Source organism: Terrihabitans rhizophilus (genome assembly GCF_033898525.1).
In the GTDB taxonomy this organism is placed as follows: domain Bacteria; phylum Pseudomonadota; class Alphaproteobacteria; order Rhizobiales; family Methylopilaceae; genus Flaviflagellibacter; species Flaviflagellibacter rhizophilus.
On the sequence record NZ_JAXAFJ010000001.1, the window covers coordinates 1 to 459,425 of the forward strand.

Below are 459,425 nucleotides of genomic sequence, written 5' to 3' on the forward strand. Positions count from 1 at the left end.
TTCCCAAGCTGAATGTCGTGGGTTCGATTCCCATCGCCCGCTCCAGATACCCGGCACCTGGCAATCCGAACTTGCTCCCAGGCCCGACGCTGTGCGGACGCAGTTCTGCACTGTTGCAACTGCCAAACCTCCGGAAGCGACTTGGCTGCCGATGACCGCATGGGCCATCGACAGCCATTGCTCACGACTGCGCCTGTCGCCGTTCCGGCGGAAGCCCGTTCGCGATCATCTCGCCGAAGGGGCCGGTGTTCACCCGTGCTTCCGGCGCGCGCACCGCGTGGTTCAGCGGCAGGAGCGGCAGGACCAGCTCGGAGAAGCGATAGGCCTCTTCCAGGTGCGGGTAGCCTGACAGGATGAAGGTGTCGATGCCGAGCGACATGTATTCGCGGATGCGCGCCGCGACCGTCTGAGGATCGCCCACGAGCGCCGTGCCCGCACCGCCCCGCACAAGGCCGACGCCCGCCCAAAGATTGGGACTGATCTCGAGCCCCTCTCGGCTGCCGCCATGCAGCGCCGCCATGCGCTTCTGGCCCACGGAGTCCATGCGCGCGAACACCTTCTGCGCCGCGTCGATCGTGTCCTGATCCAGATGGCTGATCAGTTTGTCGGCCGCGGCCCAGGCTTCCTCGTTCGTCTCCCGCACGATGACGTGGAGGCGGATGCCGTAGGTGAAGCGGCGTCCGGTGCGCCTCACGCGCGCCTCGGCGGCGGCTAGCTTTTCCGCAACGTCCTTCGGCGGCTCGCCCCAGGTCAGGTATTTGTCGACGGTTTCGGCTGCGACATCGAGCGCCGCATCGGAAGAGCCGCCGAAATACAGCGGCGGTCCCCCATCCTGGTGGGGCGGGAAGAGCAGCCGCCCATCCTCGATCTGGATGTGCTTGCCCTGGTAGTTCACCGTCTCGCCGCGCAGGAGTGCGGAGTAGACGCCCAGGAATTCGCGCGTCACCTCATAGCGCTCGCCATGGGGCAGGAAGATCCCGTCGCCCTTGTTCTCGACGGGATCGCCGCCGGTCACGACATTGATCAGCAGCCGGCCTTCCGAGATGCGGTCGAGCGTGGCTGTCATGCGCGCGGCAACCGCCGGCGATTGCAAGCCGGGCCGCACGGCGACGAGGAAACGGAGGCGCTCCGTCAAAGGGGCCAGCGCCGAGGCCACTACCCAGCTGTCCTCGCAACTGCGCCCCGTCGGCAGCAGCACGCCGTAATAGCCAAGCTTGTCTGCAGCCTGGGCCACCTGTTTCAGGTAGCCGAGATCGACCTCGCGCGCACCTATCTGGGTGCCAAGATAGCGCCCGTCGCCGTGGGTCGGCAGGAACCACAGGACGTTGGCGGATTGTGCGGGTGCAAGGGTCATGAGCCGGCCTTCCTGACTGCGTCGGCGATCTTGATGGGCTTGGGGATGAGGCCGAGGTCATGGAAGGTGTCGGCCACCGTCTGCTGGTCGGCGATCACCTTCTCGGTCAGGGGTGCGACGCCAAAGCTCTGGCGCCTGATCGCGATGTCGAGCACCGGCTTCGGAATGCCAGTGGACGGCGCGAGCTCGGCGGCGGCGGCTCCGGGATCCTGCTGCACCCAGGTGCCGGTATCGCGGATCGCCCCGATCAGTGCATCGACGACCTGCGGGTTTGCGTCGGCGAAGCGGCGCGAGCCCAGGTAAAACTGGTAGTTCGGCACGATGCCTTCCGCCGTGGTCAGCGTGCGGGCCTTGATGGCATGTTCGGCAGAGGCCTGGAACGGGTCCCAGATCGCCCACGCGTCGATGGATCCGCGTTCGAATGCCGCGCGCGCATCTGCTGGCGGCAGGAAGGCCGTCTTCACGTCGCCGTAGGAGAGGCCGGCCTTCTTCAGCGCCTCGACCAGCAGGAAGTGGACGTTCGAGCCCTTGTTGAGGCCGATGGTCTTGCCCTTCAGATCGGCCACGCTGGCAATGGCGCTGTCCTTCGGCACAAGGATCGCCTCGCCTTTTGGCGCCGGCGGTTCATTGGCCAGATAGATGAGGTTGTCGCTGGCCGCCTGCGCGAAGATCGGCGGCGCCTCGCCCGTCTGGCCGATATCCACGGCATCGGCGTTCAGGCTCTCCAGCAATTGGGGGCCGGCTGCAAACTCGCTCCACTTGACGGTGTAGCCGAGCGGCTTCAGCCGCTCCTCGAGAAGCCCGCGCCCCTTCAGGAGAACGAGGGTGCCGTATTTCTGGTAGCCGATGCGCACCACCTTGTCGGCGGCGGAAGCGGATGACGCGGTGAGAGCTACGCCCGAAACGAGGACGAGTGCGGCCGTTGCTGCTGCGGCCATGGCCGCGCGGCGTGTAAGTGCTGGCATGTTCGTGGTTCCTGCATGTGCCGCAAATGGCGGCTGGTTCAGAAGCTTGGTTGCAGTGCGTTCAGCGTCGACAAGAGGTCAGGGGCATGTGCAGATCCCGGTTGTTCCTTGATGATCCGGCCGTCATCGAAGCATTCCCCAGCGGCGCACGGTGACGGTCTCCAGCCCACGAAAGACGACGGCCTCCACGACCAGCCCGATCAGGATCACGGCGGCCAGCCCGGCGAAGACGACATCCGTCATCAGTTCATTGCGCGCGCGGAAGATGAACCAGCCAAGCCCGCCTTGCCCTGAGCTGACGCCGAAGACGAGTTCGGCCGCGATCAGGGTGCGCCAGGCAAAGGCCCAGCCGATGCGCAGGCCGGAAATGAGCGAGGGCAGCGCTGACGGAACGAGGATTTGGGCGACATAGCGCAGGCCGCGAAGCCCGTAATTGCGTCCCACCAGCCTTTGCGTTTCCGGCACGGCCTCGAAGCCAGCCAGTGCAGACAGGGCGAACGGCCAGATCACCGCGTTGACGAGAACGAAGAGCAGGCTTGCTTCGCCCAGGCCGAACCACAGCATGGACAGGGGCAGCAGCGCGATGGCCGGCAGCGGGTTGAGCATGGCCGCCACGGTCTGCAGGGCATCCCGCAGGAAGGGAGACGCGACTGAGAGGGAAACAAGAGCCGTCGCGATGACGATGGCAATGGCGTAGCCCTTCAGCAGCACCGCTAGCGAGGACAGCGCCGCCCAAAGCAGGCCATCACTGCTGACCGCCGCTATGAAAGCGCGGGCCGCGTCCAGGAAGCCCGGCAGCATGATGGGGTTGGCTTGATAACGCGCCGCGATTTCCCAGGTCACCGCCAGCGCCACCAGAACCATGATCCGCCTTGCGCCGAGCGATTGAAGGAGGCGGGACGCGGAGAACGTGCCGGGACGCCGGGAGGCAGTCTCCACCGGCATTGCGTTGAGGTGCGTCGTATCCGTCATGCCGCGCGCTCCCGTGCGGACCCGAACAGCAGGTGATGCACTTCGCGCGTGACCTGTTCGAACCGCCGGCTGCCGACATCGTCGACGCCGAGATCCGCGGTCTCGAAGGTGGCCAGCGTGCGCCCGGGATGAGCGCTCAACAGGTGGAGCCGCGTGCCGACCAGCACGGCCTCGTCGATGGCATGCGTGACGAAGAGCAGTGTCATCCCGATCTCGTCGGCGACCGCGATGAGGTCGCGCTGCATCTGAAGGCGCGTCAGGGCATCCAGCGCGGCGAAAGGCTCGTCCATCAGCAGGATTTCCGGCTCGGCTGCCAGCGCACGGGCGATCGCCGCACGCTGCTTCATGCCGCCGGAAAGTGCATGAGGATATTGATCGAGGGCGCGGGAGAGGCCGACCCGCATCAGCGCCTCCCGCGCCCGCTCACGGGCCTCGCTACGGGAAATCCCGCGCGCGACCCGGAGTGGGAAAGCCACATTGTCGAGGACCGTTTTCCAAGGCAGGAGCTGGTCGAACTCCTGGAAGACCACCATGCGATCCGGTCCTGGCCCGGTGATGGGGCGGTCCCGCAGTCGGATGTCTCCGCCTGCCGGGGTCAGGAAGCCGGCCGCTGCCTTGAGGATGGAGGACTTGCCGCAACCGGAGGGGCCGAGCAGCACAAGCCGCTCGCCCTTGCCGATCCTCAGGTCCACGCCATCCACGGCACGCACGGTGCCGCGCGCGCTCGCGTAGTCGAGCGTCAGCCCACGTGCCTCGAACACGGGAATGGTTGAGGCCGGAACCGGGATATGCAGTGCGGCGACGGCCATGGCTCAGCTGCCCGCCTGCTCGTGCAGTTCTTCGAAGGTGTAATCCTTCCAGCTGCCCGGCTTGGTCTTTATGGCGCCTGTCTTGAACATGAAGTCGGCGAACTTGCCGGTGTTGAGCGGCACCAATGTGTACCGGACCTCCGGGTTCTCGATGACCTCCTGCACGAAGGCCGGCTCGAGCTTCGACTTTTCCGCCCGCACATAAATCTCCGCCGCCTCCTTGCGGTTGGCGCCCGCCCATTCCGTAGCCTCTTGGAAGGCGCGGAAGAAGGCGCGGTAGGTTTTCGGATTCTCGTCCCGGAACTTGATGGTGGAATAGGCCAGTGTCGGCGTGATCGGCCCGCCCAGCGCATCATAGGAGCTCAGGATCTTGTGGACCTTCGGGTTCTTCAGCGCCTGTTCCTGATAGGGCTGATTGGACAGGTGGCCGGTGATCTCCGTGGACCCCGCAAGCAGGGCCGCCGTCGCATCGGGATGGGGGAGCGAAACCTGGTTGCCGTCGAGCTTTGTGTGCCCGCCCTCGCCGAACTCCTTTTCAGAGGCGATCTGCAGCGTGCGCCCCTGCACAGAAACGATGGCGGCAGGTGTCGCGATCCGGTCGTTCGGCCCGAAATCCTTGAGGCTCTTGATGTTCGGATTGTTGGTGAGGAGGTAGCTCGGCTGGGCTCCAAAGGCGCCGATGATCTTCACCGATCCCTTCGTGCGGTCCCAAACCGTGAGGAACGGTCCAATGCCCGCCGAGGCGATGTCGATGGAGCCGGAAAGAAGCGCATCGTTGACGGCATTGCCTCCGCTCAGCTTGCGCCACTCCACATTGATCTCGATCCCTTCCTCCTTCGCGTATTTCTCGAGGAGCTTCTTCTCCTTGAGGACGTGGAAGGGGATGTAGAGCGTGCCGAACTGCTCGGAGATGCGCAGAACGCCCTCGGCAGCAGCCGGTGACAGGGAGGCTGCGACCACAAAGGCGGAGGCGAGCAGGGATCGTGCGAAGGCGTTCATGGCTCTGGTCCTGACGGCTAGATCGAAAAGGAGGGGTCGAGCGGCTCGCGGAAAGCGCCGTCCCAAAAGAGGAGCGGGCTGATTTTTGCGTCCCAAAGTCGGGTTTCGACCACGCGTCCGAAGAAGACTGTGTGGCTCGCGGCGCCGAGTTCCTGCGCGATCACGCAGTCGAAGCTCGCGAGGCAGCCCGGCAATGCAGGGGCGCCGGTGACGAGCGAGGTCCAGTTTCGGCCTGCAAAGCGAGCCGAGCGGTCTTTCTCCGTCGCGAAGCGGTCGGCCACGTCGCGATCCGCTTCGCCCAACACATTGACGCAGAACCGTCCGCTCTCGCGGATTGCGGCGTGGCTGCTTGCCGACTTGGCTATGCAGACGAGCAAGGTCGGCGGTTCCGCCGATACCGAGGTCACGGAAGTGGCGGCCATGCCGTAGTGCACGCCCCCGAGTTCGGTGGTGACGATGGACACGCCGGACGCCAGGCGGCGCATGCCTCCCTTGTAGCGGGCGCTTTCAACCGCCGGCTCGGCAGCATCGTTCAGGACGGCGGTGCTGCGGAAAGGCAGGATGCGGGCGGGATCAACCATGGGCCACCTCGTCCCGAGCGGTGTTCGCTTCAAAGAGATGTTCGAGTACGCGTCCTTCCAGCCGGGCGAGCTCGGCCGTGCCACGGCGGCGCGGCCTTGGCAGAGGCACCTCCATGTCGAGCGTGATCCGGCCGCCATCGAGGAGAATGACCCGGTCGGCAAGCGCCAGCGCCTCCGTCACGTCATGAGTGACGAGTACGGCGGTGAAGCGCTGCTCGCGCCAGACGCGCTCCAGCAGGGCCTGCATCTCAATTCGGGTCAGCGCATCGAGCGCCCCCAGGGGCTCATCGAGCAAGAGCAGGCCCGGCCGGCTTGCCAGGGCACGGGCAAGCGCCACCCGTTGCTTCTGGCCGCCCGACAGCACGGACGGCCAGTCACCGGCGCGATCCTCAAGTCCGACCTCGTCCAGGAATCCGAGCGCCTTTTCGCGGCGATCATGCCTGTCGAGCCCGACGGGAAGCCCAACCTCCACATTCTGCACCACGCTCTGCCATGGAAGCAGCCGCGGCTCCTGGAACATGATGCGAGCAGGTGCGCCGGCACTTCCCGATGCGGCAAGCTCGATGCGACCTTCGCTTGGTTGATCGAGGTCTGCGAGCAGCCGAAGCAAGGTGCTCTTGCCGCATCCGCTGCGCCCGACGATCGCCACGAACTGACCGGCGGGAACGTGCAGGTCGAGCGCCGAGAGCACGTTCTTGGTGTCGAAGCTCCGCCCCACGCCGCTCAGTGTGAGGGCGATGCCGGAGACCGGCTCCTCGTCGGCCTCGACCGGGCGCGGATAGATCCTGAGTGCGGTGACGCTCATCGCGCGCCCTCCTTCTGGAAGGCGGGATGCCAGCGCAAAGCGGCTCGCTCGCCAAATTGGGTGATGATGTCGGCCAGCTTGCCGAGCAGGGCGTAGATGAGGATGGCCAGCACCACGACATCGACCAGCAGGAACTCGCGCGCCTGCATGGCCATGTGGCCGAGGCCGCTTTCAGCCGCGATGGTCTCGGCGACGATCAGCGTCAGCCACATGATGCCCAGCGCGAAGCGCAGGCCGACGAAGATGGAGGGCAGTGCGCCGGGCAAGATGACCCGGCGGAACAGCGCTCCCGAGGACATCTCATAAGCGCGCGCCATCTCGATCAGCTGGGGATCGACGCTCCGCACACCGTGCAAGGTGTTGATGTAGATGGGGAAGAAGACGCCGAGCGCGACGAGGAAGAGCTTGGACTCCTCCCCGATCCCGAACCACAGGATCACGAGCGGAATGAGGGCGAGATGCGGCACGTTCCGCACCATCTGGAGCGTCGTGTCGGTGACATCGTTCACGGCGCGAGACAGGCCGTTCGCGATGCCGAGGCCAAAGCCGATCAGGCCGCCGACCGCAAGCCCGGCCAGTGCGCGCAGAGTGCTGACCCACATGTTCTGGACGAGCTCGCCGGAGCGCAGCGACTCCCAGCCTGCCAGAGCCACGGCCGAAGGCGCCGGCAGAACGTTGACAGCGATCAGGCCACCCTGGGCGAGAGCCTGCCAAAGGAGAAGCAGCGCCACAGGCAAGACCCAGCCGCGCGCACCTGACGCGAGCCTAAACAGGCGATGTTCTTGAAAGCGGCTAAGCGCTGCTGGCGTGGCCTGGATTGACATGGCAGCTCCCTACGAACCCCAATGTACATTCATCAAGTAGATGTATGTCAACCGCTATTCGGGCGCATGATGTGGATATATATCTAATAGCACGTACTGTCTGTTGATTGAGGCCAGCGCGCTCTGTTTCCACTTCAGGTGGTGATCGGCGCCGTGAACAATCCCGTATACGATCGGGCAGGCAGGGATTATCGTCGGTCTCTTGGCGGTCGCTTGCCCGCCGCAACCTCGACATTGGAGGCACCGATGTTCACCAGAGCCATGCTTGGAATCGTGCTTGCGCTTTCCGTATCGACTGCTGCTTTCGCAGCAGATCCAGCCAAGATCGGCCAAACGGAGAAAGGGCCTGCCCTGACCGACGCAAAGGGCATGACGCTCTACACGTTCGACAAGGATGCGGGCGGCAAGTCAGCCTGCAACGGACCCTGCGCCGTGAACTGGCCGCCTCTTTCCGCTCCTCAGGGAGCCAAGGGTAGCGGGTCCTACTCGGTCGTCACACGCGACGACGGCTCGCTGCAATGGGCCTACAAGAACAACCCACTCTACGGCTGGGTCAAAGACAAGAAGCCGGGTGAAGTGACCGGCGACGGAGTCAATGGCGTGTGGCACATCGCGACGCCGTGATCTCCGGGAGCGGCGACCTGCCCGCGGCCATCTGGCTGCGGGTGCGAAGCCACGAAAAGGCATGGAGCGCCGGGCTGGCCTGAATGCCGATGTGCCGCCTAAGTAAGCGGCATGAGCGAAACCCTAGCTGCCTTCCTGGCCGGCTTCCTGTTGTCCGGCGCGCTGATCATGGCGATCGGGGCGCAGAACCTGTTCGTTCTGCGCCAAGGTCTTCGGCGTGAGCATGTCGCGCCGATCGTGCTCTTCTGCGGCACGATTGATGCGTTGCTCATCATCGCCGGGGTGGCAGGCATCGGCGCCGTCCTCGCTGCCATTCCTCAGCTGACGATTGCCTTGTCGCTGGGGGGAGCGGCGTTCCTTGCATGGTACGGCGTGAGTGCGCTGCGGCGGATGGCGCGTCCCTCCTCCATGAGCATCGCCGGGACGCAAAGCATCACTCTGTCCCGGGCGCTGGGCACGGCTGCCGCGTTCACCTTCCTTAATCCTCATGTCTATCTCGATACCGTGCTGCTGATGGGCGCAGCGGGTTCGGCACAGCCTCACGATCTGCGTCCGATCTTCGTTACCGGAGCAGCGCTGGCCAGCTTCACGTGGTTCGCGGCGCTTGGATATGGCGCGCGCCTTCTGGCGCCCCTGTTCGTGAAGCCGGCGGCCTGGCGCGTGCTGGATGCCATCGTAGGCATCGTGATGCTGTCGCTGGCGGCTTCGCTGGTGGCACGCGTGCTCGCGCACTAGGTCCGCGTGCTCTCGCAGGCCTGCCGGGGGTGGACATTCTGTTCCTTGACTTTGCCCCGTGCGGCGTCTGACGTGCGGACGTGACGATGATGGGATCATCCGGAGCGCGGCAGATGCTCGGCGCGCTCCTGATCCTCCTCCTCGCGCTGACAGGCGCCGGACGGGGACGGGCGGACGAGAGCAGGCTTGCGAAGGTCGCGACGATGACCATCGCGGGCTTCGTCGTGCCCATCTGCCACGGCGACCCCTCTCGTTCGCAGAAGCCGGACACCTCTCCCGTCAATCATGATTGCTGCGACATCTGCGCGGTATCTGCGTCGGCCCTGACCCCGATGCAGGCGTGGCTGGCATCGCCCCTGCCGTTCCTGCGCTCGGCGGATGATGGTGCGAAGCCGCCGCATCTGGCGCTCGCGCGACGCAAGACGCCACGCCTGTCCCAAGGACCTCCGATCGGTCTGATCTGATCATCCACGTTTCAGATCGACGTCTGCCCTGCACGTGCGCAGAGCAGATCGGGAGGACCTTGCATGTTGAACACCATTTCACGCTCACTGATCATCACGGCTGCCCTGTTCGGCATGGGCAGCGTTGCCTCTTCCCATGAATACAAGGCAGGCGACCTGACCATCCAGCATCCGTGGTCGCGGGCGACGCCTCCCGGCGCCAAGGTCGGCGGCGGCTATCTCACAATCACCAACAATGGAAGCAGCGCGGATCGCCTCGTGGGGGGCAGCGCCGAAATCTCGACGCGGTTCGAGATCCATGACATGGCCGTGGAGAACGGGATCATGAAGATGCGGCCCGCGGGACCGATCGAGATCACTCCGGGAGCAACTCTGTCGCTCGCGCCGGGCGGCAAGCACATCATGATGGTGGGGCTGACACAAACCCCCAAGGAAGGGGACACCATCGCCGGAACGCTGGTCTTCGAGAAGGCCGGCACCGTGAAGGTGGAATTCAAGGTGGAGGCGCTGGGCGCAAGTGCCCCTGCGGGCGCAGCAGCCCCCGTTCCGGCGCACGGCGAGGCTGCAGGATCGCATCACCACTGATCCTTGCGGAGAACAGAGGCGGCCGCTGTTGGTCGCCTCACGCGACGTGAACCCCAATCGGCAGGCAAGGTACCGCGTCGTGCGGCCTTGAGGAACCGCGATGATCCCCCGTTCAGTCAACCTATTCCTCCTCGGCTTCGCAGTGTTCGCGATGCTCGCTGGAGTGACGATCCTGGTTGTCCAGCAATGGTCTCCCTACAGGAGCTTCGGCGTTGGAGGATCTTTCGTCATGAGCGACCTCGAGGGTCGGACCGTCACCGATCGTGATCTCCTGGGTCGCCCCACGGCCATCTTCTTCGGCTTCACGTTCTGTCCGGACGTATGCCCCACGACCATGCTGAGCCTGACATCGGCGATGAAGAAGATGGGAACGGTGGCAGATAAGCTGAATGTCGTGTTCGTGTCAGTGGACCCGGAGAGGGACACGCCCGAAGCGCTTAAGCAGTATCTGGCGTTCTTCGATCCGAGGATCCGCGCCCTTACCGGCACACCGCGACAGGTGGCCAACATGGCCAGCGCATACCGCGCCTATGTGCGCCGAAGCGAGACAGAGGATGAGGGCTATACCATCGACCACGAGACGTCGGTGATGCTGTTCAACAGCAAGGGCCGGATCATCGGCCAGATCTTCCATGGGGAAGACGAGAACGCATTTCTCGCCAAGCTCAATACGTTGGCTGAGCCTAATGTGTGTCGGCCGGGCTTGCCGACCACGTCAAATCTTTGGAGTTCAGCCGGCGAACTCGCAGGCGGGGCCTGCCGTTAGCGGCTCATCAAAGAGAGGGTAGTTCGCCGTTCTCAGGTGAACAGCATGTAGTAGACGACGAAGGGCGAAGCCAGCTGCGCCCATGCACCCACAACTGCTGCCCGATCAATGATTGCGTTCATCACTTCCTCCCGTCTGGAAGCAGAACGGCGATCTTCTCTTCAAGTTCCCCGCGAACAAGGCTCTGGATCAGAGATTGCGCAGACGCTCCAGCACGTCGCTCCAGCGGTAAGGCTTGGAGATGAAGGCGGTGTCGCTCCTGCCACCACCGCTCTTCTCGAAGGCCGGCACCGGATAGCCGGATGCGAGGAGGATCTTGAGCTCGGGCCGCAACTTGCGGGCCGCGTCCGCCAGCTCGAAGCCGGTCATTCCGCGCGGCATCACCACGTCGCTGAACAGCACGTCGATACGGCGATCGCGCCTGAGGATATCGATCGCCGCAGGTCCGTGACTTGCGGTGAGAACTTCGTAACCGAGGCTGTCGAACATCTCCACGGCTGCTTCGAGCACCTGTTCGTCATCATCAACGATCAGCACGGTGCTGGCGGCGCCGTGCTCGTGCCGGTCTCCCCGGGCAACCGGCTCCTTGGCGGGAAGGTAAAGGCTGACCGAAGCCCCCTGCCCCGGTGCGGTGACAATGTGCAGGTGCCCGTCCGATTGCCCGGCAAAACCGTAGACCTGGCTAAGACCAAGGCCAGTCCCCTTGCCCACCTCCTTGGTCGTGAAGAACGGCTCACAGGCATGGCTGAGCACATCCTCGCTCATGCCGGGCCCGTTGTCGGTGACCGAAACCTTCACGTAGTCGCCGGCGGCCGCCGTCGAGAAGAGAAGACGCTCTGCTTCGTGGAACGTCACGACCTCGGTCGAAATCTCGATGGAGCCATCTGCCCCGCACGCGTCCCTAGCATTGACCACGAGGTTCAAAAGCGCCGCTTCGAACTGCGCTGAATCTATGAGTACCGTCCTCATCTCGTGGGACAGGACGATTTTCACCGCAGCCTCGCCGCCTGCAGCACGCCGCAAGATGGCCTCGAAGGTCTCGATCACCTGGTTGAGGTCATGCACCTGCGGCTTCAGCGACTGCCGCCTCGCGAAAGCCAGCAACTGACCCGTCAGCTGGGAACCGCGCTCTGCCGCCAGAAGGGCGTTGTCCAACAGGCGGGCCTCGCGGGGCTCGTGCAAGCGGGACCGCAAGATGTCGAGGCTCGAGATCATGACAGTCAGCAGATTGTTGAAGTCGTGCGCGATGCCGCCGGTCAGTTGCCCGATGGCCTCCATCTTCTGCGCCTGGAACAGCGCCTGCCGGGCTTTCTCCAGTGCTTCGGCGGCTTCACGCCGCTCGGTCATGTCACGCGTGATCTTGGCGAAGCCGATCAACGCCCCGGCTTCGTCGTGGATGGCATCGATGACCACGCTGGCCCAGAAGCGGGAACCGTCCTTCCGGATGCGCCAGCCTTCGCTCTCGAACTTGCCGGTCCGGCGTGCGGTCTCAAGCGCCCGTGCCGGAAGCTGGTTCGCCAGGTCTTCCTCTGCGTAGAACCGCGAGAAGTGATGTCCGACGATCTCGTCGGCTCCATAGCCTTTGATACGCTGCGCGCCGAGGTTCCAGTTCGTGACGTGACCTTCGGCGTCCAGCATGTAGATCGCGTAATCCGCCACGCCCTGGACAAGGATGCGGAAGCGCTCTTCGCTTTGCTTCAGTGCCCGTTGCGCCAGCATGCGCTCGGTGTTGTCGCGCGTGATCTTCGCGAAGCCGATCAGCCGCTTTTTCTTGTCCCAGATCGGGTCGATGACGACGCTGGCCCAGAACCTCGTTCCATCCTTGCGAATGCGCCAGGCCTCGATCTCGAACTTGCCTTCGGAGGCGGCTGTTGCGAGGGCACGTTCCGGCTCGCCACGCTCGCGATCCTCCGGCGTGTAGAAGGCCGAGAAGTGCCGGCCGACGATCTCGTCCGCCGTGTAGCCCTTGAAGCGCTCGGCGCCAGCGTTCCAGCTGCTGACGATGCCCGTGGGGTCCAGCATGTAGATCGCGTAATCGGTCACCGAATCGAGGAGCAGGCGGTAGCGATCCTCGACCGCGTGCGGAAGCCCACCGTCCTGTGACGTCATCTGCTGGTCTTCATGGAATCGTGCCTCGATGCCGATGCGCCGAACGGTCCTGATTACACCTAACGGGCGACGAATCAAGATTTCGAGAGCTGCTGATCCGCGGCTGGCATATGCCGAAGCAGTCCACGGTTCGTGGGTTCACACGCTCCTGAAATGCTTCGAAAGCTTCAGGCCCTGCGCCTGATAATTGGAGCCGAGCCCCTGCCCGTAAAGGGCGTCCGGCACCTCCGACAACCGTTCATAAACCAGCCGCCCCACCGTCTGCCCATGCTCAAGGATGAAGGGCACTTCATGGCTGCGCACTTCGAGCACCGCGCGGGAGCCGCGTCCGCCGGCGGCGTGGTGGCCGAAGCCGGGATCGAAGAAGCCGGCGTAATGCACCCGGAACTCGCCGACCAGTGGATCGAAGGGCACCATCTCGGCCGCATAGGCCGGCGGCACATGCACCGCCTCGCGCGAGGCCAGGATGTAGAACTCGCCGGGATCGAGCACGAGCTGGCGGTTCTTGGCCGTGACCGGCTCCCAAAAGTCCTCGACATCGTAGCCGCCGACGCGGTCCACATCGATGACCGCCGTGTGGCGCTTGGCGCGGTAGCCGACGCGGCCCTGGTCGGGGCCGGACAGGTCCACCGTCACGGAGATGCCGTTGCGGAGATCAGGTTGATCGGTGTCCACCAGCCGCTCGACGGCCTGCAGCGCCGTCATTTCGGCAAGGTCGAGGCCCGCCTCGCCGGAGCGGAAACGGATCTGCGACAGCCGGGAGCCCGTGCGCACCAGAACCGGGAAGGTGCGGGGGCTGATCTCCGCCCAGAGAGTGCCTTCATAGCCGGCGGGAACCGTGTCGAAGCCGCGCACGCCGTCGGCAATCACACGGGTGAAGACATCGAGGCGGCCAGTCGAGCTTTTGGGGTTGGTCGCCGCCATGACGTCGGCCGGCAGGCGCAGGGACTCCAGCAAGGGCACCAGATAGACGCAGCCGGTCTCCAGCACCGCGCCGTCCTCAAGGCTGAACTCGTGCATCAGCACATCGGCCAGCCTCTGGCGCACGCTCTGGCCCGGACCCGGCAGGAAGCTGGCGCGAACACGGTAGGCGCAGGTGCCGAGACGAAGATCGAGGCTTGCAGGCTGGATCTGCCGGTCCAGCAGCGGGCGATCAAGGCGGATCGCCTCGCGGGCGATCAGATCGCGGATGGACTGCGCCGGGCTGATGCCCGCGCCATGTTGACCACCGCTGTTCATGAGACCCCCGCCCTCGCCTACTATGCTCCTAGTGGGCAGCCGGCTTTCTATCAAGTTGCATTGACGAGGTCTGTGGCCGGGAGTAGAGCCGTTGCCACGTCGTGGTGATTTGAGCCGGCCGGCTTGCAGCCACGTAAAACAAGTCGCTAAAAGGCCGTCGCGCTGGTTCTCTCGTGGTTTTCCGGCGCCGCGGCCGCATATGAGGTGCCGCGTGTCCAAGCCCCCTCTGCCCGCCCGCAACCTGAAGCCCGCCACCATTGCCGTGCACGAAGGCACGCTGCGCAGCCAGTTCGGCGAGACCGCCGAGGCGATGTTCCTGACGCAGGGCTATGTCTACGACTCGATGGAGCAGGCCGAGGCGCGCTTCACGGGCGCGGACCCCGGCTTCCAGTATTCGCGCTTCTCCAATCCCACCGTCGACATGTTCGAGCGGCGCATGGCTGCGCTGGAAGGCGCCGAGGCCGCGCGCGCCACGGCGACCGGCATGGCCGCTGTGACGGCCTCCATGCTCAGCTTTGTCTCCGCCGGGGAGCACATCGTGGCCGCCAAGGCGCTGTTCGGCTCCTGCCGCTACATCGTGGAGGATCTCGCGCCGCGCTTCGGCATCACATCCACCTTGGTGGACGGCTGCAATCTCGACGCCTGGCAGAAGGCGGTGCAGCCGAACACGCGCGCCTTCTTCCTGGAGACGCCCACCAATCCCACGCTGGACATCCTGGACATCACGGCCATCGCCGAGATTGCCCACGCGGCCGGCGCCAAGCTGATCGTGGACAATGTCTTCGCCACGCCGATCTTCCAGAAGCCATTGGCGCTGGGCGCCGACGTGGTCTGCTATTCGGCGACGAAGCACATCGACGGACAGGGCCGCACCCTTGGCGGCATCGTGCTTGGCAGCGAGGAATATGTCACCGGGCCGCTGCAGATGTTCCTGCGCCAGACCGGCCCCTCGCTCTCGCCATTCAACGCCTGGGTCATGCTGAAGAGCCTTGAGACGCTCGCCCTGCGCGTCGAGCGGCAGGCGGCGACAGCGGCAAGGGTCGCGGACTTCCTGGGCGACCACCCGAAGGTGCAGCGCGTCATCTACCCGTTCCGCGACGACCACCCGCAGGTGGCGCTGGCCCGCCGGCAGATGACCGCAGGTTCCACGCTCGTCACCTTCGACGTGAAGGGCGGCAAGGAAGAGGCGTTCCGCTTCGGCGGTGCGCTCGGCATCGTCAAGATCACCAACAATCTGGGTGATGCCAAGACGCTCATCACGCACCCGGCTACGACGACGCACCAGCGCCTGAGCGCAGACGCGCGGGCCGAACTGGGCATTTCCGACGCCATGCTGCGGCTGTCTCTCGGGCTCGAAGATGCGGACGACCTCATCGAGGACCTGTCCATCGCCCTCGACGCCATCTAGCTGCACAGGGCACCATTCTAGGATATGCTAACCGGCATGTACTGCGCGACGACCAACAACATCCAGATCACCGTGACACCCCGGTTCCTGAGCGACGAATCCGCTCCGGACAAGGGGCATTTCGTGTGGTCCTATTCCATCGATATCGAGAACCGGGGCGGCCGCACCGTTCAGCTGCTGTCTCGGTACTGGAAAATCGTGGACGCCGCCGGCCGCGTGCAGGAGGTGCAGGGCGCGGGCGTCATCGGCGAGCAGCCGGTGCTGCCGCCGGGCGAGAGCTTTTCCTACACGAGCGGCGTCCCGCTGACGACGCCGTCCGGCTTCATGGCCGGTCATTACGTGATGGAAGCCGAGTCCGGTGAGCGCTTCGACGTCGAAGTGCCTGCCTTCTCGCTCGACTGCACGGATGAGCGCCGCATTGTCCACTGAGGCCGCTGCGCCGTTGCATTCCGCGCGCCCCGGCGAGGAGACGATAGCGATCCTCACCCGGCTTGTCGGCTTCGACACGGTCAGCAGCAAGTCGAACCTGCCGCTCATCGAATGGGTGCGGGACTACCTGGCCGGCCACGGCGTCGAGGCGCGGGTGGTGCCGAATGCCGTTGGCGACAAGGCACTGCTCTTCGCGCGCATCGGGCCGGATGACGTGCCAGCGCTGGCTCTCTCCGCGCACACCGACGTGGTTCCTGTCGCGGGGCAGAACTGGACCAGCGATCCGTTCACGCTGACGGAGCGGAACGGCCGGCTCTATGGCCGCGGCTCGTGCGACATGAAGGGCTTCATCGCCGTGGTGCTGGCCGCCGTTCCGGCGCTGAAGGCGGCCACTCTGCGCCGCCCCGTCGAGCTGGTCCTGACCTATGACGAGGAAACCAGCATGGACGGCGTCGCCGATGCGCTCTCCGTGCTGGGCGAGGCCTGGCAGAAGCCGCTGGCCGTGATCGTCGGCGAGCCCACCAGCCTTGAGGTGGTGGACGCGCATCTGTCCATTGCCGGCCTGCGGATGACGATCCATGGTCGGGCCGCGCATTCCAGCCTTCCGCATCTCGGCGCCAGCGCCGTGCTCGCCGCCCATGAGATCATCGGCGAATTGGAGCGCATCGCGGCCGAGTTCCGGTCAGCAGGCGATCCGACGGGACGCTTCACGCCGCCTTATTCCACACTGAATGTCGGTCGCATCGAAGGCGGAACCGCGCACAACATCGTGCCCGAGCACTGCAGGCTGGAGTTCAGCATGCGCGGCGTGCCGGGCTGCGACATCGAAGGTGCGGTGGACCGCGTGGTCGCATTCGCCACCGGGCCGGTGCTGGACAAGCTGCGCGAGACCGCGCCGGATGCCAGCATCGACGTCCAGCGCTGGCTCACGGCCCCGGCTCTTGCGCCGGAAACGGGTTCCGAAGCGGAGCGGATCGCCATGCACCTCGCGGGCACGAACCGCACCGCAACCGTCGCCTACGCCACGGAGGGTGGCTCCTTCCAGCGCGCCGGGCTCTCCACCGTGGTGTGCGGACCCGGCTCCATCGATCAGGCGCATGCGCCCGACGAGTATATCGAGATCAGTCAATTGGCCGCCGGCGAGGCGTTCATGCAGCGGCTGCTGGAGCACTGCCGCGCCGGCTGACCGACTTCAGCTGTCCTCGAGTTCCGCTTCCGCCGGCGTCACCACATAGGTTTCCGAACAGAATTCGCAGGTGACGGTGATGACCCCGTCATCGCCCACCATGTCGCGGCGATCCTCATCGGGAAAGCCGCGAAGCATGCCCAGGATGCGATCGCGCGAGCAGGTGCATTCCTCGCGGACTGGCTGGGTCTCGAACACGCGCACGCCCCGTTCATGGAACAGCCGGTAGAGCAGGTCTTCGCTGGAGATCATCGGGTCGATCAGTTCGTGATCCTCGATGGTGCCGGCAAGGATCTGGGCCTCGTTCCAGCCCTCGTCCTCTTCCGTCTCCGGAAGCTCGATGCCGTCCGGCACATCGCCCGGCGGGAGGTCACGGCGAACGCTCTCGCCTGCCGCCGGCAGGAACTGCACGAGAAAACCGCCCGCCCGCCATTTCAGGCCGCGCTCCTCCTCGTTCGCCTCGAACGCCTCGGCAACGGCGAGCCGCACAAATGTCGGGATCTGCTCCGACTGCTGGAAATATTCGTGCGCCGCGGCTTCGAGGCCCTCGCCTGCAAGCGGAACGATGCCCTGGTAGCGGTTCATGTCGCCGCCCGGATCCACCGTCATCGCAAGGTGGCCCTTGCCGAGCAGATCCACGCCCGCCTCGGCGTCGGCGGCCACGCGGTCCGCATCGAAGCGGGCATAGGCGCGCATGCTGTCGGGGGCGCGGAAATCCACCACCACCATGTCCAGGGCGCCGTCGGTCTTTGTCTGAAGCTGGAAGCGGCCCTCGATCTTGAGAGACGTGCCAAGCAGCACGGTGAGGGCAACCGCTTCACCGAGGATCTTGGACACGGGCGCGGGATAATCATGCCGCGCCAGCACGGCATGAATGGTCGGCCCGAGGCGCACGACACGGCCGCGCACGTCGAGGCCTTCGACCTGGAATGGAAGAACGTTATCGTCGGGAATTTCAGAGATCATGTGATGTCTTGGCTCGGACGTCAGGCCCGGAGCGCGTCGAAACACCAGGCAAGGACGCCTTTCTGGGCGTGGAGACGATTTTCCGCTTCGTCGTATACGGCGGATTGCGGACCGTCGATGATCTCATCGGTGACTTCCTCGCCCCGATGAGCCGGCAGGCAATGCAGGAATATGGCATCGGCCTTCGCGGATTTCATCAGGTCGGCATTCACCTGGTACGGGCACAGCAGTTCGAGACGACGCTCGCGGTCGCTGTCGCCCATCGAAACCCAGGAATCCGTGATGACGCAATCGCTGCCGTCGACCGCCTCGCGAGGGTCGTTGGTAAGGCTGATCTGCGCGCCTTCTCGCCGGGCTGCAGCGAGCAGCACGTCCGCCGGAGCCAGTTCGGCAGGAGTGGCAATCTTCATGGCGAAGCCGAGCTTGGCCGAAGCGTGAACCCAGGACGCCAGCACATTGTTGCTGTCGCCGGTCCAGGCAATCGTCCTCCCCTCGATGGGACCAGAGCGCTCCTCAAAGGTCATGATGTCGGCCAGCACCTGGCAGGGGTGCGATTTCTTGGTCAGGCCGTTGATCACCGGCACGCCCGCATAGCGCGCCAGTTCGCTGACCAGATCGTGGCTCAAGGCGCGGATCATGATGGCGTCGACGAAGCGGGACAGCACGCGCGCGGTGTCGCAGATCGCCTCGCGCTCGCCGAGCTCGATCTCCTTGCCCGTCACCATGATGGGCGAGCCACCGAGATCGTTGATGCCGACCTCAAAGGACATGCGGGTGCGCAGCGACGGCTGCTCGAAGACGAGCGCGATGTTCTTGCCCGCGAGAATGCGGTCTTCCGCTGCCCCGCGACGCGCCTTCATGGCTTTGGCGGAGGCGAGGATGGCGCGCAGATCCGCGCCGGAAAGATCCGAAATGTCCAGGAAGTGCCGAACGGCGCTCACGTGAGATGATCCTATTCTGCTGCGCTGCGCCCCTGAGCGAGAGCGGTTTCGACTTCGGTGAGGGCTGCATCCAATGCGCCGATGGCGCTATCGATGTCCTCGGCGGTGATGGTGAGCGGCGGAAGAAGGCGCACCACATTGTCTCCCGCCGGCACTGTCAGCACATGCTGGCGCAGCAGCGCGCCCACCAGTTCGGCCGGCGGTACGTGGCAGCGCACGCCCAGCATCAGCCCCTCGCCCCGGATCTCGGCCACGACGCCGCGATGGCGGTCGGCAAGCTCGGCGAGCTTCTGCTTCAGGACCAAGCCCTTCTGCGCCACGTCGGCGAGGAAGCCATCCTCCAGCAGCACATCCATCACCGCGTTGCCGACGGCCATCGCGAGCGGATTGCCGCCGAAAGTGCTGCCGTGCGCGCCAGCTGTCATGCCGGCAGCGGCCCTGTCCGTGGCCAGGCACGCGCCGAGCGGGAAGCCGCCGCCGATGCCCTTGGCCAGGGTCATGATGTCCGGCTCGACGCCGGTTCCCTGATGGGCGAACAGGTGGCCTGTCCGGCCCATGCCGCTCTGCACCTCGTCGAAGATCAGCAGAAGATCGTTGGCGTCGCAGATCTCGCGCAGGAACCGCAGGAAGGACGGTGCCACCGGCTTGACGCCGCTCTCGCCCTGAATCGGCTCGATGATGATGGCCGCGGTTTCAGGGCCGATCGCGGCTTTCAGCTGCGCTTCGTTCCCGACATCCACATGATCGAAACCCTCGACCGCAGGACCGAAGCCCTCCAGATGCTTGGGGCTTCCGCCGGCCGCGATGGTGGCAAGCGTGCGGCCATGGAAGGCGCCGTTGAAGGCGATGACGCGCCAGCGCTCCGGCCGGCCGGACGCGCTCTGGAACTTGCGCGCCATCTTCAGCGCGGCCTCATTGGCCTCGGCGCCGGAATTCGCAAAAAACACCACGTCCGCAAAGCTGTTGGCGCACAGGCGCGAGGCCAGGCGTTCACCCTCGGGAATACGGTAGAGATTCGAGGTGTGCCACAGCTTCGCCGCCTGCTGCTGCAGGGCCTCGACAAGATGGGGATGTGCGTGGCCAAGCGCGTTGACAGCGATGCCCGCGCCGAAATCCAGATAGCGCTCGCCCGTGTCGGCCACGAGCCACGACCCCTCGCCTCGCTCGAAGGAGAGGTCCGTGCGTGCGAAGACGGGAAGAAGGGCGGAGCGGTCGGTCACAGGCAGCCTCCACAATGAGGTGTGGCCAGAAAAACGCAAAGGCGCCGCCTCGTGAAGGCAGCACCTCTGATACGGGAGATTTTAAGCCCCCCGGGAACGCTGTCAATTGCTGCTATCTCGCCGTAGCGCGTTGATTTCACTGAAGCCGGTTCAGCGTGCGGAGGAGTTTTCCCGGGGTTCATTGGGGAAAACGTCGCGTTCCCCTTTCGGACTCTTGCAGCCGAGTCAGCCCCTATAGTAGTTTAGATCTCGTTAAGCACGACATCTCGTGCACCTCGTATCAATCGAACACTACAAACAGTGTATCGGTTCCTGTGCTGGCATATAGCCGGGGGCCGCGCCGCTTGGATTCCGCCTGATGAAGGCGCTTAGGGAGTGACGCGATGAACTGGACAGAAGAGCGGGTTGAACTGCTGAAGAAACTCTGGGCGGACGGGCTGAGCGCCAGCCAGATCGCTGCAGAGCTTGGCGGCGGCGTCACCCGCAATGCCGTCATCGGCAAGGTTCACCGGCTCGGCCTGTCCGGCCGCGTCAAGGCCGTAGCCTCGGCTGCCCCGCGTCCGCGCAAGCCGCGGGCACCGTCCCATCCCTCCGCCACACTCTACCGGGTGCAGGGCAATGCAGCTCTCGCCGCTGTGCCGGCCCCGTCGGCTGAGGTCGATCGCATGCCGGAAGTGGCCGTGCGCCCCCGCCTCGAGGCCGTCTCGTGCGAGCGGGTCACCATCATGGATCTTCGCGAGTGCATGTGCCGCTGGCCGATCGGCGACCCCGGCCGCGACGACTTCCGCTTCTGCGGCACCCGCGCCGACCCGGCGACCCCGTATTGCAACTACCACTCCGCCATGGCCTACCAGCCCACAACGGATCGCCGCCGCCGCAACGCGGCCTGACATCCCCGTAACGAATGAAAATGGCCGCCCCAGAGGCGGCCTTTTTCATTGCATGCGCCGAGAGATCAGTTCGGGCGCGAGAACGTCTCGTCAAAGGAATAGCCGGAACCGCGCACGGTCCGGATCGGATCAGGACGACGACCCTTGTTGATCGACTTGCGCAGGCGGCCGACATGGACGTCCACGGTGCGCTCGTCGATGTAGACGTCGTGCCCCCACACACCGTCCAGCAATTGCTCGCGCGAGAAGACGCGGCCGGGCGTCTGCATCAGGAATTCGAGCAGGCGGAACTCGGTCGGCCCCAGATCCACCTCGCGGCCGGAGCGGCGGACGCGGCGCGTGTCGCGGTCGAGCTCGATATCGCCGGCCTTCAGCTGCGAGGCCACCTGCGCCGGGTTGGAGCGCCGCAGAAGGCTGCGGACGCGCGCCACCAGTTCCGGCACGGAGAACGGCTTCACCACGTAATCGTCGGCACCGGTGGCAAGGCCGCGCACGCGCTCGGCCTCCTCGCCACGCGCCGTCAGCATGATGATCGGCAGCAGTTCCGTTTCGGGCCGGGCGCGCAGGCGGCGGCACAGCTCGATGCCGGAAAGGCCGGGCAACATCCAGTCGAGGAGGAGCAGATCGGGCGCCCGCTCGCGAAGCCGGGTCTCGGCCTCGTCGCCGCGAGCGACGTTCTCGACCTCATAGCCTTCGGCTTCCAGATTGTAGCGGAGGAGCAGCGTCAGCGGCTCCTCGTCCTCCACAATCATCACACGTGCGACCATGATTACCGGCCTTCGGCGTAGGTCAGGGTGGTCATGCTCGTGAGGTCGCCCTTCGGACGCTCATCGGCCAGGACCTCGCCGTGAACCAGATAGTGGATCGTCTCGGCGATGTTGGTCGCGTGGTCGCCGATGCGCTCGATGTTCTTGGCGCAGAACAGGAGATGCGTGCAGAAGCCGATATTGCGCGGATCTTCCATCATATAGGTCAGCAGTTCGCGGAACAGCGAGGTGTAGATCGCGTCGATCTCGCCGTCCTGCCTCCAGACCTCCATGGCGCTCGCAGCATCGCGCCGCGAATAGGCGTCGAGAACGTCCTTCAGCTGCGAGATCACCAACTCGCTCATATGGTCGACACCACCCGCCAGCTTCGGCGGCTGCAACTGCCCTTCCAGCGCCATGACGCGCTTGGCGATGTTCTTCGCAAGGTCGCCGATGCGCTCCAGATCGTTGGAAACGCGCAGGGCGGCCACGATCTCGCGAAGGTCCACTGCCATGGGCTGGCGCCGGGCGATGGTGAGCACCGCCTTCTCCTCAACCTCATGCTGCAGGGCGTCGATCGCCTTGTCGGTGGCAATGACGCTCTGCGCCAGACCGACATCGCGGTCCAGAAGCGCAGTGATGGAATCTGCGACAAGCTTCTCCGAGAGACCGCCCATCTCCGCGATCATCTCGCTGAGCGACTTCAGGTCTTCGTCGAACTGCTTCGCGGTGTGATCGTTCATAGCGCCGCCAATCCTTCTCGTGGGGTCTCATAAGTTCCCAGGGTGACGGTTGAATGACAGCTTGCAAGCGTCATTCGTCTGCCACGCGCGCGCCTGTACGGCGCAACATCTTGGCCATGGGACGAGGCATAGAGGTTTCCAGCGCGACCGTGAAGCGCGCGCCCTCACCCGGGCTCTCGATGACGAGGCGTCCGCGATGGCGGGCAAGGATGTGCTTCACGATGGCGAGCCCCAGCCCCGTTCCGCCCTTGTCACGGCTCTTGCCCACATCGATCCGGTAGAAGCGCTCCGTCAGCCGGGGCACGTGCTCCGCAGGGATGCCAGGGCCGAAGTCACGTACGATGACCTGCGCCTCCTGCTTCGATCCCGGAGCTGGTTGACTGACCGTCACCTCCACGCGCCCGCCGGACTGGCCGTATTTGATGCCGTTCTCCACAAGGTTCTCGACGACACGGATCAACTCGTCGCGGTCTCCGGGAACCGTGACGGGTTCAGGCGGCATGTGAGGGATGAGTTGCACGCTGCGTTCGGCGGCCAGGGGGGACAAGCTGTCCAGCACCGTGCGCACCACCTCGACGAGGTCGATCGGGTCCACCGGGCGCATATGCTGTTTCTGTTCGATGCGTGACAGCGACAGAAGGTCATCGATCAGGCGCGACATGCGCCCGGCCTGGGCGCGCATGATCTCCAGGAAGCGGGCACGTGCCTCGACGTCGTTCTTTGCCGGACCCTGAAGGGTTTCGATGAAGCCGAGGATAGCGGCGAGCGGGGTGCGGAGCTCGTGGCTGGCATTGGCCACGAAATCCACCCGCATCCGCTCGGCACGGCGCAGATGGGTGAGATCGTGCAGGACCAGCAGCACATTATCGGGCACCCCGCCCTCGCCTGTCCGCAGGCGCACGGGCCCGATGCGCGCCTCGATCCAGCGATCGACGGGCACCCTGTCGGCGTATTCGACGAGGCGGCCCGGCTCTCCTGCCCCGACGGCACGAATAGCGTCGAGGATCTCGGGCACCCGCAGCGAGAACGAGATGGGATCGCCGGCCCGCAGATTGGCGAAAGCTTCCCGCGCAGGGGGATTGGCTTCCAGAACGGTCCCGCGTTCCGTGAGCAGGATCGCGGGTTCCGTGAGAGCTTCCAGCAGGGCACGCACCGGCAGTTCACGGGCCGCGGCGGTCTCGCTGCTGGTGCGCTCCCGCGTCTCGGCCGCGCCGGGCACGAGAGCGAGGCCCGCGGTGATCGCCAACAAAGCCGCGCCGGCGAGCAAAGGCGAAAGATCGTCGGCGACGCACAGCAAGGCGAGCACGAGCGCGAAACCCGCGAGCGGCATCATCGCCGCGCGGATTCTCTGAACAGCGGCACTTTGTGCGTTCACCGCATCCATCCAGCGCGTCACACCCTGTTCGCTCATGCAGCCTCCCGTGAAAAGGAAGCGCATGACCTCATGACAGAGCCATGACCATCTGTATCCTGCGGCGCGGTGACGCGAAAGCGTGATCGGTCACATCCACGCCCGACTTGCAGGGCAAGCCATGGCACTGTCGTCAGGCGGTGTTATCGTCGGCCGCGCCGTCAGGTCCAAAACGGCACAGCCATTGCTTCGCGTCCCCAGTGTCCCAGCCCGCAGGTGCCTCATGCTCGAAAAGCGTCACGAATCTTCGAAGGTCAGCGAGCACGACGCCGCAACCGAGGACATGGTGAGCGAGGCGAAGAGCGCGATCATCAGCAAGATGACGCTTTCGGTCGGCAAGGACCCGGCATTCGCGACGGATTACGACTGGTTCCTGGCCTGCGCGCTGGCGGCCCGTGACCGGGCAACCCTGCGCTTCCTCGAAGGAAAGCGGGTCACGGCCTCCGATGGGAAGAAGCGGGTCTACTATCTCTCGCTCGAATTCCTCATCGGCCGGCAATTGACGGATGTGCTCTCCAATCTGAGCCTCCTCGATGTGTTCCGGGCGGCGTTGGAAGACCTCGGCGTGGACTACGAGCGCGTGCGGTCGGCAGAGCCGGACGCGGCGCTTGGCAATGGCGGCCTAGGACGCCTCGCCGCCTGCTTCATGGAAAGCATGGCCACATTGGGCATCCCTGCCTACGGATATGGCATCCGCTACGACCACGGCCTCTTCCGGCAGGTCATCTATGACGGCTGGCAGGAGGAATATCCGGAAGATTGGCTGTCATTCGGCACGCCCTGGGAATTCCTGCGCACCGACGTTGTCTTCAATGTTGGCTTCGGCGGCTCGGTTGAGACCTATGTGACGCCGGCCGGCATCACCCGCTACACATGGCATCCCGGCGAGGTGGTCCATGCCGTGTCCTACGACACCCCCATGGTCGGGTGGCGCGGGCGAAGCGTCAATCCGCTGCGGCTGTGGTCGGCCCGCGCCGTAGACCCGCTGCGGCTGGAGCTTTTCAACCGCGGTGATTTCGCCGGCGCCTCCTCGGACCAAGCGCGGGCCGAAGCGATCTCGAAGTTCCTCTACCCCAGCGACGAAACCCCTTCCGGGCAGGAACTGCGCCTGCGGCAGGAATATTTCTTCGTCTCTGCCTCGCTTCAGGACCTGCTGAGCCGCCACCGGCGCATCTATGGCGACCTGCATTCGCTGCCGGAGCGCGCTGCCATCCAGCTCAACGACACCCACCCGGCCGTGGCCATCGCCGAGATGATGAGGCTGCTGCTGGACGAGCATGGCCTGCCCTGGAACGAGGCATGGGCCATAACATCCGCCACATTCTCCTACACCAACCACACGCTTCTTCCGGAAGCGCTTGAGACCTGGCCGCTGGCCGTGTTCGAGCGGTTGCTGCCCCGTCACCTGCAGATCATCTACTTCATCAACAACCTGCATCTCGAAGCGGCGAAGAAGGCCTTCCCGGAGGAGCCCGAGCTTCTGCGTTCCGTCTCGATCATCGATGAGCGCGATGGCCGCAAGGTTCGCATGGGGCAACTGGCCTTCGTGGGCTCGCACGCCATCAACGGCGTGTCGGCTCTCCACACCGACCTGATGCGCAAGACCACCTTCCGCGACCTGAACCGCATCTATCCCGACCGTATCCAGAACAAGACCAACGGCATCACCTTCCGCCGTTGGCTTCACCAGTCCAACCCCGGATTGACCGCGATCCTCAAAGAGGTCTGCGGCGCCGAGGTCGTGGACAATCCGGAAGTCATCGAACGGCTTGCCGCACATGCAGGCGACAGTGCGCTCCAGGATCGGATCCGGGCGGTCAAGCTCGCCAACAAGACGGCGCTCGCAAAGGTCATCGCCGAGCGCACGGGTGTCCGCGTCGATCCGGCCGCCCTGTTCGACGTGCAGATCAAGCGGATGCACGAATACAAGCGCCAGCTCCTGAACTTGCTGGAGACGGCTGCCCTCTACGATGCAATCCGCGCCAACCCCGATGCCGACTGGACGCCTAGGGTCAAGATCATGGCGGGCAAGGCGGCTGCCTCCTACGTGAACGCCAAGTTCATCATCAAGCTCGCCAACGACATCGCCCAGGTCGTCAACAACGATCCCGCGGTGCGAGACCTGCTCAAGGTGGTGTTCCTGCCGAACTACAATGTCAGCCTCGCGGAGGTCATCATCCCGGCGGCTGATCTGTCCGAGCAGATCTCCACGGCCGGCATGGAGGCGTCCGGCACCGGCAACATGAAGCTGGCCCTCAATGGCGCCCTGACCATCGGCACCCTGGACGGCGCCAATATCGAGATCCGCGACAATGTCGGCAACGACAACATCTTCATCTTCGGCTTGACCACCGATGAAGTCAGCTACCGGCGCGAGCGCGGCATCACTGCAGGACAGGCCATCGCGGCCTCGCCCATGCTCGCGGGCGTGTTGAACGCCGTGTCCGGTGGCCGCTTCTCGCCGGACGATCCGGGCCGCTTCGTGCAGTTGATCGACGGCTTGCGCGGTGCGGACCGCTACATGGTGACGGATGATTTCGACAGCTATTACGCGGCCCAGCGCCGGGTGGATGCCTGCTGGAACAGCGGCGAGCCGTGGACACGCTCGGCGATCATCAACATCGCGAACATGGCGTGGTTCTCCTCGGACAGAACCATCGCGGAATACGCGCGCGAGATCTGGAACGTCCCGGTAGACCTCTGAAGCCTATGGGTGCCCGCGATGCGGGCACCCGCCACGTCAACGGTCGCGATTGGCCACGAAATGCGCGGCGGCGCGCAGAACCTCTGCGCGCTCCCCGAAACCGGCCAGGGCCGCGTCGGCTTCGCTGACCAGTTGGGCCAACCGTGCCCGTGCGGCTTCCTTGCCCCACAGGCGCACCAATGTTCCCTTGCCCTTGGCGGCGTCCTTGCCGGTGGCCTTCCCGACGACAGCCGCATCGGCCTCCTCGTCCAGCAGGTCGTCCGCAATCTGGAAAGCCTGACCGAGCGTGCGGCCATAGGTGGCGAGCGCCGCGCGCTGTCCTGCATCGGCACCGCCCAGAATCGCGCCCATCTCCACTGACGCCAGCAGAAGGGCACCCGTTTTCATGGCCTGCAGGCGCAGGATTTCCGTGTCGGTAAGATCGAGCGGCCGCCCGGTGTCGGCAAACCGCCCCTCGGCCTCGAGATCGAGGAACTGGCCCCCGACCATACCGCCCAGACCCGCTGCGCGCGCCAGCACCTTCACCAGTTCCACGCGCACCGCCGGGTCTGCCGAAGTGGGCTCGTCCGCCAGCACGTCGAAGGCATAGGTCAGCAGCGCGTCGCCTGCGAGGATGGCGGTGGCCTCGTCGAACTTGCGATGGGTGGTGGGCTGGCCGCGGCGCAACTCGTCATCGTCCATGGCCGGCAGGTCGTCATGGACGAGGCTGTAGCAGTGCACGAACTCCATGGCCGCAGCCGCGCGAAATACACCTTGTCCCGATGCGCCGAAAAGCCGGGCGCTTTCCACCACCAGGAACGGACGCAGCCTCTTGCCGCCGGCCAGCGCCGCATAGCGCATGCTCTCGACCACGCGTGCCGGACGCAGGGTCTCGCCTTCCAGGGCATCGCTTCCCAGCAGGTCCATCAGGACGGCATCGACATCCCGAACGGCGGCGGACAGGTACGCCGAAAACTCAGAAGGTTTCACCAGTACTGCCTTTCTTAGAGAAGAAGCCCAATGCTAGACACATTTGGGCAGCATGGACGGCACGCGAGTGCAAGGCTCGTGGCCGGACCCGTGCGCTGTCAAACCCTGGCAGCCCCGTAAGGCCGATCCCTGTGCCGCTGGCGGAGTATCCCAAATGAACAAGACGAGCGAGCGCATTTTCACGCGTTGCGCCGAGATATGCACCCGGCACCGTTGGACCGTCGTGATCATATCGGTGGTTCTGACAGCGCTCGCGGCCTATGCGTCGACGTTCATGACGGTGAACACCAGCACCGACGGGGTTCTCTCCAACAGCCTGCGCTTCCGACAGGTCGAGGAGCAGTACCGCAAGTCCTTCCCGAAGGAAGAGGCCATCCTCGCCATCGTGGACGCGGCCACTCCGGCGGACGCGGACAGCGCTGCTCAAAACCTTGCCGTCAGGCTCCGTGCCCGACCGGAACTGTTCAGCGATGTTCGCCAGCCCGGCACGCAGCCCTTCTTCACGCAGAACGGTCTCCTCTATCTTCCGGAAGAGCAACTGAACGGGCTCCTTCAGCCCATCGAGAACGCAGCGGGTCCGCTCCAGCTCTTCGCCGCCGATGCAAGCTTGAGGTCCCTCGCCCAGATGATTGCCGATCCGCAGGGCGGATCGGGACAGGCGGACAGCGCCGAGGCGGCGCGGCTTTTCCGGGAGTTGGGCACCACGGCTTCCGCCCGGGCATCGGGTGATCAGGACAAGCAGGCGAACTGGGTCGATGTGTTCGGCATCAAGCGGCCCGAGGGCCGCCCGGGAACACGCCGCTTCGTGCTGACGAAGCCTGTGCTGGACAATGCCTCCATGGACCGCGGCGGCCCGGCCATCGAAGCGCTGCATGAGGAGATCGCAGGCCTCAAGGGTGAGGAAGCCAAGGGAGTCGAAGTCCAGATCACCGGCGACCCCGTGCTGCGCCGTCAGGAACTGCACGACGCCTTCGCAGGGGCCAGCACCGCGTCCGTCCTCTCGCTCATCCTTGTCGCCATCAGCCTTGTGCTCGGCGTGCGCTCCGGTCGCCTGATCTTCGTGTTGATGGTGACGCTGCTGCTCGGCGGCATCCTGACGACGGGTCTGGCCGCATTGGTGGTGGGACGGCTGAACCTCATCTCCATCGCCTTCATGGTGCTGTTCATCGGCCTCGGCGTCGACTTCGGCACCCATCTCGGCCTGAGATTCATGGAGGAGCACAAGAAGGGGCTGCCCTTCGAGAAGGCCATGGGCAACGCCATGGTCGGCGAAGGTCCGGCGATCGGCCTCAGCACGCTGTGCGCCATCGTGGCCTTCCTGTCCTTCGTGCCGACCTCCTACACGGGTCTCGCCGAATTCGGCATCATCTCGGCGCTCGGCATGGTGGTGGCATTCATCACCACCTTCACGCTTCAGCCGGCGCTCATGGCCTTGCTGCCGCCGAAGACCCCCAAGAAGCGGATGCCCGAGTTCGGCATCGGCAACTGGATCCGGCTGCACCACATGGGCATCCTCATCGTTGCCGGCGTGGTGACCTTGGCCGGGCTTTATGCGGCGAGCTTCGCCCGCGTGGACACCAATCCGCTGAACCTGCAGGACCCGAGGGCAGAGCCGGTCGTCGCCTATCGCAGCCTCGCCGATAATCCGCAGACCTCGCCCTACAGCATCAATGTCGTTGCCAAGGACGTCGAGACGGCAAGGCAGGAACGCAGCAAGCTCGCCGCTTTGCCCGGCGTCGCGCATGTTATGACGGCCGAGGACTTCCTGCCGACCGGTCAGGAGCCCAAGCTCGCCCTCGTCACTGCGACGAAGTCCGCGCTTGGCCCGGCCTTCTTCAACCCGCAGGTCGCTCCGGCTCCCGACGAGGCAGAACTGAGGGCAGCCTTCCTGCAACTCCGTGAAGCCTCGAGCCGCATCGTGGACAGCGCTCCGGAAGGGTCGGACATTCGCGCGGCGGCGACCAGTTTCCGCGACGGTCTGGCCGAATTCGAGCAGAAGCGGGGAACGGATGCGGCAGCGCTCGCCGATCTCCAGAAGGGCCTCATCGGCTCCCTGCCGCAGATCGTCTCCAATCTGCGCGAGCGGCTGGCGGACCTGAAGCCGCTGGCGGTCACCGACCTGCCGCCGGACGTCCGGCGCGACTGGATCAACGACGCCGGTGAGTTCCGGCTTCAGGTGCAGCCTGCCGGCAATGTCGCGTCTCCGGAAGGCTTCGAGACCTTCTCTCAGACCGTGCAGAGCGTCGCGCCCGATGCGTCCGGTGTTCCGATCAGCGTGCATGAGGCCGGCGAGGCCATCACCATCTCGTTCGGAGAGGCGATCCTCTACACCACGCTGGCGATTGGCCTGATCGTCATCGCGCTTCGCCGCCGCGTCTCCGATGTGGTGCTGGTGCTGGCCCCGCTGGCCGTCGCCTCCATCTGGACGGTCGCCTGCTCGGCCCTGCTGGACCTGCCGTTCAACTTCGCGAACGTCATCGTCATCCCCCTGCTGATCGGGCTGGGGGTGGCCGGCAGCATCCACATCGTGGTGCGCGCTCGCGAACTGGAGCACGAACGTACGGAGACGGGAGAAATCCCAGACGTGCTCGACACCTCCACCTCGCTTGCCGTGCTGGTGGCGCAGTTGAACACCGTCGCCGCCTTCGCGACCTTGATCGTCTCGCATCATCGCGGCCTCTACAGCATGGGCATGCTGCTGGGCCTCTCGATCCTGCTGGTCGTGATCGTCTCCCTCGTGGTGCTCCCTGCCGCATTGATCGCGATCAACCGGTGGAAGCACCGCCGCCACGCTGGCGCGCAGGCCTGAAAAGGGGCATCTGACGTCCGAACACGGATGGGTGACAGGATGGCCAAGGTTCTGGTGACGGGAGGTGCCGGCTTCGTAGGCCGGCATCTCGTCGAACGTCTGCACGCGCGCGGAGACACGGTGCGCGTGCTCGATGTGGCGGCTCCAGCGCAGAGGCTGCCCGGCGTCGACTACATCACCGGGTCGATCCTGGATGCCCGGGAGGCGGCGGCCGCGCTCGAAGGCGTCGAGCGCCTCTACCATATCGCCGGCATTGCCCATCTCTACGCGGAGCCGATCTCCCGCTTCGACGACATAAACCGGCGTGGCACGGAGATCGTGCTTGGCGAGGCCGTGAAGGCGGGCACCCCGCGCATCCTGCACTGCTCGACGGAATCGATCCTGCTGCCCCCGCGCTCGGGAGGCACGCCCCGGCCTGTCAACGAGACGAACCCGCCCAGCATGGCGGACATGCCGGGCCCCTACACCCGCTCGAAGCTGGCCGGCGAGCAGATCGCCCTGCAGCATGCACGTGACGGCGCCGATCTCGTCGTGGTGAACCCGACCGTCCCGATCGGCCACGGCGACGAGAACATGACGCCGCCGGCGATGATGCTGGACCTGTTCCTCAGCGGCGGCTCGCCGATGTTCCTGGACTGCAATCTGAACTTCGTGGACGTGCGCGATGTTGCCGACGGCATCATGCTGGCTGCCGACAAGGGACGCGCGGGCGAGCGCTACATCCTGGGCGGTGAGAACGTCGCCCTGCGCGATCTGCTGCGCCGGCTCGAAGTGATGTCCGGGCGACCAATGCCCAAGCGCACCGTGCCGGCCGGCATAGCCCTGGCAGCAGGCGTGGTCTCCGAGTGGTTCTCGCGCAAGGTTTCCGGCAAGACCCCTGCCGCCACTCGAGAAGGGGTGTTGCTCGCATTGCGCTCGGCACCGTTCGACAGCTCGAAGGCGCGCACGGAACTGGGTTATCAGCCCCGCCCTATCGAGGAGGCGCTGCGGACCGAGATCGAATGGCTGCTCCAGCGCAACGGCGGGAAAGCCACCGTTCGGGAACGCTCCGCCTAGCTTTCGCCAAGAAACTTTGGCTAGATCGTCGTCAAAGCCTCAGGGAACAAAGTCATGAAGCTCTCGATCGCTCTGGCGGCTGCCCTTTTCGTGGCCGCATCCGCGCCTGCCCTTGCCGGGACTGTCTTGATCAACATCAGCGGCATCGCCGTTGGACAGGGAAGCGTGAAGGTCGCGATCTGTGACACCGGGTTGGCCGAGGAGGGATGCCCCATCTCGGCGTCCCAGCCGGCCATCGCGCCGAGCCAGCAATTCGTGTTCGAAGACGTACCGACCGGCAGCTATGCCTTTGTCGGCTACCAGGACCTGAACAACAACGGCTCGCCGGACAAGAACTTCCTCGGCATTCCCAAGGAACCGATCGCCCTGAGCAACGGTGCGTGGGAAAAGCTCGTTCCCACCTTTGGCGATGCACAGATGCCCATCTATGAGGGTGCCGCCAACCGCATCCCCCTGACGCTGAAGATCTTCGGCGGCGGCAAGAAGGCCGCATCCGCCCAATAATCATGCGCGGCTTCCGGGCAACAACTTCCGGCAGCATTTGGGGAGCGAGCTGCCGCGACTCGACGGCGCAGCGCTTTCCGTGCGATAAACCAGCACTATTTTGCGTTCTAAGCCAGCATTGGTGGTCTCTAAGCGGGTCTTCGATGTCGGCATGAGGCGGCCCGATGCGGGTCATGCCGCCTCACCCCACTTTCCGGTGGCTGGACTGGCGGCGGCGGCTCATCGAGCGGTCCGGCCTCCGTTCAGCCCTTCGGCTAAGTGATCTGGAACTGGAAGCCGGCAGTCACGACTTCCCGTTCGAAATGCCGCATCGGCGCCGGCTTCTGCTGTGTGTCTGCGGTCTAGGGCTGGCTCGGCATGGTCGCCAACCAGCAGGTAAAAGTTGCGCTGGCGCGCGTTCGTCAAAGGAGCCGTGTGTGGGCATCCCCGTTAAGCAGATCATCGACGTCGGCAGCTACGTCCTCAAGAAGGAACTGTCGGGCGCAAAGCGTTATCCGCTCGTTCTGATGATGGAACCCCTGTTCCGCTGCAATCTGGCCTGTGCCGGTTGCGGCAAGATCGACTATCCGGATGACATCCTGAACAAGCGCATCTCCTACGAGGATGCGATGGAAGCAGTGGACGAATGCGGTGCGCCCGTCGTCGTCATCGCCGGCGGCGAGCCGCTGATCCACAAGGAGCTTCCGCAGATCGTGCGCGGCATCATGGCGAAGAAGAAGTACGCCATCGTCTGCACCAACGCGATCCTGCTCGAGAAGAAGATGGATGAGTACGAGCCCAGCCCGTACTTCACCTGGTCCATCCATCTCGACGGCGACAAGGAGATGCACGACAGCTCCGTGTGCCGGAACGGCATCTACGACAAGGCCGTCTCTGCGCTGAAGGAAGCCAAGCGCCGCGGCTTCCGCGTCACCATCAACTGCACCTTCTTCCAGAACGCCGACCCCGACCGGATCGCCCTGTTCTTCGATCAGGTGACGGAAATGGGCGTCGACGGCATCACCGTGTCGCCCGGCTATGCCTATGAGCGCGCGCCCGACCAGAAGCACTTCCTGAACCGCCAGACGACCAAGAACATCTTCAGAAAGGTGTTCAGCCAGGCCAAGGGCAAGGGTTGGCAGTTCAACCAGTCCACGATGTTCCTGGACTTCCTGGCCGGCAACCAGAACTACAAGTGCACGCCCTGGGGCAACCCGACGCGCACCGTGTTCGGCTGGCAGAAGCCCTGCTACCTGCTCGGCGAAGGTTACGCAAAGACCTTCAAGGAGCTGATGGAAGACACGAACTGGGACAATTACGGCGTCGGCAATTACGAGAAGTGCGCTGACTGCATGGTCCATTCCGGCTTTGAAGCCTCTGCCGTGCGCGACACCATCCGCCGTCCCTGGAAGGCTGCCATGGTCTCGATGTTCGGTGTGAAGACCACCGGGCCGATGGCTCCGGAAATCCCGCTGACCAATCAGCGCCCGGCCGAATATGTGTTCTCGCGCAACGTCGCGGCGCAGCTCGACCAGATCCGCCAGAACAACAAGTCCACCACCGTGGACACCGAGGATCATCAGGACCTTCTGCGCACGCCGGAGCCCGCCTCCGTACCGTCGAACGGCCTTGGCGCCAGCGGTCAGGACAAGGTCTCAAGCGCAGCCTGATCCTGCTGTTGCGAATAAAAAAAGCCCGGTCATGTGCCGGGCTTTTTCTTTTGGAGGGTGATCAATCAGGCGAAGAGCGGCGCCCAGTTCAACGGCACGCATCCCAGCGACTTGAAGGCGCGGGAAGCATCGCGGCTAAGCCGGATCAGATCGACGATCTGTCCGGGCTGGCGGGCAAGGCTGCCGAATACCCCTGCGAGAGATATTGCACCGTCCGGCTTCAGCGCCGACGTCACCAGCGGCGGCAGGCCCCGGGTTGCCGGATCGCACACGACGCGGATGGCCGCGAAGGGCAGACCGTGCCGGGCCGCGTATTCGGCGGCGATGTGCGATTCCATGTCGACCGCGGCCGCGCCATGCATCTCGTAGGCAACGCGCTTCGAGGAGGCATCCACGAGCGCCAGATCGACGCCCGCGAGCGGTGCCTGTACGACCCGTAGCCGGGGATCCACCTGCAGCGCCCTGTGCAATGTTGCGAGCAGGCTGCTGTCGGCCACCCATTCCGCGGCGTCCGCGGTTACCTTGGTGGCCAGCACGATGTCACCCGGGTTCAGATCGGGATCGAGGCCACCGGCGACGCCAAAGCTGACGACCGCCCGACAGGCGGGCGCGGGCCGTTCCCTCAAGATCTCGCGCAGCCGGGCCGGCGCCCCCCCGCTGCAGATCGTCTCGACCGACGATCCGGTGGCGATGCGCGCCTCGCGCGCAACACCGGTCACAACAAGGACCGGCGGCAGCTGTGCTACCACCCGGTCCCCGATCACGTCACATACCGTAGGCGACATGCCCGCTATTGCCCCTCTTCAGGTTGCGGTAGCGCGCCATCGCCCAAAGCGGGAAGAATTTAGCGTAGCCGTGATAGCGCAGGTAGAAGACACGCGGAAAACCTCCGCCTGTAAACGTGTCTTCCGGCCACAGGCCATCATCTCGCTGGTTCTGTGCCAGCCAGGCCACACCTCGGGCCACGGCGGGGCTGTCGTTCTCGCCGGCAGCCTGGAGGGCCAGCACGGCCCATGCTGTCTGGGACGCAGCCGATGGAGCCGGCTCGTAACCGCGATAATCCAGCTTGTAGCTGTCGCAGTCCTCGCCCCAGCCGCCATCGGGGTTCTGGATGCTCAACAGCCAGTTCACCGCGCGCCGCATCGGCTCAGAATCGTGAGGCAGTCCGGCGGCGTTGAGCGCGCACATCACCGACCACGTGCCATAGACGTAATTCACGCCCCAGCGCCCGAACCAGGAGCCATCGGCTTCCTGTTCCTTGAGCAGGTAGTCGACGCCCCGCTTCATCGAGGTGCTGGTCTCCACCGTCTCGCCGAGCTGCGCGAGCATGGACACGCAACGCGCCGACACATCGGCCGTCGGCGGATCCAGCAGCGCGCCGTGATCGGCGAAGGGGATGTGGTTCAGGTAGTGGTGCGTGTTGTCGGCGTCGAAGGCGCCCCAGCCGCCATCCTTGCTCTGCAGCCCCTCCACCCATTCCCGGGCGCGGGCGATCGCGGGATCGAACTGGACCCTCGACGGATCGGTGGCGCGCGCCTTGGCGCGATCCATGCCCATCACCACGACAGCGGTGTCGTCGAGGTCCGGATAATGCGCGTTGGCGTATTGGAAGGCCCACCCGCCGGGGCGCACATCGGGGCGCGCTTCCGCCCAATCGCCCTGCACGTCGAGCACCTGGTGCGGCGTCAGCCAGTTCAGAGCGTCCTCCGCCGCACGATCAGCTTCTTCGCTGCCGACCTCCAGCAAGGCGTGGCTCGCAAGCGCGGTGTCCCAGATGGGGGACAGGCAGGGCTGGCAATAGGCCTCGTCTTCCTTAACGACGAGCAGCTTCTCGATGGAGTGCCGGGCAATGACGACGCGCGGATCATCCGCCGGAACGCCCAGCACGTCATACATCTCGAGCGCGTTCACCATGGCCGGGAAAATGGCGCCAAGGCCGTCCTCGCCATTCAGGCGCTCGTCCACGAATTCGACGGCCTTCGCGATGGCCTTTTCCTGGCTGTTCTTCGGGAAATGCGGCTCCGCAATCTTCAGGGCCACATCGAGACCGCCAAAGAAGCGCTTCCAGAACGGGCTCTGGTGCTCGCCGCCGTTCTGCCAGGTCTTCACCTCTTCCGGAGGCACCACGAACAGTTCGCGGATGTTTACGCCGAGCGGGTTCTTGGCCAGCGGCTTGAGGGTTTGCAGCACGAGCAGCGGCACGATGACCGTGCGCGCCCAATACGACACCTTGCTGAGGTGGAACGGAAACCACTTCGGCAGCAGCATGATCTCGACCGGCATGGTCGGCACGGCGCGCCATGGCACCTGGCCATACAGCGCAAGCAGGATCTTGGTGAAAACGTTCGCCTTGGCGGCGCCGCCATAGGCCAGGATCGCCTCGCGCGCAGCGACCATGTGGGGCGCATCGATGTCGTCGCCGATCATCTTCAGCGCGAAATAGGCCTTCACGCTGGCGCTGATGTTGAACTCGCCATTGTGGAACAGCGGCCAGCCGTGATGCGCGCCCTGAATGCGGCGCAGATAGACGCCGATCTTGCGCTCCAGCTCGGCATCGACCGGCTCGGCCCGGAAGTGGCGCATCAGCACATATTCAGCCGGGATCGTCGCATCCGCCTCGAGCTCGAAGCAGAAATGGCCGCCATCCTTGCGGTGCGCGAGCAATCCTTCCGTGGCGGATGCGATGCTCCCCTCCAGCGCCTCCAGAGGGATAGCTTCGTCCTGCCGCAACGGTGACAAATCGTTCAACGTCTCTCTCCTCAGGCCGCCTGCCGGGCCTGTGTTCCGTTCTCCATGATGGCCTTTGCCGCAGCAAAGCCTGAACGCACCGCTCCTTCCATGCAAGCCGGCAGGCCGGTGGCCGTCCAGTCGCCCGCGAGGAACAGGTTGTCGTAGCGGGTCTTCGCGCCAGGACGCTTCACAGCCTCGCTCGGAATGGCTGCGAAAGTAGCGCGCCGCTCGCGGTTGATCTGCCACGGCGGCAGGTCCGACGGCAGGCCGGTGACCTGCGAGATTTCCTTCCACACCTTCTGCGCCAGTTCCTCGCGCGGATGGTTCATCAGCTCGTCGGCGGAGCTGATGGTGACGGACAGGTGATTCTCGTAGGCGAACAGCCATTCGGAGAGGCTGTTGACGAGCCCGAGATACATCGGATGACCGGCGGGCGGCGCGATCTTGAAGTGCAGGTTGACGATGGCGCGGAACTTCTCCGGCGTCACGAGCCCGGGCACATAGGCCTTCGCCACCACGGGCGGCGCGGCCAGCAGGACGAGGTCGCCCGCGGCGATCTCCACCCGTTCCTCACCGAAATCGAGCGCCGTGGCGCGCTCGCCCTCATACTCGATGGCGCGCAGGGTGCGTCCATAGCTGAAGGTGCCGCCGCGCTTCGTCAGATAGGCGATCGCGGGATCGATATAGGCAGAGGACATGCCCTTATGCGCGATGAGCGGACGGCACGCCGCGCCGCCGCCGCCGAAGGTCTCGCGGAACAGCGTGATCGCCATCTTGGCGTCGGCTTCGCTTGGCTCCACGTTCAGGGCCGCCAGCATCACGGGCCGCCACAGCCGCTCGTAGAGCGAGGAATTGCAATCCATCACCTCGCCGACCGTCTTGCCCTGCTGTCTGGCGGCGCGCAGAAGGCCGAGGGGAGCAAGGTAGTCGAGAGGCCCGGTATTCGGCACGCGGCGATTGGCGTTGAACACCCACCACGGCACGCGGCTGGCATTGGGACGCAGCGTCCAGCGCTCGCCGCTGCGCAGATCGGCAAACGGGATCTCGGCCGGTGCCTGCGTCATCTCCTTCAGGCCGTCGATGCGCTTGAGGTAGCTGACGGCTGCATGGTTGCCGGAGAGCAGAAGATGGCTGCCATTGTCCACGGTGATGCCGAGCACGGTGTCCACGAAGGAGCGGCAGCGGCCGCCGGCCGCCTTGGCCGCCTCGTAGAAGCGCACGCTGTAGCCGGCATCGACCAGATCGACAGCCGCCGACAGTCCGCCCAAACCCGCACCGACAATGTGAACCGTTCCCGGCATGCCTAGAACACTCCGTATCGTAGAAACGCGCCCAGGAGCCGCAGCTTGCGGACCCCCACGCGCGTGCGCGGCGCCTGCCAGCCCTGGGCCAGCAGCCGCGCATGGACATCGCGATAGGCGGCGCTCATCAGGCGGGGGGCTTTCACCGCCGCACGAGGGGCACCGTCCATGATCAGATCGGCCTGCCGGAAATGGTCCTCGGCACGCGCAGCAACGGCGCGGCACGCGGCATCCAGACCGGGCTGAGCCAGGATGGCGGCCGGATCCGCTATATGCGCATCAATTCCGTTTTTTTCCAGTTCTTCGCGCGGAAGGTAGAGCCGGCCGATCTCGGCGTCCTCGTCGACGTCGCGCAAGATATTGGTCAGCTGAAGCGCGCGCCCCAGGTGGTGCGATAAGGCATCGCCGGTCTTGTGGTTCAGTCCAAAGCATGGCGAGGACAGGCGGCCCACTGCGCACGCCACACGGTCCACGTAAAGGTCCAGAACCGTCCACTCGGGAGCAATGATCGGCTCGCCGACATCCATCTCCATCCCGTCGATGACGGCGATGAAGTCATCACGTCGCAGGCGGTAGCGTGTAACTGCCTCCTGCAGGAACGCTGCTTGTCCTGCCGGTGCGCCGGCATAGAGCGCGTCGATGTCACGACGCCAAAGGGCCAGCCCGGCTCGCTTCTCCTCGTCCGTGCCGCCTTCGTCCGCGATGTCGTCCACCGCCCGGCAGAAGCCATAGACGGCGAACATGGCCTCGCGGCGCTCGCGCGGCAGGATGCGCATCGCGGCATAGAACGAACTGCCGGTCGCGGGCGGCGGTGCGGCGACGGCCTCCACGCTCATGCCGTGCCCCGGGCGGAGAAGCCGCGCCGCAGCAGCATGGCCGCGGCCGACGCCAGTGTCGTTGCCGCGAAGCCGACCTTGCTGAAATGCACTTTCTCGCTGAGCGGGTCACGGTGCTGCAGGCCCTTTGCGAGAACCAGTGCGAGGCGATGGATCGCGGCGATTTCCAGCGCAAGACGCGTGTTTCGAATGCTGTGGAGCAGCGGGCGCCCCTCCTCCAGCAGGTTTTCGCAGGTCCGTGCGAGATCCGCGATCACGGCGCGCAGTGCAGGGCTGGCTCTTTCGGCGCCGAGATCCTCGATCACCGCGCCATGGCGGGCCATGACATCGGCCGGCAGGTAGACGCGGTCCAGCGCGCGGAAGTCCTTCCCGCAATCCTGCAGGTGGTTGATGATCTGGAGCGCCGCGCAGATGGCGTCAGAGGCCGCCCAGGTGCGCTGGGGATCCTCGCCGTGGACGTCCAGCACGAAGCGGCCGACCGGCATCGCGGACAGCGCGCAATAGTCCATCAACTCATCGAGGTCGGCATAGCGGTTCTTGCGCGCGTCCAGCCGGAAGGCGTCCAGCAGATCGCGCGCGTGCCGGGGAGAAAGCTCCCGCTCCGCAAGCCGGCGCCGCAAAGGCTCGGCCTCGGGATCGGTGGGCCCCTGCCCCGTCAACGCCGTATCGAGCGCGTCGAGAGTCGCGACCTTCTCATCCGGCGTCAGCGTGGCGTGGTCCGCCACGTCGTCCGCAGCCCGCACGAAGTCGTAGAAGGCAAGAATGGGTGCGCGGTACTGTTTCTGGATGAGGCGCGAGGCGACGGGGAAGTTCTCGTCGGTGTGGCCCTTGCCGGAACGTGTCTCTGTCGCGGAGATCATGCGCCTGTCCCGCCTGCCGCCGCCTGATAGCGGCCCTTCCAGGCGCCACCCTTGCCGCGCCAATGCTGGACTGCGGAATCCATGGTGAAGCCGAGATACAGAAGGGCGATGAAAGGCAGCGCCACGCCCCATGCCGGCGAGCGCCCGTAAAGCTTCAGGACCGGCTGGAACGAGATCGCCATTGCGGCCCAGACAGCCGCGCCCACGAAGCCCGGCCAACCGGGCGCCAGAAGTGCCAGCGCGGGCGGTGTGACATAGGTGACGATCATGCCCAGCACCGCGCCGAGCAGCTTCAGCGGTGAGTAATCCAGCTCTGCATAGGCGGATCGCGACACCATCCGGCGGATGTGCCCGAAATCGTCGTAGGGGCGAATGCTCTCCACCGCCTCCGTCAGGCCAAGGAAAACCGGCCCCTGGGACTTCATGAGCGCTCCCATGGCGCAATCGTCGATCAGCGAGCCGCGGATCGCCTCGACGCCACCGGCGCGGACAAGGGCGTCCGCACGGATGAGCATGCAGCCGCCTGCCGCTGCCGCGACCTTGCTGCAGGGCATGTTGACCCAGCGGAACGGGTAGAGCTTCTGAAAGAAGAAGATGAAGGCCGGGATCAGCAGCTTCTCGGCGAAGCTGTCGCAGCGCAGCTTGACCATCAGCGAAGTCAGCACGGTGCCCCGCGTCTCGGCGCCACGCACCAGGCGCTCGACGGCACCGGGATCGCTGTAGCCGATGTCAGCATCCGTGAAGAGCACGTAATCCGCCTCGCCGGTGGCGAGCGCCGAGCGAAAGCCCTGGCTCATGGCGTAGAGTTTGCCCGTCCAACCGGAGGGCAGTTCGGCGCCCCTGATCACGGCAAGCTGGCCAGCCCGTCCCATCCGCCACGCGGTGTCGGCAGCGATCTCGCCGGTGCCGTCGTCACTGCCGTCATCGACCAGCACGACGCGGAACGGACCGGGATAGGTTTGCCCGAGCAGCGATCCGATGCTCTGAGCGATAACATCCGCCTCGTTGCGGGCCGGAACCACAGCCGTGACGCTCGGCCACACAGCCGGCGCCGGCATGCCATCCGGTGCGAAGCGGGTGTCCCGCTCAGCCGCGCGCCAGAAATCTCCGCGCGCAGCGATCAGGTAGGTCCAGATCGCTGCACTGGCGATGGCGAGAGTGGCGAGGATCACAGCAAAGGGTCCCTGAGCTCAGCGTGCGCGTAGCCGCTGCGGCCGTTCAGGCCCTGTCCTTCACCGCGCGCGGCGTTTTCTGCAACACCTCGAACACCTTGGCAACAATGCCGCGGGCGTCGAGCCCGGCATCCGCATACATGCGATCCGGCTTGTTGTGGTCGGTGTACTCATCGGCCAGCACAAGGGAGCGGACCTTCAGGCCGTCGTCGAGCATGCCGCGGTCAGACAGCAGCTGAAGGACCATGCTGCCGAAGCCGCCGACGGAGCCCTCCTCCACCGTGATCAGCACTTCGTGGGTGCGGGCGAGGCGCAGGATCATCTCCTCGTCGAGCGGCTTGGCGAAGCGAGCATCGGCCACGCTGGTCGACAGTCCCTTGGCCTCGAGTTCCTCGGCAGCCTTGAGGGCTTCCTGCAGGCGCGTTCCGAAGGAGAGCAGCGCGATCTGCGTGCCCTCGCGCATCATGCGGCCCTTGCCGATCGGGATCGGAATGCCCTTCTGCGGCATCTCGACGCCAACGCCCTCGCCACGCGGGTAGCGGAAGGCAATCGGGCCATCATCATAGGCAACAGCGGTGGCGACCGTGTGCACGAGTTCGGCTTCGTCGGCCGGTGCCATCACCACCATGTCGGGCAGGCAGCAAAGGAATGCCGTGTCGAACGCGCCGGCATGGGTCGCACCGTCGGCGCCGACATAGCCGGCGCGATCGATGGCAAAGCGCACCGGAAGCTTCTGCAGGGCGACGTCGTGGACCAGCTGGTCGTAGCCGCGCTGCAGGAAGGTGGAATAGATCGCGCAGAACGGCTTGTAGCCCTCGGTCGCAAGGCCTGCCGCAAACGTCACCGCATGCTGCTCGGCGATGCCGACGTCGAAGGTGCGGTCCGGGAAGCTCTTCTCGAAGATGCCGACACCCGTGCCGTCCGGCATGGCGGCCGTGATAGCGACGATCTTGTCGTCCGTGATGCCTTCCTTGGCGAGGCTGTCGCCAAACACCTTGGTGTAGCTCGGAAAGTTGGCCTTCGCCTTGTTCTGCGTGCCCGTCAGCACGTCGAACTGCACCACGCCGTGATACTTGTCGTCGGACGCCTCGGCGGGCGCGTAGCCCTTGCCCTTCTGCGTCACGACGTGGATCAGCACGGGGCCTTCCTGCGCGTCCCGGACATTCTCCAGCACCGGCAGCAGGTGGTTCAGGTCATGCCCGTCGATGGGGCCCACATAATAGAAGCCGAGTTCCTCGAACATGGTGCCGCCGGTCAGGAAGCCGCGGGCATATTCCTCGGCCTGGCCGACTTTCTCCTGCACGAAATGCGGGAGGCTCTTGGAAAGCTGCTTCGCCGTCTCGCGAATGGTGCGGTAGGTCTTGCCGGAGATCAGGCGGGACAGATAGGCCGACATCGCACCCACAGGCGGGGCGATGGACATCTCGTTGTCGTTCAGGATGACGATGAGGCGCGAGCCGATGGCGCCGGCATTGTTCAGCGCCTCGAACGCCATTCCGGCAGACATCGAGCCGTCGCCGATCACGGCTATGACGTTGTTGTTGTCGCCCGCGAGATCACGCGCCACGGCCATTCCGAGGCCGGCCGAAATCGAAGTGGAGCAATGGGCCGCGCCGAAGGGGTCGTACTCGCTCTCGGATCGCTTGGTGAAGCCGGAAAGTCCGCCCGGCTGGCGAAGGGTGCGGATGCGGTCGCGCCGGCCAGTCAGGATCTTGTGCGGATAGGTCTGGTGGCCGACATCCCAGATCAGGCGATCGCGCGGGGTGTCGAAGACATAATGAAGGGCGACCGTCAGTTCCACGACGCCAAGGCCGGCGCCGAGATGGCCGCCGGTAACCGACACCGCATCGATCGTTTCCGCGCGCAGTTCATCGGCCACCTGACGCAGCTTGTCTTCAGAAAGCTTGCGGAGGTCGTGCGGCGTGTGGATCGTGTCGAGAAGCGGCGTGGAATGCACCATGTGTTTTCTTTCGCAGACAGAGCCTATGCCCTGGTTCAGGACCTTCCGCCGCAGCGTGACCAGGATGACAGAATAATGCGTTCCGCGCGTTTTTCGACGCGTAACGCCGTACGGACGCCATTCATTCTAAACAAGGTGGCCTGCGCGCAACAGATTGGGTAGCGGCGGCGAGCCGGCAAAGGTCGCGGCTCCTATAGCAAGGCCGCCCTGCCTTTAGAAGCCCTGCAATCAAAGGTGGCGTACCCCGGATGCGGTCGATGCTTCAGTGGGCGACCAGCCGCGATGCCCGCTCCTCCGAGACGAAGGCCGAACCGGAGTCGTCATCCTGAGCTGCGAACTGGTGATTGTGCAGCCGCGCATAGAGGCCGTTCCTTGCCAGAAGCTGGCGATGGGAGCCTTCCTCAAGCACGGTGCCAGCCGAGATCACGAAGATGCGGTCGGCGTTGACGATGGTGGAAAGCCGGTGCGCGATGACGATCGTCGTGCGCCCCTTCATCAGGCGATCAAAGGCGGCCTGCACCTTGGCCTCCGTTTCGCTGTCCAGCGCGGATGTCGCTTCGTCGAGCAGCAGAATGGGTGCCGCCTTCAGCAGGGCGCGTGCGATGGCGACACGCTGGCGCTGTCCACCCGAGAGCTGGACGCCGTTCTCGCCCACATTGGTGTCGTAGCCGTGGTCGAGTTCCATGATGAACTCATGCGCGAAGGCATCCCGTGCCGCCCGCTCCACCTCGTCATCTGACGCATCCATGCGGCCCACACGGATGTTGTCGCGGAGGGTTCCGCCGAACAGATAGGTGTCCTGGCTGACGAAGGCGATCTGGGCCCGCAGATCGCGCACCGAAAGCTCGCGAATATCCCGCCCGTCGATGAGGATGGCGCCCTCACTCACATCGTAGAAGCGCTGCACCAGAGACAGGATGGTGGACTTGCCGCCTCCGGAAGGGCCGACCAGCGCAATCTTGGCGTGCTTCGGGACCTCCATGTTCAGCCCCCGCAGCACCGGCACGTCGCGGCGATAGTGGAAGCCGACATCACGGAAGACGACGCCGGAGGATATGTGTTCCAGGCGGCCGGTGCCGAGGGTTTCGCTCGGAGGATGCGGCTCGTCGAGCACCTCATACATGAGCCGGACGCCGATCATCGAGGCCTCGATGTTCAGGCGTAGGCGCACAAGCCTCTTTGCAGGCTCGTAGGCCAACAGCATGGCGGTGAGGAACGACATGAAGACGCCGGGCGACTGCCCCCCGTTCATGGCACTCCAGCCGGAATAGAGCAGCACAAGAGCGATGGCGATGCCGCCGAGCGCTTCCATGAGGGGGCTGGAGCGCGCCTGCAGGCTCGCCATCTTGTTGTTGCGCGTCTCCAGGGCGAGCACGGCCTCGTCCATCTGGCCTTCCATGTAGGGGCCAAGATTGTAGGACTTGATGATCCGGGCGCCGTGCACAGTCTCCTGCAGCAATTGCACGATGCGGACGCCGAAGCGGAACTCGCTGGCGGCAAGGGTGCGGATGCGCTTCACCAGCTTGATGACGCCCCAGAACGCGAGGGGGGCAATGACAAGGGCCACGAACGACAGCAGCGGCGCCTGCACGATCATCACCGTCAGCAGCCCGATGAGCGTCAGGAAATCCCGGCCCACGCTGACGACGATGGTGTTCAGCACATTGCGCACCGCCTCCGCGCCACCCGACACGCGGGCAATGAGGTCGCTCGACGGGGTGCGGGTGAAGAAATCGGTGCTGAAGCCCAGAACATGGCGGTACAGCCGCCGCTGAAGATCGGCCACGATGCGGTTGCCGACGCGGCTCATCGCCACGTCCTGGCCATAGGTGGCGAAGCCCTTGCCGACGCTGAGCAGGATCACGAAGCTGGAATAGGCCAGCAGCGTCCCGATATCGTTGCCCGCGAAAACCTGGTTGACCATGTCGCGCATGAACCAGGCCATGGCCGCCGTGGTGCCGGCGACAAACGCCATGAAGCCGAACGCGACGGCATACTGGCGCCAGTAGCGGCGGAAGTTGTCGCGGAACAGCCGCCGGATCAGAAGGGCGGATTCGTCTCCCAGAAAGCCGATGCGGCTGTTGAGGAGGCCAACCCAGCGAACGATGCTCAAAATGGGTGTCCCGTCAGGTGCGTTCAGCCGCGCACATAGCACATCCGCCGCCGGGTGTGCGAACCCTGCGGGCTCCGATCAGCCGTCAAGAGACCCTGGGATTACAGCGGCCGCTTCGTCATGCCCACGATCTCATGCCCAGCCGATACTTCCCGGACGCTGGGCGCAAAAAGAAACCCCGCTCTGGGCGGGGTTTCCGAAGGCTGGCAAGCTTGCCTGCTACTCCATTGAATAGGCAGGACTAGTTCTTGCCGCCGCCTTTGCCGTTTCCGTTGCCGCTAGCCTGACCACCGCTGCCGCCAGCTTTGCCGCCGCTGGCCTGAGAACTCACCGTTGCGCCGCGCGTGCCCGATTTCGCCTGCTCGGACACGGCAGCGCCATTGCCGGTCACCTGTGAGGACTGCACGCCGATGGTATTGGCATTCTCCGACTTCGTGCCACCCTCAGGCTTGACGACGACTTCGGCAGCGAAGGCCGAGGACGCGAAAAGCGCCGAAGCAGCGATCGTAAGAGCGATATTCCTCATTGAAGTTCTCCAATCGGGAAGCTCCCCCAACTGAAGCGAACGTGCGCTCTCGCCGAATATTCCATTTCCAATGCGTGGTATGCAGTGGATGCGCCAGCCGGCGAGCGGCACGAAACATCGCGAACAAGCGCGGTGTCAGATCATCAGGAGAATAAAGCTCTCTGCCGGAGGGAATGAGGTCGCCACTGAACGGGGTCGAACGACGCCGGAACGCCGCTGCAGTGAAAACCCTTGCAATCCTCTGGAGGGGAAATGGCGCGCCCGAAAGGATTCGAACCTCTGACCCTCAGATTCGTAGTCTGATGCTCTATCCAGCTGAGCTACGGGCGCGCATGTCGTGGGGCGCTTGGCCGCCGCGACGAGCGGTGACTTAGAGGGTTGGCCCCTGATTGGCAAGCCCGTCGTTGCCTTGTGTCATCGCTTTTTCATGCACGCGCCCGGTCACGTGCCCGTGCGGCAAGATCGATGGGCTGGTCGGGGATGGTGATGCGGAAGGTCGCGCCCAATGTGCCGTCCACAAGGCGAATGCTCCCGCCATGAGCGTTGACAAGTTCGGCGGCGATGGCGAGGCCCAGCCCTGTTCCGCCGGGCGTCGTGGACCCCTGGAAGGCTGCGAAGAGGTGGTCGCGGGCCCTGGCCGGCACGCCGGGGCCGGTGTCGGACACCTCGATGACCACGGTCGCGCCCTCGCGGCGGCCGACGATTCGGATCTGGTCGCGCTGCGCGTCGCCATGGCCCTGGCGCTTCAGTGCCTGACGAGCGTTCCGGCAGAGGTTGAGAAGCACTCGGAACAACTGATCCGGGTCGGCATCCACTTCGAGTCCAGGCTCGATGGATTCCGTCCAGCTGACTTCCGCATCCTCATCGGCTCCGAGCGCATCCCTGACATCACCGAACACGGCCTTCAGGTCCACCGGGCGGCGTTCGGGCGGCTCCTCCCGCGCGGCGCCATAGGCGAGCGTGGAACGGCAATATTCGACCGCCCGCTCAAGGGTCGAGACCAGCTTGTCGGAAAGACGCCGCACGGAGGGATCAGAACTCGTGGCAAGGCGCTCCGACGCCAGTTGCGCGGCTGCAAGCAGGTTCCGAAGGTCATGGTTGATCTTGGACACGGCGAGCCCAAGGGCCGCCAGCCGGGCGCGGCTTTGCAGCTGCCCATGCAGCTCGATTTCCATCGCGGCCAGTTCCCGCTCGGCAAGGCCGATCTCGTCGCGCCGATCCGTGGGAACGATGATCCGGGCCGCATCGCCGCTGTCGCCCCGGAACGCGATCATGTGATCGACCAGACGCCGTACGGGCCGCACGATCAGCCGGTCGAGCGAAAGGTAGACGAGCACGCCCGTGATGGCGGAGATGAGCAGCGAAACCAGCAGGACGTTGCGGGAAAAGGTGAACATGGCGCGGCGGAGGGGCGCCTCGTCGATCAGCACCTCCACGAACTGCCCGCCCATCGGAGCGGTGCCGAGAACGCGCATCGTGCCGGCGCCGCTGCCGAACAGAACCCCGAACGCCCCCCTGAACGCCTCGAGACCAAGCGGCTCACGAAGATCGATCACCCTCGAAATCTGCGGCGGCACGTCGGAGGACGCAAGCAGGCTGCGCACCTCACCGGTCTGGAGAACGATCAGGCGTGCATCAACGCTTTGCAGCAGCCGCCGCGCCAGGGCCTCAGGCACCATGCCCTGGGGGGCCGCATCGAGGACGAGAGCGACAGAGTGCGCCCGGCCGATGCGGTCATTCAGCCAGCGTTCGTAGAAATTCGCGACGGAGGGCACATAGACGAGCACCACCGCAACCATGACGAATAGAATCGTCAGGGTGAGCAGCTTGCCCGAGAGGCCGTGGCGCACCTCTCGCGGGCCGGACTGGTGCTGTTCCATGATCGTTACCGCGGCGGCGCGAAGAGGCCGTGCCCCTCACCCGCCGCCCTCAAGATGGTGAGGCCAAGGTGCAAGGTCAAACCTTCGTGCGGTTCACTGCCTCCACGTTGACTTCTGCGGGCGTCTGTCCTTATAAGCCGCCCCAGCCGGCGGCCGCGCGAGTGGCCGCCCCTTCACCTTTGGACAACCGTGGGCCTAGGGCCCAAACCCCCGCGGCACGACCGCGACGGAGGAAGACCCGTGAAAAGGACCTATCAGCCGAGCAAGCTGGTGCGCAAGCGCCGCCACGGCTTCCGCGCGCGCATGGCCACCCCTGGCGGCCGCAAGGTGATCGCGGCACGCCGCGCCCAGGGACGGAAGCGCCTGTCGGCCTGACCAGGTGATGCCGGACCCTTCTCCGGAAACGGGTCCGGGCAGGCTTACCCGGCGGCGAGAATTCCTTGCAGTGGCGGCCGGGGCGCGTGCGCACAGCAGTCTTCTCACCCTTCAATCTCTTGCCCGCTCCGGTGACCCGGAAGGGCAGCCGCGCTTCGGCATGACCGTCACGCGGAAGACGGGTGGCGCCGTGGAGCGCAACCGAATGCGCCGGCGCTTGCGCGAAGCCCTGCGTCGCGTGGCTTCGGAGCACGCCCGTCGCGGCCATGACTACGTCGTGGTCGCCCGCTCGCCGATGCTGGAAGCGCCTTTCGACCAGATCATCACGGACCTGAAATACACCCTGCGGCGCATCCATGCTGCGCCGGGGCCGCGTTCGCGCGCCGAAAAGGCGCCGACGAGCGGCCGCACCGAACCGCCGCTTGACCGCGAAAGGGCCGACGATGTCGGAACACCGTAACCTCATCATCGCCATCGCCATGTCCATAGCCGTGCTCGGCATATGGGAATATTTCTATGGCGGGGCGCAGCGTGAGAAGGAGCAGCTGGTCGCCGAGCAGCAGCGCATCGAGCGCGGAACGGAAACGCCGGCCGCCGGCGCGGCTCCCGCACCGCAGGCGGGCGTCAGCACACCACCTCCCGTCGTCGCCAATCCCGGCGCCACGCGCGAGCAGGCCGTCGCGTCCGGCGCACGCATCCCTCTCGACACCGCGCATCTGAGCGGTTCGATCAGCCTCATCGGCGGACGCATCGACGACGTGCAGTTGAAGGACTACCGGGAGACGGTGGAGCCCAACAGCCCCAACATCGTGCTGCTGACGCCGCCCGGCGGACCGCAGCCCTTCTATGCCGAGCACGGCTGGGTGGCGGGACAGGGCACGCAGGCGGCCCTTCCCGGACCGCAGACGCCCTGGACGCAGGAAGGCGCCGGCACGCTGACGGCGGAGACGCCGATCACCCTGAGATGGGACAATGGCGCCGGCCTGGTCTTCCGCCGCACCATCGCTGTCGATCCGGAGTATATGTTCACCGTCACCGACCGCGTGGAGAACACCGGCTCGGCTGCCGTGACGCTGCACCCCTACGCGCTCGTCTCGCGCCATGGCAGGCCGAAGGTTGCCGGCTACTACATCCTGCACGAAGGCATGCTGGGCTTCCTCGGCGACGATGGCCTGCAGGAGATCAAGTACGACAAGCTCGACGAGGAAGGCGCGATCCAGTTCTCGCCCAATCGCGGCTGGCTCGGCATCACCGACAAATACTGGGCGACCGCGATCGTCCCGCCGCAGAACGAGCCCTATACCGGCCGTTTCGCCGCCACCAAGGGCGAGGTGCCGACCTATCAGGGCGACTACCTGCTGGGCGCCCGCACGGTGGAGCCCGGCGCCACCTCCGAGGTGCAGGGCCGCCTGTTCGCAGGCGCCAAGGAAACGCGGATCATCAACGCCTATGGCGAGAACCTCAGCATTCCCAATTTCGACCTGATGATCGACTGGGGCTGGTTCTACTTCCTGACCAAGCCGATGTTCTGGGTCATCGACTTCTTCTATCACCTCGTCGGCAATTTCGGCGTGGCGATCCTAATCGTGACGGTGCTCGTGAAGGCGGTGTTCTACCCGCTGGCCAGCAAGTCCTACGCGTCCATGTCCAAGATGAAGCTGGTGCAGCCCGAACTGGTGGCGCTGCGGGAACGGTACAAGGACGACAAGGCCGCGCAGCAGAAGGCCATGATGGAGCTGTACAAGGCGCAGAAGATCAATCCGGCGGCCGGGTGCCTGCCGATCCTGATCCAGATCCCGGTGTTCTTCGCGCTCTACAAGGTGATCTTCATCACCATCGAGATGCGGCATGCGCCCTTCTTCGGCTGGATCCGCGATCTCTCGGCGCCCGACCCGACCACCATCTTCAACCTGTTCGGGCTCCTGCCCTACGACCCGGGTGCCGTGCCGGTCGTGGGCCACTTCCTGATGCTGGGCGTTTGGCCGATCATCATGGGCATCACCATGTTCGTGCAGATGCGGCTGAACCCGCTGCCGCCGGATCCCACCCAGGCCATGCTGTTCACCTGGATGCCGGTGTTCTTCACCTTCCTGCTGTCCTCCTTCCCGGCGGGCCTCGTGATCTACTGGTCCTGGAACAACACGCTGTCCGTTCTGCAGCAGGCCACGATCATGAGGCGGCAAGGCGTGAAGATCGAACTGTTCGACAACATAAAGGGCCTGTTCCAGCGAAAGCCGAAGCCCGGAACCTAGAATGCCAAAAGGCCGCCCTCGGGCGGCCTTTTCCGTTGCGGCTTCTGCCGTTACACAGCGCGTGACACATCGCAGAGGAACAGCGTCATGACCGATTCCGCGCTCGCGGCCACCATCGAAGCCGCCTGGGACCGCCGCACGGAGCTGGGCGCCACGACCAAGGGCCCGGAGCGTGACGCGGTGGAGCAGGCGCTCGATCTGCTCGACCGTGGCGAAGCCCGCGTGGCGGAACCCACGGCAGACGGCTGGACCGTGCATCAATGGCTCAAGAAGGCGGTCCTCCTGTCCTTCCGCCTTAACGACAACGGCGCCATTCCCGGCGGCCCCGGCGGCGGCGCGTGGTGGGACAAGGTCGCGTCCAAGTTCTCCGGCTGGGACGATGTGCGCTTCGGCGAAGCGGGCTTCCGCACGGTGCCGGGAGCCATCGTCCGCCGTTCGGCCTATATCTCGCCCGGCGTGGTGCTGATGCCGAGCTTCGTGAACGTCGGCGCCTATGTGGACCGCGGCACCATGATCGACACATGGTCGACGGTGGGTTCGTGCGCGCAGATCGGCAAGAACGTGCACATTTCCGGCGGCGTCGGCATCGGCGGCGTGCTGGAGCCGCTGCAGGCCAATCCCGTCATCATTGAGGATGACTGCTTCGTCGGCGCACGCTCCGAGGTCGCCGAAGGTGTCATCGTGCGGCGCGGCAGCGTGTTGTCCATGGGCGTCTTCCTCGGCGCCTCCACCAAGATCGTGGACCGCACCACGGGCGAGGTCTTCATGGGTGAGGTGCCGGAATATTCCGTCGTCATCCCGGGCACCCTGCCCGGCAAGCCGATGGCCAATGGAGAGCCGGGCCCGGGCCTCGCCTGCGCGGTCATCGTGAAGCGCGTGGACGAGCGCACCCGCTCCAAGACCTCTATCAACGAGCTGCTGCGGGACTGATCGTGCCAACCAACGCCGTTGCCCTTGCACAATCCCTGATCCGCCGCCGCAGCGTCACGCCTCAGGATGACGGCGCGCTCGGCGTGCTGGGCGACGCATTGCGCGAGGGCGGGTTTGCGGTTGAGCACTTGACCTTCTCCGAGCCCGGTACGCCGGATGTCGCGAACCTGTACGCACGCATCGGCACGCAGGCGCCGGTGCTCGTATTTGCCGGCCACACCGATGTGGTGCCGCCGGGACCGGACCAGGACTGGTCGCACGGCCCGTTCGAAGGCGACATCGCGGACGGCGTCCTTTTCGGGCGCGGGGCGGTGGACATGAAGGGCGGCGTCGCGGCCATGGCGGCGGCGGCGCTCGGCTACCTTGCGGAGCATGGCACGCCGAAGGGCTCCATCGCGTTCCTCATCACCGGCGACGAGGAAGGCCCGGCCGTCAACGGCACGCCCAAGCTGCTGGAATGGGCGCGGTCACGCGGCGAGCGCTTCGACCATTGCGTTCTGGGCGAGCCGAGCAGCCGCGACCGGCTGGGCGACGAGATAAAGATTGGCCGGCGCGGCTCGCTGTCGGGCGTGCTGACGGTGCACGGCGTGCAAGGCCATGTCGCTTATCCGCACAAGGCCGATAACCCGATCCGCCGCCTGCTGCCGATGCTGGAAGCACTGCAGGCACCGCTCGATCAAGGCACCGCGCATTTCGAGCGCTCGAACCTCGAAGTGACCAGCGTGGACGTTGGCAACCCGACTGTTAACGTGATTCCAGCGAGGGCCGTCGCCCGGTTCAACGTGCGCTTCAACGATGCTCACACGCTGGACGGCCTGCAAGGCCTCCTGCTGCAGCGCGTCGCACATGCGGCGGGCGATGCACGCTACGAACTCGAATTCCTGCCCGGAGCATCCGCGAGCTTCGTGACCGAACCGGGCAGCTTTGTCGATGTGATCTCGGCGGCCATCCAGGCCGAGACAGGTCTGTCGCCGGTGCTCTCCACCGGTGGCGGCACCTCCGACGCGCGCTTCATCAAGGATCACTGCCCGGTTATCGAAGTCGGGCTGGTCAACGCCAGCATGCACAAAGCGGATGAGCGGGTTCCTGTGGCGGAACTGGAGGCAGTGACCCGCATCTACCGCCGCGTGCTCGATCTCTATTTCGCCTGATCAGCGGCCGCTGACACGAAGAACCCTCGTGTGCCGCTTCAACACCCGGGCTATCAGGTAAGCCACGGTGCCCCCGGCGAAGGCAACGCCGTAATACGACCAGTCCGCCGGCCAGGACTGCCACGTGGCCTCGCCGGCGCGGACATCGTGCACCACTTCCATGGCGCACAGGACCACAAGGACGAGGTAGAGCCCGTTGTACTCGCGGCGAAGCACCGTCCGGAGCGAGAACGGAAGGTCCGGGGCACGCCAGAGCGTGAAGTTGGGGAAGAAGGCAGGCGTACGCTCCGCCCAGACCGTGTAGGCGCCGCCGAACTTCTCGACCAGATAGGCCTCTTCCGCAGCGATGATGCGCTCGTAGTAGAGGGCAAACACCAGCGCCACGCCGAGAACGAGCCACCACACTTGCGTGCCGATGCAAAAGCCGAGGAGGACCAGGAAATTACCGAGGTAGAGCGGATTGCGCACCACGGAATAGATGCCCGAGGTGTTCAGGCTGTCCGCCCTCTGGCCATTGGTGTTGCGGCCTGATGTTCCCGCTGGAACGAAGCCGACGGTGTAGACCCTGAGCAGTGCGCCCGCGAGCGCCACGGCAATGCTGAGGCCTTCGCAGAACTCCTCGGCGCCTTTACCGAAACCCGCCTGCACCTCGTTGCCGGCCTGTGCCACGGCAAGAGCCGCAAACGGCAGCAGCAGAAAGGGCAAGGACCCTCGCCACCGGAAAAGAAAGCCGCCCTGTTCCTTGAAACGCTCGTTCAGCAGCATGACCGCCCCCACCCATGGCGGTCCTCCTCCGCCTGCAAAGCGGCAATTGCGTGGCATCAGCGGGCGTAGTCCACCCCCATCAGGTAGAGCCCCTCGGGCGGGGCCAAAGCGGCGCAGCGTCGGCGGTCCCTTGCCTCGAGCGCAGCCTTCAGATCCCCGGCACGCCACTTGCCGTCGCCCACCATCTTCAGGGATCCCGTGACCGACCGGATCTGGTGGTGCAGGAACGAGCGCGCGGAAGCGCGCACCACCACCGCATGCCCTTCACGGGTCACGTCCAGCCGGTCCATGGTCTTCACCGGACTGGCTGACTGGCATTCCGCGGCGCGGAAGGTGGTGAAGTCGTGCAGGCCGACGAGATGCTGCGCCGCGTCGTGCATGGCCTCGTGGTCCAGCGCACGGGGAACCTGCCACGCGCGCTCCCGCTCCAGCGCGAGAGGCGCCCTGCGGTCGATGATGATGTAGGCATAGTGCCGGGCGATGGCCGAGAAGCGGGCGTCGAACGTCCCATCCACCATCTCGCACGCCACCACCGCTACTGGCTGCGGCCGCAAATGCGCGTTCATCGCATCGCGCACCACGTCCGGCCGCCAGTCCCGCTCTAGCTGCAGGTGCCCCACCTGCCCGCGCGCATGGACACCGGTGTCGGTGCGGCCTGCGCCGCCCACCTGAGCACGCTCGCCCGAGAAGGCGAACACGGCCTTCTCCAAAGCCTCCTGCACGGAGGGTCCGTTGTCCTGCCGCTGCCAGCCGCAGAACGGCGTGCCGTCATATTCGATCGTGAGCTTGTAGCGCGGCACGCGGCTCCTCCGTTTAGAGGAAGCGCGCGCCGGGCTGAAGCCGCGCCCCACGCGCGAAATCGCCGAACGCCATGGGTCCCTTGCCAGCCCGCTGCACCGTGACGAGCCGCACCGCGCCTTCGCCGCAGGCGACCCGGCCGTCACCATCGAGGAGCGTGCCGGGCTCACCCCCGGCGCTTTCAAGGCTTGTGCGAATGAGCTTGAGCCGCTCCGGCCCCTTGCCCAGATCGAGCGAACACCACGCGCCGGGGAAGGGCGAGAGGCCACGGATTTGGTTGTGGACGTCCCTTGCGGGGCGCGTCCAATCGACGGCGGTTTCCTCGTTGGTCAGCTTCTGCGCATAGACGACGCCATCTTCAGGCTGCGGCTCGGCCTCCAGTTCCCCGTCCTCGAGGCGCCGCATGGCACGGGCCATCAATGGGGCACCAAGGCGGGAGAGACGGTCGTGCAGTTCGCCTGCAGTCTCGTCCGGGCGGATGTCCACCCGCTCCGTCAGCGCCACGGCGCCGGTGTCGAGCCCCTCATCCATCTTCATGATGGCGACGCCCGTCTGCCCGTCCCCGGCCATGATGGCCCGGTTGATCGGGGCGGCGCCACGCCAGCGCGGCAACAGGGAGGCATGCAGGTTGAAGCAGCCGTCGCGGGGTGCATCCAGCACCGGCTTCGGCAGCAGCAGCCCATAGGCGACCACCACGGCCGCATCGGCCTTGTGCGCGCGGAAGGTTTCCTGCGCGTCTCCATCCTTCAACGAGCACGGCGTCAGCACCGGCAGCCCGAACAGTTCGGCGGCCTGGTGCACGGGTGTCTTGCGCTCGGCCATGCCACGTCCCGCCGGACGCGGCGCGCGGGTATAGACCGCCTCGATGCGATGCTCCGCCTCCACCAGCGCCGCCAACGTGGGCACGGCGAAATCAGGCGTGCCCATGAAGACGAGGCGAAGGCTCACAGCTCGCCCACTTCCCGCGCGCCCTCGTGGTGTTCATCGTCCTTGGGTCCCGGCTTCGGCAGATAAGGCTTCGGTCCGCCTTCCCGCTTCGCGGTCTTTACGAAGCGCTTCCACACCATGTCTCGCTTGAGCTTGGAGATGTGGTCGATGAACAGGACGCCGTCGAGATGATCCATTTCGTGCTGGATGCACACCGCCAGCACCCCGTCAGCCTCGATCTCCTGCTCCGCTCCCGTTCGATCCTGGAAGCGGACGCGGATCCGCTCCGGCCGCACCACATCCTCATAGACATCGGGAATGGACAGGCAGCCCTCCTGGTAGCTCGAAAGCTCCGGCGACTCCCACACGATCTGCGGGTTTATCAGCGCGATCGGCTGGGCCTCTTCCTCGCGGGACGAGACATCCACGACCGCCAGCCGCTTCATCACACCGATCTGCGGAGCGGCGAGGCCGATGCCCGGTGCGGCGTACATGGTCTCGAACATGTCGTCGATGAGCGCGCACAGCGCGTCGTCGACTGCCAGAACGGCCTCGGCCTTCTGGCGAAGCAGGGTATCGGGGATGACGTGGATCGGGCGAATGGACATGGCCAGCCGGGATAATGGCCCAGCAGCATCCCGTCAACGCGTTCCTATTATGTTCTTGTTCAGGGAATCAGGTTAAAAACTTGCGCCGATGGACGAGGTTATCTTCAGTCTTGGCGGGTTTCCCGTCACCCTTGGCGCGGCTGTGCTGGTCGGCGTGCTGTTTTCAGTTGCGCTGCTTCTCCTGCTCGTCCTGCGAACGGCCGGGCTGAACGCCGGGCGCGAGGAAGAGGCGCGGGCACAGGCGGAGCGGCAGATGCGCACCGAGCGGCAGGTGGAGCAGATGCTCCGGTCGCAGGTCGAGATCTTCGGGCGTCTCCAGGGTGTCGGCGAGGTCCTGTCGAGCAAGCAGTCGGAACTGGCCCGCACGGTGGCCGACAGGCTGGATGCGGTCGGCCAGCGCGTCGGCGAGAACCTGACGCTCGGCACGCAGGCGACCAATGAGCAACTCCAGAAGCTGGAGGCGCGCCTCGCGGTCATCGACGCCGCACAGCAGAACATCGGCTCCCTGTCCGAGCAGGTCACAGGGCTGAAGGCCATCCTCGCAAACAGGCCGGCGCGTGGCGCGTTCGGTCAGGGCCAGATGGAGAGCATCATCAAGGATGCCCTCCCGCCATCCGGCTACACGTTTCAGGCCACGCTTTCGACGCGCGTGCGGCCCGACTGCCTGGTTCATCTTCCCGGCGACAACCTGCCGCTCGCCATCGACGCCAAGTTTCCGCTCGAGGCCTTCGAAGAGTTGCGCAAGAGCGAGGGTCCCGAAGCCGAGGCCCGTGCGTCCGCGCGCCTGCGCTCGGACATCATCGGCCATGTGCAGGACGTCCGAAAATACCTGATCAAGAACGAGACGCAGGACGTAGCCCTGCTCTTCATCCCCTCGGAAGCGCTGTATGCGGAACTCCATGAGCGCTTCGAGGACATCGTCCATCGTGCCCACAGGGCACGGGTGCTCATCGTCTCGCCCTCATTGCTGATGCTGGCCATTCAGGTGGTTCAGGGCCTCATGCGCGATGCGGCCATGCGCGAGCAGGCCCACCTGATCCAGAAGGAGGTCGGGTGCCTGCTGGACGATGTGCGGCGGCTCAGCGACCGTGTCGGCAAGCTGAAGAGCCATATGGGATCGACCATCAAGGACCTCGACGACATCGAGACCTCCGCCGCCAAGATCGCGGCTCGGGGCCAGCGCATCGACCAGATGGACTTCGACGAGAGGCCCGCTGCGGCCGTGGCGGAGCGTTTGCCGAACCCGTTGCGGGCTGCGGAATAGTCAGGCGCTCCGCGTCTCGTCTTCCAGCGCAATGAGACGCATGATCTCGTAGATGCGCTCGCCTTCCAGCCGCTTCTCGTCGAAGCCGCTGCTGGCCGCGATATGTCCGAACATGGTCTCGCCATCGAGAGACCTGCCAAGAAAGGCCATGGACCAGGAGGGAAAGCCGCGCTGGTCCACCGCGTCCAGCGCAAGAACCTGAACGTCGCTGTGCCGCGGGTCGCGCTGGATACGTTCAAAGGTGCGTTCGATGGCGCTGCGCGGGCCCTCCAGCACCTGGGCGAACACCCCGCGGTTGAAGATCAGCGCGCCGGTCAGCCCGCAGGCCGCATTGTTGCGCCTCGACGCGCTGAGGATGGAGTCCACCTCGGCCTTGATGCTCTCATCAGGGCCGACAACAAGATTCCGGCTGTAGTAGACGAGCCGGCAGAGGGGTTCAGTCATTTCGCCTTCCGTGTGCCGGTAGAGCTTGGATCGCATCCTGAACCATGCCCAGAGCAGGCGTCGTGCTGAGGAAGGGCACGATCTGGTCCGGGAAAATGGGCCGGCTGATGAGGTAGCCTTGAGCGTCGGTGCAGCCCTGCTGCGCAATCCGCTTGAGCTGTTCCTTGGTTTCGACGCCTTCCGCGGTGGTCGTCATCCCGAGACTTTCTCCGAGGGCCGCGATGGCGCGCACGATGGCAACACCGCTGACATCCGCATCGGCGCCGCGAACGAAGGATTGGTCGATCTTGATCTTGTCGAACGGGAAGCTTCGCAGGAGGGACAGCGAAGAATAGCCGGTACCAAAATCGTCCATTGAGACGCTGACGCCAAGAGCCCGGATCTGCTGCAGCACGGAAAGCGCGGTCTCATGGTCCCCGAGAAGCGCGCTTTCCGTGATCTCGATCTCCAGCCGATCGCCCGGCAAACCGCTCTCGGCCAAGGCCGAGATGATGGCGGGCACCAGATTCGCGTCGGCGAATTGTACCGTCGAGACATTTACGGCCACCCGCAGATCATCAGGCCAGCGCGCCGCCTCCCGGCAGGCGTTTCGGATCACCCATTCGCCGATCTGGACGATAAGGCCGGTCTCCTCGGCCAGGCCGATGAAATCGACAGGCGAAATCCAGCCCTGCAGGGGATGCTTCCAGCGCAGAAGGGCTTCGAAGCCGGTGACCTTGCTCGCGCCGATGTTGAACTGAGGCTGATAAGCCAGCGAAAGCTCCCTCAGCGCCAGAGCTCTACGAAGATCCCGTTCGAGGGTGCGCCGTCGCTCCATCCCCTCGCCCAAGGCGGCATCATAGAACCTGAACGCACCGCTGCCGCTCTCACGTGCGCTATGGAGCGCCAGACCCGCGCTGCGGAGGATCGCCTCTTCGTCAGAGCCGTCACCCGGCAACACCGCGACGCCGATGCTGACGCTGATCGTCAGGAGGTGCCCCTGCAGGAGATAGGAACGCCCGAGCAGGTCCGTGAGACGTTCCGCCAGCACCGCCGCATCAGCGGGCTGGTTCGAGGCTATCTGCAGAACGGCGAACCGGTCACCTCCGAGCCTCACCGCAACATCCTCGTCGCGCAAAGCCGACCGCAGCCGATCGGCGACCAGCCGAATCAGAGCATCTTCAAACGGTTGGCTGAACGTCTCATGCAGGGTGCGGGTCCAGTCGACCTCGATCTTGAGCACCGCCGCCGCGGGCGGTGAAGACGACCGTCCCAGAGCCTTGCGCAGCGCGACGCCCAGGCGTTCGCGGTTCCCGAGGCCGGTCACTGCATCGGTCAACGCCGCATCCGCTGCGTGCAGTTCGTCCTCCCGGTGCATTGTGATGTCTTCAGCGCTGACGACGCGCAGATCGCCGGCGTCGACGAATTCAAGGCAGAGCACCCGGCCATCCGCCAAGACCACCTCTCGCTTGCCGTGGGTTGCCCCTTCGGCATGCGCCAGGCTCACGACGCTTCGCAACCGCTCTCCGTCGTCCGCCAGCAGCCTGTCGAATACGGGGTTGCTCAGGACGATCATGCCCTCGGTGTCGGTAACGGCCACGGCATGGCTCATGGCATCGAACGCCGTCAGTGCGAGATGACCGAAGCTTCCGTGCCGCACCGACCCGTCGACCTCACGCGGCCGGATCGTCTGGGGCTGGACTGTCGTTGGCATCGGCGCTGATCACTCGGCTGTCGGCCTGCACAGTCCCCTCAATGCCGTTTCGGAACCGTGAAGGCCCGAACGTTTTCGCGCAGCTACCCGGATTTGTACGCTTGCGCCCGCTCGGCTGGATCGCTGTCACGCACCGGAGCTTCGGCCGAGCGACGGGCCACGATGATGGTCAGCACGATCGCAGCGACCCCGATAAGGGTCGAGTATAGAAAAAAGGTCACGTAGCCCGCGCCGAGAGCGGCCGGCGATGTGCCGACCTGCAAGGCGCCGGCGATGTAGGATTCCGGCGTGGTCCCCGTGAAAAGACGCCTCAAGCCCGACGCCAGCCCGCCATTCTCTGCCGAGTGCGCCGCGCCCTCGATGATGCGTCCCGATTGCGAGGCGATCAGTTTTCCCGGCAGTGCGTAGAGCGACGAGAACAGCGCGTATTGCGTGGCCGTGAAGCCGCCCGAGGTCAGGCTCGACATGTAGGCAATGAGGCAGGTGCCCGAGAAGCCGCTGCAAAGATTGTCCACGCCGATGGCGAAATACAGAGCCGGCACGGAATGGCCCATCATCGCCAGATAGATGAAGCACAGATTGGAGATGGCGCCCGCGAAGGCACCGATGACCAGCGCCCGCATGAGGCCGAGCCGGATCACCGCGAGCCCGCCGAGAAACACGCCCCCCATGGAGGCGACGACGCCGAACACCTTCCGCACCTCGGCGATCTCGGTCTTCGTGAAGCCGAGGTCGAGATAGAACGGGTTCATGATGTTGAGCACGAAGTCCGACACGCGGTAGAGGCAGATCAGCGCCAGAATCAGAGCGGCGCTGCCGGCATAGCGGCGGAAGAAATCGGCCAAAGGCGCGCCGAAGGACGCCGACAGGAAAACGCCGGGCCGCGTCGGCCTGCCCCGCTGGGGAACGCAGGCCACGGCCAGCAATGCCAGGCCGATGACCACGGCGGATATCTGCAGCAAGACGCTGAAGGAAGATGTGCGCCACATGCCGGCGAGGCCGAACGCATCCTCGCTGCCGACCAGCCGCGTCAGCAGCACCAAGGTTGTCGGATCGCCACTCAGTCCGGCGCCCGCGACGAACGCACCCAGCAGGAACAAAAGGCCGCGAACCGCCCATTCCAGGGGATCCGCAAAAGGCCGCGCGGCCACGCCTTCCGTGTGTACGGGGCGCAGCACATGCTCGCGCTCGCGTGGCGCAAGGAGAACGGCCGCGATGCCGATCCCCATCAGGCCGGCCATGACGGCGTAGGAGAGGTTCCAGCTGAAGTGCTGCGCCAGTATCAGGGGCAGAGCTCCGGCCACGATCATCGCGAGCCGGTAGCCCCATTGATAGGCAGCGGCCATCACGCCCTGCTGGCGGTCTTCCGCGACCTCGATGCGCCACGCATCGATGACGATGTCCTGCGTCGCGCCCGAAAAGCCCACGAACACGGCGAACAGGGCCATCAGCCCAAGATCGGCGGCGGGATCGAGGCCCGAAATCAGCCACAGCCCGAGAATGACGGCAAACTGCGCGGACAGCATCCACGACCGCCTGTGCCCAAGCCAATCCGTGAGAAGCGGGATGCGGGCGCGGTCTACAAGCGGCGCCCAAAGAAATTTGGCGGAATAGGCCAATGTGGCCAGGCTGAAGAAGCCGATGACGCTCAGCGAGACGCCGTCATCCCTCAGCCATGCCGACAACGTGTCGAAAATCAGGAGATTTGGCAGACCCGCGGAAAAGCCGAGACCCAGCATCACGAGGGTGCGGCGCTGCAGGAAAGCGGCAATGCCGCCGTCCGCCTTTGCCGCCGCTCTATCGGTTTCCTGCTCGCTCATGCCCGCTCCATCGCCCGGGCAAAGTGACGGCACTCTTCATGCGCCGCAAACAAAAAGGGCGGCCCGAAGGCCGCCCTTTCAAACCAGACCCGGTCTGATCAGCCGGAGATGATCGTGACGACCTCATAGCTGGCGGGCTCGATGATCAGGATCCGGCCATCGGAGAGCACGATGTAGTTGTAGCCCTCGTACTCCGGCACAACGGAGATGATCGATGCGGGGAGAGGCAGAACACTGATCGTGCGCGGCACGGCCACGCCGACCGAGACGTTGAAGTCCACGTTGACGCGCTGGACGTTCGTGGTGGTGATCTTCTGCCGGATCTCCGTGCGCTTCTCGGTCGTGATCTCCTTCGGAGCGGAGGCACGGCCGGACTTCATGCCGTCCTTGCCATCCTTGCCGTCCTTGGACGCATTGTCCTTGGAGCGCTCGCCGTCCTTGGCGGTGTTGGCCTGCTCGCGATTTGCATCGCGGGTGCGTTCGTCGCGGGCGGCGTCGTTCACCTTGCCGGCCTCGTCCTTGGGCTGCTGTGCGCTGCGGGTGGACGCACCAGCGCCGCCCTCGGCGCCAGCGGTCGTGCCGCCAGACGTGCAGTTCGGACCCGTGCAGGCCGCGCTGCCGGAGGATGCGCCTGCGCTACCGGACGTGGCGCCCGAGGCTGAACCTGCGGAACTTCCGGTGCCCATGGAGGAGCCGCCTGCGCTGCCCGAAGTGGAGGCGCCGCTTTCCATGGAGCTGGAGCCGCCGGAGCTCGCGCCACCGGCGGAACCCGTGGAGGAACCGCCCGTCTGGGCATGTGCGGGGAATGCGAGAGCGGCAACGGCCGCCGAAGCGAGAAGAAGCTTTTTCATGCAAAGTCTCCTGTCGTCTTGTTTGAAGCGGCCGGTGAAATGTGTTGTAGGCCAAGCAACAAACGTCAGACTTAAGTAGACGTTCCACGCCTCACTGCGTTTATCAGAATGGGGTCCGCTGACGTATTGCCGCGGAGAGAGTCCCTTCGTCCAGATAATCAAGTTCACCGCCGACGGGCACTCCATGGGCGAGACGCGTCACTTTGACGGATGCCGTTTGAAGCAGGTCCGTTACGTAGTGAGCGGTCGTCTGGCCATCGACCGTGGCGTTGAGCGCAAGGATGACCTCCCCCACCTCGGGCCGGGAGGCACGCTGGACAAGGGTCTCGATGTTGAGATCGTCCGGTCCCCGCCCGTCCAGCGCCGAAAGTGTGCCGCCCAGCACGTGATAGGCGCCGGTCACGGCGCCCGATCGCTCAAGCGCCCATAGGTCGGAAACATCCTCCACGACCACGATCGTGGATGCGTCGCGGCTGCCGTCGCAGCAGATCGTGCAGGGATCGCGCGTGTCGACACTGCCGCAGGTGCGGCACACGACGACGCTCTCGTTCGCCCTCGCGAAGGCCTCCGCGAGGGGGCCGAGCAGCAATTCCTTGCGGCGGATTAGGTGCAACGCCGCCCGCCGGGCCGAACGCGGGCCAAGCCCCGGCAGGCGTGCCAGCAGCTGGATCAGGCGTTCGATCTCGGGGCCGGCGACGCCGCGTGCCATAAGCCTAGAACGGCAGCTTCATGCCGGCGGGCAATGGCAGGCCGGCGGTGAGGCCCTGCATCTTCTCGGCGGACAGCGCTTCTGCCTTGCGGCGGGCGTCCGAATGAGCGGCGATGATAAGATCCTGAAGGATCTCCTTCTCGTCTGGCTTTAGCAGGCTGTCGTCGATCTCGAGGTTCTTGAGGTCGCCCTTGGCCGACATCTGAACGCGCACGACGCCGCCGCCGGCCCCACCCTCTACCGTGGTCTGCTCCAGCTCGGCCTGCATCTCTTCCATCTTGGCCTGCATTTCGCGGGCCTTCTTCATCATTCCCATGATGTCCATGGTTCAATCCTCCTCGTCTTCGTCGTCTTCTTCGGGCGGTGGAGCGTTCTCGGGCTCAGGCTCGGCCACGGCAAGATTGCGAACGCCGATGATCTCGGCACCAGGGAACCGGGCCATGATGGCCTGTACATGGGGATGCGCGGCGACACCCATCAGCTGGGTGGCGCGCTTCTCTTCCGCAATCTCGCGAAGCGTGGCGGCGCCTTCCTCCCGCGAGATGGCCACGACCCAGCGCCGCCCCGTCCATGTGGAGAGCCGCTTCTGGATGTCTCCCGCGAGATTGGCCGATGCACCGCCCGCGGGCCGAAACTCGATCTTGCCGTCCTCGAAGGAGACGAGGCGCACATCCCGTTCCAGCGCCATCTTGAACGCGATGTCGCGGTGCTTCTCGGCCAGCGCCACCGCCTGCTCGAAGCTGTCGAGCCGCAGGACCGGGGCTGCTTCGGCAACGGCACGCGGCGCGGATGACGGCACAGGGTCCAGGTTTCGACTGGCAATCGCGAGAGACGCGCCGCCACCGCCATTGCCACCTGTCGGGCGTGGGGAGGATGGCGGGCTGCCGCCCGTCGGCACGCCGGGCTCGTTCTTCAGCGCGCGCAAGGCTTCATCGGGCGTGGGAAGATCGGCGGCGTAGGCGAGGCGCACCAGAACCATGTCGGCGGCCTGCGCGGGCTTCGGCGCTGCCTGCACTTCGGCGATGCCCTTCACCAGCATCTGCCAGGCACGTGAAAGCACCCGGTGGGACAATGTTTCCGCAAAGGAGCGCCCGCGCACGCGTTCCACTTCAGTGACCGATGCATCGCCGAGCGCGGCCGGAACCAGCTTCACCCGCGTGACGAAATGCACGAACTCCGCGAGATCTGTCAGCACCAGGGCTGCGTCGGAGCCGCCATCGTAGAGTTCACGGAAGATGCCGAGGCTTTCCGCCGCGTCGCCGCGCATCACCGCCTCGAACAGATCGACCACCCGTCCGCGATCCGACAGGCCCAGCATCTGCCGCACGGTCTCGGCCTCGACCCGCCCGCCGCCATGGGCTATGGCCTGGTCGAGGATGGACAGCGCATCGCGCACGGAGCCTTCCGCCGCGCGCGCGACAAGAGCCAAAGCCTCGTCGTCGGCCAAGAGCTCCTCGCGGCCTATGATCTTCGAGAGGTGCGCAGCCAGAACGGACGAATCGACGCGCCGCAGGCTGAAGCGCTGGCAGCGCGACAGCACCGTCACCGGCACCTTGCGGATTTCGGTGGTGGCAAAAACGAACTTCACATGCGGCGGCGGCTCTTCCAGCGTCTTCAGGAAGGCGTTGAACGCCTTGTCCGACAGCATGTGCACTTCGTCGATGATGTAGACCTTGAAGCGCGCCGAGGCCGGCGAATAGCGCACGCCGTCCAGGATCTCGCGCACGTCCTCGATGCCCGTGCGGGAGGCGGCGTCCATCTCCAGCACGTCGACGTGACGCGATTCCATGATGGCCTGGCAGTGCACGCCGTTCTCGCGCAGATCGACGGTCGGTCCGCCCGAGCCGTCCGCAAGCTCGTAGTTCAGGCCGCGGGCCAGGATGCGCGCCGTCGTGGTCTTGCCCACGCCGCGTACGCCCGTGAGCATCCAGGCCTGCGCGATGCGTCCTGTCGTGAACGAGTTGGTGAGCGTGCGCACCATCGCGTCCTGACCGATCAGGTCATCGAAATTGGAGGGGCGATATTTGCGGGCAAGCACCCGGTAAGGCGCGGCCGCAGGCACGCCGGCGGGGATGTCGAGATCGTCCATCGCTGGAATATCGCCGTGCCATGAAGGGGCGCGCAAGAGGCGCGGGTGGGAGGTCGGACGACGACCCGAGACGGTCTCGTTAGGGCTGCTTCCTTCCGGACCTGACCCGGTTGGCGAGTGGCTCGTCCACCGCCAACCTCCCGAGCCCTATATCGCCGCTACCGGCCCCGGATGCAAGCGTCAGCAGGACCGGGAAATGAAGGCTGGATCGACGCGCAGGGAATGCGACAGCCGCTCCACCGCGCGGTCGTACGTGGCGCGTTCCGTGCGGGGATAGCGGATCATGAAGCTATGGGCATAGCGCCCGCCGCAGGAAATGTGCGTGCGGCCATAGACGATGTCCGATCCCACATATCCGGAATACGCCATCCAGTTGTTCTTGCGCTGGCTGTACGTGACCCTGACCCCCTGAAGAAGGTTGCGGTCGAGGAAGCGCCGGACATCGGCACCCTTCAGTTCGTCCAGGCTCAGGATCATCGCCGCGTCCCGCCTCAGAAGGTACTGCCCCTGCGCGGGGTTGGAACGGGCCTCATCCACGAGACCGACCGGATAGTCGATGGTCAGCCCGTACTGACGGCTGGTGAACCGCGTCCAGTCGGTGGGCGCGGCCTGCGCCGCACTCGACATAAGGGCCAGCAAGCCCAAGAGCGCTCCGCGATAAAGGATCTTCATGGTTGATTGCTCCCCTTCAGGCGGATCAACCCGGCCGCATCGGCGCGGTTCCGCAGCGCAGTTACATCGGCCATGATCAGGGCATGACCGAAGACCTTTTCTCCCTTCATCCGAGGCTTGCGGCAGACACCGCCATCGTCACGGACCTCGCGCTGAGCCGCGTCCTGCTGATGGACGACGCGCGCTTTCCCTGGCTGATCCTGGTGCCGCGCAGGGCCGGCGCCGTCGAGATCATCGATCTCGATGCGGCAGCACAGGCGCGGCTGATGGAGGAGATCGCCCTTGCGTCACGCGCTCTGCGCGCCGTGGCTCCCTGCGACAAGCTGAATGTCGGCGCGCTCGGCAATGTGGTCTCGCAACTCCACGTTCATGTGGTTTCGCGGGTCGAAGGTGATCCGGCCTGGCCGGGCCCTGTGTGGGGATCCGGCAAGGCCAAGCCCTATGACCAACGATGGCAGGAGAGCCTAGTGCAGGCAATCCGGCTCGAACTCGGAAGGCTTGAGGCCTAGCCCTTGTTGCGCCGGGCGAACCGCAGCGGATGCGCCGGGTAAACGCCCAGGATCTTCACCTCGGCCGAGAAGAAGGCGAGTTCTTCCAGAGCGAAGCGCACATTGGCATCGTCCGGGTGGCCTTCCACATCGGCGTAGAACTGGGTGGCCACGAACTCACCGTTGAGCTGATAGCTCTCCAGCTTCGTCATGTTTACCGAATTGGTCGCGAAGCCGCCGAGCGCCTTGTAGAGCGCGGCGGGAACGTTGCGGACCTTGAACACGAAGCTCGTCACCACCGGGCCATTGCCGGCAGCCGCCCAGTCCGGCTCCCGCTGCAGGATCACGAAACGCGTGGTATTGCCCGCCTCGTCCGCAATGTCTTCCGCGAGGATGTCGAGCCCGTAGATTTCCGCGGCCAGCCGCGACGCGATGGCCGCGCGGCTGGTGTCAGTGGTCTCGGACAGACGACGTGCCGCCCCGGCCGTGTCCGCGGCGATGCGCGGTTCGAGGCCGAGCCGCTTCAGCGCGATGCGGCACTGCCCCAGTGCCATCGGGTGGCTGTAGGCCGTCTTGACCGTTTCGAGCGTCGCGCCCCTCACCGCCATCAGCTGGTGCTGCAGGGGCAGGAAGAATTCGCCAATGATGTTGAGGCCCGAGACAGGCATCAGATGGTGAATATCGGCGACACGCCCGGCGATGGAGTTCTCGATCGGGATCATCGCCAGATCGGCCGAACCATCGACGACTGCCGCGAACGCATCCTCGAAGCTGGCCTTCGGCATCGGCGTCAGCGCCGGATAGACCTCGCGGCAGGCGATGTCCGAATTGGCGCCGGGTTCGCCCTGGTAAGAGATGTACCCTGTCATGTGGTCCCGGCTCAGCTGACGGCCCCGCCCAGCATCTCGCGGGCGCGTTCCAGATCGTGCGGTGTGTCTACCCCGAGCGGCACGTCGTCAACCAGCGCGGCGTCGATGCGCATGCCTGCCTCCAGCGCCCGCAACTGCTCCAGCCGCTCGCGGATCTCCAGCGGGGACGGCGGCAGCGACACGAAACGCTCGAGCGCCGAACGCCGCCAGACGTAGAGACCGACGTGGTGGATTAGCTCTCCCGGTCCCCAGGGCGCGGTGGCGCGCGTGAAGTAAAGAGCCCGGCGATGATCGCCCGTGCCCGTGCCCACCAGCTTCACCACGTTTTCGTCCGTGCGTTCCTCGTCGCGACGGATGACGGCTCCAAGCGTTCCGAGATCGACCGCCTCGTCATCCAGCAGCGCAATGGCGCGGCGGATGATGGCGGGATCGATGGTCGGCAGATCGCCCTGCACATTGACGATGCGGCTGTGGCGGCGCTCGGGATCGAGGATTTGCAACGCCTCGAAGATGCGGTCGGAGCCGGAAGGGTGATCTTCCCGCGTCAGCACGGCGCGGCCGCCGGCCCTCTCCACCGCGTCGACGATCTGCACCGAATCAGCCGCCACCACCACTTCGCCTGCTTCAGCCTCCACGGCACGGCGCCAGACATGGACGATCATAGGCGCGCCGCAGATGTCCGCGAGGGGCTTCCCGGGCAAGCGGGTGGATGCAAGCCGTGCAGGGATCAAAATCAGTGACGACATGGAAAAGCTCTAGAAAGACGCGCAAACCGCTCTGTTCAGGCGGCAAAAAGTAGCAGCGGGAGGCTTCTATACGAGTTGTCAGCTTGCCGGGAAAGCGGCTACGTTCCGCCGCAATCCAGTCCGCTTGCGGACCCCTGCCCGCCAAATGCCCGCGCTGTGCGCACAGCGCCCGGAGACCGGAATGGACTCGTTCGAGATCAACAAGATCCTCGGAGCCGTGCTCGGCACCCTGACTTTGACCATGGGCCTCATGATCGGGTCCGAAATCCTGTTCGACGCACACGCGCCGGAAAAGCCGGGCTACGAGCTTCCGCAGCCCGAGGAAGGCGCCAGCGCCGCAGCACCGGCCGCCGAAGCCGTGGAGCCTATCGCAGTGCGCCTTGCCTCCGCCGATGCGGAAAAGGGTGCGGCGGTCGCCAAGCAGTGCGGTTCCTGCCACTCCTTCGAGAAGGGCGGACCGAACAAGGTCGGCCCCAATCTCTATGGTGTCGTCGGCAACCATCACGCCCATCTGGAAGGCTTCAGCTATTCGTCGGCGATGAAGGCCAAGTCCGGCGAGCCGTGGAGCTTCGAGGCGCTGGATGCGTTCCTTGCCGATCCGAAGGGCGCCATCCCGGGGACCGCGATGGCCTTTGCCGGCGTGAAGCGTCCTGACCAGCGCGCCAATCTGATCGCGTACCTCAACAAGAACTCCGACAGCCCGCTGCCTCCGCCGCCCGCGCCGGCCGAAGGTGCTGCACCCGCAGCAGAAGCTGGCGCACCTGCGACACCGGCAGGCCCCACGGGCGGCGAACCCGCCCCGGCGGCGCAGCAGCCCCAAAGCGACGGCCAGGCTCCGGCGCCTGAACAGAACACGGGCGGCGCCATTACCGTGCCGCAGCCGCAGACCGGCACCGCCGGATCGGCACCCACGCCGCCGACCGGAGCGCCGGAAGGTGGAACTCCCGAGGTTCCGCAAGGCAATGCCGGCAGCGATTCGCCGGTTCAGCGTCCGGCAACCGGCGACCGCCAGTCGCAGCAATAGGAACAAGTGGAGCCGGGCATGTCCCGGCTCCCTTTCTTTTGATCGCCGGTCACTTTCGCGACTGGCGAGCGCCCCCCTTCCGACCTAAACTGTGCATAAGTCTTTGCACCTGTTCCGCTGTTCGGAGGATGCCGCACGCATGATCGCCCGCCGCCTCATGGCCGCGTTTGTCTCCCTCGCGCTGCTTTCCGTTCCCGCCCTCGCGCAGGATGCATCCCCTCTAGCTTCCACGGTGTCGCAGCCAGGCGAATGGCGGCACGCACTCTCGCTGTTCGGCGAGGTGAAGTACCCGGCGGACTTCAAGCACTTCGATTATGTGAACCCCGATGCGCCAAAAGCGGGCACGGTCCGCTTCGCGACGGTGGGCACCTTCGACAGCTTCAACTCCTTCGTGCCGAAGGGTAATGCGGCAGCCGGCATCAGCCTCATCTACGAGCAGCTGATGACACCGTCCTTCGACGAGCCATCGACTGAATACGGACTGATCGCCGAAGCGGTGCGCTATCCCGAGGACCATTCCTCGGTCACGTTCCGGCTCAACCCGGCGGCGCGCTGGCATGATGGCCAGCCGATCACCGTAGGCGATGTCGTGTGGTCGTTCGACACGCTGAAGCGCATCAGTCCGTTCTACCGCTTCTATCTCGCCAACGTGCTCAAGGCCGAACAGACCGGCGAGCGTGAGGTGACCTTCACCTTCGACAAGGGCGGCAATCGCGAACTGCCGCAGATCGTGGGCCAGCTCAACATTCTTCCGCGCCATTGGTGGGAGGGCAAGGACGCGCAAGGCCGCCAGCGCAATATCGAGGAAGGCACGCTGGAGCCGCCGCTCGGTTCGGGACCCTACAAGGTCAAGGAATTCAGCGCAGGCCGCTGGGAGGTCTATGAGCGGGTGACCGATCACTGGGCCAAGGATCTGCCGTCGGAGCGCGGCACCAACAATTTCGACACCGTGCGCTACGACTATTTCCGTGACCAGACCGTGCTGGTGGAAGCCTTCAAGGGCGACCAGTACGATTATCGCCTGGAGAACAGCGCGAAGAACTGGGCCACGTCCTATGACTTCCCCGCAGCGCGCGACGGACGGGTGATCCTAGAGAAGTTCCCCGACCAAGGCTCCGGCATCATGCAGGGCTTCGCGTTCAATCTTCGCCGGGACAAATTCAAGGACCCGCGCGTGCGGCGCGCCTTCAACCTCGCCTTCGATTTCGAGGACCTGAACCGCACCCTCATGTTCGACCAGTACGAGCGGATCGGGAGCTACTTCCACGGCACCGATCTGGCCTCCTCCGGCTTGCCCTCGGGCAAGGAACTCGAGATCCTCGAGAGCGTTCGCGGCAAGGTGCCGGAGAGCGTATTCACCACGCCCTATGCCAATCCCGTGGGCGGATCCCCCGAGAAGACCCGCGCCAATCTTCGTGAGGCCGCACGCCTGCTGAAGGAGGCCGGCTGGGAGGTCCGCGACGGACGCCTGACGAACGCCGCCACCGGCGAGCCGATGACGGTCGAGTACCTCTATGTCGATCCGAGCGCCGAACGGACCGTGAGCCTTCTGCGCCCTGCCCTGCAGCGGCTCGGCATCCAGATGAGCATGCGGACGGTGGACGATTCCCAGTATGTGAACCGCGTTCGCTCGCACGACTTCGACATCATCACCGCCGGCTTCCCGGAATCGCTCTCGCCCGGGAACGAGCAGCGCGAGTTCTGGGGCTCGGAGGCGGCCGACCGCGAGGGATCGCGCAACGTGATCGGCATCAAGGACCCGGCCGTGGACGCCCTGATCGACCGGGTGATCTACGCGAATTCCCGGGAGGATCTGGTCGCGGCGACAAAGGCGCTGGACCGTGTGCTGCTGGCCAACAACTATGTCGTGCCCCAGTTCGCGATCTCCTATGACCGTACGGCGCGATGGAACCGCTTCGCCCGGCCGGCCAATCTGCCGCCGCGCGGTTCGCTGTTCCCCACCGTGTGGTGGTGGGATGAGGCCGCCGCGCAGAAGACGCGGACGGGTCCGTGATCGCGTCGGGGCTGGACCGTCGCCAGTTGCTGCTTCTGGGGGGCGCAGCGGCCCTGCTGCCGGTGGGCGCGGCGCGCGCCCAGCCCGTTGCCGATGAGGGGCAACGCCACGGGCTGTCCTCCTTCGGAGACCTGAAATACCCGGCTGATTTCCGGCACTTCGACTACGTCAATCCAGACGCGCCGAAGGGTGGGCGGATGTCCTATACGCCCGGCCAGTGGGCGTACAACCAGAACCCCAACACCTTCAACACGCTCAACACGCTGATCCTGCGCGGCGACGCGCCCGTCGGGCTTACCATGGTGTTCGCCAGCCTGATGACGTCGGCGGGGGACGAGCCGGATGCCATGTATGGCTATGTGGCGCGCTCGGTGCGCATCAGCGACGGGGGCCGGACCTACCGGTTCAAATTGCGGCCCGAAGCACGTTTCCATGATGGCGGCGCACTGACCGCGGAAGACGTCGCCTTCTCCATCAGCACCCTGAAAAAGGACGGTCACCCGCTGATATCGCAGCAGCTCGGAGAGGTTGTCGGGGCCGAGGCGGCAGCACCGGATGAGGTGGTGGTGCGGTTCAGCGGCAAGCAGGCTCGTGACATCCCGCTTTTGGTCGCCGGGCTGCCGATCATCTCGAAAGCCTGGTACGCGACCCGCGACTTCACCGCGACGACCATGGAGCCGCCGCTTGGCTCCTCGGCCTACAAGGTCGGCAATGTCGCACCCGGCCGCTTCATCGAATATGAGCGCGTGAAAGACTGGTGGGGCAACAGCCTGCCCGTCGCCGTCGGGCACAACAATTTCGACACCGTGCGCGTGGAGATGTTCCGCGACCGGCAGGTGTCGCTCGAAGGATTCAAGGGCGGCGCCTACCTGTTCCGCGAGGAGTTCACCTCCCGCTTCTGGGCCAACAATTACGATTTCCCGGCCATCAAGGATGGGCGCGTGGTGCGCTTCGAGCTGCCGGATGACCGCCCCTCCGGCGCTCAGGGCTGGTGGATCAACACGCGGCGTCCGAAGTTCACCGATCATCGGGTTCGGGAGGCGCTGACTTATGCCTTCGACTTCGAGTGGACGAACGCCAACCTGATGTACGGCTCCTACCGCCGCACGGCCTCGGTGTTCGAGAACTCGCCGATGAAAGCCGAGGGAACGCCCTCCCCCGCCGAACTGGCGCTTCTCGAACCTTTCCGCGGAAAAATGGCTGACGAGGTGTTCGGCGCGCCCTTCTCGCCACCGGTGTCAGACGGCTCGGGACAGGACCGGAAGCTGCTGCGGCGGGCCCGTGAACTGCTGAACGAGGCGGGCTGGACGGTCAGGGACGGGGCGCTGAAGAACGCCGCCGGCGAGACGTTCAGACTGGAGATCCTGGACGACGATTCCACGTTCGAACCCCACGTTCTGGCCTATATCAAGAATCTCAGGATCCTTGGCATTGAGGGCACCTTCCGCGTGGTTGACGCCGCGCAGTTCCAGAGCCGGCAGAACGCCTTCGACTACGACCTCATTCCACGGCGCTACTCCTTGTCCAGCACACCGGGCGACGGATTGCGCGTGTACTTCGGCTCCGCGGCGGCAAAAGTCGGCGGCTCCTACAATGTCGCGGGCGTCGCCGATCCTGTTATCGATGCGTTGATCGACCACGCCATCGCGGCGAACAACCGCGACGACCTGACGATCGCCTGCCGCGCTCTCGACCGCGTGCTGCGGGCCGGGCGCTACTGGGTGCCGCACTGGCACAAGCCATCGCATTGGATTGCCACTTGGGATGTGTTCGGTCGCCCCGAGCAGAAGCCCAAATACGACTTGCCCTTCGTCTCGACCTGGTGGATCGACACCGCGAAGGCCGAGCGCCTCGGCATCCGGACCTGAGCGCCCGCCATGTGGTCCTACATCGCACGCCGCATGCTGCTGATGATCCCGACCTTGCTCGGAATCATGTTCGTATCCTTCGTCATCGTGCAGTTCGCGCCCGGGGGTCCGGTGGAGCGCGTGCTGGCGCAGCTTCAGGGCGGCGACACCTCGGCCACTTCGCGGTTCACGGGGTCGTCCGGTGGCGATCTCGGCCCGAGCGCTCAACCGGGCTCCTTCTCATCCAGCCCGGTGACCACGAAGTATCGGGGCGCGCAGGGGCTTGATCCCGCGTTCGTGGAGAGCCTCGAAAAGCAGTTCGGCTTCGACCGTCCGGCTCATGAGCGCTTCCTGAAGATGCTGTGGGACTACACGCGCTTCGACTTCGGCCGCAGCTATTTCCGCGATGCCTCCGTGCTGGACCTCATCGCCGAGAAAATGCCGGTGTCGATCTCGCTCGGGCTTTGGATGACGCTGCTCAGCTACGCCATCTCCATACCTCTTGGCATTTCGAAGGCGATCCGCGACGGCTCGCGTTTCGACGTGTGGAGCTCTGCGGTCATCGTGGTCGGCTATGCCATTCCGGGTTTTCTGTTCGCCATCCTGCTCATCGTCCTGTTCGCGGGTGGGTCGTTCTGGGACATCTTCCCGCTGCGTGGCCTGACTTCCGACAATTGGAGCACGCTCAGCTGGCCGGCACGGATTCTCGATTATTTCTGGCATCTGGCCCTGCCGCTGGCGGCGCTGGCGGTTGGCGCCTTCGCCACCACGACGCTGCTCACCAAGAACTCGTTCCTGGACGAGATCCGGAAGCAATATGTCCAGACAGCGCGCATGAAGGGCCTGAGCGAGCGGCAGGTGCTCTACGGGCACGTGTTCCGCAACGCGATGCTCATCCTGATCGCGGGCTTTCCCGGTGCCTTCATCTCGGCATTCTTCACCGGCTCGCTTCTCATCGAGACCATCTTCTCGCTCGACGGGCTTGGCCTGTTGTCCTTCGAGAGCATCGTGAATCGCGACTACCCGGTGGTGTTCGCCACGCTCTACATCTTCGGCCTGATCGGCCTCGTGGTGGGCCTGATCTCGGACCTGACCTATAGCTGGGTGGATCCGCGCATCGACTTCGAGAGCCGCAGCACCTGATGGCCGGACCCGCAACCCACTCCCTGCCCGAGACCGCGCCGAACCCCTCGGGCCAGCCGCTCGCCCCGCCGCCAGCGGCATCGACACCGCAGGCGCAACCCGATCCGGGTCCACCTCGAAAAGGGATGTCGCCCATCAATGCCCGGCGCTGGCGCAATTTCCGGCGGAACCGGCGCGGCTTCTATTCGCTGTGGCTGTTCCTGGCCTTGTTCTTCATTTCGATGGCATCGGACTTCATCGCCAACAACAAGCCGTTCCTGATCTCCTACGATGGCGGGCTCTATGTGCCCGTCCTCAAATCCTACCCGGAGACCACGTTCGGCGGCGACTTCGAAACGGAGGCGGATTACCGCGACCCCTTCCTGCAAGACCTCGTCAAGGAGAAGGGCGGCTGGATGATCTGGCCGCCGATCCGCTACTCGTACAATACCATCAACCTGAAACTGCCCGTGCCCGCCCCCGCGCCGCCAACCTGGATGCTGACGGCGCAGCAATGCGAGGCCGCCGGAGCCGGGCCGAACTGCGAAGGCATCGAGTGGAACTGGCTCGGCACCGACGACCAGGGCCGCGACGTGGTGGCGCGCCTGCTCTACGGCTTCCGCATCTCCGTTCTGTTCGGGCTGGTGCTGACCATCCTGTCCTCCATCATCGGCGTGACGGCCGGTGCGGTGCAGGGTTATTTCGGCGGCTGGACGGACCTGATCTTCCAGCGCGTCATCGAGATCTGGACCAGCGTTCCCTCGCTTTATCTGCTGATCATCCTCGCCGCCGTCATCACACCCAATTTCTGGGTGCTGCTCGGCATCCTGCTGCTGTTCTCGTGGGTGTCGCTCGTCGGCGTGGTGCGCGCGGAGTTCCTGCGTGCGCGCAACTTCGAATATGTGCGGGCGGCCCGTGCGCTGGGCGTTTCCAACTTCACCATCATGCGCCGCCACCTGTTGCCGAACGCCACGGTTGCGACGCTGACCTTCATGCCGTTCCTGCTCAGCGGCTCGATCACCACCCTTACGTCGCTGGATTATCTCGGCTTCGGCCTACCGCCGGGCTCCCCCTCACTCGGTGAGTTGCTGGCCCAAGGCAAATCCAATCTTCAGGCGCCATGGCTCGGCATCACGGGCTTCATGTCCATTGCCCTCATGCTGTCCCTGCTGGTGTTCGCCGGCGAGGCGGTGCGAGACGCCTTCGATCCCCGCAAGACATTCCGGTAGCCATGGCACACGATCATCACGCGCACGACCACTCTGGGCATGGCCACGGCGGTCATGGGCATGACCACACCCACGGAGCCAGCGAGCGCAGCATCGGCATCGCGGCGGCGCTGACGGGCGTCTTCATGATCGCCGAACTTGCGGGCGGGCTGGTTTCGGGATCGCTGGCGCTTATCGCCGATGCCGGCCACATGTTCATCGACTTCGCCTCACTGGCGTTCGCGTTCATCGCCTTCAGGATGACAAGGCGGCCGGCCGACGCACTGAGGACCTACGGCTATGATCGCCTGCAGGTGCTCGTGGCGTTCGCCAACGGGCTGATCCTCTTCCCCGTCGCCGGCTGGATCATCTGGGAAGCGGTGGAGCGTCTGCAGAGTCCCGCTCCGGTTCTCGGCGGACTGATGCTATGGGTGGCGGTGGGCGGCCTCCTCGTCAACATCGCCGCGTTCTTCGTGCTGCACGGTGCCGACAAGGACAATGTGAACATCCGGGGCGCATTGCTCCATGTGCTGGGCGACATGCTCGGCTCGGTGGGTGCGATCGCCGCCGCGCTTATCATCATGCTGACGGGCTGGACGCCCATCGACCCCATCCTCTCGGTCGTGGTCTCGGTCATCATCCTCGGCGGTGCATGGCGGCTGGTCAGGGATTCCGGTTCGATCCTGCTGGAGGCGGCGCCTGCAAGCCTGAACACGGGCGAAATCGGACAGGCCATCGTCGGCGATGTGCCCCAGGTGACGGAGGTGCACCACGTTCATCTGTGGTCCATCACCGAGAAGCGGCGCATGGCGACGCTGCACGCCTGCCTCGTGCCCGGCAGCGATCCTGTCACCAGCACCCGTGCCATCAAGCAGGTGCTGACCGAGCGCTTCGGCATCGGGCACGCCACCGTCGAGATCGGCTATGGCGCATGCGAGGCGCAGCATGTCTGTGCATCCCCCGCGGCGTCCGAGCAGGTGCAAGGGCGCGAGAACAGCCATGAAGCGGGCGGGTGCGGGCACAGCCACGATCACGGGCATGGTCACGCGCACCGATGGCTGCCCGCATGAAAGCCGACGTGCCGCTGCTCTCCGTCCGCGATCTCTCGGTTTCCTTTGTGCAGGACGGCCGCGAGACCCTTGCGGTCGACCGGATTTCCTTCGACATCGCCAAGGGCGAGACACTGGCGCTGGTGGGGGAATCCGGCTCTGGCAAGTCGGTCACGGCACTGTCGATCCTCAAGCTGCTGCCCTACCCGGCAGCGCGCCACCCGTCAGGAGAGATTCGTTTTCGGGGCGAAAACCTGCTGGACCGCGATGAGAGCGATCTGAGGCGGGTGCGTGGCGCGGACATCACCATGGTGTTCCAGGAGCCGATGACGTCCCTTAACCCGCTGCACACCGTGGAGCGGCAGGTCGGCGAGATCCTCGACGTGCACCGCGGCTGGCCGAAGGCGAAGATCCGGGCGCGCGTGCTGGAACTGCTGCTGCAGGTCGGCATCCAGAACGCCGAACAGCGCCTGGGCGCCTTTCCGCACGAGCTGTCCGGCGGTCAGCGCCAGCGCGTGATGATCGCGATGGCGCTGGCAAACGAACCCGATCTACTCATTGCCGACGAGCCGACGACGGCGCTCGACGTGACCGTACAGGCCCAGATCCTCCATTTGCTGGAAGACCTGCAGAAGCAGCTCGGCATGGCCGTGCTGTTCATCACCCACGATCTCGGCATCGTGCGGAAGATCGCCGACCGGGTCTGCGTTATGACCGCCGGCAAGATCGTCGAGCATGGGCCCGTGGAGAGGGTCTTCACCGCGCCTGAACACGCCTATACCCGCCATCTGCTGGCGGCCGAACCCAAGGGCGAGCCGCCGGCGGCCGACATGTCGAAGCCCGTTGTTGTCTCCACCGAGAATGTCCGGGTCTGGTTTCCGATCAAGAAGGGGTTCTTCGGGCGCACGGTCGGCCATATCAAAGCCGTGGACGAGGTCAGCATCACCGTGCGTGAAGGGCAGACGCTGGGCGTGGTCGGCGAGTCCGGCTCCGGCAAGACGACGCTCGGCCTCGCCATATTGCGGCTGATACCGTCGAACGGACCGGTCGTGTTCATGGGCCAGAACATCGAGGCGCTGAGCCGGGCCGAGATGCGGCCGCTGCGCAAGGACATGCAGGTTGTTTTTCAGGACCCCTATGGATCCCTCTCGCCGCGCATGTCGGTGGCGCAGGTGATCGAGGAAGGGCTGCTGGTCCAGAAGGGGCGCTGGAGCGCCGAAGAGCGGCGTGAGATCGTCGCCCGGGCGATGACCGAGGTGGGTCTCGATCCCGCGGCGATGCACCGCTACCCGCACGAGTTCTCAGGCGGACAGCGGCAGCGCATCGCCATTGCGCGTGCCATGGCGCTTCAGCCGAAATTCGTCGTTCTCGATGAGCCGACCTCCGCGCTGGATATGTCGGTCCAGGCCCAGATCGTGGACCTGCTGCGGGGGCTCCAGCAGCGGCACAACCTCGCCTTCCTGTTCATCTCGCACGACCTGAAGGTTGTCCGCGCGCTCGCAAGCGAGGTCGTGGTGATGAAGGACGGCAAGGTGGTGGAGGCCGGCAGCGCAAGGAGAATCTTCGAGGCGCCCGAAACGGACTACACGCGCGCCCTCATCTCCGCAGCTCTGAACCTGTCCGTCGAAGGTGCTGCCCGGCAATAGGCCGGTTCAGAGCAGGATCGGCGGTAGCCTCCGCACCGTGCGGACCCCGTCGCCGCCGGCGGCAATGCGCTCTATCGCTGCCGCCGCATCCTCAACCGCGACCTCCATGTGGAAGCCGTTGGCATGGATCAGGCTGCCGTCTCCGCGCGCGATGGCGACATGCCCCTTCCAGAACACCAGATCTCCGCGCTGCAGCGCCGCCGCTCCGGTGAAGGGCACGGCGTCGCCGAGCGCTGCCTCCTGCATGTCGCTGTCCCTCGGTGCATCCATGCCAGCGGCGTCCAGCGCCACCTGCACAAGCCCTGAGCAATCCAGTCCGATGCTGGTCTTGCCGCCCCAGAGATATGGGGTGCCAAGGAACCGCTCGGCCACCGCCACGAAATCCTGCTCGGCCGTGTCGATGGCCGACAGATGCCGGGCGACCGCGTATCCGCCGCCGGCTAGAACCGCGAACATGCCGTCCTCGCCTTCCACGGCGAGGCGGCTGCCCATGCTCAACACATCCAGCGGAGGCAGCTTGATGCTGGGGCCGGGGAACACGAAGCTGCGCAGGGCAGAGAGACGATGCGTCGGCTCCAAGGCAGGCCCGAGCGCCCATTCGGGTATCCAGCCAACATAGAGGTCCGTTTCCAGCTGGACCCATGCCCAGCCTTCCGCAAGATCGTAGACGGCCACCGGTTCACCGAAGAGAGCTTCGGTCAGGAGCGGCGCATCCTCGCGCGGCTCCCGCCGCAACGGAGCCGAGCCGACAGACACGCTCATGCCGAGAGCAGGAACGTAGCGCTCGGCTTCCACCGTGCCGCGCAGGTGCTCTGCGGCGAGATCGGGACGCGCAGGCGTGAGGCGGGGATCCATGCTGGTCATGGCCGGGGGTAACGCTCCTTCAGCAAGGCGTAGATGGCGCGAATGGCATGGGCCTCCCCGCCTTCAGGGCGGCCGGGGCGGGCCTGCGGCGTCCAGGCGAAAATGTCGAGATGAGCGTAGGACTTCGCCCTCTCCACGAAACGCCGGAGGAAGAGCGCCGCCGTGATCGCACCGGCATGCCCACCCGCCGGTGCGTTGTTGAGATCGGCGATCTTCGAGTCCAGCATGCGCTCATATCCGTTCCAGAACGGCAGGCGCCAGACAGGATCATGCTCGCGTGCGCCCAGCCGCACGAGGTCCTCCGCAAGGGCGTCGTCGTCGGTGAAGACGGGGGGAAGAGCCGGCCCGAGCGCGACGCGCGCTGCGCCGGTGAGAGTCGCGAGGTCGATCAGAAGCTCGGGCGCTTCCTCGTCGGCCAGCGCAAGTGCATCCGCGAGAACGAGGCGGCCTTCCGCGTCGGTGTTGCCGATCTCGACCGTGGGCCCCTTGCGGCTGCGATAGACGTCCCCTGGCCGGAAGCTTTCCCCCGAAACGGCGTTCTCCACCGCGGGGATCAGGACGCGCAGCCGTACCGGCAGGCCAGCGTGCATAATCATATGCGCCAGCCCAAGCGCGTTCGCCGCACCGCCCATATCCTTCTTCATGATCAGCATGGCGGAGCTCGGCTTTATGTCGAGGCCGCCGGTGTCGAAGCAGACGCCTTTCCCAACCACGGTCACCCTCGGGTGAGATTGATCGCCCCATGCGAGATCGAGCAGGCGTGGGCGGCGTGGGCTGGAGCAGCCGACGGCATGGATCAGCGGAAACCCGCTCTCCAGTTCCGCTCCGGATACGGAGGAGAACCGTGCACCGTGGCGTTCGGCCAGGTTGCGCGCCGCGCCCTCCAGTTCGTCTGGTCCCATCTCGTTGGAGGGCGTGTTCACCAGATCACGGGCGAGCCCCACGCCCTCGGTCAGACCGCTGATTTCGGTGCCGTCGACACCACGCGGCAACACAAGGCGGACATCGGCTGGTTCGCTCTTGCGGTACCTGTCGAACCTGTAGCGGCCCAGCAGGAAGCCGAGAACCGCCAAAGCCGGTTCGTCTATCGTGCCCTCGATACGGTAGACGCCTGCCGGAAGGTCGCGCGCCAGATTGGCTGTAATGAAGGGGTCGGACTTCCGCCGGTCCTGCTCGACGCCAAAAACCACCCCGGCGAGCACACCACCCTCTCCCGGCACCGGGAGCACCTTGCCCGGCGCGGCATCGAAGCCGGTGGCGGCGATCCAGCGACGCGCCGGCTCCGGGAGCCATTCCGGCTCGGTGCCGCGCGCATGGAGCCAGACGGGAACAGAGAAAGGCGTGTCGGCAGGCAGAAGAGCCGCGTGCATGGTCATCCTCGAATTGATCACGCTTTGTAGCCCCTCAGTGCACATCTCGCACGTCCTGAGACGAGTGTTTACGCGGGGTTAAGGTTAACGGCGCACCTTTCAACCGGGATCATAGCTTTGGGTTGAAGAGACGCATGGCCGTTTCAGGTGTCCGGTTCTCACGCGCACTGGTTGCTTCGGTGCTCGTGCCGCTGCTCGCTGCCGCATGCGCCAGCAAGGGCGATCCGCTGATCACGGGCTCGCTCGGGAACCTGCAAGCCGCGAGCACGGCAGCGGACGCCCCGCTTCTCAACCAGGCTGCCGCTCTGAGAAGCGGTGGCCGTGATGCCGAGGCAATCTCCCTTCTCGCCGGACCGGCATCCAAGCCCGGTGCCTCGAAGGGTGTGGTCGCCGCCTATGGCCGCGCGCTGGCCGCCGGCGGGCGTTCCGAGGAAGCCTTGGCAGCCATCCGCCGCGCGCACGATCCAGCACGTCCGGACTGGAAGCTGCTGAACATCGAGGGCGCTCTGCTCGACACGCTCGGCCGCATGGACGAGGCCCAGCAGCGCTACGGCGCCGCCCTTGCCCTCGCTCCCGGCGAAGCGAGCGTGCTGACCAATCTCGGCCTCTCCTACGCTCTGGCCCGAAAGCTGCCGGAAGCGGAAAAGGCACTTCGGCAAGCCGTGGATGCTCCGGGTGCTACACCCAAGACGCGCCAGAACCTGGCCCTCGTCCTCGCCCTGCAGGGGCGTTATCCGGAAGCCGAAGCGATGGCGCTGAAGGACCTCTCGGCTGAAGAGGTCGCGGCCAATATGCGCCTGTGGAAAGGTGCCTCCACCGAACCGAAGCCGGTGAAGGCAGCGGCTGCGCCAGCCGCAGCGAACGCCGTGGAAGATGATGACGAGGGGCTGTCCGGCCTGTCGCTGCGCCGATAGACGGACCTATTTCATCATCGCCATGATCTGGATCCCGGCCGGACCGAGGATCACCACGAACAGCACCGGCAGGAAGAATACGATCATCGGTATCGTGAGCTTGGGCGGCAGCGCGCCTGCCTTCTTCTCCGCCTCGTTCATGCGGGCGTCGCGGTTTTCCTGTGCCATGACGCGCAGTGCCTGCGAAAGCGGCGTGCCGTAGCGTTCGGCCTGGATCAGGGCACCGACCACCGCCTTCACCCCATCGAGGCCCGTTCTGGCGCCTAGGTTTTCATAGGCAAGCCGGCGATCCTGAAGATAGGACATCTCGGCGCCTGTCAGCACAAGTTCCTCTGCCATGGGAACGGACTGCTCGCCGATCTCCTGACTGACCTTGCGAAACGCGGCCTCGACGGACATGCCGGACTCGACGCAGATGAGGAGCAGGTCAAGGGCATCGGGAAAGACCCGGCGGATCGAGGTCTGCCGTTTCTTGATGATGTTGCTGATGTACAGCTCGGGAGCCTTGATGCCGAGATAGGCCGCGGCAAGCACCACGCCCAGCTTCATCACCAGCGGTTGTTCCTGCAGGCCCAGGAAGAACACGTAGAACAGCGCGGCCGAGCACATGATGAGTGGCGTGACGAGGCGGAAGAACAGGAAGACGACGACAGGGCTCTGGCCACGGTAGCCCGCCATGGCGAGCTTTTCCTTGATGTCGTCCGTGCTGAGATGCTTCGCTAGATCGAACTGCTCGACCACGGTCTTCATGAAAGCCTTCGGCTCGCGCCGCAGGCTGCTGTGTGGCTTCCGCGCCAGTTTTTCACGTTCCCGCGCACGGATCACGTCGCGTTCCAGCGCCGCCGATCGCATGCGCTTCGACAATTGATCGCCGCCAACGAACGCCCCGGCCAGCGTGAACACTGTCATGGCTGCGGCGAGCCCGGCCAGCAGCATGGCCACCACGTTTGGATTTGCGAGTTGGTCGACGATGTCCATAGCGGCTCAGAAGTCGAAATTGATCATGCGGCGCATGATCAGGATGCCGCACATCATCCAGAAGCCGGCTGCGCAGAGCATTACCAGGCCCATGCTGGTCGTCCACAGCGGCTCAAGGTAGTCGGGAGTCATGAAGTAGACGCCTCCGCCCACTAGGATGGGAAGAGATCCGATGATGCCGGCCGAGGATTTCGCCTCCATGCTCATGGCCTGGATCTTCCCCTTCATCTTGGCGCGCTCGCGCAGCACGCGGGCAAGATTGCTGAGTGCCTCGGAGAGATTGCCGCCCGCCTGCCCCTGAATCGCCAGAACGATGCCGAAAAAGTTGGCTTCCGCCACTCCGGTCCTCTGGTAAAGGCGCTCGACAGCCTCTCCCAACGGGACACCGACGGCCTGAACCTCCACCACTGCCCGGAACTCGCTGCGCACCGGCTCCTGGGCTTCGCCGGCGACCATGCGAATGCAGTCTCCCAGAGGCAGCCCGGACCTCACACCGCGCACGATCAGATCGATCGCGTTCGGGAATTCCTTGATGAAGCGGTTCTGCCGCCGCTTGGTGCGGTAGCCGAGAACCCAGCGCGGCAGGCCCAGTCCGCCGGCGAAGGCGGCGAGAAGCCCCACCACGGGAAGCCCCGTTGAAACGAAACCAACCAATCCGAACAGCATGCCGCTGATGAGGCTCAGGCCATAGAACCGGCGAACGTTCCAATCGAGGCCCGCGCGCTCCAGCCTCACCGACAGCGCAATTTTCCTGCTGTTCGAGCCCCGTTTCTCAAGCTCCTTGAGGCTTTCGGAGACCTGGTTTCTGCGGGCCGTGGCGTCGCGAGCGGCATTGGCGACAACGCGATCGACGACGCGACTTCCGCGAACGGCCTTGTGGCGCTTGTCGGCGCGGCTCTGCGACGGGACCGCGAAGATGAACGCCAGCGCCGCTGCCGCGATGGCTGCGAGCGCAATGATGATGATCTGCTGCGGCTCCATGGCCCTAGGCGCCGGCGACTTCGGCGGCGTCGAGTGCCGCCGCCAGGTTGCGCTCCTCGCCGTAGTAGCGCGCGCGGTCCCAAAACCGCGGCCGGCCGATGCCGGTGGAGCGATGCTTGCCGATGATGCGGCCGTTGGCGTCTTCGCCCGAAATGTCGAACAGGAAGATGTCCTGTGTCGTCACCACATCACCCTCCATTCCGATGACCTCGGTGATGTGGGTGATGCGGCGCGAACCGTCCCGAAGCCGCTGGGTCTGCACGATGACGTCTACGGAGGTCACGATCATGTCGCGGATGGTGCGCGGAGGCAGCGTAAAGCCGCCCATCGAGATCATGCTCTCGATGCGGGAGATCGCCTCGCGTGGAGAGTTTGCGTGCAAGGTTCCCATGGAACCATCATGGCCGGTGTTCATGGCCTGCAGCAGATCGAAGGCCTCGGGACCGCGCACCTCGCCCACGATGATGCGTTCGGGCCGCATGCGCAGACAGTTCTTGACGAGATCGCGCATGGTGATCTGGCCCTCGCCCTCAAGATTGGGCGGCCGGCTTTCGAGGCGCACCACATGGGGCTGCTGAAGCTGGAGTTCGGCGGCGTCCTCGCAGGTGATGATCCGCTCATCCTCATCGATCGCGCGCGTCAGACAGTTCAACAGCGTGGTCTTGCCGGATCCGGTGCCCCCCGAGACCACAACATTGCAACGGGCGCGGCCGATGATCCGAAGGATCTCGGCGCCCTCCGCCGTGATGGTGCCGAAGCGGACCAGCTGGTCGAGGGTCAACTTGTCCTTCTTGAACTTGCGGATCGTAAGGGTGGGGCCGTCGAGCGCCAGCGGCGGAGCGATGACGTTGACGCGCGATCCGTCCGGGAGACGGGCGTCACAGATCGGACTCGATTCATCGACCCGCCGCCCGACCTGACTGACAATGCGCTGGCAGATGTTCAACAGCTGGGAATTGTCCCGGAAGCGGACATTGGTCAGCTGGATCTTGCCTCCCACCTCAATAAAGGTGGCGTTGGCACCGTTGACCATGATGTCGGAGATATCGTCCCGCGCCAGCAAAGGCTCCAAGGGACCATAGCCAAGGACATCGTTGCAGATGTCGTCGAGCAGTTCCTCCTGCTCGGCGATCGACATCACGAGGTTCTTCAACGAGATGATCTCGTTGACGATGTCGCGGATTTCCTCGCGCGCGCTCTCGGAATCGAGACGCGCAAGCTGCGCCAGATCGATCGCGTCGATCAGCGCGGAGAAGATCGCGCTTTTCGTCTCGTAGTAGGTGTCGGGGCGACGCGGATCCTGCTTCGGCGGCGTCCGGGCAGCCTGCATCGACTGAACATTTGCCTGGGGCTTGGCAGCAGGAGCGTTCTGCGCACCCGCGGTCGGCTGAGCGGCGGGAACAAGCTCGCCTGCCGTGCTGCTGCGCTTTCCGAACATCACCGCCACGGGTTCAGGCCCTCTTCAGCAATCTCGCCATCAGCGGATCGAGCAAGGTTCTCTTGTGCACCCGCGCTTCCTGACGTCCGGTTACCGAACGCGCGATCTCCAGGAAAAGATCATTGACCTTATGCGTGGCCGAGATCTCCGCGATCATCTGGCCGTTATTGGCAGCGGTGCCGAACAGCTGCGGTTCGAAGGGTATGATCGCGATCGGTTCGACATCCAGGGCGCGGGAGAACTCCGCGACCTTGATTTCCGGCCGCTTCGGCACGGCTGCCATGTTCAGCACAAGCCGCGGCGGCGCATCGTGCGGGCGCTGCGCGCGGGCGAGGTCGACCAGATTCTTCGCGTTGCGTAGATTTGCGAGATCGGGCGTGGCGACGATGACGATCTCGTCCGCGGCCAGCACCGCGCGCCGAGACCAGGACGTCCACAGATGCGGCACGTCCAGCACCACGAACGGCACATTGGCGCGAAGCAGATCGTAGATTGGGTCGAACGCCTCCGCCGCGAAGTCATAGGCACGGTCGAGCGTTGCAGGTGCGGCCAGCAGGCTCAGATTGTCGGCGCACTTTGCCAGCAGGCGCTCGATCAGGGCCGAGTCCAGGCGGTCGGGGGCGAACACCGCTTCGGCTATGCCCTGCGGCGGATCCTGATTGAAGTCCAGGCCGGCGGTGCCGAAGGCAAGATCAAGATCGACAACCACCGTTTCGAGTTGCAGGCCGCGCGCGATGGCCCACGCTACATTGTGTGAAACCGTCGATGCACCCACGCCACCTTTGGCGCCGACGAACGCAAGCGTCTTGCCGACCGGGCTCGCATCGGGCGCACGATAAAGCTCGGACCATGTGCGAACCAGGTCCAGCGGCGCGACAGGCGCGACCAGGTATTCCTGGACCCCACGGCGCATCAGATCGCGGTAGAGCAGCACATCGTTGACGTGCCCGACGACGAAAACCTTCGTGGAGGCCTCGCAGACTTCGGCAAGCCGCTCGAGGTCCGCGACGATTTCCTCGCGCGTGCCGGTGAGCTCGACAAGAATGACATTCGGCGTCGGCGCGGTGCGATAGATCTCTATGGCGGCGGCAACGCCCCCCGTGTGCACCTTCACATGGGCTTTCTCGACACGCCGATCCGCCGCAGCGCTCTTCACCGTCTCGGCGATCTCCGCCGTTGCGCAGAAAGCTTGTATGGAAATGCGCGGCAGCGGAGCGATCAGGGCTCCATCGACGTCGTGGCTGTCGGTTGTCAAAGTCCGTGTCATCGCGGGCCCAGCTTCATTCGTCCGACGTACTGAGGACGACGCTTGTCTGCGCCGCAGGCGCAGCCACTCCCGTCCTGTACTTGCTGATCACGTTGGCACGGCGATTTGCGCTTGGCGGATCCTCTGCACGCGGCCGGATCAGATCCTCCGGATCGGCAACCATGGCCGCGAGGTTCTGCTGATAGGCGCAGCCGAAGTTCCAGTTCTGCCTGTTCTCGTTGGACGTCTTGGGATTGCTGAAGCCTGCATCATCGCGCGCCTGATCGCATTCGTGCGGCAGACGAGCTTCGAGGACAGAATAGGACAGGCGCACTGGCGCGAGGTGGCCGGGCCCGTCCGCAGGATAGCGCGTCTCGGTCATCGCGCGCAGCGGCACGCCTGCGCCAAGTGCGATGGCCCGGATCTCCTTCACCACATGCGCCGACTGCTTGTCCGTGATCGGACCGGCGCCAGAGGGAACCTCGATCGTGAAGCCGCCGCGGCCGTTTGCTGTCCATCCGGCGGCGAAAGCCCCGATGTCCGTAACCTGACGGTTGGTCAGCCCGCCCGGGCCTCCGCCCGGCAAGAGGTCCAATGTGGCCATGCCGCGCGTGACGAGGATGGGATGCCGCGCCTGCGCATTGTCGGGAATGGATGCCGTGATGTCGCCACGCTCCGCGTTGCACGCCGAGATCATGACGGCGGTAACGAGCAAGGCAGCCCAGCGAAGTCCGTGGCTCTGAACGCGGCGCATGTTCACTCCACGATGTGCCCGATGGGGCCGCGATATGCCTTCACCTCAACCGTCTTGCTCTTTGCCTTCGGGTGCACCTTGTTGAGGCGACCAAGCAGGATGGTTTCGGCGTCCGTCGGGGTGCTGTAGCCCTTGTCCGGCGTCGCCAGCTTCTTCTCCTGCACGGATTTCGCAAGGTAAGGCGTCACCAGCACCACCAATTCAGTCTGCCCGCGCTGGTATTCCCGGCTGCGGAACAAGGCGCCGAGGACCGGCAGGTTTATGAGGCCTGGCAGGCCGTTGAAGCCCTGGCGTGAGCTGTCCTGAAGAAGGCCAGCCATCGCGATCGAGCCTCCCGAGGGCAGTTCGACCGTGGTATTCGCGCGCCGGACCGTCAGGCCGCTGACCGCGAAGCCACCCGCAACAATGGTTCCGACAGAGCTGGGCTCGCTGACCTCGGTGCCGATCTGCAGGCTGATGCGACCGTCGGAGAGAACGATGGGCGTGAAGGCTAGGCTCACGCCATATTTCTTGTATTCGATGACGATGCCGTCCTCATCCCGGATCGGGATGGGAAACTCGCCGCCGGCCAGAAAGTCGGCTTTCTCGCCCGAGATCGCCGTGAGCGTCGGCTCTGCCAATGTGCGGAGCAGGTTGTTCGACTCCAGCGCCTCGATATTGGCGAGCAGCGCGCCGGCACCCCAAGTGTGTAGGATGCCGATGCCGTTCCCGGCCGCATTGTATTCGGGGTCCGCAAGAACCTGGCCCGGCACCTCGGTCAGCAGCGTACCGCCTCCGCCTCCGAATGGGGCAGCAGGGTTCGACCCAAAGGCGAGCCCTGTTTTTCCGTAACTCTGGATGTCCCACTGCACGCCGAACTGCTTCGCAACATTGCGCTGCATTTCGACGACGCTGACCTTGAGCAGGACCTGCTCGCGATCCTCGATCTTGATGGCGTTGATGACCTTGGCGGCACCCGCATAATTGGACGCGATGTCGACGGCCGTCTGAGCGTCGGCCGCAGAGCGGACGGAGCCTGCTACGATCACCGAGTCGCCGACGGGGCGGACGGTGAGCCTGGCATGAGGCAAGGAGGTTGAGAGGCTCGTGCGGACTGCCGTCATGTCGCGCCCCACCGAAACGGCAAGCCGGCGGATCGTCTGCCCTGCCGCGTCGAAGAAGACGATATCCGTCTCGCCGAGCGCCATCCCGATGAGATAGGCCTTCCTTGCGGAGCGAACGACCGCATTTGCCACCTTTGGATCCGCGACCAGCACTTCGTCTGCATCCTGCGGCAGGTCCACCAGGTAAGTCTTGCCGACACCGAGCTGGATCGTCTCGGCAGCCGAGACATAGCTGTAGGCGTAGGCGCCCTTGTCTGCGGCGAAAGCGGGCGGGATCAATGAAGCGATCGCGGCGGCCGCGATGATGCGCCGGATCGCAACCCGGGCCGCCTCGCGGAACCTAAAGCGCATTTTGAACTCCGAACCGGATGATGTTCATGCTGCCAGGCCCCTGCTTCGGAGGCTCGGCTACCGCCGAATTGGTCTCCGGCTCGCCTGAGCCAATATCGGCAAGCGCCCGCAGAACCAGCGAAATACCGCCCTGCTTTCGCGACGCGGTCAGTTTCTGCGCCTGTTCGGGCTTGAGCTCGAGCGTGGCGGTTCGACCGACGACGGCCTTTGCGCCGTCCTGTTCCTTGATGGCCTGATCGATTGCCAGCACACGCACATTGCTGAGGATGGTGCTCGTCTGCACGCTTTCCGGCACCCCGTTTCCGGCTGCAACCTGGCGCGTCAGCAGGACGTCCACGCGATCATTGGGAAGGATGAAGCCACCGGCACCCGATTCGGCGGACACTTCCAGGGCAACCGCCCGCATCCCCGCGGGAAGGATCACCGAGACGATGCCGCTACCGTCGCGCGGCAGGAGCTTCCCGGCCGTGATCGGCTCGCCTACGGAGATGGAGGCACGCGCAATGCGCCCGGCATGTTCTTCGAGGGCCTTGGGAGTTGCCTCCCGGGTAACGAGGCCGCCCGCTCCGTCGATAGGCCACGCGCGCCAGGCGAGATCCTCGGTTTTTGCCACCTGACCAAGCGCGATGGCTTTGGCGGCGACAAGAACCTCCGTCTGCGGCCTAGATGGAGTGACCACGGTCTGCGTGGGCGCCGGGGGCCTGCTAACCAGCCAAGCCGCAGCGCCGCCGGCGAGCAGCGCAACGATCAGGACAAGGATGCGGGCCAAACTCATTCAGATTACCTCGGTGCCGATCCGGGCTTGGGAAGTCGGCACCTGAGCTTGGCCCAGCAAAGGTCAATGTATGGTTAAGAGACCGTGTGCGGTCATGGGTAAATCTTCATGATTGCGTCGAAAATGGAGCTGTGCGGATAGACCAGAAGCGCTGCGCCGCCGATGGCTACGCCGTAGGGAAGGCCGTTCTTCTTGTCGTGCAGGCGGGCGAGCCATATCGGCGAAGACTGGGGAAGACGCACTGACCTGACGAGCAGGATTAGCAGAGCGAGCACTCCGCCGAGGACGGCGGTCCAGAGCAGCCAGTCCAGAAGGAGAGTGGGTCCCAGCCAGAGCGCCACTGCTCCCGCCATCTTGGCGTCCCCACCTCCGATGACATTCAAGGCGAACAGACCAAAGCAGAGAAGCAGCACTCCACCGCCCGCAGCAAGATGCCAACCAAGTAGTGGTCCCATGATGCCGACAAAAGGAGCGACAACGACGAACACGATCAGGATCGTGGCGTTCAGAGCATTCGGGATCGTGAGACTTACGACGTCGGAAGCCCCTGCCCAGATCATTAGCAGCGGAAAGACCGATATCAGAAGCAAAGCTATAAGCATTGGCCCAATAGACAAAAAGAAGCCGCCCGCAGGCGGCTTCTCTTGAGTGAACCCGATCAGGCCATCACTGGTTCGTGCCGCCCGTGCCGCCCGTGCCGCCCGGCGCGGGAACATTCGCGATCTGCCCGCCGAGATTGCCGAAGCCGGTTTCGAGATTGCCAACGAGCGTGCCCATTATTGCGATCAGGCCGATGCCGACAATGGCGGCAATCAGGGCGTATTCGATGGCGGTGGCGCCGGATTCATTCTTCTTGAAACGCGAAAAGAGGGTCATGTTCAACTCCAAGGGTCCTCTGGGGAGGCCTTTCAAGAGGGCTTAGTCCCGCTTGAAAGTTGATGTGAACCTACGGGGCCCGTCTTGCGAATACCTTAACTGGGCAGGTCGATTGCAAGCTTCGTGGAAGTAGTCGAAGGTGATGCTAAACAAATGGTAACCCGGGCATCCACCCGGACTTCTTACCACTTCCTTAACTTCCACCGTGTACCCGTATGCACACGTCTTTATTGGGTGCAGGCATGATTTCGGCTCGTTCTCTGGCTCATGTGACCACCGTCGCGGCCGCTCTGTGCTGCTCGGCGGCGTCTGCGCAGGAGGCGCTGGAGGCGTTCGGCCCCTCGTCCATCAAACACAAAGTGATCGCGCTCGACATCGCGAGCACGGCGTGGGCTCCGGACGGCACAACCACTCTTGTCATCGGAAATCCGGCCATAGCCGACGCCGTTCTGCCCCGGTCGGGCGATAACCTCATGGTGCTTACCGGGAAAAGCTATGGGATGACCAACATCATCGCACTTGACGCAGACGGACGTCCGCTTGGCGAGACGCTGGTGCGCGTCGAGCAGCCGGCCACGCCCACTGTCACAGTGATGCGCGGCACCTTGCGGGAGACCTGGATCTGCGCGCCACGTTGCGAGCAGACCCTAACCCTCGGCGACAACCCCGAATTCTTCGGCAACAGCAACACACAGATCGGCACCCGCAATGGCACGGCCAGCGCGCGCTAGCCTCCTCTTCGCTGTGCGCGCAGATCAGCGGTTCCTCCGGGATGAGCGTGGCGCCACGGCCGTGGAGTTCGCGTTCATCGCCCTGCCGTTCTTCGCCCTGCTGTTCGCCATCGTCCAGGTGTCACTCATGCTTCTGGTGAACAGCGCCCTGGATACGGCGCTCACCGACGTGGCCAGATCGATCTGGGCGCGCGAAACACAGAATGCGGCGCCCAGCTTCGCGCAGGTCAAGACGGCCGTCTGTGCGGGCGTACCCATGTTGAACTGCGATGAGTTGCGCATCGAGGTCAGCGCGAACGCTGATGCTGCGGACGTCAACCCTGCTGCCTACGACGCCAAGTGCTTCGATCCGGATCTGGAGCCTCCCGCAACCTGCTATGACCCCGGGGCGGCGCGTGACGTCCTTGTTCTGCGGGCAGCCTACAAGTGGCCGTTCGGCATCGGAATCACTGATTTTGGCAGTGGATCGATGCTGGTCAGCACGGCGGTGTTCAAGAACGAGATATTTTGATGAGAACCCGCTGTGTGGAGGGCACTTTCCGGCGCGATGAGCGGGGCACCTCGGCCGTCGAGTTCGCGCTGATCGCTCCGGTCATGCTGATCCTGCTGCTCGGAACTTTCGAAATGACGCGCGCCTTCAGCGCGCAGCGCAAAGTGGTGGCCATGGCTGCTACCGTGAACCGGCTGGTTGCCGGCTTCAACGTGCTCACGCCTGAGCAGTTGAACAATCCTGAGACCAACAAACCCGGCGTCACGAAGAACGACCTTGAGGGCGTCATCAACGCGGCGAAAGCCGTGCTTTTTCCGCTCGACGCCGCCGACGGCCTTCTGGAGATCACTATCGACCGGATCGACCGCGAGGATGATGCAGGCATCATCAAATGGACCTACGACTGGCAGACGCGGCAGGGCACCAATAGCCCTGCCTCCGCTAACGCCGATTACGTGCCGACCAGAAACAGCGTCGTGCGAACCCGCATCACCTACACACACCGACCAATCTTCACGGACATGGTGGCCAGTTTCGGCATCCCGGGATTTTCGCTGCAGGGCACCGCGATCGGAGGCGGCGAAGGGGATCCTATCACCAACATCGACGGTCATTTCTAAGGCTGCTTTCAGGAAGCCGGCCAGCCTCCGCCCGCCTTTTGCCTCACGCCCGTCGCGGCGGAGCCTTCAAGATACATCTCCTCGAACTGCATGGCGGTGATCGGGCGAGAGATCAGGAAGCCCTGGCCATAGGTGCAGCCGAGCTGGACAAGGTAATCGCGCTGGTCGACCGACTCGATCCCCTCGGCCACAGTTTCGAAGCCCAGATTCTTGGCGAGGGAGATGATCGCGGCGACCACGACGCGCGCGGATCCGTCCCGCACGCAACCCGCCACGAAGCTTCGGTCGATTTTCAGAACGTCGACCGGCATGGCCGTAAGGCTGGCAAGGTTCGAGAAGCCTGTTCCGAAATCGTCGATGGCGATGCCAACCCCGGCCTGACGCAGTGCCGCCAGTTGCCGCGCGGTCTGGCGCGGCTCGGTCATGGCCGTATTCTCGGTGATCTCGATGTGCAGTTGCTGCGGCGCAAAGCCCGAGGCATCGAGGATGGCCAGCGTGTCGGCGGCGAATTCCGGATGACGGCTCTGCGACGGCGAGATGTTCACGGCGAGACGAGGGAACATCCCTCGGCCTGCCCACACCGCGCCCTGCTTGCACACGAGGCGGAGTACCCTTGTACTCAGTTCCCCGAGGAGGCCCGACTCTTCGGCGATGTCGATGAATTCCGCCGGGCCTACAAGGCCCCGCTGCGGATGGCGCCAGCGCACAAGAGCCTCGGCACCCGTCATGCTGCCGTCCCGCAAATCGACCTGCGGCTGGTAGAACACCTCGAACTGATCCGCCTCCAGCCCGACGCGGATCTCCTGCTCGATGATCAGGCGCCGGAAGGCATAGCTTTCCATGTTGCGATTGCCGAAGCCGAACAGGCGGTCGCCCGCGCCCCTGGCATCCATCGCGCCATCGGATGCCGCGCGCAGCACGGTCGAGAAGTCCTCGCCATCCGTCGGGACGAACGCGATGCCCGCATGCGCCTTGATGGTGACCGCGTGGGCACCAACCTGAACGGGTCCGCTGAATGCATCCAGGAAATGCATGACCTCGCGACCTACCGATTCCTGGATCCACTCCCCTTCGATCAGGATGCCGAACCGGTCTTCTCCGATGCGCGCCAGCACGACGCTGCGGGCAGCGTCCGGCGAGACCTTCGGCAGGGAATGCTCCCGGTCGCGCAGCATGTCGGCGATCGTGGTGACGGCATCATCCCCGACATCGAGGCCGAGCGCCCGATGCACATGATGCAGACGGTCAAGCTCGATAATGACGAAGGCCGCCTCCGCGCCTCGATCGACAACGGACTGAAGGCTGCGCCTCATCTGCTCGCGATTGGCAAGTCCGCTGACAGGGTCGGTGAAGGTCAGCCGGTGTACGGCCTCGAAGCTCTCCTGGAGGCTGCGCGTCATGGACTGGAAGGATCGCGACAGTTCTCCGAGTTCGTCATTGCGTGCCTCATCGACCGGCGGCTCGAAATTACCTTCGGAAACGTTCTTCGTGGCCTGCGTCATCCGGGAGATGGGCGCTGTGACAAAGCGCATGGTGGTCGCTGTAAGCGGCAAGGCGAACAGCATGAAGATGACTGCGATCGCAACATTGCGGTTGAAGGAGGCGGTGATCGCATCGACCAGGCCTCTTTTCAGCAGCCCCATGCGGGCAACCGCGACCGGTTCGCTGCCCCGCGCGTAGATCGGCAGTGCGATATGAAGGATCTGTTCACCCGCCTCCATCGACGGGAGTTCCCGGCGGATAGCGGTCTGCAAAGCCTTCCCGGCAGCAGGATCCTGAGACAGTGTCTCGGGATCCGGGAAGGCCGGCTGGCCTGATGGGCCAAGAGGCGTCACGAAAGCGTAGATCGTGTCCTGATCCAGCGCGGCGACCTCATCGAGGACCTTCTGCAGGTCGAGCATGCGCTGGGGGCTCGGACGCTCGGCGGAGATGCCGTTGACCACTGCATAGAGGTGCTCGGCACGCGCGGTGAAGGATTGCTGGGCCCACCGCTCCGCCTGGGTGTTGGCGATCCACACAAGAACAAGCGTGAGGCTCAGCAAGAGCAGCGCGACGAATAGCGTGAACCGCGTCGCAAGCCCCATCGGCAGGAGGTCAAAGCGGCGGATAATCCGTCTGTAAAATAGGTTCAACGCCTGCTCAGTGCCCCGTATCGCCGCCACTGCATAGACCATCAGAAAAGTTTAGGTCCCCTTCACAAGCAAGGTCGAAACGCTCGATCCGGTACATTTCTGGAGAATATGGAGCCAGAGGAAGATAGATTAGACGAGTATTCCGCTTGGCGGCACGGCTGTTCGATGCCAACCTTGGCTCCGCTCCTATGGAAGGGGACGCGATGCGGCTGTCAGCGCTGGCTCTCTGCCTGTTCATCCTGGGCTTCGTGCCTTCCGCGCGCGCGGAAGAGGTCGATCTCGAACTGGTCCTCGCGGTCGACATCTCCTATTCCATGGACCCGGATGAATTGCGGCTGCAGCGGGAGGGGTACCGCGAAGCCATCACGTCGCGCGCCGTCCTCGATGCGATCCGGAGCGGGGTCCACGGCCGCATCGCTCTGACTTACGTGGAGTGGGCCGGCTCCGCGCATCAGTCGGTGATCGTGGACTGGCAGGTCATCGACGGCCCCGAAAGCGCCGGGCGCTTCGCGGCTGCCCTTGATCGCTCGACGCCGGAGCGTGCGTTCCGGACGTCCATATCCGGTGCGCTCACATTTTCCGCAGACCTTCTGACGCGAAGCGGGCATAGCGGACTTCGACAGGTGATCGATGTCTCGGGCGACGGCGCAAACAATCAGGGTCCGGTTGTAACGTCTGCCCGCGATCGTGTCCTTGCCCAAGGCATATCGATCAACGGCCTGCCGCTTGCCCTGAAGGAAGGCGGCGCGATGGCCATGCGCGCGGAGGATCTGGAAGAGTACTACCGCTCATGCGTGATCGGCGGGCCGGGCGCCTTCGTTGTTCCGGTTCGCGATGCCGCCTCCTTCGGGGAGGCGGTGCGCACCAAGCTCGTGCTTGAGATTTCCGGCAGTCAGCCGGCCCCGAGCCTTGTCCCGGTTCAAGCGGCATGGGTGAATTGCAGCATCGGGGAAATCATGTGGGGCGAGCGTTACGGTGATTTTGGTTCCGACACCCCGTAGCGGTCAGGTTCCTCTTGGCTTCGCACGGCGCGTGGCTTCGGCGAGCCTCGGATCTTCGGGCCAGGGATGACGGGGATACCGCCCCCGCATGTCCGAGCGCACCGCGGTCCAGGAGCCACGCCAGAAACCCGGAAGGTCGCGGGTCACCTGCACCGGTCTCTGCGCGGGCGAGAGAAGCTCGAGCACAACGGGTATGCGGCCGCCGGCGATCGCCGGATGTCGGTCCAGCCCGAACAACTCCTGCACGCGCACCGAAAGCAGTGGCTCCTCGCCGGAATAGTCGATGGCCAGCCGGGATCCCGAAGGCACATCGATGTGGGTCGGCGCTTCCGCGTCGAGCCGACGGGCAAGTTCGTAGGGTATAAGCGTTCCGAGCGCGGCATCGAGATCCTGCGCGGAGATTTCCGACAGGGCAGCTTTGCCGACGAGTTGCGGCGCAAGCCAGTCCGCGACGGAGGCTGCCAGTGCGCCGTCGGACAGATCAGGCCAGCCATCCCCGTGAGCCCGGCGCAGGAAGCCCACACGATCTCGCAATTGCAGGAGGTGCCTTGTCCATGGCAGCCGTTCCAACCCGATTGCAGCGATGCCGGTGGCAAGCCGCTCGGCGGTCTGCTCGTTTCTCGGTGCAGCGCGGGGGGTGTCGGACAGAACAAGCGAGCCCAGCCGCCGCACCGAACGGGCCCGGACGGAGGCGGAGGCGCGATCGAACGACACTTCATCCTGCGCGCTGATGATGTCCGCGAACATCGTCAGGATCTCGTCCTCGCCGATCTCCGCAGCCAGACGAATGCGGGCCGACGATGCGGCGCCAGAAAGGTCGGCAACCGTCAGGAAGGGTGCACGGGCCAGCGCCTCGGCAGGATCGATCAAGGCACCCCGGCCACTGGCCAGCCGGAATTCACCAGTCTTACCACGGGCCTGGGCTACCCGATCCGGATAGGCAAGCGAAAGGATCGCTCCGTCGGAGAGCGCTTGCGCCTGCGATTGGGGCGGACAGACCCGGTCTGCCTCTCGCCGCCAGCCGGCGGCCAGCGAGCGGCCCTCTGCCGCCCGGCGCGAACTGTCCCGCTGCAGCGCCGCAAGCCGATGGCCTATATCGGCGCCCTCGCCTCCCAGACCGCGCTCCACAAGGAGCAGCGCGATGTCGCAGGCACGTCCGGCCATGCCCCTTCGTGCCGCATCCAGGATCATGGCCGCCAGCCGAGGTGGTAGCGGCAGACGCCGCATGTCACGACCACGAGGTGTTATGCGGCCGGTTGCGTCGAGCGCACCAAGTTGACAGAGCAGCTTGACGGCTTCTGTCCAAGCCGGTGCCGGCGGCGCATCCAGCCACCGCAGCGAGCCGGGATCTGCCACGCCCCAGACGGCGAGATCCAGAACCAGTCCCGTCAGGTCGGCCGACAGGATTTCCGGCGTGCCGAACGCCGGGAACCCCGATGCCGCGGCCTCTTCCCACATCCGGTAGCAGACGCCCGGCTCCGTACGGCCGGCACGGCCACGCCGCTGATCCGCCGCCGCCCGGGAAACCCTGACCGTCTCGAGCCGGGTCAATCCCGTGGAGGGTTCAAACGCCGGAACGCGGGCGAGGCCGCAATCGACCACGATGCGGACGCCCTCAATCGTCAGGCTGGTCTCTGCGATGGATGTTGCCAGTACGACCTTGCGTCGCCCCGGCGCTGCAGGCTGAACGGCTTTGTCCTGCTCGCGAGGGTCCAACCCGCCATGCAGTTCCACGACATCGACATCGGGAGGAACCGCGTCGCGCAGTCTGGCGCCGGTGCGGCGGATCTCTGCCTGCCCAGGCAGGAACACAAGAACGCTGCCCTCCTCCTCACGCAGGGCACGCCGTGCCACGGCGGCAACGTCTTCCTCCAGACGAAGGACGGGATCGCGCCCGCGATATCGGGTCTCGACGGTAAAGGCGCGCCCAAGGCTCTCCACCACCGGCGCATCATCCAGCAGCCGTGCAACGCGCGCGCCATCGAGCGTCGCGGACATGACTAGGATCCGGAGGTCCTCCCGCAAGCCGGCCTGCGCATCAAGCGCCAGTGCCAGTCCGAGATCTGCATCCAGCGAGCGTTCGTGGAACTCGTCGAACAGCACCGCCGCGATACCGCCGAGTTCTGGATCATCGAGCACCATTCGGGTGAAGACGCCCTCGGTGACCACTTCGATGCGTGTGGCCGGGCCAATCTTCGAGCCCAGCCTCACGCGCAGGCCAACGACGCCACCGACCTGCTGGCCGAGTGAGGAGGCCATCCGCTCGGCTGCCGCGCGTGCGGCGATGCGGCGCGGTTCCAGAACGAGGATGCGGCCATCGCCGCGCCAGGATGCGTCGAGAAGGTCCAGCGGCACGCGTGTTGTCTTGCCCGCGCCCGGTGATGCGACGAGTACCGCGCGCGTTCCTTCTTCCAGAACCGTCCGAAGCCGTGGAAGCGCGTCATCAATGGGAAGGGCGTGGTTGAACCTGCTCACGCCGGGTCATGAAGCCCAGATCGCCCCGTGGGGCAAGGCGCTTCAGCTGCCGATGCCGCCGAGCACAAAGATGACGATCGCCAAGCCGACCGCTACAAGGACGGAGGTGGGACCGTACATGCTCCAGAACGTCCCGAAAGCTCCGCTGCTGGGCACCATGGGAGGTTCCGGCGGATGCGTGGACGGTGCCCCCGGGATCTGGATGTGATGATCGGGGTGCGGGACAGGTCCGTCCGTGTCCGGGTTTTCGGGCTCTTCCGGACGGGGATCCATCCTGCTTCCGCTGACAGTGTCTGTCATGAGAGACCTCGCTTCGGGACCTACCCCTGAGCAACGCAGCCTCTGGTTCTCTGTTCCTTTAGCTCGGCCCTTTCCCAGGGCACAAAAAAGGCCGGGCGATGCCCGGCCTCTGCATTCTGGGTGTGCGAAGATCAGTCGTCGCTACGTACCGAGGTGGCCTGACGACCCTTCGGGGTCTCGACCACCTGCATGGTCACCTTCTGGCCCTCATTGAGGCCTGCGAGCTGCGAACGCTGCACGGCGGAGATGTGAACGAAGACGTCCTTGCCGCCATCGCCCGTCTCCACGAAGCCCATCCCCTTCTCGACGCTGAACCACTTCACAGTTCCGCTCATCTCGGTCGAGGGGCCGGTCTCCGGTCCGCGACGTGCGCCGCCACCGAAGCCGCCGCCACCACCACCGCCGCCGTAACCGCCGGAGCGCTCACCACCATAACCGCCGGAGCGTTCACCACCGTAGCCGCCGGAACGTTCGCCGTAGCCACCGCCGGAGCGCTCGCCACCACCGAAGCCGGTGCTCGGACGGCGCGGCGCCTCAGCCGTTGCCGTGCTGTCGTCCACCGAGATCACGCGGGTGATCTGGCGGCCCTTCTGGCCCTGGCCGACCTGCACGCTGAGCGTGGCGCCCGGGGGCACCGTCTCGCGGCCAACGGCCTGCAGGGCTGCGATGTGAAGGAAAGCATCGCCCGATCCATCAGAGATCTCGGCGAAGCCATAGCCCTTCTCACCATTGAACCACTTCACGGTGGCGTTCACCGGATCGCCCGTGGGCTCCGGACCTGCCGAACGGTTGAAGCCGCCGCCAGCGAAGCCGCCGCCACCGCCACCAGCGCCGCCGCCGAAGCCGCCGCCTGCACCGCCGCCATAGCCGCCACCAGCGCCGCCGCCGTAGGAGCGGGGAGGAGCTGCGTAGTCGCTTGGCGGCGTGAAGTCGTCGTCAAAACCGCGCCGCGTCTTCGGCCTGAATTCCTTACCTCTGCCCATTCTGCCCTAACCCCGACCCCGGGGCCCCTGTCATTCGGCCGCGCGCGCTGCCGCTCTAGTCAAAAACAATATTCTGCTTCGCGGTGCGCGCTCAGCAAGCAGCCGACCTTCAAGCATCACTGAACAGATACGGCTGGATGCAACATAACCTTCGCAGGGTCCGCGATGAAGTGGAATTTGCGATGCGCGCCGAAAAACCGCTCTCTGTGCGCTTCACTGCGTCAGGATTGGTCGATCGGGCCGCCTCGAAGCGTCTTTGTGACCGATTTTCGGGCTTTGTCCTCCCGCCGGCGCCGCCGTTCCCCATAAGGAATTCGGGTCGCAACGCGTGGCCGAGGCGGCAGCGCGGCCTCTCGAACCATTTCAACCAGCCTGCTGCGCGCCTCCTCGCGGTTGCGATCCTGCGACCTGTGCGCCCGCGCGGTCATCACCAGCACCCCGTCCAGTGTCATGCGACTGCCGGCGAGGCGCTCCAGCCGATCCTTCACCGCTGCGGGGAGAGACGCCGAATTGCGCACATCGAAGCGAATCTGCACCGCGGTCGCGACCTTGTTGACGTTCTGCCCCCCGGGCCCCGTCGACCGGATGAAGCTTTCCTCGATCTCGGACTCGTCGATCCAGATGCGATCTGTGACCCGGATCATTGCGCCTCGCGGTCGTCGAGATGCCGGATCAAGGCCTGCGCGGCCATCGGTGCACGTACCTTCGCGCCGCTGATGAAGTAGGCGAAGACGTCCCGGGGTTCCGCGGCAGGCGGCGGGCAGACCACGGGAAGGTCGTCGGGCAGGCCGCCCCGCTGCCAGGTTCGCGTCCGCTCCGCCCAACCGGCGAGTTCCGCGTCTGAATAGCCCGCGGTCTCGTCCTCGCGGCATTGCTGGAGGCGGGCGTACACGAAGTCGGCCGTCACATCGGCAAGCTCGAGATAGTCTTCCGCATGGGCATAGACCAGGGCGTGGTTGCGCTCGCGCAGCATCTGCACGACAGCGGGATCCCGAAAGCTCTCATGACGGGGCTCTATCGCGTGCCTGAGGCGCAGGTTACCAATTTTCTCCGGAAGCAGGTCAAGGAACGCGCTGAAATCCTCCGCGTCGAAGCGCTTGGTGGCGGCGAACTGCCAGAGGATGGGACCGAGCTTGTGGCCGAGTTCGGCGATTCCGCTGTTCACGAATGTCTCGATGGATGGTGCCGCTTCCGCGAGCACGCGGCGGTTCACGGCAAACCGCGGCGCCTTCAGGGCGAAGACGAACTGATCGGGTGTCTCATCGAACCACTTCCGGAAGGTCGCAGGCGATTGCGTGCGGTAGAAGGTTCCGTTGACCTCGATGGAGGTGACGTGCCGCGAGGCGTAGCGCAGTTCATCGACCTTCTTCACGCCTTCGGGAAAGAACGTTCCGCGCCAAGGCTCGAACGTCCAGCCGCCAATTCCCACATACAGGCTCATCGGAACCCTTGCTCCACCATGTGATTGAGTCAGTACTTTGACCGTCCGCTCGATCTGGTATGCAATATACGCATGCCAAGCCTGCAACCTCTCCCGTTGAGCGCGCAGGGGCGGAGCGCGTATAAAACTCTTGTAGCGACTTCTTGTTGCTGCTGCCCTCTTTGGGCGTTTCCTCCCTAGACTTGGGCCGTTCGCCACCCGCGGACGGCCTCTTTCTTTTCTAGCGAGGCTCCCTGCCCCTCTCCCTACATTCTGCGACACCTTACGCCTCCCGGTCGCGCGGGAAACATCGTAAGAGCACCCCATGCTGAAACGGGGCATGTCATGACCGCTTTTCGCCTGCTGATCCCCGCAATCCTCGCGTGTGCACTCCCGCTGTCGGCGGCTGCGCAGGATGCCCGGTCCGGGAACGTCGCTTCCCGGGTGGAGGACTTGCTCGGGCGCATGACGCTCGAGGAGAAGATCGGCCAGCTGATCATCACCGGCGTCGACCAGAAGGATGCTCCCGAGATCGTCGCCCGCGGCGGTGCCGGCGCCACCATCGGCCTCAACACCGCGCAGGGCGTGGCCGACATCCAGCGCATTGCCCGTGCATCGCGGCTCGGCATTCCCCTGCTCACCGGTCTGGACGTGGTGCACGGCTTCCGCACCCTCTTCCCCATGCCTCTGGCCGTTGCATCCAGCTTCGACACGGATCTGGCCCGGCAATTGGCAGAGCTTTCCGCCCGGGAAGCCCTGGCTTCCGGCATCAACTGGACTTTCGCACCCATGGTCGACATGGGGCGCGATGCCCGCTGGGGCCGCATTGTCGAGGGTGCCGGCGAGGATGTGCTGCTGGCTCGCGAGATGTCACGGGCGCAGGTCGAAGGATATTCAGCCGCAGGCATGGCCTCCACGCTGAAGCACTTCGTGGGCTATGGCGGCGTTGAGGCAGGCCGGGACTACGATTCTGCGTCCATACCGGCGAATGAGTTGCGCAACCTGCACTACCCCCCCTTCCGAAGCGGGATCGCCGCCGGCGCGGACTCGGTGATGTCCGCCCTTTCGGTGCTGAACGGCACTCCCGCCACAGCCGACAAGGCGCGGCTGACGGATGTGCTGAAAGGAGAAATGCGCTTCGGCGGCTTCGTCGTTTCGGACTGGTCGTCCATCGGCGACCTCATCCATATGGGCGTCGCCGCCGATGGCGCCGAAGCGGCCCGCAAGGCCATGCTGGCCGGTGTGGATATGGACATGATGAGCGGCTACTACGCCGCGCATCTGCTGGACGAGGTGCGTGCGGGCCGAGTGCCCGAAGCGCGTATCGACGATGCAGCGCGACGCGTGCTGGGCGTCAAGTTCAGGCGGGGGCTGTTCGACAATCCGCAGCCCGACCCTTCCGCTTCCGAGGCGGCGGCACTGACGCCGGAACTCCGTGACGCCGCGCGCGCTGCTGCGACCCGCAGCATGGTGCTGTTGCGGAACGAGAACAGCCTGCTGCCGTTCACCGGGAAGCACCGCAAGATCGCGGTCGTCGGTCATCTCGCGCAGAGCGCCGGCGAGCAGTTGGGTCCCCACGAAGCGCGTGGGCAGGACAAGGATGCGGTCAGCATCCTCTCGGGGATCAGGAAAGAAGCCTCCACGCGCGGAGTCGATGTTGCCTTCTCGGAAGGCTGCGACCGCGCCTGCACGGACACGTCCGGTTTCGCCGGCGCCGTCGAGGCGGTGCAGGACGCGGACGTCAGCGTGGTCGTGCTGGGTGAGCCACGCGAGTTCTCGGGCGAAGGCGCTACCCGCTCCCGGCTCGGCTTCTGGGGGCGGCAGGACGAACTGCTCGACCAGTTGATCGCGACGGGAAAGCCGGTTGTGCTCGTCATCATGGCCGGCCGGCCGCTCGACATCTCCCGCTTTGCCGACCGTGTTCCCTCGATCCTGATGGCCTGGTATCCCGGCACTGAGGGTGGGAACGCGGTGGCGGACCTGCTTTTCGGCCGTTCGGCGCCCTCGGCCCGGCTGCCGGTGACATGGCCCCGCAGCGTCGGTCAGGTTCCGGTACATTATGATGGGCTGACGAGCGGCCGGCCATACGGACCGGCGAGCCGTTTCACGCTGAAATACGTCGACCTGCCGCCCGGACCGCAGTTCCCGTTCGGGCACGGCCTGACCTATACGCGCTTCGAGTATTCGGGCTTTCGGGTCGAGACGCCCTCGATCGCAGCCGAGGGCGAGGTGCGGGTCAGCGTCGACCTGCGCAATGCCGGCGAGCGTGATGGGGTCGAAACCGTGCAGCTTTATGTGCGCGACGTTCTGGCCAGCCAGAGCCGTCCCGTGTGCGAGCTGAAGGCTTTTCAGAAGGTGGCGCTGAAGCCAGGCGAGACACGCCGCGTCGTGTTGGCGGTTCCTGCTGCAGAATTCGGCTTCCACCGCGAAGGCGGGACCTATGTCGTCGAGCCGGGCGAGTTTCGCCTGTGGGTCGGCGGCGATGCTGCATCCGGAACTGAAGGCTCGTTCAGCCTGACCTCGGGAATCGAACGCGGGCCTGAATAGCAAGCGGCGACCCAGAGGGGTCGCCGCTGCATTTGTGTCTCGGACCGAAGCGCGTCAGCTGGCGTCGGTCTTGCCTCCGGCCGCGGTTGTTCCGAACACGTTGGTGGCAGTGATACCGGCCGCACGCTCCTCGCGGGTCGTCTCCGCACCCGAGGACACACGCAGGTTGTTCTGCACATGCGTCACGCCCGAGACGCGCTCGGCCAGATCCTCAGCCCTGCGCCGCGATGCGCGGCTGTCAACGGAACCGGAGAGCGTCACCTCGGAACTCTCCACCAAAACCTCGACTTCCGAGGCGTCGATGAAGGGATCGTCCATCAGGCGATCACTGATGTCTTCGCGGATGCGATCGTCCGAACGACGATAGCCCTTTGGACCGCGGCCGCTGTGGCGCGCATCCTGCTGGCGCCGGCGCTCAGCGTCATCATCGCCGAACCAGGACGAAACTTCGTCGCTCGCACGCGAAACGAAGCCGCGGTCATCGTCGCGCTGACCGCCACGGGCATAACGCTGGGGATCGTTCTGATTTCCCTGGCTGTAATTGCCGCGATAGTCGCGGTCATAAGCAGGCGAGTAGTTGGTCGGATTGGCGTATTCGGAACGGCCATATCCCAGTTCCGACGAGGCCTGGCCGCGAGCCTGGCCTCCGCCATACCCCATCCCCTGGCCGCCATAGCCGCCTTGGGACGCAGCGCCACCATAAGGGCCCCGGTTCTGCGAATATCCGCCGTGCTGGTCACGATCGCCGCGATAGGGACCGGTATTGCGCTGCTGATCACTATAGGGCCCGACCGAACGGGTAGGACGCTGCCGGTAGTTTGTCATTCCCTCCTCGCCATAGCCGAGGCCGTAATCGTCCTCGCTGTAGCGGTCGCGATTGTAGAAATCCCGGTCTCCGCCCGGGCGGCGTGCCGCGTTGTCGCTCAGGCGACGCTCGTCGTGCCAGTGATCGTCACGATCAGCCATTGAATCCTCCCACGATTTTTCGTTGAGGCGCGAGAACGCGCCTGCTTCGAGAACGCAAGCCCGGGATCAGGGGTTCCTGCGCGGGTGAAAGTCAGCTGCCGGTCTTGGGATCCGCGATGTGCGGATCGGAAATGCGCTTCACGGTGTCAGGGGTTTCCGCGGCCACAAGATCGGACATGTCGTCGATCTCGCCTTCGCTGCCCATCTTGGCTTCGCGCATGGCGAGCTCTTCCCCCTGTCCGGGTTTCGACCAGACATCGGCGCGCAACGCCTCGGGGGAAACATCGACGGCGTTCGTCGGCTCGGCAGGGGCCGTGCGCGGCTTGTGGTCAGCCCGGTTGTCCTGCGTCATTGTGTGTCTCCTGTTCTACAGGGACAACACGCGGGGCTCGCGGAGGTTTCATCCGCGAGCCGGTTTGGCGGCTATGGGCTGGCCCAGTTCTCGCCGGCGATAGCGCTTCGGCGCAGCTGCTGAATCACCTGCTCCGCCAGATCCTCGGCGCTGCCGGACAAGGTTTCGAGGCGGATCTCGGGGGCTTCGGGCGCCTCATAAGGTGCGGAAATGCCGGTGAAGTTCGGGATCTCGCCCGCCTGTGCGCGCACATACAGGCCCTTGGGGTCGCGCCGCATGCATTCCTCGAGAGGCGTATCGACGAACACCTCGACGAACTCGCCCTCCTCCACCAGAGCGCGCACCATCTCCCGCTCGCCGCGCAGAGGGGAGATGAACGAGCACAGCACGATGAGGCCGGCATCCAGCATCAGCTTCGCCACCTCGCCGGCGCGCCGGATGTTCTCGTTGCGGTCGGCCTCGGTGAAGCCGAGATCGCTGTTCAGGCCGTGGCGCAGATTGTCGCCATCCAGTATGTAGGTGTGATGGCCCGCAGCATGGAGGCGCGCCTCCACCAGCCGCGCGATGGTCGACTTTCCCGAGCCCGACAGGCCCGTGAACCAGACGATCATCGGCTTCTGGTACTTGGCCGCCGCGCGCGCCGCCTTGTCGAGCGCGGTGCTCTCCAGATGCACATTGGTCGCGCGGCGCAGCGGCAGCTCGATCATGCCCGCGCCGGCGGTCTCGTTGGTGGAACGGTCCACCAGGATGAAGGCGCCGGTCGCGCGGTTCTGCTCGTAGGGGTCGAAAGCCACCGGAGTTGCCGTCGCGAATTCGACCAGTGCGATCTCGTTCAGGCCCAGGCTCTCGGCCGAGCTTTTCTCCAGCGTATTGACGTCGATCCTGTGCCGGATCGCCCGCACGGTGGCCGGCACCCAGCGCGTGCCGATGCGCATCAGGTAGGCGCGGCCGGGCTCGACCGGCGTCTCGCTCATCCACAGCACATGGGCGCTGAAGGCATCTGCCGTTTCAGCGCGGGACTGCGGATCGCTGAGCACGTCGCCGCGCGTCACATCCACTTCCTCGGCGAGGACCAGCGTCACCGCGTCGGCGGCGACAGCCTCATCCAGATCGCCATCGGCGGTGACGATGCGGGCTACCTGCGTGACCTTGCCCGATCCCGAGACCACGATCTGATCGCCGGGCCGGATGCGGCCGGAGGCGACCGTGCCCGCGAAACCCCGGAAATCGAGATTCGGCCGGTTCACCCATTGCACCGGGAAGCGGAAGGGCGCGGACTGGAGGTCCGCCTCGACATCCACGGTTTCGAGGTGCTCAAGCAGGCTGGGACCCGTGTACCAGGGGGTGTGCTCGGAGCGCGCCGTGACATTGTCGCCGTAGCGCGCCGACAGCGGCACAGCTGTCACCGAGCCGAAGCCGAGGTCTCGCGAGAACGCCGCGAAGTCCTCGACGATGCGGGTGAACACCGCCTCGTCGTACTTCATCAGGTCGATCTTGTTGACCGCGAGCACGATGTTGCGGACGCCCAGCAGCGAGCAGATGAAGGCGTGTCGCTTGGTCTGCACCAGCACGCCCTTGCGGGCGTCGATGAGGATGATGGCAAGCTGCGCCGTGGAGGCGCCCGTCGCCATGTTGCGGGTGTACTGCTCGTGCCCGGGCGTGTCGGCCACGATGAAGCTGCGCTTCGGCGTGGCGAAGAAGCGGTAGGCCACATCGATGGTGATGCCCTGCTGGCGCTCGGCCTCCAGCCCGTCCACCAGCAGCGCGAAGTCGATCTCCTCGCCCGTGGTGCCGTGCTTGCGGCTGTCCTTTTCCAGCGTGGCAAGCTGGTCCTCGAAGATGGTCTTCGATTCATAGAGCAGGCGGCCGATCAGCGTCGACTTGCCGTCGTCCACCGAGCCGCAGGTGATGAAGCGCAGGAGGTTGCCGTCTCCGGCCTCCAGCGCGCCGCTTTCCAGCGCATGGGCTGCAACGAGCGCGTCCATCAGAAGTACCCCTCGCGCTTCTTCTTCTCCATGGAGGCGCTCTCGTCGCTGTCGATGAGGCGGCCCTGCCGTTCGGAGGTGCGGGCGATCATCATCTCGTGCACGATGTCCTGCACGCTGATGGCGTCGCTTTCGATGGCACCGGTCAGCGGGTAGCAACCGAGGGTCCGGAAGCGGACGCGCTTCATCTGCGGCACCTCCCCCGGCTCCAGCGGCAGGCGGTCATCGTCGACCATGATCCATGTGCCGGAGCGCCACACCACCGGCCGCTCCTTCGCGAAATACAGCGGAACGATGGGGATCTCTTCGGAGAGGATGTATTGCCAGATATCGAGCTCGGTCCAGTTCGACAGCGGAAAGACACGGATCGACTCACCGGCCTTCACGCGCGTGTTGAACAGGCTCCAAAGCTCCGGGCGTTGCATGCGCGGGTCCCAGGCATGGCTGGCATTGCGGAACGAGAAGATGCGCTCCTTGGCGCGGCTCTTCTCCTCGTCGCGCCGGGCGCCGCCGAAGGCCGCGTCGAATTTCCCGATATCGAGCGCCTGCTTGAGGCCCTCCGTCTTCATCACCTGCGTGTGCAGGGACGAGCCATGGCTGATCGGACCCATGCCGCGGGCGACGCCGTCCTGATTAATGTGGACGCGCAGATCGAAGCCGAGGCGCTTGGCTTCCGCCTCACGAAACTCGATCATCTCCCGGAATTTCCAGGTCGTATCGACGTGAAGGAACGGGAATGGCGGCTTCGAGGGAAAGAACGCCTTCATCGCGAGGTGCAGCATGACGCTGCTGTCCTTGCCGATGGAGTAGAGCATGACCGGGTTCGAGAACTCGGCGGCGACCTCCCGCATGATGGAGATCGACTCGGCTTCCAAACGCTTGAGATGTGCGTGCAAAGGACAAAACCACACGATTGCTATGTAGGGCGACGGATGTAAGCCCGTTTCGGTCTACATGCAATCGCGTGGCTATCGATACAATCTACGTATCTTACTTGTTTTTAGTATCGGTCTTCGTGGCTGCTCGGGCTTCCGTCGGAGCGCGCTGCTGGTAGGTGCCGACCAGCTCGCCATAGCCAACGACATGGCCTTTCATCGCGTCCAGGAACTCTGCCCGCCCTGCACCCGGCGCAACGTCCAGCATCGTGTCGAGCGCGAACACCTGCGCATGGTAGTGGTGCGGAGCATCACCGGCAGGCGGCTTCATTCCGTACCAACCGGTGGATCCGAACGAGTTGGCTCCCTGAATGACACCTTCGGGATCGAGCAGCTTCGGCTGGCCCGGAATGCCCTCGGGGAGGGATTTCATGTCCGGGGGGATGTTGGCGATGATCCAGTGCACGAAGGGAGGATTTTCCTTCACGTCGGGATCCTCGACCAGCACCGCCAGCGACTTGGCGGCGGATGGGACGTTCGCGAACGCCAGTGGGATCGACAGCTTCTCTCCGCTTTCCGCGTGCCGGCTGGGGATCATCTTGTCGTCGGCGAAGCTCGGCGAGGTCACCCCGATCTTCTCGGCCTTGGCCGCATCGAGGATCTTGCCCGCGAGATCGGCCGGCGTCTGCTGCTTACCCATCTGCGTCTCGCCGCCGGACGCGGTTTTCGCCTGCATCACGTCGGCTGACTGCGGCGCCGTCTGCCCTGCGGCGGCCGAACCGGCGCTGCCGTCGTGCGACACGCGATAGATCACGCCGTTCTCGTCGTCGCCGAACAGCAGCGCGCCATCCGGCGCAACCGCGAGGCCGACAAGCCGGCCCATATGCTCGAATTTGTCGCCGCTGCCGGACATGAAGCCGGTCACGAACGGCTCTATGCCGGCAGGCTTGCCGTTCTCGAAGCGGATGCGGACCACCTCATAGCCGGATGGAGGCTTGCGGTTCCACGAACCGCGCATCGCGACGAAGGCGTCGTCACGATACTCCTCCGGGAACATGTCGCCCTTGTAGAACGCCATCTGCATGGGCGCGGCATGAGCCGTGTAGAGCAGCGCCGGCTCCTCGCTCGTGCTCGCCCATTGCTCAAGGGTGATTTCGCCGGGAGGGTTGTCCTGCGGGTTGATCTTCTGGTCCGCATAGATGAACGGCCAGCCGTATTTCTTGCCCTCGACAATGAGGTTCAGTTCCTCGGACTGGTCGTTGTCGCCCAGCCAGTCGATGCCATGATCCATGCCCCACAGCTTGCCGTCCTTGGACCAGTCGAAGCCGATGGTGTTGCGCAGGCCGGAGGCGAAGATCGTGCGCTCGGTGCCGTCGGGCTTCGTTCGCAGCATGGTCGCATTCTCGGGATTGGCCTCGTCGCAGGCGTTGCAGGTCGAACCGACGGAAATGTAGAGCATCCCGTCGGGCCCGAAGCCGATGGTGCGGTTGGGGTGCTGGCCGGCATCCGGCAGGTCGCTGATGATGCGCCTGGGCTCTTCCAGGGTGCCGTCCGCCTTGATGTCAGCGGCGTACACATCCTTGATGGTGGTGAAGTAGAGCTTACCCTCGTGAACCGCGAGGCCGTGGGCGTTGGGCCGGTTCACAACCACCTTCGTCTCGTCGGCCTGTCCGTCGCCGTTCGTGTCGCGCAGCATGATGATGTCCCCGACATTGCGCCGCGAGGCATAGACCTGGCCCTTGGGGCCCACTGCGAGGATGCGCGGGTTCACGGTCTCGCGTGCGAACACCTGAACCTTGAAGCCTTGCGGGACCTTGAGCCCCTGCACCTTCTCATCGGTGGCCTCGACCTTCCTGGGTTCGAGGATATGCCCGGTGATCTGCACGTTGGAATATTTGCCGACTTCCTGTGCCGCCGCGGGTGCGACGAGCGCCGTGCTGGAGACAAGTATCGCGAGCAAAGCGGCAAGGGATTTGGTGCGGGTCATCGGATCTCCCAGATCGTCGGAACGGGCGTGCGCTCAAGGCGCAGCCGGGAAACCCTTCACGTCCTCGACCGTTCCCGCCCTCGCGCTGACTTGACCTGAGCGCCCCGCGCGCGACTTCTCCGTCATGACATCCCCTGCCCGCCTCGGCTTCTGCTGCAAGTTCATTCCCGAAGACGGAGACCCGCTCGCCCTCAAGCGCATGAACATGGCCTCGACCACCATCTCCGCGCTGTCACGCCTCGACGGCCCCCGAGTCACGGAGAAGCTTCTCGGCCTTGCCCGCCACAACATGCAGGCGCTGCGCCTGCAGATGGAGGATGTGGCGGCGCGCCCGCCCTTGCAGCGGCTGCTGCGCGTCGTCAGCTCGATCCTGCCGGCCTACAACCATCCGCTCGGCGTGCATTACCGGGAGCCGGTGCTGCGCGAGGAGATCGAGCGCGGCTTTGCCGAAGCCGGACGCATCGCCCGAGAGGCCGGCATTCGCATCAGCATGCATCCGGACCAGTTCTGCGTGCTGAACTCAGCCTCGGACAAGGTGGTCGAGAACAGTCTCGGCGAGCTCGAATACCATACCGAAGTGATGCGCATGATGGGACTGGCCGGCGGGTGGCACCCGCTTGGCTCGGTGGTGAACATTCATGGCGGAGGCCGTGCGGCAGGGACGGAGCCGTTCCGGGCGAACTTGGCCCGCTTGTCGGAGGATTGCAGGAACCTGCTGACCGTGGAGAACGACGAGGTGTCCTTCGGACTGGAAGACCTGCTGCCTCTGGCGGACGTGGTGCCCATCGTCGTCGACTTCCACCATCACTGGATCGCAAGCCGTGGCGAATACATCCTGCCGGACGACCCGCGTCTCGACCGGGTGCGGGAGTCATGGCGTGGCGTGCGTCCCCTCACCCACACCAGCGTATCGCGCGAAGGCCTGCTGGCGGAGCATGATCCGGACGTTCTGCCGGACTTTAACGCCCTTCTCGCCGCCGGCATCACCGCGCGCGACCTGCGCGGACACTCCGACATGATGTGGAACCGCGCACTCAACCGCTACATCGCCGGCCACCTCGCATGGGCAGATGTGGAGGTGGAGGCGAAGATGAAGAACCTGGCCTCGTCGCAACTGGCAGCGCAGGTGGAGGCGTTGGCCGCCTGAATGATCTAAAGCATCCGGCGGCTTGATCGGCCGCCGGATATTTTCTCCGGGATCAGCTGCCCCTCCGCTCCAGGAACACCGTCGCGAGCGGCGGCAAGTTCAGGCTCAGCGAATGCGGGCGGCCATGGCTTGGGCTGTCGCTGGAGTGCAGCCCGCCGGAATTGCCGACATTGCTGCCGGCATAGCAGGCGGCATCCGTATTGATGACCTCGCGGTAGAAGCCGGGATGCGGCACTCCGATGCGGTAGCCCTCGCGCGGTATGGGCGTGAAGTTCGAGATCGCCACCACGACGTCACCGTCCGTCGCGCCCTTGCGCAGCCATGCGATCACGCTTGTGTCGTTGTCGTCCGAAATCAGCCATTCGAAGCCCGAAGCCTCGCAGTCGCGTTCGTGAAGCGCGGGGATGTCGCGGTAGACCACGTTGAGGTCGCGAACCAGGTCCTTCACGCCCGCATGGAACGGCTGTTCCAGCAGGTGCCAGTCCACGCTGGAGTTGAAGTTCCATTCCTTCCGCTGCCCGATCTCGCAGCCCATGAAGAGCAGCTTCTTGCCGGGATGGGCCCACATGAAGCCGAGATAGGCGCGCAGATTGGCGAACTTCTGCCACTCGTCGCCGGGCATGCGGTCGAACAGCGAGCCTTTCCCGTGCACCACCTCGTCGTGGCTGATCGGCAGGATGAAGTTCTCGGAGAAGGCGTAGAGCAGCCCGAAGGTCAGGTCGTGGTGATGGTAGCGGCGGTGGATCGGATCGTTCTGGATGTAGTGCAGCGTGTCGTGCATCCACCCCATGTTCCACTTGAAGCCGAAGCCCAGACCTCCCGCATAAGTGGGGTGGGACACGCCCGGCCATGAGGTCGATTCCTCGGCGATCGTCATGACGCCCGGCGAGACGCTGTAGACCGTCTCGTTCATGCGGCGCATGAAATCGATGCTCTCGAGGTTCTCGTTGCCGCCGTAGCGGTTGGGGATCCACTCGCCGTGCTTGCGGGAATAATCGAGGTAGAGCATGGACGCGACGGCATCCACGCGCAGGCCGTCGAGGTGGTAGCGCTCGGCCCAGAACCGCGCATTGGCGACGAGGAAGGCCGAAACCTCCGCGCGGCCGAAATTGTAGATGTAGGTGCCCCAGTCCTGATGGAAGCCCTGGCGGGGATCGGCATGCTCGTACAGATGCGTGCCATCGAACTCGCCAAGGCCGTGGGCGTCGATGGGGAAATGGCCGGGCACCCAGTCGAGGATGATGCCGATCTCGGCTGCGTGCGCGGCTTCCACGAAGTGCAGGAAGTCCTGCGGCGTACCGAAGCGGCTGGTCGGCGCGAACAGCGCGGTGGGCTGATAGCCCCACGAGCCATCGAACGGATGCTCCGTGATCGGCAGCAGTTCGAGATGCGTGAAGCCCATCTCCTCGACGTAGGGGATCAGCTTGTCCGCCATTTCCCTGTAGGTCAGCGAGCGGTTCTCTTCCTCGGGCACGCGCGCCCAGGAGCCGAGATGCACCTCATAGACGGAGACCGGCTTCTTGCGCGGATCACCCTCGGCACGGCGGGTCATCCAGTCGCCATCCTGCCAGTCATGCGAGGCTGTGCCGGTGAGGATGGAGGCGGTCTCCGGGCGCAGCTGTGCGGCGAAGGCCATCGGGTCGGCCTTCAGCGGCAGCAGGTTGCCGTTTGGCCCGAGCAATTCGAACTTGTAGTGCTGGCCGACCTCCACTCCCGGGATGAACAGCTCCCAGACGCCCCCGTCATGGCGCAGGCGCATGGGATGGCAGCGGCCATCCCAGCCGTTGAAATCCCCCACCACGCTGACGCGGCTCGCATTCGGGGCCCAGACCGCGAAGGCGAAACCTTCCACGCCCTCGTGCCTGCGCGGATGTGCGCCCAGCACCCGGAACGGCGCATCGCTGCCGACATCGCGCAGTGCGCGCACATCGGCGTCGTTCAGCACGCTGCCGAAGCCATAGGGATCGACCAGCAAGGCGGGCAGCTGGCTGCCATAATCCACGCGAAGCCGATAATCCGGCCGCTCGCGCGAGGAGAAACGCGCCACGTAGAAGCCGTTGGGATGGCGGCGCTCCATGACCTGGAGCACCGTAGCTCCATCCGCCGACACCACCGAGGCGGAACGCGCCGCCGGCAGCATGGCCCGCACTTCCCACAACCCCTGCGCGATCTTGTGAGGACCAAGCACCGCGAAGGGGTCGCCATGCCGGCCTTCGGCCACGGCCTCGAGCGCACCATGAGGCAGCTCAGCCAGTTGCGGGCCATGGCGAAGAATGCCCTTCGGCGAGGCAATCCGGGTATCGGTCATCAACGGTGGTCCTGTTCCAGTTCCTGGAGAACGCCGCGCACCGGCGTACCGATCCAGTCGGGACGATTGTTGGCTTCGTAGACAACCTCGTAGAATGCCTTGCTGAGCATGTGCAGCTTCAGCAGGTTCTGGCGGGTCACACGGTCCGCGATCCAGACAGGGCTGCCCTCGAGCGCCTCCCTGTAGCCTTCCACGAACGCGCCGGAGATCGCCTTGAGGAACTCCGCAGCGGCGGTCGAGGCGCGGGAGCCCGCTTCCGGCATACGGCTCGCAACATCTCGGCTTGCAGTGTCGGTTGCGTAGGCAAAGGAACGCAGCATGCCGGCAACGTCACGCATGGGCGAGAACTTGCCACGACGCTCTTCGGCCGGCCGCGAGGGCTCACCTTCGAAATCGACAAGGTAGACGTCGTCGAAGGCGATCAGCACCTGTCCAAGATGGAAGTCGCCGTGAATGCGCGTCTTCAGGGCGCCAACGGGTTCGATATCCAGATAGTCGATCGCGGCGAGGCTTTCGCCCTTGAATTCCAGCAGGCGCCGGGTCTCGTGCGTATGAGCGCTGGCGGGAAGCTTCTCCAAGGCTTCGAACGCCTTGCGAGCCTGCTCCCGCGCATCGGCGACGGCTGCGTGCACGTCGTCGAACGTGAGGGGTTCGGCCTTGAAGGCTTCATCCTCCGTAGGCGTTGCAAAGGCGCGGTGAACTTCCGCGGTGCGCTTTCCGAGGATGCCGGCGTAGCGCAGGTAGGGCGCGAAGGCCTCTTCGATGGGCAAGGCCTGGTCGAGGGGGATCAGCGAGTAGGTTTCCAGCTCGCGCTTCAGTGCTTCCAGCATGCCGGTCCAGGCGTCACCCTGATTGGGCACGAAGGCCTGAAGCACGGCGAGCGCCGTGACGGTTCCATCCGGTGCAAGGTGATGCACCGCGCCGAGATGCGCAGGCGTATTGGCGTAACCTGCGACTTCCGTCAGGAACTTCCCGACCTCGATTTCCGGATGAATGCCCGGCTGCAGGCGGCGATAAAGCTTCAGCACAAGATGCTCGCCGAACCCGATGGAGGTGTTGGACTGCTCGCCGCTGAAGCGGCGGGGCAGGTTTTCTCCGCTCGTGGCATCGCCAAGAGCCGCCAATGCTTCGGGAAAGCGGCTGCCCGCTTCGAAATCGATGCGTCCTTCACGGGTGGAGAAGTTGGCCCCACGCTCGAACCCGTTGAGCAAAGCGAGCGCGAACTCCGGCGCCGCAGCCGCATCGTAGAGAAGCCCGACGCGCGGACCACGACGCACGCGTGCCAGCGAGGACGGCACCAGATGCTCCTCCTCCGTCTCTGCGATGGCAAGCGGCAGCGAATACATCTGGCGTTCGCCGTTCTGCAGGCTGACGGCCACGCGCGGCCAGGTGAAGGTATCGGCTCCGTGCCGGTCACGCATGACGGTGTGGTCCACGACCTCCACCTTCTCGATGCGCGAGGTCTTGCCCGCGAACCAGCGCTGGCGCGGCAGATAGTTCGGGGCTGCCGTCTTTTCGAAGGCAACCTGCTCGCGGTCGCGGAACAGGCTGTCCGGTGTTCCCTGAAGGACCATGGTGAAGAGCTCCGGAGCGCGCACCTGCGGCACCGCGCCTCGCACCTTCTCGGTCACGCTGAACCAATAGAAGCCGTAGGCCGGCAAGGTCAGCAGATAGGGCAGCTCCCCGATGGCAGGAAACTCGGTGCCGCCGGAAAGTTCGACCGGTACGCGACCGCTCAATTCCGTCAGGTCCAGTTCGACGGCCTGCGGCGCGCGCGAGAAATTGGCTACGCACAGCAGGGTTTCGCCATCGAGTTCGCGCAGATAGGCCAGCACCTTCCGGTTTTCCGGCGACAGGAAGCGCAGCGTCCCGCGTCCGAACGCCTTGAAGTTCTTGCGGATCGCCACGAGGCGGCGCAGCCAGTTCAGGCCGCTTGCAGGGCTCCGCAACTGGGCTTCGACGTTGACGGCCTGAAAGCCGTAGGTCGGGTCCTGGATGGCGGGCAGGAAGAGGCTCGCGGGATCGGCCTTCGAGAAACCGCCATTGCGGTCCGGCGACCATTGCATGGGGGTGCGGACGCCGTCCCGGTCACCGAGATAGATGTTGTCGCCCATGCCGATCTCATCGCCGTAGTAGAGAAACGGCGTTCCCGGCATGGAGAACAGCAAGGAGTTCAGCAGCTCGACCTTGCGGCGGTCGTTCTCCAGCAAGGGAGCAAGGCGACGGCGGATGCCCAAATTGATGCGGGCGCGCCGGTCGCCGGCATAGAAGGTCCAAAGATAGTCGCGTTCCGATTCCGTGACCATTTCAAGCGTCAGCTCGTCGTGGTTGCGGAGGAAGATCGCCCACTGCGTGCCTTCCGGAATCTCCGGCGTCTGGCGCATGATGTCGGTGATGGGATGCCGGTCTTCCTGCGCGATCGCCATGTACATGCGCGGCATCAGCGGGAAGTGGAACGCCATGTGGCATTCGTCGCCGTCGCCGAAATAGGGCGCGGTCTCTTCCGGCCACTGATTGGCCTCGGCCAGCAGCATCCGGTCCGGATATGAGCGGTCGAGCGCCTGACGGATGCGCTTGATGACCTGATGGGTGTCCGGCAGGTTCTCGCAGTTCGTGCCGTCGCGCTCCACGAGATAGGGGATCGCGTCGAGCCGCAGCCCGTCCACTCCCATGTCCAGCCAATAGCGCATCACCTGCAGGATGGAGGCGAGAACGCGCGGATTGTCGAAGTTCAGATCCGGCTGGTGCGAGTAGAAGCGATGCCAGAAATAGGCGCCCGCCACCGGATCCCAGGTCCAGTTCGACTTCTCGGTGTCGAGGAAGATGATGCGGGTGTCGGAATATTCCTTCGCCGTATCGGACCACACATAGAAGTCACGGTATGGCGAGCCCTTCTTGGCCTGCCGGGCGCGCTGGAACCAGGGATGCTGGTCCGAAGTGTGGTTGATGACAAGTTCGGTCACCACCCGCAGGTCGCGCGCATGCGCCTCGCGGATGAAGCGCCGGAAGTCGCGCATCGTGCCGTAGGACGGGTTGATGTCCTTGTAATCGGCAATGTCATAGCCGTCGTCGCGCAGCGGCGAAGGATAGAACGGCATCACCCACAATGCGGTGACGCCGAGATCCTTGATGTAATCGAGCTTCTGGGTAACGCCCTCGAAGTCACCGACACCATCATTGTTGCTGTCGAAGAACGACTTTACATGGATCTGGTAGAATACGGCGTCGCGGAACCATTGCGGGTCGCTGCGATCGATCATGAGCGGCTCTCTTACGGACGAGGCGGAATGAGCCGCCAGATGACAACGGGCCGAACATCCGGCTCGAGGGCGATAACGTGAGACTTGCCGTTCAAGGTGAAGCGGCCTCCGTTGAGGAGATCCTCGGCCTCGATCTTGGCGTGATCAGGCAGGCCGAATTCCCAGAGCGGCACCTCGAAGCTGGCATCCTGCCTGTTGTGCGGATCGAGGTTGACCAGCACCACCACGCAATTGTCCCGCTTCGGGGTCATGCGGGCATAGGCCAGCACATTCTCGTTCCAGGCATTGAGGAACAGCACGTTGCGGAAGTCCGCCAGTGCCGGATTCTCGCGCCGGATGTGGTTCAGGGCCGTGATGTGCTCCCGGATGTTGCCCGGACGATCCCAGTCCCACGCCTTGATCTCGTACTTCTCGGAATCGAGATATTCCTCGCGGCCGGGAAGCGGCGTCGCCTCGCAGAGCTCAAATCCGGAATAGAGACCCCACGCACCAGACAGGGTAGAGGCCAAAGTCGAGCGGATGATGAAGCCCGCCCGCCCCGACGTCTGCAGCGGCACGGGATTGATGTCAGGCGTGTTGACGAAGAAATTGGGGCGGTAATATTCGCCCATCTCCCCGCCGAGCTCCGTCACATACTCCATCAGCTCGGCCTTGGTGTTGCGCCAGGTGAAATAGGTGTAGCTCTGCTGATAGCCGATCTTGGCCAGCGCCTTCATCATTTTGGGACGCGTGAAGGCTTCGGCCAGGAAGATGGCATCGGGGAACTCGCCGTTCACTTCCGCGATCATCCACTTCCAGAACGGCAGCGGCTTGGTGTGCGGATTGTCCACGCGGAAGATGCGCACGCCTTCCCGCGCCCAGAACAGCACCGCATCGCGAAGCGCGTACCACAGCGAGGGCACGGATTCCTTGCGGTAGAAATCGACGTTGACGATGTCCTCGTACTTCTTCGGCGGGTTCTCCGCGTACTTGATCGTGCCGTCGGGGCGCCAGTCGAACCATTCCGGGTGCTGCTTGATCCAGGGATGATCCGGCGAGCACTGGATGGCGAAATCGACCGCGATCTCCAGGCCATGCTCGTGCGCCGCGTTCACCAGCCGGCGGAAGTCGTCGAGAGTGCCGAGATCGGGGTGGATGGCGTCGTGACCGCCTTCGGCCGAACCGATGGCGTAGACGGACCCGACATCGTCAGGGCCCGGCGTCAAGGTGTTGTTCTTGCCCTTGCGGTTGATCTTCCCGATGGGGTTGATCGGCGGGAAGTACAGCACGTCAAAGCCCATATCCTTGACGTAGGGCAGCTTGCGGATGACGTCGTCGAAAGTGCCGTGGCGGTTCGGATCGTCCGACATCGAGCGCGGAAACAGCTCGTACCAGGCGGAGAAACGCGCGGCCAGCCGGTCAGCGATGACGACCAGTTCGCGATCATAGCGCGAAAGATTTGTGCGCTCGGCGTTGCGTGCCACCAGGCCAGCGTTGAGCGGATCGAGCATTGTGTCGAGCTGCGCCTGCGAGCCGGCTTCCGCCTTGTTGACGGTGGCGAGCAGCTTCGCCAAAGCCTTGGCATCGGCCTTGCCGCCGAGGCCCGCCGCCCTCTCCAGAATGCCGACGCCTTCGATGATCTCAAGGCGCACATTCTGCCCGGCTGCGACCTTCTTCTCGATCTCGCTCTTCCAGGTGATGAACGGGTCGCGCCACGCCTCGACGGTGAAGATGTAGCGGGTGTTGCGCTCAAGCGGGAAGCTGGCGTGCCAACGATCGTTCGTCGTCGGCGACATCGCGGTGCGGCGCCACTCGGTCTCGTCAACAGCCCGGTAAAGCAGTTCGGCGGCAACCTTGTCGTGGCCATCGGCGAAGATGTCTGCGGAAACCTCGACCTGTTCACCGACAATGCGCTTCACCGGCGTGCGGCCGCCATCGATCTCGGGCGCCACGCCCTCGATGATGATGCGGTTCTCGCCTTTCGGCTCGACTTGTGGCGCCTTCTTCGGCGGGGCGGCGCGGGCGGCGGTGAAGACACGAACCTCACCGGGCTCCAGAACGAACGGCACGCCTGGAATCAGGTCGGCTGGCTGCGAACCGGGCGTCATGTCGGCGAAGCGGCCGAAGGTGCCGCCTGTCAGCGCCAGAAGCGCTGCGGCATCGACCGGCTGCGGGACCGTGCCGATATTCGTCAGCAGAAGATTGGCGTAGGACGCGCCGAGCGCATGTCCTGCGTCCAGCCGCAGCAAGGCCAGCACGGGGCTGTCGGGTGGGCTGAGGCGTGTCTGCGCGCCCTCCACATTGCATGGCGGCAATTCGGCACGAAGCCGGTTGATGGACGCGACATAGTCCGAGATGTCGATGCCCGTGTCTTCACGGTCTGCCGGCGTGGTGTTCACGACATGCAGAGGCTTGCGGTAGCCGAACTCGTAGCCCTGCGGCATCAGCACGCCGGCGGAGAACATCGCGGCCAGCGCGTAGCGCGTCTTGAGCTCACGCGCGACGAAATCCGCATCTGCCGGAAGATCCGCCGCCACGCGCGCTGTGTCGTGGTTCTCGGGGAATGAAATCGACGGAGAGATGGTGCGCAGGGTGTCGTATTGCGCGAGCGCCCACGGCGCCTTGAAGTCCCACCAGGCAAAGCTGTTGAAGAGGTAGTCGAAGCCCGCATCGGCGACGGCCTGCGTTTCTTCCAGCGTGCAGCCGAGGGTCTCGGCGGCGAACAGGCAGCTGGCATTGCGTGCCTTCGACTCGCCGATCAGGCGCTTCCAGACATCGGCCGGCACCTTGTAGGCGGCGTCGCAGCGGAATCCCCGCACGCCCAGCGACTGGAGGTGCGCCATGTAGCGGTCCCAGTAATCGATCAGGAACTCGCGCGCGGCTTCGTCGTGATAGTTCAGCTCCGCGAGATCGCCCCACACGGTGCGAACGGTCGGGTCCACCGGATCGACCGCATAGGGGCTTTCGATTTCGCCGTTCTCGTCGCGCACGAAAACTTCCGGCCGCTCATGGGCCAGTTCCGCATCCCGCGCGGTGTGGTTGATGACGAGGTCGGTCATCACGCCGAGGCCGAGACCGTCCGCCTGCTTCACGAAGGCGGCGATCTGCGCGTCGTCATTTCCCGCCGCGGCATCCCGCACACGCTCGTCCAGCCGGTAGGGGTCCGCCACGGCATACAGGCTGCGAGAGCCGCCCGTCTGGTGGTACGGGTTCACGTAGACCCAGTCGAATCCCATCGCGGCGATGCGCGGCAACTCCGCTCCCCATTGGGGAACGGTGCCGGCGAGCAGCGGAAACAGGTTGTAGATCCGAGGACCGGACACGGTTTCGGTCCCGGCCCCTGCATGGCTGGTCATCGTGGGCAGTGGAGCGTTCATGAAACCTTCCTCAGGACAGCAACCGGGAAGCCAGCAAAGAGTTCCCCGGCACGGACATCGCCCGGGCCGGTCAGTTCCGCACCGGTGAACAGATCCCGCCATGTGCCCTCGGGCAGCCGGATCTGCGTATCACCCCACGCATCCGCAGCCGGCGGCAGAGCCGACTCGCCGCCAAGTGTCGCGACGAGCCTGGGCACTGCGACGAAGATATTCTGGTCCCCATACGTCCGTGTGAATGCCAGAAGGTGGTCGGCTTTCTCGCCGGCCGCAGCCAGCGGCTCGTAGTCGCCCTGAGCGTAGACGAGAGGTTCCGCAGCCCGGTCGCCCAGCAAGCGCGCCGTGACGAACTGCTTCACGCGGCCGCTGCGCCAGTCCGAGATCATGGCCTGCGGGTCGTCCCCGGCAGCAAGCGCCTTCTCCAGCGCCTTGTAGTCAACCGGCCGGCGATTGTCGGGATCGACGAGCGAGAAGTCCCAGAACTCGGTGCCCTGATAGGTGTCGGGAACACCGGGGATGGTGAGCTTCAGCGCCGTGCGGATGAGGCCGTTCAGATAGCCGTATTCAGCCAGATTTGCGGCGATCGGCCGGAACTCACGCAGGAAGCGGCTTCCGGGCGCCAGGATCTGGTCGAGGAACGAAGCAACGGCGCGCTCATATTCCTCGTCATTGTTGACCCAGCTTGTGAACCTTTTGGCCTCGCGCATGGCCTTCTCGGCATAGGCCTTGATGCGTTCGCGGAAGGAGGCGAGTTCCTTATCGTTGTCCTCCTCCAGCAGTTCCAGCGGCCAGGAGCCGAGGAGCGTCTGCAGGAACATCAGCTGGTCATTGCCGTCGGGAGCATCCGCGCCTTCGACCTTGTCCAGCACCTCGCCCGCGATCTCGCGCCAGAGATCGAGGATACGCGCCCATTCGTCGGGCATTTCGGACAGCGCCGTCAGGCGTGCACGGGCGTCCTCGCCGCGCTTGGTGTCATGCGTTGCGGTGGCGATCATGGAGCCCGGCCAATTGCGGGCGCGCTCCACATTCGCCTCATGGAACGCCGCGACATCGATGCCGAAATGGTCGGGATCGCCGCCCACCTCGTTCAGCGAGATCAGCCGCGCATAGCGGTAGAACAAGGTGTCCTCGAGGCTCTTGGCCATGACCGGGCCGGTGAGCTGCTGGAAGCGGCGCCGGAAGCGGGCGATGTCGCGCGCGGACGGACGGCCCGGTCCTTCGGTGTCGATGGTGCCGGTGATGGCCGCGAGGATGAAGTCATGCACCGACCGATCGGGAAGCAGGCTCCACCTCTTGGCGCGGCTTACCGTCCATTCCAGAAGCTCGTGATCCGCCTCCTCCACCTCGCCGTCCGGGCCGATATAGGTCCGGTAGACGGGGAAGCGCGCCACGATTTCGGCAGCGGCCCGGCGCAGCGCATGGACCGTGTAGTCCCGCGTGCGCGGATCGACATCGGCGATGCGCTTCAGGTCAGATACGAGCACTTCGAGTTCGCTCGCGAAACTGTTCTCGATGACCTCGTGCTTGGCGGCGCGCAGCATGCTGCCATAGCCGCCTTCGAGGTCGCTCATGTCGCGATAGATGTTCTCGAAGCGCGCCCCGTTCTCCTTCGCCACCAGCACGCCATCGATCTGGTTGAGCACCTCGTAGCCGGTGGTTCCGGCGATGGGCCATGGCCGCAGCTTCTCGCCGGGTTCGAGGATCTTCTCGACCAGTACGTAGAAACCCGGGCCGACCGCGTTCTGCAAGGCGCGGGCATAGCCGCCGGGATCGGCCAGTCCGTCGATATGGTCGATGCGCAGGCCCTGGATGTGCCCCTCGGCGACAAGGCGGAAGATCAGCTCATGGGCGCGACGGAACACGTCCGGCTTCTCCACCCGGATACCGCCCAGCGAGTTGATGTCGAAGAAGCGGCGGTAGTTGATGTCGCTCGCCGCAACGCGCCAATGGGCCAGCCGGTAGTTCTGCTGCTCCAGCAGGCGATGAAGCCCGCCGAAGCTTTCCGGCTCGCCCTGCACGCCGTTGATCAGCGAAACCGCACGTTCGATGGCCTGCGTCACATCGGGCTTCGCGGATGCCACTGCGGCGATGCGCTTCTTCAGTGCCTCGGCTTCTGCCGGGAAATCTGCGCGGCGCTCCGGCTCGGTCTCGCCGGCCATTGCGCGAAGCCGCTCGGCAACGTTGAGCAGTTCGGCGCGGCTTTCGGCATGGTCCTCGGGAAGTGCGGCCAATGCGCGGTCGATGAGGGCCGAATAGTCCAGCGGACAGATCGGGAAACGGTGCTCGTAGTGCCAGACGCTGAACGTGCCTTCGGCGGCATCGAACTGCAGCTTCAGCTCGCCGCCCAGCATGGCATCGCCATAGCGGTTTCCGAGGAACGGGATGACCATCTTCCCGCCCGCGCCGAGCCTCTGCCAGTCCACGTCGAAGGTGTCGCCGACGGGAGAAAGCTCGCCCCATTCCAGCACCGAAAGCCATGCCGGATTGTCGGCGCCGCCGACGCCCATATGGTTCGGCACAATGTCGAGGATGAAGCCGAGCCCGTGCTCCTTGATGACGGAGGAGAGGCGCAGGAACGCCTCTTCCCCTCCCAGTTCCGGATTGATGACATCGTGGTTGACGATGTCATAGCCGTGCGTGGACCCGGGCCGCGCCTGAAGGATGGGCGAGGCGTAGACATGGCTGATGCCGAGCTTCGCAAGGTACGGGACGATCTTCTCCGCATCCGCGAAGGTGAAGTCCTTGTGGAACTGCAAGCGATAGGTCGCGCGCGGCGGGGGAGCGGCAAGGCCGGCATTGCTCCTGCGCGTGCTGCGCCCCTCTTCGCTCATGATCGCGGCCCAACGGGCAAGCTGGCCACCCGGCGCCACCAGATCCGTGACATCGGCCGACAGCCTGCGCCGCCAGTTCGGGTGTCCCTGATCAAGCCCCGGAAGATTGGCCTGGTTGAGCTCACCGGCCGCGTCCTCGAACTGGATGGCCGTCAGCGCCGAGCGGGTGCATGCGAGGAAGCGGATGATGGCGTCGAGCGGCGGCTCGGCGGGCGGGGTCGCGTCGTCCAGCAGGCCTTCGGACACAAGGGTCTGGCAGAAGCTCGCGATCTCGCGGGTGCGGTTCGCACGCTCGTTTTCAGACGATTGCTGATCGAACACGCCGAGCGTCTGGCGCAGGTCGATGTCGAGGCCACGCCACCAGCCGCGCAGGGTCGGCAGATCATGCGTGGTGAACACTGAAAGCGCGCAGTGCGGGTAGGACTCGGGGAGCTTGAACTGGTCGCCGTCGCGCTCGAAGAACAGGACGCGGTAGCTGAGCAGCCCGGCCTCCATGATGGCGTCGGAGAACCCCTTGGGCCCGGTTCCGAGATCCTCGGCGATGACGAGGCAGCGGTTGCGGTGGCTCTCCAGCTTCAGCACCGCCAGCATCGCCTCGAAGGGATAGCTGACATAGGCGCCCTCGGCAGCGGTCGCGCCTTCCGGGATAAGGAAGAGCCGCTGCAGCTGGAAGGCGTGGTCGATGCGGATGGCGCCGGCATGGCGCATGTTCGCGGTGACGAGCGCGCGGAAGGCCGCGAGGCCCTGCCGCTCCAGCGCCAGCGGATCGAATGGCGGAAGACCCCAGTTCTGACCCTGCGGACCCAGCGGATCGGGCGGCGCGCCTACCGACAGACCGGCTACGAACCGCTCCGGATGCGACCAGTATTCCGAACCGCCGCGGTCACCTCCCACCGCGAGGTCGCGGTAAAGGCCGATGCTCATGCCGCCATGCGCCGCCAGTTCCGCCGCGCGGCCGACTTGCAGATCGCACTGCCACTGAACCCAGGCATGGAAATCCACGCGATCGCTGTTCTGCTTTGCGAATGCGTTCACCGCATCGGAGTCGGCCCGGCGGAAATCCTCCGGCCATTCGCCGCTCCAGAACAGGCCCTGCTCTCGGAAATGCTCGGACAGGGCTTCGAAGAGGGCATGGGCGTGCAGCGCCTCGCCGGACTCGCGACGAAACGCCTCGAAGGCCGACACGTCTCCCTTGCGGCGGAAGTCCGCATATAGGGCCTCGATCATGGGGCGCTTCAGCTCCCAGACCGCGGAGTGATCCACCAAGGTCGCCGAGTGCAGCGCTTCCAGCTTCTGCTGGACCTCGTCGCTCTTGTAGAGCCGTTCAGCCTCACTGCCCGCAAAGCCGTCTATGGCTGCCGGATCGAGGAACAGGCTTTCAAGAAACAGCCGGGACGAAGGCGAGTACGGAGAAATCTTGGCACGGTCGGTGGGGAACAGCGCGTGCAAGGGGCTGAGGCCCAGGAAATCGGCACCCAGCGCCGCTGCACCTGCAGCCGCATCCGCGACATCGGTGTAGTCGCCGATGCCCATGTTTCGCGCGGAGCGCAGGCCATAGACCTGCGCGCTCACGCCCCAGGAGCGGCCGCCCTCTTCGATGGCATCCGGAGACCAGCAGGTGTCCGGCGCGCAGATCACGGTTGCCGTCAAATCGGCGTCCGCTGTCCGCACTTCGAGCCGGTAATAGCCGGCCTCGAGGATCGGCAGGTCGATGGTGCCGGTGGCCTGTCCATCCGCGACGGCTTTGCCGCCATCCTCCGGCACCACGCTCCACGATGCGGAGCCCGCTGCGTTCAGCGTGACCCGGCTCTTGCGCCCTGCAGTGATGCAGATCAGTGGAGCGACGGGACCGTTCCGCATGGCGTCGACTTCCGCCACCGCCTGCTCCATCGCCTCGACGGACCCGGTGTCGAAGCCCAGTCCGTGAAGGACCTTTCGCCGGGCATCCGAACTGGTCGTTACTTCCCGATCGTTCTGGTCGCGGTAGGACGCGGCGAGCCCGACGAGATCGGCCAGGCGTTCGATGAGACGGTCCTGCTGGCTCAAACCAGGCTCTCCGATTTGCGGGTTGTAAGGATTGAGGCCGTCCAGGACGGCAGGGTCACATGGCCGTCGTCGTGCGCGGCGTTCGGGGATTGCCAGATGACACGTTCGGGGCTCGCGGTTTCAACGGTCCATGTGTCGTCGCCGCAGTTCAGCAGCAGGCGCAGCGCCCCTGCGTCGAAGGTCCACTGGACGTCGAGGCGACCTTCACGCGGAACGATGTAGCGACCGCCATGAAAAACGCTTTTCAGCAGCGGCACGACCTCGTCGCGCCGGATGAACAACAGTTCGCGCGTCTCTCCGCGCACCGCATGATAGGGCTGCTGCTGCGCCTCATCCCAGTTCAGGCGGGAGCGCTCGAAGGTCGCGACGTCAGTGGGATCCGGCACGTCGTCTTCGTGGCCCGCGAAGGCCTTGAAGTGCGCGAACTCGCGGCGCCTGCCCTCGCGGACCGCCTTGGACAAATCGGGATCGCTGGAGAAGTCGACGAAGAACTGGAACGGCGTGGATGCGGCCCAATCCTCCCCCATGAACATCAAGGGAATCTGCGGGCTCAGCAGAAAGGCGGCACGGGCCGTCTGCAGCTTCTCCGCAGGCACCAGATCAGATAGCCGCTCACCCAGTGCGCGATTGCCGATCTGGTCGTGGTTCTGGAGGAAGGCCACGAACGCGCTCGGCGACAGATGCGCCGAAGGCTCGCCGCGCGGCTTGCCCGAATGCGCCGACACCTCGCCCTGATAGGTGAAACCCTCCGCCAGGGCCCGACCGAGGCGGTCCAGCGGGCGATCGGCGAAGTCACTGTAATAGCCCTCGTCCTCGCCGGTCAGCAGCGGGTGCCAGCAATTGTGGATGTCGTCCGCCCATTGCGCTGTGTGCTGCTTGGGAGCGATGCCGTCACGCGTCAGCCAGCGTGCTTGATTGAGTTCGTTCTCCAGCACAAGGTGGACGTGGCGACCTGCGCAGGCCGTGCGGGCACGGCCGGCCAGCTCGTCCAGGAAGTGGCGATCGCTGTCGTCGATGATGGCGTGGACGGCGTCAAACCGCAGCCCGTCCATGTTGAACTCTTCAAGCCAGTACAGCGTATTGTGGATGAAGAAGTCGCGCACGGGCGCGGCGTCCTTGCCATCCACGTTAATGGCCGCACCCCACGGCGTCTTGTGACGCTCGGTGAAGAAGGTGCCGGCATAGGAGTGCAGGTAGTTCCCGGCCGGGCCGAAGTGGTTGTAGACCACGTCCAGCATGACGGAGAGGCCGTGGGCGTGGGCTGCGTCCACGAAATGCTTGAGGTCGTCCGGCGTGCCGTAGGCTGAATCGGGCGCATAGGGCAGCACGCCGTCATAGCCCCAATTGCGCGAGCCGAGGAAATCCCCGACCGGCATCAGCTCGATCATCGTAAAGCCATAGGCGGCGATCTCACCGAGCTTCTCCTCCAGAGCCCGGTAAGTGCCTTCAGTCGTCGCGGTGCCGACATGCACCTCGTAGATCACCGTCTCTTCCCAGGGCCGGCCGCGCCATGCGGTCTCCCGCCACTGGTAGGCGGCGGGATCCACGACAAGGCTCTCCCGATGCACATCGTCGGGCTGGAAGCGAGAAGCAGGGTCCGGAACCGTAAGGTCTCCGTTGATCCGGTAGGCGTAGCGGCTTCCCGCCCGCGCGCCCGGAACGAAGGCGCGGTACCAGCCGCCGTCCTCCTTCGGCAGAACATGCTCGCTGCCGTCGACCAGCAGCTTCACGCTCTCCGCGGTGGGCGCCCAGAACTGGAACCGGACGCCGTCAGCATCCGGAACTGCCCCGAAGGGCATGTCATGCCTGTGCTGCATCGCCGTTCCTCCGGGCTGCGTGCTGGAACAGCATCAAGCTTCGGCTGCTCATGGGAACAGCGCCGCCGGCTTCCAGGATCTTAGGCTCACCACGTACGAGCCCGTCGGGCAGGTTGGTGTCGAGCACGGCGACCCAGGTCTCGCCCGGGAAGCCTTCCGGCAGGCGGAACTCGACATCCTCATGGAACGCGTTCATCAGCAGCAGGAAGCGCTGGCCATCCTGCGCGTCGTTGCCGAACTGCACGCCGATGGTCTTGCGCCCGCCATCGCCCCAATCCTCCGGCGAGGCTTCCCGTCCGTCCGGCACCAGCCAGTAGCTGTCCTTCAGATCCTTGCCCGGCACATTTCGGCCAGTGAAGAACGTGTTGCGGCGGAACGCGTCATAACGCTTGCGCAGCCCAACGAGAGCCTGCGTGAATCCCGGCAAGTCGGGATCCGCCTCGCGCGAGGTCTCCCAGTTGAACCAGTTCGTCTCGTTGTCCTGCGCATAGGCGTTGTTGTTGCCGTCCTGCGTGCGCGACATCTCATCGCCCATCAGAAGCATGGGAATGCCCTGCGACAGCATCAACGTTGCGATGAAGTTACGCTTCTGGCGAGCACGGAGATCGTTGATCGCCTGATCGTCCGTGGGGCCTTCGGCTCCGCAGTTCCAGGACAGATTGTGCGAGTGGCCGTCGCGGTTGTCCTCGCCGTTCGCCTCGTTGTGGCGCTCGTTGTAGCTGACCACGTCGTGCAGCGTGTAGCCGTCATGCGAGGCGATGAAGTTGACGCTGGCCCATGGCTGGCGGCCGGCATGCGAATAGATCTCGCCGGAACCGGCGATGACCCGCGCAACCGCCGGCAGCTGGCCCTCGTCACCGCGCCAGAATGCGCGGACGGTGTCGCGGTACTGGTCGTTCCACTCGCTCCAGCCGGCCGGGAAACCGCCGACCTGATAGCCGCCACCGCCGACGTCCCAAGGCTCGGCGATCAGCTTGACCTTGGACAGGACGGGGTCCTGACCGCAGGCTTGAAGGAAACCGGAGCGCTGGTTGTAGTCGAAGGGGTCTCTCGCGAGGGTCGGGGCCAGATCGAAGCGGAAACCGTCGATGTGGTAGGCCTCCACCCAGTGGCGCAGGGAGTCCATGACCATCTGCAGCACCCGCGGATGGGAGACATCGAGCGTGTTGCCGGTGCCGGTCGAATCCCAGGAATGGCGGGGACTTTCCGGCGGCAGCTTGTAGTAGGAGCGGTTGTCGATGCCGCGGAACGACAGGGTGGGGCCGAGATGGCTTCCCTCGCAAGTGTGGTTGTAGACCACGTCGAGGATGACCTCGATGCCTGCATCGTGCAGCGAGCGGATCGCGGAGCGGAAGCCGGCAATGCCCGCCTCGCCGAGATAGCGCGGCTCCGGCGCGAAATAGGCCAAAGTCGAGTAGCCCCAATAGTTCTTGAGGCCCTTCTCCACCAGGAACCGGTCATCGACGAAGGCGTGGATCGGCATCAGCTCGACGGCGGTGATGCCCATCTTCACGAGATGCTCGATGACGGCGGGATGGCCGAGCGCCGCATAGGTGCCGCGCATCATCGGCGGCACGTCGGGGTGAAGCTGCGTCAGCCCCTTCACATGCGCCTCGTAGAAGACGGTGTCCTTCCACGGCGTGCGCGGCGCGCGGTCGTCGCCCCAATCGTGCAGCGGGCTTTCGACGACGCATTTGGGCATCATGCGCGCACTGTCTCGACGGTCGAGCGTCAGGTCGCCTCGCTGTGAACCCAAACGGTAGCCGAACATCGCGTCATGCCAGCGCAGCTTGCCCGAAAGTTGGCGGGCATAGGGATCGAGCAGCAGCTTGTGCGGGTTGAAGCGATGCCCATGCAGCGGCTCGTAGGGTCCATGCACCCGGTAGCCGTAGAGCTGCCCCAGCTGCATGCCTTCGATGTAGACGTGCCAGACATTATCGGTGCGACGCGGCAGGCGGATGCGCTGGATCTCGCGCACGCCGGTCTTCTCGAAGAGGCAGAGTTCAACGCCGGTCGCATGCTGGGAAAACAGCGCAAAATTGACGCCCTTGCCGTCCCATGTCGCGCCCAAGGGATATGGCGAGCCGTCGTCGATGCGAAACATTAAGAGCGTCTTTCCGGGGAGGGCAGGTCTAACTTACGCGGCTCAACGCACGAACGCTGCGCGAAGGTCCGTCACAGTTATGCCAAATTTTTTGTCTGTCCGCTTACGCGCTTAGCGACGTTTCCTCGTCTTTTCCGGCTTCTCGGACCGCAGCGACTGGCGCACTTCGAAGAAGCCTGCCCAGGGATCTCCCGAGAGGTTTTGCAGCCGCCTGTCGAGGTTCTCCACGTTGAAGTGGTTGCCCCGGACCTCCGGTCCGAGTTCATCCCAGGACAGCGGCGTCGCCACCGGGGCGCCGGGCCGCGAGCGGGTGGAATAGGCCGCGACGGCCGTGGCCCCCTGCCCGTTCCGAAGATAGTCCACGAAGACGCGCCCGGTGCGGATCTTCTTCGCCATGGTGGAGACATAGCGATCGGGGCTGTCGGCAGCCATGCTTTCTGCGATGGTCTTGGTGAAAGCCTTGACGTCGTCCCATCCCGTGTCCGCGACCAGCGGAACCACGACGTGCAGACCCTTGCCCCCCGTCGTCTTCACGAAGCTTTCCAGTTTCATGGCCGTCAGCCGCTCACGCACTTCCAGCGCCCCGTGGATCACGGCGGACCATTCCACCTCGTCGCCGGGATCGAGATCGAAAATCAGCCGATCTGCCTTGTCCGGCACACTCTCGGTGGCGCCCCATGGATGGATTTCGAGCACACCCGCCTGCACCAGCGCAATCAGGCCGGCAAGATCATCGATGGCAAGCATCGGCTGATCGTCGCCTGGCACCGGGATCTGGCGGATCGTGTCGCTGAGGCCGGCCCAGGCGTGCTTCTGGAAGAAGCAGGTTTTTTCCGAGCCCGAGGGGCAGCGCACCAGGGATAGCGGGCGGTGCACCACGTGCGGCAGCACCCAGTCTGCGATCTCGGCGTAGAACTCGGCCAGCCCCTGCTTGGTGATCCCCTGCTCCGGCCACAGCACGCGCTCGGGATGGCTGAGATGCACGCCGGCGACGGTGGCGCCCGTCGAGATGATGCTGGCGGGACGTCCGGAAGGCTTCGGCGGTTCAGGCGCATCCTTTGGCACCTCGCGCACCACGTCCTTCGCCGCCTTGTCCTCGCGCAGGCCCTTGAAGCTGGCATGGCGCAACGAGCCGTCATGCGTCCAGCCGCGATACTCGATCTCGGCCACGAGTTCCGGCCGTGCCCATTTCACGCCGTGTCGTTCATCGGCGGAAAGCTTGGCGGCGAAAGGCGACGCCGTGGCCTTGATCGCCTCCAGGGCTTTCGCGAGGTCGCGCGACACCGTCTCCGTAAAGCCTGTCCCGACCCGGCCCGCATGGATCAGGTTCTCTCCATCGTAATAGCCCAGCACCAGCGATCCTACGCCCTTGCTGGAAACGGTAGAGGGCAAGTAGCCCGCGACCACGAACTCCGCACGCTCGGTGCACTTCACCTTCAGCCACACATCGCTCCGGCCCGGCCGGTAGGGCGCATCCGCCCGCTTGCAGATGATGCCTTCCAGTCCAAGGCGGCAGGCGTGGCGCGCCATGGAGTCGCCATCGCTGGCGATGTGCTCGCTCAGCTTGAGGCGGTTCTGGGGCTTGCTCGATACGAGTGTCGCCAGCGCCTCCTTGCGCTCGGTCAGCGGCAGAGGCGTAAGGTCGCGGCCATCGAGGTGCAACAGGTCAAAGGCGTAGTAAAGAGCGTTGCCGCTGACGAGCTTGCCGCCGCGGCCGCCGAGGTCCTGCTGGAGGGCGGAGAAGCTGGACACGCCTGCGGCATTCTCGACTACGGCTTCACCGTCGAGCAGCGCCGTTTCGGCAGGCAATGCGGCGATGGCCTCCCTGATGCCGGGAAAGCGGTGCGTCCAGTCCAGCCCGCTGCGCGTCAGCAGCTTGACCTCGCCATGGTCCAGCCGCGCCTGCAGGCGGTAGCCGTCGAACTTGATCTCGTGCACCCAATCCGCGCCATTGCGGGCGTGTGCGACAAGAGTGGCAAGCGCCGGCTGCACGAAGTCCGGCAGTGCGGCACGCGCCGCAGCAGCGGCTTTGGGAGCAGCCTTCTTGGCCTTGGCAGGCGCTTTCACTGCCGTCGACTTCGCAGCCTTCTTTGCGGCAGCCGGCGCAGCCTGCTCGGCGGAATTGACGCTGTCGCCCCGATTGGAGTTCCAGACCCGATCGCCCGCTTCCGCGATCTCGGGAATGGTGCGGCCCGAGACGACGGAGCGGTCCGCTTCCACAAGGACGTCGGGCTCCTCGGCGGTGCGGGCAAACTCGTCATCGGACTTGATGAGCAGCCAGCTGTCCGTCTTCTCACGGGGGCGACGCTTCAGCCGCACGAGATGCCAAAGCCCGTTCAGCTTCTCGCCATGCAGGATCACATCCACATGGCCTTTCTCGAAGCCCTTGTGCGGATCGTGAACCGGCTCCCAGGTTCCGCGATCCCAGATCATCACGGTCCCGCCGCCATACTGGCCCTTGGGGATGATCCCCTCGAAGGCGTTGTAGGCGATGGGGTGGTCCTCGGTCTGCACCGCCAGGCGCTTCTCGCCGGGCACGAGGCTGGGTCCCTTGGCGACCGCCCAGCTCTTCATCACGCCGTCGAGCTCAATGCGGAAATCGTAGTGCAGGCGTGAGGCGTCGTGCTTCTGGATGACGAAGGAATTGCCGGCCGACGTGCCGGTCTCCGGCCCGGGTTCGGGCGTCTTCGTGAAGTCGCGTTTGGCGCGATATGCGTCGAGGTCTTTCGTCACCCCGATTCAATTCACGGGCAGGCGCCGTGTTCCGCTCGCTAAACCGCGACGGATAGCCCGCGCACGCGGAAGCGGCAATCCGCAGCCTTGCGCCGGGCAAGGCGCGCATCCTCCGACGCCGGCTCCATGGCGATGAAGCGCTCCCAGACCGGCAGCGCCTCCGAGAAGCGCCCGAGATCATGCAGAAGGAGAGCAAGATTGTAGGCTGCATCCGAGAAGCTGTCGCTGACCGCCAGCGCCAGCATGTAGTGCGACACGGCGTCTTCGCGCCGGCCCGCATCTTCAGCGGCCACGCCGAGGTTGAACCAGGCTTCCGGGAACAGGGGCGCGCGGTCCAGAGCACGGCGCCATGAGATGCGGGCCTGCGCGCCTCGCCCGCCCGCATCCTGCACATTGCCGAGATTGAAGGCGATCAACGGATCCTCGGGGTCGAGCTTGAGGGCCAGGTCGTAGAGGCGCTCGGCGGTTTCGAAATCGCCGTCAGCCTCCGCCTCCTCCGCGCATTCCAGAACGTCGTCGACGCTCTCCGGCGGCGTGTCCATCGCCAGCGACATCTGTCCATCCAGCGCCGTGACGGCACCGTCCATCAGGCGTCGCACTTCGCCATGCCGCGTCACCGTCAGGCGAACCTCGCACAGGCTGCGGCCGGAGCGGCGCAGGTCGAGACCGACAGCCACGACGGCGTCGAAGCCCGCGCCCGCTTTCATGAGGCGGGAAACCTCGCGCGCACAGAGCAGGTCCCGGTAGGAATGCAGGCCCTCCAGCGGCTCGATGATGTCGAACAGCGAAAGCCAGAACAGGTATTCCTCATCAAGGCCGGAAAGGCGGCACAGTTCGACAACGCTGAGAGTGCGCTGTATCGGCGCCTCCGGCGGCCTCAGGCCAAGGCCACGCTGCAAGGCGGCTTCGCTGATCAGCATGGTCTGGTCGGGCACCCGCTCCAGAACATCCATCAGCCTCTCGCCGCTGAGAAGGTCACGGGCGGCAGCGTTGGTGACGGCGACCACGCCAACCTTCGGGCTGAGCTTTGGCTGCAGGTCGACGCCTGCGCGCGTGCAGGCCGTGCGGAGCTGGCGGCGGGTCAATCCGTCGACGGACCCAAGGACGAAGAGGGAAGCGCGGCAGAGATCCAACATCTCACCCCTCAGATCATCGCGACACGAATCATGCCCGTGTTCCGATTCTGCGGGGAAATCACGAAAGTTCGAAGAAGTTTTTTAACGGCTGATGAAGGCGCTTCTTCAGCGGCTCGCCGTCTTGCGTGGCGTGCGAGGCTTGGGTGAGCCCGCCGGGGGGCGTTTGGCACCGCTTGCCGCCGGACGACGGGCGCTCGCCTTGGGCGTCGGCTTCGCGTCCTTCGCCGAACCTTTTCCTGCCTTCGCGTCATCCGGAGCAGGCTTGTCTCCGTCGACCGACCGCCTGAGGGCATCCATCAGGCTGACGACATTTGACGGCTTCTCTTCGGCCGGAGCCTTGATCTCATGGCCCTGCTGCTTCGCGCGCAGCATTTCGACGACGGCACTTTCATAGCGGTCCTCGAACGTCTCGGGCTGAAAATGACCCTTCTTGCGGCTGATGATGTGGCTGGCGAGATCCATCATCTCCTCGTCGATCACGACTTCGGAGATGGGATCGAAATACTGGGCGTCGTCGCGCACCTCGCTCGCGAAGCGCAGGGTGGTGACGAGAATGCCCTTACCCCGCGGCTGCAGCGCCACGATGCGCTCGCGGCGGGAAAGCACCAGTCGGGCCAGCCCGACGACCTTTTCCTGCTCCATCGCCTCCCGGATCACCGCGAAAGCTTCTTCCGCGACCTTGTCGTCCGGCGTCAGGTAGTGCGAGCCATCGAGATAGACCTCGTCGATCTCATCGGCCGGAACGAAGCGGTCCACCTCGATGGTGTGAGAGCTTTCGATCTGCACTTTTTCGAGGTCCTCGTCCTCCACAACGACGTAGTGGCCCTTGGAGAACTCGAAGCCCTTGACCCTGTCCTCCCGGTCGACCTCTTCCTCGGTCTCGGAGTCGACCATCTGCTGCTTCAGACGGTTGCCGGTGGCGCGATTGAGATTGTGGAAGCTGACCCGCTCGCTCGATGTAGAGGCCGGATAGAGCGCAACGGCGCAGGACACCAGCGAGAGCTTCAGATAGCCCTTCCAGGATGCACGGGCCGCCATGGTCACCTTCCTCTGCCGCGTAGGGTGCCGGACCAACGGCCTGGATAGAAGATCGGTTCCCGCCTCGCCGTGCGGGCAAAAGAAAAGCCGGACAGCTTTGAAGCTGTCCGGCTTATCAAGAAACCGCCGCGGCGAGGGGCTGGGGGGCTGAGAAGTCGCCGCTAGCTGGTTCTGATGGGAAAACGTGGCATCAGCGCCTTTGTTCCCCGGGTTCCAGAAAAAAGTTCATTCGCCCTTGAGGGCGTCCTTGATGCCGCCGATGGTGCTCTTCGCCTTGCCCTCGGCCTTGTCAGCCTTGCCTTCGGCCTGCAGCTTCTCGTCGCCGGTCAGCTTGCCGGCTGCGTCCTTGACGCTGCCCTTGGCTTTGTCGGCGGCACCTTCGACGCGCTTGTCGTCAACCATGATGATCTCCTTTGCGGGTTCGCTGAACGGAGAACGGGTTAAGGCACAAAGGGTTCAACCGCGCACGGTCGGCAGCAGGGCGCGGAGGCCTTCGCGGTAGGTAGGATAGCGGAGCTGGACGCCGAGTTCGGTGACGAGACGCCGGTTGCCGACACGCTTGTTCTCGGCCCAGAAACTGCGCGCCATCTCGGACATCGCCGCCTGCCCGGCGTCGAACGCAACGACCTCTGGCGGCCCCAAGCCAAGAAGCTTTGCCGCATAGGCAAGCACCTCCGGCTGGGGCGCGGGTTCGTCGTCGGCCAGGTTGAACACCGGGCCCGCCTCGGGGCGCGTCATGGCAGCCGCCACGGCTTCCGCGACATCCTCGACATGGATGCGGTTGAACACCTGGCCGGGCTTGTCGAGCGCGCGGCTCGATCCCTCCAGCAGCGACAGGAGCGGATTGCGGCCAGGCCCGTAGATCCCCGAAAGCCGGAAGACGTGCACAACCCGCCCCGGCCCCGCAAGAGCGCGCCAGCCGTTCTCAGCCTCCAGCCGCCGCACGGCTCTCGCGCTCACGGGATTGGTCGGCGCGGTCTCGTCGATCCAGGCACCGGCATGATCTCCATAGACCCCGGTGGTGGATAGGTAGCCGATCCAGCGAAGATGCCGCGCGGCGGCGATCTCCTCGCCAAGCAGCGCGAGCGCGGGATCTCCGTCCCTCCCCGGGGGCACCGAAACCAGCACATGGGTTGCGTGGCGCACCGCCTCCAGAAGCGCGGGCTCCGGAGCGTAGCCCGTGTCCAGCTTTTCGAACCGCACGCCGGATTGGTTCGACGCTCCGGCGCCCGGATCTCGAACGGTTGCAAGGATGTCGTTGAAACGGTCTCCATGGCGCTTCACGAATTCCCGCGCGCAGAATCCGTAGCCAAGAATGACGAGGCGGTCGGAAGCCTTGGGTTCAGAAGTCGAGATCGGCATAGACCGGAGAGGGCTGCATGCCGGGCACCCGGTCCGTCATCAGCGTGCGGAACCCTGGACGTGACTTGACGCGGGCATACCACTCGCGGGCATGCTCGTCCTCATCCCATGGCACGTCACCCATGTAATCCACGGCGGAGATATGGGCCGCGGCGCACAGGTCGGCATAGGTCAGGCTTGGCCCAGCCAGCCAGTTCCGCTGCCGGATGAGATAGCCGATATATTTCAGGTGGTAGCGGATGTTCGACTTCGCCGCGCGGATCGCCGCCGCATCCGGCGAAGAGCCACCGTGCTCGGCCCGCATGAAGCGCTTGTAGATCTTTTCGCTGACAAGCGGTTCGGAGACCTCTTCGGCGAATTTGCGGCCGAACCAGTTCACGAGCCGCCGCACCTCGACGCGCGCCTGCGGGCTTTCCGGCAGGAGACGCCGGTCGCCAAGCGCAAGGCCGCGCGTCTCGTCCAGCCATTCCGCGATAACCGTCGCACCTGGCACCGCCGACATCTGCTCCTCCACCAGCACCGGCGTGGTGCCGGCCGGGTTCAGCAGCAGGAAACCCTCCCGCCGCTCCCACGGGCGTTCTTCCAGCAGGTCGCACTCCATGCCCATCTCCGCCATGGACAGGCGGATGAAGCGCGAATGAGGGCAGAAGGGATGATGGTAGAGAATCGCCATATCGGGATAGATCAGGGCATCCGCGGCGACGTCGGCAGATGGGTGCAGATGGCGGACGGCGCGCGCTCCCTATAGAACCACGCATCCCCACCGGCAACCGATTCGCGCCAGCGCAAGGATAGACCATGGATATGGGCCGCATCATGGACGCCCTCGTTCTGGGCGTGGTCGAGGGCATCACCGAGTTCCTTCCGGTGTCCTCCACAGGCCATATCCTGCTGCTGGGCCACTTCCTCGGCTTCACCTCGACCGGGCGCACCTTCGAGGTGCTGATCCAGCTGGGCGCGATCCTCGCCATTCTCACGGTCTATGCCAGCCGCCTGACGAAAATCGCAATGGCCCTGCCCCATGATCCCACGGCCCGGCGCTTCGTCATCGGCGTGCTGGTGGCCTTTCTTCCGGCAGCCGTCATCGGCGTGCTGGCGCACGGTTTCATCAAGACGGTACTGTTCGAGACCCCGATGGTCGTCTGCATCGCGCTCGTGATCGGCGGACTGGTCCTGATCTGGGTCGACAATGTGGATCTCGAAGTGCGCCACACCGACGTGACGGCGCTCCCGCTCCACACCTATTTCCTCATCGGACTGGCGCAGTGTCTGGCCATGATCCCGGGCGTGTCCCGCTCGGGCTCCAGCATCGTCGCGGCGCTCCTGCTGGGTGCCGACAAGAAGGTGGCGGCGGAGTTCTCGTTCTTCCTCGCAATGCCCACCATGGCCGGCGCCTTCGTCTACGACGTCTACAAGAACCGGGATGCGCTGACGGGCGACGACATCATGGTCACGGCGGTCGGGTTCGCGTCCGCCTTCGTCATGGCCGTGATCGTGGTGCGAGGGCTGCTCGCCTATCTCAGCCGCCACGGCTATTCGCTGTTCGGCTGGTGGCGCATCGTGGTCGGCTCGGCGGGCATTGCCGGCCTGCTGGTCTTCGGCTGACGGGAACGCGCCCGTCAGGACGCGTGCATGTCCGTGAACTGGCCGGCCTTGCGGTAGCTGTAGAGGTAGGACGGGACGATCGTCTCGAGAGCTGCCGGACGAATGCCCAGCCCTTCCAGCGTGCGGCCAGAGGCCTGCGCCACGTCCGAGACCACATTGTCGGTCCTGAGTGCCGCGACCTGGTCGGTCGTCAGCATCGGGTTCGGCAGCACCTGCAGCACCTTGGCCTGCATATTGGCCACGCCGAAGGGGATCGACAGCAGCGCCCGCTTCCGGCCCGTCACCTGCAGCACATATTCCATCAGCTGGCGAAAGGTCCTGACCTCCGGACCGCCGAGCTCATACACGCCGGGAGCGACTTCGCCGGCCACCGCCTTGGCAACGGCGCGTCCAACATCGCCCGCGAACACAGGCTGGAATCGCGTCCCGCCACCGCCGATGAGAGGCAGGAACGGGGAGATGCGGGCCATGCCCGCAAAGCGGTTGAAGAAGCTGTCCTCGGGGCCAAAAACCACGGAGGGACGCATGATGACGGCGCTGGCGAAAGCGGCGCGCACAGCCTCCTCGCCGGACGCTTTGCTACGGGCATAGGCGGATGCGGAGTTCGCATCGGCACCGATGGCCGAGATCTGGACGAACTGGCTGGCGCCAGCGGCCGAGGCAGCCTCCGCGATGCGGCGCGCACCCTGCACATGCACCGCATCAAAGGTCTGCCGGCCGGATTCGTGCAGGATGCCGACGAGGTTCACCACCGCGTCGGCACCTTCGACGGCGTTGCGGATGGAACGAGCGTCGCGGATATTGGCCTGCACCGAATGGATCTGCCCGACAGAACCAAGCGGCTGCAGATGGCCCGCAAGATCGGGCCGGCGAACCGCATTGCGGACACGCAGCCCCTGCTCTGCCAGACAGCGGATGACATGCCGCCCGACAAAGCCTGAACCGCCGAACACGGTGACGATCCGATCCGAAACCATGACGCGGGGCATCGCTCAGAACCCTTCCAAAGACGCTGACGGCCGCCTTCGTAAGCCAAGCGTCACGAACCGTCCAGCATGCCGTTGACCCGGCGCGAATCCAGGCCTATAGCCACCTCCGTGCCCAGGTGGCGGAATTGGTAGACGCACTAGCTTCAGGTGCTAGCGACTTAACGGTCGTGAAGGTTCGAGTCCTTTCCTGGGCACCACTCCCTTAGAATGGTCCGTCAGACCAAAGGGATTAGCCTTGTAAGACTGTTGCGCTTGGCCGACTGTGTAACAACGGTGCGCGACAATGCTCTTTCGCTTCGTCCGTCCGCTGCGACGTGAAGGCTCCTCCGACGCTCATTTCGTGAAGTGCATTCCAGCCGATCTCCGCGACCGGATGGTGTGGATGCGGCCGAGCTTTCTCATCGGACCAGAGGCCGCCTCGTTTCTGATCACGGAGAAGACCGCCAGCGTCTGTTGCTCGTTCAGGACTTCCGACCCAGCGAAGTGAAGGTCAGACAGGCGGAGGCAGAGCCTCGCGCGCACATCGAGATAGACTATGACACCGACCCATAGCGCTGTTGCCCCGACACCATCTTACGCCTCCGCTAATGGATAGAGGTCCTCTGGGTGAGCCTCTAGGCCGACCGCTTCCACGCTTAGCTCTGAGATGTTTCTTCGAGGGGTGATAAGAGGAGGAGCCATCCCTCACTGATCATATCTGGGAGACCGACCAAACAGCCTTTCGGGAGCGCTGCTGGATCTCAGCTCTCGTTCGGAGAGAAGGTCGTTCTTGTCGATAGGCTGATCCTTAGCAGCTGGCGTTCATTCAGCCTTAGGTTGTTCGGCGGATGATCGGCTGTTTTAGGAGTGATCGCTGTGAGGGGAATGATCTATTCACTGCTGATCCTGGTTTGCAGCCTGGGAGTCGGTTCTGCCGCAAGCGCAGAGCCGTTGCAGAAGCCTGCGGGCACGACGATCCTGACCATCTCCGGAAAAATTGGCGCCACGAACAGCCCTGGCGTGGCTGAGTTCGACCGAGAGATGCTGGAGGCGCTGGGGATGACCCAAATCCAGACGAAGACGCCCTGGTACGATGGCGTGAGTACGTTTGAAGGGGTGCCGATAGCTCGCTTGATGGAACTCGTGCAAGCTCAAGGCACCAAGGTTACTGCGATTGCGCTGAACGACTACGTCACTGAAATTCCGATGAACGACTTTTCCGAGCACGGTGTGATTCTCGCACTCAAGAGGGAAGGACAGTACCTGTCCGTCAGAAACCATGGTCCGCTCTTCATCATTTACCCGTTCGATAGCAACCCGGATTTGCAAAGTCAGACCTATTTCGGCCGCTCGGCCTGGCAACTTTCCCGCCTCGTAGTCAAATGATGAGCCTCCGGCGCGGCAACTCTCTACGAGCTTTCCAGTGGGGCCTTGCCGCTGTCGTCTGTTGTCTGGCAGCGGCTTTGTTCTATGTCGGCGCCGTCACTTTGGAGCGGCAATCTGCGCTGCAGAAAGTGTCTCGATACAATTCCGCCTGGACTGTGAGCCAGATGGTGGCGGAGTTCATGCGCCTGGAACACACCATTGCACGCTTCGCCGTTCCAGGCTCTGGAGTTGACCTGACGGAGGTACAGCTGCGCCTGGATGTCATGTTCAGTCGGCTCCAGACCTTCGAAGCCAACGGTAGCGCCGAAACCGGGAATGGGCGAAGCCTCAGGAACTTCGTGCGCAGCGATCCGCAGAACCTGGAATTCCTGACCGACTTGAGAGCGGCACTGACCGTCGTGGACGACCTGATCACCGTGTACGGCTTCGGTCCAGGCGACGTTGATAAAGCGTTGAGAGCACTTAAGCCCCTGGACGCGCAACTCACGGCCATTGCTTCGAGAGCCAATGCCTTCGGCGCAGAGCGAGCGGCAGAAGATCGTGGAGAAATGCAGCGGCTGAATACAATCTCAAGTCTGCTCGCAGCAGCCATTATCGTCTGCGGCCTGATACTCGTCGCCCTGCTTGTCTCTCATAATCGAAGGCTCAAGATTGCTCATCAGCGTCTTGAAGACGCGACAACAGACCTCGAGGCGACTACCAAGCGTCTTCAGGTTCAGAACACACGCTTCGATGCGGCGCTGAATAACATGTCGCAGGCACTGTGTACCTTCGATGCAAACAACCACCTCGCGGTCTATAATCAGCGCTTCGCCGCCCTCACAGGACTTCCGAAGGATCTGCTGGAGGGCGCATCTGCCAGCAGAATCATCGACGCTGCACGGGCGCGGCAGATGCACGCTGCCTTCGCCGATCTTTATCCCAGGCAGAACGCCCTTATCAACGAACGCCGAGCTGGCACCTTCACCCTGGAAATCGAGGACGGACGTGCGTTCTCCGTCTCACACGAGCCACTCGAAGGCGGTGGCTGGCTTGCCACCTATGAAGATGTCACTGAGCGGCGGAGGATCGAAGCTCAGTTGGCCCATATGGCTCATCACGATCCACTAACCGATCTGCCGAACCGTGCTCTGTTCCAGGAGCGACTGCGAAGCGTTTTCGCGGGGCTGCAGTCCGACCCATGTGACGTACTGGTCTTCTTTCTGGATCTAGACGGCTTCAAGGACGTCAATGACACCCTGGGTCATCACGTAGGCGACGAACTCCTCAAGGTCGTAGCAGAGCGTCTAAAAAGTTGCATTGTGAAGGAGCATCTCGCAGCACGCTTAGGAGGCGACGAATTCGCTGTAGTCTGCACATTCCCCGCTGGTGAGGAGAATGGCACTGCATTGGCGGATTCGCTCTTGTCGTCTCTCTCCAGGCCTTACGTCATAGGTAGCCGTGAGATTGAGATCGGCGTCAGCCTGGGCGCTTCAAGACATCCTGGCGCGTCAAACACGGCGGAGGAACTGCTACAGCACGCCGACATCGCCCTCTATCAGGCGAAGGCTGACGGGAAAGGCCTTGCCCGCTTCTTCCAGCCAGAGATGGACGCCTATCTCAAGGCGCGCAAAGCCCTAGAGAGCGATCTCCGCAAAGCGGTGGATCGGGGGGAAATGGATGTTCACTATCAGCCTTTCCTCATCACCGAGACCGGAGAGATAAGCGGCTACGAAGCATTGCTGCGTTGGAACCATCCGGAGCGAGGCCAGATCTCCCCTGCGGAGTTCATTCCGATTGCGGAAGAGGCCGGCATCATCAACTCCTTGGGCAACTGGGTTCTTCGACACGCCTGTCGTGAAGCAGCCGGCTGGCAACCTCACCTGATTGTGGCGGTGAATCTCTCGCCGGTTCAGTTCAAGAGCGATGGCTTGCTGGATACCGTGGTCATGGCGCTGGCAGCGGCTGGCCTCCCGGCAAATCGCCTCGAAATCGAGATTACCGAGTCGGTGCTCCTGGACTCCGGGGAACGTGTGTCATCGGCGTTGCGGCAACTGAGGGGACTGGGCGTCCGCGTCGCCATGGATGACTTCGGCACGGGTTATTCCTCGCTCGCGACCCTGCGCAGTTTCCCATTCGACAAGATAAAGATCGACCGGTCCTTCATCAGAGACCTTGATACCCGCCCGGATGCTCTTTCCGTGGTCCGTCTGATCGTTGGGCTTGGTGAAAGCCTGGGGATGTCCACCACCGCCGAAGGTGTGGAGACCCAGCAGCAGCTCGAATGTCTCCGGATCGCAGGCTGTACCCACGTTCAAGGCTTTCTGTTTGCGCGCCCCAGGCCCTCATCGGACCTCGTTGCGAGCCTGGCAGCGGAGACACCCGGTCAGCCGCTAAGAGCCATCGCGAACTAGGAATCCTCAGGCTGGCGCCGCCACCTACAGAGCCCGGAGCGCCACTGATTCAATTCTGCGTAAAGTTATCGCCCTGCGTCGTAGCGGCGACCCCAGAGCCTCGCTCACATATCGAGATAGCTATTCCTGTGAGGGGTAGATGGCGAACTGCGTGAGGCGCCCATGACCGGTCGAGCGGGATTCTCTCGGAGATTGCCGTGTCGTTCTTTGAAGGGGTGAGTCGCTCTGCATCGGGACGAACAGCGGCCGCCTTGAACCTCTGCTTCCATTAGAACGAAGCAAGGCGACGGAAGAGCCTTCTTCCCCAAAGCAGCCGGGCAGCGCATTCTCCAGCGGGATGTGAGCGGAGCCCTGCATGACCTTTTCCATCGTCGCACGGTGCAACCGGACCGGCATGTTCGGCGTGGCGGTGTCTTCGTCCTCGCCTGCCGTGGCGGCACGCTGCGCTCATGCACGCGCAGGCGTCGGCGCCGTCAGCAGCCAGAACGTGACCGACCCGATGCTTGGGACAGAGGCACTCGATCTCATGGCATCGGGCATGGGCGCCGCCGGGGCCATCGAGGAGCTGCGTTCCTCACGTCCCTACATGGAATATCGCCAGGTGCTGGCGGTAGATGTAGCCGGCGGCACGGCGATCCATTCCGGCCCGCGCGCGCTCGGCATCTGGGCGGAGGCACGTGACACGGATGTCGCCTGTGGCGGCAATCTCCTGGCAGATGCCGGCGTTCCGCAAGCCATGGTGGACGCCTTCCTCGCCTCCTCCGGGCATCTTGCCGACAGGCTCCTCATCGCCCTGCGGGCGGCGCTCGCTGCCGGCGGCGAGGCCGGGCCGGTCCGTTCGGCGGGCCTGAAGATCGTGGACGCGGTGTCCTGGCCCGTCGCCGATCTCAGGGTGGATTGGACGGAGGGCTGCCCGATCGCCGAACTGTCCGGGCTTTGGGCGCTCTATGCCCCGCAACTCGACGCCTATGTGACGCGCGCGCTCAACCCTTCGGACGCGCCAAGCTACGGCGTCCCCGGCGATCTCTGAGCCGGCACCCCTGCGATCCGCGAGAGGCCACCATGCCCACCATCTTCTTCATCAACGGCCCCAACGCCAATCTCTATGGCCTTGACAGCCGGGGCTTGTACGGCACCGAGAGCTTTGCGAGTATACAAGCCGGGTGCGAGGCCCATGCCGCCTCGCTCGGCCTGACGCTCGACTTCCGGCAGTCCAATCATGAAGGCCAGATTGTCGACTGGATCCAGGAGGCACGCGGCGGGGCGGACGGCATCGTCATCAACGCCGCCGGGCTGACCTACACCTCGGTCGCCATCCTCGACGCGCTGCTGGCCTTCGACGGGCCGATCATCGAGGCTCATATGAGCAATATCTGGAAGCGCGAGCCTTTCCGGCACCATTCCTTCGTGTCGAAGGCCGCCACCGGCGTGGTCGCGGGGCTGGGGGCGCTCGGGTACGAGCTGGCGATCACCGCCCTCGGCCGACTCATCGCCGAGAAGGCGGCCAAGACGGCATGAGCCAACGCGAGTGCATGGTCTTCTACAGCGGGCCGGACGAATTCGCGCCTTGGAAAACCGCCATCGAGGCCGAGCTGCCGGACCTCGATGTGCTGCAGGCGCATGAGATCTCCGATCCGGCTGCCGTGCGTTACGCCCTTGTGTGGAAGCCGCCGGAGGGCTTCTTCGCCGCCTATCCGAACCTCCGTCTTGTCGTGAACCTCGGCGCCGGCGTGGACTCCCTGGTTGGGCGCACCGACCTTCCGGACGTTCCCATCACGCGCCTGTCGGATCCCATGATGGCGCGGATGATGGCCGGTTTCGTGCTGTTCGCCGTCCTGCGGCACGCGCGCGAGATCCCCGTCTTCGAGCGGGCGCAACGGCGGCGGGAGTGGCACTACGTCCATCCCACCAGCGCGGAGGACATCCGCGTCGGCATTATGGGCCTGGGCGAACTTGGCGCTGCCGCGGCCATGGAGTGCGCGCGACAGGGCTTCGACGTGCGGGGGTGGTCGCGCAGCCCGAAAGCCTTGGAAGGCGTCGCCTGCGTGTCCGGGATGGAGGCGCTGCCGGGCTTCCTCGCTTCAACCGACATCCTCGTGTGCATGCTGCCGCTGACACCGGAGACGCGCGGCCTGCTAGATGCGCACACACTGGCCCTGCTGCCGGACGGTGCGAAGTTCGTGAACGTGTCGCGCGGTGCGGTCGTGGATGAGCCTGCGCTCGTGGAAGCGCTGCGCAGCCGCCGCATCGCGGACGCCACGCTCGATGTCTTCGAGAACGAGCCCCTGCCCTCGCAGAGTCCGTTGTGGGACCTCGACAATGTGCTGATCACGCCGCACCTGGCTTCCGTGGCGCTGCCCCGCTCGGCCGCTCCACAGATCGTCGAGAACATCCGCCGCGTGCGCTGCGCGGAGCCCGTGAAGAGCTTGGTGGATCCCCGACGGGGATATTGAGGCTTCGGAAAAGCCGAAGCCGATTTCCTGATAAAACTATTTTATTGATTCAGCGGCCGGCTCCACTCTCCAGGCAGACAGGGAGTTGGTTGGATGATCCGCACCGGTGATCAGTATCGTGAAGGCCTCCGCGATGGACGCGAGGTCTGGATCGAAGGCGAGCGCGTGACGGATGTCACCAAGCATCCCGCGCTGAAGCCCATCATCGACATCAAGGCGCGCATGTACGACATGGCGTACGAGGCGCAGTTCCGCGACACGTTGAGCTATGAGGAGGGTGGCGAGCGCCACTCCATCTTCTACAAGCCGCCGCGTGAGGCCAAGGACTGGCAGGACAAGCTGGTCGCGGTCGATCAGGTGCTGAAGGATATCGGCGGCGTCGTCACCCGCGTGGGCGACGAAACGATCGGCGAGATGTGGTCGCTGACGGACGGCCGCGACGTGCTGGCCGAGATCGATCCCCGCTTCGCCGCCAATATCGACCACCACATCCAGGCGGTGATCGAGAAGGACATCTTCCACGTTTCGGCCAACACCGATCCGAAGGGAGACCGCTCGCTGGCCCCGCAGGACCAGGATCCGGACCTCATGGTGCATGTCACCAAGGAGACGGATGCCGGCATCATCATCCGGGGCGCGAAATACGAGACGGCCGCGGCCTATGCCGACCAGGCCTATCTGAAGCCGACAGTCGGCGCATGGTCCACCGAGAAGCTGTCCGACTATGCCGTGGGCTGCATCGTCAAGATGGGCGCACCGGGCGTGAAGCACATCTGCCGCTCCGGCTTCGCCGGCAAGTCGAACCCGACCGACTACCCGCTCGCCAACCGTTTCGACGAGGTCGAGGCGCTGGTGGTGTTCGACGACGTGCTGATCCCGTGGGAGGACGTGTTCTTCTACCGGCACACCCGCGCCGCCCAGTTCGTGCGCCAGACGCTGCACCGCTATTCTGCGTTCCCCTATGTGCTGCGCCTGCTCTACAATGCCGACATGATGATCGGCGCGGCGATGTGGAACGCCAAGCAGACCGGTCTCGACAAGCTGCAGGCCGTTCGCGAGAAGCTGGCGGACCTCGTCGTCTACCGCGAGGGCATCAACGCGCACCTCACCGCCTCGCTGGCGATGGCGGAGCGCAGCCCCGGCGGGCTGCTGATGCCGCAGCAGTCCATGCTTTATGCCGGCCGCGTGCTGGCCTGCTCGCAACTGCCCGCGATGATGCACATTGCCCGCGAACTGTGTGGCGGACAGATCTGCATCACACCCAATTCCGATGCGTTCGCCGCCGAGGGCAGCGGCCAGTGGCTCGACAAGTTCTATTCGCTGAACCAGAACTGGCAGTCCGACGACCGCCGTAAATTGCTGGCCTTCGCGCGCGACCTGCTGAACTCGGACTATGCCGGCCATCGCCTGACATTTGTGCAGTTCGCCCAAGCGCCGCACTTCAACCATCTGGCGGCCGTCTACAACAGCTTCGACTTCAGCGGGCCGCTCGATTTCGTCAAGAAGTCGGCAGACCTTTCAGATCGTATCGATGCGCCCAAACAGTAATGATCGCAGCATGCGATAAAGCGTGGCTTTGCTCGGCAGTGGAATGAGGTCTCTTACACTGCCGGGCACACGTCATGGCACAGAAATTGCTTCCTTCGATCAGGGGTTTTGCCCTTGCTCACGTTCTATAGGGATGGATCATCCATGACGAAGATTTCTGTTCTGTCGGCTGTTGTTGGAGCCGCGTTGGGGATTGCTTCACTGGCCGCGCCGGCCTCCGCACAGGAAAAGCTCGTCGTCAGCACCTGGGGCGGAAGCTTCCGCGACCTGATCGACGAGGCCATCGCCAAGAAGTTCACGGCTGAGACGGGCGTCGCGGTCGAATACATCACCGGTGGCACCATGGACCGGCTGAACCAGGCCAAGCTGGCGGGCTCCACGCCCGAGAGCGACATCACCTTCACCACGGCGCATGTCGGCTGGCTCTACGCCAATAGCGGCCTCTACGACGAACTCGACCTGTCGAAGGTGCCGAATGCGGCCAATCTGGTCCCGCAGGCCAAGATCAGCCCCTACCACATCGGCTCATGGGCCTATGTCTACACCATCGGCTACCTGCCGGATCAACTGCCCAAGGGAGTCAGCTTCGAGAGCTGGGAAGGCCTGTGGTCGCCCGAGCTGAAGGGCAAGATCGCCTCGCCTGACTTCGACCCCAGCCACATCATCAACGTGGCCGCCAAGCTGTCCGGCGGCGATGCTTCCAACTGGCAGGTCGGCGAGAAGAAGCTGCTGGAGCTGAAGCCCAACTTCAAGGCCTTCTACACGAACGACGCCAACAGCCAGCAGCTGTTCGCCACCGGCGAGACCGCCGTGCAGGTCGTGCTCTCCATGAACGCCTACTACATGAAGGACCAGGGCGTGAACATCGAGCTCGCGATCCCCAAGGAGGGCGCGGTGCTCGGCATCGACACCATGGCCATCATGAAGGGCTCCAAGAAGGCGGAGCTTGCCTACAAGTTCATCAACACCGCGCTCGATCCCGAAGTGCAGGCCAAGATCGCCGAGCTCAAGAAGGGCAGCCCGGTGGTGACGAACGCCAAGCTCGACCCGGAGATCGCCAAGCTGCCGGGCATCTTCACGACGCAGGACCAGTGGAACCAGTCGATCATCATCGACCACAAGCTGCGCGCCGAGAAGACGGCCGAGTGGCGCAAGTGGTTCGCCGAGAACATGATCGCACGCTGACCGCAATCGATGCGGCGGCGTTGGCCGCCGCATCGTCCGCTACGATGGCGCCATGACCGCGAAACCGTTCCTCCGCCCCTTCGTCTCGCCGGCCGTGCTGCTGGCGTTCGGGCTGCTCGCCGCGATGTTCGCGGTGCTGCAATACAGCGTGCGGGCCTATGTGCCCGGCTCGCTCGATGTCGGCGGCTTCACCCTCGAGAACTTCACCACGCTGCTGCGCCCGCTCTATGCGCTGGCGTTCTGGCAAACGGTGGTGCTGTGCCTGGAGACCGCGGCGTTCACGCTGCTTCTCGGCTATCCCGTCGCCTATGCGCTGGTGCGCGTGCGCAGCCCCGCTCTCAAGAGCGTCATCCTCATCATCGCCGTCACGCCGCTGTTCCTCGGCGAGGTGGTCCGCACCTATTCCTGGATGATCGTGCTCGGCAACAACGGCTTCGTGAACAGCCTGCTGCTCGCACTCGGCGTGATCGAGCGCCCGGTGCAGATGATGTTCACGACCTTCGGCGTCGTCGTCGCGCTGGTCCACGTCACGCTTCCGATCATGGTCATCATGCTGGCCGCCGGCCTCTCGCACATCGACCTCAACTACGAGAAGGCGGCGCAGAGCCTCGGCGCCGGACCTATCCGCACCTTCATGACCGTGACGCTGCCGCTCTCCATGCCGGGCATCGTGGCCGGCTTCAGCACGGCCTTCGCCTGGACATTCAGCGCCTTCGCCACGCCGCAGCTCATCGGCGGCGGCAAGGTCAACACGGTGTCCACGCTGGTCTACCAGCTTGGTTTCGCGAGCTTCAATTTCCCCTTCGCGGCCAGCCTGTCCCTCACAGGGCTGGCGCTGACCTTCGCGGCCATCGCGCTGATGCGGCAGGGCACGCGCGCTCTCGAACGCATGGGAGCGCAGTGATGCGGCGTTCGCTGGACCGGATGGCGCTCGACGTCTCGGGCAAGATCCTCGTCCTCCTCATCCTGGCCTTCATCATCCTGCCTGCGTTGGTGGTGACGCTGACCGCCTTCAACGACAAGGCCATCCTGAGCTTTCCGCCGAAGGCGTATTCGCTGCGCTGGTTCCAGCGTGCGGTGGAGTATGGCGACTTCCGCAAGGGCTTCTGGAACGGCCTGATCGTGACGGTGTGGGCATCCAGTATCGCGCTCGTCATCGGGGCCGGCTTCGCCTACGCGCTGAACCGCTACAGCTTTCCCTTGAAGCGGACGCTGGAGAGCATCCTGCTCTCGCCGCTCGTCATCCCGCATTTCACCATTGGGCTGGGGCTGCTGATGCTGTCGGCGCTGAGCGGCGCGGGCCGCGGATTCCCGCTCGTCGTGTTCGCGCATGTCGTGCTGGTGCTGCCCTTCGTCATGCGCAGCGTGCTGATCTCGCTGCAGAACGTCGATACGCGGCTCGAAATGGCGGCGGCCAGCTTGGGCGCGAGCCCGCTGCGCATCCTTTTGACGATCACGCTTCCGCTGCTGGTGCCGGGCCTGATCAGCGGCTGGCTGTTCGCGGCGATCCTGTCATTCAACGAGTTCACCGCCACTCTGTTCGTGTCGACGCAGGCGACGCAGACCTTGCCGGTGGCGATGTACAATTACGTCCGCGAATACGCCGATCCTACTCTTGCCGCCCTCTCGGTTATCTACATCGTGGTGACGGCAGCCGTGCTCAGCCTTGCGAACGCGTTCTTCGGTCTTGGAAAGGTGCTCAATGTCGACGGTCACTGAACGGTCCGCCGCCGGCACGCGCATGGCAGTCCAGCTCGACGGCGTAACCAAGCGGTTCGGCGATTCCACGGCCCTGCACGAGGCCTGGCTGAAGATCCCGCCGGGCGAGTTCATGACGCTGCTCGGACCCTCCGGCTGCGGCAAGACCACGCTGCTCAACCTTGTCGCCGGCTTCCTGGAATCGGACGGCGGCGAGATCTTCATCGATGGCACGCTGGTGACGGAGACGCCGGCGCACCGCCGCGAGATCGGCATCGTGTTCCAGAACTACGCCCTGTTCCCGCACATGACGGTGGCGAAGAACATCGCCTACGGCCTGAAGACACGCGGCGTGAACCCCGCCGAGATCTCGGAACGCGTCGATGAGGCGCTGGCGATGGTGAAACTCACCGGCTATGGCGAGCGCAGGCCGCGCCAGTTGTCCGGCGGCCAGCAGCAGCGCGTGGCGCTGGCGCGCGCCCTCGTCATCCGCCCCAAGGTTCTGCTGCTCGACGAGCCGTTCTCCGCGCTGGACAAGAACCTGCGCGGCTCCATGCAGGTGGAACTGAAGGAGATCCAGCGCCGGCTTGGCGTCACCACCATCTTCGTCACGCACGATCAGGGCGAGGCCCTGTCGATGTCGGACCGCATCGCCGTGATGTCGGCGGGCCGGATCCGCCAGATCGCCGCGCCCGGCGAAATCTACAGCAGGCCGGGCGACCGTTTCGTGGCGTCTTTCGTGGGCGACGTGAACGTCTTCGCGGGGAGGCTTGAGAGCCGTGACGGAGACCGTTCTGTCGTGAGCGTCGGCGATGCGGCTTTCAGCGTGACGGCGCAGCCCACCGAAGCGCTGTCGCAGGGTGATGCGCTCGATGTCTTCGTGCGGCCTGAGCACATCGCCGTGGAAACGCCGGATATCGCGGGGCGGCTCAACGGCACCGTGGCGGCGCAGGTGTTCCAGGGCGACCATGTCGACCTCTACATCGATGTGCCCGGCCGCGCCCGTGAATGGGTGCTCGTGCGTTGCCCGGGCGTGGACGCGATGACGCAATGGCCCAAGGGCCAGCGGGTCGGCCTTGCCATCCGCCCTGATGCAGTCGCTGCGTTCCCGAAGGAAAGCGCGGGCGAGCAGGCCTGAACGTGTGAAAAAGGCTGAGCGGGCATTTAGGACATGGCGCAGGACCACAATCCGGACGAATGAACCCAGTGCAGCGAACGCCGCGCCGCTTCCTCCATGATGGAGCGCCTCGCCGCAGCCATCCAAGAGCCTTTCGACAGCTGGAAACCACGATGAGCGTCACCAAGCCTTCCCTGAAGCTGACCCATGCCGCAGCCCTCAAGGCGCTGGCGGAGGCCGTTGCATATGCCGAGAGCATTGGCGTGCCGCAGAACATCACGATCGTGGATGACGGCGGCAACCTCCTGGCCTTCATCCGCATGGATGGTGCGAAGCTGCTGTCGCGCGAGACCTCCATGTCGAAGGCGATCACCGCCGCCTCCCATCGCCAGCCCACCTCGCGCCTCGACCCGGCGCTCGAGCTGAAGCTCGCCATCGCCGGGGGCGGGCGCCTGACCAATCTGGAAGGCGGCCTGCCGATCATCTTCGACGGCATCTGCGTCGGCGGCGTCGGGGTCGGGTCCGGCACGGGCCTTCAGGATATCGAAGTTGCCAGAGCGGCGCTTGCCGCCATCGGCGCCGAGGACCAGCAGCCATGAGCACGTCCCTGATCGAACTCTTCCACGCGCCGACCTCGCCCTATGTGCGCAAGGTGATGGTGTGCGCACACGAGCTCGGCCTGGCCGACCGGATTGCTACCCTCGACAGCGCGGCGCATCCCGTGAACCGGGACGAGCGCATCGCCGCCTTCAACCCGCTGGCCAAGATTCCGGCCGCCCGGACGCGGGACGGCCAACTGCTCTTCGACAGCCGGGTGATCTGTGAATATCTCGACACCGCGTCGGGCGGCGGTCTGTTCTCGCGCGGCGACCGGCGCTGGACTGCCCTGACGCTGCAGGCCCTTGGAGATGGCCTGCTCGATGCCGCGGTGCTTGCCCGCTACGAGACCGTTGCACGGCCCAAGGAGATGCAATGGCCGGCATGGCGTGCGGCACAGCTTGTGAAGGTGGACCGCGCTCTCGATCATCTTGAAAGCACGAACGAAGACCTGGCCGAGTTGACGATCGGCAGCATCACCGTGGGCTGCGCGTTGGGCTATCTGGACTTCCGCTTTGCGGAGCGTGACTGGCGCACGGGGCGCCCGCGTCTGGCGGCGTGGTTCACGGAGTTCTCTGCTCGTCCGTCAATGGCCGCAACGGTGCCGTTCGACAAGCCGGTATGATCTAGAGCCGCGTGCGCCGCGCCCAGACGGGCGCGCCCATGCCGGGAATGTAGTTGTCCGAAATGTAGGACCGGCAATGCGCCTCGAAAGCTTCGACGAGGCGCGACTTCCGGAAGCCCTTGAGCGTGGCGAGCCCGATCCGCATGGGGCGGTGCTCGCCTGACAGCCGCACGCTGACGATGCGGCGGCCGTCGAGGGCAAGATCGGAGCGCGGGCGCACATTGGCCAGCGCATAGCCGTAGCCGTTCGCCACCATGGTGCGCACCACCTCCTGATAGGTCGTGCGTGTGCCCACCAGCGGCTCCCGTCCCTCTGCCATGAACAGCGAGAAGAAGTAGTCGCGGCTGACCGGCAGATCGAGCAGGACCAGCGGCAGTTCCGCCAGCTCCTCCAGCGTGACCGCCATCTGCTGCGCAAGCGGATCCGCCTCGCCGACCCACACATAGGGTGGAAGACTGGCGAGGGGCTCGAAGTGCATCTCGTCGGGGATCTGGAGATCGTAGGTGATCGCGATATCCACCTCCGCGCGCCGCAACGCGTCCAGCACCGCCTCCTGGCTGTTCTCCATCTGCTTGATCTGTGTCGCCGGGAACGCATCAGTGAAGGAATGCGTCAGTTCCGGCATGATCATCGGCGCCAGGGTGATGAAGCAGCCGACATTCAGCCGGCCGCGCACCAGAGCCGTCGCCTCCGATGCCAATGCGTAGATGCCCTCGCCTTGCTCCACCAGGCGCTTGGCCTCCTGAAGGATAAGCCGCCCTGTGGGGGTGAGCGATAATCCCTGGGCGTGGTGGCGCACGAAAAGCTGCACCCCGAGTTCGCGCTCCAGATGCGAGATCGCCGTGGAGATCGACGGCTGCGATATGTGGATGCGCTCCGAAGCCAAGGTGATGCTGCCGGTCTCGCCGGCGGCGACGAAATATTCCAGCTGTCGGAACGTGTAGCGCATCACCTACCCTTCTGAGGTGGAGGCGCGGCAACTGCAAGGGCTGGACCCAAGACGCCGCCGCTCCCGTTCAGGCTAGTCCGGGATGACCGCGATGGCGTCGACCTCGACCAGCCATTCCGGACGTGCCAAGGCCGAAACCACGATGCCGGTGGAAACCGGATAGACGCCCTTCAGCCACTTGCCGACCGTGCGGTAGACCGGCTCCCGGTAACGCGGATCGATGATGTAGATCGTGATCTTGCAGATGTGCTCCAGCTGAGAGCCCGCCTCCTCCAGCAGCATCTTGATGTTCGCCATCGCCCGCTCGGTCTGGCCTTCAGCGTCGCCGATGGCCACGCTGTCGCCGGTGTCGAGATCCTGCCCGATCTGCCCGCGCACGAAGACCATGGTGCCCTTGGCGACCACCGTCTGGCACAGATCATTGTCGAGCTTCTGCTCGGGATAGGTGTCGCGGGTGTTGAACTGGCGGATGCGGGTGTGCGTGGTCATTGCTGGTCCTGTCTTCCGAACGGGATCAAGAGGGGTGGAAGAGAGCGCGGCATTCCGCGAGGAAGGCCTGCACGCCGGCTGTAAGGGAAGCTCCCGAACGCGTGGCGATCGCCATGTGGCTGGGCTCCGGCTCCTCGGTCAGCGGCTTGGTCACCAGGGCCCGGCCATCATAGGACATCGCGGAGGCGGGCTTGGTCGCAAGCAGCGCACATCCGAGCCCTCGGCCAACCAGTCCCCGCACCATTTCAAAGGACGACGAGCGGAAGCGGATCTGCGGTTCCAGGCCTGCATCAGCGAACATACGCTTGAAGTAATCGCCGCTCGGCGGTGCATCGAGCAGCACCAGCGGTTCGGAGGCGAGTTCACGGAGCGACACGGTGCGAAGCTCCGCCAGCGCATGGCCGGCGGGCAGCAGCACATAGGGATGAAGCGCGCTCAGCCGTTCCACGTCCACGCCCTGGGGAACGTCCATGTCGTAGATGAGCGCGGCATCGACCTCGCCGGACTTCAGGCTCTCCATCACACGGCGCTGATCGCCCTCGACGAGCTTCAGCTGCGGATGCAGGCCGGAGGCGGCGAGCCGTTCCAGTATGGCGGGCACCACATAGGGTCCGAAGGTGTGGAAGATGCCGAGCTTGAGCGTGTCCGAGAGTTCGGCGGCGACGGGAGCGGCAGGCTCGATCCGCGAGGGTGTGCCATAGGCGCGGTTCGCATAGATCAGCGGCGACCCGGCACCCGCCGTGAAGATGGCCTCCACTTCGCCGAAAAGAACGAAATGCGTGCCGACTTGCTGGCTGGACACCACGCGGCAATCGAACGCCACCAGAGGATCGACCACGCGGGGAGCGCCGGTCACCTGCGTCGTCCACTCCGTGCAGGAGAACTTGTCGCCATCGGCCGTCTTGTAGCGGCCCGCGAAGCAGTCCGAGATGTAGGACTGGTCGTCCCGCAGCACGTTCACGCAGAACACGCCGTTCTCAAGGATGGCTTTCGTGGCCGGGCTCAAATGATGGACGCAGACAAGGAGCGTTGGGCGGGGGGTGTCGGCGGAGACCGACGCCATGGCCGACACCGTGACGCCGAAGCGGCCGCCCGGCCCGTCCGTCGTGACGATGTTCACGGTGGCCGCCGCGAAGCTCATGCCCGCGAGAAAACCGCTGCGGATCTCAGCCCCTCTGTCGGCGCCCTGCTGCGCTTCCACCATGCGCCCTCTCCACGTAGCCGTCAGGACAGGGCTGCCAATCTGGCCCGGCGCCTTGGATAAGTGCAGTATTAGTTTTCGGGAAACGGCTTCTGATTTTCCGATCCAAAGCGCCCGGCAGCTTGGCACTTCACGAGCTGGCATGGTCGAGAATGCAAAGCAGGCCTCGCCAGAGGCTTGTCAGTGCCAGAAGATCAGGTCACCTCGGATCGCCTGAGGGCGCCAATGTTCAGCGATTGGCACAAAGCCCGAATACAGTGCTGAGCTTCGCCACCAGTTCCGCCGTGCGATAGGGTTTCTGCAGAAACTCGAACCCGTTGAGATCGTGTTCCTCTTCCATGAAGCCGGATGTCAAAAGCAGCGCGACATCGGGATGCTTGTCGCGGATCAAGTGGCTCAGTTGGATGCCCGATAGCCCGCCGGGGATTCTCACGTCGCTGAACACGAGGCGGATGGCCGGCTCTCGTTCGAGGGCGGCGAGAGCCTCTTCGGCGTCGACAGCCTGGACCACAAGGAATCCCAGCGCCTCCAGCGTGGATGTCGTGACGTGGCGGACCGCCTCCTCGTCCTCGACGACCAGGATGGTCTGTCCGTCGGCATCCAGCACATCTGTGCCATCGGCGAGGTTCTCCGGCGCTCCATCGTGATCCGCGGGCAGGGCCGGAAACGACAGGCGGATCTTCGTCCCCTCGCCGAACCGGCTGTCGATGACGATGTCCCCGCCGCTCTGCTGGGCGAAGCCATAGACCATGCTGAGGCCGAGGCCGGTCCCCTTCCCCGCTTCCTTGGTGGTGAAGAAAGGTTCAAACACCCGGTCCACGACATCCGGCGGCATGCCCGTGCCGGTGTCCTCGACGCTGATTTCCACGAAGCCCCACTCGGCCCCCGGAGCCGGTTCCCTTTCGCTGGGATGCACCCTTATCCGGAGCGCACCGCCATCCGGCATCGCGTCCCGGGCGTTCAGGGCGAGGTTGACAAGCGCCGCCTCGAACTGGGAGCGGTCGACCCGGATGCTGGGAAGATTGGCAGGGAGTTCGAGCAGGACATTGATGCGCTCGCCCAGCGTCCGCTGCAGCAGTTCAACGATCGACGGCATCACCTCATTCAGGTGCAGGATTGTGGTCTGAAGCGGAGAGCGACGTGAAAACGCCAGCAGCCGGCTTGTGAGGTCCGCGCAGCGTTGCGCCCCCTCGATGGCATTCTCGACGCGGCGCTGTGCCTTCTCGTCGTCCTTCAGCGTTCGCTTCAGAAGATCGAGATTGCCGATCACCACGTTCAGCATGTTGTTGAAGTCGTGCGCGATGCCGCCCGTCAACCGCCCCACCGCCTCCAGCTTGGAGGCATGCTGAAGGCGCCGCTCAAGTTCCTTGCGTTCCGATATGTCAAACCACATGCCGAAGGTTTCGCGTGGGGTACCATCCGGATCGCGGATCATGACGACCCGATCCAGGATGTGCCGATCGTCACCGGCTGCGCAGCGCCAGCGATATTCGATCGTCGCGTCATTGGTCTGGTTGGCGGCGTCGAGCTCGGCGAGCACGCGGTCACGATCCTCCGGGTGCAGGTTCTTCTCCCAGAAGAAGGGGTCCTCGAATGCCGATCGGGAACAGCCGCTGAGACGCTCGACATTATCGCTGGTGAAGTGCAGCGGCCGCCCGGCTTCCCCGAGCGGACTGGTGTAAAGGCCGATGGGCAAGCCGCGAAGCACGAGGGCCTGATGCTCCTCGCCGCGCCGGAGCGCCCGCTCGGCGTCAAGCCGCTCGTTGCGAACCCGAAGGTTCTCAAGAAGAAGCTCCTTCTCGGCCGCGTGCTGACGCTTGATCTCTTCTGTCTTGCGGTAGAGATCAACGAAGACCGCAACTTTCGACTTCAGGATCAGCGGCTCGATAGGCTTGAAGACGTAGTCCACTGCTCCCGCCGAGTAGCCACGGAAGATGTGCAGATCGTCCTTGCTGTAGGCCGTCATGAAGACGATCGGCACTCGCGACGACCGCGCCCGCGCACGCACCATCGTGGCCACTTCGAACCCATCGAGGCGCGGCATCCGCACGTCCAGCAGGATCGCCGCGAAGTCGTGCCTCAGGATCTGGCGGAGAACCTCCTCACCGGAATCCACCACGACGAGCTCAAGGCCCGGCCCTGCCAGAATCTCCGACACGGCCAGCAGATTGCGCGGTTCATCGTCGGCGATTAGGATTTTGGCGGGGATCAGCCCCAGGGGGGCATCATCTCCGACCGTTGGATCGCCTGGCACAACCGGGAGCATGTCGTTCATCAAGAAGCCTGGATGTCCGCCGACCCGCCAGCCGCCGGGGCAGAGGCCTGGCTATCATCCCGGGAGTGACGCCGTTCAAGTTGCACCCTCAACACGGCCAGAAGTTGGTCGAGATCAATCGGCTTCGAGACATAGTCGGATGCGCCCGCCTCGATGCACTTCTCGCGGTCCCCCACCATGGCCTTCGCCGTCACGGCAATGATCGGCAGGGTCTGGAACTGGGGATAGCTCCGGACTTCCGTCATGGTCTCGTAACCGTCCATGCCCGGCATCATGATGTCGACCAGCATGGCATCGAGCCCAGGACTTGCCTTGAGCAAGTCGATCCCGTCGCGCCCGTTCTCCGCGAACAGGACTTCGAGCCCATGCTGCTCGAGCGCGCTGGTCAGCGAGAAGATGTTGCGCAGGTCGTCATCCACAAGGAGAACCCGGCGCCCCTTGAGCGAGCCGGGCTCGACATGGTCCACCCGGATCTGCTCCTCAGCCGGCGCCGAACTGATGGTGCGGTGCAGGAAGAGCGCCGTCTCGTCCAGCAGTCGCTCCGGCGAGCCGATATCCTTCACAATGATGGTCGACGCGATCTGATCAAGGCGGCGCGCCTCGTCCGAACTGAGCTCCCGGCCTGTGTAGACGATGACCGGCATGTCTGCGCCGGCCTCGGTTGCCCGAATACGCTCGATAAGATCAGCACCGGGCAGATCAGGAAGGCCGAGATCCACGATTGCGCAGTCGAACGAGCCTGCGCCGATCATCTCCAGTGCGCTCTCGGAAGTGCCAACACCCATGACGGTGATTTCGCTGCTGCTCAGCAGGGCTTCTATGCTGCCGCGCTGGGTTGCGTCGTCCTCGACAAGCAGCACCTTGCGGACCGGGCGAGCGATGAACTCCTTGGACCGCGCCAAAGCCCGCAGGAGCCCCTCGCGATCCACCGGCTTCTCCAGAAATCCGAACGCACCGGCTCGAAGTCCACGCTTCCTCTCCGCATTGACGGAGATGACGTGAATCGGGACATGCCGCGTGCGCGGATCGTTCTTCAAGAGGTCCAGCAGCGCCCAGCCGTCCATATCGGGCAAGCCGATATCGAGGGTGATGGCGTGTGGCTTGTAGCGGTGCGCGAGCGCCAGCGCCGTGGCGCCGTCCTGCGCGATCAGGCCCTTGAAGCCCTGGTCGCGGGCCAGTTCCAGCAACACGGACGCGAACATGGCATCGTCCTCCACGATGAGGACGATGTGGTCGCCTGCGCCGATGCCGTGCCGGTCATCCGAGGATGCCGAGAGAGCCATCGGAGCAGACGGGGTGCGGCCCATCGCCGGAGAGGAGGAGGTGCTTGGGTAGCCGGACGGCTGGACGCCAGAAAGGACGCTGCTGACGGGAGCTTCGACAGGAAGGAACAGCGTGAACGTGCTGCCCTCTCCTGGCTGGCTCGACACCACGATCTCGCCGCCCAGCAGGCGTGCGATCTCGCGGCTGATGGCAAGGCCGAGGCCGGTGCCGCCATATTTCCGGTTGGTCGTCCCGTCGGCCTGCTGGAATGCCTCGAAGATGATCCGCTGCTTGTCCTCGGGGATGCCGATCCCTGTGTCGGTCACTGAGAACGCTATCCAGTCGCTTCCCGCGCGCAGCGGGGATCCTTCGGCGGAGCCGACGCGGAAGGTGACGGAACCCTGCTCCGTGAACTTGAATGCATTCGAAAGCAGGTTCCGCAACACCTGCTGCAGGCGTTTTGCGTCGGTTCGCATGATGGTTGGCAGCGACGGGTCGACCTCGATCTCGAAGCCGAGCTTGCGCTCGCCAGCCACCTGCCGGAACGTTCTTTCCAGGTGATCGACCAGATCCTCGAAGCCGATGTCGCCGATCTCCAGGGAGACGGTCCCGGATTCGATCTTGGACAGGTCGAGAATGTCATTGATGAGGGACAGGAGATCCGTGCCCGCAGCATGGATGGTGCGGGAGAATTCCCGCTGCTTGTCGCTCAGATTGCCTTCCGGGTTCTCGATCAGCAGCTTTGACAGGATCAGGAGGCTGTTGAGCGGCGTCCGCAGTTCGTGGCTCATATTCGCCAGGAACTGGGACTTGTAGCGGGACGTCAGGGAAAGCTGCTCGGCCTTCTCCTCGAGCGCGGACTTTGCCACCGAGACTTCGCGGTTCTTGCCTTCGACCTCGCGCTTCTGGATCTCGAGCAGGCGCGCCTTCTCCTCAAGCTCCTCATTGGTCTGCTGCAGGCGCTCCTGCTGGTTCATCAGCAGGTCTTCCGACTTGCGCAGGGAGGCCGCCTGAAGCTCCAGGCGGTCATTGGTGGTCCTTAGCTCTTCCTGCTGGCTCTGCAGTTCGGTCGTCAGCAATTGCGACTGCTTGAGCAGCCCTTCGGTGCGCATGTTCGCCGCGATCGTGTTCAGCACGATGCCGATGGACTCGGTGAGCTGGTCCAGGAACGACTGGTGGGTCTCGCTGAAGCGGCTGAAGGAGGCCAGTTCGATCACGGCCCGGACTTCCTGCTCGAACAGAACGGGCAGGACGATGATGTTGAGCGGCGCGGCCTCCCCGAGAGCGGAGCCTATGGTGATGTAGTCGCTGGGCACGCTCGTCAGCAGGATGCGCTTCTTCTCATAGGCGCACTGGCCGACGAGCCCCTCGCGGAACCGGTACCTGTTCGAGAGGTTCTTGCGCTCGGTGAAGGCATAGCTTGCCACAAGGTCGAGCACCGGCTCCTCGCCGTTCTTCTCGACCATGTAGAAGACGCCGCGCTGCGCATTCACGAGCGGAGCGATTTCCGACAGGATCAGGTTGGAGACCGTCGCAAGATCGCGTTCGCCCTGCAGCATGCGGGTGAACTTGGCCAGATTGGTCTTCAGCCAATCCTGTTCGGCATTCTTGAGCGTGGTGTCCCGCAGATTGCGGATCATCTCGTTGATGTTGTCCTTGAGCGAGGCAACCTCGCCCGAGGCTTCGACGGAGATCGACCGGGCCAGATCGCCCTTCGTCACCGCCGTCGCGACTTCCGCGATCGCGCGCACCTGCGTGGTCAGATTGGCCGCCAGCTGGTTCACGTTGTCGGTCAGGTCGCGCCAGAGGCCGGCGGCGCCCGGCACCTTGGCCTGGCCGCCGAGCTTGCCCTCGACGCCCACTTCACGCGCCACGTTCGTGACCTGATCGGCAAAGGTCGCGAGCGTGTCGATCATCTCGTTGACCGTGTCGGCCAGCGCCGCGATCTCGCCCTTCGCATCCACGGCGAGCTTGCGCTTGAGATCGCCCTCCGCCACCGCGGTGACGACGCTGGCGATGCCGCGCACCTGGCCGGTGAGGTTCGCGGCCATCATGTTCACATTGTCGGTCAGATCCTTCCACGTGCCGCCAACGCCACGCACCTCGGCCTGACCGCCCAGCTTGCCTTCGGAGCCCACCTCACGCGCCACGCGCGTCACTTCCGAAGCGAAGGAATTGAGCTGATCCACCATGGTGTTGATGGTGGATTTCAGCTCCAGGATCTCGCCCCGCACGTCCACGGTGATCTTCTTGGACAGATCGCCGTTCGCGACCGCCGTGGTCACTTCCGCGATGTTTCGCACCTGACCCGTCAGGTTGCTCGCCATCATGTTGACGTTGTCGGTGAGGTCCTTCCACGTGCCGCCGACGCCCTTCACATCGGCCTGGCCACCGAGCTTACCCTCGATGCCGACCTCGCGCGCGACACGCACCACCTCGGAGGCAAAGGAGTTGAGCTGGTCCACCATGGTGTTGATGGTGGATTTGAGCTCCAGGATCTCGCCCTCCACGGGGACTGTGATCTTCTTCGACAGGTCGCCGTTCGCGACAGCCGTCGTGACCTCGGCGATGTTGCGGACCTGCCCGGTCAGGTTCGCGGCCATCATGTTCACGTTGTCGGTCAGGCCCTTCCACGTGCCGCCGACACCCTTCACATCGGCCTGGCCGCCGAGCTTGCCTTCGGTGCCGACCTCACGCGCCACGCGCGTCACTTCCGAAGCGAACGAATTCAGCTGGTCCACCATCGTGTTGATGGTGGATTTCAGTTCCAGGATCTCGCCCTTCACGTCGACCGTGATCTTCTTCGACAGGTCGCCGTTCGCGACCGCCGTCGTGACCTCGGCAATGTTGCGGACCTGACCCGTGAGGTTGTCCGCCATCAGGTTCACATTGTCGGTGAGGTCCTTCCAGGTGCCGGCAACGCCTTCGACCTTGGCCTGACCACCCAGTTTGCCATCGGATCCGACCTCGCGAGCGACGCGGGTGACTTCGGACGCGAACGAATTGAGCTGATCCACCATCGTATTGATGGTGGATTTCAGGTCCAGGATCTCGCCCTTGACGTCGACGGTAATCTTCTTGGACAGGTCGCCATTCGCCACCGCCGTGGTGACCTCGGCGATGTTACGCACCTGGCCTGTCAGGTTGTCGGCCATCAGGTTCACGTTGTCGGTGAGGTCGGCCCAGGTGCCGGCGACGCCCCGCACCTGCGCCTGACCACCGAGCTTGCCTTCCGAACCCACTTCACGGGCGACGCGCGTCACTTCGGAAGCAAACGAGTTCAGCTGGTCCACCATCGTATTGATGGTGTTCTTCAGCTCCAGGATCTCGCCCCGCACATCAACGGTGATCTTCTTGGACAGATCGCCGTTTGCCACTGCCGTCGTGACTTCGGCGATGTTGCGGACCTGACCCGTGAGGTTCGCGGCCATCATGTTGACGTTGTCGGTCAGGCCTTTCCACGTGCCGCCGACGCCTTCCACCTGCGCCTGCCCGCCGAGCTTGCCCTCGGTGCCCACCTCGCGCGCAACGCGTGTGACTTCCGAAGCAAACGAGTTCAGCTGGTCGACCATGGTGTTGATGGTCAGCTTCAGGGCCAGGATCTCGCCCTTCACGTCCACCGTGATCTTCTTCGAAAGATCGCCGCGGGCGACGGCAGTCGTGACTTCGGCGATGTTGCGAACCTGATTGGTCAGGTTCTCTGCCATCATGTTCACGTTGTCGGTCAGGTCTGCCCAGACACCTCCCACGCCCTTCACCTGGGCCTGGCCGCCGAGCTTGCCCTCGGAGCCCACTTCCTTGGCGACGCGGGTGACCTCGGACGCGAACGAGTTGAGCTGGTCCACCATCGTGTTGATGGTCGATTTCAAGTCGAGGATTTCGCCCTTCACGTCGACCGTGATCTTCTTCGAAAGATCGCCGTTCGCGACGGCGGTCGTGACCTCCGCGATGTTGCGGACCTGGCCGGTCAGGTTCGCCGCCATCAGGTTCACGTTGTCGGTCAGGTCCTTCCACGTGCCGGCGACGCCCTTCACCTCGGCCTGACCGCCCAGCTTTCCTTCGGAGCCGACCTCGCGCGCCACGCGCGTTACCTCGGATGCGAAGGAGCCGAGCTGCCCGACCATGGTGTTGACCACTTTGCCGATGCGCAGGAACTCACCTCGCAGGGGGCGCCCGTCAGCTTCCAACTGCATGACCTGTCCGAGGTCACCCTTGGCCACAGCACCGATGACGCGGGCCACTTCCGTGGTGGGCTGCACCAGATCGCCGATCATGGCGTTCATCGAGTCGATACAGCTGTTCCAGTCGCCGGACGCGTTGGGCAACTTGCCGCGCTCATGTATCCGCCCGTCTTTTCCGACAGTGCGGGCCACACGTTCGAGTTCACGGGAAAGGCCCTGGTTGAGCTCGGCTATGTCGTTGAAGGCTTCCGCGATCTCGCCCTCGATCCCGGTCAATTCCAGAGGCAGGCGAACCGAGAAGTCCCCTCTTCGAAAAGCCCGCAGCGTTTTGAGCAAGAGTTTGGGTTCGAGTTCCGCTGCAAGTGCGCTCATCCGCCGGGCTCCGATGTGCGGGAACAACGATTGTTGCTACCTCCCGCCTCGCCCTGCTTACCTGCCCCCGTCGTCCGAAACTAGGGACATCGCAGCGCAGCCGGCAAAGGCTTCACCCTGCTCGGCCGGGCGCAGAACGGGTGCCTCGCCGCGGAGCACACGGAAGCAGTCTCAAGCCGACCCGACCCTTCGTTCCCGATCAGTCGCCGAGAGCTTCGAGCCTCCGGGCGGCGGCCTCGTTGAATCGACTACGGGCTTGCTCAAGCGCTTCTTCAGCGCCTATCCGGCCGGCATGATCGCGCGGCAGCGACCTCTGCCAGTCCAGCCGCTCCTTCGCCTTCACCAGTTCCGTCAGAGAAGCTTCGACCTGCTCCCAAAGCCCATCGTCTTTGCTGGCCAACGCTCAAACTCCCTTCGCGAGATGTCAGGGAGAATCTGCCTCAGCCCCCACGGTTCCGCCGAACCCAGCCCTTGATGAGAACAGCCGAAGGAACGAGCGCACCGACTTCTGCTGTTGCCCCCGACTCGCGCCGCCGACTAGGGTAACGCCCATGGGAGCACTCAATGTACTGGCCTGCGTGGTCGCCCTCGTCATCTCCGCGGGCGAGATTGCTCGCTATTGGGGGAGCGAGCGGTTCATGCCGATGGCGCTCGATGAGCTTTCAGTGGCTCTGGCGCTGGTCTGGGCCGCATGGCGATCGAGAACCGACGGCGCCCTTTGGCACCTGCCGGCATGGGGCGCCTTCTGCGGGCTTGGTATCGTGCTGCTGGTCCAGACTGCCGACCACCAGATCCATGGACCTGCCAAGGCGGCGGGACCTGTTTACCTGGCAGCTCTCGGCATCATGCTGATCCTGGGCGTCTGGGCCGTCAGGCGCGCGCTGCACCTGGTGAGACGCGGCAACGGGTTACAACCTGAAGGGCGCTGATCCGCAGGACGATTCTTCCCGGCCCGACGTCCCGTCGCAGTGGGTCGACAGCAATATCGATGTATAGACTTCGACTGCCCCATCAACGGAGAGAACTCATGCCCACGGACGCGTTCGGCCTGTCAGGCATCGGCATAGTGATCATCGTTCTTGCGGTTGTTGCCGCCTTTACCTTGTTCGCGGCCATCAAGATCGTCCCGCAGGGCTATCACTGGACCGTCGAGAACTTCGGCCGCTACACGAGAACCCTGACGCCGGGGCTGAACCTGATCGTGCCCTTCGTGGAGCGCGTCGGGAAAAAGATGAACGTGATGGAGCAGGTGCTGGATGTTCCGACGCAGGAAGTCATCACCCGCGATAACGCGTCCGTTGCAGCGGATGGCGTGGCCTTCTATCAGATCCTCGACGCCTCTGCGGCCGCCTACGAAGTATCGGGCCTAGAGAATGCCATCCTGAACCTTGTCATGACCAATCTGCGGTCCGTCATGGGCTCCATGGACCTGGACGATCTTCTTTCGAACCGGGACGCCATCTCCGAACGCATTCTGCGCGTCGTTGACCAGGCGGCGCATTCATGGGGGATCAAGATCACCCGCATCGAGATCAAGGACATCAATCCGCCAGCCAATCTGGTGGAGTCCATGGGTCGCCAGATGATGGCCGAGCGCGAGAAGCGCGCCGAGATCCTTGAGGCGGAGGGCGCCCGCGCAGCGAAGATTCTTCGCGCCGAGGGTGAGAAGCAGTCGCAGATCCTGGAAGCCGAGGGCAAGCGCGAGGCCGCCTATCGCGAAGCCGAAGCCCGCGAACGCCTCGCTGAAGCGGAAGCCAATGCGACGCGCATGGTGTCCGAGGCGATCGCCGCCGGAGACGTTCAAGCCATAAACTATTTCGTGGCCCAGAAATACACCGAAGCACTGGCCAAGATCGCGTCGGCGCCCAACCAGAGGGTCGTGCTGATGCCGCTGGAAGCTTCCTCGCTGATCGGCGCCATCGGCGGCATCGCGGAGATCGCACGCGCCAGCTTTCCGGAAGCACAGGTGCCGGGGACAACGGCGCCGCCTTCTTCGCAGAGCGCCCGGCGCCGAAGCGTAGGTGTTCCTGCCGCTGGCGAGCGCGGCTGACACGATGGCGGACTTCGTCGCCAGTTACGGATGGTGGATCCTGGGGCTGCTCCTGCTCGGTCTGGAGTTGCTTCTGCCCGGCGTGTACTTCCTGTTCTTCGGCATCGGCGCCCTGCTCATCGGCACCAACGCCTTTCTGTTTCCCTCCCTTGGCTGGCAAAGCGAGTTGCTCGGCTTCATCGTGGTGTCGGTGCTTGCTGCTCTTGTCGGGCACCGCTGGTATGGACAGCGAAGCGAGAGTTCTGGAGCAGGCCAGATAAACAAGCGCACAGATCGGCTCATAGGCCGCACCGCGACGCTCAGCGAAGCCATCGTCAATGGACGCGGTCGCGTGTCGATCGAAGATGGCTGGTGGAGCGTTGCCGGCCCGGATCTTCCTGCCGGAGCGCGGGTGGAGATCGTCGGTGCCCGCGGGAGCGTCCTTGATGTGCGGTCTGCCGATCAGCCAGTTTCCTGAAGTCCCCGGCAGACGATGAACGGTATCTTCGCCTGAACTTGTACGCGCGGCCGCGCTGACGCGGCGATCCCGGCGCGGCCTATGTCCGCTCGCCTGCCGCCGGGAACCCGCCCATGGCGAAAGCCGCGATCTGTTCCAGATCTTCTCGCCCAGCACCCTCGTCGGCCTGTACGGCCATGCCGGTCAGGACCGCCATGACGTAGCGTGCAAGCGCCACGGGGTCGGCGTGTGACGAGAGATCCCCATCAACAACCGCCTGCCGGAACCGCTCCCGCAATGCGGTCTCGACACGCTCTCGCCTGCTGGAAAGATCATCGGCGACCGTGGTGCAGCCATAAGTGGCGCCGCCACGCATCACCAGGCACGAAGCGCCGTTCTTCTCTTCGCTGTAGAGGCGGGCGGCGATGGCAAGGATGCGCTGCACAGCCTCGCACGCAGTGGATGCCTCGAGCGCGGCTTCGAGATATTGCACGCGCTGGAGCATGTAGCGATCCATCACCGCACGGAAGAGCCCCTCCTTGTTTCCGAACGCCGCGTAGAGGCTGGGCGAGTTTATGCCCATGGACTTTGTCAACTCGGACACCGAAGCCGCGTCGTAACCCAGCCGGCAAAACACCGACTGCGCCCGATCAAGCGCCTCGTCAGTATCGAAGCCGCGCGGGCGACCAATCGTCATCAGGACCTCCTCGGCTAATCTGTTTTGTGCTATTCGTTAAATAAGGCCCTTGACCCTGGGGTTCCATAGCCTCATCTGTGTCGCTCATTACAGAAGTTTGAGCAACACCATGCAGAGCACCACGCCCGGTCGACGCCGCACCCTCTTGCCTCTCCTGATGCTGCCGGTTCTTGCACTTGGCAGTGCCGGGAGTCTTTTCGCAGTCACCGGTCTGGGTGCGCAAGCCGCCGATCCCGCACCGGCGGCGCCGGCCGTGCCGGTTTCCGTCGCAGTGGTCGAGCAGAAGAGAGCCGCGTCCTGGGACGAGTTCTCCGGTCGCCTTGAGGCGGTCGAGAGGGTGGACGTGCGTTCCCGCGTGTCGGGCGCTGTGCTGAGCGCACATTTTCGCGAGGGCAGCCTTGTGAAGAAGGGCGATCTTCTGCTGACGATCGATCCCGACCCCTATGCCGCTGAAGTCGAGCGCCAGAAAGCGGCATTGGCGGCCGCCGAGGCGCGTCTGTCTCTGGCCCGCAACGAGTTCGACCGCGGCAAGCGCCTCACCGACACCCGCTTCCTGTCGCAGAGCGACCTCGACCAGCGCACCAATGCGTTCGCAAGCGCGCAGGCCGACGTGCAGGCCGCAAAGGCAGGACTGAGGACGGCGCAGTTAAACCTTGATTACACGCAGGTGCGCGCTCCCGTTACCGGGCGGGTCGGAAAGCTTGAGGTTACGGTCGGAAATCTTGTGGCTGCCGGCCCCGGCGCGCCGGTGCTGACCACCCTTGTCTCCGTCGATCCCATCTACGCCTCGTTCAGCGCCGATGAGGCGATTGTCGGCCGCGCCCTGAACTCCGTTTCGGGACCAGGCGGAACAACGGATATCGGCCGCATTCCGGTGGAGATCACCACCGCCACCCGGACCGCGCGGACGCGCGGCACCCTCCAATTCGTCGACAATCAGGTCGAAACCGCAAGCGGCACCGTGCGGATGCGCGCCGTGTTCGAGAACGCCGACGGCAGCCTGATGGCCGGCCAGTTCGCCCGCGTCAGCCTTGGCGAGGCTGAGCCGGAGAACGCCATCGCCGTCAGCGAGCGGGCCATCGGCACCGATCAGGACAAGAAGTTCGTCATGGTGGTCGGAGACGACAACAAGGCGAACTACCGCGAGGTCAAAATCGGCCGCGCGACGGAGGGCCTCCGCGTCATTACCGCCGGGCTCACCGCCGGGGAGCGCATCGTCGTCAACGGCCTCCAGCGCATCCGTCCGGGCGCGCTGGTCGAGCCCCAGCAGGTGCCGATGGCCACCAACCACACAGCCGCCAAGACAGATCTCGCCGAGCGCTGAGCGCCGTGCACATCCCGGATCGGGCCCTAACGTGAACTTCTCCAAATTCTTCGTCGACCGCCCGATCTTTGCTGGCGTGCTGTCCGTCCTCATTTTCGTGGGCGGCCTGATCTCGATGTTCTCCATGCCGATCTCGGAATATCCCGATGTCGTGCCGCCGCAGATCGTGGTCCGCGCCACCTATCCCGGCGCAAATCCCAAGGTCAGCATCGAGACGGTGGCGACACCGATCGAGGAGCAGGTCAACGGCGTCGAAGGCATGCTCTACATGGCGAGCCAGGCCACCACCGACGGCCTTATGACGCTGACGGTGACGTTCCGGCTCGGCACCGATCCCGACAAGGCGCAGCAGCTCGTCCAGAACCGCGTGGCGCAGGCCCTGCCCCGCCTGCCGGAAGAGGTACAGCGCCTCGGCGTCACAACCATCAAAAGCTCACCCGACCTTACCCTCGTCGTGCATCTGACCTCGCCCAACGGGCGCTACGACATGACCTATCTGCGCAATTACGCCGTGCTGAACGTGCGGGACCGGCTGAAGCGCATCGAGGGCGTGGGCGACGTGCAGCTTTTCGGCTCCGGCGACTATTCCATGCGCATCTGGCTGGATGCGCCCAAGGTGGCCGAGCACGGCCTGTCCGCCAGCGACATCGTGGCCGAGATCCGCGCCCAGAACGTGCAGGCCGCGGCGGGCGTGGTCGGCGCCTCGCCCGGCGCGCCGGACATCGACCTCCAGCTTTCGGTCAACGCGCAGGGCCGCCTCGCCTCCGAGGAGGAGTTCGGCGACATCGTCGTGAAGACCGGCGCGAGTGGCGAGATCACCCGCCTCCGCGATGTTGCGCGCATCGAGATGGGCGCATCGGACTACGCGCTGCGCTCGCTGCTGAACAACAAGGACGCCGTGGCCGTGCCGATGTTCGCGGCGCCGGGTTCCAACGCCATCCAGATCGCCGACAGCGCCCGCGCGACCATGGAAGAGCTCAAGCAGAACATGCCGGACGGCGTGGACTATTCCATCGTCTACGACACCACGCAGTTCGTGCGCGCCTCCATCGAAGCCGTCATCCACACCCTGATCGAAGCCATCGTCCTCGTCGTCATCGTGGTGGTGGTGTTCCTGCAGACCTGGCGGGCCTCCATCATCCCGCTGATGGCGGTGCCCGTATCCATCGTCGGCACCTTTGCCGTGATGCACATGTTCGGCTTCTCCATCAACGCGCTCAGCCTGTTCGGCCTCGTTCTGGCCATCGGCATCGTCGTCGACGACGCCATCGTCGTGGTCGAGAACGTGGAGCGCAACATCGAGAACGGGCTGTCGCCCCGCGATGCCACCTATCAGGCCATGCGCGAAGTGTCGGGGCCGATCATCGCCATCGCGCTGGTGCTCGTCGCGGTGTTCGTGCCGCTGGCCTTCATCAGCGGTCTTACGGGACAGTTTTACCGCCAGTTCGCGCTGACCATCGCCATCTCCACGGTCATCTCGGCGGTCAACTCCCTGACGCTGTCACCCGCCCTCGCGGCCATGCTGCTGCGTGGCCATGACGCGCCCAAGGACCGGCTGACGCGCATCATCGACTGGTTGTTCGGCTGGCTCTTCCGCGGCTTCAACAAGGGCTTTGCGCGCGGCTCCCGGGCCTATGGCGGCGGCGTTTCGCGCCTGCTCGGGCGCAAGACGCTCATGATGGTGATCTATCTTGTGCTGGTCGGCGCCACCGTCTTCCTGTTCCGTGCCGTGCCGGGCGGCTTCGTGCCCGGTCAGGACAAGCAATATCTCGTCGGCTTCGCGCAGTTGCCGGATGCCGCCACGCTCGACCGCACCGAGGACGTGATCCGCAAGATGAGCGAGATCACGCTCGCTCAGCCCGGCGTGGAGACGGCCATCGCCTTCCCCGGCCTGTCGATCAACGGCTTCACCAACAGCTCCAATTCGGGCATCGTCTTCGTCGGCCTGAAGCCGTTCGAGGAGCGCACGACGCCGGAGCTCAGCGGCGGCGCCATCGCCATGCAGCTGAACCAGAAGTTCGCGGGCATCGGCGAAGCCTTCATCGCCATGTTCCCGCCGCCTCCCGTGCAGGGCCTCGGCACGATCGGCGGCTTCAAGTTCCAGATCCAGGATCGTGCCGGCCTCGGCTATGCCGCGCTGGACGAGGCAACGAAGGCGTTCCTCGCCAAGGCCGCCACGGCGCCCGAACTGCTGGGCCTGTTCTCCAGCTATCAGGTCAATGTTCCGCAGCTCTATGCCGACATCGACCGCACCAAGGCGCGCCAGCTCGGCGTCAAGGTCACGGACGTGTTCGAGACCATGCAGATCTATCTGGGCTCGCTCTACGTCAACGACTTCAACAAGTTCGGCCGCACCTATTCGGTGCGCGTGCAGGCGGACGCGAACTACCGAGCCCGTGCCGAGGACATCGGTCGCCTGAAGGTGCGCTCCGCCAGCGGCGAGATGATCCCGCTCTCGGCCGTGCTCGACGTCAACTGGAGCGCCGGTCCCGAGCGCGCGATGCGCTACAACGGCTATCTCTCCGCCGACGTGAACGGAAATGCCGCACCCGGCTTCTCCACGAGCCAGGCGCAGGATGCGGTCGCCCGCATCGCGGCGGAGACGCTGCCGGCCGGTATCAGCTTCGAATGGACCGAACTGACCTACCAGCAGATCATCGCCGGCAATTCCGCGATCTATGTGTTCCCGCTGGCGATCCTGCTCGTGTTCCTTGTTCTGGCCGCGCAGTATGAGAGCCTGGCCCTGCCCATCGCCATCATCATGATCGTGCCCATGGCCCTGCTTGCGGCGATGTTCGGCGTGTGGCTGACGGCGGGCGACAACAACGTCTTCACGCAGATCGGGCTGATCGTGCTGGTCGGCCTGTCCGCCAAGAACGCCATCCTGATTGTGGAGTTCGCGCGAGAACTGGAGTTCGAGGGCCGCACTCCGGCACAAGCCGCGGTTGAGGCCAGCAGGATGCGGTTGCGGCCCATCCTGATGACCTCTCTGGCCTTCATCATGGGCGTGCTGCCGCTTGTCCTGTCGGTCGGCGCGGGCGCCGAGATGCGGCATGCCATGGGTGTCGCCGTGTTCTCGGGCATGATCGGCGTGACGTTCTTCGGCCTGTTCCTGACGCCGCTGTTCTATGTGATCGTGCGCCGGCTCAGCGGCAACCGGCCACTGGTGCAGCACGGCGATCACGCGGTGGCGGCAGGACATGCCGCGGTGGTCGCCAGTCCGGCAGAGTAGACCATCCGACAGGATGAAGAGCGCATGGATCAGAGCGATAAGAGACGATGAAAAAGATCGGATTCCTCTCCTTCGGCCATTGGTCGCCCTCACCGCGCTCGGGCACGCGCTCGGCGTCGGACGTGCTGCTCCAGTCCATAGATCTCGCAGTGGCGGCGGAGGAACTGGGCGCTGCCGGCGCCTATTTCCGCGTCCATCACTTCGCTCAGCAGCTTGCCTCGCCGTTCCCGCTTCTCGCGGCGGTCGGCGCACGCACCAGCCGCATCGAGATCGGCACCGGCGTCATCGACATGCGCTACGAGAACCCGTTCTACATGGTGGAGAACGCCGGCTCGGCCGATCTCATCAGCCGGGGGCGGCTCCAGCTCGGCATCAGCCGTGGCTCGCCCGAGCAGGTCATCGACGGGTGGCGGCATTTCGGCCATGTGCCGGAAGCCGGCGAGACCGAGGCCGATATGGGTCGGCGCCACGCCGAGACGTTCCTCGATCTGCTGCGCGGCGAAGGCTTCGCCGAGCCCAATCCGCAGCCCATGTTCCCCAATCCGCCCGGCCTGCTCCGGCTTGAGCCGCACGCGCCGGGCCTGCGCGAGCGCATCTGGTGGGGCTCCGCCTCGAACGCCACGGCGGTATGGGCGGCAGGGGCCGGCATGAACCTGCAGAGCTCGACGCTGAAGGCGGACGAGAGCGGCGAACCTTTCCACGTCCAGCAGGCACGCCAGATCCGCCTCTACCGCGAGAACTGGAAGCAGGCAGGCCATGCGCGCGAACCGCGCGTGTCGGTCTCCCGCTCCATCTTTGCCCTCGTCAACGATCAGGACCGTGCCTATTTCGGGCGCGGCGAAAGCAGCGACCAGGTCGGCATCATCGACAATATGCGCGCGGTGTTCGGGCGGTCCTATGCCGACGAGCCCGACCGTCTTGTCGAGCAATTGCGTGCGGACGAAGCGATCGCCGAAGCCGATACCGTGTTGCTGACCGTGCCCAACCAGCTTGGGGTGGCGTACAACGCCCATGTTCTGGAAGCGGTGCTGACGCATGTCGCACCGGCGCTGGGCTGGAAATAGCCGACGCCTCACGCGATCAGGCGAAGCGCTTGGCTCCGGCGACGCACCCGACCACTACGGCCGACGCCGCGATCATCAGCCAACTGACCGGCTCGCCGAGAAGCAGGCCCGCGAGCACCAGCCCGAAAAAGGGCTGTAGAAGCTGGAGCTGAGAAACACCGGCGATGCCGCCGAGGGCCAGTCCGCGATACCAGAACACGAATCCGACCAGCATCGAGAAGACGGACACGTAGCCCAGCCCGAGCCAGGCGGGCGCTCCTACGCCGGCGAATGTGCCGGGCAGCGTGATCACGGCCAGCACCGCCATCACCGGCAATGAGAGGATCAACGCCCAGGAGATCACCTGCCAGCCTCCGAGCTTGCGCGAGAGACTTGCCCCTTCCGCATAGCCGAGGCCGCAGAGCACGATCGCCGCGAGCATCAGCAGGTCCCCGGTCAACGACGCGGTTCCCCCCTGCGCGAGCGCGAAGCAGGCGACGGACAGAGCTCCGAGGACTGAGAACAGCCAGAACACCGGCTGCGGCCGTTCTCCACCCCGCAGCACGCCGAAGATGGCCGTGGCCAGCGGCAGGAGACCGATGAAGACGATGGAATGCGCCGAGGTGATGTGCTGCAAAGCGAGCGCCGTCAGCAGCGGAAAGCCGAGAACGACACCTCCCGCGACGATGGCGAGCGGAACGAGGTCCGCGCGGGCGGGCCTCTTCTGCCGCAGGATCACGAGCAGCACGGCGCCGAGCACGGCTGCGATCACCGCGCGGGCCGAGGTGAGGAACAGGGGCGAAAAATCAGCCACAGCCACGCGCGTGGCCGGCAGCGACCCGCTGAGGATGATTACCCCGAGCAGGCCGCTGGCCCATCCACTTGCGCTCTGTTCCGGAGGCGACGCCATTCGGGAATACTTTCCTGCCCACTGCAATTGCCCCGAGCTTGGACCACACATCATGATGACTGGCCAGCACCATCGGGCCGCAGCCTCTCAGAAGATGAAGCGGCTGATGATGGCGCCGACGCCAAGACAGGACGAGGTCAGGGAGGTCATGCGTGCGGCCCGGCTGTCGAGCATCCTGTCCAGCCGCGCGACCACGCCGGCGTCTTGTGTCTTCAGACGCCTCTTCCCAGCCAGCGAAATCGCGTGAGCCATGAACTCGACCTTGCTGATGGTCGAGCGGTGCATGCGGATGTAGTCGCCGCACCGGAATGCTTGCGCCTCTTCCGGTCCACCAAGCACGACATCCCTGCGGAAGCCGTTCAGCTGCATGAGGCCGGGGAGTCGCGGAACTGGCGCGAAGGACGGCCCATAGCGCTGCTTGAGGATGGCATGCAGATCAATCCTCTGTTCTTCAGGCACCAGCGCAAGGCCGGCTCCGCCCAAGACCAGATCCCTGTGCTGCAGATGCCCGAAGCCGAACACAAGGTCGCGCATGTTCCAGTGGATGACGTAGCGGTCGCGATGAAGAGCAAGGGACGCGTGCAGGCGGTCGATCATGACCCGTTCGATGTCATCCATTCGTGGGCAGGAATTCTCATCCGTGACCGCGAGCTCCTCGGCGATGGCGTGAGGAGCAAAGCTCGTGATGCGCCGGCTTTCGAGCTCCATGGCCGCAATGGAGGTAATCCGCGGGGACGCAGAAGCCAGGCCGCCGCTGTCGTAGAGGCCCTCCGAGGAATAATGAAGAATGGCGAAGCGCTCGGGCTGCCGCGCTGCGGCTCGGAAAAAATCGGCAGGCTGCATGTTCAGTTCCTCCCTTCGGCGCCAAGCGACGATGTGTTTAAGGACTATTATCCTATTCGTGCGCTGGTTGGAAGAACGCGCAGGTTGCACAAGGCTTCACCCAGACCGCTTCTGCCCCGGCCAGCACTCGCGCGCTTGCTCCGCGGGCACATGCGGTGCTAGCCCCTAGACGTCTCGCGCGCGCCCTGAAGGCGCGCTCTGCTCCTCCTGCGAAACGGCACGCTGATGACCTTCCGCCTGCACCGCGGCGATCTTCCCGATGGCCTCACCTTCTCCGGCGCTGTCGCCATCGACACAGAGACCCTTGGCCTGAAGCCCCACCGCGACCGGCTGTGTCTTGTCCAGATCTCGGGCGGCGACGGCAATGCGGAGCTCGTCCAGATCCTTCCGGGGCAGACACGCGCGCCCAATCTGGAAGCCCTGCTTCGCGATCGCTCGGTTCAGAAGCTGTTCCACTTCGCGCGGTTCGACGTCGCCGTCCTCTTCAAGACCTTCAACGTCATGCCTGAGCCGGTGTGGTGCACGAAGATCGCCTCGCGGCTGGTGCGCACCTATACGGATCGCCATGGTCTCAAGGACCTTGTGCGGGAACTGCTCGGCACCGACATCTCCAAGCAGCAGCAAAGTTCCGACTGGGGCGCCGAAACCCTGACGGAGGCACAACTCGCCTACGCCGCATCGGACGTGCTCTACCTTCACCAACTGAAGGAAAAGCTGGAAGTGCTGCTGCAGCGTGAAGGCCGCACGGCGCTGGCTGACGCCTGTTTTGCCTTTCTGCCGATCCGCGCCGCGCTCGACCTGACGGGCTTCGAGGATCAGGATATATTCTCGCACTCCTGAGGCGCTGCGCGCCGGAGACGCTGACGCGTGACGTTCGCCGACCAGAGTACCTTCTTCGTGGTGCCAAATGAGCGGGCGCGCGCGATATCCGCTGCGCGCAGGCACAGCCGGATCGTGCGCGCTTTGCGGCTCGCACTCCCGCTCCTCATCGTCGCGCTTCCGCTTCTTGCAGCCTTGCCCATGCTGCTGACGCCCGAGGCCGAGTTGCCGGACCTGGACCTCGCCGGCATCGGCCTTACTGGCACCGGAATTACGATGGAAAAACCTCGGATGACCGGGTTCAGCGACAACCGCCGCGGCTACGAGGTGACCGCCTCCCGAGCCGAACAGAACCTGCTCAATCCCGGTGTGCTGGGGCTGTTCTCCCTAGAGGCTCGGATGGACTTGCAGGGCAATGGCTGGGCTGTTCTGGCCGCCGAGGAAGGCGTCCTGGACACGAAGGCGGAAGCCCTCGACCTCCGGAAAGACATCCGGCTGGACACAGACAAGGGCGACCGGGTGCGCATGAGCGAAGCGAACATCCGGTTTCCGCAGGAAGAAATCATCTCCAACGCTCCGGTCGAACTTGCGAGCGGGAGCATGACGCTGACGGCGGCACGCATGCGTGTCACGGAAAACGGCGACGCCGCGACCTTCGAGGGCAGTGTGGTCATGATCCTTCAACCGCAGGGCTCCGCCACCGCCCCGACGAGGACAGCGCAATGAGCGGCCGATTCCGCAACGCGGCTATTGCCCTGCTGGCTGGCGTGGCGCTCTCGACCGCCGCTCTTGCCCAGCAATCGGTTACGTCCGCCTTCACCGGCTTCTCCGGCAAGTCGGATCAGCCGGTCAAGATTGAAGCCGACAAGCTCGATGTGCGCGAACGCGACCAGGCGGCGGTGTTCTCCGGCGGCGTGATGGTTCAGCAGGGTCAGTCCGCACTGCGCGCCCGCCAGCTCACCATCCTCTATGACAGCGGAGCCGGCGCCGCTCCTGCTGCTTCGGCATCCGCTCCGGTATCCCCGATGGGGCGCAATATTCGCCGGCTGGAAGCGGAAGGCGCGGTGCAGGTCTCGTCCGGCGAGCAGAAGGCCTCCGGAGATCGCGGCGTGTTCGACATGGCCGCCAATCGGGCAACCCTGACCGGCAACGTGGTCGTGGTGCAGGGCCAGAACGTGCTGCGCGGCGATCGTCTGGTGGTGGACCTCACCACCCAGCAATCGCGTCTCGAAGGCGCAAGCGGCGGTGGAGGCCGGGTGCAGGGCGTGTTCACGCCCGGCCAGGCACGGCCGGGCCAGTAGCGGGCATGTCCTTCATGTTCGGCTTTCGCCGCCGCCCAGCCGACCCTTCACCCGAATTGCACGGCGATGCCGTCGGCTGGCTGGAGGCTCATGGCCTTGCCAAGAGCTATGGTGGCCGAAAGGTCGTGAAGGGCGTCAGCCTTGCGGTGGCGCGGGGCGAAGCCGTCGGCGTGCTCGGGCCGAACGGCGCCGGGAAAACCACCGTGTTCTACATGATCTCGGGCCTGGTGGCCGCAGATGCGGGACGCATCGAACTCAACGGCCAGGATGTCACACCACTGCCGATGTACCGCCGCGCGAGGCTCGGCATCGGCTACCTTCCGCAGGAAGCGAGCATTTTCCGTGGCCTGAACGTCGAGGACAATATCCGCGCGATCCTTGAGGTCGTGGAGCCCGATCGCCGCCGACGCGCCGAGACGCTGGAGGACCTGCTGGACGAGTTCGGCATTGCGCGGCTTCGCAAATCGCCTTCGATTGCGCTGTCCGGCGGCGAGCGGCGACGTCTGGAGATCGCACGTGCGCTGGCAAGCAATCCCGATTTCATGCTGCTGGACGAGCCGTTCGCCGGCGTCGATCCCATCGCGGTGGCCGATATCAGGCTGCTGGTGCGCCACCTCACCGCGCGCGGCATCGGGGTTTTGATCACCGATCACAATGTCCGCGAGACGCTCGGGCTCATCGACCGCGCCTACATCATTCACTCAGGGCAGGTGCTGATGCATGGCACACCCGAGGAAATCGTGGTCCACCCCGATGTGAGACGGCTTTACCTCGGCGAGGAATTCCGGCTTTAAATAGCTCACCGGGCCAGCATGCAAGAAATGGCCCATTTCGCCGGGCGCCCTTAGCGATCAGGAGCCAATGTCGCTTTCTCCCAGACTGATGATGCGTCAGAGCCAGTCGCTCGTCATGACGCCGCAGCTGATGCAGGCCATCAAGCTGCTCCAGCTGTCGAGTCTGGATCTCGAGAACTACGTCTCACAGGAAATCGAGAGCAACCCGCTTCTGGAGCGCGCAGAAGCAGATGGACCCATCGGAGCCGACGGTGGGACCGCGACCGCGGAGAGCGCTGCTCCGGAGGCGGCCGACTGGCTGCAGCACGACCTGCCGGAAAGCCGCGCAGCGCTTGAGACGGACATGGGCGCCGATCTGGTCAACATGTTTCCCGACGAGCCGGCGGCACAGCCTTCCGGGGACAGCTATGTAGCATCGTCGTGGGCGGGGCTCGGCGCGGGCGCTGACGACATGGACGCCAGCCTGGAAAGCCTGCCGGGTGCGGAGCTTTCCCTGCCGGAACATCTGGAAGCCCAACTCGGGCTCGCCACCACCGACCCGGCTGTCAGGATGATCGGGCGCGGCGTCATCGATTGCATAGACGAGGCTGGCTATTTCCGTGACGACCCGGCTCTGCTCGCCGAGCGGCTGGGTGTGACGAGGGAAGAAATCGTCCATGCCTTGAGGATGGTTCAGGGCTTTGACCCGTGCGGCGTCGGCGCGCGGGATTTGAGGGAATGCCTCGCCATCCAGCTGCGAGAGCGCAACCGCCTGGACCCGGCGATGGAGCGTTTCCTCGAACATCTTGATCTCGTCGCGCGACGTGACCTGCCCGCGTTGCGGCGGCTGTGCGAGGTGGACAACGACGACCTCCACGAAATGATCGCGGAAATCCGGCGCCTCAATCCCAAGCCGGGCCTTCTGGTTGGCGGCGGCCATGTGCAGACCGTGATACCGGACGTTCTTGTGCGCGCCGCGCCGGATGGCAGCTGGCTTATCGAGCTAAACACAGAGACGCTGCCGCGCGTGCTTGTGAATCAAACCTACTACGCACGGATTTCGCAGCACCCCATGGCTCCGGGCGAAAAAGCCTTTCTTGCCGAGTGCCTGCAGAATGCCAATTGGCTGACCCGCAGTCTTGAGCAGCGCGCCCGCACCGTGCTGAAAGTGGCCTCCGAGATCGTGCGCCAGCAGGACGGTTTCCTACGCCACGGAGTGCACCGCCTGCGCCCCATGAATCTTCGCGCGGTCGCCGACGCCATCGGGATGCATGAATCTACCGTCTCCCGCGTCACCTCGAACAAGTACATCGCGACGCCGCGGGGGCTCTACGAACTCAAATACTTCTTCACGGCCGCCATTTCGGCGACCGGGCATCAGGAATCGCATTCCGCCGAGGCCGTTCGCCACCGCATTCGCCAGATGATCGACCGCGAACCGCCGGCTAGCGTACTTTCCGATGACGCGATCGTGCAGTCGCTCCGCGACAATGGCGTGGATATCGCCCGGCGAACGGTCGCTAAGTACCGGGAGTCGATGGGCATTCCATCCTCGGTCCAACGCCGCAGGGAGAAGGTCGCCTCGGCCTGAGACGGCGCCGTCCCCCGCTTCATCGGCCGGCTGCATTGACTTCGGTGGGGGCCCTCCGTACCTCTGTGTATCGCGGCGGGCCCACGATTGGGCCGTTGCAGGACGCCTCACCGTGAGCGCGCCTACGCAAGCGGTAACATCAATGAGCCTTCTTCGATGTTGAGCGATCTTCTGTTACCCGGCGCGGTCATTCCGACGCTCAAGGTTGGCAACAAGAAGCAGGCTATCCAGGAACTCGCAGCGCGTGCGGCGGCCTTTGTCGACGTGCCTGAGCGCGAGATTTTCGAGACCCTGCTCCAGAGGGAGCGGCTGGGCTCCACCGGCGTCGGCAACGGCATCGCCATCCCTCATGGCAAGCTGACGCGCATCACCAATCTGTTCGGCATGTTCGCCCGCCTCGAACGCTCCATCGATTTCGATGCGCTGGACAGTGAGCCCGTGGACCTCGTTTTCCTGATCCTGGCGCCCGAGGGTGCCGGCGCCGACCACCTGAAGGCTCTTGCTCGCGTGGCCCGCGTGCTGCGCGACCAATCGACGGCGCAGAAGCTGCGGGCGACGCGCGACCCGGCAGCACTTCACGCGGTTCTCACCCAACCCTCCGCATCCTCCAACGCGGCCTAACCTTCCCGTCTCATGAAACGGTTTCGTAAAGGAACCGGAAACCATGAGAAGTGAGAAGTTTTGTAAAATTGTACCTTTTTGGAACAAGCTTCCCCGATAGCCAGTTGCACAAGTAACTGTTGAAACAAGCCGCAAGGCTTACATTGATCGGGAATGCTCATGCAGACCGTTCTAGTCGTCGAAGATGAAGCCATCATCGCGATGGACCTCGCCTTCTCCATCGAGGCCATGGGCTATCGCGTCATTGGCCCCGCGAGCAATTGCGAGGAGGCGTGCCGTCTCGCCCGCCTGGACTATCCAGACCTGCTGTTGATGGACATCAGCATTCTTGGTCCCGTCGACGGGATCGACACGGCTCGTACCATCAAGCAGGAGCGGGACACGCCCGTCGTTTTCCTCACCGCGGAGGCCGACGCGCGCACCCGGTCACGTGCCGAAGCTGTCGGTGCCAGGGCCTTTTTGAGCAAGCCATGCTCGCCCGATCAGATGCAGAGCGTGCTGGAGAAGGCACTGGCCTGAGCGGATTTATTCCGCTGATAGAGCAGCCACTGGATCAAGCCTCGCAGCCTTCAAAGCCGGGGCAAAGCCGAACACCACGCCTGTCAGAACCGCACAGCCGAACGCCATGAGAACAGGCGACAGCGTGAACTGAAGCGGCAGTCCGGCGGCCTGGATGGCGAAGCCGGCCGCGAAGCCAAGCATCACGCCGAACGTTCCCCCGAATGCCGCCACCACGACGGCCTCGGTCAGGAACTGCTGCAGAATGTTGCGCGTGGATGCACCCGTTGCCATGCGGATGCCGATCTCGCGGGTGCGCTCGGTCACGCTCATCAGCATGATGTTCATGATGCCGATGCCGCCCACCAGCAACGAGATGGACGCGATCGACGCCAGCAGGATCGACAAGGTCTGCTGGGTGGCGTTCACGGCTTCGATGAACGAGGCCATGTTGCGGATCTGGAAGTCCTCGCGCCCGTGACGCTTCGTGAGGATGGTGCGGATATCGGCCTCCGTCTGCGCGATCTGCCCCACATCCTCGGCGGCGACCGTGATCATCCGCACGAAGCGCTCGCCGAACAGCCTGAGCCCGCCCGAGGTGATTGGAACGATGATGGTATCGTCCTGGTCGCCGCCGCCGGGAGACGCGCCTTTCGGCGACATCACGCCGACCACCTGGAACGGAACGTTCTTCACGAGGACGAAGCTGCCGAGCGGATCGGATTCGCCGAACAGGTTTTTCGCGACCGTCTGGCCAAGCACGGCCACCGTGGCCTGCGCGTCCTGATCCTCCCTCGTGAAGAAACTCCCGGACTGCACCGGCCAGTTTCGCACGGTGGGCAGATCGGGTGATGTTGCGCTGGCGGTGGTCTGGTAATCCCGGTTTCCGAGCCGCAGCGTCACGCTGCCGGAGCGCTCCGGCACCGCGGCGATGACGTTGGGGATCTCCTGAACGATGGCGTCCGCATCGTCGGGGATGAGCGTCGCGATCGTTCCCCCCTCGCCCGTCCGCTCGTTTGGCGCACCGGGGCGTATCATCAGGAGGTTCGACCCCAGGGAACCGATGCGCTGGGCCACCTGCTGCTTGGCCCCCTCGCCCACCGCGAGCATGGCAACCACCGATGCCACGCCGATCATGATGCCGAGAAGCGTCAGCACCGTGCGGAAGATGTTGCTCCGCAAGGCGCGGACAGCCATCTTTGCGGCCTCGGCGCTTTCATCCAGCAGCGAAGTCTGGGCGCTGCCGCCGTGCGGAGCGGGCAGCGCGGGCCCGCCCGTCGTCCGACGCGGTTCCGGCCCAGTGTCGGATACGATGCGGCCGTCGCGGATCTCGATCAGACGGCGGGCGTGCTGCGCCACCTCCTTGTCGTGGGTGATGAGAATGACGGTGTGGCCCCCATCGGCCAGGGACGCCAGCAGGGCCATGACGTCCGCGCCGCTTCGCGTATCCAGCGCGCCCGTCGGCTCGTCCGCAAGGATGATGCGCCCGCCGTTCATCAGCGCGCGTGCGATGGAGACCCGTTGCTGCTGGCCGCCGGAAAGCTGGTTCGGCCGGTGGTCAAGCCGCTCCTCGAGGCCCAGCCGCCCAAGCAGTTCGGCACTGCGCGCGCGGCGTTCCTCCGGCACCAGGCCCGCATAAATCGCCGGAACCTCCACGTTCTCCATGGCGGTGGCGGCGGCGATGAGGTTGTAGCTCTGGAAGACGAAGCCGAACTCGTCGCGGCGGAGGCGCGCCAGTTCGTCCCGCCCGAATTCCGAGACATCGCGGCCAGCGAACCGATACTGTCCGCGGCTTGGCCGGTCGAGGCAGCCGAGGATGTTCATCAGCGTCGACTTGCCGGAACCGGACGCACCCATGATCGCCACGAACTCGCCGGGATAGATGGCGAGCGAGATGCCGCGCAGCACCTCCACGGGCACGGCCCCGCCATAGGTCTTTCCGACATCGCGGAGTTCTATCAGCGGCTCGGCCGCCTGGATGGGGGCCGTGCGGAAGCCCGCTTCGTTCACAGGCGCAGACCCGGCGTGCGCGGACCACCGGTGCGCCGCTGCCCACCCGAGGCTCCCCCGGCCGCTCCATCGTTGACGAGGACCTTGTCGCCCTCGCTCAGTCCCGACCTGATCTCCGCCGTCACCCGGTTCTTGACGCCGATCTCCACTGGCCGCTCTTCGACCCCGGAGCCCGCTGCCACACGGGCGGTGTAGCGTCCACTGCCCGGCCGGCCGCGTTCGCGCAGAGCCGAGAGGGGAACCGTCAGCACGTCCTTTGCTTCCGCGACCACGAAGAACACCTGGGCCGTCATCTGGGTCATCAGCTCGCGCTTCGGGTTCTCCACGTCGAACAGGGCCGTGTAGAGGACGACATTGTTGGTCACCTCCGGCGTCGGTAGAACCTGCCGCAATCTGCCCTCCCAACGCCGTTCCCCCGAACCAAGGGTGGTGAACTGCGCGAGCATGCCAATCGTCAGCCGCGAAATGTCGGCCTCCGACACCTGCGTCCACACTGTCATCGTGGAAAGATCGGCGACGCGCATCAGCACAGGCGCCTGCTGCGTCGCGTTGAGCGTCTGGCCCTGACGGGCATCGACGGAGACGACCGTCCCGTCCATTGGCGCCAGTATCTTGGTGTAGCCGAGTGTCGCTTCGTCGCCGCGCAGCGTGGCTTCCGTCTGCTGGATCTGCGCCTTCAGCATGTCGACCTGCGCCGCGGCCGAGCGCGATCCCGCCTCCGCCGACTCGAAGGCGGACTCGGAGACGGCCCTCGTCGTCAGAAGGCGCTTCTGGCGCTCCAGACTCTGGTTTGCGAGGTCGCGTTGAGCTTCCTTGTCCGCGAGCTGAGCCTTCAGCGCAGCCAGCGAGGCACGGCCCGCAAGCACCTTGGTGTTCAACACGACCGGATCGATCTCGGCCAAAAGGTCGCCAGACTTGACCTCGTCTCCGACGACCACCGGGATCTTCTTCACCTGCCCGGAGACCTGCGCGCCCAGATCGACATATTCGAGCGGCTGCAGATTGCCGAGCGCCGCCACGGAATCCGTGACGGTGCCGCGAGTAACCTCAACCGTCGCGGGCTCGGCCTTCGGAGCCCCATCTTGCCAGTAGAAATAGCCGCCCACGCCCGCGCAGGCGATCAGCAGCAGGAGGAATATCGGCCACCGCCTGCGGCGACGGCGGACCGGACGCGCAGGCGCGCTTGCGGGTGATGATGGCGGTGCAGCGAGATCGTTGGGTGCTTGGGGCTGGTCGAGCATTTATGGTCCAGGCGGCGCCGGGAAGCGCCGTTCTGCACCATTTACGCGGCCCAAAGCATTACCCTGCGCTCGAAGCTCGGGATGTTGCCCCGCGTCAGCTAAACGAAACCGTCTCGTGCTCGCCGCCCTTCGGGCGTTCGCCGGTGGTCACGGCCTTCAGGTAGCCGTAGGCGTAGAGAAGCGTGCTCGACGGCGAGTCCCAGTATTCGGCCAGCTGCACGTCCACCTTGATGACGGCCAGGTTCGGATCGTCCTTGCCCTTCGGAAACCATGTGCGGGCAGCCTCGAACCATTGCGCTTCAATCGTCGCACGGTCGCGCAGCACCTGACCCCTGCCGGAGATGGAGACATAGTTCTGCTTGGCCGGATCGGCATAAGTCAGAAGGACTTCGGGATCGGCTTCGATCTCGGCCACCTTCTCCGACGACAGATCCGTGAGGAACCAGAGCTCCCCGTCGAACTCGGCATGGTTCGTGCCCATCGGGCGTGCGTGCATGACGCCGCCTTCACCGCGTGTTGCCATCATCGCGATGCGTGCGTCCTTCAGAAGCTCGAGAACCTTGTCCTTGGCGGCTTGGTCGGTGCGCGCGTCCATCTGTATGTCCTGATGCTGGAGAAGGGGGTTGTGCGGAGAACCCCGACCGCCCCTACGAGTTCCCCCATTGCGAACTACGCTTGCTTTCTGTGGTTCTTACGCTTCATCGGTTTTTGACGGTGATAATCCTTTACTACCGCGCGCGCATATGGGAAGTCAGGCCACCTTAGATAATCGGGACGATCCTTCATGCGCCGTCTTCTTGCCGCTGCCATCACGGGCGCGCTTCTGTTCTCCGCCACCGCCCGTGCGCAGGATGCCAACACCCTGCTCAACGTGTCCTACGACATCGCCCGCGAGCTCTACGCCGCCGTGAACGTCGAGTTCGTGAAGGACTGGAAGGCGAAGACCGGGAGGGACGTGAAGGTGAACGACAGCTTCGCCGGCTCCTCCAAGCAGGCCCGCGCGATCCTCGAGGGCCTCGAAGCCGACATCGTGACCTTCAACCAGGTCACGGACGTGCAGATCCTGGCCGACCGGGGCAAGCTGGTTGCGCCCGACTGGCAGAAGCGCTTCCCGAACAATGCTTCCCCCTTCTATTCGCTGCCGGCTTTCGTGGTGCGCACGGGCAACCCGAAGAACATCAAGAACTGGGACGACCTCGTTCGCGATGACGTGAAGCTGGTGTTCCCGAACCCGAAGACGTCCGGCAATGCCCGCTACACCTATCTGGCGGCTTACGCGTTTGCACTGGAGCAGAACGGCGGAGACGAGGCCAAGGCCGACGCCTTCGTGAAGAAGCTTCTCAGCAATGTCGCGGTGTTCGACACCGGCGGCCGTGGAGCAACCACCACTTTCGTGGAGCGCCAGACGGGTGACGTGCTGATCACCTTCGAGGCGGAGACAGCCGCGATCGTGAAGCAGTATGGGGCCGACAAGTTCCAGACGGTCGTGCCGCCGGTCAGCCTGCAGGCCGAGTTCCCCGTCGCTGTCGTGGAACGCTACGCCGAGAAGCACGGCACGACGGAACTCGCGAAGGGTTATCTCGACTTCCTGTACTCGCCGAAAGGCCAGGAGATCATCGTCGGCTTCGACAACCGCGTGACCGACCCGACGGTGGCTGCCGCGAACAAGGACAAGTTCCCCGAGGTGAAGCTCTACACGGTGGATCAGGTCTTCGGCGGCTGGACGAAGGCGAACGAGGTGCACTTCGCTTCGGGCGGCAAGTTCGACCAGGTGTTCGACGCCCGATAAGCGCTGATCACGATGCTATCAGAGCGCCGGACGGCTTACCGTCTGGCGCTTTTCACGTTGCGCCTTTAAGCCACGCCTCATGACAACGACCCGCTGGCGCCGCAGCGTACTTCCCGGCTTCCCGCTCGCGATGGGCGTGACGATGGGCTATCTCAGCCTCATCGTCCTCCTGCCGCTGTGCGCGTTGCTGCTGCAGGCCATGGACATCGGCTGGACGCGGTTCTTCGCCATCCTGTCCTCCCCACGCACCCTCGCCGCCTTCAAGGTGACCTTCCTGGCGGCGGCTGGCGCCACCTTGTTCAACGCCGTCTACGGACTGGCGCTCGCCTGGGTGCTGGCGCGCTACCAGTTTCCCGGGAAGCGCATCCTCGATGCGCTGGTGGACGTGCCCTTCGCACTGCCCACGGCGGTGGCCGGCCTCGCGCTTGCGACCCTTTTCGCGCAGAATGGCTGGTTCGGAGCGCCGCTGGCGCAGCTTGGCGTAACCGTGATCTTCACGCCGCTCGGCATCGCGGTCGCGATGGCCTTCACCGCCCTGCCCTTCGTGGTGCGCCAGGTGCAGCCGGTGCTGGAGGATGTCAGCGCCGAAGTCGAGGAAGCAGCTCTCACGCTCGGAGCCTCCGACTGGAAGATCTTCCGCGCCATCATCTTCCCCGCCATCTTCCCGGCCTTCCTGGCGGGCTGTTCGCTGGGCTTTGCGCGCTCTATCGGCGAGTTCGGGGCGATCATCTTCATAGCGGGCAACAAGCCCAATTATTCCGAGATCGCAGCGTTGCTGACCTTCATCAGGCTCGAAGAGTATGATTATCCGGCCGCAGCCACGATCTCGACGGCGCTGCTGCTCTGCGCCTTCCTGCTGCTGACCTTCACCAACCTTCTGCAGGCTTGGCACCTGCGCTATATCGGCCGCGAGGACTGATGCTCTTCCAGCGCAGCACGCCCCACCGCACCCATGCCGTCGTTCGCGTCGGAGACGCTCCGCTGACCCGTGGACTGATCATCGGGTTCGTGGCGATTGCTACGCTCCTGGTGCTGATTGCTCCGCTGGTCATCATCTTCGTGCAGGCGCTGTCGCCCGGCATGGGCGTTTACCTGGCGAACCTGTCCAATCCGGACACAAAGAGCGCGATCTGGCTCACGGTGCTGACGGCGCTCGTCGTGGTGCCGATCAACATCGCCTTCGGCATCGCAGCTGCCTGGGCCGTCACCAAGTTCCGGTTCCCGGGACGCAGCCTGATCATCACCCTTATCGAGATCCCCTTCTCGGTGTCGCCGATCATCGCGGGCGTGTCCTATCTGTTCGTCTACGGGGCGCAGGGCCTGTTCGGGCCGCTCGTGGAGGCGTCCGGCCTCAAGATCATGTTCGCGCTGCCCGGCATCTTCCTGGTCAGCATGTTCGTCACCGCACCCTTCGTGGCACGCGAACTGATCCCGCTTATGCAGGTTCAGGGGTCCGACGACGAGGAGGCCGCCATCAGCCTCGGCGCATCCGGGCTGCGCACATTCCTCAGCATCACGCTGCCAAATGTGCGCTGGGCGCTGCTCTACGGCGCCATCCTGTGCAATGCGCGGGTGATGGGAGAGTTCGGCGCGGTATCGGTGGTCTCGGGCAGCATCCGCGGCGTGACCAATACCCTGCCGCTGCAGATCGAACTGCTCTACCACGACTACAACTCGGCCGGCGCCTTCGCAGCTGCCACCGTGCTCGCCAGCCTTGCCGTGGTGACCATCATCGCCCGCACTGTTGTGGAGCGATATGACGAGGCGCGGCAGGAAACGCAGAGAAAGCGCCAGTCAGCCCGTCATTAACAGCCGTGTGATCGATCCTTTTGACCGGTTGAAGCATTATAGCGGGACATGATCCATCTTCTCGCGCTGCCGATCCTCTGGCTGACCCTCTCTGCCTCGGCCGACCCGGCCGGCGCGCAGGAGGCGGCTGCCGCTGCAGTAAGCCGCGCGGACCTCAAGGCCATTGTCCGCACCACCGCCGCCAAGGCGGGCATGCCTCCGGAACTCGCGGACGCGGTCGCCACCGTGGAGAGCAATTACAACACCGGCGCACGTGGCTATGACGGCGAGATCGGCATGATGCAGATCCTGCCATCGACGGCGCGGATGCTGGGCTTCTACGGCACCAATCAGGAACTGGCCGACCCTGCAACCAATGCGCGCTACGCGGTGGAGTACCTCAGCAGCGCGTGGCGCAAGGCGTCGGGCGACATCTGCACCACGGTGATGAAATATCGCGCGGGGCATGGCGAGACGCGCTTCTCGCACAAATCGGTAGCTTACTGCGTGCGTGTCCGCGAACTCCTGGCCGCGCAGGGTTTCCCGGTCACCGGGGTCGTCCCGCCCGCGACGTTCGGCGATTCCCGCGGGACGGTGGCGTCGGCTGGCCGGGTGCGCAGCGGTGGACCGAAGGCCTCACGGGGCCGCAGAAGCAAGATCGATTGGGCGCGCTACGAGCGGCGCGTCAAGGAGATCGACGCCCGAATGTCTTCAGGCCTCACCATCATGCGCTGATGCGCGGATGATCCTCGTCGAGCGTGGCATGGCTTGCCAGCACGTCGCGGAGCGAGGTCACAACGAAGCCGCTGTCCTCCACCGCCCGCCGGACGGCCCGTCCGACGACCATGGAGGTGGGCTCATCGCCATGGATGCACAGCGAGTCGAAGCTGATCTTCAGGCGGCGACCGGACATCGCGATCACTTCGCCGTCCTGGATCATTCGCTCTATGCGCTCCGTGACCGCATTGGGATCGGAGATGACGGAGCCCGGCACGGTTCTCAGCATCAGGCGGCCATCATCGTCATAGTGGCGGTCAGGAAAGGCCTCGCTTGCGAAAGCCAGGTCGAGACGCTCTGCCGCCCATGCCATGCAGGAACCAGCCTGTCCAAGATAGATCAGGTTCGGATCGACCGCCTTGATGGCTCGCCCGATCGTCAAGCCGTGCATCTGGTCCTCAGCGGCGACGTTGTAGAGCGCGCCATGAGCCTTCACGTGGGTGAGGCGTACCCCGGAATCCTCGGCCGCCTGGGCCAGAAGGCCGATCTGGTAGGCAACCAGGGATTCAAGCTCCCAGGCGCTCATGCGGATGACACGTCGTCCGAAACCGGGGAGATCATCGAAACTGGGGTGGGCGCCCACGCACACACCGCGCTCGCCGGCCATCCGGGAAACCTGCCGCATGGTGGCGGCGTCTCCAGCATGGAAGCCACAAGCGATGTTGGCGCTGGACACCAAGCCAAGCAGCGCCTCGTCGTTGGAGAAGCCCTCTCCCAGGTCTGCGTTAATGTCGATCCGTCGTGCCACGGTCCCGCTCCTCCACAGGCCACAGCTTCTAATACAATAGGTATATAGTGGCCCTGTGACTCGGCGAGGGCTCAGGGCGTCTGGATTGGAAAAAAATCTTAGGGTTCAAATCCGTACCCTCGGCGATCTTGCGCTGACCATCGACATGGCTGACGCCGTCAGCAGATCGACCAGCGAGACGGTGCTGTCATCGGCAACGGCCTTGCGGAACGCGGCGCTGCCGGGCGTGCGCGAAGTTGTGCCGGCGTTCTGCTCCATCACCGTGCATTTGGATGCACCCCCGCGCGACAGTGCCGCTCTGCAGGCCAGGATTCTTGCGCTGCTGGACGGGGATGTTCAGGAGCCGCCAGAACGCCGTCGCTTCACGATACCGGTCCTGTATGGCGGCGCGGCCGGGCCCGATCTCGATGAACTCGCGGATCTTTGCCGCCTCCCGGCGGCAGAGGTCGTCGCTCGGCACGGCGGGCGAGCCTACCACGTGCACATGCTGGGGTTCCTGCCGGGATTTGCCTATCTCGGCGAGGTGGAGGAAGCCCTGAGGCAGCCGAGGCTCGACCGGCCTCGCACCCGCGTTTCGCAGGGGTCGGTTGCCGTGGCGGACGCCATGACAGCAGTGTACCCGTCCGCTTCTCCCGGGGGCTGGAGGCTGATCGGCCAAACCCCGGTGCGGATGTTCGATCCGGAAAGGGCAATGCCCTGCCCTTTGGCGGCGGGAGACGTGGTGACGTTCAGCCCGATCAACAGCGCGCGGTTTGCAGAGTTGTCGGCCGACGTAGCGGATGGCTACTGGCTGGAGCCCGACGCGTGAACGCCGCTCTCGAAGTGCTTGAGGCTGGCCTGCAGGCCAGTGTTCAGGACTTGGGACGCCCGGGCTTCCTGACGCTTGGGGTAAGCCGGTCAGGGGCGCTCGACCGCGCGACTCTTCGACTGGCCAACCGCCTTGTCGGCAACACGGACGGCGCGGCTGCCCTGGAAATCCGCAGCCCGGCGCCGGTCTTGCGCGCGCTGAGTACGGTTCGCGTGGCACTCTGCGGCACGTCGGCCGGTCTCATCGTCGAAGCGGCCGGCGGCGCGGTGCATTGGCCGTCGTGGAGGACAGTTGACGTGGAGGCCGGGGAGATCATTCGCGTGCCGCCATTCGGCGACAGCGGGGCGGCCTATCTCAGCCTTTCGGGAGGAATCGACGTCCCCGAGGTACTTGGTTCGCGCTCGACATCCGTGAGCGGCGGCTTCGGAGGGCATGAGGGTCGACCTCTTGCCGATGGAGACCGCCTGCACGTGTTCTCCGCACGCTTCGGACCGCACCACACCTTGCTGCAGCCACCCGGATACCCGGAAACTCTCGTACTTCGCGTGATGCGCGGCCCTCAGGATGATCGCTTCACCGCGGATGCGCTTCGGTTATTCCTGTCGCAGCCCTTCACAGTTACCCGCGACATCAGCCGCATGGGCGCCCGCCTGAGCGGAGAAAAGCTGGTTCACGACGGAGGCGCCGGCATCATATCCGATGGCGTCGTGCCGGGAACGATACAGGTGCCCGCGTCCGGAGAGCCGATCCTGCTCCTCGCGGACTGCCAGACCACAGGTGGCTACGCGAAGATCGCGACAGTGATCTCGGCGGACCTGCCGCTGGCAGGCCGCATCAACCCTGGGACGGAGGTGCGCTTCATTGCCATCGGCGCCAAAAAAGCTGCCGCAGCATTCTACGAGGCCGAAGAGGCTACCGGCCGTTTTGCGGCAGGGATTGTGCCGCTGCGGGAACCGGCGCGGCTTTGACCGTCAGAGGCGGGAAAAGACAGTCTCCACCTCGGTGAGCCCGAACGGCTTACGGAGAAAGGCCTGTGCACCCGCTTCCTCGGCACGGAGGAATGTGCCGCCGTCCCGATGCCCGGTTATGACGATCGAGCGTGCACCGTAGGATTCCTGGCCTGCACGCGCGACTTTCAAGCCATCGCCGCCGCCTGCAAGGTGAATGTCCGTGACGATCAGGTCGGGCCGTTCGCTGGCGACAAGGTGCAGTGCTTCCGCCTCATCCGCGACGACACCCACGACTTCATGACCCAGTCGCTCAAGGATGCTTTCCAGATGAAGTCCTACGATGAATTCGTCCTCGACGATCAAAACCCTGAACTTAGGCTTCTCCACTGCATTTCCGCTAATCGAAACCACGTTGGTACCTCGCACCCTGAAGCGCTAACGGACATTGCCCCGCAGGGTTCCATCAAATTGGACGCCTCGTGCGATTAGGTTGCATGGTGACATCATGATCCAGCCGGTTCCAACGCTCGGCATCATCCTCGCAGGCGGCTTGGCCCGGCGAATGGGTGGCGCCGACAAGCCCCTCGTCCATGTGCAAGGACAAAGCATGGCGGCACGCGTGGCTGCGAAGCTGCGCCCGCAGACGGCAGCCTGTGTCCTCAATGCGAATGGGGATCCTGACCGTTTCGCGGGAGTCGGGTTGCCGGTGATTCAAGATGACCTTCCGGGCTTTCCCGGCCCGCTTGCGGGCGTGCTCGCCGCCCTAGACTGGTGCGCGATGTACCGGCCTGACCTTTCCTGGGCCGTCAGCGTGGCGGCCGACCAGCCCTTCCTGCCGGATGATCTGGTGGGCAGGCTCCACGCCTGCCGGATCAGGAGCGGTGCCGCCTTGGTTCAGGCGGGCAGCGGCGGCCGCACCCATCCCGTGAACGCCCTCTGGCCGGTCGACGTGCGGGCGGAACTGCGTCAGGCGCTTGTCCACGACGACATGCGAAAGATGGGCAGGATCATGGAGCGCTTCGGCGCCGCCACCGAATGGTGGGACGCCACCGCTATTGATCCCTTCTTCAACGTCAACACGCCCGAGGACGTGGCCTTGGCGGAGACGCTCGCAGGCGGCTAGAAAAGCTCCGAATAGGGGCGGTAACCCACGAGATCACCCGGGGCGACTTCGGTGCAGCTTTCTGCAAGTTCGACGAGGCCTGTGGACTCTGTCAGGGAGGTGATGGCTCCCGATCCCTCCCTCGGATGCAGCATGGCCTCTGCCACTCCATCGGCACCGCGCAGGATGCTGACCCGCACGAACTCTCGCCGGCCAGCACGTTTGCGGTAGCTGAACGCCGCGCGGACCGCCAGAAGCGGCTCAGGCGTCCAGTCTTCTCCGGACAATCGGGCGATTAGCCCGCGAACGACCTGGGTGAAGGTCACGAAGACGGCCACCGGATTTCCGGGCAGCCCCACGAAGGGCGTGCCGCCAACCATCGCCATGGTGATCGGGCGCCCGGGCTTGATGGCGAGGCGCCATTGCACCAGCGTGCCGATCCGCTCGACCACGGCCCGTGTGTGGTCCTCCTCGCCCATCGAAACGCCGCCCGACGTCAGCACGAGGTCATGCGCTTCGGTGGCAGACAGGATGGCGTGCTCAAGCGTTTCCGGATCATCGCCCAGAATGCCGAAATCCGTGACCTCGCAACCCGCGCGTCCTAGCAGCCCACGCATCATCGCGCGGTTCGATTCGTAGTGTGCGCCGGAGCCGAGCGGGTGTCCCGGCGCCACCAGTTCGTCGCCGCTTGCCAGCAGCGCCACCCGCAAACGGCGTCGCACCGGAAGTTCCGCGAAGCCCAGCGCCGAGGCGAGGGCTACGTGCTGGGGCCGCAGGCGCGTTCCACCGGCGAGAGCGGGGGCACCGAGCGCGATGTCCTCTCCCGCCAGCCGCCGGTTGGCGCCGTGTCCGAGGCCGGCGGGCAGCAGGACCTGCCCGTTCTCCTCGCGCACATCCTCCTGCATGAAGACTGTGTCCGCCCCACGTGGCATACGAGCGCCGGTAAAAATGCGGGCCGCCTCGCCTCTGCCGAGTTCATGATCGGCGGGGTCTCCGGCGGCGATGCGAACGCCGACGGGCAGCACGGTCTCGCGGCCCTGATGAAGATCCGCGTGCCGCACCGCCCACCCGTCGACGGCGGAATTGTCGTAGCCCGGCAGGCTCAGCGGAGCGATCACGTCGCCCGCGAGGACGCGCCCATCCGCCAGCTCGAGCGGCACGACCTCGATCTCGACCGCAGTCCGCACCCTTTCGGAGATCAGCGCGAGCCCTTCCTCGATGCTCATCGAGCCATTTGAGCCGGGCTTGAAGCAATCGTTGGAGAGTTGGGCCATCAGTCCACCCGCTCCGGCTGAAAAGGCCGGGCCTCGATCAGGACGATATCCGCGATACGCCGCGTATCCTCCAGGTCGATCACCGGCAGCGGCACGTCCGCCACGCCACCTTCGGCTGCCACCGCCACGATCGTCGGATCTTCCGGGTGCAGGAAGGGCTTGCCGTTCGCCGCCCGCCATATCTCCAGCTTGGGATGCGGCCCGCGCTTGAATCCCTCGATCAGGACGAGATCCACGGGCGCGAGCCTGCCGATCAGTTCCCCGAGAGATGGCTCGGGAGCGCCCCTCAATTCGCGCATGAGGGCAAAGCGATTTGCGGAGGTTACAAGAACCTCCGTCGCGCCAGCTTCACGGTGCACCCAGCTGTCTTTGCCCGGCGTGTCGACGTCGAAATTGTGGTGCGCATGCTTGATGGTAGAGACCCGCAAGCCGCGTGTAACCAGCTCAGGAATCAGCTTGCCCAGCAGCGTGGTCTTGCCCGCACCGCTCCAGCCTGCCAATCCCATAACACGCATCCCAGCCACTCCCGATTGCGCCTTCATCTAGGGGAGAACACCTCTCGATGCACCCCCTTAGGTGTGGCCGCCGCGCTCTTGCCGCCGCCCCTGCCGCATGGCACGGAGCGGGATGGCTGACACCGTCCTCGATCTCAAGGGCCTGAAATGTCCTTTGCCGGCGCTGAAGACACGCAAGGCGCTGGAGCGCATTCACCCGGGGGACGTGCTGGACGTCGTCGTCACGGATCCGATGGCCGCCATCGACATTCCCCATCTCCTGCGGCAAACCGGCGACCAACTCGTCCATCAGCTTGCGGAAGATGGGCAGCTTGTCTTCCGCATCCGGAAAGCTTGAAATACTTCTACATTTTGTAGATTACACCGCATTTCACATCGTCTATGTGTAGCCGCCCCTTCAGGGCCTAGCCGGAACGCGTCCAGAGCCAATGACCTATCGTCCCATTCCCAGCACCGCGCCCTTCAGCGAAGAGGACATCACGCTGCTCAACCGCGTGATCGCCCCCTCCTCGCCCATCCAGCGCGCCTGGCTCGCGGGGTTTCTCGCCGGGCTCGATGCGCAAGCAGGCGGCGGCGCGCAGGCGGCCCAGCCAGCCCGTGCCTCGAAGACAAGCGAGCCGCTGACGATCCTGTTCGCGACTGAGTCGGGCAACGCGGAGAAACTGGCCGCTGACGCTGCCAAGGCCGCCCGCAAGAAGGGCTTCAAGCCAAACATCGTGGACATGGCCGACCTCACGCCAGAGGATCTCACCAAGGCGAAGAAGCTGCTCGTCATCGCCGCCACCTGGGGTGAAGGCGATCCGCCGTCCCGCGTCGTGCACACCTATGAAATGCTGATGGGCGACACCGCGCCGCGCGTGGATGGCCTGCAGTTCAGCGTGCTGTCGCTTGGCGACACCGCCTATGTCGATTTCTGCGCCATCGGCCGCAACATCGACGAGCGGCTGGAAGCTCTTGGCGGCACCCGCGTGGCGGACCGCGTGGATTGCGATCTCGACTTCGCGGCTCCCGCCGCCGGCTGGATCGAGTCCACGCTCGAAATCATCGCTCCCGCGCAGACCGCCGATGCCGGCCACGTCATCGAGGTCGATTTCGGCGCCCGCCAGGCCGTGGTGCCGGATGCGCCTGCCGAACTCGAAGTCGTCGACCACATCAACCTCAACTCCTCCCGCTCGGACAAGGAGACCATCCACCTCGCGCTCGGTTTCGAGGATGAGATGGCCTACGAGCCCGGCGATGCGCTGGACATCTACCCGCTGAACGAGCCCGCGCTGGCGGAGGAGATCCTCAACGCCACCGGCCATGCCGGGAACGACGTGCTGAGGGACGAACTGATCCGCGACCGCGACATCACGACGCTCTCGGTGAAGACGCTGGAGAAGTTCGCGGCGGCCATCGGCGACAAGGATGTGCAGGCGCTCATCGCGGGGGGTCATGCACGCGACTGGATCGCCGGCCGCCAGCTGATCGACCTCGTGACGGCGCATCCGGTGAAGCTTTCGGTCGAGCAGATCTTCGACATCACCCGTCCGCTGGCGCCGCGCGCCTATTCTATCGCCTCCTCCCGCAAGGAGTTCGAGGACGAGGTGCATGTGCTGGTCGCCGCCGTGCGCTACGAGACTCATGGCCGGCAGCGCATGGGCGTCACGTCCTCCTACATCGCCGACAGGCTGAAGAAGGGCGCGAGCGTCCGGGCCAAGCTGAAGCCGAACAAGCACTTCCGCCTGCCGGAACCCGACCGCGACGTCATCATGATCGGCCCGGGCACCGGTGTCGCGCCGTTCCGCGCCTTCGTGCAGGAGCGCCGCGCCATCGCCGCCTCGGGGCGCAACTGGCTGTTCTTCGGTGACCGCCAGTTCACGCACGATTTCCTGTACCAGCTGGAATGGCAGGAAGCGCTGGCCGACGGCTCGCTGGCGCGCATGGACGTGGCGTTCTCACGGGATGCCCCGCAGAAGGTCTATGTGCAGGACCGCATGTGGCACCGCCGCACCGACCTGGTTGACTGGCTGGAAGGCGGCGCCAAGTTCTATGTGTGCGGCGATGCCAAGAACATGGCCCGCGACGTTCGCGCCACGCTGGTGAAGGCCTTCGCGGACGTGAAGGCGCTGAGCGCCGAGAATGCCGAGGCTGCCGTCCGCGCACTGGAAGCCGAGAAGCGCTACCTGCAGGACGTCTACTAGAACGCCGTCATCCTTCGGCACGGCCGGAGGATCGCTCAACCCCCTGGATGGGTCTTCCGATCAAGCCGGAAGACGACGCGAAATGACCGAGAAGCTCGCCCGCAACGAATACCTGAAGGAAGCCAGCCGCTATCTGCGCGGAACGCTGGCCGAAGGCCTCGCCAACGATGTGACGGGCGAGATTTCCGAGGACGACCAGCAACTGGTCAAGTTCCACGGAATGTACCTGCAGGACGAGCGCGACCTGCGCGCCGAACGCACCCGCAAGAAGCTGGAGAAGGCGTTCTCCTTCATGATCCGGGTGCGCATCCCGGGTGGCGTGACGACGCCGCAGCAATGGCTTGCGATGGACGAGATCGGCCGCATCTATGCGAACGGCACGCTTCGCCTGACGACCCGCGAAACCTTTCAGTTCCATGGTGTCATCAAGTCCAACGCCAAGGCGGCCATCCAGAGGCTGGATTCGGTGCTGCTCGACACCATCGCCGCATGCGGCGACGTGAACCGAAACGTGTTATCTGCCTCCAATCCGCACCAGTCGGGGACGCATCAGGCGGCTTACGAGCTGGCCAAGAACATCTCGGATCACCTGCTGCCCCGCACCGGTGCCTATCGCGAGATCTGGCTGGACGGCGAGAAGATCGCGGGCGGCGAGGAGACTGCCGAGGTCATCGAGCCGATCTACGGCCACACCTATCTGCCGCGGAAGTTCAAGACCGTGGTGGCGGTGCCGCCGCAGAACGATGTCGATATCTACGCGCACGATCTTGGCTTCATCGCGATCCTCGGCGAGGACGGGCAGCTTCAGGGCTGGAACGTCACCGTCGGCGGCGGCATGGGCATGACCCATGGCAACACGGAAACCTTCCCGCGCACTGCGAACGTGCTCGGCTTCTGCAAGCCGGACGACGCGCTGAAGTTTGCCGAGGCCGTGCTGACCACTCAGCGCGACTGGGGTGACCGCACCAACCGCGCCCATGCGCGCGTCAAGTACACGGTCGAGACACGGGGCGTGGACGCGTGGCGCGAGGAGGTCGGCAAGCGCGCCGGCGTGCCCTTCGAACCCGCGCGACCGTTCAGCTTCACCGGAACCGGCGACCGCTTTGGCTGGACAGAGGGCGAGGACGGCAGATCCCACCTCACGCTGTTCATCCAGAACGGCCGAATCAAGGACGTGCCCGGCGGCGCACAGATGATGACGGGCCTGCGCCGCATCGCTGAGATCCACGACGGCGAGTTCCGCATGACGTCGAACCAGAACGTCATCGTCGCCAATGTCTCGCCCGAGAAACGCGCCCAGATTGAGCAACTGGTGGCGGAGCACGGCCTTACCTCCGAAGCGTCGGCTATCCGCCGCAACGCCATGGCCTGCGTGGCGCTGCCGACCTGCGGCCTCGCGCTGGCTGAAAGCGAACGCTACCTGCCGAGCCTGATCACCCTGTTCGAGGAACGCCTCAACGCGCTCGGGCTGGGCGAGGAGGAGATCATCGTTCGGATGACAGGCTGCCCCAACGGCTGCGCCCGTCCCTATCTTGCGGAGATCGGCTTCGTCGGCACCGGCCCGGGCCGCTACAACCTCTATCTCGGCGCGGCCTTCAACGGCGAGCGGCTCTCGAAGCTGTACCTGAAGGACGTCACGGAAGAGGAAGCGCTGGAGGCCCTACAGCCGCTGTTCGAAGATTTTGCGGCCAATCGCCAGAGCGGCGAGCACTTCTCGGATTTCGTCATCCGGCAGGGCTATGTCGCGGCGACCACCAACGGCCCGGATTTCCACGTCAACACAGGCCCGCAGCGCCTGGCCGCAGCTCAATAAGGTTCGGTAGTGCACCTTTCTTGATCACGCCTGTGGATGGGGCACGCCTGCGACATTCTGTCCAATCGCGGCGCAAGGATCGGCATCCCACTCTTTGCCTGTCTGCAACAACCGAAAGGAGGTGATCCAGTGTCTCATTGTCTTTCTCCGCGTGCGCTGGTCATCGCGGTCTGGACTGCCTCTGGTGTCCGCACCGCTTGAGCTGCGTTGATTGCGGTTTGTCCGCAGCGCGGTATGACAATGGAAGGGCTGCCGAAAGGCGGCCCTTCTTGTTTCCAGAGGTCCCATGCCCGGCCCCATCACCATCTTTGTCGACGCCGATGCCTGCCCGGTAAAGGAAGAGATCTACCGTGTCGCAGGGCGGTATGGGTTGAAGGTCTTCGTCGTGGCCAACGCCTTCATCAACACACCGCGCGATGCCATGATCGAACGCGTGATCGTACCCGCCGGGCCCGACGTGGCGGATGACTGGATCGCCGAGCGTGCCGCGGCCGGCTCCATCGTGGTCACCCAGGATGTGCCGCTGGCCGACCGTTGCGTGAAGGCGGGTGCGGAGGTGATCGGCAACACCGGCCGCGCCTTCACCACCGCCAGCATTGGGATGGCGCTTGCCACCCGCAACCTCATGGACGACCTGCGCTCCGCCGGCCAGACCACGCGCGGGCCGAAGCCATTCTCGCCGCGCGACCGTTCGGACTTCTTGCAGGCGCTTGACGGTGCGGTTCAGAAGCTGAAGCGCGACGGGTTCGGGTAGAATACGTCGGGTATCAGCGACGGATTATTAAGCGACTACCTGCATTTATCGGCTGATACGGGCGCCATCGAAGCCGCGCTCCGGAGCCGCACGCCGATCCCATGGATTTCCTGACGCTCTATGTCGTCATTTTCCTGAACTCGATCGCGCTGTGCGCAATCTGGGCTGCGATCGCCGTCAGCTATCGTGACTTGCGGCCAGCGCGATTTTGGCTGGCTTCCTGTGTGCTCTCCGTGATCAGCGGCGTCGTGCTCGCCTTGCAGGGAAATGCCGGGCTCGCGATCCCAACCTTGGCTGCCAACGCATTCGTCCTGTTCGGCCTGTTCAGCGTCTGGATGGGTGTCAGGGTGTTCCACGGGCAGGCGTCGGGATGGCGGGTTGCCGTGCTGCTCACCTTGCTTTGCGTTGCGGCCATGGCCGCGAGCTTTCATCCGTGGTGGGGGCGGAATCCTATCTACACCGCGGCGCAGATCCTGCCGCTCGGCATGGCCATGGCGCATCTGCTTGCGAAAGGGCGCCGTTCCGTCGGCAGCGGGATGGCCTGCGCCGGCATCCTCGTTGCGATCACGGTCAACAGTCTCACATGCCTGTCGAACATCGCTCTTCTCGCAGGCTACCCCGTTGCGCAGGCGACCGTGACCCAGATCGCGAGCATCAGCCTTCTCGGGCTGGTGTTCTCAGAAGTCGTCTGCAACTTCGGCCTCGTCATGATGACGATCGACCGCCTGCGCAGTGAGATCGCCCACCTGGCGACCGAAGACGCGCTGACCGGGCTTCATAACCGACGCTACCTCGCGGGGCATCTGCCAACCGAGGTGGGGCGCGCCGCCCGCACGGGGGAGCCGCTTTGCCTGATGATCATCGACCTCGATCGCCTCAAGCAGATCAATGACAGCTTCGGCCACGCCGCCGGGGATGCAAGCCTGCGCCACATTGCCGATCTCGTGAAGCGGCAATTGCGAACCGACGATGTCCTGATCCGCCTCGGAGGAGACGAGTTCTGCGTCGTCCTCGCGGCGACCACACTGCGGCACGCGCAGGACATCGCCGACGATGTGGTGCGCACCGTCCGGGCGACACCGCTGAGGTGGAAGAGCGCCGATGTGCCGGTCAGCGTCAGCATCGGGTTGGCCGTCCTGGACACATCCCTCGCCCCGGACGCAGTCGCCTTCTTCGAGAACGCCGACGCCGCTCTCTACGATGCCAAGCGGAACGGTCGGGGGCGCTACTCGGTCTTCGCCGCTCCCATGGCCTTGAAGTCGGCCTGACGGGGCGGCTGAAACGCCCCGATCAGCCGAACGCCCCCAGTTCATGCGTGATGGCAGTGCCGATCTCGCGCACCATGGCGAAGGACCGGCCGATGGGCTTGAAGATTGTGTCGTGCTCCTTGGCGTAGGACACGGCGGCACGTGGCCCGTGGGGCTCGCCGAAATCGCGTCCCGCTGTGGGGTCCGCCTCGTTCGGGAAGATCTCGCCGAGCGCACTCAGCGCCGCCGGCACGTCGAGCTGCAGCAGCCGCATCTGGAGCGCCGAGCGGGTCAGCCCGTGGCGGGGCGAGAAGTCCGGTATGTCGGTCGAGATAAGCCATATGCGCTGGATAAGGGCGATGCGCAGCGCGTGCAGCAGCATTTCGCGGTTCTGCATGTGCGGCGCGTGCGGCCACACGGCGCGCAGCTGCACGAAATCCGTCTGGATGCGGCGGAACATGGCCTGCACCGGGGCAGAGACATGAAGCTGGTCCAGAGCCCGCGCGACGGTGACGAGGTTCTGCGCGTCCTCGGGATGCTCGAGATGAGCGGCCCGGTCGAGCCATGGACCGGGGTCGAGCAACGCGATGCCCGCGCGCAGCACGTCGAGGTCCGAATGCGCGAGGGCATGGCGTACGAGATCCAGCGAACGGCGGAACCTTGGGCTCTTTGCGCAGAGCTCCTGGAAGAGTTCCGGCTGGCGCGAGGCCGCCGCCCCGATGCCCTGCAGCGTGTTCGCGCACCAGCCCATCTGCTGAAGGATGGCGTTGTTGAGGATAGCCCTGAGTTCGCGCGGATGCTTGATGACCGCCGGGCCCGCGATGCCATCGCTCTGGCGCAGCGCGGGACGCGATCCCGTCGGATCGAGCAGCGCGGGGCCGAAGGCGCCCAGCATCGCGGCATAGCCGGGGTCTTCCACCAGCTCGTGCATGGATGCGGCGATGGTGGCGAAGAAGTCCGCCGCGAAATCCGTCTCCTGATAGATCGGATCGTCGCCCTTCGGCAGCACGTCGTAGGCGTGCTCCGCAATGCGCGCGATGGACGACAGGGCCAGTTCGGACGTGCCGAACAGCAGATAGCCGTCACCGCCCTGGAAGGAGCTCTCATTGCGCTGGAAGATGCCCGCGCGCGCAAAGGTGGCGCGGCTGGTGGAGGGCGAGAGATATTTCAGCCGGTCGGTCAGCGAGCCCGGATGCGAGCCGCGGCCGATGCTGTCGCCGTGGGTGTCGAACAGGATCAACTCGACCTCGGACAGGTCGTACTTGACCAGCAGTTCGGACAGCTTGAGGCGCAGCCGCTCGATGAGGAAGGTCGCCGCCAGCTGGCCGATATAGCGGCCCGAATCCGAGTAGCCGAACTGGATCGCCAGCTTCTTGGTGTCCCGGAGATAAGCGCGATAGTGCGGGCTGCGCAGAGCCTCCTCGATGGCGCGGGACCCCTGTTCCAGGGCCTCCGCGGTTTCGAAGAGCGGGCTGATCTCGATATGCTTCTCCACGCCGAACAGCTTGGCGAGCCACAGCGTGGACAGCAGCGTGTAGCCGCTCTCGGTTTCCGCGATGAGGAAGCGGATCGGCGCCTCGCCGTCGATGTGTTTTGCGATCTGCGCAACGGTCATCATCAGCTTGGTGGCGGACGCCTGTTCCGCGAGGATGGCGCCGAAGTCGACGGGCGTCGCCCGCACCTGGTCCAGGGCGCTGTTGACGGCCGATAGCAGGACGCGACGGCGGAACGGGTCGGCTGGCGGGTCTTCGAGACCGAGCCGCAGGCGCGCCGCGTTGTGGATCTGCGCCGCATTCAGCCGCACATGCGTGTTTGCCAGCGACATCCCGTGGGACGCGAGACCGGCACGGGCGACCGAGAGCGCGAGCTGATCGTCAGGAGCGGCTTCGGCGATGGCTTGCTCGAACAGCGCCATCAGCGGCCTGGTGCTGGTGAGCGCGCCCTCCCGGTGGCTGATCAGTTCGTTGGCGAAGTCGGCCACCAGTTCGGGATCGGCCTTTGTCGGCACCGCGGCGATCTGGCGATCCACGCAGGCTATGGCGACCCTCAGCTTTTCGATCAGCGCCGTCGCGGTCGGAAAATGCTCGACGGCGTCCTCCAGCCGTACCAGTTGCAGCCGCTTCATGCGCAGCCGCAGGCGCAACGTGTCCCACCAATTGATGTCGACGCGACCATCGGTGTCGTATCCAACCCAACTGGCGAGGACGACGGCCTTCGGCACGATGGACGTCCACTCGCCAGGCCACGTCTTGCTCGCGGCGGCCAGAAGGGCGGCATTGAGCTGGTCGATCGCATCGCGGCCGTTCGCGATCGCCGCGATGGCCTGGGTGAATTCTTCCTCAAGGATGGGCGTCTTGGGCCGGTGGGACTCGAATGCCTCCTCCGTGTCGCGCCCGCAGGCGAGTTCCGCGAGGGCATGGAACACAGGTGCGGGCGAGGAGAACGTGGGATGAGCCGTGAACACGGCCGCAAAGCGGGTCCGCTCGAAGAAAGCGCGGTTGCGGGCAAGTCCGCCGGGCTTGGCGTCGGCGCCCGTCAGGCGTTCTGCGATGGTGCGGAACGCATCCTCGGCCGCCGACGGCTCGGTGCCTCCGACATAGCGCGCGAGACGCTCGGCGCGGTCGCGAAAGGCGCTGTCCCGAAGTTCGGCAATGACCTGCTGGATGTCGGCTTCCGTCAACTCACCGTCGTCCATCCGGCGCGAGATCGCCAGCGCCGCCGCCAGAACAGGATTGCCGAAGGGGTCTTCCGCCGCACGTTCCCGCATTCGGGCCGTCAGCGACAGAAGATCGGCCGTCTGGCGCGACGTGGCCCCCGAACGGTTGACTTCGTTCAGCATCATGCACTCCCGCATCCGGTATTGTCCGTGGCCCGCAACACCGCCACACCATGGGGGCTACTAGACACGCGGCTCTGCCCGCAAGTCAAAAGAGCGGCTGAGGCAAGGCGAAGCGCATCAGGGATGGCCGATGGGCTTGCGCCGGCCCGGTGGTCCGATATCAGTGCAACGTACCACGTGTCCCGTCAGGGGACCCGAAAGAACATAGGCAGTATGTGAGGCGGCAGCTCTCTCTTTTCGCATTGGCGCTGCTGGTCCCGATCCTGGCTTTCACGGGATTCCTGCTGTTCCAGTTCGCCACGTCCGAACGCGCGCACCTGGAAGACGATGCGCTCGCCGCGGCCCGGCGGATCTCTGTCGTCGTCGACCGGGAACTGGCGAACATGGTGGCTGCGCTGGACGTGCTGGCGCTCTCACCCTCGCTCGCCGCCGGAGACATGGCAGCGTTCCATGCACAGGCTTCCCGCATGTACGAGCAGAAGGGTGCCGCGGTCGTCCTGCGTGATCTTTCAGGCATGCAGGTCGTGAATGTTCGCGTGCCTTTCGGACAGCCCCTCCTGCGTTTCAACGTGGAGGGAGAAGAAGCCGCAATGCGGCAGGGCCGCTTCTTCGTGTCCAACATTTATACAGGGCCGAACTCCGGGTTGCTGCTTGTTTCCGTGACCATTCCCGTCACGCAGGACGGCGAGCGCAAATACATGCTCAGCCTCAGCGTGCCCTTGGAGCGCATTCGCGACATCATCCTGAGGGAAAGCCCGCAGAGCACTGCGGTTGTGGGGGTGATCGACCGGAACGGACGGATCGTGGCTCGCAGCGTTCGACATGAGGACTTCGCCAACAAGTTCGCCGCAGACGACACCCTGTCGAATTCCAACGCGAATGAGGGCACCTGGAACGGCACGGCGGTCGACGGCCTTCGCATTTTCGGCGCCTATTCCCGAAGCACGTTTTCCGATTGGCGCGTCGCCATAGGCGTTCCGGAAGCAGCCCTCGATGCCCCGCTGCGCCGCTCCCTGATGCTGTTTGCGATGCTCGGGCTTGGCCTGACGGCGCTGTCGGTCCTGGCAGCATCGTTTTATGCGCGGCGGATCGTTCGCCCCATGCGCCTTCTGGCGGCAGGCGCGGCGGAGCTTGGACGCGGCGAGCCCGTGGAGCCTGTCCGTACCCGTATTCCCGAGGTGCAGCGCATAGCCGACGCCATGGCAGCGGCGTCCGACGCATTGCGCCAGCGGGAGCGGGAACTGCGGGATTTCAGCGGCGCGCTGGAGCGCGAAGTCGGCGCGCGCACGGCGGACCTCATGGACGCCAATGCAAAGCTCCGAGCCGAGGCGGAAGAGCGAGAGCGTGTCGAACAGCAATTGCGGCAGGCCCAGAAGATGGAAGCTGTGGGCCAACTCACCGGGGGCATCGCTCACGACTTCAACAATCTTCTGGCCGTGATCACAGGAAACCTCGACCTTCTCAGCAGACGGCTGCAGATGGGCCGCACCAATGTGGAGCGTTTTGCCGACAATGCGCTCGAAGCGGCGCAGCGAGCAGCCACGCTGACGCACCGGCTGCTCGCGTTCTCCCGCCAGCAGCCCCTTTCGCCCGAGCCGGTAGACGCGAACCGGCTCGTGGGGGGGATGTCAGACCTGCTGATGCGCGCGATCGGCGACGGGATCGAACTGGAGACCGTGCTGGCCGGCGGGCTGTGGCGGACCCATGCTGATCCCAACCAGCTCGAGAACGCCTTGCTCAATCTCGCGGTGAACGCGCGCGATGCCATGGGTGGGCGCGGCAAGATCACCATCGAGACCTGCAACGCTCATATCGACGAGCTGTACTCGTCGGATCACAACATCCCCACTGGTCAGTATGTGCTGCTCGCGGTCACCGACACTGGCGAGGGCATGACCCCCGGCGTCATCGCCCGGGCCTTCGAGCCGTTCTTCACGACGAAGGGACCGGGCCAAGGCACCGGGCTGGGGCTCAGCCAGGTCTACGGCTTTGTCCGCCAGTCGCGTGGGCATGTGAAGATCTACAGCGAGCTTGGCGACGGCACGACTGTGAAGCTCTACTTCCCGCGTTTCATGGGCGCGCTGAACGAGGTGGAGGAGCAGGAACAAACGGCCCTGCCGACCGGCACGGAACTGATCCTGCTGGTGGAAGACGAAGCCAATGTGCGGCGTATCAATTCCGAGACTCTGCGCGAGCTCGGCTACAGGGTGCTTGAGGCCGAGAATGCCCGGGAGGCGCTGAAGCTGCTGGATGGTGATCCGTCGATCTCTTTGCTTTTCACGGATGTGATGATGCCCGAGATGAACGGACCCCTCCTGGCGCAGGAGGTTCTGCGCCGGCGACCGGGGCTCCCGGTGCTGTACACGAGCGGCTATACGCGCAACGCGGTGGTGCATAACGGCGTGCTCGACGCCGGTGTAAACCTGCTGCCCAAGCCCTTCACCATGGACCAATTGGCGCGGAAACTGCGCGAAGTCCTGGATGCGCCAGTTTTCACCGAAGAAGCGTCGAGCCCAACATGATCCGCCTCCTCCTGATCAGCGTGCCTGCTTTGCTGGTATCATTTGCTGCCGAGGCGGCAGTGCCGGCCGGGATGCCCGTCACGGCAGGACTGTCACCGCTCTGGGGCCTGCCATTCGCGGGCATGCTCCTTTCGATCGCATTGTTCCCCCTGCTCGCAAGCAGCTTCTGGCACCATCATTACGGCAAGGTCGCCCTGTTCTGGGCGCTGTGCTTCCTGGTGCCCTATGCGGCGACGTTCGGCATGGGTCTGGCCTTCCACGACCTCGTTCATGCGGCCCTGCTCGAATACATCCCGTTCATCGTGCTGCTTTTTGCGCTGTTCACGATCTCGGGCGGGCTGCTCGTCGTTGGCAACATCCATGGCAGCCCCGCCACCAACACGGCCCTGCTCGCGACCGGAACGCTGCTTGCCAGCGTGATCGGCACAACGGGCGCGTCCATGCTGCTGATCCGGCCGCTCCTGCGCGCCAACGACAACCGCCGCTACAATGTGCACACCGTCGTGTTCTTCATCTTCCTGGTGTCGAACATCGGCGGATCGCTGACGCCCTTGGGAGATCCACCGCTCTTTCTCGGCTATCTGAAAGGCGTGGAGTTCTTCTGGACCTCGGTTCATCTCGGCCCCCAGACGCTCGTTCTCGCGGTTGCGCTTCTCGGCATCTTCTTCATGCTGGACACGGCGATGTTCCGCAAGGAAGGGCAGCCGCGCCGTCCGGATCCGACACCGGACACCCGACGCATCGGCATGATCGGGCTGGCCAATGTCCCGCTGCTCATCGGCGTCATCGCCGCCATCCTGATGAGCGGCATGTGGAAGCCCGGCATCTCCTTCGACGTCTTCGGAACGCAAGTCGAGCTTCAGAATCTTGTACGTGACGGCATCATCCTCGCACTGGCCTTCGTGTCATTGCGCGTGACATCGCCCGAGATCCGCCGGGGCAATGACTTCGACTGGGAGCCCATCCGCGAGGTTGCGAAGCTGTTCGCCGGCATCTTCTCCACCATCATTCCCGTGATCGCGATCCTGCGCGCAGGGCGGGACGGCGCGGCGGCGCCGCTGGTCGATCTGGTGACGGACCCGTCGGGCGCACCGATCGACAGCATGTATTTCTGGATGACGGGCCTCCTGTCCGGCGTCCTGGACAACGCACCCACTTATCTCGTGTTCTTCAACCTTGCCGGCGGCGATGCGCAGCACTTGATGGTGCAGGCGACCAGCACGCTCGCGGCCATCTCGGGCGGAGCGGTCTTCATGGGCGCGCTCACCTATGTCGGCAATGCGCCCAACTTCATGGTTCTGGCCATCGCGAAAAGCCGCGGCGTGAATATGCCGAGCTTCTTCGGCTACATACTGTGGTCCGGGGCAATCCTGATCCCGCTCTTCATGCTGCTCACGCTGTTGTTCTTCCACCTGTGAGAAGACGCGCCCGATCGGCCATCGCCACCAGGGTACGGCGCAGGTCGCCGGGACCGTCGATCGGCGCGGGGAATGGCAGGTAGCGAACCCGACCTTCGCTGCTGATCTCCATGCCGTCGCGGTCGAAGCCGTCCATCTGCCATTGCCCGCCGCCCGGCGCGTCGAGAAACGCCTCGGCGTAGAGCGCCAGGGCATCCCTGTGGTCCGCGTTCATGTGGGCGACGGCGCCCTTTTCGCCGCGCACGGCGGCAGCAGCAACCGGACCCGCCATCATGAACCTGCCGGCAGCGACGGTTTCGATGCGTCCAAAGCCCGCAACGAGATGGGCGCTTTCCGGCTCCAGCCTGAACAGGCGAAAATCGCCGAACCCGGCATATCCTGCCGCCTCCGGCTGGCGGAGCAGGAAACGTTCCAGATCTTCCGGCTCGTTGTCCGCAGCAATGCGGCCGACCAGGGTAACCCGGGAGCGGACCAGCGGATTGCCCCCAGCCCCCTGGGTCAGGAGAAGCGAGACCCTCGCATCTTGGAGTAAATTGCGCGTGTGCCGAGCCAGCGAGGACAGCAGCATTACGGGAGCGCCATCCGACGCTGTCGCGACCAGAACGAGCGAGACATAGGGATGACCCGCATCAGTGTCCAAGGTAGCCAGGCTGCCCTGCCGCGCACACCTGAGCAGTATGCGAATTTCCGCGGCTGCGGTGTCCTCATCGGTGCCTTCTGGTGAGTTCTCCATACCCTCGTCTCCCCGAAAACTTGAGGCCGGGAAGCTTATACGCGAGTTTGGCAGATCCGCAGGTTGTGGCATTATCTTGTTGACCTGTGTAGATTTGGCCATATTTCAGCCACTCGTCCCGCGTTCAAGGCTGATCTTTGAAGGACGAGGCAAGCAGGGGCGTTATGCCAAACATTGCTCTGGTCGATGACGACCGCAACATTCTGACTTCAGTGTCGATCGCGCTGGAGACCGAAGGTTATCGCATCTCCACCTACACCGACGGCGCTTCCGCGTTGGAAGGCCTGAAGGCAAACCCGCCCGACCTCGCGATCTTCGACATCAAGATGCCTCGCATGGACGGCATGGAGCTGCTGCGCCGCCTGCGCCAGAAGTCCGAGCTGCCGGTTATCTTCCTTACCTCGAAGGACGAGGAGATCGATGAACTGTTCGGCCTCAAAATGGGCGCCGACGATTTCATCAAGAAGCCGTTCTCCCAGCGTCTCCTGGTGGAGCGGGTCAAGGCAGTGCTGCGCCGTGCCGCGGCGCGCGATGGCAGCGCTCCGGTGAAAGGCGCCGACGCCCAGGGCAAGACGCTGGAGCGGGGCAGTCTCGTCATGGATTCTGAACGCCACACCTGCACCTGGAAGGGTGAAGGCGTGACGTTGACGGTCACTGAATTCCTGATCCTTCAGGCTTTGGCTACCCGCCCCGGCGTTGTGAAGAGCCGTAATGCTTTGATGGACGCGGCTTACGACGACCAGGTCTATGTGGATGATCGGACGATCGACAGCCACATCAAGCGCCTCCGCAAGAAGTTCAAGGCGGCCGACGACGACTTCGACATGATCGAGACGCTCTACGGCGTCGGCTATCGGTTCAAGGAAGTCTAGCGCCCTGGACAGGGCTGGCAGACGATGAGCATCGAAGCACACCCTGGAGATGGCACGGCGGGGGCAACACCCCAGGCGGCCCGGAGGCGGACGCAGGGACCGCTGATGCGGCTGCTCGACCGCTACGGATTTTCGAGCCTGACACGACGCATCGTCGTGCTCAATCTTGCCGGCCTCGTCGCTCTTCTGTTCGGCATTCTCTACCTCAACCAGTTCCGGGCGGGCCTCATCGATGCCCGCGTCCAGAGCCTGCTTATCCAGGGCGAGATCATCGCCGGAGCGGTTGCGGCCTCCGCGACGGCAGACACCAATCAGGTGTGGGTCGATCCCGACAAGCTGATGAACATCTCGCCCGGAGAGATGACCCGCTCGCGTGGCGAGAACCTCGAAAGCCTCGAATTCCCGATCAATCCCGAGCGCGTGGCGCCGGTGCTGCGCCGGCTGGTCTCCCCCACCCGGACGCGGGCTCGCATCTATGACAGCGACGGGCAGTTGCTGCTCGATTCGCAGAGCCTCTACAGTCGCGGGGACATCCTGCGCTTCGACCTGCCCTCCCCGCAGCTGGAAGGCGAGAAGCGCCTGCTCGACCGCACCGTGGAGACCGTCAAGAACTGGCTCTTCCGGCAGGATCTCCCGACCTATGAGGAACTCGTCGGCGGCAGGGGATATCCCGAGGTCGTGCGCGCATTGCAGGGCTCGCCGGCCACGGAAGCCCGCGTGAACAAGCGCGGCGAAATGGTCGTCTCGGTCGCCGTGCCAATCCAGCGGTTCCGCGCCATCGCCGGCGTGCTGCTGCTGTCCACGCAGGGCGGCGACATCGACAACATCGTCACCGCCGAACGCATCGGCATCTTCCGTGTCTTCCTCGTCGCGGCGCTTGTGATGGTGGTGCTCTCGGTTCTTCTTGCCAGCACCATCGCCGGCCCGATGCGCCGCCTCGCCAACGCTGCGGAACGCGTGCGCCAGCGCGTTGACCGGCGAGCCGACCTCCCGGATTTTTCGGACCGCACCGATGAAATTGGACATCTGTCTGCGGCCTTCCGGGACATGACGGACGCGCTCTACAGCCGCCTTGAGGCGATCGAACGTTTCGCCGCCGACGTCGCACACGAGTTAAAAAACCCACTAACCTCGTTGCGCTCGGCCGTCGAGACGCTGCCGCTTGCCAAGAACGATCACTCGCGCGCCCGGCTGCTGGAGGTGATCCAGCACGATGTCCGGCGGCTCGATCGCCTGATCTCCGACATCTCGGATGCGTCGCGCCTCGACGCCGAACTGCAGCGCAACGACCGCGAGATCGTGGACCCTGCGCAAGTGCTCGAGGCTGTGGTCGAGATCCAGAACGAAGTGCGCCGGGATGGCGACGTCGTCATTCGGCTCGAAGTGCCAAGGGATCGCAAGGCACGCGACCGCCTGCTCGTGTCCGGCCATGATTCGCGGCTCGGCCAGGTCATCACCAACCTCATCGACAATGCCCGCTCCTTCTCACCGCCGAGAGGCGAGGTGCGGGTTTCCTGTCGGAGGGTGAAGAACGAGATCGAGATCGTCGTCGAGGACGATGGCCCGGGCATCAGGCCCGACGCGCTCGAGCGGATCTTCGAGCGCTTCTACACGGACCGCCCGGAACAGGGCTTCGGCCAGAATTCCGGTCTCGGGCTCTCGATCTCCAAGCAGATCGTAGAAGCGCACGGAGGCCGCCTCTGGGCCGAAAACCGGGTGCATCCGGCCGAACACGATGAGTTTGACGATCCCCTTCGCCTGGGTGCCCGCTTCATCCTGCGCCTGCCGGCGGCCTCCAAATGAGCGACACAAGCGTCCACGCATCCTTTGTATCGGTTGGTGGGATAGGCGTTCTGATTCGCGGCGCGTCAGGTGCCGGCAAGTCGCGCCTCGCGCACATCTTACTGCTGCGCGGGCCGCTCCACGGCTACAGGGCAGCCTTGGTGGCCGACGACCGCACCTTCATCGAAAGACGAGAAGGTGAACTGTTCGGACGAGCTCCTCCAGAGCTTGCGGGCCTGCTGGAGATTCGGGGCCTTGGTATCGCCCGGGTGCAACACACGCCTGAGGAAAAGATCGGCCTGATCGTCGACCTGGTCCCCGTCTCGGAGGTGCCGCGTCTGCCTGCAGCATCGGACCGAAGCGAAAGCCTGTGGGGCGTCACAGTGCCGCGTTTGCGAACACATTTCGTAGAAACTGCTTTCGAGGCTATACTGACCATTCTCAAGCACGACCATTTCGTGCTTCACGGATATGAACCCCTTGCGCCGCGGGAACATAATGGAAAGACTGGCCTCTCTTGAAGCCGGACCGGGCGTACCGACATATGGGGCACGCCCCGAGGAACAGATGATCGGCATCGTCCTGGTAACCCATGGGCGGCTCGCCTGCGAATTTCGTGCAGCGCTCGAGCACGTCGTGGGCCCACAGTCCCAGATTGAGACCGTCGTGATTGGTCCTGAAGACGATATGGAAAATCGTCGACAGGATATCATGGACGCCTGCGCTCGCGTCGAAACGGGCGGGGGCGTCGTCGTGTGCACCGACATGTTCGGCGGCACGCCCTCCAATCTTGCGATCTCGTGCATGAACGGCCGCAAGATCGAGGTCGTCGCCGGCATCAATCTTCCCATGCTGGTGAAGCTTGTTTCGGTGCGCGACGAACTGGTCCTTTCGGAGGCCGTGGCCCAGGCCCAGGATGCCGGGCGCAAATACATCTCGGTCGCGAGCCGCGTGCTCGCCGGCAAATGAACCCTTCGGGATCCTCGGGCCGGCCCGCTGCATTCCAGACGCCCGACGGCGTCCTCAGCCGCGACTTCAGCATCATCAACAAAAGGGGCCTGCACGCCCGAGCATCGGCGAAGTTCGTCCAATGCGTGGAACTGTACGAGGCCGAAACCACGGTCAGCCGCAATGGCGAGACCGTCGGTGGAACCTCGATCATGGGCCTCATGATGCTGGCTGCCGGCATCGGCAGCACCATCACCGTAACCGCCAAAGGGGTGGAGGCGCGCGAGTGCCTTGATGCGCTGCAGGCGCTGCTCGCCGACAAATTCGGCGAAGACGAGTAGTTCTTCGGGTTTCGGCAGCCGCAGGGGATTCCTACTATAGGAAAGCTCCCAATCCCTCGCCTGCCCGGAGACCGATGCCTCATCACACGCCGCTGATCGCCACCATCGTCGCCGGCCTGGGCATCGCCTTTGTTCTGGGTGCCATCGCGCACCGCCTGCGCCTGCCGCCGCTCGCGGGCTATCTGCTGGCCGGCGTCTTCATCGGCCCTTTCACGCCCGGCTTCGTGGCCGATCAGGGCCTCGCCAACGAATTGGCCGAGATCGGCGTCATCCTGCTGATGTTCGGCGTGGGCCTGCACTTCTCCCTCAAGGACCTGCTCGCGGTGCGGGCCATCGCCATTCCCGGAGCCATCGCGCAGATCGCTCTGGCCACAACGCTCGGCGTGGGGCTCGCCTACGCCCTTGGCTGGGGTCTTGGCGGCGGCCTTGTCTTCGGCCTCGCGCTTTCGGTCGCCTCCACTGTGGTCCTGCTGAGGGCCCTTCAGGAGCGCCGGCTCGTGGAGACCGAGCGCGGGCGCATTGCGGTGGGCTGGCTCATCGTCGAAGACCTCGCGATGGTGCTCGCCCTCGTCCTCCTGCCGGCCTTGTCGGGGATGCTCGGCGGCAAGGCGGTCGATGCGGGAGCCGGGGGGCTCGCGGGTTTCTTCGGACCGCTGAACCTGTGGCAATCGCTTCTCCTCACCGGCGCTAAGCTGCTGGCCTTCGTGGCGCTGATGATCGTGGTCGGCCGCCGCGTCGTGCCCTGGGTGCTGCACTACATCGCGCACACCGGCTCGCGTGAACTGTTCCGGCTGGGCGTGCTGGCCATCGCGCTCGGCATCGCCTTCGGCTCCGCGCAATTGTTCGGGGTGTCCTTTGCGCTGGGGGCGTTCTTCGCCGGCATGATCCTCGCCGAGTCCCAGCTCAGCCATCAGGCCGCGCAGGAGACGCTGCCGCTGCGCGATGCGTTCGCAGTGCTGTTCTTCGTGTCCGCCGGCATGCTGTTCGACCCGACCATCGTGATCTCCCATCCCGTCACGGTGCTGGCGACGGTGCTGATCATCGTGGTCGGCAAGACGCTCGCGGCCTATGGCATCGTGCGGCTGTTCGGGCATTCGCAACTGACGGCGGCCACTATCGCGGCCAGCCTCGCGCAGATCGGCGAGTTCTCGTTCATCCTGGCCGCGCTCGGCACCGGCTTTGGCCTGCTGCCGGACGAGGGGCGCGATCTCATTCTTGCCGGCGCCATCGTCTCCATCCTGCTCAACCCCGTCTTCTTCATCGTGCTGGACCGCTGGTCCGCCAAGGTGAAGGCCGCCGAGAAGGAGGCCGGGGTGGAGGAGCCGGCGCAGGACGCCACCGCCAAGCCGGACGAGGAAACCACCGAACTGCCGAGCTTCGACCTCTCCGGACATGCGGTGCTGATCGGCTTCGGGCGCGTCGGAAGCCTGATCGGCGAGGCGCTGATCGCGCGCGGCATCCCCCTGCTCGTAGTCGAGGAGAACGGCGACCGGGTCGAGGCACTGAGGGAACGCGGCGTGCCGGCCATCCTCGGCAACGCCGCCGAACGCGGCATGCTGGAAGCCACAGACCTCGCCCGCGCCACCTGGTTCATCAGCGCCGTGCCCAACGCATTCGAGGCCGGCGCCCTCATTGAGCGCGCCCGCGCCGCCAATGCCGGGCTCGACATCGTGGCCCGCGCCCACAACGACGCTGAGATCGCTTATCTGGAACAGCGCGGCGCGACCCATGTCATCATGGGAGAGCGGGAGATCGCCAGTGCGATGACGGCGCATGTGCTGGGCGGCGTGGATCGGGATAGCTCCATGCCCGCGCAGGACGGGCCGGATGGCTCGGGGCCGGTTACGGACAGCGTGAAGGCGGCGATCGGCGAGGTGCCGGGCGACACAGGGGCGACGTCGGTGGACGTCGACGTTCCGCAGGCGGCGCGCGTGCCTGCCTAGCGGCGCTCGGGTCGATCTGTCCGCGGCTTCGGGGCGTATGGGTCCCGGCCTTCGCCGGGGCGCGCTGCGAATGGGGTGGTTCGGGCCCGGCCGCACATTCCGGCGTCCCGGCGAAGGCCGCGCCCCATACCCGTGGCCGGACGGATGGGGTACAGCGGGAGACGACCAACCTTTCACACCGGACGCGCGCAGGCGCGGCCGCTCGCAGGAATTCAGGAACCCGCCATGTCCCGCTCCGTCCTCATCGCCGTCATCATCGTCCTCGTCGCCGTCGTCGGTGTCTTCGCCTACCAGGCCTATGAGCGCGACCAGAACACGCTGAACATCAGCATCGGCGAAAAGGGCATCAAGGTGGATTGAGGAGTACCATCGTAGGGTGGGCAAAGCGAAGCGTGCCCACTAGCTTCATCTTGGCATTGTGGGCACGGCGCTTCGCGCCTTTACCCACCCTGCGAGTGCTCAGATATGTCGACCTATCGCCGCGTATTCCTGCCGGGTGGGACGTTCTTCTTCACAGTCACCCTCGCGGACCGCCGGGCTGACACGCTTGTGCGCCACGTCGATGTGCTTCGGAGGGCCTACAGGACGGTGCAGGAGCGGCTGCCGTTCGAAACCATCGCGATCTGCGTTCTGCCGGACCATCTCCACGCGCTGTGGCGACTGCCGAACGGTGACGGCGAATACCCGCGGCGCTGGAGCCTCATCAAGGCCGGGTTCTCACGTAGCCTTCCTGCCGCGCCGTCAAGATCCGCCCCCAAGGTGGAGCGTCGCGAGAAGGGCATCTGGCAGAGGCGCTACTGGGAACACACGGTCAGGAGCGATGCCGACCTCGATCGACACATCGACTACGTGCATTTCAATCCGGTGCGCCATGGGCTTGTGCCGCGCGTGGCCGACTGGCCGCACAGCAGCTTCCACCGTTACGTCTCGCGTGGCCATCTCCCGCCGGATTGGGGAGGCGATATGCGCGACATGCCCGGCACCTACGGAGAGTGACGGCGTAAGGCCGTCGGGTGGGCAAAGCGCAGCGTGCCCACCACCACGGGTGGCGCGGGGCCGGAAGGCGTGGGCACGGCGCTACGCGCCTTTGCCCACCCTACGCTTGCTGGATAAGAGAGCACCACGAGGGAGAGATTGATGAGCGATCACGCAAACCTCCAGCAACAGTGCGACTGGCTTCGGATGTATCGTCGTCTCAAGCGTATACTGAGGGTGTTTGGACCCGACGACTGGGATCTCGGGAGGTACTGGGTCTTTGATGAAAATTGGGGCTCAAATCAACACGTCGTCACTATCATGGATCTCGCATTGCTCTCTCCTGAGGTGATCACTTCTTTAAGAAGGACACTCACCGACTTCGATAATTGGGAAGTCGTAATCACCTTGGATGCTCTAGGCGGAGAGTCATGGCCAAAGATGGGCCTGTACCTGCGCCAGCACGAAATCATCGATGGACTGCATAGATCCTACTTTCCAGAAATTTTCGTTATTTATATTATGAGGATGCACGGCCTGGCACCGCTGACGACTAGGCTGCGCCGGTAGATGCAGGAGATGTAGGGTGGGCAAAGCGCAGCGTGCCCACCATTAATCATCGACATGGCGGTAAGGCGTGGGCACGGCGCGTCGCGCCTTTGCCCACCCTACGCAACAGGCTGGATTGAAGCTCTTGCTGAGAGATCCGCGCATCCGGATCACGGTCACGGCAGGTCATTGGCTCAAGATATCGATTATGGCGACATGTCCCCTCGAGACTGGCTGAAAGACAAAGATTGGGCAACAAGACGTAAGGTTGGTCTGAGTATTCTAATTGATCACGGAGTTCTCTTGCCATGAGCAGCCGAATGAATTTGCCTAGTATGACGACGCCAGATCTGGTGGATCAGTTCGAAGCCTACTCCTTGGAACAGGATCAGGCTTGGCTCTACGACGAGCAAAGAAAGATCAATCGCATATTCGATGTACTAAGAACGATATCAGATGAACTGAAGAGCCGCCCAGGAGATGAAAGACGTGCTCTGGCGCAGCTTTATGACCATCCCAACATGCAGGTTCGGTTGAATGCTGTTAAGTCTTCGCTGGCCGTTGAGCCGGTCGAAGGACGGCGTCAACTTCAGCTCATTGCTGAATCGGGTGACTATCCGGCGGCAGGCGAAGCAGGAATGTCGATCAGGAACCTCGAAGAAGGAATTTTTGTACCGAAGTGAGAAGCGACTAGCGCTCTACCGAACCGCCTCACTAAGCGTCCCGCCCCACATAAAGACATCTTTATACCAACATTGCCCGGCATTCCTGCGCGTGCTACACAGCCCGCCAAATCCGCAGGAGAGCCCGCATGAACGTCCACGCCGCGCCCAATAACGACTACGCCATTGCCGATATCGGCCTCGCCGATTGGGGCCGCAAGGAGCTGACGATCGCCGAGATCGAGATGCCCGGCCTGATGAAGACGCGTGAGGAGTTCGGGCCGTCGCAGCCGCTGAAGGGCGCGCGCATCGCGGGCTCGCTGCACATGACGATCCAGACCGGTGTGCTGATCGAGACGCTGAAGGCGCTGGGCGCCGATGTGCGCTGGGCCTCCTGCAACATCTATTCGACGCAGGACCATGCGGCGGCGGCCATTGCAGCGTCCGGCACGCCGGTGTTCGCCATCAAGGGCGAGAGCCTGGTCGATTATTGGGAATACACCCACAAGATCTTCGAATGGGCCGATGGCGGCGTGCCGAACATGATCCTGGACGATGGCGGCGACGCCACCGCGCTGGTCCATCTCGGCGCCCGGGCTGAAGCCGGCGACACCGCCTTCCTCGACACCCCCGGCAACGAGGAAGAGGAAGTGCTGTTCGCGGCCATCAAGAAGCGCGTCGCCACCGGCTCCGGCTTCTACACGAAATGCGCCCAGGCCATCCGCGGCGTGACGGAAGAGACCACCACGGGTGTGCATCGTCTCTACGAGATGCAGAAGAAGGGCCTGCTGCTGTGGCCCGCCATCAACGTGAACGACTCGGTGACCAAGTCGAAGTTCGACAATCTCTACGGCTGCAAGGAAAGCCTGGTCGACGGCATCCGCCGCGGCACGGACGTGATGATGGCCGGCAAGGTGGCCATGGTCGCGGGCTTCGGCGATGTGGGCAAGGGCTCGGCGGCCTCGCTGCGCAATGCCGGTTGCCGCGTCATCGTCTCCGAGGTCGATCCGATCTGCGCGCTGCAGGCGGCCATGGAAGGCTATGAAGTGGTGACCATGGAAGATGCCGCGCCGCGCGCCGACATCTTCGTGACCGCGACGGGCAATGTCGACGTCATCACCATCGAGCATATGCGGGCCATGAAGGACCGCGCCATCGTCTGCAATATCGGCCACTTCGACTCTGAGATTCAGGTCGCGGCGCTGAAGAACCTGAAGTGGCACAATGTGAAGCCGCAGGTGGACGAGGTGGAGTTCGCCGACGGCAAGCGCATCATCCTCCTGTCCGAAGGCCGCCTCGTGAACCTGGGCAACGCCACCGGCCATCCGAGCTTCGTGATGTCGGCCTCGTTCACCAACCAGACGCTTGCGCAGATCGAGCTGTTCGTGAACCCGGAGCGCTACGGCCGCGAAGTGTACGTGCTGCCGAAGCACCTCGACGAGAAGGTGGCGGCGCTGCACCTCGACAAGGTGGGCGTGAAACTGTCCCGGCTGTCCGACAAGCAGTCCGCCTATATCGGCGTGCCGCAGACCGGCCCGTTCAAGCCGGATCACTATCGCTACTGAGCGATCCGCCAGGCAAAATTAACCTTATCCACAGAAACGGGCCCGGCGACGGGCCCGTTTCTCTTTTTAGACTCGCCTTCGCCACGAACCGTTGGGCGCGAGTCGCGATGCAGGTACATTGAAACCGATTCGGGGGGTGGCCGTGGGGTGCGGCCAGTGGATCGGCGAGGCGTGCAATGCAGGACCGGTCCAGAAGGGATCGCCGGGGGGTGCTGACGCCGCTGGCTGCCGCCATTCTGTGGCCGGCCACGGCTGACGCCGCGCCCCTGCCCTTCGGCTCCACGCATTCCGAGCTTGGCCAGTTGGCCGTGTCGCTCGGCCTCGTCCTCGTCACCACCGCCACGACCTATGTGTTCGCACGCGCACGGATCCGTGCCACGGAACGCGAGGCGGAACTGCGGGGCACCATCGCCCAGTTGCAGTCCCGGCTCGACCGCTCGGAAGCGCTGCTCTCCGCCGAGCCGCAGATCATCGCCACCTTTGGCCATGGCGAGGAGCTGGAAGTCACAGGCGCGCTGCCGACCACCACGGGCGTGCCCGGGGGCCGGCGCGCGCTGGGCTTCGGCGCCTGGCTCGGGCCGGAGGAGGCCGCCCGCGTGGAACAGTTGGTGGATACGCTCCGGGAGCGCGGCGAGGGCTTCGACACCAGCGTGCCGACGCGCCGCGGCGGCTATGTGGCGCTTGACGGCCGTGCCGTGGGCGGGCGCGCCGTGGTGCGCATCCGCAGCCTCGAGGGCGAGCGCCTGACCATCGCGGAGCTGGAAGCCCGCCAGCATGCAACACAGGCCCAGCTGGCCGGGCTGAAGGCGCTGCTCGACGGCGTGCCGCAACCGGCCTGGATGCGCGATGCCGAGGGCAAGCTGTCCTGGGTGAACGCGGCCTATGTGCGGTCAGTCGAGGCGGTGGACGCCGACGCCGCCGTGGCCGCTGGCATGGAGCTGTTCGACACCACCGTCCGCGAAAAGGCGGGTGCCGCCGCGGCAACCGGCGGTGGCGTGTTCCGCTACAAGACGCCGGCCATCGCCGCCGGGGAGCGGCACGTCTTCGACATCCACGAGATCCGGCAGGGCTCGGGGCGCGCGGGGCTCGCCGTCGACGTCACCGATCTGGAGGACATGCGCACGGACCTGTCGCGTCGCGTGGCCTCGCACCGCAAGACCCTGGACGAGCTGACCACGGGCGTCGCCATCTTCCGCTCGGACGGGCGGCTGGCCTTCCATAACCACGCCTTCCGCCAGCTGTGGCGGTTGGATTCCATGTTCCTGCAGCAGGAGCCGACCGACAGCGCCATCCTGGACCGCCTGCGCGCGGAGGAGGCCCTGCCGGAGCCCTCGAACTACCGCGAATGGAAGGCGCAGCTGCAGGAGGCCTACCGCTCCGTGGAGCCGCGCGAGCATTGGTGGCACCTGCCGGACAGCCGCACCATGCGCGTGGTGCAGACGCCGAACCCGGAAGGCGGCGTGACTTATCTGTTCGACGACGTGTCGGAGCGCATCGACCTCGAATCCCGCTACAACGCCATGATCCGCGTGCAGCGCGAGACGCTCGACAATCTGCGCGACGGCGTGGCGGTGTTCGGCTCGGACGGGCGGCTGCGGCTGTACAATCCGGTGTTCGCGCAGATGTGGAAGCTGCCGGCGACCGAGCTTTCCGCCTCGCCGCACGCGCGGCGCATCTTCTCGCTGTGCCGCGTGCTGCACCAGCCGCCCGAGCCATGGGAGATGCTGACCACCGCCGTCACCGCGATGCAGGAAAGCCGCCTGCCAGTGTCAGGGCGCATCGAGCGGGCGGACGGCGCCAGCATCGACATCGCCAGCGTGCCGATGCCGGACGGAGCGACCATCGTCACCTTCTCCGATGTCAGCGCCGGCGTGGCCATGGAGCGCGCGCTGAAGGACCGCAACGAGGCGCTGGAAGCGGCCGACCGGCTGAAGAACGCCTTCGTGAAGCACGTCTCCTATGAGCTGCGCTCGCCGCTGACCAACATCATCGGCTTCACCGAACTGCTGGCCGACCCATCGACCGGGCCGCTGACCACGCGGCAGCGCGAATATGCCGGGCACATCCTCGAAAGCTCCGCCTCGCTCTACACCATCATCAACGACATCCTGGACCTCGCCACCATCGATGCCGGGGCTATGGAGCTGGAGCTCAGCCGCGTAGATGTGCGCTCCGCCGTGCAGTCCGCCGTGGAAGGCGTGCGCGGACGCCTCGCCGGTGCCGGGCTGACGCTGGAGATCTCCATTCCGGCCGGCGCGGGCAGCTTCGTGGCCGACGAGAACCGCGTGCGGCAGGTGCTGTTCAACCTGCTGTCCAATGCCATCGGCTTCAGCCCGGAAGGCGGTAAGGTCAGCCTTGTGGTGGGCCGCAACAATGACTGCATGACCTTCACGGTCAGCGACAATGGTCCGGGCATTCCGGCCGAGGTCATCGAGAAGGTGTTCGACCGCTTCGAAAGCCACACCGAGGGTTCGCGTCACCGGGGAGTCGGGCTCGGCCTGTCCATCGTGCGTTCGTTCGTGGAACTGCATGGCGGCAAGGTCTGGATCGACCCATCGCAGGGCCAGGGCACCCGCATCACCTGCACCTTGCCGCTCGATGCCGGCGCGGCACGTCTCGCGGCCGAGTGACCATGGCAAGCACCTCGGACACAGCCACGGCTCTCGCACTGCCGGATGAGGCCGCCACCACCCGCCTGGCCGCAGCCCTGGCTCCGCTCCTGAAGCCCGGCGACGTCGTGGCACTGGCCGGCGATCTGGGATCGGGAAAGACGACCTTTGCCCGGCAGGTCATCCGGCGCATCGCGGGAGATCCGGAGCTCGACGTGCCGAGCCCCACCTTCAGCCTGATCCAGACCTATGACACGCCTCGGGGCACCGTTCTCCACGCGGACCTTTACCGCGTCGCCGATCCCGAGGAGTTGCTGGAGATCGGCTGGGACGAGGTTGGTGGCGGCGTCATCGCTCTCGTGGAATGGCCGGAGCGTGCCGGCAGCGATCTCGCCAGCGGCGCCCTGCGGCTGACCTTCTCCATCGATCCGGAGCGGCCGTCGGACTCACGCCGCGTCGAGATCGGGGCGTCCGACGACTGGATGAAGCGCATCGAACGCGGCTTGCAGGTGGCGGCCTTCCTCGACGAGGCCGGATGGGGCACCGCGCAGCGCCTGTATCTGCAGGGCGACGCGTCTTCCCGGCGTTATGAACGCCTGGTGACGGGTACATCGAGCGCCATCCTGATGGACGCTCCTGCGCGCCCGGACGGTCCCGCCATCCGGGATGGCAAGCCATATAGCCGGCTCGCGCATCTTGCCGAGGACGTGGTGCCGTTCATCGCCGTGGCGGGGGCGCTGCGCGAGGCCGGCTTCTCTGCGCCACAGGTGCTTTCGGCCGACGCGCCTGCAGGGCTGCTGCTGACGGAGGATTTCGGCGGCGAGACCGTGCTGGTCGGCGGCGCGCACACGGCCGAGCGACTGACCGTGGCGGCCGATGTGCTGGTAGAGCTCCACGGCAGAGAACGCTCCAGCCAGATCCCCTATGGCGACGGCTCCTACACCATTCCCGATTACGACCTCGATGCGCTGCTGATCGAAACGGAACTGCTGGCCGATTGGTACATCCCGGCCGCGGGTGCGCCGCTCGGGGCAGCAGATCGCGCCCGTTTCCTCCAGCTTTGGCGCGACACCCTCGACGCCGTGCAGGGCAGCCAGGCGACCTGGGTGCTGCGCGATTACCACTCACCGAACCTGATGTGGCTGCCGGAGCGCGAGGGTATCCGTCGTATCGGCCTGCTCGACTTTCAGGACGCGGTGATGGGCCACCCGGCCTATGATCTGGTCTCGCTGCTTCAGGACGCCCGCGTGGATGTTCCCGAGGCGCTGGAGATGCAGCTCCTCTCCCGCTATGTCGGCGCACGCAAGAAGGCGCCGCAGGTGTTCGATCCCAACGACTTCGCCCGCGCCTATGCGACGCTCGGCGCGCAACGTGCGACCAAGATCCTCGGCATCTTCGTCCGGCTCGCGGTCCGCGACGGCAAGCGCGGCTACCTGCGGCACCTGCCGCGCATGCTTGGCTATCTCCGCCGCAACCTCGCGCATCCGTCCCTTGAAGAGCTGCGCGGCTGGTATGTGGATGCCCTCGGCTCCCTCGAGGCTGCGCCTCCCCTATGACCTCGATACGTTCTGCCATGGTGCTGGCGGCGGGCCTCGGCACGCGCATGAAGCCCCTGACCCTGACCATGCCGAAGCCGATGGTGCCGGTCTGCGGGCAGCCGCTGATCGACCATGTGCTCGACCGGCTGGAGGACGCGGGCGCCGAGACGGTGGTGGTGAACCTCCACCACCATGCGGACGTGCTGGAAGCACATCTTGCGGGCCGCAAGCATCCCCGCATCATTCTCTCTGACGAGCGGGACGGTCTGCTCGACTCCGGCGGCGGCATCCGCAAGGCGCTGCCACATCTGGGAGAGCTGCCGTTCTTCGTCATGAACGCCGACACGATCTGGATCGAGGGCATGCGCCCGAACCTGCGCGGCCTTGCACAGGCGTTTGACGGGGACCGCATGGACGGCCTGCTGCTGCTTGCGGCCTCAACCACCAGCGTCGGCTATGACGGGCGCGGCGACTTCCTGCTGGACCCGGAGGGGCGCCTCGCGCGCCGTCCCGAGCGCGGCGTCGCGCCCTTTGTCTATGCGGGCGCGGCCGTGCTTCACCCCCGCCTGTTCAGGGACGCGCCGGAGGGCGCGTTCTCCCTGAACCGCCTGTTCAACACAGCCATTGGGGACGGCCGTCTGTTCGGCTTGCGCCTGGAAGGCTTGTGGATGCATGTCGGCACGCCCGAGGCCATTGCCGAGGCCGAGACATGCTATGCGACAAGCGCCGCCTGAACGCAGCCGATCCAATGTCCTGACCGTTCCGTCGGGCGTGCCGTTTCTGGACGTGCTGGCCGAGTACCTGCTGGACGGCGGCCTCGTTGCCGGGCCACCGTTGCGGAACGATCCACTGGGCCTGATGGATGCCCGCATCTACCTGCCCACACGGCGCGCCGCGCGCGAGCTCGAGGCCATCTTCACGCGGCGGCTGGGCGGTTTCGCGCTGCTGCCCCGCATCATCGCGCTGGGCGAGTTCGCGGATGAGGACGACCCGTTCGGGGAGGACGGCCAGGAACCGGCCGAGTTGCCGCCTTCGGTCGGCGAAACCGCCCGCCGCCTGTTCCTCGCGCGTCTCGTCAGGGCCTGGGCCGGGCATGTCGCCGCCAACCTTTCCCCGGGCGCCGAAGAGGCCGACCTCATCCCCACAAGCCCGGGCAGCGCCGTGGCTCTGGCGACCGAACTCGGCCGCCTGATCGACAGCTTCGAGACGGAGAACGTCGATTGGGGCATGCTGGTCGGCCTCGTCCCCTCCGAGCATGACCGCATCTGGGACCTGACGCGGGATTTCCTGAAGATCGCGTCCCAGCACTGGCCGGCCTACCTCTCCGAGACCGGCCTGATCGGAGCCGCCGAGCGCCGCAACCTCCATCTCCGCGCCATGGCCGAGAGCATCCGCGCGGAGCGGCCGGAATGTCCGGTGGTGGTCGCCGGCTCCACCGGCTCCATTCCCGCCACGGCGGACCTGATGGCGGCGGTGTCGCGTCTGCCGCGCGGCGCAGTGGTGCTGCAGGGCCTCGACACCGATGCCGACGACGACACATGGCGCGAGATCGGCGGGCGCACCGGCGACCGCCCCGCATCGGCTGCGGCATGGACGCATCCGCAGAACGCCTTCTACCGGCTTCTCGAGAGGCTCGATCTGCAACGCGGCGAGATCGGCCATTTGTCGCGCCCGGACGTGGCCCGCGATGCGCGGCGCAGCCTTGTCTCGCGCGCGCTTCTGCCGTCCGAGCGCACCGAGACCTGGGCCAGCGATGCGCCCCGGCAGGCGGATGAGGCCCTGGCCGGGCTGACGCTGGTCGAAGCCGCGAACGAGCGCGAGGAGGCGCTGGCCATCGCGGTCGCCCTGCGCGAAACGCTGGAGCATCCTGAGCACACGGTTGCGCTGGTCACGCCGGATCGGACGCTTGCCCGACGCGTCGCGGCCGAACTGCGACGCTGGAACGTTGAGGTCGAGGACAGCGCTGGGCTTCCGCTCGCCGAAAGCCGGATCGGCATCCTCGCCCGGCTTCTGGCGGATGCCGCGCGCGACGACCTCGCTCCGGCCGATGTGCTGGCTTTGCTGGGCCATCCCGAGGCCGGCTTCGGGCTGGACCCCGCCGGGCGGCGGCGCGGTGCGACGGCTCTTGAGTTCGGCGCGCTGCGGGGCCCGACTCCGCCTCCCGGCGCGGCGGGGCTGGGCCACGCCATTGCGCTGGCACGCGGTGAGGCGCGCGAGCAGCAGAGCTTCGCGCACCCAGCCCGCAACGCCTTGGCCGAGGAAGACTGGGACGCGGCCTCGCGCCTGATCGAGTGCCTGCACCGCGCCCTTGAACCGCTCTGCGCACTGGGACGCGGAGGGCGCGAGGCGCCGCTCCACGATCTGCTGGTTGCGCACCGCAGCGCCATCGAAGCGGCGTTGGGCGGGGAGAAGGACAACCCGGACTGGGCGACGCTCGCGGCGTTCTTCGATGAGGCCGATGGCGCGGAGGCCGTGCAGTTCACCGTTGGGCTGGCCGACTACCCCGCCGTGTTCCGCGCCATGCTTCAGGGCCGCGCCGCCCGGCCCGTGACGCCGGGACATCCGCGCCTGCGCATCCTCGGCACGCTGGAAGCCCGCTTGCTCGGCTTCGACCGGCTGGTGCTGGGCGGACTGGTGGAGACGGTGTGGCCGCCGCAGACGGTGAACGACCCCTTCCTCTCCCGCCCCATGCGCGCGGCTCTGGGCCTGCCCCCGCCGGAATGGCGCATCGGCCTCGCGGCCCACGACTTCGAGATGGCGCTCGGCGGGCCCGACGTGCTCCTGACGCGGGCCCTGAAGAGCGGCGGCGCGCCGAGTGTCGCCTCACGTTGGGTGCAGCGGCTGGCGGCGGTGTCCGGAGAGACGTGGAAGCCGGTGCAGGAGCGCGGCCACCGCTACCTCTCACTTGCACGGGCGCTGGACGATGCACCGGTGAAACGCGCCGGCGCGCCTGCGCCCCGCCCGCCGCTCGACCTGCGCCCGCTGCGGCTCTCGGTCACCGAGGTCGAGACTCTGATCCGCGATCCGTACGCGATCTATGCGCGCCACGTGCTGCGGCTGCAGCCGCTGGAACCGGTGGGCGTGCTGCCGCAGGCCTCCGACCGTGGCACCATCATCCACGGGGCGCTGTCGCGCTTCATCGAGGAACGCGATGTGTTCGCGCCGGATGCGGCGGAGCAGCTTTGCGCCATTGGCCGCGAGGCCTTCGAGCCGTTCTGGGCCTTTCCCGACATCCGCGCCCTGTGGTGGCCGCGGTTCCAGCGCATCGCGCGCTGGTTCGTGGAATGGGAGCGCACGCGCCGGCCGGGCATCGCGGCTCCCTTCACCGAGAAGCGGGGTCGCCTGTCCTGGCCACTGGGCACGCGCGGCGAGTTCACGCTGTCGGGGCGTGCGGACCGGCTCGACCAGCTGGCCTCGGGAAGCTTTGCGATCCTCGACTACAAGACGGGCGCGCGGCCGGGCGACCGCGAGGTCTGCGCCGGCTTCTCGCCGCAGCTGCTGCTGGAGGGCGCCATCCTGCGGCATGGCGCCTTCGAGGACGGCCTGTCAGGTGAGGTGGAGGACTACCTGTATGTCCGCCTCACCGGAGGCGCGCAGCCCGGCGACGCCCATCGGGTGGACACCGACACCCGCACGCCCGCGGAACTCGCGGATGAGGCGCTGGCCAAGCTGAAAGCGCTGATGGAGGATTTCGAGCGGGAGGAGCAGCCCTACCGCTCCCACACCTATCCAAAGTTCATGCGCGGCATCCAGGGCACCTACGACCATCTGGCCCGCTACGCGGAATGGTCCATCGCGCCCGAGAGCGACGAGGGTTCGGAGGCATGAAGCCGCTCTTCGCCAGCGAGATCACCAAGGAACGCCAGCTCCTTGCCGCCGACCCGACGGCCTCGGCCTGGGTGTCGGCCAATGCCGGCTCCGGCAAGACCACCGTCCTGTCCAACCGCGTCATCCGGCTGCTGCTGTCCGGTGTCGAGCCGTCGCGCATCCTGTGCCTGACCTTCACCAAGGCCGCGGCGGCGAACATGTCGAACCGCGTGTTCAGCAGGCTTTCGGCCTGGGCGACGCTGCCGGATGCGGAACTGGACAAGGCGCTGGACGGCCTGGGCGCCGGGCCTGCGAACGCGGTGCTGCGCGCGCGCGCGCGGCGGCTGTTCGCACGGGCGCTGGAAACGCCGGGCGGGCTGAAGGTGCTGACCATCCACGCCTTCTGCGAGCGCGTGCTGCACGGCTTCCCGTTCGAGGCGCGGGTGCCGGCGTCCTTCACAGTGCTGGACGACCGCCAGCGTGAGGAGCTTGTGGCCGCCGCCCGCGCGGAGGTCCTGGCCCTTGCCGCCGACGGCAGCAGCAATGCCGTGGCCGGTGCGCTGGGCGCGCTTCTCACGGAAGCCGGCGACGGTACCATCGACAGGGCGCTCGGCGAGATGCTGCGCCGGGGCGAGCAGGTGGCCGCACTGATGCGTCAGGATGGCGCCGACACCTCTGCCCGCACGGCGAACCGCATCGCGGCCGCGCTTGGTCTCATGCCCGGGGAGACGGTGGAGAGCATCAATGCCGAGATCGTGGACGAGCAGGCGGCCGTCGCCCGCTGGCCCGACCTCCTCGGCTGGCTGCGCAGCGGCACGGCGAACGACCACAAGCTTGCCGACTGCATCGAGGAGGCGCGCGCTGCGGCATCCCCTCACGGGCGGCGGACCGCCTATCTGAGCCTGTGCCTGACCAAGAAGCTGGAGCCCCGCTCCGACAAGCAGTTCGTGACCAAGAAGCTGCGCGATGCGCGGCCGGACCTCTACGAGTTCCTGCTGGAGGAACGCGAGCGGCTCGCGGCACTGATCACGCGCCGCCGCGCCGCCGCCACTGGCGAGCGCAGCATGGCGCTGCTCACCATCGCCGATGCCGTGTGGTCGCGCTACGCCGTTGAGAAGGCGCGGCGTGGGGCACTGGACTTCACGGACCTCATCACCGCGACGCGCGCGCTGATCCGCGACACGGGCGCTGCCTGGGTGCACTTCAAGCTGGACCAGGGCATCGATCACATCCTCGTGGACGAGGCGCAGGACACCTCGCCCGAGCAATGGGAGATCATCGCCGGGCTGGCCGCGGAGTTCACCGCGGGCGAAGGTGCGCGCACCCAGAGCCGCACAGTCTTCGCGGTGGGCGACGAGAAGCAGTCCATCTTCAGCTTCCAGGGCGCGGCGCCGGCCGAGTTCGACCGCTGGCGGCGCACCTACACGCAGATGCACGTGGAGGCCGGGCTGGTCTTCCATCCCCTGCCTCTCACGCAGAGCTTCCGGTCTGCTTCCGCCGTGCTTGAGGCCGTCGACCAGACCTTTGCCGCGCCTGAGGCCCATGCCGGCCTGTCCTCGGAGGCCGTGGGCACGGCGCATGACACGGCGCGCACCGGGGCGCCCGGCCGCGTGGAGGTCTGGCCGCTGATCGAGCCGGCCGACAAGGGCGACGAGGAAAAGCCCTGGAACGCACCGCTCGATGCGGTGGCGGAGAGGAGTCCGGTGGTGCAGCTTGCGGGGCGCATCGCCGGGGCCGTGAAAGGATGGACCCGCGGCGAGGATGTGCTGGGCCCCTGCCCCGCCGTGCCGGAAGGCGAAATCCTGATATTGGTGCGCAATCGCGGGCCGCTCTTCGAAGCGGTCTTGCGCGAGCTGAAGAACGCCGATGTGCGCGTGGCGGGCGCGGACCGGCTGGTTCTCGGCGGCCACATTGCGGTGCTGGACCTTCTGGCGCTGGCCGATGTGCTGGTGCAGCCGGCGGACGATCTTGCGCTGGCCGGCGTGCTGAAGAGCCCGCTCTTCGGCTTCGACGACGACGATCTGATGCGCCTCGCGCCGAAGCGCGCGGGTGGTCTTCGGTCGGCCCTGCGGAACTCGCCAGAAGCGGCGTTCGTGGAAGCGGACCGGACCTTGTCGCGCTGGGCCGCGACGGCGGCGCGGCAGCGCCCGTTCGATTTCTACGCAGGCGTGCTGAGCCATGGCGGCGGACGGCGCGCGTTCCGCTCGCGGCTGGGCGCGGAAGTGGATGACGTGCTGGACGAGTTCCTGCGCCTCGCCATTACCTATGGAGAGAGCGAGACGCCGAGCCTGTTCGGCTTCGCGGCCTGGATGCGGGCAGCACCCGCCGAGATCAAGCGCGACCTCGAGACCGGTGGCTCGGAAGTGCGCGTGATGACGGTGCACGGCGCCAAGGGGCTCGAGGCCCGACTGGTGGTGCTCGCGGATTTCGGCTGTCCCCGGCAGGGCAGCAAGGCCCCCGTCATCTACGGCGTGGACGAACCCGGCCGCCGCGAAGGCGAGGCCGAGCTCCTGCTGTGGTCGCCCAAGAAGGACGACGATCCGCCGCCGCTGACGGCTGCCCGGCTGGCCGAAACCGCCGAGGACGAAGGAGAGCACCGCCGCCTCCTCTATGTGGCCCTGACACGTGCGGAGGATCGCCTGGTCATTGCCGGCCATGTGGGGCAACGCACCAAGCGGGACGGCTCCTGGTACGGGCTGGTGGCCGGTGCGCTGGACCAGCCTTTCGGCACCCGGCATCACGTGGGGGCATTCGGCGGCGAAATGGTCGTCTACAGCACGGGAGACGCGGTGCAGGCGGAGGCAAGTGCGCCCGCCGTGCCCCTCTCCCCGGACCTGCCCGTCTGGCTGCGTGCGCCTGCGCGGGCTGAGGCCCCGGCGGCCGTGCGGCTGGCTCCCTCCCGCGCGCTGCCGCATGTGCCGTCCACTCCGGGCGAAGCCGGCGGCATGGAACGCGGGCGCCTCCTGCACCGTCTGCTGGAGGAATTGCCGCGCCTCCCGCCGGAGACGCGCGGAACGGCGGCTGCGCGCTATCTTGCTCGCAGGGCTCCCGGTCTGTCGGCTGTCGAGCAGGCCGACATCGCCCGCGAGGCGGTGGACATCACCTTGCAGCCCCATCTGGCCGCGCTGCTCGGACCGTCCGCCCGCGCCGAGGTGCCGCTGACGGGCGAGCTCTCGCGGGCGGATGGCACGTCCTTGCTCGTCGCCGGGCGGGTGGACCGCCTGCTGGTGGAAGAGGATCGCGTCCTGCTGGTCGATTTCAAGAGCGAGCGCGCGGTGCCCGCACGCGTGCCCGATCACTACGTGGCGCAGTTGGCCCTCTACGGCGCGGTACTGCGCGAGCTGTTCACCGGGCGCCGGGTGGAATGCGCCGTGCTCTGGACCAGCACCGGAGAACTGGCCGTGGTTGGCGAGGCCCAGTTGAATGCAATGCTGGCCCGCATCCTGGCCCTGCCGCCCCTTCCTTGACGCTTTCGGGAAGGGTTCCTACGTTCCCGTCAACGCCGCCGGCCGCGCCCGGCCACTCTGATTCGAGGTATATGCAATCATGGCCACCGTGAAGATCACCGATTCCAGCTTCGCCGATGACGTGCTGAAGTCCGACACCCCCGTCGTCGTCGACTTCTGGGCGGAATGGTGTGGCCCGTGCCGCATGATCGGCCCGGCGCTGGAAGAGATTTCCACCGAACTCGCCGGCAAGGTGAAGGTGGTGAAGCTGAACATCGACGAAAACCCGGCAACCGCCGCACAGTTCGGCGTTCGCTCGATCCCGACTCTGCTGATGTTCAAGGACGGCCAGCAGGTTTCGAACCATGTCGGCGCCGCACCGAAGTCGAAGCTGTCGCAGTGGATCGAAGGCGCGATCTGATCGCCCGGAACTCGCAGGAAAAAGCCCCCTCACGGGGGCTTCTTTCATTCCGGCGGCGTGCCGTTTGCGGCCAGCACCTCGCCCGCAAGGTACAGTGATCCCGTGATGAGCACGCGAGGCGGCAAGTTGTCGTCTTCCAACTCGACCGCCCGCAGCGCCTCTTCGAGGCTGGCATAGGGCAGTGCCGGCAATCCGGCGTAATCGGCCGAAGCTGCCACCTCTTCCGCCGGCAGGCTGTTCTCGCTGCCGGCGATCGGTACCGCCAGCACAGTCGAAGCCAAGCCGCTGAAAGGCTCGAAGAAGCCTTCCGAATCCTTGGTGTTCAGCATGCCGGCTATCAGGACCAGGGGACGTGCGACACGTTCTTCCAGTTCCGCCATGGTGGATGCGACGACGCGGCCGCCATCGGGATTGTGGCCCCCGTCCAGCCAGAGCTCAGATCCTTCCGGCAGCAGGTCCAGGAGCGTGCCGGTGGTGAGGCGCTGAAGGCGCGCGGGCCATTGCACGGTCTGCAGTCCTGTCTCGATGTCGGACGCGGAGATGCCGAGATCCGGCAGCGCGCGGAGGGTCGCGATGGCCGCGCCGGCATTTTCATGCTGGTGACGACCGGCGAGACGCGGCAGCGGCAGATCGAGCAGCCCATTCTCGTCTTCGAAGACGAAGCGCCCCCGCTCTTCCCGCGCCTGCCAGTCCTGCCCCGAGATCAGCAACGGTGCGCGCACGCGGGCGGCGCAGACCTCGAGGACGTCGCGGACCGCGTCGCCCTGCGCCGAGATGACGGCAGGCACGCCGCGCTTCATCACGCCGGCCTTCTCGATGGCGATCTGCTCCACGGTGTCGCCGAGGAAGCCGGTATGGTCAATCGAGATAGAGGTGATCACCGAGGCCAGGGGCTTGTCGATGACATTCGTCGCGTCGAGCCTGCCACCGAGACCGACTTCAAGCAGCAGCACATCCGCCGGCACACGGGCGAACAGCAGGAACGCCGCAGCGGTGGTGATCTCGAACTGCGTGATGGCGGCGCCGTCATTGATGCGCTCCACCTCTTCCAGCGCGGAGACGAGCGTCTCCTCCTCCACGAGCGTGCCCGCAAGGCGGATCCGCTCGTGAAACCGCACGAGATGCGGCGAGGTGTAGACGTGGACGCGCTTTCCGGCTGCTTCCAGCATGGCGCGCAGGAACGCGACCGTGGAGCCCTTGCCGTTCGTGCCCGCGACATGGATGACCGGAGGCACCTGCCGCTCTGGATGGCCCAGGCGCTCCAGAAGATCGGTCATGCGTCCGAGGGACAGGTCGATGCGGCGCGGATGCAACGCCACCAACCGGTCGAGGATGGCGCTGCTCTCGGTGCCCATCAGTCCAGACGCCCGTCGATCACTCGGCGGCCGCGGCTTCCACCGGCTGCACGTCGAGCGGGGTGATGATGGGCTCCGCCATCGCCACCGCCGGGGACTTGGTGAGGATGCGGCACAGGCGGCTGAGGGTGCTGCGGAGGTGATGGCGGTGCACCACCATGTCCACCATGCCGTGCTCCTTGAGGTACTCGGCGCGCTGGAAGCCTTCCGGCAGCTTTTCGCGGATGGTCTGCTCGATGACGCGCGGACCGGCGAAACCGATGAGGGCGCCGGGCTCCGCGATGTGGAAATCGCCAAGCATGGCGTAGGACGCCGTGACGCCGCCGGTGGTGGGGTTGGTCAGCACCACGATGTAGGGCAGCCGCGCCTCGCGCAGCATCTGCACGCCCACGGTGACGCGCGGCATCTGCATCAGGGACAGGATGCCCTCCTGCATGCGCGCGCCGCCGGAGGCCGCAAACAGGATGAAGGGCGCCTCACGGCGCACGGCTTCCTCGAGGCCCGCGATGAGGGCTTCGCCGGCAGCCATGCCGAGAGAGCCGCCCATGAAGTCGAAGTCCTGGACGGCCACGACGACCTGCAGGCCTTCCAGCTCACCGGCGCCGACACGCACCGCGTCCTGCATGGACGTCTTGGCGCGGGCATCCTTCAGGCGGTCGACGTAACGCTTCTCGTCGCGGAACTTCAGCGGGTCCACGGCCACGTCGCGGAAGTGGATCTCCTCCCACTCGCCGTCGTCGAACACGCTCTTCAGCCGCTGATCGGCCTTCATGCGCATGTGGTATTCGGAGCCGGGAATGACCCAGAGATTGGCCTCCACGTCCTTGTGGAAGACGAGCTGGCCGCTGTCCGGGCACTTGATCCAGAGGTTCTCGGGCACCTCGCGGCGGCCCAGGAAGCCCTTTATGCGCGGGCGGACGACATTGGTGATCCAGTTCATTGCGGGCGCTCCCTAGACGCTATTCGGCGGCGGCGGCGCGGGCCGCTCTGATGCCAGCCGATAGCGAACGCACGATGTCGGTAACGGCGGAGACTGTCTTTTCCGTGGCGCGTCCATCAACCAGGCTGGTGCGCACCGTATCGACCAATGCCGAGCCGACCACGACGCCATCGGCATTGCGGGCGACCGCTTCCGCATGGGCGGCGGTCTTGACGCCGAAGCCGACCGCAACCGGCAGGTCGGTGTGGCTCTTGATGCGCGACACGGCGCGGCCAACCGCGTTGAAATCGGGCGCAGCCCCGCCGGTAATGCCGGTGACGGAGACGTAGTAGACGAAGCCGGACGTGTTGCGCAGCACGACGGGAAGCCGGGCCTCGTCCGTGGTGGGCGTTGCCAGCCGGATGAAGTTGAGACCGGCTGCGAGCGCCGGCAGGCAGAGCTCCGGGTCTTCCTCCGGCGGCAGGTCCACGACGATGAGGCCATCGACACCGGCCGCAAGCGCTTCAGACAGGAACCGGTCGACGCCGTGGACATAGATGGGGTTGTAGTAGCCCATCAGCACGACGGGGGTGTCCGGATCGCCGGCGCGGAAGGCCCGCACCAGGTCGATCGTCTTGGCGAGGTCCTGCCCGGCGGCGAGCGCCCGGAGGCCGGCAGCCTGGATGGGCGCACCGTCGGCCATCGGATCCGTGAAGGGCATACCGAGCTCGATGACATCCGCCCCGGCTTCCGGAAGAGCCTTCAGGATGGCGAGCGATGTCGCCGGATCGGGATCGCCGGCCATGACGAAGGTGACGAGGGCCGCGCGGCCCTCGCTGCGGCAGGCCGCGAAGCGGCGGTCGATGCGGGTCTGGCTCACAGGCTGGTTCCCAGGATCTCGGCCACCTGCGGCACGTCCTTGTCGCCCCGCCCGGAGAGGTTGACGACCATCAGATGGTCCTTCGACTTATTGGGCGCGAGGTCGGCCACCTTGGCCAGAGCATGCGCGGACTCGAGGGCGGGAATGATGCCTTCCAGCCGCGAGCACAGGCCGAAAGCTTCCAGCGCCTCCTCATCGGTGCAGGACAGGTACTGGACCCGGCCCACATCGTGCAGCCAGGAATGCTCGGGCCCGATGCCGGGATAATCGAGACCGGCCGAGATGGAATGGCCTTCCTCGATCTGGCCGTCATCGTTCATCAGCAGATAGGTGCGGTTGCCGTGCAGGATGCCGGGCTTGCCGCCGGCGATGGAGGCCGCGTGCAGTCCGCTGAGGCCGTGACCGGCCGCTTCCACGCCGTAGATCTCCACCGAGGGATCGTCGAGGAAGGGATGGAACAGGCCCATGGCGTTGGAGCCGCCGCCCACGCAGGCGAGCAGGCTGTCCGGCAGGCGGCCTTCCATCTCCTCCATCTGCTGGCGCGTCTCGTGGCCGATGATCGACTGGAAGTCGCGCACCATGGCCGGATAGGGGTGCGGGCCCGCCACCGTGCCGATGCAGTAGAAGGTGTCGTGGACGTTGGCGACCCAGTCGCGCAGCGCCTCGTTGAGCGCGTCCTTCAGGGTCTTGGAGCCGGAGTGAACGGGGATGACCTCGGCGCCCAGCATCTTCATGCGGAACACGTTCGGCGCCTGACGGGCCACGTCGACCGCGCCCATATAAACCACGCATTTCAGGCCGAAACGCGCGCACAGGGTGGCGGTGGCGACGCCGTGCTGTCCGGCGCCGGTCTCCGCGATGATGCGCTGCTTGCCCATGCGCCGCGCGAGCATGATCTGCCCCAGCACATTGTTCACCTTGTGGGAGCCGGTGTGATTCAGCTCCTCGCGCTTCAGGTAGATCTTGGCGCCGCCGAAATGCTCCGTCAGCCGCTCCGCGAAATAGAGCGGGCTGGGACGGCCCACATAGTGCGTCAGGTAGCCGTCCATCTCCTTTTGGAAGCTCGGGTCGTTGCGCGCATCCTCATAGGCTTGCTCGAGCTGCAGGATCAGCGGCATCAGGGTCTCGGCCACGAAGCGGCCGCCATAGATGCCGAAGCGCCCGGTCTCGTCCGGGCCGGTGCGGAAGGAATTCGGCTGCACGTTCACGACGACTGTTTCTCCTGCCGGGCATCGGCGCCGCGCACGGCCTGGATGAAGGCGCGGATAAGATCGGGGCTCTTCTCGCCGGGCGCGGTTTCCACGCCGGACGACACGTCGACGGCGCGCAAGCCGCTCACCTTGAGCGCATCCGGAACATTGTCCGCATTGAGCCCTCCGGAAAGCATGAAGCCGCCGCTCGGGTCAAGACCGCGCAGCAGCGTCCAGTCGAATGACCTGCCATGGCCGCCCGGGCGCGTGGCGTCCTTCGGTGGCTTGGCGTCGAACAGGATGCGCTCCGCCAGCGGCGCATAGTCGGCGAGCATTTCGAGATCGGACGCGTCGGAAACCGGCAGCGCCTTCCAGACCTCCACGCCCCGGGGCAAGCGGAACTCGCGGATCTGCTCAGGGGTCTCGCGGCCATGGAACTGCACCACGTCCGGGCGGACCTCCCTTATGATCTCTGCGAGAAGATCGTGCGAGGGATCGACGACCAAGGCCACGACGCGTGCCCGGCCCCGTGCGATGTCCGCAAGCTGGGCCGCTTCCTCTACGGAGACGGCGCGCGGGCTGGGCGGAAAGAAGACGAAGCCGACGTGATCCGCGCCCGCCGCAAGGGCGGCGTCAAGCGCATCCGCTGTCCGGATGCCGCAGATCTTGATCTCGGTGGCCATGGTGGATCAATTGGTCCACACGCGGCGGATTGCAACCCGCCAGCACGCCGCACTCCACTGCTTCAGCGTGCCTGATCGCCGTATGGCACGGGAAGCGTGGAGACCGGCACCTGTGCGCGGAGCCGCGCCGCCTCTTCCTCAAGCCGCCGAACCTCGTATTTCCGGTCCCGCGCCTCGCGACGGTAGCGGCCCTGGCTGATCCAGTCGGCCAGGCTGCCGATGATGAGGCCGAGCGCGATGGCCGCCACGATCACCACGAACAGCGGCAGCTGGATGGAATAGGCCGAAACCTCGGGCGAGAACGGGTCGAGCGACAGGGTCACCGGGGCGCGGTTGGCCAGTGCCAGCAGGATGAGGAGCGCCGCGACGGGCAGCACCAGTATGAGGGTCAGCAGGTTGCGCATGTCCGCGACGTTCCTAATCGATGCCGGCGCGGTTCAGCCGCGCGCGCATTTCCTTGCCGCTCTTGAAGAAGGGAACGGCTTTCTCGGAAACCGAAACGTGCGCGCCCGTCCTTGGGTTTCGGCCGGTGCGCGCCGGACGGCTTTTTACCGAGAAGGCGCCGAACCCGCGAAGCTCCACCCGGTCGCCGCGCTGGAGGGCATCGGAGATGGTGTCGAGGATCGCGTTGACGACGTTTTCCACATCCCGTTGGTACAGATGCGGATTGGCTGCGGCCACCCGCCCGACAAGCTCAGACTTGATCACCCGCGCTCCCCCTAAGTCCCTGCATCTTATATTCTTTTTACTTCAACTGCGAAGGGTGCCAGATCGCCAGGACACCGTCAAGCGCGCCAGCTTCCAGCCGGGTCGAAGCGGCCAGCCGAATGCTCTGGGCGAGGGAGGGAAAGCCCAGCAGATCCGCTGCGAAGGCGGCAGCATCGCCAGCGATGCCAAAGCCAGCCAGTCCCGACTTCTCCGGCGTCCAGTCCCGCACCGGCAGGGATGTCGAAATGCCGCGCTCGCGTTCGAGCCAGGCCCGCGCCTCCTCTTCCCCGCCGATCTCGTCAACAAGGCCGAGTTCCAGGGCCTGGCGTCCCGTGAAGGCGCGTCCGTCCACCACCCGGGTCAGGCGCTCGCCCTCGAGTGCGCGCCGTTCGGCGACTAGGTTCCGGAACCAGTCGAAGCTGTCCATCACCAGCGCCTGCAGGGCGGCTTCCGCATCCGGCGAGGTGGGCTTGAACATGCTGGGCGCGGCCTTGAGGGGTGCGCTCTTCACCTCCTTCACGTCGACGCCGAGATTGCCGAGCAGTCCGGAGACCTCCGGGTACTGCACGAGAACGCCGATGGAGCCGGTCAGGGATGTCTGCCGGGAAACGATGTGGTCGGCCGCGATGGCCGCGACATAGCCGCCGGATGCCGCAAGCGAGCCGAGGACCGCAACGACGGGGCGTTTCTCCGCGATCTTGCGGATGTCGTGGTAGAGCTCTTCCGATGCCGTGACGCCGCCGCCGGGGCTGTCGATCTCAAGCAGCACGGCGGACGCGCCGCTCTTCGCCAGTTCCTGCAGCATCTTGTGCCGCTCGTCGCTTCCGAGGATGACGCCCGACAGCTGCACGCGGGCCACATGGCTGGTGGCCTTGCCGGGCGTGAAGCCGCTGAGCTTCAACCCGCCCGCCACAAGAGCGATGGCCGCGAAGGCGATGGCCGCTACACGCCAGAAGCCGAGACGGCGGCGAAGCCGCCTGCGTTCCACAAGTCCGTCCGCATCGAAGGCCATGTCACTCTCCGGATCTTCCCGGTCTTCTAATCGCAAAAAGCCCGCCCGGATATATCCGGACGGGCCTCTGCATTCACGTCAGTGGAAGGACTGACGTATCCGCTCAGTCTTCGTCCTGCTCGTTGCCCGAACGCTGCTTCAGAGCCGCGCCCAGGATGTCGCCGAGCGAAGCACCGGAGTCGGACGAGCCGTACTGCGCGATGGCTTCCTTCTCCTGCGCCATTTCCAGGGCCTTGATCGACAGGGCCACCTTGGAGGCCTTGCGGTCGAACTGAGTGACGCGCGCATCGAGATGCTGGCCAACCGTGAAACGCTCCGGACGCTGGTCCTGGCGGTCGCGGGCCAGATCGCCGCGGCGGATGAAGGCCGTCAGGTCGGTGTCGATGATCTTCACATCGAGGCCGCCCTCGTTCACAGCCGTCACTTCGCAGGTGACGATGGCGTTCTTACGAACCTCGCCGCTGCGTGCCTCGTCGAACGGATTGCCGCCGACCTGCTTCACGCCGAGCGAGATGCGCTCCTTCTCGACATCGACGTCGAGAACGACGGCGCGAACCATGTCGCCCTTCTTGTAGTCCTCGATGGCAACTTCGCCCGGACGGTTCCAGTCGAGATCCGACAGGTGGACCATGCCGTCGACATCGCCGTCGAGACCCAGGAACAGACCGAACTCGGTCTTGTTCTTGACCTCGCCCTCAACCTCGGCGCCCGGCTTGAAGTTCTCGGCGAAAGCTTCCCACGGGTTCTGCAGGGTCTGCTTGAGGCCCAGCGAGATGCGGCGCTTGGAGGCGTCGACCTCGAGAACCTGCACTTCGACTTCCTGCGAGGAGGAGACGATCTTGCCGGGGTGCACGTTCTTCTTGGTCCACGACATCTCGGAGACGTGGATCAGGCCTTCGATGCCCGGCTCCAGCTCCACGAAGGCGCCGTAGTCGGTGATGTTGGTGACGCGGCCCGAGAACTTGGCCTCGACCGGGTACTTGGCCTCGATGCCCTCCCACGGATCGGCGAGCAACTGCTTCATGCCGAGCGAGATGCGGTGGGTCTCGTGGTTGATCTTGATGATCTTGACCTTGACCTGCTGGCCGATGGTCAGCACCTCGGTCGGGTGGTTCACGCGACGCCATGCGATGTCGGTGACATGCAGCAGGCCGTCGATGCCGCCGAGGTCCACGAACGCACCGTAATCGGTGATGTTCTTGACGACGCCGTCGATGACCTGACCTTCTTCAAGGTTCTGCACCAGTTCCTGACGCTGCTCGGCGCGGGTCTCTTCGAGAACCGTACGGCGCGACACGACGATGTTGCCGCGGCGGCGGTCCATCTTGAGGATCTGGAACGGCTGCGGGATGCCCATGAGCGGGCCGACGTCGCGCACCGGGCGGATATCGACCTGGCTGCGCGGCAGGAAGGCAACGGCGCCGTCGAGATCGACGGTGTAGCCGCCCTTGACCTGGTTGAAGATGACGCCTTCGACCTTGGTGCCGTCGTTGAAGGCAACTTCGAGCTTGACCCAGCTCTCTTCACGGCGGGCCTTGTCGCGGCTCAGAACGGCTTCGCCGAGCGCGTTCTCGACACGCTCAAGGTAGACCTCGACTTCGTCGCCGACGTTCAGGCCGTGCTCGCGGCCATGGCCGCCGAATTCGCGCAGCGCAACGCGGCCTTCCGTCTTCAGGCCAACATCGATGACCGCAACATCCTTTTCGATGGCGGTGACGATGCCCTTGATCACGGAGCCTTCGGCAACGTCGTGATCGTGGAAGCTGGCCTCAAGGAGAGCTGCGAAATCGTCGCGGCTCGGATTGGCGGACGTGGTGGTAGCATTCATGTGGTGAGGATATCCTTCAGCACCGGCGGTTCGTGTGGCAAAAGCCCCGTCCGCCGAACTTGGCCGCTGTCGCTCTGGACAACGGGCCGGCGCTCGGGCGGCGGACAGGACGCGTGTTCGTGGTGTTCCGGCTGGTATCAGCCGCGAGAGGCAAGCCTCTGCCCGGCAGCCTCGACAATGGCGAGAGCAGCCCGAAACGCCGCCTCTATATCGAGTTCCGTGGTATCGAGCAAGCACGCGTCCTCTGCCGGGCGCAGCGGCGCGGTGGCGCGTGCGGTGTCGCGTGCATCGCGTGCACGGATGTCCGCGAGAACCTCCTCGTAGGTGACGCTCTCGCCCCTGCCCAGGAACTCGCCGTGGCGGCGGCGTGCCCGCTCCTCCGCAGAAGCGGTGACGAACACCTTCACGTGGGCATCGGGGCAGATGACGGTGCCGATGTCGCGCCCGTCCAGCACGGCGCCGCCGGGCTGGTTGGCGAAATCGCGCTGCAATTCGACGAGGGCCGCGCGCACCGCCGGAAGCGCGGCGATCACGGAGGCGCCCTCCCCCATTCCGGGTCCGCGCAGGGCTTCGGGATCAAGGGTGCGGATGTCGAGGTTGCGCGCCGCTTCAGCCGCGACGGCTTCATCGTCAAGCGTGCCGCCGGCCGCCAGCAGCCGGTGCGCGACCGCCCGGTAGAGCAGGCCCGTGTCGAGATGGGCCAGCCGAAGATGGGCCGCCAGCCTTTTGCCGAGCGTGCCCTTGCCCGACGCCGCGGGTCCGTCGATCGCGACAATCATGCCGCAGGTCCGATCTTCGCGCCGAGCCCTTCCATAAGACCGGAAAAGGCTGGGAAGCTTGTCGCGATCATCGTGCCGTCGTCCACGGTGACGGGGGTTTCCGAGGCCAACCCCATGACAAGGAAGCTCATGGCGATGCGATGGTCGAGATGGGTGGCGACAGGTCCACCGCCCTGCACCGCTCCGCCGTCCACGATCAGATCGTCGCCCTCGATGCGGGCCGTGACGCCGCACAGCGCAAGGCCGTCCGCGACAGCGGCCAGGCGGTCGCTTTCCTTCACGCGCAGTTCGGAAAGGCCGCGCATGCGGGTGGCGCCCTCGGCGAAGGCCGCCGCCACCGCGAGGACCGGGTATTCGTCGATCATGGCGGGCGCGCGCTCCGGCGGCACGTCCACGCCCTTGAGGCGGCCGGCGCGGACACGCAGGTCCACCACGTCTTCGCCGCCCTCGGAGCGGCGGTCCAGCACCTCGATGTCGGCGCCCATCTCGAGGAGCGTCGTCAGCAGGCCGGTGCGGAGCGGATTGTCCATCATGCTCTCGATGACCACGTCCGAACCGGGCACGATCAGCGCAGCGACCAGCGGGAACGCTGCCGAGGATGGGTCGGCCGGAACGCTGACATGGGTGCCCTTTAGGTCGGGACGGCCTTCCAGCACGATGCGGCGGCCATGCTCGCCTTCCTGCGTTACCGTCACATCGGCCCCGAAATGGCGCAGCATCTTCTCGGTGTGGTCGCGCGTCGCCTCGCGCTCGATGACCGTGGTGCGTCCGGGAGAATTCAACGCCGCCAGCAGCACGGCGGACTTCACCTGCGCGGAGGGGACCGGCGTCTCGTAGGAGACCGGGATCGGATCGGCGGTGCCCCGCAGGGTCAGCGGCAGGCGGCCACCCTCGGCTGCGTCCATCACATCCGCGCCCATTTCCACCAGCGGATCCAGCACACGGCGCATCGGGCGCTTGCGCAGGCTGGCATCGCCGTCGAACACGGCGGTGATGCCATGGCCCGCGACCACGCCCATCATGAGACGGGAGCCGGTGCCGGCATTGCCGAAATCGAGCGGTTCGGACGGAGGAAGCAGCGCCCCCACCCCGACGCCGTCCACGGTCCAGCGCCCCTCGCCCGTCCGTTCGATGGTCGCGCCCAGCGCGCGGCAGGCCGTGGCCGTGGCCAGCACGTCATCGCCTTCCAGCAAGCCTTCCACGGTGGTCCGGCCCGTCGACAGGAGGCCGAAGATCATGGCGCGGTGCGAGATCGACTTGTCGCCGGGAACGCGAACGCGCCCCATCAGCGGGCCGGAACGGCGGGCGGCGAGAGGCGCGGGAGGATGGCTGTGAGACATGGCGGCCGGGTGCTGCAAAGACGGGGCGCCCGCTCTAACATGCACATGCTCTTGCCGCCACAGCCCGCTGCCTCTACTTGACTTGCAAGACACGGCACTGCATGCAGCGCCCCACTCCTGAAATGAGCGGACCTTTTTCGTGGCAAAACCCGAACTCGGAACCAAGCGCGTCTGTCCTGTGACCGGCCGCAAGTTCTACGACCTGAACAAGAACCCGATCATCTCGCCCTATACCGGCATGGTGGTTCCGGTCGCGGCGCTCGCCGGCTCGGCGGCGCTGTCGCGTGCCGCAGCCCGTGCCGAACCCGTCGACAGCCGTCCTGACGAGGGCGAGGAGCTGCTGGATCCGGAGGCCGGCGATGTCGAACTGATCAGCCTGGAAGACGCCGATCAGGACGAGAACGCTGCCGGCAAGAAGGCTCCCGCCGCGGACGAAGACCTCGAGATCGAGGACGAAATCCCGGATGATGACGACGAGGCCGACACCTTCCTCGAGGAAGACGAGGACGAGGGCTCGGATGTGTCCGATCTGATCGATCCCGACATCGTCGGCGATGAAGAGACTTGAGGTAGCCACGAATCTGTGGTTCTAGAGCACCCGTTCCCGGCGCGATTGATTCCGGGAACGATCCACCGGCTTTACCAGCAGCCGGTGCTGCAAAAAGTTTGGGGCCATAGCTCAGTTGGTAGAGCGCTTCAATGGCATTGAAGAGGTCAGCGGTTCGATTCCGCTTGGCTCCACCACTTTTCCCGATGCCGGTCGGCACGTGCTGAATTCATCGTTCGCGACGCTCGGAAGCCCTGAGATTTCAGGGATCGGGCCGGCGGTTCCCGACGGTGGGCTGTTTCCAACTCCATGTTCGATGAACCGCGTTTGGCCGCAATTGGGCGGCACATACGCCGCTGCGTCGCCCGACGCAGTGTGACTGGATCATCGACATGCTTCGTCAGTTGTGCGGACTGGCTTTCCTTCTGATCGCCCTTTCCGGCTGCGCCTCCCGAAATCTCGACGTGCGGGGACTCGATCCCATACCGCCACGCCTCGTCGCCGAGATGAAGGCTCGCGGCATGACGCCCGCAGATCCGATCTTCATCCGCATTCACAAGCAGGAAAGCGAGCTGGAGCTCTGGAAGCGGGACCGCACAGGCAAGTTCGCGCTGCTCAAGACCTATCCGCTGTGCCGCTGGTCAGGAAAGCTCGGTCCGAAAATGGCCGAAGGCGACCGTCAGGCGCCCGAGGGCTTCTACACCGTCACAAGCGCGATGCTGAACCCGCGCTCGAAGTTCAACCTCTCGTTCGATCTGGGCTTCCCCAACAGGCTCGAAAGCGCGCTTGGCTGGAAGGGAACGGCACTCATGGTGCACGGCGCCTGCAGCTCGTCAGGCTGTTACGCCATGACCGATCACGGAGTTGAGGAAGTCTACGCCGTGGTCAGGGACGCACTGGCGGCCGGACAGGACGGTTTCCAGGTCCAGGCTCTCCCGTTCCGCATGACGCCCCAGAACCTCAGCCGCCATCGTGCCGATCCGAACATGCCGTTCTGGCGGAACCTCAAGGAAGGATCCGACAGGTTCGACATACTGCGGCAGCCTCCCGTCGTGCGCGCCTGCGGCCGCCGGTATGTCTTCAATGCGCCGCCCGATGGGGAGCTTGATCCGCTAGGCCGGTGCCCGGCTTTCGGGGCCGAGGCCGAAACGGCTGATCGCCTGGCTGCGATCTCCCTCAGGGACGAGGCAGCCCTCAACTCGCCGTCCGCCGAGGCGGCGAGAAGCTACGTGGACGGCGGGATGCATCCCTCGTTCCGGCAGATCCTCGCCACGTCAGGTGCCAAGCGCCTCGAGAAGATGACCTCATCAGACGTTCCCGTCAGCCGGCCTGAAGCCGCACTGGCTGATCCTTACCGATCCCAGGCCGTCGCAACGGGCCGGTAGCGTGGCCCGGAAGTCTGGGTTTGCGTCTGGTGATCGCGAGAGCATTCCGGCCGCGTAGGCCCGCGCAGCGCTACCGGGCGCCCCGCAGGGGCCTCACCAACAGCCACAGCATCGCGCAGACGGAGATCGCGGCTCCGACGAGGAATGGCACTTCGGAGCCCATGCTGTGCCACAGCCAGCCCGCTGCCGTGTTCCCGACCAGCATGACGACACCCGTTGTGAAGTTGAACGCGCCGAAGGCGCTGCCTTTCAGCCGCTCCGGCGTGGCGTGCGCGATCATCGCGCCCAGCAGGCCCTGCGAAAAGCCCATATGCAGGCCCCAGAACACCGTGCCGAGCACGAAGACCCATGGCGTGGCCGCCCATGCCAGCGTGAGATGCGCCGCCGCAAGGAAGGCCAGGCTGAAGATCAGCAGTCCGCCATAGCCGATGCGATCCGACACCCGCCCCACCGGATAGGCCGCCAGCCCATAGACCGCGTGCATGATGACCATGGCCAAGGGCACCCAGGTGGGCGTGAACCCGGCCTCCAGCGATTTCAGGAGCACGAAGGCCTCGCTGAAACGCGCCAGCATGATGAGCGCCGCAAGGCCGATCACGCCCCAGACGGCGGCGTTCAGCTTCAGCGCCGAGGCGACCCGGACGTCGGAGGGCTTCGGGGGCTCGACGGATCTGGGCTCCCGCACGAACGCGACCAACACAAACACCGCCAGCGCTCCGGGTATGGCGGCAGCCCAGAATACGCTGACGATGTCGCCCGCGAAGAGGATCATCAGAAGCAGGGCGATGATCGGCCCCAGGAAGCCGCCGACCGTATCCAGCGACTTGCGCAGCCCAAAGCTTGCTCCGCGGATCTCCGGCGGGCTTACGGCGGCGATGATGGCATCGCGTGGCGTGCTGCGGATCCCCTTCCCCACCCGGTCCATGGACTTCGCGAGCACGATCAGATCGATGCTGGCCGCCAGCGGGAAGATCAGCCTGGACAGCGCGCCAAGGCCATATCCCACCACGGCAAGCGGCTTCGCCTTGCGGCTCCAGTCGGTGAAGAAGCCGGAGAGCAGCCTTGTGGCTGTGGCCACGGCGACCGAGAGCCCTTCGATGAAGCCGATGGCCAGCGCCGAAGCCCCGAGGCCGGCCGTCAGGTAGAGCGGGAGCAGCGTGCCGACCATCTCGCTCGAGATGTCCATGAGCAGGCTGACCACGCCCAGCATCCATACCGTCGCGGGTATGGCGCCGGTGAACGGTTTGGATGCGCGGGTTTGCAGCAGATCCTGAGGCATGCGCGAGCGTGTAGCAATTGCCGCACGTGGAAGCACGTGCCTCGGCACCACTCAGACCGCCGGTGTCCGGCCTAGTTCTTCGCCCGGAACTTCGCCCACCAGAACCTCAGATCCCGCCACTTGCCGATAAGCCAGAGGGTCAGCGAGCCCACGGGCCCGCGCAGGAACGGCACGTCCTGTGCAATCAGCAGGAGGCCGATGGGAAAGAACTCCAGTCCGACGACCGGCAGGAACCAGAAGAATCCGGCGATGAGGCACAATATGCCGACCGGTATGCGCACCCAGCGCGAACCTGGGCTGCGCAACCAGACAATGGTGCCACGCATTGCCTGCGGGACTTCCTCTTCGAGCGCGTCGAACGCCTCGTCCAGCTTTTTGCGGCCATCCTCCCTGTTCATCGCCAGTCCTCCTCCGCATAGCTGGGACACGGTAACGCGCGGGCAAGGCCCATATTCCCTCGCGCTCCACAGCGTCGATCGCGGCTCTGAAACAGTCATTCAGCTTGCACGATAAACATGACACCGGCGGGACATCTGCCACAGGCGCTTGCCCGATGTGCGCTGGCGCGGCTTGCGGCGGGCACTTCCGGATCGTAAGCCCAATCGGCCATGATCACCGATGCCGGCTTCTACGCCGCAGCCATCCCTGCCGTCATATTGTTGGGCCTCGGCAAGGGAGGCTTCTCGGGCATGGGCGCGCTGTCCCTGCCTATCCTCGCGCTCGCCATCCCGCCACTGCAAGGCGCGGCGATCATGCTGCCCCTCCTGATGGTGCAGGACGTGGTCACGCTCTGGGCCTATTGGCGGAAGTGGGACTGGAGCAATCTCGGCGCGCTGCTGGCCGGCGCGGTGGTGGGCATAGGCATCGCCTACCTGATCGCGGCCTATATCTCGGATGCGATGCTGGAACTGACGCTTGGCCTGATCTGCGTGATCTTCGGCCTTCGCCACCTGCTGACGCCAAAGGACACGCCTCCCCGGCAGCGCCATTTGCCAAGCGGGATCTTCTGGGGCGTGCTGACCGGCATCAGCAGCATGATCGCCAACAATGGCGGGCCGCCGACGCAGATCTACCTGACGCCGCAACGGCTGCCGCGCGACATCTATGTCGGCACGATGTCCCTGCTGTTCTTCATCATCAACTGGCTGAAGGTGCCGCCCTTCATGGCGCTGGGCCAGTTCTCCATCAACACACTCACCACCTCGGCGGTGCTGATGCCGCTGGCCGTGGGTGCTGCCTGGGCCGGCGTGCTGCTGGTGCGGCGCGTCCCGGCCGAGAACTTCTACGGCATCATCTACGGCCTGATGGTGCTTGTCGGCCTGAAGCTGACCTGGGACGGCGGCAGCGTCGTGCTGCCGCCGCTGTTCGGCTGATCACTGCTTGATGCGGTAGCCGGTGCGGAAGATCCACCAGATGGCGACGAGGCACAGGATGAGGAAGACGAAGGTCATCCCGAAGCTGGCCATGACCCCGATGTCCGACGTGCCGTAGAAGCTCCAGCGGAAGCCGCTGACGAGGTAGACGACGGGATTGAGCAGCGTGATCTTCTGCCAGAGCGGCGGCAGCATGGAGATGGAATAGAAGCTGCCGCCGAGGAAGGTCAGCGGCGTCACCACCATTGCCGGGACGAGCTGCAGCTTCTCGAAGCCGTCCGCCCAGACGCCGATGATGAAGCCGAACAGGCTGAACGTCACCGAGGTCAGCACGAGGAAGCCCAGCATCCAGAACGGGTGCTCGATGCTGAAGTCCACGAACATACGTGCGGTCGCGAGGATGATCAGGCCGAGGATGATGGACTTCGACGCCGCGGCGCCGACATAGCCGGCCACAACCTCAAACGGGGAAACCGGAGCCGACAGCACCTCGTAGATCGTGCCCGAGAAGCGCGGCATGTAGATGCCGAAACTCGCGTTCATGATGCTCTGCGTCAGCAGCGCCAGCATGACGAGGCCGGGCACGATATAGGCGCCGTAGCTGACGCCATCGATGGCCGCCATGTGCCCGCCGATGGCCGACCCGAAGACGATGAAATAGAGGGCCGTGGAGATGACCGGCGAGGCGATGCTCTGCAGCATCGTGCGCCACATGCGGTGCATCTCGAACAGGTAGATGGCCTTCACGCCGTGGAGGTTCATGCCCGGCCTCCCACGAGTTCGACGAAGATTTCCTCAAGCGAGGACTGGTGCGTCTGCATGTCCTTGATGTCAATGCCGCCCGCCTCCAGCCGGCGCAGCAGCCCCGCGATGCCGGTGTCCTCACCCTGCGCATCGAAGGTGTAGGTCAGCGTCTCGCCATCTTCCGACAGTGTCACGCCGTTGTCCGCGAGGTCGGCGGGCAGCGCCGTCAGGGGCTGCTGCAATTGCAGGGACAGGCGCTTCTTGCCGAGCTTGCGCATCAGCACCGCCTTGTCCTCGACAAGGATGATCTCGCCGCCCCGGATGACGCCGATGCGGTCGGCCATCTCCTCGGCTTCCTCGATGTAATGGGTGGTGAGGATGATGGTGACGCCACTGGCGCGCAGGCCGCGCACCATCTCCCACATATCGCGCCTGAGTTCGACATCGACGCCGGCGGTCGGCTCGTCGAGGAACAGGATGCGCGGCTCGTGCGACAGCGCCTTGGCGATCATGACACGGCGCTTCATGCCGCCCGACAGCGCCATGATCTTGGTATCCTTCTTGTCCCACAGCGAAAGCGAGCGCAGCACCTTCTCCAGGTGGGCCGGGTTCGGCGCCTTGCCGAACAGGCCGCGGCTGAACTTCACCGTGGACCAGACCGTCTCCCACAGATCCGTGGAGAGCTCCTGCGGCACGAGGCCGATGGTGGAGCGGGCGGCGCGGTAGTCGCGCGAGATGTCATGACCGTCCGCAAGCACGGTGCCGCTGGTGGCGTTGACGATGCCGCAGATGATGCTGATGAGGGTGGTCTTGCCCGCTCCATTAGGGCCGAGAAGGGCGAAGATTTCGCCCGGGCGGATGTGCAGGTCGACGCCTTTGAGCGCTTGGAAGCCGTTGGCGTAGGTCTTGGTGACGCCATCGGCCGCGATGATGGATTGCATGTCGGGGCTTTCGCGGAAGGTTCGATCCATATTGTAGCGATCCGCACGAAAGGAAGATGGCGGAAGGGTTCTATTCACGATCCCGGGACCAAAGGCCGGGCGGCGGGACCAGTCTTGCAACCATATGCGGCGACCACCAATTTAGGCCTCAAGAGATGCCGCTTCAGGGTCTCCCCTCGCAAAGCTGCTCATGGAAGGGCTTTGACATTGACGCGTATCACGCCGCTATCAAGTCCCCTCCTGCTCGGCTTCGAAGACATCGAACGCACCCTGTCCCGGGCCGTCAAAGGCGGGGACGGATATCCGCCCTACAATGTGGAGCGGATCGCGGGCGATGAGGATGCGCCGGAGAGGATCCGGATCACCCTTGCCGTCGCCGGCTTTCGGGCCGACCAGTTGAACGTCACCATCGAGGACGGGCAATTGGTCATCCGGGGACGCCAGGTGGAGGAGAATGCGAGAACATACCTGCATCGCGGCATCGCCGCGCGACAGTTCCAGCGCGTCTTCGTGCTGGCGGAAGGCATGGATGTGCTGGCCGCAGACCTGTCGCACGGTCTTTTGACGATCGATCTTGCCCGCCCGGAGCCCGAGCGTTCCGTGCGCAGGATCGACATTATGGCCCGCTCATAAGGGGCCGGAGGCGTAGAGATGATCGACAACAACAACACCACGATTTCCGACGGCGTCTTCATTACGCCTTCGCAGCTGGCTGGCCTTGGCGGCGGCAAGATCGCCTATGTGCGCGCCATGCTGTCCGACGATGTGAACCGCCTCTTCCCGCAAGCCCCCGACCTGGAGCCGGGCGTGCAGCTCTTCGCGCTGGTCGGCGCCGACGGCACGCCGATCCTCGTCACGGACTCCATGGAAGCTGCCTTCGCCAATGCGTGGGAGCATGAGCTGGAAACCGTCAGCCTGCACTGATGTGGCGGGGCTTTAGCCCTCGCCCAGCAGCCGCCCCACCACGCGGGCGGTGTAGTCGACCATCGGCACGATCCGCGCGTAGTTCAGCCGGGTCGGGCCGATGACACCCAGCACGCCGACGATCTGCTGACGATCGTCGCGGAACGGCGCCGCGATCATTGAGGAGCCGGAGAGCGAGAACAGCTTGTTCTCGGAGCCGATGAAGATGCGGACGCCCTCTGCGGTCTCTGCCCGGCCCAGGAGCTCGATGACCTCCTTCTTGCTCTCAAGATCGTCCAGCAGCAGCCGCACCCGCTCCAGATCCTCCAGCGCGCGCAGATCCTCCAGCAGGTTCGACTGTCCCCGCACGATGAGGCGGCGCTGATCGGCGTCCCCGTCGCCCCAATCCGCGAGACCGGCTGAGACAAGGCCGGCCGTCAGTTCGTGCAGTTCCTCGCTGGCCGCCGTGCGCGCGGCCTCGATCTCGGCGCGGGCCTCGAGCAGCGTGCGGCCGCGAATGCGGGCGTTCAGGAAGTTGGTGGCCTCGACCATGGCGGAGGCCGGCAGGCCGATGGGCAGCGGCACCAGCCGGTTCTCCACCGAGCCGTCCTCCCCCACCAGCACCACGAGAGCGCGCCGGGGATCAAGCTGCACGAACTCGATATGCTTCAGCCGCGCATCCTGCTTGGTGGTCAGCACCACACCAGCGCCGCGTGAGACACCTGACAGCAGCGAAGAGGCCTGCTGCAGGATGTCGTCCGCCGAGCGTCCGTGCGACGCGACGCGCGTCTGCACATTGCGGCGTTCCTCGTCGGACAGATCGCCGAATTCCAGCATTGCATCGACGAAGAAGCGAAGGCCGCTCTCGGTGGGCAGCCGTCCCGCGCTCGTGTGGGGGGCGTGGATCAGGCCGAGGCTTTCCAGATCGGCCATCACATTGCGGACGGAGGCCGGCGACAGCGGAGCCGTGAGGCTGCGCGACAGGTTGCGGGAGCCGACCGGCTCGCCCGTGACGAGGTAGGAATCGACAATCTGCCGGAAGATCTCGCGCGAGCGCTCGTTCAGCTGGGACAATCCGTATGCCTGTCCCGGATCCTCGGATCGTTGCCGCGACACTGCTGACCTCGCCTTTTGCCTTATTGCAATTCCGGATGATGCGCGGCTCTGCACCGTGCACACCCGTAGCCCCCTTCACCATCATGCGAAAGAGGCGCTTTCGCGGTGCGATGCCCTAGACATAGAGGCATGCGAAAGGGCACGATCTGTGCAGGCCGTGGGCAAGGCCAAAAAACGGGCACCTAAGCTCGACAGGAGAACACATGCGTACAGGCTTCGTAACGCTTCTCATCGCTGCAGCCGTCGGCATTGCCGCGCCTGCCGGCGCCCAGGAACTGACCGGCACGCTCAAGAAGATCAAGGACACGGGCACGATCACGATCGGCCACCGCGATTCCTCGCTGCCCTTCTCCTATTACGACGACAAGCAGCAGGTTGTTGGCTACGCCATGGACCTGTGCATGAAGATCGTCGACGCCGTGAAGACCGAGATGAAGATGCCCGACCTGAAGGTCGCGCTGAACCCGGTGACCTCGGCCACCCGCATCCCGCTGATGGCGAACGGCACGGTCGACCTCGAATGCGGCTCGACGACCAACAATCTCGAGCGCCAGAAGCAGGTGGCCTTCACCATCACCCATTTCGTGACGGCGAATCGCTTCGTCTCCAAGAAGGCGAACAACCTCAAGACCCTTGAGGACCTGAAGGGCAAGACCGTCGTCTCGACGTCGGGCACGACGAACATCAAGCAGATCAACGAGATCAACACCGAGCGCAATCTCGGCATCAAGATCCTGCCCGCCAAGGACCATGCCGAAGCCTTCCTGATGGTCGAGACCGACCGCGCGCAGGCCTTCGTGATGGACGACATCCTGCTGGCCAGCCTTGCGGCGAACTCGAAGGATCCCTCGCTCTACCAGATCTCGGAAGAGGCACTCTCGGTCGAGCCCTACGGCATCATGCTCCGCAGGGAAGACCCGGCCTTCAAGAAGGTCGTCGATGACGCCATGACCGCCATCTACAAGAGCGGCGAGATCAAGGGCATCTACGAGAAGTGGTTCACGAAGCCGATCCCGCCGAAGAACATCACGCTGAACATCCCAATCGGCGCGGCCTTCCAGAAGGTGATCGACAACCCGACCAGCTCGGGTGACCCGGCCGATTACCGCTGATCCCACGCAACGGTAAAACAACCAGACCTTCCGGCGCCCCGGCGCCGGAAGTTTCCCCGGCCGGTGCACAACAATGAGCTATAACTGGAACTGGAACATCTTCTGGGAACTCTCCCCGGAAGGCACCGGCACCTATCTCGACCTTCTGCTCCAGGGGCTGTGGACCACGATCGTGGTCTCGATCTTCGCCTGGACCATCGCCCTCGTCATGGGCTTCTCCATCGGTGTGCTGCGCACCCTGCCATCCCGCATCGGGCAAGGCTTCGGCACCGCCTATGTCGAGTTCTTCCGCAACATCCCGCTGCTAGTGCAGCTGTTCCTGTGGTACTTCGTGCTGCCGGAAATCGTGCCCGCATCCGCCGGCCTGTGGCTGAAGCAGATGTCGGACGCGCCGTTCTACACGGCCATCTTCGGCCTCGGCCTCTTCACCTCGGCGCGCGTGGCCGTGCAGGTGCAGGCCGGCATCGAGTCGCTTCCCGTGGGCCAGCGCATGGCCGGCACCGCGCTTGGGCTCACCACCGCGCAGACCTACCGCCATGTGCTGCTGCCGCGCGCCGTCCGCGTCATCCTGCCGCCGCTGACCTCGGAATTCCTGAACCTCATCAAGAACTCCTCGGTGGCCCTGACCATCGGCCTGCTCGAACTGACGGCACGCACCCGCGCCATGCAGGAATACTCGTTCCAGGTGTTCGAGGCCTTCACGGCCGCGACCATCCTGTACCTCGTCCTCAACATGATCGTGGTGACCGGCATGCGCTTCCTTGAGCGGCGGGTCGCCGTGCCCGGCATGATCGCGGAACACTGATCATGCTCGCCGATTTCGACTTCGACGTCATCCGCCGCTCGCTGGGATACCTGTTCCTCGACGGCATGGCGTTCACGCTGACCCTGACGGTGCTCGCCTCCGTCATGGGCATCCTGCTCGGCACGCTGCTTGCCATCGGGCGGCTCGCCGGGCCCAAGTTCATCGCAGTTCCGATCACTGCCTATGTGAACCTGATCCGTTCGCTGCCGCTCGTGCTGGTCATCTTCTGGTTCTATTTCCTCGTTCCCTATATCGGGCAGTGGATGACGGGCGCCTCGCGGCCGGTGCAGGTCGGCGCCTTCGCCTCGACGCTGCTGACCTTCACCTTGTTCGAAGCCGCCTATTTCTCGGAGATCATGCGCGCGGGCATCCAGTCCATCCCGCGCGGGCAGGTCTCGGCCGGCTATGCGATGGGCCTGACCTATCCTCAGGTGATGCGCTACGTCGTCCTGCCGCAGGCTTTCCGGAACATGCTGCCCCTGCTGCTGACGCAGACCATCGTGCTGTTCCAGGACACCTCGCTCGTCTACGTGCTGTCCATCACCGATTTCATGGGCGCCGCGTCCAAGGTGGCGCAGCGCGACGGCCGGCTGGTGGAGATGTATATCTTCGCGGCCGTCGTCTACTTCCTCGTCTCCTTCGCTCTCTCCCGGCTGGTGAAGCGCCTGCAGGCGCGCATCGCCATTCCCCGCTGAGGTCCCGCCATGATCGAGATCAACAATGTCAGCAAATGGTACGGCAAGTTCCAGGTGCTGACCGACTGCACCACCAATGTCGCCAAGGGCGACGTGGTGGTGGTGTGCGGACCCTCGGGCTCCGGCAAGTCCACGCTCATCAAGACCGTCAATGCTCTAGAGCCGATCCAGCAGGGCGACATCGTCGTCGATGGCATCAAGGTCAACGATCCGAAGACCAACCTGCCCAAGCTGCGCTCGCGCGTCGGCATGGTGTTCCAGCATTTCGAGCTGTTCCCGCATCTCTCCATCACGGAGAACCTGGCGCTGGCGCAGCGGAAGGTGCTGGGCCGCCCCCGCGACGAGGCCGAGGCCACCGGCCTCAAGCTGCTGGAACGCGTCGGCCTGAAGGCGCACGCCCACAAATTTCCGGGCCAGCTTTCCGGCGGGCAGCAGCAGCGCGTCGCCATCGCCCGCGCGCTGGCGATGAACCCCATCGCCATGCTGTTCGACGAGCCCACCTCGGCGCTCGACCCGGAGATGATCTCCGAAGTGCTCGACATCATGGTGCAGCTTGCACATGAGGGCATGACCATGATGGTGGTGACCCACGAGATGGGCTTTGCCCGCAAGGTGGCGAACCGCGTGATCTTCATGGACGAGGGCCACATCGTCGAGGATGCCGGCAAGGAAGAGTTCTTCAGCACCGAGCGCTGCGCCCGCGCCCAGCAGTTCCTGTCGAAGATCCTCCAGCACTGATCTTTCTCTGCCGCCGAGGCAGCAGGAACGGCCCTTATCCTGAGCTTGTCGAAGCACGCTTGGACGCAGTGCCCTCGACCATCCTTCGACAGGCTCCGGATGACGTTGGCGGGGGATGCGGGACGGCGAACCTTGCCCCCGGCGTGCGGCTGGGGCAAACAGGCGGCAACACTCCGCTCACAGGTTGATCCCGATGTCCGCACGCCCGTCCAACCGCGCGCCCGATGAGATGCGCACCGTCACGCTGGAGCGCGGTGTCGCGCGCTATGCGGAAGGCTCGTGCCTCGTGAAGTTTGGCGAGACGCATGTGCTCGTCACCGCCTCGGTCGAGGAGCGCGCGCCGGGCTGGCTGCGCGGCTCCGGCAAGGGCTGGGTGACGGCGGAATATTCCATGCTGCCGCGCGCCACGCACGAGCGCACCCGCCGCGAGGTGACCTCCGGCAAGCCGTCCGGACGCACGCAGGAAATCCAGCGCCTGATCGGCCGCTCGCTGCGTTCCGTGGTCGATCTGCGCGGGCTGGCCGAACGCCAGATCACCGTGGACTGCGACGTGATCCAGGCCGACGGCGGCACACGCACGGCGTCCATCACCGGCGCCTGGGTTGCCCTGAACGACTGCCTGAACTGGATGATGACGCGCCAGATGATCTCCGTGAACCCGCTGCGCCAGAACCTGGCGGCGGTGTCCTGCGGCATTGTCGGTGGCGTGCCGGTGCTCGACCTCGACTATGCCGAGGATTCCACCGCGCAGACCGACGCAAATTTCGTGATTACGGGCACCGGCGGCATCGTCGAGGTGCAGGGCACCGCCGAGGGTGCGCCGTTCAGCGAGGACGAGCTGTTCGGCATGATGCAGTTGGCGAAGAAGGGCGTGGCCGAATTGGTGGCGCTGCAGAAGCAGGCGGTTGCGTGAGCCGTCTTCTGCCCCGCGGCAGCCGCCTCGTCATCGCGACGCACAATGACGGCAAGCTGCGCGAATTTCGCGAATTGCTGGCGCCGTTCGGCTTCGAACTGGTGTCCGCAGGCGAACTCGGCCTGCCGGAGCCGGACGAGACCGGCACCACCTTTGCCGAGAACGCCCGCATCAAGGCGGAAGCCGCAGCCACCGCAAGCGGCCTCCCGGCCTTAGCGGACGATTCCGGCATCGCGGTGCAGGCTCTCTGGGGAGCGCCGGGCATCTTCTCCGCGCGCTGGGCGGGGCCGAGCAAGGATTTTGCGGCTGCGATGCAGCGCATAGAGGTTGATCTGCAGGGCCGCGGCGCCACGAACCGAAGCGCCGCCTTCATTGCCGCCCTCTCGCTGATGTGGCCGGACGGGCACGAGGAAGCCATCGAAGGATCGGTTGTGGGCAATGTGGTTTGGCCACCCCGCGGCACGCTTGGTTTCGGCTATGATCCCGTTTTCCTGCCCGAGGGGCATGACAGGACGTTCGGCGAGATGAGCGCAGAGGAAAAGCACGGCGTGGACTGGGAGCGCCGTTCCGGCCTGTCCCACCGCGCGCGCGCCTTCCTGGCCTTGGCCGAGCGCTGCTTCCGCGAGGCGCCGGCCCGTTGAGCGAGGATCCCGGCTTCGGCGTCTACGTCCACTGGCCGTTCTGCGCCGCCAAATGCCCCTATTGCGACTTCAACAGCCATGTCCGCCACCAGCCGGTGGATGAGGAGCGGTTCGCGGCGGCCTTTGCGCAGGAGATCGCCTGGTTCGGAGCTCTGACGCCGCGCCGCAGCGTGCGCAGCATCTTCCTTGGCGGCGGCACGCCCTCGCTGATGAAGCCGCACACGGTCGAGACGGTGCTGAACGCCATCGCCCGCACCTGGCCGATGGAAGCGGGCGCCGAGATCACGCTGGAAGCCAATCCGTCCAGCGTCGAGGCGGGGCGCTTCGCCGGCTACCGCGCTGCGGGCGTCAACCGCGTCTCGCTGGGCGTGCAGAGCTTCGACGATGCCGAGCTGAAGCGGCTGGGTCGGTTGCATTCCGCTGAGGAAGCGTTCCGCGCCATCGAGATCGCGCAGACGACCTTCGACCGCTCCTCGTTCGACCTGATCTATGCCCGGCCGTTCCAGACGCCCGCGGACTGGCACGCGGAACTCACCGCAGCACTGGCGCGCGCGGGCGAGCACCTGTCGCTCTACCAGCTGACCATTGAGGAAGGCACGCCGTACAACGCGCTCTATCAGGCCGGTAAGCTGGTGATGCCGGACGAGGCGACCTCGCGCGCGCTGTGGGATGTGACGCAGGAGGTGTGCGGCGCGGCCGGCATGCCGGCCTACGAAATCTCGAACCACGCGCGCCCGGGCGCGGAATCCCGCCACAACCTGCTGTACTGGCGCTCCGGCGAATGGGCCGGCGTTGGACCCGGCGCGCATTCGCGCATCAATCTGGCCGATGGCCGCCATGCGATGTCGACCGAGCGCCAGCCGGAGCTCTGGGCCTCGCGCGTCGAGCAGACCGGCCACGGCGTCACATCAGACGAGACGCTCGACACCATCGAAGTGGCCGACGAATACCTGCTGATGGGGCTGCGGCTCGCGGAAGGCATCGACGTGGAGCGCTTCGAGCGGCTGGCCGGCTTCGGCCTCGATCCCGGCCGCATCGGTGCGCTGGAAGCCAACGGCTTCATCAGCCGCCCCGCACCGGGCCGGCTCAAGGTGACGTTGGAAGGCTTCCCGGTGCTGGACGCCGTGGTGGCCGATCTGGCGGCCTAGAAGCCCGCCGCGCCGGCGAAGCTCTTCGGTGCCGGTGCCACGACCTGTGCCGTGCCGCCACCAACCTGCAGCACGGCAAGGCCCCGCTCGCTGAGCCCGTTGGACTTCAGCCGGAAGATGCCGTCCACGCCCTGGAAACCGGACGGATTGGTGAGCGCCTGCGCCGTGTAGCGCTGGCCGCTTTCGGAGCGGCTGAGCGCGGCAGCAAGCGACACCGCGTCATAGGCCAGCGTGGCCGTGCGCGCCGGCGCCTCGCCATACTTCGCCTGATAGCGCTGCTGGAAGGCACGCCATCCCGCCGTGTCGGGAGCCGCGAACTGGCCGCCGGCCAGCGCCGACGAGGACAGCACCGACGGATCGTCCCACAGGCCGGTGCCGAGCAGCGCTACACGCTTGAGGTCCATGCCGCCCTTCTGCAGGGCCTCCGCGATGGCGGGCGCCTCGTCCGGCACGAAGATGGCGTCGGCGGTGCCGGCGTTCTGGGCGACACGGGCCGCCGCCTCGCGCGCCTTTGCCGTGCCCGAGGCGTAGCGCTCAAGAGCCACCACGCGGCCGCCGTTCTTTGCCACGGCTTCCTGGAAGGCGCCCTCGACCACGCTGCCATAGGCGTCTTCCGGCAGGATGGCGGCGAAGGAGCGCCGGCCGTTCTTCACGGCATGGGCGATGATGCGGTTGACGTCGGATTGCGGCAGGAAGCTCAGCAGGTAGACCCCGGTGGTGGCCGCGCTCGCGTCGGTCGAGAAGGCAATGAGCGGAATGTTGGACTGGCGCGCCACCTGCCCTGCCGCGACCACGCCTTGTGCGTAGAGGGGCCCGAGGATGATCTCGGCGCCTTCCGCCAAGGCCTGCTGCGCGGCGGCTGCCGCGCCCGACGGGGTGCCGCCATCATCCTTGACGATGAGCTGAAGATTGCCGCCGCCAAGCTCGGCAAGCGCCATCTCGCCAGCGTTCTTCATGGAACGTGCCGCCGAGCCCGCATTACCGCTGGCGGAGAGCGGGAGGATAAGCGCGGCCTTCGGTCCGGTCGCCGAACCTGCGGGCGCGCCGGGCGCTCCCAATTGCTCGCTCTGGATCGCGGTCGTCGGCGCAGCGAAGGTCGAATCCGCCGAGGCTCCTGCGGTCGTGCGTGGTCCTCCGCCGCTTCCACCCATGCATCCAGCCAGGCCGAGGGCCGCGACGGCAAGAACCGCCAAGCGGGGCAAGGTCCGGAACAGGGGAGCGGCGATGATCATCGGGCCTCACAGATCGTCGTGGGCGGCCGCGGCTCATATGCGAGCACGGCGGCTTGTCGGGTGCGCTGCATTGCCGATGCAGCAGGCGCGTCGTAAACGTCTTCCCTCTTGGTAACCGACGGATTCACCAATGCCAAGCCCAGCGCCACGCACCGGCCGCACGGCAGTGCCCCCCGGCGCAAGCAGCCGCCAATACTGGATCGACGGACACGTCTTCGAGGCACCGAAGGCGGACGCCGGCCTGTCGGTCGTGGCGACGCCGATCGGCAATCTCGGCGACATGACGCTGCGCGGCCTGCGCACGCTGGCCGGCGCGGATGTCATCCTCGCGGAGGACAGCCGCGTTACGCGCAAGCTGCTGACGCATTTCGGCATCCGCACGCCGGTGCTGGCCTATCACGAGCACAACGAATCCGAGATGCGGCCGAAGGTGGTGGCCCGGCTGCAAGCCGGCGAGGCGCTGGCCCTGGTCTCGGATGCCGGCACGCCGCTCGTCTCCGACCCCGGATTCAAGCTGGTGCGCGATCTTGCCGGCGAGGGCCTGCCGGTGACCGCCCTGCCGGGAGCATCCGCCGTTCTCGCGGCGCTCGTGCTGGGCGGCCTGCCGACCGATCGCTTCTTCTTCGAGGGTTTCCTCCCGCCGAAAAGCGCCGCCCGGCGCGCGAGGCTGGCGGAGATCCTGGACGTGCCGGCCACTTTGGTGATGTTCGAGACAGGGCCGCGACTGGCGGCGTCCTTGACCGATCTGGCTGAGGTGCTCGGTCCGCGGCAGGCCAGCGTCGCCCGTGAACTGACCAAGCGCTTCGAGGAGGTGCGGCGCGGCACCCTTCCGGAGCTTGCCACGGCTTACGCAGACAAAGCCCAGCCCAAGGGCGAGATCGTGCTGGTCGTCGGCCCGCCACCGGAACGCGCAGCGGCTTCCGTCGACGATCTCGACAGCGCGCTCCGCGAGGCTCTCAAATCGAGCTCCGTGAAGGATGCGGCGGCCGAAGTTGCGAAGGCCAGCGGCACACCGAGGCGCGAGGTCTATGCCCGGGCGCTGAAGCTCGCCGATAAGTCCGCGACGTGACCAATCGGGCCGCGGCGCGCCAGAAGGCCTATTCGCTGGGCAAGCGGGCCGAATGGATGGCCGCGCTGCTCCTGATGCTGAAAGGCTATCGCGTCGTGGCGCGGCGCTATCCCGCGCCGGTCGGCGAGATCGACCTCATCGTGCGGCGCGGGCGGCAGTTGGTCTTCGTCGAGGTGAAGGCCCGTGCCACACTGGAGGATGCCGCGCACTCCATCCGTCCGTCCCAGCAGGCGCGCATCGTGCGCGGGGCCGAAGCGTTCCTCTCGCGCCATCCACACTTCGTCGGCTATGACATGCGCTTCGACGCGGTGCTGGTTGCGCCCCGCCGTCGGCCCCGCCATCTAGAGGCCGCGTTCAGCAGCTTCTGAACCCTCAGCTACGGATTCGATCATGGCCTTGCGCGTCGCCGTTCAGATGGACCCCATCGAGCGCATCAATATCGCCGGCGATTCCACCTTCGCCCTGCTGCTGGAAGCGCAGGCGCGCGGCCATGAGCTGCACTACTACACGCCGGACCGGCTGGCGCTGGTGGGCGACACGCCCTTCGTTCGGTCCGAGCCGCTTCAAGTGCGCGACGAGGCCGGAGCGCATTACACGCTGGGCGAAAGCCGGCGCGGCAAGCTGTCGGAGTTCGACGTCATCCTGCTGCGGCAGGACCCGCCCTTCGACCTCGCCTACATCACGACCACGCACCTTCTCGAGCGGGTCCATCCCCAGACGCTCGTGGTCAACAATCCGGCTTCGGTTCGCAATGCACCCGAGAAGGTGTTCGTGACCGAGTTCCCGGACCTGATGGCGCCCACCATCATCACCCGCGATCCGCAGGAGATCGCCCGGTTCCGCGAGGAGCAGGGCGAGATTGTGATGAAGCCGCTCTACGGGCATGGTGGCGCTGCGGTGTTCCGCATCGGTCGCGAGGACCAGAACTACGGATCGCTCATCGACATGTTCTCCACCACATGGCGCGAGCCTTGGGTGGTGCAGACCTTCCTTCCCGCCGTGGCCAAGGGCGACAAGCGCATCATCCTCGTGGATGGCGAGTTCGCGGGCGCCGTGAACCGCGTTCCGGCAGCGGACGACCTGCGCTCCAACATGGTGCGCGGCGGCCAGGCGGCGGCCACCGAACTGACGGCGCGCGAGCGCGAAATCTGCGAGCGCATCGGACCCTTCCTCAAAAAGATGGGCCTGCTCTTCGTCGGCATCGACGTGATCGGCGACTATCTCACGGAGATCAACGTGACCTCCCCCACCGGGCTGCGCTCCATCCGCCGCCTGGGAGGACCGGATATCGCCGCAATCATCTGGGACAGGATCGAGCACCGGCGCGGCGCCTGAACGCCGCCATCCCGGATCGTCCCCTCAACCGGTGCCGCATGTCCGCTGAAAACGCCGAAGCCGCTGCTGCTTCGGAAGACGAACCCGGTCCGATCCGGCGGTGGCTGGGACGTTGGCGCCATGTGCTGACGGGGCTCGGCGTCGCGGCCATTCTCGGGCTCGTCTGGCTCGCGCTCAGCCATTTCGCCGCCGAGATCACCTATGCCGACGTGCTGCGTGAGTTGTCGGCGACATCGTGGGCGGAGATCGGCCTTGCCGTCCTCTGGACCTTTGCGAGCTTCGTGGCCCTGTCGTTCTACGATGTGTCCGCACTCTGGTTCATCGGCCGGCCACTGCCCTACACCCAGGTCGGCCTCACATCGTTCTTCGCCTATGCCGTGGGCAATGTCGCGGGCTTCGGGCCGCTGACCGGCGGCGCCGTGCGCTACCATTTTTACGCGCCTCTCGGGCTCGACGCCGAGGACATCGGCAAGATCGTCGCCTTCGTCACGGCGACCTTCACCATCGGCATCGCCACCATCACCGCGCTCGGCCTGCTGTTCGTGGCGGATGCCGTCGCGGCGCCGCTGAACATCCCCTCATCCCTGCTGCAGATGGCGGGTGCCGCGGTCTGCGTGGTCGTGATCGGCCTCATCGTCATCTCGGCACGCGGCGGCGAGGCCCGCTTCTTCGGACGGACGCTGCGCCTTCCCCGGCCGCACATCCTCGTGCTGCAAATCCTTGTCGCGGCGCTCGACATGTTCTGCTCCGGCGCGGCGCTGTGGGTGCTGCTGCCGGATTCGGGGTTGTCTCTCCCCGCCTTCATCGCGGTCTATGTGGTCGCGGTCGGGCTGGGCGTGCTGAGCCATGTTCCCGGCGGCATCGGGGTGTTCGACGCCGTCATCATCGCGGTGGTCGGGCGCACCGCCTCCGTGGACCAGGTGCTAGGCGCGCTGATCCTGTACCGAGCCATCTACTATCTGCTTCCGCTCGCCGTGGCGGCGCTGGCGGCCAGTGCCGTGACCGCACACCGCATGGCGCGTGCGCCCAGCGGCGATGCATTGCGGGTCGCGGCCCGCGCCGCGCCTGCCGTTCTGTCGGCGCTCACCTTCTGCCTGGGCACCATCCTGATCCTGTCCAGCGTCACGCCGGCCAGCGGCGAGGTTCTGTCGCTGCTGTCGCGTTACGTGCCGCTGCCCGTGCTGGAGGCGTCGCACTTCCTGGCCAGCGTGCTTGGCTTGTGCATGCTGGTGGTGGCGCGCGGTCTTGCCTTCCGGCTCAGCGGGGCGTGGTGGGCTGCCCTCTTCGCCATCGGCGCGGCCATCGTGCTGTCTCTGCTGAAGGCCGTCGCCTATGTCGAGGGTGGCCTGCTGGTCCTCGTGGGCGCGGCGCTGATCTTTACGCGCGCACAGTTCAACCGGCCTTCGCTCCTCACCCATCAGGTGCTGTCGCCGGCCTGGGTGATCGGGATCGGCTCAGTGCTCGCGGCCGCGCTTGCCGTGCTGTTCTTCGCCTATAGCGAGGTCGATTACACCCATCAGCTCTGGTGGCAGTTCGAATTCACAGGAGAGGCGCCGCGCTCGCTGCGGGCACTGCTTGGCATCACCCTCGCCGCGCTGGTGTTCGGCGGCTGGACGCTGCTGCGCCACGCGCGCTACCTCGCCACCCTTCCCTCGGCCGAGGACATGGCGCGTGCCCCCGCCATCATCGAGATGCAGGGCCGGGCGGACGCCAACCTGGCGCGCACCGGCGACAAGAGCCTGATGTTCTCGGAGGATGGGCGCGCCTTCATCATGTACGGCGTGCGCGCCCGCACCTGGGTGGCGCTGTTTGATCCGATCGGCCCCGAAGATGCATGGCCCGCCTTGATATGGCGCTTCGTGGAAGCGGCGCGCGAGGCGGGAGCCCGGCCGGTCTTCTACCAGGTCGCGCCCGAGAACCTTGCTCTGTACGCAGATGTCGGACTGCATGCCTTCAAGATCGGCGAGGAGGCGCGGCTCGATCTGACCGGATTCGACCTCACCGGCTCCCGGCGCGCCACGCTTCGGCAGACCTATGCGCGCGGCCAGCGGGACGGCCTCTTCTTCGAGGTGGTGCCACGCGACGCCGTGCCGGCCATCCTTGCCGACCTCCGGGCGGTGTCGGATTCCTGGCTTGATCACCACAAGGCGCGGGAAAAGCGCTTCTCCCTCGGCGCCTTCACGCCCGATTACCTCCTGGCACAGCCGGTTGCGGTGCTGCGCCACGAGGGCCGCATCGTGGCCTTCGCCAACCTGCTCACCACGGAAACGCGGGAGGAGGCCTCCATCGACCTGATGCGCTTCCACAAGGACGCGCCGAAAGTGGCGATGGAATTCCTGTTCACCAGCCTCTGCCTGCACTTCAAGGCGCAGGATTACCATTGGTTCGTACTGGGCATGGCGCCGCTGTCCGGCCTCTCGACCAGCCCCGCGGCACCGCTCTGGCACCGCGTCGGCCGCACCCTGTTCGAGCGCGGGGAACGGTTCTACAATTTCCGGGGCCTGCGCGCGTTCAAGGCCAAGTTCAGCCCGCACTGGCAGCCGCGCTATTTCGCGGTTCCGGGAGGGTTGGAACCCGCCATCGCGCTTGCCGATGTGGCAGCCCTTATCAGCGGCGGCATCAAGGGAGTGATCGCGAAATGAGGCGGCTGTTCACCTTCCTCCTCGTGCTGGCACTCAACGGGCCTGCCTTCGCCCAGGAAACCTCGGCGCCGCCGCGGCTCGACACCGGCCTGCTGGGCTCGCCGCTCATCCTCACGCCGTCCGGGGTTCCCAAAGGCGTCGCCTTCCTGTTCTCGGGCGCGGATGGCTGGGGAACACAGGAGCAGCGGGCGTCCGAACTTCTTCAGGCCGGGGGAATGGTGGTGGTCGGCATCAACCTGCCGGACTACAAGGCGCGGCTGGATACCGATGACGGCGAGTGCCTTTACCTCGTCAGCGACATCGAGGGCGTGAGCTACCAGATCCAGCGGGAACTTGGCGTCCAGACCTACCACTCCCCCCAGATCCTCGGCTTGGGCGCCGGCGGTGGGCTCGTCCTGTCCATCGCGCAGCAGACGCCGGCCGCGACCATCGGTGAAGCCATAGCGGTGGACGCGCAGCCGGCGCCGTCACTGAAGAAGCCGCTGTGCGGGCCGGACAGCACGCCGCCTGATATGAGCGTGAAGACCATCCGCGCACTCTCCACCACCGACGCCGATGCGGCATCGCGCAGGGCCGTGGCCGACATCGTGGCGCGTGGAGTGCGGGTCGACCTGTCGGATGCCCCAACCGAAGCCGGACAGGCGCTCGCCAATGCGGCACTGGAAGGACTGCGCCAACCCTCGCCCGCCGAAGACCGCCTGGCCGGCTTGCCGCTGGTTGAACTCCCCGCCTCGAAGCCGTCCGACACCATGGCCGTGGTCCTGTCCGGCGATGGCGGATGGCGCGATCTCGACAAGACCATCGCGGAAGCCTTTCAGAACCGGGGCGTCTCCACCGTGGGCGTGGATTCCCTCCGCTACTTCTGGTCGGAGCGGAAGCCGGCCGAAGTGGCGCAAGACCTGCGCCTGATCATCGAGCGCTACAGCGCCCGGTGGAAGGCCGGGCGCGTACTTCTGGTGGGGTACTCCTTCGGAGCCGATGTGCTTCCGGAGGTCTACAACCTGCTGCCGCCAGAGACGCGGAAGATGATCCCGCAGCTCTCCCTGCTCGGCTTTGCCGCTCAGGCCACCTACGAAATCTCCGTCGCCGGTTGGCTGGGACAGGCAAGCGAGACGGGGCATCCCTCGCTGCCGCAGCTGGAGCGCGTCGATCCGGCGATCGTCCAGTGCATCTACGGACGGGAGGAAGAGGACAGCGCCTGCCCCGCCCTTGCCGATAAGGGCATCGAGATGATCCGGACAGAAGGCGGGCATCATTTCGATGAAAACTACGAGGCTCTCGCGGAGAAGATCCTTGCCGGCGCGGACCGCCGGCGCTGAGGATGTTCCGCAAATGTTCTTGACCTGAGCAGCGGACTCGTTCAGCCTCCCGGCACCATCCGCTGGGGGAGCGCTTCATGGTCGCCTTCGTTTCCACCGTGGCCTTCGAGGGCATCGAGGCCAAGCCTGTCGACGTGCAGGTGCAGGTGGCGCCGGGGCTGCCGGCCTTCACGCTGGTCGGCCTGGGAGACAAGGCGGTCAACGAGGCCCGCGAGCGCGTGCGGGCCGCACTGGTGGCGTCCGGCCTTGCGCTGCCGCCGAAGCGCATCACCATCAATCTCGCGCCGGCCGACCTGCCGAAGGAAGGCTCGCACTACGACCTCCCGATCGCGCTGGGTCTCATGGCCGCCATCGGCGCCCTGCCGCCTGATGCGCTCGCGGGCTACACCGTGCTCGGCGAGCTGGCTCTCGATGGCACGATCAGCCGCGTGGCCGGCGTGCTGCCCGCGGCCATCGCGGCGAACGGGCGCGGCCATGGGCTGATCTGCCCTGCTGCCGACGGGCCGGAGGCCGCCTGGGCCAGCGCCGATCTAGAGATCCTCGCGCCGACCTCGCTGGTCCAGCTCGTGAACCACTTCAAGGGCACGCAGCTGATGGCACGTCCCCGGCCGGGGCTGCGCGACGTGACATCAGACACGCTCGACCTGCGCGACGTGAAGGGGCAGGAAACCGCCAAAAGGGCGCTGGAGATCGCGGCGGCCGGCGGGCACAACCTCATCATGGTCGGCCCGCCCGGCGCGGGAAAGAGCATGCTGGCCGCTCGCCTGCCCTCCATCCTGCCGCCGATGAGCCCGCCCGAACTGCTGGAATTGGCGATGATCAGGTCCGTGGCCGGGGATCTTGCCGGCGGCGCCCTGTCGGACCGCAGGCCGTTCCGTGCTCCGCATCATTCCGCCAGCATGGCCGCACTGGTCGGCGGCGGCATCCGTCCCCGCCCTGGCGAGATCGCGCTGGCGCACAATGGCGTGCTGTTCCTCGACGAACTGCCGGAATTCCAGCCGAATGTGCTGGACGCGCTGCGCCAGCCCCTGGAGACCGGAAATGTGTCCGTGGCGCGCGCCAACCACCGCATCACCTATCCCGCGCGGTTCCAGCTGATCGCGGCGATGAACCCGTGCAAATGCGGCAAGGCGGGGGAGCCGGGCCATGCCTGCCGGCGCGGCGCCCGCTGCGCCGACGATTACCACGCCCGCTTGTCCGGTCCGCTGCTCGACCGCATCGACCTGCACATCCAGGTCGGCGCGGTCACGGCTGCGGACCTGCTGCTGCCGGCGCCCAGTGAAGGCAGCCGTGAAGTCGCGGCACGCGTGGCGGCGGCTCGCGATGCGCAGAGAGCCCGGTTCGCGACGCTTGGGCTTGACGCCCGCACCAACGCCGAAGCCTCCTCCAGCGCGATCGAAGCTGCGGCCGCGCCGGATGCCGCCGGCACGCGCCTGCTCCACGATGCCGCCATTGCGATGCGGCTGTCGGCGCGCGGATATCACCGGGTGCTGAAGGTGGCGCGGACCATCGCCGACCTCGACGGTTCCGAGAAGGTCGGCCGCCCACATCTGGCCGAAGCCCTGTCCTACCGTACACTTGTTGACAAGGTTGCGCTGGCTGCGTGATGTCGTCGTCCCGACACGCATCGGTCACACGTTTGTGTGGATAGCCGTGGTGGAAGTGAAGGCATGCAGAACGTGGCTTCCCTCTTCCCTCCCTTCGCAGCCGGCCTCGCGCGCTGGAGGGCGGCGCCGCTGGAGATGCTGTTCGAGGACAGTGTCCAGCTACCAAGCCCGCTCGGCCGCATCGGCAATCTCGAACTGCGTCTGGCCAGCACCGGCAAGGACGTCAAGCGCGCGCAGCGCCTGCGCTACCGCGTCTTCTTCGAGGAGATGTCGGCGACGCCGAGCGCCACGGCCCGGCTGACCCGGCGGGACAAGGACAGCTACGACGCCTCCTGCGATCATCTCATCGTCGTTGACCACGCACCGCGCCTGAACGCCTTCGGCAAGCTGAAGACCAAGCCGCGCGTTGTCGGCACCTACCGGCTGCTGCGGCAGGAAGCGGCGGCGCTGGCGGGTGGTTTTTACACCGCCGGCGAATTCGACATCGCGCCGCTGATCGCCGCCCATCCCGGCGCGAAAATGCTCGAGCTCGGCCGCTCCTGCGTCTTGTCGCCTTATCGAGACAAGCGCACAGTCGAGCTGCTGTGGCACGGCATCTGGGCCTATGTGCTGGCCCACGGCTCGGACATCATGTTCGGCTGCGCCAGCCTCGAAGGCATCGATCCCCGGGCGATGGCCCTGCCGCTCAGCTACCTCCATCACTACCACCTCGCCACCGGAGAATGGGCCGCCCGTGCGGTGCCCGGCCGGCGGGTGCCGATGGACATCCTGCCGAAGGACGCCGTGGATCCCCGCGCCGCGATGCGCGCGCTGCCGCCGCTCATCAAGGGCTATCTGCGCCTCGGCGCCATGGTGGGCGACGGAGCAGTCGTGGATCACCAGTTCGGCACGACCGATGTGCTGATCGTGCTGCCGCGCGCGGTCATCAGCCCGCGCTACATCGATTATTACGGCGCCACCGCCAACCGCCACGCTGCCTGAGCCATCCACAGCCGCGGAACCCTCCCGCGTGAAACCGGGCGCGGGGTCTGCTAAGCCAGACCCATGAGCGCAATTGCAGATATCGGTGAACCAGCGGCGGACAGCCGCGTGACGCCGATGATGGCGCAATACATCGAGATCAAGACGGCAAATCCCGACTGCCTCCTGTTCTACAGGATGGGCGATTTCTACGAGCTGTTCTTCGAGGACGCCGAGCAGGCCAGCCGTGCGCTCGGCATCACGCTCACCAAGCGCGGGAAACATGCGGGCGCCGACATCCCCATGTGCGGCGTGCCGGTCGAGCGCGCCGACGACTACCTCCAGCGCCTGATTGCGCGCGGCTTTCGCGTGGCGGTGTGCGAACAGATCGAGGATCCCGCGGAAGCGAAGAAGCGCGGCGGGAAATCCGTCGTCCGCCGCGATGTGGTGCGCCTCGTCACGCCCGGCACCATCACCGAGGATTCACTGCTCGATCCCCGGCGCGCCAATCTCCTGGTGGCGCTGTCCCGCGTGATGAGCGGCGAGACGGGAGCCGTCTTTGGACTGGCCGCGCTCGACATCTCGACGGGCGCCTTCACCGTCAGCGAGGCCAGCACGGCCAGCCTTGCGGCGGAGCTTGCCCGGCTCGACCCTGCCGAGACTGTGGTGCCCGAGACCATGCTGGAGGAGCCGGCACTGGCCGAACTGCTCCGTGCGTCCGGCGTGCCCCTCAGCCCGGCTGCGCGAGACATCTGCGACGGCGCGACCGCCGCCCGCCGGCTCGGCGACGTCTTTGGCACCGCCACTGTGGATGGCTTCGGCGGGCTGAGCCGCCCGGAGCTCTGCGCGGCCGCCCTCGCTGCCAGCTATGTGGCGCGCAGCCAGCGACAGGCGCAGCCGCCGCTGTCGGTGCCCCGCCGGTCCGGGAGCGGCGACTATCTCGAGATCGACGCCGCGACTCGCGCAAGCCTGGAACTGGTGCGCACGCTTTCCGGCGAGCGCAGCGGCAGCCTGCTTCATGCGGTGGACCGCACCGCCACGGCCGGCGGAGGACGCCTTCTTGCCGAACGGTTGGCCAGTCCGCTGACCTGCCCCGATGCCATCGCGGCGCGCCTCGACGCGGTGCAAGCGCTGAAGGAGGATGGCGGGCTCCGCGCCGACATCCGCTCCATCCTGAAGGCGGCTCCCGATCTTTCGCGGTCGGTGCAGCGGCTCGCATTCGGGCGCGGAGGACCACGCGATCTGGCCTGCGTGCGCGACGGCCTCCTGTCCGCCGACGCGCTCGCCCAAAGGCTTGCGGGCGTCGAGCTTCCCGCCGCGCTGGCGAACGTCAGCGGCCGCCTTGCGGCTCCCGCGCCCGCGCTTGCAGCCATGCTGCGCGACTCGCTGGCGGATGACCTTCCGCTCCGCACCCACGACGGCGGCTTCGTGCGGGCCGGGCACGATCCCGAACTGGATGCCCAACGTGCGCTGCGCGACGATTCCCGTCGCGTGATCGCCGGCATGCAGGCGCGCTACGCGGAGGAAACCGGCAACCGCACGCTGCGGATCAAGCACACCAACTTCCTCGGCTATTTCGTGGAGGTTCCGGCGGCGGCAGGCGAAGCCCTGCGCCTCGCGCCCTGGAACGCCACCTTCGTGCCCCGGCAGACGCTGCAGGGAGCCATGCGGTTCTCGACGGTGGAGCTGTCCGATCTTGAAACGCGCATCGCCGCCGCCGCCGACCGCGCGCTGGCGCGTGAGCTCGCCGTCTTCGGCGAACTGTGCGCCGCCATCCAGCAGCATGGCGATGTTCTGGCGGGTGTCGCGGATGCGCTGGCCGAACTCGACGTCGCGGCGGCGCTCGCGGAGCTGGCATCCGAGCAGCTGTTCGCGAGGCCGCGCGTGGACCGCTCGCTGGCCTTCGATATCAAGGGCGGGCGTCATCCGGTGGTTGAACAGGCGCTGGCCGGGGCCGCCTTCATCCCCAACGATTGCTGCCTCTCATCCAGCGATGCGGCGGCCGGCAAGATCTGGCTGGTGACTGGCCCGAACATGGGCGGCAAATCCACCTTCCTCCGGCAGAATGCGCTGATCGCGATCCTCGCGCAGGCCGGCAGCTTCGTTCCGGCGGCGGAGGCGCATATCGGCACGGTCGACCGCCTCTTCAGCCGCGTGGGCGCGGCCGACGATCTGGCGCGCGGGCGCTCCACCTTCATGGTGGAGATGGTGGAGACCGCCGCCATTCTGAACCAGGCCGGCGAGCGCTCGCTGGTCATCCTCGACGAGATCGGACGCGGCACCTCGACCTTCGACGGCCTGTCCATCGCCTGGGCGGCGGTCGAGCACCTGCACGGCACCAATCGCTGCCGGGCCCTGTTCGCCACCCATTTCCACGAGCTGACCCAGCTTGAAAGCCGGCTGGAACGGCTCATGAACGTCACCATGCGCGTGGCGGAATGGAAAGGCGAAGTCGTCTTCCTGCACGAGGTCGCGCCCGGCGCGGCGGACCGCTCCTACGGCATCCAGGTCGCGAAGCTGGCCGGCCTCCCCGCGCCGGTCGTGCGGCGCGCGCGATCCATCCTGGGCGAACTGGAGGGCGCGGAGCGTGGCCGGCCCCGGCGTTCGGTGCTGGAAGACCTTCCACTGTTCGCCACGGCCGCCTCCATCCCGCAGGCCGAGAGCGAGCCGGAGCCCACCATGGATCCACTTGCCGAGGCGCTGGATGCGCTGGACCCCGACGCCCTGACCCCGCGCGCCGCACTCGACGCCCTTTATGCGCTGAAGGCGCTACGGACCCCGGGCTAAGCCCCTGTTCGCAACCGGGGCGCACCGCTACAATCACGGGCGATGAACCTTGCCCTCCGCAATCTTCCTGCACCCGACTTTCCCGAGATCATCGACCGGGCGCAGCTCGACCGTGACTTGGATGCAATCGTTTCGGCGCACAGCGACCGCAAACAACGCGACGCGGCCATCAAGCAGAGGCTGAAGGAAGAGCTGGCGCGCGGCCGCGAGACGGCACGACTCTGGCTGGCGGAGAACGCCCATGGGCGGCTGTGCGCTCAGCATATCTCCCTGCAGATGGACGAGGTGATCCGCGCTTTGCACGGCTATGTGCTGCGCCACGTGCACCCCGCCCGTGAGAACGCCGCCGCCAGCGAGCGGCTCGCCGTCATCGCGGTTGGCGGCTATGGCCGGGGCCTGCTCGCGCCGGGCTCCGACATCGACCTCCTGTTCCTGTCGCCGAACGACACCACGGCCTGGGGGCATGCCGTGGTCGAGGCCATGCTCTATGTGCTCTGGGATCTCGGTCTCAAGATCGGCCATTCCGTACGTGGGCTGGACGAGTGCATCCGCCAGTCGCGCGCCGACATCACCATCCGCACCTCGGTGCTGGAGGCACGCGCGATCTGCGGCGACATGGAACTGGCCGACGTGCTGGCCGTGCGCTTCGACAAGGAGATCGTGCAGGGAACGGAGCTAGAATTCGTCAGCGCCAAGCTGGCCGAACGGGACGAGCGCTACCGCCGCACCGAGACCTCGCGCTACGTGGTGGAGCCAAACGTCAAAGAGGGCAAAGGCGGCCTGCGCGACCTGCACACGCTGTTCTGGATCGCAAAATACGTCTACCGCGTCCGCGAGGTGAACGACCTTGTGGCGGCGGGGCTCTATTCCCGCTCCGAGCTGGCAATGTTCCTGAAGGCAGAGGACTTCCTCTGGGCGGTGCGCTGCCACCTCCATTTCGTAACCGGCCGCGCGGAAGACCGCCTGAGCTTCGACCTGCAGCCGGAAATCGCCTCCCGCCTCGGCTATCAGGTGCATCCCGGACTTTCGCCGGTCGAGCGCTTCATGAAGCACTACTTCCTGGTGGCGAAGAATGTCGGAGACCTGACGGCCATCGTCTGCGCCGCGCTGGAACAGCGCCATGCGAAGAAGCCCGCGAAGCTCGATCGCCTGCTGCGCCCGTGGAAGCACCCGAAGCCGAAGCAACTGGAAACGCCCGACTTCATGGTGGCGGGCGACCGCCTGACCGTGAAGGACGCGGAGGTGTTCGAGCGCGATCCCGTAAACCTGCTGCGCATCTTCCACATCGCCGACCGACACGATCTTGCGCTGCACCCGGATGCTTCACGGCTGATCACGCGGTCGCTCAAGCTGGTGGACCGCCGCCTTCGCGAGGACCGCGAAGCGAACCGCCTGTTCCTGGAGATCCTGACCTCGCACAACGCGCCCGAAACCGTGCTGCGCCGCATGAACGAGACGGGCGTGCTGGGCCGCTTCATCCCCGAATTCGGCAAGGTCGTCGGGATGATGCAGTTCAACATGTACCACCACTACACGGTGGACGAGCACCTGATCCGCTCCGTGGGCGTGCTGGCGGAAATGGAGAGCGGGCACCTCAGCGAGGAACACCCGCTCGCGAATTCCGTGCTGCCGGAGATCACGAGCCGCACCCTCCTCTACGTTGCGGTGCTGATGCACGACGTGGCGAAGGGCCGTCCGGAGGACCATTCGATTGCCGGGGCGCGCGTGATGCGCAAGGTCGGGCCGCGGCTTGGGCTGTCGGCGGCGGACACCGAAACGGCGGCTTGGCTGATCGAGAACCACCTGCTGATGTCGAACACCGCGCAATCGCGCGACACCTCCGACAGCGGAACCGTGCAGGCTTTCGCGGCGAAGGTGCAGACGCTCGAACGGCTCAAGATGCTGCTGGTGCTGACGGTCGCCGACGTGAAGGCCGTCGGGCCCGGCGTCTGGACGGCGTGGAAGGGGCAGCTTCTCCGCACGCTCTATTGGGAAGCCGAGCTTGTGCTGGCCGGCGGCCATTCGACCGCGAACCGCAGCGAGCGTGTCGCGGCCGCGAAGGGCGCCACGCGCGCCGCGCTGCCGGACTGGTCGGACGATGAGTACGAGGCCTATGCCGGCCGGCATTATCCGCCCTATTGGCTGAAGGTGGAGCCCGAGCGGCGGGTGGCCCATGCCCGCTTTCTAAAGCAGGCGGCCGCAGCAGAACGCTGGCTGGCCACGGAATTCACGACCCATGCGGCGCATGGCGTGACGGAAATCACCGTTCTGGCGCAGGACCATCCGCGCCTCCTGGCGGTGATCGCGGGCGCCTGCGCGGCCACGGGGGCCAACATCGTGGATGCCTACATCAACACGACGACCGATGGCATGGCGCTGGACTCGATCTTCATCGACCGCGCCTTCGCCGACGAGGAGGACGAGCGGCGGCGCGCCGCACGCGTGGCCAAGACCATCGAGCAGGCCTTGCGCGGCGATGTGTGGCTGACCGACGCCATGCAGAAGAAGGCCGAGCAGCGGCACCGGCGGACCCGCGCCTTCGACGTGGAGCCGCAGGTCATCGTCGCCAATGAATGGTCGAACCGCTACACCGTCATCGAGGTTTCCGGGCTGGACCGGCCCGGCCTCCTCTATGAACTGACGGCAGGCGTGGCGAGGCTGAACCTCAACATCGCCTCCGCTCACATCGTCACCTTCGGCGAAAAGGCGGTGGACGTGTTCTACGTGACCGACCTGACCGGATCCAAGATCACGAGCCTTGATCGCCAAGAAGCCATCCGCAAGACATTGATCGAAGTCTTGGACACACCCACGGCAAAACCTGCCGCCGTGCCCGTGAATGCCTGAACATCGGAAGCTGTAAACGGGCGGTTAACTCTGCTCGTGCATAGGCTTGCGGCTGAACCCCGCGAGATTTCCGATGTCAGATGCAGTTCCGCGTCAGCCCAGGCCCGATCAGGCCGCGGAATTGGCCGACCTGTTGGCGGCACAACAGCGCGCGGAACTTGCCATCCAGCAGGCCGAACGGGCGGAAGGCCGCCTTCGGGCCGCGCTGGAGATATTGCCCCAGGGCATCGTCTTCCTTGATGCCGAAGGCCGCTACATCCTCTGGAACAAGAAATACGAGGAACTGTATTCGGGGACGGCCGACCTCTTCCGCACCGGCGAGCGGCTGGAGGATACGCTGCGCGTAGGGGTGACCCGCGGCAATTACCCGGAAGCGGTGGGCCGCGAGGAGGCGTGGATCGCGGAGCGGATGCTCCATCTCAGCAGCGCCAGTGGTCGCCACGAGCAGCGCACGTCCGAAGGGCGGCACCTCCTGATCGAAGAACGCCGAACCCCTGAGGGAGACATCATCGGCCTGCGCATAGACGTGACCGAGATGAAGCAGCGCGAGGAATCATTCCGCCTGCTGTTCCAGGCCAATCCCGTTCCGATGTTCGTCCACCATCTGGAGACGGATGCCATCCTTGCGGCCAATGAAGCGGCCGTGGCGCATTATGGCTATGCGGAGACATCCCTTCTCAAGATGCGGCTTGGAGATCTGCGGACGGACGCCCCGAGCCACGCCGTACGACGCTACAGCGCCGATCTTCAGGGCGCGCCCGAGCACCATTGCAAGGCCAGCGGCGAGCCGATCACCGTCTGCATCTATGCCCGCGCGCTCACCTATGACGGACAACCGGCCGCGCTTGTCAGCGTGGTCGACGTCACCGAGCGCGAGCGCGTCGAGAGCCGGATCGCGCATATGGCGCATCATGACGCACTGACGGACCTTCCGAACCGGGTGCTGTTCCGCGAACGCATCGAATACGAGCTTCGCCGTCGCGCCGGCACGGGGCTGACAGCCGTGTTCTGCCTCGACCTCGACAACTTCAAGGCCGTGAACGACGCGCTCGGACACCCCACGGGCGACAAGCTGTTGCAGCAGGTATCCCAGCGCCTCCTGAACGAGGTGTGCAAGGGCGATACCGTGGCGCGGCTTGGAGGCGACGAGTTCGCGGTCCTGCGACCCGACATGCCGGATGCCGCCACCGCAGCGGCGCTTGCAACACGGCTGATCCAGGCCATCGGCGCGCCCTACGAAATCGACGATCACACCGTTTCCGTCGGACTCTCCATCGGCATCGCCCTTGGGCCACCGGATGGGGCAACCTGCGAAGCGCTGGTCAAGAGCGCGGATCTGGCCCTTTACCGTGCCAAGACGGACGGGCGCGGCACCTTCTGCTTCTTCGAACCGGAGATGGACGCGCGCCTGCAGCGCCGTCGCCGGTTGGAACTGGATCTGCGCGCCGCCCTCGCGGCCGAGGCCATCGAGGTGCATTACCAGCCGCTGCTCAACCTCCGAACCGGAGCGATTTCCGGCTTCGAAGCGCTGGTGCGGTGGCCACATGCCGAGGGAGACGTCTCGCCGGGCGAGTTCATCCCCATCGCCGAGGAAAGCGGCCTCATCTACGCGCTCGGCACCTATGTGCTGCGTCGGGCATGCCGCGATGCAAGCCAGTGGCCCTCCGATGTGAAGGTCGCGGTGAACCTGTCAGCGCTGCAGTTCCGGCACGGCGACCTCGTAGCGACCGTGCAGTCCGCGCTTGCCGCGGCGGGAATATCGCCGCAGAGGCTGGATCTTGAAATCACCGAGGCGCTGGTGCTGGACCGCAGCGAGCGGGTGCTGAACACGCTGCGGACCCTGCGCGGCATGGGGATCGGCATCTCGATGGACGATTTCGGGACGGGATATTCCTCCCTGAGCTATCTGCGCTCGTTCCCCTTCGACAAGATCAAGATCGATCGGTCCTTCGTGACCAATCTCAACGAGAACACGGATTCCCAGGCCATTGTCCGGGCGATCCTGAGCCTGGGCAACAGCCTCGGCATCGCCATCACGGCAGAAGGTGTCGAGACGGAACTGGACCTTGCCTGCCTGCAGGCCGAAGGGTGCCTGGAGGCGCAAGGCTTCCTGTTCGCCAAGGCGCAGCCCGCATCGGCTGTTGCCGCCATGCTTCTTGGAGAAGGCGAGGCGCCGCCGAGGGCCGGCAGCGCCGCCTGAAGCGGGATGCGAAGCGATCAGCGGTAGTAATAGCCCTGCGACTGCTGGCCGTAGGATGCCATCGGCCCCTGATCCTGCATGCCGCCCTGGATGACCACGACCTCCGTGCCGGTCGGCACGCGCTGGTACAGGTCCACGATGTCCTGCGCGAACATGCGGATGCAGCCGCTGGAGACCGCCGTGCCGATGGTGTTCGGCTCCGTGGTGCCGTGGATGCGGTACAGCGTGTCGCGATTGCCCTGGAACAGGTAAAGCGCGCGGGAGCCGAGCGGGTTACCGAGGCCGCCTTCCATGCCGCCGGCCCATTGCGCATTGCGCTCGGGTTCGCGGGCGATCATGTCGGCGGTGGGCGTCCAGCGCGGCCACATGGCCTTGCGCTTGATGGTTGCGCGGCCATCCCAGGTAAGACCTTCGCGGCCGACGCCGATGCCGTAGCGCAGCGCGCTGCGGTTCTCCTGGACGAGATAGAGGAAGCGAGCCTGCGTATCGACCACAATGGTGCCGGGCTGCTCCGGGCCGTTATAGTCCACCACCTGACGCAGGAACTGCGGATGGACATGGGAGATGTCGGTGGCCGGGATCGGGAACTTCTCGTTCGGAAGCGGTCCATACATGTCCAGCATGTCGGGGTGGTGGTTGTAGGTGGGCAGGCTCGACGTGTGGCGCACATCACGCGTACCATCGGTGACACAGCCGCCGAGCACGAGCGACACCGCCAAAGCACCAGACACGAAGACGGGACGAAGAAGGGTCTGGAAGGGCATGACTGGCACTCGATCTACGCGTGAGCTGGACAAACGAACGGGACGCCCGCTGCATAGCCTTGGAAACGCGCAAGGGCTGTGGCCGATCCGTGGCGGAACCACGGCAGCCCGCCCCTGTGTCAAACCGGCCACAGCGGAGGTATCGATCGGCTAAATCTGCCCGTTCTTGGTTAAAAAAGTCGCTGCATCCGCGACGATCAAGGGATCGGGCACGCCCACCGCATCCATGTCCTTCCCGTCATAATTGACGCCACGCAGCACAGTGCGGATGGCTTCGAGCCGGGCACGGTTCTTGTCGTTGGAGCGGATCACCGTCCACGGCGCGAGGTCGGTGTGGGTGCGGCGCAGCATGTGCTCGGCCGCCACGGTGTAGGCGTCCCAGAGGGGCAGGCCGTCATAGTCGATGGGCGACAGCTTCCAGCGCTTCAACGGGTCGTGCCGGCGGTCGAACAGCCGCTTGACCTGCATCTCGCGCCCGACCGTCAGCCAGAGCTTGAAGAGATGAATGCCGTCATCCACCAGCATCTTCTCGACGGTGGGCACGTCGCGCATGAAATGCTCGGTCTGCTCGGAGGTCGCGAAGCCCATCACCGGCTCCACCACCGCCCGGTTGTACCAGGAGCGGTCGAACAGCACGATCTCGCCGGCGGTCGGCATCTGCTCGAGATAGCGCTGGAAGTACCATTGTCCGCGCTCGGTCTCGCTGGGCTTCGACAAGGCCACCACGCGCGCCGAACGTGGGTTCAGATGCTCCGTGAAGCGCTGGATGGTCCCGCCCTTGCCGGCGCTGTCGCGTCCCTCGAACACGATGACGACGCGCGCACCGGTCTGCTTGGCCCAGTTCTGCAGCTTCAGCAGCTCGATCTGCATGGCAATCAGCTGCGGCTCGTAGACGTCCTTCTTGAGCTTCTTCTCGTAGGGGAAGCCGCCGCTGGCAAAGGCACGGTCCTCGATAACCTTCGGAAGCGCGGGATCGTCCAGATCGACATGAATGCCGTCAATCTCGACATCGGGGCCGGGATAGAGGTCGGCTCCGATATGCTGGTGATCGCTCTTGGCCGCGCTTCCGTCACGCGAGTTGGTGGCTTCAAGGTGTTTCAAGGCTGCTCCCCGGGATTTCTCCCCCTTACAACGTTCCAAGCAGGACGAAGTGCCGCCTCAAGCGCGGCGGACGCGAGCGAAGGTCAACAACACCATGAAAAGGGCCAATGCGACCAACAACCAAGCCGGCATGACGGTCTGCATGAATTCGATCTCGCCGGGGCGAACCGGAAGGCCTTGCAGTTCCCGGCGTGCAATCGTCACCTTCGCTATCGCATCACTGAACAGAGGCCAACCAACGATAATAGATCCAAGGTCGACAACAATCATCGCCGCCGCGAGCGCCAGACCCAAGCGGGTGAAGCGCAACAAGAGGATTCCTGCGGCGATCGACAGCGAGCCGATCGCCAGCAAGAGCAGGATCTTGAGCGGGGAGGTGTCGACAAGACCATAGACCGGCAGCACTGCTTCGAGCTCCGTCCAGCGCACGAGGTTCTTCGTGCCCTCCAGAATGAGAAGCGTCCCCAGCAGAAGATTGGGCCAGGTTCGCCGCCCCTCCGCGCTTTCGACTTGGGCCGGCTCAAGCAATTGCACGCCAGGAGACAGTTCAAGCTTAGACTGAGCCAAAGCAACAAGGGCGGAAACCGCCGTGATGCCATAGCCTTCCGTCCCCAGCCCCATGAAGTAGCTGCAAAGGTGGACGACGGTCCACACCAGGAGGAAGTCCAGATAGATCGGCAGGCATGCGAAGACGATGCGCTTCAAGCGCTCGCGCTTCGAAGGCAGAACGTCGGCGCTACTCATCCATCTTCAGCGCGGCGATGAAGGCTTCCTGCGGGATCTCCACCTTGCCGAACTGGCGCATGCGCTTCTTGCCCTCTTTCTGCTTGTCGAGGAGCTTGCGCTTGCGGGAGACGTCGCCGCCATAGCACTTGGCCGTCACGTCCTTGCGGAGCGCGGAGATGGTCTCGCGGGCGATGACCTTGCCGCCGATGGCGGCCTGGATCGGGATCTTGAAGAGGTGGTGCGGGATCAACTCCTTGAGCTTCTCGCACATGGCCCGGCCACGATGCTCCGCACGGGTGCGGTGCACGAGCATGGAGAGGGCGTCCACCGGCTCCTCGTTGACGAGGATCTGCATCTTCACGAGATCGCCGGCCCTGAGATCGGTGATCGTGTAGTCAAACGAGGCATAGCCCTTCGAGATCGACTTCAGGCGGTCGTAGAAGTCGAACACCACCTCGTTCAGCGGCAGGTCGTAGACCACCATGGCGCGCTTGCCGACATAGTTGAGGTCGATCTGGCTGCCGCGGCGGTCCTGGCAGAGCTTCAGCACGCCGCCGAGATAGTCGTCCGGCGTCAGGATGGTGGCGCGGATCCACGGCTCCTGGATCTCCTCGATCTGCATCGTGTCCGGCATGTCGGCCGGGTTGTGCAGGTCGATCTTGGTGCCGTCGCGCATCTTGATGTCGTAGACGACGGACGGGGCGGTCGCGATGAGGTCGAGGTTGAACTCGCGCTCCAGCCGCTCCTGGATGATCTCGAGGTGGAGCAGGCCGAGAAAGCCGCAGCGGAAGCCGAAGCCGAGCGCGGCCGAGCTCTCCATCTCGTAGCTGAAGCTCGCATCGTTGAGGCGCAGCCGGCCCATGGCGGCGCGCAGGTCTTCGAAATCGGCGGCATCGACGGGGAAGAGGCCGCAGAACACAACAGGCTGCGCCGGCTTGAAGCCCGGCAGCGGGGTTGCGGTCTGCTTCTTCTCGTCCGTGATGGTGTCGCCGACGCGGGTGTCGGCGACCTCCTTGATGTTGGCGGTGATGAAGCCGACCTCGCCTGGGCCGAGCAGGTCCTGCGCCGTCATCTTGGGCGTGAAGGTGCCGATGCGATCCACTTCATAGGTCGCGCCGGTTCCGATCATGCGCACGCGCTGGCCCTTTTTCAGGGTGCCGTCGAAAATGCGCACCAGCACGATGACGCCGAGATAGGCGTCGTACCAGCTGTCCACGAGCAGCGCCTTGAGCGGCGCCTCGCGGTCGCCCTTCGGCGGCGGCAGGCGGGTGACGATGGCTTCCAGCACATCCGGGATGCCGAGGCCGGTCTTCGCCGAAATCTCCACGGCGTCGGAGGCATCAAGGCCGATGACCTCCTCGATCATCGCCTTGACCCGTTCCGGCTCGGCCGCTGGCAGGTCGATCTTGTTCAGCACCGGCACGATCTCGTGGCCGGCATCGAGCGCGTGATAGACATTGGCGAGCGTCTGCGCTTCCACGCCCTGGGACGCGTCCACCACCAGCAGCGAACCCTCGCAGGCGGCCAGCGAGCGCGAGACCTCGTAGGCGAAGTCGACGTGGCCGGGCGTGTCCATCAGGTTGAGGATGTAGGTCTGCCCATCCTTGGCCGGATAGGTGAGGCGCACGGTCTGCGCCTTGATGGTGATGCCCCGCTCCTTCTCGATGTCCATCGAGTCGAGCACCTGCTCGGTCATCTCGCGAGCGGTCAGGCCGCCCGTCAGCTGGATGAGCCGGTCGGCAAGCGTCGATTTGCCATGGTCGATATGCGCGACGATGGAAAAATTGCGGATGTTCGGGATGGTGCTGGCACTCATGGGCCGGGAGTAGCATCGCACATGGTTGACGGGCAAGGAGAGCGGGGCGACAGACGGGCTTTTCAGCACCGGCGAAGCTGCTAATACTGCGCGCACACATGACAGCCCCCTCGCCCGCCGCCCGCGCGCTCGCCGAACTGCTCCAGAAGATCGCGCGCGGGGACCAGCCGGCGCTGGCGGAACTGTACAGTCTGACATCCGCGAAGCTTTTTGGCGTCTGCCTGCGTATCTGTGAGGAACGCAGCGAGGCGGAAGAGGTGTTGCAGGAAACCTATGTCACGGTATGGCGGCGCGCCGGCACCTATGACCCGGCCAAGGCCGCGGCCATAACCTGGCTGGCTGCGGTGGCGCGCAACAAGGCGCTGGACCGCCGCCGCACGGGCAAGGTGCGGCAGCTCTCGGCGCCGCTGGAAGATGCCGCCATGGTCGTCGACAGCGCGCCCTCGGCGCAATCCACGCTGGAAGACGCCCAGCAGCGGGCCGGCCTGATGCACTGCCTGGATGAACTCGACGGCAACCAGCGCGATTCGATTCGCGCCGCCTTCCTGGATGGCCTGACCTATGAGGATCTGGCGCACAGCCGCGACGTGCCGCTCGGCACCATGAAAAGCTGGATCAGGCGCGGATTGCAGAAGCTGAAGGGGTGCCTGGAGCGATGAGCGAGCGCATGGGACCGGAAGACCACGACGACGGCGCGGGCGCACCACCGCTCGCAGCCGAATTCGTGCTCGGCCTCGTCCACGGCGAGGAGCGCGAGACGCTGAAGCGCCGAGCGGCGGACGATCATGCCTTCGCAGCAGAGGTGGGCTTCTGGGAAAGCCGGCTTGGCGCGCTCGGCGACGAGATCCAGCCGCAGACCCCGCCCGCCCATGTCTGGACACGCATCCAGCAGGAACTCGGCACCGTGCCCGTGGGTGCGCTCCGGACCCGCGACCGGGCAGGATTGTGGAACAGCTTGGCCTTCTGGCGCGGCCTCAGCCTCGTGACGTCCAGCCTTGCTGCAGCGGGCATCGGCGCCGTTCTGTTCCTGCAGCCCGCAGCGCCGCCGCCCATGGTCGCGGTGCTCAACACGACCGACGGCCGCTCCGGCTTCATGGTGTCGGTGGATCGCGGCTCGGGTCGCGTGATGCTGATGCCGGCCGTGCCCGGCGAGGCACCGCCCGAGCATGTCCACGAACTCTGGATGATCGGCGCCGACGGCCGCGCGCGATCGCTCGGCACCTTCGCCTCGTCAGGCCCCGTGGCGATGAGTATTCCGCAGGGCATGATGCGCGATGCCGACGAGAGCTCGGCCATCGCGATTTCGGTCGAGCCGTCGGGCGGCTCGCCCACCGGCGCGCCGACCGGGCCGGTGGTGGCGCAAGGAAATCTGCGCTCGATCTAGAAAGTTTTGCATCCGGGGCGCGTGCGCCTTCGTACCTCCGTCCGTGCCCCTCGCAAGAACCGGGGCGAAACTGAGGAGCGAACCCAGATGTCCAGCACCCGCTACATGATGACCGCGGCGGCACTGTGCCTGTCCGCCGCCAGCCTCGCCGTCGTTCCCGCCATTGCACAGGACGCGATGAAGAGCGGCAACATGACCAATGACGGCATGCGCGAAAAGTCCGTCGAAGTCGGCGGCGCGCCGATGTACCCCTCGAAGAACATCGTCGAGAACGCGGTCAACTCCAAGGACCACACCACGCTCGTCGCTGCCGTGAAGGCCGCGGGCCTCGTGGACACGCTGTCCGGCAAGGGCCCGTTCACGGTGTTCGCACCGACCAACGATGCGTTCGACGACCTGCCGAAGGGCACCGTCGAGACGCTGCTGAAGCCCGAGAACAAGACGAAGCTGTCCGGCGTGCTGACCTATCATGTGGTCGCCGGCAAGCACACGGCCGCCGACATCATGGCCGACATCAAGAAGGGCGGCGGCAAGGCTGTCTGGAAGACCGTCAACGGCGCCAGCCTGACGGCCAGCATGAAGGGCGACAAGCTCGTTCTGACCGATGCCAAGGGCGGCATGTCGGAAGTCGAGATCGGCGACGTGATGCAGTCGAACGGCGTCATCCACGTGGTCGACAAGGTGCTGATGCCGGGCTGACCCCCAGCCCTCCTGCCAACCGGCATCGTCACGGAAGGGTCGCCGAAAGGCGGCCCTTTTCCGTGCGCGGTCCGCATTTTCAAGAACAGAGCAGCGCCGTCCGGCCTGTGGTATCCCGGCCTCTGACTTCCTATCTTTGGTGCAGTCCGAGGCTTTGCATGCGCTTCCTGGTCCGGTTCATCGGTACGCTGATATTCGCAGCCGCGTTCGTCATGGTCGTCATCGACGGGACGCGCACGATAGCCGCCAGCCAGTTGTCGCTGTCTTCGCTGTCGGAGGCCGTTTCCATCCTGTGGCCGAACGCCGTGAAAGGCATCGCTGCGGGATTGTCCTCGGCTCACCCGGTTCTGTGGAATCCGGCGGGTGCATGGCTGTTCGCGCAGCCGGCCTTCGCCGTGCTGGGAATACTGGGGCTGCTGCTGCTGATCGTCGGCCGCAAGAAGCCCGATATTGTGAAGCCGCGTCCCCGGCGGATCTAAACCCCTTTCGAGAGGAGTTGCCGTGTTCTCTTTCTTCAAGCAGGCCACGCCGCTGCCGACCGCCGAGAACGCACTTCCCGGCCGGATGGCGGCCATTCCCACGGCCGAGCGCCATCATCTCAACAAGCACCCGCTGAAGGGCCCCTACCCCGAAGGGTATGAAACCGCCGTGTTCGGCGCCGGCTGCTTCTGGGGCATCGAGCGCAAGTTCTGGAACATCCCCGGCGTCTGGGTGACGGCGGTGGGCTATGCCGGCGGCATCACGCCAAACCCGACCTATGAGGAGACCTGCTCGGGCCATACCGGACACACCGAGGCAGTGCTCGTCGTGTTCGACCCCGATCAGGTGACTTATGCGGCCTTGCTCAAGGCCTTCTGGGAGATGCACGACCCCACGCAGGGCATGCGGCAGGGCAACGATGTCGGCTCGCAGTACCGTTCCGCCATCTACACCCTGAACGCCGAACAGGCGGAGCAGGCGCGCGAGTCGAAGCAGGCTTACGAGCGGGCTCTGCAGTCTCAGGGCTATGGCGCGATCACCACGGAGATCGCTCCGGCCGGTGCCTTCTACTTCGCCGAGGATTATCACCAGCAATATCTGGCGAAGAACCCCGGCGGTTATTGCGGCGTCGGCGGCACCGGCGTGTCCTGCCCCATCGGTTCCGGCGTCGTCGCCTGAGGCGGCTCAGGATCCGGAGCGGCGGGGACCGCCGCCGCTCGCGTGGGTGAATAGTCGGCATCGGCGGCCTGCAGCACCATCCGGCACTCCTGCGGCATGTCCGACAGGCGCATCGGCGGCGGCGGCGGCTTCGGCTTCGATGGCTTGACCGGCGGCTTGGGCGCCCCGGGCGGCTTCGGCGCCTTCTTGAACCAGCTTGCGAGGCTGGCATCGCAGCCATCGCCCGGGGGTACGGGCGCCTGCCCCTTGCACCCTTCCATGCCTGCCGGGCAGGCCAGCCTGATGTGCATATGGTAGTTGTGCCCCGCCCACGGGCGCACCTTGCCGAGCCAGTCGCGGTCGGCGCCCGCCTCGCGGCACAGGGCCTTCTTGATCGCCGCGTTCACGAAGACGCGGTCCACGTTCGGCAGCCGCGCCGCCAAACGGATGACCTTCAGGTGATCGGGGGTCCAGACGCGCGGATCCACGTCCATCCAGTCCGGTGCGACGACGCTGACGGCGGAGATCTTCTCGCGCTCCTCGGGCGAGAGCAGGCGCGGCGGCATGGGGTTCAGCCAGATATCGGCGTCGAGCCCGATCTGGTGGGAGGCGTGGCCGGTGAGCATCGGTCCGCCCCTCGGCTGTGCGAGATCGCCGACCAGCAGGCCCGACCATGAGGTCCGCCGCTGCACCTGCTCGGCAAGCCGTTCGAGTTCCGCGATCAGCGCCGGGTGGCCCCAATTGCGGTTGCGGGACAGCCGCATCACCTGCCAAGCGGGTCCGTTGATCGGCAGGGGCCGGGCGCCGGCCAGGCAGCCTTTCGCATAGGAGCCGATGCTCCGGGCGCGAAGATCCGCAGGCAGGAGCTTGCCTCCGAACAGCTGTTTTGCCGGCGCGGTTTCGATCGGCTGCTGACCGGGTGGGGGCGATTGCTGAGCCACCGCGTCCCCCGCGGCAAGAGCAGCGAGCAAAGCCGCCGCCGGCAGCAGTGCCCACGCGAAGTGCATGCCTCTTTTTGCGGCGCTGGACCCGAGGAACCATAACGTACCGAAGATGATTTTCTCCACACGCCCGCCGTTTGAGGATTTCGTCATGCGCATCGCTCAGATAGCCCCGCTTTGTGAGAGCTGCCCCCCGCAGATGTATGGCGGGACGGAACGTGTTGTCTCATGGCTGACCGAAGAACTGGTGAAGATGGGGCACGAGGTCACGCTCTATGCCTCCGGCGACAGCCTTACCAGCGCACGGCTTGTCGCTGGCTCCAGGCGCGCCCTGCGGCTGGACGAGACGGTCCAGGATTTCTACGCCCATCACATGGTGCTGATGAACAAGGTGCTGCGCGACGCCGACGACTTCGACGTGCTGCACTTCCACACCGATTACCTGCACTTTCCAACCTTCGCCAACGGCACGCACCCGATCGTGACCACTATGCACGGCCGCCAAGACCTCCCGGATCTCGCGCCCGTCTATCGGGAATTCGCCGGCACGCCGCTGGTTTCAATCTCGGATGACCAGCGCCGCCCGGTCAGCTTCGCGTCCTGGACCAAGACGATTTATCACGGACTGCCGAAGAACCTGCTGCCCTTCGGCACCGGCGAAGGCGGCTACTTGGCCTTTGTTGGCCGCACCAGCCCGGAGAAGGGGCTCGACCGGGCCATCGAGATCGCCCGCAAGGCCGGCATCAAGCTGAAGATCGCAGCCAAGGTGGACAAGGCCGACAAGGCTTATTTCCACGAGGTGATCGAGCCGCTGATCGACGGCGGCGAAGTCGAGTTCGTCGGCGAGATCAACGAGGTCCAGAAGCGCGACTTCCTGGGCCATGCGCGCGCCCTGCTGTTTCCCATCCGCTGGCCGGAGCCCTTCGGCCTCGTGATGATCGAGGCTATGTCCTGCGGCACGCCCGTTCTGGCCTTCCGCTGCGGCTCCGTGCCCGAGGTGATGGAGGACGGGCTGACCGGCTTCATCGTCGACAGCATGGACGAAGCACATGACGCCGTGCCACGCCTCCTGGCGCTTGATCGCCGGGCCGTCCGCGAACGCTTCGAGCAGCGCTTTACATCGGAACGCATGGCGAGGGACTATGTCGCCCTCTACGAGACCTTGATGCACAGGCCGGCTTTGCCCACCCGCAGCACCATCGAGGAAAGCCTCGGAACAGGCGACGTGCAGGCGTCCGTCGGTCTTGCGGCAATACATGCGGCCGCCGTGCGCGCCTGACGGCGGTGCACGGAGTATGAGGGGCAGATGAACGAGACGATTGCGCCGCAATTCTTCATATCTGCACTCGAGTCCAATGATGGCGGGCGCCCGGCCCGCCTGAAGCAGGGCGACACGTTCGCCGTCCTGGACAAGAACGCGGATCTTCTTTCCTGGGAGGGCAACCCCGACGGGCTTTACTTCCACGACACGCGCCACCTGTCGCATTTCGAGTTCCGGCTGAACGGCGCACGCCCGCTGCTCCTGTCCTCGAATATGGAGAGCGACAATTCGGCCCTCACCGTGGATCTCACCAACCCGGATTTCTCCGAGGATGGCCGTGTCTTCATGCAGAAGGACACGATTCATATCAGCCGCAGCAAGTTCATCTGGAACAATGCGCTGTTCGAGCGCCTCTCGATCTTCAATTACGGAGACCGCGAACAGCGCCTGCGCATGAGCGTGCTGTTCAACTGCGATTTCGCCGATCTGTTCGAAGCACGTGGACAGCGCCGCCCTGTGAAGGGCGTGCGCGAGGTGCGCATCGCAGGGCCCGGCGAGGTCTCCTTCGAGTATATGGGCCTCGATGCCATCGCGCGGGCCACGAGCGTGGCCTTCCACCCCGCACCGGACGTGCTGGAACCATCCTTCGCGGTCTACGACATGACGCTGGGGCCGCAGGACAAGAAGGTGATCTTCACCCGCATTGCCTGCGATCCCTCGCAGGCTGCCCCGTTCAGCGAGCGCGTCTTCTTCAAGTCCTTCGCGGAGTCGCGCCGCGCGCTTCGGCGGGACGCCGCCCGGCCCGTCCGCATCACAAGCTCCAGCGAGCTCGTGGACGATGTCGTCGCCCGGTCCATGGCCGATGTCGCCATCCTGACGACGCAGACCGAGCACGGCCTCTATCCCTATGCGGGGATACCCTGGTTCTCGACGCCGTTCGGCCGCGACGGCATCATCACCGCGCTCATGATGCTGTGGGTCGATCCCGGCCTCGCGAAAGGTGTGCTCAGCTATCTCGCCGCGACACAGGCCCGGGATCTCGACCCCGTGCGCGATGCCGAGCCCGGCAAGATCCTGCACGAGACGCGGGCCGGCGAAATGGCCATGCTCGGCGAGGTGCCGTTTCGTCTCTATTACGGCAGCGTGGATTCCACGCCGCTCTTCGTGCTGCTGGCGGGCGAATATCTGCGCCGCACCGATGACGTGGAGACGCTCGCAAGGATCTGGCCGAACGTCCAGGCCGCGCTGGGCTGGATCGAAACCTATGGCGACCGCGATGGCGACGGCTTCCTCGAATATTATCGCCAGAGCGAGAACGGCCTCGCAAATCAGGGCTGGAAAGACAGCCTCGATTCCGTCTTCCACGCCGACGGCAATCTCGCACAGGGGCCGATCGCGCTCTGCGAGGTGCAGGCCTATGTCTATGGCGCGTGGTTCGCAGCCGCCGAGATTGCGGAGCGGCTGGGGCATGGCGAGGTCAGCGAAGGCTACCGCGCCCGCGCTTCCGCGATACAGGAACGCTTCGAGGAGGCCTTCTGGTGCGAGGATCTCGGCACCTACGCTCTTGCGCTCGACGGCGAGAAGCGGCGCTGCGAGGTTTACTCCTCCAATGCCGGGCACGCGCTGCTCACCGGCATCGCACGGGCCGATCGCGCCGAGCGCGTGGTAGACGCCCTGCTCGACCCCACCTCCTTCTCGGGCTGGGGCATCCGGACTGTCGCCACGACGGCGGCACGCTACAACCCGATGTCCTACCACAACGGCTCGATCTGGCCGCACGACAACGCGCTGATCGCACTGGGCATGGCGCGCTACGGCCACAAGGATGCCGTGCTGAAGGTGACGAAGGCCCTCATCGAGGCCGCCGGCAAGCTCGACCTGCAGCGCCTGCCAGAACTGTTCTGCGGTTTTCCGCGCCGCCAGCGTCAGGGGCCGATCGGCTATCCCGTGGCCTGCGCGCCGCAGGCCTGGGCGGCCGCGACCCCGCTGGCACTGATCCAGGCCTGCCTAGGCCTGACCTTGCACCACCGCACCGGCGAGATCCTTCTCGACCGCCCGGTGCTGCCGGACTTCGTGGACCAGCTTTTCCTCACCAATGTAGGGGTGGGGGATGCAAGCGCGGACCTGGTGCTGAACCGGCATGGCGAGGACGTATCCCTCACCGTTCTGGACCGCCGCGGCACCGTGCGCATCGTCGAGGTGCGCTGAGGAGGGAGGGCCTGTTCAGCCCTCCTTGAGCTCCCGGGCCTGCGTCTTCAGCAGCGCCAGCACCAAGGCCTCCTCCGGCGGCAGGCCTTCGATTGCGGCCGCCTCCTCCTCCGCGCGGGCGAACTCGTCCTCGAACCGGCCCTCCAGATAGCTCTCGATCACGCCGCTGTGGATGTAGCAGCGCCGCGAGATCGCCCGAGTGTTCACCAGCCGGTCCGCCACCACGTCCACGGCCTTGTTGAGCTTGCGGTTGCCCTCCGCCTTGGAGGTGAAGCCCCCCGCCTGATGGAGCGCGTGCGCTGCTGTGACCGTGCCGGCCCAGGTGCGGAAATGCTTGGCGGAGAACCCCTGCCCCAGCACGTCGCGGATGTAGGCGTTCACATCGTGTGAATCGACGGGATGCGGCGTGCCGTCCGCGTCGAAATACTGGAACAGGTGCTGCCCCGGCACGTCCTGGCACTGGCGCACAATGCGGGCGATGCGGCGGTCCTTCACCGTCAACTTCCAGTCCTTACCGCTCTTGCCCTTGAAGGAGAAGCGCAGCCGGTCCGATCCCGCCTCCACATGGCGGTTGCGCAGCGTGGTGAGGCCGAAGCTCTTGTTGTCGCGGCGGTAGCGCTCATTGCCGATCCGGATGAGGGTCGTGTCGAGCAGTTGCACCACGGTCGCCAGCACCTTGTCGCGCGTCAGGCCGCGCTTCGAGAGGTCTTCGTCGATGCGCGTGCGGATCTCCGGCAGATGCTCGCCGAACTCGATGAGCCGCTCGTATTTGGCCTCGCCGCGCACCTCGTGCCAGCGCGGGTGATAACGGTACTGCTTGCGGCCCTTGGCGTCGCGCCCGGTGGCCTGGATGTGGCCGTTGGCCTTGGGGCAGATCCAGACATCGGTGTAGGCCGGGGGAATGGCCAGGGAGCGGATGCGCTCCAGGATCTTGGGATCGCGGATCGCCTCCCCCTTTGAGGAGCGATAGGCAAAGCCGCTGCCTGCCTTGCGCCGCGTGATGCCCGGCTTATCGTCGGACACATAGACAAGGCCGGCATTTTCGGCCGACGTCTCCGGATCATAGGCCGGGCAGACATCGTCCTCCGGAACCAGCACGGCCGCCTCGGTCATCATCGCTCCTCATCGTGGCAGGAGAGGAACTCCACAAAGGCGACAGGGTTGCGCCGACGGGCCACCGAGCACATTGCGAACCGGCCGCGACCCCGCTATAGCGTCGCATCCGCTTCACGAAGCGGACCCGGAGGGGTGGCCGAGTGGTTGAAGGCGCACGCCTGGAAAGTGTGTATACGGGAAACCGTATCGCGGGTTCGAATCCCGCTCCCTCCGCCATTCGCCTTGCTAAGCAATTGCATCTGTTGATGATTACGCCACCTTGGCAGCTACCCCACGCCGCACCCGCATCCTAATCGGGCTGCAGCTGCACGGTGTCAGACGTTGCCGGACGTCACGTCGCGGCACGAAGTTGCCGCCAGGGCAGATCCACCCAATTTTTCTGGTTCGACACGACCAAACGAAGAAGTCTCCAGATAGCATCTTCTATGCAGCCGAGGGAGAAGTCCGGCCAACGAGATCTTGGAACGACCTCATCCTTGGCCGGCCTCCTCTCCGAACAAAGTGAAGATGAACGCTGTGGCAACGTTCTAGCCGGATTGCCGCCCGAGCTTCCCGCAGCAACAGGCGGGCGCGCGCTTTGAACGACTGCGGCTGATTACGCCGCCATGGCGAAGCCGCTCGGAGATGTTGATCCAGGACGCTGTCTGGACCTGCAGCGAGGAGAAAGGCTTCATCGCGCCTGCCGGTTGGGGGTGAAGGAGTGATGATGCTGGAAACGTCGCTGTATCGGCCGGTGAAGGCTTTTCTGGAGAGCCTCGGCTTCACCGTAAAGGGAGAGATCGGCGGGTGCGATATCGTCGGCCTCTTACCGGACGAGCCGCCGGTGGTCGTGATCTGCGAACTCAAGCTGCAGTTCAACCTTGAGCTTGTTCTGCAAGGCGTGGACCGTCTCGCGGCATGCGACGAGGTCTGGCTCGCCGCCCGGATGTCGTCTCGCGGAAACGGGCGAGAAAAGGATGTCCGTTTCCGATCACTCTGCCGCCGTCTGGGACTGGGGCTGCTCGGGATCGCGGCAAACGATCAAGTGCATGTGCTGATCAGCCCCGCCTCCCCCTCTCCGCGCCGCGACCCGAAGAGGCGAGCGCGGCTGGTGGATGAACATCGGCGGCGGCAGGGTGATCCTGCAGTCGGCGGCGGGTCCCGCCGTCCGATCATGACCGCGTATCGTCAGGAGGCGCTTGCCTGCGCCTCGGCGCTTTCCACCGGAGCAAAGCGCACCAAAGACCTGAGGGAAATCACGCCACGCGCCGCCACAATCCTCCGGCGAAACGTGTACGGCTGGTTTGTTCGCACGGGGCGGGGCGTCTACGATCTCTCCGCTGCCGGCCGAGATGCACTTGAACGTTGGAGCATCTGACCCGCAGGTCAATTTCGGCGTGTAGCGAGCACCCGACCGGTGCCGCCCACAGACCATCGGTTATGCCTTGGCGGACTCGCCTGCGGGCAAGCCGTGTAGATTGCTGCGACGTCTTCCACCTTGAGGATGGCAAGGTGAAGTCGTTCCACGGCTAAACGGCCGCCACCATCATCCTCGCTCAGCTGGAGGTGCTCAGTGATCTTCAAGCAGCAATCGCGTGAGCCGACAGGTAAACAGGTACCCACCACTACTACCGACTGGGCGCTCGTCATTCCCGCCACTACGAGGCCTCCATGTAAAGGTACCTTACAGGCAAAGGATTCGGTTCAACGAACCCTTGGCCGTCGCAAAGCGGACAAGCATTAGCGGGATCAGGAGTCCGGCGCGGATGGTACATTTGCACTTGCGTCTTGGGAAACAAGCAATTGTCGCTGGCGTCCTCCTCGTCAGCTCGGGGCACGGGTTTGCGATCACCCCGAGCGAGCTGCGGTCCATGGCATTGGTGATTGAGGATCGAGCTAGGCCCGGCGGTCTGCGGGAGCTTGGGCTGCTCGATGATTACCTCAACGCGCTTCGACGCGCGCAACGAAACTGCCATCTCAGCACCTACGCTTACGGTGCCACACTCTCCTGCAGGAGCCGCGAAGGACGCGAGGTGCTGATCGGGCTCACTGCCGAGCCGAGCCGTCAGCCGGAGTTCGTTCGCGTCCTCGAAATCCGGCCTGATGGGGTGAACAGCATCTCCTTGCCGAATTCCGAGTTTGCTCCATTCCTGTCCGAGCTCGCTCGAACACCCGAAGGTTCGCGGATGGTCTGGCCTTCCCCCTGATCGCGACTCCACTTGCCCGAGCTTTGGGCAAACAAGGAAGCAAGCGTTTGGAGCCGCTGGGTTACAGGTGCGCTCCTGCTGAATGCCGGGGCGCTGCCATGGCCTATGGGTACACCGGCAGTCCTTAGCGAGTTCATGCAGCATGTCGATCAGACGCGCATCCGCGCCGAGTTGGACTGCCATTCACACCAGCCGGTACTCGCCACGACTTGGCGGAGAACGGATGTGCCCTTGCAGATAAGATCCAGCGCACTGTCGCTCAACCGCAGCGTGACGTCGACGTCGGAATCGCGGAGCTGGAAGCTGTCGAGCAGCGGCCGAATGTGGTTTCGCCCGAAATCATTTTTAGCCGTGGCCCTGAGCGGGCCCGAAAGCGGACCGTCATCCCGTAGTCCGTTCAGCGCGGCATCCCAATCCGCGACGATGCGGGGTGCATCAGCGACCAGGATCTCACCCTCATGGGTGAAGGTCAGCTTGCGTGTCGAGCGGATAATAAGTCGCGCCCCGAACTCCTCTTCCAGCCGGGTCACCGCCAGCGCCAAAGTCGATTTGGCCATCGAGCGCTGCCGTGCAACGCTGTAAAAGCTGCCGGCCTCCGCAACGTCGAGCATCAGGCGCAGTGCATCTAAGCGGTCCATCCATCGAAAGTCCTCTAATGCAGGACCCGTCTAACTCGCCTCCGGCACAGGTGAACTCAGCCGTCAGACACAACCGCGAAGCGGGCATGAAAAAGGCCGCCCGCAGGGGCGGCCTTTGGGTCTTCCTTGCGACGCCTAGTTTGCGTTGCGGTCACTGCCGCTGCTCGCCTGGCTGAAGTAGAAGGGCTCGCGGGCTTTTTCCTTGCGGACCGGTGCGGCACCGACGGCAGAAGCGCGTCCCTCCCGCACAATCGTGGCCGGAGCGCGGGCATTTGGCTGTGCGTCGTAGATGCCCTGCTGGATGCGCTGGCTGTTGGGGGTGGCACCGGCGGGCTGATGGGCAAGGGCGGCTCCAGCCGTCAGGGTGATGGTGCCGGAGAGGATCAGTGTCTTGAGGATGTTCATGTCTTGGCTCCCGAACGGGCGCTCCTTGAAGCGTCCTTTCTAGCTGCGTTACGGGGCAGCGGCAGGGAGAGCCCCTCCGTTCCCGATCACGAAGGTGGCGCTTTGACATTGCGCTTATAAGCTGACCAAACCAGATCAAGCTGATCTGCTAAATAGCTCAATGAACTCCTCTATACGGGTCGATTAATTGGAGACATTTGCGCTAATCGTTGGCTCTGGCGGCTTTCGCGCCGCCGAGCGAGGTATATCCTCCTCCGTCATGAGCCAGACGATGGCGACGCTGTAACAGGCTCGGCATCCGCTTCTGAACCGAACGACGCGCAAGGTGGCAGTCACTGAAGCGGGAGGAAGGCCTATAGGCGCTGGGTTGAAGCCGAGGCAAGCTTGCGCAAACACCCACGCCCATCAAGCCGCCTTCAGGATACATCAGGCCAAGCCCTTGGCTGACTGTCGCTAACAATCAGCTTCAGCTGATGATGAAGTTCATAAGCAAGCTCGGCCTGTCGCCCGTGTCCCGCAGCCCTCGTCCGCTTTCTAGGATCGCGTCTGGATCAAGATCGAGGCTTCTGCAGTTGAGGCGCTATGGATGCTCTCAGCACTTGGTCGCCGGATCCCTACATCCTCGCACTTACGGGACTCGGCTTCCTCATAGCGCTGGTTGCCTGGTTGCCCATCGCGCTTAAGCGCCTGCCCCTGTCGCTGCCGATCATATGCATCCTTATCGGAGCTGCGGTCTTCATGCTGCCGCAGGTCTCGCTTCGGCCCATGCCGACGCAGTATCCGGAGATCGCCGAACGCTTCACAGAGTTCGTGGTCATCATCGCTCTCATGGGTGCGGGCCTGAAGCTGGACCGGGTCTTCAGTTGGAGGCGATGGCACGTGACGTGGCGGCTGTTGGGCATCACGATGCCTCTCAGCATCGCTGCGATAACGCTGGTAGGTGTGTTCCTCCTCGATCTGCCATGGATCGTTTCGCTTCTGCTTGGCGCAAGTCTGGCACCCACGGATCCCGTATTGGCGTCTGATGTGCAGGTGGGTCCGCCGAAATCGGGTGAAGAGGACGATGTGCGGTTCGGCTTGACCTCCGAGGCCGGTCTAAACGACGGTCTGGCATTTCCCTTCGTCAACCTCGCCATTGCGCTCAGCCTCACGGCAGCTACCGGAGAGCCATGGGCAGCAAAATGGCTCGCCCACGGCGTGCTATGGGAGATTGGAGCAGGCATTGCCGGCGGCTGGTTGATCGGCCGCGCCTTCGGCTGGCTGACGTTCCACGTTCCGGCAGAGACCGGGTTGGCACGCACAGGCGACGGCCTGATCGCACTTGCGGCCACCTTTGTCTCATATGGCCTAACAGAGCTCATCGAATGCTACGGGTTTCTTGCCGTCTTCATCACGGCCCTAACATTCCGCCATTCACAGCGCCACGACGATTTCCATCGCGAGATGCACGACATCACCGAGCAGATCGAGCGCCTGGCGATGATGGTGCTGTTGCTGCTGTTCGGCGGCGCAATGGTGAGCGGAATCCTCGCGCCCCTGACTTGGCTAGACGTTGGCGCTGCCCTCGTGATCCTGCTTGCGGTGCGGCCGCTTGCGGGTTTGGTTGGCCTGATCGGTTTCAAGGCGCCATGGGGCGAAAGGCTCACGATCTCCTTCTTTGGTATCCGCGGCGTGGGGTCGTTCTACTATCTTGCATACGGGCTGAATCACATGCCGGTGGCCGAGGCGAACCGCTTATGGGCTGTCGTGAGCCTGGTTGTCCTGATGTCGATCCTGCTTCACGGCCTTACGGTGACGCCCAGCATGCGCACCCTTGATCGCTCGCAGGGGCGCGACCCTGATGACGAGCAGGAAGCGACGCCGCCACCTGGATTTCAGGGGCCGGCGTCAAACGGCACGTCCTCAGGCAGCAGATCACCACAAAATTGAGCATGGATAGCTGATGGATCTCGAGACTGGTCCTTAGCAGCTCAATTGAGTCAGACCGCAACCGACACCTTGTCGATGACGAGCGATTTCACACTGGACTGCTAGCCCCGGAGGCTGAAGCACTGAGGCGATGCTACGCCGCCACCAATACGGCGAACTTGTCTTTTTATGCCTCTTTCGATAACCGAAACAGGCAGCGCAGCGTCTGCGGTTGAGCTTGAGCGTGTTCTTCTGATCTATGCGCCTTTGACCAATTGGCTCTTGCAAGTAGGGCGTCGTGGGAGATCGGATCGAGCGCCTAGCTCATCCTGTATTCTCATGTTTGCGCACACTGCGAACCCTCGGTTCTGTCGATATGCGAACACAGACTCAACAGCCTTTGCGCACCGCAGACTGTTGATGTCGCCGGCAGCCCCATGATGAACTGATCCGAGTTCAGCCAGCGCCAGAGAGGTTCCCTTAATGGCTAGGCTGCCGCAAGAACACTCGCTGAAGAAAGGTCTCTAGCTTCACGACGTCGGCGTCCTCAGGACCCAAGTGGTATCTTCCATTAGATGGACGAGCATCGGGTTAACCTCTACAGCGTCCTCAAACACCGCGCAGAGCGGGTCACCATTCGCGACAAAACCCTGCCAAGCGCGAGCATGGCTCATCGTACAAGCGATCTGCGCCTCAGAGAGAGCGTACTGGGGCTCCGCTAGGACAGTGTTGTGGAGGTCAGCCGATCTCATTGAGCCTGCATCGACAGCGCTGAGCCGAGTGACTTGCCATCCCATTGCGGCTGATACGGCCTGCAGAGCAGGCTTGAGCGGATTGGGCAACGCTGGGCAGGCGTTGCAGGACAGCGATTCAAAGAGGGCAAGACAAAGGCCGGGACGTTTCCATCCCGGCCTTTGTCCAAGCGTTCAGCTAGTTCAGAACCGATAGGCCATCGTGGCGCGCAATGTGTGGAAGTCGAATTCGTCTTCCGAAGGGCGCAGGTCCGTGCCAGGTGCAAACGCGCCAGAGGTGAAGCGAGCCGTCTGAGTGTCCACGTCGAGGTCGGTATAAAGATACTCCACGCCGAGCGAGATGTTCTGCGTCAGCATCATCTCGGCGCCAGCGCCAACCGTGTAGCCCCACGCGTCGCTGTCGCCCTCAGTCGCACCAGCGAAGGCCGCGGGCGAATTGGTGGAGAAGGTGTAGTCGATGTCGCCGTATGCGACACCGCCGGTGGCGTAGACCATGAAGCGGTCGAACGCATATCCGCCGCGCAGCCGCCCGGTGACGAGGTAGTTCAGCTCGCGCTCGAAGGTGTAGTCCGCCGGCGTGACGCTGAGGCCGTTTACGCGGTCAGCCACGTCGACAAAGCTTGCATCGACGACCACACCGAACACGAAGTTGCTGACCTGATGATCGTAGCCAATGCGCAGACCGCCGCTGAAGCCGTCATCAAAATCGGATGTGAAGCCGGGAGCGAACGCATCTGCGCCGCCGCCGGTCAGAACGGTGTCGTCGAAGCTGCCGTCGAGATCGGTATCGAACTCCAGATCATTGTCGTCATTGCTTCCGAGGGCATAACCAGCCTGAGCGCCGATGTAGAAGCCCGTCCAGCTGTGGCCAGGCAGATCCACCATTGCAGGTGCGGCTTCATAAGCCGGCATGTCTGCCGCATGCGCCATTGTGCCGACGCTGAGCAGTGCCATCGATGTGAGAAGAAAGCGCTTCATAGGCCCCTCGGAGAAGTCAGGTTCTTTATCCAGATCGAAACCGTACCTTCTATCCCAGGTGGTGTATGTAGCTTGCATGTCACTACAGATTGCAAAGCCTTGCGGACGCAAGTTCAACGTCCTGTTGTGAAGCACCGGCACCGGCTCTCGTGACAGCGTCGAGCTTTTGCGGGGAGATCAGCAATGTGCGGCCGGTTCGTCTAGAAGTCTCCTGCAGCGCTAAGGCAGTCGGCCCGCACCACGCACTTGTTCTTGACCCGTTCGAGAGAAGGCTATCGGCGCCAGGCAAGCTGTTCCATACCGATGGAGTCGAGCCCGGGCCAAGAACCTGAGAGATGCCTAGCTGCCATGTCTGAGTCCCTATTCCGCGAAGCACTCGAGCATAAACTCGACGCAGAGTTCCGGAACTTAGCTGACCACTCCCCCGTCATGATGTGGGTGACGGGGCCGGACGGCTATTGCCATTACCTCAATCGCCGCTGGTACGAATTTACTGGCCAGACCGTGGCTGAGGCGCAGGGGATCGGATGGACCAAGGCAACGCATCCGGACGACCAGCAACTGGCCGAGGACACCTTCCTTGCGGCGGTTGCCGCGCAGGGGCCATTTCGTGTGGAGTACCGTCTCCGGCGAGCTGATGGTGCCTACATCTGGGCGATCGATGTCGCCTCGCCCCGCTTTGCTGAAGACGGCAGCTTCCTCGGGCACGTGGGCTCCGTGCTCGACATCGAGGAGCGGCGGAGGTCCGAGGACCTGCTGGCGCTCAATGAGGAGCGCCTGCGGCTTGCCCTGGACGTGGCCGAGATCGGTCAGTGGCACGTCGACACCGACAGCGGGAACATGTTCTGGCCGCCTCGGGTAAAGGCCATGTTCGGCATCTCTCCGGACGTGCCGGTCACGATCGTGGACTACTACGACGGCGTGCATCCGGATGATCGGGACAAGACGCTCGCTGCTTATCAGGCCGCCTCCGATCCCGAGCGGCGCCTCCTCTATGATGTCGAGTACCGCACCGTCGGCAAGGAAGACGGCATCGTCCGCTGGGTAGCCGCGAAGGGCCGCGGCTTATTCGATCAGGCCGGGACCTGCTACCGCGTGATCGGAACCGCAGTCGATGTGACCGCGCGAAAAGCAGACGAGGTGCGCCTACGCGAACTGAACGAGACACTGGAATCGCAGGTTGCCGAGCGAACCGCCGATCGCGACCGCATGTGGCGTCTGTCGACGGACCTGATGCTGGTTGCCCGCTACGATGCAACCATCACTGCCGTGAACCCGGCCTGGACCAATCTGCTCGGCTGGACAGAAAGCCAGTTGATCGGGAGGCTCTTCATCGACCTTGTTCATCCGGACGACATGGCGTCCACGCGCGCGGAAGCTGGCAAGCTGGCCGCGGGACAGACGACCCTACGCTTCGAAAATCGGTATCAGCACAGCGATGGCTCCTATCGCTGGCTGTCCTGGACGGCCGTTCCCGGGGAAGATCTGATTCATGCGGTCGCGCGGGATATTACCAGCGAGAAGGAGAAGGCCGAAGCACTTCAGCAGACCGAGGAAGCCCTGCGCCAGGCCCAGAAGATGGAGGCGGTCGGGCAGCTGACCGGCGGCATCGCGCACGACTTCAACAACCTGCTCACCGGCGTGATCGGCTCGCTCGACATGATGCAGCGCAAGATTGCCCGCGGCGAGATGGACAAGATCGAGCGCTACGCCACCACGGCGATGACTGCCGCGAACCGGGCAGCAGCGCTAACGCACCGGTTGCTCGCCTTCTCGCGCCGCCAGCCCCTCGATCCAAAGCCTGTGAACGCCAACCGCCTCGTAAGCGGCATGGAGGAATTGCTGCGCCGTACGTTGGGCGAGGCCATTCGCCTTGAGATCGTTACGGCCGGAGGCCTGTGGCAGACGCGGTGCGATCCGCATCAGCTCGAGAGTGCGATCCTCAACCTTGCCATCAACGCGCGAGACGCGATGCCCACCGGCGGGCATCTGACCATCGAGACCTGCAACGCTCATCTCGACACGGCTTACGCAGCGAAGAGCCGCGACGTCCATCCGGGGCAGTATGTCTGCATCTGCGTCACCGACACCGGCAGCGGCATGGCCCCCGACGTGATCGCGAAGGCGTTCGAGCCGTTCTTCACCACGAAGCCTATCGGCCAGGGCACCGGCCTGGGCCTTTCAATGATCTACGGCTTTGCACGGCAGTCCGAAGGCTACGCCAAGATCTATTCGGAGCTCGGTAAAGGCACGACGGTCAAGCTGTACCTGCCCCGCTACCACGGCGAGGGTGAAGAGGCAGATCTCGTGGTCGCCGGCCTCGCGGACGAGCGACGGTCCTACAGGGGAGAAGTGGTGCTCGTCGTGGAGGACGAGCCAGCTGTTCGTGGCCTGGTCGTCGATGTGCTGGAGGATCTCGGCTACCGCGCCCTCGAAGCTCATGACGGGCCCTCCGGACTGAAGCTGCTGCAGTCGGACCTGCGGATCGACCTCCTCGTCAGCGATGTAGGCCTCCCCGGGCTGAACGGGCGGCAACTTGCCGATTTCGCGCGGCAGCATCGACCCGATCTCAAGGTGCTGTTCATGACCGGTTACGCGGAGAACGCGACATTCGCGAACGGCTTCCTCGATCCAGGCATGCTGATGATCACGAAGCCATTTGCGATCGAAGCACTTGCCACCCGTATCCGGGACATGATCGAGGAGCGGTAAGGTGGCTGCAGACCGTGCTCCTAGCAGAGCGCGTAAGCTGGACGTGCTGCTGATAGGGGCGTGTACGAATAATTAGCCCAGCGGTTGTAAGGGTAGGTGGTGCTCGTTCATTTCCCAGATGCCCCTATGACATCAGACCTGCTGGCGAGTTCTGAGAAATCCGAGGCTTGGGTACGCTCCGGGAGGATGCGGGGCGGCGTTGTCATCTCAACCTTCGCCAGCCTCGTTCTCGTCGTGTGGGTGATGGAAGCGATCGTCTTCCGAACCGTGCTCATCACGCCGCTGCCCCAGAAGCTTTTGTGCACCGTATGGCTGCTCTTCGGTGCCCTGGGCGCTTGGCTGGGGTTCGTGACGACGCGCGCTGGCTACGTCAGCGCCGGACGATGCGGGCGAATCCGCGCCGTGCTCGTGACCTCTTTTTCCGTTCTTGCCCTCGGCAGCGTGGGCGCCTTCTTGGCCGATACCCTTACACGGCGAGTGGCGAACGTCGCGCTGTTCTGGAACAGCGCCGCCCCCATAGAAACTATCGCGTTCCCGATCACGTCAGTGAATCGCGGCAGACACGGCCCTGCGGTGTACGTCGCTCCGGTCGGGCTGCGCCGTTCGGTGTCCGTTTCGCATGCCGATATCGCCCTGCTCGACAGCGCCGGGAACGAGGGGGCTCACGCGTTCTGCATTCCGCTGAGCCACCAGAAGGAGGGCGACGCGGAACGGGTCTGGTTTCCTAAGCAAGTACGCCGGAACTCCCCCGCCACAAGGATCATGCCCTGCCGCGATGCCGCGATGCACGGTCTGCGGCCAAATCCCCAGCTTTCGGGCACCCAATCGCCTGAATGAAGGATTGCTCGATGTGTGATGGCGGCGGAGATGGTGGTGACGATTGTTCAAACGGCGCAGGCGGCGGTGCGCATGGACACCCGATAGGCGGACCAACATCTTCCCTTGAGAGATGGGGCGGAATGATTTGCCTGTTCTGTTTCCTCGTTGTCTGGGTTGCAATCACGGTCGGCAACATCACCGGCATCTCTTTCGATGAAGCCCTGCGCTTCATTCAAGGCAGATGAACAAAGTCCAGCATCCCCAAGCGCACTTGGCGGACTAGCCTCTGATGCGCGGTCGCTTCGTCCAGAAATCCCCCGCCTCCGTGATGGCGCAGGTGTTCCCCAACAGACACCCGCTGCCGAACTTACGGGTTCGGTTCAACGCGGCACCAGGCCAGGAGATCGCGGTGGTGCGGCAGCATCCCGAGGCAGCTGACGGGTTACTGGATCGGCTGACGTGGGGCCTCGTGCCGTATTGGGCCAAGGATAGGCACGCAAATCCGAACTCCGGCGCGACTTCGACTGTGCCTACGCGCAGTTTCGGAGATCAGCCGAAACGAGCGTTTGGCACCGCGTCTTCTCTGCTGATCGCTGCGATCACCGCACCCGCATTTGCGGTTGCGCCGAAGATGCCACCTTCGGTCGCGATCGTGTTCAATGCCGCCACGTGGTTCTCCCGCACGGTCGCCGCGCAAGCATCCGCTACCACAAGGCATTCGTAACCTCGCTCGACGGCGTCCCGCAGGGTCGAATGCACGCAGATGTCGGTGGTCACGCCGGTCAGGATCAGGCGCCTGACGCCTGTTCTGGTGAGGAGCAGCTGAAGGTCCGTGTTGTGGAACGCGCTGTACCCTGCCTTGTCCACGACCGGCTCGTCGGCCAGCGGCCGAAGTTCCGGAACAATCTCCCAGCCCTTCTCTCCGCGCACGAGCAATCGACCTAGAGGTCCCTGCCCGCCGATGCCGATGCCTGTGTTACGCGAGCGCCAAAGCTTGAGCGAGGTCAGGTCCGCAAGGTCGGGGCGATGCCCCTCGCGCGTGTGCAGCACATGCCCTCCCCACGCCCGGATGGCGGCACGCAGCTGCGCGATGACCGGTATGATGCGGCGGGCACCGTCGATGTCGTACCCCATCGACGCCACATATCCGTCGGGATGGCAGAAGTCGTTCTGCATGTCGATGATGAGCAGCGCGGTGGTTGCGGGCTCGAGCTGGCCATCATGCGGCCAGGCATAGGGATCAGCGGCAATGTGGAGCGGCATCATGGCTGCGAGGCACTTTCAAGCGAACGGTACACCCGCAGAATTCACCTCCCGCCCGCCTTCGAACCAGCCCCGGTTGTCCATGCTCACATCGGGCCATCGGATGTATTGGCCTCGATGGCGGACAGGAAGTGCTTGAGCACCGGCGTACGGCGCGCAGAGGCCTGGGTGATGACCGCGAGGTCAGACTCGCGCCGGAACTCGTCCGGCAGAAGCGCGCGCATCTCTCCCCGCTCCACCCAACTCGCCGCATAGTGCTGCGGCATGAAGCCGATATGGGTGCCGGCCAGGATGAGGAAGGCCACTGCCTCCAGATTGGTCACGCTGGCGCGGATCGTGTCCTCCTGATCGCTGACGAGCAGGAAGTCCTGATGGTTGAGGAAGGTCCGAACCACCTTGGCGGCGGGGGGAACGCCGTTCCTGACGGCGGCATCGTCCTCCACGCCGAAGAGCGGATGGGTTTTGCCGCAGAACAGGAGATCGGTTTCCTGGTAGAGCTTCTGATATCTGAGAGTAGGCAGGCGCTGGCCAACCACGCTGATGCCGACATCCATGCGGCCAGCGACGATGGCATGCTCGATCTCGGCCGGCGGCAGGATGTCGATGGTGATCCGCGGGCCGAGCGTTCCATCGCGGAGTTTTGCGAGCGCCGGGAGCAAGGGGCACTTCTGGTCGGTGATGATGTTGTCGATCAGGCCAATGCGGAGGCGTCCGGCAAGCGCACCTTTGAGCGTGCGGGCGCCCTCCTCGAACTCGGCAACGGCGCTCGAAAGCTCCACGGCCTTGCGGTGAAGTTCCTCGCCTCGCGGTGTCAGGCCAAACCCAGCCCGCCCCCTGTCGCAGAGGCGGTAGCCAAGCCTCCGTTCAAGTTGCGCCACAGACGTGCTGATCGTGGACTGGCTGACGCCCAGCACGTCCTCCGCCGCCGAGAACCCGCCGCATTCCACGACGGCCAGGAACACACGCAACTGCTTGAGGTCGAACTCCGATAGCCGCATGGCCGATCCGGTCAGGCGACGACGAGCGGTGCGATCACATCGGGGCGGCCGGGGCTGTGCTCGTGATGATGGTGGCGCTCGTGCTGCAGTCCGAGCAACCGCTCGACAACCCGCTCTTCCGTTGCCGACAGCATCTCGTCCTTCATGATGCCACGTGATTTCAGGAGCACGGACAGCGCCTCCAGCCAGCGCGTATAGTACTCCTCCTCATCCCTGATGCAGGAGGCCTTCTCGAAGTCTCCGACAGCCGCGATGAGGCTGTGCTGGAAGTCCTTCATCGTGAACAGACCCCGTTCCGACATGGCCAAAGTCACGCCGAACAGCCGGGCTGCCCAAGGTTCCCGAAACTCAAGGCTGCCGAGATCGACGGCGCCCTCGAAGACGGCCTGGCTGGTCCCGCTCATGACTGGCTCCCCTGATCCTGCACCGGCAGCTTCGCGACACCGATCATCGAATCCCGGCTGACGATCTCGATCAATTGCTCCTCCGTCAGGCCATCGGTGCCCGCCGGGCGCTCGGGAAGGACGAGGTAGCGGATCTCGGAGACGCTGTCCCAGACCTGGATCCGGACGTCGTCCTGGAGCGGCAGGCCCATCTCGGCCAGGAGACGCCGGGGCTCCCGCACCATGCGTGAGCGATAGGCGCTGGACTTGTACCAGGCCGGCGGCAGGCCGAGCACGGTCCACGGATAGCAGGAGCACAAGGTGCAGACGATCACGTTGTGAACCTCGGGCGTGTTCTCCACCACGTGGAGGTATTCCGTTTCCGGACCGCCGATGCCAAGCTCGGCGCAGGCTTCCAGCCCGTTCGCCAGAAGGCGAGCCTTGAATTCCGGATCGGTCCACGCCTTGGCAACAACGCGCGCGCCGGTCTTCGGGCCTACCTTCTCCTCGTAGTATCGGACGATTTCGTCGACGCGCGCCGGATCGATGATTCCGAGATCGGCGAGCAGGCTTTCGACAGCCTCCGTGCGGACAGCCTGCCAAGGCCGTTCCAGCTCCTCGTGACCATGGGAATGGCCATCATGATGGTGATCGTGGTGATGGTCGTGAGCCATGGGCTACACCTCCCGCTCGAGATAGTCTTCCATCAGGTCCACCTTCACGGTGACGTTGGGCTCCGCCTGCGGGCCCCAGACCTCATCCGCCGGAAAATCCACATTGTAGACCGGCTGGAGGTTCTCACCGCGGTTGTGCGCGCGGGTGTCCGGAAGCACCCACGCCTGCGCATTGACGATCGACACGGTGCCGACCTTGCCGCGGATGTAGGCAGTCAAGCGGGTGTGTCCCTCCGGGTGCAGGTTGCGCACCCGGACCCTGTCTCCAACCGCGAACTTCGGGACGATGTCTGCATCCCGATCGCGCCGCCACGCGCCCCAGGGCGTGAGTTCCTCCGGCGCAAGCGGCCAGTGTCTCGCCTCGCGATCAGGACGGGTCGGCGCCAGTGCGTCGGCGCCGATTTCGCTCAAGCGCAGGTCAACCTCGGCCCGCGTCAGGATGCCCTTGCGGTCCAGGATGCGCTCCATGGCAAACAGCCAACGGCCGTAATACCCGTCCAGCAGGTAGGACGGCGTGCCCATCAACTCGATCTCGTGCCTGTGCTCGTCGAGGCTGTAGACGCCGCGGGTGTCGAGCTGCTGCGTCATCGCGTAGACGCGACCTTCCCAGCGGGCATGGAACACCGGCTCATCGGCTTCCACCTCCACGGCGCCGAAGCCGTGGAGCCCTCCCATATCGTGGATTCCGTTCATGCAGGCCTCTCAGTAGATCGCGGTCTCGATCTGTCTTTGCAGGTTCAGGAACTCGGCGCTGTAGCGGTCCTTCAGACCATCCGCCCGGGTGTCCACGTCGATCAGAACCCGTGAAGGCTGCCCGCCGAGAACGATGACGCGATGACCGACGACGATGGCCTCTTCGACATTGTGCGTGACCATGACCATGGTCTTGCGAGTGTCGTGCCAGATGGTCCGCAGCAGGTCGTGCATGCGCCGGCGAAGGCTAATGTCGAGCGCGCTGAAGGGCTCGTCCAGCAGCAGGATGCCGGGCTCGCTGACGAGCGCCCGGGCAATCGCCGTCCGCTGGCGCATGCCGCCGGACAATTGATGCGGATAGGCGCCGGCGGCCTCTGCCAGGCCGACCGTCTCGATCATCCGATCCACGAGGGCAGCCTGCTCCGCCTTCGGACGCTTCCGGAACCGGGCACCGAAAGCCACGTTCTGGCGCACGTTGAGCCAGGGGAACAGGTTGTTCTCCTGGAAGATCAGGACCACTTCGGGCGTTGGCGCCGTGAGGTACTGGCCCTTGTAAACCACGCCGCCGGTGGGCTCTGGCTTGATGAAGCCGCCGAGCGACCTCAGCAGCGTGGTCTTTCCGCACCCGGAACGGCCCAGAATGCAGGTGATCTCGCCGGCCGTGATCTTGAGGTTGAAGCGATCGATCGGCGTGAACGCGCCAGCACCCGGCCCACGGCCGGGGAAAGCAATTGTCAGGTTATCGACGTCAAAGGCGATCTGCGAGGCGGCCGTGCCGTGCATCAGGTCCTCCACCACAGAACCCGGTTGCCGATCAGCGCCAGCAGCTTGTCCACGATGAAACCGGTGATGCCGATAACGACCATGCCGAACATGATCAGCTCGTTGTTGAACAGGTTGCGGCCCATCATGATGATAGCGCCCAGGCCATCACGCAGCCCCACCATCTCAGCCACCAGCACCGCCATCCAGGCCGCGATGAAATTGGTCCGCAGCAGGGTGAACACGCCCGGCAGGATCGCGGGAAGGATGACATAGATCCACCGCTCGAACGCGTTGGCGCCGAGGTTCTCCGCCAGCGTCGAGTACTCCTGTGGCACCCTTTCGATCTCGGCGAGCGTGGCGATCGTCAGGATGAAGTAGACGCCCATGAAGACGATGAAGATCGCCGTCACGTTCGATATCCCGAAAACGACGATGGCCGTGGGAATCCAGGCGATCGGCGCGATGGGCGCCAGCAGGTTGAGCACCGGGCGAAGGCACCAGGTCGCGGTCTGCGACAGGCTCAGCAACGCACCCGTCGCCACCGCCAGCACAAAGGCAAGCATCATCCCCACGAAGACGCGGTAGAACGTCGAAAGGATCGACAGCCACACCGGAGCGGCCTGCGAGCCGAGGCCGATCTTGAACCCGCTTGCCATCACCGACGAAAAGAACTGGCTTGGCGGCGGCAGCACGGCGGTCAGGGCGAACCCGCCCGTCGCCCCCAGAAGCTCCCAGAGCGCGATCAGAGCCGCGACGAACGCGGCTCCGACCAAGGTGCCTTTTTGAAGGTGCCAGTTCATTTGCCTTCGAGCGACTTGATCATGTCGAGGCGGAAGATGTCGGCCGCGGAGGTGGTGCCCTTCACGTAGCCAAGCTTCGTCAGGTCGGTGACCACGCTTTGCACCGCATCGACATCAGGAACAAAGGAGATCGGCGCTGGCGCGGACTTGAACGAGGCCAGCAGAACATCCGGCTTCACCCGGAAATAGGAGCCCTTGGACAACAGCTCGACGGCTGTGTCGGGCTTCTCGTTGATGATCTTGGCGCTGCAGATCATGGCCTTGAGGTAGCTCTCCACCACCTCCGGCCGGCTCGTCAGCGTCTTGTCGAGCACGCTGACCACGGTGTTCGGAGTGCCTGCTGACCATGCCGACGCGTTCGTCGTGAGGACTGCGGCTCCCTTTGAGGCGACAAGATCGGTCGTGTAGGGCTTGATGTGGCTCAGGATGTCGACCTCGCCGGTGCGGAACGCCTCCACCATCGCCAGGAGGTCGTTGAAGTAGACAAGTTCCACGGCGTCGGTGGCGATGCCGTTCTTCTCGAACTCGCGGGTCAGGATCAGCTCGAGGGTGTCGCCCTGCAATGTGGCGATCTTCAGCTTCGGCTTGCCCGCTGCCACATAGGCCTTGAGATCGGCCATGCTCTTCAGGCCGCTTTCCTTGTCCGCGATCACTTCCATCACGCCCCAGCCGCCGGCGGCCGCCACCACCCGGATCGGTATGCCGCTATTGGCCGCGAAGAAGGGCAAGGTGAAGGGATTGATGCTGACATCGATCGCGCCACCGGCCAGGGCAGCGTTGTTGTCGCCGGGGTTGGCGAAGAACACCGTCTCGACGTCGAGATTGTTATCCTTGAAGCAGGTGCCGGCCTGGGCAACGAAGAGAGGCGCCATATCGAGCGCCACGAGATGCCCGACCTTGATCTTCACGGGTTCGGCCGCGACTGGCGAAGCGGCGATCAACACCGCAGCCGCCGCACCCAGCAGGGCCTGCCTGCTCAACCTGGGGAACTTGCTGCTCAGCCGTGCGGTTAGCGTCGTCTTCACTGGCCTGCTCCTGTCGTCGCGTGAAACCACGAGGAAAGCCAATGTTTGAACATCGATCCTCGGGGTTGATGGTGCCAAGCTTTCGCTTCAGGCCACCCTGATCCAGAGAGCCACGGCTATATTTACATCAGGATTTCCAATGTATCCCTCGACCAAGGAACTAGTGCACACAGTTTAATCAATGATGTTGCTCACCTTTGCTCACGTCGGCCGAGACTGTGCCCATCGATTGAGCATAAACAGCCTGCTTTTTGATCCTCTCATGATTCCCGTTGTTTTGACCTGTTGCACCTGAACTACTAAACGACACTGCGTCCTCGCGCTCCACACTGGGCATAGCTCGGCTGACTCGATCGCATCGCCTAGCGGACCTCGGCTTGAGCAACAACAGAAAGGACGTGTCGTGGGCAGGCTTGAGGGGAAACTCGCGATCGTAACGGGTGCCGCCCGACGAGAGAGCATCGGCCGAGCGATCGCTCTGTGTCTCGCCGAGGAAGGGGCCGATATCGCCATCAACGATTTCCGCCGTGACGAGGAAGCCGAGGAAGTCGTCGCGGAGATCGAGCGGCTCGGCCGCCACGCCTTCGTCGTGATGGGAGACCTTACGAAACCCGAGGAATGCCGCAGGGTGGTGGCGCAGGCCGCAGCCGGGCTGGGTGGCTTGGACATCCTCGTCAACAACGCAGGCTACTCCCATCACCAGGTACTCGCCGACATCACCGAGGCCGACTACGATGAGATGCTGGACCTCAATCTCAAGGGGCCGTTTTTCCTCGCCCAATCGGCTGTGCCGCATCTTGTTGCGCGCGGCGGCGGCCGCATCATCAACATCTCTTCGGAGCAGGCCTATATAGGCGACCCCGGACTGCCGCATTACAGCGCCGCGAAGGCCGGCATGATGGCCATGTCCAAATCCTTGGCACTGGCGCTGGCCCCTGCCATTACTGTCAACTGCGTCGCACCGGGGCCGACCGCGACCGGGCGCTTCCGGGCCGGCCCCGAATACACCGACGAAAACCGCGAACGTATCCCGCTGAAACGTTGGGGTGGACCGCGCGATGTCGGGCGTTCCGTGGTGTTCCTCGCCTCAAGCGACGGCGACGCGTTCACCGGGCAAGTGCTAGACCCGAACTGCGGGACCGTAATGCCGTGACGTGCGTCCGCCGGGATAGAGTGCGCCCGCGCGCCAAAGAACCACCGCACGATCTCGATGGCGCGTTACTCCGCGCGCCGGGTCGAGACGAACGGTCCCGATCTCGCCACACTGGCAACTCCCCATCTCCATGCGAGCATCGCCGACTCCGCGTCCGCATGCGCGGTACGCTCGGTTGCCATTCTCGCGGACCAGCTGAATCCTTGCTCGACACCCCGGAAAGACCCGATCCGCACCACGTCTCGGATGCTTCGATGCAGCTTGAACGCGAGAACGTCGCCACCGGCGAAACGCTCCTGATCAAGAGTTTCATGGGCAGCCCCGTCATCGCTGCGGCCACGCGCCGACCATGCTGGAAAGAAAGCCGATCATGACGTCTCACGACCGCACCGAGACCGCCAACCGGCAGGGGGTGGACGCCATTCTCGCGGTGGACCCGATAATCCGTGAACCGGTGCTGGCACGCGACGCCCTGGGGCTTGCGGAGGGAGAACTTGGCCATGCCGGTCCGCCCTTTGAGGATGCGGAAGCACCTCCCGTCGTCGTGCTGAACGCACTTGCGGGGGCTGCGGTGCACGAAGGCTGGGCGGGGGACATGGACAGCGCGCGCCGCATGGTGCTCGGGGGCGAGATCAGGCTGCGCCACAACCATGGGCTCGGGACGGTGTCTCCCATGTCGGGTGTGGTGCGGCCGGGCCAGCGCCTGTTCCGGATCGAAGACGGCACGACAGGCCGGTGCACCTTCGCGACCCTGGCCGAGAAAGGCAGGCACGTCCTGCGTTTCGGCTACTACAACCAGGAGGTCGCCGAAGGCCTGCGCTTCGTCGAGGGCCCTGTCGCCGATGCTCTTGCCCTGGCCTTGCCGACTAATGGCTTGCGGATACTTCCTCTTCTCAAGCGCGGGGTAGACCTGGGCGACGACATCCACCAGCGCAATGTCGGCGGCATGCTCTCCTTCCTGGCGGCCCTGCCGGATCTGCCGGGTTCCGTACGAACTTGGCTGGACGAGCATCCCCAGCATTTCCTGAACTACGCCATGGCATCCGCCAAGCTCTGCCTGGATGCGGCCCGGGGTATTGAGGGATCGAGCATCGTCACAGCCATCAGCCGCAACGGGCTCTCCTGCGGCATACAACTTGCGGCAACAGGCGATCATTGGTTCACCGCGCCGGCGGACCTGCCCGTCGGCGGCTTTTTTCCGCCGTTCTCGATTGCCGATGCTCACGGGGATCTTGGGGACAGCGCGATCATGGAAACGTACGGGCTCGGCGGCTGCGTCGCCCACGCCTCCCCGGAGTTGGCGGCCAGCATGCAGCGGACCTGGCTGGATGCGCAGGAGGCTGGGGCGCGGATGCGGAGCCTGTTTGTCCAACACAGCCGCACCATCTCCCCGGCCCTCGCGGGCGCGGAGGGTGTGGGCGTCGGCCTGGATGCACGCCGCGTTGCGGCTTCGGGCGCCGGCGTGAGGATCCACACCGGCATCGCGCACCGTGACGGCGTTCAGGGATGGATCGGCATCGGCGTTGCGCAGGCACCGCTTGAGTGCTTCACCAAGGCGGTTGACCGCCTTGACCATGAGGTCGGCCGCCGCGATGTCTGACGCGCAGGGCCGATATCGCAGGATCGGTGTGGTCGGCGGCGGGTTCACGGGCGCAGCTTTCGCCGTGCACCTGGCGCGGCTTGCCCCGTCCCCGGTGAGCATCGAGATCATAGAGCCGCGCGAACAGCTCGGCGCGGGGCTAGCCTATGGCTCGTGCGGGCCGGAACACCGCATCAATGTGCCCGCAGAGCGTATGACCGTCTTTGCCCAGGATCCGCAGCACTTTGCCAAGTGGCTCGCACGAGACGGCAACGCGCCCGCCACCCCGCACCGCGCGGGCGAGCCTGATCCCTACGCGCCCAGGCGCGTCTTTGGCGCCTATATGTCTGCCCTGGTTGAAGACGCGGCACAGGCAAACCCGTCCGGTTCCACCATCAGGCACAGGCGTGACACCGCTGTGGGGCTGTCCCGCACCGACAGCGGGTGGCGGGTCGATCTGAGGACCGGCGGCCCGGCGGTCTTCGACCACGTGGTTGTCTGCAGCACCTATGGTGCGCCGCCGTTCCGCTGGCCGCTAAGCGGCGGCGCGGAGGCATTGCCGCATCTCGTGCGCAATCCCTGGGATCAGGAGGCCATTGCCGCGATCCCGCCGGACGCTGACATTGCCATCATCGGCACTGGGCTAACCATGTGCGATGCCGTTGTAACTCTGCGGACGAATGGCCATCGCGGCCGGGTGCATGCGATTTCACGACGCGCCTTGACCCCCAGGCCGCATGCCGGGTTCGACACCGAATACGATCTGTTCGAGGGAACATCGCCGCCATCGACGGCTCTCGGCCTGATGCGGCTTCTGCGCAGCCGCATCGCAAATGTCGAAGCGGCGGGCGGCGAATGGCAGACGGTCATCGATTCCCTTCGTCGAAAGCTGCACGTCTACTGGAAGACATTGCCGCTGCCGGAGCAGGCGAAGATCGCGCGCCGACTGCGCCCGTTCTGGGATGTGCATCGCTTCCGTATCGCCCCTCAGGTGGCCGACCTCATCGCTTCTGGCCGCGAGTCGGGATGGCTCACGATATCGCCCGGCCACATCCTCGGCATCGGCAGTACCCAAGACCGTTTCCGGATCGACTGGCGACCGCGCCGCGGCGACCCGCGCCGGGAAGAGGTCGATGCCATCATCAACTGCACCGGGCCGGACAGCGACATCCTGCATTCGGGCAATCCGTTCCTCCAATCCGCGCTCCAGAACGGATATCTGGCGCCCGACGCCCTGCGCGCAGGGCTGGCTGTGGACGCGCACGGGAGGCTGCTGAACCGCTCTGGTAGCGTCAGTCCCTGCCTCTGGGCGGCAGGTCCCTTTGCCCGCGCGGTCGTCGGCGAGGCAACGGGTGTTCCCGAGGCTTCGGCGCAAGCACGGCACGTCGCCGAAGCTATCGCATCCGAACTTTCGGGAAGTCCCGCCGCATCACCGCTCGGAGAACCGTGACATGGCTCGCTACATCACCGTGGCAAATGCCGCGCCCTCCCCCAAGACGGTTCGCTATTCCCATGCCGTCGAAGCAGGCGGACTGCTGCACGTTACGGGGCAATTGCCGATCAACCCCGCCGATCCTGATGCGCCGTTACCCGCGACAATCGAAGCGCAAGCGGAACTCGTGTTCCTTAATCTGCGACTGATTGTGGAAGCTGCCGGCTACCGGCTTTCAGACGCAGTGTTCGTGCGGCTCTACCTCACCGATTTCGAGCGGGACTTCGCCGGGCTCAACACGGTCTACCACCGCCATTTTGCAGACGAGACCCGGATGCCGGGCCGCACCACGGTAGGCGTCTCCCGTTTGGGCCGGTCCGCCCTGGTAGAAATCGACATGGTTCTGGAGCGCCAGGACCGCAGGCAATGAGATGCCGTGTGTGCCCTCCGTCACAAGGCACGCTAATTGCACTCCGGTTACCAGCCGTTGAGTGGTTCATTCGGCCAGTGCTGCAAGGACGTCCACGATGAGTTCAATGAAGAGCACGCTAAGCCGATCCATTCTCGCGGCGGCGTTCGCCGCGGTTGTCGGCGTAGCTTTGTCGAGCAGCCTTGCGGGAGCTGCGACGCTCGCCGAGATCAAGGCGCGCGGCTACATGGTCGTCGCGACCGAAGACGACTACAAGCCCTTCGAGTTCATGGAAGACGGCAAGCCGACTGGTTTCGACAACGAGCTTCTGGCTGAGTTCCGCAAGACCTCACCGGTTGAGATCCGCCAGCAGGTAATTCCTTGGACGGGCCTTCTGGCTGGCGTCAGCACCGGCAAATATGACGTTGCCGTCACCGCGGCCATGATCACCAAGGAGCGCGTGAAGTCCCTCGACTTCAGCATGCCCATCGCCGATTCCACGCATTTCTACGTGAAGCGCAAGAGCGACGACAGCATCAAGGACATCAAGGACCTCGACGGAAAGACCGTGGGAGTGCAGTCGGGTAGCGCGCAGCTGGAAAAGCTGCCGGAGCTGGAGGCCATGCTGGCCAAGACGGGCGGCAAGCTCGGCAAGGTGGTGCAGTACACCTCCTATCCCGAAGCCTATCAGGACCTTGCCTTGAAGCGCGTCGACTACGTGATCAACACGATCATCAACATTCGCTCACTGGTGAAGGACAAGCCCGAGGTCTTCGAACTGGGACAGGCTGTCTCCAGCAGGACAGTGCCGGGATGGGCGGTCCAGAAGGGGAATTCGGAGCTGCTCGCGCTCATCAACGACTTCCTTGCCGAGCAGAAGAAGAATGGCAACCTCGCGAAACTTCAGGAGAAGTGGCTCGGCCAATCCTTCCCCGATCTTCCGGATTCCTATGAGCCCTGATCGTTCGTCCGCCGCGGTTCCGCCGCGGCCGACGGAAACCCAAGCGTGACCGCAGGCGCTTTTATCTCCCTGTTGCAGGGCGCCGGCATGACGCTGTTCATCTCCGGCGCCGGCATCGTTCTGGGCGTTCCGCTCGGGCTGGTGCTGGCGCTGGTACGATGGGGGCGGGTGCCCGTGCTCGGCAAGATCGTTGCGGTCTATGTCAGCCTGCTGCGCTCGGTTCCTGCTGTCACGCTGATTCTGCTGATCTTCTTCGCCGTACCCACGATCGGTCCGGAGATCGGGCCGATCACGGCTGCGATCGTGATGCTGACCCTCAACACGGCCGCCTTCAATTGTGAGATCTGGCGAGCCGGGCTGAACAACTTCCCAGCGGACCAGCTGGAAGCCTCGCGTGCTTTCGGCATGACGCCGCTGCTCCGCTTCCGCCGCATCATCTTTCCGCAGCTTTGGCGCTCGTCGCTGCCGCCTCTCATCAACGAGATGACCATGCTCATCAAGTCGAGCCCGGCGATCGCGGTCGTAGGCGTCGTGGAGATCACGCGCGCCGCAACGCGGATCGGCGCACAGACCTATGACCCGCTGCCGCCGATGATCGTCGCCACCGTCCTGTACGTATTGGTCATCATGCTGTTCGTGGGTCTTCAGCGCATCACTGAGCGACGCTATGGCCAGATCGGGGCCGAAGCGTGAGCCGTGATTTCGGCATCGTCTGGGACCATGCCGACCTCCTTGTCGAAGGGCTGATCAACACGGTCATCCTGTCCCTCGCAGGGGCGGCTCTTGCACTGATGCTCGGAGCGCTTCTGGCCATCCTTCTGATGTCGCGGAACCGGGCGGTGCGAATCCCCTTTCGCGGCATGGTCGACCTGATGCGGTGCGTGCCGTTCCTGATGCTGGCCTACCTTGTCTATTACGGGCTCCCCAGCTTCGGGCTCAATCTCGACAACTGGAGCGCCGGCATGTTCACGATCGTGATCTACAACACGGCGTACATGGCGGAGATCTTCCGCAGCGTCTGGAGTCGGCTGGGGCGCGAGAGCCTGGAGGCGGCGACCGCGTTCGGCTTTCAAGGGCCCCGTCTCTACATTCGCATCATCTTTCCGCAGATCTTCCTCGCGTCCGGACCGCTTCTCGGAAACCAGCTGATCCAGATCATCAAGGACTCGGCGTTCCTCACGATCATCGCGGTGCCGGAACTCACCCACGCAGCCAGCAGCATCCAAGCTCAGTACTTCGTGCCGTTCGCAGCCTTCATCGTGGCCGTGCTGATCTATTGGGCACTTTGCTTGCTGGTCGAGGCCGGCGTTTTCGTGGTTGAGCGCGCGGCGGAGGCAAGGCGATGACGGATCCCCAACCGGTGACCGAGGACGTGGTTCTCGAAATCAGCGGCCTGACGAAATCGTTCGGCCAGAACATCGTGCTCGACGGCGTCTCGCTGAAGGTGCGCCGCGGCGAAACCGTCTGCTTGCTGGGTCCCAGCGGTTCCGGAAAGTCCACCCTGCTGCGCTGCGTCAACTTTCTTGAGCGCCCCGACCAGGGAGCGATCTACCTGTCCGGCGAGCGTGTGGGCCTGCGCCCGGGGGGCGTGGTCAAGATGACGAACTCCGAGCTTGCCAAGGCACGATCGCGCATTGGCATGGTGTTCCAGCACTTCAATCTCTGGCCTCACCTCACTGTTCTGCAAAATCTCATCGAGGCGCCGATCCATGTCCAGCGCCGCAGGCGCGACGAGGTGGTGGCTGAAGCCGAGGTGCTGCTCGAACGCGTCGGCCTCTCCAGCAAGCGAGACGTGTTCCCGAGTCACCTTTCGGGCGGACAAAAGCAGCGCGTGGGAATCGCTCGCGCGCTGGCCATGCGGCCAGAGCTGCTGCTGTTTGATGAGCCCACTTCGGCACTCGATCCAGAGCTGGTCGGCGAGGTGGTCGCGGTGATGAAGGTATTGGCGGAGGCCGGCAGCACCATGCTGGTGGTGACGCATGAGATGGGATTTGCCCGCGAGACCGCCAACGAGGTGATCCTGATGGATGGCGGACGCATCGTGGAAAGCGGCCCGCCCGCCACCTTCTTCAACACCCCAAAAACGGACCGGGCACGGCAGTTCCTGCAACGCTACGTCAATGGCTGAGACCCGCCGGCTCGACACAGGAGAGTTCCATGAGTGATGTTCCCAGCGCGAGCGATCTGCAGGGCGTTGTCTACGACGCCGTCGTTCCAGCCCGCACGCCGTGGAGCCGTGTCATCAAGGCCGGCGAGGTCCTGCGGCTGATTGATCTGGAAGGTCAGCAGGCGGTCGATTTCCTCTGCTACAGCGCCGCCGATCCCGGCGACCGCTACAATTCGATGAACACCGTCAAGGTGCAGGGCAACACCTATGTGTCCAAGGGCACGGTGCTTTACAGCGACAGCGGGCTGCCCCTGTTCACCGTGATCGAGGACAGCCTGGGCCAGCACGACACCGTCTATGGGTGCTGCAGCAATCCCAACAACCGGCTGCGCTACGGCGTCGAAACCACGGAAAGCTGCTACTCGAACTTCCTGTGCGAACTGGCGACCCACGGCATGGACCGCAGCGCCATCGTCAGCAATGTGAACTTCTTCATGCAGGTTCCGATCATGCCGGATGGCGGCGCCGGCGTCGCGGCGGATGTCTCGCCTCCGGGCAGCCATGTGGATCTCCGCGCCGAGACGGATGTGCTGGCCGTGCTGTCCAATTGCCCGCAGATGCACAATCCCTGCAACGCCTACAACCCGACGCCCATCCGGGTGATCGTGCGCGCGGCCTAGACGGCCGCCTTCGCCTCCCAACAGAGCAGGACCATGGCCGTGACGGCGAAGCTGCGTGTGCACATCCAGGAATATGACGGCCCCAACGAGGTGTTCCGCATCAACGCCGCCAAATACGGGCGGCACAGCGCGGGCGATCCCGAGATCGCCGAACGGCTCGACGTCAGCTTCGGCCGCAGCGAGGACGACCTGCGGGCCGGGCTGGTCGACGCCGAGGTTCTGGTCTGCGGCCATCTGCACCACGCCGATCTCAAGGCGGGAGCGCCGCGCCTCCGGTGGGTGCAGTCGATCTTCGCCGGCGTGGACGAACTGATCCCGCTGCTCTCCGACGTTGTCACCTTGACCAATGGCAGCGGCCTCCACGCCCAGAAGGCCGGCGAGTACGGCATGGGCGCCATCCTGATGCTGAACAGCGCCGTGCCGCATTTCATCGAGGCGCAGCGCGCGCGACAATGGACGCAGATCTACACGCCTACGGTGCGTGGACGGACGGTCTTGATCCTCGGCACCGGCCGGCTAGGCGGGGCCATCGCCCGGTTTGCGCAGCAGTTCGGAATGAACGTGATCGGCGTCGCCCGTACGGCCGGCGCGCGGCCGGACTTCCCGAATTGCCACGGCGTCGGTGAACTGCACGATCTGCTTCCGCGCGCCGATTTCCTGGTCCTGATCGTGCCCAACACACCGGCAACGACCGGCCTGATCGGGCGCGCCGAGCTCGATCTGCTGCCCGCCCATGCCGGCATCGTCAGCCTCGGCCGGTCGCAGGTGATGGACCATGCCGCGCTGATCGCAAAGCTGGAGGCGAACGAACTCGGCGGCGCCTTCCTCGACGTGTTCGACCAGGAGCCGCTGCCGCCGGACGATCCGCTCTGGTCCGTGCCGCGCGTGGTCATCAGCCCGCACTGCACCCTGGATGACGGCCCCGGCTACGTCGCTCTCGCACTGGATCTGTTCTTCGCCAATGCCCGCCGCTATCGCGCGGGGGAACCGCTGCACAACGTCATCGACCAGCGAAGGGGCTATTGATGAGCGACGCCGACGCAATCCGGACCGTCCTGCAGCGCATCCGGGACGCCGACACCGGGTTGAGGGCGTTCGTCCACATCGCCGCCGACCCGCTTTCCGATGGTCCGGCTCAGGACGCCGCTGGTCCATTGAGCGGGGTGGCCGTCGCGGTGAAGGACATCTTCGACACGGCGGACATGCCCACCGCTTACGGCTCCCGGATCTATGAGGGCTGCCAGCCGCGTATGGATGCGGCCATCGTGACGGCGCTGAAGCGCGCCGGCGCCTTCGTGGTCGGCAAGACGACGACGACCGAGTTCGCCACGTCTCCGCCCACGCCAACCCTGAACCCGCGCAATGCGGCGCACACCCCTGGTGGCTCCTCCGCGGGCTCCGCGGCCGCGGTTGCTGCCGGCCTCGTGCCCGTTGCCATCGGCACCCAGACGCTCGGCTCCATCATCCGGCCGGCCTCCTTCTGCGGCGTGGTCGGGTTCAAGCCGACCTATGGCTGGTTTCCGACGGCGGGAATGAAGAACCTGTCGACGTCGCTGGACACGATCGGCCTGCTGGCCGCGAGCACCGCCGACGCGGAGCGCGTCTACCGAGCTTTGGTTCCTGGCGAGGCCGAGCCCACCGGCCGGCCGCCGAGGCTCGCCTTCAGCCGACAGCCGCACTGGGACAATGCGACGCCGGATGCCCGGGCCGCGATCGAGGCCTGCGTGGACACGCTTCGCGCAGCCGGTGTGACCGTCGACGAGATCGTCATGCCTGATGAATTCGACGCCATGACCGATGCGGCCAACGTGATCCACGATTACGAGATGCACCGCTCGCTCGCACCGGAATGGACAGCGGCGCACGACAAGATGGACCCGGCGCTCGCCGCTCGCGTGGAGAGAGCCGGCCGTTGGACCGCCGAGGATTATCGCCGCGCCCTTGCCGCGTCCGAGGAACAGAGGCGCGCGACGGACGCGCTGATCGCGCCCTATAGCGGCGTGGTCTGCCTGGCGGCCCCCGGCGAGGCCCCGGCAGGATTGGCGGCAACGGGCGATCCGATGATGAACAGCGCCTGGACCGCGCTGCAAGTGCCGTGCCTCACCCTGCCGGCACTGCGCGGTGCCACTGGCCTGCCTATCGGGCTGCAGATCGTGAGCGGCCGTTACAGCGACCTCGACCTGCTCCGCACGGCGGCTCGTCTCGAGGCGTTGCTGGGCGACACCCTGTTCAAGCCGGGCCAGACCGTGCCGAAACCGAATGCGCTGAGCATTCCGGCCTCCCGCTCCTGAGGGACCTCGCCCGAACGTGCTGGTGCAGTTTCGCGTCACCACGCCTTCCATCGCCAACTGAGGTAGGGCAAGGCCAATCCCCGCGGTGAGCTGTCCGGCTGCGATTACTGGCCGACAAGCGGCCGCTGCGGCGGGGGCTGGCAGAGCGGCACAGCCTTGTGGAGCCCGATTGCGCACGCCTCGTCGGCCGGGGCTTCGGGGTCTTCAGCTTCAACACGGAGACCGAGGTCATCTCCGAGTGAACAAGATCTACGAACATGGGTTCACAGAGGGGAGGAACTCCACGACCTCGCTGCTGACGCGATTGCAGCCTCAAGCGGCAGCGGCTTCATCCCTGACTGGAGAACAACAATGGATCAGCATCCCGCCATCACAGCCGGCCGCGTCGCGGTCATCACTGGCGCCGCAAGCGGCATCGGCCTCGCGGTTGCCGGAAGGCTGGGCGAGGCCGGCATGCGCCTCGTCATTGCCGACATAGACGAGGACCAACTGAACCAGGCCGCAGAGGATCTGCGCGGGCAAGGGATTGAGGTGCATCCGGTGCCCACCGATGTAAGCGATGGAGCTGATCTGGCCGCGCTCAAGAAGGCGGCTGATGCGATCGGACCGGTCTCACTGCTGATGAACAATGCCGGGCGAGAAGGCGGCGGCGGCATCCTTGCCGGCCCGGATGTATGGAAGCAGACGATAGCGACGAACCTCATGGGCGTGGTTTATGGGGTTCAGCAGTTTCTGCCGGACATGATGGCGGCAGACTGGCCGTGCACGATCGTGAACACCGGCTCCAAACAAGGCATCACGCTTCCGCCGGGAGATACGGCGTACAATGTCAGCAAGGCCGGGCTGAAGGCGCTGACGGAGTCCCTGGCACACGATCTACTCGCCACCCATCGCCGGGTGAGCGCCCATCTGCTGGTCCCCGGCTTCACCTATACCGGCTTCACAAAGCGTCGGGGCATTGCAGAGAAGCCAGCCGCTGCGTGGACGGCCGAGCAGGTAGCTGACTTCATGCTCGCCGGAATGGCGCGCGGCGACTTCTACATCCTGTGCCCGGACAATGATGTGACCCGCCAGACGGACGAGCGGCGGATCGCCTGGAATGTCGGCGACATCATCGAAAACCGCCCTGCTCTGTCGCGATGGCATCCGGATTACGCCGATGCGTTCAAGGCTCATATGAAGGGAGAGCCCGCATGAGAGCCGGCTTCATCGGCATGGGCCGGATGACTGGCTCGATGGCCGCGCACCCTCAAGGCAGGCCACAGTGACGTGTGGAATCCGCCGCTCCGGGCAAGCGCCGGGCAGTTCGTGCGACGAGGAGCCGGGGATCGGCTGAGATCAGTGCCTTCTGCTCTGAGGACTTCGTGTTGAATCGAAGGCTCAGAAGCCTTCGAGCACGATCTTACCCTTCGCCGTACCGCTCTCAAGCACCGCATGCGCCCTTTTTAGATTGGCTGCGTTGATCGGCGTCAGCCGCTCCGTCACTGTCGTGCGGATCTGGCCCGCATCCACGAGCCGCGCGATCTCGGCGAGGATCTTGCCCTGCTCGTCCATATCGGGCGTCTCGAAGAGCGAGCGGGTGAACATCAGCTCCCAGTGAATCGAGACGGCTTTGCGCTTGAAGGCGTTGACGTCGAGTGTCTCAGGATCGTCGATCAGTCCGAACCGTCCCTGTGGGGCGATGAGCTCGACAATTTCCGCGAGATGCTGATGCGTCTCGGTTGTCGAAAACACGAAAGCCGGCGCGCCGAAACCGAGAGCGGCGACCTGTTCGGCCAATGGCTTGCGGTGATCGACCACGTGATGAGCGCCCAGCTCCTTCACCCAGGCCTCCGTCTCCGGCCGCGAGGCGGTGGCAATGACGGTGAGGTCCGTCAGCGCCCGCACAAGCTGGATCGCGATGGAGCCGACGCCGCCCGCACCGCCGACAATGAGGACAGCCTTCGCAGCGCCCGGCACAGCTTTCCGGACATCCAGCCGGTCGAAGAGCATCTCCCAAGCCGTGAGCGCTGTGAGTGGGAGCGCCGCCGCTTCGGAGTTCGATAAAGAAGCAGGCTTTGGCCCGACGATGCGCTCGTCGACGAGATGAAGCGCGCTGTTCGCACCAGAGCGGGTGATTGAGCCTGCATAGAACACAGCGTCGCCCGACTTGAAGCCCGTGACGGCCTCGCCGACCTCCACCACATGCCCGACGGCGTCCCACCCAAGTACCTTCCATTCGCCTTCCGGCGGCGTTGCGCTACGTCGGACCTTGGTGTCTACCGGGTTCACCGACACCGCCTCGACGGCAACGAGGAGGTCGCGTCCCGTGGGAACGGGGCGCGGAAGCTCGATGTCCTCCAAAGCGTCCACGCGGTCGATCGCACCGGGTGTCCTGTAGCCTATGGCTTTCATGGGTTCGCTCCCGCGCTACGTGGGCTGATGTGAGCCGAAACTGGGGCTGCGCTCGGGAGTCTGCAAGACGCCTGTCCCTCCGCCATTGCGTCTACATTGCGCATCAGCGCGGAGGTGAATGCTTCCAGCGCTGGCTGGCTACTGCAGCTCGCTGAGCCCGTCGTCAGGCTTGAGTTCCGTTGAACCTGGACCGCGTTTACCTGAGAAAAGCCCGTCGCATCACCTGCGGATTTTCGAGCGAAGAAAATCACTTAGCTAATTCTTCAGGGCACTAGCTGAGGTTCAGAATGCTGTGGCGTCAGCCAGTGCTGTCCGCAGCCAGGCGTCGAGAAAGTTGTTCGGCAAATTTGGAAGCGGCAATGGGCAAGCTTCTACCTCTTGCATAGCCAAGGACAAGCGCGAGCAACGGGACGTCTTTTGGATGGAGCGGCCTGAGGCAAAGGCCTTCGCGGGTGGGACCGGCAAGCGCGATGTGAAACGAGATGACCTGCTCCCGTAGCGTAAAGTTCCGCAGGAACTCGATGGACCCTGATTCGATCGCGACATCGGCTGTCGCTTGAGTGCGGGCGAGGGCCGCATCCAGAACATGACGGATGGCGAGCGAGCGATCGGGCATGGCCAGCGGGTACTGCAGGCACTCGCGCAGGCGGATCGGACCATTCTGCGCCAAGGGATGGTTGCGGTTCATCACCGCGCACAGCGGGTAGCTGCCCGACATCAGAACAGTCATCTCCGCGGTCGCCGGCGGATTGACCAGCAAGGCCAGGTCCGCTTCGAAAGTGACGAGAGACTGGATGCCTTGGGCGTGGTCCCGCATCTGCATGCTGAAGGAGACCAGCGGAAACTGCCGTCGATACGCGGCAATCTCCTCCGGCAGGAGGTGGTCCACAAACGCCTGGCTGCAGGCGATGGCCACGTGTCCCCGACGCACGCCTGTGAGATCGGCGATCTGCGACTGCAGCCGTTCGAAGTCCGAGAACTGGCTGCGGATGTGACGGACCAGCAGCTCCCCGGCTGAGTTCAGGCGCATGCCCTGCGGCAGCCGCTCGAAAACAGGGGCGCCCAGTTCCGCCTCGAAATCCTGGATCTTCCGGGTAAGAGCGGAAGGCGTGATGTTCATCTGCTCCGCCGTCCTGCGGATCGAGCCCGTGCGGCTGATCGAGGCAATGTATTCCAGCGTTCTCAGATGCTTCATGCCTTGCGCCCCCGTGTTGCAGTCTAGGCAACAGGCCGCTCGAAAACCAACACTGGCAGCCGCGCGCGTGCCGGATAGTTTTGGCCGGCCGGCATCAGGCCGCTTCCGCTCATCCGGGGCAGACCGTCCCGCCGCTCGAGGTCCACATGCGCCAGATCCCCTTGTCCCGCCGTCAGCTCCTCCACGGTCTCGCAGGCGGCACGGCGCTGTTGGCAACGGGGCTGAACGGCATCCGCCCGGCCTTCGCCAAGGATCTCACCGTCGGCTTCATCTATGTCGGCCCCAAGGACGACTACGGATACAATCAGGCCCATGCCGAAGGGGCGGCCGCGCTGAAGGCGATGCCCGGCGTCAAGCTGATCGAAGAGGAGAAGGTCGCCGAGACGCTCGACGTGCAGAAGACCATGGAGAGCATGATCGAGCTGGACGGGGCGACCCTGCTGTTCCCCACCAGCTTCGGCTATTTCGACCCCCATATGCTGGCGGTCGCCAAGAAATATCCGGCTGTGGAGTTCCGGCATTGCGGCGGCCTGTGGAACGAGGCCAAGCACCCGAAGAACACCGGCTCCTATTTCGGCTACATCTTCGGCGCGCAATACCTCAGCGGCATCGTCGCGGGGCACACCTCGAAGTCAAAGAAGATCGGCTTCATCGCCGCCAAGCCCGTGCCGCAGGTGATGGAGAACATCAACGCCTTTGCGCTGGGCGCACGCTCGGTCGATCCGTCGATCACCACGCACGTCATCTTCACCGGCGACTGGTCGCTTCCCGTCAAGGAAGCGGAGGCCACCAATGCGCTGGCCGATCAGGGCATCGACGTGGTGACCTGCCATGTCGATGGTCCCAAGGTGATCATGGAAACCGCGGAGCGCCGCGGCATCTTCGCCTGCGGCTACCATGCCAACCAGGCCAAGCTGGCTCCGAAGGGTTACCTCACCGGTGCCGAGTGGAACTGGGCCGAGGTCTACAAGACCTTTGTGACCGCCGCCCAGAAGGGCGAGCCGCTGCCGAACTTCGTGCGCGGCGGCCTTGCCGACGGCTTCGTCAAGACATCGGCCTACGGCCCGGCTGTCTCGGAAGGCGCCCGCAAGCACGCCGACGAGGTGAAGGCCAAGATGATGGCCAGCCGCGACTTCGCGGTCTTCCAGGGTCCGCTGAAGAACAATGCGGGCAAGGAGGTCATCCCGGCCGGCAAGGCTTACGCCGAAAACGCCATCGAACTCGAGAGCATGGACTACCTCGTCGAGGGCGTGGTCGGCTCGGTCGGCTGACCATGTCGGTGGTGGCCCTCCTGCCCGAGACCGCACGGCGCGAGGAGGCGAACGTTCCGCCGTCCGACCGGTTCTATCCGGTGCGCCATGCCCTGGAAGGCCTTGCGGTGCCGCTCGTCGCGCTGCTTGTCGCGGCGGCGGCGTTCTGCGTGTTTCTTCTGGCGCTGGGCAGTTCGCCGCTGGAATTCCTGCACCTGTTGTGGCGGGGTGCATTCGGCTCCTGGTTCTCGCTTCAGAACACGCTGCAACGCGCCGCGCCCCTGATGCTGACAGCGCTGTGCGTGGCGCTGCCGGCGCAGCTCGGCCTCATCGTCATCGGCGGCGAAGGCGCGGTGGTTCTGGGCGGGCTGGCGGCAGCGGTGGCAGGCGCCGCCCTGTCGGGCGTGCCGCCGGTCCTCGCCATAGCAGCGATGGGGGTCGCGGGCGGGGCCGTCGGCGCGGCGTGGATCGGGCTCACCGGCTGGCTTCGCGCCTATCGCGGCATCAATGAAACCATCGCCAGCCTGCTGCTCGCCTACGTCGCCGTGGCCCTGTTCAACCATTTCGTCGAAGGCCCGCTGCGCGACCCCGCCAGCCTGAACAAGCCCTCGACCCGTCCCATCGGAGACGCCTTCATGCTGGGCTCCCTGCCCGGCACCAGCATCCATCCCGGGCTCATCCTCGGTACCGTCGCCTGCATCGGGTTCTGGATCTTCGTCCAGCGCACCGTTCCGGGGTTCGCGTGGCGGATCACGGGCGGCAATCTTCGCGCGGCGCAATTGCAGGGCCTGCCGGCGCGCCGCCTCATCGTCATCGCCTGCGCGCTGGGCGGCGCCTGCGCCGGTCTCGCCGGGATGGCGGAGGTGGCGGCGGTGCACGGCAACGCCAACGCGTCGCTGATCGCGGGCTATGGCTACACCGGCATCCTCATCGCCTTCCTCGCCCGGCAGAACCCGCTGGCGATCATCCCCATGGCGCTGCTGCTGGGCGGCATCGCGGCCGCCGGCGGCTTGATCCAGCGCCGGCTGGGCCTGCCGGACGCCACGGTCCTCGTGCTGCAGGGCATGATCTTCGTCTCCATCCTGGCCAGCGAGACGATCTACGGGCGTTTCCGCTGGTTTCAGCCGCGAGGCACGGCCTGATGGACAGCATCGGCATGGTGGCGGTCGCGCTGCTGGCAGGCGCGCTGCGGGTCTCCACCCCGTTCCTGTTCGTCAGCCTCGGCGAATGCCTCACGGAAAAATCCGGCCGCATCAATCTCGGCAATGAGGGCGCGCTCGTGCTTGGCGCGATGACCGCCTATGCGGCCTCCTACGAAAGCGGCAGCCCCTGGATCGGCGTGCTGGCGGCGTGTGCCGCCGGCGGCGTTCTCGGCCTGCTGCACGGCGTCGTCTGCAGCCTTGCCCGCGTCAACGACATCGCCATGGGCATCGCCGTGATGCTGGCGGGCCTCGGCTGCGCGTTCTTCTTCGGCAAGCCATACATCCAGCCGTCCGCGCCCCAACTCCCCGTGATGCCGCTGGGGTTCTGGTCCGAGCAGCCCCAGATCCGCTCGGCGCTCGATGTCAGCCCGTTGTTCTTCTTCGGCCTCGCGGTCGCCGCTCTCATGGCATGGTCCTTCCGCAACACGCGGCTCGGCCTCACGGTCCGCATCGTCGGGGATTCGGAGGATGCCGCCCGCGCGCTCGGCCTCCGCATCAACCTCGTGCGCATCCTCTCCACCGTTCTTGGAAGCGCCCTTGCCGGCATAGGCGGGTCCTTCCTGTCGCTGTCCTATCCCGGCAGCTGGAACGAGCAATTGTCCTCCGGCCAGGGCCTTGTGGCCGTGGCGCTGGTCGTGTTCGCGCGCTGGGATCCCATTCACTGCGTGCTGGCGGCGCTCCTCTTCGGCGCGGCCGGAGCGCTGGGCCCCTCGCTCCAGGTGATCGGGATCACCCAGGGCTACTACCTGTTCTACGCCGCGCCGTATGTGCTCACTTTGCTCATCATGGTGCTGACGGTCGCCCCCGGCCGCGCGCTGCGCGGCATGCCGGGGGAACTGTCCCTGACACGCTGAAGGTTTGGATACATGAACGGATTGGGTGGACTGAACAAATCTCCGGCCGGTGTCGTCATCGGCCTCGTCCAGCTTCAATTGCCGGTGGTGGTGACCCCCGAGGATCTGGCGCGGCAGACGGATCGCGTGGTGGCCATGGTCGCCAAGGCGCGGCGCAACATGCCGACCATGGACCTCGTCGTGTTCCCGGAATACGCGCTGCACGGGCTGTCCATGGACACCAATCCGGCCATCATGTGCCGGCTCGATGGCCCCGAGGTCGCGGCCTTCAAGAAGGCCTGCGTGGACAACCGGATCTGGGGCTGCTTCTCCATCATGGAGTTCAACCCGCACGGCAATCCCTACAATTCCGGCATCATCATCGACGATCAGGGCGAGTTGAAGCTGTACTACCGCAAGCTTCACCCCTGGGTGCCGGTCGAGCCGTGGGAGCCCGGCGATCTCGGCGTTCCGGTCATCGACGGACCGAACGGCTGCAAGCTGTCGCTGATCATCTGCCATGACGGCATGTTCCCGGAGATGGCGCGCGAGGCCGCCTACAAGGGCGCCGAAATCATGCTGCGCACGGCGGGCTACACAGCGCCGATACGCGACAGCTGGTCGTTCACCAACCAGTCGAACGCTTTCTGCAACCTCATGGTCACGGCCAATGTCTGCATGTGCGGATCGGACGGCACGTTCGATTCCATGGGCGAGGCCATGGTCTGCAATTTCGATGGCCGCATCATCGCGCATGGCCAGACCGGCCGCGTCGACGAGATCATCACCGCGGAGGTGCGGCCCGATCTGGTGCGCGAAGCCCGCATCAACTGGGGTGTCGAGAACAACATCTATCAGCTGGGCCATCGCGGCTACACGGCGGTGGCCGGAGGCGCGCAGGACTGCCCCTACACCTACATGCACGACCTCGCGGCGGGCCGGTACCGGCTGCCGTGGGAGGACGAGATCAAGCAGAAGGACGGCACCTCCTGCGGCTACACCAAGCCGACCCGCAATTACGGCGAGGGACAGGCGGAGGCAGCGGAATGAGCAGCAGCAGCCTCGACGAACGCATCGCCGATGCCATGGTGCACGGCGGCCGCACCATCGGGTCGGATCCCTATCCGTGGCCCTTCGACGGTGACCTGCGGCCGCAGAACACGGCGTTGATCATCATCGACATGCAGGTCGATTTCTGCGCGCCCGGCGGCTACGTCGATGTGATGGGCTACGACATCTCGCTAACGCGGGGTCCCATCGAGCCGATCCGCCGCGTGCTGGCCGCGATGCGCGCCGGCGGCTACCACATCATCCACACGCGCGAGGGCCACCGGCCCGATCTCGCCGACCTGCCGGCCAACAAGCGCTGGCGCTCGCAGCGGATCGGCGCCGGCATCGGCGACCAGGGGCCATGCGGCCGCATCCTGGTGCGCGGCGAACCCGGCTGGGAGATCATCCCCGAGCTTCAGCCGGAGCCGGGCGAGGCCATCATCGACAAGCCGGGCAAGGGCTCCTTCGTGGCGACCGACCTCGAACTCGTGCTCAAGACCCGCGGCATCCGCAACATCGTGCTGACCGGCGTCACAACCGATGTCTGCGTCCACACCACGATGCGCGACGCCAACGACATGGGCTACGAGTGCGTGCTGCTGTCCGATTGCTGCGCCGCCACAAAGGTGGAGAACCATCTTGCGGCCATCGACATGATCAAGATGCAGGGCGGCGTGTTCGGCGCGGTCGCGACATCGGATGACCTGCTGCGGGTCATCGGCTGATGGCGCGCGAGGCCATCGTCCTGCGGGTGCCGGCAGCGGCTCCGGACGATGTCTCCGGGATTGAAAGCGCGTTCAAGGCAGGTCTCGACTCCCGGAACGTGGTCGCCATCCTTGGCAAGACGGAGGGCAATGGCTGCGTCAACGATTTCACCCGCGCCTTTGCCGTCAGCGCGCTTCACCGCCTGATGGAGCGGCACCTGCCGGCGGGCGGTGCGGATGCGATATCCTACGTCATGTCGGGCGGAACCGAAGGCGCGCTGTCGCCCCACCTGCTCCTGCTGGCCCGGCAGGACGGCGCATCGTCCGATGGGGCCGGTCCGGCGCTGGCCATCGGCAGTGCGCAGACCGCCGACCTCCGGCCCGAAGATATCGGCCGGGTGGCGCAGGTCGCCCAGGTCGCGGAAGGCGTGCGGGCCGCGATGGGTGACGCCAGCATCGGTGATGCAGCCGAAGTCCACTTCGTGCAGATCAAGTGCCCGCTTCTGACCGCCGGACGGGTGATGGACGCCGAGGCACGCGGCGCGACGGCCGTCACGCGAGATACGCTCAAGAGCATGGGGCTTTCGCGCGGTGCGTCGGCCCTCGGCGTGGCTGTCGCCCTTGGCGAGGTGGAGCTGGATGCCATCACCGACGAGATGATTGGCCGCGATCCTACGCTGTGGTCGGGCCGCGCCAGCACCTCCGCCGGAGTGGAACTGATGAACCACGAGATCGTCGTCCTCGGCATGAGCCCGGCCTGGACAGGACCGCTCGCCATCGACCACGCGGTCATGGCCGATGCCATCGACGTGGACCCTGTGCGTGCCGCCTTGCGGAGGCTTGGCTTCACCTTCGATGGCCAATTGCGCGGGGACGAGCAGGGCGCGCTGCTCGCACTGCTCGCCAAGGCCGAAGCCGGCGGAAGCGGACGCCTGCGCGGGCGCCGCCACACCATGCTGGACGATTCCGACATCTCCTCCACCCGCCATGCCCGCGCTTTCGTGGGCGGCGTGCTGGCCGGCCTTGTCGGCCACTCCGAAATCTTCGTCTCGGGAGGTGCCGAGCATCAGGGTCCGGATGGCGGCGGCCCCGTGGCGATCATCGCGGACCGCAGCCGGCTGGCAGGGGCGGAGCGATGATGACGACAGGGAGACGGACGGAAGCCTCCGAGGTCGAGGCCGTGGGGCTGACCAAGCGGTTCGGCAGCTTCGTGGCGCTCGACCATGTCTCGCTGAAGGTGCGGCGCGGCACGGTGCATGCCCTTCTGGGCGAGAACGGCGCCGGCAAGTCCACCTTCGTCAAATGCCTGCTCGGCTACTACAAGGCCGACGAGGGCGACCTCCTGGTGGACGGGCGCGAGGTGTCCATCGGGCGGCCCGCCGACGCGGACCTGCTGGGGCTTGGCATGGTCTACCAGCACTTCACGCTGGTGCCCTCGATGAGCGCCGCAGAAAACCTGGTCATGGCGCGTGCGGACATCCCGGCCGTGATCAACTGGCGCCTGGAGCGTGCCCGGCTGGCGGACTTCCTGTCCCGGATGCCGTTCCGCCTGCCGATGGACGCGCCGGTCGGCTCGCTGGCGGCGGGCGAACGCCAGAAGGTGGAAATCCTCAAGCAGCTCTACCTCAGCCGCCGGCTCATCGTGCTGGACGAGCCGACATCCACGCTGACACCGCAGGAAGCCACGGAGGTGCTGGGCCTCGTGCGCGGTCTCGTAGATGCCGGCGAGATCAGCGTCATGATCATCACCCACAAGCTGAAGGAAGTGGCGGCCTACGCGGACGATGTCACCGTCCTGCGCAAGGGCCGCTTCGCCGGCGCGGGGCGCGCGGCAGACCTCGACGCCGCCGCCCTCACCGCCATGATGATCGGCGAGGCCCACGCCCCCAAGCCGATCGAGCGGCGCGGCGTACCGGGCTCAAGCGCCCGCCTCCGCATTCGCGACCTGAAAACCGCCGGCGATCTTGGACGGCCCGGTCTTTCCATCGGCGATCTTGCCGTTCATCCGCGCGAGATCGTGGGGATCGCCGGTGTGTCCGGCAACGGCCAGATGGACCTTGTCGAGGTTCTGGGCGCCCAGCGCGCCGCCACGGCGGGAACCGTCCAGGTCAAGGACACGCCCTTCGCGGGCGGGCGCCGCGCGGTGCGCGAGCTCGGCGTGCGGGTGCTGCCGGAGGAGCCGCTGCGCAATGCCAGCGTGCCGGGCATGAGCGTCAGCGAGAACATGAACCTGCGCGAGTTCGACCACGGCGCCAGGGGCCGCCGCTTCTGGCTCGACGCAGGAGCCATGGCCCGCCGGGCACGCGGAATGATCGCCGCTTATGCGGTGCGCACCCCCTCCGCCCAGGCGCCGATCTCCGCCTTGTCCGGCGGCAATGTTCAGCGCGCCGTTCTGGCGCGCGAACTCGACGGAAAGGTCGACCTCCTGGTGATCTCGAACCCGTGCTTTGGACTGGACGTGAAGGCCGCGGCCGAGGTGCGGGCGCGCATCGTCGCCGCCCGCAATGACGGGGCGGCCGTGCTGTTGCTGTCGGAGGATCTCGACGAGGTTCTCGAACTGTCGGACCGCATCCTCGTGATGCACCACGGCGAAATCGTCCACGAAACCGCGGCCGCCGGCGCGAGCGCGCTCGATATCGGCCGCCACATGGTGGGGCACGCTTGATGGCCGTGGTCGCCGATGCCCTGCCGTTCGCCTTCGCATTCCCGCCGGCACACACGGCGGTGATGATGATCGACATGCAGCGCGATTTCCTGGAGCCGGGCGGCTTCGGCGAAACCCTGGGCAATGATGTCGGGCTGCTCAGGTCCGCGCTTCCCGGAGCGCGCCGCCTGCTCGACCTCGCGCACGCCCAGGGGATGACCGTGATCCATACGCGGGAATGCCACCGCCCCGATCTGTCGGACTGCCCGCCCGCCAAGCGCGAGCGCGGCGAGCCTCGGCTGAGGATCGGCGATGCGGGGCCGATGGGCCGCGTCCTGATCGCCGGTGAGCCCGGCGTCGAGATCGTGGCCGAACTGCCCATCCTTCCCGGCGACATCGTGATCGACAAACCCGGAAAGGGGGCGTTCTACGCCACGACCCTCGGCGACATCCTGCAGGAGCGGGGCATCACGCACCTGCTGTTCGGGGGAGTGACCACGGAGGTGTGCGTGCAGACGACGATGCGCGAGGCGAACGACCGGGGATTCCAGTGCCTCGTCGTCGAGGACGCGACCGAAAGCTACTTCCCTGCCTTCAAGGAGGCGACGCTCGATATGATGCGAGCGCAGGGAGCCATTGTGGGCTGGACCGCCACATCGGCCCAGATCGAGGAGGCGTTCCGTGCTTGAGCAAGGTTTGATCCGGGACTTCATCGGGGGTGCATGGCGAGATCTTCCGTTTGCACCGTTCCATCCCGGCGTTACCCGGCACATCCTTTATGGCGAGCCTGAGGGTGCGGCGGCCGCACTCCTGCGCTATGAGGCCGGAGCTCGCGTGCCCCGCCACGAGCACACCGGTTTCGAGCACATCCTGGTACTGGACGGCGCCCAGTGTGACGAAAACGGCCACTACCCGGCGGGCACCTTTGCGATAAACGCGCCGGGAACGGTTCATCAGGTTTGGAGCGATGAAGGGTGCGTGGCACTTTTGATCTGGGAGCGCCCTGTTCGCATCCTGATCTGATCTGCCTGGGCTGCGGAATCTGCAAAGGTGGGCTACCCGCCAAGTTCCGCGATGTGCTCGCGGTGCGATCCACCTGGACCATGTCGGTGCATGAGGAACTTACGCGTGGAGCGCGGGATCCAACAGAGAAAGCGCTTGGCCCGGATTGGGAACCCGCAATCTCAAGATCACCTATGATGATGGAGTGTAGCGGATCGCTCGGCGTTTCGTACTCGCACCAACAAGCCGTTGCATTCAGCGAGGCTTGAGAACTAGGCGAAACAAGGTCGGTGTCGTCAGGAGAACAAGTATCACCCGGCACAATTGGCAGGTGACGACAAAGGCGGTGTGAACTCCGATCGCATACGCCACGATCGTGATTTCGACGATGCCGCCGGGTGCGAAGGCGAGGATGAGCGCGAGCAGGGGTTCATCCGCGAACAGGCTGCACAGCCACGCGGCGCCCAACGCCGCCGCCAGCAGCACCACCGCCCACGCAAGGCCGTGGGCGGCGGTGGTGCGGAGCTCCCTCCAGGTGGTGCCGGCGAACCGTGCGCCGGAAATCGACCCGATGATGACCTGCACGAAGGCGACGAGCCATCCCGGCGGCGAAACCTCCGTCAGGCCGCCCACATGGACGGCTGCGCTCAGCAGCATGGGCACCACCATGACGCCGCCAAGACTGCGGAAAGGACGGCCGATGAAGAAGCCCGCCACGCCGCACGCCAGCAGGATGATCCAGTCCTGCAAGGCGGCTTCCGGAGCCGCATGGACCGGCGCGGCGCTGCCGAGCGGATCGCCGGGCAGGAGCAGCACCTGAACGAGGAACGGCACGGTGAAGACCACGAGGATGATCCGTAGAGCGTGGATCAGCACGAGCCTGCGCACGTCCCCGCCAAGGCTGCCACCGAGTAGGGTCAGTTCTCCGAGACCTCCCGGAGCGGAGGCAAAGAAGGCCGTGACGCTGTCATAGCCTAGCCCTTTGTGGAAGAACGCCCAGCCCAGGAACGTCATGGCGACCGAGTAGAGCAGCAGGGTGGCCAGCACGTCCCACCAGCCGAGCATCGACATCACCACCGGCAGGGAGAATGCGCTGCCGGCCAGCACGCCCACAAAGGGACGGGCCACGTTCCAGGCTACGCGCGGCAGGAACCATCCTCCACCGGCAAGCGCCATGGCGGCGGTGGCGAACAGCGAGCCGAGCGTCCACGGCAGGGGCGTGTGCAAGGCGTGGAAGACCGCGCCGCCGACAAGGCCGACGGCGAGGGCCACCAATGTGTTGCGGACCGCTGTCAAGTTCGAGGATTGGGCCATGGCGGGACCGTAGCGGCGATGGCGCCGCTACGTCACGGGTTCAGGCAGCCATCTCGACCATGCCAGCCAGCTTTTCGCGGCCTTCCACCATGTCCTGCAGCGTGCCGAACGCGTTCATGTAATGGCCCTGGAAACCTAGCTTATCCAGCTTCGCGAAGAGGCCGGGGAAGTCGAAGTCGCCAGTGCCCGGCAACAGATGCTCTTCCTTGCCGTTGCGCCAGCAATCGGCGAGCCGCACCTCGTCGCACCTCTTGATGTCCATGGCGGCAAGGAAGGCATCGACACCGTCGTCCACGATGTGGGCATGGTTGGCGGTGAATGCCCAGCGCAGATTGGGCGATGACAGCCGGTCGAAATAGAACAGGGTCTCCTCGACATTATGGCCGAGATAGTGGACCTCGGCGTCGTCCGGCTCCCAGTTCATGTTTTCAAGCAGCAGCGTGAGGCCGATCTCCTCGGCATAGCCGCTGAGCCGCTTCAATCGCTCCAATCCCGCATCCATCCGCATCTGCACGTCGGAGGTGAAGTGATAACCGGCGTGCACCACCATCCACTCGCCGCCCAGCTTCTTGCAGGCATCCATGTGTCCCATGAGGTAGCGGTCGACGCCATCGCGGACATGCGGCGCCACCTCGGCAACGTTGACGGCGGACATGGTGTGCACGCCGACATGGATGCCATGCTGGTCGCACACGTCTCGGATGCCGCGGATGCGTTCCGGCGTCAGGGTCTCGATGGCGTTGGGGGCCACGTCGATCTTGAGGTCGAGATAGCGGATGCCGTGCTGCACGGCGGCGGCCAGGCCGTCCTCGATCTTGTTTCGCTGGCCGAGGTCGACGCCGATGCGGTCTCGCAGTGTGGTCATGGTTCGCTCCTTGGATCTGGTCTTGAAGGTGGGATCAGTGGATCGCCGGCACGGCCGGGATATCCGCGGCGCGGCGCTCGCGGCGGCGGCGCAGGGCGGTCATTCCGAGCGAGCCGGCGATGAACAGGACCGTCAGGCCGAGCAGCCCGGCAGACAGCGGATCCTGGAAGAAGATCGCGTGTTCGCCGTAGCCGAGATCTACAGCGCGCCGGTAATTGCGCTCCACGATGCCGCCGAGCACGAGGGCGAGCACCAGCGGCAGCACGGGAAACCGCAGGGTCTTCATCACATAGCCGAGCACGCCCATGCCGATCATGATCAGCACGTCGAAGATGTTCTGGTTGACCGAGTAGACGCCCGAGGACACCAGCGCGATGATGAAGGCCATCAGGAAGGCGCGCGGCCGGTTCACCAGCCAGATGCAGGGCGGCAGCATCAGGAAGCCCAGCACGAGTTGCGACAGGTTGGCGATGAACAGGCCGCCGAACAGGCCGTAGACGAATTGCGGGTTCTTCGTCAGCAGCGCCGGGCCGGGCTCGATGCCGTGCAGGATGAGGCCACCGAGCAGCACCGCCGTCGACCCTGAGCTCGGGATGCCGAAGGTCAGTGTTGGAATCAGCGCCGTTGCCGCCACGGTGTTGTTGGCCGCCTCCGGCGCCGCGATGCCCTCCGGCGAGCCCTTGCCGAACTCTTCCGGATGCTTCGACCAGCGCCGCGCCTCGTTGTAGGAGAGGAAGGAGGCGAGCGTCGCGCCGCCGCCCGGCGTGACGCCATCGAAGGTGCCGATGCCGGTGCCGATCAGCGTGGCCGGCATGATGCGCTTCAGCATCGGCCAGTTGGGCAGCTTGATGCGCATGCTGGTGGAGGCGCGGTCCCAGGCCGGCGCGCTGGTCTGGTGGAACAGTTCCGCCATAGCGAACATGCCGATCAGCACGAGTATGGGCTCGATGCCGCCGAGCAGTTCCGCCGAGCCGAAGGTGAAGCGCTGCACGCCGGAGAGCGGGTCGATGCCGATGGTGGAGATCGCGAGCCCCACGATCGCGGCCAGGAAGGCCTTGATGATGGAGCCATCGGACAGTGTGGCGATGAGGCTGAGCCCGAACACGCCGAGCGCGAAGAAGGCCGGCGCCGTGAAGTAGAGCGCGATGCGCGAAAGCGGACCGGTGAGCCCCACCACCAGCACCATGCCGATGAGTCCGCCGATGACGCCGGCCACAAGCGAGATGCCCAAGGCTTCGCCGCTCTTGCCCTGCTTGTGCATCTCATAGCCGTCGATGACGGTGGTCACCGCCGCGCTGGTGCCGGGCGTGCGGATGAGGATGGCGGGTATGGAGCCGCCATATTCCGCGCCGACATAGGTGGAGGCCAGCAGGATGATGGCCATGGTGGGGTCCATGCCGAAGGTGAACGGCAGGAGCAGCGCCATGGTGATGGATGCGGAGAGGCCGGGAAGCGCGCCCCCGATGATGCCCCAGGCCACGCCGGCAAAGGCGTAGAACACGGCCGGCGAGGCGAAGATGGTGTGCAGTGCTATGTTGAAGCCGTCCATTGCGGTGTCCTGCTTCTTTTCTGGCGGCGCGGCCGCAGGTCAGGTTCAGGCGAAGGGCAGGCCGTGGGCCGCTGCGAACAGGCGGCTCCAGAGGCCGAGCGGCATGTGGATGCCGAGCAGGACCATGAAGAACAGCCAGAAGAACAGGCCGCCGCCAATGGCAACCGCGACGGACATGGCCGATAGCGGATAGCCCCCGTAGCGCGACACCGCGAGGATCAGCAGGCCGATGGCGACCGGGTAGCCGACGAGTTCCAGGGCCAGCACGAACAGCAGAACGATGCCGAGCAGGCCGAGCGCTCGCTTGTGCTCGAACCACAGGCGCCCGGGCTCCTTCCGCTCCTCGGGCACGGCGGCTGACGGACGGGCCCTGGCAAGGCCGGCGGAGTACAGGGCCTGTCCGATGAGCGCCACCGAGAGAACCGCCCCGCAGATCGCCAGCAGCTTGGGAAATGCGGACGACGGAACCGTGGTGTCCAGGATGCTCGGCGGCATGGCGGCCGCCGAGACATAGTAGGCGATGGAGAGCACAAGCAGCACGCTGCCCGAGACGAGGTTAGCCAGCATGGGACCGTGCCTCCGGGGCTAGTTCTTCTTCTGCTTCAGGCCGACCTGCGTGAAGAACGCGTCGAGCTCGGACGCGAACTTGTTGGTCAACGCATCGAAATCCTGCGCCGAGAGATAGGCCGGGATGCCGTTGCTCTTGGTGTAGAACTCCTTGTACTGCGGGTCTTCAAGCACCAGCTGGATGGCCTTCTCCCAGGCCTGCGCGATCTCCGGAGGCGTACCCTTCTTGACGACGAAGCCGCGCCAGCCGGTGGCGGTCACGTCCACGCCCTGCTCCTTGGCGGTGGGAACGTCCGGGAAATTTGCGAGGCGGGTGTCCATGACGGCCGCCAGGATGCGCATCTGCCCGGCCTCGACCTGCGCCGTGATCTCCTGCGCATCGCCGGAGCCGATATCGACCGCGCCGCTCAGCACGTTCAGCGTCAACTGGCCCCCGCTGTCGTGCGTCGCCACGACCATGTTGAGGCCGGTGCGGAGCTTGAAGGTCTCCACGACCATGCGGTCGATGGACGCCGCCGTTCCCGCGCCGAACTTCAGCTTGCCGGGGTTCTCCTTGGCATAGGCGACCACGTCCTGCAGCGTCTTGAACGGGCTGTCGGAACGCACAAAGAAGATGGGCGAATCGTACAGCACGTTCACGACGGGCTGCATGTCCTTGTAGCTGTAGGGCGGGTTGCTGAGCACGCTGACGACGACGTGCTGGGTGGACACGCCATAGAGCAATGAGCCGTCCGCCGGCCCTTCAACGATGCGCCGCATGGCATTCGCGCCGCCGCTGCCGGGCACGTTCTCAACGACGAAGTTGATGCCCCAGCGCGGGCCCAGCGTCTTCACCAGGTTGCGGAGGAACACATCGCCGCCGCCCCCGGGCCCGGAGCTGGTGATCAGCGTCACCGTCTTGTGCGGATAGGCCGGATATTTCGCGTCCTGCGCGAATGCCGAACCCGCCAGCAGGACCGCTGAACCGAATAGCGCAGCAGACAGCATTCTCCCGATGCTCTTCATGACGTTCTCCACCCTTTGCCACGGCGGGTTTTCCCGCTCGTGGAGACGGTTTCCCGCCTCTGTTTATGCCATCATGATTTGCTAGCCCCAGTTGATTGTCAACAATATAGGCGCTAAATACAAACTTATGGCGATTGAACCGCATCCTGACGATGTATTGTCGACAAACGAGGTAATGACCTCCGCCGATCGCGCGTTTCGGGTTCTCGAGGAGGAAATCGTCAGCGGCCGCATCCCCATGGGTACGAAGCTCGGCGAGGAAAGCCTTGCCTCCCGCTTCGGCATCAGCCGAGGGCCCCTGCGCGAGGCGCTAAGGCGGCTGGAAGGTCGTTCGTTGGTCGTCAGTGCGGCGCACGCCGGCGTACGTGTCGTCCAGCTGAAGACGGAAGACCTGATCGAGCTCTACGAGGTCAGGGAAAGCCTTGAAGGCTTGGCGGTGCGTCTTGCCGCAGAACGTGGGTCCGATGAGGAGATCAGATCCTTGCGCGCCTTTGTAGACAGCCAGGCCGCAACGCGTGCGCCTGATGATCGCGACTATTCCCAAGGCATTGGCGACGAGGATTTCCACTACCGCATCGCAACCGTCAGCGGTTCGAAACGATTGCAGAACCTGCTGTGCGGAGACCTGTATTCGCTGATCCGGCTCTGCCGTTTCCGGACTTGGACCATTCCTGGCCAGAAGCGCTCGCAAGAGGATCATGAGCGCATCATGCAGGCCATCGAAGAGAGGGATGGGGAACTCGCCGATCTCTTGATGCGCCGTCATGTGGCTGCTGCCCGGGCAAGGTTCATGACCGCGGAAGCCGCCTCCACGAAACTTTGAAAATGAGTTTCCGCCAGCAGCCTTGACGGCGAACTGCGCGTTGCTGGCGATCTTTGGTTAGAAGTGCTGGTCGACCGACGAAGAGATCGCGCAAGCATTTGGAAATGTGCAGCGGACGCTGGCAACCGCCCGGGCAGGCTGGGAACACGCCGTGCACTTGGATTCGTAGCACGTCGGCGGCTTCCCACCGGCGGTCCACGAGACCAGCTCGCGGCTTTTCCGTCAGTACATGCCTGGCCGCGGTGCATCCGCGAGTTCGGCGTCGCAGCCGGACGATCCTTTCGGCTTTGCCCCTGCCCCGCGGCTCCGGTACCCGAAGCTGTCAAGCCAACGCTGACCTGAGAGATGTAGCCGCAAGCGTCGTCTGGCGCGCATCTACATCAAGGTGGAACACCGCACGCATGACGTGGCTAGACTCAATGCCGATCCGCACACCGTCCTCGAGCAGGTGGCGACCGACAGCCTGCGCTGAATGTCCAGAGGCTGAAACGTCGAAGAATACGAGGTTTGTGTGTGGATTCGGGTTCAACAGCGAAACGCCTGGGATCTCGCCTAACAGTGCAGCGAAGCGCCGAGCATTTGCATGATCTTCGGCCAGGCGAGCCACATTGTGGTCGAGCGCGTACAGACCCGCTGCCGCGAGAATGCCGGCCTGCCGCATCGCGCCTCCCAGCCGGTGCTTCCAAACATCCGCTTCGGCGATGAAGTCGGCGGATCCGGCGAGAACACCGCCAACAGGGCACCCCAGGCCTTTCGAGAGATCCAGCCAAACGCTGTCGAATGGCGCTGCTTGCAGCGATGCATCCACTCCCGACGCCACGACAGCGTTCATCAGGCGAGCGCCATCCATGTGAAGAAGAAGACCGGCCCCGCGGGCTTCATCAATCAAAGCCTGCAGCACGTCCGCCGGCCAGACACTTCCACCACCGCGGTTGCTGGTCTGCTCCACGGCCACCACGCGCTGGCGAGGCGCTTTCACCCTGTGCGGCCGCAAGGTGGAGCGAAGCTGCTCGGCCGTGAAGATGCCGTCCGGCGATGCAATGGTTCGGATGACACTATGGGCAAGCACGGCAGCGCCGGCGCCTTCGGACCCGACAATGTGGGCGCTGCTGGCCGCGATGATCTCGTCGCCGGGCCGGCAGTGAACTGCGAGCGCGATCTGGTTGCACATCGTGCCCGACGGCAGGAAGAGGGCCCGCTCCTGCCCGAGGAGCGAAGCCACGCGTTCGTTCAACGCGTTGACGGTGGGGTCCTCGCCACGCTGCTCGTCACCGACCTCGGCATTCGCCATCGCCTGACGCATCGCCGTGCAGGGCTTGGTGGCGGTGTCGCTGACGAGGTCGATGCGAATGCTCGGGTTCACCGGCCTCAGGCCTGTGCGCGCAATGACTGGAGACCGTCACGAAGCGCTCCGACGGCCGCGTCGATGTCCGTCTCGTCGTTGTACGCGTGCAGGCCGAACCGCATCTGGCCGCGCCGGATCGTGTGCGCGATGCGCCGCTGCTTCAGGAATGCGGAAAGCGGTTCGATGACCGGATCACTGGAAAAGCCATGGCCGCCGGCATCGAGTTCGCCCAGCGTCAGGATATGTGACTGCCGTGGGCCACTGCCCGGCACCGCGGGTTTCAGGCCCAACGCACTGACGCCCTCGTGGAACATGGAGGCAAGGCGCAGCACCCTCGCCTCGATCGCGTCGCCGCCGAGCGCGAGCAGCCGGTCCAGCGAGGCGTCGGCCGCATAGGCGCCGGCGAGGTTGTAGCTGCCGACCTCGAAGCGGCGGCTGTCGGGCTGGTATTCCCAGTCGAAGCCGCCCATCGTGGAGTGGTCGTCCGTCTTCTGCAGCACCGAGGAGCGCGAGAGATAGGCCGGATGCAGGCGGTCGATCCACTTCGGAGACACGTAGAGAAAGCCGAAGCCGTACAGGCCCAGCAACCCCTTCGACGTCGAGGTCGCAAACGCTCCGACCGGCTCAGCGGAGAGGTCATGCCGGAAGATTCCGGCGGTCTGCACGCCATCAACCAGTAGCAAGACATCGCTGCGCTCAGCCGCCTCGCCCAGCTTCCGCAGGTCGGTACGATGGCCCGGTGCGAACGTCGCCGATGCAGCGGCAACCACCCGCGTCCGCGAGTTCATTGCGGAGATCATCGCGTCCGCGTCCACCGCACCTTCGGCATCCGCTGCAACGACCCGGACTTGCACACCGCGCTCGCGGAGGCGCAGCCACGGATAGACGTTGTTCGGATGCTCCGCGTCGGAAGTCAGGACGACGTTGTCCCCTTCCTTCCAAGGCATGGCCCAGGCGATGCTGTTGGTGCCGTCGGACACGTTGCGGGTCGCGGCGATGGTCTCCGGCGCTACATTCATGAGGCGCGCGAACTTTTCGCGGGCGGATGCCACGCGCACCTCATGGTCGGTCCGGACCGCGGACGCCATTGCCAGATGATCGAGGAACACATCCACAGAGGCGCGCACATCGTCGTGCAGGATCATCTTGTCGCAGATCGACAGGTAGGTCTGGGAACGTAGCGCCGGAAAACCTGCACGGAAATCTGCGAAGGCGTCATTCCCGGAGTCGATCGTCATCATGTCCACTTTCATCTGATAGCTGGCTGGAAGCGTCCCGGCGCGCGGGGGCCTAATGGAGCACCTGGTTCAGGAAGAGCTGCGTGCGGGGGCTTTGCGGCGCGCCGAAGAACTGGTCGGGGGAAGCGGCCTCCACCACTTCGCCGGCATCCATAAACACCACGAGGTCGGCCACCCGGCGGGCAAAGCCCATCTCGTGCGTCACGCAGATCATGGTCATGCCGGCCTGCGCCAGTTCTGTCATCACATCCAGCACTTCGCTGATCATCTCCGGGTCGAGCGCGGATGTCGGCTCGTCGAACAGCATGACCTGCGGGCGCAGCATCAGGGCGCGTGCGATGGCGACCCGCTGTTGCTGACCGCCCGAGAGCTGCCCCGGGAACTTGCGGGCCTGATCGGGGATGCGCACGCGGCGCAGGAGTTCGGCGGCACGATCTTCGGCCTCGTCCTTTTTCTCGCCCTGCGCCAGCGTCGGGCCGAGCGTGAGATTGTCCAGCACGGACAGGTGCGGGAACAGGTTGAAGCTCTGGAACACCATGCCGACCTTTCGGCGCACGGCGTTGATGCTTCGCACGTCCGAGGTCAGTTCGACACCGTCGACCACGATGTCGCCTTCCTGGTGCTGCTCCAGGCGGTTGATGCAGCGGATGGCGGTCGACTTGCCGGAGCCCGATGGCCCGCAGACGACGATCTTCTCCCCGCGCCCCACGGAGAGGTTGATGTCACGAAGAACGTGGAAGTCGTCGTACCACTTGTTGACGCCTCGCAGCTCGACGATGGGGCCTGCGGAAGCAGGAGAAGACGTCGTCGTGGACATGTCAGTTCCTCGCAAGGTCGCGCTCCACTCGCTGGCCGTATTGCGACATGGCAAAGCACAGCACGAAGTAGAGCGCGGAGATGAAGAGGTAGGATTCGATGCTGTAGCGCACCCAGACCGGATCCTGGATCGCGGTGGAGGTGGCGCGCAGCACGTCGAACAGGCCGATTATGCCGATGAAGGTGGTGTTTTTGAACGCCCGGATGATCTCGTTCATCATCGAAGGAAGAACGATCCGCATGACCTGCGGCAGCACCACGCGCGTCGTCTTCTGCCAGTAGCCCAGCCCTATGGTGTCCGCAGCTTCGTATTGCCCACGAGGAATGGCCTGCAGGCCACCGCGGATGACCTCGGCCGCATAGGCCGCGAAAAACGCCGCCATCGCGATCTGCGCACGCGCGAATTTGTCGATGGAAATCCCCTCCGGCATGAAGAGGGGGAACATCAGCGATGCCATGAACAGCACCGTCACGAGAGGCAGTCCGCGCACGATCTCGATGAAGCCTGTGCAGAGCGCTCGGATCACCGGCATGGTGGAGCGCCGGCCGAGCGCAAGGAGAACACCGGCGGGGAGCCCGCCGACGACGGTGCCGACGAACATCACGAGCGTCAGAGGCAGCCCGCCCCATTCGTGGGTTCCGATCGGCCGCAGACCGAGCACGCCTCCGAGCAGCAGCGTGAAGACCACCAGCATGGCCACGACCCAGGCCGCGAACAGCCCATAAGACCAGAACCGGCGGATGGTGGAGACGGCGGCAAGGGCTATGACGATGGCGATGACCAGCGCACCGCGCCAATGCTCCGAATACGGGAACGTGCCGAACAGCATCACCCGGTATTTCTCCGGCACGACCGCCCAGCAGGCACCCATTGCTGCGTGGCAGACCCCCGCATCCGGGGTGTACCAGACGGCGTCGAGGACAGCCCAGCGGACGAGGCCGGGCAACGTGACGAAGAGCAGCCAGAGCGCGCCGGCGGTCAGGAGCGTGTTGCCGACGCTGCCGAAGAGGTTGCGCACCAGCCATGCCCGCGAGTTGCGCACGCCGACCGGAGGTGGACGCCGGGGAACGCTGGAAGCCTTGGCGTGGGAGACCGTCGTGGCCATCGGCTACCGCTCCCGTATCTGAACGAAGCGGTTGTAGAGGTTCATGGCCATGGCGATGACGAACGAGATGCCAAGATAGATCGACATCATGATCGCGATGGCCTCGACGGTATGTCCGCTGAGGGTGACGATGGTGTTGTTGATGCTGAACAGTTCGGGATAGCCGACGGCCACGCCAAGCGAGCTGTTCTTCACGACGCTGACGAACTGCCCGGCGGCGGGCGGGACCATGACCCGTAGCGCCTGGGGAAAGATCACCTTGCGATAGGTGTGGAAGCGGCTCAGCCCGATGCTGGCGGCCGCTTCGACCTGGCCTCGACTGACGGACTGAATGCCGGATCGTACGATCTCGGCGATGAAAGCCGCGATGTAGAGACTGAGCCCCAGCAGCAGCGCCAGGAATTCGGGAGAGATCGTCGTTCCATCCCGGAAGTTGAAGCCCGCCAGCCTTGGCACCGAGATCTGGAGCGAGGCACCGCTCGCCAGGATGACAGCCAGAGGCGCGCCCAGCGCAAGGGCCGCCGCGCCGAACTGCGCCATCCGCCGCCGCCGGGCATCCGAGAGGCAGAGCAGCCCCCACCCCGCGGCACAGCCGGCGATCAGCGCAGCCAATGAGGCGAACACCGGGAAGTCGGCTCCAAACCAGGGCATGGACAGCCCGCGATTGCTGAGAAACGCCGCGCCGCCGACCGAAAGCGCATCGCGCGGGCGCGGCAGGCTCGTGATCAACGTGTACCAGAAGATGAGCTGCAGCAGTTGCGGAGTGTTGCGAAAGACTTCGACGTAGATCGAGGCCAGCTTGCGCACGAGCAGGTTCTGCGAAAGCCGCCCAACGCCGACGATGACCCCGATCACCGTCGACAGCGCGATGCCGGCTGCGGCCACCTTCAAGGTGTTGAGCACGGCCACGCCATATGCCTTCAGGAAGCTGTCCTGAGAGCTGAAGGGCACGATGGTCTCGCCGATATCGAAGCCGGCCGTCTGCCACAGGAAGGAAAAGCCGGTCGAAATGCCCTGCTTGGACAATGCATCCTGCGCGTTGCCGATCAGGAAGGCGCCGAGACCGATGACGCCCGCGACCACCACGATCTGGTAGATCCAGGCACGCACGCCCGCATCGTGCCAGGCGGAGGCAAGAGACAGCGGCGGACGCACGGGCGGCGGGCGGCGCCGCGCGGCCGCGAGGGTGGGCTGGCTCATGATCGTTCCCATGGAGCAAGTCCGGCGCGCTAGCGCGCCGGACGGGTTCTGGCTGCGGCCGCGATCAGTTGAACGGCGGTGCGTAGATCAGGCCGCCGTCCTTCCACTGCGCGTTCAGTCCGCGATCCAGCTTCAGCGGCGAGCCCTTGCCGAGGGTCCGTTCGAACACCTCACCGTAATTCCCAACCTGCTTGATGACGCGGTAGGCCCAGTCATTGTCGAGGCCAAGCGTCTTGCCGAGTTCGCCAGTCGTGCCCAGCAGCCGGCCAATGTCGGCATTGTCCCCGGCCTTCTTCTCGTCCACGTTCTGGGAGGTAACGCCGAACTCTTCCGCAGCCATCATCGCGTAGACAGTCCAGGCGACGATATCGCGCCACTGTGCATCACCCTGGCGGACGACCGGCCCCATCGGGTCCTTCCCGTACACTTCCTTGAGGATGACGAAGTCGTCTGGGTTTGACGCGGCAGTCGCACGGCCGGAGCTGAGGCCCGACGTCGACTGGACATGCACGTCGCAGCGACCACTGAAGAAGGCGTTGTTCAGCTCCTTGCGGTCCTCGATCACGACGGGGCGATAGCTGATGCCGTTGGCGCGGAAGATGTCGGCGACGATCTTTTCGGAGGTCGAACCCGGCTCCACGCAGACCGTGGCGCCGTCGAGCTCCATGGCGGTGGTGACGCCGAGGTCCTTGCGCACCATCAGCCCTTGGCCATCGTAGAAGATGGGAGCGACGATATCGAGGCCAAGGCTGGAATCACGGCTCAGCGTCCAGGTCACGTTCGCCGTCAGCACATCCACTTCGGAGGTCTGCAGCGCGGTGAACCGCGTCTGGCTCGTGACCTTCACGAACTGCGTCTTCGCAGCGTCACCTAGGGTAGCAGCCGCGATGGCACGGCACACATCGGCATCGATGCCCTGCCATTGACCCTTGCTGTCCAGGCCCGAGAAACCGGGCCGGCCGCCATTGGCGCCGCAGATCACCTTGTCGCGCGCCTTGACGCCGTCCAGCGTGCTCTGCGCGCTGGCGCCGGATGACAGCCCCATCAAGGCAATTGCGGCGATCGTAGCCGTTGCGACTGCGTACTTCATCCTGACGCCTCCTGTGTGTGGGTGTGCTAAATGGTCGGCGCCTTCGCCCCCGGCAGCGCGCCTTCAAGGCCTCCGGGCATGGCGTAGCGGCTGCGCTTGAGCAGCAGCCCGGTCCTGTGATCGAGGCCTTTGCGCAGGTGCTTGCAGATCAGCGCCCGCGCCGGCTCCGCTTCACGCCTCATGATGGTCCGGGCGATGTCGAGATGCTCCGCCACCGCGGCCAGCACACGATCGGGGCTGCTCTGCCGAACAATGCCGAAGGGAATTCGGAAGCGGAGGCGGAAGGGGCGGTACATCTCCAGAAGGCGGCGATTGCCGGCCAGCCGCATGACCTCCCAATGGAAGTCGACGCCGTGATCGTGCACCTGGGAAATGTCGCAAACTGCCGGATCCTTCAGGGTCCGCTCGAACGACTCGACATAGGAACCCAGCGCCTCGACCTGCCCCCGCGCGGCGGCCAGGAAGGCTGCCAGACCCTCGATGGCAAACCTGATCTCGTAGAGATCCTGAAGATCATCGAGAGAGAGCGCCCTCAGGATCGTCCCGCGGGTGGAATGGCTTTCCAAGACACCCTCGCGCACGAGGTCCTTCATCGCCTCGCGAACGGGTGTTCGCCCCAGGCCGAGCGCGTCGGCCAGCCCGCGTTCGGACAATGGCTGGTCATCGGTGATAGCCCCGCTCAAGAGCAGCTCGACGAGCTTCTCGTAGGCAATTTCGCTGTCACGTTTCTCGGCAGAAATCATGTTGGTATACCATTGGAATATCGGCGGTGCGTCAAGCGCATGATTGCGGCAGGACGTGCTCGTTGAATAGCCATTCGGGGGCAGGACTCCGCTCCCGCATCAGGTAGACGGGGGCGGCGCAACTCCGGACCATGCTCAAAACTTCTGCATGAGGCAGCTGATCCCGTTGGGCGGACTTGCCCTGCGTTTTGTTGTGCCAAACCACCGAATGCACCTACGAGGAGGTGGTCGAGAGAGATGACGCCACCGCTTGCTGCCGAACGACACACGTTCGGATTCAATGCTGCTGCGGGCAGCGCTCACATCCTCAGCCGAACTCTGCGCCTCAGCACGGCATCGCGGCTCGGGACATGCTTGCGCGATAAAACATTCGCCTTCGAGAATTGACGCCACGCCGGACCGAGCGGTCATGCAGCCTACCCTGTATCTATTCTAATTACAGAACAGATCTGTATCATTGACACCTCTTGTTTGCGGGCGCTTCTAAGCCGTCTTTGACGTCCCGCGATGCTGCGAACACAGGCTTTCGCGGATGGGGAGCCCTGAAGATGAAGACCTTCCAGACGATGATCTCGGCCGCCGTTATCAGCATTGCGCTGGCAGGCCCCGGCCTCACCGCCACGCAGCCTTCGGCGGTGGTGAAGGGTTATGCCGATCTCGCCGAGGCTATGTATTCCGACAGCCTGACCGCGGCGAAAGGGCTCCAGACGGCCATCGACGCCTTTCTCGCCAGCCCGTCGGACGAGACGCTGAAGGCAGCACGTGAGGCCTGGAAGACGGCGCGCGTGCCGTACCAGCAGACGGAGGGCTTCCGCTTCGGCAATCCCGTGGTCGACGAGTGGGAAGGCAAGGTCAATGCCTGGCCGCTGGACGAGGGCATGATCGACTATGTCGATGCCGGCAGCTATGGCGCCACATCCGACAGCAATCCGCTCTACACGGCGAATGTCATTGCAAACGAGGAGATCCGCATCGGCAAGGACGAGGTCGACGCCTCGAAGATCGACAAGGACCTGCTCGGCAAGCTGCAGGAAGCCGGCGGCGTCGAGTCGAACGTGGCGACCGGCTACCACGCCGTCGAATTCCTGCTGTGGGGCCAGGACCTCAACGGCACCGGCCCGGGCGCCGGAAACCGGCCCTTCACCGACTACCTGACCGAAGGCGGCACGGGCGGACACAATGACCGCCGCCGCGATTACCTCAAGGCGGCGACGGATTTGCTGGTCGACGACCTGCAGGAGATCGTCGAAGCATGGGGCAAGGACGGCGACGCCCGCAAGGAAGTGATCGCGAAGGACGGGAAGGAGGGGCTCACCACCATCCTGACCGGGCTCGGCAGCCTGTCCTACGGCGAACTGGCCGGCGAGCGCATCAAGCTCGGCCTCATCCTGCACGATCCGGAGGAGGAGCATGACTGCTTCTCCGACAACACGCACAACTCGCATTACTACGATCAGGTCGGCATGGTCGCGATCTACAAGGGCACCTACAAGGCATCCGACGGGAAGGTGACGAAGGGCCCGGGTCTGGCCGCCTACGCCGCCGAGAAGGCGCCGAAGGAAGCCAAGGCCGTGGAGGCCGCGATGAAGAAGGCCGAGGACGCATTGGCCGCGATCAAGAAGCGCGCCGCTGACGGTGTCGAGAGCTACGACCAGATGATCGGCGAGGGCAACGAAGAGGGCAACAAGCTGGTGCAGGCGGCGGTCGATGGCCTTGTCGGACAGGCACGCGCCATCGAGACGCTGGTGGCGAAGCTTGGCCTGAAGATCGAAGTCGAGGGTTCGGACAGCCTGGACAACCCTTCGGCGGTTCAGTGATCCAGCCATGATGCTGACGCGGCGACGGCTGCTGGGGGGCATCAGCGCGGCGGGGGCACTTGCTCTCACCGCGTCCGTTCCCGGCGCGCGAGCCGCGACCTCGCTGCCGGCGGCGCCTCCCGTGGTTGCGGGCAAGGTGCACGAGATCACGCTCGTCGCTGCAGAAAGCGACATGCGTTTCGGCGTCGTGGACGGGACCAAGGCCCCGCTCTGGGTGTACAACGGCGAGCCGTTTCACACGCTGCGCATAAAGCTGGGCGACACGTTGCGAGTGCGGCTGGAGAACCGGCTGGCCGAGCACACCGCCGTGCACTGGCATGGCATCCGCCTGCCGAACAGCATGGACGGCGTGCAGTTCCTGACGCAGCCGCCGGTTGAGCCGGGCCAGGAGTTCACCTACACCTTCACGCCGCCCGACACCGGCACCTTCTTCTTCCACTCGCATTGCGACACGCCGCAGCAACTGGGGCGCGGCCTTGTCGGCGTGCTGATCGTGGAGGGCGACGAGCCGCAGCCCTTCCATGGCGAACATGTGCTGGTGCTGAAGGACTGGCGGCTGGCAGAGGATGGAACCTGGCTGCCGTTCTACACGCCTGAGGGCGCGGGCCGGGCCGGCACCTTCGGCACCGTACGGACGGTGAATGGTGTCGAGGCCTTAACGGGAACGGTACCGGCGAACGGCGATATCCGGCTGCGCGTGCTGAACGTCGATCCGACGCGCATGATCCAGCTTGGGGTCGAGGGCGCGGACGCCTTCGTCATCGCGACCGACGGCAACGCGGTCGAGCCTTTTCCGCTGCACACATGGCGCATGGGCGCGGCGATGCGGGTGGACCTGCATGTTCGCGCACCAACGGCCGGTGGCACGTTCAAGCTGCTGGACTACTTCTCCGCCGAACCGTGGCCGCTTGCCGTCTTCACGGCAGAGGCATCGACCATCCCATCCCGACCGGTAGAGGCCCGCGCGCTGTATGCTCCTCATGCGCCCCTAGCCGAAATCGCCGGGGCGCACGAGATCAGCTTCCAGTTCACCGCATCCGGCGGGGCTCCCGCCGCCGCAGTGTCGGCCTTATCGGACGAGGATCCATTGTCCAAGGCTCTGCTCGACAGCCTTTGCACCGGCCAGCGCGGTCTTTGGGCCATCAACAAGCAACAATGGCCGAGCGGCGGGCACCGCGACATGCCGCCTCCGCTGGAGACGCTCGAGGCCGGACGCACCTATGTGGCGGAACTGATGAACGCCACGCCGCACCCGCACCCGATCCACCTCCATGGGCATATGTTCGAGGTGCTGTCCGCCTCGCGGCAGGAGCTTCCACGCTTCATGGCCGACACGGTGATGGTGATGCCGAAGGAGCGCGTGCGCATCGCGTTCGTGGCGGCGGAAGGTGACTGGATGTTCCACTGCCACATCCTGGAGCATCAGGAGAACGGCATGATGGGCTGGCTCAGGATCGCATGATGCGCGCTCCGGCCATCGCGGCTGCTCTGGTGCTTGCTGCGGCGCCGGTCGCGGCTCTGGCCGGTGGCGACCTCTCGCGGTCTATCGGCCGGGCGCTGTTCGAACGGGCCTGGGTCCCCGCACCGTCTTCCACCAAGGCGAATGACGGCCTCGGCCCGCTCTTCAACGCGCGCGCCTGCGTTGCCTGTCACAACGGGCTCGGACGCGCGCCGGCCACGACAGACGCGGACGGCGCGTTCATCCACCAGGGCATGGTCGTGAAGCTGAGCAACGCCGCAGGACGTCCCGATCCCGTCTATCGCGCGCAGGTCCAGACCTCTGCCGTCCCCGGCCTGCTGCCGGAGGCGCGCGTGCTGATGTCCGGCACGGAGGCCCGCCTCCTGGAGCTGTCCTCTGGACCGATATCAGCCGAAACCCGACATGGCGTTCGGCAGGCGCCCGCATTGCGCGGGCTGGGCAGGCTGTCCGACGTGCCGGACGAGGCGATCCTGGCGCTGGCCGATCCGGACGATCGCGACGGCGACGGTATTTCAGGGCGCGCCAATCTGATCGCGGATGCCGCCGGAGTTACGCGCGTGGGCCGGTTCGGGTTGAAGGCGTCCAGCGCGGATCTCCGTCATCAGGTGGAACTTGCCTTCCTGCTCGACCTCGGCATGTCCACCACGGCGTTCCCCGTCGAGTGGGGAGACTGCCCCACCCCGACCTGCCGTGCTGCGCCAGCGGGAGGCGGTGTCGGCGATCCGGAGATCCGGGATGATCTGGTGGCCATGCTCACCGATTTCCTTGCAAGCGTGCCGCCGCCGGCTGCTCAGGAAGATGATTCAAGCGGGCGGGCGCTGTTCGCGGCAACGGGCTGCGCCAGTTGCCATGTGCCGGCCTTGCCCTCAGCCCGAGGCGAGGTCCGCGCCTTCACCGACCTTCTTCTGCATGATCTCGGTGACGCTCTCGACGGCGGAGCGACCGAGCCGGACGTTGCGGCGACGGAATGGCGGACGGCTCCGCTTTGGGGCATCCGGCATGCCTTGAGTGCCGGAACCGGATTGCTGCATGACGGCCGGGCTGCCAGTGTTGCCGATGCGGTCCGGCTCCACGGCGGCGAAGCCTCGAACGCGCGGCAGCGTTTCGATGTTCTGCCGGAAGACGACCGCCTGAACCTGCTGCGCTATGTCGAGGGCCTGTGATGCGCGTGCTCCTGTCCCTGCTCTTCCTCTGCATCGGCTTGCACGGAGCAAGCGCACAGGACGCATCGCCGGCGGCTGGCAAGGCGCAGGTGCAGCGCATAGCGCAGGACTTCGTTGGCCCGCGCTATGAACGATTGCACTCGACCATGCAGGCGCAGGCGGATGCCTGGCGGCGCTTCTGCGGCGCGCCTTCTCAGCCGGGGGTCGACACCCTCGACACCGCCTTCCGAGATGCGGTGCTGGCATGGTCGTCCGTCAATCTCGTGCGCTATGGCCCCGTCTCCGAGGATTTTCGCTACGAGCGGATCGACTACTGGCCGGAGCGGAGGAACGAGGTCGCGCGCGGCCTCGCAACCCTGCTGGCGGTTCAGGAGCCGGTCCGTGCCGATGGCATGAAGGCGCGCAGCGTGGCGGCGCAGGGCCTACCTGTCCTCGAGCGCCTGCTCCACGAAGAGGGTGCGCGGGAACAGCTTGTAACGGGCGAAAGCAGCGGTCGCCGCTGCGAGATCGGGCAGGCCGTCTCCGACAATCTTGCGACGATCGCCAGCGAAATTCGGGACGGGTGGTCCGCCTTGGTCGCGCAACTGGGCACGGCGGACGAGGCTGCGCTGCGGCAGGCAGCAACCCGAATGGCGACGGACCTCCTGACAGTCTACCAGGTGGTCGGCGACCAGAAGCTGGACGGGCCGCTGGGCGGTAGTGCGGAGGAGGCACGCCCCAAGGCGGCGCAATACTGGCGCAGCGGCCTTTCGGGTCCGTCCATCGCGGCAAGCCTCGGGGCGGCGGCGGAATTGGAAAGCCTCGTGCTCGGCCCGGACAACGAGGCCGTCCGGTCTGCGCGTGACGCGGCCGAGGCAGCGGCGGCGCTTTCCGGTCCGGTCATGGACCTCGTCACGACAAACGAAGGTGGGCGAGAACTCCTGCGGTTGCGCAATGCGGTGCGGCTGGCACGCGACCAGGCATCTTTGGCGGTGCCGCCAGCGCTTGGCGTCAGCGTCGGCTTCAACAGTCTGGATGGCGATTGATGAAGATCGACCGCCGCTCCTTCATCCTTGCGCTCGCCGCATCCTTCGCCGTCGGACCGGTGCGCGCCAGCCGCGAACAGCTCTACGTGTCATCCTGCACCGACGCCTCGGGTGCCTCGAGCCTCGCGGTGTTCTCGCCCGAGGGCGGGCTCCTGTTCCGGACCAGCCTGCCGGATCGCGGGCACGACATCGCGACCAGCCCCGTCGGAGGCGACATCGCGGTGTTCGCGCGGCGTCCCGGCGACTGGACGGCCATCATCAGCCGCCGCACCCGCGAGGTGCGCACCCTCATACGCAGCCCCGAAGGCCGGCACTTCTACGGGCACGGCCTGTATTCGGCGGACGGTCGGCTGCTTTACGCCACCGAGAACCATCTGGAACAAGGCGTGGGCGTCCTCGGCGTCTACGATGCAACTGATGGCTATAGGCGCATCGGCGAACAGCCGACCCACGGCGTCGGGCCGCACGATGTGGCCTATCTGCCGGATGGCAAGACGCTTCTGGTGGCCAATGGCGGTGTTCGCACGGATCCTTCGAGTGGCCGGGAAATCCTGAACCGGGCCAGCATGGAGCCAAGCCTCGTGGTGTTCGACGCGGCCACCGGCAGCCTGCGGCACAAGATCGAGTTCGGACCTGGGATGCGTGGCCTGTCGCTTCGTCACCTCGCCGTGGCGCCGGACGGCGAGGCGGTGTTCGCCTGCCAGTTCGAGGGACCGGCGGACGAGATGCCGCCCCTCGTGGGCGTTCTGGGCGTCGACGGGCGCACGCGGATGCTCGATATTCCGGACGAGCACCTGTCGCTCCTCGACAATTATACGGGTGCGGTGGCGCTCGACCGTTCGGGACGGCTGATCGCCGCCACAAGCCCGCGCGGCAATCGCGCGGCGTTCTGGGACCGGCTGACCGGGCGCTATCTCGGCCTGTCCAGCCTTCCCGATGTGTGCGGCATCGCAGCGGCGCCGCTCGACGGCACCTTCGTGGTCAGCTCCGGCAATGCGGGGGTGCGGATTGCCCGTGCGGAGACGCATGACCTCGCCCGCGTTTCGGGGAGCGATCTGGACCTCTTCATGTGGGACAACCACATCCGCCAACTCTAGCTGGGACAAGATTGCCAGCCGCGCTTCCGTGAACCAAAGCCCGGCGTGCGTTCGGCTTTCTTGCCTGCCGGTACATCTGCGTCCGAACCGAATTCGTGTAGAGACACCACGCGTGGCCCAAGCGCCAGGCGATGAGATGGTTCGGCACGAATGAGCGCTCCAGAAGCTAATCCCGCGCACCAATCCCCGGTGCTTCAGCATTCACGCCGCATCCCGCTTGCCCGCACGGTGGCTGACACTTTGCGCGACATGATCGTGCGCGGCGAACTGGCACCGGGCAGTCGCGTCATCGAGCGCACCGTCTGTGCACGCATACAGGTGTCACGCACACCCATGCGTGAAGCCTTGAAGCTTCTGGAAGCGGAAGGGCTGATCGAGCTGTCGCAGCACAAGGGTGCCCGCATCATGTCCTTCTCCGAGGCTGAGGCGAGGGACCTTTTCGAGGTCATCGCCGGCCTGGAAAGCCTCGCCGCCGAACTGGCGGTGACGCGACTGGACGGGACCGGCCTGGAACGCCTGGAAACCATGCATTCCCAGATGCTGCTGCATTACAGGGAGCGGCAGATCGAGCCGTATTTCAGCATCAACACCGAGGTCCACGACTTCATCGTCGAAGCATCGCGCAATCCCGTCCTGATCGAGGCGCACCAGCGGCTCACCTTGCGCGCGCGCCGGGGCCGCTACATGGCCATCATCGATCCCGCCCGCCTGGCGCAGTCCGTCGACGAGCACGAAGAACTCATGAATGCCTGTCGTCGCCGCGACCCGGAGGCTGCGCGGCTGACCTGGCGAGCGCATCTGGATCATACGGGAGACACGGTCGTCGCGGTGCTCAGGCAAGAAGCCCGGGCGCTGTCGGAAGCCGGCTGAGTTCGACTGCCCAGAGAACAGGCATCTTGCTCACCAGAACGCCGGACGGGTCATGCTCCGGCGGCGCCAATTTGGTTATTATACTGAATATAAAGCAATATTTTGAATGGCATGCAATTTGAAGGAGGAGGATCAGTTCACCACCGAGGATCCGCTCCATGCCGTCTTTTGATGCGACCCGCCGTAATTTCCTGAAGAACACCAGCCTGCTTGCGGCCGTCGGCTTGTCCATGCCGGCTCTCATAGGCCTGATTGGCCGGGCCGAAGCGGCCACCACGCCGGACAGCATCAAGGCAGCCGGAGTGGTCCGGGTCGGCTGCGAAGCCGCCTATCGCCCCTTTACCTATCGCGATGGCGGAAAGATCGTCGGCTACGATGTCGAACTGGCGTCGCTGCTGTTCGCTCCACTTGGCGTCAAGGTCGAGATGGTGGACACAGCCTGGGCCGGCGTGATCCCGGCGCTCTACGCCGGAAACTTCGACGTTATCATGACCTCGCTGACCTACACCAAGGAGCGCGTGTCCCGCGTCGGCTATTCCATCCCCTACACCGAGGCCACGCAGGAAATGCTGGTGCGCGCCAAGGACGCCGGCTCCATCACCTCGCTCGATGGAATGGCCGACAAGGTGCTGGCCGTTAAGCTTGGCTCCGCCGGGGACACGATGAAGGCCGGGCTGGAGGCAAAGCTGAAGGCGGCCACCGGCAAGGGCTTTGCCGAGGTGAAGACCTATGACGATCATCCGACCGCCTATCTGGCGCTGGCACAGGGATCGGTCGACGGCGTCATCAATGCCCTGGCGACCTTGACCCAGGTGGTGAAGGACGCGCCGGGTCGATACGCGATCGTCCGCGACATCGGCCCCCGTAACTGGGCAGGCATCGGCACCCGCAAGGAAGACACCGCGCTGGTCGACTTCCTGAACGAGCGCATCACCAGCCTCAAGGCCAGCGGCGAGATCTACGCGCTGCAGGAAAAGTGGTTCGGCGTGCGGATGCAGCTGGCCGACGCCATCCCCAACTTCTCCTGATCATCAGGCCGTCCGGTGGCCGGCTGCGGCTACCGGTTCCACACCCCCACGGCAGCCGGCAGGGACCTCCCCTGCCCTGCCGGACCGATGAGCGCAGCATTCCATGATGTTCGACTGGTCCATCGTCGCGATGGCAATCCCGCTTCTTGCGGAAGGCACCTTGATGACGCTGAAGATCTCAGCGCTCGCAGCTGTGCTGGCAATGGCGGGCGGCATTGCGCTCGGCCTCATCTCGCTTGGCGGCTGGTTGTGGGCGCGGCTCCTGGTCCGCGCCTATGTGGACTTCATCCGCGGGACGCCGCTCCTCATCCAGATCTTCATCGTGTTCTTCGGCCTTCCGCTGATGGGCTGGCGGCCTGGTGAGTTCTGGTCCGGCGTCATCGCGCTTTCGCTGAACGGTGCGGGCTACATCGCAGAGGTCGTGCGCGGCACCGTGGGAGCGGTGGAAGCCGGCCAGACCGAAGCGGCCAAGAGCATCGGCATGACGCGCGGCAAGATCCTGATCCATGTGCTTCTGCCGCAGTCCATCCGGCCAATGCTGCCTGCCTTGACCAACGACATGATCACCCTGGTGAAGAACACCTCTCTTCTCTCGGTCATCTCAGTCTACGAACTGACGCGGTCCGGCCAGGCGGTGATCGCGACGCATTTCGCGCCGCTGGAGATCTTCGCTCTGCTGGCGGTCTACTACTACGTCATCATTTCCGCCCTCTCCTACCTTTCGCGGCAGCTTGAGCGCCGCCTGCCCGCATGGTGACGCCGATGGCCGCTGCTTCCTCCACGCAGCCGCTGCTGCAGGTCCGTGATCTGCGCAAAAGCTATGGCGACCGCGAAATCCTGAAGGGCATCCACTTCGACCTCATGCCCGCCGAGACCCTTGTGCTGATCGGCCCCTCCGGATCGGGCAAGACCACGGTGCTGCGCACTCTCAACCATCTGGAAGCGCCCTCGGGAGGCGAGATCAGGCTGGACGGCGAGACGGTGGGCGGCAGCTATATCGGCACCGGCGGCTCCTGGGTGCCTATGGGCGAAGGCGCTCTGGCGCGCCAAAGATGCAGCTTTGGCTTCGTCTTCCAGCGGTTCAACCTTTTCCCGCACCTGACGGCGCTGCAGAACGTCGCCCTCGGGCCGCGCAAGGTGCTCGGCATCGGGCGCAGGAAAGCCGAAGAGCGCGCGGCTCAGCAGCTCGCCCGCGTCAGCCTGTCGGCGCACATGGACAAGCGTCCATCGCAGCTCTCCGGCGGCCAGCAGCAGCGCGTTGCCATCGCGCGTGCCTTGGCCATGGAGCCGCGCCTCATCCTCTTCGACGAACCCACGTCTGCCCTCGATCCCGAACTGGTCCATGAAGTGCTCGACGTGATGAGCACGCTCGCGCGGGAAGGCATGACGATGATCGTCGTGACGCACGAGATGAGCTTCGCCCGTCAGGTCGCCGACCGCGTGATCTTCATGGCGGACGGCCACATCGTCGAGCAGGGGCCACCCGAGGTGATCTTCTCCGAACCGCGCGAGGACAAGACCAAGCGCTTCCTGACCCATGTCCTGAATCGGTGACCGCGTGACCGCACCCCTCTTCGATCTCGTATTGACCGGCGCAACGGTCCTCACCGCCGATCCGTCGAACCCCCTCGTGGAAGATGCGGTGATCGGCGTGCAGGCAGGCCGCATCACGCATCTTGAGCCTCGCGATCCTTCAGTGCCGCCGCTCCGGGCCGGCCGCACCATCGCGCTCGATGGGAATGTGGTGACGCCCGGCTTCGTCAACATCCACACCCACGCCAACCTCTCGATGGTGCGCGGGGTGGCGGAGGATCTCGGTTTTGCGCCCGCCTACACGCCCGGCATTCCGCAGGGCCACATGCTCGATGCCGAGGAGGCCTATGCCATCTCGCGTCTCGGCGCCCTCGAGGCGCTGATGTTCGGCTCCACGTTGATCAACGACACCTTCGTTCATGCCGATGCGGTGACGCCGGGCATGGCGGAGATCGGGCTGCGTGTCTTCTCCTGCGGGCGCATCCATGACGTCGACTTCTCGGGCGTTTCGCTGGGCCGTTGGGAGCATGTCGATGCGATCGGCGAGCGCCGCCTCGAAGAGGCGCTGGCACTTGCGGAGCGCTATCAAGGGCGCAGCAACAACCGCATCGGCGTGCAACTGGCCGCCCATGCGCCGGATACCTGCTCCACCCCCTTCCTGCGGCGCATCGCGCGGGCTGCGGAACAGCACGGCCTGAGGGTCACGACACACCTGTCTCAGAGCAAGGTGGAAGTCGCGCGTATCCGCGAGCGCGACGGGATGAGCCCGCCTGAACTGCTGGATGAGGTCGGGCTCCTCACCGACACGCTTCTCGCGGCGCATTGCATCCACGTCAGCGACAGCGACATCGCGCGGATCGGGCGCGCAGGCATCAACATTGCGCATATCCCGAAGGGCAATGCGACGGGCGGCACCATTGCGCCCACCTCGCGCCTGCGCGCCGCCGGCGCACGCCTGACGCTCGGGACCGACAACATGCACGCCGATATGGTGGAGGTCATGCGGTGGGCACTCGCTGTCGGCCGCATCCAGGAGGGTGCGGTTACGGAAGACTGGCAGCCTGCGTCGGTGTTCGAGATGGCCACCATCGCCGGCGCCCGCGCCATGGGGCTGGAAGATGAGATCGGCAGCCTGCGCATAGGCAAGTGCGCGGACCTCGTCGCCTTCGACTTCCGGCGTCCGCACCTGACGCCCAACACCAATCCGCTGGGCAACCTTGTTCATGTCGCGCACGGGCGTGATGTCGCCCTGGTGATGGTCGACGGAGAGATCCTCGTGGAGGACGGCAATCCGACGCGGGTGGATGCCGAAGCCATCCGCCGGGATGCCGACCGCGCCATCAAAGCCGTTTGGGCCCGTGCCCGTGCAGCCTGACCGTTCCACCCCACGAAGACCCGCGACATCCCGGCCCATGAAGATCGTTCTGGTCAATCCCAACACATCCACCGACATGACCCAGCGGATGGTCGAAACGGCATCCACCATGCTGCCTCCCGGCGTGGAGTTGCTGGCCCTCACAGCGGATCGCGGCATGCCCTACATCGCCAGCCGCACGGAAGCGCTCATCGCAGGGCAGCTGACGCTCGAACTGCTCGCGGAGCACGCGGCTGAGGCCGATGCCATGGTCATCGCGGCCTTTGGCGATCCCGGGCTCGTGGCGGCGCGGGAGCTGTTCGAGGTCCCCGTCACCGGCATGGCGGAAGCGGCGATGCTGACGGCCTGCATGCTGGGCCAGACCTTCTCCATCATCACCTTTTCCCGCACGCTCGTGCCCTGGTACGAGGACGCCGTCGCGCTGGCAGGCCTTCAGGCGCGTTGCTGCAGCATCCGGGTGCCCGATTGCACCTTTGCCTCCGTGGCAACGGTGCAGAACGAGCTTGAGGATGAGCTCGTGGCGCTCGCCGAGCGTGCGGTCCTGGAGGATGCCGCCGACGTGGTCATCCTGGCGGGCGCGCCGCTGACCGGCCTGGCCGAACGGATCGCGGATCGTGTGTCCGTTCCGCTGGTCGATCCTCTGCTCGCCGCCCTGGGGCAGGCACATCTCCTGGCGCGCCTGCGCGTCCGCGCGCCCAGCCGTGGCCGGTTTGCGCGGCCTGACGCCAAGCCGGCGGTCGGCGTGGCCCCCGCGCTGCGCGCATGGATCGAGAGGTCCGCCTGATGATCCTCGGGGCCATGCAGCTGTCGAATTCCCTTAGATTTCAGCTTGGCCCCTGTTTTGCATTCCATTTCGATAAGCGCAGAGCTCCCGCTCTCATGGGTTGGCGTGCCCATCAATTGATCCCGTAGGATCGACGCGCTTCAGCACGCCGAAGGTCGGGGTCAGTCCTAGAAAGCCGCAAGGCTGGAGAGAGACCATGTGCGATCGTGACGGGACGTTTTACGGCAAGTTTTCGCGTCGGGGATTTCTGAAGTCGACCATCGCCAGCACGGCGGCCGCCATCGCGCTGCCGCCCGCCATCGCGGCACTGCTGGCGCCAGCCACGGCACAAGCCGCCGGGTTGACCGTCAAGGCCACGCACGGCACCGGCTTCTGCAATATGGGCATCTTCCTCGCCAAGGAACGTGCGCTGGCAAAGGCAGACGGCGTCAATCTTGAATTCGTGGTGACACCGTCGAACACCGAGATCACCACGATGTTCGGCGCGGGCCTCGTGGACATCTCCATGATCCCCTACTCGAACTTCATGACACTGTACGACGCCGGCGCGCCGGTGCGCATCATCGCGGGTGGCGGTGTCCAGGGCTGCATCATCGTTGCCAAGGAAGGCATCAAGTCGGCGGCCGACCTGAAGGGCAAGACTTTCGGCACATTCCAGGCGGATACGCTCGAGGTTCTTCCCTACGACTACCTGAAGAAGGCGGGCCTGGGCTTCAAGGATGTTCAGATCAAGTATCTGAACACCTCGCCGGAACTGGCGCAGGCCTATATCGCCGGTGCGGTGGACGCCATCTGCCACATCGAGCCCTATGCCACGCAATGCGTCACCTCGCGTCCGGGCTCGACGGTCCTGACCGACGGCATCGATCTTTACGGCCCCGGCTATTCCGACTGCGTGCTTGCCGCCCGCATCCCGCTGCTTGAGGAGAACCCCGCGGCGGTGAAGGCCATCATCAAGGCCCTCATGGTGGCGCAGAACCAGGCGGAAACGGACAAGATGGCCGCGCTCAAGGACACGGTCGGCCCCTACTACAAGACCAGCATGGAGGCGGCGGTGGATGCATCCTCCAAGCAACCGATCGTGGTGGACCAGCGCGGCCAGACCCAGTTCATTCTGGACCGCGGGCAATCCATGGCCGAACTCGGCTACGTCAAGAAGCTGCCTGACAAGGCCGCCTTCGACTGGAGCTTCCTTGAGCAGGTCATCGCGGAGAACCCGGACCTGTACGCCTCGCTGAAGATGAAATCCTGACGTGATCCGCCGGCTCCGCGCAAGCGGAGCCGCCAGCCACCCCTCGTCAGAGGCCAAGTAGCGACATGACAACCACAACGGGATCCATCCCGCAGGCCAAGCATGTGCCTGCCTTATCGCCCCGCATCCGCCGCGGCCTTGCTTCGGCCGGCTGGGGCCTTGCCTCCATCGGCCTTTTCGCCGGCATCTGGGAAGCGCTCTGGGCGATGGGCCTGGCCAATCCCCTCCTGCTGCCGCCTCCGCATATGTTCCTCGGCGACATCCCGACCACGCTGACCTTCTTCGACCACAATGCCCGCATCGGGAGCACCGACCGGGGCGAAGGAAGCGTCTTGCCGCTGCTGAACACCATGCTGTGGACCACGATGCGGGTGGTGCTGGGGCTGTTCATCGGCTTCTCGGCCGGCGTCGCCGTCGGGGCTTTGGTCCACTACGTGAAGCTGCTCCGAAACCTCTTGCTGCCCACCATCCTGCTGCTGGCGCCCATCTCACCGGTGGCCTGGCTTCCGGTCGCCATTTTCGTCTTCGGCATCGGCGATGTCCCGGCGATCTTCCTTGTCTTCATCACCGTGTTCTTCTCCATCGTGCTGGCCACCGTCTCGCAGATCGAGGCGGTTCCGAAGAACTACATCCATGTCGCGCGCATCATGGGCGCCACGGAGCGGCAGACCTTCTGGCGGGTCATCCTGCCCGCCATCCTGCCGGGCCTGTTCATGATCCTGCGCCTCAACCTGTTCGCGGCGTGGATGGTGGTGCTGATCGCGGAGGCAGTCGGTGTCGGCACCGGGCTCGGGCAGATCACCTCCATGGCGCGCGCCACCTTCAACGCCAAGCTGGTGTTCTTCACCATGGCCATCATCGGAGTGCTCGGCTTCTCCTTCGATTGGGGCCTGCGGGCCATCCAGCGCAAGCTGCTGTGGTGGGTCGCGCCCGGCCAGGGAGTATCCTGATGAGCCGTCCAGCCATTACCCTGAAGCACATCGGCAAGACGTGGACCCCGGAGGGCCGCGCGCCGGTGGAAGCCCTGCGCGACTTCAGCCTGGACGTGATGCCCGGCGAATTCGTCGTGTTCCTGGGCCCGTCCGGCTGCGGAAAGTCCACCTTGCTCTACATGATCGCGGGCCTGGAAGAGGTCACGGGCGGCACCATCCATCAGGACGGCCATGAGGTGAAGGAGCCCTCGGCCGAGCGTGGCCTGATCTTCCAGGAAGCCTCCCTGTTTCCGTGGCTGACCATCGCCGACAATGTCGCCTTCGGCCTGTCGATCCGGGGCACTCCGAAGCTCAAGCGTCGCGACATCGCCCTCGACATCCTGCGCTCGGTGGGCTTGGGCGATATGGGGGACAAGAAGCCGGACGAGCTCTCCGGCGGCATGCGCCAGCGTGCGGCCTGCGCGCGTGCGCTGGCCATGCGCCCGAAGGTGCTGATGATGGACGAGCCGTTCGCCGCGCTCGACGTCCAGACCCGCGCCAAGATGCAGGATTTCCTGCTGCAGATCTGGCGCGATAGCGGGGCGTCCATCATCCTCGTCACGCATTCCATCGACGAGGCGATCTCGCTGGCCGACCGCGTGGTGGTGTTCACCGCCCGGCCCGGGCGGGTGAAGACGATCGTACCCATAGACCTGCCGCGGCCTCGGCCCTCCCGGGATCCCCGCTATCACGCCTATCGGGATCAGTTTGCCGAACTGCTGGCGGACGAGGTCGACCGCGCCTTCGCCGAGCAGGAAGCCTGACGCGCGCACGGGCCGCGCGGAAGCGGCCCGTCCACTGAAATCACCCACCACCACCGCCGCCGCCCTGCGGAGCGACCCTCAACGTTCGAACACCAGAGACAGCCATGACAGAACTGATCGTACAGGCCCGCCAGGTCATCACCGGCGTGCAGGACCGCCACACCCCGGTCGTCATCGAGAGCGGAGCGGTTCTTTCGCGCGAGGGGATCATCGTCGCCACCGGCTCGCTGGACGAGATGAAGCAGATCGCCCCCAACGCAAAGGTCGAGGTCTACCCCGACCACGTGATGCTGCCGGGCTTCGTCAACGCGCACCACCATGTCGGCATGACGCCGCTGCAGATGGGCTCGCCAGACCATGCGCTCGAACTCTGGTTCGCCAGCCGCATGCCGGGCCGCCGCATCGATCTGCACCTGGACACCCTGTACTCCGCGTTCGAGATGATCGCCTCCGGCGTCACAACCGTTCAGCACATCCACGGATGGATGGCCGGCGGATACGACGCCATCCACGGCGCGGCGACCAAGGTGCTCAACGCCTATCGCTCCATCGGCATGCGCGCCTCTTACTGCTATGCCGTGCGCGAGCAGAACCGGCTGGTCTACGAGGCAGATGAGGCATTCTGCGCCCGGCTTCCTTCCCCCCTCGGCGAGGAATTGCTGGCCTATCTGCGTACGCAGGCCATGCCGTTCCCCGAGTTCATGACCCTGTTCGACCAGCTCTCCGGTGAGAATGAGGGACAAGGTCTGACGCGCATCCAGCTTGCGCCCGCCAACCTGCACTGGTGCTCGGACGAAAGCATTGTTGCCCTGAACGAGAAGTCCCTCGCGGCCGGCGTGCCGATGCACATGCATCTGCTGGAAACGCAGTACCAGAAGGAATATGCGCGCCGCCGCACCGGCAAGACGGCCGTGCGCCATCTCCATGATCTCGGCGTCCTCAGCCCGCGCATGACGCTGGGCCACAGCGTGTGGATGACGGAAGAGGACATCGACATCGCGGCGCAGACGGGCACCTGCATCTGCCACAACTGCTCGTCCAATTTCCGCCTCCGCTCCGGCGTGGCGCCCCTCAACGCGTTCGAGGCGCGTGGCCTCACCGTCGGCATGGGGCTGGACGAGGCCGGCATCAACGATGACCGCGACATGCTTCAGGAACTGCGCCTTGTCCTGCGCGCCCATCGTACGCCGGGCATGGACGACGACGTGCCGACCTGCCCGCAGGTGCTGAAGATGGCCACCGAATCCGGCGCCAAGACCACGGCGTTCGGCGACAGCATCGGCCGCCTGGATCCCGGCCGCTTCTTCGACGCCGTGCTGCTGAACTGGAAGACCGCGACCTTCCCATATCAGGACGCAGATGTGCCGCTGCTCGATGCCTTGATGCAGAGGGCGAAGACCGGCGCAGTGGACGCGGTCTACATCGACGGAAAGGTGGTCTACGCCGATGGGCGCTTCACGAATGTCGATCGCGCGGAGGTACTCAACGAGATCGCGGAAATCCTCGCACGCCCCCGCAACGAGGAAGAGATCGCCCGCCGCGAACTTGGGCTGGCGGTGTTCCCGCACGTGAAGGCCTTCTACCAGGGCTATATGGGCGATGCGGTGGCAGAGCCGTTTTACGCGGCGTCTTCGAAGACCTGACCCCGGAGGACACCAGCATGCCGATCACCGACATGACCGCGCGCCAGATCGCGGAGGCGGTCAATGGACGGGCGATCGGTGCTGTCGCGATCGTCGACGCGTTCCTGCAGCGCATCGATGATCGCAACCCCGCGCTGAACGCACTGGTCTGCCTCGACGCCGTGCGATCCCGGGCCGAGGCGCATGCCGTCGATCTCAGGATCGCCGCCGGCGCCCGCCTTCCTTTGGCGGGCGTTCCGATCATCGTGAAGGACAATATCTGGGCTGAAGGCTGGCGCATCACGCAGGGGTCGCGCCTGTTCGAGGACTTCGTCGCGCCGGCCGATGCCGGATCGGTGGCCCGCGCCCGCGCGGCCGGTGCCGTCGTCATCGGCATCGGCGCGTGCTCGGAGTTCGCTTGCCGGGGGGTGACCTCCACCCCGCTCCATGGGATCACCCGGCATCCACTCGATGAAAGCCTGACACCGGGCGGATCATCCGGCGGCAATGCGTCCGCCCTGGCCGCCGGCTTTGCGCCGCTTGCGCTGGGAACGGATGCGGGCGGGTCCGTTCGCCGGCCGGCAGCGCATTGCGGAGTGGTGGGCTTCAAGCCCACGCAGGGTGCGATCCCCTACGGCCCCGGCTTCGATGAGCCCGGCTGGGACATCTCCGTCATCGGGCCCATGGGGCGCTGCGTCGACGATGTCGCGCTGCTGTTCGAGGTTCTCGCGGATCTGGCGTTCATACCGGATGTCCCGAGCAGGGTTGGTTTCGCACCTCTGCTGGGCCTCGATGTCGCCATCGACGAAGACGTCGCGGCGCGGGTTGCGGCCGCCGTGGCAACCCTCCGGGACGAGGGATTGGCTGTTCAAGAGCTTAGCCCCGCGTGGCCGGAGGGCGTCGGCGAGCCTGCGATCATGCCGCTTCAGCACGCGGGGCTGGCCGCGCTGTACGGAGAACACTGGAAGCAGAGGCCCGACCGGATCGATCCGGCGATTGGTGCCCAGATCGATGCGGGCCTCGCCTTGACCGGCGTGGAGGTGGCCCGGGCACTGACGGCGTCGCACCGCCTGCGCAGCGCGCTTGATACCGTGTTCCGTGACGTCGATCTGCTCATCAGCCCCACGATTCCCTGCCCGGCCTGGCCGCATGGCCAAAGCGCTCCCGCATCCATCGGCGGCAAGGCGTCGTCCGCTCGCGGTCATGCGGTCTTCACGCCCCTGCTGAACCATGTCGGAGTTCCTGCGATTTCGATCCCCTGCGGCACGGTGCGCAACGGCCTCCCGATCGGCCTCCAGATCATAGGCCCTCGCGGTGCGGACATCCGTGTCTTGGCTGCCGCCGCCGCAGCGGAGCGCTGCCTTACCCAACACACGAACGCTGTTTGACATGAGCGCACCTGCCGACGCCGACCGGCCGAACATCATCCTGGTGAATCCAAACACCAGCAGCCAAACGACCGAGATGATGGTCGGGATAGCTCAGGCTCAGGCCGGCAGCCGAGTTCAGCTAAAGGGTATGACCGCGCCATTCGGCTCGCCGTTCATACAAGATGAAGTGGGCCTCGCCACGGCTGCGAGGGCCGTCGCTCAGATGATCGACACGGCGATGCGCTCGGCTCCTCCAACAGCCTTCGTCGTCGCGGCTTTCGGCGATCCTGGTGTAGCCGAGGCCCGCGCGAAGTATGAGGTCCCGGTGTTTGGCATTGGCGAGGAGAGTTTTTACGCAGCTGCCGAAGGAGGCCGTTTCTCCGTGGTCACGTCCACGCCGGCACTGGGCGCTGTCATTCGCGCACGTGCCGACGAACTGAACCTTGCCGATCGACTTGTCTCCGTGCGCTTCACCCGGGGTGACGCTGCTACGCTGATGACAAACCCCAAAGAGCTCCAACGCGAACTGCTGTCGCAGGTCAATTCAGCCCGGCTCGACGGGGCGGGATGTGCGGTCATCGGCGGCGGGCCGCTTTCCGCCGCCGCGAATGCTATCCGCGGCGAAGCACCAATCCCGGTTATCGATCCACTTTCAGCGGTAATGGCACGCTTGCTCAGCATGTTTGCAGGAGACCTCATGCCTCACGGAGGCGTGGCATGAGAGTCGCTGTTGTGGCCCATATTGATTGGGCACCTGACTTGGCTAGCGCAGCGCGGCTGGTTGCTGCGCCGGGGAGACAACAGCGGCTTACGACCAGCCCGTGAGACGCCGGTCGCCGCGATTCATCCTCCGATCCAGCATGGCGGACTGCAACCGGATCAACTCACCCTGACAACGAACATCTCCGGCAACGTTTCGGGCCTCCTCCGGGTCAGCCTTGAGGTCGAACAGGAGCGGCGGCAGACCGCCATTGAAGTGGACAAGCTTCCAGTCCGCTTCTCGCAAGACCGCTGCGTTCGCCTCGTGGGCGGTCAAGCCAAACGCCTTCTCGAAGCGGGTGCGCGCACGTGGGTTGGCGAAGTCGATTTCAGCGAAGGCTGCCGTGCGCCAGTCCTGCGGACAATCGCCTCCGAGCAGAGGATCGAGCGGACGACCGTCCATCTGGGGCGGCACCTTCAGCCCGATGGCGGAGAGGATAGTCGGCGCCACATCCACCGATTCCGATATCGCGCGGACACTCCTGCCTCGCCCTGTTTCGAAACGCGGATGCCGGATCATCAGCGGCACGTGGAACACCGGATCGAAAATGGAATCCTTGCCCCACTGGCCGTGGTCTCCCAGCATCTCGCCGTGATCGCCCGTGAGGAGGACGAGGGTGTTCGCCGCCTGATCCCTGCTGTCGAGCCAGTCCAGTAGCCGGCCGAAATGATGGTCCACCTCTGCAAGCAAACCAAGGTAGACGGCTCGTAGATCGCGCACGGTTTCCTCGCTCATCGCAGCGCAACGGCCATCGAAGCCCCAGTAGAGCCCGAGCTGAGACGGCGCAGAGAACCAGGCGTCGAAAAACGGGTGATCGGGAGTGTTGCTGACAGCGCTGGTGATCACGGCACGGTCGACCAACCTGTTGAATGGTGCGGGCGCGACCAGTGGCGGATGCGGGCGTATGTAGGTGACATGGGCGAACCAGGGCCTGTCCTGCCGGACATGGAGCGCCTTTAGAACCTCATCTGTCAGAAAAGCCGTGTCGCTGTGTTCAGCGGCATAGAACGCCCGATCGCGGATCGCTGGCTCCACGCCGGATGGTGCCAAAGGCCTGGCATAATCCTTGAGATCCGCCGGCAGATCGTAACCCTTTGCCGCGAGATGGGCCGGCCACGCCCGCGGGCTGTCGAAGCGCATTTCGAGCACCTCGCGGAAGCCCGGCAGCACGCCCTCATAGGTCTGGAGGTCGGGGTCGGACGGATCGCGATCCGTTGGATCGACCTGCGTGTCCGTGTAGCCGAACAGCAGGGGCTCATAGCCGGCCTTCCGCGCCTCGAGGGCAAGATTGGTGTGGTGATCGGCCAGGGGGGCGCCATTGCGCACCACGCGATGGTTCATCGCATAGAGGCCCGTGAGCAGGCTGGCGCGGGCCGGTCCGCAGGGTGCCGTGACGGAAAAGTGGTTCTCGAAGGTCACGGCCGAGGCGGCGAACCTCCGCAGGTTCGGCAGCGGCACGGCGTCCGCCAGTGCGCCGCGCACCGCATCCGCACGGATCTGGTCGATGGTGACGAGGAGGATGTTCGGCCGCGACGCCATGCTTAGCTGGACAGGCTGTCGATCAAGGCCGGCAGGTCGGCCACCGTGTCGATGATGTGGTCGGCGCCGGCGGCCCTCAGCTTCCGGCCCACGCGTTCGCGGATGTCGGCCTTCGCCTCGGCGGAAAGCAGCCTGAACTCGTCCGCCGTCAGCCCCGCTTCGTTGCCCGACAGCGCCACGCCCACCGTGACGCAGCCCGCCGCCACGCCTTCGGCGATGCCGGGCTCGGTGTCGTCCACCTTGATGACGGCGCCGGCGGGCTCCGCCATCAGGTCCAGGAAGCACTTGTACATGCCCATCGCTGTGGGGCGGCCCAGCGGGAGATCGTCCGCGCAGACAAGGTTCTCCGGCGCAAACCCCTGCGCCGCCGCGAGAGGCAGCACCCGTTCCATGATCGAGCGGGTGTAGCCCGTGGTCGAGCCGATCTTCAGGCCGCGCCGGCGTAGCTCGGCCACCATCTCGGCCGTGCCCGGCACCAAAGTGCAGTAATCCGTCACCACCTCGACATTGCGCGGCACGAACACCTCGTAGACGCGGTCGATCGCCGCTTCATCCGGGGCGCTGCCCTGCGCGTCGCGCCAGCCTTTTGCGATGTGCGGCTCGGCCATCATCGCCGCGATATGGGCGCGCTTGGGCAGGCCCATGGGCTTGCGGGCGTCGGCGATGGACACCGTGACGCCGAAGCCCGCGAAGGTCTCGACGAACGCTCCCATCGGCGCGAACGAGCCGAAATCGATGACCGTGCCCGCCCAGTCGAACACCACTGCCTTGAACCTGCTCATGCCATCCCCGCCGCTGCCGTTCCGTAAAGGTCTGCCATCGTCTCTTCGGCGATGCCGAACGCCGTCGAGGCACCGCAGCCGCTCGTGACCACGACAATGCGAACGGCATCCGAGGGCCTGTCCGTCAGGCGCCAGCGATCGGGTGCCGATGCGTAGGTGCCGGTCCATCGCTCCGTCACCACCCGGCCCGGCAGGTCCAGCACGCGGTCGAATTCATCGAGGATCAGCGCGTCCACGTCCTCAGCCGCGAAGGGGTCCGGCGTCGCCGCGTAATGATGGCTGTCGCCCACGACGAGCGAGCCATCGGCCGACTGCGTGACGATGAGGTGCACGCCATTGGCGCGGTGCGCCGGCTGGTCCTGATCGAGCCGTTGCTTCAGGTCGGACGCTTCCGGCAGGTCGGCGTAGCCAAGATAGCGCGCCAGCCCAAGATCCGACATCACCGCAGTTCCGAACCGGGCTGGAGACGCCGGCATGACCCGCATCATCTGGAGCTTGCAGCGCGTGACGCCGTAGCGAGCCAGCCGCTCCGGGAACAGGGACACGAAGTCGTCTCCGGGGCACACCACCGCCGCCTCGGCCTGCACCACGCCCTCGGCGGTCTCGATTGCCGGCGGCGAGACGACGCGCACCGCACGGCTGCGGATGAACGTGACGCCCCAGCGCTCCGCCAGATAGGCGGCCAGCAGCGGAATTGCGGTGCGACTTTCCACGCGAATTTCATGAGGGCTGTAGAGCGCGAGCACGGCCGCATCGGCGCGCAGGGACGGTACATGCGCCTGCGCGGCTTCGGCTGTGAGGCGGATGCACCCCTCCCCCATTTCCGTCTTGAGGAAGGCTTCGATGACGGCCTCGGATTCCGGATGGCGAGCGGCGAGGACGAGGCCACGCTGCAGCAAGGCTATTCCGGCGGCCTCGGCCACCTCCGCCCAGATGTCACGGGAGCGGCGTGCCATCGTCCAGCAATCGCCCGCGCCCTGACCCGTGACGGTCACGAAGCCGAAATTGCGAACCGAGGCGCCGTTGGCCTGCGCATCGCGGTCGATGACGACGACGCGCTTTCCGCGCGTCGCGGCCGCGAGTGCGTGCCCCAGCCCCACGATGCCGGCTCCGACCACCGCAAGATCATAGCCGGTCATCGATCAGTCCTCGCGATGAACGCGCATGCCGGCCCATGACTGGCTGACCGGCATGATCTCGAGCGAGTTGATGTTGACGTGCGGCGGCTGCGTCGCCACCCAGAAGATGGTGTCCGCGATGTCCTCGGGCTTGAGAGCGTGCGCACCCTTGTAGAGCGCGTCGTAGGCGGCCTTGTCCCCGCCGGTGCGGACGAGGGTGAATTCGCTTTCGCACAGGCCGGGCTCGATGGAGGTGACGCGGACCCCCTTGCCATGCAGATCCGTGCGTAGGCCCAGCGAGAACTGCTTCACGAACGCCTTGGTGCCCGCATAGACGTTGCCGCCCGGATAGGGCCAGGTCGAGGCGATGGAGGCCAAGTTCACGATCATCCCGCGGCGCTCGATCAGCATCGGCAGCAAGCGATGCGTGATGGTGACAAGCCCCGTGACATTGGTCGCGATCATGGTCGACCAATCATCCAGCGCGACGTCCGGGGCCGGCTTGGTGCCGAGCGCCAGGCCGGCATTGTTGACCAGCACGTCGATCGCCCGGAATTCATCGGGAAGGGCTCCGATCGCGGCATCGATGGCAGCGGGATCGGTGATGTCGAAGGCTGCTGCGTGGAAAAGCTCGCCAAGCTCCTCCTTCAGATGCTGCAGACGCTCCGCACGGCGCCCGGTTCCGATGACGCGCCAGCCATCCCGGACGAAGCGCCGGGCCATGGCTTCGCCGAAGCCGGAGGTGGTGCCGGTGATCATGATAGTGCCGGTCATGGAAGCTTCCGTCACGCGTAGAAGAGGGTGTGGGTGAGGCTCACTCCCGCGACGAGAATGAGAAGGAGGGCAACGCCTCGCCGCCAAAGGTCCGCCGGGGCGCGGTGGAACACAAGCCCGCCCGCTAAAATACCTGCAGCCATAAGGGGCGTCAGTATCAGGCCCGTGACGGCGGCATCCATCGGAAACACGCCGAGCACGACACGCAGGCCGAGCGAAAGTCCGTCGGTGAGGCCGAACACCAATGTCAGCAGCCCGCGCGTCTCCTTCGGCGTGCGCCCGGCGGCCATCAGCCACGCAAGCAGCAGCGGGCCACCGATGGCGAAGGCGCCGATCAGCGCACCGACCACGAAGCCGATTGCGGCCCCGACAGCTGGGTGGCCCAGCACCGGGGCACGCACGCGGCAGATGACGGCGAGCGCCGAGACGAGGACTGCGATGTCCAGGCCGAGCCGGGCGGCATCCTGCGGCAGGTTCTTGATCAGCAGCACGCCCGTGACGGCGCCGATGACGCCCGGCACGCCCACCACCCATGCGTCGCCCCGGCGCACCTCGGCCAGCGCGCCCGAGCGCACCAGAACCGCGGTGGCCACCAGATCGAGCATCAGCACCAGCGAGGTCGCGAACACGGGCGGCCAGACAAAGGCCAAAAGCGGCGCGGCGACGAGGGCGAAGCCAAAGCCGGCGGCGCCCCGCACGAGCGCCGCTCCGGCCACGATCAACGATGCAAGGGCAAGTTCCAAGGGGCGCTCCGCTTCCGGGTCGCTCTTCGCAACGACCTGCCCTTCGCGCCAGTGCCAGAACGCTATTTCGGTGGAGCCACGGCGGGGGATTGGCCCCTTCGATTGTACGCGCTGGCTCTAACCTCCGCGGGCCGGGAGGTCCTAGCGATCCTTGACAGTCCCCGGAGGCCGGCTTGAACGCGATCAACATGGAGCATCATTGGCTCCCCTTCACGAACAACCGCATGTTCCGCGAGGAACCCCAGATCTTTGCCCGTGCAGAAGGCGTCCGCTACTGGACGCCGGAGGGCCAGGAAATAATGGACGCCGCCTCCGGCCTGTTCTGCTGCCCTGCCGGCCATGCGCGGCGGGAGATCGCCGACGCCATCCACGCCCAGGTGATGGAGCTGGACTACACCACCCATTTCCAGCGCGCCGCCCCCAACTCGTTCCGGCTGGCGACCCGGCTCGCAGAGCTGCTGCCCGCCGGGTTGAACCGCATCTTCTTCGGCTCGTCGGGCTCGGAGGCGGTCGACAGCGCCATGAAGATCTGCCTGGCCTATCACCGGGCAAGGGGCCAGGGGCAGCGCACGCGGTTCGTCTCCCGCAACTGGGCCTATCATGGGGTCAATCTCGGCGGCACCTCGCTGGCCGGCATGGTCAACAACCGGCGCGACTTCTCCGGGGCGACCAGCGATGTCGTCCACATGCGCCACACCTGGAGCGATGAGCAGCGCTTTTCCCTCGGCCAGCCGGAAACCGGCGCGGATCTGGCCGACGATCTGGAGGAGATCTGCAAAACCTATGGCGCTGAGACCATCGCCGGCGTGTTCGTCGAGCCGATCGCGGGCTCGGTCGGCGTCATCTTGCCGCCGCAGGGCTATTTGCAGAGGCTGCGCGCCATCGCAGACAAATACGGCCTGCTCCTGATCTTCGACGAGGTCATCACAGGCTTCGGGCGCACGGGCTCGGCCTTTGCGGCTCAGGAATTCGGCGTCACGCCCGATCTGATGACCATGGCCAAGGCGCTCACCAACGGCACCGTGCCGATGAGCGCGGTCGCGGTGCGCACGGACATCCAGCAGACGGTGATCGACGCGGCGGAGGGCGACCGGCCGGAACTGTTCCACGGCTACACCTATTCCGCCCATCCCGTGGCCTGCGCCGCGGCGCTCGCGTCCCTCGACATCTACCGCGACCATGGCCTGTTCGAACGGGCCAAGGCGCTGTCCCCGGTGTTCCTCGACGCTCTGCATTCCCTGCGCAACCTGCCCCACGTCTTCGACATACGCGGCTACGGCATGATGGGCGCCGTGCAACTGACGCCGGGCGCCAAGCCGGGGATGAAGGGATCGCTGGTGCAGCGCCTGCTGTTCCGGGAAGGCCTGCACCTCAAGGCCACCGGCGATGCGCTGATCATCGCGCCGGCCTTCGTCACAGGAGAGGACGATCTTGCCCGCATGATCGAGATCCTGCGCCGGGTGCTGGGACGCGCGGACCTGTAGCCGTCAGGCCTGATGGCGGACGGCGGACAGCGCATCCGCCAGCAGTTCGATGCCTCGGGGAATGCGGTCAACCGCTATGGCCGCGAAGCCAAGGCGGATGTGGTTGCGCGCCGCGGGATTGAGGAAATGCACACCGCCCGGCTCCACCACCACGCCGCGCGCGAGGGCTTCCGCCTGAAGAGCGGTCTCGTCCACACCTTCGGGAAGTCGGAGCCAGACCGCCGAGCCGCCCGTGGTCATGGTCGGTGAGCAATCGGGCAGCACGCGCTCGATCTCGCGCAGGATGGTCTTCCACTTGCGGGAGAGGAGGTCGCGCTGGCGGCGGATATGGGCGTCGAAATGGCCGTCCGCCAGGAAGATCGCCATTGCGCGCTGATCGAGCGCCGAGGGGTGCCGGTACATCAGCCGCCGCGATGCCCGCAATTCGCGCACGATCTCCGGCGGCGCCACAACGAAGCCGAGCCGCAGGCCGGGAAAGACCGGCTTGGACAGGCTGCCTATGTGCAGGACGCGTCCCGCTTCGTCGAAGCTCTTGAGCGCGGGGTGGCCGGCGCCGACGAAGTTCAGCTCGTGCTCGTAATCGTCCTCGACGATCAGGAAGTCATGGCGCTGGGCGGCTTCCAGCAGAGCGAGCCGGCGCTGCATGCTCATGGTCACGCTGGTGGGCGACTGGTGGCTTGGCGTCACATAAACCAGCGCGCAGCCTTCCAGCGCGTCGCCGACCCGGATCCCATTGGTGTCGACGTATTGCACGCGCAGCTCGGCGCCGCGAGCACCGAAGATGTTGCGCGCGTCGACATAGCCCGGCTCCTCGATGCCGACACGCGTTCCCTTCCCGCACAACAGGGTGGCGATGAGGAACAGCGCGTTCTGTGCGCCGATGGTGATGAGGATTTCGTCCGGCCGGGCCCGGAAGCCGCGCTTCGGAAGCATGCGGCGAATGATCTGGTCCACCAGCATCGCATCGTCGATATCGACCAGATCGCCCATCCAGGCCTGAGCATGGCGCACCGAGCCGGCCTGCCGCACGCAGTCCCGCCAGCGGCTGACGGAGGTCGGGTCCGGGGAGACCTGCCCGTAGACGAAGGGGAACGGATGGTCCCGCCAGTTCTCCGGCTTCACGATGTTGAGCTGGCGCGACGGCACCTCGACGAAACGCCCGGCATAATCCACCGCGCCGGAGGCTTTCGGCAGCACCCGTGCCGAGCGTGCATCCACGCGGATGTTCAGCTGCTCGCGGATATAGCGCTCATTGATGAAGTAGCCGCGCCGGTTCACCGGCGTCAGGTAGCCGTCCTCCGCCAGCCGCTCGTAGACGAGGCTCACCGTGTTGCGGGAGACGCCGAGCCGCGCCGCGAAGCCGCGCGTGGCCGGCAGCGGCTCGTAGCTGGAGATGGCGCCCGCGAGGATAGCCTCGACCAGCCGTTCCTGGATCTGCTGCTGCAGGGCCCGGCCATGGTCCAGCGGTGGGTTGAAGAATGGTTCCAGCATGGGATGCTGGCTCCATAGAATCCGATCTGTGGCTCTAAATCCAGTGCCTTGCGGGGCCATAGCATTTTGCCTGCGTCACACGCGTGATCGTCCCGCAGGGTTGCGGTGGCAGTGCCGGAGCAGCGGCAGAGGAGACAGAGATGTCCAGGTCCCCATTCAACACGTCAGTTGACCGGCGCAGTTTCCTCAAGGGATCGGCTGCAGCAGCGGCGGCAGTCGCCATGCCGGCGATCATCAGCCCCTCGGCGCTCGCTTCCTCAGGCGAGATCAACATCCTGATGTGGTCCGACTATCTTCCGGAGAGCTTCACCAAGAGCTTTACCGAGAAGACCGGCATCAAGGTGAACTTCACCGGGATCGGCGACAACGACGAGATCCTGAACAAGATGAAGGCCACCAGCGGCCAGGGCTTCGACATCGTCACCCCGACGGTGAACCGCAATCCGCTTTGGGAGAAGCTCGGCCTGCTGCAGCCGTTCGACATGTCCAAGGTGCCGCTCGACAAGGTCAACCCGGCCATGGCGCTGGGCGACAAGCACTGGAACTTCGACGGCAAGGGCACGGCCTGGCTCCCGCACATCTGGGGCACGGAAGGTGTGTCGTGGCGCACCGACAAGTTCACGCCCGCGGGCGAGTTCCCCAGCTATTACGACGTGTGGGACGAGGCCAATGCCGGCAAGACCATGGGCCGGGCCCATTCCTCCATGCTGGGCCTCGGCCTCGGCATGGAGCGGCGCGGCGAGCTGGCGCCCGGCACGATGTGGTCGGCCTATGAGAGCCCGGAAAAGATGAAGCCGGTCTGGACCAAGCTGACCGAAGCCGCCATCGCCAAGAAGAAGATACTGAAGCTGGTCTGGAAGGACGCCGACACCCAGAAGAACGGCCTCCTGAACGAGGGCGTGATCGTGGCCCAGACCTGGGACGGCCCGCCCATCGCCCTGAAGACCGCTGGCGAGCCGGTGATGTACCGTGCGCCCGTGGAGGGTGCGATGGCCTGGATCGACGGCCTGTCCATGCCGATCGGCGCCAAGAACATCGACCAGATCTACGCCTTCATTCAGGCCTGCTACGATCCGGAACTGGCCGGCACGGCCATCAAGACCCATGGCTACAATTCGCCGGTCATCGGCGCCGACAAGTTCGGCGGCGAGGTCTATGCCAAGAACTTCGCCGACGCTTATCCCGGCGATGCGCTGTCGAAGCTGAACCCGTGGCCCGCCGAGGCCACCTGGTACAGCGAGGCCCGCACCGAGTTCGTCAACAAGTTCATGAGCGCCTGACGCGGCACGTCACGAAAGCGCGCCGCGGCGGTGTCGCGGCGCGTTTCTTGCCTTGCCCGCAGCAGACCAGGGTGCTCATGAAAACGCGCGACGTATCGCTGGACCACGTGACGATCCGCTTCGGCGCGCACACCGCCGTCGACAACGCGCTCCTCACCATAACGGGTGGCGAGTTCTTTTCCTTCCTCGGGCCGTCGGGCTGCGGCAAGACCACGCTTCTGCGCTGCATCTCCGGCTTCCTGGAGCCCACCGAGGGACGGGTGCTCATCGGCGGGCAGGATATGCGCCGCGTCGGCCCGAACAAGAGGCCGACGGCGCTGATCTTCCAGAACCTGGCGCTGTTCCCGCTGATGTCGGTGGCCGACAACATCGCCTTCCCGCTCGAGGTGAAGGGCATCGGGCGCAAGGACCGCCGGCGCCGCGCCGACGAATTGCTGGACCTCATCGCCCTGCCCGGCATGGGCGACAAGAAGGTCCACGAGCTTTCGGGGGGCCAGCGCCAGCGCGTCGCCATTGCCCGCGCGCTGGCCGCCGAACCGGACATCCTGCTGCTCGACGAGCCCTTGTCGGCGCTGGACCTCAAGCTCCGCCAGCACATGCGCACCGAACTGCGCGCCATCCAGAAGCGCGTGGGCCTCACCTTCATCTACATCACGCACGACCAGGGCGAGGCGCTGACCATGTCTGATCGGGTGGCCGTGATGAGCGCCGGCGTCATCCAGCAGGTCGATGCGCCGGAGGCCATATACAACCGCCCCAAGACGGCCTTCGTCGCCTCTTTCGTGGGCGAGACGAACGCCGTTTCCGGCACCGTGCTCTCCCAGGACGGGGCGGATGTGGTGCTGGACACCCCGCTCGGCCCCATCCCGGGCAAGGCGGTCGGCGGCAGGCATTACCGGCATGGCCAGGCCTGCACGCTCTACCTGCGCCCGGAGCAGATCGCGCTTGGGGAGGAGCACGCCGGCGGCATGTTCGCGGCCCGGGTCGTCAAAGAAGAATTCGAAGGCCCGGTGCGGACGCTGTTCCTGGAGGCAGCCGGCAGTGCGCTGCGGCTGTCGAGGGTGAACACCGGGCTGGATGCGCCCATGCCCGGAGGCGCCGATGTCCGCCTCAGCTACAATCCCGAGCAGGCCTGGGTCCTGCCCATCGAAGGCACGGCCTGACATGGCGGCACTGAGAAGGCTCCTCGCGGATTTCACCGGCCGCTACGGCGTCGGCGTCACGGTCTATGTCGCCGTCGCTTTGTTCATCTGGGTGGTGCTGCTGATCATCCTGCCTCAGCTTGCGATGATCGAGACCTCGTTCCGCCACAACCTGCCGCCTGACGCCGTCGGGGGCCCGACCGATGTGCTGACGCTCTCGAACTACCGCTACTTCCTGTTCGGCAATGGCGAGGCCGTGAACACGCTCGACCTGGGCGTCCTCGCGAAGACCGTCCTGGCGTCCGTCTTCGTCACGCTGCTCGACATCGTGCTGTGCTATCCCATCGCCTACATCCTGGCCCATTCGGCGACCGGGCTCGCGGCCCGGCTGATGGTGATCGGGCTCATCGTGCCGTTCTGGGTCAACGAGATCCTGCGCGCCTTTGCCTTTCGGGTGATCTTCGGCTCCACCGGTCTCGTAAACGGCGTCGGCATGTCGCTCGGCCTGTGGGATACGCCCGTGGACTTCATCCGGGCCGACGTCGCGCTCTATTCCGGCCTCACCTACACCTACATCCTGCTGATGATCTTCCCGATCTACAACGCCGTCGAAGCTCTCGACCGCAGCCAGATCGAGGCGGCACGGGACATGGGGGCCAGCTGGCTGCGGGTGCACTGGCGCATCGTGCTGCCGGCGGCCAAGCCCGGCATCGCCTCGGGCGCCACCATGGTGTTCATGCTGACGGCCGGGGCGCTGGCGGCGCCGCAGATCCTCGGCGGCCCGTCCAGCCTGTGGTTCACGCAGCTCGTCTACCAATGGTTCAACGAGGCCGGAAACTGGCCGCGCGGCGCGGCCTATGCCGCCATTCTCCTCGTGACCTGCCTTGGCTTCGTGCTGCTGATGATGCGCCTGTTCCGGGTCAATATCGGAGCCATAGGCCGATGAGCGCGGGGGTCGCCGGCAATCGATTTGTCTCCGTCGGCTATTCGCTGCTGTTCTTCGGCTTCCTGTTCGCGCCTCTCGTCATCATGACGGTGACGGCGTTCAACTCCTCATCCTTTCCCCGCATCCTGCCGTGGGAATGCTTCACCACGGACTGGTTCGGCGTGCTGGTCCGTGACCGACGGCTGATGGAAGGCCTGATGACAAGCGCCATCATCGGCGTCTGCGTCGTCGCCATCTCCGTTCCGGTGGGCCTCGCAGGCGCTATTGCGCTGTCGGAGGTCGGGCCGCGCGTGCGGGCCGTGCTCTACACCGTGCTTCTGGTGCCGATCCTCATTCCCGGCGTGGTGCTGGGCATCTCCACCATCGTGTTCTGGGGCAATCTCGGCCGCTCGGCGGGCGCGGGCTACGACACCTTCTTCTTCAACGGCAAGTTCCTGACCATTGCCGGCCATGTCACCTTCATAGCCGCCTACGCCATGCTGATTTTCAGCGCCCGGCTGCAGCGCTTCGATCCCACCTTGACCGAAGCCGCGCTCGATCTGGGTGCCACGCCGGGTCAGGCGTTCCGCAAAGTCATGCTGCCGTTCCTGCGACCGGCCATCGCCTCGGCCGGGTTCCTCACGCTTCTCGCCTCCTTCGAGAACTACAACACCACCGTCTTCACCATCCTCGCCGGCAGCACCTTCACCACGGCGCTGGCGTCCAAGGTGCGATACGGCATCGATCCCTCGCTCTCCGCCCTTGCGGTCATCATCATCGCGCTCACGCTCATCGGGGCGATCACAAGCGAAGCCTTTACGCGCCGCCGGGAAGCCGTTCTGAACGGGCGCGCCCGCTCGGGGCTCTACGCGAACCCGCTGGTGCGCTCCGCCGTGCATCCGGCTACCGTCGGCGTCCTGCTGATCGCCGTCGCATCCAGCGCGGTATGGCAAGGCAGCCAACACGACAGCGGCACCTGCCGCGAGACCATGCTGCAGGAGAAGAGGGCCAATCAGGAGCGATTCCTTCAGGAGCAGCAGCGGCGCCTGCGCGAGGCGGCTCCCAGCCGCGCGCCAACGCCGTCGACCGCGCCCCCGGCCGTCGGAACCAACCCGTCGCCGTTCGGTGGAGCCTTCAGCTCCGGCAGCCTCGCCCCGTCACCAGCAGCACCGCCTCGACCCGGCAATCCCTCACCGTGACAAGCAGCTTTCGTACGCTGTGCCTTCTCCGGGATCAGTCAGGGCAGCAGATCACTATGACTTTCCTATATCGGCTTGCGAGTCCCCTACTCGCAGCAATATGCCGATAAGACGACATTCCCGGCGGTAAGCGCGGATAGGCCGCGCCGGGACATCTTCCATGTTCGATCTCTTGATGCTTGGGCTCGGCGCGACCTTGTTCGCCGCCGCGATCCTCTACGCGCAAGCCGCGGAGGGCATCTGACCATGACCCTCGACTACATGCTGGGCGGGGCCGTCACGGTTTTCCTGTTCGTCTATCTCGTCTACGCGCTCGTGCGCCCCGAACGGTTCTGAGGGCGCCATGACCATCAATGGCTGGGTGCAGATCCTCATCTTCTGCGCACTTGTTCTGGTGCTCGTGAAGCCCCTCGGCGGCTACATGGCGCGGCTTTTCGGCGGCGAGCGCACCTTCCTTTCGACCGTGTTCGGCCCTCTCGAGCGCGGCTTCTATCGCCTTGCCGGCGTCCGCGCCGAGGCAGAGCAGCACTGGAGCGTGTACGCCGTCTCCATGCTGGCCTTCAATCTTGCGGGGTTCCTGCTGGTCTATGGCTTGCAGCGCCTGCAAGGCGTGCTGCCGCTGAACCCGCAGGCCTTCGGCGCCGTGCCGGCCGACCTGTCTTTCAACACCGCAATCAGCTTCGTCACCAACACCAACTGGCAGAACTATGGGGGCGAAAGCACCATGTCCTACCTTGCCCAGATGGCGGGGCTGACGGTGCAGAACTTCGCCTCGGCGGCGACCGGTATCGCGCTGGCCATCGTCCTGATCCGCGGGTTCTCGCGGCGCTCCGTGCGCACCGTCGGCAATTTCTGGGCCGACATGACGCGGGCCACGCTCTACGTGCTGCTGCCGCTGTCGATCCTCATCGCTCTCGTCCTGGTGTGGCAGGGCGTGCCGCAGAATTTCGACGCCTATACCGCGGTGACCACGCTTGAGGGCGCGCAACAGACCATCGCGCAAGGCCCCGTCGCTTCCCAGGAGGCGATCAAGATGCTCGGCACCAATGGCGGCGGCTTCTTCAACGCCAATTCCGCGCATCCCTTCGAGAACCCGACGCCCTTCTCAAACCTCATCCAGATGGTAGCGATCTTCGCCATCGGCGCGGCGCTGACCAACACCTTCGGCCGCATGGTTGGCGATGAGCGTCAGGGCTGGGCCATTCTCGGCGCCATGGGCGTGCTGTTCCTGGCCGGTGTCACGGCGCTCTATGCGGCGGAAGCCTATGGCAACCCGATCCATGCCGCGCTCGGGCTCGACCCCTCCTTCGGCAACATGGAGGGCAAGGAGGTGCGCTTCGGCACGGCCATGTCAGCCTTGTTCGCAGTCATCACCACGGCTGCCTCGTGCGGTGCGGTCATCGCCATGCACGACGCGCTGACCCCGCTTGGCGGCCTCGTCACGCTGCTCAACATGCAACTGGGCGAGGTCATCGTCGGCGGCGTCGGCGCGGGCCTCTATGGCATGCTGCTGTTCGCGATCATCGCCGTGTTCGTCGCCGGCCTCATGGTGGGCCGAACCCCGGAATATCTCGGCAAGAAGATTGAGGGCCGCGAGGTCAAGATGACGATGCTGGCGGTGCTGTGCTCGCCGCTCGCGATCCTCGGCTTCACCTCGCTCGCGGTGGTCATCCCGGCTGGCCTGTCGAGCCTGCAGGACGCCGGCCCGCATGGCTTCTCGGAGGTTCTGTATGCGTACACCTCGGCGACAGCGAACAACGGTTCGGCGTTCGGCGGCCTCTCGGGCAACACGCCCTTCTACAACCTCACGCTCGCCATCGCGATGTTCGTCGGCCGGTTCTTCATCATCGTGCCGGTGCTGGCGATTGCCGGCTCGCTCGCCGCCAAGACCACGCTGCCGCAATCGGGCGGGACATTCCCCACCCATGGCGGGCTGTTCGTCGGCCTTCTCGTCGGCGTCGTCCTGATCGTCGGCGGCCTGACCTTCCTGCCTTCCCTCGCGCTCGGACCCCTGGCGGAACACTTCGCCATGCTGTCCGGCACCCTGTTTTGATCGGTCGCCAAGATGAGCACCCGTAAGAAGTCCTCCACCTTCACCCCTGAGATCCTCCTGCCCGCTTTGGGCGGGAGCATCCGCAAGCTCGACCCGCGCCACCTCATCAAGAACCCGGTGATGTTCGTGGTCTGGGTCGTGGCCCTGCTGACCACGGTCCTGCTGGTGCGCGACATCGCCACCGGCGGCGAGCGGATCGGCCTTTCCGCGCAGATCGTCCTGTGGCTGTGGTTTACCCTGGTCTTCGCGAACTTCGCGGAAGCCGTGGCCGAGGGTCGTGGCAAGGCACAGGCCGCCAGCCTCAAGCAGTCGCGCAGCGAGGTCGTGGCCAAGCTGATCGTGGACGAGGCCACCGGCCTCGTCGTGCCCACGCCGGCGCTGCAATTGCAGCGGGGCGAGGTGGTGCTGGTGGAAGCCGGCGACATCATCCCGTCCGATGGCGAGGTCATCTGGGGCGTTGCCTCGGTCAACGAAGCCGCCATCACCGGCGAGAGCGCGCCGGTCATCCGGGAATCCGGCGGCGACCGCTCGGCGGTCACGGGCGGCACGCAGGTCATCTCCGACAGCATCCGCGTTCGCATCACGGCGGCGGCGGGCTCCACCTTCCTCGACCGCATGATCGGCCTTGTCGAAGGCGCCGAGAGGCAGAAGACGCCGAACGAGATCGCGCTCAACATCCTGCTCGCGGGCATGACGCTTATCTTCGTGTTCGCCGTGGCCTCGATCCCGAGCTTCGCGACCTACGCCGGCGGCGCCATTCCCGTCGTGGTGCTGGTGGCGCTGTTCGTGACCCTGATCCCCACCACCATCGGCGCGCTGCTCTCGGCCATCGGCATCGCCGGCATGGACCGCCTGGTGCGCTTCAACGTGCTGGCCATGTCCGGCCGCGCGGTGGAGGCCGCGGGCGATGTCGACACGCTTCTGCTCGACAAGACCGGGACCATCACGCTCGGCAACCGCGTGGCGACGGAGTTCGTGCCGGCGCCAGGCGTCGGCGAGCGTGACTTCGCCGACGCTGCACAGCTTGCCTCGCTGGCCGACGAAACGCCGGAAGGCCGATCCATCGTGGTGCTGGCAAAGGAAAAGTACGGAATCCGCGGCCGCGACATGGCCTCGCTGAAGGCCGACTTCATCCCCTTCACCGCGCTAACCCGCATGTCCGGCGTGGACGTGGATGGCCGCCGCATTCGCAAGGGCGCGGGAGATGCTGTCGCGGCTTACGTTCGCGGACAAGGAGGGGCAGGCCTTCCGCCGGAGGTGACGCAGGCCATCGAGGCCGTCGCCAAGTCCGGCGGCACGCCGCTGGTGGTCGCCGATGGCGCGCGCGTGCTGGGCGTCGTCCACCTCAAGGACGTGGTGAAGGGCGGCATCAGGGAGCGCTTCGCCGATCTGCGCGCCATGGGCATCCGCACCGTGATGATCACCGGCGACAATGCCCTCACCGCCGCCGCCATAGCGGCCGAGGCGGGCGTCGACGACTTCCTCGCCCAGGCAACGCCCGAGATGAAGCTGGCGCTCATCCGCGACGAACAGGCAAAGGGCAAGCTGGTGGCGATGTGCGGCGACGGCACCAACGACGCTCCCGCTTTGGCGCAGGCCGATGTCGGCGTGGCGATGAACACCGGCACGGTCGCGGCGCGCGAGGCCGGCAATATGGTCGATCTCGATTCCGACCCGACCAAGCTCATCGAGATCGTGTCCATCGGCAAGCAATTGCTGATGACGCGCGGCGCGCTGACGACGTTCTCCATCGCCAACGATGTGGCCAAGTATTTCGCCATCATCCCGGCGATGTTCCTGGCGTTCTACCCGCAGCTTGGCGTGCTCAACGTCATGGGGCTGGCGACGCCGGAAAGCGCCATCCTGTCGGCCATCATCTTCAACGCGCTGGTCATCGTCGCGCTGATCCCGCTCGCTTTGCGCGGCGTCAATTACCAGGCCGTCGGCGCGGCTTCACTGCTGCGCCGCAATCTCTTCATCTACGGCCTTGGCGGCCTCGTCGTGCCTTTCGTCGGCATCAAGCTGATCGACATGGCCGTGTCCGCCATCGGCCTTGCCTGAGGTCAACATCATGCTCAACCAGATCCGTCCCGCCCTTGTGATGATCGTCCTGATGACAGTCGTCACCGGGCTCATTTACCCGCTGTTCGTCACCAGCGCCGCACAGGCTCTTTTCCCGTCGCAAGCCGGCGGCAGCCTGATCGAGCGCAACGGAACCGTGGTCGGCTCCGCGCTGATCGGCCAGACCTTTGCCGGCGAACGCTACTTCCACGGCCGACCCTCGGCCGCCGGCAAGGAGGGCTACGACGCCGCCGCATCGTCGGGCTCCAATCTCGCACCGACCAGCAAGGCCCTGTCGGAGCGCTTGGCGGCCGATGTCGCCAAGGCCCGCGCCGACGTGCCTGAGGGGCCGGTGCCGGCCGATCTTGTCACCACCTCGGCGTCGGGTCTCGACCCGCACATCTCGCCGGCCTCGGCGGAGGTGCAGGTTGCCCGCGTGGCCACAGCGCGCGGTGTCGATGCGGCGCGCGTCCGCGAAATCCTCGCCCGCCACGTCGAGGAGCGTCAGTTCGGCGTGCTGGGCGAGGCTCGGGTCAACGTGCTGGCCGTGAACCTCGCCCTCGACGCGGAGGCAGGCAGGTGACGGGTGCCATGTCGGAACGCTTCCGGGTCATCGATCCCCGGAGCGTTCTGTTCGGCCTGGAGGGCGAGGCGCGGCTGAATGTGCTGGCGCTGGTCTCGGCCCGGCTTTGGGAAAGCACCGGGCTGGGAGCCCAGCGCATCTACCGCGCATTCGAGGAGGACGTGCAGTCCGGCTACGGCGGTGGCGTCAACGGTGCCCTGCTGGCCGTTGCGCGCGTTCCCGAGGCGCGCGACGTGCATTGGATGGCGGTGCGGCTCCGGCACCCGGTGGCAATCGCGGACGGCGATGCTGTCGATCTTGTTTTCGCGATTGTCGGCCCGGATGCCGATCCGATGCTGCCGCAGGTGATGCGCTGCTTCGACCGGGTGACGCGTGATCTTCCTGCGCTGGGCGGCCTGCGCAATGCACGATCCAGGAACCCGTTCTGCGCCGAACTTGCCTGGGCGCTGGAGCGTGCAAGCCGGCCGTCTGCTATAGCGGTGCGATGACGTCGCCCGACCATCCGAACGATCTGGGCAGACCCGCCGCACCACTGCGGGGCCGGCTGAAGGTTCTGCTCGGCGCGGCTCCCGGCGTCGGCAAGACCTATGAGATGCTGCTGGACGCCCGGCGCCTCCGCGAACAGGGGGTGGATGTCGTCGTCGGCATCGTGGAAACCCATGGGCGGGCCGAGACCATGGCTCTGGTCGCCGGCCTCGAAATCGTTCCGCGCCGCATCATCCCCGACGGAGCGCACGCCCGCGAGGAGATGGACCTCGACGCCATCCTCGCCCGGCGCCCGTCGCTTGTCCTCGTCGATGAGCTTGCCCACACCAATGTGCCGGGCAGCCGACACCCCAAGCGCTATCTCGACGTCGAGGAGCTTCTGGCCGCCGGCATCGACGTCATCACCACCCTGAACATCCAGCATGTCGAGAGCCTGAACGACGTCGTCGCCCGCGTCACCCGCATCCGCGTGCGCGAGACGGTGCCGGATGCGATCCTGGACCGCGCCGACGATATCGAGGTGGTCGATATCTCGCCGGACGAACTGATCCAGCGCCTGCAGGACGGCAAGATCTACGTGCCCGAGCAGGCGCGCAGGGCGCTGAACCATTTCTTCTCGCCCGGCAACCTCACGGCACTGCGCGAACTGGCGCTGCGCCGCACCGCCCAGCGCGTCGACGAGCAGTTGCTGTCGCATATGCAATCGCTTGCGATCCGGGGGCCCTGGGCGGCAGGCGAGCGCGTGCTCGTCTGCGTCAGCGAGGATGCGCGCGGCGCCGGGCTGATCCGCACCTGCGCCCGCATGGCTGGCCGCTTCCACGCGCCGTGGACGGCTCTCTACGTGGAAACGGCGCGCAGCCATCACCTTTCGGAGGAGGAGCGCGACCGTGTCGCCGACAGGCTGCGTCTGGCCGAGCAGTTGGGCGGCGAGGCCGTCACGCTGCCGGGGGACAGCATCGTCGATGAGGTGCTGGCGTTTTGCGGGCGCAACAACATCACCCAGATCGTGATCGGCAAGTCCGGCCGTTCGCGTCTGTTCGAGATGCTGCACGGCTCCGTGGTCCACGATCTCGTGCGCCGTGCGGGTCCTGTCGGCGTGCATGTGGTGGCGGGCGACGAGGCGGAGGAGCAGGCGCCGACGCGCATCGCCTCCGCTGGCGGCGCCACCGGAAAGGCGGGACCCTATGCCGTTGTCGTCGCGGCCGTGGCCGTGGCGCTCGGCGCAGGCAAGCTCATCGAGCCCGTCGTCGGCCTCGAGACCGTCGATCTCGTGTTCCTGCTGGCGGTCATCGCCTTGTCCATCGGCTATGGACTGGTGCCGTCGCTGGCCGCCAGCGTTCTGGCGTCCCTTGCCTACAACTTCTTCTTCCTGCCGCCGATCCTGACCTTCACCATCGCCTCGCCGACCAACGTGGCGTCCTTCGCATTCTTCCTGATCATCGCGCTCATCGTCAGCAATCTGGCGGCGCGGGTGCGGGCGCAGGTGGTCACCGCGCGCAATCGCGTCCGCACCACGGAGGCGCTCTACACCTTCAGCCGCAAGGTCGCGGCGGTCGGCACGCTCGATGACCTGCTGTGGGCGACCGCCTACCAGATCGCCTCCATGCTGCGGCTCGACGTGGTGGTGCTGCTGGCCCGCGGCGGCCGGCTCGACTTGCGGGCCAGCTACCCACCGGAAGACGAACTCGATGATGCCGATCTCGGAGCGGCCAAATGGGCGTGCGAGGCAGGAGCCCCGGCAGGTCGGGGCTCCGACACGCTGCCCGGCACGCGTCGTCTCTTCGTGCCGCTGCGGGCGGGTAACCGTGGGCTCGGTGTCGTCGGGCTGACGCGCGCACGGCCGGGGCCGCTGCTGACGCCAGACGAGCGGCGCCTGCTCGAAGCCCTGATGGACCAGGCAGCCATCGCGGTCGAGCGCTTCGACCTTGCCGAGGAGATGGGACAGACGCGGCTGGCAGCCGAGACCGAGCGGCTACGTTCGGCCCTGCTGGCCTCGCTGTCTCATGATCTCAAGACGCCGCTCGCGTCCATCCTCGGCGCCAGCACTTCACTCCGCCAGTTCGGGCATCTGTTCGACCGCGCCGATCGCGACGACCTTGCCGCCACCATCGAGGAGGAGGCCCGGCGGCTGACGCGCTTCGTCGGCAACCTTCTGGACATGACGCGCATCGATTCCGGAGCTATCGTCATCGAACGCACGCCGGTCGACATGGGAGAGGTCATCGCCACCGCGCTCCAGGCCACCAAATCGGTACTGGAGGGGCACCGCACGGCCCTTGCGATGGAAGAAGGCCTGCCCTTCCTTGCATCCGACGCCGTTCTGCTGGAGCAGGTGCTGGTGAACCTGATCGAGAACGCCGCCAAGTACACGCCTGCCGGCACCCTCATCACCATCGACGCGGGGCATGATGCCGCCGGAATGGTCCTCCGCGTGCTCGACGAAGGTCCGGGAATTCCGGCGGGCGCCGAGGAAACAGTGTTCGAGAAATTCCAGCGCTTTCGCGCGCGCGATCATCGCCTCGCCGGCACGGGGCTTGGGCTTGCGATCTGCCGCGGCTTCGTGGAGGCGCTGGGCGGCACGATCACCGCCGGCAGCCGGCCCGACCGGCCGGGCGCGGTGTTCACGATCCGGTTCCCTGCGCCGCTCCTGCTGCCCGCCATCCTTGAACAGGCCGCGGGATGAACGACGGCGTTCCCATCCTGATCGTCGAGGACGAGCCGCCGATCCGGCGGCTCCTGCGCACCAGCCTGGGGCCGAACGGCTTCCACGTCATCGAGGCCGAGACCGGCGGACAGGCGCTTGATCTCGCCGCACGCGAAAAGCCGGACGTCATGCTGCTCGACCTTGGCCTACCGGACATGGACGGCAGCGAAGTGATCCGCCGCCTGAGGTCGGCCGGCTCGCGGTTACCGATCATCGTCCTGTCGAGCCGAGGTGACGAACGCGGCAAGGTCGAGGCGCTCGATCTCGGCGCCGACGACTTCGTCACCAAGCCGTTCGGCATGGCCGAGTTGCTGGCCCGCATCCGTGCCGCCCTCCGGCACCGCGTTCAGGACCAAGGCGGCGATCCGCTGTTTCAGGCCGGCGACGTGCACGTCGACCTGATGCGCCGCAGGATCACACGCGCTGGAGAGGCGGTGAAGCTGTCTCCCAAAGAGTACGACATCCTTCGGCTTCTGGTCACGCATGCCGGCAAGGTGCTGACGCATCGCATGCTCATGCAGGAGGTGTGGGGTGCCGCGGGCGACGTTCAATATCTTCGAATCTACATTCGCCAGTTGCGCCAAAAGCTGGAACGCGATCCCGAGCGTCCCGAGATCATCCTGACGGAAACCGGTGTGGGATATCGCCTGGTCGAGCCCGGCTAGCTGACGCTAGTCGCGGCCACTCGGTGCCGCAACGGGCGCCCGTGGCGCCGGGCGGAGCGATACCCCCCACTACGGTCGAGTACTCCCGCACAACCCACCATCGCATGGGCGAGGGCCGGAATGCCCGTACCCAAAAGCTGGCCTGCGGCTACTTTCCAAGTTCGACGTTCGAGCCCGGGCCATTTGTCTGATCGATAACCAGCAAAACCACCGGCTCGGCCCCTATGTTGCTGCCGTTATGCCAGTATCCGACCCCCTCCACCACGAAATCTCCCTCATCGAACTTTCGGGTCACGCCCGTGTCCGCGTTCCTGACCTCCAGCGTTCCAGACAATATGTAGGCAAACCGCTGGAAACTGTGACGGTGCACCGGCAAAGCAGCACCCGGCGCGATGACATATTTCGAGACGACCACATTGGCCGGCCCGGTCGGCAAGACGATAGGGTCGCCCGATATTGTTCTGTCAGCCTCAAGAATCTTCGTCACGACGACACTTGTCTGCAGATCGGCCATGGCTGGTGCGGCAAGCATGCAGGCAATGAGGGATAAGGCGGTTCTCCTCATGACGACGTTCTTTCTGTTCACTGGGGTAGGCTGCAAGGTCAGTAGCAGGGAGGTCCTACCGAAGCTCAAAGACAACAGGCTTTTTTTGCCTCCCATTTTCAGCGGTGTCGCCGGCCCAAACTGCGCCGCCATCGATCACGGTTGCAGCGGGCGAAAACGCTCCTGCCGCTCATCAACTCCGGAGCGGCCGTTATCCCAGCGGCGCTCGTTTGCCAGCACGACGTCGTGAAGCTCGTTGCTGATGTCCCTGCCCACTACTTCATTCAAGCTTCTGCAATCATCCGAGGGCCATGATGTGCCTTCGCTCATGCGCCGGCGAGCCTGTGGGGCAGGATGAACGGCGCTCCCTGCGGCACCCAGCCTACTTCCAGCGGCACTTCGAACACCGAACTCAGAAGATCGTCAGTGATCACATCCCTCGGTGCGCCTTGCGAGTGGACGCGGCCCTGGTGCAGGACGACGACGTGATCGGCGAAGGCGGCCGCAAGGTTGAGATCGTGGAGGATGGCCAGCACGCCGCCGCCCTGACGCGCGAAATCGCGCACCAGCGACAGCGCCTGCAGTTGGTGCCGGATGTCCAGGCTGGAGGTTGGCTCGTCCAGGAACAGGTAGCGCGGGCGACCGTCGCGCATGGGCGCGCCGACCTGGCACAGTGCGCGGGCAAGGTGGACGCGCTGCTGCTCGCCGCCCGACAGCTGCTGGTAGAAGCGGCCCTCCAGCTCCGCAAGATCCACGGCGTGAAGGCTGGCGAGGGCGGATGCATGGCGCGCGGCCGCGGCAAGGCCGGGGCGGGCTTCCAGGCCGAGCAGGACCACTTCAAGCGCGGTGAAGGGAAAGGACAGCTGCGAGCTCTGGGGCAGTACCGCGCGCAGTGCTGCAAGACCGCGCCCGCCGATGCCCGCTATGTCTTTCTGCTCGAAGGTGACGCGTCCGCTTGAGGGCGCGAGTTCTCCCGTCAGCGCCTTGAACAGGGTGGACTTGCCCACGCCATTCGGTCCCACGACCGCGGTCAGGCGTCCCGGCTCGACCGCCATCGACACCTTGTCGAGCACCGGGCGTGCTCCGAAGCTGAAACCGACCCCCTCGGCCCTGAACGACATCAGAGGTCCACCAGGCCGCGCCGCCGGAGCAGCATCCACAGGAAGAACGGCGCGCCAAGCGCGGCCGTCAGGATGCCGATGGGCAGTTCGGCCGGGGAGACGATGGTGCGGGCCACCATGTCGGCCACCAGCAGCAGCACCGCCCCGCCCATGGCGCAGGCCGGCAGGAGCGGCTGGTGGTTGGGCCCCATCGCAAGGCGCAGGAGATGCGGCACCACGATGCCGACGAAGCCGATGACCCCGCTGGTGGCGACTGCCGCTCCCGTGCCGGCCGCCACGAGGAAGATGGCCGCGAACTTCAGCCGCTGGACGTGGACGCCGAGATGGAAGGCCTCGGCCTCGCCCAGCACATAGGCGTTGAGGCCACGTGCCAGCACCGGCATGGCCAGCAGGACGGCCAGCATGATCGGACCGGCGACGGCAAGCTTGTTCCAGGAGGCGCCGCCGAGGCCGCCCAGCGACCAGAAGGTGATGTCGCGCAATTGCTGATCGCTCGAGGTGAAGACGAGAAGACCCGTGGCCGCCGCCGAGAACGCGCCGAGCGCGATCCCGGCAAGGAGCATGGTCGCGATCGATGTCCGCCCTCCCCGCGTGGCGATGGCGTAGAGCAGGAGCGTCGAGGCGAAGGCCATCACGAAGGCGGCGACGGCTATGGCGTAGCTGCCGAACACCAGGGTGAGCGGCAGGAGAACGGTGCCGCCATAGACGATGGTGGAGACAGCACCGAGCGCCGCGCCGGAGGACACGCCGACCAACCCGGGATCAGCCAGCGGATTTCGGAACAGGCCCTGCATCAGTGCCCCGGAAACCGCGAGCGTGGCTCCCACCAATGAGCCGATGAGGATGCGCGGCACCCGGATCTGCCAGATTATGAGCCCGTCACCGCTCGCTCCGGAGGCCGGTCCGGCCAGCAGGATCTCGACCACGCGGGCCACCGGAAGGGGGGCCGGTCCTGTGCCGAGCGACACCACGGCGACGGCCGCCGTCAGCACGGCCAGGAGGATGAGGAAGAACGCCGCGGCGGCGGAGCGGTCGCCGGCCACGGGCCGCCCGCCTTGTGCGCTCATGGACAGGCTCATGGGGCGGTCATTGCCGCAAGCTCGGGTAGAGCTTGCCGGCAAGTTCACGCCCGGCATCCGGCGTGCGGGGGCCGAAGCCTAAGAGGTACAGCGCGTCCATGCGGTAGAGGGCGCGGTAGCGCGCCGCGGGCGTGTCCGCAAAGGCCGGCATGTCCAGCACGTCGCCCGTCAGGCCGGCAGGCGCCGCATGATCGGGCAGCAGGATCACGTCCGGCTGCAGCGCGGCCGCCGCTTCGAGCGACAGCGTCTTGTACCCGCTCATGGCTGACAGCACGTTCTCGCCACCGGCCAGACGGATCATGGCGTCGGCGGCCGTGCCCGTTCCGGCCGCGAGAGGCCGTCCATCGGCAAGCGACATGATGAAGAGCACGCGCTTGCGAACCGTGACGCTTCCGAGGTCGCGATCGAAATCGGCCAGCTTGCGGGCAACACCTTCGGCGAGGACCTCGCCCTGAGCGGTCTGGCCCACGGCGGCGGCGATGGTGCGGATCTTCCCGGGCAGGCTCTCCGACCGGTATCCAGCAGGGACGGTCACGATCCGGACGCCGGACTGGGCAATGAGAGACACGGCGTCCGGAGGGCCGGCCCCCTCTTCCATCAGCACAAGATCCGGTGAAAGCGCGAGAACCCCCTCGGCGGACAAGGCGCGCATGTAACCGACATCCGGCTTGGCGAGGACGGCCTGCGGATAGACGCTGGTGCTGTCGCGGGCGATCACGCGATCCGCCTGCCCAAGTTCGAAAAGCGTCTCGGTCGTTGCGCCACCAACCGAGACGATGCGGTGCGGCTCACTGCTTTCGGCATGGGCTGCAGCGGCGAGCAGCAGGCAAGCCGCAAGTGCCGGCCCGGCCAGTCTTGCTGAAATCTGCGCGATCATCATGGCCCGCTTCTACTTGTTGAGGATCAGCTTTCCGCCCCGCGTGATGCGGAGACGGTACAAGCTGTCGTTATGAACAATTCCGATCTCGGAATCTGTTTTGAACAATTCTCGTGTATCGAAAACGCGGATCGGCGAGCCGTCGGGGCGCTGTATCGGATCTATACGATCAACGACCGCACTCTCATCGACATCATGGATGCCTGGCATCTTGTTCATTAGAATTATTTGACTTCTAGACTGTCGGAAACTTTGATTTCATTTGACTTCTCTTCTCAGTTTTCTGTAGTAGCGTCAATCAAGAGCGCCGCAGGGCTGCGGTTCTCCATTAGGCTAGCAAGCAAGGTCCCGGAGCATCCGACCCAGCCAGCAAGGCCTGCATCCTCATGGATTCAGGGGCGGGGCAATGGGCAGAACCGGTTTGAGGGCAGGCGTGGCAATGGCGGCGCTGGTGATCGCGGCGCCGGCATGGGCGCAGGCCGTCGCGGAGCAAGACGTCGAGCTCGAAACGATTGTCGTGGACGGACAGGGCAGGAAAGTCCCGGCCGCCGACGTGCCGACGGAGAAGGAGACGGTCCTGACCACGCGGGCGGACCGTGCCGAGCTCGACAGCCGGCAGGTAACCGACATCCGCGACATCGACCGCCTTGCGCCCGGCGTCTCCTATGATCGCACTTCGCGAAGCTTCAATGTGCGCGGCCTCGACACCAGCCGCGTGCTGACCACCGTGGACGGCATCCGGGTGCCATGGATCGAGGACGGGGCGCGCGGCCTGACCGGCGGCGTGAACAGCGTCGACTTCGACACCCTGTCCTCGGTGGACATCGTGAAGGGCTCGGACTCCACGGTGTTCGGCTCCGGTGCGCTCGGCGGCGCGGTGGCGCTGCGCACGCTGGATCCCGAGGACATCATCAAGCCCGGCCGCAATTGGGGCGCGGTCACCCGCAGCGGCTTTGACAGCTCGGACGACAGCTGGCGCATTGACCAGGCGGCGGCACTTCGGGTCGGCCAGACCTTCATGCTCGTTCAGGGCGGATACCGCGCCGGCAACGAGCTCGAGAATATGGGGGATATCGACTTCTACGGCGCGACACGGACCGAGCAGAATCCGTCCGACTACGATCAGGAGAACGTGCTAGTGAAGCTGCACCACTACGTGGACGGCGGCCATCGCTTCGGCATCACAGGCGAGCACTTCAACCGCGAGGAAGAGATCGACAACCGGCTGGCCAGCACGGCGGCTTACCGGCAGGGCTCGGCGACAACCGACGAGACGGTCAAGCGCCAGCGCGTTTCAGTCGACTACCGCTATGATGGCGGCGGCGTGATCGATGAGGCCAGCGCCATCCTCTATTGGCAGCGCCAGCAGCTCGACACGGACTTCAGCGGCTTTCGTCTCGGCGCGAGCCGTCCTTTCGGTGATTACAGCCGCCTCACCGAGCGCGAGGAAGAACGTGTCGGACTAACCGGCAGCGCGCTCTCCATTCTGGACCTCGGCGGCGCTGAGCATCGCGTCGGCTATGGCGGTGAGCTGTTCGCCAGCAAGGCGTCCTCCTTCTCGTCGGGCCAGGACAATTGCCTGCCACCCCCCTACCCGCCTTTCGCCACCTGCAGCTTCCTCCACACCAACCAGGCGGACATGCCTGAAGTGGAGGGCACGACCTTCGGCGCATTCATCGAGGACGAGATCGGGCTGATGGGCGGGCGGCTCCGCGTGACCCCGGGCATCCGCTATGACTGGTACGAGGAGAAGCCGCAGGAGACCGCAGGCCTAGAGGACAATCCCAGCTTTCAGGGCGAACTGCCCGCGGATTCCAGCGATTCCGCGTTCTCCGGCAAGCTGCGCGCGGAGTATGATGTCGCGGCCGAGGTTACGGTCTATGCCCAGTGGGCGCAGGCATTCCGTGCGCCCTCCGCGAACGAGCTGTACCTGACCTATGGCGGTTCGGGCACCTATCTGCGGGTCGGCAACGAGGACCTTGAGCCAGAGACCAGCAATGGCTTCGATGTGGGGGTCAAACTAGGGGATGACGGCTTCGGCGGATCGGTCGGCGCGTTCTACAACCGATACAAGAACTTCATCGATGTCGTGCCCGTCACCGCGGCCGAATACGGCGTGCCGCCAGGCACCTATCCGCTCGGAATCACGCAGGTCGTCAACATCGACAATGTCGAGATCTACGGCGGCGAGGCCGCGATCCACTACCGCCACGAGTCCGGCTTCCGGACCTGGGGCGATCTCGGCATCTACCACGGCGAGGACATGGATACGGGCGTCGGACTGAACACGATCCCCGCCGCACGTGTGCAGATGGCGGTGGGCTATGAAGCCGCGCATTGGGGTTCGGACGTCATCATTACCGCCGCCGCCTCGCGTGATTTCAAGTCGGATGAGGGTGCGGTTGTCGACGGCTCGGACGTGGAAAACGCAGCCTCCGCCACGCCCGGCTATGCCATTCTCGACCTCACGGCCTGGTGGCAGCCGGACTTCGCCGAAGGCCTCACGCTGCGTGCCGGCGTCTTCAACATCCTCGACAAGACCTATTACAAGACGCTCGATGTCACGGCTGCGAACAAGCAGTACTTCTCGGAGCCGGGGCGTAATTTCAAGGTCAGCGCCACCTACCAGTTCTGACCGGCGACAGCCTTTCCCTTGGGCGGCAGAGATGCCGCCCGGCCATCATCGACAAGGAGAACCGCCGATGTTCATCGCCATGAACCGCTTCAAGGTCGCCAAGGAATCCACCGGGGATTTCGAGCAGATCTGGCTTGAGCGCGAAAGCCGGCTCAACGATCTGCCGGGTTTCGTGGAGTTCCACATGCTGCGCGGGCCGGAGCATGAAGACCATGTGCTCTATGCCTCACACACGGTGTGGCGCGAAAAGGCCGATTTCGAGAACTGGACCCGCTCGGACGCGTTCCGCGCCTCTCACGCCCGCCCGAACACCAGCGGCCGCGCGCCCACCTATATCGGCCATCCCCAATTTGAGGGGTTCGAGGTGTTCCAGCACATAACGGCCCAACGCTTGGCCGCGGAGTAAATCATTGCAGAGGTTCGCGTGACCCGGTGAGGTTGTGAGGACATCCGACACGGCGCACTGACGATGCCTCATTCAGGTGACTGGCTGGAGGTGCAGCCTGTCACGTCCAGACAGAGCGTCGCCCTGCACCTGCTCTGCCAGCCGCTCGGCATCGCGCCGCCGGACGTCCTCGACGGCTTCTTCGACGTCGACATCCGCGAAACCAAGGGCGCGCAGGCCCTCCGCTCCCATGAGGTAGGCGGATTCGACCGTTTCGCGGATCTGGTAGTCGACGCCGGCGCGGATCAGGTCCACCGCGTGGTCGCGGTCATAGCTTCGCACCAGCAGCCTCGCTTGGGGACATTCGTGCTGCAAGAGCTCCGCGATCTGCAAGGCGGCCTTCGGATCGTCGACGCAGATCATGATCGCATCGGCCTCTTCAGCACCGGAATGGCGAAGCACATCGAGACGCGTGCCATCGCCGAAATAGACCTTGAAGCCGTAGCGGTCGGCTTCGCGGATCCTGTCGGGATCCCGGTCGATGACCGCGAGCGAGACGCCCTTGGACAGCAGTGCCTGCGAGGCGATCTGGCCGAAGCGCCCGAAGCCGATGATGAGAACCCGCCCGCGCAGGTCCTGCGCCAGATCAACGCCATCCATGGCTTTGTCCGAACGGAGCAACCGCTCGGTGGCGATCATGACCAGCGGCGTCAGGGCCATGGACAGGATCACGACGGTCGAAAAAAGGGCGTTCTCCCGCGCGTCGATCACGCCGCCGGCGGTGGCCGCGGTGTAGAGCACGAACGCAAACTCGCCTCCCTGCAGGAACATCGAGGTTCGATGCAAAGCGCGGGGATTGGAACTGCGGAAGAGCCGGGCGACTGCGTAGACGGCGACGCCCTTCGCGATCATGAACGCGGTCAGCAGAGCGAGGAGAAGCCGCCATTCCGCAGCGACGATGGCGAGGTCGAGCGACATGCCGACGGCGAGGAAGAACAGGCCCATCAGCAGCCCACGAAACGGCTCGATGTCGCTCTCGATCTGATGCCGGTAGCTGGAACTCGAGAGCATCACGCCGGCGAGGAAGGCGCCCATGGCCATGGACAATCCGGCAACCTCCATGAGCAGCGCCGCACCCAGGACCACCACCAACGCGCCCGCCGTCAGAACTTCGCGCGTCCGCGCCTTCGCCAACACTGAGAAGAAGGGGTTCAGCGCCCAACGGGAGACCGCGAGAAGAACGCACAGCGCCGCTGCGGCCACCAGGACGCCGCTCCAACCCGCCTGCCCCTCCGACAACGGCGACAGAAAGGCCACGATTGCCAGGAGCGGCACGATCATCAGGTCTTCGAACAAGAGGATCGAGACAGACCTCTGGCCTTCAGGTGTCGCGATCTCGCCCCGTTCCTGCAGCACGGACATGATGACGGCGGTGGAGGACAGGACGAAGCCGGCGCCGGCAACGAAGGCGACGGGTGCGGAAAAGCCGAACAGGAGCGCGCCCGTCAGCGCAAGGGCCGCGATTGCGCCGGCGACCTGCACGAGGCCAAGCCCGAAGATCTGGCCGCGCATCGCCCAGAGCTTTGGCGGGCGCAGTTCCAGTCCGATCACGAACAGGAACATGACCACGCCGAGTTCCGAGAAGTGCAGCGTGGACTGCGCGTCGGTGAACAGGCCCAGCACGGACGGGCCCACCAGCACGCCGGCGGCGAAGTAGCCGAGGACGGACCCAAGACCCAGCCGCCGGAACAGCGGCACGGAAACCACCGCGGCACTCATCAGGACAAGTGCCGGGCCGATCGTGTGCCCCAAACCAGCCTCGGCCATGGAATCGTCCTCTGCTTCTGTGCTCTCCAAAAGCGGAGGCTACCAGAACTCTTCATGGCGGCGGATAGGAGACGCCGTCAGCCAAATTGTTGAACCGGCCTTCGCCTTCCGCAAGTCGAGAGCGGGCTGGATTACGACACAGGGTCGTGGATTCCAGCCCGCCATTTAGCTGGTCAGCCTGCCGCGCTTGGCACCGGCGTATTCAGCAATTGCTGTTCCCAGAGGTAAGCAATGCCCGTGCCGCCAAGATGCGAGATCAGCACCTCGGTCAAGGCTTCGACGTGCTCGGTGCGCGCCCAGTCGCGCTGCCACTCACCGGCCAGGGCCATCCAGGTCATGACATTTGCGCCAGCCGCGATCATGCGCTGGATGGCGACCTCGTGGGCCTCGGTGGAGACGCCGCCCGAGGCGTCTGTGATGACGGTCACGTCCCAGCCTTCGCCCAGCGCCTGGATGACGGGCATTGCAACGCAGACTTCGGTCCAGAGGCCGGCGATGATGAGCTGCTTGCGGCCGGTGGCCTTGACGAGATCGACCACCTTCTTGTCCTCCCAGGTGTTCACCCAGGTGCGGTCGATCACTTCCTGACCGGGGAAGACGTCCGTAATCTGCTTGAAGAGAAGGCCACCGCGGACTGCAAGCACGCTGGTGAGGATGGTCGGAACGTTGAAGGCTTTTGCCAGCTTCGCCAGTGCGGTCACGTTGTTGACCACGGCCTGGGGGTCATGGCTGTTCACGTTGGTCAGCTGAAAGGCCTGATGATCGATCAGGACGAGAACCGCGTCTTCAGGGCGGAGGAGGGAGTCGAGGCCGTTGCGAAAGGTCATGTCTATCCTCTGATGTCTTCAGCGATCTCTTCCAGACAGCACCGGCTGCTGGCGGCCCTTGTTTTGCCGTTCCTGCAGCAGCTACGGTAGCGCCGCCTGCCGGGAAGCTGTGTCGCAGAGCGGGGAACGCGCCATGGAGATCGAGGATCTGCAGACCTTTGTGGAGGTTGCCGATGCCGGAGGCGTTTCAGCGGCCGCGCGGCGGCTCGGTGTCTCCAAATCGATTGTCAGCCGGCGGCTGATGCGCCTGGAAGGCGATCTCGGCGTGCAACTTCTCGCGCGCACCACCCGCGGAGCGGCGCTCACCGAAGCCGGCGCCCTGTTCCGCGACCATGCAGCCCGCGCGTTTCTCGAGATCGAAACCGCCCGGCAGGCGATCGTTTCGGATGGGGAACTCTGCGGACGGCTTCGCGTCGCCATGCCGCTGACCTTCGGCCCTACGCATTTCACGCCCATGCTTGCGGAGATGTCGCATCGTCACCCGAAGCTCCACATCCACGCGTCCTACACCGACCGCTTCGTCGATCTCGTCGCCGAGGGGTTTGATTGCGCCGTCCGCTGCGGCACGCTGCGGGATTCCACTTTGATCGCACGCTATGTCGGGCCGATCCGGGGAACGCTGGTCGCGAGCCCGGCCTACATCAAGGAACATGGCGAGCCGGAAAAGCCGCAGGACCTGCTCACGCATTCCGTGCTCATGCAGGGCACGGAGAGCTGGCGCTTCTTGGATGGCGACGACATCGTCACCATCCAGCCCCGCGGTCACTTCAAGGCCGACAACGGCAGCGCCCTGGCGGTCGCCGCAGTCGCCGGACTGGGCATTGCTCAACTGCCCGATTGCATCATCCACGAAGAACTGGAGGCCGGTGCGCTCGTACCGGTCATGGCCCGTTATCCCTTGCCGCGCGCTGGAGCTTTCGTGGTGCGCCCACCCGGACAGCATCCCGAGCGGAAGATCAGGGTCCTCACCGAACTGCTGGTCGAACTGTTTCAGCGCGACCCGCGCTTCAGCGATCACTCGGCACGCGGTTAGGCTCCGAGCGCAGCGTCACGTTCCTCCCTGCGGAACACCGTTGCGCGCGATTTGCGTCTAGTTCCCGCCTCGGCTCAAGGGTAATGGGAAGCCAATGGCCCTGCTGGCAGCGGAGCTTGCGCGGCGAAAAAGACTCCCGGCCCGAACGCCCCGCTTTCATCAGCCAGTTTGCGTCCACCCACGGAGATCACCGCATGAGCTGGAACCCGGCCCTTGAACCGGCCTGCCCCGACGAGGTGTCGATCGACTCGATCGAGACCCTCATCGTTCCGCGCAGCCGCGACCTTGGCGGCTTCGAGGTGCGCCGTGCCCTGCCCGCGCCGAAGCGCCAGATGGTCGGCCCCTTCATCTTCTTCGATCAGGTCGGCCCGGCGGAGTTGCTCACAGGCCAGGGGATCGATGTCCGGCCGCATCCCCATATCGGCCTCGGCACCGTGACCTATCTGTACCGCGGCGACTTCCATCATCAGGACAGCACCGGTGCCGACCAGATGATCCATCCCGGCGCGGTGAACTGGATGGTCGCCGGGCGCGGCGTCACCCACTCCGAACGCACGACGCCGGAAGGCCGCAGCGGCCCCCAGAGCCTGTTGGGCGTCCAGACCTGGGTGGCCTTGCCGGAGAGCCACGAAGACGTGGCGCCGAGCTTCGAGCATCACGGCAAGGAAAGCCTGCCCGTGATTGAGGACCGGGGCGTGTCGGTCCGCCTGATCCTCGGGCGCGCCTACGGGGAGAACGCTCCCGCAACGATGTTTTCGGACACCTTCTATGCCGATGTCGCGCTCGAGGCCGGGCGCCTGCTGCCCATGCCGGACGATCACGAGGATCGCGGCATCTACATCATCGAGGGTTCGATCCTGATCGCCGGTCAGGAGTTCTCGGCATCCCAGATGATGGTCTTCCGCCCCGGGGACAAGATCACCGTCGCGGCCGGAAGCCGGGGCGCGCGGCTGATGATCCTGGGCGGCGCGACTTTTGGGGGGCCACGTTACATCTGGTGGAACTTCGTGGCGTCTTCGCAGGAGCGCATCGAGGAAGCCAAAGCGCAATGGCGTGCGCAGAACTGGGGCAAGGGACGCTTCGATCTGCCGATCAACGACCGCAACGAGCACATCCCACTGCCGGATTGACCACGCCATTACGGAGATCTCAGCGGCGGAAGTGCAGAGACGCGTGACGGGCTCTCTTCCGACCGCACGCATCGGCAGCATTGAAGTGGGGCCCTAATCTTTGCCGGGCAATTCCTGAGCTAGAGCTTTATCATCGGCCCAATGGCCGTCTTCTCCCGCGTGAAGTAGAAGCCGTCCGTTGCTATAGCTGCATCGGCGTCTTCCCGCTCCGGGAACCGGGCCGGTTCGACGCGCCGGAAGTCGTCCCAATAGCCCCGCTCATCGATCGTCGGCAGCGCGGTCAATCCATCCACCGGCATGACCGCCCAGATTTTGGAGCGCTCTGTTCCGCGCACCCAGTTCATGATGATCCATTCTCTCACATCGTGTCTCCAAGACTTGCGCTGGGTCCTGAACGGAGGATCGCGCGTCAGTCCTTCATGTAGTTCGGGAGCCAGGTGCTCAGTTCGGGCACCGCGATCAGCACGATGGTGAAGACCACGATCGTGACGAAGAACGGAATGTTGGCCCGGAACACCTGGATCTGATCGACGCCGGCAATGCGGCCGGCAATGATAGAGGCGATGCCGATCGGCGGATGCAGCTGCCCGATGACGACTGCCATCACCATCAGCACGCCGAACTGGATGAGGTCGATGTTGAAGGCGAGCAGCGTTGGCAGAATGGCCGGCACCAGCACCGGGATGAGCGGATCCAGCACCATGCCGGCGACCACCGCGAGCAGCACGAGGATGGCGATGCGCAGGAACATGCTGTCGGAGAACGTGACCGCTTCCACGAACGTTGCGAGAGCCTGGGGAACGCCGGCGTTTGCCAGCGCCACCCCGAGGGTTCCGGAGAGCCCCACCATGACAAGCAGTTCGCCGGAAAGCTGAACCGCAGAAATGCAGGACCTGTAGAATTCGGCCCAGCTCAGCGAGCGATAGATGAAGCCCGCCAGGGCTGCCGCATAAACCACGCCGAACGCGCTGCCCTCCGTCGGCGTGAAGACGCCGACCGAAGTGCCTCCGACGATGATGGCGGGCATGCCCATGGCCAGCAGACCGCGTCGGAAGGTCAGCGCGATCTCTGCGAAGGAGAGATCCCCGTGGCGTGGAAAGTTGCGGCGGCGGGCGAGGATGAAGACCACGCCCATGAACAACAGGCCGAGGATGATGCCGGGGATGAGGCCTGCCAGGAACAGCGCGCCCAACGATGTTCCCGTCACTGCGGAGTACAGGATCATGGGCGAACTCGGAGGGATCAGCGGCCCGACGCCGGAGGACGAGGCGCAGGTCGCCGCCGAGAACGCCGGCGAATAGCCTGCCCGCTTCATCGCCGGGATGGTGATCGACCCGGTGCCCGCAATATCCGCGGTGGACGAGCCGAACATGCCGCCCAGAAAGATGCTTGTCAGCACGTCGACCTGCGCAAGGCCGCCCTTCAGCCAGCCGACCAGCGAATGCGCGAAGTCGAACAGCCGCACCGATAGCCCGCCGACATTCATCAGCACGCCTGCCAGCACGAAAAGCGGAAGCGAAATCAGCGTGTAGTCGCTGATGCCGTTGACCATCGCCTGCGGCACGACGAGAGCCCACTGCCCTGCGATGACGAGACCGATGGCGACCGAGCCGAGCAGTGCCGCGACCATCGGCACTCCCCCGATCAGCATGACGACGAGGAGGCCAATTCCAAACAGAGCGCCGAACATGGATCAGGCTTCCTTCCGTGCGTCGCGGACGCCTTCGATCACGAAGGCGGCGAAGACGAGGCCCGCGCCTATGAGCAGCGCGGAGGTAAACCAGCCGGTCGGCAGGTCGAGGTAAAGCGTGGTGTCGCCGCCGAACATGGTGAGGTACTGGAATCCGCCGATCGCCAGAAACGCAAAGGCCGCGGCGGAGATGAACTGCGAGCCCACGATCAGCGCCCGCCGGGGGCGCGGCGGCAGCTTCTCGACGAAATAGTCGATGCGGATCATGTCGCGGCGGCGGATGGAGAGGTACACGCCCGACATCGCCAGCCACGGCATCAGCGAGACGATGATCTCATCGGCCCAGATAAAAGAATTGCTGAAGAGGTAGCGCGAGAGGGCATTGCAGAAGACGAGCATGGTCATGCTCAGAATACAGCCCGCGCCCACGGCCCCGATCACCCCGTCCACGATGCGCTCGATCAATGTGCCTTCGCCAGCGTCCCTGAGCTCGATTGTCCGCAGGGCCTCGTAATCGGGCTGCAACCGGACAGGTGTTCCGTCGCCGGCATAGTCCACGGGCTCGCGTGGGCTCGTACTCATCGGGGTCCGTCCTCAAACGTTGTGGACGCGCGGCGCCGTGGCCGCGCGTCCGGAGTGTCACTGCGCGGCAGCGGCGAGGACGTCCTTGGCGAGTTGCTCGCCTGCGATCTTGCCGACGGCGGCGTAGAGCGGCTCTGATTTTTGCTTGAAGCTCTCGAGGTCGATCTCGGAGACGGTGATCTTCCCGCTGTCGCGGAGCTTCACGACGAGGTCGGCATCCTTGGCCGCACCCATCTCCCGCACCTTCTTCGCGGCATCGAGTGCAGCTTCCTTCACGGCCGTCTTCTGCGCGTCGCTCAGGCTCTCATATTTCTTGAGGTTCATGACCAGAGTACAGGGTGTGTAGACGTGGTTCGAGATCGAGATGTGCTTCTGCACTTCGTGGATAGAGCGGATGACGATGTCGTCCAGAGGGTTCTCCTGCCCGTCGATCGTGCCGCTCTGCAGCGCCAGGTAGACCTCCGAAAAGCTCATATTCATCGGGGAGGCGCCGAGGGTCTTGAACATGAGCACGCGGGTCGGGCTGCCCGGCACGCGGATCTTCATGCCCTTGAAGTCGGCGGGGGTCTTCACGGCGCGAACATTGTTGGTGATCTGGCGGAAGCCGATCTCGCCGAAGGCCAGCACTTCAAGGCCGGCGCGCTCGCGCATCGAGGTGCGGAGCCGCTCGCCGATCTCTCCGTCGACGACCTTCGCCACGGCGGCGCGGTCCTTGAAGATGAAGGGCATGTCGAAGACGGACCAGCTCTTGTCGAGACCCACTGCGTCCGAACCCATGGGGTAGACGTCGATCTGGCCGGTGCGGATTTGCTGCATGTGGACGTTCTCGTCGCCCAGTGCGCCCGAGTGGAAGAACTCGTATTCGAAGTCCGCCCCGAGCTTGGCCTTCAAGTTGTCCGCAAAGGTCTGCATCAGCACCGTGTCCAGCGCACCCTGGGGCGAGTCACCGGCCATCCTCATCTTCAAGGGTGCGGCGAATGCCGGCATGCCGAGGAGCACGGTGCCCAGCGCAGCGGCGAAGATCGAGCGGGCGAAAGTTGCGCGGTTCATGTCTGGCTCCTGAAGGATACGGGCCTGGAAGCCCGCTGCTGGAACCATAGATCGAAGTAATGCGTCAGACGCGTCAATGTTATTTTGAACAATTATCCCGGATGCGTGAATGTTTGTGCAGTTGACGCGTTTTTGTGCGGACGACTGATGAAGCACTGATCATGGTATCAGCATCGATAACAAGTAGAAACGGCCTCGACTTGCGAGCTTTACAGCGCGCAATCCGAAGCTATCTTGTATTCATCCGATGCGTATTGACGATGAGAAATTGATCTGCCGTCCGACGCCCTCATCAGAGCCGTCAAGCATCTCGATCATTGGAACGATCGCAACTAGTAAAATCAAGGGCGCTGGATCAGGTTTTCCGAATACACGGCTGGTCTCACCTCAGCTTTTCGGAGCCGAGGCTTTCGACAATCATGTCCTCGCACGACTGGACCCCCCGGACGTGATCCCGGATGTTCGACCGAATTGCGAGGCGAGCCATGATTCAAGAACATCTTCCGTTCCGTCCGGATGGCGACGGCTACAAGGCGCGGATCGGCCTGATCTACATCGCGTCCAGCGTCGTGATGGAAGCTGAGATGTGGGCCATGGCCGCGGAAGGCGTCTCCGTGCACACGACGCGCATCCATCTGCCGAAGGTGACGATCGAAGGCATCGAAGAGATGATGGGCACGCCTGTGCTGGAGCAGTCCGCCCGCCTGCTCGGATCGGCGCCCATCGACGTGCTGTGCTTTGGCGGCACGAGCGCCTCCTTCCTGCGCGGCACAGCGTATGACCATGCGCTGACGGCCAAGCTGAAGGAATGGGCGCCCGGTCCCAAGATCACCACCGCCTCGACGGCGACCCTGGCCGCCCTCGCCGAGGTAGGTGCCGGCAAGATCGCCCTTGCGACACCTTATGTCGATGAGATCCACCAGCGCGCCATCCGCTTTCTCGAGGAAAACGGCCACGAAGTCGTGCGCCATGGCAATCTCGGCATCGACAAAGACCACGCGCTGGCCGATGTGCCGCTGGAGCAGGTCTTCGATCATGTGCTCTCGGTCGACCATCCCGACGCGACGGCGATCTTCATCAGCTGCACCAATTTCCGCTCGGTCGGCGCCATCGAGGCGCTGGAGGACAGGTTGGGCAAGCCGGTCATCTCCGCCGTCCAGGCCTCGTTCTGGCACAGCCTCGACGTGCTCGATGTCAATGGCGCGAAGCCCGGCTACGGTCGCCTCTTTGCACGCCGCCTAGCTGGAGGCTGAACAAGCCCGGGGTGCCACCGCGACCAGCGCCGCAGTTGGGGGGTTCCCGGCTTCGCGATCGTCGTCATGGCGAACGACATGCGGGCCAGGGCTTCTGACTGCATCGGCAGTCTCGCTGAGGCCAGGAATGCTGCCCCAGGCAGGCCGGCATCGATAACTCGCCCCGGCTCATCCTATCTGAGAACGCCGACCGTGAGTCGGGATCGACTCGATATCACCAGCGGTAGATAATTGTTAAGTTAGCAATCCCCTCCAGGGGGATTGCATTTGACTTAACCCCACCGGGGGGATAGGAGCGACAGATGTCCGCTGATCATATTCACACTCACCACGCCGACATCGCGAAACGGCTGAAGCGAGCGGAAGGCCATTTGCGGACTGTCGTGACGATGATCGAGGGCGGCCGATCCTGCCTGGACATCGCCCAGCAGCTCCATGCGGTCGAGAAGGCCATCGGACAGGCCAAGCGGACGCTGATCCAGGACCATCTGGATCACTGCCTTGAAGAGACCGTCGGCGCTCTGCCCCGCGACAAGCGAGGACCGATCGACGAGTTCAAGGAAATAACGAAGTATTTATGAGGGGTTGAGGGATGGACGGGTTTTCGGAGCTGATCCAGCAAGGTGCGGGCAACGCCTGGCTGTTCATTCCCAGTGCAATCCTGCTAGGCGCACTGCATGGGCTTGAGCCCGGCCATTCCAAGACAATGATGGCGGCGTTCATCATCGCCATCAGGGGCACGGTGGCACAGGCCGTCATGCTCGGAATCGCCGCGACGATCTCGCACACCATCGTCGTGTGGGCGATCGCACTGACCGGCATGTACCTCTATCAGGGCCTCGACGCGGACACGGTCGAACCCTACCTGCAGCTGGTCTCCGGCGCGGTCATCGTGGCCATGGCGCTGTGGATGATCCAGCGGACCTATCAGGACCAGCAGGCCGCGAAGGAGGTCGAGGGTCAGCACCACGATCACGACCATGGTCACAGCCACGATCATGATCACGATCATGCTCACCCGCATGCCGCCGACGAGAATATCCGGAAGATCGACACCGGGCATGGCCTTCACAAGCTGGTTCTGAACGAGGACTCAACGGGGGCGCACTGGCGCTTCTCACCCGAGCGCGGCAAGCCCTGGACCGCCGGCGAGGTCTCCCTCAAGACCGAGCGTCCCGACGGCCGCGAGCAGACCTTCACCTTTGCGGAGAAGGCCGGCTACATCGAGAGCGTCGAGGCTGTCCCTGAGCCGCATGACTTCATGGTCCGGCTGGTCCTGGGTCATAAGGATCACTCCCACGACTTCGACGTGTCCTTCCTGCAGAGCACCGAAGGTTCGGACCATGCGCACGAGGATCTTCAAGGTCTCGCGCTCGGTGCCGCAGGTTACCAGAATGCGCATGAGCTGGCTCATGCTCGTGATATCCGCAAGCGCTTCTCCGGCGAGCGCACGGTCACGAACTGGCAGATCGTGCTCTTCGGCCTCACCGGCGGTCTCATTCCCTGCCCCGCGGCAATCACGGTGCTGCTGCTCTGCCTTCAGCTGAAAGAGATTCCGCTCGGCGCGGTGCTGGTACTTTGCTTCTCCATCGGGCTGGCGATCACGCTGGTTGCGGTGGGCGCCGCTGCAGCCATAGGCGTTCGCCATGCAACGAAACGGATCAGCTGGTTCAACGCGGCGGCAAGACGTGCGCCGTACTTTTCCGGTGCGCTTCTCGTGGTCGTTGGCCTCTATGTGGCCTGGCATGGCTACGAGGGCGTTTCAGACCTTCAGGCAGGAGCGTCTGTTTCCCAGACGCAGCGGACCTGAGGGCCACTTGAGGATGGAAATTCAACGCGCGCCTTCAGCCATCAATCGTAACGCGTTTCGACCTTCCCAAGTCCTCGGATCTGTCCTTCGACATGGGTCCCCGGCTGGACATAGATCAGTCCGGTCAGCGACCCTGTTGTAACGATCTGGCCGGGCTGCAAGCCGCCGCAGTGTTCGCCTATAACGTTCGCGAAAGCGAGGAACACTGAGAAGGCGTCGCCGCCCGGTACTCGCTGGCGTCCCGAAACAACGGACACACCGTTCAACCGAAGATCCACCTCCGGCTCCGCGAGGTCGGGATCCTCCGCCGTGATCGGTTCGGCCCAGACCAAACCCGCGTTGATCTGATTGTCGGCAAGTTTCAGGAGATCGGACATCGTCTCGAAACCCTCGATCCGGCCATCGACCACTTCGATGACGGGAACCGCAGTGACCGACGCCCGCACTGCGGCTTCGAAGTCCGGGGCGTCGAAAGGCGGCAACGGCAGTTCGATCCTGAAGCCTATTTCAAGTTCGATGCCGCAGCTCGCGAACTCACTGGAGCGGAACACGGAGCCCGACGGCCGCAATGCCCCGTCAAGGATCGGTGCGCAGATGACCGGCGCGCTGGCGCTTTTCCGGCCTGTCTTGAATGCTCGCGCTGGCCCAAATGCCTCGCAAACCCGCGCTTGCACAGCATAGGATCCGGCCTCATCCAGAGACCTGCCAAGTGCATCCGCTTCCATCCTCGAGAGGCGCACCCTTGCACGGCGGGCGGCGATCAGCCGATCTGCCAGTTCGTCAGCCACGCCATTCGCATTCGACATTTTATGACTTTCTAAGTGGAGGCCAGGGCGCGCGAGCGCATGAAAGCGCATCAGCATCTTCCAACGTGATTGGCAGCGAAAGGGCAAGCTGGGGAGTGGCAGTCGGGCGGGAGCCGTCGAGCGCCCATGACCGGCAGGCGCACCTCTTCACCGAACTAGGTGTTGTCGATTGTCGACAATTCTGTCAATTTGCGCTGCATCAGCTGGCGCGGTGAAGGGTATGATGGTGGCTTCTTTCAGCGGGATGCACGAACGCTTTCGGAGCGGAGAACTGACCCCGCGCGAAGCGCTGGAGGGGGTCATCGCGTCCATCACGGCGCGGGAGCCGCAGTTAAAGGCCTTCGCTTTTCTCGATCCGGACCTGAGCCGCGCGGCCGCCGACCTGTCCACGCAGCGCTATCGGGCCGGCCGCCCACTGAGCGTGTTCGATGGCTGTCCTGTCGGCATCAAGGACATCATCGAGACGAAGGACATGCCGACCGGGAACGGCAACCCAGCCTTCGCAGGCAGGCGGACCGGGCGCGATGCAGCCTGCGTGGACGCGCTGCGGCGGGCGGGGGCGATCCCCTTCGGCAAGACGGTCACCACTGAATTCGCAATCGGGTTCTCGGGCCCGACGGTCAATGCACATGACCCGGAGCGCACCCCCGGAGGCTCGTCGAGCGGCTCGGCAGCAGTTGTCGGGGCAGGCCTGCTCCCTGTGGCACTTGGAACGCAGACGCAAGGATCGGTCCTGCGGCCAGCATCGTTCAATGGCTGCATCGGCTTCAAGCCGACACTGGGAGCACTTCCGCTCGGTGGCGTGCACCCACTTTCGGCCAGTCACGACCATCTCGGCGTCTTCGCCAACGATTTTGACGATCTCTGGGGAATCGCCTCTTTGATCTCCGACTACGGAAGCCCCGGCTTCGCCGGCCTCCAGGGGGCCGCGGCCCGTGCCCCGGACGGCCGGCGTCCGAAACGTCTGGTGCGACTGCACCTCTCCGCGTGGAACGAGATCGAAGAGGCGCATCGCGCCATCCTGGACCGTGAATTCGAGATCCTCGCGGCTCAAGGCATCGAGATCCTGGACCGAACATCGGACCCGGCCGTGCAGGCGCTGGAAGATGTTCTCGACCGCGACGTCGCGGTGTCGATGGACATGGTCGCTTGGGAGATGCGCTTTCCTTTCCGCGGCTATGTGGAACGTCACGGCGATCAGATCGGGGAGCGTATCCGCAACCTCTTGGCCCGCGCGGAGGAACTCCGGCCGGAAGACTACGAACGCTCCCTCGCCAAGCAGAAGGCGGCCCGGACCCTCGTCACCGAGACGCTGGCACGTCTCGATGCCGACGCTTTTGTGCTTCCGGCCGCGGCTGGCCCGGCGCCGAAGGGCCTGATCAACACGGGAAGCCGCGCGCACCTCGTCTACTGGTCGTGGCTCGGCTTTCCGGCCATTTCGCTGCCGATCATGAAGGCCGATGGCATGCCCTGGGGTCTTCAGGTCGCAGGAATTGCCCACGAGGATGCCAGCCTCTGTGCATTGGCCCGGTGGGTGCTGGAGAACCGCGCGTCATGAAAAACGGGCGCGAACTGGAGATCGGCACGGCTCCGCCAGCCCATCTGGCGGCCGCGCCGATAGAGGACGAGGAAGTGGACGACGCGCTCGCTGGCGGCGCTGGGCACAGTAGCCCTCGCAGCGGTGCGCCTCAGGAGCGCTTCAATGCATTACCGGTTCCGGTTACCGCCGGGACAGGCGTGCTGATTGCAGCTCTTGGCGGCTATCTCGCTACGACGACCGGCATTCCCCTGCCCTGGCTGCTCGGCGCACTCTTTACGACCGCTGCAATTGCGCTGCTCGGCGTCACATTCCGCATTCCAACCTGGATCCGGCAGGCCGGGCAGGTTGTGGCGGGCTTCGCGGTCGGAGTGCTGTTCACGCCCGAAGTTGGATATCGCGTGCTGCAACTCGGCTGGCTGATGGTGCTGGGAGGTCTGGGCTCGATCCTCGCTTCCGTTGCGATTTCCGTCTTGATGGCGCGCATCACGGGCTGCGATCGCAAGAGCGCCTTCTTCGCCATGATCCCCGGCGGGCTCGCCGAGATGGCCGGGCTCGCGCATCAGTTCGGCGCGAACATCACGGCGGTCTCCGTTTCACAGAGCCTGCGCATCGTCATCTTGGTGGTCACGGTGCCGCCGGCTTTGACCATGCTGGTGGGCAGCACCGGCGGCCATGCTGCGCACCCGCCGGCGCTGGGTGCACCTTGGCTAGCTGGCGGGTTGATCGTCGCAGCCTTGCTGTCCATCCTGCTGGTGCGGTTGCGCGTCTTCAACGCCTTCCTCATCGGCGGGCTTGCAGCGGGCATCGCCATGGGCCTCTCCATGCCCGCGCCCGTTTCGGCTCCGGACTACGCCCGCGCTTTCGCGCAGGTCGCGATCGGCGTTGCACTCGGAGCGAAGTTCCAGTGGATCACGCTGCGCGCCATGGGCCTGCGCTTCCTGCCGGCCACCGTGCTGTGCACGCTCCTGCTGCTGCTCGCCAACGTTGGGCTAGCCTGGATGATGTCCGGCCACGTGCCCTATGCGACGGCGGTGCTTGCCACCTCCCCCGGCGGTGTGGCGGAGATGTCGCTCACGGCCGAAGCGCTCAATCTGATCGCTCCGCTCGTCACGGCCTGGCACCTCGTGCGGATCGTGCTGGTTGCCGTGCTCACCGCTCCGCTGTTCAGGCTCTACAGCCGCGTCGCCTGATCCGTCTCGGCTCCGGGCATCTGCCCGGTGTCGCTGTACCAGTGCTTGTTGCGCTCGATATGGGCGCGCATCTCGTGGCGTGCAGCATCGGGATCTTTCGCGCGGATGGCGGCCAGGAGGCGGCGGTGCTGGTCGTTCGAGCGCGCGAGATCGGTTTCGGTCCGCAGCCGGCTGCGCCGGTAGATGTGCAGCTTCATGGACGCGCTGCGATAGATCTGGCGCATATGCTCGTTGCCGCAATGATCGGCCAGGAACGCGTGGAAGGCAAGATTACTGGCGTAATAGCCATCCGGGTCGGGCACGGCGGCGCGGGCTTCCATTTCCGCCACCAGACGCTCCAGTTCCAAAACCTCCTCCGGACCGGCGGAGGCCGCGACCTTTGCCGCCATCTCGGCCTCGATGACGGCGCGGACCTCATAGAGCTCCAGCGCCTCTTCAAGATCGATGGTGTGGACGAAGACGCCGCGATTGCGGATCGCGATCAGCAGCCCGGCCTGCACAAGCGCACGGCAGGCCTCGCGAACGGGCGCGCGGCTTACACCCAAACGCCCGGCAAGCGCCGCTTCCGCCACGCGCTGACCCGGAGCGAGATCCCCGCGCACGATCTGCGCTTCAAGCTCCGCCATCACGGCCTCGGTGAGAGAGGTCGTCGTCAGGACCTCCAGCGCGTTTGCCGCGTGAGCGCGTCCTTCCTTGCTTGAGATCTGCGTCACGCCGTCAGCCGATCTCGTTGAAATAGTGGATGTCCGAGACGGCACGCATGCGCCGGAACTCGATCACCGCACCGCCGAGATCGAAAGCCTTTCGCATCACCTCGAGGATCGGGCTACCGACGGTGAGCTTCAGGATTTCGGCATCCTCCTCCTCGGCGGCGCTGGCCTGCACCCGCTCTTCCACGCGGCGGATGATGATGTGGAATGCACGCTCGATGAGCCCGTAAATGCTTTCCGGCTGGATGTTGTTGATGATCGCGGCCACGTTCGGGCAGCGCTCTTCCAGAATGGCGATGTGTTCCAGCACCGCAGGCTGCCCCTCGTGGCTGCGCAGGCGCAAGATGCGGACGATGGCCGTTCCACGCTTCACGTTGAGACCCTTGGCCTCGATCGCGTTGGCGCGCGCCGGCGTGCAGGACATGTAGGAGGTGCTGTAGGCCGCCTTTGTGTTCTCGCCCACATGCAGCCGATAGAAGCGGAACGGCTCATAACGCTCGTCGTTGCGGGCGATGGTGGTGCCGCGACCGCGCTGGCGCACCACGAGCCGCTCGAGCACCATCTCCTCGATGGCCTTGCGCGCGGTGCCGACGCTGACCCGGTATTCCTGGGCAAGGGCGACCTCGCTGGGCACCAGTTCGCCCGGCCGCCACTCACCGCTCATGACACGACGGACGAGGTCTTCCTTCATCTGCCGGTAGAGCGGCTTCGCGCCTTCCCTGCGCCCCTCGGTCGCCACAGCCTGGTCCATGCGATTCCTCCGCGAGGACGAGGTTAAGTCATCGCTGTGCAAACACCTACCGGAACCATGAACGCTACGCCACGCCGCTGAGCACGCATGCACGCGCGGGCGCCGAGCGTCCGGCATTGCGCGCGAAGTCGTCACTTGGCTGAAATTTGCGCGGCATCTGCTCAGTTTTCGCGCCCCGAAAGCCGGCGGCACGCGTTGACCGCTCCGCACCACAGCTAGAGAATAAACTCTATAGTTTTGGGGCTGTGGGGAGGTTCAGGATGAGCGCGCGCCGATTGACCACTTTGTTCGCGGGAGCGCTGGCAACAGCCCTCTTCGCCGCTCCGGCCCTCGCGCAGGGCACGCTTCGGGTCGCGATGACCCTTGCCGATATTCCCCTGACGGACGGCGCGCCCGACCAGGGCACCGAAGGCGTTCGGTTCAGCGGCTACACCATCTACGATCCGCTGGTGTCCTTCGACCTGTCGAGCGCCGACAAGGCAGCCGAGCTTCGTCCGGCGCTTGCCACGGAGTGGAAGGTCGACGACACCGACAAGACCAAGTGGGTCTTCAAGCTGCGGCAGGGCGTCAAATTCCACGACGGCTCGGACTTCAACGCCGACGCCGTGATCTTCACGCTGGAGCGCACCTTCAACAAGCAGTCGCCGACCTATGACGCGAGCTTCAACCGCCAGCTCCAGGCCTATCTGCCGAGCCTCGGCAACTGGCGCAAGATCGATGACTACACGGTCGAGTTGGGCACCAAGACACCCGACTCGCTGTTCCCCTACCAGCTGACGCGCCTGCTCGTCGTTTCGCCCGCGCAATATGAGAAGCTCGGCCGCAACTGGGCCGCCTTCCGCGAAAAGCCGTCCGGCACGGGTCCGTGGAAGATGGAAGCGCTCGTGCCGCGCCAGCGCATGGAGCTGGCCGCGAACAAGGGCTATTGGGACGCGGCTCGCGTGCCGAAGCTGGACAGCCTGATCCTGTTGCCGATCCCCGAGGTTTCGGCGCGCACTGCGGCCCTCCTCTCGGGTCGTGCGGACTGGGCGGAAAGCCCCTCCCCCGACACGGTGGAGAAGCTGAAGGGCGGCGGCTTCGTCGTCTCCGGCAACGCCATCCCCCATATGTGGCCCTACACGGTGAGCCAGCTTCCGGATTCCCCCTTCGCGGACATCCGTGTGCGCAAGGCGCTGAACCTGGCCGTGGACCGCGATGGCATGGTCGAGGTGCTGAACGGCCTCGCCGTCCCGTCGGTCGGCAACGTCACGCCCGACAGCCCGTGGTTCGGCACGCCCAGCTTCAAGGTGAAGTACGATCCCGACGAGGCGCGCCGCCTGCTGAAGGAGGCGGGCTACGGACCCGACAAGCCGCTGACGGTGAAGGCCGCCATCTCCACCGCCGGCTCCGGCCAGATGTATCCGCTCCTCATGAACGAGTTCATCCAGGAGAACTTCCGCGATGTCGGCGTGAACCTGCAGCTCGAGGTCTTCGAATGGGAAGCCCTGCGCGCACGCCGCCGTGCCGGCGCCCAGGGTCCGGAGAACAAGGGCATCACCATGCTGAACAACAGCTGGAACAGCATGGACCCCTACGCCGCCCTGCTGCGCTTCCTCGGTCCCGGCGAGATCCCGCCCGCTGGCACCAATTGGGGCAATATCAGCGATCCCGAGATAGAGGCGCTGGTCGATCAGGTCCGCAACGAGTTCGACGCCAAGAAGCAGGATGAACTGCTGGCCAGGATCCACACCCGCCATGTGGACCAAGCCAACTTCATCTGGGTCGTCCACGATGTCGGCTCGCGCGCCCTGTCGCCCAAGGTGAAGGGCCATGTCCATGCCAAGAGCTGGTTCGTGGACTTCTCGCCCATCTACATGCAGTAGCCGGAAAGCTGCCGACGATGCTGTTCTACATCGCCCGCCGCCTGCTCTACTCGATCCCGATCGCCATCGGCGTGACGCTCATCGTGTTCTCCCTGGTGCACATCGCACCGGGGGATCCCGTCAGCGCCATCCTGCCGAACGAGGCGACGGCCGAAATGGTGGAGCAGGCCCGCAAGGATTACGGCCTCGATAAGCCCTTCGTCGTCCAGTACGCGATCTGGCTTGGCCATGCGGCAATCGGCGATCTGGGCACGTCGATCGGCAGCGGACGTCCCGTGTTCGACGAGGTTGCCGGCGCCGTCGGCAACACCGTCATCCTCGCGATCAGCGCCGGACTCGTGGCCTGCATCATGGGCTTCGTGCTCGGCATGGTGGCGGGGCTGTGGCGCGACCGTCTGGCGGACCATCTCGTCAGCCTCTTCACCATCTCCGGGGTCAGCCTGCCGCATTACTGGCTGGCGATCCTGCTCGTCATCATCTTCTCCGTGAACCTGTCCTGGCTGCCGCCGCTCGGTATAGGCCCCGACACCTCCGATGGCTGGCGCCCCGACTGGGCCCATCTCCAGCACCTGATCCTGCCCACCATCGCCACCGCCGCGATCCCGATGGCCGTGATCGCCCGCACCATGCGCGCCGCCGTGGTCGATGTGCTGGACCAGGACTTCGTCACCACGCTTCGGGCCAAGGGCCTGCTGCCGCGCCGCGTGCTGTGGCACGTCGTGCGCAACGCGCTGCCCACCACGCTGGCCGTCATGGGCCTCCAGCTCGGCAACATGCTCGGCGGCTCGGTGCTGGTCGAGACCGTGTTCGCCTGGCCGGGCACCGGCTTCCTGCTCGCCAGCGCCATCTTCCAGCGCGACCTGCCGCTGCTTCAGGGCACGATGCTCGTGCTGGCGATGTTCTTCGTCATCCTCAACCTCGCGGTCGACCTGCTCCAGAGCTGGACCGATCCACGCATTCGGAGGGCCTGACCATGCACGGAGCCCTTTCGCCCGCAGCCGACGCGCTCGCATCCGAGGTTCCGCCCGCGCCGCAGCGCCACCAGAGCTATCTTCGCGTCGTCTTCGGCCGTTTCCTGCGTCAGCCCATCCCCGTGATCGCGGCGGTCATCCTTCTTGCGATCATACTGGCAGCCGTGGGAGCCGATCTGGTCGCCCCGCATGACCCGTTCCAGACCAGGGTCAGCCGCCGGCTGGCCGCGATCGGGACCTCGGACCGGCTGCTGGGCGGCGACGAACTTGGCCGTGACGTGCTGACCCGGCTGATCTATGGCGGGCGCATCTCGCTCACCATGGCCATCGTACCGGTGGCGATCGGGCTGTTCATCGGCGGCTTCCTCGGCATCCTCGCCGGCTATGCCGGCGGGCGCGTGAACATGGCCATCATGCGCGCCATGGACGTGTTCTATGCCTTCCCGTCCATCCTGCTGGCCGTGGCCATCGCCGGCGCGCTTGGGCCGGGTCTCGTCAACGGCATCCTTGCGCTGTCGCTGGTGTTCATCCCGCCCATCGCGCGCATGGCCGAAAGCGTCACCACGCAGGTGCGCGGCTATGAATATGTCGTCGCCGCACGCCTCTCCGGCGCCTCCACGGTGCGCATCCTGCGCGAGCACGTGCTGAGCAATGTCGCGGGGCCCATCCTCGTCTTCTCGTCGAGCCAGGTCTCCGTCTCCATCATCGCGGCGTCCGGCCTCAGCTTCCTGGGTCTCGGCGTCTCGCCGCCGCTGGCGGACTGGGGGCTTATGCTCTCGGCGCTGCGCCAGTCGATCTACGTCAACCCATGGGTCGCGGCCCTGCCCGGCGCGATGATCTTCATCACGTCGATGAGCTTCAACCTCGTGAGCGACGGCGTCCGCAAGAGCATGGAGGTGCGGCGATGAGCCTGCAGCTTTCCCGTCCTGCCCCGCTCCGCCAGATCGAGGATCGCGGCGGTCCCGCCCAGCCGCTCCTCATCGCGAAAGGTTTGCGCAAGTGGTTCCGCCTGTCGGGCGGGCTGTTCGGCCGCGCGGCCACCGTGGTTCGCGCCGTGGACGATTTCGACCTTGAGGTGAAGAAGGGCGAGACCGTCGGCATTGTGGGCGAGTCCGGGTGCGGCAAGTCCACGGCCGCCCGGCTCATCTCCGGCATCACGCCCGCCGACGAGGGCGAGGTGGTGCTGGACGGTGAAAGCTTCTTCGCTCCACGCAGCCGCATCAGCCGCGAGCAGCGCCGCGCCGTGCAGATGGTGTTCCAGGACAGCGCGTCCTCGCTCAACCCGCGCATGACCATCACCGAGACCATCGCCTTCGGGCCGCGCGCCCACGGGGTCTCGCGGGCCGAGGCGCGGGACTATGCTCTGGACCTGCTCGCGGGCGTGGGCCTGCCGCCGTCCCGCTTCGGCGAGCGCTACCCCGTCGCGCTTTCGGGAGGACAGCGGCAGCGCGTCAACATCGCGCGTGCCATCGCCATGCGGCCGCGCCTGCTGGTGCTGGACGAGCCGGTGTCGGCGCTCGACAAATCGGTGGAAGCCCAGGTGCTGAACCTTCTCGTGCGCATGCGCGAGGAGCTCGGCCTCAGCTACGTCTTCATCTCCCACGACCTCAATGTCGTGCGCTACATCTCCGACCGTGTCATCGTGATGTATCTCGGCCAGATCGTGGAGCAGGCCGATGCCGGCGACCTGTTCGCCACGCCGCGCCACCCCTATACGCGCGCCTTGTTCGCCTCGAAGCCGTCGCTCGATCCGCGCCACCGCGTGCAGGTGGCACCGCTGGTCGGGGATCCGCCCGATCCGGTCAATCCGCCGAGCGGCTGCCGTTTCCGCACCCGGTGCCCCATCGCCGAGCCGCTGTGTGCCGCCGCCAAGCCGCCGCTGGACATCATCCCCGGTTCGGGAGACGGCCACCGCGCGGCCTGCTGGGCCGCGATCCCCGGCTCCGGGCATAGCCTGTCTGCCAATGCGGGAGTGCTGCAATGAGCGACGCAGCCAATAGCGCGCCGGTCCTCGAGATCACCGACCTCGACGTGTCCTTTCCGGCCCCTTCGGGCTGGGTGCCGGTGGTGCGCGGCATCGATCTCTCGGTCGAACGCGGTCGCGTCCTCGTCCTCCTCGGCGAGTCCGGCTCGGGCAAGAGCGTCACGCTGCGCGCCGCGGTCGGCCTGCTGCGCGGCGAAGGCGCGCGTGTCTCCGGCAATGTCCGGGTGGACGGTCGCGACGTGATGGCGATGGGCCCTCGCGAACTGGCCGACCTGCGCGGCAATCGCGTTGGCTTTATCTTCCAGGAACCGATGACGGCGCTCGATCCCGTCTTCCGCATCGGCGACCAGATTGCCGAGACCGTGATGCGCCATCGCGGCGTGACGCAGGAGAAGGCCTGGGCGCGCGCCAAGGAGCTGTTCGACCTCGTCCAGATCCCCTCCGCCGAGCGCCGGCTGCGCGCCTACCCCTCCGAACTGTCGGGCGGGCTGCGCCAGCGCGCGATGATCGCGATGGCGATGAGCTGCGACCCTGCACTGCTGCTGGCCGACGAGCCGACGACCGCGCTGGACGCCACCGTGCAGATCCAGGTGCTGCTGATCCTTCGGCGGATCCAGAAGGATCTCGGCACCTCCGTGGTCTTCGTCACCCATGATCTCGGCGTCGCGGCGGAGATCGCGGACGATGTCGCGGTCATGTATGCCGGCCGCATCGTGGAACGGGGACCCGCCGAACAGGTGCTGCTGGCGCCGCGTCATCCCTATACGCGGGCGCTCACCGGCTGCGTGGTGCAAGGCAGCTATCGCGACAATGTGCTGGGTGAGCTCACGGGCTCTCCGCCGGATCTCAGCCGTCTCGGCGCGGGCTGCAGCTTCGCGCCGCGCTGCGCGGACCGCATCGACCTCTGCGCCGAAGCCGAACCGCACAGCACCGAGGCGGTACCCGGCCACCGCACCTCATGCCTGAGGATCGCGGCCGGTGCATGACGACAAGAACATGATGAAGACGTGGAGGACGTGACGTGAACGTGCAAAGCCGCATTGGCGCGGAGAGCCTGACGGCCCTCGACGCGCGCTGCCAGATCGAAGACGGTACGCTGACCGCCTCGCATCTTCTCGAAGCCTGCCTTGAGCGGATCGACGCCCGCGACGACGCGGTGAAGGCGTGGGTCCACATTGACCGCGACGGCGCCCGCCGCACCGCACGGGAACTGGACGCGGGTCCCAGCCGGGGCCTGCTCCACGGCATCCCCTTCGGCGTCAAGGACATCATCGACACCTGGGACCAGCCGGCCACCTATGGCTCGCCGATCTACAAGGGCCACCAGCCGCCATGGGACGGCTCGACCGCCGCGCTGCCGCGCGCAGCCGGCGCGGTGCTGCTGGGCAAGACGGTGACGACCGAGTTCGCCAATCGCCATCCCGGCCCGACGATGAACCCGCACAATCCGGAGCACACGCCGGGCGGGTCATCTTCCGGCTCCGCCGCCGCCGTGGCCGATCATCAGGTGCCGCTCGCCATCGGCACCCAGACGGGCGGCTCGGTGATCCGCCCCTCCGCCTATTGCGGCGCCTATGGCTACAAGCCGAGCCTGCAGCATTTCGGCAATGCCGGCGTGCGCACCAACACGGCGAGCTTCGACACCGTCGGCATCATGGCGCGGTCGGTCGGAGACCTCGCGCTGTTCCGTGCGGTGTTGAGCGAGACACCCTACAAGGCGCCGGAGCCGGAGGCCGTTTCGCGTCCGCGCATCGCCTTCTGCCGCACCCCGCATTGGGACCAGACGCTGCCGGAAACCCATGCGGCCATGGACGAGACGCAGAAGGCGCTGACCGCGTCCGGTGCCGAGGTGTTCGAGCTGCAGCTGCCAGACTTTTTCGACGGGCTGAACCGCGCCCACAAGATCGTCTGCGGCTTCGAATCCGTCCGCAACTACTCGGATGAACTGCGCCGCAACCCGGACAAGGTCAGTCAGGACTTCATGAAGGAGCGCGTCGAGGTGGGCTGGGCGTCCAGCCTGCAGGATTTCCGCGAGGCGCTGCGGCTCGGCATCCGCGCCCGCACATGGCTGGACGCGGCCATGGCGGACGGAAAGATCGACGCCATCCTTACCCCGCCCGCGACCGGGGAGGCGCCGCATGGCCTGCGCACCACGGGCACCGCGATCATGAACTTCATCTGGACCCATTGCTACATGCCGGCGGTGACCCTGCCGCGCTTCAAGGGCCCCAACGGCCTGCCCGTCGGCGTGCAGTTCGTCGGCCGCCGCCATGAGGACACGCGGCTGCTGTCGCTCGCCGCCTGGGCCGATGCCACCTTGATGAACCGTGCGGAGGCGCTGTGATGACCGACACCCTGATCCGGAACCGCCCCTGCGAACTGTCCGCCGTCGATGCCGCGAAGGCGATCGCAGCCGGGCAGCTGACCTCCGAGGGGCTGGTGAAAAGCTGCCTCGAGCGCATCGAGGAGCGGGATGCCGATGTGCAGGCCTGGGCCTGGCTCGACACCGCCCATGCGCTGGAGCAGGCGCGCGCCGCCGATGCCGGTCCCGTCTCAGGCCCGCTGCACGGCGTGCCCGTCGCCCTCAAGGACATCATCGACGCCTATGGCATGCCCACAGGCTTCAATTCGACGATTTATCCCGGATACATCCCGGACGCCGACAGTGCCTGCGCGGCGCTGATCCGGAAGTCTGGCGGCATCATCCTCGGCAAGACGGTCACCACCGAATTCGCCAACCGTCACCCGGGCCCAACCCGGAACCCGCTCGATCCGGAGCGCACGCCGGGCGGCTCGTCGCAGGGCTCGGCCGCCGCCGTCGCGGATTTCCAGGTGCCGCTGTCCATCGGCACCCAGACCAGCGGCTCCATCATCCGCCCGGCCGCTTATTGCGGCGTCGTCGGCTACAAGCCCAGCTTCGGCGAAGTCAGCCGCGTCGGCGTGAAGGAGCAGTCCGGATCGCTCGACACGCTCGGCCTCATCGGGCGCTCGACCGGGGATGTCGAACTGCTGCGCGCCGTCGTCACCGGCATTCCCTATGAGCCGGTCGCGCCGAGCGGCTTCGGCATCACGGTGGCTCTTTGCCGCCCGCCGGAATGGAACAAGGCCACCGCCGAGGCCCGCGCCGACATCGAGGAAACGGCGGAGCTGTTCCGCGCCGAGGGCGCCGAGGTGGTGGAACTCGATCTGCCGACGGAGCTGTTCGGCGAGTGGCTGAACGACCATCGCCGCATCGCGAACTTCGAAGCCTCGCGGAACTTCGCGCACGAGAAGACGCACCACGCCGACAAGATCAGCAAGGCGCTTTGGGAAGGCCGCATCGTGGACGGCGCGCGCTGCCCGATCGAAGACTACATCGCCTCTCAGCGCAAGGCGGAGCGGATGCGCGCCTGGATGGATGAGCGGTTCGAAGGCTTCGACACCATCCTCACACTGTCCACGGCGGGCGAGGCGACGGTCGGCCTTGCCGACACCGGAAGCGCCACGTTCAACTCGCTGTGGACGCTGCTCTACACGCCCTGCATCTCCCTGCCCTCGGGCAAGGGGCCCGCAGGCCTGCCGCTGGCGGTGCAACTCGTCGGCCGCCGCTTCGAGGACGAGAAGCTGTTCGCCATCGCCTCCAGCCTCGAACACGCGTTGAAGGGCTGACGCCGCACATGGACATGGTAGCGGCAGGGACAGCCGATCTCAGCCTTTGGCAGTTCCTCGCCCTTGGTGCGGTGGCGTTTTTCGGGGCGGTGCTCGGCGGCGTCAGCGGCTTCGGCGCGGGGCTCATCGTCACGCCGTTCCTCGTTCCCGTGGTCGGGATCAAGGGCGTGGTACCGGTGATGTCGGTCGCCATGGTTCTGGGCAACCTGTCGCGGTTCTGGGTGTACCGAGACCAGGTGCGTCGGGACGTGATCCTCAAGATCATGATCCCGGCCGTGCCGGGCGTGATTGCGGGCACCCTGCTCTACGATGTGCTGCCACGCGAGCCGCTGGCGCTGTGCATCGGCGCCTTTCTGCTGGTCTCGATTCCGCTGCGGCGGCATCTGGCAAAGAAGGCCGTGGTGCCGACGCCCGCGGCAGTCGTAGGCGTCTCGGCGGGCTTCGGCGTGGTGTCGGGAGCCCTTCCCGGGGGCGGCATCGTGCTGATGCCCCTGCTGCTCGGGCTCGGGCTCAGCACCGGTGCGCTCGTCGGCACCGACGCCATCATCGGCATGGCGGTGAACCTCGTGAAGATCGCCATGTTCGGGAAGCTCGACCTCCTGAACCGTGACCTCATGATCGGCGGCCTGCTCGTCGGCCTCTGCATGATCCCCGGCGCCTACGGGGCGCGTTGGCTGATCGAGCGCATGAACGTGCACCTGCACACCGCGGTCATCGAGGGCCTCGTCGTGTTCAGCGGCCTGTCCTTCATCTGGTCGGGCCTATTCCCGTGATGGGAGAAGACCAAGCGCAAGCTCGCCCTTCTCCGCACCACGGATCATTACTTGGTTTGTTCACGAGAACCCGGATGATCAGGCCTTTCTAGGCAGTGCACCTAGTCGAGCGGCAGCAGGCTCTTGTCCAGCATCATGTGCACCCCCTTGTTGCCATCCACGGTCTGCGTGATCCGCAGATTGCCGGCCAGCGAGCAGAGCATGTAGGCCTGGTTGCGGTTCAGCGAGGTGCGGTCGCAGATGTGCTGCACCATCTCCCGCACGGCCTGCTTCATGGCATCGTCGAGATCCTCGTCGAGACCGATGGAGATGAGGTGCGTCTTGCTCTCGGCGAACGGCCAGACATAGGAGAGGTCCTTGCGCACCGTGAGGCGAAAGCTGCCGCTGAGACCTGTTTCCAGGGCGGTGATGCAGACTTCGCCGTCGCCCTGCACGCCATGACCGTCGCCGGCATAGAACAGTGCGCCCTCATTGTAGACCGGCAGGTACAGCGTCGTGCCGGCCTTCAGTTCCTTGTTGTCCATATTGCCGCCGAAGCTGCGGGGCACGGGCGAACCGACGCGGCCCCATGCGGCCGGCGGCGCCGTCGCAATGATGCCGAAGAACGGGTCCAGCGGGATTTCCGTGCCCCACGGCATGGTGCAGACATTGCGCTCGTGATCGACGCGCGGATGAATGGTCTCGTAGTCGGTGAACTCGTCCGGAAGGGTGCCGAGCAGCGGCAGGATGGCGACGAAACCCCAATCCTGGTTGATCTTGGCGTCGAGGATATCGACCTGCAGGACGTCGCCGGGCATGGCGCCCTTCACGAAAACGGGTCCTGTCACGAAATGAGGGCCCGCGCCCTGTGCCATGGAGGCGAGAGCCTTGGCGTAGGCTTCCGGAACCACATAGCCCTCGGGCGGCAGCGCCTCGGGACCGCCCGCCGGGAACGAGTGCAGCAGGACCGTGTCACCGGACTCCACTTCCAGGACCGGCTTATGCGTGGCATCGAAATAGCCCCAGACCATGTTTTCCGGGGTTGCGGGTATCTCGTGTGTACGCGGCATGGGGTGCTCCGGCCTTAGATGGCGATGTGGCGTGAGAGGGCGTCGCGGGTCATTGCATCACGACCACCCGCCTCGATGACGCTGCCGCGCGAAAGCACGACGAAACCATCGGCAAGGCGGATTGCGAAATCGAGGTATTGTTCAACGAGAAGGATCGACATGCGGCCCTTCAACGAGGCGATAGCGGCTTCGATCGTCTTGACGATGGAGGGCTGGATGCCCTCCGTCGGCTCGTCGAGGATGAGAAGGCGCGGGCGAGTGACCAAAGCGCGGGCGATGGCCAGTTGCTGCTGCTGACCGCCGGAAAGCTGACCGCCGGCCTTGCCCCACAATTCAGTCAGGGCCGGGAACAGTTCGAGCGCCTCTTCGATGGCGCCGTCGTGCAGGGTGCCGTGAGCCCGTGCCGCGACGCGGATGTTGTCGCGAACGCTGAGTTCCGCGAAGATTTCCCGACCCTGCGGCACGTAGGCGAGGCCATTCTGCGAGCGCCGGTGCGTAGACCACGTCGTGATGTCCTGGTCGGCGAAGACGACGGCTCCGGCGCTCGGAGGCAAGAGGCCGACGATGGACCGCAGCAGCGTGGTCTTGCCGGCTCCGTTGCGGCCGAGCACGGCCACGCAGGAGCCGGCCTCGACGGTGACGTTGACCCGGCGCAGCACCTGCGCGCTGCCGTAGTGCTGATCGAGATCGCAGACGACGAGCTTCATGTCAGCGACCCAGGTAAACTTCGACGACGCGGGGATCGGCCCGCACCCGGCTCATCGGGCCTTCGAACAGGGTGCGGCCCTCGTGCAGCACCGTGACCTTGTCGGCGATCTGTTCGACGAAGCCCATATCGTGCTCGACCACGATGATGGCCCGGTCGGGGCGGCGCAGAGCGCGGACGAGAGAGGCCGTGCGGGCACGCTCCTCATCGGTGAGACCGGCGACCGGCTCATCGAGCATCAGGATCTTCGGGTCCGACGCCAGGACCATGCCGATCTCGAGCCATTGCTTCTGCCCGTGCGCAAGCGCACCCGCGGAGGCAGCCGCGAGAGAGGTGAGATCGACCATGTCGAGAACCTCCTCGATCCGCCCGGCCGGCGCGCGGCCGGGGGCGACGCCAAGCCCGATCTCGATATTCTCACGCACCGTCAAAGCCTCGAACACGCTGGGCTTCTGGAATTTGCGCCGAACGCCGTGACGGGCGATCTGCGCCTCGGTCAGCCCGGTGAGTTCGATGTCCCCGAGGCTGATGCGGCCCGATTTCGCCGGGCTGACGCCCGCGATCACGTTCAGGACCGTCGACTTGCCGGCGCCGTTTGGTCCGATCAGCGCATGCACCTGGCCGTAATCGACGACGAGCGAGAGGTTGTCGACGGCGCGGAAGCGGCCGAACTCGACCGTCAGCCCGTCGATCACGAGCGCGGGGCCGCTCATGGCACCTGGCCCGCTGTGCTGCGGAACCAGCGCGGGCGGAGCTTCAGCCCGGCAATGTCGAGCAAGCCGTTGGGGAAGACGAGCACCACCAGGACGACGAGACCGGAGAGGATGAAGGGCCAAGCTTCCGGCGCCGCCGTCGAGAGCCAGAACTTCAGCGCATTGACCACGAAGGCGCCGATCACCGCGCCGCTGAGATAACCGCGTCCGCCGACGGCCACCCAGACGGCGATCTCGATGGAGAGTTCAGGGGCGAGTACACGTGGATTGATGATGCCGACCTGCGGCACGTAGAGCATGCCTGCGATAGCGGCGATGACCGCCGACCCGCACCAGACCGCGAGCTTGAGCCACAGCGTGCCGAAGCCGAGCGAGCGGAGCCGCACCTCATCGTCGCGGGTGGCGACCATCAGGCGGCCCACGCGGCTCGTGACGAGGAGCCGGCAGCCGAGCAGGACGATCACCAGCGCGACAAGCGAGGCCAGAGCGAGGCCAAGCAGGGTGCCCGGCGCACCCATCGGCCAGCCGAACACCACCGAGAAGCCCGTCATGCCATTGTTGCCGCCGAAGCCGGTGTCGTTGCGGAACATCAGCAGCATGGCGACGTAGACCAGGGCCTGGCTGATGATGGCGAAGTACACGCCGCCGACCTTGGAGCGGAACGAGACATAGCCGAACACGAAGGCGACGAGGGCCGCGAGCCCGAGGCCCAGCACAAGCGCATAGGGAGCGTGTTCCAGTCCCGCCCAGTACAGGGGAAATTCCCGCCAGCCCATGAACTGCATGAAGTCCGGGACGACGCTGGTGACCTCGTAGGAGTGCTTCAGCAGGTGCATGGCGGCGACATAGCCGCCGATGGCGAAGAACAGGCCATGGCCCAGGCTGAGGATGCCGAGATAGCCCCAGATAAGGTCGAGCGATACCGCCAGGATGGCGAAGGCGGCCAGTTGGCCGATGGCGTTGACCACATACGGGGTCAGCGGACCCGCCCCCCCGAACATCGCCAGCAGCAGGATGGCCAGCACGCAGGCGCCAAGTGTGGCGGCGAAGCTCTTGTCGGCGAGCAAGGCCCTCATCGGCGGCGCCCCTTGGCCGAGAACAGCCCTTCGGGCCGGAACTGCAGGAAGCCGATGATGAGGAACAGGACGATGACCTTGGCGGCTACCGCGCCCCAGAACGGCTCGATGAGAACGTTGATCTGGCCCACGCCAAGAGCTGCTATGAGCGTGCCGCCTATGGTGCCGACGCCGCCCAGCACCACCACCATGAAGGCGTCGATGATGAAGTTCGCGCCCATCTGCGGGTTGACGTTGTAGATCGGCGACAGGGAGAGCCCGGCGAGACCCGCGAGCCCGGAGCCGAGCCCGAAGGCCAGCATGTCGACCCGCCGCGTGGGGATGCCGATGCAGCCGGCCATGTCGCGGTTCTGCGTGACGGCGCGAATGTCGAGGCCGAGCCCCGTGCGCTGCACGACGAACCAGGTCAGCCCAAGCGTGACCGCAGCGAAGGCGATGGCGAACAGCCGGTTCCACGTGACGATGAAGTCGCCGATCACCGGCACCCCGCCCGCGACATAGAAGGGCGTCGCGAACTGCAAGTTCTGCGTGCCGAAGCCGAGCCTCACCGCGTTGATGAGAAACAGGCTGATCGCCCAGGTCGCCAGCAGGCTCATCAGGGGACGGCGGTAGAGATGGCGCAGGATCGTCACCTCGAGCGCGACGCCGATCAGCGCCGTCACGAGAAACGCCGGCACGATCGCAACCAGGAGGTAGTAGTCGACGAGTCCAGGGAGCGCCGCGCGCAACACCTCCTGCGTAAGCCAGGTGACGTAGGCGCCGATCATGATCAGCTCGCCCTGGGCGAGGTTGATGACGCCCATCAGGCCGAAGATGATGGAAAGGCCGATGGCGGCCATGAACAGGATGCTGGCAAAGCTGAGGCCGTTGTAGAGCGCGGCAAGCATGTTGCCGATGCGGATGCCGCCTTCGACGCGCGTCAACGCGCTGTCCACCGCGGCCTTGAAGGTGCGATCACCCGCATAGGCAGGATCGTCCCGCAGCGCCGCGATCTGTGTCTGGACCCGCCTGGTGCGGGTGGCGGACAGGCGCTCGAGCGCGTCCAGCCCCTTGGCCATGTCGGGCGAGTTCAACGCCGCGATGGCCGCCGTGTTCTCGATCTCCGCCTTGAGCGAAGGGTCCGTTTCGGCAGCGGCGGCTTGTTCGAACACCGGCAGGGGCACGTCGGCCGCACGGCGGGTGAGAACGCCGAGCGCCCCACGGCGGACGCCCGCATCGGCTCCCGCGCGCAGCGTCAGCGCCGCCTGTGCGAGATCGAGGGCGCCACGATTGCGCAGATTGAGCACGGGAGTGCGGGCACTCGGGGGAAGTGGCGCAGGCGCCAGGGTCGCGGCATCCCGGGGTGCGCGGCCGTCATCCACGACCCCCGGCCCTGCCGCCGGACATTTCAACTGGCGGTTCAGCACGGCCTGGGTCAGCGAGAGACTCCAGCTCACATCTTCCGCGTTTGTCGTCCCTGCCAGCGCAAGCAGGTGGGACGCGGCCTCGCCGCCTGCCGCCGCAGTGCCGCACAAGCCGGCAACGACGGCCGAGCGCTCGATCGCCTGCGCGGATGCAGCCTGAGCGCTGAGCAAAGCCGCAAGGCAGCAGACGAGGGTGAACAGCGGACGCATGACTATTCCGGCACGAGACGAGCCCTGCCGCCGACCACCGGCGGCAGGGAGACGCATCAGCTGAAGGGGCTGAACGGAACAGGCTTCGGCGTGTCTTCCGACTGCCACAGGATGTCGAAGCCCTGCTTCTCGTTGACCGAGCCGATGAAGACGCCGCGATACACGTAGTTGTTCTCGGCGGTCATCTTGATCTTGTAGCCGGACGGACAATCGAAGCTGATGCCATCGAAGGCCGCGCGGACCTGCGGCACCTCGAAAGAACCCGCCTTCTTGGCCGCGAGCGCCCACAGGTGAACGCTGTCGTAAGCCGACACCATCGGGTCGATGACGACATCGCCCTTGAACGGGGCCTTCTTGGCGTCGACGTAGGCCGACCAGTCCTTGAGGAACCGCTCGTTGGCGGGACCGGCAGCCTGCTGCAGGTAGGCCCAGCAGTTGAGGTGTCCGACCAGCGGTGCGGTGTCGAGGCCTTCGAGATCGGCTTCCACCACGTCGAGGCCCAGAACCGGAACGTCGGTGGACTTGATGCCCTGGTTGATGAATTCGCGGAAGAAGTCTGGGATGGACGACCCCACCGTGGTCAGGATCACGACCGGCTGGCCACCCGGCTCATCGGCGAAGGCGCGGATCTGATTGACCAGGGTCTGGAAGTTGGAGAAGCCGAGGGGGACATACTCTTCCTTCAGGGCAGAGTCCGGGATGCCCTTGCTCTTGAAGTAAGCCTTGAGTTGCTTGTTGATGGTGCGCGGCCACACATAGTCCGACCCCAGCATGAAGAAGCGTTTCGCGGTAACGCCATCATCGCTCATCAAGTAATCGACGGCGGGCAGGACGGAGCTTGCCGGCGGCGAGTTCACGTAGACGACGTTCTTGGAGTTCTCGTCGCCTTCGAAGTGGAGGGGATAGAACAGAAGCCCGTCGGCTTGCTCGACCACGGGAAGAACCGACTTGCGCGACACCGAGGTCCAGCAGCCGAACAGCGCGGAAACCTTTTCCTGCTGCAGCATCTGACGCCCGATCTGGGCGTAGAGCGGCCAGTCGGAGGCCGGATCGGAGGTCACGACCTGAACCGTTTTTCCGTTGACGCCGCCGGCTGCGTTCAGCTCGTCGGCCGCCATCTGGATCACGTAGTTCAGTCGGCCCTCGACATTGGCCATGGTCCCGGACGAGGAGAACAGGCAGCCCAGCTTCACCACATCGGCCGCGCTCGCGGAGCGGATGAAGGCGGGCATGGACAGCGAGGAAACACCGGTCGCGGCAACGGCGCCGGCGGTGGACTTCAGGAAATGGCGGCGGGAATAACTGGTCACGGCGGACCTCTCTTGTGCAGGTGATGCAGGGTAGGGAGAGGGCCCGGGCAGCAGCAAGGCGATAGAATTCGCAGGGCTGTAGGCACTTGCACAAATTGTGAGACATCGACGCGGATCACGTCACTTTTGACATTGGCCCCTGCGGAAACAACGGCCGAGCCCTCGTCAGCGCCCGGAATCGGATCTAGGCTGCCAAGGTGTGAATGAGATTGCCCTTGCCGAAGTAGGGACGGGGGACGTTGGGGTAGATGAAGCACTCGCGACACACGGATGAAGAGATCGCCCAGCTTCTACGGGAGGCTCAGGCGGGTATTCCGATCAACGACATCTGCCGGTCTGCAAATGTCTCGCTCCGCACCTTCTACAGGTGGCGCAAGCGGCTCGGCGGCCTTGCCCCCGCCGCTTTGAACCGGCTGCAGAACCTGGAAAGTGAAAACCGCCGGCTTCTTCGGCAGATCAAGAAGCTGAGGGCAGAACACACACCCGCACCCACCGTGAAGACTGTGAGAGCAGAAGAGTGGCGCCAGCGGAGCGAGTTCGGTTCGCCGAATTCATGCCGCGATGCGAACGATCCGGCGGGTGCGGCACTCGCAGGGAGGCGAGGAACCTCCGCCGGACGCTTCTCACATCTCCGGACCGCACGCTAGAAGCCTGAACGGCGCTTCCCTGTGGTGCGGCTTTCGTCCCAGCGCGGCCGACCCGGTCCGCTAGCTGCCCGAAATGATCGCCTGGATGCGCCGGGACAAATCAGTCATGTCGAACGGCTTCGTGACCACCTGCATCCCGTGTTCGAGATGGCCATGGTTCAGCACGGCATTCTCGGCATAGCCGGTGATGAACAGCACCTTCAGGCCAGGGCGCATCTGCCTCGCGGCCTCGGCGACCTGTCGCCCGTTCATTCCATTGGGCAGGCCCACATCCGTGATGAGCAGGTCGATATGCCCCGCTGATTGCAGGGCTTTCATGCCCGAAGGCCCGTCCTCCGCCTCGACAGCCTTGTAGCCAAGCTCTTCCAGAGTATCGACGACAAGCATCCGCACGAGGGGCTCGTCGTCGATCACCAGCACCGTCTCTCCCGCTCCTGCGTGTTCCACAACCGCTCGTGCGGGAACTTCCTCGACCACGTCCCCGTCACCGACATGGCGCGGCAGGTAGATGCAGACCATCGTGCCCTGGCCGAACTCCGAATAGATGCGCACCTGACCGCCCGACTGCCGGGCAAAGCCGTAGATCATCGACAGCCCAAGTCCCGTGCCCATGCCGATCGGCTTGGTCGTGAAGAACGGATCGAAAGCCTTCTCGACCACGTCCGGCCGCATGCCTGTACCGTTGTCGCTCACGCAGAGCGACACGTACTGTCCCGCTGGCAGATCCCGGATGCGCGAAGCGCGTTCGTCAAGCCAGCGGTTGGACGTCTCTATGGTGATCTTGCCACCGTCGGGCATGGCATCTCGCGCGTTGATGCAGAGATTCAGCAACGCATTTTCCAGCTGGTTGGGATCGACGAGGACGCTCCAGACGCCGCCGCCCGCCACGCTTTCGACGGAGATCGCCGGACCTACGGTACGCCGGATCAAGTCCTCCATGCCGTTGATCAACGCGTGGATATTCGTTGGCTTGGGGTCGAGCGTCTGCCGGCGCGAGAATGCCAGGAGACGGTGCGTGAGCGCGGCTGCACGCTTGGTGGCTCCCTGGGCCGCGACGAGGTAGCGCTCCACATCTGGCAGGCGGCCTTGAGCGATCCGTGTTCCCATCAGGTCGAGAGACCCGGATACGCCGGCGAGCAGATTGTTGAAATCGTGCGCAAGTCCGCCGGTCAGCTGTCCTACAGCCTCCATCTTATGGGCCTGACGCAACGCCTCCTGGGCCCGGTCCAGTTCGGCCGCGGCTTGCTTCTCGGCGGTGACGTCGCGGCCTGTGGCGTAGGTCACGTCCCCCGCAGGCGCGGCTACCCACGAGATCCATCGGATCGAGCCGTCCTTGTGCCGGTAACGGTTCTCGATCTTCGGCCGGCCGCCCTCCGCCGCGAGCTCATAGGCCGCGACCGTATTCTGGTGGTCGTGGGGAATGACGAACTCGTTGACATGGTGGCCGACGAGTTCGTCCTGCGTGTACCCCAGCACATTCGTCCAGGCCGGATTGACCCGCCGGAGGTATCCTCCGAAATCGACGACCACCATGAGGTCGGGTGAGATCGCCCACATGCGGTCGCGCTCTGCTGTCCGCTCGGCGACCTCGATCTCGAGTTTGTCGTTCAGCTCGCGTAGCCGCTCTTCCGCGTTTCGCCTTGCTGAGATGTCGTTGAACAGGATGGCGACACGCGATGACGGAGCATCTTCCAGCCGGAAAGCATAGACATCGAACCAGCGGCCAAGTGCGGCGGAGCCTTGCTCAAGCCGCACCGGCGTTCCGGTCATCGCAACGCGGCTATAGAGCTCGTACCAGTGCTCCTCAAGGCTCGGCGCAACCTCGCGGAGCCAGCGACCCAGAACGTCGGGAGGAAAGCCGGTTTGCCGGTAAAAGGCGGGATTGGCCTCCAGAACTCGGTAGTCCGCCCGGGTGTCGGCAGTCGCGACCTTCACTTCAACGACACAGAAGCCGGACTCGATCGAGTCGAAGAGCACGCGATAACGCGCTTCGCTTGCCCGCAGCGCAGCCTGGCTGCGGCGCTGTTCGGTCAAATCCAGCATCGCGCCGATCATCCGAACGGCCTGGCCCCGCTCATCGCGGATGATGTGGCCTCGGTCGAGCACGTGGGCGTAGGTGCCGTCCGCGCGGCAGAAGCGGTACTCCTCAGTCCAGCTGTCGTCCCGGCCATCGATCGCCTCGTGGATCCTCCTGTCCACTTGCGGCCGGTCGTCGGGGTGGATGTGAGCGATCCACCACTCGCCGGTAGGCCTCACATCATGCGGCTTGTGCCCGTGGGCTGCTTCCAGGGCTTCATTCCACAGCACATGATCGGTCCCGAGATGCCAATCCCATATCGCATCATTGGTGGCGCGCACCGCCAGCCGGTACCGCTCAGCGCTCTCGCGAGCCGCTGAACCGGCCAGCTTCTGTTCGGTGACGTCGCGGAAGAAGATGGCAAGCCCGTCCTCGACCGGATACGCCCTCATGTCCATCCAGGCTTCGTGCCCATCGGACCATGTGTAGCGATGCTCCAGAGCGACCGGCACGCGCTCCAGCATGGCCTTCTTGTAGAGCCTGCCGAGTTCGGTGGCCTCACTGCCCGGATATACCTCCCAGTGGGAACGACCAAGAAGCGTGTCGAGCGGGCGCTTTTCCATGCACTGCGCTTCGATGTTGAGGTCGAGGATGCGGAACTCACGGTCCAGCAGGGCAAAGCCCTCCGCCATGCCATCGAGCACGCCCTTCAAACGCGCTTGACTCTCACGCACACGCCGCTCGGCCAGCACCTGACCCGTGATTTCATTGCATGGGCAGAAGAAGCCGGCTATGCGGCCGCTCTCATCGCGCACGGGCGTATAGGAGAAGCTGAAGTGCGTCTCTTCAGTATAGCCGCGGCGATGCATGAACAGGGTGATGTCGTCCATGTGCACCGGCTCGCCGGCATATGCCTGCTCGACGATGGGGATGAGATCCGCGCGAATCTCCTGCCAGACTTCCAGGAAATCGCGGCCCAGCGCGCAAGGGTGCTTGGATGCAAGCACCTCGGCATAGGCGTTGTTGTAGAGGAGCGTGCGCTCTTCGCCCCAGGCCAGGAACATGGCCTGGTTGGACGCCAGCATGACCCCCACCAGCGTCTTCAGTTCGGAGGGCCATGCGTCCGGGGAACCTAACCGGGTGTTGATCCAGGAATGATTGCGAAGGCGCTGCCCCATTTCGCCACCGCCTTGCATGAACGCCAAGGCGACGCTGACAGGTTGGTCGTTCATGATTGGGCCACCCTCGGTGACGTGGTTCCTTCCGCTGCCAGCACTGTTCTAGCCCCTGCCTCTTCCATCACGCGTCCCGATGGTAATTGCGGCGGGACGCCGTCGTTCCGGTCGCCCACTGCGCGACTGCCTCAAAGTGCCTGCTGACGCAGGGGTTTCCGCGCCTCAGGCACGCGCTTCTTCTGGTGCCGGTTCAGCCCATCCCCTACCATTCGGCAGCATGTGAAGACGCCTGCTGGTGAGCGTCCGAGCACGGAAAGCCTTCATGATCCTGGGTGCGGCACTCTTCCTGATGGTCATCAACGTCACGGCCTTTCTCGCCTTCGTCTATGACAAAGCATGCGCAGTGCGCGGACACCGCCGGGTGCCAGAGAGCAATCTGTTGATGCTCGCCTTCGTCGGCGGAAGTCTGGGCGCGGTGTCGGCTCAGCAGATGGTGCGGCACAAGACACGCAAGGAGCCATTCCGCTCCTACCTCTTCGCGATTGTGGCACTTCACGTCTGCGCCCTCTCCTTTCTGGTCGTCCTGGGCCCTGAAGCCGCGTGGAACCTGGCCTCTGAATTGGTGGATCCCGGACGCTGAGCTTCGGGGTCATTCGACCACCTCCGTCACGCCCAAAAGCGTAGCCCCCCACCGACTACACCGCTCCTCGCCGATGCGGGGGGAGCCAGACCTATGAGGTGGAATTGGCCTTCACCGGGTGATCGGGCTATTCGACAGCCATGAGCATGACGAACAATATGCGTGGTGCGCTGTTCATGACCGCGGCCATGGCTGCCTTCGCGGTCGAGGACATGGCGATCAAGGCAGCGGCGAAGGACATCCCGGTCGGCCAGGCCTTGATGATCTTTGGGGCAGCCGGGCTTCTGGTCTTCGCAGCACTCGCGCGGATCAACGGCGATCGCGCCTATCACCCTGCGGTGTTCTCCAAACTGATGCTGGCCCGCTCGGCATGTGAGATCGCAGGCAGATTGTTCTTCGCGCTGGCGCTCGCGCTGACCCCGTTATCGAGCGCGTCCGCAATCCTGCAGGCCACCCCGCTGGTGGTGGCCCTCGGCGCCGTGCTTTTCTTCGGAGAGAAGGTGGGATGGCACCGCTGGCTGGCGATGAGCTGCGGCCTCGCTGGCGTTCTTCTGATCCTGCGCCCCGGCTTCAACGGGTTCGAGCCGGCCTCCATCTTTGCGGTCCTCGGCACGCTGGGCTTTGCCGGTCGTGATCTCGCCACCCGCGGCAGTCCGGTGTCGATGTCGACGACGCAGCTCGGCCTGCTGGGCTTCGCGATGCTGGTAATAGCCGGAGGCATCCTGCTGGCCGTTTCAGGCGGCGCAGCATGGCCCCGCTCGAGCACGTGGCTTCTTCTCTCCGGCGCGACAGCCGTGGGCGTGATCGCCTATTCCGCACTGACAAAGGCAATGCGGACGGGGGAGGTGTCGTTCGTGTCCCCGTTCCGCTATTCGCGGCTGCTGTTTGCAGCCTGCCTTGGCCTGCTCGTCTTCCGGGAGACGCCCGATCTGATGACGATGATCGGCGGGGCCGTGGTTGTCGGAAGCGGGCTTTTCCTTCTTCGTCGTCCCTCGAAGGCGCAGAAGACCCTGCCGGCTTGAGAGTCCCGGGGGCCCCCGAGAGATGATGATCTGACGCGGTGACGCGTGCAGCATTGGCCCTGCTCGGCCTGGTGGCCCCGCTTTCACCTGACATCGCGCTGGCTGCGAACCTCATCGATGACCCCGAAGCGGAGATCATGCAGCTTTGTCATAAAGTGCAAAAGGTTGCGCAGCCGATCGGCTGCGCAACCGCCATAGTCAGCTCGCCAGCAGCTCCTTCAAGGCCGCGTCCAGCACCTCTATGTCGTCCGGGCTGGTGCCGGGTCCCCCTGCAAAGTGGCCCCAGTAGGTATCGATGACGCGCAGCTCTGCGTTCGGCATGTGGCCGGCCTCGATCTCGTTGTCCTCCGGCGGAAAATAGAGGTCCGTCGACGCTGGCATCAGGATGGCCTTGGCCTTGATCGCGCCCAGAGCCTTCGGCAGATCGCCGCCATACATCTCGTTGTTGCTGATGTCGCCGTTCTGCCAGGTCCAAAGCATGCAGAGCAGGTTATTGGCATCGCGGGTGTAGAACAGGCCCTCCCAGAAGCCGACGAGGAAATCCTCCAGCGAGGCGTAGCCCATGTGCTTGATGTCGCCCTCGACGCGGTAGAAGGTCTGCGACAGGCCCCATCCCGCATAGACCCGGCCGAAGGCGCGAAGGCCCCTGGTCGGCGGCTCCTTGTACCAGCCGTAATCATAGGCGGCGTCCGCCTGCAGCGCGGCCTTGGCGCCTTCCAGGAAGACGTAATTGTGCCGAGAGCATTTGGCCGATCCCTGGAACGGCAGGATGCGCTTGACCATGTCCGGGTACATCGCGCCCCAGTGATACGTCTGAAGGCCGCCCATGGACCAGCCGGTCACGAGCTTGATGGTCTCGATGCCGAACAGCTCCGTCACCAGCTTGTGCTGCGCCTTGACGTTGTCATAGGCGGTCACGTTCGGGAAACGGGGCCCGTTCCACGGCGCGGGCGTATTGCTGGGCGAGGTCGAGAGCCCGTTGCCGAACATGTTCGGGATGATGATGAAATACTTGGCCGGATCGAGCGCCTTGCCCTCGCCGATCAGCCATTCGTTCTCGTAGTGCTGCCCCGAATACCAGGTCGGGTAGACGATCACGTTGTCCTTGGCGTCGTTCAGCGTGCCATAGGTCTTGTAGGCTAGCTTGGCGTCGCGCAGCGTCTTGCCGCATTGCAGGACGAAGTCACCCAGCTCGAACATCTTGTAGTCGACCATCCCAAGCTCTCCTTTGCCGAAAGATCGGCGCCCCTGATTGCTGTGTCTGTCCGGCGCTACACGAGAAGCCGCGTGTGCTCGGCCTTCCAGGTCGCGACGACGACGTCGCCCACGGTGAAGGGCTGCGCGAAGAACTGGCGCTCCGGCACATACGCGACGAACTCGTCCTGCCCGACCGCGTCGAGCATCACCTTCACGAAATTGCCCTGGTATTCGACGGCCAGCACCCGGCGCGGCAGCGCAGCGCGCCCGGCGGGCGCGACCCAGCCGTCCGGTCGCCGGAGCTCGACATCGTCGCGGCGTACCGCAATGTCGATGGCGTCGCCCGACTTGACTCGGGAGCCCGCGCCGAGCGGCATCTCGAACGCGGGCAGTTCGCTTGCCGTGATCATGGCCGTCGCGCCGTCCAGCGACTGCACATTGCCCGCCAGCACGTTCTGCCCGCCCATGAACTCCGCCACATAGCGGTCCTGCGGCGCGGAATAGATCTCGCGCGCAGAGGCGGCCTGCTTGATGCGGCCCTTCTCCATCACCACCACAAGGTCGGCGAGGGCAACGGCTTCGAGCTGGGTGTGCGTGACGTGGATGAAGGTGATGCCGAGTTCCCGCTGCATGCGGCGGAGCTCCTGGCGCATCTGCACTCGCAACTGCTCGTCCAGCGCCGAAAGCGGCTCGTCCAGCAGGAGCACGCGCGGCTCGGTGATGGCCGCCCGGGCCAGCGCGACACGCTGCTGCTGGCCGCCGGACAGCTGGCCCGGCAGCCGGCCGGCAAGCTCCGTCAGGCGCACCTTCTCGACCATGGCGTCGGCCGAGCGCAGGCGGTCCGCCTTGGAAAGCCCGCGCACCCGCAGCGCGAACGCGATGTTCTCGCGGACCGTGAGGTGCGGGAACAGCGCGTAGGACTGGAACATCATGGCCGTGCGGCGCTCGACGGGCGGCAGGCCGACGACATCCTCCCCGCCGATCAGGATTTCTCCGCTGGTGGGGTCCTCATGGCCCGCGATCATGCGCAGGATGGTCGTCTTCCCGCAGCCGGAGGGGCCCAGGAAGCAGCAATAGGCGCCATCCGGGATCCTGAGGTTGACGCCGTCGACGGCATAGGTCGCGCCGTCATAGCTCTTGGAGATACCGGCCAGTTCGATGTCGCCACGGGCGCGAGCCATCCGTCACATCCTCAATGGGCCGGCGCGCTGCCCGCGCGGCGGCGTTGCATCACAAAGATCACGGCGAGACAGGCCCCGATCGCGAGGAACGACACGATCGTGGTCACGGTGCCGAGCGCGTAGAGGGCCGGCGAGGTGACGTTGAGCGTCATGCTCCAGATCTCCAGCGGCAGCGTGTTCAGCGAGCCCGCCGTCTGCAGCGTGCGCGAGAATTCGTCATAGGAGAGCGTGAAGCCGAACAGCCCCACGGCCACGAGGCCAGGCGCCAGGATCGGCACGATGACCATATGGATGGTCTGCCATGGGCTGGCACCGAGATCGCGGGCGGCCTCCTCCCAGGCCTGGTCGAAGCGCGACATCACGGCGAACATCACCAGAACGCCGAAGGGCAGCGTCCACGACAGCTGCGCGCCAAGCGCGGACGTGTACCAGCTCGCCTCCCAGCCCAGCGCCGTGAACAGCAGGCCGGTCCCGATCCCCAGCACGAGACCCGGAACCACAAGGCTGCCGATCATCAGGTAGAAGATGACGGTGTCGCCCCAGAACCGGCGCCGGAACGCCAGCCCCGAGATGAACGACACCACCACGGTAATGACCGTGACCATGGCCGCAAGCTTGATGGAGCGGCTGAACGAACCTTTCACGTCCCCGGTGCGCGCCTGGGTGAACAGGTCGATGAACCAGTGCAGGGACAGGCCCTTCATCGGGAAGACGAGGCCGCCCTTCACGTCCTGGAACGACAGGATGTAGATGCAGACCATCGGGCCATAGAGGGCGATAACATAGGCGACGAACACCGTGGCCAGCGCATAGAACGTCCACGGCCTCCTGCCCCTGCTGGGCGCGATGGCGCGGGTGCGCGGCCGGGCGGCGGCGGCGAAAAGCGCCGTGTCCGTCATTGCGTCAGCTCCTTCCGGATGTTCACGGTGCGCAGGATCACCCCGATGACCGCCATCAGCACCACGGTCAGCAGCACGGCGCTGGCTGCCGCCGGCGGATATTGCAGCACCCCGATATCCTCGTAGAACGCCCCGACGACCGAGGCCGAGCCGCCGCCGGACATGACCTTCACCACGAAGAAATCGCCCATCACGATGGCGATCACGAAGATCGAGCCGAGCGCGATGCCGCTCTTGGACAAGGGGATGATGATCAGCCGCATAATGTCGAAGCGGCTTGCCCCGGCATCCACCGCCGCCTCGACGACCCGTTTGTCGATGCGGGCCATGGAGTTGAAGATCGGCACGATCATGAAGATCGTCAGCTGGTGGACATAGGCGATGACGACCGCGAGGTCTGAGTACAGCAAGGCCTCGATCGGCTGCTGGACGATGCCGACGCCCATGAGGCCGCGATTGATCAGCCCCTCCTTACCGAGCAGCGGGATCCACGAAATCATGCGGATGACGTTCGAGGTCCAGAACGGCACCGTGCAGAGCAGGAACAGGCCGATGCCGAGCAGCTTGTTGCGCACGTGGAACGCCAGGAAATAGGCGATCAGGAAGCCCAGGATCAGCGAGAACAGCCAGGTCAGGAACGTGAACTTGATGGTCGAGTAGTAAAGGTTCAGCGTCAGCGACGAACTGAGGATGCCAGCATAGTTGTCGAGCGTGAACGTCGGGATGATCCCGCCGAACCCGTCGGTCTCGAACACGCTCGCCACCACCACCACAAGGATGGGCAGCAGGAAGAACGGCAGGATCACGAGCAGGAGCGGCGAGATATAGAGCCACGAGACAAGATTACGCCGGAGCTTGGCCGGGAGCATTCTCTGCTCCTCCTCGACTTACGAAACGCGGGACAGAATTGGTGTTGCAGGGCGGCGCACCGCCCTGCCGTTCCGGTCAGGCGACCTTGAAGTCGTTCCAGCGCTTGTTCATGTACGCCGACTCGTCCATCAGCGTGTTCCAGCACGAGATGTTCTTGACCCGTGTCAGGAAGGAGCCGCCGTCGCGTACCGTGCCGGGCTTCTCCATCGGCACCCCATAGGGATCGTTGATGGCCTCGGGCGCCGGCTTGCCGTCGTACCAGAAGTCCCATTCAGCCTGCGAAAGATGTGCCTTGGCAGTCGATGGCACCGGGCTGTAATAGCCGTAGCGCCCGACAAAGGCTCCCTGCCAGCCGCTGTAGTACCAGTTGATGTATTCGTAGGCGGCTTCCAGCTTCTTGCCGGACAGATGCTTCATCAGGCCGAGCCCGTTGCACCAGCCGCGATAGCCTTCCTTGTCCCCCTTCTTGTTCACCGCCGCATAGGTGCAGGGAACGTCCTTTACGCGCACGGCGGCAACGGCCGGCGACCACATGGACTGGATCACGACCTCACCGGCCGCCATCAGCTGCACCGACTGGTCGAACGTGGTCCAGGTGGCGCGGAACTGGCCCGACTTCTTCAGCTCGATCAGCTTGTTGATCGTGAAGTCGATCTCCTGCTTCGTCATGTTCCCCTTGTTGCCATACTTGATCAGGTCGGCGCTCTCGAAGCAAAGCGCGGCGTCCATGATGCCGATCGCGGGCACGTCCAGGATGGCCGCCTTGCCCTTGAACTTGGGGTCGATCAGTTCCTTCCACTCGGTTACTTCGTGGCCGACGAGGTCCGGACGGTAACCGATGGAGTCGGCATTGTAGACCTGCGGAAGGAAGGTGGCCCACTGGGTCACGCCATCGTGCAGCTCGGTCGAATCCGGCTTCTCGATATACATGGCCTCATAAGGTGAGATGCCCTGCCGCGAGACCGGCGCACCATCGATCTCACCCTTGGTGAAGATCGGCAGGATGTTGTCGAATTCCTTGATCCTGGCGACTTCGATGCCCTGGATGACACCGCGCTTGGCGGCCAGCTTCGCCTGCCATCCTTCAAGGTCAGGAATGTCCACGGTGTTCGGCTGCGTGATGAAGCGATTGATTGCGGCCGAGGTGTCGAGGTTCTGCATCGTGACCTTGAAGCCAAGGTCCTTCGAGGCCTGATCGCCGATCGCCTTCACCACCGAATAGGACACGCCGACATGACGGAGCTCGATATCCTTGATCTCTTGCGCCCAGATGGTCGGGAAGCCAGTAACGGCTCCGGATCCAATGGCTGCACCGGCCGCCGCAGCGCCACCGAGCAAGATGTCCCTTCGGGTGATCTTCGAGGAACCCGAATTCGTCTTCTTCTCTTCGCTCATGATCGCCCCTACCCGTAGGAACGATCATCAGCCCTGTGAGCACCGACGATGTATTCGTACTTTACCGTAGTTACTTTTACATTGAATATGTGCTAGCAGCCACCCTGTTCAGACAGTAGGCAACACGGCTATATTTCTTACATAAAGAAACCGTTTGACTGGATGATAATTGATCATCCCTCCTGTTTTATGTTCAGGTTTGCCGAGCTTGGCGGTGTTTGCCGAGATTGCTTCGCCCCAAGCGCCGATAGTCGAGCTGTGTGAGCGCCGCCAATTCGGCGCCTACGATCCTGCAACGCGCCCCATAGAGCAGCCAGGCGAGCAGAAGCCGGCCTTGCTGGGGGCAGGAATTTCGACGGGATGAACTGCGGGCGATCAGGTCTCGTTCGCAGCCGGCGAAGCCACAGGTTTCCGCAAGCCGGGCGCACCGGCTCCAGCCCCGTCCTGCGCCGCGCCGATCCGCTCAAGCACTGTCCGGAGCACCAGGAAGCCGTGCTCCATCTGCTCGGCGTTGAAGCTGGAGAACCCCAGGCTGACGAGATGATCCACCTCGGCCTCTCGCGCCAAGGCGGACAGAGGCATGATCTCGAGCCCTGCTTCCGCTGCGGCCGCGGCCAGCCTGCGCCCGCTCAGCCCAGGCTTTAATTGCGCGACCACTTCCATGCCGGTCGCGGTCGGCGAGGCCGTCATCCACGGGGACAGAAGTCGCTCCGTGCACTCCAGAAGACAGGTCTGCCGCTGGGCGTAGAGCTTCCGCATCTTGCGGACATGGCTCGCAAAATACCCGTCACGCATGAAGCGCGCGACCAGGGCCTGTTCGAGGATGGGCGAGTAGCGGCCGATGACGGTGCGGGCGGCTACGAAAGGCTCGACCAGCGCATCCGGCACCACGGCGAAGCCGAGCCGGAGGCTCGGGAACAGCGTCTTGCTGAAGGTGCCGAAATACAGCACCCGTCCGTGACGGCCCAAGGCGTGCAGCGAGGGCTGCGGCCGCCCGGAATAGCGAAACTCGGTGTCGTAGTCGTCTTCGAGGATCCACGCGCCCGTCCGGGCGGACCAGTCGAGCAGCGCATGGCGGCGATCGAGGCTGAGTTCCATCCCCATGGGAAACTGCTTGGAGGGAGAGACATAGGCCAGCCTGGCATCCGGCGCCCGTTCCAGCGCCCGCGCCACCATCAACCCGTTCTCGTCCACCGGGATCGGAACGGGCTGTCCTCCCACGGCCGTGACGGAGGCATAGATGCCGTCATATCCCGGGTCTTCGCACCAGGCTTCCTCGCCGGGCGTCAGGAGGATGCGGCACGCCAGGTCGATGGCATGCTGGGTGCCGGCGAAGATGATGACGTTTTCGGCCCGGCAGGACAGGCCGCGGCTCGATGCGACGTGCTCGGCGATCGCCTCGCGCAGGGGGGCATAACCCTGCGGATCCCCCTCTCCCAGCAGTTCACCTGCCGTTTCGGCGTCCATGTCCCGATAGATCTCGGCCGCCAGCCCGGCCCAGCGCCGCACCGGAAACGCGTCCACCGCCGGGAAATTGGCGCGGAAGGGCACCGGCCTGCGCATGTGGCGCAAAGTGGCGGGCACCTCCGTCAGGCCTGACACCCGGTCGAGGCTTCCCGCTGCCGTGATGGCCGGGTTGATGCGCGGAGGGGACGTGGAAGGGCGCGGCGGCGGCTCCCGCGCCACATAGGTGCCGGACCCCGACACCGGCTCCAGGAAACCTTCCGAGATCAGGTGCTCGAAGGCCAGCATGATGGTGTTGCGCGAAACGCCCAATGTCTGTGCAAGGTCGCGCGTCGAGGGCAGCTTCTGGCCGGGCTTCATTGCTCCGGCCTCGATGTCGTCGATCAACCTTTCATAGAGCTGCCGGTGCAGCGGTTCATCCGGCCTGCGGCCGAAATCCACGGCCAGGGCGTCCAGAAGCGACACGGTCTTCAAACTCTCCAGCGTTCACCGCTGGGGGATGAGCAAGTTCCGCGCCACCACGCCTCAGACGGCGCTGCGCTCCCGCTCCGGCCGATGGCCGAACGTGGCGAGGCCCGTGCGCATCAGGATGAACATGCCGACGAGGACGACCAGCACGACAAGGTTGACGCAGGTCGCCAGGGCATAGAGCTCCGGCTTTACGCCATAGCGGAGCGCGCCCCATGCCACCGACGGAAGGGTCGGCGTGGCCCCTAGGAGGTAGAACGAAATCTCCAGATTGTTGAAGGCCATGATGAAGGTGACGATGAAGGCTCCCAGCAGGCCGGGCCAGATCAGCGGCAAGGTCACCTCGAAGAAGGTGCGCGCCGGGCTTGCGCCGAACACCATGGCGGCATCATCGAGCCGCCAGTCGTAGCGGTAGAGCTGCGTCGCCATGATGAGCAAGGCGTAGCTGAAGCAGTGCACCACATTGGCCAGCACGGCAGAGACAAGATTGCCCTGAAGCCCAAGGAACAGGCCGTTGAAGATCAGCGAGGAGATGCCGAGCAGGATTTCGGCCACGAACAGCGGCGCGATGAACAAGGCGATGAAGAACGGAGCCTTCCGCCCGGCGTGGCGCATGACGCCGATGGTGGCGAGGCCGGCGAGAGCGGTCGCCAGAACCGCCGCCGCGAAGCCGAGCACGAGGCTGTTCCCGAGCGCGGTCTGGTAGAGCGAATTCGAGAACAGCCGGCCCATGGTCGCCATCGACCATTTGGGTGGATAGGGGAAGTTGAAGTTCCGGGCGAAACTCGCGAGCGCGATGTGCAGCACCGGCAGGTACAGGAACAGGTAGGAGATGACGACGGCTGCGAGCAGCGCGATCTTGGCCGGCTTGAAACGCATCAGCCCCTCCCGAAGCCCGTAAACCCGGTCCGCCGCAGGTCGATCGTCAGGCCGACAAGGACCACCAGCAGGATCGACACGGCGAACAGCACGACGCCCATGGCGGCGCCAAGCGCCCATGTGCCGGACTCACCGAACTGCTGGGCCATGGCCATGCCGTAGAGTGTGCCGTTCGGACCGCCCAGGAAGCGCGGCGCGAGCGTTGCCGACAGGCACGGGATGAAGCAGAGCGCGAAGCCGATCAGCGTGCCGAACAGGTTGAGCGGCCAGGTCACCTCGAAGAATGCGCGCACGGGGCTGGCGCCGAAGATCTTGGCGGCGTCGATGAGGCGCTGGTCGAAGTTCAGCAGCGACAGGTAGATCACCGTCACCACGATCGGCAGGTACAGGTAGACGAGGCCGATGGCGCTGGCGACGTTGGTGTACATGATCGCCCGCAATGGCGCGGAGCCGAGCGCCATCAGCACGCCGTTGACGAGGCCTAGAGGCCCGAGCAGGCCCTGCAGCGCGATGACGCGCAGCACCTCGCCTGTCAGGAACGGCACCGCGAAGGCAAGCGTCAGAAGCAGCCGGTAGCGCCCACCATACAGGATGATGGCATAGGCCACGGGCCAGGCGATCATCGTGCAGATCAGCGACACCGCCGTCGCCATCACCAGCGAGCGGATGAGGAAGGTGACATAGGCCCCGCCGGTCGCGAGCACATGATAGTTGTTGAGATTGACGTCCGCGATGATGTGGTAGTTCTCCGTGCGCCAGACGCTCAGAACCACCATGGACAGGAGCGGCACAACGAACAGCGCCAGCAGGAAGACGGTGGGGATGCCGAGGAAAAGCTTCGGCGCGAGGCGCCCCTTCACTTCGCGGCCTCCGGCTTGAACAGATCGACGTCGGCGACATCCCAGCGCGCCGTCACCTCCATGCCTTCCCGATAGTCGGCCTCGCTGCGCGGCCGGCTGGCGACAAGCTCTCCGCCGCTCCACGTCATCAGGTACTCGGCGTAGGAGCCCCGCAGGATCACATGCTTGATCCGGGCCGGTATCGCGTTCGGCAGGACGCCTGTGGCACCCGGCGGATGGAGGCGAACCTTCTCGTTCTTCACGAAGGCCGTCACCGGCGCGCCTTCAGCCAGCGCCGGATGGCTGCGGGCACGGAGCTCGGCCCCGTTGCCGTGGACGATTGTGCCGTCGCCGCTGTGCGTGGCCACGCCCTCGAAGCGGTTGGAGCGCCCGACAAAGCCGGCGATGAACGCGGTCTTCGGCCGGTCGTAAATCTCCTCGCGCGCCGCGAAATCCTCGATGCGGCCACCCCGCACCACGGCGATGCGGTCGCTCATGCTGAGCGCCTCTTCCTGGTTGTGCGTCACGTAGACGAACGGGATGCCGAGATCGGTCTGGTGGGCCCGGATCTCGACCTCCATCTCCTGCCTGAGTTCGCGGTCGAGATTGGCGAGCGGCTCGTCGAGCAGCAGCACCTTGGGGCGTCCGACAAGGCCGCGGCCCAGCGCCACGCGCTGCTGCTGTCCGCCGGAAAGCTGGTTGGGGTAGCGGCCTTCCAGTCCGCGCAGGGAGAGGATGCCGAGCACCCACTCGACCCGGCTGTCGATCTCGCTTTTCGGCAGCTTCAGCATGCGCAGCGGAAAGGCCAGGTTCTCGCGCACAGTGCGGTGCGGAAACAGCAGGAATTCCTGGAACACCATGGCGACGCCGCGCAGGTGCGGCGGCAGGTCGGTCACATCCTCGCCGTCGATGAGCACGCGGCCCTGGCTCGGCTTCTCGAGCCCGGCGATGATGCGCAGGAGCGTCGTCTTGCCGGAGCCGCTCGGGCCCAGCAGCGAGACGAACTCGCGCTTCTCGATGGCCATGGTGACGCGGTCGACGGCCCAGACGCCACCATACTGTTTCGAGACGCCGTCGAGGGTGATGTAGGCCACACTGATCTCCTGATGGAAAGGCGGGAACCGCTCCGGGCACGCACCCGGAGCGGCGGAACGCTGGCAGGATCAGGCGGCCTGCATGCGCGACCAGACGCGCTCCCACTTCTCCGTCGAGGACGGCTGGTCGAACATGTACATGTTCGCCAGCTCGTCGGTGCGGTCCATCAGGAAGAGCGTCTGGTCTTCCGGGGTGGAAATGGAGCGGATGTCCACGGTGGAGGAAGACCCCGCCACCTGGGCAATCGTCTTCATGGCCTCGGGCGCCAGCATCTCGTTCATGAAGGAGTGGCAGAGATCGAGCGCCGGGCCATCCTGCACGCCGGTGGTGGCGAGCCAGGTGTCCACCCAGCCGAGACCGCCCTCCTTGGGGATGAGCTGGTGGCCGAAATTGGCGTCGATCTCGCCCTTGTTCTTCTTCTGCACGAGGACGCGATAGGTCTGCGCAAATTCCGGCGCGGCCACGATGGCGCCGCTCTCCAGAAGCTGCTGCAGCGTGGTGTTGTCCTGATAGCGTGTCAGCAGGAGAGGCTTCTGCTGGATCAGCAGCTTCTCCACCTCGGCCAGTTCCTCATCCGTCAGCACATAGGGGTTGAACGGTTTGCCGTCCGGCCTCGGCTTGTCCTTGGTACCCATGCGCGTGGCGACGAGGATGCCCGTCAGCGCGATGTTCTCCTCGAAGCGGGCGCTGGTGGCGAGACGCCCGGCGAAGGTCTTGTCGAACAGGCATTCGATGCTGGCGACCGTGTCCTTCGGCATGTCGGCGGTGTTGTAGGTGACGCCGTAGCTGCCCCAGCACCAGGTGACGCCGAAATGCTGGCCGCTGGCCTCGTCGGTCAGCAGCTTGAACCTGTCGGGCGCGAAGACGGGATAGACGTTCTTCGTGTTCGGGATCTTGGCGTAGTCGATGGCGCGGATCAGCTTCTCGCGGAAGTAGAGGCCGGGCCAGAAGCCGTCCGCCTGGACGAGATCGAAGTCTCGCGTGCCGCCTACGCGCAGCTTGTTGTAGGCCTCGGAATTGCCGTCGAAGAAGGTCGGCGAGAACTTGACCTTGTGCTTCTCCTCGAAGGCGCCGACCAGTTCCGGCACGGCGTAGACTTCCCACATCAGCGCGCGAAGCTGCGAGGGCGCGGCGGAAGCAGGCCGGATATAGGGTGCGGCAAGGGTCGCCACCGCCCCGGCGGCCATGGTCTTCAATACAGTGCGGCGATCCATAGCCTGGGCGGGCGGAGCCGCCGCGGCAAGCGAACCTGTGTTGGTCTTGGTCATGGCCACGCCCTCTTCTCTGGTTGGAAGGAAAATCTGGTCCACGCCCGTCTGGTGCTTCTCTCCCCGGGAGCGGGCCAAGGCCCGCTCCCGGCATTTTCTTAAGTCTCAGGCCGCTTTCGAGAACGGGTGTTCCGCGTCTGCATAATTGACCGGCGTCATGTGCCAGCCTTCCTTGTGCTTCTGCCAATAGAGGTCCTTCAGCTTCGCGCTGATGGGGCCCGGACGGTCGTTGCCGTAGATCTTGTCGTTGACCCGGGCGCACGGCATCACGCCGCCGGCCGTGGTGGTGGTGAACACCTCGTCGGCATCCATCACGTCGTCGAAGGTGATCGGGCACACCAGCGGCTCGAGACCAAGCTCCGGGCAGAGGTCGAGGACGGACTGGCGGGTCACGCCGCGCAAGGCGCCGCGATCCGGCGTCATCACCTTCTTGTCCTTCACGATGAAGACGTTGAAGCCCGAGCCCTCGGTCAGGTAGCCGTCCTGATCGAGCAGGATGGAGGTGTCGAAGCCCTTGTCCAGCGCCTCGAACATGCCGCGCGTGAAGTCGCGCCACATATAGTTCTTGAGGGTGGGATCGAGCGATTTGGGGGAGATGCGCGGGATCGAGGCGATCAGCAGATGCGCGCCGCGCTCCTGCACCTCGGGCTTGATCACGTCCACCCATGGCACCGCATAGGCGATGAAGGTGTTCTGGCAGTCCAGCGGGTTGCGCGAGCCATAGACCTTGGGCACGCCGCGCGTGCAGATCATGGCCACGAAGGCGCGCTCGATGCCGCTCAGCGCCACCACCTTACCGAGGATCTCGCGCATCTCGTCGCGCGTCACGCCGGCATCGAGGCGGTAGCCCTCGAGCGATCGGTGGAAGCGGTCGAGGTGGTCTTCGAGGCGGAAGAACGCGCCGTCCGTGACGTGGACGACGTCATAGGTCACGTCGGAATGCACGAAGCCCCAGTCGCCGACAGGGATCTTGGCCTCGGCGATCGGAATGAACTGGCCGTTCATATAGGCCGCGCCCTTCGAGAAATTCGGGCTGGGTTCCGTCATGTCATCCTCCGTGCACCCGCCCCCGCGGCGGTGATGCAGGTTCCTCGCAAACGGCCCATGCAAAAAGCGCCGCTTTTGCGGAAAGTGACGGTGCCACTTCCGGCCTGCGCCCCGATGCGGCTCACAGCAGCGCCACCCAGCGGCGGGCAATCTCAAGGCCCACCCGGTCAGCCTCGACGCCCAGCGTGCCCTCCTGCTCCGCGTGCCGCTGCACGAATTCCGGCGCGTCGCGGTCCAGCATCGCCCGGTAGGCCTCGAGCCATTGCGCCACCAGCGCGCGGTCGGCCTCGAAGTGGAACTGCAGGCCATAGGCCGCGCGGCCGACCCGGAAGGCCTGGTTGGGGGTCTGCGCCGAGGAGGCAAGGCGGATGGCCTCCCCCGGAAGATCGAAGGTGTCGCGATGCCAGTGGAACAGCGGTGCGCCGTCGCCCAGCGCGGAGATCACCGGGTCGGCACGGCCGGCGTGCGTGGCCGTCACGGTCTGCCAGCCGATCTCGATGGGCCGATCCAGGATGTTCCGGCCGCCAAAGCCGCGCGCGAGGATCTGCGAGCCCAGGCAGACACCGAGCACCGCCTTGTCGGCGTCCGCGAACTGCACGGCCAGTCGTGCCAGCGCCGGCAGATAGGGGTGCGTGTCATCAGCCAATGCGCTCTGGTCGCCGCCGAGGATCACGAGGCCATCATAGCCGGCGTGGCCGAGCGGCAAGGCGGCCCCGGCATGCATGCAGCGGAGATCGACCTCGATGCCGCCCTCGTCCAGCGCGGGGCCGATCAGGCCGAGATGCGTGCCGGGGAAGTTCTCGACCGCGAGGACGTTCATGGCGCTTCCCGACTGCCGGCCAGCACCGTCTTCACTCCCGCCTCGCGCAGCGCGGCTTCGGTCTCGCGCGGAGGGGCCGCATCGGTCACCAGCCGGGTCACGGCTTCGAGCGTGGCAACCTTGAACAAGGCGGAACGGCCGAACTTGCCGGAATCGGCCAGAACGGTGACGTCCCGCGCCTGCTCGGCCATCACCCGTGCGATCTCCGCTTCCTCGGGGTCGAAGTCCATGATGCCCGCGGAGTCCAGCGCGCCGATCGTGAGCACCGCATGCATGGCATGGAACCGCCGTGCCTGGTCGACCGCGATGGGCCCGACACTTTCACCGCCGTCTTCCCGGTAGCGTCCGCCGAGAAGGAAGACCTGATTGCCCTCGCCTCGCCCTGCCAGAGCGGCGATCTTGCTGGAATTGGTGATGACGGTGAGATCGCGCGCGCGGGCCAGTTCCTCGGCGAAGACGAGCGTCGTGGTGCCGGTGTCGATGAAAAGGCTGTCGCCCGGCCGGAACAGCGAAATGGCCGCGCGGGCGATGGCGCGCTTGGCCGGCAGGGCGTCGCGCATCCGCTCCCGGAACGGACCCTCCCGCAAGGCTTCGGACAGAGCCGGCTCCACCGCGCTGGCGCCGCCGTGATGCTTGCGGAGCCAGCCCAGCGCATCCAGCTCCGATAGGTCGCGCCGGATGGTCTCGCGGGAGGCGTCGAGCATCTCCGCGAGAGCGTCGACGCTGACGCGCTCGCGATCCTGCACAACGGAGACGATGCGTTGCCGACGCTCCTCAGGTGTCATGAAGCCCCCAGTTCATGACCGAACAGTCACCGCACTTGACTGAATAGTCAACAGGGTATGGAATCCGCCCAGAGGAGGCTGCATGGATACGGCAGATGTGGCGGTCATCGGTGCGGGCGCGGTGGGCTGCGCCATGGCCCGCCGCTTCGCGCTGGAAGGCGCACGGGTGGTGGTGCTGGAGAAGGGCGCGGACCTGCTGTCCGGTGCCAGCAAGGCCAACAGCGCCATCCTCCACACGGGGTTCGACGCCCCGGTCGGCAGCCTCGAACAGGCCTGCATCCGCGACGGCTATGCCGAATACATGGAATTACGCGAGAGCATGAACCTGCCGGTGCTCGAAACCGGCGCGATGGTGGTTGCCTGGACGCCGCAGCAGCGGGACGCGCTGGACGGCATCGAGCATCAAGCCATCGCCAACGGGATTCACGATGTGCAGCGGCTCGACGCGGCGGAGATCCGCCAACGGGAGCCCCACCTCGCCGACAGCGCGCTCGAAGCCTTGCTGGTGCCGCGCGAACACGTCATCGACCCATGGTCGCCATTCCTGGCCTACCTGCTGCAGGCCCAAGCGCATGGGGCCCGCATCCTGTTCGACGCCGAAGTCGCGTCGGGCAGCTTCGATGGCGAAGCCTGGTCTCTTCAGACCGCGCGGCACGGAATGCTGCGTGCCCGGACGGTCATCAACTGCGCCGGGCTGTTCGGCGACCGGCTGGACCGGGCGCTGCTCGGCGAGGCGGACTTCGAGATCCGGCCCCGCAAGGGCCAGTTCGTGGTGTTCGACAAGGCGGCCGCCGCGCTTCTGCGCACCATCATCTTGCCCGTTCCCACCGAGCGCACGAAAGGTGTCGTGCTGTGCCGCACGGCCTTCGGCAACCTGCTCGTGGGTCCGACTGCGGAGGAGCAGGACGACCGGGACCGGGCGGCGACGGACGAGGCCACGCTGCGCGGATTGATTGGGGAGGCGGAGGCCATGCTGCCGGCCGTTGCGGGCATGCCGGTGACCGCGACCTATGCCGGCCTGCGGCCCGCCACCGAGGAAAAGCATTACCGCATCCGTCACAGACCGGAGCGTAACTGGATCACGGTCGGCGGCATCCGCTCCACGGGAATGACGGCCGCGCTCGGCATCGCCCGCTATGTCCACGGGCTCTATGCGCACACATCCCCGCACCGCCAGGTCGCTACGCCGGTGTCCCCGCGCATGCCGAACCTCGCAGAGCACCTGCCCCGAGACTGGGCGATGCCGGGCTTCGGGGAGATGGTCTGCCACTGCGAACTGGTGACACGGCGCGAGATCGAAGCCGCCCTCGCCGGACCACTGCCGGCGCGCGATCTGGGAGGCCTGAAGCGGCGCACGCGTTGCACCATGGGTCGCTGCCAGGGCTTTGGCTGCCATGCCCGGCTCGCGGCACTGACGGAGGGGAGGCTCTCCGTGCCCATGACCCTGCCGGCGGGAGCGGAGGCGTGAACGAGCATCGCTGCGACGTCCTTATCGTCGGCGCGGGACCTGCCGGGCTGGGCGCCGCCGCGCGGCTGAGAGAACGCGGCGTGTCACGGGTTCTCGTGGTGGATCGCGAGGCGGAGGCCGGGGGCGTGCCGCGCCATTGCCACCATTCGCCATTCGGCATGCGCGAATTCGGGCGCATTCTGACGGGGCGCGGCTATGCGCGCCGGCTTGCCGAAAGAGCAATCGTCGCGGGCGCCGAAATCCGTCTCCGCACCAGCGTGGTCTCCATCGACCGCGACGAGGATCTCAGCGTCCTCGTGACGGGTGACGACGGCCCCGCGCTGATCCGGGCGTTCCGGATCATGCTGGCCACGGGCGGCCGCGAGATGCCGCGTGCTGCGCGCCTGATCTCGGGAGAGCGCCCGCTCGGCGTGATCAACACTGGCGCGCTGCAGGCGATGCCGCCGCAGCTCGCAGCGTTCCGCCGACCCCTCATCCTCGGCACGGAACTGGTGGCACTGTCGGCGCTGCTGACCTGCCGGGGCAGAGGCATGAGACCGGTGATGATGGTGGAGGAAACGCCCTACCCGCTGGTGCGCCCGGCTTTCATGGCGCTACCGCGCTTGCTGGGTGTTCCGGTGCGCTACGGAGCCCGGGTGCTGGACATCCGGGGCCGCCCGCGCGTGGAGGCCGTCACGCTCGGCTTCCCGGATGGCTCCGCCGAGGACATCGCTTGCGATGGGGTGGTGTTCGCGGGTCGCTTCACCCCGGAATCGGCTCTCGCCCGCATCGCCGGGCTGGACGTGGATGCCGGCACCGGCGGACCTGTCATCGACCAGTTCGGCCGCTGTTCGGATCCGCGCATCTTCGCTGCCGGCAACGTGCTGCGCCCCGTCGAGACCGCCGGCTGGTGCTGGGCCGAGGGCGGCCAGATCGCCGGCTTCATGGCGCAGGAGCTTGCCGGCGGGCTTCCCCCACCCGGCCGCGAGGTGGCGGTGCATCGTGGCGCCGGCGTGGCCTACGCCGTGCCGCAGAGGCTGGTGCCCGGCGAAGGCGGGCTCGATAGCCTCCAGCTGCGCGTCGAACGTCCGGTGCGCGGCTTGTCCGTGGCCGCCGGCTCGACCATTCTGGCCCGCGTGGGCGGGACGGCGATGCCCGCCCGGCGCATCGCCCTGCCACTGCCCTCGGGCGTGACGGAAAGCCTGACCGTCCAAACAGGGCCTAGCGCATGAAGATCCTCGCCATCGATCAGGGCACCACCTCGACGCGCGGCATGGTGACCGACAGCGCGGACACGTCGGTGCACATGGTGCACAGCGTCCGCCACGCCCAGCATTTCCCCCAGCCCGGTTGGGTGGAACACGATGCGCGGGAGCTACTCGACAATGTCCGCGCCTGCATCAGCGCCGCGGGTCCCGTGGACGCCATCGGCCTCGCGAACCAGGGCGAAAGCTGCCTCGCTTGGCATGCGGGCACGGGCGAACCCCTCTCGCCGGTCATCGTCTGGCAGGACAACCGGACGGCCGAGCGGGTGGACGGGATCGCCCGCGATGGCGGCGCGGAGCGGATCGCGGAGCTCAGCGGGCTTCCGGCCGATGCCTATTTCTCCGCATCGAAGCTGCACTGGATCATCCAGCATTGCAGCGCCGCCCGCGACGCTCTTCGGACTGGCCATCTGCGGCTCGGAACCACCGACGCCTATTTCCTCGACAGGCTCACCGGCAACTTCGCGACCGATGTGACGACCGCGTCGCGCACTTCGCTGATGAACATCCGCACCGGCCGATGGGACGAGGACCTGTGCGGCCTGTTCGGCGTGCCAGCGGATTGCCTGCCGGAAATACGGCCTACCATTGGCCCGTTCGGCACGATCCGTGGCGTGCCGGTGACGGCCTCCGCCGTGGACCAGCAAGCCGCCCTCTATGGACATGGCTGCCGACGGCCCGGTGACGCGAAGATCACCTTCGGCACCGGCGCCTTCGTGCTCGCGGTGACGGGTGAGCGGATCATCTCCGCATCGGAACGCGGCCTTGTTCCCACGGTGGGCTGGGCCTCATCCGCAGGCCGCACCTATGCGGTGGATGGCGGGGTCTATGATGCCGGCGCCGCCGTGGAATGGGTCATGCGCATCGGGCTGCTGAGCAAAGTGGAGGAGCTTGACCGCTTCGAGGCACTGCCGGCAGTGGATCGCGGCCTCGTCTTCGTGCCGGCGCTGTCGGGCCTTGCCTGTCCGCATTGGGACCGCACGGCCGGCGCGCTGTGGATCGGCATGAGCGGCGCGACCAGCCGGGTCGACATGCTGCAGGCTCTTCTCGAGGGCATTGCGCTCCGCACCGCCGAGGTGCTGGAGGCCATGGACGCCGAGATCGCGCTGGCCCAGGGCATCCCGATCGACGGCGGCTTGAGCCGCAGCCGCTATCTCGTCCAGTTCCTCGCCGACGTGACCGGCCGGACCATGATCGTCAGCGATGACGGGGAACGGACCGCCTGGGGCATCGCACAGATGGCGGCGGAAGGCGCCGGAACATCACTCGGCGAATATCCATCGGCTTGCACGTCCTACCGGCCCGACCCGGGGGTCGACCGCCATGGCCGGATCGACCGCTTCCGGCGCGCGATCGCCATGAGTTCCGGCTGGCGCCGATAGGCCGGTCATCGGATGTTTCCGAAGGCGCCAGGGATCTCGATTTAGAGGAAGGCGCAGCGCGATTGCAGAACCCTCGATGGAGCGGTTTTGCGCGGATGCTCATAGGCCATGGTCTTCCTGGTCTCTTCGGCACGATTCATGCAACGCAGAGTAGCCGGCTGCGTCTCCAGAACCCGGCCGGTAAGGGGCCGCTGCGCACCCGTAAGGGTCGTGGCGGCCCCGCATCGTCCTCCGTCGCGCCAGCTGGAGTGCCGGCGCCTTTGAGTGCATTCAGACGACCTCTGTGGTTGGCCCCGGCGAGCAGGAGACCTTCGTCGCTGCCGGCATCGAGGGCGACCGGCTCGCCAGCAGAACCGCCGCCAGACCGACCGCCGAGGTTACGGCGCCGGCAAGCGCGACCGCAGGGTAGCCGAATCCGCTGGCAATGACGCCGCCACCGAGCGCAGCCCCGAGCGCATTGCCTAGATTGAAGGCCCCGATGTTGACGGACGAGGCCAAGTTCGGTGCGTCGCCTGCTGCTGCCATGACGCGGACCTGAAGCGGCGGCACCAGTGCAAAGCTCGCGATACCCCACAGGAAGATCAGCACACCGGTCGGCCACGCGAAGGGCATGAGCAGCGCGAAGGCGACCAGGACCGCGGAGAGCGAGGCCAAAGTCACGATCAGCGTGCGGTCGGCCGAACGATCCGCGAACTTGCCGCCGAGCCAATTGCCGAGGGTCAGCCCCAGGCCATAAATGACCAGCATAGCCGTCACGAAGCCGAGCGAGGCACCGGTCACCTCACGCAGGATGGGCGTGATGTAGGTGAAGACCGTGAACATCGCGCTAGACCCGACCACGGTCAAAGCCAGCGCGCCCAGGACTCTTTTCCGCGTAAGCGCGCGAAGTTCCAGCAGTGCGTTGCCCGTGGCAGGGGCAGGCAGAAAGGGCAAGGTCAGCCGGAGGGCCGCCATCGTCGCGACGCCCAGCACGGCGATGCCCCAGAAGGAGGCACGCCAGCCAAGATGCTCGCCTGCCCAGGTCGCCAGCGGCACGCCGACGACATTGGCGATGGTGAGGCCCATGAACATGGCGGCCACCGCCCCCGCCTGACGGTTCGGCGGCACCAGGTTCGCCGCCACGATGGACCCGACGCCGAAAAAGGCCCCGTGGTTCATCGACGTCAGCACCCGCGCGGCAAGCAGCATGCCGTAGCTGTCCGACAAGGCGCTCAGGACATTGCCGGCCGTGAAGATGGCCGCCAGCCCTATGAGCAGGGTGCGCCGGGGCACGCGGCCCGTCGCAAGGATCATCAGGGGTGCGCCGATCATCACCCCCAGCGCATAGGCGCTGATGAGCAGTCCGGCGGCCGGGATCGACACGCCGAGATCACCCGCTATCACCGGCAGCAGGCCCATGGGCGCGAACTCGGTAACACCGATGCCGAAGGCGCCGATGGAGAGGGCGATCAGTCCAGGGTTGAGCTTCATGGCTTTGTCTCCTCAGACCAGTGCCGGGTTGAGGCGGGCAAAGCCCTCCTGCTGGCGGTATGGCGTATGCGGATAAGGCGGCAGCACGTCGCTGGCGGCATCCAGCGCCGCCACCTGCCCCGGCGTCAGCGACCAGCCGACAGCACCCAGGTTCTCGCGCATCTGCTCTTCGGTACGTGCTCCGATGATGACGGAGGCGACGGTCGGCCGCTGCAGCAGCCAGTTGATGGCGATCTGCGGCACGGTCTTGCCCGTCTCGGCTGCCACCGCCTCGAGCGCGTCCACCACGCGGTAGAGGAGTTCGGTCTCCACCGGCGGTGCGAACTGTTCCGTCTCGTGCAGCCGGCTCGATGCGGGCATCGGACGCCCGCGCCCGATCTTGCCCGTGAGCCGTCCCCAGCCGAGGGGGCTCCACACCAGCGCGCCGATGCCCTGATCCAGGCCCAGCGGCATCAGGTCCGCCTCATAGGCACGGCCGACCAGCGAATAATAGACCTGATGCGCCACCAGCCGCTGCCAGCCATGGCGATCGGCGGCGGCCTGCGCCTTCATCAACTGCCAGCCGGGATAGTTCGAGACGCCGGCATAACGCAGCTTGCCGGCGCGGATCAGTTGGTCGAGCGTTCCCATCAGTTCCTCGACAGGCGTGGAGGCGTCGAACGCGTGAAGCTGGAGCAGGTCGATGGTGTCGGTGCCGAGCCTTCGCAGCGAATCCTCCACCGCCCGGATCAGCCGGCTGCGCGACGCGCCCCAGTCCTGCGGTCCGTCGCCCATGGGCAGGCCGGTCTTGGTCGAGATCAGCACCCGGTCGCGCCGGCCACGGATCGCCTCGCCCAGGATCTCCTCGGACGCGCCACTGGAATAGACGTCGGCCGTGTCGAACAGCGTGACCCCGGCATCGAGGCACACATCGATCAGCCGCCGCGCCTCGCCCGCATCGCTCGCGCCCCACGCGCTGAACAGCGGCCCCTTGCCGCCGAATGTGCCCGTGCCGAAGCTCAGTGCCGGCACGCGCAGTCCAGACGATCCGAGTTGCCGATATTCCATGATCCGCATCCTGTTGTTATCCAGGTGCATAGATGGACGCGCCCTCAGCCCCACGGCTAGACTGTGCGCGGGCAGAGGATCTGTGCATTGGACGCAAAGACGGGCGGCGCGGACCGGGCGCGATCACTGGCGCTCTTCGCTGCGGTGGTGGAGCATGGCAGCTTTTCCGCGGCCGCCCGCAGCATGGATATGAGCCCTTCCGCCGTCAGCCGGGCCATCGATCGCACAGAGGAGCGGCTCGGCGTCCGCCTGCTGCTTCGCTCGACGCGTGCGCTTTCGCTGACGGCCGAGGGGCAGGCCTATCTGCAGGCGTCGCGCCGCATCCTCGCTGACCTCGATGACGCCGAACAGCAGATAGCGGATCAGGGCGTGCCGCGCGGGCGGCTGCGGATCAGCGCCGCGCTCTCGCACGGCCGGCTCTGCATCGTGCCGTTGCTCGGCGAATTCGCATCGCTGTATCCGCACATCCTGATCGACATGGCCCTCAGCGATGCGCTGGTGGATGTCGCGGCCGGACAAGCGGATGTCGCGATACGCTTCGGCACCTTGGCGGACAGTTCGCTGACCGCGCGCAAGATCGGCGAGACGAGGCGCGTGATCGTCGCCTCGCCCGGCTACCTCGAAAGGCACGGAACGCCCGAGGTGCCGGAGGACCTGCACGACCACAACTGCCTCAACTTCAACTTCCGGCGGGTGGAGCCCGTCTGGCCTTTCCGCATGGACGGACGCGATGTCGCGCTCTCGGTCAGGGGGAATATCGAGGCGAACAACGGCGAGACGCTGGGCCAGTTGGCAGCTGCGGGCGTCGGCATCGCGCGGGTGGGCAGCTTCAGCGTCGCAGCCGAGATTGCCGGCGGACAGCTCGTGCCGCTGCTGGAAGCGTTCAATCCCGGAGATGTCGAAGTCATCCACGCGGTCTTCGTGGGCGGCACGAGCACTCCTGCGCGCGTTCGCGCGTTCGTCGACTTTCTCGTTGCACGGCTGCACTGATCAGCAGACGCGCACGGTTTTGCGTCTCACCTGCTGATGCTTCGAGGAATCCGCGAGATCCTCGGGCGTCTGTTCCCAATCTTTGATGGTAGGTTGGTAGACCCATGAGCGTGCCTCGGGGTAAGGGCTGAGCCGCCGCCGAACCGGATAGCGCCGAGCAACGTTCCGTGGGAAGCAGCTTTGTGCTCTGCTGCGGCCCACCCGGAGACTAGGTAATGAGTGTCGGTCTTCTTGCGCTTCTCGATGATGTGGCGGCATTCGCCAAAGTGGCCGCGGCCTCGCTCGATGATATCGGCGCGCAGGCCATCAAGGCCGGGTCGAAAGCGGCCGGCGTCGTCATCGACGATGCCGCGGTGACGCCGCGCTATGTCGTCGGCTTCGCCGCGGAGCGCGAACTGTCCATCGTGGGACGCATCGCCAAGGGCTCGCTCAAGAACAAGCTGATCTTCCTGCTGCCGGCAGCGTTGGCGATCAGTTTCTTTGTCCCCTGGTTGATGACGCCGCTGCTTATGATCGGCGGCGCCTATCTTTGTTTCGAAGGTGCCGAAAAGGTCTTCGAAGCCGTGTTCGGGCATCACGGCCATCCTGCCGACACGGCGCAGAAAGCGGCGCTGAGTCCCCAGGAACTGGAAGACCAGACCGTGGCCGGGGCGATCAAGACCGATTTCATCCTGTCCGCCGAGATCATGGCCATCACCCTGTCCTCACTGCCGGAAGGCAATGTCTGGACCCAGGCGCTGATCCTAGCCGCCGTCGCCATCGGCATCACGGTCGTCGTCTATGGAGCCGTGGCACTTATCGTGAAGGCGGACGATGTCGGGATCAGCCTGGCTGCCCAGAAGGCGGGCGGTGCCTTGGGCGGCCTCAGCCGGGCGGTCGGGCGCGGGCTCGTCATCGGCATGCCGGTCTTCCTCAAGATCCTCTCGATCGTGGGCACGGCGGCCATGGTCTGGGTCGGCGGCGGCATCATCGTGCATGGACTGGAAGGGTTCGGCTTCGGCTGGCTGGGGCACGGCATCCATGATGCCGCCCTTGCCGCGTCAGGTCCCGCGGGCCCCTTCGGCGGTCTGGTGGAATGGCTCGTGACGGCCGCAGCGTCGGGCGTTGTCGGGCTCATCCTCGGCGGGCTCCTGATCCCGCTCGTGAGCCATGTCTTCGTGCCTCTCTGGAGCCGGTTCAGGGGCAAGCCCACGGCTCCCGTGGAAGCGGGCGCCACCCCGCACGCCTGAGCTCGGGCCGTTCAGCGTTCATCCACCAAAGCAGGCGTCGAAGCGATTTCCCGCTCCATGGCCTGGAGCGCCGCCAGCGGCTGAACGAGACCGGCGCCGAACTCCTTGTCGCGCCCTGCGATGCCCAGGTCCCGGGCTGTTGCAGCCAGCACAGCGTAGATTTCATCGGCTTTCGTCTCGGGGTGACGCGCAATCAGCAGTGCGGCTATTCCGCTGACATAGGCCGTCGCGATCGAGGTTCCGGACGATATCGTGTAGCCGCCGCCCGCCGTCGGCAGCAGGATGTCGACGCCGGGCGCCGCCACCGTGACGTAGCTCCCCCGGTTGGCCAAGCCCAGCGCCTTGTCATGAAGGTCCGTGGCTGTCGCCGCGATGACGCCGACCTCGGCCGCGGGATAGAGCGGCGGAGAGGCCGGGCCGGCATTCCCGGCGGCCGCGACGATCACGCCTCCCCTCCTGCTGACCTCCCGGATGGCGCGCGAGATCAGCGGATCACGGGGCCCGGCAAAGGAGAGATTGAAGATCCTGGCGCGCCGCTCGGCCGCCCAGTCGAGACCGCGCAGGATGTCGTATGTGGTCCCGGCATTGCTGCTTCCCGAGGGGGCGAAGGCGCGGACGTTGAGGATGCGCGCCTGCGGCGCCGCACCTGTCAGCTGAGCGTGCGCGGCAATGGCGCCGGCCATGCCCGTGCCATGAGCGTGCGGCGTGAAGGTGCCCCCCACGGCGTCGAACTGTTCTGCGATGACGCCGGCCAGTTCCGGGTGCGACGCGTCGGCGCCGGAGTCGATCAGGGCGATCAGCACCGATGTGCCCTTGCTCAGTTCGTGAACTGCGGGAAGCATGAGCTTCTCGGCGGCATATCCCTGGGCGTCGCCTGTCTCCGTTTGCTGCAAGGCGAAGACGCGGTTCGGCTCTGCGCTCCTTACGCCGGGGCTGTTCCGCAGGCTGGCCGCGACCTGCGCCGGGGCCCGGCCGTCCGTGATGCGCAACCTGTGCAGCCGCGCATCGAGCAGCGCAATGTCCTGCGCCCCAAGCTGTTCAAGCCGGTTCCGCTGGGCCAGTCCGTCCATCTCGGCGCCAGGCATCTCGCGCGAGGTTTCGACCAGGATTTCATCCGGGCGGTACTCCGCGGCCGCCATTTCGCGTGGCGCGGCATTCGTGGGAACCGTGGCCTTGCGAGCGGTGGCCCGTGGCGGTTTCACCGGCTTTCTCGGCGCCGTCTTTTCAGGAAGCGACGAGGCTTTCGCCTCCACTTTTGGTCGCCTCTTCGGTGTAGCCTGAGGGGACTGGGGCTTGCGGTCGTCGGCCACGCGGCTATCGGGCACGACGAGGACACCCCATGGGTCGCGCCGTTCGAAGCTTCCGCTCCAGCTGCCGCCCCCCCCACCGCCTCCGCCGGAGGCCCCTCCCCCGCCACCGCCGGCCGTTTGGGAGGATACGATGGCCGGAGCCAAGAGAGCGCACACCAGCACGACGGCGGAAAGGGTTCGGCGCTTGTTCCTGGAAGCCTTCATCGCGCTTGCCTCCCTCTCACGAAGCCGGGCCGGCAAACCGGACAATCCCCGGCCGCTCCCGCAAGATCTGCAGAACCCGATTCTGCATCTTCTGATCGCCGGCGAAACCGAGCCGGTACATGCCCGCCTCGGGTCCCGTAACGATCGAAGCGCCGGCATCGCGGAGAACGGCCTCGATCTCGGCAACCGTCGCCTCTGGGGCAAAGCTCACGAGGATCCGGCCAGCGGTGCCGGTCGAGGCTGTCGGCGCCGTGGCCGTCTGGAAGCCGCCTCCCCTCTCGCCCGATCCCACCACGAGCAGGACGGCCTGCAGGGCGATCACGGCCGCAGCAGCGACGGTGGCGAACGCCAGTGTCTGCGGACGTGCGAGGGCCAGCGTGTCGTGCAGCCATTCCGAAAAGCCCCGGCGGCGCGGGGCTGGAACGCGGCGAGCCGCCGGTTCTTCTGCCTCGATGGCAGAGAACAGACGATCCGCAGCCCTGCGCGAGGGCGCAGCGATGCTTTCGTTCAGAAAGATGGCCTCGGCCGCTTCTTCGCGGATGTCCCCGAGGCGCCGCGCGAGTTCGGGGTCTTGCTCGATGGCGGCCGCGACGCGGCTGTTCGTAGACGCATCAAGCGTGCCGGCCGCATACCACGGCAGCAGCAGTGAAATCTCCGCGCGGTCATCATGTTCGGTCATCACGGCCATCCTCGGTCGATGCCGGCGGTCTTGAGCAGCTCGGACAACCGTTTTCGCGCATAGAAGAGACGCGTCTTCACGGTGTTCTCGGGAACTCCCAGGATGACGCTCGCCTCCTCCACTGTTCGCTCGTGGTAGTAGACGAGATCGACGATTTCCCGGTGTTCCAGGGTCAGGGCGGACAGGCACTTTCGCAGTGCCGCGCCCTTGTCCTTCTTCTGGATCGTCACCTCCGGCGTGTCCGCGTCGTCTTCAATGCCTTCGGCTGCCTCGTCGTCGAGTTCCGCTTCGGTTCGCTTCCGAAGCAGGTTCAACGCCTTGTACCGGGCAATGGAGAGCACCCAGGTCGAAACGCTGGATCTGCCCTCGAACTTGGCGGCTTGTCGCCAGACGTCCAGAAATACTTCGCTGATCAATTCCTCCGCATTTGCTTCATGCCTCACCAGACGAAGCAAGAACCGGTACACGCGCACCTGATGACGGTTGAACAGGACGCGCATTGCGGGCCTGTCGCCGGCCGCAATACGGCCGATCAGTTCTTCGTCAGAAGGCGCGGACGCGATCACGGTTTGCTTGCTCCAATCATCTGTGGAGGCTTGCGGAGCCCTGGTTCAAAGCCTGGAGCAATTATTCAGTGTCCTTGCGCGAATTGTCTTCAGAGGAGGCCCCCAAGAACGGTTTCTTACCCGCGCGCGGGGGCGAGCATCCACCCTGCTCAAGTCCGTTGACCGTGTCGAGGCTGATGCCTGCGGCGGTACTGGAAATCCAGAGCAGTGGTCTCAACCAGCTACCGTTCGAACAACGATCCCAGCCAGACGAGCCAACGCAGCGCGTTTTCAGTCCAAGCTTTTCAGCAGCAGCGGCAGGCGCTTAGCATCCGCGCAGAAAAAGTTCGCTTTTGCATGAACCTTCCGGAGAACCGCCGACACCAATGAGCATCGGGACCGGATGAACCGGTGCCACAGAGTGTCTAACGGAAGGAAACGTCATGTCGCTGAAGAAGATCGCCATTGCACTGGTCGCCGCCTCGGTTGCTTTCACCACCGCCGCCCCGGCCTTTGCCGGTCCCGGCCCCAAGGACTTCCAGAACAAGCCCGATGCGAAGTTTCCGGGACCCGGCCCGAAGGATTGGAAGCTGCCGCCGAAGAAGGTTGGCCCCAAGAAGCCGCACCACGACCATGACGCCGCCTACGGCGCGATGATGGGTCTCGGCGTCCTGACCGCAGTCGCGATCGCTGCCGCCGCCGCTGACGACGAGCCGGAGTGCTGGCATGAGAAGCGCAAGGGCCATCTGGTTCAGGTGTGCGCGGTCGACTGACAGATTTCCCTCCCGTCGGCGGTGCCTTCGGGAGGGAATCCGCGCCGCGATCTTTTGAATTGCCTCGCAGAGGGGTCCCGATGGTTGAGCTCTGCACGGCCGAGCATTGACTTGGGTGCAGCTAGTCACGGGCGAACAGGCTCTTGCGAATGATCGCATGGACGCCCCAATTGCCGTCGGCCACTTGAGTGACGCCGAAATCCACCGCCACCGAGATCAGAGACAAGGCCTCGTCCTCATCAAGGCCACGGTAGTCCATCAGGAACTTGCGCGTGGAGCGGAATGCCGACCGCAGAGCCTTCGACAAAGATGACTTCTTGTAGATCTCGGACTGCGCATCCCGCCCAAGATCACGAAGATAATTCGGATAGCTGAAGCCGTGCAGGATGAAGTGATCGGCTGTTTCCAGAAGCGGCCCGTGCAAACCATTCAGGAAGGCCTTCTTCGATTCGTCGCGCTTGTGGAGGATGAACCGGAACGTGCCGGTCAGCGAGGCTTCCAAGCCGGTGCCGTTGATCTCACCGTCGCCTTGCGCCAGATGCCCGTCACCGACCGAGAACAGCGCTCCGGGCACGGCGACAGGCAAGTAGAGGGTCGAGCCTTTTCCGGCGCGCCAGTTATCGAAGTTCCCACCGAAATAGCCGGGCGGGATCGAATCCACGAGGTCGGCCTCACGCGGCGCGACCGCCATGCAGCCGAAATGCGGCCGCAGCGGCACCCGAACATCGGGGAGAACGTCCCAGCACTCTTCGATGGCGGAACGGTCTACGGGAACGCCGGGATAATCCATCGTGTCGTGGCGCACCCCGGAGGGGTCCACCTGCGGCGTCCAGCGATAGCGGTACAGCGCATGCGCGTGTTCCCCATCCCGGTCCATCTCGTAGATGGTCACCGTCTCGCGCGGCTTGGGATCATCGAGAAGGTCCGAATACTGGTAGCCCCACCAGGCGGAGACGTTGGATGCAAAGCACCGGCCGGCGAAGTCGGGATTCATGCTCGGCCGTGGCACGATGTCGAGGATCTGCACCTCCAACACGTCTCCCGGCTCGGCTCCGTTGATGAAGACCGGCCCCGTGAAGATGTGGACGCCGAACCCCTCGCCTGCTCCCCGGCCCAGAATGCTGGCGTTCATGGGCCCTGCGCCACGACGAGCGACGTTCTTGCCCTCCCTTGTCCACGCGAAAACGCTTTCCGCCGCGGCGTCTCCCTCGATCATGCGGGCGTGATCATCCGTCGCGTGCTGCGTCAGCGTCTCGATCACGACCTCGGAACCCGATTCCACCCGCAGGGCGGGCGCCAGGGACCGGCTGAGATAGCCCCAGTGCACCGTGTCCGGGCCGACCGCGATGCGTCGTTCCAGCCCCCGAGTGCGTGGCCCCGCGATGAGAGCTGGATGCTCCCACGTTCCTGTTTCCCGGAAGGCGTCCCGCGCAACGATCGCGTTGTGGGGAACGTCCTTCTCACGCGGACGGCCGCGCCTTAGCAGATTGCGCGACGTCGCGGAGGCACCAGTCCGGAAAGTGCGTGGCGACACGCCATAGGCAGCGCTGAAGGCCCGGCTGAAATGAGCGGGATCGCGGAAGCCCCATCGAAATCCGACTTCCGCTACGCTGTCGGCACCATGCCGCGGATCGGCCAGTTCAATGCGCGCCCTGTCCAGTCGTCGCAGCCGCACATAGTCGGAGAAGGTCGTGTCCTGCAGTTCGAAGAGCTTCTGGATGTAGCGTTGGGACAGGGCCGTCTGCGGCGCGATGGTGCTCATGGAGAGGTCGGGGTCCATGAGCCGCAGTTCGACCGCGGAGGTGACACGGCGAAAATGCGCAGCCTGGTTCTGCGTGGACCCGCCATCCCCATTCCGGCCCTCGCGAAGCAGAGCGCCGGTAACCAGCTCCGTGACCGCAAGTTCGACGGAAACCAGATCAGGCTCCTGCACCTGATCGAAATGCAGAGCGAGCGTGCGCATCAGGGGACGCACTGCGGACGCCGCCACGGTCTCACCCAGCACCAGCGGCAGCCTTGTCGTCGTTCGCCCCAGTCGCATGAACACCCGCTCGCGCGGGATCTCCAGCATCAAGAGTTCGAAGCCGGTCCGCTGCTCGAAGCTAAAGGCCTGAGCACGGTCGGCGACCGACACGTCGCCTTCGGCGAATTCGCGGCTTTCCGCACCTCCTCGGAGCGTGCCGCGCCCATCCGCATGAAACGTGACGAGCAGCGGCTCGTGACCGCCGCCCGCGCCGTGGGGGGCGCCGGCAAGCCGCTGGGCGGACGACCGCAATCTCGCCAGCCGCGAGCCGTGTCGTGAGGTGATGATGCCGAGTTCACCCGTCGGGAGCTGACCGTCTCGCAGTTCGCATCTCAAACCCAGGGGTGCGAGCGCGTCCAGCCAGGCCGCGTGCTGGCGAGACACGGGGAACGCGTCGATGCAGATCACGTTAGGTCCGACCTGCATGTCTCCCCTGCGACGCCTCCACATCCTGAAGCCTGGAGCATCGTGCGCCCGGATTGTTCGCTGCCGCAATACGGCATCTGCCCCTGTGCGCAGCGGGGCAAGAATTTGGGCACGTGCGGTCATTCCGGCAGCAAGGACGGTGGCGCAACCTTGCGCTCGCGCGTCACGAGACGACGCTGCCGGGGAGACGAAGATGTGCGCAGGCGATGACAAGAATTGTCCGGAGTTCGAGACGCATCGGGCGAAGATGATGGACGCTCTGGGAGCGGAGCGCCGCAGCTTCCTGAAAAGTGCCTTCGTGGCCACGGGCGGAGCGGCAGCCCTGGCAGGCGGAGGTATCTCGCTCGTCTCGCCGGCGCTAGCGCAAGCATCGGCGGCGCGTCTGCCCAACCAGCCGGCGTTCCACTACCTTCCAGCCACCGACCAGACGGTTCATTGGGGCTATTTCTCGAAGAAACTGAAGCCGCAGGTCGAGATCGACAGCGGCGACATCGTCACCATCGAGGCCCTGACGCATCACGCGAACGACGATGCCGAGCTGATGGTGAAGGGCGATCCTGGAGCGGAAAGCGTCTTCCACTGGACGAAGGAGAAGAAGAACGTGAAGCGCCGGGGCGCCGGCGACGAGAACGACACGAAGATCGGCGGAGGCGGCGGTCTCGGCGTGCATGTCTGCACAGGCCCCGTCTTCGTCCGCGGCGCCGAGCCGGGCGACATCCTGGAAGTGCGCATCCTCGACACCCGGTTCAGGCCTTCGGCCAATCCCGAGCACAAGGGCAAGTCTTTCGGGGTGACGGCGTCCGCTTGGTGGGGCTTCCACTACAAGGACCAGATCGAGGAGCCAAAGGACCGGGAGATCATCACGGTCTTCGAAGTAGATGCGAACGGGGGCAGCCCCTTCGCCAAGGCTGCCTATAACTATCGGTGGACGCCCCAGACCGACCCCGATGGCGTGGTCCACAAGATCATCGATTACCCCGGCGTTCCCGTCGATCACTCCACGATCAAGAAGAACACCGACATCCTGAGAGGCGTCCGCGTGCCCATCAGGCCGCATTTCGGCGTCATCGCGCTTGCGCCGAATGAAGCCGATTACGTCAATTCGATCCCGCCGATGCACACCGGCGGCAACATCGACAACTGGCGCATCGGCAAGGGCGCGACGATGTACTACCCCGTCGCGGTGGAAGGTGGCCTGATGTCCATCGGCGACCCCCATGCCTCGCAAGGCGATTCCGAGCTCTGCGGCACGGCCATCGAGTGCTCCATCACCGGCACGTTCCAGCTGATCGTCCACAAGAAGGCCGATCTTGAGGGCACAGCTCTGGAAGGCCTCGAATATCCGATGCTGGAGACGCAGACGGAGTGGCTGGTTCACGGCTACAGCTTCGCCAACTATCTGGCGGAGCTTGGCCCCAATGCCCAGAACGACATCTTTGGCAAAAGCTCTGTCGACCTCGCGCTTCGGGATGCCTTCCGCAAGATGCGGAAATTCCTGATGACGACGCAGAAACTAACCGAGGATGAGGCCATCGCCCTGATGTCGGTGGGCGTCGACTTCGGCGTCACCCAGGTCGTGGACGGAAACTGGGGATGCCACGGCATCATCCGCAAAGACATCTTCGCCGGCCGCATGGCGTAGACATTCAGGAGACATCCGGGGGCTACATTCTCCTGGATATCTCCACCTGAAGCATCATGTGTGGCGGGGCATCCTTCGCAGCAGGCTGGATCTCCTCGACCGGCGGCAAAGGAGCTGAAAAAATGACCGACAAAGGAGCCGTTCCGCATGATCTCGATCATGCCGACCTCGTCAGGAACCTCGATCTGGCACCTCACCCCGAGGGCGGCCACTACAAGGAGACGTTCCGCAGGCCGGCAGGGCCGGACGGACGATCACGCCTGACCGCCATCCTGTTCCTGCTGGCTCGCGGCGAACGTTCCCACTGGCACCGGATCGATGCGGACGAACTGTGGCTTTGGCACGCGGGCGAGTCCCTGACCCTCAAGATCGGCGCCGATAGCGAGATCGTTCTCGGAGGCGATATCGTCGGGGGCCAGCAGATGCAGGCGCTGGTGCCCGCAGGGCAGTGGCAGTCCGCTGCGGCAGACGGCGGTTGGGTGCTCGTCAGTTGCATCGTGGCCCCCGGCTTCGAGTTCGACCGTTTCGAGCTGGCGCCACCCGGCTGGGAACCGGGAACGGAGGATGCGGGCGGCACTCCCACGGCCCGGTCACCGTAGCCGGGCCGGACCGACTGCAGCCGGCGGTCCATGACGGCCTTCGGCCAACACGATGGCCTTGATCTCGCGCTGAGGAGCTATCTGTGACCAGGTGCTCCACCCTGATGATGGCTTCGTCGCCTTGAGCAACTTTGAGTGTGACGTCCCTGAGGTTCGTTCGGGCATACTGTGGACGAGTGGGAGATCGAAGCATGCAATGGGAATATCTCGTGGTTGAGACTACCCTCGACGCTGAGGCCCTCCGGAAGCTGGGGGTAGACCGATGGGAACTCGTGTCGGTTGTTTCGCCGGCACATTTCGTACTGCACTACTTTTTCAAGCGTGAGATGCGACCCTGACGGACGTCGATCCGACGGCACCTTTTCCAGGGATCGCGACAGGAGAAATCATCAACATGGTCCAGCGTGAAGCCGTTTTCCCGGCGGGTCGGCATGACCTCTACACGTCGCAGACCTATTCCGCGGCGATCAGATCAGGCGACCTCCTGTTCGTGTCCGGTCAGGTTGGCAGCCGCAGCGACGGCTCGCCTGAGCCGGATTTCGAGGCACAGGTGCGCCTGGCGTTTGCCAACCTCCAGGCGACGCTGAAAGCGGGTGGGTGCAGCCTTGCCGACATCGTCGACGTGACGACCTTCCATATCGATCCTGAACATCAGTTCGGGACGGTCATGGCCGTCAAAAGCGAAGTCTTTCCGGACGCGCCCTATCCCAACTGGACTGCGGTCGGCGTGAACTGGCTGGGGGGCTTCGACTTCGAGATCAAGGTGATCGCCCGGATCCCCGGCTGAAGATCGCCCAGCAAGTAACCTCCACAACGGAGCCGGTCGTGCATGATCTGGAACGCAACAAGGCGAATGTAATCGCCTTCTATGAGTTGATGTTCAATTCGGGCCGGCCCGCCGAAGCCGTCGAGCGCTTCGTCGGAGACGAATACATTCAGCACAATCCGCATGTGGCCACCGGGAAGGCAGGCTTCATCGCTTATTTCGAGCGCATGGCTCGCGAGTGGCCCGGTAAGCGGGTTGAAATCAAGCGGGCCGTCGCAGAGGGCGAACATGTCGTCCTTCATTGTTTCCAGCACTGGCCCGGCGACCACGACTACGCAGGCATCGACATTTTTCGGCTCGACGATCGGGGAAGGATCGTCGAGCACTGGGATGTGCTGCAGATCATCCCGGAGCATGCAGCCAATGCGAACGGCATGTTCTGATCTTCGCCCTGCGGACCGCCGCACCTGGTCGAGGTGAAGTAACCCGCCGGATCAGGCGAACCGGTCAGGACGGAACGGGTCGATCGGGATGATGGGGTGGCGCCCAGCCACGAGGTCGGCCACCAGCCGGCCGGTCTGGGCGCCGCCGGCGAGCCCGACATGGCCGTGTCCGAAGGCGTAGATGACCTGCGCGCTGCGTCGCGAGCGGCCGATGACGGGCAGTGAATCCGGCATGCTGGCGCGGAACCCCATCCACACGGACAGTCGCTCTTCGGCATAGGCCTGGGCGAGGCCTGGAAACAGCCGCTGCCCCAGCGCCAACAGCTTGCGCGCACGACGCCAGTCGGGCGCTGCCTCAAGGCCGGCGAACTCGACGGTGCCCGCCAGCCGCAGGCCCATATCCATGGGAGTGGCGACGAACTTGCCGGACGCGTCCATAATCGAGGTGCGCGGCACGGCTTCCGGGTCCTTGATGATGATGTGGTAGCCGCGCTCCGTGTCGAGCGGGACGCTGTCGCCCATCTCGGCGGTGAACGGCTTCGAATGCGCGCCGGCGGCCACCACCACGGCGTCGGCCGCCAGCAAGCCGGCATCGCTGCGGATGCCGGTCACCTTTTCGCCCGTCATCTCGATGCCTGTGGCGCGCGCCTTCACGATGCGACCGCCATCGCGCAGGAAGGCGTCGGCCAGACTGCCGATCAGCTTGTTCGGATCGACGGTGTGGGCGTTGTCGGGGAAGAACACGCCGAGCGCGTAGTCGTGTGACAGGCTTGGCTCCTGCTGCCACAGCGCGTCGCGCTCCAGCACGTCGAAGCGGATGCCCCTCTCACGGCGCAGCTGCCAGGCAAAGGCATCGGCCTCCAAATCGGCGCGCGTGCGATAGACGCAGAGATGGCCGTTGCGGCGGATCAGGTGCTCCGCACCGGCATTCTTGACGAGCGGCGCATAGACGCCGGCGGAGTCATGCAGCAGCGCCTGCAGCGCCACCGATTGCTGGCGCACCCGGTCCGGCGTGCCGGCCTTGATGAACTGGTAGATCCAGGGCGCGATCCTGGGCGCGTAGCTCCAGCGGATGGAGAGGGGCCCCATTGGGTCGAGCAGCCACCCGGGCACCTTCGGCAGGTTGCCGGGCATGGACATCGGCACCACGGAAGACGGGTTCAGGCAACCGGCATTGCCGAAGGACGAGCCCTCCGCCACCCCGCCCGGCTCCACGATGAACACCTCGTGCCCGTCCCGCAGCAGCCAGCTTGCCGCCGCCACGCCGACCGCACCCGCGCCGATCACACCAACCTTCATCGCCTGCCCGCCCCGACCCCTGTCCTGCCTTTGCTTCAGGCCGCGCTCTTCGCAAGCGCGACCGAGCGGAGACTATCGAAATGTCCATCCACATACAGCAGCGGATGCACCTCCCGCTCCCACAGTTTGATGGTGGCGACGCGGCCGAGGAACACCGTGTGGCTTTCCACTTCCATCTTCTCCGACACCCGGCAATCGAAGCTGGCCAGGGCGCCGGTCAGCGCGGGCGCGCCGGTCTCCAGGGCTTCCCAGTCGCAATCGGTGAAGCGGCGATGGCGGTGCTCGCGGGAGCTGAACAGGTTCGCGATCTCGACATCGCCCTCGCCCAGCACGTTCACGCAGAAGATGCCGGACTTGTGGATGACGGCGTGGCAGCTGGCCGAGCGGTTGACGCAGATCAGCAGCGAAGGGGCCGGATCGGCACAGACGGACGTGACGGCCGTGGCGACGAAGCCAGCCGGCCGACCGTCATCCAGGGTGGTGATGACGGATACGCCGGCGGCGAGGCGGCGCATGCCGCGCTTGAAGAGGTCGGGATCGCTCATCGTGTCCTCGTGCATCTGGGTTCGGACCTTCACGGACCGCGTTGCGGCTCTATCCGCAAGCGGCGTGCCAGATGGCAGGAGCATGCCGGAACGCACGTCGCTCCAGAGCAACCCGGGGAAAACGGGGCTCCGAGCGCCCGCGCGGATGGACGTCGCAAGACTGGATCAGCCCTGCGACAGGCGAGACGGGCTTTCTCTCACGTAAGACATCGCACCGAATGCTTGAAGCGGCCCCCCAGCGCATGCCCTGCGCGGCACCTCCTTGGCATAGCTCTTGCGCACCTTCCGCCAGAACCGTCGCTTTACGGGGGATGAAGGTGAAGCTCTCTCTTTTCATGATGCCCATGCACAATATGGGCAGGGACTACGATGTGACGCTCGACGAGGACATCGAGCAGTTCAAGCTGGCCGACGAACTGGGCTTCGAGGAGGCTTGGATCGGCGAGCACTATTCATCGGACATCGAGCAGATCTCCTCGCCCTTGATGTTCCTGGCGTTCATGGCGTCGCAGACCAAGCGCATCAAGCTGGGGACGGGCGTGGTGGCGCTGCCCTACTACCACCCGGCGCAGCTGGCCTCGCACATCGCCCTGCTGGACCACCTGACCAAGGGCCGCCTGATCCTCGGCATCGGAACCGGCGCGCTCGGCTCCGACATCGAGGTGCTGGGCCTGAACGGCAAGGACCGCAACGACATGATGCTCGACAGCCTCGAGCTCATGAAGAAGATCTGGACCAGCGATCCGCCCTACGACATCAAGGGCAAGCATTGGGACATCACCATCAAGGAGAATGTCTGGCCGGACCTCGGCGTGGGTCCGCTGCCGAAGACGTTCCAGAAGCCCTATCCCCCGATGGCGATCTCGGTCAGCAGCCCCCGCTCCAGCTCCATGCGGCAGGCCGCGCGGCATGACCTGATGCCGATCTCCGCCAATTTCGTGGCCTCGTGGGTCGTGAAGACCCATTGGGAGGTCTATGCCGACGAGTGCGCCAAGCTGGGCAAGACGCCCGATGGCGCCAACTGGCGCGTGGCGCGCAGCATCTTCGTGGCCGACACGGATGCCGAAGCGGAAGCCTATGTCCGGACGGCCGGCGGCGCCTATGACTGGTACTACGACTACATGTTCCAGGTTTATGCCCGCATGGGCGCGGCGGGCTTGCTGGCGCCCAAGGTGGACACCGACCCCGCCTCGATCACGCACCAGATGGTGCGCGACAACTTCGTCATCTACGGCAGCCCCGAAACCGTCGCTGGCAAGATCCTTGCCTTGAGGGATGAAGTCGGCCCGTTTGAGACACTTCTCATGACCGCGCATGACTGGACGGACAAAGCCGTGATGCGGAAGTCGATGGAATTGCTGGCCTTGGACGTGCTGCCGCGCGTCAACGCCGAACTGGCCAAGAGCCGGGCCGCCTAGAGCCGTGCTGCGTTGGAGAGAGACATGTCCGTAAGCGAGAGCGACGTGCTGAAGCCCGGCGAGCTGTGGGTGAACTGGTTCGGGGAGCAGTATTTCGTGCCCCGGTACACCGCACAGCCACGCTCCGAGGAGGAGGTGCAGCAGGTGGTCCGCGCCGCCCGCAAGCTGGGCCTGCCCATCCGCGCCAGCGGTGCGGGGCACTCCAATCCGGCGGTGGTGCCGACCTCGGGCGTCCACATCGACTTCGACGCGTTCAACAACGTCGTCTCGGTCGACCGTGAGAAACTACAGGTCACCGTGCAGCCCGGCATGCGCGTCGGCGATGTCAGCCGATATCTGCGCACCCAGGGCATGTCGCTCAACAACCAGGGCGACATCGACACGCAGAGCATCGCGGGCGCGATCGTGACCGGCACGCACGGCGCTGGCATCACACTTCCCTGCCTGTCCATGCAGATGATCGCGGCCCGCGTGGTGACGGCGGATGGCGACATCCTCGACCTCTCGGCCGAGAAGGACGGCGAGCTGTTCAAGGCGTTCCGCTGCTCGATCGGCCTGTTCGGCCTCATCGTCTCGGTGACGCTGCAGGCGGTGCCGTCCTACAACATCCACAAGATCTCGTGGAACGCGGACACCGAGGACAACATCGGCGGCCTTCAGCAGCGCCTGAAGGACAACCGCACCTTCTGGTTCTTCTGGCTGCCGATCAAGGAGAGCGCGAGCCTGTACGAGCTGCCGGACGGCATGCCCTCCACGGCCACGCGCGAGCATGATTTCTGCCACATGCGCGTCTACAACGCAGTGCCGGTCGACCAGCCGGCGCCCGAGCTGAAGCCGGGGGAGCAGTTCGACCACAGCTCCGTCATCTTCCCGAACACCTACACGCCGAATTTCCGCGAGATCGAATACGCGGTGCCGTTCGGGCAGTTCGAGAAGGCGTTCGAAGAGGTGCGGAGCCTCTTCAAGAGCAAGTATCCAAAGGCCATGTATCCCGTCGAATGCCGCCCCGTGCTGGCCGACGACAGCTATATGAGCGCCTACGCGGAGCGCGACGGCTACGCGCTGTCCATCTCCGGGCCGCTCGAATTCGAGACATGGGCCATGCTCAAGGACATGGACGAACTGCTCGACCGCTACGACGCCCGCCCGCATTGGGGCAAGCATCACTTCATGACCCCTGCACGGCTTGAGCGGATCTACCCGAAATACGACGCCTTCAAGCGCATGCGCCGCGAGATCGATCCCGACGGCGTGTTCCTCAACGACCACCTCCGCTCGCTGTTCGCCTAGGCACAGCGGGACGAACCTTCAGGAAACGGTACTTTCATGAACATCAGCGTCAGCCCGCTCGCCCATGGCATGGGCGCCGCCACCGCCCCGAAGAACCTGCTCATCGGCGGCAAGCTCGTGCCTTCGCTGAGCGGCCGCACCTTCGAGACCCGCAACCCGGCCACGGGCGAGCTCCTGGCCACGGTCTATGAAGGCGATGCGGAGGACATCAACCTGGCTGTCGCCGCGGCGCGCCGCGCGTTCGAGGGTCCATGGAGCCGCTTCACGCCGTTCCAGCGGCAGGAGTGCCTGCTGAAATTCGCCGACCTCGTGGAGAAGAACTTTGAGGAACTGGCACGGCTCGACACGCTGGACATGGGCGCGCCCATCACCTTCGCCCGCAGCCGCAAGCAGCGCGCCATCGGCATGCTGCGGTTCTATGCCGGCCTCTGCACCACCATCCGTGGCGAGACGCTGCCGAACTCCATCGCGGGCGACGTGTTCGCCTACACGTTGAAGGAGCCGGTCGGCGTCGTCGGGGCCATCACGCCATGGAACGCGCCGCTGACCTCCACCTTGTGGAAGATCGGCCCTGTCCTCGCCTCAGGCTGCACCATGGTGCTGAAGCCGGCTGAGGACGCGCCGCTGACGGCGCTGTGGCTGGGCGAGATGGCCATGGAGGCCGGCGTGCCGGAGGGCGTGCTGAACGTGGTTCCGGGCTACGGCCACACGGCCGGCGCGGCGCTGTCCTCGCACATGGACGTGGACAAGGTGGCCTTCACCGGCTCCGACACGACGGGCCGCAAGATCATCAAGGCCTCCAAGTCCAACTTCAAGCGGGTGACGCTGGAGCTGGGCGGCAAGTCGGCCGACATCGTGTTCGCGGATGCGAACATGGACAAGGCCGTGGCCGGCGCGGGCATGGCGGTGTTCATCAACAGCGGCCAGATCTGCAGCGCGGGCACCCGCCTCCTGGTGGAACGCACGGTCTATGACGAGTTCGTGGAGCGCGTCTCCCGGTTTGCGTCCGGGCTGCGCGTCGGCAACGGCATGGATCCCGATACCCAGATCGGCCCGCTGGTTTCGAAGAAGCAGCTGGAGCGGGTGGCCAGCTACATCGAGATCGGCCTTGGCGAAGGGGCCTCGGCCACCATCGGCGGCAAGCAGATGACGGACGGCGATCTCTCCAAGGGCTACTTCATGGCCCCCACCGTTCTGAAGGGCGTGAACAACGACATGCGCATCGCGCAGGAAGAGATCTTCGGCCCCGTGGTCTCTGCCATCCCGTTCGACACGCCGGAAGAGGCCGCGCGCCTCGCCAACCAGTCCATGTTCGGCCTTGGCGGCGGCGTGTGGACCGAGAGCCTGCGCAAGGCCAACTTCATGGCCAAGTCCATCCGCACGGGCACGGTCTGGGTCAATTGCTACGGCCTGATGGACCCGACGGTGCCGTTCGGCGGCTACAAGGCCAGCGGCTATGGCCGCGAGTCCGGCGTGCAGCATGTGGAGGAATACCTCCAGACCAAGTCCGTCGTGATCCAGAACGCCTGAAGGTGAGAGAGAACATGTCCATCACCCGCAGCGACTTCACCGGCCGCTTCTGCCGCATTGTCGAGGCCGGCGGCTTCGTCTTCCTGTCGGGCGTCGTCGCGCAGGACGAGACCGGCCACGTCACGGCCCAGACACGCGACGTGCTGGGTCAGATCGACGACCTTCTGGCCAAGGCCGGCGTCGGTAAGTCCGATCTGGTGACCGCCAATATCTGGCTCGCGAACATCGCCGATATCGCGACGATGAACGCGGCATGGGACGAATGGGTGGACCGCGACAACGCACCCGTCCGTGCCACGGTGGAATCCAAGCTGGCGCGGCCGGAATTTCTGGTGGAGATACAGGTTCAAGCCTATCGCCAGCCGGCCTGATGGCTTTGAGACCGCCTGCGCCAGGACGCAGGGAGTTCTCGAGGTCGAGGCCTTCTCCACCATGCCAGAGGTCTCATGAAGCAGCCCCACGCTTCGCTTCGCGCGGCCCTGCACGCCAGCCGCGGCATCTTCTTCGCCTATGGCTGCGTCATCGGCACGTGGTCCGTCTTTATCCCCATCGTCCGAGACGGGCTGCAGATCTCGGTGGGCATGCTTGGCCTCGCGCTTCTCCTGATGTCGCTCGGCGCCATGCTCGCGATGCCGTTTGTCGGTGGCCTGTGCTCCCGTTTCGGCAGTGCCACGGTGCTGCGTGTCGTGGCACCGCTCGTCGCCGCGAGCCTGCTGCTGCCGGTGCTGGCGCCCGACATCTGGACCTTCGCGCTTGCGCTTCTTTATTTCGGGGCGCTGAACGGCGCCACCGACGTCTCCATGAACGCCCAAGGCATTTTCGTTGAGAACCGCCTGGGCCGGCCGGTAATGTCAGGCACGCACGCCGCGTTCAGCCTCGGCGCTCTAGCAGGAGCGGCCTGTGCCGGCCTTGTCCTGCACGTGCTTTCGCCCACGCCCGCCATCTTCGTGCTGACTTTCGGCATCCTTGCACTCAGCGCCGCCTGCCTGCCCTTCATGATCTTCGGCGATGCCGCTCCTCTTCCGGCGGACCGGCCCCGAAGGTCTTGGAGCTTCCGTATCCCGGAACGTCCGGTCATTGCCCTGGGCCTTCTCGCCTTCCTCGCGCTCATGTCCGAAGGAGCCATGATCGACTGGAGCGCGGCGCTGCTTCGCGACGAATTTGGCGCGAGTTCTGCCTCGGCTGCCGCCGGCTTCGTCGTCTTCTCGGCGGCCATGGCGCTGGGGCGCCTGACGGGGGACTGGATGGTCGCACGCTATAACCGCAGGCGCGTGTTCCAGACCAGCGCATTGGTGGCGGGGCTTGGCTTTGGAGCCGGTCTCGCGATCGGCGGCCTTCCCGCCGTTCTCGCGGGCATCGCCTGCCTGGGACTGGGCCTTGCCAATCTGGTGCCCATCCTGTTCAGCGCCGCGGTCTCCGGGAACACGGCGGATGCCGGTCCGGCCGTCTCTATCGTCGCGACGCTCGGCTATACCGGCCTGCTGGCCGGCCCTCCGCTGATCGGGTTCATCGCGCAGCTGACCGACCTTCGCATCGGCATTTCGCTGCTCGCGTTGATCGCGCTTGTCATGTTCGTCAGCAGTCCGCAGGTGCGGCGCATCCGGACTGTGACGGCCGACGATTGCACAACTTGACGGCAAGGCCGGAAGGCGCACAAAATCTTTGCAGCCTAGTGAAAGGTTGCAGCATGCCTGGAGCACGACCCACGACGCATGCGGCCGTCCGCACCAGCGCCGCATCGATCGCCGACCTGTTCTCGACACAGAGGATCAACCTCGAACATTCGTGGCGCCGGTGCATCGACCGTTACGGCCTCGACCCCAGCGCCCATCAGCATCTGTCCTCCCTGAGCCGAAGCGAGCTTCGCGAGCATTCCGAGCCGCTGGACGAGGTGCTTGTTCTGGCACGCGAGGAGCTGGACTACGTCTACGCCCCGCTGGCCGATGCGAGCTTCGGCGTCAGCATCGCCAATATGACTGGCCTGATCCTGTCCTACCGCTCCCCCCAGGACGAAGGCTATGTCTCGACCGAGCGCGAGGGCACGCTCTGGGCGGAGGGCGTAACGGGAACCAACGGCGTCGGCACATGCGTGCTGGAACGCCGGCCCACGCAGGTGTTCCAGAAGGAGCATTTCTTCCGCGACTTCTCCTTCCTGTCCTGCGCCGCCGCGCCCCTTCTTTCCGCCGATGCCGAGATGATCGGGGTGCTCAATTTCACCAGTGGCAACCCGGCTCTCCGTGAAGACACATTTCGCCTCGTATCCGGGCTGGCCATCAAGACCGCCGAGCGCCTGAGCAACCAATTGTTCGCGCGGCGCTTCCAGTCGCGAACCATCCTGAAGGCCCGCCTCGGCGAGGATGCCACCCTGCTGATCGCCGTCGACGACGATCAGAACATCCTGGGTGCCAACCAGGCAGCTCGGCTCTGGATGAACTGGCGCGACGGGGCCGTGAAGGCACAGAGCATGTGGTCTGTGTTCGAAGTGGAACGTCCGGGCGAGCGTCTCCAAAGCGGTCCGCTCCTGCTCCAGCGCGAGGGTGGCACACTTGCTTTCGAGGTCAGGGTCGCCGACGCCCCCAGGTTCGTTCCGGCACCTGCCGTTTCCCGCGATCGGCAGATCGCAAAGCCCGCGCCTCGCGACGCCACCCATACGCCGAGCGTCGCCGACTGCCTGGGTTCCGACCCCCGCCTTGCCCGCAGCCTGCGGGTGTTGACCAAGGTCAGCGGGAGCAAGCTTCCTATCCTCCTTCTCGGCGAAACCGGAGCCGGCAAGGACACGATGGCCAGGGCGATCCACGCCGAAGGTTCGCGCAAGGACCGGCCTTTCGTCGCCTTCAACTGCGCCGCGGTGCCGGAGACGCTTATCGACAGCGAATTGTTCGGCTATGGCGCCGGTGCTTTCACGGGTGCGCGCCGCGAGGGAAACGCAGGCCGGCTCGTGGAGGCGGACGGCGGGGTGCTGTTCCTTGACGAGATAGGAGACATGCCGCTGATCCTGCAGACGCGGCTACTGCGGGTGCTGGAGTCGGGGGAGGTGAGCCCGCTCGGCGCAGGCAAGACGCGCCATATCGACGTGCAGGTGATCGCCGCCACGAACCACGACCTGCGGCAGCGCGTGGCAGGCGGAACGTTTCGCGAAGACCTGTTCCACCGCCTTGCCGGGGTCGTCATCGATGTGCTGCCACTGCGCGAGCGCTCCGACATGCGCGAGGTCGTCGATGCGATGATCGCGCGCGTGGGCAGCGAAAGGGATCTGCGCCTGACCGACGGAGCGATGGCCGCGCTGCTCGCCCATAGCTGGCCCGGCAATATGCGGGAACTGAAATTCGTCCTTCAGCGGGCCGTGCAGATCTGCGACGACGATCTCATTACGAGTGAGGACCTGCTGCTCCACAGCGGATTGTCGGGAGGCACGCCCACCGCGATCGCGCCCCCGTCGTTTGCGGCCGACCGCCCGTCGACCGCGCGCGAGGCCGTCGCGAGCGCCGAACGAGAATTGATCGAGGAAAGCCTCGCCCGGCATCGGGGCGAGATCGATGCCGCGGCTGCAGCATTGAACATCAGCCGCGCCACCTTGTACCGCAAGCTGCGCCAGCACGGGCTACGCGCGCGCGACTTCACGCGGTGACGCGTTTCGGGAGCCGCCGCGCAGATGTGCTGTCGCAGTTGCGAGACTCCCGGTTCATCCCTGCAAAACGAAACGTGGCTTCGGCAAACGGATGGCCGGTAAGGCGGCACATCCACCGGGCAAAAAGGGGCGCGCGTGCCTCGGCGGCCTTCGTAATACAGCCATTTGCCGCAAATTTAGCTCTGCACCTTTCGCAGGCGAATATCTGGCACGCACCTTGCGCTTTCCTGTGAGGCCCGTCGGCCAGCAGGGGATCTGAGAAGCATGTCCGACCACCGCACGAAGATTAGCCGCCGCTCCGTTCTGAAGTCCGCCGCCGCGGCCACGGCAGGAGCGCTCTGCGCGCCCGGCCTGATCCGCAAGGCCTGGGCCGCGGAAACCATCACGCTCCTCACCTGGGAGACCTACCACGACGATCCCTGGATCGCGGAGTGGAGCAAGGCGAACAACACCGAGGTGAAGGCGGTCCGGATCGGCTCGGTGGACGAACTGTTCTCGCAGCCGTTCTCGGGCGCCGTGCAGCCAGACATCCTCTACATCGAGACCGGATCGCTGCCGCGCTTCAAGGAGGCGGGCCTCATCGCGCCTCTCGACGTTTCGAAGCTGCCGAACGCCTCCATGATCACCCCGAAGCTGGACTGGAAGACCTATGCCAGCGTGGACGGCGACGTCGTGGGCGTGCCGTACAATTGGGGCACGCAGCCCCTGATGTTCAACGCGGACATCGTGAAGGAACCCGACACCTGGGCCGCCCTCTGGGACAAGCAGTACCAGGGCAAGGTCAACATGTTCGACGACTGCACGATCACCTTTCCGATGATCGCCCTGTCTGTGGGCGCAAAGGATCCCTTCAACCTGACCGATGACGAGTTCACGAAGTGCGAAGACGCGCTCCGCAAACTTCGTGGCCAGATCCGCGTCATCGCACGCGGCTTCGACGATGCTGCCACCATCTACGCGGCCGGCGATGCCGTGATCGGCTACTGCCAGAACGTCGCGGTGGTCACCTCGCTCCAGTCGAAGGGCAAGAACTTCAAGTACACTCTTCCCAAGGAAGGCACGCCGACCTGGATCGACTGCGCGGCGATCTCAAAGAAGGGCGACCGGCCGATCGTCTACAAGTTCATGAACGACAACCTGACGGCCGAGTGGCAGGCGCGGTTCATCAAGACATCGACCAATAACGGCGTCCTGAATGCCGAGACGGCGCGCAAGGCCGGCCTGGATGAAGCCGCGATGAAGGTGACGAACCTCCTGGACGCGGAATCCGATGCGTTCTGGAAGAAGCT

The 459,425-nt window shown here is 65.3% G+C and carries 407 protein-coding genes, 4 tRNA genes, 1 other RNA gene, 1 pseudogene and 1 riboswitch (1 of these 414 running past the window's edge); of the genes and pseudogenes, 219 read left to right on the plus strand and 194 right to left on the minus strand.

What is annotated here, in order from left to right:
• Window positions 1-181: 181 nt before the first annotated feature.
• The 8 genes from ssuD to SCD90_RS00040 form a co-directional block, all read right to left on the minus strand.
• On the minus strand, window positions 182-1,354 hold the full coding sequence (ssuD, locus tag SCD90_RS00005; RefSeq protein ID WP_319842563.1) for an FMNH2-dependent alkanesulfonate monooxygenase: 1,173 nt from the start codon (window positions 1,352-1,354) through the stop codon (window positions 182-184).
• Window positions 1,351-2,319: a sulfonate ABC transporter substrate-binding protein gene (locus SCD90_RS00010; protein WP_319842564.1), complete on the minus strand. Its 969-nt coding sequence runs from the start codon at window positions 2,317-2,319 to the stop codon at window positions 1,351-1,353. The genes ssuD and SCD90_RS00010 overlap by 4 nt, the downstream gene beginning before the upstream one ends.
• Window positions 2,320-2,442: 123 nt before the next feature.
• A complete protein-coding gene (locus tag SCD90_RS00015; RefSeq protein WP_319842565.1) occupies window positions 2,443-3,291 on the minus strand; it encodes an ABC transporter permease in 849 nt (282 codons plus the stop codon).
• Window positions 3,288-4,100, minus strand: a complete 813-nt coding sequence (locus SCD90_RS00020; RefSeq protein WP_319842566.1) for an ABC transporter ATP-binding protein — start codon at window positions 4,098-4,100, stop codon at window positions 3,288-3,290. Before SCD90_RS00020 ends, SCD90_RS00015 begins: the two co-directional genes overlap by 4 nt.
• Before the next feature lie 3 nt (window positions 4,101-4,103).
• Window positions 4,104-5,099, minus strand: coding sequence for an ABC transporter substrate-binding protein (locus SCD90_RS00025; protein WP_319842567.1), 996 nt, complete (start codon window positions 5,097-5,099; stop codon window positions 4,104-4,106).
• A gap of 17 nt (window positions 5,100-5,116) precedes the next feature.
• Entirely contained in the window at window positions 5,117-5,680 is a 564-nt protein-coding gene (locus tag SCD90_RS00030) for a flavin reductase family protein (protein WP_319842568.1), read from the minus strand.
• Window positions 5,673-6,485, minus strand: coding sequence for an ATP-binding cassette domain-containing protein (locus tag SCD90_RS00035; RefSeq protein WP_319842569.1), 813 nt, complete (start codon window positions 6,483-6,485; stop codon window positions 5,673-5,675). The genes SCD90_RS00030 and SCD90_RS00035 overlap by 8 nt, the downstream gene beginning before the upstream one ends.
• On the minus strand, window positions 6,482-7,309 hold the full coding sequence (locus SCD90_RS00040; RefSeq protein WP_319842570.1) for an ABC transporter permease subunit: 828 nt from the start codon (window positions 7,307-7,309) through the stop codon (window positions 6,482-6,484). The genes SCD90_RS00035 and SCD90_RS00040 overlap by 4 nt, the downstream gene beginning before the upstream one ends.
• Before the next feature lie 246 nt (window positions 7,310-7,555).
• Between SCD90_RS00040 and SCD90_RS00045 the strand changes: the two genes are divergently transcribed.
• The 5 genes from SCD90_RS00045 (at window position 7,556) to SCD90_RS00065 (ending at window position 10,483) form a co-directional block, all read left to right on the plus strand.
• Window positions 7,556-7,933 carry a COG4315 family predicted lipoprotein gene (locus SCD90_RS00045; protein WP_319842571.1) on the plus strand — a complete coding sequence of 126 codons (378 nt, stop codon included), beginning with the start codon at window positions 7,556-7,558 and terminating at the stop codon, window positions 7,931-7,933.
• Window positions 7,934-8,044: 111 nt separating this feature from the next.
• Entirely contained in the window at window positions 8,045-8,668 is a 624-nt protein-coding gene (locus SCD90_RS00050; protein WP_319842572.1) for a LysE/ArgO family amino acid transporter, read from the plus strand.
• Window positions 8,669-8,781: 113 nt separating this feature from the next.
• On the plus strand, window positions 8,782-9,132 hold the full coding sequence (locus tag SCD90_RS00055) for a hypothetical protein (RefSeq protein WP_319842573.1): 351 nt from the start codon (window positions 8,782-8,784) through the stop codon (window positions 9,130-9,132).
• 63 nt (window positions 9,133-9,195) lie between these two features.
• Entirely contained in the window at window positions 9,196-9,717 is a 522-nt protein-coding gene (locus tag SCD90_RS00060) for a copper chaperone PCu(A)C (RefSeq protein ID WP_319842574.1), read from the plus strand.
• A gap of 100 nt (window positions 9,718-9,817) precedes the next feature.
• Entirely contained in the window at window positions 9,818-10,483 is a 666-nt protein-coding gene (locus SCD90_RS00065) for an SCO family protein (RefSeq protein ID WP_319842575.1), read from the plus strand.
• Window positions 10,484-10,672: 189 nt separating this feature from the next.
• Here the strand turns inward: SCD90_RS00065 and SCD90_RS00070 are convergent, their stop codons facing one another.
• Both SCD90_RS00070 and SCD90_RS00075 read right to left on the minus strand, forming a co-directional pair.
• Entirely contained in the window at window positions 10,673-12,592 is a 1,920-nt protein-coding gene (locus tag SCD90_RS00070) for a hybrid sensor histidine kinase/response regulator (RefSeq protein ID WP_319842576.1), read from the minus strand.
• 138 nt (window positions 12,593-12,730) lie between these two features.
• Window positions 12,731-13,831, minus strand: coding sequence for a 2'-deoxycytidine 5'-triphosphate deaminase (locus tag SCD90_RS00075; protein ID WP_319842577.1), 1,101 nt, complete (start codon window positions 13,829-13,831; stop codon window positions 12,731-12,733).
• Between the two features lie 91 nt (window positions 13,832-13,922).
• Window positions 13,923-14,001, plus strand: a riboswitch (SAM riboswitch).
• A 29-nt stretch (window positions 14,002-14,030) separates the two neighbouring features.
• Here SCD90_RS00075 and SCD90_RS00080 point away from each other — a divergent pair.
• The 3 genes from SCD90_RS00080 to argE are packed head-to-tail and all read left to right on the plus strand — an operon-like array spanning window position 14,031 to window position 16,854.
• Window positions 14,031-15,239 carry an O-succinylhomoserine sulfhydrylase gene (locus SCD90_RS00080; RefSeq protein ID WP_425265615.1) on the plus strand — a complete coding sequence of 403 codons (1,209 nt, stop codon included), beginning with the start codon at window positions 14,031-14,033 and terminating at the stop codon, window positions 15,237-15,239.
• Between the two features lie 36 nt (window positions 15,240-15,275).
• Window positions 15,276-15,668 carry a Co2+/Mg2+ efflux protein ApaG gene (apaG, locus tag SCD90_RS00085; RefSeq protein WP_319842579.1) on the plus strand — a complete coding sequence of 131 codons (393 nt, stop codon included), beginning with the start codon at window positions 15,276-15,278 and terminating at the stop codon, window positions 15,666-15,668.
• Entirely contained in the window at window positions 15,658-16,854 is a 1,197-nt protein-coding gene (gene argE / locus SCD90_RS00090) for an acetylornithine deacetylase (RefSeq protein ID WP_319842580.1), read from the plus strand. The genes apaG and argE overlap by 11 nt, the downstream gene beginning before the upstream one ends.
• 6 nt (window positions 16,855-16,860) lie before the next feature.
• On the opposite strand, the gene SCD90_RS00095 is transcribed toward argE, so the two are convergent.
• The 3 genes from SCD90_RS00095 to SCD90_RS00105 are packed head-to-tail and all read right to left on the minus strand — an operon-like array spanning window position 16,861 to window position 19,981.
• A complete protein-coding gene (locus tag SCD90_RS00095) occupies window positions 16,861-17,820 on the minus strand; it encodes an Hsp33 family molecular chaperone (RefSeq protein ID WP_319842581.1) in 960 nt (319 codons plus the stop codon).
• A gap of 20 nt (window positions 17,821-17,840) precedes the next feature.
• Window positions 17,841-18,761, minus strand: a complete 921-nt coding sequence (gene argF, locus SCD90_RS00100) for an ornithine carbamoyltransferase (protein ID WP_319842582.1) — start codon at window positions 18,759-18,761, stop codon at window positions 17,841-17,843.
• An 11-nt stretch (window positions 18,762-18,772) separates the two neighbouring features.
• The gene (locus SCD90_RS00105) at window positions 18,773-19,981 is read right to left on the minus strand and encodes an aspartate aminotransferase family protein (protein ID WP_319842583.1); all 1,209 of its coding nucleotides are present in this window, start codon (window positions 19,979-19,981) and stop codon (window positions 18,773-18,775) included.
• Window positions 19,982-20,364: 383 nt separating this feature from the next.
• Between SCD90_RS00105 and SCD90_RS00110 the strand changes: the two genes are divergently transcribed.
• On the plus strand, window positions 20,365-20,871 hold the full coding sequence (locus SCD90_RS00110) for a GcrA family cell cycle regulator (RefSeq protein ID WP_319842584.1): 507 nt from the start codon (window positions 20,365-20,367) through the stop codon (window positions 20,869-20,871).
• A gap of 65 nt (window positions 20,872-20,936) precedes the next feature.
• On the opposite strand, the gene phoB is transcribed toward SCD90_RS00110, so the two are convergent.
• The 3 genes from phoB to SCD90_RS00125 form a co-directional block, all read right to left on the minus strand.
• Window positions 20,937-21,638, minus strand: a complete 702-nt coding sequence (gene phoB / locus SCD90_RS00115) for a phosphate regulon transcriptional regulator PhoB (RefSeq protein ID WP_319842585.1) — start codon at window positions 21,636-21,638, stop codon at window positions 20,937-20,939.
• A 2-nt stretch (window positions 21,639-21,640) separates the two neighbouring features.
• Window positions 21,641-22,360, minus strand: coding sequence for a phosphate signaling complex protein PhoU (phoU, locus tag SCD90_RS00120; protein WP_319842586.1), 720 nt, complete (start codon window positions 22,358-22,360; stop codon window positions 21,641-21,643).
• A gap of 70 nt (window positions 22,361-22,430) precedes the next feature.
• On the minus strand, window positions 22,431-23,771 hold the full coding sequence (locus tag SCD90_RS00125; RefSeq protein WP_319842587.1) for an ATP-binding protein: 1,341 nt from the start codon (window positions 23,769-23,771) through the stop codon (window positions 22,431-22,433).
• A 223-nt stretch (window positions 23,772-23,994) separates the two neighbouring features.
• Here SCD90_RS00125 and SCD90_RS00130 point away from each other — a divergent pair, with 223 nt between their 5' ends.
• Window positions 23,995-26,475, plus strand: coding sequence for a glycogen/starch/alpha-glucan phosphorylase (locus SCD90_RS00130; protein ID WP_425265616.1), 2,481 nt, complete (start codon window positions 23,995-23,997; stop codon window positions 26,473-26,475).
• Window positions 26,476-26,511: 36 nt separating this feature from the next.
• Here the strand turns inward: SCD90_RS00130 and SCD90_RS00135 are convergent, their stop codons facing one another.
• Entirely contained in the window at window positions 26,512-27,444 is a 933-nt protein-coding gene (locus tag SCD90_RS00135; protein WP_425265617.1) for a polyprenyl synthetase family protein, read from the minus strand.
• A gap of 154 nt (window positions 27,445-27,598) precedes the next feature.
• Between SCD90_RS00135 and SCD90_RS00140 the strand changes: the two genes are divergently transcribed.
• The 4 genes from SCD90_RS00140 (at window position 27,599) to hpnH (ending at window position 33,462) form a co-directional block, all read left to right on the plus strand.
• Window positions 27,599-30,253: an MMPL family transporter gene (locus SCD90_RS00140; protein WP_319842588.1), complete on the plus strand. Its 2,655-nt coding sequence runs from the start codon at window positions 27,599-27,601 to the stop codon at window positions 30,251-30,253.
• A gap of 39 nt (window positions 30,254-30,292) precedes the next feature.
• A complete protein-coding gene (locus SCD90_RS00145) occupies window positions 30,293-31,309 on the plus strand; it encodes an NAD-dependent epimerase/dehydratase family protein (RefSeq protein ID WP_319842589.1) in 1,017 nt (338 codons plus the stop codon).
• A 54-nt stretch (window positions 31,310-31,363) separates the two neighbouring features.
• Window positions 31,364-31,813 (plus strand): DUF2141 domain-containing protein, encoded by a 450-nt coding sequence (locus SCD90_RS00150; RefSeq protein ID WP_319842590.1) that lies wholly within the window; start codon window positions 31,364-31,366, stop codon window positions 31,811-31,813.
• 416 nt (window positions 31,814-32,229) lie between these two features.
• Window positions 32,230-33,462, plus strand: a complete 1,233-nt coding sequence (gene hpnH, locus SCD90_RS00155) for an adenosyl-hopene transferase HpnH (RefSeq protein ID WP_319842591.1) — start codon at window positions 32,230-32,232, stop codon at window positions 33,460-33,462.
• Between the two features lie 65 nt (window positions 33,463-33,527).
• On the opposite strand, the gene SCD90_RS00160 is transcribed toward hpnH, so the two are convergent.
• From SCD90_RS00160 to SCD90_RS00210, 11 genes are all read right to left on the minus strand, one after another.
• The gene (locus tag SCD90_RS00160) at window positions 33,528-34,211 is read right to left on the minus strand and encodes a phosphorylase (protein WP_319842592.1); all 684 of its coding nucleotides are present in this window, start codon (window positions 34,209-34,211) and stop codon (window positions 33,528-33,530) included.
• 16 nt (window positions 34,212-34,227) lie between these two features.
• A complete protein-coding gene (gene shc, locus SCD90_RS00165; RefSeq protein ID WP_319842593.1) occupies window positions 34,228-36,210 on the minus strand; it encodes a squalene--hopene cyclase in 1,983 nt (660 codons plus the stop codon).
• Window positions 36,211-36,221: 11 nt separating this feature from the next.
• Window positions 36,222-37,493 carry a hydroxysqualene dehydroxylase HpnE gene (gene hpnE / locus SCD90_RS00170; RefSeq protein ID WP_319842594.1) on the minus strand — a complete coding sequence of 424 codons (1,272 nt, stop codon included), beginning with the start codon at window positions 37,491-37,493 and terminating at the stop codon, window positions 36,222-36,224.
• Between the two features lie 2 nt (window positions 37,494-37,495).
• Window positions 37,496-38,329: a presqualene diphosphate synthase HpnD gene (gene hpnD / locus SCD90_RS00175; RefSeq protein ID WP_319842595.1), complete on the minus strand. Its 834-nt coding sequence runs from the start codon at window positions 38,327-38,329 to the stop codon at window positions 37,496-37,498.
• A complete protein-coding gene (hpnC, locus tag SCD90_RS00180) occupies window positions 38,326-39,189 on the minus strand; it encodes a squalene synthase HpnC (RefSeq protein ID WP_319842596.1) in 864 nt (287 codons plus the stop codon). Before hpnC ends, hpnD begins: the two co-directional genes overlap by 4 nt.
• Window positions 39,186-40,361: a glycosyltransferase gene (locus tag SCD90_RS00185; RefSeq protein WP_319842597.1), complete on the minus strand. Its 1,176-nt coding sequence runs from the start codon at window positions 40,359-40,361 to the stop codon at window positions 39,186-39,188. The genes hpnC and SCD90_RS00185 overlap by 4 nt, the downstream gene beginning before the upstream one ends.
• A 46-nt stretch (window positions 40,362-40,407) precedes the next feature.
• Window positions 40,408-42,321: a 1-deoxy-D-xylulose-5-phosphate synthase gene (gene dxs / locus SCD90_RS00190; RefSeq protein WP_319842598.1), complete on the minus strand. Its 1,914-nt coding sequence runs from the start codon at window positions 42,319-42,321 to the stop codon at window positions 40,408-40,410.
• 262 nt (window positions 42,322-42,583) lie between these two features.
• A complete protein-coding gene (locus tag SCD90_RS00195) occupies window positions 42,584-44,434 on the minus strand; it encodes an ABC transporter ATP-binding protein (protein WP_319842599.1) in 1,851 nt (616 codons plus the stop codon).
• Window positions 44,435-44,675: 241 nt separating this feature from the next.
• Window positions 44,676-44,960 (minus strand): hypothetical protein, encoded by a 285-nt coding sequence (locus SCD90_RS00200; RefSeq protein ID WP_319842600.1) that lies wholly within the window; start codon window positions 44,958-44,960, stop codon window positions 44,676-44,678.
• A 253-nt stretch (window positions 44,961-45,213) separates the two neighbouring features.
• A tRNA-Arg gene (locus SCD90_RS00205) sits at window positions 45,214-45,290 on the minus strand.
• Between the two features lie 95 nt (window positions 45,291-45,385).
• Window positions 45,386-46,840 carry a HAMP domain-containing sensor histidine kinase gene (locus SCD90_RS00210; RefSeq protein WP_319842601.1) on the minus strand — a complete coding sequence of 485 codons (1,455 nt, stop codon included), beginning with the start codon at window positions 46,838-46,840 and terminating at the stop codon, window positions 45,386-45,388.
• Between the two features lie 240 nt (window positions 46,841-47,080).
• Here SCD90_RS00210 and rpmH point away from each other — a divergent pair, with 240 nt between their 5' ends.
• The 5 genes from rpmH (at window position 47,081) to dapE (ending at window position 51,548) form a co-directional block, all read left to right on the plus strand.
• The gene (gene rpmH / locus SCD90_RS00215) at window positions 47,081-47,215 is read left to right on the plus strand and encodes a 50S ribosomal protein L34 (protein ID WP_319842602.1); all 135 of its coding nucleotides are present in this window, start codon (window positions 47,081-47,083) and stop codon (window positions 47,213-47,215) included.
• 7 nt (window positions 47,216-47,222) lie between these two features.
• Window positions 47,223-47,675, plus strand: coding sequence for a ribonuclease P protein component (gene rnpA / locus SCD90_RS00220; protein WP_319842603.1), 453 nt, complete (start codon window positions 47,223-47,225; stop codon window positions 47,673-47,675).
• Entirely contained in the window at window positions 47,659-49,467 is a 1,809-nt protein-coding gene (yidC, locus tag SCD90_RS00225; RefSeq protein WP_319842604.1) for a membrane protein insertase YidC, read from the plus strand. The genes rnpA and yidC overlap by 17 nt, the downstream gene beginning before the upstream one ends.
• An 87-nt stretch (window positions 49,468-49,554) precedes the next feature.
• The gene (gene dapD / locus SCD90_RS00230; RefSeq protein ID WP_319842605.1) at window positions 49,555-50,397 is read left to right on the plus strand and encodes a 2,3,4,5-tetrahydropyridine-2,6-dicarboxylate N-succinyltransferase; all 843 of its coding nucleotides are present in this window, start codon (window positions 49,555-49,557) and stop codon (window positions 50,395-50,397) included.
• Window positions 50,397-51,548, plus strand: coding sequence for a succinyl-diaminopimelate desuccinylase (dapE, locus tag SCD90_RS00235; protein WP_319843212.1), 1,152 nt, complete (start codon window positions 50,397-50,399; stop codon window positions 51,546-51,548). Before dapD ends, dapE begins: the two co-directional genes overlap by 1 nt.
• Here dapE and SCD90_RS00240 read toward each other — a convergent pair whose 3' ends face one another.
• The 4 genes from SCD90_RS00240 to def are packed head-to-tail and all read right to left on the minus strand — an operon-like array spanning window position 51,549 to window position 54,646.
• Window positions 51,549-52,313, minus strand: coding sequence for a methyltransferase family protein (locus SCD90_RS00240; RefSeq protein ID WP_319842606.1), 765 nt, complete (start codon window positions 52,311-52,313; stop codon window positions 51,549-51,551).
• 56 nt (window positions 52,314-52,369) lie between these two features.
• Entirely contained in the window at window positions 52,370-53,113 is a 744-nt protein-coding gene (truA, locus tag SCD90_RS00245) for a tRNA pseudouridine(38-40) synthase TruA (protein ID WP_319842607.1), read from the minus strand.
• A gap of 13 nt (window positions 53,114-53,126) precedes the next feature.
• The gene (gene fmt, locus SCD90_RS00250) at window positions 53,127-54,059 is read right to left on the minus strand and encodes a methionyl-tRNA formyltransferase (protein ID WP_319842608.1); all 933 of its coding nucleotides are present in this window, start codon (window positions 54,057-54,059) and stop codon (window positions 53,127-53,129) included.
• The gene (gene def / locus SCD90_RS00255) at window positions 54,056-54,646 is read right to left on the minus strand and encodes a peptide deformylase (RefSeq protein ID WP_319842609.1); all 591 of its coding nucleotides are present in this window, start codon (window positions 54,644-54,646) and stop codon (window positions 54,056-54,058) included. Before def ends, fmt begins: the two co-directional genes overlap by 4 nt.
• 88 nt (window positions 54,647-54,734) lie before the next feature.
• On the opposite strand from def, the gene SCD90_RS00260 reads away from it, so the two are divergent.
• Window positions 54,735-55,910 carry a DNA recombination protein RmuC gene (locus SCD90_RS00260; protein WP_319842610.1) on the plus strand — a complete coding sequence of 392 codons (1,176 nt, stop codon included), beginning with the start codon at window positions 54,735-54,737 and terminating at the stop codon, window positions 55,908-55,910.
• On the opposite strand, the gene SCD90_RS00265 is transcribed toward SCD90_RS00260, so the two are convergent.
• The 9 genes from SCD90_RS00265 to SCD90_RS00305 form a co-directional block, all read right to left on the minus strand.
• On the minus strand, window positions 55,911-56,354 hold the full coding sequence (locus SCD90_RS00265; RefSeq protein WP_319842611.1) for a BLUF domain-containing protein: 444 nt from the start codon (window positions 56,352-56,354) through the stop codon (window positions 55,911-55,913).
• Window positions 56,347-58,047 carry a putative bifunctional diguanylate cyclase/phosphodiesterase gene (locus SCD90_RS00270; RefSeq protein WP_319842612.1) on the minus strand — a complete coding sequence of 567 codons (1,701 nt, stop codon included), beginning with the start codon at window positions 58,045-58,047 and terminating at the stop codon, window positions 56,347-56,349. The genes SCD90_RS00265 and SCD90_RS00270 overlap by 8 nt, the downstream gene beginning before the upstream one ends.
• Window positions 58,048-58,130: 83 nt before the next feature.
• Window positions 58,131-59,867 (minus strand): AmpG family muropeptide MFS transporter, encoded by a 1,737-nt coding sequence (locus SCD90_RS00275; RefSeq protein WP_319842613.1) that lies wholly within the window; start codon window positions 59,865-59,867, stop codon window positions 58,131-58,133.
• Window positions 59,868-59,965: 98 nt separating this feature from the next.
• A complete protein-coding gene (locus SCD90_RS00280; protein WP_319842614.1) occupies window positions 59,966-60,718 on the minus strand; it encodes a DUF1236 domain-containing protein in 753 nt (250 codons plus the stop codon).
• A 103-nt stretch (window positions 60,719-60,821) separates the two neighbouring features.
• The gene (recR, locus tag SCD90_RS00285) at window positions 60,822-61,427 is read right to left on the minus strand and encodes a recombination mediator RecR (protein ID WP_319842615.1); all 606 of its coding nucleotides are present in this window, start codon (window positions 61,425-61,427) and stop codon (window positions 60,822-60,824) included.
• A 4-nt stretch (window positions 61,428-61,431) separates the two neighbouring features.
• Complete coding sequence (locus SCD90_RS00290) at window positions 61,432-61,752, minus strand: YbaB/EbfC family nucleoid-associated protein (protein ID WP_319842616.1); 321 nt, start codon at window positions 61,750-61,752, stop codon at window positions 61,432-61,434.
• Window positions 61,753-61,755: 3 nt separating this feature from the next.
• A complete protein-coding gene (locus SCD90_RS00295) occupies window positions 61,756-63,516 on the minus strand; it encodes a DNA polymerase III subunit gamma/tau (protein WP_319842617.1) in 1,761 nt (586 codons plus the stop codon).
• Window positions 63,517-63,560: 44 nt separating this feature from the next.
• Window positions 63,561-63,658: signal recognition particle sRNA small type (gene ffs / locus SCD90_RS00300), an RNA gene on the minus strand.
• A gap of 38 nt (window positions 63,659-63,696) precedes the next feature.
• Window positions 63,697-64,188, minus strand: a complete 492-nt coding sequence (locus SCD90_RS00305; RefSeq protein WP_319842618.1) for a hypothetical protein — start codon at window positions 64,186-64,188, stop codon at window positions 63,697-63,699.
• A gap of 83 nt (window positions 64,189-64,271) precedes the next feature.
• Here SCD90_RS00305 and SCD90_RS00310 point away from each other — a divergent pair, with 83 nt between their 5' ends.
• Window positions 64,272-64,697, plus strand: a complete 426-nt coding sequence (locus tag SCD90_RS00310; RefSeq protein WP_319842619.1) for an HIT family protein — start codon at window positions 64,272-64,274, stop codon at window positions 64,695-64,697.
• Here the strand turns inward: SCD90_RS00310 and SCD90_RS00315 are convergent.
• Window positions 64,694-65,545 (minus strand): prephenate dehydratase, encoded by an 852-nt coding sequence (locus tag SCD90_RS00315; RefSeq protein WP_319842620.1) that lies wholly within the window; start codon window positions 65,543-65,545, stop codon window positions 64,694-64,696. The genes SCD90_RS00310 and SCD90_RS00315 overlap by 4 nt on opposite strands.
• 11 nt (window positions 65,546-65,556) lie before the next feature.
• Window positions 65,557-66,291, minus strand: coding sequence for a 3-deoxy-manno-octulosonate cytidylyltransferase (locus tag SCD90_RS00320; RefSeq protein ID WP_319842621.1), 735 nt, complete (start codon window positions 66,289-66,291; stop codon window positions 65,557-65,559).
• Between the two features lie 181 nt (window positions 66,292-66,472).
• Between SCD90_RS00320 and SCD90_RS00325 the strand changes: the two genes are divergently transcribed.
• From SCD90_RS00325 to SCD90_RS00355, 7 genes are all read left to right on the plus strand, one after another.
• The gene (locus SCD90_RS00325; protein ID WP_319842622.1) at window positions 66,473-67,315 is read left to right on the plus strand and encodes a c-type cytochrome; all 843 of its coding nucleotides are present in this window, start codon (window positions 66,473-66,475) and stop codon (window positions 67,313-67,315) included.
• 139 nt (window positions 67,316-67,454) lie between these two features.
• Window positions 67,455-69,329: an extracellular solute-binding protein gene (locus SCD90_RS00330; protein ID WP_319842623.1), complete on the plus strand. Its 1,875-nt coding sequence runs from the start codon at window positions 67,455-67,457 to the stop codon at window positions 69,327-69,329.
• Window positions 69,326-71,197: an extracellular solute-binding protein gene (locus SCD90_RS00335; RefSeq protein ID WP_319842624.1), complete on the plus strand. Its 1,872-nt coding sequence runs from the start codon at window positions 69,326-69,328 to the stop codon at window positions 71,195-71,197. The genes SCD90_RS00330 and SCD90_RS00335 overlap by 4 nt, the downstream gene beginning before the upstream one ends.
• 9 nt (window positions 71,198-71,206) lie before the next feature.
• A complete protein-coding gene (locus SCD90_RS00340) occupies window positions 71,207-72,319 on the plus strand; it encodes a microcin C ABC transporter permease YejB (protein ID WP_319842625.1) in 1,113 nt (370 codons plus the stop codon).
• 125 nt (window positions 72,320-72,444) lie between these two features.
• The gene (locus tag SCD90_RS00345; RefSeq protein ID WP_319843213.1) at window positions 72,445-73,527 is read left to right on the plus strand and encodes an ABC transporter permease; all 1,083 of its coding nucleotides are present in this window, start codon (window positions 72,445-72,447) and stop codon (window positions 73,525-73,527) included.
• Between the two features lie 2 nt (window positions 73,528-73,529).
• On the plus strand, window positions 73,530-74,576 hold the full coding sequence (locus SCD90_RS00350) for a cation diffusion facilitator family transporter (protein WP_319842626.1): 1,047 nt from the start codon (window positions 73,530-73,532) through the stop codon (window positions 74,574-74,576).
• Entirely contained in the window at window positions 74,573-76,201 is a 1,629-nt protein-coding gene (locus tag SCD90_RS00355) for an ABC transporter ATP-binding protein (protein ID WP_319842627.1), read from the plus strand. The genes SCD90_RS00350 and SCD90_RS00355 overlap by 4 nt, the downstream gene beginning before the upstream one ends.
• A 6-nt stretch (window positions 76,202-76,207) precedes the next feature.
• Here the strand turns inward: SCD90_RS00355 and SCD90_RS00360 are convergent, their stop codons facing one another.
• Entirely contained in the window at window positions 76,208-77,065 is an 858-nt protein-coding gene (locus SCD90_RS00360) for a C40 family peptidase (protein ID WP_319842628.1), read from the minus strand.
• On the minus strand, window positions 77,062-78,435 hold the full coding sequence (locus SCD90_RS00365; protein ID WP_319842629.1) for a leucyl aminopeptidase family protein: 1,374 nt from the start codon (window positions 78,433-78,435) through the stop codon (window positions 77,062-77,064). Before SCD90_RS00365 ends, SCD90_RS00360 begins: the two co-directional genes overlap by 4 nt.
• A gap of 134 nt (window positions 78,436-78,569) precedes the next feature.
• Between SCD90_RS00365 and SCD90_RS00370 the strand changes: the two genes are divergently transcribed.
• Window positions 78,570-79,349, plus strand: coding sequence for a tetratricopeptide repeat protein (locus tag SCD90_RS00370; protein WP_319842630.1), 780 nt, complete (start codon window positions 78,570-78,572; stop codon window positions 79,347-79,349).
• Between the two features lie 6 nt (window positions 79,350-79,355).
• Here SCD90_RS00370 and SCD90_RS00375 read toward each other — a convergent pair whose 3' ends face one another.
• The 9 genes from SCD90_RS00375 to SCD90_RS00415 form a co-directional block, all read right to left on the minus strand.
• The gene (locus SCD90_RS00375; protein WP_319842631.1) at window positions 79,356-80,327 is read right to left on the minus strand and encodes a type II secretion system F family protein; all 972 of its coding nucleotides are present in this window, start codon (window positions 80,325-80,327) and stop codon (window positions 79,356-79,358) included.
• 6 nt (window positions 80,328-80,333) lie between these two features.
• Window positions 80,334-81,308 (minus strand): type II secretion system F family protein, encoded by a 975-nt coding sequence (locus SCD90_RS00380; protein ID WP_319842632.1) that lies wholly within the window; start codon window positions 81,306-81,308, stop codon window positions 80,334-80,336.
• Window positions 81,309-81,312: 4 nt separating this feature from the next.
• Window positions 81,313-82,755, minus strand: a complete 1,443-nt coding sequence (locus SCD90_RS00385; RefSeq protein WP_482258151.1) for a TadA family conjugal transfer-associated ATPase — start codon at window positions 82,753-82,755, stop codon at window positions 81,313-81,315.
• Between the two features lie 4 nt (window positions 82,756-82,759).
• A complete protein-coding gene (locus tag SCD90_RS00390) occupies window positions 82,760-84,013 on the minus strand; it encodes a CpaE/TadZ family protein (RefSeq protein ID WP_319842633.1) in 1,254 nt (417 codons plus the stop codon).
• Window positions 84,014-84,026: 13 nt separating this feature from the next.
• On the minus strand, window positions 84,027-84,746 hold the full coding sequence (locus tag SCD90_RS00395; RefSeq protein WP_319842634.1) for a CpaD family pilus assembly protein: 720 nt from the start codon (window positions 84,744-84,746) through the stop codon (window positions 84,027-84,029).
• A 2-nt stretch (window positions 84,747-84,748) separates the two neighbouring features.
• The gene (locus SCD90_RS00400; protein ID WP_319842635.1) at window positions 84,749-86,200 is read right to left on the minus strand and encodes a type II and III secretion system protein family protein; all 1,452 of its coding nucleotides are present in this window, start codon (window positions 86,198-86,200) and stop codon (window positions 84,749-84,751) included.
• Window positions 86,190-86,975, minus strand: a complete 786-nt coding sequence (cpaB, locus tag SCD90_RS00405; RefSeq protein WP_319842636.1) for a Flp pilus assembly protein CpaB — start codon at window positions 86,973-86,975, stop codon at window positions 86,190-86,192. Before cpaB ends, SCD90_RS00400 begins: the two co-directional genes overlap by 11 nt.
• Window positions 86,976-87,067: 92 nt before the next feature.
• Entirely contained in the window at window positions 87,068-87,691 is a 624-nt protein-coding gene (locus tag SCD90_RS00410) for an A24 family peptidase (protein WP_319842637.1), read from the minus strand.
• The gene (locus SCD90_RS00415) at window positions 87,642-87,851 is read right to left on the minus strand and encodes a Flp family type IVb pilin (protein WP_319842638.1); all 210 of its coding nucleotides are present in this window, start codon (window positions 87,849-87,851) and stop codon (window positions 87,642-87,644) included. The genes SCD90_RS00410 and SCD90_RS00415 overlap by 50 nt, the downstream gene beginning before the upstream one ends.
• A gap of 242 nt (window positions 87,852-88,093) precedes the next feature.
• Between SCD90_RS00415 and SCD90_RS00420 the strand changes: the two genes are divergently transcribed.
• From SCD90_RS00420 to SCD90_RS00430, 3 genes are all read left to right on the plus strand, one after another.
• Window positions 88,094-88,582: a pilus assembly protein N-terminal domain-containing protein gene (locus SCD90_RS00420; protein WP_319842639.1), complete on the plus strand. Its 489-nt coding sequence runs from the start codon at window positions 88,094-88,096 to the stop codon at window positions 88,580-88,582.
• A gap of 61 nt (window positions 88,583-88,643) precedes the next feature.
• Window positions 88,644-89,093, plus strand: coding sequence for a TadE/TadG family type IV pilus assembly protein (locus SCD90_RS00425; protein WP_319842640.1), 450 nt, complete (start codon window positions 88,644-88,646; stop codon window positions 89,091-89,093).
• Entirely contained in the window at window positions 89,093-89,692 is a 600-nt protein-coding gene (locus tag SCD90_RS00430) for a TadE/TadG family type IV pilus assembly protein (protein ID WP_319842641.1), read from the plus strand. The genes SCD90_RS00425 and SCD90_RS00430 overlap by 1 nt, the downstream gene beginning before the upstream one ends.
• A gap of 8 nt (window positions 89,693-89,700) precedes the next feature.
• Here SCD90_RS00430 and SCD90_RS00435 read toward each other — a convergent pair whose 3' ends face one another.
• Window positions 89,701-91,824, minus strand: coding sequence for a putative bifunctional diguanylate cyclase/phosphodiesterase (locus SCD90_RS00435; protein WP_319842642.1), 2,124 nt, complete (start codon window positions 91,822-91,824; stop codon window positions 89,701-89,703).
• A 203-nt stretch (window positions 91,825-92,027) separates the two neighbouring features.
• Between SCD90_RS00435 and SCD90_RS00440 the strand changes: the two genes are divergently transcribed.
• Window positions 92,028-92,825: a DUF1194 domain-containing protein gene (locus SCD90_RS00440; RefSeq protein WP_319842643.1), complete on the plus strand. Its 798-nt coding sequence runs from the start codon at window positions 92,028-92,030 to the stop codon at window positions 92,823-92,825.
• A gap of 3 nt (window positions 92,826-92,828) precedes the next feature.
• On the opposite strand, the gene hrpB is transcribed toward SCD90_RS00440, so the two are convergent.
• The 5 genes from hrpB to SCD90_RS00465 form a co-directional block, all read right to left on the minus strand.
• Window positions 92,829-95,300 (minus strand): ATP-dependent helicase HrpB, encoded by a 2,472-nt coding sequence (gene hrpB, locus SCD90_RS00445; RefSeq protein WP_319842644.1) that lies wholly within the window; start codon window positions 95,298-95,300, stop codon window positions 92,829-92,831.
• 42 nt (window positions 95,301-95,342) lie between these two features.
• Window positions 95,343-95,600 carry a hypothetical protein gene (locus SCD90_RS00450; RefSeq protein ID WP_319842645.1) on the minus strand — a complete coding sequence of 86 codons (258 nt, stop codon included), beginning with the start codon at window positions 95,598-95,600 and terminating at the stop codon, window positions 95,343-95,345.
• Window positions 95,601-95,731: 131 nt separating this feature from the next.
• A complete protein-coding gene (locus SCD90_RS00455; protein ID WP_319842646.1) occupies window positions 95,732-96,583 on the minus strand; it encodes a cold-shock protein in 852 nt (283 codons plus the stop codon).
• Window positions 96,584-96,804: 221 nt separating this feature from the next.
• A complete protein-coding gene (arfB, locus tag SCD90_RS00460) occupies window positions 96,805-97,227 on the minus strand; it encodes an alternative ribosome rescue aminoacyl-tRNA hydrolase ArfB (RefSeq protein ID WP_319842647.1) in 423 nt (140 codons plus the stop codon).
• A complete protein-coding gene (locus SCD90_RS00465) occupies window positions 97,224-98,024 on the minus strand; it encodes a DUF72 domain-containing protein (protein ID WP_319842648.1) in 801 nt (266 codons plus the stop codon). The genes arfB and SCD90_RS00465 overlap by 4 nt, the downstream gene beginning before the upstream one ends.
• A 324-nt stretch (window positions 98,025-98,348) precedes the next feature.
• Here SCD90_RS00465 and SCD90_RS00470 point away from each other — a divergent pair, with 324 nt between their 5' ends.
• A complete protein-coding gene (locus SCD90_RS00470; protein WP_319842649.1) occupies window positions 98,349-100,550 on the plus strand; it encodes a glycoside hydrolase family 3 N-terminal domain-containing protein in 2,202 nt (733 codons plus the stop codon).
• A 54-nt stretch (window positions 100,551-100,604) separates the two neighbouring features.
• Here SCD90_RS00470 and SCD90_RS00475 read toward each other — a convergent pair whose 3' ends face one another.
• The 5 genes from SCD90_RS00475 to SCD90_RS00495 all read right to left on the minus strand — a co-directional run bounded on the left by SCD90_RS00475 (window position 100,605) and on the right by SCD90_RS00495 (window position 106,715).
• Window positions 100,605-101,516 (minus strand): BON domain-containing protein, encoded by a 912-nt coding sequence (locus SCD90_RS00475; RefSeq protein WP_319842650.1) that lies wholly within the window; start codon window positions 101,514-101,516, stop codon window positions 100,605-100,607.
• A 91-nt stretch (window positions 101,517-101,607) separates the two neighbouring features.
• The gene (locus tag SCD90_RS00480; protein WP_319842651.1) at window positions 101,608-101,868 is read right to left on the minus strand and encodes a hypothetical protein; all 261 of its coding nucleotides are present in this window, start codon (window positions 101,866-101,868) and stop codon (window positions 101,608-101,610) included.
• A 71-nt stretch (window positions 101,869-101,939) separates the two neighbouring features.
• Window positions 101,940-103,853: a sulfate adenylyltransferase subunit CysN gene (gene cysN, locus SCD90_RS00485; RefSeq protein ID WP_319842652.1), complete on the minus strand. Its 1,914-nt coding sequence runs from the start codon at window positions 103,851-103,853 to the stop codon at window positions 101,940-101,942.
• Window positions 103,853-104,704, minus strand: a complete 852-nt coding sequence (gene cysD, locus SCD90_RS00490) for a sulfate adenylyltransferase subunit CysD (protein WP_425265626.1) — start codon at window positions 104,702-104,704, stop codon at window positions 103,853-103,855. The genes cysN and cysD overlap by 1 nt, the downstream gene beginning before the upstream one ends.
• 139 nt (window positions 104,705-104,843) lie before the next feature.
• Window positions 104,844-106,715 (minus strand): YbhB/YbcL family Raf kinase inhibitor-like protein, encoded by a 1,872-nt coding sequence (locus tag SCD90_RS00495; protein ID WP_319842654.1) that lies wholly within the window; start codon window positions 106,713-106,715, stop codon window positions 104,844-104,846.
• A 124-nt stretch (window positions 106,716-106,839) separates the two neighbouring features.
• Here SCD90_RS00495 and uvsE point away from each other — a divergent pair, with 124 nt between their 5' ends.
• Window positions 106,840-107,862, plus strand: a complete 1,023-nt coding sequence (gene uvsE / locus SCD90_RS00500) for a UV DNA damage repair endonuclease UvsE (protein WP_319842655.1) — start codon at window positions 106,840-106,842, stop codon at window positions 107,860-107,862.
• A 52-nt stretch (window positions 107,863-107,914) separates the two neighbouring features.
• Here the strand turns inward: uvsE and glgB are convergent, their stop codons facing one another.
• The 12 genes from glgB to SCD90_RS00560 form a co-directional block, all read right to left on the minus strand.
• On the minus strand, window positions 107,915-110,170 hold the full coding sequence (gene glgB / locus SCD90_RS00505) for a 1,4-alpha-glucan branching protein GlgB (RefSeq protein ID WP_319842657.1): 2,256 nt from the start codon (window positions 110,168-110,170) through the stop codon (window positions 107,915-107,917).
• Window positions 110,170-113,430, minus strand: a complete 3,261-nt coding sequence (gene treS / locus SCD90_RS00510) for a maltose alpha-D-glucosyltransferase (protein ID WP_319842658.1) — start codon at window positions 113,428-113,430, stop codon at window positions 110,170-110,172. Before treS ends, glgB begins: the two co-directional genes overlap by 1 nt.
• Before the next feature lie 11 nt (window positions 113,431-113,441).
• Window positions 113,442-116,786, minus strand: a complete 3,345-nt coding sequence (locus SCD90_RS00515) for a maltotransferase domain-containing protein (protein WP_319842659.1) — start codon at window positions 116,784-116,786, stop codon at window positions 113,442-113,444.
• Window positions 116,783-121,660: a malto-oligosyltrehalose synthase gene (locus SCD90_RS00520; protein WP_319842660.1), complete on the minus strand. Its 4,878-nt coding sequence runs from the start codon at window positions 121,658-121,660 to the stop codon at window positions 116,783-116,785. Before SCD90_RS00520 ends, SCD90_RS00515 begins: the two co-directional genes overlap by 4 nt.
• Entirely contained in the window at window positions 121,657-123,477 is a 1,821-nt protein-coding gene (treZ, locus tag SCD90_RS00525; protein ID WP_319842661.1) for a malto-oligosyltrehalose trehalohydrolase, read from the minus strand. Before treZ ends, SCD90_RS00520 begins: the two co-directional genes overlap by 4 nt.
• Complete coding sequence (glgX, locus tag SCD90_RS00530; RefSeq protein WP_319842662.1) at window positions 123,461-125,581, minus strand: glycogen debranching protein GlgX; 2,121 nt, start codon at window positions 125,579-125,581, stop codon at window positions 123,461-123,463. The genes treZ and glgX overlap by 17 nt, the downstream gene beginning before the upstream one ends.
• Window positions 125,582-125,692: 111 nt before the next feature.
• Window positions 125,693-128,314, minus strand: a complete 2,622-nt coding sequence (gene ligD / locus SCD90_RS00535; protein ID WP_319842663.1) for a DNA ligase D — start codon at window positions 128,312-128,314, stop codon at window positions 125,693-125,695.
• A 38-nt stretch (window positions 128,315-128,352) separates the two neighbouring features.
• On the minus strand, window positions 128,353-129,450 hold the full coding sequence (locus SCD90_RS00540; RefSeq protein ID WP_319842664.1) for a tetratricopeptide repeat protein: 1,098 nt from the start codon (window positions 129,448-129,450) through the stop codon (window positions 128,353-128,355).
• 105 nt (window positions 129,451-129,555) lie between these two features.
• The gene (gene ku / locus SCD90_RS00545) at window positions 129,556-130,488 is read right to left on the minus strand and encodes a non-homologous end joining protein Ku (RefSeq protein WP_319842665.1); all 933 of its coding nucleotides are present in this window, start codon (window positions 130,486-130,488) and stop codon (window positions 129,556-129,558) included.
• A gap of 225 nt (window positions 130,489-130,713) precedes the next feature.
• Window positions 130,714-130,890, minus strand: a complete 177-nt coding sequence (locus SCD90_RS00550) for a CsbD family protein (RefSeq protein ID WP_319842666.1) — start codon at window positions 130,888-130,890, stop codon at window positions 130,714-130,716.
• Between the two features lie 54 nt (window positions 130,891-130,944).
• Window positions 130,945-131,850 (minus strand): NAD-dependent epimerase/dehydratase family protein, encoded by a 906-nt coding sequence (locus SCD90_RS00555; protein WP_319842667.1) that lies wholly within the window; start codon window positions 131,848-131,850, stop codon window positions 130,945-130,947.
• Window positions 131,831-132,523: a glutathione S-transferase family protein gene (locus tag SCD90_RS00560; protein WP_319842668.1), complete on the minus strand. Its 693-nt coding sequence runs from the start codon at window positions 132,521-132,523 to the stop codon at window positions 131,831-131,833. The genes SCD90_RS00555 and SCD90_RS00560 overlap by 20 nt, the downstream gene beginning before the upstream one ends.
• Before the next feature lie 125 nt (window positions 132,524-132,648).
• Here SCD90_RS00560 and SCD90_RS00565 point away from each other — a divergent pair, with 125 nt between their 5' ends.
• The gene (locus SCD90_RS00565; RefSeq protein WP_319842669.1) at window positions 132,649-133,455 is read left to right on the plus strand and encodes an undecaprenyl-diphosphate phosphatase; all 807 of its coding nucleotides are present in this window, start codon (window positions 132,649-132,651) and stop codon (window positions 133,453-133,455) included.
• Between the two features lie 14 nt (window positions 133,456-133,469).
• On the opposite strand, the gene SCD90_RS00570 is transcribed toward SCD90_RS00565, so the two are convergent.
• On the minus strand, window positions 133,470-134,444 hold the full coding sequence (locus SCD90_RS00570) for a complex I NDUFA9 subunit family protein (RefSeq protein ID WP_319842670.1): 975 nt from the start codon (window positions 134,442-134,444) through the stop codon (window positions 133,470-133,472).
• 110 nt (window positions 134,445-134,554) lie between these two features.
• Here SCD90_RS00570 and SCD90_RS00575 point away from each other — a divergent pair.
• From SCD90_RS00575 to SCD90_RS00635, 13 genes are all read left to right on the plus strand, one after another.
• Window positions 134,555-134,641, plus strand: a tRNA-Leu gene (locus SCD90_RS00575).
• Between the two features lie 667 nt (window positions 134,642-135,308).
• Window positions 135,309-135,809: a putative pterin-binding protein gene (locus tag SCD90_RS00580; RefSeq protein ID WP_319842671.1), complete on the plus strand. Its 501-nt coding sequence runs from the start codon at window positions 135,309-135,311 to the stop codon at window positions 135,807-135,809.
• 77 nt (window positions 135,810-135,886) lie between these two features.
• Complete coding sequence (locus SCD90_RS00585) at window positions 135,887-138,202, plus strand: putative bifunctional diguanylate cyclase/phosphodiesterase (protein ID WP_319842672.1); 2,316 nt, start codon at window positions 135,887-135,889, stop codon at window positions 138,200-138,202.
• Between the two features lie 355 nt (window positions 138,203-138,557).
• On the plus strand, window positions 138,558-139,232 hold the full coding sequence (locus SCD90_RS00590; RefSeq protein ID WP_319842673.1) for a DUF1028 domain-containing protein: 675 nt from the start codon (window positions 138,558-138,560) through the stop codon (window positions 139,230-139,232).
• 32 nt (window positions 139,233-139,264) lie between these two features.
• Window positions 139,265-139,720, plus strand: coding sequence for a type II 3-dehydroquinate dehydratase (locus tag SCD90_RS00595; RefSeq protein WP_319842674.1), 456 nt, complete (start codon window positions 139,265-139,267; stop codon window positions 139,718-139,720).
• On the plus strand, window positions 139,717-140,655 hold the full coding sequence (locus tag SCD90_RS00600) for a 2-hydroxyacid dehydrogenase (RefSeq protein ID WP_319842675.1): 939 nt from the start codon (window positions 139,717-139,719) through the stop codon (window positions 140,653-140,655). The genes SCD90_RS00595 and SCD90_RS00600 overlap by 4 nt, the downstream gene beginning before the upstream one ends.
• 93 nt (window positions 140,656-140,748) lie before the next feature.
• Window positions 140,749-142,203 carry a 4-hydroxyphenylacetate 3-hydroxylase family protein gene (locus tag SCD90_RS00605; protein ID WP_319842676.1) on the plus strand — a complete coding sequence of 485 codons (1,455 nt, stop codon included), beginning with the start codon at window positions 140,749-140,751 and terminating at the stop codon, window positions 142,201-142,203.
• A gap of 144 nt (window positions 142,204-142,347) precedes the next feature.
• Window positions 142,348-143,388: an ABC transporter substrate-binding protein gene (locus SCD90_RS00610; RefSeq protein WP_319842677.1), complete on the plus strand. Its 1,041-nt coding sequence runs from the start codon at window positions 142,348-142,350 to the stop codon at window positions 143,386-143,388.
• Window positions 143,389-143,440: 52 nt separating this feature from the next.
• The gene (locus SCD90_RS00615) at window positions 143,441-144,292 is read left to right on the plus strand and encodes an ABC transporter permease (RefSeq protein WP_319842678.1); all 852 of its coding nucleotides are present in this window, start codon (window positions 143,441-143,443) and stop codon (window positions 144,290-144,292) included.
• Complete coding sequence (locus tag SCD90_RS00620; RefSeq protein WP_319842679.1) at window positions 144,292-145,107, plus strand: ABC transporter permease; 816 nt, start codon at window positions 144,292-144,294, stop codon at window positions 145,105-145,107. The genes SCD90_RS00615 and SCD90_RS00620 overlap by 1 nt, the downstream gene beginning before the upstream one ends.
• Window positions 145,091-146,224: an ABC transporter ATP-binding protein gene (locus tag SCD90_RS00625; protein WP_319842680.1), complete on the plus strand. Its 1,134-nt coding sequence runs from the start codon at window positions 145,091-145,093 to the stop codon at window positions 146,222-146,224. The genes SCD90_RS00620 and SCD90_RS00625 overlap by 17 nt, the downstream gene beginning before the upstream one ends.
• A gap of 152 nt (window positions 146,225-146,376) precedes the next feature.
• On the plus strand, window positions 146,377-146,802 hold the full coding sequence (locus tag SCD90_RS00630; protein WP_319842681.1) for a GlcG/HbpS family heme-binding protein: 426 nt from the start codon (window positions 146,377-146,379) through the stop codon (window positions 146,800-146,802).
• A gap of 11 nt (window positions 146,803-146,813) precedes the next feature.
• Window positions 146,814-147,425: a glutathione S-transferase gene (locus tag SCD90_RS00635; protein ID WP_319843215.1), complete on the plus strand. Its 612-nt coding sequence runs from the start codon at window positions 146,814-146,816 to the stop codon at window positions 147,423-147,425.
• Between the two features lies 1 nt (window position 147,426).
• Here the strand turns inward: SCD90_RS00635 and SCD90_RS00640 are convergent, their stop codons facing one another.
• From SCD90_RS00640 to SCD90_RS00665, 6 genes are all read right to left on the minus strand, one after another.
• A complete protein-coding gene (locus tag SCD90_RS00640; protein WP_319842682.1) occupies window positions 147,427-148,374 on the minus strand; it encodes a LysR family transcriptional regulator in 948 nt (315 codons plus the stop codon).
• Window positions 148,375-148,446: 72 nt separating this feature from the next.
• Complete coding sequence (locus tag SCD90_RS00645) at window positions 148,447-148,863, minus strand: RidA family protein (RefSeq protein ID WP_319842683.1); 417 nt, start codon at window positions 148,861-148,863, stop codon at window positions 148,447-148,449.
• A 25-nt stretch (window positions 148,864-148,888) separates the two neighbouring features.
• A complete protein-coding gene (locus SCD90_RS00650) occupies window positions 148,889-150,067 on the minus strand; it encodes a LysR substrate-binding domain-containing protein (RefSeq protein ID WP_319842684.1) in 1,179 nt (392 codons plus the stop codon).
• A 226-nt stretch (window positions 150,068-150,293) separates the two neighbouring features.
• Window positions 150,294-152,339 carry a response regulator gene (locus SCD90_RS00655; RefSeq protein WP_319842685.1) on the minus strand — a complete coding sequence of 682 codons (2,046 nt, stop codon included), beginning with the start codon at window positions 152,337-152,339 and terminating at the stop codon, window positions 150,294-150,296.
• Entirely contained in the window at window positions 152,339-158,155 is a 5,817-nt protein-coding gene (locus tag SCD90_RS00660) for a HAMP domain-containing protein (protein WP_319842686.1), read from the minus strand. The genes SCD90_RS00655 and SCD90_RS00660 overlap by 1 nt, the downstream gene beginning before the upstream one ends.
• 199 nt (window positions 158,156-158,354) lie before the next feature.
• A complete protein-coding gene (locus SCD90_RS00665; protein ID WP_319842687.1) occupies window positions 158,355-158,555 on the minus strand; it encodes a hypothetical protein in 201 nt (66 codons plus the stop codon).
• 151 nt (window positions 158,556-158,706) lie between these two features.
• On the opposite strand from SCD90_RS00665, the gene SCD90_RS00670 reads away from it, so the two are divergent.
• The 3 genes from SCD90_RS00670 to SCD90_RS00680 all read left to right on the plus strand — a co-directional run bounded on the left by SCD90_RS00670 (window position 158,707) and on the right by SCD90_RS00680 (window position 160,662).
• A complete protein-coding gene (locus SCD90_RS00670) occupies window positions 158,707-159,084 on the plus strand; it encodes a hypothetical protein (RefSeq protein WP_319842688.1) in 378 nt (125 codons plus the stop codon).
• A gap of 98 nt (window positions 159,085-159,182) precedes the next feature.
• Window positions 159,183-160,205, plus strand: coding sequence for an SPFH domain-containing protein (locus SCD90_RS00675; RefSeq protein WP_319842689.1), 1,023 nt, complete (start codon window positions 159,183-159,185; stop codon window positions 160,203-160,205).
• The gene (locus SCD90_RS00680; protein WP_319842690.1) at window positions 160,177-160,662 is read left to right on the plus strand and encodes an NfeD family protein; all 486 of its coding nucleotides are present in this window, start codon (window positions 160,177-160,179) and stop codon (window positions 160,660-160,662) included. Before SCD90_RS00675 ends, SCD90_RS00680 begins: the two co-directional genes overlap by 29 nt.
• A gap of 79 nt (window positions 160,663-160,741) precedes the next feature.
• On the opposite strand, the gene SCD90_RS00685 is transcribed toward SCD90_RS00680, so the two are convergent.
• The gene (locus tag SCD90_RS00685; RefSeq protein WP_319842691.1) at window positions 160,742-161,338 is read right to left on the minus strand and encodes a TetR/AcrR family transcriptional regulator; all 597 of its coding nucleotides are present in this window, start codon (window positions 161,336-161,338) and stop codon (window positions 160,742-160,744) included.
• Window positions 161,339-161,447: 109 nt separating this feature from the next.
• Between SCD90_RS00685 and SCD90_RS00690 the strand changes: the two genes are divergently transcribed.
• The 3 genes from SCD90_RS00690 to SCD90_RS00700 are packed head-to-tail and all read left to right on the plus strand — an operon-like array spanning window position 161,448 to window position 166,958.
• Window positions 161,448-162,662 carry an efflux RND transporter periplasmic adaptor subunit gene (locus tag SCD90_RS00690; RefSeq protein ID WP_319842692.1) on the plus strand — a complete coding sequence of 405 codons (1,215 nt, stop codon included), beginning with the start codon at window positions 161,448-161,450 and terminating at the stop codon, window positions 162,660-162,662.
• A 31-nt stretch (window positions 162,663-162,693) separates the two neighbouring features.
• A complete protein-coding gene (locus SCD90_RS00695) occupies window positions 162,694-165,894 on the plus strand; it encodes an efflux RND transporter permease subunit (RefSeq protein ID WP_319842693.1) in 3,201 nt (1,066 codons plus the stop codon).
• 47 nt (window positions 165,895-165,941) lie between these two features.
• Window positions 165,942-166,958, plus strand: a complete 1,017-nt coding sequence (locus SCD90_RS00700; RefSeq protein ID WP_319842694.1) for an LLM class flavin-dependent oxidoreductase — start codon at window positions 165,942-165,944, stop codon at window positions 166,956-166,958.
• 16 nt (window positions 166,959-166,974) lie between these two features.
• Here the strand turns inward: SCD90_RS00700 and SCD90_RS00705 are convergent, their stop codons facing one another.
• Window positions 166,975-167,847 (minus strand): DMT family transporter, encoded by an 873-nt coding sequence (locus tag SCD90_RS00705; RefSeq protein WP_319842695.1) that lies wholly within the window; start codon window positions 167,845-167,847, stop codon window positions 166,975-166,977.
• 87 nt (window positions 167,848-167,934) lie between these two features.
• Window positions 167,935-168,690 (minus strand): hypothetical protein, encoded by a 756-nt coding sequence (locus SCD90_RS00710; protein ID WP_319842696.1) that lies wholly within the window; start codon window positions 168,688-168,690, stop codon window positions 167,935-167,937.
• 225 nt (window positions 168,691-168,915) lie between these two features.
• On the opposite strand from SCD90_RS00710, the gene SCD90_RS00715 reads away from it, so the two are divergent.
• From SCD90_RS00715 to SCD90_RS00745, 7 genes are all read left to right on the plus strand, one after another.
• Window positions 168,916-169,530, plus strand: a complete 615-nt coding sequence (locus SCD90_RS00715; protein ID WP_319842697.1) for a ribonuclease D — start codon at window positions 168,916-168,918, stop codon at window positions 169,528-169,530.
• Window positions 169,531-169,710: 180 nt separating this feature from the next.
• Window positions 169,711-170,235, plus strand: a complete 525-nt coding sequence (locus SCD90_RS00720) for an LPS export ABC transporter periplasmic protein LptC (protein ID WP_319842698.1) — start codon at window positions 169,711-169,713, stop codon at window positions 170,233-170,235.
• Complete coding sequence (locus SCD90_RS00725) at window positions 170,232-170,810, plus strand: LptA/OstA family protein (protein WP_319842699.1); 579 nt, start codon at window positions 170,232-170,234, stop codon at window positions 170,808-170,810. Before SCD90_RS00720 ends, SCD90_RS00725 begins: the two co-directional genes overlap by 4 nt.
• A gap of 14 nt (window positions 170,811-170,824) precedes the next feature.
• Entirely contained in the window at window positions 170,825-171,604 is a 780-nt protein-coding gene (gene lptB / locus SCD90_RS00730; protein WP_319843216.1) for an LPS export ABC transporter ATP-binding protein, read from the plus strand.
• Window positions 171,605-171,671: 67 nt separating this feature from the next.
• Entirely contained in the window at window positions 171,672-173,174 is a 1,503-nt protein-coding gene (rpoN, locus tag SCD90_RS00735) for an RNA polymerase factor sigma-54 (RefSeq protein ID WP_319842700.1), read from the plus strand.
• A 156-nt stretch (window positions 173,175-173,330) separates the two neighbouring features.
• Window positions 173,331-173,795, plus strand: a complete 465-nt coding sequence (gene ptsN / locus SCD90_RS00740; protein ID WP_319842701.1) for a PTS IIA-like nitrogen regulatory protein PtsN — start codon at window positions 173,331-173,333, stop codon at window positions 173,793-173,795.
• Window positions 173,796-173,954: 159 nt separating this feature from the next.
• Window positions 173,955-174,314, plus strand: coding sequence for a response regulator (locus SCD90_RS00745; RefSeq protein WP_319842702.1), 360 nt, complete (start codon window positions 173,955-173,957; stop codon window positions 174,312-174,314).
• A 6-nt stretch (window positions 174,315-174,320) separates the two neighbouring features.
• Here SCD90_RS00745 and SCD90_RS00750 read toward each other — a convergent pair whose 3' ends face one another.
• The 3 genes from SCD90_RS00750 to SCD90_RS00760 all read right to left on the minus strand — a co-directional run bounded on the left by SCD90_RS00750 (window position 174,321) and on the right by SCD90_RS00760 (window position 178,139).
• On the minus strand, window positions 174,321-176,303 hold the full coding sequence (locus SCD90_RS00750) for a MacB family efflux pump subunit (RefSeq protein WP_319842703.1): 1,983 nt from the start codon (window positions 176,301-176,303) through the stop codon (window positions 174,321-174,323).
• Window positions 176,300-177,544 (minus strand): efflux RND transporter periplasmic adaptor subunit, encoded by a 1,245-nt coding sequence (locus SCD90_RS00755; RefSeq protein WP_319842704.1) that lies wholly within the window; start codon window positions 177,542-177,544, stop codon window positions 176,300-176,302. Before SCD90_RS00755 ends, SCD90_RS00750 begins: the two co-directional genes overlap by 4 nt.
• 94 nt (window positions 177,545-177,638) lie before the next feature.
• Complete coding sequence (locus tag SCD90_RS00760; protein WP_319842705.1) at window positions 177,639-178,139, minus strand: pyridoxamine 5'-phosphate oxidase family protein; 501 nt, start codon at window positions 178,137-178,139, stop codon at window positions 177,639-177,641.
• Between the two features lie 189 nt (window positions 178,140-178,328).
• Between SCD90_RS00760 and cysP the strand changes: the two genes are divergently transcribed.
• From cysP to SCD90_RS00780, 4 genes are all read left to right on the plus strand, one after another.
• On the plus strand, window positions 178,329-179,333 hold the full coding sequence (gene cysP / locus SCD90_RS00765; RefSeq protein ID WP_319842706.1) for a thiosulfate ABC transporter substrate-binding protein CysP: 1,005 nt from the start codon (window positions 178,329-178,331) through the stop codon (window positions 179,331-179,333).
• 79 nt (window positions 179,334-179,412) lie between these two features.
• Window positions 179,413-180,252 (plus strand): sulfate ABC transporter permease subunit CysT, encoded by an 840-nt coding sequence (gene cysT, locus SCD90_RS00770; protein ID WP_319842707.1) that lies wholly within the window; start codon window positions 179,413-179,415, stop codon window positions 180,250-180,252.
• On the plus strand, window positions 180,252-181,142 hold the full coding sequence (gene cysW / locus SCD90_RS00775; protein WP_319842708.1) for a sulfate ABC transporter permease subunit CysW: 891 nt from the start codon (window positions 180,252-180,254) through the stop codon (window positions 181,140-181,142). Before cysT ends, cysW begins: the two co-directional genes overlap by 1 nt.
• A 48-nt stretch (window positions 181,143-181,190) precedes the next feature.
• The gene (locus tag SCD90_RS00780) at window positions 181,191-181,856 is read left to right on the plus strand and encodes a lytic transglycosylase domain-containing protein (RefSeq protein ID WP_319842709.1); all 666 of its coding nucleotides are present in this window, start codon (window positions 181,191-181,193) and stop codon (window positions 181,854-181,856) included.
• On the opposite strand, the gene SCD90_RS00785 is transcribed toward SCD90_RS00780, so the two are convergent.
• Window positions 181,846-182,646, minus strand: coding sequence for a LamB/YcsF family protein (locus SCD90_RS00785; RefSeq protein ID WP_319842710.1), 801 nt, complete (start codon window positions 182,644-182,646; stop codon window positions 181,846-181,848). The two genes, SCD90_RS00780 and SCD90_RS00785, sit on opposite strands and share 11 nt — an antisense overlap.
• A gap of 55 nt (window positions 182,647-182,701) precedes the next feature.
• Here SCD90_RS00785 and pxpB point away from each other — a divergent pair, with 55 nt between their 5' ends.
• Entirely contained in the window at window positions 182,702-183,454 is a 753-nt protein-coding gene (gene pxpB / locus SCD90_RS00790; RefSeq protein WP_319842711.1) for a 5-oxoprolinase subunit PxpB, read from the plus strand.
• A complete protein-coding gene (locus SCD90_RS00795) occupies window positions 183,451-184,422 on the plus strand; it encodes a 5-oxoprolinase subunit C family protein (protein WP_319842712.1) in 972 nt (323 codons plus the stop codon). Before pxpB ends, SCD90_RS00795 begins: the two co-directional genes overlap by 4 nt.
• Before the next feature lie 3 nt (window positions 184,423-184,425).
• Here SCD90_RS00795 and SCD90_RS00800 read toward each other — a convergent pair whose 3' ends face one another.
• A complete protein-coding gene (locus SCD90_RS00800; RefSeq protein ID WP_319842713.1) occupies window positions 184,426-184,791 on the minus strand; it encodes a response regulator in 366 nt (121 codons plus the stop codon).
• 118 nt (window positions 184,792-184,909) lie between these two features.
• On the opposite strand from SCD90_RS00800, the gene mobA reads away from it, so the two are divergent.
• Complete coding sequence (gene mobA, locus SCD90_RS00805; protein WP_319842714.1) at window positions 184,910-185,527, plus strand: molybdenum cofactor guanylyltransferase MobA; 618 nt, start codon at window positions 184,910-184,912, stop codon at window positions 185,525-185,527.
• Here the strand turns inward: mobA and SCD90_RS00810 are convergent.
• Complete coding sequence (locus SCD90_RS00810) at window positions 185,524-186,780, minus strand: molybdopterin molybdotransferase MoeA (protein ID WP_319842715.1); 1,257 nt, start codon at window positions 186,778-186,780, stop codon at window positions 185,524-185,526. The two genes, mobA and SCD90_RS00810, sit on opposite strands and share 4 nt — an antisense overlap.
• Window positions 186,780-187,295, minus strand: coding sequence for a molybdopterin-guanine dinucleotide biosynthesis protein B (gene mobB / locus SCD90_RS00815; protein WP_319842716.1), 516 nt, complete (start codon window positions 187,293-187,295; stop codon window positions 186,780-186,782). The genes SCD90_RS00810 and mobB overlap by 1 nt, the downstream gene beginning before the upstream one ends.
• Window positions 187,296-187,407: 112 nt before the next feature.
• Between mobB and SCD90_RS00820 the strand changes: the two genes are divergently transcribed.
• From SCD90_RS00820 to SCD90_RS00840, 5 genes are all read left to right on the plus strand, one after another.
• Window positions 187,408-187,632, plus strand: coding sequence for a sulfurtransferase TusA family protein (locus tag SCD90_RS00820; protein WP_319842717.1), 225 nt, complete (start codon window positions 187,408-187,410; stop codon window positions 187,630-187,632).
• A 91-nt stretch (window positions 187,633-187,723) separates the two neighbouring features.
• The gene (locus SCD90_RS00825; RefSeq protein WP_319842718.1) at window positions 187,724-189,478 is read left to right on the plus strand and encodes a diflavin oxidoreductase; all 1,755 of its coding nucleotides are present in this window, start codon (window positions 187,724-187,726) and stop codon (window positions 189,476-189,478) included.
• A 43-nt stretch (window positions 189,479-189,521) separates the two neighbouring features.
• The gene (locus SCD90_RS00830) at window positions 189,522-191,291 is read left to right on the plus strand and encodes an NADPH-dependent assimilatory sulfite reductase hemoprotein subunit (RefSeq protein WP_425265627.1); all 1,770 of its coding nucleotides are present in this window, start codon (window positions 189,522-189,524) and stop codon (window positions 191,289-191,291) included.
• 286 nt (window positions 191,292-191,577) lie between these two features.
• Window positions 191,578-192,045, plus strand: coding sequence for a YaiI/YqxD family protein (locus tag SCD90_RS00835; protein WP_319842719.1), 468 nt, complete (start codon window positions 191,578-191,580; stop codon window positions 192,043-192,045).
• Between the two features lie 101 nt (window positions 192,046-192,146).
• Window positions 192,147-193,313: a GGDEF domain-containing protein gene (locus SCD90_RS00840; RefSeq protein WP_319842720.1), complete on the plus strand. Its 1,167-nt coding sequence runs from the start codon at window positions 192,147-192,149 to the stop codon at window positions 193,311-193,313.
• Window positions 193,314-193,335: 22 nt separating this feature from the next.
• Here the strand turns inward: SCD90_RS00840 and SCD90_RS00845 are convergent, their stop codons facing one another.
• Window positions 193,336-196,134 (minus strand): phosphoenolpyruvate carboxylase, encoded by a 2,799-nt coding sequence (locus SCD90_RS00845; RefSeq protein WP_319842721.1) that lies wholly within the window; start codon window positions 196,132-196,134, stop codon window positions 193,336-193,338.
• A 212-nt stretch (window positions 196,135-196,346) separates the two neighbouring features.
• On the opposite strand from SCD90_RS00845, the gene SCD90_RS00850 reads away from it, so the two are divergent.
• Window positions 196,347-198,653, plus strand: a complete 2,307-nt coding sequence (locus tag SCD90_RS00850; protein WP_319842722.1) for an ATP-binding protein — start codon at window positions 196,347-196,349, stop codon at window positions 198,651-198,653.
• Window positions 198,650-200,071 (plus strand): sodium:proton antiporter, encoded by a 1,422-nt coding sequence (locus tag SCD90_RS00855; RefSeq protein WP_319842723.1) that lies wholly within the window; start codon window positions 198,650-198,652, stop codon window positions 200,069-200,071. The genes SCD90_RS00850 and SCD90_RS00855 overlap by 4 nt, the downstream gene beginning before the upstream one ends.
• Here SCD90_RS00855 and SCD90_RS00860 read toward each other — a convergent pair.
• A complete protein-coding gene (locus SCD90_RS00860) occupies window positions 200,046-200,804 on the minus strand; it encodes a HugZ family pyridoxamine 5'-phosphate oxidase (protein ID WP_319842724.1) in 759 nt (252 codons plus the stop codon). The genes SCD90_RS00855 and SCD90_RS00860 overlap by 26 nt on opposite strands.
• Window positions 200,805-200,968: 164 nt before the next feature.
• Here SCD90_RS00860 and SCD90_RS00865 point away from each other — a divergent pair, with 164 nt between their 5' ends.
• The 17 genes from SCD90_RS00865 to trxA all read left to right on the plus strand — a co-directional run bounded on the left by SCD90_RS00865 (window position 200,969) and on the right by trxA (window position 222,262).
• Complete coding sequence (locus SCD90_RS00865) at window positions 200,969-201,676, plus strand: response regulator transcription factor (RefSeq protein ID WP_319842725.1); 708 nt, start codon at window positions 200,969-200,971, stop codon at window positions 201,674-201,676.
• Window positions 201,677-201,781: 105 nt separating this feature from the next.
• Complete coding sequence (locus tag SCD90_RS00870) at window positions 201,782-203,479, plus strand: sensor histidine kinase (protein WP_319842726.1); 1,698 nt, start codon at window positions 201,782-201,784, stop codon at window positions 203,477-203,479.
• A complete protein-coding gene (locus SCD90_RS00875; RefSeq protein ID WP_319842727.1) occupies window positions 203,476-203,979 on the plus strand; it encodes an HPr kinase/phosphorylase in 504 nt (167 codons plus the stop codon). Before SCD90_RS00870 ends, SCD90_RS00875 begins: the two co-directional genes overlap by 4 nt.
• A 46-nt stretch (window positions 203,980-204,025) precedes the next feature.
• Complete coding sequence (locus SCD90_RS00880; protein WP_319842728.1) at window positions 204,026-204,427, plus strand: PTS sugar transporter subunit IIA; 402 nt, start codon at window positions 204,026-204,028, stop codon at window positions 204,425-204,427.
• Entirely contained in the window at window positions 204,424-204,747 is a 324-nt protein-coding gene (locus SCD90_RS00885) for an HPr family phosphocarrier protein (protein WP_319842729.1), read from the plus strand. Before SCD90_RS00880 ends, SCD90_RS00885 begins: the two co-directional genes overlap by 4 nt.
• A gap of 74 nt (window positions 204,748-204,821) precedes the next feature.
• Window positions 204,822-206,690, plus strand: a complete 1,869-nt coding sequence (gene ybaL, locus SCD90_RS00890; RefSeq protein WP_319842730.1) for a YbaL family putative K(+) efflux transporter — start codon at window positions 204,822-204,824, stop codon at window positions 206,688-206,690.
• 225 nt (window positions 206,691-206,915) lie between these two features.
• Window positions 206,916-207,050 (plus strand): hypothetical protein, encoded by a 135-nt coding sequence (locus SCD90_RS00895; RefSeq protein ID WP_319842731.1) that lies wholly within the window; start codon window positions 206,916-206,918, stop codon window positions 207,048-207,050.
• 105 nt (window positions 207,051-207,155) lie between these two features.
• Entirely contained in the window at window positions 207,156-207,686 is a 531-nt protein-coding gene (locus tag SCD90_RS00900) for an REP-associated tyrosine transposase (RefSeq protein ID WP_319842732.1), read from the plus strand.
• 141 nt (window positions 207,687-207,827) lie between these two features.
• Window positions 207,828-208,235: a hypothetical protein gene (locus SCD90_RS00905; protein ID WP_319842733.1), complete on the plus strand. Its 408-nt coding sequence runs from the start codon at window positions 207,828-207,830 to the stop codon at window positions 208,233-208,235.
• Window positions 208,236-208,549: 314 nt separating this feature from the next.
• Window positions 208,550-208,897 carry a DUF2019 domain-containing protein gene (locus SCD90_RS00910; protein ID WP_319842734.1) on the plus strand — a complete coding sequence of 116 codons (348 nt, stop codon included), beginning with the start codon at window positions 208,550-208,552 and terminating at the stop codon, window positions 208,895-208,897.
• 128 nt (window positions 208,898-209,025) lie between these two features.
• On the plus strand, window positions 209,026-210,441 hold the full coding sequence (gene ahcY / locus SCD90_RS00915; RefSeq protein ID WP_319842735.1) for an adenosylhomocysteinase: 1,416 nt from the start codon (window positions 209,026-209,028) through the stop codon (window positions 210,439-210,441).
• 209 nt (window positions 210,442-210,650) lie between these two features.
• Entirely contained in the window at window positions 210,651-213,071 is a 2,421-nt protein-coding gene (locus SCD90_RS00920; protein ID WP_319842736.1) for a sensor histidine kinase, read from the plus strand.
• Between the two features lie 2 nt (window positions 213,072-213,073).
• Entirely contained in the window at window positions 213,074-214,606 is a 1,533-nt protein-coding gene (tsaE, locus tag SCD90_RS00925) for a tRNA (adenosine(37)-N6)-threonylcarbamoyltransferase complex ATPase subunit type 1 TsaE (RefSeq protein WP_319842737.1), read from the plus strand.
• Window positions 214,603-215,322, plus strand: a complete 720-nt coding sequence (locus SCD90_RS00930) for a nucleotidyltransferase family protein (RefSeq protein WP_319842738.1) — start codon at window positions 214,603-214,605, stop codon at window positions 215,320-215,322. The genes tsaE and SCD90_RS00930 overlap by 4 nt, the downstream gene beginning before the upstream one ends.
• The gene (gene addB / locus SCD90_RS00935) at window positions 215,303-218,416 is read left to right on the plus strand and encodes a double-strand break repair protein AddB (RefSeq protein ID WP_319842739.1); all 3,114 of its coding nucleotides are present in this window, start codon (window positions 215,303-215,305) and stop codon (window positions 218,414-218,416) included. Before SCD90_RS00930 ends, addB begins: the two co-directional genes overlap by 20 nt.
• Window positions 218,413-221,862, plus strand: a complete 3,450-nt coding sequence (addA, locus tag SCD90_RS00940; protein WP_319842740.1) for a double-strand break repair helicase AddA — start codon at window positions 218,413-218,415, stop codon at window positions 221,860-221,862. The genes addB and addA overlap by 4 nt, the downstream gene beginning before the upstream one ends.
• 79 nt (window positions 221,863-221,941) lie before the next feature.
• On the plus strand, window positions 221,942-222,262 hold the full coding sequence (gene trxA, locus SCD90_RS00945) for a thioredoxin (protein ID WP_319842741.1): 321 nt from the start codon (window positions 221,942-221,944) through the stop codon (window positions 222,260-222,262).
• 44 nt (window positions 222,263-222,306) lie between these two features.
• On the opposite strand, the gene SCD90_RS00950 is transcribed toward trxA, so the two are convergent.
• The 11 genes from SCD90_RS00950 to aroA all read right to left on the minus strand — a co-directional run bounded on the left by SCD90_RS00950 (window position 222,307) and on the right by aroA (window position 232,956).
• The gene (locus SCD90_RS00950) at window positions 222,307-223,617 is read right to left on the minus strand and encodes a bifunctional folylpolyglutamate synthase/dihydrofolate synthase (RefSeq protein ID WP_319842742.1); all 1,311 of its coding nucleotides are present in this window, start codon (window positions 223,615-223,617) and stop codon (window positions 222,307-222,309) included.
• A gap of 19 nt (window positions 223,618-223,636) precedes the next feature.
• Window positions 223,637-224,557, minus strand: coding sequence for an acetyl-CoA carboxylase, carboxyltransferase subunit beta (gene accD, locus SCD90_RS00955; RefSeq protein WP_319842743.1), 921 nt, complete (start codon window positions 224,555-224,557; stop codon window positions 223,637-223,639).
• 19 nt (window positions 224,558-224,576) lie between these two features.
• On the minus strand, window positions 224,577-225,416 hold the full coding sequence (gene trpA, locus SCD90_RS00960; RefSeq protein ID WP_319842744.1) for a tryptophan synthase subunit alpha: 840 nt from the start codon (window positions 225,414-225,416) through the stop codon (window positions 224,577-224,579).
• A complete protein-coding gene (gene trpB / locus SCD90_RS00965) occupies window positions 225,413-226,624 on the minus strand; it encodes a tryptophan synthase subunit beta (protein WP_319842745.1) in 1,212 nt (403 codons plus the stop codon). The genes trpA and trpB overlap by 4 nt, the downstream gene beginning before the upstream one ends.
• On the minus strand, window positions 226,621-227,289 hold the full coding sequence (locus tag SCD90_RS00970) for a phosphoribosylanthranilate isomerase (protein WP_319842746.1): 669 nt from the start codon (window positions 227,287-227,289) through the stop codon (window positions 226,621-226,623). The genes trpB and SCD90_RS00970 overlap by 4 nt, the downstream gene beginning before the upstream one ends.
• A 62-nt stretch (window positions 227,290-227,351) precedes the next feature.
• Complete coding sequence (locus SCD90_RS00975) at window positions 227,352-227,693, minus strand: LapA family protein (protein WP_319842747.1); 342 nt, start codon at window positions 227,691-227,693, stop codon at window positions 227,352-227,354.
• A gap of 13 nt (window positions 227,694-227,706) precedes the next feature.
• A complete protein-coding gene (locus SCD90_RS00980) occupies window positions 227,707-227,997 on the minus strand; it encodes an integration host factor subunit beta (RefSeq protein WP_319842748.1) in 291 nt (96 codons plus the stop codon).
• 37 nt (window positions 227,998-228,034) lie between these two features.
• A complete protein-coding gene (gene sppA, locus SCD90_RS00985; RefSeq protein WP_319842749.1) occupies window positions 228,035-229,009 on the minus strand; it encodes a signal peptide peptidase SppA in 975 nt (324 codons plus the stop codon).
• A 103-nt stretch (window positions 229,010-229,112) separates the two neighbouring features.
• A complete protein-coding gene (gene rpsA, locus SCD90_RS00990) occupies window positions 229,113-230,837 on the minus strand; it encodes a 30S ribosomal protein S1 (protein ID WP_319842750.1) in 1,725 nt (574 codons plus the stop codon).
• 137 nt (window positions 230,838-230,974) lie between these two features.
• Window positions 230,975-231,616, minus strand: a complete 642-nt coding sequence (cmk, locus tag SCD90_RS00995; protein ID WP_319842751.1) for a (d)CMP kinase — start codon at window positions 231,614-231,616, stop codon at window positions 230,975-230,977.
• Window positions 231,613-232,956, minus strand: a complete 1,344-nt coding sequence (aroA, locus tag SCD90_RS01000; protein ID WP_319842752.1) for a 3-phosphoshikimate 1-carboxyvinyltransferase — start codon at window positions 232,954-232,956, stop codon at window positions 231,613-231,615. Before aroA ends, cmk begins: the two co-directional genes overlap by 4 nt.
• 139 nt (window positions 232,957-233,095) lie before the next feature.
• On the opposite strand from aroA, the gene SCD90_RS01005 reads away from it, so the two are divergent.
• The 3 genes from SCD90_RS01005 (at window position 233,096) to SCD90_RS01015 (ending at window position 234,888) form a co-directional block, all read left to right on the plus strand.
• Window positions 233,096-233,524 carry a TIGR02300 family protein gene (locus SCD90_RS01005; protein ID WP_319842753.1) on the plus strand — a complete coding sequence of 143 codons (429 nt, stop codon included), beginning with the start codon at window positions 233,096-233,098 and terminating at the stop codon, window positions 233,522-233,524.
• A 100-nt stretch (window positions 233,525-233,624) separates the two neighbouring features.
• Window positions 233,625-233,700, plus strand: a tRNA-Ala gene (locus tag SCD90_RS01010).
• A 195-nt stretch (window positions 233,701-233,895) separates the two neighbouring features.
• A complete protein-coding gene (locus SCD90_RS01015; protein ID WP_319842754.1) occupies window positions 233,896-234,888 on the plus strand; it encodes a murein L,D-transpeptidase family protein in 993 nt (330 codons plus the stop codon).
• A gap of 70 nt (window positions 234,889-234,958) precedes the next feature.
• On the opposite strand, the gene SCD90_RS01020 is transcribed toward SCD90_RS01015, so the two are convergent.
• The gene (locus tag SCD90_RS01020) at window positions 234,959-236,167 is read right to left on the minus strand and encodes an MFS transporter (RefSeq protein ID WP_319842755.1); all 1,209 of its coding nucleotides are present in this window, start codon (window positions 236,165-236,167) and stop codon (window positions 234,959-234,961) included.
• Window positions 236,168-236,238: 71 nt separating this feature from the next.
• Window positions 236,239-236,565: a hypothetical protein gene (locus SCD90_RS01025; RefSeq protein WP_319842756.1), complete on the minus strand. Its 327-nt coding sequence runs from the start codon at window positions 236,563-236,565 to the stop codon at window positions 236,239-236,241.
• Between the two features lie 210 nt (window positions 236,566-236,775).
• Between SCD90_RS01025 and SCD90_RS01030 the strand changes: the two genes are divergently transcribed.
• The gene (locus tag SCD90_RS01030) at window positions 236,776-237,540 is read left to right on the plus strand and encodes a sulfite exporter TauE/SafE family protein (protein WP_319842757.1); all 765 of its coding nucleotides are present in this window, start codon (window positions 236,776-236,778) and stop codon (window positions 237,538-237,540) included.
• Here SCD90_RS01030 and SCD90_RS01035 read toward each other — a convergent pair whose 3' ends face one another.
• Window positions 237,541-238,302, minus strand: a complete 762-nt coding sequence (locus SCD90_RS01035; RefSeq protein ID WP_319842758.1) for an ABC transporter permease — start codon at window positions 238,300-238,302, stop codon at window positions 237,541-237,543. It lies immediately after the preceding gene.
• Complete coding sequence (locus SCD90_RS01040) at window positions 238,299-239,225, minus strand: ABC transporter ATP-binding protein (RefSeq protein ID WP_319843217.1); 927 nt, start codon at window positions 239,223-239,225, stop codon at window positions 238,299-238,301. Before SCD90_RS01040 ends, SCD90_RS01035 begins: the two co-directional genes overlap by 4 nt.
• 207 nt (window positions 239,226-239,432) lie before the next feature.
• On the opposite strand from SCD90_RS01040, the gene SCD90_RS01045 reads away from it, so the two are divergent.
• Both SCD90_RS01045 and SCD90_RS01050 read left to right on the plus strand, forming a co-directional pair.
• Window positions 239,433-239,858: an Hsp20 family protein gene (locus SCD90_RS01045; RefSeq protein ID WP_319843218.1), complete on the plus strand. Its 426-nt coding sequence runs from the start codon at window positions 239,433-239,435 to the stop codon at window positions 239,856-239,858.
• A gap of 18 nt (window positions 239,859-239,876) precedes the next feature.
• A complete protein-coding gene (locus SCD90_RS01050; protein ID WP_319842759.1) occupies window positions 239,877-240,149 on the plus strand; it encodes a BQ00720 family protein in 273 nt (90 codons plus the stop codon).
• 12 nt (window positions 240,150-240,161) lie between these two features.
• Here SCD90_RS01050 and hrcA read toward each other — a convergent pair whose 3' ends face one another.
• Complete coding sequence (gene hrcA, locus SCD90_RS01055; RefSeq protein WP_319842760.1) at window positions 240,162-241,244, minus strand: heat-inducible transcriptional repressor HrcA; 1,083 nt, start codon at window positions 241,242-241,244, stop codon at window positions 240,162-240,164.
• A 203-nt stretch (window positions 241,245-241,447) separates the two neighbouring features.
• Here hrcA and SCD90_RS01060 point away from each other — a divergent pair, with 203 nt between their 5' ends.
• The 7 genes from SCD90_RS01060 (at window position 241,448) to hemW (ending at window position 247,296) form a co-directional block, all read left to right on the plus strand.
• Window positions 241,448-242,356: an amino acid ABC transporter substrate-binding protein gene (locus tag SCD90_RS01060; protein WP_319842761.1), complete on the plus strand. Its 909-nt coding sequence runs from the start codon at window positions 241,448-241,450 to the stop codon at window positions 242,354-242,356.
• A gap of 73 nt (window positions 242,357-242,429) precedes the next feature.
• Window positions 242,430-243,161 (plus strand): amino acid ABC transporter permease, encoded by a 732-nt coding sequence (locus SCD90_RS01065; RefSeq protein ID WP_319842762.1) that lies wholly within the window; start codon window positions 242,430-242,432, stop codon window positions 243,159-243,161.
• A gap of 2 nt (window positions 243,162-243,163) precedes the next feature.
• On the plus strand, window positions 243,164-243,856 hold the full coding sequence (locus SCD90_RS01070; RefSeq protein ID WP_319842763.1) for an amino acid ABC transporter permease: 693 nt from the start codon (window positions 243,164-243,166) through the stop codon (window positions 243,854-243,856).
• Window positions 243,857-243,865: 9 nt separating this feature from the next.
• The gene (locus tag SCD90_RS01075; protein ID WP_319842764.1) at window positions 243,866-244,594 is read left to right on the plus strand and encodes an amino acid ABC transporter ATP-binding protein; all 729 of its coding nucleotides are present in this window, start codon (window positions 243,866-243,868) and stop codon (window positions 244,592-244,594) included.
• 193 nt (window positions 244,595-244,787) lie between these two features.
• A complete protein-coding gene (gene rph, locus SCD90_RS01080) occupies window positions 244,788-245,507 on the plus strand; it encodes a ribonuclease PH (RefSeq protein WP_319842765.1) in 720 nt (239 codons plus the stop codon).
• Window positions 245,504-246,148 (plus strand): RdgB/HAM1 family non-canonical purine NTP pyrophosphatase, encoded by a 645-nt coding sequence (gene rdgB, locus SCD90_RS01085; protein WP_319842766.1) that lies wholly within the window; start codon window positions 245,504-245,506, stop codon window positions 246,146-246,148. Before rph ends, rdgB begins: the two co-directional genes overlap by 4 nt.
• Window positions 246,145-247,296: a radical SAM family heme chaperone HemW gene (gene hemW / locus SCD90_RS01090; protein WP_319842767.1), complete on the plus strand. Its 1,152-nt coding sequence runs from the start codon at window positions 246,145-246,147 to the stop codon at window positions 247,294-247,296. Before rdgB ends, hemW begins: the two co-directional genes overlap by 4 nt.
• Here the strand turns inward: hemW and SCD90_RS01095 are convergent.
• Window positions 247,293-248,528 carry a penicillin-binding protein activator gene (locus SCD90_RS01095; RefSeq protein ID WP_319842768.1) on the minus strand — a complete coding sequence of 412 codons (1,236 nt, stop codon included), beginning with the start codon at window positions 248,526-248,528 and terminating at the stop codon, window positions 247,293-247,295. The genes hemW and SCD90_RS01095 overlap by 4 nt on opposite strands.
• Before the next feature lie 130 nt (window positions 248,529-248,658).
• Between SCD90_RS01095 and rsmI the strand changes: the two genes are divergently transcribed.
• The 10 genes from rsmI (at window position 248,659) to SCD90_RS01145 (ending at window position 265,294) form a co-directional block, all read left to right on the plus strand.
• Window positions 248,659-249,597, plus strand: a complete 939-nt coding sequence (rsmI, locus tag SCD90_RS01100) for a 16S rRNA (cytidine(1402)-2'-O)-methyltransferase (RefSeq protein WP_319842769.1) — start codon at window positions 248,659-248,661, stop codon at window positions 249,595-249,597.
• Window positions 249,594-249,965 carry a YraN family protein gene (locus SCD90_RS01105; RefSeq protein WP_319842770.1) on the plus strand — a complete coding sequence of 124 codons (372 nt, stop codon included), beginning with the start codon at window positions 249,594-249,596 and terminating at the stop codon, window positions 249,963-249,965. The genes rsmI and SCD90_RS01105 overlap by 4 nt, the downstream gene beginning before the upstream one ends.
• A 22-nt stretch (window positions 249,966-249,987) precedes the next feature.
• Complete coding sequence (gene gshB, locus SCD90_RS01110; RefSeq protein WP_319842771.1) at window positions 249,988-250,932, plus strand: glutathione synthase; 945 nt, start codon at window positions 249,988-249,990, stop codon at window positions 250,930-250,932.
• 38 nt (window positions 250,933-250,970) lie between these two features.
• Window positions 250,971-253,574, plus strand: coding sequence for a bifunctional lysylphosphatidylglycerol flippase/synthetase MprF (gene mprF / locus SCD90_RS01115; protein ID WP_319842772.1), 2,604 nt, complete (start codon window positions 250,971-250,973; stop codon window positions 253,572-253,574).
• Complete coding sequence (locus SCD90_RS01120; protein ID WP_319842773.1) at window positions 253,571-254,893, plus strand: virulence factor family protein; 1,323 nt, start codon at window positions 253,571-253,573, stop codon at window positions 254,891-254,893. Before mprF ends, SCD90_RS01120 begins: the two co-directional genes overlap by 4 nt.
• Before the next feature lie 77 nt (window positions 254,894-254,970).
• Window positions 254,971-256,500 carry a YifB family Mg chelatase-like AAA ATPase gene (locus SCD90_RS01125; protein WP_319842774.1) on the plus strand — a complete coding sequence of 510 codons (1,530 nt, stop codon included), beginning with the start codon at window positions 254,971-254,973 and terminating at the stop codon, window positions 256,498-256,500.
• Between the two features lie 63 nt (window positions 256,501-256,563).
• On the plus strand, window positions 256,564-257,481 hold the full coding sequence (gene olsB / locus SCD90_RS01130; protein WP_319842775.1) for a l-ornithine N(alpha)-acyltransferase: 918 nt from the start codon (window positions 256,564-256,566) through the stop codon (window positions 257,479-257,481).
• A 63-nt stretch (window positions 257,482-257,544) separates the two neighbouring features.
• Window positions 257,545-260,247: a DNA mismatch repair protein MutS gene (gene mutS, locus SCD90_RS01135; protein ID WP_319842776.1), complete on the plus strand. Its 2,703-nt coding sequence runs from the start codon at window positions 257,545-257,547 to the stop codon at window positions 260,245-260,247.
• Between the two features lie 42 nt (window positions 260,248-260,289).
• On the plus strand, window positions 260,290-263,094 hold the full coding sequence (locus tag SCD90_RS01140) for a [protein-PII] uridylyltransferase (RefSeq protein WP_319842777.1): 2,805 nt from the start codon (window positions 260,290-260,292) through the stop codon (window positions 263,092-263,094).
• Window positions 263,095-263,167: 73 nt separating this feature from the next.
• Window positions 263,168-265,294 carry a putative bifunctional diguanylate cyclase/phosphodiesterase gene (locus tag SCD90_RS01145; protein ID WP_319842778.1) on the plus strand — a complete coding sequence of 709 codons (2,127 nt, stop codon included), beginning with the start codon at window positions 263,168-263,170 and terminating at the stop codon, window positions 265,292-265,294.
• Between the two features lie 17 nt (window positions 265,295-265,311).
• Here SCD90_RS01145 and SCD90_RS01150 read toward each other — a convergent pair whose 3' ends face one another.
• The 4 genes from SCD90_RS01150 to lepA form a co-directional block, all read right to left on the minus strand.
• Window positions 265,312-266,058, minus strand: coding sequence for a L,D-transpeptidase (locus SCD90_RS01150; protein WP_319842779.1), 747 nt, complete (start codon window positions 266,056-266,058; stop codon window positions 265,312-265,314).
• A 150-nt stretch (window positions 266,059-266,208) separates the two neighbouring features.
• The gene (ppk2, locus tag SCD90_RS01155) at window positions 266,209-267,096 is read right to left on the minus strand and encodes a polyphosphate kinase 2 (protein ID WP_319843219.1); all 888 of its coding nucleotides are present in this window, start codon (window positions 267,094-267,096) and stop codon (window positions 266,209-266,211) included.
• A 120-nt stretch (window positions 267,097-267,216) separates the two neighbouring features.
• Window positions 267,217-267,903 carry a hypothetical protein gene (locus tag SCD90_RS01160; RefSeq protein WP_319842780.1) on the minus strand — a complete coding sequence of 229 codons (687 nt, stop codon included), beginning with the start codon at window positions 267,901-267,903 and terminating at the stop codon, window positions 267,217-267,219.
• Window positions 267,896-269,701: a translation elongation factor 4 gene (lepA, locus tag SCD90_RS01165; protein WP_319842781.1), complete on the minus strand. Its 1,806-nt coding sequence runs from the start codon at window positions 269,699-269,701 to the stop codon at window positions 267,896-267,898. Before lepA ends, SCD90_RS01160 begins: the two co-directional genes overlap by 8 nt.
• A gap of 98 nt (window positions 269,702-269,799) precedes the next feature.
• Between lepA and SCD90_RS01170 the strand changes: the two genes are divergently transcribed.
• The 5 genes from SCD90_RS01170 (at window position 269,800) to msrA (ending at window position 272,942) form a co-directional block, all read left to right on the plus strand.
• Window positions 269,800-270,360: a sigma-70 family RNA polymerase sigma factor gene (locus SCD90_RS01170; protein WP_319842782.1), complete on the plus strand. Its 561-nt coding sequence runs from the start codon at window positions 269,800-269,802 to the stop codon at window positions 270,358-270,360.
• The gene (locus SCD90_RS01175; protein ID WP_319842783.1) at window positions 270,357-271,085 is read left to right on the plus strand and encodes an anti-sigma factor; all 729 of its coding nucleotides are present in this window, start codon (window positions 270,357-270,359) and stop codon (window positions 271,083-271,085) included. The genes SCD90_RS01170 and SCD90_RS01175 overlap by 4 nt, the downstream gene beginning before the upstream one ends.
• 87 nt (window positions 271,086-271,172) lie before the next feature.
• Complete coding sequence (locus tag SCD90_RS01180) at window positions 271,173-271,784, plus strand: fasciclin domain-containing protein (RefSeq protein ID WP_319842784.1); 612 nt, start codon at window positions 271,173-271,175, stop codon at window positions 271,782-271,784.
• 158 nt (window positions 271,785-271,942) lie between these two features.
• The gene (locus tag SCD90_RS01185; protein ID WP_319842785.1) at window positions 271,943-272,263 is read left to right on the plus strand and encodes a hypothetical protein; all 321 of its coding nucleotides are present in this window, start codon (window positions 271,943-271,945) and stop codon (window positions 272,261-272,263) included.
• An 85-nt stretch (window positions 272,264-272,348) separates the two neighbouring features.
• The gene (msrA, locus tag SCD90_RS01190) at window positions 272,349-272,942 is read left to right on the plus strand and encodes a peptide-methionine (S)-S-oxide reductase MsrA (protein ID WP_319843220.1); all 594 of its coding nucleotides are present in this window, start codon (window positions 272,349-272,351) and stop codon (window positions 272,940-272,942) included.
• Here the strand turns inward: msrA and mepA are convergent.
• The gene (gene mepA, locus SCD90_RS01195) at window positions 272,882-273,928 is read right to left on the minus strand and encodes a penicillin-insensitive murein endopeptidase (RefSeq protein ID WP_319842786.1); all 1,047 of its coding nucleotides are present in this window, start codon (window positions 273,926-273,928) and stop codon (window positions 272,882-272,884) included. The genes msrA and mepA overlap by 61 nt on opposite strands.
• Window positions 273,929-274,013: 85 nt before the next feature.
• Here mepA and SCD90_RS01200 point away from each other — a divergent pair, with 85 nt between their 5' ends.
• Both SCD90_RS01200 and SCD90_RS01205 read left to right on the plus strand, forming a co-directional pair.
• Window positions 274,014-275,141: a glycosyltransferase family 4 protein gene (locus SCD90_RS01200; RefSeq protein WP_319842787.1), complete on the plus strand. Its 1,128-nt coding sequence runs from the start codon at window positions 274,014-274,016 to the stop codon at window positions 275,139-275,141.
• Between the two features lie 27 nt (window positions 275,142-275,168).
• Window positions 275,169-277,331 carry an amylo-alpha-1,6-glucosidase gene (locus tag SCD90_RS01205; RefSeq protein WP_319842788.1) on the plus strand — a complete coding sequence of 721 codons (2,163 nt, stop codon included), beginning with the start codon at window positions 275,169-275,171 and terminating at the stop codon, window positions 277,329-277,331.
• A 15-nt stretch (window positions 277,332-277,346) separates the two neighbouring features.
• On the opposite strand, the gene SCD90_RS01210 is transcribed toward SCD90_RS01205, so the two are convergent.
• Complete coding sequence (locus SCD90_RS01210; protein ID WP_319842789.1) at window positions 277,347-278,447, minus strand: DNA topoisomerase IB; 1,101 nt, start codon at window positions 278,445-278,447, stop codon at window positions 277,347-277,349.
• Window positions 278,448-278,573: 126 nt separating this feature from the next.
• Between SCD90_RS01210 and SCD90_RS01215 the strand changes: the two genes are divergently transcribed.
• The 3 genes from SCD90_RS01215 to SCD90_RS01225 all read left to right on the plus strand — a co-directional run bounded on the left by SCD90_RS01215 (window position 278,574) and on the right by SCD90_RS01225 (window position 280,633).
• Window positions 278,574-278,663: transfer RNA gene (locus SCD90_RS01215), tRNA-Ser, on the plus strand.
• Window positions 278,664-279,153: 490 nt separating this feature from the next.
• Window positions 279,154-279,804, plus strand: coding sequence for a DUF2161 domain-containing phosphodiesterase (locus SCD90_RS01220; RefSeq protein WP_319843221.1), 651 nt, complete (start codon window positions 279,154-279,156; stop codon window positions 279,802-279,804).
• Between the two features lie 493 nt (window positions 279,805-280,297).
• Window positions 280,298-280,633: a hypothetical protein gene (locus tag SCD90_RS01225; RefSeq protein ID WP_319842790.1), complete on the plus strand. Its 336-nt coding sequence runs from the start codon at window positions 280,298-280,300 to the stop codon at window positions 280,631-280,633.
• Between the two features lie 149 nt (window positions 280,634-280,782).
• Here the strand turns inward: SCD90_RS01225 and SCD90_RS01230 are convergent, their stop codons facing one another.
• Complete coding sequence (locus SCD90_RS01230) at window positions 280,783-281,271, minus strand: LysR family transcriptional regulator (protein ID WP_319842791.1); 489 nt, start codon at window positions 281,269-281,271, stop codon at window positions 280,783-280,785.
• A gap of 135 nt (window positions 281,272-281,406) precedes the next feature.
• Window positions 281,407-281,676: a hypothetical protein gene (locus SCD90_RS01235; protein WP_319842792.1), complete on the minus strand. Its 270-nt coding sequence runs from the start codon at window positions 281,674-281,676 to the stop codon at window positions 281,407-281,409.
• Window positions 281,677-282,258: 582 nt separating this feature from the next.
• Here SCD90_RS01235 and SCD90_RS01240 point away from each other — a divergent pair.
• Window positions 282,259-283,605 carry a cation:proton antiporter gene (locus tag SCD90_RS01240; protein WP_319842793.1) on the plus strand — a complete coding sequence of 449 codons (1,347 nt, stop codon included), beginning with the start codon at window positions 282,259-282,261 and terminating at the stop codon, window positions 283,603-283,605.
• A 509-nt stretch (window positions 283,606-284,114) separates the two neighbouring features.
• Here SCD90_RS01240 and SCD90_RS16560 read toward each other — a convergent pair.
• Window positions 284,115-284,381 (minus strand): glycosyltransferase family 25 protein, encoded by a 267-nt coding sequence (locus SCD90_RS16560; RefSeq protein WP_425265618.1) that lies wholly within the window; start codon window positions 284,379-284,381, stop codon window positions 284,115-284,117.
• 138 nt (window positions 284,382-284,519) lie between these two features.
• Window positions 284,520-285,314, minus strand: coding sequence for an outer membrane protein (locus SCD90_RS01245; protein WP_319842794.1), 795 nt, complete (start codon window positions 285,312-285,314; stop codon window positions 284,520-284,522).
• Window positions 285,315-285,662: 348 nt separating this feature from the next.
• On the opposite strand from SCD90_RS01245, the gene SCD90_RS01250 reads away from it, so the two are divergent.
• From SCD90_RS01250 to SCD90_RS16565, 3 genes and pseudogenes are all read left to right on the plus strand, one after another.
• The gene (locus SCD90_RS01250) at window positions 285,663-288,026 is read left to right on the plus strand and encodes a PAS domain-containing protein (RefSeq protein ID WP_319842795.1); all 2,364 of its coding nucleotides are present in this window, start codon (window positions 285,663-285,665) and stop codon (window positions 288,024-288,026) included.
• 126 nt (window positions 288,027-288,152) lie between these two features.
• Window positions 288,153-288,863, plus strand: a complete 711-nt coding sequence (locus SCD90_RS01255) for a hypothetical protein (RefSeq protein ID WP_319842796.1) — start codon at window positions 288,153-288,155, stop codon at window positions 288,861-288,863.
• Window positions 288,864-289,134: 271 nt separating this feature from the next.
• Window positions 289,135-289,335, plus strand: a pseudogene (locus SCD90_RS16565) (SOS response-associated peptidase family protein); the annotation flags it as partial.
• A gap of 59 nt (window positions 289,336-289,394) precedes the next feature.
• Here SCD90_RS16565 and SCD90_RS01260 read toward each other — a convergent pair.
• The 8 genes from SCD90_RS01260 to SCD90_RS01295 all read right to left on the minus strand — a co-directional run bounded on the left by SCD90_RS01260 (window position 289,395) and on the right by SCD90_RS01295 (window position 295,446).
• Window positions 289,395-290,111: a cysteine hydrolase family protein gene (locus SCD90_RS01260; RefSeq protein ID WP_319842797.1), complete on the minus strand. Its 717-nt coding sequence runs from the start codon at window positions 290,109-290,111 to the stop codon at window positions 289,395-289,397.
• A gap of 83 nt (window positions 290,112-290,194) precedes the next feature.
• Complete coding sequence (locus SCD90_RS01265) at window positions 290,195-291,106, minus strand: LysR family transcriptional regulator (protein WP_319842798.1); 912 nt, start codon at window positions 291,104-291,106, stop codon at window positions 290,195-290,197.
• A gap of 11 nt (window positions 291,107-291,117) precedes the next feature.
• The gene (locus SCD90_RS01270) at window positions 291,118-291,510 is read right to left on the minus strand and encodes a nitrile hydratase accessory protein (RefSeq protein ID WP_319842799.1); all 393 of its coding nucleotides are present in this window, start codon (window positions 291,508-291,510) and stop codon (window positions 291,118-291,120) included.
• Window positions 291,507-292,163: a nitrile hydratase subunit alpha gene (gene nthA / locus SCD90_RS01275; protein WP_319842800.1), complete on the minus strand. Its 657-nt coding sequence runs from the start codon at window positions 292,161-292,163 to the stop codon at window positions 291,507-291,509. The genes SCD90_RS01270 and nthA overlap by 4 nt, the downstream gene beginning before the upstream one ends.
• 3 nt (window positions 292,164-292,166) lie before the next feature.
• A complete protein-coding gene (nthB, locus tag SCD90_RS01280) occupies window positions 292,167-292,856 on the minus strand; it encodes a nitrile hydratase subunit beta (protein ID WP_319842801.1) in 690 nt (229 codons plus the stop codon).
• Window positions 292,857-292,865: 9 nt separating this feature from the next.
• Entirely contained in the window at window positions 292,866-293,639 is a 774-nt protein-coding gene (locus tag SCD90_RS01285; protein WP_319842802.1) for an ABC transporter ATP-binding protein, read from the minus strand.
• Window positions 293,639-294,421, minus strand: a complete 783-nt coding sequence (locus tag SCD90_RS01290; RefSeq protein ID WP_319842803.1) for an ABC transporter permease — start codon at window positions 294,419-294,421, stop codon at window positions 293,639-293,641. Before SCD90_RS01290 ends, SCD90_RS01285 begins: the two co-directional genes overlap by 1 nt.
• Window positions 294,418-295,446 carry an ABC transporter substrate-binding protein gene (locus tag SCD90_RS01295; protein ID WP_319842804.1) on the minus strand — a complete coding sequence of 343 codons (1,029 nt, stop codon included), beginning with the start codon at window positions 295,444-295,446 and terminating at the stop codon, window positions 294,418-294,420. Before SCD90_RS01295 ends, SCD90_RS01290 begins: the two co-directional genes overlap by 4 nt.
• A gap of 403 nt (window positions 295,447-295,849) precedes the next feature.
• On the opposite strand from SCD90_RS01295, the gene SCD90_RS01300 reads away from it, so the two are divergent.
• The 13 genes from SCD90_RS01300 (at window position 295,850) to SCD90_RS01360 (ending at window position 307,255) form a co-directional block, all read left to right on the plus strand.
• Entirely contained in the window at window positions 295,850-296,599 is a 750-nt protein-coding gene (locus SCD90_RS01300) for an SDR family NAD(P)-dependent oxidoreductase (RefSeq protein ID WP_319842805.1), read from the plus strand.
• Window positions 296,600-296,802: 203 nt separating this feature from the next.
• Complete coding sequence (locus SCD90_RS01305; protein ID WP_319842806.1) at window positions 296,803-296,973, plus strand: hypothetical protein; 171 nt, start codon at window positions 296,803-296,805, stop codon at window positions 296,971-296,973.
• Window positions 296,970-298,199, plus strand: a complete 1,230-nt coding sequence (locus SCD90_RS01310; RefSeq protein ID WP_319842807.1) for an oxamate carbamoyltransferase subunit AllG family protein — start codon at window positions 296,970-296,972, stop codon at window positions 298,197-298,199. Before SCD90_RS01305 ends, SCD90_RS01310 begins: the two co-directional genes overlap by 4 nt.
• Window positions 298,174-299,628 carry an FAD/NAD(P)-binding protein gene (locus tag SCD90_RS01315; protein WP_319843222.1) on the plus strand — a complete coding sequence of 485 codons (1,455 nt, stop codon included), beginning with the start codon at window positions 298,174-298,176 and terminating at the stop codon, window positions 299,626-299,628. Before SCD90_RS01310 ends, SCD90_RS01315 begins: the two co-directional genes overlap by 26 nt.
• 1 nt (window position 299,629) lies before the next feature.
• A complete protein-coding gene (locus tag SCD90_RS01320) occupies window positions 299,630-300,040 on the plus strand; it encodes a RidA family protein (protein WP_319842808.1) in 411 nt (136 codons plus the stop codon).
• A 106-nt stretch (window positions 300,041-300,146) separates the two neighbouring features.
• Window positions 300,147-300,980, plus strand: coding sequence for a transporter substrate-binding domain-containing protein (locus SCD90_RS01325; protein WP_319842809.1), 834 nt, complete (start codon window positions 300,147-300,149; stop codon window positions 300,978-300,980).
• A 45-nt stretch (window positions 300,981-301,025) separates the two neighbouring features.
• On the plus strand, window positions 301,026-301,673 hold the full coding sequence (locus SCD90_RS01330; RefSeq protein WP_319842810.1) for an amino acid ABC transporter permease: 648 nt from the start codon (window positions 301,026-301,028) through the stop codon (window positions 301,671-301,673).
• Window positions 301,670-302,326: an amino acid ABC transporter permease gene (locus SCD90_RS01335; protein ID WP_319842811.1), complete on the plus strand. Its 657-nt coding sequence runs from the start codon at window positions 301,670-301,672 to the stop codon at window positions 302,324-302,326. The genes SCD90_RS01330 and SCD90_RS01335 overlap by 4 nt, the downstream gene beginning before the upstream one ends.
• Window positions 302,323-303,108 (plus strand): amino acid ABC transporter ATP-binding protein, encoded by a 786-nt coding sequence (locus SCD90_RS01340; protein WP_319842812.1) that lies wholly within the window; start codon window positions 302,323-302,325, stop codon window positions 303,106-303,108. The genes SCD90_RS01335 and SCD90_RS01340 overlap by 4 nt, the downstream gene beginning before the upstream one ends.
• A gap of 29 nt (window positions 303,109-303,137) precedes the next feature.
• Complete coding sequence (locus SCD90_RS01345) at window positions 303,138-303,767, plus strand: DUF1989 domain-containing protein (RefSeq protein ID WP_319842813.1); 630 nt, start codon at window positions 303,138-303,140, stop codon at window positions 303,765-303,767.
• A 33-nt stretch (window positions 303,768-303,800) separates the two neighbouring features.
• Window positions 303,801-304,793: a D-2-hydroxyacid dehydrogenase gene (locus SCD90_RS01350; protein WP_319842814.1), complete on the plus strand. Its 993-nt coding sequence runs from the start codon at window positions 303,801-303,803 to the stop codon at window positions 304,791-304,793.
• On the plus strand, window positions 304,793-306,058 hold the full coding sequence (locus SCD90_RS01355; RefSeq protein WP_319842815.1) for an amidase: 1,266 nt from the start codon (window positions 304,793-304,795) through the stop codon (window positions 306,056-306,058). The genes SCD90_RS01350 and SCD90_RS01355 overlap by 1 nt, the downstream gene beginning before the upstream one ends.
• A gap of 351 nt (window positions 306,059-306,409) precedes the next feature.
• On the plus strand, window positions 306,410-307,255 hold the full coding sequence (locus SCD90_RS01360) for an SDR family NAD(P)-dependent oxidoreductase (protein ID WP_319842816.1): 846 nt from the start codon (window positions 306,410-306,412) through the stop codon (window positions 307,253-307,255).
• A gap of 183 nt (window positions 307,256-307,438) precedes the next feature.
• On the opposite strand, the gene SCD90_RS01365 is transcribed toward SCD90_RS01360, so the two are convergent.
• On the minus strand, window positions 307,439-308,452 hold the full coding sequence (locus tag SCD90_RS01365) for a zinc-binding alcohol dehydrogenase family protein (RefSeq protein WP_319842817.1): 1,014 nt from the start codon (window positions 308,450-308,452) through the stop codon (window positions 307,439-307,441).
• Between the two features lie 298 nt (window positions 308,453-308,750).
• Window positions 308,751-309,647, minus strand: a complete 897-nt coding sequence (locus SCD90_RS01370; protein WP_319842818.1) for a LysR family transcriptional regulator — start codon at window positions 309,645-309,647, stop codon at window positions 308,751-308,753.
• A gap of 146 nt (window positions 309,648-309,793) precedes the next feature.
• Here SCD90_RS01370 and SCD90_RS01375 point away from each other — a divergent pair, with 146 nt between their 5' ends.
• Genes SCD90_RS01375 through SCD90_RS01415 form a run of 9 tightly spaced genes read left to right on the plus strand, consistent with a single transcriptional unit; the run spans window position 309,794 to window position 318,353 of the window.
• Window positions 309,794-310,918, plus strand: a complete 1,125-nt coding sequence (locus tag SCD90_RS01375) for a BMP family ABC transporter substrate-binding protein (protein WP_319842819.1) — start codon at window positions 309,794-309,796, stop codon at window positions 310,916-310,918.
• 2 nt (window positions 310,919-310,920) lie between these two features.
• On the plus strand, window positions 310,921-312,039 hold the full coding sequence (locus SCD90_RS01380) for an ABC transporter permease (protein WP_319842820.1): 1,119 nt from the start codon (window positions 310,921-310,923) through the stop codon (window positions 312,037-312,039).
• Window positions 312,039-312,953 (plus strand): ABC transporter permease, encoded by a 915-nt coding sequence (locus SCD90_RS01385; protein WP_319842821.1) that lies wholly within the window; start codon window positions 312,039-312,041, stop codon window positions 312,951-312,953. The genes SCD90_RS01380 and SCD90_RS01385 overlap by 1 nt, the downstream gene beginning before the upstream one ends.
• A 12-nt stretch (window positions 312,954-312,965) precedes the next feature.
• Entirely contained in the window at window positions 312,966-313,982 is a 1,017-nt protein-coding gene (locus SCD90_RS01390; protein ID WP_319842822.1) for a formamidase, read from the plus strand.
• Window positions 313,983-314,017: 35 nt separating this feature from the next.
• Complete coding sequence (biuH, locus tag SCD90_RS01395) at window positions 314,018-314,707, plus strand: biuret amidohydrolase (RefSeq protein ID WP_425265628.1); 690 nt, start codon at window positions 314,018-314,020, stop codon at window positions 314,705-314,707.
• A complete protein-coding gene (gene atzD, locus SCD90_RS01400; protein ID WP_319843223.1) occupies window positions 314,704-315,825 on the plus strand; it encodes a cyanuric acid amidohydrolase in 1,122 nt (373 codons plus the stop codon). Before biuH ends, atzD begins: the two co-directional genes overlap by 4 nt.
• Window positions 315,822-317,351 carry an ABC transporter ATP-binding protein gene (locus SCD90_RS01405; RefSeq protein WP_319842824.1) on the plus strand — a complete coding sequence of 510 codons (1,530 nt, stop codon included), beginning with the start codon at window positions 315,822-315,824 and terminating at the stop codon, window positions 317,349-317,351. The genes atzD and SCD90_RS01405 overlap by 4 nt, the downstream gene beginning before the upstream one ends.
• Window positions 317,351-318,019, plus strand: a complete 669-nt coding sequence (locus SCD90_RS01410; protein ID WP_319842825.1) for a cysteine hydrolase family protein — start codon at window positions 317,351-317,353, stop codon at window positions 318,017-318,019. The genes SCD90_RS01405 and SCD90_RS01410 overlap by 1 nt, the downstream gene beginning before the upstream one ends.
• On the plus strand, window positions 318,012-318,353 hold the full coding sequence (locus tag SCD90_RS01415) for a cupin domain-containing protein (RefSeq protein ID WP_319842826.1): 342 nt from the start codon (window positions 318,012-318,014) through the stop codon (window positions 318,351-318,353). The genes SCD90_RS01410 and SCD90_RS01415 overlap by 8 nt, the downstream gene beginning before the upstream one ends.
• Before the next feature lie 234 nt (window positions 318,354-318,587).
• On the opposite strand, the gene SCD90_RS01420 is transcribed toward SCD90_RS01415, so the two are convergent.
• The 5 genes from SCD90_RS01420 to SCD90_RS01440 all read right to left on the minus strand — a co-directional run bounded on the left by SCD90_RS01420 (window position 318,588) and on the right by SCD90_RS01440 (window position 323,614).
• Window positions 318,588-319,604, minus strand: a complete 1,017-nt coding sequence (locus SCD90_RS01420; protein WP_319842827.1) for an AbrB family transcriptional regulator — start codon at window positions 319,602-319,604, stop codon at window positions 318,588-318,590.
• Between the two features lie 82 nt (window positions 319,605-319,686).
• Window positions 319,687-320,511, minus strand: a complete 825-nt coding sequence (locus SCD90_RS01425) for a sugar phosphate isomerase/epimerase family protein (protein WP_319842828.1) — start codon at window positions 320,509-320,511, stop codon at window positions 319,687-319,689.
• Between the two features lie 34 nt (window positions 320,512-320,545).
• Entirely contained in the window at window positions 320,546-322,060 is a 1,515-nt protein-coding gene (locus SCD90_RS01430; protein ID WP_319842829.1) for a tripartite tricarboxylate transporter permease, read from the minus strand.
• Between the two features lie 45 nt (window positions 322,061-322,105).
• Window positions 322,106-322,627: a tripartite tricarboxylate transporter TctB family protein gene (locus tag SCD90_RS01435; RefSeq protein WP_319842830.1), complete on the minus strand. Its 522-nt coding sequence runs from the start codon at window positions 322,625-322,627 to the stop codon at window positions 322,106-322,108.
• Between the two features lie 18 nt (window positions 322,628-322,645).
• Window positions 322,646-323,614: a Bug family tripartite tricarboxylate transporter substrate binding protein gene (locus SCD90_RS01440; RefSeq protein WP_319842831.1), complete on the minus strand. Its 969-nt coding sequence runs from the start codon at window positions 323,612-323,614 to the stop codon at window positions 322,646-322,648.
• 109 nt (window positions 323,615-323,723) lie between these two features.
• Here SCD90_RS01440 and SCD90_RS01445 point away from each other — a divergent pair, with 109 nt between their 5' ends.
• A complete protein-coding gene (locus tag SCD90_RS01445) occupies window positions 323,724-324,455 on the plus strand; it encodes a GntR family transcriptional regulator (RefSeq protein ID WP_319842832.1) in 732 nt (243 codons plus the stop codon).
• 322 nt (window positions 324,456-324,777) lie between these two features.
• Here the strand turns inward: SCD90_RS01445 and SCD90_RS01450 are convergent, their stop codons facing one another.
• From SCD90_RS01450 to SCD90_RS01480, 7 genes are all read right to left on the minus strand, one after another.
• Window positions 324,778-325,818, minus strand: coding sequence for a threonine aldolase family protein (locus SCD90_RS01450; protein WP_319842833.1), 1,041 nt, complete (start codon window positions 325,816-325,818; stop codon window positions 324,778-324,780).
• A gap of 5 nt (window positions 325,819-325,823) precedes the next feature.
• Window positions 325,824-327,041 carry an aminotransferase class V-fold PLP-dependent enzyme gene (locus tag SCD90_RS01455; protein WP_319842834.1) on the minus strand — a complete coding sequence of 406 codons (1,218 nt, stop codon included), beginning with the start codon at window positions 327,039-327,041 and terminating at the stop codon, window positions 325,824-325,826.
• A gap of 49 nt (window positions 327,042-327,090) precedes the next feature.
• Window positions 327,091-327,855 (minus strand): amino acid ABC transporter ATP-binding protein, encoded by a 765-nt coding sequence (locus SCD90_RS01460; RefSeq protein ID WP_319842835.1) that lies wholly within the window; start codon window positions 327,853-327,855, stop codon window positions 327,091-327,093.
• Between the two features lies 1 nt (window position 327,856).
• A complete protein-coding gene (locus SCD90_RS01465; protein ID WP_319842836.1) occupies window positions 327,857-328,960 on the minus strand; it encodes an amino acid ABC transporter permease in 1,104 nt (367 codons plus the stop codon).
• A gap of 3 nt (window positions 328,961-328,963) precedes the next feature.
• Window positions 328,964-330,160 carry an amino acid ABC transporter permease gene (locus SCD90_RS01470; protein ID WP_319842837.1) on the minus strand — a complete coding sequence of 399 codons (1,197 nt, stop codon included), beginning with the start codon at window positions 330,158-330,160 and terminating at the stop codon, window positions 328,964-328,966.
• Between the two features lie 64 nt (window positions 330,161-330,224).
• Window positions 330,225-331,250 (minus strand): amino acid ABC transporter substrate-binding protein, encoded by a 1,026-nt coding sequence (locus SCD90_RS01475; protein ID WP_319842838.1) that lies wholly within the window; start codon window positions 331,248-331,250, stop codon window positions 330,225-330,227.
• A gap of 26 nt (window positions 331,251-331,276) precedes the next feature.
• On the minus strand, window positions 331,277-331,993 hold the full coding sequence (locus SCD90_RS01480) for a GntR family transcriptional regulator (RefSeq protein WP_319842839.1): 717 nt from the start codon (window positions 331,991-331,993) through the stop codon (window positions 331,277-331,279).
• 548 nt (window positions 331,994-332,541) lie between these two features.
• Here SCD90_RS01480 and SCD90_RS01485 point away from each other — a divergent pair.
• The 17 genes from SCD90_RS01485 to SCD90_RS01565 all read left to right on the plus strand — a co-directional run bounded on the left by SCD90_RS01485 (window position 332,542) and on the right by SCD90_RS01565 (window position 350,865).
• Window positions 332,542-333,810 carry an imelysin family protein gene (locus SCD90_RS01485; protein WP_319842840.1) on the plus strand — a complete coding sequence of 423 codons (1,269 nt, stop codon included), beginning with the start codon at window positions 332,542-332,544 and terminating at the stop codon, window positions 333,808-333,810.
• 7 nt (window positions 333,811-333,817) lie between these two features.
• Window positions 333,818-335,272, plus strand: a complete 1,455-nt coding sequence (locus SCD90_RS01490) for a multicopper oxidase family protein (RefSeq protein WP_319842841.1) — start codon at window positions 333,818-333,820, stop codon at window positions 335,270-335,272.
• The gene (locus SCD90_RS01495) at window positions 335,269-336,453 is read left to right on the plus strand and encodes a di-heme oxidoredictase family protein (protein WP_319842842.1); all 1,185 of its coding nucleotides are present in this window, start codon (window positions 335,269-335,271) and stop codon (window positions 336,451-336,453) included. The genes SCD90_RS01490 and SCD90_RS01495 overlap by 4 nt, the downstream gene beginning before the upstream one ends.
• Window positions 336,453-337,478 (plus strand): imelysin family protein, encoded by a 1,026-nt coding sequence (locus SCD90_RS01500; protein ID WP_319842843.1) that lies wholly within the window; start codon window positions 336,453-336,455, stop codon window positions 337,476-337,478. Before SCD90_RS01495 ends, SCD90_RS01500 begins: the two co-directional genes overlap by 1 nt.
• Complete coding sequence (locus SCD90_RS01505) at window positions 337,478-338,575, plus strand: DUF1513 domain-containing protein (protein ID WP_319842844.1); 1,098 nt, start codon at window positions 337,478-337,480, stop codon at window positions 338,573-338,575. The genes SCD90_RS01500 and SCD90_RS01505 overlap by 1 nt, the downstream gene beginning before the upstream one ends.
• Window positions 338,576-338,725: 150 nt before the next feature.
• The gene (locus tag SCD90_RS01510; RefSeq protein WP_319842845.1) at window positions 338,726-339,445 is read left to right on the plus strand and encodes a GntR family transcriptional regulator; all 720 of its coding nucleotides are present in this window, start codon (window positions 338,726-338,728) and stop codon (window positions 339,443-339,445) included.
• A 158-nt stretch (window positions 339,446-339,603) separates the two neighbouring features.
• Window positions 339,604-340,473 (plus strand): transporter substrate-binding domain-containing protein, encoded by an 870-nt coding sequence (locus tag SCD90_RS01515; protein WP_319842846.1) that lies wholly within the window; start codon window positions 339,604-339,606, stop codon window positions 340,471-340,473.
• A 103-nt stretch (window positions 340,474-340,576) separates the two neighbouring features.
• Window positions 340,577-341,230: an amino acid ABC transporter permease gene (locus tag SCD90_RS01520; protein WP_319842847.1), complete on the plus strand. Its 654-nt coding sequence runs from the start codon at window positions 340,577-340,579 to the stop codon at window positions 341,228-341,230.
• Between the two features lie 5 nt (window positions 341,231-341,235).
• The gene (locus tag SCD90_RS01525; RefSeq protein ID WP_319842848.1) at window positions 341,236-342,027 is read left to right on the plus strand and encodes an amino acid ABC transporter ATP-binding protein; all 792 of its coding nucleotides are present in this window, start codon (window positions 341,236-341,238) and stop codon (window positions 342,025-342,027) included.
• Window positions 342,028-342,031: 4 nt separating this feature from the next.
• A complete protein-coding gene (locus tag SCD90_RS01530; protein WP_319842849.1) occupies window positions 342,032-343,381 on the plus strand; it encodes an amidohydrolase family protein in 1,350 nt (449 codons plus the stop codon).
• Between the two features lie 37 nt (window positions 343,382-343,418).
• On the plus strand, window positions 343,419-344,165 hold the full coding sequence (locus SCD90_RS01535) for an aspartate/glutamate racemase family protein (protein ID WP_319842850.1): 747 nt from the start codon (window positions 343,419-343,421) through the stop codon (window positions 344,163-344,165).
• A 196-nt stretch (window positions 344,166-344,361) separates the two neighbouring features.
• A complete protein-coding gene (locus SCD90_RS01540) occupies window positions 344,362-345,417 on the plus strand; it encodes an ABC transporter substrate-binding protein (protein WP_319842851.1) in 1,056 nt (351 codons plus the stop codon).
• Between the two features lie 65 nt (window positions 345,418-345,482).
• A complete protein-coding gene (locus SCD90_RS01545; RefSeq protein ID WP_319842852.1) occupies window positions 345,483-346,367 on the plus strand; it encodes an ABC transporter permease in 885 nt (294 codons plus the stop codon).
• Window positions 346,367-347,152 (plus strand): ABC transporter ATP-binding protein, encoded by a 786-nt coding sequence (locus SCD90_RS01550; RefSeq protein ID WP_319842853.1) that lies wholly within the window; start codon window positions 346,367-346,369, stop codon window positions 347,150-347,152. The genes SCD90_RS01545 and SCD90_RS01550 overlap by 1 nt, the downstream gene beginning before the upstream one ends.
• 104 nt (window positions 347,153-347,256) lie before the next feature.
• Window positions 347,257-348,795 (plus strand): amidohydrolase family protein, encoded by a 1,539-nt coding sequence (locus SCD90_RS01555; RefSeq protein WP_319842854.1) that lies wholly within the window; start codon window positions 347,257-347,259, stop codon window positions 348,793-348,795.
• A gap of 17 nt (window positions 348,796-348,812) precedes the next feature.
• Complete coding sequence (locus SCD90_RS01560) at window positions 348,813-350,162, plus strand: amidase (protein ID WP_319842855.1); 1,350 nt, start codon at window positions 348,813-348,815, stop codon at window positions 350,160-350,162.
• A 1-nt stretch (window position 350,163) separates the two neighbouring features.
• Window positions 350,164-350,865, plus strand: coding sequence for an aspartate/glutamate racemase family protein (locus SCD90_RS01565; RefSeq protein WP_319842856.1), 702 nt, complete (start codon window positions 350,164-350,166; stop codon window positions 350,863-350,865).
• An 87-nt stretch (window positions 350,866-350,952) separates the two neighbouring features.
• On the opposite strand, the gene SCD90_RS01570 is transcribed toward SCD90_RS01565, so the two are convergent.
• Genes SCD90_RS01570 through SCD90_RS01590 form a run of 5 tightly spaced genes read right to left on the minus strand, consistent with a single transcriptional unit; the run spans window position 350,953 to window position 355,860 of the window.
• Window positions 350,953-352,443 (minus strand): sulfatase-like hydrolase/transferase, encoded by a 1,491-nt coding sequence (locus SCD90_RS01570; protein WP_319842857.1) that lies wholly within the window; start codon window positions 352,441-352,443, stop codon window positions 350,953-350,955.
• Window positions 352,444-352,445: 2 nt separating this feature from the next.
• Window positions 352,446-353,225, minus strand: coding sequence for a phosphonoacetaldehyde hydrolase (gene phnX, locus SCD90_RS01575; protein WP_319842858.1), 780 nt, complete (start codon window positions 353,223-353,225; stop codon window positions 352,446-352,448).
• On the minus strand, window positions 353,222-354,364 hold the full coding sequence (locus SCD90_RS01580; protein WP_319842859.1) for a TIGR03364 family FAD-dependent oxidoreductase: 1,143 nt from the start codon (window positions 354,362-354,364) through the stop codon (window positions 353,222-353,224). The genes phnX and SCD90_RS01580 overlap by 4 nt, the downstream gene beginning before the upstream one ends.
• A gap of 3 nt (window positions 354,365-354,367) precedes the next feature.
• Window positions 354,368-355,117 (minus strand): SDR family oxidoreductase, encoded by a 750-nt coding sequence (locus SCD90_RS01585; RefSeq protein ID WP_319842860.1) that lies wholly within the window; start codon window positions 355,115-355,117, stop codon window positions 354,368-354,370.
• 11 nt (window positions 355,118-355,128) lie between these two features.
• Complete coding sequence (locus SCD90_RS01590; RefSeq protein ID WP_319842861.1) at window positions 355,129-355,860, minus strand: sulfite exporter TauE/SafE family protein; 732 nt, start codon at window positions 355,858-355,860, stop codon at window positions 355,129-355,131.
• Between the two features lie 188 nt (window positions 355,861-356,048).
• Here SCD90_RS01590 and aptA point away from each other — a divergent pair, with 188 nt between their 5' ends.
• Window positions 356,049-357,344: an omega-aminotransferase AptA gene (gene aptA / locus SCD90_RS01595; protein WP_425265629.1), complete on the plus strand. Its 1,296-nt coding sequence runs from the start codon at window positions 356,049-356,051 to the stop codon at window positions 357,342-357,344.
• 3 nt (window positions 357,345-357,347) lie between these two features.
• Here the strand turns inward: aptA and pdxR (SCD90_RS01600) are convergent, their stop codons facing one another.
• On the minus strand, window positions 357,348-358,835 hold the full coding sequence (pdxR, locus tag SCD90_RS01600) for a MocR-like pyridoxine biosynthesis transcription factor PdxR (RefSeq protein ID WP_319842863.1): 1,488 nt from the start codon (window positions 358,833-358,835) through the stop codon (window positions 357,348-357,350).
• Window positions 358,836-358,975: 140 nt separating this feature from the next.
• On the opposite strand from pdxR (SCD90_RS01600), the gene SCD90_RS01605 reads away from it, so the two are divergent.
• The 11 genes from SCD90_RS01605 (at window position 358,976) to SCD90_RS01655 (ending at window position 371,933) form a co-directional block, all read left to right on the plus strand.
• Window positions 358,976-360,115, plus strand: coding sequence for an extracellular solute-binding protein (locus SCD90_RS01605; protein ID WP_319842864.1), 1,140 nt, complete (start codon window positions 358,976-358,978; stop codon window positions 360,113-360,115).
• A 77-nt stretch (window positions 360,116-360,192) separates the two neighbouring features.
• Window positions 360,193-361,278 carry an ABC transporter ATP-binding protein gene (locus tag SCD90_RS01610; RefSeq protein ID WP_319842865.1) on the plus strand — a complete coding sequence of 362 codons (1,086 nt, stop codon included), beginning with the start codon at window positions 360,193-360,195 and terminating at the stop codon, window positions 361,276-361,278.
• 1 nt (window position 361,279) lies between these two features.
• Complete coding sequence (locus SCD90_RS01615) at window positions 361,280-362,203, plus strand: ABC transporter permease (RefSeq protein WP_319842866.1); 924 nt, start codon at window positions 361,280-361,282, stop codon at window positions 362,201-362,203.
• A complete protein-coding gene (locus SCD90_RS01620; RefSeq protein WP_319842867.1) occupies window positions 362,200-363,381 on the plus strand; it encodes an ABC transporter permease in 1,182 nt (393 codons plus the stop codon). Before SCD90_RS01615 ends, SCD90_RS01620 begins: the two co-directional genes overlap by 4 nt.
• A 246-nt stretch (window positions 363,382-363,627) precedes the next feature.
• Window positions 363,628-363,717, plus strand: a complete 90-nt coding sequence (gene kdpF / locus SCD90_RS01625; RefSeq protein ID WP_319842868.1) for a K(+)-transporting ATPase subunit F — start codon at window positions 363,628-363,630, stop codon at window positions 363,715-363,717.
• Between the two features lie 7 nt (window positions 363,718-363,724).
• On the plus strand, window positions 363,725-365,434 hold the full coding sequence (gene kdpA, locus SCD90_RS01630; protein ID WP_319842869.1) for a potassium-transporting ATPase subunit KdpA: 1,710 nt from the start codon (window positions 363,725-363,727) through the stop codon (window positions 365,432-365,434).
• Window positions 365,435-365,446: 12 nt separating this feature from the next.
• Window positions 365,447-367,495: a potassium-transporting ATPase subunit KdpB gene (gene kdpB, locus SCD90_RS01635; RefSeq protein WP_319842870.1), complete on the plus strand. Its 2,049-nt coding sequence runs from the start codon at window positions 365,447-365,449 to the stop codon at window positions 367,493-367,495.
• A gap of 10 nt (window positions 367,496-367,505) precedes the next feature.
• On the plus strand, window positions 367,506-368,078 hold the full coding sequence (gene kdpC / locus SCD90_RS01640) for a potassium-transporting ATPase subunit KdpC (protein ID WP_319842871.1): 573 nt from the start codon (window positions 367,506-367,508) through the stop codon (window positions 368,076-368,078).
• 8 nt (window positions 368,079-368,086) lie between these two features.
• A complete protein-coding gene (locus SCD90_RS01645; protein ID WP_319842872.1) occupies window positions 368,087-368,566 on the plus strand; it encodes a PTS sugar transporter subunit IIA in 480 nt (159 codons plus the stop codon).
• Window positions 368,563-371,247: a sensor histidine kinase KdpD gene (locus SCD90_RS01650; RefSeq protein ID WP_319842873.1), complete on the plus strand. Its 2,685-nt coding sequence runs from the start codon at window positions 368,563-368,565 to the stop codon at window positions 371,245-371,247. The genes SCD90_RS01645 and SCD90_RS01650 overlap by 4 nt, the downstream gene beginning before the upstream one ends.
• Window positions 371,244-371,933 (plus strand): response regulator, encoded by a 690-nt coding sequence (locus SCD90_RS01655; RefSeq protein ID WP_319842874.1) that lies wholly within the window; start codon window positions 371,244-371,246, stop codon window positions 371,931-371,933. The genes SCD90_RS01650 and SCD90_RS01655 overlap by 4 nt, the downstream gene beginning before the upstream one ends.
• 148 nt (window positions 371,934-372,081) lie before the next feature.
• Here SCD90_RS01655 and SCD90_RS01660 read toward each other — a convergent pair whose 3' ends face one another.
• From SCD90_RS01660 to hemP, 6 genes are read right to left on the minus strand one after another with little or no spacing between them, the layout of a single operon-like run.
• The gene (locus tag SCD90_RS01660; RefSeq protein WP_319842875.1) at window positions 372,082-372,630 is read right to left on the minus strand and encodes a cupin domain-containing protein; all 549 of its coding nucleotides are present in this window, start codon (window positions 372,628-372,630) and stop codon (window positions 372,082-372,084) included.
• 3 nt (window positions 372,631-372,633) lie between these two features.
• Window positions 372,634-372,807, minus strand: a complete 174-nt coding sequence (locus tag SCD90_RS01665) for a hypothetical protein (RefSeq protein ID WP_319842876.1) — start codon at window positions 372,805-372,807, stop codon at window positions 372,634-372,636.
• Window positions 372,804-373,598 carry a heme ABC transporter ATP-binding protein gene (locus SCD90_RS01670; RefSeq protein WP_319842877.1) on the minus strand — a complete coding sequence of 265 codons (795 nt, stop codon included), beginning with the start codon at window positions 373,596-373,598 and terminating at the stop codon, window positions 372,804-372,806. Before SCD90_RS01670 ends, SCD90_RS01665 begins: the two co-directional genes overlap by 4 nt.
• Window positions 373,598-374,665, minus strand: a complete 1,068-nt coding sequence (locus SCD90_RS01675; protein WP_319842878.1) for a FecCD family ABC transporter permease — start codon at window positions 374,663-374,665, stop codon at window positions 373,598-373,600. Before SCD90_RS01675 ends, SCD90_RS01670 begins: the two co-directional genes overlap by 1 nt.
• Before the next feature lie 19 nt (window positions 374,666-374,684).
• Window positions 374,685-375,557, minus strand: a complete 873-nt coding sequence (locus tag SCD90_RS01680; RefSeq protein ID WP_319842879.1) for a heme/hemin ABC transporter substrate-binding protein — start codon at window positions 375,555-375,557, stop codon at window positions 374,685-374,687.
• A 9-nt stretch (window positions 375,558-375,566) separates the two neighbouring features.
• The gene (gene hemP / locus SCD90_RS01685; RefSeq protein WP_319842880.1) at window positions 375,567-375,773 is read right to left on the minus strand and encodes a hemin uptake protein HemP; all 207 of its coding nucleotides are present in this window, start codon (window positions 375,771-375,773) and stop codon (window positions 375,567-375,569) included.
• A gap of 187 nt (window positions 375,774-375,960) precedes the next feature.
• On the opposite strand from hemP, the gene SCD90_RS01690 reads away from it, so the two are divergent.
• Window positions 375,961-378,189: a TonB-dependent hemoglobin/transferrin/lactoferrin family receptor gene (locus SCD90_RS01690; RefSeq protein WP_319842881.1), complete on the plus strand. Its 2,229-nt coding sequence runs from the start codon at window positions 375,961-375,963 to the stop codon at window positions 378,187-378,189.
• Window positions 378,190-378,256: 67 nt separating this feature from the next.
• Window positions 378,257-378,595, plus strand: coding sequence for a heme-degrading protein HmuQ (gene hmuQ / locus SCD90_RS01695; RefSeq protein WP_319842882.1), 339 nt, complete (start codon window positions 378,257-378,259; stop codon window positions 378,593-378,595).
• 72 nt (window positions 378,596-378,667) lie between these two features.
• On the opposite strand, the gene SCD90_RS01700 is transcribed toward hmuQ, so the two are convergent.
• A complete protein-coding gene (locus SCD90_RS01700) occupies window positions 378,668-380,401 on the minus strand; it encodes a monovalent cation:proton antiporter-2 (CPA2) family protein (protein WP_319842883.1) in 1,734 nt (577 codons plus the stop codon).
• Between the two features lie 173 nt (window positions 380,402-380,574).
• Window positions 380,575-381,228, minus strand: coding sequence for a hydrolase (locus SCD90_RS01705; protein WP_319842884.1), 654 nt, complete (start codon window positions 381,226-381,228; stop codon window positions 380,575-380,577).
• A 133-nt stretch (window positions 381,229-381,361) separates the two neighbouring features.
• Between SCD90_RS01705 and SCD90_RS01710 the strand changes: the two genes are divergently transcribed.
• Both SCD90_RS01710 and SCD90_RS01715 read left to right on the plus strand, forming a co-directional pair.
• Complete coding sequence (locus tag SCD90_RS01710) at window positions 381,362-382,261, plus strand: LysR family transcriptional regulator (RefSeq protein WP_319842885.1); 900 nt, start codon at window positions 381,362-381,364, stop codon at window positions 382,259-382,261.
• Window positions 382,262-382,455: 194 nt separating this feature from the next.
• Window positions 382,456-383,391 carry a pirin family protein gene (locus tag SCD90_RS01715; protein WP_319842886.1) on the plus strand — a complete coding sequence of 312 codons (936 nt, stop codon included), beginning with the start codon at window positions 382,456-382,458 and terminating at the stop codon, window positions 383,389-383,391.
• Window positions 383,392-383,510: 119 nt separating this feature from the next.
• Here SCD90_RS01715 and SCD90_RS01720 read toward each other — a convergent pair whose 3' ends face one another.
• Genes SCD90_RS01720 through SCD90_RS01735 form a run of 4 tightly spaced genes read right to left on the minus strand, consistent with a single transcriptional unit; the run spans window position 383,511 to window position 386,713 of the window.
• Window positions 383,511-383,753 (minus strand): hypothetical protein, encoded by a 243-nt coding sequence (locus tag SCD90_RS01720; protein ID WP_319842887.1) that lies wholly within the window; start codon window positions 383,751-383,753, stop codon window positions 383,511-383,513.
• Window positions 383,754-383,800: 47 nt separating this feature from the next.
• Entirely contained in the window at window positions 383,801-385,081 is a 1,281-nt protein-coding gene (locus tag SCD90_RS01725) for a TRAP transporter large permease (RefSeq protein WP_319842888.1), read from the minus strand.
• Window positions 385,082-385,084: 3 nt separating this feature from the next.
• Window positions 385,085-385,663 (minus strand): TRAP transporter small permease, encoded by a 579-nt coding sequence (locus tag SCD90_RS01730; RefSeq protein ID WP_319842889.1) that lies wholly within the window; start codon window positions 385,661-385,663, stop codon window positions 385,085-385,087.
• Between the two features lie 57 nt (window positions 385,664-385,720).
• The gene (locus tag SCD90_RS01735) at window positions 385,721-386,713 is read right to left on the minus strand and encodes a TRAP transporter substrate-binding protein (protein ID WP_319842890.1); all 993 of its coding nucleotides are present in this window, start codon (window positions 386,711-386,713) and stop codon (window positions 385,721-385,723) included.
• Between the two features lie 485 nt (window positions 386,714-387,198).
• Between SCD90_RS01735 and SCD90_RS01740 the strand changes: the two genes are divergently transcribed.
• The 3 genes from SCD90_RS01740 to SCD90_RS01750 all read left to right on the plus strand — a co-directional run bounded on the left by SCD90_RS01740 (window position 387,199) and on the right by SCD90_RS01750 (window position 389,776).
• The gene (locus tag SCD90_RS01740) at window positions 387,199-387,966 is read left to right on the plus strand and encodes a maleate cis-trans isomerase family protein (RefSeq protein WP_319842891.1); all 768 of its coding nucleotides are present in this window, start codon (window positions 387,199-387,201) and stop codon (window positions 387,964-387,966) included.
• A gap of 302 nt (window positions 387,967-388,268) precedes the next feature.
• Window positions 388,269-388,547, plus strand: a complete 279-nt coding sequence (locus SCD90_RS01745) for a metal-sensing transcriptional repressor (protein WP_319842892.1) — start codon at window positions 388,269-388,271, stop codon at window positions 388,545-388,547.
• An 11-nt stretch (window positions 388,548-388,558) separates the two neighbouring features.
• A complete protein-coding gene (locus SCD90_RS01750; protein WP_319842893.1) occupies window positions 388,559-389,776 on the plus strand; it encodes a nickel/cobalt efflux transporter in 1,218 nt (405 codons plus the stop codon).
• A gap of 41 nt (window positions 389,777-389,817) precedes the next feature.
• Here the strand turns inward: SCD90_RS01750 and SCD90_RS01755 are convergent, their stop codons facing one another.
• A complete protein-coding gene (locus SCD90_RS01755; RefSeq protein ID WP_319842894.1) occupies window positions 389,818-390,633 on the minus strand; it encodes a fumarylacetoacetate hydrolase family protein in 816 nt (271 codons plus the stop codon).
• A 169-nt stretch (window positions 390,634-390,802) separates the two neighbouring features.
• Between SCD90_RS01755 and SCD90_RS01760 the strand changes: the two genes are divergently transcribed.
• Together SCD90_RS01760 and SCD90_RS01765 are read left to right on the plus strand one after the other, a co-directional pair.
• A complete protein-coding gene (locus SCD90_RS01760) occupies window positions 390,803-392,140 on the plus strand; it encodes an amidase (RefSeq protein ID WP_319842895.1) in 1,338 nt (445 codons plus the stop codon).
• A complete protein-coding gene (locus SCD90_RS01765) occupies window positions 392,137-393,312 on the plus strand; it encodes an AbrB family transcriptional regulator (protein ID WP_319842896.1) in 1,176 nt (391 codons plus the stop codon). The genes SCD90_RS01760 and SCD90_RS01765 overlap by 4 nt, the downstream gene beginning before the upstream one ends.
• Here SCD90_RS01765 and SCD90_RS01770 read toward each other — a convergent pair.
• Both SCD90_RS01770 and SCD90_RS01775 read right to left on the minus strand, forming a co-directional pair.
• Window positions 393,294-394,025, minus strand: coding sequence for a GntR family transcriptional regulator (locus SCD90_RS01770; RefSeq protein ID WP_319842897.1), 732 nt, complete (start codon window positions 394,023-394,025; stop codon window positions 393,294-393,296). The two genes, SCD90_RS01765 and SCD90_RS01770, sit on opposite strands and share 19 nt — an antisense overlap.
• A 4-nt stretch (window positions 394,026-394,029) precedes the next feature.
• A complete protein-coding gene (locus SCD90_RS01775) occupies window positions 394,030-394,773 on the minus strand; it encodes a GntR family transcriptional regulator (RefSeq protein ID WP_319842898.1) in 744 nt (247 codons plus the stop codon).
• Between the two features lie 260 nt (window positions 394,774-395,033).
• Between SCD90_RS01775 and SCD90_RS01780 the strand changes: the two genes are divergently transcribed.
• Genes SCD90_RS01780 through SCD90_RS01815 form a run of 8 tightly spaced genes read left to right on the plus strand, consistent with a single transcriptional unit; the run spans window position 395,034 to window position 404,011 of the window.
• Window positions 395,034-396,635: an ABC transporter substrate-binding protein gene (locus SCD90_RS01780; RefSeq protein WP_319842899.1), complete on the plus strand. Its 1,602-nt coding sequence runs from the start codon at window positions 395,034-395,036 to the stop codon at window positions 396,633-396,635.
• Between the two features lie 17 nt (window positions 396,636-396,652).
• Window positions 396,653-397,606 (plus strand): ABC transporter permease, encoded by a 954-nt coding sequence (locus tag SCD90_RS01785; protein ID WP_319842900.1) that lies wholly within the window; start codon window positions 396,653-396,655, stop codon window positions 397,604-397,606.
• Between the two features lie 2 nt (window positions 397,607-397,608).
• Window positions 397,609-398,514, plus strand: coding sequence for an ABC transporter permease (locus tag SCD90_RS01790; RefSeq protein ID WP_319842901.1), 906 nt, complete (start codon window positions 397,609-397,611; stop codon window positions 398,512-398,514).
• Window positions 398,511-399,590 (plus strand): ABC transporter ATP-binding protein, encoded by a 1,080-nt coding sequence (locus tag SCD90_RS01795; RefSeq protein ID WP_319842902.1) that lies wholly within the window; start codon window positions 398,511-398,513, stop codon window positions 399,588-399,590. The genes SCD90_RS01790 and SCD90_RS01795 overlap by 4 nt, the downstream gene beginning before the upstream one ends.
• Entirely contained in the window at window positions 399,587-400,576 is a 990-nt protein-coding gene (locus tag SCD90_RS01800) for an ABC transporter ATP-binding protein (RefSeq protein WP_319842903.1), read from the plus strand. The genes SCD90_RS01795 and SCD90_RS01800 overlap by 4 nt, the downstream gene beginning before the upstream one ends.
• 35 nt (window positions 400,577-400,611) lie before the next feature.
• On the plus strand, window positions 400,612-401,934 hold the full coding sequence (locus SCD90_RS01805; protein WP_319842904.1) for an amidase: 1,323 nt from the start codon (window positions 400,612-400,614) through the stop codon (window positions 401,932-401,934).
• On the plus strand, window positions 401,934-403,238 hold the full coding sequence (locus SCD90_RS01810) for an amidase (protein ID WP_319842905.1): 1,305 nt from the start codon (window positions 401,934-401,936) through the stop codon (window positions 403,236-403,238). The genes SCD90_RS01805 and SCD90_RS01810 overlap by 1 nt, the downstream gene beginning before the upstream one ends.
• Before the next feature lie 8 nt (window positions 403,239-403,246).
• Window positions 403,247-404,011: a sulfite exporter TauE/SafE family protein gene (locus SCD90_RS01815; protein ID WP_319842906.1), complete on the plus strand. Its 765-nt coding sequence runs from the start codon at window positions 403,247-403,249 to the stop codon at window positions 404,009-404,011.
• Window positions 404,012-404,112: 101 nt separating this feature from the next.
• Here SCD90_RS01815 and SCD90_RS01820 read toward each other — a convergent pair whose 3' ends face one another.
• The 6 genes from SCD90_RS01820 to SCD90_RS01845 are packed head-to-tail and all read right to left on the minus strand — an operon-like array spanning window position 404,113 to window position 410,478.
• Window positions 404,113-405,060, minus strand: a complete 948-nt coding sequence (locus tag SCD90_RS01820; protein WP_319842907.1) for an acetamidase/formamidase family protein — start codon at window positions 405,058-405,060, stop codon at window positions 404,113-404,115.
• 14 nt (window positions 405,061-405,074) lie between these two features.
• Window positions 405,075-405,767: an urea ABC transporter ATP-binding subunit UrtE gene (gene urtE / locus SCD90_RS01825; protein ID WP_319842908.1), complete on the minus strand. Its 693-nt coding sequence runs from the start codon at window positions 405,765-405,767 to the stop codon at window positions 405,075-405,077.
• 1 nt (window position 405,768) lies between these two features.
• On the minus strand, window positions 405,769-406,479 hold the full coding sequence (locus tag SCD90_RS01830; RefSeq protein WP_319842909.1) for an ABC transporter ATP-binding protein: 711 nt from the start codon (window positions 406,477-406,479) through the stop codon (window positions 405,769-405,771).
• Window positions 406,476-407,555 carry an urea ABC transporter permease subunit UrtC gene (urtC, locus tag SCD90_RS01835; RefSeq protein ID WP_319842910.1) on the minus strand — a complete coding sequence of 360 codons (1,080 nt, stop codon included), beginning with the start codon at window positions 407,553-407,555 and terminating at the stop codon, window positions 406,476-406,478. Before urtC ends, SCD90_RS01830 begins: the two co-directional genes overlap by 4 nt.
• Complete coding sequence (gene urtB, locus SCD90_RS01840) at window positions 407,552-409,168, minus strand: urea ABC transporter permease subunit UrtB (protein WP_319842911.1); 1,617 nt, start codon at window positions 409,166-409,168, stop codon at window positions 407,552-407,554. Before urtB ends, urtC begins: the two co-directional genes overlap by 4 nt.
• A 56-nt stretch (window positions 409,169-409,224) precedes the next feature.
• Entirely contained in the window at window positions 409,225-410,478 is a 1,254-nt protein-coding gene (locus tag SCD90_RS01845; RefSeq protein WP_319842912.1) for a substrate-binding domain-containing protein, read from the minus strand.
• 248 nt (window positions 410,479-410,726) lie between these two features.
• Between SCD90_RS01845 and SCD90_RS16570 the strand changes: the two genes are divergently transcribed.
• On the plus strand, window positions 410,727-411,125 hold the full coding sequence (locus tag SCD90_RS16570; RefSeq protein WP_425265619.1) for a transposase: 399 nt from the start codon (window positions 410,727-410,729) through the stop codon (window positions 411,123-411,125).
• A 60-nt stretch (window positions 411,126-411,185) separates the two neighbouring features.
• On the opposite strand, the gene SCD90_RS01850 is transcribed toward SCD90_RS16570, so the two are convergent.
• Window positions 411,186-414,374, minus strand: a complete 3,189-nt coding sequence (locus SCD90_RS01850) for a hybrid sensor histidine kinase/response regulator (protein ID WP_319842913.1) — start codon at window positions 414,372-414,374, stop codon at window positions 411,186-411,188.
• A gap of 265 nt (window positions 414,375-414,639) precedes the next feature.
• Between SCD90_RS01850 and SCD90_RS01855 the strand changes: the two genes are divergently transcribed.
• The gene (locus tag SCD90_RS01855) at window positions 414,640-414,957 is read left to right on the plus strand and encodes a DUF1294 domain-containing protein (protein ID WP_319842914.1); all 318 of its coding nucleotides are present in this window, start codon (window positions 414,640-414,642) and stop codon (window positions 414,955-414,957) included.
• 140 nt (window positions 414,958-415,097) lie between these two features.
• On the plus strand, window positions 415,098-415,979 hold the full coding sequence (locus SCD90_RS01860) for a DMT family transporter (protein ID WP_319842915.1): 882 nt from the start codon (window positions 415,098-415,100) through the stop codon (window positions 415,977-415,979).
• Window positions 415,980-416,177: 198 nt separating this feature from the next.
• Here SCD90_RS01860 and SCD90_RS01865 read toward each other — a convergent pair whose 3' ends face one another.
• The 13 genes from SCD90_RS01865 to SCD90_RS01925 all read right to left on the minus strand — a co-directional run bounded on the left by SCD90_RS01865 (window position 416,178) and on the right by SCD90_RS01925 (window position 430,186).
• Window positions 416,178-417,194, minus strand: a complete 1,017-nt coding sequence (locus SCD90_RS01865) for an alpha/beta fold hydrolase (protein ID WP_319842916.1) — start codon at window positions 417,192-417,194, stop codon at window positions 416,178-416,180.
• A gap of 56 nt (window positions 417,195-417,250) precedes the next feature.
• A complete protein-coding gene (locus tag SCD90_RS01870) occupies window positions 417,251-418,357 on the minus strand; it encodes an ABC transporter ATP-binding protein (protein WP_319842917.1) in 1,107 nt (368 codons plus the stop codon).
• A gap of 11 nt (window positions 418,358-418,368) precedes the next feature.
• A complete protein-coding gene (locus tag SCD90_RS01875; RefSeq protein ID WP_319842918.1) occupies window positions 418,369-419,256 on the minus strand; it encodes an ABC transporter permease in 888 nt (295 codons plus the stop codon).
• Window positions 419,253-420,125 (minus strand): ABC transporter permease, encoded by an 873-nt coding sequence (locus SCD90_RS01880; protein ID WP_319842919.1) that lies wholly within the window; start codon window positions 420,123-420,125, stop codon window positions 419,253-419,255. The genes SCD90_RS01875 and SCD90_RS01880 overlap by 4 nt, the downstream gene beginning before the upstream one ends.
• A gap of 76 nt (window positions 420,126-420,201) precedes the next feature.
• Window positions 420,202-421,521 carry an ABC transporter substrate-binding protein gene (locus tag SCD90_RS01885; protein ID WP_319842920.1) on the minus strand — a complete coding sequence of 440 codons (1,320 nt, stop codon included), beginning with the start codon at window positions 421,519-421,521 and terminating at the stop codon, window positions 420,202-420,204.
• Between the two features lie 375 nt (window positions 421,522-421,896).
• A complete protein-coding gene (pdxR, locus tag SCD90_RS01890; protein WP_319843224.1) occupies window positions 421,897-423,450 on the minus strand; it encodes a MocR-like pyridoxine biosynthesis transcription factor PdxR in 1,554 nt (517 codons plus the stop codon).
• 60 nt (window positions 423,451-423,510) lie between these two features.
• Window positions 423,511-424,332 (minus strand): ABC transporter permease, encoded by an 822-nt coding sequence (locus SCD90_RS01895; RefSeq protein ID WP_319842921.1) that lies wholly within the window; start codon window positions 424,330-424,332, stop codon window positions 423,511-423,513.
• A complete protein-coding gene (locus SCD90_RS01900; RefSeq protein ID WP_319842922.1) occupies window positions 424,332-425,192 on the minus strand; it encodes an ABC transporter permease in 861 nt (286 codons plus the stop codon). Before SCD90_RS01900 ends, SCD90_RS01895 begins: the two co-directional genes overlap by 1 nt.
• Window positions 425,189-426,265 carry an ABC transporter ATP-binding protein gene (locus tag SCD90_RS01905; protein WP_319842923.1) on the minus strand — a complete coding sequence of 359 codons (1,077 nt, stop codon included), beginning with the start codon at window positions 426,263-426,265 and terminating at the stop codon, window positions 425,189-425,191. The genes SCD90_RS01900 and SCD90_RS01905 overlap by 4 nt, the downstream gene beginning before the upstream one ends.
• Window positions 426,266-426,334: 69 nt before the next feature.
• Window positions 426,335-427,534 (minus strand): ABC transporter substrate-binding protein, encoded by a 1,200-nt coding sequence (locus SCD90_RS01910; RefSeq protein ID WP_319842924.1) that lies wholly within the window; start codon window positions 427,532-427,534, stop codon window positions 426,335-426,337.
• Between the two features lie 105 nt (window positions 427,535-427,639).
• Window positions 427,640-428,581, minus strand: a complete 942-nt coding sequence (locus SCD90_RS01915; RefSeq protein ID WP_319842925.1) for an aminotransferase class IV — start codon at window positions 428,579-428,581, stop codon at window positions 427,640-427,642.
• Between the two features lie 121 nt (window positions 428,582-428,702).
• The gene (locus SCD90_RS01920; RefSeq protein ID WP_319842926.1) at window positions 428,703-429,401 is read right to left on the minus strand and encodes a type 1 glutamine amidotransferase; all 699 of its coding nucleotides are present in this window, start codon (window positions 429,399-429,401) and stop codon (window positions 428,703-428,705) included.
• On the minus strand, window positions 429,398-430,186 hold the full coding sequence (locus tag SCD90_RS01925) for a DeoR/GlpR family DNA-binding transcription regulator (RefSeq protein ID WP_319842927.1): 789 nt from the start codon (window positions 430,184-430,186) through the stop codon (window positions 429,398-429,400). Before SCD90_RS01925 ends, SCD90_RS01920 begins: the two co-directional genes overlap by 4 nt.
• Before the next feature lie 82 nt (window positions 430,187-430,268).
• On the opposite strand from SCD90_RS01925, the gene SCD90_RS01930 reads away from it, so the two are divergent.
• Genes SCD90_RS01930 through SCD90_RS01940 form a run of 3 tightly spaced genes read left to right on the plus strand, consistent with a single transcriptional unit; the run spans window position 430,269 to window position 434,280 of the window.
• Entirely contained in the window at window positions 430,269-431,654 is a 1,386-nt protein-coding gene (locus SCD90_RS01930) for an NAD(P)/FAD-dependent oxidoreductase (protein ID WP_319842928.1), read from the plus strand.
• A complete protein-coding gene (locus SCD90_RS01935) occupies window positions 431,651-432,865 on the plus strand; it encodes an NAD(P)/FAD-dependent oxidoreductase (protein WP_319842929.1) in 1,215 nt (404 codons plus the stop codon). Before SCD90_RS01930 ends, SCD90_RS01935 begins: the two co-directional genes overlap by 4 nt.
• Window positions 432,862-434,280: an FGGY family carbohydrate kinase gene (locus SCD90_RS01940; protein ID WP_319842930.1), complete on the plus strand. Its 1,419-nt coding sequence runs from the start codon at window positions 432,862-432,864 to the stop codon at window positions 434,278-434,280. The genes SCD90_RS01935 and SCD90_RS01940 overlap by 4 nt, the downstream gene beginning before the upstream one ends.
• Window positions 434,281-434,550: 270 nt before the next feature.
• Here SCD90_RS01940 and SCD90_RS01945 read toward each other — a convergent pair whose 3' ends face one another.
• Both SCD90_RS01945 and SCD90_RS01950 read right to left on the minus strand, forming a co-directional pair.
• Entirely contained in the window at window positions 434,551-435,750 is a 1,200-nt protein-coding gene (locus SCD90_RS01945) for an MFS transporter (protein WP_319842931.1), read from the minus strand.
• A gap of 12 nt (window positions 435,751-435,762) precedes the next feature.
• Window positions 435,763-436,797, minus strand: a complete 1,035-nt coding sequence (locus tag SCD90_RS01950; RefSeq protein WP_319842932.1) for an aldo/keto reductase — start codon at window positions 436,795-436,797, stop codon at window positions 435,763-435,765.
• An 87-nt stretch (window positions 436,798-436,884) separates the two neighbouring features.
• Between SCD90_RS01950 and SCD90_RS01955 the strand changes: the two genes are divergently transcribed.
• Both SCD90_RS01955 and SCD90_RS01960 read left to right on the plus strand, forming a co-directional pair.
• Window positions 436,885-437,787, plus strand: a complete 903-nt coding sequence (locus SCD90_RS01955) for a LysR family transcriptional regulator (protein WP_319842933.1) — start codon at window positions 436,885-436,887, stop codon at window positions 437,785-437,787.
• A gap of 215 nt (window positions 437,788-438,002) precedes the next feature.
• Window positions 438,003-439,016 (plus strand): DUF808 domain-containing protein, encoded by a 1,014-nt coding sequence (locus tag SCD90_RS01960; RefSeq protein WP_319842934.1) that lies wholly within the window; start codon window positions 438,003-438,005, stop codon window positions 439,014-439,016.
• Window positions 439,017-439,027: 11 nt separating this feature from the next.
• Here SCD90_RS01960 and SCD90_RS01965 read toward each other — a convergent pair whose 3' ends face one another.
• The 3 genes from SCD90_RS01965 to SCD90_RS01975 all read right to left on the minus strand — a co-directional run bounded on the left by SCD90_RS01965 (window position 439,028) and on the right by SCD90_RS01975 (window position 441,772).
• On the minus strand, window positions 439,028-440,218 hold the full coding sequence (locus tag SCD90_RS01965) for a S8 family serine peptidase (RefSeq protein ID WP_319842935.1): 1,191 nt from the start codon (window positions 440,216-440,218) through the stop codon (window positions 439,028-439,030).
• Window positions 440,219-440,546: 328 nt separating this feature from the next.
• Complete coding sequence (locus SCD90_RS01970; RefSeq protein ID WP_319842936.1) at window positions 440,547-441,209, minus strand: hypothetical protein; 663 nt, start codon at window positions 441,207-441,209, stop codon at window positions 440,547-440,549.
• On the minus strand, window positions 441,209-441,772 hold the full coding sequence (locus SCD90_RS01975) for a sigma-70 family RNA polymerase sigma factor (protein ID WP_319843225.1): 564 nt from the start codon (window positions 441,770-441,772) through the stop codon (window positions 441,209-441,211). Before SCD90_RS01975 ends, SCD90_RS01970 begins: the two co-directional genes overlap by 1 nt.
• A 425-nt stretch (window positions 441,773-442,197) precedes the next feature.
• Between SCD90_RS01975 and SCD90_RS01980 the strand changes: the two genes are divergently transcribed.
• A complete protein-coding gene (locus tag SCD90_RS01980; protein WP_319842937.1) occupies window positions 442,198-442,527 on the plus strand; it encodes a hypothetical protein in 330 nt (109 codons plus the stop codon).
• 121 nt (window positions 442,528-442,648) lie between these two features.
• Here SCD90_RS01980 and SCD90_RS01985 read toward each other — a convergent pair whose 3' ends face one another.
• Window positions 442,649-444,976, minus strand: a complete 2,328-nt coding sequence (locus tag SCD90_RS01985; RefSeq protein WP_319842938.1) for an acetamidase/formamidase family protein — start codon at window positions 444,974-444,976, stop codon at window positions 442,649-442,651.
• Window positions 444,977-445,169: 193 nt separating this feature from the next.
• Here SCD90_RS01985 and SCD90_RS01990 point away from each other — a divergent pair, with 193 nt between their 5' ends.
• The 4 genes from SCD90_RS01990 (at window position 445,170) to SCD90_RS02005 (ending at window position 448,426) form a co-directional block, all read left to right on the plus strand.
• Window positions 445,170-446,618, plus strand: coding sequence for an acetamidase/formamidase family protein (locus tag SCD90_RS01990; RefSeq protein WP_319842939.1), 1,449 nt, complete (start codon window positions 445,170-445,172; stop codon window positions 446,616-446,618).
• A 122-nt stretch (window positions 446,619-446,740) separates the two neighbouring features.
• Window positions 446,741-447,217 (plus strand): cupin domain-containing protein, encoded by a 477-nt coding sequence (locus tag SCD90_RS01995; protein WP_319842940.1) that lies wholly within the window; start codon window positions 446,741-446,743, stop codon window positions 447,215-447,217.
• Window positions 447,218-447,611: 394 nt separating this feature from the next.
• Window positions 447,612-448,004, plus strand: a complete 393-nt coding sequence (locus SCD90_RS02000; RefSeq protein WP_319842941.1) for a RidA family protein — start codon at window positions 447,612-447,614, stop codon at window positions 448,002-448,004.
• Between the two features lie 38 nt (window positions 448,005-448,042).
• On the plus strand, window positions 448,043-448,426 hold the full coding sequence (locus SCD90_RS02005) for a nuclear transport factor 2 family protein (protein WP_319842942.1): 384 nt from the start codon (window positions 448,043-448,045) through the stop codon (window positions 448,424-448,426).
• A 51-nt stretch (window positions 448,427-448,477) separates the two neighbouring features.
• Here the strand turns inward: SCD90_RS02005 and SCD90_RS02010 are convergent, their stop codons facing one another.
• On the minus strand, window positions 448,478-449,725 hold the full coding sequence (locus tag SCD90_RS02010; protein WP_319842943.1) for an NAD(P)/FAD-dependent oxidoreductase: 1,248 nt from the start codon (window positions 449,723-449,725) through the stop codon (window positions 448,478-448,480).
• Between the two features lie 35 nt (window positions 449,726-449,760).
• On the minus strand, window positions 449,761-450,270 hold the full coding sequence (locus tag SCD90_RS02015) for a flavin reductase family protein (RefSeq protein WP_319842944.1): 510 nt from the start codon (window positions 450,268-450,270) through the stop codon (window positions 449,761-449,763).
• A gap of 317 nt (window positions 450,271-450,587) precedes the next feature.
• On the opposite strand from SCD90_RS02015, the gene SCD90_RS02020 reads away from it, so the two are divergent.
• The 7 genes from SCD90_RS02020 to SCD90_RS02050 all read left to right on the plus strand — a co-directional run.
• Entirely contained in the window at window positions 450,588-451,688 is a 1,101-nt protein-coding gene (locus SCD90_RS02020) for an LLM class flavin-dependent oxidoreductase (protein ID WP_319842945.1), read from the plus strand.
• Window positions 451,689-451,712: 24 nt separating this feature from the next.
• A complete protein-coding gene (locus SCD90_RS02025; RefSeq protein WP_319842946.1) occupies window positions 451,713-452,978 on the plus strand; it encodes a D-arabinono-1,4-lactone oxidase in 1,266 nt (421 codons plus the stop codon).
• Between the two features lie 36 nt (window positions 452,979-453,014).
• A complete protein-coding gene (locus SCD90_RS02030) occupies window positions 453,015-454,508 on the plus strand; it encodes an aldehyde dehydrogenase family protein (RefSeq protein WP_319842947.1) in 1,494 nt (497 codons plus the stop codon).
• Window positions 454,509-454,522: 14 nt separating this feature from the next.
• Window positions 454,523-454,879, plus strand: coding sequence for a RidA family protein (locus SCD90_RS02035; protein WP_319842948.1), 357 nt, complete (start codon window positions 454,523-454,525; stop codon window positions 454,877-454,879).
• Between the two features lie 75 nt (window positions 454,880-454,954).
• Window positions 454,955-456,142, plus strand: a complete 1,188-nt coding sequence (locus SCD90_RS02040) for an MFS transporter (RefSeq protein ID WP_319842949.1) — start codon at window positions 454,955-454,957, stop codon at window positions 456,140-456,142.
• Between the two features lie 53 nt (window positions 456,143-456,195).
• Window positions 456,196-458,136, plus strand: coding sequence for a sigma-54-dependent Fis family transcriptional regulator (locus tag SCD90_RS02045; protein ID WP_319842950.1), 1,941 nt, complete (start codon window positions 456,196-456,198; stop codon window positions 458,134-458,136).
• A 264-nt stretch (window positions 458,137-458,400) separates the two neighbouring features.
• Window positions 458,401-459,425, plus strand: the 5' portion of a protein-coding gene (locus tag SCD90_RS02050) for an extracellular solute-binding protein (RefSeq protein ID WP_319842951.1). It continues 76 nt past the right edge of the window; the window shows 1,025 of its 1,101 coding nt (coding positions 1-1,025); the start codon lies at window positions 458,401-458,403; its stop codon lies beyond the right edge, outside the window.

Excerpts from the sequence above, each read along its gene's own strand:
- SCD90_RS00260 (WP_319842610.1), top strand. The coding sequence starts at position 54,735 with ATGGACGAGGTTATCTTCAGTCTTGGCGGGTTTCCCGTCACCCTTGGC.
- SCD90_RS01145 (WP_319842778.1), top strand. The coding sequence starts at position 263,168 with ATGTCAGATGCAGTTCCGCGTCAGCCCAGGCCCGATCAGGCCGCGGAA.
- SCD90_RS00470 (WP_319842649.1), top strand. The coding sequence starts at position 98,349 with ATGACCGCTTTTCGCCTGCTGATCCCCGCAATCCTCGCGTGTGCACTC.
- hmuQ (WP_319842882.1), top strand. The coding sequence starts at position 378,257 with ATGTTCATCGCCATGAACCGCTTCAAGGTCGCCAAGGAATCCACCGGG.
- SCD90_RS01785 (WP_319842900.1), top strand. The coding sequence starts at position 396,653 with ATGCTGTTCTACATCGCCCGCCGCCTGCTCTACTCGATCCCGATCGCC.
- SCD90_RS00380 (WP_319842632.1), bottom strand. The coding sequence starts at position 81,308 with ATGGAGCCGCAGCAGATCATCATCATTGCGCTCGCAGCCATCGCGGCA.
- SCD90_RS00200 (WP_319842600.1), bottom strand. The coding sequence starts at position 44,960 with ATGAGGAATATCGCTCTTACGATCGCTGCTTCGGCGCTTTTCGCGTCC.
- SCD90_RS01875 (WP_319842918.1), bottom strand. The coding sequence starts at position 419,256 with ATGACGGACACGGCGCTTTTCGCCGCCGCCGCCCGGCCGCGCACCCGC.
- SCD90_RS01245 (WP_319842794.1), bottom strand. The coding sequence starts at position 285,314 with ATGAAGCGCTTTCTTCTCACATCGATGGCACTGCTCAGCGTCGGCACA.
- SCD90_RS01690 (WP_319842881.1), top strand. The coding sequence starts at position 375,961 with ATGGGCAGAACCGGTTTGAGGGCAGGCGTGGCAATGGCGGCGCTGGTG.
- SCD90_RS00615 (WP_319842678.1), top strand. The coding sequence starts at position 143,441 with ATGACCGCGAAACCGTTCCTCCGCCCCTTCGTCTCGCCGGCCGTGCTG.
- SCD90_RS00495 (WP_319842654.1), bottom strand. The coding sequence starts at position 106,715 with ATGACCCGCACCAAATCCCTTGCCGCTTTGCTCGCGATACTTGTCTCC.
- SCD90_RS00375 (WP_319842631.1), bottom strand. The coding sequence starts at position 80,327 with ATGGACATCGTCGACCAACTCGCAAATCCAAACGTGGTGGCCATGCTG.
- SCD90_RS01375 (WP_319842819.1), top strand. The coding sequence starts at position 309,794 with ATGCGCCAGATCCCCTTGTCCCGCCGTCAGCTCCTCCACGGTCTCGCA.
- SCD90_RS01925 (WP_319842927.1), bottom strand. The coding sequence starts at position 430,186 with ATGACACCTGAGGAGCGTCGGCAACGCATCGTCTCCGTTGTGCAGGAT.
- SCD90_RS01515 (WP_319842846.1), top strand. The coding sequence starts at position 339,604 with ATGCCGTCTTTTGATGCGACCCGCCGTAATTTCCTGAAGAACACCAGC.
- SCD90_RS00570 (WP_319842670.1), bottom strand. The coding sequence starts at position 134,444 with ATGCCCCGCGTCATGGTTTCGGATCGGATCGTCACCGTGTTCGGCGGT.
- SCD90_RS01505 (WP_319842844.1), top strand. The coding sequence starts at position 337,478 with ATGAAGATCGACCGCCGCTCCTTCATCCTTGCGCTCGCCGCATCCTTC.
- SCD90_RS01255 (WP_319842796.1), top strand. The coding sequence starts at position 288,153 with ATGACATCAGACCTGCTGGCGAGTTCTGAGAAATCCGAGGCTTGGGTA.
- SCD90_RS00325 (WP_319842622.1), top strand. The coding sequence starts at position 66,473 with ATGGACTCGTTCGAGATCAACAAGATCCTCGGAGCCGTGCTCGGCACC.
- SCD90_RS02000 (WP_319842941.1), top strand. The coding sequence starts at position 447,612 with ATGGTCCAGCGTGAAGCCGTTTTCCCGGCGGGTCGGCATGACCTCTAC.
- SCD90_RS00430 (WP_319842641.1), top strand. The coding sequence starts at position 89,093 with ATGAGAACCCGCTGTGTGGAGGGCACTTTCCGGCGCGATGAGCGGGGC.
- SCD90_RS01485 (WP_319842840.1), top strand. The coding sequence starts at position 332,542 with ATGAAGACCTTCCAGACGATGATCTCGGCCGCCGTTATCAGCATTGCG.
- SCD90_RS00565 (WP_319842669.1), top strand. The coding sequence starts at position 132,649 with ATGGATATGGGCCGCATCATGGACGCCCTCGTTCTGGGCGTGGTCGAG.
- SCD90_RS00640 (WP_319842682.1), bottom strand. The coding sequence starts at position 148,374 with ATGCGCTACACGTTCCGACAGCTGGAATATTTCGTCGCCGCCGGCGAG.
- SCD90_RS00240 (WP_319842606.1), bottom strand. The coding sequence starts at position 52,313 with ATGCTGCTGAACGAGCGTTTCAAGGAACAGGGCGGCTTTCTTTTCCGG.
- SCD90_RS00280 (WP_319842614.1), bottom strand. The coding sequence starts at position 60,718 with ATGAAAAAGCTTCTTCTCGCTTCGGCGGCCGTTGCCGCTCTCGCATTC.
- SCD90_RS01880 (WP_319842919.1), bottom strand. The coding sequence starts at position 420,125 with ATGCTCCCGGCCAAGCTCCGGCGTAATCTTGTCTCGTGGCTCTATATC.
- aptA (WP_425265629.1), top strand. The coding sequence starts at position 356,049 with ATGGAGCATCATTGGCTCCCCTTCACGAACAACCGCATGTTCCGCGAG.
- SCD90_RS00515 (WP_319842659.1), bottom strand. The coding sequence starts at position 116,786 with ATGAACGCTCCACTGCCCACGATGACCAGCCATGCAGGGGCCGGGACC.
- SCD90_RS00540 (WP_319842664.1), bottom strand. The coding sequence starts at position 129,450 with ATGTTGGATCTCTGCCGCGCTTCCCTCTTCGTCCTTGGGTCCGTCGAC.
- SCD90_RS01735 (WP_319842890.1), bottom strand. The coding sequence starts at position 386,713 with ATGAACCGCGCAACTTTCGCCCGCTCGATCTTCGCCGCTGCGCTGGGC.
- def (WP_319842609.1), bottom strand. The coding sequence starts at position 54,646 with ATGTCCATTCGCCCGATCCACGTCATCCCCGATACCCTGCTTCGCCAG.
- SCD90_RS01895 (WP_319842921.1), bottom strand. The coding sequence starts at position 424,332 with ATGCGTTTCAAGCCGGCCAAGATCGCGCTGCTCGCAGCCGTCGTCATC.
- SCD90_RS01290 (WP_319842803.1), bottom strand. The coding sequence starts at position 294,421 with ATGAACTGGCACCTTCAAAAAGGCACCTTGGTCGGAGCCGCGTTCGTC.
- SCD90_RS00605 (WP_319842676.1), top strand. The coding sequence starts at position 140,749 with ATGATCCGCACCGGTGATCAGTATCGTGAAGGCCTCCGCGATGGACGC.
- SCD90_RS01740 (WP_319842891.1), top strand. The coding sequence starts at position 387,199 with ATGATTCAAGAACATCTTCCGTTCCGTCCGGATGGCGACGGCTACAAG.
- lepA (WP_319842781.1), bottom strand. The coding sequence starts at position 269,701 with ATGAGTGCCAGCACCATCCCGAACATCCGCAATTTTTCCATCGTCGCG.
- SCD90_RS00275 (WP_319842613.1), bottom strand. The coding sequence starts at position 59,867 with ATGAGCGAGCAGGAAACCGATAGAGCGGCGGCAAAGGCGGACGGCGGC.
- SCD90_RS01030 (WP_319842757.1), top strand. The coding sequence starts at position 236,776 with ATGATCACCGATGCCGGCTTCTACGCCGCAGCCATCCCTGCCGTCATA.
- SCD90_RS00265 (WP_319842611.1), bottom strand. The coding sequence starts at position 56,354 with ATGACTGAACCCCTCTGCCGGCTCGTCTACTACAGCCGGAATCTTGTT.
- SCD90_RS01520 (WP_319842847.1), top strand. The coding sequence starts at position 340,577 with ATGATGTTCGACTGGTCCATCGTCGCGATGGCAATCCCGCTTCTTGCG.
- urtE (WP_319842908.1), bottom strand. The coding sequence starts at position 405,767 with ATGAAGCTCGTCGTCTGCGATCTCGATCAGCACTACGGCAGCGCGCAG.
- SCD90_RS00745 (WP_319842702.1), top strand. The coding sequence starts at position 173,955 with ATGCAGACCGTTCTAGTCGTCGAAGATGAAGCCATCATCGCGATGGAC.
- trxA (WP_319842741.1), top strand. The coding sequence starts at position 221,942 with ATGGCCACCGTGAAGATCACCGATTCCAGCTTCGCCGATGACGTGCTG.
- SCD90_RS01650 (WP_319842873.1), top strand. The coding sequence starts at position 368,563 with ATGACGTCGCCCGACCATCCGAACGATCTGGGCAGACCCGCCGCACCA.
- SCD90_RS01790 (WP_319842901.1), top strand. The coding sequence starts at position 397,609 with ATGCACGGAGCCCTTTCGCCCGCAGCCGACGCGCTCGCATCCGAGGTT.
- SCD90_RS00700 (WP_319842694.1), top strand. The coding sequence starts at position 165,942 with ATGAAAAAGATCGGATTCCTCTCCTTCGGCCATTGGTCGCCCTCACCG.
- SCD90_RS01765 (WP_319842896.1), top strand. The coding sequence starts at position 392,137 with ATGAAAAACGGGCGCGAACTGGAGATCGGCACGGCTCCGCCAGCCCAT.
- SCD90_RS01525 (WP_319842848.1), top strand. The coding sequence starts at position 341,236 with ATGGCCGCTGCTTCCTCCACGCAGCCGCTGCTGCAGGTCCGTGATCTG.
- cmk (WP_319842751.1), bottom strand. The coding sequence starts at position 231,616 with ATGATTGTCGCGATCGACGGACCCGCGGCGTCGGGCAAGGGCACGCTC.
- SCD90_RS01350 (WP_319842814.1), top strand. The coding sequence starts at position 303,801 with ATGGCCGTGACGGCGAAGCTGCGTGTGCACATCCAGGAATATGACGGC.
- SCD90_RS01680 (WP_319842879.1), bottom strand. The coding sequence starts at position 375,557 with ATGATGATCGCGCAGATTTCAGCAAGACTGGCCGGGCCGGCACTTGCG.
- SCD90_RS00755 (WP_319842704.1), bottom strand. The coding sequence starts at position 177,544 with ATGCTCGACCAGCCCCAAGCACCCAACGATCTCGCTGCACCGCCATCA.
- SCD90_RS01365 (WP_319842817.1), bottom strand. The coding sequence starts at position 308,452 with ATGAAAGCCATAGGCTACAGGACACCCGGTGCGATCGACCGCGTGGAC.
- SCD90_RS00655 (WP_319842685.1), bottom strand. The coding sequence starts at position 152,339 with ATGAACGACATGCTCCCGGTTGTGCCAGGCGATCCAACGGTCGGAGAT.
- SCD90_RS00660 (WP_319842686.1), bottom strand. The coding sequence starts at position 158,155 with ATGAGCGCACTTGCAGCGGAACTCGAACCCAAACTCTTGCTCAAAACG.
- cysN (WP_319842652.1), bottom strand. The coding sequence starts at position 103,853 with ATGGACGCGCTCGTTGCAGCCCATGCGCTGGAAAGCGGCGCGCTGGAG.
- SCD90_RS01990 (WP_319842939.1), top strand. The coding sequence starts at position 445,170 with ATGTGCGCAGGCGATGACAAGAATTGTCCGGAGTTCGAGACGCATCGG.
- SCD90_RS01455 (WP_319842834.1), bottom strand. The coding sequence starts at position 327,041 with ATGATGACGATCGACTCCGGGAATGACGCCTTCGCAGATTTCCGTGCA.
- SCD90_RS01430 (WP_319842829.1), bottom strand. The coding sequence starts at position 322,060 with ATGGACGGCTTCAACATAGCACTGCACACCATCTTCGCCTCGCCGGCC.
- SCD90_RS01980 (WP_319842937.1), top strand. The coding sequence starts at position 442,198 with ATGTCGCTGAAGAAGATCGCCATTGCACTGGTCGCCGCCTCGGTTGCT.
- cysW (WP_319842708.1), top strand. The coding sequence starts at position 180,252 with ATGCTCTTCCAGCGCAGCACGCCCCACCGCACCCATGCCGTCGTTCGC.
- SCD90_RS16560 (WP_425265618.1), bottom strand. The coding sequence starts at position 284,381 with ATGGGATGGCAAGTCACTCGGCTCAGCGCTGTCGATGCAGGCTCAATG.
- hpnE (WP_319842594.1), bottom strand. The coding sequence starts at position 37,493 with ATGCCGGGAACGGTTCACATTGTCGGTGCGGGTTTGGGCGGACTGTCG.
- SCD90_RS01950 (WP_319842932.1), bottom strand. The coding sequence starts at position 436,797 with ATGGAATATCGGCAACTCGGATCGTCTGGACTGCGCGTGCCGGCACTG.
- SCD90_RS02015 (WP_319842944.1), bottom strand. The coding sequence starts at position 450,270 with ATGAGCGATCCCGACCTCTTCAAGCGCGGCATGCGCCGCCTCGCCGCC.
- hpnD (WP_319842595.1), bottom strand. The coding sequence starts at position 38,329 with ATGAGCGTGGAGGCCGTCGCCGCACCGCCGCCCGCGACCGGCAGTTCG.
- SCD90_RS00110 (WP_319842584.1), top strand. The coding sequence starts at position 20,365 with ATGAACTGGACAGAAGAGCGGGTTGAACTGCTGAAGAAACTCTGGGCG.
- SCD90_RS01970 (WP_319842936.1), bottom strand. The coding sequence starts at position 441,209 with ATGACCGAACATGATGACCGCGCGGAGATTTCACTGCTGCTGCCGTGG.
- SCD90_RS00825 (WP_319842718.1), top strand. The coding sequence starts at position 187,724 with ATGACCTATCGTCCCATTCCCAGCACCGCGCCCTTCAGCGAAGAGGAC.
- SCD90_RS01730 (WP_319842889.1), bottom strand. The coding sequence starts at position 385,663 with ATGAGTACGAGCCCACGCGAGCCCGTGGACTATGCCGGCGACGGAACA.
- SCD90_RS01565 (WP_319842856.1), top strand. The coding sequence starts at position 350,164 with ATGAGCGCACCTGCCGACGCCGACCGGCCGAACATCATCCTGGTGAAT.
- SCD90_RS01605 (WP_319842864.1), top strand. The coding sequence starts at position 358,976 with ATGTCCAGGTCCCCATTCAACACGTCAGTTGACCGGCGCAGTTTCCTC.
- SCD90_RS01160 (WP_319842780.1), bottom strand. The coding sequence starts at position 267,903 with ATGAGTAGCGCCGACGTTCTGCCTTCGAAGCGCGAGCGCTTGAAGCGC.
- cysD (WP_425265626.1), bottom strand. The coding sequence starts at position 104,704 with ATGCGGGAGGTCGCCGCCGAGTTCTCGAACCCGGTCATGCTCTACTCC.
- SCD90_RS01460 (WP_319842835.1), bottom strand. The coding sequence starts at position 327,855 with ATGTCCACGACGACGTCTTCTCCTGCTTCCGCAGGCCCCATCGTCGAG.
- ahcY (WP_319842735.1), top strand. The coding sequence starts at position 209,026 with ATGAACGTCCACGCCGCGCCCAATAACGACTACGCCATTGCCGATATC.
- SCD90_RS01755 (WP_319842894.1), bottom strand. The coding sequence starts at position 390,633 with ATGCGCTTTCATGCGCTCGCGCGCCCTGGCCTCCACTTAGAAAGTCAT.
- SCD90_RS01050 (WP_319842759.1), top strand. The coding sequence starts at position 239,877 with ATGATCGACAACAACAACACCACGATTTCCGACGGCGTCTTCATTACG.
- SCD90_RS01760 (WP_319842895.1), top strand. The coding sequence starts at position 390,803 with ATGATGGTGGCTTCTTTCAGCGGGATGCACGAACGCTTTCGGAGCGGA.
- SCD90_RS01380 (WP_319842820.1), top strand. The coding sequence starts at position 310,921 with ATGTCGGTGGTGGCCCTCCTGCCCGAGACCGCACGGCGCGAGGAGGCG.
- SCD90_RS01020 (WP_319842755.1), bottom strand. The coding sequence starts at position 236,167 with ATGCCTCAGGATCTGCTGCAAACCCGCGCATCCAAACCGTTCACCGGC.
- SCD90_RS00450 (WP_319842645.1), bottom strand. The coding sequence starts at position 95,600 with ATGACAGACACTGTCAGCGGAAGCAGGATGGATCCCCGTCCGGAAGAG.
- SCD90_RS00010 (WP_319842564.1), bottom strand. The coding sequence starts at position 2,319 with ATGCCAGCACTTACACGCCGCGCGGCCATGGCCGCAGCAGCAACGGCC.
- SCD90_RS00290 (WP_319842616.1), bottom strand. The coding sequence starts at position 61,752 with ATGGACATCATGGGAATGATGAAGAAGGCCCGCGAAATGCAGGCCAAG.
- SCD90_RS01620 (WP_319842867.1), top strand. The coding sequence starts at position 362,200 with ATGAGCGCGGGGGTCGCCGGCAATCGATTTGTCTCCGTCGGCTATTCG.
- SCD90_RS00355 (WP_319842627.1), top strand. The coding sequence starts at position 74,573 with ATGAAAGCCGACGTGCCGCTGCTCTCCGTCCGCGATCTCTCGGTTTCC.
- SCD90_RS01235 (WP_319842792.1), bottom strand. The coding sequence starts at position 281,676 with ATGAACATCCTCAAGACACTGATCCTCTCCGGCACCATCACCCTGACG.
- ybaL (WP_319842730.1), top strand. The coding sequence starts at position 204,822 with ATGCCTCATCACACGCCGCTGATCGCCACCATCGTCGCCGGCCTGGGC.
- SCD90_RS01560 (WP_319842855.1), top strand. The coding sequence starts at position 348,813 with ATGCCGATCACCGACATGACCGCGCGCCAGATCGCGGAGGCGGTCAAT.
- SCD90_RS01440 (WP_319842831.1), bottom strand. The coding sequence starts at position 323,614 with ATGCTGTCTGCTGCGCTATTCGGTTCAGCGGTCCTGCTGGCGGGTTCG.
- mprF (WP_319842772.1), top strand. The coding sequence starts at position 250,971 with ATGTCCGCTGAAAACGCCGAAGCCGCTGCTGCTTCGGAAGACGAACCC.
- SCD90_RS01800 (WP_319842903.1), top strand. The coding sequence starts at position 399,587 with ATGAGCGACGCAGCCAATAGCGCGCCGGTCCTCGAGATCACCGACCTC.
- SCD90_RS01355 (WP_319842815.1), top strand. The coding sequence starts at position 304,793 with ATGAGCGACGCCGACGCAATCCGGACCGTCCTGCAGCGCATCCGGGAC.
- kdpA (WP_319842869.1), top strand. The coding sequence starts at position 363,725 with ATGACCATCAATGGCTGGGTGCAGATCCTCATCTTCTGCGCACTTGTT.
- SCD90_RS00400 (WP_319842635.1), bottom strand. The coding sequence starts at position 86,200 with ATGCGCTTTAGGTTCCGCGAGGCGGCCCGGGTTGCGATCCGGCGCATC.
- SCD90_RS01700 (WP_319842883.1), bottom strand. The coding sequence starts at position 380,401 with ATGGCCGAGGCTGGTTTGGGGCACACGATCGGCCCGGCACTTGTCCTG.
- SCD90_RS16570 (WP_425265619.1), top strand. The coding sequence starts at position 410,727 with ATGAAGCACTCGCGACACACGGATGAAGAGATCGCCCAGCTTCTACGG.
- uvsE (WP_319842655.1), top strand. The coding sequence starts at position 106,840 with ATGACATCCCCTGCCCGCCTCGGCTTCTGCTGCAAGTTCATTCCCGAA.
- SCD90_RS00880 (WP_319842728.1), top strand. The coding sequence starts at position 204,026 with ATGATCGGCATCGTCCTGGTAACCCATGGGCGGCTCGCCTGCGAATTT.
- SCD90_RS01470 (WP_319842837.1), bottom strand. The coding sequence starts at position 330,160 with ATGAGCCAGCCCACCCTCGCGGCCGCGCGGCGCCGCCCGCCGCCCGTG.
- lptB (WP_319843216.1), top strand. The coding sequence starts at position 170,825 with ATGTTCGGCTTTCGCCGCCGCCCAGCCGACCCTTCACCCGAATTGCAC.
- SCD90_RS01320 (WP_319842808.1), top strand. The coding sequence starts at position 299,630 with ATGGCTCGCTACATCACCGTGGCAAATGCCGCGCCCTCCCCCAAGACG.
- SCD90_RS00345 (WP_319843213.1), top strand. The coding sequence starts at position 72,445 with ATGTCGCCCATCAATGCCCGGCGCTGGCGCAATTTCCGGCGGAACCGG.
- SCD90_RS01940 (WP_319842930.1), top strand. The coding sequence starts at position 432,862 with ATGAAGATCCTCGCCATCGATCAGGGCACCACCTCGACGCGCGGCATG.
- SCD90_RS01555 (WP_319842854.1), top strand. The coding sequence starts at position 347,257 with ATGACAGAACTGATCGTACAGGCCCGCCAGGTCATCACCGGCGTGCAG.
- SCD90_RS01510 (WP_319842845.1), top strand. The coding sequence starts at position 338,726 with ATGAGCGCTCCAGAAGCTAATCCCGCGCACCAATCCCCGGTGCTTCAG.
- SCD90_RS00845 (WP_319842721.1), bottom strand. The coding sequence starts at position 196,134 with ATGATGCTGAACGAAGTCAACCGTTCGGGGGCCACGTCGCGCCAGACG.
- SCD90_RS01180 (WP_319842784.1), top strand. The coding sequence starts at position 271,173 with ATGTCCAGCACCCGCTACATGATGACCGCGGCGGCACTGTGCCTGTCC.
- SCD90_RS01865 (WP_319842916.1), bottom strand. The coding sequence starts at position 417,194 with ATGGTCGACTACAAGATGTTCGAGCTGGGTGACTTCGTCCTGCAATGC.
- SCD90_RS00855 (WP_319842723.1), top strand. The coding sequence starts at position 198,650 with ATGATCCGCCTCCTCCTGATCAGCGTGCCTGCTTTGCTGGTATCATTT.
- pdxR (WP_319842863.1), bottom strand. The coding sequence starts at position 358,835 with ATGCTGGAACCATTCTTCAACCCACCGCTGGACCATGGCCGGGCCCTG.
- SCD90_RS00020 (WP_319842566.1), bottom strand. The coding sequence starts at position 4,100 with ATGGCCGTCGCCGCACTGCATATCCCGGTTCCGGCCTCAACCATTCCC.
- SCD90_RS01670 (WP_319842877.1), bottom strand. The coding sequence starts at position 373,598 with ATGTCGTTCAGGGCCGAGGGGGTCGGTTTCAGCTTCGGAGCACGCCCG.
- phoU (WP_319842586.1), bottom strand. The coding sequence starts at position 22,360 with ATGAACGATCACACCGCGAAGCAGTTCGACGAAGACCTGAAGTCGCTC.
- SCD90_RS01715 (WP_319842886.1), top strand. The coding sequence starts at position 382,456 with ATGAGCTGGAACCCGGCCCTTGAACCGGCCTGCCCCGACGAGGTGTCG.
- SCD90_RS00905 (WP_319842733.1), top strand. The coding sequence starts at position 207,828 with ATGAGCGATCACGCAAACCTCCAGCAACAGTGCGACTGGCTTCGGATG.
- SCD90_RS01945 (WP_319842931.1), bottom strand. The coding sequence starts at position 435,750 with ATGAAGCTCAACCCTGGACTGATCGCCCTCTCCATCGGCGCCTTCGGC.
- SCD90_RS00930 (WP_319842738.1), top strand. The coding sequence starts at position 214,603 with ATGACCTCGATACGTTCTGCCATGGTGCTGGCGGCGGGCCTCGGCACG.
- urtB (WP_319842911.1), bottom strand. The coding sequence starts at position 409,168 with ATGCGTCCGCTGTTCACCCTCGTCTGCTGCCTTGCGGCTTTGCTCAGC.
- SCD90_RS00840 (WP_319842720.1), top strand. The coding sequence starts at position 192,147 with ATGGATTTCCTGACGCTCTATGTCGTCATTTTCCTGAACTCGATCGCG.
- SCD90_RS00065 (WP_319842575.1), top strand. The coding sequence starts at position 9,818 with ATGATCCCCCGTTCAGTCAACCTATTCCTCCTCGGCTTCGCAGTGTTC.
- recR (WP_319842615.1), bottom strand. The coding sequence starts at position 61,427 with ATGGCACGCGGCGTCGCCGGCCCCGAGATCGAACGCCTGATCCAGCTG.
- SCD90_RS00370 (WP_319842630.1), top strand. The coding sequence starts at position 78,570 with ATGGCCGTTTCAGGTGTCCGGTTCTCACGCGCACTGGTTGCTTCGGTG.
- urtC (WP_319842910.1), bottom strand. The coding sequence starts at position 407,555 with ATGAGGGCCTTGCTCGCCGACAAGAGCTTCGCCGCCACACTTGGCGCC.
- biuH (WP_425265628.1), top strand. The coding sequence starts at position 314,018 with ATGGTGCACGGCGGCCGCACCATCGGGTCGGATCCCTATCCGTGGCCC.
- SCD90_RS01495 (WP_319842842.1), top strand. The coding sequence starts at position 335,269 with ATGATGCGCGCTCCGGCCATCGCGGCTGCTCTGGTGCTTGCTGCGGCG.
- SCD90_RS00875 (WP_319842727.1), top strand. The coding sequence starts at position 203,476 with ATGAGCGACACAAGCGTCCACGCATCCTTTGTATCGGTTGGTGGGATA.
- SCD90_RS02030 (WP_319842947.1), top strand. The coding sequence starts at position 453,015 with ATGAACATCAGCGTCAGCCCGCTCGCCCATGGCATGGGCGCCGCCACC.
- SCD90_RS00440 (WP_319842643.1), top strand. The coding sequence starts at position 92,028 with ATGCGGCTGTCAGCGCTGGCTCTCTGCCTGTTCATCCTGGGCTTCGTG.
- tsaE (WP_319842737.1), top strand. The coding sequence starts at position 213,074 with ATGGCAAGCACCTCGGACACAGCCACGGCTCTCGCACTGCCGGATGAG.
- SCD90_RS01370 (WP_319842818.1), bottom strand. The coding sequence starts at position 309,647 with ATGAAGCATCTGAGAACGCTGGAATACATTGCCTCGATCAGCCGCACG.
- SCD90_RS00350 (WP_319842626.1), top strand. The coding sequence starts at position 73,530 with ATGGCACACGATCATCACGCGCACGACCACTCTGGGCATGGCCACGGC.
- SCD90_RS00910 (WP_319842734.1), top strand. The coding sequence starts at position 208,550 with ATGACGACGCCAGATCTGGTGGATCAGTTCGAAGCCTACTCCTTGGAA.
- SCD90_RS01205 (WP_319842788.1), top strand. The coding sequence starts at position 275,169 with ATGAACGAGACGATTGCGCCGCAATTCTTCATATCTGCACTCGAGTCC.
- SCD90_RS00620 (WP_319842679.1), top strand. The coding sequence starts at position 144,292 with ATGCGGCGTTCGCTGGACCGGATGGCGCTCGACGTCTCGGGCAAGATC.
- SCD90_RS00055 (WP_319842573.1), top strand. The coding sequence starts at position 8,782 with ATGCTCGGCGCGCTCCTGATCCTCCTCCTCGCGCTGACAGGCGCCGGA.
- SCD90_RS01225 (WP_319842790.1), top strand. The coding sequence starts at position 280,298 with ATGGCATTGGTGATTGAGGATCGAGCTAGGCCCGGCGGTCTGCGGGAG.
- SCD90_RS01060 (WP_319842761.1), top strand. The coding sequence starts at position 241,448 with ATGCGTACAGGCTTCGTAACGCTTCTCATCGCTGCAGCCGTCGGCATT.
- SCD90_RS01540 (WP_319842851.1), top strand. The coding sequence starts at position 344,362 with ATGTGCGATCGTGACGGGACGTTTTACGGCAAGTTTTCGCGTCGGGGA.
- SCD90_RS00475 (WP_319842650.1), bottom strand. The coding sequence starts at position 101,516 with ATGGCTGATCGTGACGATCACTGGCACGACGAGCGTCGCCTGAGCGAC.
- SCD90_RS01390 (WP_319842822.1), top strand. The coding sequence starts at position 312,966 with ATGAACGGATTGGGTGGACTGAACAAATCTCCGGCCGGTGTCGTCATC.
- SCD90_RS00050 (WP_319842572.1), top strand. The coding sequence starts at position 8,045 with ATGAGCGAAACCCTAGCTGCCTTCCTGGCCGGCTTCCTGTTGTCCGGC.
- SCD90_RS00340 (WP_319842625.1), top strand. The coding sequence starts at position 71,207 with ATGTGGTCCTACATCGCACGCCGCATGCTGCTGATGATCCCGACCTTG.
- SCD90_RS00970 (WP_319842746.1), bottom strand. The coding sequence starts at position 227,289 with ATGGCCACCGAGATCAAGATCTGCGGCATCCGGACAGCGGATGCGCTT.
- SCD90_RS00645 (WP_319842683.1), bottom strand. The coding sequence starts at position 148,863 with ATGACCACGCACACCCGCATCCGCCAGTTCAACACCCGCGACACCTAT.
- treS (WP_319842658.1), bottom strand. The coding sequence starts at position 113,430 with ATGATCGATCGCAGCGACCCGCAATGGTTCCGCGACGCCGTATTCTAC.
- dapD (WP_319842605.1), top strand. The coding sequence starts at position 49,555 with ATGACCGATTCCGCGCTCGCGGCCACCATCGAAGCCGCCTGGGACCGC.
- olsB (WP_319842775.1), top strand. The coding sequence starts at position 256,564 with ATGCAGAACGTGGCTTCCCTCTTCCCTCCCTTCGCAGCCGGCCTCGCG.
- SCD90_RS01870 (WP_319842917.1), bottom strand. The coding sequence starts at position 418,357 with ATGGCTCGCGCCCGTGGCGACATCGAACTGGCCGGTATCTCCAAGAGC.
- SCD90_RS00330 (WP_319842623.1), top strand. The coding sequence starts at position 67,455 with ATGATCGCCCGCCGCCTCATGGCCGCGTTTGTCTCCCTCGCGCTGCTT.
- SCD90_RS00675 (WP_319842689.1), top strand. The coding sequence starts at position 159,183 with ATGCCCACGGACGCGTTCGGCCTGTCAGGCATCGGCATAGTGATCATC.
- nthB (WP_319842801.1), bottom strand. The coding sequence starts at position 292,856 with ATGAACGGAATCCACGATATGGGAGGGCTCCACGGCTTCGGCGCCGTG.
- SCD90_RS00480 (WP_319842651.1), bottom strand. The coding sequence starts at position 101,868 with ATGACGCAGGACAACCGGGCTGACCACAAGCCGCGCACGGCCCCTGCC.
- SCD90_RS01885 (WP_319842920.1), bottom strand. The coding sequence starts at position 421,521 with ATGAGCGAAGAGAAGAAGACGAATTCGGGTTCCTCGAAGATCACCCGA.
- SCD90_RS01260 (WP_319842797.1), bottom strand. The coding sequence starts at position 290,111 with ATGATGCCGCTCCACATTGCCGCTGATCCCTATGCCTGGCCGCATGAT.
- SCD90_RS01075 (WP_319842764.1), top strand. The coding sequence starts at position 243,866 with ATGATCGAGATCAACAATGTCAGCAAATGGTACGGCAAGTTCCAGGTG.
- SCD90_RS00210 (WP_319842601.1), bottom strand. The coding sequence starts at position 46,840 with ATGGAACAGCACCAGTCCGGCCCGCGAGAGGTGCGCCACGGCCTCTCG.
- SCD90_RS01270 (WP_319842799.1), bottom strand. The coding sequence starts at position 291,510 with ATGAGCGGGACCAGCCAGGCCGTCTTCGAGGGCGCCGTCGATCTCGGC.
- SCD90_RS02010 (WP_319842943.1), bottom strand. The coding sequence starts at position 449,725 with ATGAAGGTTGGTGTGATCGGCGCGGGTGCGGTCGGCGTGGCGGCGGCA.
- SCD90_RS00865 (WP_319842725.1), top strand. The coding sequence starts at position 200,969 with ATGCCAAACATTGCTCTGGTCGATGACGACCGCAACATTCTGACTTCA.
- addA (WP_319842740.1), top strand. The coding sequence starts at position 218,413 with ATGAAGCCGCTCTTCGCCAGCGAGATCACCAAGGAACGCCAGCTCCTT.
- SCD90_RS01585 (WP_319842860.1), bottom strand. The coding sequence starts at position 355,117 with ATGACCGGCACTATCATGATCACCGGCACCACCTCCGGCTTCGGCGAA.
- dxs (WP_319842598.1), bottom strand. The coding sequence starts at position 42,321 with ATGGTGCATTCCACGCCGCTTCTCGACACGATCCACACGCCGCACGAC.
- SCD90_RS00975 (WP_319842747.1), bottom strand. The coding sequence starts at position 227,693 with ATGCGCAACCTGCTGACCCTCATACTGGTGCTGCCCGTCGCGGCGCTC.
- SCD90_RS01200 (WP_319842787.1), top strand. The coding sequence starts at position 274,014 with ATGCGCATCGCTCAGATAGCCCCGCTTTGTGAGAGCTGCCCCCCGCAG.
- kdpC (WP_319842871.1), top strand. The coding sequence starts at position 367,506 with ATGCTCAACCAGATCCGTCCCGCCCTTGTGATGATCGTCCTGATGACA.
- SCD90_RS00580 (WP_319842671.1), top strand. The coding sequence starts at position 135,309 with ATGATCTATTCACTGCTGATCCTGGTTTGCAGCCTGGGAGTCGGTTCT.
- SCD90_RS00870 (WP_319842726.1), top strand. The coding sequence starts at position 201,782 with ATGCGGCTGCTCGACCGCTACGGATTTTCGAGCCTGACACGACGCATC.
- SCD90_RS01360 (WP_319842816.1), top strand. The coding sequence starts at position 306,410 with ATGGATCAGCATCCCGCCATCACAGCCGGCCGCGTCGCGGTCATCACT.
- SCD90_RS01490 (WP_319842841.1), top strand. The coding sequence starts at position 333,818 with ATGATGCTGACGCGGCGACGGCTGCTGGGGGGCATCAGCGCGGCGGGG.
- SCD90_RS00835 (WP_319842719.1), top strand. The coding sequence starts at position 191,578 with ATGCCCGGCCCCATCACCATCTTTGTCGACGCCGATGCCTGCCCGGTA.
- SCD90_RS01385 (WP_319842821.1), top strand. The coding sequence starts at position 312,039 with ATGGACAGCATCGGCATGGTGGCGGTCGCGCTGCTGGCAGGCGCGCTG.
- SCD90_RS01655 (WP_319842874.1), top strand. The coding sequence starts at position 371,244 with ATGAACGACGGCGTTCCCATCCTGATCGTCGAGGACGAGCCGCCGATC.
- SCD90_RS00710 (WP_319842696.1), bottom strand. The coding sequence starts at position 168,690 with ATGCAGCCTGCCGATTTTTTCCGAGCCGCAGCGCGGCAGCCCGAGCGC.
- mepA (WP_319842786.1), bottom strand. The coding sequence starts at position 273,928 with ATGCACTTCGCGTGGGCACTGCTGCCGGCGGCGGCTTTGCTCGCTGCT.
- SCD90_RS00685 (WP_319842691.1), bottom strand. The coding sequence starts at position 161,338 with ATGACGATTGGTCGCCCGCGCGGCTTCGATACTGACGAGGCGCTTGAT.
- SCD90_RS00040 (WP_319842570.1), bottom strand. The coding sequence starts at position 7,309 with ATGTCAATCCAGGCCACGCCAGCAGCGCTTAGCCGCTTTCAAGAACAT.
- SCD90_RS01095 (WP_319842768.1), bottom strand. The coding sequence starts at position 248,528 with ATGATCATCGCCGCTCCCCTGTTCCGGACCTTGCCCCGCTTGGCGGTT.
- SCD90_RS01705 (WP_319842884.1), bottom strand. The coding sequence starts at position 381,228 with ATGACCTTTCGCAACGGCCTCGACTCCCTCCTCCGCCCTGAAGACGCG.
- SCD90_RS01750 (WP_319842893.1), top strand. The coding sequence starts at position 388,559 with ATGGACGGGTTTTCGGAGCTGATCCAGCAAGGTGCGGGCAACGCCTGG.
- SCD90_RS00150 (WP_319842590.1), top strand. The coding sequence starts at position 31,364 with ATGAAGCTCTCGATCGCTCTGGCGGCTGCCCTTTTCGTGGCCGCATCC.
- SCD90_RS00310 (WP_319842619.1), top strand. The coding sequence starts at position 64,272 with ATGACCGAAGACCTTTTCTCCCTTCATCCGAGGCTTGCGGCAGACACC.
- mobB (WP_319842716.1), bottom strand. The coding sequence starts at position 187,295 with ATGCGTGTTATGGGATTGGCAGGCTGGAGCGGTGCGGGCAAGACCACG.
- SCD90_RS01170 (WP_319842782.1), top strand. The coding sequence starts at position 269,800 with ATGACAGCCCCCTCGCCCGCCGCCCGCGCGCTCGCCGAACTGCTCCAG.
- SCD90_RS00895 (WP_319842731.1), top strand. The coding sequence starts at position 206,916 with ATGTCCCGCTCCGTCCTCATCGCCGTCATCATCGTCCTCGTCGCCGTC.
- SCD90_RS01550 (WP_319842853.1), top strand. The coding sequence starts at position 346,367 with ATGAGCCGTCCAGCCATTACCCTGAAGCACATCGGCAAGACGTGGACC.
- rpsA (WP_319842750.1), bottom strand. The coding sequence starts at position 230,837 with ATGAATGCTACCACCACGTCCGCCAATCCGAGCCGCGACGATTTCGCA.
- SCD90_RS01920 (WP_319842926.1), bottom strand. The coding sequence starts at position 429,401 with ATGAACGTCCTCGCGGTCGAGAACTTCCCCGGCACGCATCTCGGCCTG.
- yidC (WP_319842604.1), top strand. The coding sequence starts at position 47,659 with ATGTCGGAACACCGTAACCTCATCATCGCCATCGCCATGTCCATAGCC.
- SCD90_RS00885 (WP_319842729.1), top strand. The coding sequence starts at position 204,424 with ATGAACCCTTCGGGATCCTCGGGCCGGCCCGCTGCATTCCAGACGCCC.
- SCD90_RS01015 (WP_319842754.1), top strand. The coding sequence starts at position 233,896 with ATGCTTCGTCAGTTGTGCGGACTGGCTTTCCTTCTGATCGCCCTTTCC.
- SCD90_RS01310 (WP_319842807.1), top strand. The coding sequence starts at position 296,970 with ATGACGTCTCACGACCGCACCGAGACCGCCAACCGGCAGGGGGTGGAC.
- SCD90_RS00075 (WP_319842577.1), bottom strand. The coding sequence starts at position 13,831 with ATGAACAGCGGTGGTCAACATGGCGCGGGCATCAGCCCGGCGCAGTCC.
- SCD90_RS01250 (WP_319842795.1), top strand. The coding sequence starts at position 285,663 with ATGTCTGAGTCCCTATTCCGCGAAGCACTCGAGCATAAACTCGACGCA.
- glgX (WP_319842662.1), bottom strand. The coding sequence starts at position 125,581 with ATGTTTCGCATCGACGACGGCTCGCCATATCCCTTGGGCGCGACATGG.
- SCD90_RS01465 (WP_319842836.1), bottom strand. The coding sequence starts at position 328,960 with ATGGCCACGACGGTCTCCCACGCCAAGGCTTCCAGCGTTCCCCGGCGT.
- SCD90_RS01120 (WP_319842773.1), top strand. The coding sequence starts at position 253,571 with ATGAGGCGGCTGTTCACCTTCCTCCTCGTGCTGGCACTCAACGGGCCT.
- SCD90_RS01830 (WP_319842909.1), bottom strand. The coding sequence starts at position 406,479 with ATGAGCGGCCCCGCGCTCGTGATCGACGGGCTGACGGTCGAGTTCGGC.
- SCD90_RS02040 (WP_319842949.1), top strand. The coding sequence starts at position 454,955 with ATGAAGCAGCCCCACGCTTCGCTTCGCGCGGCCCTGCACGCCAGCCGC.
- SCD90_RS01035 (WP_319842758.1), bottom strand. The coding sequence starts at position 238,302 with ATGAACCTCCACGGCGTGAAGGCCATCTACCTGTTCGAGATGCACCGC.
- SCD90_RS01615 (WP_319842866.1), top strand. The coding sequence starts at position 361,280 with ATGGCGGCACTGAGAAGGCTCCTCGCGGATTTCACCGGCCGCTACGGC.
- SCD90_RS01610 (WP_319842865.1), top strand. The coding sequence starts at position 360,193 with ATGAAAACGCGCGACGTATCGCTGGACCACGTGACGATCCGCTTCGGC.
- apaG (WP_319842579.1), top strand. The coding sequence starts at position 15,276 with ATGTACTGCGCGACGACCAACAACATCCAGATCACCGTGACACCCCGG.
- SCD90_RS00715 (WP_319842697.1), top strand. The coding sequence starts at position 168,916 with ATGACCTTCCGCCTGCACCGCGGCGATCTTCCCGATGGCCTCACCTTC.
- SCD90_RS01930 (WP_319842928.1), top strand. The coding sequence starts at position 430,269 with ATGGATACGGCAGATGTGGCGGTCATCGGTGCGGGCGCGGTGGGCTGC.
- SCD90_RS00420 (WP_319842639.1), top strand. The coding sequence starts at position 88,094 with ATGATTTCGGCTCGTTCTCTGGCTCATGTGACCACCGTCGCGGCCGCT.
- SCD90_RS00600 (WP_319842675.1), top strand. The coding sequence starts at position 139,717 with ATGAGCCAACGCGAGTGCATGGTCTTCTACAGCGGGCCGGACGAATTC.
- SCD90_RS01175 (WP_319842783.1), top strand. The coding sequence starts at position 270,357 with ATGAGCGAGCGCATGGGACCGGAAGACCACGACGACGGCGCGGGCGCA.
- SCD90_RS01220 (WP_319843221.1), top strand. The coding sequence starts at position 279,154 with ATGCTGGAAACGTCGCTGTATCGGCCGGTGAAGGCTTTTCTGGAGAGC.
- SCD90_RS00650 (WP_319842684.1), bottom strand. The coding sequence starts at position 150,067 with ATGGTGGAAGCGCAGCAGGGCGCCGACAGAGGGGCTGAGATCCGCAGC.
- SCD90_RS01645 (WP_319842872.1), top strand. The coding sequence starts at position 368,087 with ATGTCGGAACGCTTCCGGGTCATCGATCCCCGGAGCGTTCTGTTCGGC.
- SCD90_RS01025 (WP_319842756.1), bottom strand. The coding sequence starts at position 236,565 with ATGAACAGGGAGGATGGCCGCAAAAAGCTGGACGAGGCGTTCGACGCG.
- SCD90_RS00410 (WP_319842637.1), bottom strand. The coding sequence starts at position 87,691 with ATGTTCCCGCGCCGGGCGGCACGGGCGGCACGGGCGGCACGAACCAGT.
- SCD90_RS00455 (WP_319842646.1), bottom strand. The coding sequence starts at position 96,583 with ATGGGCAGAGGTAAGGAATTCAGGCCGAAGACGCGGCGCGGTTTTGAC.
- mutS (WP_319842776.1), top strand. The coding sequence starts at position 257,545 with ATGAGCGCAATTGCAGATATCGGTGAACCAGCGGCGGACAGCCGCGTG.
- SCD90_RS00590 (WP_319842673.1), top strand. The coding sequence starts at position 138,558 with ATGACCTTTTCCATCGTCGCACGGTGCAACCGGACCGGCATGTTCGGC.
- SCD90_RS00780 (WP_319842709.1), top strand. The coding sequence starts at position 181,191 with ATGATCCATCTTCTCGCGCTGCCGATCCTCTGGCTGACCCTCTCTGCC.
- rnpA (WP_319842603.1), top strand. The coding sequence starts at position 47,223 with ATGCCGGACCCTTCTCCGGAAACGGGTCCGGGCAGGCTTACCCGGCGG.
- SCD90_RS00720 (WP_319842698.1), top strand. The coding sequence starts at position 169,711 with ATGCTGCTGACGCCCGAGGCCGAGTTGCCGGACCTGGACCTCGCCGGC.
- gshB (WP_319842771.1), top strand. The coding sequence starts at position 249,988 with ATGGCCTTGCGCGTCGCCGTTCAGATGGACCCCATCGAGCGCATCAAT.
- SCD90_RS00140 (WP_319842588.1), top strand. The coding sequence starts at position 27,599 with ATGAACAAGACGAGCGAGCGCATTTTCACGCGTTGCGCCGAGATATGC.
- SCD90_RS00705 (WP_319842695.1), bottom strand. The coding sequence starts at position 167,847 with ATGGCGTCGCCTCCGGAACAGAGCGCAAGTGGATGGGCCAGCGGCCTG.
- SCD90_RS00030 (WP_319842568.1), bottom strand. The coding sequence starts at position 5,680 with ATGGTTGATCCCGCCCGCATCCTGCCTTTCCGCAGCACCGCCGTCCTG.
- SCD90_RS00595 (WP_319842674.1), top strand. The coding sequence starts at position 139,265 with ATGCCCACCATCTTCTTCATCAACGGCCCCAACGCCAATCTCTATGGC.
- SCD90_RS00625 (WP_319842680.1), top strand. The coding sequence starts at position 145,091 with ATGTCGACGGTCACTGAACGGTCCGCCGCCGGCACGCGCATGGCAGTC.
- SCD90_RS00095 (WP_319842581.1), bottom strand. The coding sequence starts at position 17,820 with ATGATCTCTGAAATTCCCGACGATAACGTTCTTCCATTCCAGGTCGAA.
- SCD90_RS00295 (WP_319842617.1), bottom strand. The coding sequence starts at position 63,516 with ATGGACGATCTCGACATCCCCGCCGGCGTGCCTGCGGCCGCGCCTTAC.
- SCD90_RS01910 (WP_319842924.1), bottom strand. The coding sequence starts at position 427,534 with ATGACCAAGACCAACACAGGTTCGCTTGCCGCGGCGGCTCCGCCCGCC.
- SCD90_RS01405 (WP_319842824.1), top strand. The coding sequence starts at position 315,822 with ATGATGACGACAGGGAGACGGACGGAAGCCTCCGAGGTCGAGGCCGTG.
- SCD90_RS00130 (WP_425265616.1), top strand. The coding sequence starts at position 23,995 with ATGCTCGAAAAGCGTCACGAATCTTCGAAGGTCAGCGAGCACGACGCC.
- ptsN (WP_319842701.1), top strand. The coding sequence starts at position 173,331 with ATGTTGAGCGATCTTCTGTTACCCGGCGCGGTCATTCCGACGCTCAAG.
- SCD90_RS00015 (WP_319842565.1), bottom strand. The coding sequence starts at position 3,291 with ATGACGGATACGACGCACCTCAACGCAATGCCGGTGGAGACTGCCTCC.
- SCD90_RS01150 (WP_319842779.1), bottom strand. The coding sequence starts at position 266,058 with ATGCCCTTCCAGACCCTTCTTCGTCCCGTCTTCGTGTCTGGTGCTTTG.
- SCD90_RS00610 (WP_319842677.1), top strand. The coding sequence starts at position 142,348 with ATGACGAAGATTTCTGTTCTGTCGGCTGTTGTTGGAGCCGCGTTGGGG.
- SCD90_RS01410 (WP_319842825.1), top strand. The coding sequence starts at position 317,351 with ATGGCCGTGGTCGCCGATGCCCTGCCGTTCGCCTTCGCATTCCCGCCG.
- SCD90_RS01265 (WP_319842798.1), bottom strand. The coding sequence starts at position 291,106 with ATGCGGCTATCGGAGTTCGACCTCAAGCAGTTGCGTGTGTTCCTGGCC.
- SCD90_RS02045 (WP_319842950.1), top strand. The coding sequence starts at position 456,196 with ATGCCTGGAGCACGACCCACGACGCATGCGGCCGTCCGCACCAGCGCC.
- SCD90_RS00395 (WP_319842634.1), bottom strand. The coding sequence starts at position 84,746 with ATGCGCCGCGTTCAGAGCCACGGACTTCGCTGGGCTGCCTTGCTCGTT.
- SCD90_RS00415 (WP_319842638.1), bottom strand. The coding sequence starts at position 87,851 with ATGACCCTCTTTTCGCGTTTCAAGAAGAATGAATCCGGCGCCACCGCC.
- SCD90_RS01240 (WP_319842793.1), top strand. The coding sequence starts at position 282,259 with ATGGATGCTCTCAGCACTTGGTCGCCGGATCCCTACATCCTCGCACTT.
- SCD90_RS00810 (WP_319842715.1), bottom strand. The coding sequence starts at position 186,780 with ATGGCCCAACTCTCCAACGATTGCTTCAAGCCCGGCTCAAATGGCTCG.
- SCD90_RS01960 (WP_319842934.1), top strand. The coding sequence starts at position 438,003 with ATGAGTGTCGGTCTTCTTGCGCTTCTCGATGATGTGGCGGCATTCGCC.
- SCD90_RS01985 (WP_319842938.1), bottom strand. The coding sequence starts at position 444,976 with ATGCAGGTCGGACCTAACGTGATCTGCATCGACGCGTTCCCCGTGTCT.
- cysT (WP_319842707.1), top strand. The coding sequence starts at position 179,413 with ATGACAACGACCCGCTGGCGCCGCAGCGTACTTCCCGGCTTCCCGCTC.
- SCD90_RS01210 (WP_319842789.1), bottom strand. The coding sequence starts at position 278,447 with ATGATGACCGAGGCGGCCGTGCTGGTTCCGGAGGACGATGTCTGCCCG.
- SCD90_RS01340 (WP_319842812.1), top strand. The coding sequence starts at position 302,323 with ATGACGGATCCCCAACCGGTGACCGAGGACGTGGTTCTCGAAATCAGC.
- cpaB (WP_319842636.1), bottom strand. The coding sequence starts at position 86,975 with ATGAGTTTGGCCCGCATCCTTGTCCTGATCGTTGCGCTGCTCGCCGGC.
- kdpF (WP_319842868.1), top strand. The coding sequence starts at position 363,628 with ATGACCCTCGACTACATGCTGGGCGGGGCCGTCACGGTTTTCCTGTTC.
- SCD90_RS01435 (WP_319842830.1), bottom strand. The coding sequence starts at position 322,627 with ATGCTGGCTAACCTCGTCTCGGGCAGCGTGCTGCTTGTGCTCTCCATC.
- SCD90_RS01285 (WP_319842802.1), bottom strand. The coding sequence starts at position 293,639 with ATGCACGGCACGGCCGCCTCGCAGATCGCCTTTGACGTCGATAACCTG.
- SCD90_RS01125 (WP_319842774.1), top strand. The coding sequence starts at position 254,971 with ATGGTCGCCTTCGTTTCCACCGTGGCCTTCGAGGGCATCGAGGCCAAG.
- SCD90_RS01660 (WP_319842875.1), bottom strand. The coding sequence starts at position 372,630 with ATGGCGGCGCAGTTTGGGCCGGCGACACCGCTGAAAATGGGAGGCAAA.
- SCD90_RS01480 (WP_319842839.1), bottom strand. The coding sequence starts at position 331,993 with ATGATTTCTGCCGAGAAACGTGACAGCGAAATTGCCTACGAGAAGCTC.
- SCD90_RS00080 (WP_425265615.1), top strand. The coding sequence starts at position 14,031 with ATGAGGTGCCGCGTGTCCAAGCCCCCTCTGCCCGCCCGCAACCTGAAG.
- SCD90_RS00900 (WP_319842732.1), top strand. The coding sequence starts at position 207,156 with ATGTCGACCTATCGCCGCGTATTCCTGCCGGGTGGGACGTTCTTCTTC.
- SCD90_RS01315 (WP_319843222.1), top strand. The coding sequence starts at position 298,174 with ATGAGGTCGGCCGCCGCGATGTCTGACGCGCAGGGCCGATATCGCAGG.
- SCD90_RS00145 (WP_319842589.1), top strand. The coding sequence starts at position 30,293 with ATGGCCAAGGTTCTGGTGACGGGAGGTGCCGGCTTCGTAGGCCGGCAT.
- hemP (WP_319842880.1), bottom strand. The coding sequence starts at position 375,773 with ATGAACAAGATGCCAGGCATCCATGATGTCGATGAGAGTGCGGTCGTT.
- SCD90_RS00270 (WP_319842612.1), bottom strand. The coding sequence starts at position 58,047 with ATGCCAACGACAGTCCAGCCCCAGACGATCCGGCCGCGTGAGGTCGAC.
- aroA (WP_319842752.1), bottom strand. The coding sequence starts at position 232,956 with ATGTCTCACAGCCATCCTCCCGCGCCTCTCGCCGCCCGCCGTTCCGGC.
- SCD90_RS00555 (WP_319842667.1), bottom strand. The coding sequence starts at position 131,850 with ATGCCGATCTCGACTTCTGAACCCAAGGCTTCCGACCGCCTCGTCATT.
- rpoN (WP_319842700.1), top strand. The coding sequence starts at position 171,672 with ATGTCGCTTTCTCCCAGACTGATGATGCGTCAGAGCCAGTCGCTCGTC.
- SCD90_RS01425 (WP_319842828.1), bottom strand. The coding sequence starts at position 320,511 with ATGACCACACTGCGAGACCGCATCGGCGTCGACCTCGGCCAGCGAAAC.
- SCD90_RS00060 (WP_319842574.1), top strand. The coding sequence starts at position 9,196 with ATGTTGAACACCATTTCACGCTCACTGATCATCACGGCTGCCCTGTTC.
- addB (WP_319842739.1), top strand. The coding sequence starts at position 215,303 with ATGCGACAAGCGCCGCCTGAACGCAGCCGATCCAATGTCCTGACCGTT.
- rsmI (WP_319842769.1), top strand. The coding sequence starts at position 248,659 with ATGCCAAGCCCAGCGCCACGCACCGGCCGCACGGCAGTGCCCCCCGGC.
- SCD90_RS01040 (WP_319843217.1), bottom strand. The coding sequence starts at position 239,225 with ATGCAATCCATCATCGCGGCCGATGGCGTCACCAAGACCTACGCCAAC.
- SCD90_RS01725 (WP_319842888.1), bottom strand. The coding sequence starts at position 385,081 with ATGTTCGGCGCTCTGTTTGGAATTGGCCTCCTCGTCGTCATGCTGATC.
- SCD90_RS00365 (WP_319842629.1), bottom strand. The coding sequence starts at position 78,435 with ATGCACGCGGCTCTTCTGCCTGCCGACACGCCTTTCTCTGTTCCCGTC.
- SCD90_RS00305 (WP_319842618.1), bottom strand. The coding sequence starts at position 64,188 with ATGAAGATCCTTTATCGCGGAGCGCTCTTGGGCTTGCTGGCCCTTATG.
- SCD90_RS00125 (WP_319842587.1), bottom strand. The coding sequence starts at position 23,771 with ATGAGCGAACAGGGTGTGACGCGCTGGATGGATGCGGTGAACGCACAA.
- arfB (WP_319842647.1), bottom strand. The coding sequence starts at position 97,227 with ATGATCCGGGTCACAGATCGCATCTGGATCGACGAGTCCGAGATCGAG.
- cysP (WP_319842706.1), top strand. The coding sequence starts at position 178,329 with ATGCGCCGTCTTCTTGCCGCTGCCATCACGGGCGCGCTTCTGTTCTCC.
- SCD90_RS00950 (WP_319842742.1), bottom strand. The coding sequence starts at position 223,617 with ATGGGCACCGAGAGCAGCGCCATCCTCGACCGGTTGGTGGCGTTGCAT.
- SCD90_RS01710 (WP_319842885.1), top strand. The coding sequence starts at position 381,362 with ATGGAGATCGAGGATCTGCAGACCTTTGTGGAGGTTGCCGATGCCGGA.
- phnX (WP_319842858.1), bottom strand. The coding sequence starts at position 353,225 with ATGAGCAGGTTCAAGGCAGTGGTGTTCGACTGGGCGGGCACGGTCATC.
- ssuD (WP_319842563.1), bottom strand. The coding sequence starts at position 1,354 with ATGACCCTTGCACCCGCACAATCCGCCAACGTCCTGTGGTTCCTGCCG.
- nthA (WP_319842800.1), bottom strand. The coding sequence starts at position 292,163 with ATGGCTCACGACCATCACCACGATCACCATCATGATGGCCATTCCCAT.
- SCD90_RS00025 (WP_319842567.1), bottom strand. The coding sequence starts at position 5,099 with ATGAACGCCTTCGCACGATCCCTGCTCGCCTCCGCCTTTGTGGTCGCA.
- SCD90_RS00360 (WP_319842628.1), bottom strand. The coding sequence starts at position 77,065 with ATGACCAGCATGGATCCCCGCCTCACGCCTGCGCGTCCCGATCTCGCC.
- SCD90_RS01850 (WP_319842913.1), bottom strand. The coding sequence starts at position 414,374 with ATGAACGACCAACCTGTCAGCGTCGCCTTGGCGTTCATGCAAGGCGGT.
- SCD90_RS00045 (WP_319842571.1), top strand. The coding sequence starts at position 7,556 with ATGTTCACCAGAGCCATGCTTGGAATCGTGCTTGCGCTTTCCGTATCG.
- SCD90_RS01535 (WP_319842850.1), top strand. The coding sequence starts at position 343,419 with ATGAAGATCGTTCTGGTCAATCCCAACACATCCACCGACATGACCCAG.
- SCD90_RS00320 (WP_319842621.1), bottom strand. The coding sequence starts at position 66,291 with ATGTCGTCACTGATTTTGATCCCTGCACGGCTTGCATCCACCCGCTTG.
- SCD90_RS01675 (WP_319842878.1), bottom strand. The coding sequence starts at position 374,665 with ATGAGCGCACAAGGCGGGCGGCCCGTGGCCGGCGACCGCTCCGCCGCC.
- SCD90_RS00390 (WP_319842633.1), bottom strand. The coding sequence starts at position 84,013 with ATGACACGGACTTTGACAACCGACAGCCACGACGTCGATGGAGCCCTG.
- SCD90_RS01345 (WP_319842813.1), top strand. The coding sequence starts at position 303,138 with ATGAGTGATGTTCCCAGCGCGAGCGATCTGCAGGGCGTTGTCTACGAC.
- SCD90_RS01855 (WP_319842914.1), top strand. The coding sequence starts at position 414,640 with ATGATCCTGGGTGCGGCACTCTTCCTGATGGTCATCAACGTCACGGCC.
- SCD90_RS00560 (WP_319842668.1), bottom strand. The coding sequence starts at position 132,523 with ATGGCGATTCTCTACCATCATCCCTTCTGCCCTCATTCGCGCTTCATC.
- SCD90_RS01070 (WP_319842763.1), top strand. The coding sequence starts at position 243,164 with ATGCTCGCCGATTTCGACTTCGACGTCATCCGCCGCTCGCTGGGATAC.
- SCD90_RS00035 (WP_319842569.1), bottom strand. The coding sequence starts at position 6,485 with ATGAGCGTCACCGCACTCAGGATCTATCCGCGCCCGGTCGAGGCCGAC.
- SCD90_RS01915 (WP_319842925.1), bottom strand. The coding sequence starts at position 428,581 with ATGACGGAACCCAGCCCGAATTTCTCGAAGGGCGCGGCCTATATGAAC.
- SCD90_RS00725 (WP_319842699.1), top strand. The coding sequence starts at position 170,232 with ATGAGCGGCCGATTCCGCAACGCGGCTATTGCCCTGCTGGCTGGCGTG.
- SCD90_RS01780 (WP_319842899.1), top strand. The coding sequence starts at position 395,034 with ATGAGCGCGCGCCGATTGACCACTTTGTTCGCGGGAGCGCTGGCAACA.
- SCD90_RS02035 (WP_319842948.1), top strand. The coding sequence starts at position 454,523 with ATGTCCATCACCCGCAGCGACTTCACCGGCCGCTTCTGCCGCATTGTC.
- SCD90_RS00070 (WP_319842576.1), bottom strand. The coding sequence starts at position 12,592 with ATGACGTCACAGGACGGTGGGCTTCCGCACGCGGTCGAGGATCGCTAC.
- SCD90_RS01065 (WP_319842762.1), top strand. The coding sequence starts at position 242,430 with ATGAGCTATAACTGGAACTGGAACATCTTCTGGGAACTCTCCCCGGAA.
- phoB (WP_319842585.1), bottom strand. The coding sequence starts at position 21,638 with ATGGTCGCACGTGTGATGATTGTGGAGGACGAGGAGCCGCTGACGCTG.
- SCD90_RS00465 (WP_319842648.1), bottom strand. The coding sequence starts at position 98,024 with ATGAGCCTGTATGTGGGAATTGGCGGCTGGACGTTCGAGCCTTGGCGC.
- SCD90_RS01745 (WP_319842892.1), top strand. The coding sequence starts at position 388,269 with ATGTCCGCTGATCATATTCACACTCACCACGCCGACATCGCGAAACGG.
- hpnC (WP_319842596.1), bottom strand. The coding sequence starts at position 39,189 with ATGATCTCCGCGACAGAGACACGTTCCGGCAAGGGCCACACCGACGAG.
- treZ (WP_319842661.1), bottom strand. The coding sequence starts at position 123,477 with ATGCAGCACAGGCATGACATGCCCTTCGGGGCAGTTCCGGATGCTGAC.
- SCD90_RS00550 (WP_319842666.1), bottom strand. The coding sequence starts at position 130,890 with ATGGTTGACGACAAGCGCGTCGAAGGTGCCGCCGACAAAGCCAAGGGC.
- ku (WP_319842665.1), bottom strand. The coding sequence starts at position 130,488 with ATGGCGGCCCGTGCATCCTGGAAGGGCTATCTGAAGCTCTCGCTGGTG.
- SCD90_RS00820 (WP_319842717.1), top strand. The coding sequence starts at position 187,408 with ATGGCTGACACCGTCCTCGATCTCAAGGGCCTGAAATGTCCTTTGCCG.
- SCD90_RS01500 (WP_319842843.1), top strand. The coding sequence starts at position 336,453 with ATGCGCGTGCTCCTGTCCCTGCTCTTCCTCTGCATCGGCTTGCACGGA.
- SCD90_RS01230 (WP_319842791.1), bottom strand. The coding sequence starts at position 281,271 with ATGGACCGCTTAGATGCACTGCGCCTGATGCTCGACGTTGCGGAGGCC.
- SCD90_RS00315 (WP_319842620.1), bottom strand. The coding sequence starts at position 65,545 with ATGACAGGGTACATCTCTTACCAGGGCGAACCCGGCGCCAATTCGGAC.
- SCD90_RS01820 (WP_319842907.1), bottom strand. The coding sequence starts at position 405,060 with ATGCCGCGTACACACGAGATACCCGCAACCCCGGAAAACATGGTCTGG.
- SCD90_RS00630 (WP_319842681.1), top strand. The coding sequence starts at position 146,377 with ATGAGCGTCACCAAGCCTTCCCTGAAGCTGACCCATGCCGCAGCCCTC.
- mobA (WP_319842714.1), top strand. The coding sequence starts at position 184,910 with ATGATCCAGCCGGTTCCAACGCTCGGCATCATCCTCGCAGGCGGCTTG.
- SCD90_RS01325 (WP_319842809.1), top strand. The coding sequence starts at position 300,147 with ATGAAGAGCACGCTAAGCCGATCCATTCTCGCGGCGGCGTTCGCCGCG.
- accD (WP_319842743.1), bottom strand. The coding sequence starts at position 224,557 with ATGAACTGGATCACCAATGTCGTCCGCCCGCGCATAAAGGGCTTCCTG.
- SCD90_RS01810 (WP_319842905.1), top strand. The coding sequence starts at position 401,934 with ATGACCGACACCCTGATCCGGAACCGCCCCTGCGAACTGTCCGCCGTC.
- SCD90_RS01570 (WP_319842857.1), bottom strand. The coding sequence starts at position 352,443 with ATGGCGTCGCGGCCGAACATCCTCCTCGTCACCATCGACCAGATCCGT.
- kdpB (WP_319842870.1), top strand. The coding sequence starts at position 365,447 with ATGAGCACCCGTAAGAAGTCCTCCACCTTCACCCCTGAGATCCTCCTG.
- SCD90_RS02025 (WP_319842946.1), top strand. The coding sequence starts at position 451,713 with ATGTCCGTAAGCGAGAGCGACGTGCTGAAGCCCGGCGAGCTGTGGGTG.
- SCD90_RS01140 (WP_319842777.1), top strand. The coding sequence starts at position 260,290 with ATGAACCTTGCCCTCCGCAATCTTCCTGCACCCGACTTTCCCGAGATC.
- glgB (WP_319842657.1), bottom strand. The coding sequence starts at position 110,170 with ATGACCGATACCCGGATTGCCTCGCCGAAGGGCATTCTTCGCCATGGC.
- SCD90_RS01580 (WP_319842859.1), bottom strand. The coding sequence starts at position 354,364 with ATGACCGGCTATGATCTTGCGGTGGTCGGAGCCGGCATCGTGGGGCTG.
- SCD90_RS00690 (WP_319842692.1), top strand. The coding sequence starts at position 161,448 with ATGCAGAGCACCACGCCCGGTCGACGCCGCACCCTCTTGCCTCTCCTG.
- SCD90_RS00670 (WP_319842688.1), top strand. The coding sequence starts at position 158,707 with ATGGGAGCACTCAATGTACTGGCCTGCGTGGTCGCCCTCGTCATCTCC.
- SCD90_RS01815 (WP_319842906.1), top strand. The coding sequence starts at position 403,247 with ATGGACATGGTAGCGGCAGGGACAGCCGATCTCAGCCTTTGGCAGTTC.
- SCD90_RS01185 (WP_319842785.1), top strand. The coding sequence starts at position 271,943 with ATGCGCTTCCTGGTCCGGTTCATCGGTACGCTGATATTCGCAGCCGCG.
- SCD90_RS01795 (WP_319842902.1), top strand. The coding sequence starts at position 398,511 with ATGAGCCTGCAGCTTTCCCGTCCTGCCCCGCTCCGCCAGATCGAGGAT.
- SCD90_RS01475 (WP_319842838.1), bottom strand. The coding sequence starts at position 331,250 with ATGAAGTACGCAGTCGCAACGGCTACGATCGCCGCAATTGCCTTGATG.
- SCD90_RS00860 (WP_319842724.1), bottom strand. The coding sequence starts at position 200,804 with ATGGAGAACTCACCAGAAGGCACCGATGAGGACACCGCAGCCGCGGAA.
- sppA (WP_319842749.1), bottom strand. The coding sequence starts at position 229,009 with ATGGCCTTCGATGCGGACGGACTTGTGGAACGCAGGCGGCTTCGCCGC.
- SCD90_RS00760 (WP_319842705.1), bottom strand. The coding sequence starts at position 178,139 with ATGGACGCGCGCACCGACCAAGCCGCCAAGGACAAGGTTCTCGAGCTT.
- SCD90_RS01665 (WP_319842876.1), bottom strand. The coding sequence starts at position 372,807 with ATGAGCGAAGGCACATCATGGCCCTCGGATGATTGCAGAAGCTTGAAT.
- SCD90_RS01995 (WP_319842940.1), top strand. The coding sequence starts at position 446,741 with ATGACCGACAAAGGAGCCGTTCCGCATGATCTCGATCATGCCGACCTC.
- SCD90_RS01860 (WP_319842915.1), top strand. The coding sequence starts at position 415,098 with ATGAGCATGACGAACAATATGCGTGGTGCGCTGTTCATGACCGCGGCC.
- rph (WP_319842765.1), top strand. The coding sequence starts at position 244,788 with ATGTCCGCACGCCCGTCCAACCGCGCGCCCGATGAGATGCGCACCGTC.
- msrA (WP_319843220.1), top strand. The coding sequence starts at position 272,349 with ATGGCGGCCATTCCCACGGCCGAGCGCCATCATCTCAACAAGCACCCG.
- SCD90_RS01545 (WP_319842852.1), top strand. The coding sequence starts at position 345,483 with ATGACAACCACAACGGGATCCATCCCGCAGGCCAAGCATGTGCCTGCC.
- SCD90_RS01775 (WP_319842898.1), bottom strand. The coding sequence starts at position 394,773 with ATGGACCAGGCTGTGGCGACCGAGGGGCGCAGGGAAGGCGCGAAGCCG.